Genomic DNA, 461,373 nt, shown 5'->3' with positions numbered 1-461,373 from the left:
ATGTCTATCTCATCGGTTGGGCGAACGAGCCGATGCTCGACAGCTATTCCATCCTGCTTCAGATGATTCAGACGAAGACGGACAAAGCCGGTGTCTTCAACTGGGGAGGCTGGAGCTATCCTGAAATCGACAAGCTGGTCATACAGGCCTCGACGGAGATGGACAGGAGCAAGCGGCTGGCGCTGCAGACCAAGGCCCTGCAGATGGTCAAGGATGAGATCATCATGCTTCCCTTGCACCAGCAGCCCATGGCTTGGGTGATGACGGACAAGATCGACCATATCGTTCAACTGCCCGACAACAAACCCCGTCACTGGTTGACGCATTTTGCCAAGTAGAAGTGGCGGTTTGCCGCGACGGGTTCAAGGCAGACAGAATTAAGGGAGGCGACAGATGCTGGTTTTTATTGTGAGGCGCTTGGCAAACGCAATCCTGGTGATGCTCGCAGTCGCCATGCTCGCCTTCCTGATTTTCCGGCTTGCCGGCGACCCGGTTGAGCTTATGGCGAATGAACAGATGACGCAGGCGGATCGCGACAATCTGCGGGAACGTCTGGGTCTCAACGACGACCTGCCCACCCAGTACATCCGCTTTGTTGTCCATGCGGCTGAGGGCAATTTTGGTATCTCCTATCGCAATGGCCAGGATGTGCTGACGCTCATCGCCGACCGGTTTCCCGCAACCCTGGAACTGGTGCTGGTGGCAACGCTCATTTCACTGGTGTTCGGCATTCCTCTAGGCGTTCTGACGGCAATCAAGCGCGGCAAGTGGTATACGGAGGGCCTCCAGTTCCTCTCCATTGTCGGCGTGTCCTTGCCCAGCTTCGTCGTCGGTATTCTGCTGATCCTGGTGTTCTCGGTCAGCATGGGGTGGCTGCCGGCATTCGGACGAGGCGACGTCGTCAAACTTGGCTGGTGGTCAACGGGGTTGCTGACATCGTCGGGACGGGCTGCTCTCATTCTTCCATCGATCGCGCTATCGCTTTACCAGATCACGCTGATCATGCGGCTGGTGCGGGCAGAGATGCTGGAAGTGCTCCGGTCCGATTACATTAAATTCGCGCGGGCGAGGGGTATTCCCCGCGGGCGCATCTATTTCCGCCATGCCCTGAGAAACTGCCTCATGCCTGTTGTCACTATGACGGCGATGAATGTCGGCTCATTGATCGCCTTCGCGCTTATCACGGAAACCGTCTTTCAGTGGCCGGGCATGGGTATGCTGTTCATCCAGGCGGTGACATTCATCGATATCCCCGTGATGGCGGCATATCTGTGCATCATCTCCTTCATTTTCGTTGTTCTGAACATGCTCGTGGATATCGCCTATGCGGTCATCGATCCGCGTTTGCGCAGCACACGCTAGCCCCGGAGTTAGGGACCTGTCCGATGGCAACAGATGTATCGAAGACACCGAAAGTACCAAGGCCTGCGCGAGCGCCGCTTCTCAGGCGTATACGCAACAGCGACCTCTGGTGGTCGTTCACCCACAGCAAGGTGGCAATAGCAGGCGCCGTCATTCTGGCAATTCTGATCCTCTCGGCAGTGTTTGCGCCGTTGATCGCGGCGCAAAACCCCTATGACGGGGCACAGCTGGACATGTGGAAAGCGGAGCTGCCGCCCATCTGGGAGCAGGGCGGTGAATGGCCCTATTTGCTCGGAACCGACACGCAGGGCCGCGATATGCTCTCGGCTATCCTTTACGGGACACGTATTTCCATTTTCATCGGCATAGCGTCGGTTGCCCTGTCCCTGCTGATCGGCATGAGTGCCGGTCTGGTGGCGGGCTATTTCGGCGGCTTTGTCGACAATCTTCTGATGCGTATCGGCGATGTCACCTTGTCGATCCCCACCATTCTCGTGGCCATCCTGGTTTCGACGGTCGTTCGGCAAATGCTTCCCGCAGAACTCCGGGAAATGGGTGCGTCGGCCGTGCTGGTGTTTGCAATCGCACTGTCCGCATGGGTTCAGTATGCACGCACGGTCCGTGCCCAGACGATCGTGGAGTGCGGCAAGGACTATGTGCACGCAGCCAGGCTCATCAGAGTGCCGGCCCACCGGATCATGGCCAACCACATCCTGCCAAACACGCTCACACCGGTCCTGGTGGCGGCGACACTGAACTTCGGCATGGCTATTCTGACCGAGGCGACGCTGTCTTTCCTCGGCATAGGCATGCCACCCAGCCAGCCGTCGCTCGGAACCTTGATCCGCATCGGCAACCAGTTCCTGTTTTCCGGCTCGTGGTGGATCGTGCTGTTTCCCGTGCTCCAGCTTTGCCTTCTTGTTGTTGCGGTGAACCTGCTCGGCGACTGGCTGCGCGACGCCCTAAACCCGAAATTGAGGTAGACGACACATGACCAATCTATTGCTCCGTAACGTACGGCCCATGGCTGGCGACAGCTGTGATATCCTCATCAAGGATGGGAAGATTGCTGCTTTCGGTCAATTTGCGCCGGAGCCTGGCATGCCGGTCGAGGACGGAGGCAACTCCATTGTCATTCCGGGTCTTATCGACGCTCATACACATCTCGACAAGACGACATGGGGTATGCCGTGGCACGAGAACAACCGGGCGGCAGTGCTGCGTGAGCGCATTGATTTCGAACGTGAGAACCGCAGTGCGATCGGCATTGATCCGCACCGGCAGTCCATGCGCCACGCGATCGGGCTGGCGGCGCATGGTGCAACCCATATCCGCAGCCATGTTGACATTGACCCGACCCACGGCCTATCCATCGTGGAAGGCATCTGGGAAACCCGTGAGAAACTGCGCGGTATCATCGACATCGAAATCGTAGCCTTCCCCCAATCCGGTGTCGTGGTCATGCCGGGTACCGCCGAACTGCTGGACGAGGCTCTCCGGCAAGGTTGTGAGGTGCTGGGAGGCATCGATCCCTGCGGTATAGATCGCGACCCGAAGGGCCAGCTCGACACGATATTTGCGCTTGCCGTCAAACATCAACGGCCCATAGATATCCATCTGCACGAAATTGGTGATCTCGGCGCATTCACCATGGAACTCATTTTTGAGCGTATCCGTGCAAACGGCATGCGAGGTAAGGTCGCCATAAGCCATGCGTTCGCGCTTGGAATGAACGACTATCTGCGGGTTGGAAAGCTGATCGATGAACTCGCAGCGCTTGACGTGGCGATCCTTACCACGGGGGCTCCGTCTGCCACTGTTCCATCGGTCATGAGACTGAAAGAGGCGGGCATACGGGTGGGTGGCGGCTGTGATGGTATTCGCGATACCTGGGGGCCGTGGGGTCAGCCTGATATGCTCGACCGCGCCAAGATTATCGGCTTGAAGAATGGCCTGCGGAAAGACCGCGAACTTGAACATGTTCTTCATATCGTCTCGCAGGGCGGTGCTGACGTGATGCAGATTGAAGGATATGGCCTGCAAACGGGATGCACGGCTGACCTGACACTTCTGACAGGCGAAACTCTGGCCCACGCAGTTGTTGACGTTGCTCCGCGTCCACTGGTTATCAAGGGTGGACGTGTCACCGCCCGGCAAGGCCAAGCCGTTATGGACATGCCATGATCAAGCCCGGATTTGAAACGTTGAAGCTTGGCCGCAAACCCGAGGGGCGGACGCTGCTGACTGCCGATTGGGTGCTGGGTCATCATGACGGGTCTCATCGTCTTGTTCCCAGGGGAGAGGTTGTATTCGACAACGGAGAAATTCTGTTCGTCGGGCAGCACTTTCCGGGAGAGGTTGCACGCCGTGTCGATTTCGGGAAATCATTGATCAGTCCAGGCTTCATTGATCTTGATGCGCTCTCTGATCTCGACACCACAATTCTGGGCATCGACACGCATCCAGGTTGGTCCAAGGGGCGCGTGTGGCCGCGCTCCTATGTCGACGCTGGTCCCTATGAAATGTATATGCCAGAAGAACTCGCTCTCCAGAAGCGGTTTGCCTTTGGTCAACTTTTGCTAAATGGCATAACCACCGCGGCGCCGATCGCTTCACTGTTCTATCGCGAGTGGGGTGAGACTATTGCAGAGTTCGACGCCGCGGCGGATGCGGCGGGAGAACTCGGTTTGCGGGTCTATCTCAGTCCCGCCTACCGGTCGGGCGGCATGGTCCTTGAGAAACCGGGTCAAATCCTTCCGGTCTTTGACGAACAACGCGGCTTGCGTGGCTTGGAAGATGCCGTAGGCTTCATTGAGAGGCAGAGCGGACGCCACGGAGATCTTGTGCGAGGTATGCTTGCTCCGGACCGTGTCGAGACTTGTACAATCGGATTGCTTCAGCGCACCAATGCCGCAGCGCGCGCGCTTGGTTGCAAGATCCGTCTGCACATGGCGCAAGGCATCATGGAGGTTGAAACGGTCCGTGCGCTGCACGGTTCGACAGCGCCCGTCTGGCTCGCGACCAACGGACTCTTGAGTGAGCGGCTGATTGCACCCCATGCAACCAACGCAACTGACGAAGATCTCAGGCTCTACGCAGCAAACGGCGTGTCGATCGTGCATTGCCCGCTTGTGTCTGCCCGTGGCGGTAACACGCTGAATTCGTTTTCCGCATGCAGAACCCGTGGGATCAACATTGCAATGGGCACCGATACGGCGCCGGCTGACATGCTGATGAACCTGCTTGTTGGTCTAATGACCTCACGCATCAATGACGGCGCACCCGATCGGATACGCTGTGCCGATCTTTTTGATGCTGCAACGCTTGGCGGCGCGAGAGCGCTTGGTAGGACTGACCTTGGCCACCTTTCATCGGGGGCACGCGCTGACATTGCGGTGTTCGGCCTTGATGATGTGATAATGGCGCCGTCGATCGATCCGATAACAACCCTTGTTGCAGGCGGTTCGGGCAGGGTAACGCGGGCGACCTTTGTCGACGGGCGTCCCTCCATGTTGTTTGGTGAGGTTGCTGGCGTCAATATGAGGTCCGCGCGGGACCGGGTTCAGCAACAGTTCGATGGACTTGTTGCCAAATATCCCGAGCGAAGCTGGGCGCATCCGCCGGTCGCAGAAATATTCCCTCCAAGTTATCCAATAGAGAGCAGCGCACATGGGTGAAACAATAGATCAACCCATCCTTGAGGTTCGCAATCTCACGGTGGAATTTCCCGGCCGCCACGGGACGGTGGCCGCGCTTTCGGATGTGAGCCTCGGCATCCGAGCGGGCGAGATTCTCGGTGTGGTCGGTGAATCCGGCGCTGGAAAGTCGATGACCGGCCTGGCCATCCAGGGGCTGCTTGAGCGCCCCGGCCATATCAGCGGCGGCGAAATCTGGCTGGAAAAACGACGGATCGACACGCTTGATGACTATGAAATGGAAAAAATCCGCGGCCGTAAAATTGGCGCGATCTTCCAGGATCCGCTGACCTCGCTCAATCCGCTGTTTAGCGTCGGGGCCCAGCTGGGCGAGACGATCCGCCAGCATCTCAACATGAGCAAATCGCAGGCGAAGGCTCGGGCGATCGAATTGCTTGGAGAGGTCGGCATTCCTTCCCCGGACGAACGGGTCAACCACTACCCGCACCAGTTTTCCGGTGGAATGCGGCAGAGAGTGGTCATAGCCCTGGCACTCGCGGCGGCGCCCAAGCTGGTGATCGCCGACGAACCGACCACGGCGCTGGACGTGTCCATTCAGGCGCAGATCATTTCGCTGCTGCGCAGGCTGTGCAAGGAGAAGCGCACGGCCGTCATGCTGGTCACCCATGACATGGGTGTCATTGCAGAAGCAGCCGACAGGGTGGCGGTCATGTATGCCGGCCGGCTCATCGAGGTTGGCCCGGTCAAGCAGGTTCTGCACGCGTCGTCACATCCCTACACCCGTGGTCTCATGGCCTCCATTCCGGCACTTGCTGCCCGTGTGGAGCGGCTTAACCAGATCGACGGATCCATGCCCCGGCTCGACGCGATTCCAGATGGGTGCGCCTTCAATCCGCGCTGCAAATCGGTCGGGCCGCGCTGCATTCGAGAGCAACCTGAACTCAGGCCGGCGGGCGATGGCGCAAGCGCCTGCTGGCTCAACGCGGGAGGAACCGCATGACCGGGACCGGACAAAAAAAGCCAGCTTTTACAGCCGAACGTCTTGTCAAGACATTCGATCTCTCGGCACCATGGCTGAGCCGGGTTATCGAGCGCAAACCGCGGCAGCTTCTGCAGGCCGTCAATGATATCAGCTTTACCGTACCCGCCGGTGGATGCCTGAGCATCGTCGGAGAAAGCGGCTGCGGCAAATCAACGGTTGCGCGTCTTGTAACCGGACTGCACAAGCCCAGCAGCGGTCAACTTCGCTTCGCGCTGGGGCGCAACGGGGCACCGCTTTCGGTGCAGATGATCTTTCAGGACCCCTATGCCTCCCTCAATCCCCGCTGGCGTGTGAAGAACATTGTTGCCGAGCCGTTGCGCGAGATGAAACTGCTCAAAACCTCGGTTGAAATTACCGAACGCGTTGAGGAACTGCTCGAAACCGTCGGGTTGTCGGCTTCGGATGGCGAAAAATATCCCCATGAGTTTTCGGGCGGCCAGCGCCAGCGCATCTCAATCGCACGGGCGCTCGCCAGCGAACCTGAATTCCTCGTGTGCGATGAGCCGACATCTGCGCTCGATGTGTCGGTGCAGGCGCAGGTTCTCAATCTCATGCGCAAACTGCAGGACGAACTCGGCCTTACCTATCTCTTCATCAGCCATGACATGAGTGTTGTCAGGCACATGTCGGATCGCATTGCGGTCATGTATCTCGGGCGCATCGTTGAAGAAGGGGATACGGAAGAGCTGTTTGCCAATCCACGTCATCCCTATACGCGGCTTCTGCTGCAGACGATCCCCAACGTGCAGCAGCCGAACAGGGACCGGGTCGTTGGCGGCGGTGAGGTGCCGAGCCCGCTCAAACCGCCATCCGGTTGTACTTTCCACCCGCGCTGCCCGGTTGCAATCGGGCGTTGCTCGGCCGAGGTGCCCGAGGTCCGCACCCTTTCGGGCGGCACGCGTGTGGCATGCCACCTGGTCGAAGAACAGGCTGCACATGCGGCACGGTGATGGTCAGCGGTTCAGGCGAGCGCCGAGCGCAGATCGTGCGGAAGATCACGGATTTCGCTCAGATCGAGCTCAGACTCCACATGCTCAAGGTGGTGTTCCATGAGCCCTGTTGCTTTGGAAAGATCGCCGTTTGCGATTGCGTCGACGATTTCGGCGTGCTCGTCCGGCCCGCAATTGAAGCGGTTGGTGTTGCGGTAGACCGCCGTGATGAGGGAACTTCTTGCGATCAGATCGCGCATCGTGGCGAAAAGAAAGTCCGAATTCGCGACCTCTGCAAGCAAGAGATGGAAGCCGCCTGACAACTTGATGATATCGGTTGTGCTATCCTGCGCATTGGCAGTTCGTTCCTTGGAAACATGGGTTCGCAGCCGCGTGACATTGACCTTGGAGATTGATTTGCAAAGCCGCTCAACAATGCAGCGTTCGACCGCACGGCGCACAAAAAAGACATCCCGGGCTTCGTCCACCGAAGGCTGGCAGACAAATGCGCCGCGGTTCGGGATGATTGTGACAAGTCCATCCCGTTCAAGTGCAGCCAGTGCCTGGCGGATGCGGGCGCGGCTGACGTCGAAGATCGCTGCCAGTTGCCCTTCCTTGAGTTGCACGCCGGGTCGAAGCTTGCGCTCGGCAATAGAAAGCCATACCCGTTCAACAATCTGCTGTGTTGAAGCCCCTGCTTGTTCAGTCATCTACATGTCTCCCGATCATGACAGACAATCGCGATCAAACGGAAAATGTCAACTCGTTTTGTCTGCATTATTGTAGACAATAATTCTATTAATTGTATACTATATATAGCGAAACGGGAGAGTCGGAATGCAGTTTGATTTTACAGAGCTTGAGCCGGAGAGCCGATATCGTCTGCTGACGAATTTTATCGGCCCGCGGCCGATCGCCTTGGTAACCACCAGATCAAGCGCCGGTCGTAGCAATGCGGCTCCCATGAGCTTCTTCAATGTGTTCTCGCATGATCCGCCGATTCTGATCCTCGGCGTACAGCCACGGCCGTCCGGGGAAGAGAAAGACACGATCGCCAATATCCGCCGCACGGGTGAGTTTGCCGTCAACATGGTCGACATGAGTATGGCGCAGCAGATGCTTATTTGCGGGTTGGGTTTCGACAGTGAGGTGGACGAGCTGGAAATGGCCGGTCTGGAGGCTGCCGCATGCAACCAGATCGATGCCACCTATGCCGCCACGGCTCCCTGCGCCCTGGAATGCCGTGTCGAGCGCCTGATCGAATTTCCGAAGCGGGTGCTTGTCCTTGGCGAAGTCGTCCACATGCATGTGCGCCGTGATTGCCTCGATGCGGAGGGGCGCTACGTCAATCCGGACGTTTATCAACCCATCGCCCGTCTCCACGCCGATAATTACATCACCTCCGATCGACAGTTCGTTCTGGCGCCTCCGCCAATTGCCGATTTTATCAAATCCCGCCGCGACTGAGTGGCGCTGAAGGAACTCGACCGTGCATATTCTTCTCATCAATCCAAATTCCACCGCGTCCATGACTTCCCAGGTTCTGGAAAGCGCAATCCGAGTTGCCTACCCGACAACGCACATTACAGCGGTTAATCCTCTGGATACCCCGGTGAGCATTGAAGGTGGGGCCGATGAGGCTATGGCTGTTCCGTCAATGCTTTCCGAAATACGAAAAGGGCAGGCACAGGGCGTGGATGCCTATGTCATTGCCTGCTTTGATGATCCCGGTTTGCATGCGGCGCGTGAGATTGCGAGCGGGCCTGTTATCGGTATCTGCCAGGCGGCCATACAGATTGCGATGACGATCAGCCGGCGTTTCACGGTAATCACCACATTGCCTCGTTCCATCCCGATCATCGAAGATCTCGTAAGCGCCTACGGAGCGAATCACCATTGCCGCAATGTGCGCGCCATCAATCTGCCGGTGCTGGGACTGGATGAAGACCCGGTCGAGGCAGAGCGTCTGCTTGTGATGGAGATCGACAAGGCGAAGCAGGAAGACCGCGCAGAAGCGATCGTTCTTGGCTGTGCCGGTATGTCTCTGTTGTGTGACCGGCTCAGCGCTGCGACCGGTATTCCCGTCATTGACGGCGTCACGGCAGCCGTCAAGGTTGCCGAAGCGCTGGTCGGGGCGGGATATATGACATCCAAGGTAAATGGTTATGATTTCCCTCGGATTAAACCGCTTCCAGCAGCTTCCAGTGCGAAGCAGGCAAGCAATTCGGCCTAAGATCGGGCAGCTTAAAAGTACGTGTAAAAAATTCACACATCCGTTTGTTGGGAGCGTGGCGCGTAGCGGTCTCTTAGGGGGCCGTATAAAGTTGTGGGGCATCACGCGGCCGCTCTGCGACGGCGGTTCTGATCGGTGTGGTTTGCCATACCCGGATACCAACCCTCGAGGGTCGATCTAAGCGATCCGTCCAGTGTCTTTGTCCGCGTCTGCAATAGCAGATGCGCACCCTGCTTGGTCCATTGCATCTATTGTTTTTTGGCGAAACGCTTGCTGATAACGGTGTTCACCGTCGCTTCGACAAAGGCAGAGGATATCCGCTCCAACAGAGCCTTAGTCGCGCGATCTCCCCACGCTTGCCAATTAATATGGCCGGTGTAATTGTCCGCGGATCAAAGCCACAGGGTAAAAGTATGAAACTTTCATCTCGAATGATTAAAGACTATCCAAATTTATCAAAATGGATATCCGAAAATATTCCGAAGACAAAGTATAACACAAAGATATTCAAGGCGTTCATGCGGCACTCTCAGCTAAGCGAGGTGGCCGCCAACTCTGCTCTGACACTCGGCAGCCTGCCCACGATAGACTGCCGGGCTATGGTTCAAACACCCCAGAAACGAAAACCTGGCCACATGTTGAAAGGCCAGTTTGATCATAGGTACAAGAATACCGTTTTTATCGCATTGAGTGTTTGTGACAGTATCGAGAAGTCGGGCATATATGAAGACCCCGAAACAATGCGTCTTATGATTGAACGCACGGTTCTGCATGAGATGGTTCATTGGGGAGATTTCAAGGATGGCACGTCTCTCCCGGGGGAAGCAGGTGCTGAATTCGAGAAGGAGGCCTATGGAGGACGGTTAGTCCCCATATTTTGACCCTGCGAATGGCACATTGATGCCGTCGGGATATCGCGCGCCGAACATGTCTATTCGCGCCGCGTACCTCGTCTGGTCTTTCAAATGGCCAAGATCGCACGTTCGGGCCTATTGGTGTTGAGTTTCACCAGCTCCTAATGTGCTCAAGCCCAGTCAAATGTGGGCTCGAAAGAAAGCAAAGTGCAAGGGCAGTAGACATTTACGCAATTCGCTGAGTTCCATAAATTCCGTACTGCGATCCGTGGCATCGGATTTGGCGAAGCCTTTTGTTAATTGCATGGCTTTCGGTTCGAATCCTCTCAAGGCGTAGCATTTCAAGGGAGATTTCAGGTGAGGCATGGGTATGCATCGTCTATGCGTCGTTGTGGTAGCTGAACTAATGCCGACAATGACCGCTTTGAGGGATGAGATCCGACGGTCCGCTGCTACAACACTTAAGCAGTAGAATATCGTTGAACCCCGTCAGTCTCACTCTGACACCCGTACTCCAAACGGACTGGCTTGCCGTACAGCGGCCGACGTGATTGGCCGCAGACTTCGGCTACACCAAAGTGCATTAAATGCTTCAATTGATAAGCCATTGCCCGGGCGCAGAGAACAATTAGGTCAATGAAATGACATTTGTTCCCATTGATAGTGATCTTTTATAATTGATTGAACTATAGCGGATTTAACACTCGACGTAGCTTTCCCGACAACCTAAAAACAATCGAAAGAGTGTTGACCTAGACTTGAACTATGTTGAGGTGTGCATGGAATATGAGTTCTCGGACGCTGGTTTGATTCAGGCTGATCGCATTCTTCGCATCTCGACGTCGCTTGGTACAGATGTTCTTCTTGCTGAAAAGATGGATATTCACGAAGAGATCAACGGCTTGTTCGTGATCGGAATTGACGTCAAATCCAAGCAAACCGACATCAGGCCCGAAGAACTCGTTGGCACGTTGGCTGATGTTTCCATTGAGATCGCCTATGGCGAGCGCCGACCATGGAACGGACTTATAACGGGGTTTCGGGAAGGCCCGCCTGTTTCCCGAGGACTTCGCTCCTACAAACTGACCATCCGCCCGCAATTTTGGCTGCTGTCCCAGCGCTCGGACTGCCGCATCTGGATGGATATGACGACACTTCAGGTCGCTGAAACTCTCCTGTCCGAACATGGGATTAAGGCAGCCGTTACCGGCGGTGTTGTGACGCCTCCGGTCCCAATCCATTATTCCGTGCAATGGAATGAAACGGACCTTGCTTACCTAACCCGGCGTTTGGAATATGATGGTCTGTTCTACTGGTTTGAGCACAAGGATGGTGAACATACCCTTCACATGGCCAGTCATCCCTATGGCTATACGAAAGGGCCAGAAACCGATGTCAGGTTTGCGGCAGGCTCAACCGACAGGAATCACATCAGCGAGTTTGCCAGAGATTATCAATTCACGCCGGGAAAGCGCGCCGGAGGTGATTGGAATTTTGAAATGCCCAAGGGCCCGCAAGGGGCAACGACTCCCTCCCTTGTGTCACTGCCGAAGAATGCCGAGTACGAGCTTTTTCACTATCCATCAAAGGCCCTAGACCAATCCACCAATGATCAAGCCTCAAAATTGCGCATGCAGGCGGTCGAAGCAGACCACGAGAAGATCGAAGGACATTCGACCGTCAGAACACTGGCTGCAGGACGGCGTTTCAAGCCCTATGAAGTAGCACACGCCGATCATGTCTTTGAAGAGTATGTGGTCACCGCAATTGTCCATCATATAGTCGATCATTCCTACGAGACGGTGCAGGACGGTGAACTGGATTACAGCAATTCATTCATCGCGCTTCCCAGCCGGCTGCCCGCAACGCCGCATCGTCATACGCCCAACCCACGCGTTGATGGTTCGCAAGTTGCCATCGTTGCAGGCCCCCCGGGAGAGGAAATCCATCCGGACGAATACGGGCGGATCAAGGTCTGGTTCCCGTGGCAGCGCAACCGCACCAAAAAAGACGGTTCCGACACCTGCTGGATCCGCGTCATGCAATCATGGGCTGGAAGCACCTTCGGATCACAAATCATTCCACGCGTCGGCATGGAAGTCATGGTTACCTATCTCGAAGGCGATCCCGACCGCCCCGTCGTGACAGGTATAGTGCCCAATCCGAGCACCAAGGTACCGTATACGCTACCGGAGCATAAGACAAAGTCCGTATTCCGTACCAACACTCACAAGGGACAAGGTTTCAACGAGCTTTCATTTGAGGATGAAAAGGAAAAGGAAGAAATCTACATTCACGGTCAGAAGGACATGAACATAGACATTCTGCATGACCGTTCAAAAAATGTGGGGAACGACCAATCGGAAGATGTCGGGCGCAACAAGTCGATCAGTGTTGGCAGCAATCACACCGAGACGATCGGCATCAACAAAACGCTTTCGGTTGGCTCAGGCTTTTCGCGTACGGTGGGCCAGGTTTCGAGTGAACAGGTGGGCGTTTTTAAATCCACCTTTGTGGGTATGGATCAACTGGTAGTCGTTGGCGCTAATAAGCAGGAGAATATTGGTAGGAACTTGAATTATCTGGCGGGCGAAAACATTTCCATCGAGGCAGGCAAGGTGTTTGAAATCAAGGCAGGCGATACCTTCCGCGTAAAGGTGGGCGATGCGCGCCTTGAAATGGACAAGGGTGGCACTATCATTATCTCTGCTCCGCAAATGACGATTGCCAAGGGTGGTGGAGCACAATTGACCATAGGGCCAGGGCCGGTTCTCTATTCCCCGGCGCTTGTTCCGGGGAAGGCTCCAGTGCCACCCTCGCAGTGCCTGAAGAAGATGTCGGCGCAGGGTCCAGCCTTCGTCAAGGCAGGTTCGGATGAATAGCGATACTGTGGCGAGAGGCACTATTGAGAGTACCGAAGACAGTGAGTCCGCCGGGACAGCGACGTTTGAAGAAAGGCCCTTGCCGGCGCAGCTGAAGCAGCTGTTCAGCGATGTTCTCGACATACCAAAACCAATCTTTGCGGTTGTCGATGGCGGTCGTTATGGAGATTTGCCAAGGCAGTTAGACCATATGGGCTTATCCGGTCGTTCGCTATTCCTGGAACATGCAGATGTGGAAGTCGAGCGGGCAGGTGGCTGGCTTGTACCTGTTGATGGGAAAGAAGACCTTTACTGTCTTTACAGTCTGTCGGGCGAGATGGATTCCATGGTTTTCTGGTCATGTCCCTCCGGCGAAGATGCGCTACACCGGCATTTGCGGACTATCAACATGGTTATGATCCCATCGGATGCGATTCCAGGCTATGAACCGCTGCCCGCAAAAGAGGATGGTGTGTCACTAGCAGCCAGTGAGGAAAGCGTTCTGTTCCGGCATTGGGATCCGAGTGTTCTGGTCGCACTGTTGCCGCTCCTCGATGAAGCTCAGTTTGCCCGTCTGTTCGGTCCTGCCAGTCACATCATGATGTATGCACCCGATTATGGAGGTTCCCGTTCTGCACCACGACCGGCAGCGCTACCGATTGCGCCGCGCGGTCCGTTGCGGATCGATCCCCTGCAAATTGCCGAACTTCAACAGGTTCGCAGTGATGCTTCGCATATGCGGATCGCCCAATTCCTGCGAGACAATGATCCACAGGCTACAGCCGGTATGAATGACCGCGAACTGTTGCAGTTCGTGACAGCCAGCGAGAAGAACGGTGAAAGTTTTGGGCTGAAGGACGAGCGGGCCATTGGTTACTGGGCATGGCTGATGCTTAACAGCGAGAGTGAAATCGCAAGACGACCGTTCACCCGTGAATATCTGCAAGGTCACCCGGAGGACGGAACTCCGGATGATAAGATTTACAAATTAATGGATAATCTGTCCGACATGACCAACAAGACGGCAAAGTGAATAATCAGTCCACCATAGAAGCGAGTCGATGAATGACCGATAAGCCCCCTTCTGTTCCTGGCTATACACAGGCATCCATGCGCCCGGATTTTCTTATGGGTCAACCGGATGTATTCTCTGGAGCGGGCGGGCTTGGAGGAAATGCTGCTTATCCCAGTCCATCGCTGTTCTTCGCCAAGAATGCCAGCGAGGCCGGGAGTTTTACGCCCCAACAAGCGAGGGGCATCGTTGTGGCAGGCCAGCAGAGTCTGAAAACAGGCACGGCCAAGCCTTGTGCAACGTGTGATAAAAACCAGCCGTATAGCGTCGCTTTTGAAGTCAAGGACGCCAACGGCAATCTTTGCAACAAAGGGACCGGCAATAAATCCAAGGGGATGTATTACACGGTCAAATACAAGTTGTCCGGCGATATTTATGCAGGTGCAACCGACGAGAATGGGCTGACCGAGCGGTATTTCACAGCCAATCCCGCTGAGACGATTTATCTTTATTTAGGGCATCGAAACAAGAGCGATGGCTATCCAGAAGACCAGTCTGAAGCCGAAAACGCATATGACGAAGCACCTTTAGGGAATATCCCCTATGCCATTGCGCCGATTGCCGTGGAAAAGATTGAGAAAGTCACCACTAAACGCCTATGGAAGCCATGGGCGATTACAAAGGATGGCGAGGACTTTACCGCATCCAGAGAAGCTTTGCGGCGCAATGAGTATGATAGTGACGGTGCTGCTACAGGAAACGTCACGATAGGTATTGGTAAACTGGTACACGAAAAAGCGTTCGTCATGGATCAAACGAAGGTTGATCAGACAGTCCAGTATTTAAGAGATAACGGTCAACCGGTGACGGTTGATAACATTGTATCTGCTGTTGGCCCCGCGACAGGGCTTAAGGGCAAGGATCTGACTAATGCAATGGAAGAAATGAAATATGTCAACGGTATAACTGATCAAGATGCGATCGATTTATTCAAGAACAAGACGTATCCAGAGCATCGGAAAAATGTAGAAAAAGTTATTCATGTACCGCTTTATAAGAACGAATACGATGCGTTATCAGATGTTGCTTATAATAGAGGTCCAGGAATTATTGATAAAACCGGGAAAAAGAAAAACGGACAAGAATGGAATCCGGGTGGGAATTACGCTGAATGGCTTAATCGCGGGAGATACCATTATACTGGCGACGATCGGATTCGTAATCTTGCTCGCACAGCTGTTCCCAACAGGCGAGATGACGAAGCCGATGTATTTCTAAACGGCAATTACGCACCGCAGAAAATGAGTATCAGGGACTATCAGCCACAAAACCGGACGCCGTGGGAGCATGTTGATCTTGATTAGGAGACATAAATAAATGTCACGGAATCGATGGACACTATGTCTGCCGTTAGCGATGATTGTCATGGCATTTTCCCTTTCGATCTCAGCTGTTTTGGCATTTGAGATTAGCGAAGTTGGAAAATTTGACAGCGGGAACCTAAGCGAGGTGCAACTACGTGCCAAGCAGGGAGATGCGGGTGCCCAACTGGAGTTGGGAACACGATTGTATTCTGGTAACGGCGTTCCGGAAGATTACGTGCAGGCACTTGAATGGTATGAGAAGGCGGCAGAGCAAGGCAATCCAACGGCACAGTACTATGTCGGTGTATTTTTTTCTCAGGGCACAGGCACATCTAAAGATGATGCCATGGCCTTTAAATGGTTTCTTAAGGCTGCCAACCTCGGTAATCTCAAAGCACAAAAGGCAATCGGGGAAATGTATCATGAAGGACAAGGTGTCGATATTAGTTTGGAAGAATCCGCAAAGTGGTATCTGAAAGCTGCTTCTCAAGGAGATGCTGAGTCACAGTATTACTTGGGCGTGATGTATCTTGATGGTGAAGGTGTACCGAAAGACGCAGCGGAGGCTGCGAAATGGATTCTAAAAGCGGCAGAACAGGGCCGTGTCGACGCTCAGACAACAATTGCTGGTATGTATAAAGACGGGAATGGCATTAAAAAAAGTAAGGGAGAAGCAGATAAGTGGCTGCAAAGAGCGAAGGACTCTGCTGACGATAATGAAAAGGCAGAGTGAAGTAGTCGTCGTTTGTTTAGCCGTTTTCATTCTTATTTTGCCAAATCAAATATTTATTCGGAACGAGAGGAAATAACGAGCGGGTCTGTAGTCCGCAGTCTGTCCAAGATATATTATCGAATAGGCAAGACAAAACAGGTCTTTAATCGGGATTGTAGACATTTGGGCTACAATCAAAATGCCCAAGATTTGCCTGTTATCAGCATTTTTAAAGAAAGCTTACTTATAGCCTTTATGGCACTTCTGTTGCGTTAGCTTTTCAAAGGCTTTCTGTAATGCGGAAGAGTTGGAAAAAGTGTCGACCTTCTGTTGTCCTCTTGTGCCAATTATCCCCCAATTGCGCACGAGCGATATCTCACCAAAAAGGGTTGGCTGTATGGTCAGGCTATAATATCGCGCCATGTTGCGATCAGGATCACAACGCGTGACATGGAATGACTGGGGGCTGTCTGACATGCCCTCAAGGCTCCTGTTTTCAGAAGCAATCGTCCAATGACAAATTTGAATCTGTAGGACACCATCGATTCAAATCTTTGATGGGAACGCCGTGCTGCGAGGCAATTATCGGCAACTCAAACGACCATTTTGTCATGACTTGCGGAATTGTACATACCAATTAGTGCTGCAAAGCGAAAAATGATTTAGTGAAACATCTCCCCCACTTGCAATTTCCAAAAGCATACTTCTAATGACTCTAAATTAGTGGAATATTGTATTTCGTAATGGATTTTAGATTGCTGCATCTTCAGCCTATTATCAACTTTTTGGTTCTATCTCAGCAGCGCTACAGGGCAAAAGCGCAATTACGAAACTACGACGATCAGGGGAGGCATTGTAGTTACGATGACAGTCGGGGAAAATCCAGACGATGAATACAATGATCGGAGGCAGGGAGGGAAGCCGACGTTCAATGCAAAAAAGTTAGAAAAAGATATTAGCCCTGATCTCGCTGAACGTATCAAACAACTTGGACTACCCGATTGGCCAGCACTCACTCCGTCGCAGGAGCAGCAACGCGTATATTGGGTAGAGAACACTAAAACTTCTCTTTGTTCTGTTTTTATACCGTTAATATTTATTGTTGCAGCTTGGCTACTTTATCTTGGTCCTCTTCGGGAGTTATCTTTTTTATCGTAGATGAGCCCCTTCTGCTGAACATGTGGCCCGTTAATCCTGCAATACAAGCAAGTTTAGCGAATTCAGGCTTCTCTTTTTATGACAAACAATTCTTTTTAGCGATGACTTCAACTACTAGTTTGATTTGGGCTTTTTGGTTTGTCTGGCGCATCATTCGTGAATTAAAGAGAAAAGACACATTTTATATGCGTCGATGGCTTCCGGGATTTGCGATAATCGCTCCCTTGTGTGTGCTAGGGGCATTGAATTTATCATTTGTGGCGGACGGTAGTTTTTATGCGCCAAGTTTAAAGCAAGCCGATTTCAATCGGAACAGTAAAATTCATCTTCTGCATATCAATCGCATATTACATATCTGCTGGATTGATCGAACAGATGCTCTTATTTGGCCCTACGCCCACAAAATTGGTCAACCTCAGTTAACGTGACAAGCCCACTTCTATGCCCGCAATTTGCGCCATTGTGTTGTTTCATTGAACAACCATCCGGTGACGTGAGGACTGGAAGTTGTTCCTTTTTCCGGTGGAACTGGTTCAAGCAGGGCATTGAGCATTTCAAGTGCATCGTCCCGTTTGACATTGCGGAAAAAAGGTTTCAAGCGCTCAGCTGCACGCTCGATGTCAAAAGACACCACACCGAAGATGCGATCCCAGGTTCGCTCTTTAAAAAATATCGCGTTGGCTTTGCCCCGGATCAGGGAGTATTCGTCTGCCGAAATTGCCGACTTGGCCAGTGCGGCATCAAGGGTCGCATCTATGGTGACCATGGCTTCGGAGAAGGCGGTATAACCAAACTCGGCCGGGGCGTGCACTTGCGCGACAGCGGCGTCGTCTTCCAATCCCCCAAACGCATAACGCGTGAATATTTCTCCAACACCAATCATTCCAAACGGATAGCATTCGGCAGCGCGTAGTGCGCCCATGCTGGCGGCACCAAGGACAGCCACCCCTCGCGATAGCGCATAGAGTATTTCTTTGTGCCAAACGGCTGCGACGTCTTCAAATCGTCCGTCAATGAGGCCCACCATGCGGTATCCTTCATCCACAGCACGGGTGATATCACCACATTGTGCGGGGCCTCGACACGTCAATGAATGGCGAGTCAGTACGCGATCTTCGCCTGTGCGTGTAGGTACGAATTCTGTCCCGGCAAGACTTGGACCTGCAAACAGAATCTTCATTGCAATAACATGGCGTTCAGCGCCCGCCCGCCAAAGCGGTGTTTGCGGATGCCGGCCGGATTTTCGAGTTCATTAACCAACACCCGGCAAACAGATATGCCGCAATCCTCGCCGCCCAGTGGAACAACTACCACACTGGTTATGCCGCGTTGGCGCAGTGGTTCGAGATAACTGTCGAGAATCGCGCGCCTATGGAGCGCAGGTTCGTTGAACTGCCAATGATCACTTGGATGTGCGTTTGGATAAATCTCGAGATCAGAAGCGATCCGCTGCGCATATTCCGAAGGGTCGAAATCATCTCGCGCACCTGAAATATTGGTCAGACGTGTCTGTGCTGCCTCGGTTATTGCCCGTATGGCGGCTATGCGAGGTGACAGATGACAACCGTAGCCGGCCGTCAGATCAAAATGCAGATAAATGCTTCGTCGTATGGCTGAGCTGATTGTTGCCATGAATACGGGAAGCTCAATATCGGAACGTATATTGAATAGACGCAGCTCAAAACCTGCTTGGGCAATCCGCTCAGACAGCCAAGTGATGTCTCTATCGGAAAATACGCCAGGATCTACACATTGAGCACACACGAACGCGTCGCTCTTGAAACGCCACAGCTCCGTAGCGTCACGCTCAACTCGTTCGCATAAACCATGAATAACAGCTTCCAGCAGGCAATTCCCGGAGGCAAGTCCATCGGTAGACTGGCAATAGTGATGGAACTCTCGCTGGGATGTAAAATCCATTGCCACAAGTTCTTTTGGTACAAAAACTGTCTTTTTCTTTAGGAGATCAAAACCCTCCAACCAATCGAGAATTGTACCGTCGGCAGGCTCCTCGGCGCCTCGCATCACGAACATCCTGGCATCAAACACTGCTCGCCCCGCTTGAAGCAGTTCTTGGCGGCTAGCTGCGATTGATGGGAGTGGTATGTTCTCCGCGATAGCGATTTCGGCGGCTTCCATGGCGGCCGACGCACGGGCATGTGCCGAATTTATTCCTTTGCCTTGGCTCACAGCCAGCGTTTTGCTGTTGGGGCGAATTGCCATCCAGACAGGAATTCCGATCCGATCAAGCCCTGTTGTCTCGGCGAGGCGGACAATACCGAGCTGAGGAAAATACGGACGCAACCGTTGTACAGTCTGCTCGGCATCCAGCAGCCTCGTTGAAGACGATTGTTCCAGGCAAGCGGCGGAATGAAGGTTCTCCTCATCCGCCGCCAGCCGGTCTTCAACTGAGATACTGTCCAGTGTTATCATTATTGCCCCAACGAACTCTGTTCAAAGCAAACTTACCTATCGCTTTGAAAAAGGCCGCGCTCATTGGAATTAATGTCCGGGGCTGGCCGATGACAATCTTTCGGACGGCCCATTTCGATATGCCTCAGTCATTATTATGTTTCCTGATCGAGAATTCATCGATTGAATGAACTCATGGCCAGATTTTCCGGAGCACTCGATCAAATCCCGATCAAGGCTTTCAATAGTCTTATTCTCTAAATCTACGAGCCAAATACTATCAGTATCTGGCTCATCAATGATGTAAAACTTTGCCATGCGAATAACCTTTCTATGAAGGAGAGCCACATCGCAAAAGTAATTTGATTCGATTCTATATCAATCAACTATTGCTGCTAATTCACGTTATCCAATGACATTATTTTTATATTTTTTCCGCCCCGGGATCATTAATCGACATTTTTACATCCGCGCCATTTCTTCTGTGTGTGACGATGGCGATGCTGATCCCTTTGGTTACGGTGATACCACTTTTCCGTGCCGTGTTGATGGTCTCGATAACCGGACTTTCGGAAACGTTCTCAAATTTTTCAATGCTCTTTTTTTCAATATCAATAAGCCAAAGCTCATCAGTTCCCGATTCACCAATGATATAATATTTTGTCATTCCCATTTTCCCCTTTTTGTACTGGCAATTGGGTCACTGAAATCCTGCTTCACGTAGGGACGCTTCATACATTCTACGGTGTTCCGGCTTTTTGAGACTCATTGATTTCACCCATTCATCAATCCGAAATAATGGATTGTCTTCCAGCGCATAAGTCCGGTACTCGGCTGCCCGTTCCTTTTCGCCCAATCGTGCCCAACATGCCGCCATCAGGCGAGATGCCGCGCGCGGATTGTTCATTTTCTCTAGAAATCCGACGGCCTCGGCATACCGCCCAAGATAGTGGAAAGTTCCCGCCCCCACCCAATAATAGTAGTCCGGGGCCAAAGGATTTAACGCCATCGCGCGTTGAATTTTTCCAAGAGCCAAATCAAGCTCGCCGGAATGCGTTAGGGCATCTGCATAATCTGCAAGGAGATCGGCGTGTTGCGGGTTAAGGGTCTCGCTCTGATCAAAATAGTCCAAACTTTCATCATATTTACCAAGATACATATTAATTGTGCCAAGTTCTCGCAAAGGCCTCTCATCTTCTGGATCATTTGGCGCCGCTTTTTTTGCAATCTGTTCCCCTTCAATCAGAATGTCCTTCTCATTGCGTGCCAGGACAAGCCATTCCCGCTGCATTGTTCTGGCAACACCGCTAAGGGCGGGGACGAAATCTGGCGCAGCTATCAAGGCATTCTTGAAAGCCTCGCGTGCCATGCGTACTTTCGAAAGATTCAAGCTGTCGATTTCTCTCTTCCCAATGAGATACCAATAATAAGCGTTTGGGTCTTGAAGCAGCTTATGATAACGATCCAACTCAACTTTTTCGATCGTGGAGACGACCGAGAGAACAATGCGGATCGAGAGTTGACGGTATTGTTGTTCGGATAAAACATAGTCGAACTTCTGCTTTTCAGCCCAGACAATCTCCCGAGAGCGGGTATTGATCAGTTTGACCGACAGGAAGCAACTCCCATCGCGTCGCACCACCTTGCTATCAAAAACGAAGTCAACGCCCAATTGGGTATGCAGATCGGAGAAGCTATTGATGTTTGTTTCAGTTACCACCCTGTATGAGGTATAGGGTGCAATAACGGACAGAGTGCGCAGGCGGCATAAACCGATGGTTATATCGTCGACCAATGAACCTGCCAGTTGTTCCATGGGATCGGTGGAACTATTTGGTACAAAAAGGACGATGATCTTTGGCAGCGCGAGCTGTTTTGATACGTCAAATTCTGCTTGGGACTGAATAAAATGCGAAGGTTGAATTTCGAAGCTATTGTCGTTGGATGACCGATGGGACTGCGAAATGAGTAGAGACTGCTGTCTACGAAACGGCCCCTTCGTCATAAGCCGTTGATAAAGCTCTATAGTTTCCGCCTCTGGCTCAACATCAAGATCATCATGTAACTTCTTGGCGCACTCTCTGAAAGACTGCTCGATCTTTGCGATCATTCCAAGTTCAGAAGCCGTTTGCATCAGCTTGCGATAGCCCATCTCCTGATAAGGATCGACATCAATCAGCTTGCGCGCGCATAGTCGTTTCTCATCGATACTGTAATCTGGCTGTTCAAGGCTTGCCATCAAAGCGGCGATGAAGTCATCGCGAAGGTTGACGCGCTTAATGTCAAGCCATGCATCGAAATCGGAATTACATGGTTCATTTTGCGCCAGCAGATCCCCGCGATAAAGTTCTGAAACCTTTAGAACCGAGCCGACGCTGCCATGGGCACAACAATCAATGAAATCGAGCAAATCAATTTTTGCGAAACCAGTTTCGACGGAGGCAAGGTTCAGGCTGACATGGGTCGTATCGCTCTCAACCAGAGAAATATCATACTGCTCCTGAAATTTGCGGATGCGCACCAGGCTTTGGCGCAAGTTCATGCAGGCATGGGCTTGATCAGTGTCCGACCAGAGCATTTGCGCTATCTTGTTACGGGAGACAGACAGGCCGCTGTTTTCCAGAAGAAGGTAGACGATAATCCGCAAGAAATTCGTGGGTATGCGTGGGACAAGCACCCCGCCAAAACTAACTGTCGCCTCTCCGAAAACTGTCAACTTCATGATGACAGAAGCCCCCGCCCGTCGTCGTTATATGGGTTTAAAAATGCATGTTTTTTCGTTTTACTTTCGCATCAGTAATCAAATTTACTATAAGTTGCTTCTGTTCCCTATAGTCCTTATCTGATAAAATTGTAATGAATTTGATTTAGAATTAGACCAATTAGTCAGTGTGCTTATATTTTGGTACGCGTGGTCTGAAAATTGTGCCGCATTTTGCCGGAAATCAATTGCACACTGGAGCGCCGTCTTGCGGTACAGGCCACAGCAGCTTACTTATACGCAAGTGAGACTATCCATTCCAAATTTTAACGGTATTGCCCCACTCATAGGTCTCGAGAGGCAGCCTCCGATTTTTCCCCTTCACAGTCACGTTGCGCCGCTAATTCGGCTTCCTGTAGTGCTACGACCTTTGCATAATGCACGGCAAGTTTTCGACATCGAGCAGCTTCAACTTTCAGATTATCGGTACAAAAAATATAGTCCAAGTCATATTCAAGTCGACTTGAAATAATATCAATTTCATTGGCAGTATTCTCATATTTAAGTGCGACCTGCTTAAGGCGCTCTATAAATTTTTCTCTCAAGTCTACTTTGGTATCCATGTGAGCAGTCTCTTGTATTTTATAATTACTTACTTTGTAGTCTGTGTTATGTTTGGATGTTTCCCGAAACAGAATTTATCATGTTGGCTATTGAGCGCAATAGAGTGTCTAATATCAAACCAATATTATTTCATTTTTTTGTTATGCGCGTCAGATATAGCGCAAGGGTAAAAAATCCCCAAGGCGCGTATCCTTTAACAGTTGACTGTCAACTTTGAGCGGTGGTGCACTGGCTAGCATAGAGCCGATCCGCAATTCTTCCAATGATCCTGATGATTACTTGTGTCACACCAGTGTACTCGATGATTCTGTGTTTGATAGCAGGTGAACAATATCAAATGTCTGATTTAGAAGCGCTTATAGAGAATTTATGTACTCACAGACAAAGAACGGGATTTCAAGATAAAGACTTAATATGTAGAAAAATTATAATGATCCCAATCCATAGAGCAGTGGAATTCATGTTTCCACCATCAAGGTTGGAGTCAATAATTAGAATGAGGATAAGGCTTTTTGGTGATTCAAGTATTACTTTAGGTGGGGTGCCGGTAACATGGGTTCCCACTAACTTCTTTCGTATTTTAGCATATTTACTACTAGAGGAAAGCTCTCAATCTATTTCCTGTTCGAAGTTGGCGCAAATTTTTTGGTCGGATAGTGACCAGTCCCATGCACTCATAAATCTGCGTCAAAGCCTTGCGCGTATTCGCAGGTTTCAAGATCAGTATGCGCTGAATCTGATCCGTGCCGACGCAATGTTTGTTTCACTCAATCTGGAGCAAGTCGAGGCTGGACTAGTCTGGATCGACGCATTGGACTTGCTCAAAGTGTTCCAGGATGGAGATATCAAATCTGTCCTTGAATACTCTGAAGAATGCCGCGGCAGCCTTTTAGCGCAATATTTACCTCAGCAATCCGACTTTGATAATTGGCTTGACGTCAAGCGCGCCAAGTTACACGAGGTTCTTACATCGCCGCGGTAACGCTGCCTTAATAGGAACCTTTCATGACGGGACTTTTGCTCGGCAAAAGATTCCTGACGTAGCGCAAATGCACGGAAAGCCGGAGATACAGCCACCCAGCGTGACTGATGATTTCGGCCGGAAAACGATGGTGTTTGTAAAGTTTATGGATAGGGGGCAGTGCGATGTGTAATCGTAGCACTGCAAATACCCCAACAAAATCCAAATCATGCTAAGGCAAAGTCAGGTGTATCTGCCTGGTTTGCGAACAATACTGGCATTGCACGCGCTTTTCCCTTAAGCGCATGCGCTTGAGTTTAACTCAAATACCACAGTTCTTAAGCGGGTTTTCAGGCGTTAGTGATCGATTCCATCATTTCCCTGGTGCGACTGACTGCGCGCTGCGTGTTCCAACTGACTGCAGATTGCAGTGATGATTGCTCAAGATGGTTACGATAGATAGCTGCAGCTTGAGTCCGGTTATGCACTTTGAGTTTCCGGATAAGGTTATGAACATGCACTTTGACGGTGTGACCGGAGAGATTAAGCCGGTCGGCGATGGTTTTGTTTTGTAGACCCTCTGAAAGAAATTCCAGAATTTGACGCTCGCGCAATGTCAAAGTGTCCACAGGCTTGCTCTCTCCAATTCGTCCCGTGATGCCATTTGTAATAACCGTGTGACGGCTGCGCACGTGACTATCTCTTGCTATCTGTTCCAAGGACTGCATGATCCCATAGGGATAATATTCTCCGCCGTTAAGCAGAAGCCAGATAGCTGCCAGCCAAATATCCAGTTTCAGAGTGAATGGAAGGAGGCCTTGAATTCTCTTGTCGCCAAACAGCCTGCTCAGAACATGAGAACCGGCGCCATCACCGTTGATCATTAATGTAATGGAAGCGTTTGGGAAACAAATCCGGCATCGCTCAATACATTCCGATAGATCATCGACAATATCTGCATGTAGAAGCACCAATCCCACATTCAGATCCTGGTTCTGATTGTCAGGAAGATGATTTGCGAGATTTATCTGTATGTCGGCGAACGTCCTTTCTAATGAATGTACCAGCCCTTGAAAAACAACTCCCGTTTCGGCGTAAATGAAAATGCTGTTGGTACGCTTGTGATCACGATCGATTCTAAAATCATAATGAATATAGTCACTTGCGTTATGAGACGTAGTTCCACTCATGTTTACCCCTATTTTTCTGTTGAACAGAATAATCGCTGTCCATTTTTTTGGAGATTCCGCATTTCAATATTCGTGATGGCCGGAAAACTTGTTTGCCGTAATATTTGAACCATCCTTGATAAGTAGGTTAAATGGTTGAGAGTGACGAGGGCGTGACTTGCGCATTATGGTCGATGCTTTTGAGGAATTTCACTAATACTGGATGCGCTGCATAATCCGGTTTAGGCCCTGGAGCTAACTATCGCCGCGATCGGAGCGTCTACACTTGATAAAAGACGGTTGCATAAACCGTTCTGTGTAAATCCCCGCAGCATTCTGATGGCAAGATAATCCGATGTGAGGCGTGGCTTCTTATCCCGCTGTCACACCTAGTCAAAAGGTGAAGATCGCCTCATCCTTCAAGTTGAACTAGTTCTCAATTCTCCTAAATGGAGCTCCCTTCCACACGCCGATACCTTTTTGAAAAAGCGTTTACGTCGATGATGAAAGGTGGTGACACTTTGGATCGGCGAACGCCTCATAAACGGGGGTAGGCCGTGTCGCTCTGGTTCACCAATTCAATAGTAGCCCTGTCGGTGACTGTGCTGCTCGTCCTGTTTCTCAAGAAGGTTTCCTATTCTTTAGCTCTTGTTGATCACCCGGACGATCGAAAGCGGCATGAATGTGTGGTTCCGCTGTGCGGTGGGATCGCGATTTTTTCCGCATTTTCTTTTGTTATGTTGTCCAAAGGTACGACGGTTCTACCTGTCAGCTTTTGGGCTGGCGGTTTTTTGATCCTCTGTATTGGGGTAATGGATGATCGAAGCGAACTGTCAGCAATTGCCCGGCTTGTCGGGCAACTGCTTGCCGCTGGCATTCTCATCGTACCTCTGGCCGGATCAAGCATCTACGTGGCGAATATGCTGCCCTTGGCTCTTGTGGCTACGGCCGCGCCTATACTCATGATCATCGCGATCTTGTTCGTTGTTGGCCTGATTAATTCGTGGAACATGATTGATGGCGTTGACGGACTTGCAGGCGGCTGTGCCGCGACTGCAATTTTCTGGGTAACCTTGATATCAAGCTGGAAGGGCCTTGAAGATCTGGGCCTGTCCAGCTTTGTCCTTCTCGCTGCCGTGTGTGGCTTTCTTCTGTTCAACATGCGCAGCCGTTGGTTGTCACGCGCCAATATATTCCTTGGTGATGCCGGCAGTACTGTGCTTGGCGCTACTATTGCCTATCTGTTGATCACACTCTCGCGTCAAGGCGAGATTGCCTTTCCTGTTCTGCTGTGGATCGTTATTGTACCAGTCACCGATACAATAAGCCTCATAGTTCGCCGGCTGTACGCTGGGCGCAATCCGTTGACGGCGGATCGTTGGCATTTGCATCATTTGCTGTTGGATCAGTCATACTCACAGTCAACCACCACGAACATCATCGTCGCTTCATCCGCACTGTGTGGTAGTCTGGGGTTTATTGGTTTGGTCGTTGGCGTCTCAAACTATGCAATGACATTCGGGTTGATATTCCCGATTGCTATTCACTCAGCCTTTGTTTTCGCGGCAAGCGCCACTGCCAGCAACAACAAGCCACGTTCGGTTACCGTTTCCCAGTTCAATGTCGTTGCTCCCGTGTTGCTTCGCCCGGAGCCAACCAAGAGCTTTGGTCCAAGCCAGCAACCAACCCAGCCAAGTCCGGCTATTTTGTCCGACGCTGTTTAGCGCGCCTAAGAATGGAGTACTCACTTGTCGGTATCTGTTTTGATTATGACCTTGAATGAGGAAGAAAGCCTTCCAGCTTGCCTGGCTTCTTTATCCTGGTGCGACGACATCGTTATTTTGGACTCCTTCAGCACGGATCGAACAGTTGAGATCGCGAGGGAGGCTGGCGCGCGAATCTATCAGCACAAATATGAAACGGAAACCAAGCAGCGCATGTACGGCCTGAAGGAGATAGAGTTCAAACACTCATGGGTCTACATGCCCGATGCTGACGAAATTACGCCTGATGACCTGCGTGACGAAATGCTGGCCATTGCAAACGATCCCGAACGGCCGGAAGCGCTGTTTCGCGTTCGCTATAAAAATATGTTCATGGGGCGTTGGGTCAAACATAGCAGCCTTTATCCGACGTGGATCACACGTCTTTGCCGACCGGAGCGGGTCGTGTATGAGCGCGAGTGCCATTCACGTTGTGTCGGCGATGGTCCGACCGGGCGCCTTAAATCCCACTTTATCCACTACAGTTTCAGCAAGGGCTTAACCGCCTGGTTTGACAAGCATAATCGTTATTCCGGGTTCGAGGCGAAGGAGTCGCTCCAGATATTGCGCGGCAAAGGTATCCCGTGGAAGGGCTTTTTCAGTCGACTTCCTGAAGCGCGCCGCAGCGCGCTCAAGGAGTTGTCTTACAGGATACCGTTTCGACCAGCAGCTCGTTTTGCTTACATGTATCTATTGCGGTGCGGTTTTCTCGATGGTTGGCAAGGCTATCATTATTGTCGGCTTATTGCTGCCTACGAATACATGATTGTTATCAAGATCGAAGAACAGCGCCGCCGCGAACACGGTCTTTCAATATGACGACGATACCGGCATCGCACGCGAACCATGGTGGTGAACGCGTGATGCGTCGCTGGTGGTTCGCCATATTTCTGGCTTTGGGTGCATTTGCCTTGTCCAGCTATCCTTTGGCAATTGTGCTTGCCGATACTGTCTTGAGCGTACGCACACCAGCGACTAAGGCAGACATCATTGTCGTTTTGGGTGGCGATGGGCCCTCGCGTGCGGCGCAGGCCGCCCTTTTATGGCACGCTGGAATGGCGCCGAAAATACTGATCAGCGGAGATGGAGATTGTAACTGGATACGCAAAAGTCTTGTCGAACTTGGCGTTGACAGCGGATTGATCACCACCGAATGCCAATCGGCGAACACATGGGAGAACGCTCTTTTTTCCAGTCCCATTTTGTACCGCATGCACGTGCGTAGAGCCATTCTCGTAACCAGCTGGTTTCATTCCCGCCGTGCGATGGGCAGTTTTGAAAGGATTTCCTCGGGTATCCACTGGGTTTCACTTCCGGTTGAGCCACACGTTTCCAACTGGCAGATAGCTTTTGGGCCGGACGGCATTCAGATTTTCAAAGAGTATCCAAAGAGCCTCTGGTACATGCTGCGTTCCCGATTATGGAAAGACCGCGGGGCGAGAGACAGCCAGATCTTTGCTACGGGAATGCTCGCATGAACTGGTTGTTCACGTGGCTGATGCTGATCACCGTTCTCTTACTCATCGGCTGGGGTCTTATACGGCGCGAGAGGATATACCAGTTTCCATTTCTGGTGGGAGTCATCACCTTTAGTTTCATCATGCCACAGATTCCAGCACTGGCTGATGATCATTTTCTGCCCGGTGGCGCCTACGTCAAAACAATTGCATTCTCAATTCTTTGCCTAACCATGTGTTGGTTAGGCTGGTCGTCCAATGCCCGCCCTTTCCGTTTCTTGCAGCAGAACTTTGACGAAAAGCGCTTGCTGATTGTTTCATTGTTTCTGTCCGTCACCGGTGCTTATTTCTATTATAGACTAAGTCGATTGCCCGGCGAGGTCTCCGTCGGGGTGCAGATGAGTGGAGCACCAGTTGCGTGGCTGTTTTTTGCCCGTTTTTTAACCTATGGCCTCGCCATCGCCACCCTGTGTTTTGCCCGGCGTTTTTCTTGGACTGCGGCACTTATTATCGGCGTGGATCTTGTATTCTATCTCGATCGAATTGTTGTGACAGGCAAACGAGCCGAAGCCGTTGAATTGATCGCCATATTTGTTCTGGCGTTCTGGTTTCAAAGAGGTTGGATTGTGCCGCGTGCGTTCGCCGTGACGGGCATTGTAGTGGGTATGTTGTTGATGAGTTCGATGAGCGATTATCGAGATATAACAAGGGCAAATTCGGGACCGCTATGGGAAGATATCAGCCGGATCGACATCGCGGCTAATTTCGATAACCTGCTGAAAGACGGCGGACCAGAAATGCACAATGCCGTCTTGCGCATCTACAATACAGACACGTCACTCGAATTCGACTTCGGCATGTTCCACTGGAACCGCCTTGTGTTTAATTATGTTCCTGCGCAACTTGTTGGCGAGAAATTCAAGAGCGCCCTGATGGCGAAGCTGCCAGCATTGGGACGAGAATATAGTCCTCTGACAGGAACGACCGAAACAGGAATGGCTGATGCTTTTCAGTCTTTCTGGTATTTTGGTGCGTTGAAATTTCTTCTTTTGTCTTACCTCGTTCGAAGATTATGGGTGTCTGCAAATGCCGGTGCGACGACGGCTCAGATCGTTTACATGCTATCGATCGTCCCTGCCATGCATGCCATTTCACATCAAACCGACTGGGCGCTGATTGTGTGGGTACACATGCTCATTTTTCTTGTGCCTGCTCTAGGGTGGGCGCGTCGTCCGCCACAGCATACGTGGCACGAACAGTCTTTTGTCGTGACGCCGTCTTTGCGTTCTCATCTCACCGCAACGCCTTGAAAACATACTGCAGAAACGGCGAGATAATACGTTAACAGGGATATACTTTCATGCGATCTCGTTTTGCCGATACGGTATTGGACACAGCAGGGGAGCAATTACCTCGCTTTGGTGGTGCAACTTTTACTCTCAGATTTCGGCTCATGCGATTGACTTGGGTGATCTGCTGGTTCGTTCTCGCTGCTTGGACACCTTCTCCTTGTAATCATTGGCGGGTTTGGCTGCTCAGGTGTTTTGGAGCACGGGTTCACTCAACGGCAGTTATCCGTGGCAGCGCGCGTATTTGGTGGCCCGCAAATCTTGCCATGGGTCAGCATACGTCCATGGGTCCCGGTGTGCTTTGTTATAATGTCGCTGATGTCACGCTTGGAGATTTTTCGATTGTGTCGCAGCGTGCTCATCTATGCACGGGCACACACGACGTCGATGATAAGGATTTTCCGCTTGTCAGTTTACCGATCACTATACAGGCCAATGCCTGGATTGCTGCCGAGGCATTTGTTGGCCCTGGTGTTCTTGTAGGTGAGGGCGCTGTACTTGGCGCCCGTGCCGTGGCAGCGCGCGCTCTGGCGCCCTGGACAATTTATGTAGGCAATCCGGCCAAGCCCATCAGACGCCGTCGTGGTGGAGAATTTGCCTAAGTTATTGGCCCTAAGTCGCCGGCATTGTCATATTGGAGATCCCTACATATCCTTTGATCGTAGATGAGGCGATCCGCGGCCAGGTGTATTGCTCGTAGACGAGCCGTTGTCCATTTCCACCCATTTCAGAAGCCATCGCAGTATCGTCAAGAATGGCGCTGAGACCAGAGGCCACATCCTCCGGTGCGAGTGTAACTACAGCTCCGGCATGCGCGGCCCTGACTTCCGGAAAGTGACACGCGTCGCTGATCACAACGGGTAATCCACACGCTAGCGCCTCAAGAATGGCGATGCTGAAGCCTTCCTGGCGGCTTGGAAGACAAAAACAGGTCGCATCCACCAGTGCACGTAGCTTGTCTTGCCCGTAAAGCGCGCCAATCAGATGCACGCGGTCATTCAGGTTCAACTGTGCTACCGCACTGACAAGAGCGCCACGCGCTCCTCCATCGGGGCCTGCCACTACAAGATCCACATCCGCATAACTACCAGCGATATGGGCATACGCTTTCACCAAGATATCCAATCCCTTCTTGGAGTGAAGCCGTGATAGAAACAGTATGATACGCTTGTTGCCTACTAACGGAAGGCGCTCCTTGAAGAACCCGCTTGAGGGCAGGTTTTCAAACTCTTCGAGAAACACCCCATTGGGAATTATCAGGTGAGGCGATGCCAGATTGAGAGGCTCCAGTAATCGAGCTTCGTCCGCATTCAACGCCAAAATGAACTTGGCATTGTCCAGCATTTTCCTGTAACCGAAACGTAAGGCGAGCCGCTTTTTGAAAGCTTTCTGCTTCAGACTCCACTCATCAAGCATGCCATGCGGCTGCACGCAGTAGGCGATCTGTTTTTCCAAGGCGATAGTTGCTGCGGTCCGGAGCAAAGTCTCCCAGACACCGTGGATATGTACAAACGAGCCCGCCGTCAAAATGGCACGTAATGTTTTGCGGCCTTGCAAGCAAAAAATGGATTCTTTTACATTCGGGTCTGCGAGCAAGTGCCACGTGATGCCCTTAAAATGAGGAACGGCACTTGCCGCTTCAAAAGCACGCTTCCGTATGTTTCCGCTGCCATAGCTCACGATATGTATGTCATGGCCCAAGTTTGATTGAGCTGCTGCCAAACGAATACAACCTCCCTGTGGTCCTCCTTGCGCAGGATCTATGGAAGAAATGACATGAATTATACGCATGTCGAACTCCGCCTGTTTGTTTCTTGAGCCAACGGCGGGGGGTACGCGTATATCATGACTGATTTAGAGTCCCAGCCGGTGCTTGCTTTCGGGATAGGGGCGTCAGGACTTGCATAAGTCGTTCGCCGTAACGTTTGACTGTGAAGTCCGCGGCGCGTTCTCTGGCATTCGTTGACATTGCGATGCGAGTTGCTGCATTTCTTGAAAGTTCGAAGAGCGCTTCAGCAATCGCTTGACTGTCCCTGACGGGAACGACGAAGCCGTCTATTCCATGCCTGACGACACTGCCGGCATTCTCAGTACAGATAATAGGTAGCCCCGCTGCCAGCGCCTCATAGATCGCCGTAGCTGAGCCTTCACAAACCGAGGGAAGGAGAAATACATCCGCCCATTGATATTCCTTTGCCATTTCCGATCGAGGTACGATTCCACGCAACTCGACCAGTGCAGCCACATTTTTCTTGATTTCTGAAGGTAAGATAGTTGGCCCAGCCATGCGGAATTGCGCCGCCGATCCCATGATACGTGCTGCCTCCACCACATAGGGCGAGCCTTTGCGCAATCCCACCTCGCCCACGGTCAGCACACGTAGCGGACCGTTGGTGCGGGTTGGCTTGCGATCATTAGACTGGGAGTCGATACCATACGGGACCACAACGCAGCGGTGGGGAGGTCCACCGCAGGCGATGACATTGCGGCGGACGAATTCCGACGGACAAATAACGACGTCGGCAAGTTCCCATTCGGCTTTTTCCCGTTCGGCAAAGGTTTGCGCATAACGGTTTTCTTCGTATTTTCCAGCCCAGTCCGGAAAACTCCGCTGTTCCGTTTGAACCAGTTCTTCGACGACTTCACGCGGAGCTATCATCTGCTCCAAGGCCGTCCACATGCCCAGTGCTTTTGCCGCGCGCATTTGCTCCAGCGCGTCTCCGCTAAAAGCGTAAAGACCGGCTGCACCGTGAAATCCGCTGGAGGCGACCAACTCAGAGAAATGCGAGCCAGCCCAAACGGCGTGCCTTGTCTGTTCAACCACATTTTTGAGCCTGAGCCGACATATCGCTGATGTCACGCCGAAAGCGGGAAATGTCGATGTAAGGCTGGGTGCCACGCCTTTGGGTACTCGGCCGATCAGCCGCTTTAACGACGATGGAAGAACCGTGCTGGGTAGCGCGTTAATCAAGCGGGGCCAGCTATTTGTGGCGCAGATGTCAGTGTAGAAATGAGCAAGTTGCCCTTCGGATGCAAGGATACGCGGTACGGCATAATGCATTCGCGCTCCGAGCTGGCTGACGACGACCGTTCCGCTCATTACGCAGACCTATAAATAGAGGATTGCAGAGGGTCAGAGGCCCGCTGCTGGAGTCCAGACATGAGGTCCACCCAAGATTGCACTGCATTGTCACGAGAATAAACAGTATCAAGCACGTCTCGGGCATTACGTCCCATACTTGCACACCGTTCAGGTGAATTTTTCAACTGAACAATAATATCCGCCAAATTTTGACTTTCGCCTATTTCTACAGCCTCTCCGCAACGGGTTGAGGCAATAACACTTGCCACTTCACCCTCCGGTGATCCGACAAAAAGGGTGGGTCGACCAGCTGCCAGAATTCCATAAAACTTGCTTGGAACGATACAGTGTTCAAGTCTGGGTACGAGTGAAACGATATGTGCATCCGCAGCACTCAAGCTTTCGGATATATTTTCCGGCGGCTGCAACGGTTTGAACGTAATATTCTTCAGTTGCTGTGTTTGGACAACTTCCTCAACGTGCGCGCGCTGCTGTCCACCGCCGATCAATAGGAAGTGTATGTCGTTATCATCCCTCAAAAGAGCGGCTGCCTCAAGCAGGGTTGCAAAGTCGTGAGCCCTGCCAAAATTACCGGAGTAGCCAATCACAAATTTGTTCTGTAGCCCCCAGTGCCGTCTCAGATCATTGGTTGAGCGCGGAACCGGACGGATTTCATTACCATCCGACCAATGATGCATGACGCGGATGCGGTCTCGGGAAAAGCCGCTCTCCAGCAAATAAGACGCCATGATCGCGGTGGGACAGACAATCACGGTCGACTTTCGTAGCGACCAATTGCGTAATGCCCTGCTGAGTTTCCCCGGAATGCCGGTTTTCGAAAGCATTTCCAGCTCAATAGCAACTTCAGGAAAAAGATCCATAACCCAGTTTATTGTCCTGGCTTTCCGCCATCGCACCGGGAGAGCGGTTGTAACCGATAGCAATGGAGGATCGGTGCAGACGACGAACAGATCGCCAGCTCGAAGATTTCTGAAGCACCACAAGAAAGACGATATATGAAACGTCAGATAATCCATCATCCTACCGATGAGATGATGACGTCCAAATCGTGTTGCCCATAGTCTTTTGATCCTGACACCCGCAATCATCTCTTCTGCAGGAAGAGCGACATTCGAATGGTCGTGCAGCGTTCGACTGGCTATCGCCGTGACATCGAAACCCTGGTGTGCAAGTGCCGAAGTCAGGCTGGAGACCATACGGCTTGTGGCCGATTGATCAGGCAGGAAATAGCGGTTCGCAAAAACGATTCTCATTCCCAATCCTTCGTGTACCTGGCGCAGCCAAGTGATTGCGGGAAAAACTGAAAACAGAGTTTCGCAGGTTGCCGGGCTTGGGCAAGACCGACAAACGCATTATCGGGGATCTCGTGACATCTAAGCCACCTACTCCTTCCGGTGAAGGACGAACGTTTTGACACCTATTTAAGTATCCGGTTGCTGGTCCGGATGTACTGATACCGTTGCGGCTGTTCTGGAATCTTATCCCTATTGCCAAAGTGTCTATTCGCCACCGCTGCCTATACTCGCTCAATATTCATTGTCGATGAGATCGCCTCAACGACCGAAATTGGCCAGGCAGTGCGCGTGTTATTGAACGCCTTGCGCAGAAGATGGAAAATTGCGAATGGCTGCAAAAACCGCATTGATCATCGGCGTGACTGGGCAAGATGGTGCTTATCTGAGCGAATTTCTACTGAACAAAGGTTACATTGTTCATGGTCTTAAACGTCGTTCGTCGTCGTTCAATACTGCCCGTATCGACCATCTTTATCAGGACCCGCACGATGACGACGTTCGATTTCATTTGCACTTCGGTGATTTGACCGACGCTACAAATCTTTGCCGCGTGGTTCAGGAAATCCAGCCTGATGAAATCTATAATCTTGGGGCGCAAAGCCATGTGCAGGTAAGTTTCGAAACACCGGAATATACAGCGAACGCTGATGCGATGGGTACTTTGCGTCTGTTGGAAGCGATGCGTATCATGAAGATCGAAAAGACCTGTCGCTTCTATCAAGCTTCGACATCCGAGCTGTTCGGCAAAAGCGCTGAAGCGCCACAACATGAGGGTACGCCGTTTCACCCGCGCAGCCCCTATGCGGTAGCCAAACTCTATGCCTATTGGATCACAGTCAATTATCGCGAGGCCTATGGCTTTCACGCGTCAAACGGCATCCTGTTCAATCACGAGAGCCCGATACGTGGTGAAACATTTGTGACCAGAAAGATCACCCGGGCTGTGGCTGCTATCGAGCGTGGATTGCAGGATAAGCTTCGCCTGGGAAATCTTGAAGCGAAAAGGGATTGGGGGCATGCACGTGATTACGTGGATGGCATGTGGCGCATCATGCAGCAAGACAGTCCTGATGATTATGTGCTGGCCACCGGCGAAACACATACGGTGCGGGAATTCGTGGAGAAGGCATTTGCGACAGTCGGGACAACGATTGAGTGGAGCGGTTCAGGTGTCGATGAAATCGGCTATGATCGCAAAAGCGGCAAGGAGATCATAGAGATCGATCCCCGCCATTTCAGACCCACAGAAGTTGATCTGCTGCTTGGCAATCCCGAGAAGGCACGGATCAAACTAGGTTGGAGCCATACAACAGCATTTGAAGATCTCGTTGCCGAAATGGTTGAGTCTGACATGAAGACCATCATGCGCGAAGAAAGTCGGAACGATGTCTATGGCTGAGATTGTGCGGCATAGATTTGATCTGCGTAACAAAAGGATATGGGTTGCGGGGCATACCGGCATGGTTGGTTCTGCTCTGGTGCGTCGCCTGCATGGTGAGGGATGTCATCTGCTCAAGGTTGATCATGCAGACCTTGATCTGACACGCCAGCGCGAGACGGAAGAGTGGATGGCGTTGATGCGACCAGACGTCATATTCATCGCAGCCGCACGTGTTGGTGGAATTCTGGCCAATTCCCTTTATCCGGCAGATTTTCTTTATGACAACACAATGATCGCTATGAATATCATGCGCGCTGCACATGGGCTTGATGTGACAAAACTGCTGTGGCTCGGTTCTAGCTGCATCTATCCGAAATATGCCGAGCAACCCATCGAGGAACAGGCGTTGCTGACAGGAAGCCTGGAGCAGACGAATGAAGCCTATGCTGTTGCCAAGATTGCAGGCCTCAAGCTCGCCGAAGCTTATGCCCGTCAGTATCGTCAGTGCTTTATTACGGCGATGCCGACCAATCTTTACGGCCCAAATGATAATTTTGATCTCCAACAAGCGCATGTTCTGCCGGCACTGATACGAAAGATGCATGAGGCTAAGGTGTCAGAGAGTCCAACCGCCCCCGTATGGGGGACAGGTACTCCGCGCCGCGAGTTTCTCCATGTGGATGATCTCGCCGATGCGTGTGTTTTCCTTATGAAAAATTATAGCTCTGTCGCCCATGTAAATATCGGTTCTGGAAGAGAGATTTCCATCCACGATCTTGCCTTACTCGTTGCCAGGAGTGTGGATTATCGTGGGTCCATCATATTTGATGCATCAAAGCCGGACGGCGCGCCCAGAAAGCTACTCGACTCGTCGGCGATGCAAGACATGGGATGGCGTCCGCGTATAGAACTTGAGACAGGTATTCGGGACCTCTACATCCGTTGGCAGACTGAGGACGCTCTTTTGCGCGCGTTAGATAATACCGTATCTGCTTAAGAAACTGCCGTTCCGGCAGGTCGGGCAAGATTTTCAGAAAGAACGATCCTTATTTTGCAAATGGTTCGGCATGCCTGCGCTGCAGGATGGCGCCGGAACAGAGCCCACTCGTCAGTTTACGGTCTTGGTAGCGACTTCTTTGGGCAATTCAAGCTGGGCGCGCAATATATCACCGGCTTTGATCATGTCGTGCTCGGACAGGATCGTTTCCTGATACGTACCATCAATAACCCGAACGACAGTAAAGGCGAGTTTGACGGTTTCTTCGCGTGAACTGACGCGTTGTGCAGCTGCACCTATCTCGCCCATCGTTTGCGCGATAAAGGCCATTTTCTTGCGCAGGCGCAGAATGTCGATCTCGATATCTCTCAGATCTTTTGCAGCATCATTCGAGCGGGAATCGCGCAAGGCGAGCAGACGCTGCTCAATCACGTTTTCATTCTGTTTGGCGCGGGCCAGAAAGGAGCCGAACTCAAGCGCGTCTCTGCGCATGGCCGAGAGTTGGCGCTGTGTATCACGTAATGTCGATTGTGCTGTAAGGCCTTTGTCCACAAGACTCTGCGATGCTTTCACATTCTGTTCGAGTAGAGAAATCTCGTCGTTACGCAGTTGGGTACTTTCTTTCAGAGTGGTTATTTCCTCCTCGTAGTTCTTCTTTTGCGCTTGAAGCGCATTCGCCTCGCTTTCGAGAGCTGAGAGCCGAAGATCAAAAAGCTTGCGTTCGGAATCCACGGCTTGCTGTCGCGCAGGCTTATCTTCGATAACATCTATGCCAGCGGCCAGATTGTACTCAAATGGCTTTTGATTAAGCTCGGCTTGGAGACGGGCGCGTTTCACATCCTGTGCAAAGAGCTGCAATGATGTATCCGCATATTCCTGACGTGCTGTAACCAGCTGAATGCCCGCGGTATCAAGTTTATCTGAGGCCTGTCGTAGTCCTCCGCTCAGCGCGAAAAGCTCTAAGGCAATCATCCCGGGCCGGTACTCATACTTTCCAGGTTTCTGCACATCGCCGATGACAAATACCGGAGCGTACTCTTTCACCGCAACAGACACAGAAAGGCCGGGTATGTGCTGCAAAAGTGATTGTGTAATGGTTTCTCCAATCTCGGCGATCGTATGGTTGTAAACGGATATGTTTCCGAGGATCGGATAGGCAATCGTTCCATCCACGCTCACCGGGAAAGTGCCCGTCAATCCCGCATCGCCGTAAACCGTGATGAGCAAGACGTCGCCGGACGCAATCTTGTACGGTGCCTCGGCTGCGTGAGCTGGTGGCGTTGCGAAGGAAAATAGCAGCATTGATGAAAAAGCGCCTGCCACAAGAAGATTGCGTATACGTGGATGTGACTGTACGCGGCGGCTTCTGTGCATTTTGAACATTTCCGGCCTCATGCCTTGACTACTGAAGAGCGGGACCTTGCATAGCTGGCTATTTCCTTGACGAAGCGTTTAGCTATAGCATTTGCCGGGGGTAACTGATCTGTTTGGGAAATATCCCGCACGCTTTGATCGCTGTTTATGACGATGCCGCTTAATTTGCGTCCCTCGGACGTGAGCATTTTGACGGCGCTGATGATGTCGTCGGTGTTGGCCTTGTCGCATCTGGCCACCAATAGGGTAGTATCGGCTAATGATGCGACCCGGATTGCATCCGCGCTCAAACAAACCGCCGGCGTGTCAATGAGAACGATGTCATATTGTTGTTTGAGCGTATTGATCAATTTGGCAAATTGTTGATGCCCTAGAAGAAACTCAGCTGGGACAGAACAGGCTTGGGTTGCTACGAAGTCGATTGACGAGAATAGGTCATGTTGAATGGCGGCTTCGAGCGTTTTCCTGCCCCGGATTACGTCCTCCAGATATGGGCCGAACTGATCGCCAAACTCTTGTGCAACCATTGGTGCTCTGAAATTGGCATCAATTATAATGGTGCGCACTCCTGTGGCGGCCAGCGATCTGGCCAGACCGGCAACGACCAGCGTCTTGCCTTCCTGGGTGCCGGCTGACGTGACTGCAATGGCACGAGCGATTTTTTGCGGAGAGGACAAGAGAAGATGGGCCTGGAGATCTGCAATGGCGCGAGCGAAACGGTAACGTCCCTCGCCGACAATATGCGCGACATTCTTCTGTTCGCCGCTGGACAGTCGCGGAATACGACCGATGATGGGTGTTCTGGCGGCGCTTTCCAATGCTTTCACGGAACGAATGGACTTATCCTTTAAGTCAAGAATAAGAGATAGGCAGAAACCGGAAAAAACCCCGCCGATTGCGCCGATTGCAAGCCATGTTGAGAAGTGTGGGCTCGCCTTTGATCGAGCTGGAACAGCGCGTGAAATCATGCGCGCTTCCGCCGTGGCAATGCCATCCTGTTCGATTGTTTGTTTGTATCTGGTCAAATAGCTTTCATAGATAGCGCGATTTGCACTTGCTTCACGGTCAAGCTGGTCGGCGTGGACGAGAGCTTGGTTGGCCGCCGACATGCCGTCCTGCATTTCCTTGAGATTAGCCTCCACAGCGCCTTGCTGGCGGTGGGTGACATTGATCTCGTTCCTGAGGCTGTCAATAACCTGTTGCACTTCTCCGGCAATCTGGCTCTTCAGCGATGCGAGCTGCGAGTTCAGCTGTGGCAGTTGCACGCTCTGCGATGCGCCACTCTGGCTGATTTCCTGGAGAGAGCGTTCGACACGGGATTGCTCGGCGCGTAGTTGCTGAATTGCGGGCGAACCAAGAATCTCGGATAATGCTACACCGGATTTGTTGTTCGATGCATCGATCGCCGTTGAGAGCCGCGCCTCTGCTCCAGCGAGCTTAGCGCGCAGGTTTGCCAACTCGGCATTGAGCGCGGCAATTTGTTGTGATTGAAGCGTCATACCATTGGCTTTTACAAGGCCGGATTTTTCGCGAAAGTCCGCAGCTGCACGTTCGGACTGTTCCAACGTCGCTCTCAAGTTGATTAACTTGCCGCCGAGCCATTCACTGACACGTCGTGTGGCTGATGTTTGTAGATCAATCTGATAATCAAGATAGGATTCGCCAAAAGCGTTGGCCACTGCCGCTGAATATTGAGGACTGTCAGCCTTGTAGCTGATGTAGATGGTATAGGATCTGCCATCGTTCATGACACTGACATTAGAGAGCAATTTATCGATTCGGCTGCGGTTGCGATCTTCGTCCATTTGTTCTGATAATGGACTGAGCGACTCAGGAATATTGATGTTTGCAGACAGATGCTGATCCGCTGGATTGATCCGTCCATCAGCATCAAAACCCAATCCATCGAGTCGGGTCAAGACCTTTCCAGCCATCATCCGAGAGCTGATAATATCCAGCTCCGTTCGCAATACCGGGCTTTCTTGCGGTAATGGTGAAACGACAGATTCGGTCGGCAAAGCCTGTAGTTTGCGGACATCGAGAGCAAGGATCGCCTCGGATACGTATTGGGCAGGTGTTGTCGAATAGCCAACGATTGCAAGAAGGAGAAACGCCATCAGTGCGGTGAGCATTGTTTTCCTTCGTTTGATAACGATGGAAAGAAGGCGATGTATTGCTGTTCCTGATGAATTAGGAGTGCTGTCGGAGAAAATCATTGCGAGAATCCCTGCGGAATCGGATGCTGACTGGTCTGTTAGGTAACCATCACAATCTGGATTCGTGGGGTATCATGTCGCTGATCTTGTAGGCCACCTCAGTGCGATTTGTTGCGCCCAGCTTCTTCATGATATTACGTATATGGACCTTAACCGTACTCTCGCAGAGGTTCAGTTCATACGCGATGATCTTGTTGGCCTTGCCACGGCGCAGCCCTTCAGCAACAGCCGTCTGCCGTGCGGTGAACGAGGTTGTTATATGCCGGAATTCGTCGCTTCGGCCGCCGCCGAGTTTCCTCAGTGCAAGCACGCTGCTTGCAGGAACGAACTTTCCACCTGCAATTGCAAGCTCGATAGCCTGCATGCAAACCTCTACCCCAACCGTTGTTGGAATATATCCCTGCACCCCAAGCTCCAGTGCCTTGAGAACGGATGTAAGATCATCATTGTCCGCAACCATTACAACAGCGATACTCTGGAAAGCAGCGACAAGTTGGCATATTTCCGTCGATAGCTCTTCGTCGTCTAAATTACGGTTACCCGTATTGACCAAGACGGCGCGTAGTCCGGGGACATGTTTGTCGGAGGCGTTCCATTCTTGTAACGAACCACAGGTCCTTACCTTCAGGCCGATATGATGGGTTGTTAGGGCCTGTGCCAGACATTCCCTGTCAAGTGCGCGTTTGTCCATAATGACTAAATAGTCGTCTATTGAATATCTGCTGAACTTGTTCTCGTTTGTACTTCTTAGAAGATGTGAACTTTCTTTGTTTGCATCATTTCGACCAGAATTGTCTTCTAATACTGAATTGGTATTAACCGGCACATGAATAACATCCATAATAGTTCCCCAAGCCTTAAGTTTTCCGCGAACCTTTATTATTTTCGTTCGCACTTTATTTATAAATTCAATTTACAATGGTCTTTCGGGAAAGTCTTTAAACCGAGCTATAGTTACTTTGATATCAAATAATTATCCAAATGCGGCGTGATTAGTCCGTTAGTGTAATGTAGCTAGCTCCCATTGAGTCCAATGGATTGATCTGAGGTGTAGTACTTATTGCAACGCACGGAGTCTGGACGTGGTTGAATGGCGAATTCGCGCCGTTACGATGTGGGCTGAGTTCCAACGCTAGCGAATGAATCACTGTTGGTGGAAGCTTGTAACCCGCTCAATGCGATTCCAGGCCGGATCTGCGCACACATCTTGATGAATGCCCGTTTCTACAGCTTCAACCGATTTCGAGTGTCAGTTTTCGAGTCGTGAACGCTTCTGCAAACCTGCTCGGCGAGCGACATTCCATGCCTCTGAGACGGGCCAGACTACTAAACGTTTCCTCATCGAACCAGTCTTTGGACCGTTGTGAACCGAAGTGCTTCATGAGAAGTTCGATTTTGCGTTGCATTACTGCCGTGGCGAGCGGCACGTAGACGTTATGCTGCATCAGGTCACCGTCCCATTTGGGAATTTCGTATTCCAGCACGAGATGATCCCGGAAAACATTCGTGGTGAGTTGATTGACTTCGCGATGGTCCTGATGTGCATCACTGCGGGCATGGGTGAAGATCACGTCGGGCGAAACGCGTTCTCGCAACTCATTGAGCCATACCTTGAGTTCGCGCGATTGACTGGGGAAGTAACTGTCTTCGAACTCCGCAATTTCGATTTGCTTTGACGATGCGCCGGCAAGAAAATCAAGCGCGGATGCATGCGCTTCAGTTGCCCGGTTGCCCGAACCGCTGAGCACACACCAATGAATATCGAGCAAGGCACCTTCTGCAATCATATGGAGGATTGTTCCACCTGCACCAATCTCGATGTCGTCTGAATGGGCACCAAGACACAGGATCGAAAGACGTTGCCCGCGAACAACAACAGGCAATGATCTCATCGCGCCTTGACCATCGGCATGCTAGTATTGCTACGCGTGGTTGAGTGGATCATCCATGGCATTTCTCCGCGTTCCACCATCTCCTGCAGAGCTTGCCAGTCACGAAGGGTATCCATTGAACGCCAGAAACCCTCGTGCTTGTAGGCCATCAACATGTCCTCTTTAATTAGCCTGCTAAATGGCTCAAGCACGAGCTCCTCGGATTCCCGCATGTAGTCAAATATCTCGCCACGCATGAGGAAGTATCCACCATTAATCCAGATATCGGATCTGTCAGAGGAGCGAAATTCGCAAACGCGGCCATCCTCGGCGATATCCGCCAGATGGTAGGTGAGGGGTGGTCGAACTGCAAGGAAGCACGCAATTTTGCCGCTTGCTTCGAACTTTTCGATCATGTCGTTGAGATCAACGTTTGTAAGCCCGTCACTGTAATTGGCAAGAAAGATGCGCTCTCCGCGCACCTGCTCGCGGACGGCCCAGAGACGTTCTCCGATATTGCGCCATATGCCGGTGTCAATCAGGGATATACGCCAATCCTTCTGCGACTCGCCTAGGACCTCTACTGTTCCGTCGCCGTTGACAACACAGTCGGCAAATGTCTGAGGGCGGCTATTGAGAAAGAAGTCCTTGATAACATTTGCCTTGTAGCCCAGGCACAGGATGAAATCCTCGTGACCATAATCGGCATAATACTGCATGACGTGACGCAGTATGGGTTGTGAGCCGAGTGGAATCATTGGTTTGGGAACATTTTCTGAGTATTCGCGAATCCGTGTTCCCATACCACCGCAGAACAGAACCACTTTCATAACTCATCACCTCTCGGATCGATAACCTCTACACCTGGAATGGGTACGATGAATTTGGCGCCCCACTCGCGGACGTGATGCATCTGCTTGATGATCTCGTCCTTGAGATTCCAGGGCAAAATAAGGATGTAGTCAGGTTTGATACGGTCGATTGCCTCTACAGGTTCGATTGAAATGTGCATTCCCGGTGTATAGCGACCGTGCTTATAGGGATTGCGGTCAACGGTAAAATCTAGAAAATCGGGTCCGATGCCACAGTAGTTAAGGAGAGTATTGCCTTTGCCTGGTGCGCCATAGCCGCAAATCGTCTTTCCTGCCGATTTGGCAGCGATAAGAAATGACAGCAAATCACGTTTGACCTTGCGTGCTCGGTGGGTGAAAGCGGTATAGGTAGAAATCTGTTCGAGCCCAGCCTTCACTTCCTGCTCACGGATATGAGTGACGCTTTTTTGTATCGGCCTCGCACTCGTCACATGGGCCAGATGAACTCTGAGCGATCCGCCATGGGTCACCAGTTCTTCCACATCGATAACCTTGAGCTGATGTTTTTTTGCCAGATGTTCGATGGTCAGCAGAGAAAAATAGGAAAAATGCTCATGGTAGATGGTGTCGAACTGGCCCTGTGATATCAGCTTTTCAAGGTGTGGGAACTCCAGTGTTATGACGCCTTCTGGCTTCAGAAGAACGACCATTCCCGCGACAAAATCATTGAGATCCGGAACCTGAGCCAGCACATTATTGCCCACGATCAGATCAGCGAGCAGACCTTCCGTAGCCAGTTGACCAGCATAGGTTTTTCCAAAGAATTTTATACGGGTAGCCACGCCCTTTTCGATCGCTACTCTGGCTACGTTTGCAGCAGGCTCGATTCCCAATGCAGGGATGTTCATCGGAATGAAATGCTGAAGGAGATAACCATCATTGCTGGCAAGTTCGACGACAAGACTTTTCTGATCGAGATGCAATTGCTCTGCCATCTGTTGGCAGTAGTTTTTGGCATGTTCGACCCAGCTCGTTGAATACGAAGAGAAGTACGCATATTCCTCGAATATTGCTTGCGGACTTATATATTCGCCCAATTGCACGAGAAGGCACTCTTCGCAGACAAAGGCATGTAGTGGATAATAGGGCTCCACTCCATCAAGCTGCTCGCGGGAAACGAAGCTTTCGCATGGTGGTGACATCCCAAGGTCGACAAATGTATGTCTGAGGCTGGCACTGCACAGACGGCAAACATGCATTCTGTCACTCGCTTTGTGCGCCAATGAAAGCGTGCTGGCCTGTAGGTTCATGCCTTCGCTCCTGATCAATCGGCCATGTTCCGATATGGAACCTGTCGGGTTTCCTTATACCGACCCTACGGCCTTGCGATCGGACAGACGACATATCAATGCGATCAAGGGGATCATCCGAACGGAGGACCTGCGTGGAACATTTCCATCAAACGGTGTGGTAAGAATTGGTAATGTTGAACCGTGCGAATGGTATCGGCGTATTCAGCTTCAAGCACTGTTCTCGCTACCTCTTATGGAGAAATTCCATTTGCACCAAAGCTCTGACAGGATTGTTGCCTCGATCCATTATGCTGGTCAGGGAAACAAGCGGGGCCCGATGCATTTCACCGAAACAGAATTAAGCGGAGCATGGCTGATCGAAACGCGCCCCCACGCTGACGAAAGGGGATCATTTGCTCGAACCTTTTGCGCCCAGGAATTTATTGAGCGCGGGCTGGAAACGCGCTTCGTACAGCACAGCTCATCCCGTTCGCTCAAGATGCACACGTTGCGGGGCATGCATTTTCAAACGACCGCATATGCCGAGGTCAAAGTTGTTTCCTGTACAAAGGGCGCAATATGGGACGTCATCATCGATCTGCGCAAAGATTCAACGAATTACGGGCACTACGCCGGGTTTGAGTTATCGGAAGGCAATAACCGCCAGATCTATATTCCCAAGGGCTTCGCTCACGGTTTCCAGACCTTGAGTGATAATGCGGTGGTGTCGTACCTCATTTCAGAGTTCTATTATCCACCAGCCGCAAGCGGGGTGCGCTTTGACGATCCTGCCTTTGCAATTGACTGGCCGGCACTGCCTTCGGTCATATCGGACAAGGATTTATCCTGGCCGCTCATCGGTGTTTGATATTCTGGCAATTTCGGTGGCTCTCAATGTTTGGCATTTGCATATGATCCGCTACGCAGAAGCCCTTCTGCCTGCAACAATTGTGCGGCGTGAAAGATATCGGGGTAGGGCAAGCGCGAGCGCAAGGATATGTCGAGAAGGCTGTGGGTTCCATCTGCAAGATTAAGAACCCAAAGGAATGCCATCGAGGTCTGTCCGGTTGATTTGTCGCCGCCGAGTGATGCGTAAAGTCCGCGGCGGCCGAGTTGTGGCTCGCCTTTGGGGAAAAGGTTTACCGGCGTCCAGTTGGTTTCGAGAATATCGATTACTTCGGTGATCATCCGGAAGGACAGTGCAAGGTTCTCGGGCGTGATAAACGTCATATTGTCTGCTGATGTGTGGTATTCCGGAAATGTACCAAAGCCGCTGCGCTGGAAAAGACCGACAGGAAGATTGAAGCCTGGCGAGCAATATTGGCGCTCGTCGTATCCATAGGGACTGAAGTCCTGCATGATCGCCTGCCGGCCTCCAGAGCACAGAACACTTTCCATCGCACGATCAATGATGGCATTGCCCTGACGGCTGCGCTTATAAGTTGGTCCACCACCGTCTCCGACGCATGACACGATTAGGCCGTGTTTGATGCGTTCGACCCTGTCTTCGTTTCTGGCAAGCCAGGTGAGTGCACCGATCGTTCCCGGAGCAAACAGGAAGCGGTAGCTATAGTGCGTTTTACGCGATCGCATGGCCACGGCAAGGAGAGTGAGCAAAGCGAGACCCGAGCAATTATCATTTGCGAGGGAAGGGTGGCAGATATGGGCTGACAGCAACACTTCCTTGTCGGTGGCACCCTCGTGTAGATATTCGCCATAGGTGAGATGGCCGTCTGCTTTTTCGGCGTCGATCAGAACTTCATAATCGCCATCTGCGAGAGCGAGAAACGCATTGTGGCTCATGCACAGTCCCCATTGCTCGCTGTAGTATGAGGTTCTGTACGGTATGAGATCCGGTTGATCGGGCAGTGTATGAATATGCGCTTTGAGTTCACTCAAGGGCATGATGCGATGGATCGGGTTGCTATAGCTGACGATATGCAGGTTGGATTCCGCCAGACTGATGATCTTGCGTCCAGACCCATCCTTTACATAGGCATCACATATGTTCCACTCGGATGGAACAACCCAATCGAACACTTGCGTTCCCGTGGGTATTTCGTGGCGCGTGATATCGATGTGTTGCCCGAGAACGCCTAGCGTTTCGCGAACTCCGCTACCCGTTATGCTACGGCATACCGGAAACAAACGGGCAGCAAGTTTAAAAATACGCGTGCCGATGTCAGTCTCTGAATTGGCAGGTGCTCCGACCCAGTTCGGCGTGCTCAAGATGCCACTCATATCAGATGCCGGGCAGTCACGTGACCGCATCTGCCAACGCAGGGCACCGCTCTGCGGCGGAAAGATGGCGCAGGCTGGTAGTGAGCTTGTTCTCGTCAATCTGCTGGCGAATATGGCTTATGCGCTGATAGCGTGGTCCTTCAAATTCCGCGAATGTCAAATGAGCGCTCACATACGCGGCATGCAGTTGTTCAGCTCCGGCGTTGGCATCCCAAACGGGTTTGAAATCAGGCAGTGTTCGTTTGATCTTGTCAAAACTGACCCGATAAGATCGTGTATCGGGGCCTGCGCCAGGCGCAAATTCCAATCGGCAACCGGGAACTACATCAGCTACGATTTTGGCAATATCGCGGATACGGTAATTGTGCTCCGATTGACCAACATTGAAAGCCTGATTGTGCACGATGTCTCGAGGTGCCTGCAACACGGCCAGAAAAGCACGCGAGATGTCTTCAATATGAACGATTGGTCTCCATGGCGTTCCATCCGACTTCAGCAGGATGACGCCATCCGTAACAGCCCACGCCACAAGATTATTCAGCACAATGTCGAAACGCAGCATCGGTGAAAGCCCATAGGCGGTTGCCGGACGCAGATATGTTGGGCTGAAGCTATCGTCCGCCAGCTCTGCAATATCCCTCTCGGCGAGTACCTTGGAGCATCCGTAGGCTGTCAATGGATTGAGATCCCCGGTTTCATCAATTGTTTCGCTACCTGATTGACCGTAATTGCTGCATGAGGAGGCAAAAAGAAAACGTGGAATGCCGGCTTGCTTCGCAGTCTTCGCCATTTGGACGCTTGCGCTATAATTGATGTCGTAGGTGATATTCGGGTTGAGATTGCCGAGCGGATCATTGGAAAGTGCCGCAAGATGAATGACGGCGTCGTATCCCTGAAGGTCACTCACAGTCACATCGCGTACGTCCTTGCGCAGGTCGGGGACATCGGGCATGGCGCCTCCGGGCGCGTAATGGCATTCTCGATACAGTTCGCTGTCAAAACCATGAACATCATGTCCAGCTTTTTGTAAGAATGGGACCATGACCGACCCGATGTAACCGCGATGCCCCGTCACAAGTACCTTCATTGTTCCAACCCTCTTCAAAGATTTCCCGTTTGTAGTCACCTTACTTCTGCAGGCATTGCGGAACGAGAGAGGAGTTTGGAGGATCAAGAATGCTATTGGCTGAACCTTCGTAGAGGCTCTTACCTCTTTTGCTCTAGTCGCCTTGTGTAAGGACCAGTAACCAGTCCCCGTAGCCAGATGCATTCCGGATATTTGGAACGGTATATTCCAGATTTCCGGCAGTCGTCACCATCGGCTTTTTGGCCGGGATATACTTTCCCGAAGACGGGTCAAACCACTTGGCGTTCGTGGTCGATTGCTTGCTTACATCCGCCCTGAGGGTCAGGCTACGCATTCCGGATAAATAGACCGCGATGAGTTTTCCATCGCGAGAGCGGCCAGCTACTGCAATGCCGGAGGTCGATGTGTTTTCCGATGTGAGTGTTTTGCCCTGATCGGGTTCGAGGTTCCACCAAGGAATTGTGTTGAAGAAGTCCTTCAGATAAGTCATGCTTTGGGCACCACGGCTTGAAAGCGCCATTGGCCATGGTACGGTTTCCCCATGTAAGCCCGGGCCTGAAAAATGCCACACGGGATTGTTGCCGAAAACCTGCCCCGCTGCACCGGTTAGAAGTGCACTGTAGGCACTTGTTCGAACTGTTTCCTCGGTTGCGCCGTTTTCGCCCTCGTAAACACCTTCGATGAGGAAGAAAGGGCGCGTTGGCCGCGCGAGATATTGCTGAAGGGTTGCAGCGGCAACGTTTCCGTAGGTGTACACCGTATCAAGTTGTTTCCAATGCGCCTCTGGCCAGACAAAATCGGTGCGCGCATCACGACCGCCGTGGACACTTTGAATGGTGCCGGGGTTAGCTATGGCAATCGCCGTTGCCAATGATTCCACCAGGTCTCTGTCCGGGGGATCATAGTCGCCACCTTGTATCCAGATAATATTACTGAATTTGGCAAATCGTTTTCCAATGTAGTCTCCATAGGTTTTCAGCGCCCCGGCCCCGGCAATCTGCATCTCGCGGTACCATCCCTCATTGCCTCCGTTCACTCCGAGATAGGCAGGTACCAGCAGTACGAGAAAGCGATCATCACTTGCGCGGCGCAAAAACCATTCGACATTGTCAAAATAGGCCTCGTTGGGAGCAGCAAAGTTCCCGTTCTCTTTGAATGGCGATTGCTGGTAGAAATTGCGTGGCGCATTTCGGCTGAAGTGATGTTCAATCAGGGAAACAAGAATTGTGTTGAAACCACGCTTCTTTCGATCGGCCAGATAGCTGTCGATTTCCTCACGCGAGAGGTCACCTATCAATGACCACGCCGTGTCGGCGACCATGAGAAAGGGTTGCCCTGCTGCATCTTCCAGATAGCGCTGATTGGCTGAAATGTGCAACGGAAAGACTGTTTGCCGTGCACCTGCAGCGGTCAGGGAATAAAGTGCGAGAAAAGAACAAACTGCCCACAATAATATGCCGCGCAGGTGCAAGTCAGGCATGGCCCACCCGCTCCGGTTTGCCAGTGTGCGTCATCGCATTGTTAAAGCGCCGGAAAACCGGTTGCGAGGTACGCCCAACGAGATAGTTGCTCACCCCATGCCGAAGCGCTTGATGGTATATGCCGAGTGCGCCATCTACTGCATCTATGGTACGATCGATGTCTTCAGTCGAATGCACGTAACTAACCACAAGCGAAGGCATGAGAATCCCTCGCCGTATCGTTTCCTGCAAGAATAACGTCCTGAAGGCCTGAGAGGGTAATCGCTCAGCATCCAGCGTGGCATAGGTCAGGCAGCAATCTCGTCCGATGGTACGCACGTGATTGCCGAGGCCATGCCTGTCGATCGCTTGTTGAATACCATCCCTGAGCCGTTGCCCTTGTGCATGAAGATGTTCGATTACTGGTTCATTCTGATAGACGCGCATGGTGGCAATTGCAGCTGCAAGAGCATGTGTCTCCGCCCCATGCGTCGTCGATAACAGGAACACTCTGGGTTTAAATGGCTGGCTCAAGCCACCGAGATTCATGAACTCGCGTTTGCCTGCAAGAGCCGAAACTGAAAAGCCGTTACCGAGCGCTTTACCGAAACATGACAGATCAGGCTCTATGCCATAGGCTTGCTGTGCACCACCACTGTGCCAGCGAAAACCTGTGATCATTTCATCGAGAATAAGTAAGGCACCATTGTCATGGCAGAGCTTCAGCAAACCATGCAAAAAAGGCCGAGGAGAGCCTTCTCCCCTTGAAGGTTCAAGGATCAGCGCAGCAATCTTGCGGGGATATCGCACAAAAAGCTCTCGGGCGCTTTCAAGGTTGTTGTATCTGAACCCGACGGTCAACTCCTGAATGGCGGCCGGCACGCCGGCACTCATTTCCGTGGAACCGATAAACCAGTCATCGGTCGAAAAAAATGGATGATCGGCACAGATACCGATCATGTCCCGTCCCGTAACCGCGCGCGCCAGCCTTACCGCGGCAGAGGTTGCATCAGACCCATTTTTACAGAATTTGACCATTTCCGCTGAAGGAACGGTCTCCAGAAAGGTTGCCGCACATTCTACTTCTATTTCAGCCGGGCGTGTGAAGTTGCAACCAAGCTTGAGCTGGCGCATTGCGGCTTCGAGGACAGGCGGATATGCGTGGCCGAGGCCGACGGCGCGATTTCCCATCCCATATTCGATGTACTCGTTACCGTCGATATCCCACACGTGGCTGCCATGGCCCCTTGCGATAAAGCCGGGTGACAGAACAGGGTATTGATCATCCCCCTTTGCATAGGTATGGGCACCCCCTGGAATGAGATGATGCGCGAGCTCACGCAGGTGGTTGGATTTCTCAAAATCTGTAACTGATTTGACCATATGCCAAGTCTCCTATGTTACCCGGGGAGGTATTCAAATCCGTTCGCGCACCACACGCAGCCAATTCTTCAAAGGTCGTGGTACCAGCGTTCGCAACCCGGAACGCAGGCCTCTCGGCATTGCCCACTTCTCAATTTTGAGCGGAGCTGCAATATCGCCCCTGTCTGTCGTAAGGTTGCGAATGACGTTCAAGTAACGTTCAGCCATGATCTCAATAGTAAATGTGACATCCGCCTTGTACCGGGCTGCGTCGGACAACCATTGAGCCGTTTTCGGATTGGAATGAATATCGGAAATGATCTGTGCTGCTTCCCGGCTGTGTCCAATGCGGAAGAGAAATCCATTCGTGCCATCGTCGATTATTGTATCCGTGACACCTCGGATACGTGAGACGACGGGAATGCAGCCAGCCGACATCGCTTCGGTGATTGTGAGCCCAAATCCCTCGTAGCGGGATGGCATAATGAGCACATCATGTTGGAGAAGAAGATCGAAAACCTGATCGGGGTGAACTGCACCAGCAAACGTGATACGGTTACGGTGGGGTGAGAGTCTGTTTTTCAAATTCTCAAGATCTGGCCCGTCGCCAGCGACCGTCAAATGAATCGCTTTGGAGAGATGACTCATAATTTCAGGAAGCCAGAACACACCTTTTGATGCATCTTCTATGCGGCCAAGAAAAATGAGGCGTAGAGTTTCACTGCCGTTTGCTTCGCGCCGGAATTCCCGGTTGGACGAACCGGCAGCATGTGGGATGACAAAAGTACGATGCGCGGGAAAGCTCAGTTTTCTGACCAGATCGCTACGAATGCGTTCGGAGACCCCGATGGTCGCATGGACGTGATTTTTTATGGCCTTCGCCGCGCTATAGGTTCCCGCAGTAATGTTGTGCACGATCATAATCCGCAAGAATTTTTCCGGGAGATAGCGCGCGATATTGGTTAGAATTCTCTCACTGAGAACATTAATGAAAATACCATCAAACCCACCGTCTTCCAGGGCTTTCACGAGTGTCTCCGCCTGATCTCGCTCGGTCATACCCCCGTGAATTTCCACCAAAGATCCATAGTCAAACTCAGGAAGCCATTGGGCGTCGTGGACTGTACCGGGGGAGTTTATGCTCATCCAACGAACATCCACGCCCTTTGCAGCCAGCCCGGCCCGCAACTGTTTGAATACGGAATAAGTGCCTCCGATATGAGGGCGGACAAAATATGCGAACTTCATGAAGTTCTGACCTTGAGTTTACTAAACAGACAAAAATCAACATGAACCGCGGCGCGATAGAAATGAATGCTTCATGGCGGGTAAGGGCCATAGTCCATTGGGATGAGGTCTCTGCTCATTCGGGTGGTCGGACTGTTCCAATGTCCATGTATTTTTTGCACGCGCGCCCCAGCAAACTCCGTCTACGAGAGGACTGATAAACGATGCCTCGTCGAGGGATTCTGTATGAAAATCTGTTTATTGGGGCAGTTTGGTAGCGGTAATACAGGGAATGACGGTTCTCTTGAGGCGATGCTGAACTTTCTGCGTTCTCTTCCGCAAACCACAGAACTCACGTGCATCTGTTCCAACCCAGAATTTGTCGAGAAAAAATATAAGATCAAATCGATCGGGATCAGCGGAATTGTTTTGCGAACCAGGTGGCTCATCCGCATTAATGCCTTGCTTGCTGATATCCCACGACGAATCGCGAGTCTTTACATGCTTCTTGCGTGTCTTGGGGGAGTGGATCTTCTGATTATTCCGGGCACTGGAATACTGGATGACTTTCAGGAGACTCCATTTGGCTGGCCGTTTGTCCTTTTCCGCTGGTGTCTGGCAGCCAGATTGCGCAGCACCAAGATTGCTTTTGTGAGTATCGGTGCAGGGCCGATCGAACACCAACTGAGCCGTTGGTTTCTCCGGTCCGCTGCAAGAATGGCGCATTATCGATCCTATCGGGATGGCTATTCTCTGACCTATATGAAAAAGGCTGGCCTTCCTGTGGAGCAAGATTACCAGTTTCCGGATATTGCGTTTCGACTTCCGGTGCCATCGTCGTCCCGCCCAGAAGATGATGGAGTGTTGACGATTGGTGTCGGTGTTATGGACTATAGGGGATGGTCAAAGGAAGCCATGTTTGGAGAGGCTATTTATCGTCTGTACATTGGCAAACTTGCATCTTTCGTCAGCTGGCTGCTTGAGGAGGGGCACAATGTTCGCTTGTTGACCGGTGATGAACGAGATTGGTGTGCGGTGCGCGATATTATCGCGAAAGTTTCCGGTACGATCGATGAACATGCAATAAACCGGATGACTGTAGGACAAGGTGCAACCTTGCACGAACTGATGCATGAGATGAGTAGCGCTGATATCGTGATCGCAACGCGCTATCACAATATTGTCTGCGCTTTGAAGCTCGCCCGTCCAACCATCTCTCTTGGATACGCGCAAAAAAATGACGAGTTGCTGGCCCAGTTCGACCAGTACTATTGCCAACACATTGAGACATTCAACGTGGAAATTTTGAAGAAGCAGACCACGGAAATATTGGCAAGCCTTGATGATGTGCGCATGCAATTGGCTACAAGAAACATAAAGGTTCAACAGGAACTTTGCATCCAGGAAAAATTGTTGAACGAGAAGGTGATTGGTCCGCTTCGCACCCTTTAGCCGGCATTTTTAACGTGGTGAGCGAGTAGGCAAGACGGAGGCTCTTAATCTGCTGCCAAGGTTCTTTACACTGCTCCTTATCAGGCTTGCTGCTTCGGCTCTCTTCAGCAGGTAACTGCAGGGGGGCAGAAATGCCGTTGAGGGTCGCAGGTCAATGGCATGGCGCAACAAATCCCATGCGCCTTGCTCTCCTCGGCAAAATTGCGCGATTGCAGACCAGTATGCTCTTTCGCTTATCGCATGGCGCGCCTGCCGAAAGAGTTGTTCGGTATTGGCAAGGTGCTTCCCTTCGTCTTCGAAGAACGTTCTAAACGCTGCTTCGAATTCGATGCTCCACTGTTTCAAGTTGCTGACGGATGCGGACTGGCTGAAGTCATGAACCCGGGCAATTGCCTGAACGGTTGGTGTTTGCGCAACAGATCCATGGAGTGCAAACCGCAGCCACATCTCCAGATCATCAGTATGCGTCAGGCTTGGCTTGTAATGACCGACCTTCTTTTGGATTGCAGTGCGGACGACTGCCGTTGGGCCGCTGATGGAATTTCTTCCGCTTTGGCAGACAGTCGCCAGAAATGACATTCCATCTTGTATTGCCCAGTCTGCCGCTGACGAATTCATAATCTGTTCGCGGTGAATCTCGGACTCGGTTAGAAACAGTGCCTTTCCATGTGTTAGGTGCACGTCAGGATTACTATCCATCACGGCCATCGCTCGCGAGAGGGCTTCCGGCGCTAGATAGTCGTCTGAACAGAGGATCAAGAAATAATCCGATTGGGCCCAATCGATTCCCTCGTTGAACGAAGCATGCCCGCCAAGGTTTTTAGAGCGCAGAAGCAGTTCAATTCTTGGATCCGCATGAGCCAAGTCTTTGGCTATCGATACGCTTTCATCCGTGGAGGCGTTGTCGATTATCAGGATGCGTAGCACTGCATCCGCTTGATTGCGTATGCTGTCGACACAACCGCGGAGGTATCGGCCATAATTGTAGTTTGGTATGACAACGTCGATGGATTCCATTGTCAGCAATCCACTTTGTAGCTTGAGACCGGCCGACCTGTCATTTGATCACCACAGTGCTCTTCTTGGCTACGAGTGTAGACATCGCAATTCTTGCGATGCCATTAAGTTCGTTAAGGAAGGGGTGCTTGATAAGCCATAACCCTGACAGCCAGCCAACGGCAGAGAAGCAGGCAGCGACGCAGGCCTGCATGATGGACAGATCGAATTGAAAACCGTTCGTCGCAAGGATTATCAGCGGGCCGCAGATGGCCCAAGCCGTGACCAAGGCGCTTCCATACAAAACTTGGAACAACTCGAGCCAAGCGAAAGGTACGTGTCGCCGCACGTAGATCAGCGAAAGATACATCTGAAATGGTAAAACAATGAACTGGCTTCCAGCCAAGGCGTATAGGCCGAAAAAGCTGGCAGCACAGATTACAAACATGGATAACCCCCTGCCTATGAAATTGGCTTCGAATGCTTCCCTGTTTGCTCCCATTGAGACCAGTACGGGGAATGTCAGAATGTTCGGAAACCAGAAAAGGGCGGCGAGTGAAAATATCTGCACAAGAGGAGCTGCATTGATCCAGGAGGACCCGAGCGCGACGTGCACAATTGGATAAGCCAGAATTGTCATTGCCAATGCTGCTGGCCAATAGAGGACCGTAATATAGCTTATGATCTGAAGATAGGCTTTCTTGACGTTGCGGTTGGCTCTGACTTCGGCTGCAAAAGCCGGAAAGGCTACCGCGAATATTGCGGAGAGAAGAATTTTGTCCGGTAATCCGCAAACGAGATTTGCGCGGTTGTATAGACCGACGGCTGTCAGTGGCATGATCCTGCCGAGCACAAGTTGGGGTAGGGCTTCATACGAGCGGTCAAGCAAGGTTGACGCTCCTTTATAAGAGCCGAAAGCAAAAGCGAAACGCCAGCTTTTTAGGCAAGGATTCAACATCCAGAAAATGGGTTTTGCGTGAAAGGTGGCAAGGACTCGAACAATTGCCGATGCAAGTGTACCCCAAGCGAAACCTGTATATCCAAAGTCCAGTAAGACAAAAAGGATCGTTACCATAGCGTTTGTGATGCTTCCAATCGCATTGATACGTGTCACAACGCCAAATGTCAGATCGCGCCGCAGTAGCGCAATTATCGGGCAGGCTGCGCAATCAATCACGCCAGCGAGCGCTAGTATTTTTATGAAGGTAACAAGCTCCGGCTGGCCATAGAATTTGGATAGGAACGTGGAAGAGAAATACAGAAAACATCCAATAACGGCGGAGAAGCCAAAAGTGAGTGTGAAGCTGGTTCTTACATCTTCGTTTGTCAGTGTTTCACGCTGAATCAAGTACTCGGACGTCACAAACTCCCGGAATGTCAACGCAATCGTGCCAATTCCCAAGCCGATCACGGCTACACCAATCTCGCTGCTGTTAAGCAGGCGCGACAAGATGGTAATCATTGCAATACTGACAATTACTTGCGAATATTGCTCCAATATTGCCATGAAGAATGCCCGGCGGACAGCGCTCACTCTTTGACCTCTTTGTCGTATCGCGCTGGTTGGTTGAGCGCCTTCTTATAGATTGAGTATCTACCCATCTGGCGAACACGCGGGCAGTATCAACTCTAGTCTTTTGCAAGCACGAGTTTAAGCTGAACATTCAGTGGGGTTGCCGCTAAGCCATTTGAAGTAGGCAAGGTTTATGAAACGGTACGTCGGCGAACCGATTGGGGAATTGTCGATGCTTGAACCTGTATGAAAGGTAACGTGACAGTATCGTTTTTATTGTCTTCAGGATGAGCTTATCTGCTTTAGGATGCATCTTGTATCCGTCCGTCCAATTATCAATCCGGTTCGTAACAATGTTAATGAAGCGGCTCTGACGGATGTACACGTTCCAGGGCTTCCATGATTGAAGATGAACAGATACGAACGGAAATGATGGCGATGCAGTTTTGGCTTCGCGCACTCTTCGTGCACGCAGCTACTGGAACTCCGCCCACATCGCATTCCGTCCAGGAGCTTCTTAACGAGTTAAAGAACTTAGCACCGCAAGACGGCGGCAATGATCTGGCACCTGCTGATTGGGATGAGGAGCATCTTGTGCACTATCCCAGCTTCGAGAGAGTTGGAATGAAGATAATCGAGACTTTGCTCAGTTTGGAGAAGAAGTTAAGTTCTTAATCGCTGGAAACGTAGGGTTGAATCTGTGGAACAAGTGGGATGTGTTGTTGCCGGCGGGGGTGTCATCGGAATTGCAATAGCCCGTGAGCTCGCAAGACGAGGCATCGAAACTCTCATTGTTGAGGAGCTTGGTTCTATAGGAACCGGTATAAGCTCACGCAATTCTGGAGTCATCCACGCAGGCCTTTACTATCCGGAATGCAGTTTGAAAGCGCGGTTTTGTGTCGAAGGCAATGCGGCACTCTACAAATTTGCCAGAGATTACGGGGTTCCATACAAACAGTGTGGCAAACTCATCGTTGCTACTGACAGCGACCAGCTCCAGATTCTTACTGAGATCGTCGGTCGTTCACGCAATTGCGGTGTCAACGATCTGCAACTCCTCTCGGGGAAAGAGGCTCGCCTGGTTGAGCCTGAGCTCATGTGCTCAGCTGCTATCATGTCTCCCTCAACCGGAATTATCGATTGCCACGCACTGATGTTGGCATTGCTGGGAGATGCACAGGCTCACGGCGCCATGATTGCCATTAATACTCAGGTAACATCCGTAACAGCGGAACGTACTGGATTTGTCGTGCAGACAATTGAAGAGCAAAGCGGTCACCAGTACGAATTTCAAACAGCCATATTTGTCAATGCCTGTGGGCTGAATGCACCCGCGTTGGCGATGAACATCGACGCACTACCAATGGATTGTGTGCCGAAGTCTCACTATGCCAAAGGCAACTATTTCTTTGTTCCAGGGCCGGCACAGTTCCAACATCTGATTTACCCGGTTCCGGAAGTCGGTGGGCTCGGTATTCATCTAACTCTCGATCTGGCGGGCAGCATGAGATTTGGTCCCGATCTGGAATGGGTGGAAGCTATCGACTATACGGTGAACCCGGAGCGGGCAGATGTTTTCTATGAAGTGATCCGGAGATACTGGCCGTCGTTACCGGAGGGGTGTCTCGAACCGGCATATTGTGGTATCCGGCCGAAATTGAGCTTTGCCGGTAACCCCGTCACTGATTTCGTGATTGATGGCCCGGCGTCTCACCATATCAAGGGTCTGGTCAACCTCTTTGGCATCGAAAGCCCCGGCCTCACATCCTGTCTGCCGATCGCGCAATATGTATCTACGTTAGTCTGAGCGTAATGAAAGCATTATACCGACCGGAATCCACCATACGGCTAACGTGCGCGGTATCTTAAGCCGTAAGTATATCTTTCATCCAATGTGCGTGTATTCCATTGTTAAGTCGTGATAAATTGCTTTCATATTAAAACTATAGCAATTTCATGCAGCCGGACCGAAAGCAAACTGGCTCTATTCGATAAAGTCGAATGATCTCAACCTATGCAGCGCGCATTAGCTGAGTTTTGTTGTCGAGGCCATTATGTTTTGGAAAACATGCCGCCTGATCATTCTGGAACGGATAATCAGGCATCATCCCGATAGCTATCTGTTTAAATGAAGGAGGCTCATCAGTGCCTTTTGAGTTTCATCAAAATGATCGATCCAAATGTTGTTTCAATTGCTCTGAGCTGCAAAGTTCTTATTACTTCTCGATTGTTTTCGTCAGTTCTCCGTGCGGGTGCGCAACAAGTATTTTGTGAGGAGCACAGCGATGAGCGACTTTAAAGACAAGGATAATGAAGCGCCTGCAACAATGAATACTACATTTGAGCCCGAGCGCCGTCGTTGGCCGCGCCAACTTCTTCCCCAGGAGCAGCTTAATTCATTTGAGGCGCCGGCACTAAGGCCCCTGCGCTTTTCCACGCTAGAGTTTCCGCTTGCAGATCAGTTTGATGCATGGCGGGAATATGTTTCGGGTGTGGTCGATGTTCGACTACCTGATCATCAATCGCCTTCAGTGGGCTTCTTAGCGGAACATACGGCTTGGAATCTCGGAGGAATGTTAATCGCGCAGCAGCGTGTTCCGAGCCATAGCTATGTTCGTTCCGAGGCCCGGCATCGAACAAGTTCTATCGATCACTGGGTGATTGCAATCATGCGTAGTGGCCGCAGTTGGACGGAGATGAACGGTGTTGTTGTTGAAAATGAACCGGGCAAAGCGGTTATGCGGTCCCTCGGTTTTCCTTTTCGCGGGAGAGCCATCGATGCTGAAAGCCTGCAGCTTTATCTCCCAAGGGACCTATTTGCAGAAACCTTCACCAGTCATAATATCAGGAACAATACGCTGCTTTCCGGCAACCTGACCAGTCTTCTAATCGATTACACAATCGCGCTGGAAGAGCGGCTTCACACACTGCGATCCAGTGAACTTCCTGGCGTGGTTCGTATCGTGCAGTCGATGGTGACGACCTGTCTTCTGGCTCTGACAGAGCAAACGCCTGTACCAAACCGCCTGTTGGGAGCGGCATTGATTGAGCGGGCCCGTCACCATATCCAGCTTAATCTTTATTCGTCTGATTTGTCGCCGGAAACATTGGCCCGGGTTCTTGGAATATCACGGACACACTTATATCAATTGTTCGAGCCGAGTGGAGGCGTTCTCCATTACATTCAAAAGCGGCGTCTGTTATCCGCCCATGCAGCGCTTTGTGTTCCAAACAACAATCAGCAGATTTCCAACGTTGGACAAATGGCCGGATTCCGTTCCGCTGCTAGTTTCAGCAGGGCGTTCACCAAGGAATTCGGTTATAGTCCAAGCGCAGCCCGTCGTACGGCGACGTCTGAAATTCCTGTCACAGCCAGCTTATTTAAAGACAAACAGGAAGGTACATTTGGAGACTGGCTCAAGGCGCTCGGTACGTAACGGTATCTGGACGGACTTCGCCTTTGTCATGGCCGGGACAATGACGACGACAATATTTTTGTCGTCGTCTGTTTGGTTATGCACGAAGCTCTCGACTGGCTGTGAAGCCATTTGTCTGCCCATCAACCGAAGGAAGCGCGCACCTTCTCGGGTACCGATCTGAATTTGAGAAATAAGATTTTAGCTCATCCACTTTTTTAAACAGAACTGGAACAGCGATTTTAATCCAGGGTCCTTCTCAAATGCAGCCCCGGTATTCGTCTTCATTTACTTCCATTACCGGGCCTCTGCTGAATACCTTCGCAAGGTGGCACAAAATCGGAGACCATATCGCTGATCTCAAGCGTTGGTCCGTCTGGCGCGCGCTGCAAATCTGTTGCAGGCGTCCCGGATAGGATCTTCCTTGTGAATAAATCGAGGTATGGCGAGGCGAAGAAGGGCGCCCAGATGTTCCCGGCCGCCCTCATACCCTACGATTGGAGCGAAAGGTACCATCGCAGAACGGCATTCAGCAGGATAAAGGCGGGAAAATTCAACAAAGTTTGTGAAATTCTCGTGATTGCTGCTGCGGAGCAAGAATGTTTCGGCGGGCGCACCCTCGGCAAAGATCACTTCATGAGTATCGAGCACAATGTGGAGATAGTCGATGATCTCTCGTTCAGCAGGAAGGGAAGGCACAATTGAGAGCCCATTGACCAGATCTTTTGCGCGGATGAGGAAACCGTCGATGAACAACGCATGATTGGGAGAGAGATATAGATCTGCATGGGGTGTTTTTTGATCCAGAGCTTGACGTGAAATACGGATTGGCATCACGCTATCGGACCAGGAGGGACCGTTCTTCTTGTAAGCTTGGCGTCCGATCCATTTGACCGGCATGGCTTGACCCCGCATGGTTTCAACAAGGTCGCCGATTTGAAGATCCTCAATGCGGACCGAACCTGCTGGTGTCATGATCAGGGTGCCGGCAAGAAAACAGTTTTGTCCGCTATCGCCGGGACTATGACCGGGGTCGTTGTTGTCGTTCCACCATTTGGTTCCCATGGATCGCGCTGGCAAAGAAAATATGGTTGAGACAAGAGCACTCATCGCCGCTACCTTGACACCCGTAGAAAAAACGACGCCAAGAAAGTGACGTCTTGCCCGGTTAAGTGGCCGGTGCTGCTCTGTGTTTGGTGACATAGTCTCCTCCATGTTTTTGCTGTGCGTTTTCCAATCCAAACTTACTTGTGAATAGCCTACACCAAGGTGTGGCCAACAACGCCTTGGTTTTGGGCGTCTACGAATGCTGAAATAGACGTATCAGCTCCAGCAAAGATTAGGCGATGAGAGTAAGGTCTATCCTTTTGGAGAAAGACCTATACGTCTTAAGCCGATACGCAAATAACATGAATGATCGGCTATTGAGTGGTAGGCCAATAAACAAAGCAGAGATTTTCTTGCCACCTATTGCGCCAGCGAAATTATTTGAAGGCACCCAGTTTTTCCGAAATCTGGTTTGCGAGGACGACCAATGTGCGACCCGCTTCAGCTTTGATCGTATCAGAAGCTTGGCGACCGGGTTGTCCGTGAAATCACGGATGGGAGCGCCTATGCAAATCATTCCTTCTCGTATCTGACCGTCGTCGATCGAGTATCCCCGCAGTCTGCTCAATTCAGCTTCGTGCAGAAACTCATCCAAGCGGCTTACGCCTCGCGGTGTGAGGCGCTCAGAGGTGGCTCGGTTTGTCTGAACAGTTTCGAGCGTTTCGCTAAGTGGATTTCCGCCTCGATTATGCCGCCACCATCATTGGTGCCAGCGCGTTGAAGTAGGCCTGATCCGGTGTCTGCCGGTCAAGAGATGAATGTGGGCGTCGGCTATTGTAAAGGTCAGATATCGGCCGATGCCGACGCGGGCCTCGGACACGGTCTTGTAGGCGTGGAGGTAGACTTCCTCGTATTTGATCGAACGCCAGAGCCGTTCGACGAACACGTTGTCCCGCCACGCACCCTTGCCATCCATCGAGATGGCGATTTTCGCCTTCTTCAGCACCGCCGTGAAGTCCATCGAGGTGAACTGCGAGCCCTGGTCAGTATTGAATATGTCGGGTTTGTCATAACGGGCCAGCGCTTCCTCGACTGCTTCGATGCAGAAGGCTGCTTCCATCGTGATCGACAGCCGCCACGACAGAACTCTCCGGCTGCACCAGTCCACGACGGCGCAGAGGTAGACGAAGCCGCGAGCCATCGGAATATATGTCAGGTCCATCGCCCAGACCTGGTTGGGTCTGGTGACCGTCAGCTTTTGCAGGAGGTAAGGATAAATTTTGCGACCTGGTGCTGGTTTGGAGGTGTTCGGGCGACAATAGATCGCCTCGATGCCCATCCTCTTCATTAGCGTGGCGACGTGCAGCTGCCCAGCTTCCAGCCCTTCTCCTCTCAAGAGCCCTTGCAACATCCGACTTCCGGCAAAAGGGTAGTCGAGATGCAGTTCGTCGATCCGGCGCATCAGGGCAAGATCGCTCTCTGGCACCGGACGAGGCAGATAATAGACACTGCCACGGCTGAAGCCGAGAAGCTTCGCCGGGCGCACGACGGTTACGCGACGCTTCAGTTACCAGGTGCGCTACACGTCAACAGCGTGCAGACCTACGAAGCTGCTGCCCTTGCCGGCCTTGGCCTGATTCAGGCGCCGCTGTTGGGGATTGGCCGATACCTAGAGAATGGAACGCTTGTGGAGATCATACCCGATTTTCGGCGCCTGGCGCTCGCCGTGTCCCTCGTCGTAGCGCATCGAAGTAATCTGTCGCGCCGAGTCCGCGCATTCATGAAATGGATCGAAGGTGTGCTGACACCGTATCTCGAATAGGTGGCCGCTTTCGGGGCGACTCACTTTGCCCGGGAACGGCGAGGATGAAGGCGCAAGGCGGCCATTGCGTAACCGCGTGTGCTTAGACAGTTTGTACAAAATGATGAGATACAGCGTGAGTTGCGGCAGATTTTTTGGCGCGCAGTCCCCCATGCAGTACAATACGTTAATGGGTATTGTATACATCTGCGCTACAATGGAAATCGATGAAAATTAGCCTATTATCGGCGTTTTCAAACGAAGCTTACTTATAGCCTTTATGGCATTTCTGTTGTGCTAGCTTTCAAAGGCTTTCTGTAATGCGGAAGAGTTGGAAAACGTGTCGACCTTTTGTTGTCCTCTTGTGCCAATTCTCCCCCAATTGCGCACGAGCGATATCTCACCAAAAACGGTTGGCTGCATTGTCAGGCTATAATATCGCGCCATGTTGCGATCGGGATCACAACGCGTGACATGGAATGACTGGGGCTGCCCGACATGCTCTCAAAGATCCTGCTTTCAGAAGCAATCGTCCAATGACAAATTGGAATCTGTTGAGCTTCATCGATTCACATCTTTGATGGGAATGCCGTGCTGCAAGGCAACTATCAACAAGTCCGATCGACCTTTTTGATGACTTACGGGTTTGTACAAAGCGTGAGAGTTTGTAATCTTGTCGTCGCCCCAACGTACTATCGGCTGAAATGCGCTCGTGGATATCGACATCAGACGGGCAGTCCCAGCTGCTTTCGCAAGCTCTTGTCAAATGCGAATGCGGGGGCGAAGCGGCGCAGAAAACTGACCTGGCGCGCCGTTTTTCCTGCCGCATAGCGCCTCTTCGGAGCGGGATCGGTCGCAGCCGCCAAAACGGCTTTGGCTACCACATCGGGAGAGTCGCCTTTTTCCATCGCTTTTCGCACGACTACGTTCATGCCAGCACGCGCAGAGTCGTAGATATCAAGCAACTGGTCTGGCTTGGCGAGATTATTTTCGAATAGCGTACGGGTGTAGGCGGGCTCGACCAATACAACGCGCATTCCGAATGGGCGCAGTTCATGATCAAGCGATTCGGAATAGCCTTCGATGGCATGTTTGGTCGATGAGTAAAGTGCGAAATAAGGAGCAGGAATGATCCCTTGCACCGAACTCAAATTAACGATTCTGCCCTTTTCTTGGCGTCGCATCGCCGGCAGCACCGCGTTGGTTACGCGCAAAACGCCGAAGACGTTCACGTCGAATAGTGCCTGAGCCTGGGTCATCGAGGACTCCTCCGCGCCACCAAGTAAACCCATGCCGGCATTATTGACCAGCAGATCGATGCGCCCGGCTTCGGCCAGCACGTCGTCAACCAGTTTCGCCACGGACGCATCGTCCGTCACGTCGCAAAGCAGCATGGTAACGCCGTCGCTCCTCTGGGCAACGGCACGACGGCTGGAAGAAATTCGCAAAATAGCCGAAATGGAATTGTGAGAAGTGGAGACTAGTGCATCCGCAGTTCATATACCTTCAGGGAGTGTCAAAACTCTCGGTATCTTAAATAGTGGATTTAATTGGAAACATATCTTCCCCATAGTGATGAAGGCTAGTGTGATGACGCCGACATAGCCAACGAACTTGCAGTGGCTTCTCGTATCGATCGTGATGTGCATCGACAGCTTCAATACCGCAGACTTCACAGGCGCATTTTTCCAACTGCCCACTTTTTAGTGCTCTTTGCACGGCCAAATGGGCATCGTATTTTTTCGGGTTCGCGCGGCGCCAATCTGCCTGCCTAGTGGCACTCTCGATCATTATATTGGATCCAAATCATGTGCTTTGGGTTCGGCAACGAAGGTAAGATATAACATCAAACCGGATCGCAAGATATTCCAGCCAAAATGGCTTTATATTCTGACGCGCGAATAACTGAACATTTTCTCATGACTTACCTGTTTGTACAAAAGGCGGCCATGTAGTGCAAAATGGACCACTTCACCACCGCCGTTTGGCATCTTGCGCGGTATGGTTTTTTCAAGGATACTGCAAAACTGCGGGCAATTTGTTGGTAGTTTTACTTTAAAGGGAGGGCGCATGCCGATTTACTTGCAGCTTGATGATATCAAGGGTGATGCAACCCAGGAACAGCATAAACAGTGGATGGATATCGAAGCCATTCATTGGAATGTAGGCCGTAAAATGAACACTTCCGCCGGTTCGGCAGCGAACCGCGAAGCATCTGAACCGACAATCAGTGAGATCGTCCTGACCAAGGTCAGTGATTCATCTTCGACGAAGTTGTTCAAGGAAGCAGTTTCCGGTAGTTCGGGCAAGCTTACCACCATTCATCTGGTGACCACAGGCAATCCCGGCCAGACCTATATCGAATACAAGCTGACCAACACGCTGATCGCCGACTATTCGGTTGATTCCAATGGTGATCGTCCGGTTGAGACGCTGCGTTTGAACTTCACCAAGATGGAAGTGAAGTACACACCATATGATGAGAACCAGAAGCCGCAGTCGCCAATGATTGCTTCTTACGACCTCGCCACAACGCGCGCCGCGTAAAGACAGGCACGAGAAAGCGGAGCGGACCGCTTCGTTTGTTCCAAATTGACATTCATCCAATTCAGCCAGTCGACCTAGTTCAATCTAAAATATTGGATCAAAATGGAATTTGACTTCACCGATGCAGGCCTGATCCAGGCGGACCGTATTCTTCGCATCTCGACATCGCTCGGGGTGGATGTTCTTCTTGCCGAGAAGGTTGATATCAGGGAAGAGGTCAACGGCCTTTTCGAAGTCCATGTCCACGTTAAATCCAAGCGTGTTGATATCAAGCCGGAAGAGCTTGTCGGCACGATGGCCGATGTTTCCCTTGAGATTGCTTATGGGCAGCGCCGCCCGTGGAACGGGCTGATATCGGGATTTCGGGAAGGCCCGCCTGTTTCACGCGGTTTGCGATCCTATCGTCTGGTTATCCGCCCGCAATTGTGGTTGCTGTCGCAGCGCTCGGACTGCCGTATCTGGATGGACATGACCACGTTGCAGATTGTCGAAACCCTGTTGTCCGAGCATGGGATCAAGGCAGCTGTGACGGGCGGTGTGATCAAACCACCGGAGCCAATCCATTATTCAGTTCAATGGAATGAAACGGACCTTGCCTATCTCACAAGGCGTTTGGAATATGATGGGCTGTTCTACTGGTTTGAACATGAAGATGGTCAGCATACGTTGCATGTAGCCAGCCATCCCTTTGGCTATACGGAAGGACCGGACACGGACGTGCGATTTGCAGCAGGTTCCACCGATAGAAATCATATCAGTGAATTTACAAGGGATTACCAATTCACACCGGGAAAGCGCGCCGGGGGTGATTGGAACTTTGAAAAACCGCAAGGACCGCAAGGCGCGGTGACACCCTCGCTCGTGTCTCTGCCGAAGAATGCCGAATATGAGTTGTTCCACTACCCCGCCAAAGCCCTTGATCAGTCGTCAAATGAACAGGCATCAAAACTGCGCATGCAGGCGGTTGAAGCGGATCATGAGAAGATTGAGGGCAGCTCAACGGTCAGAACTCTTGCGGCTGGCCGAAAGTTTAAACCCTATGAAGTCGCCCATGCCGACCACGTGTTTGAAGAATATGTGGTCACGGCTATTGTTCACCATATTGTCGATCATTCCTACGAGACGGTGGAAGACGGTACGCTTGACTACTCAAACAGTTTTATCGCCCTTCCCTCAAGGCTCCCGGCAACACCGCACCGGACAACACCGCAGCCGCGTATAGATGGCTCGCAGGTTGCCATTGTCGCCGGGCCACCTGGCGAAGAAATCCATCCGGACGAATTTGGGAGGATAAAAGTTTGGTACCCATGGCAACGGACACGCGCCAAGAAGGACGGTTCCGACACCTGTTGGATACGCGTGATGCAATCCTGGGCGGGCGGCGGTTTCGGCGCACAGGTCATCCCGCGCATCGGTATGGAAGTGATGGTTACCTATCTCGAAGGCGATCCTGACCGGCCTGTCGTGACGGGCATCGTGCCCAATCCGAGCACCAAGGTTCCGTATGCGCTGCCCGAGAACAAGACACGTACTGTTTTAAGGTCCAATACACACAAGGGCCAAGGCTTTAACGAAGTCTCCTTCGAAGACGAGAAAGGCAAGGAGAACCAGTTCTTCCATGCCCAAAAGGACCAGACAACACGGGTTCTGAACAACCGCACAAAGCGCGTTGATGCCAATGAAGTTTCGTCCGTAGGCGCCAATCGTGCTGTTGAAGTTGCAGGCAACCAGAAACACGAAATCGGCGGCTCGATGAACATGGTGGTCGGCGGGACAGGTGCTGGCGCGTTGGGTCTTGTTGCACAGGTGGCTGGGCTCGCTGGGCAGACCGCCGGATTGATGCAGCAAGCAGGGCAAATTGCTGGCGGCGCACCCAACCTTGTCAACTTCGCCATGTCACTGGGCCAATCTGCACTTGGCTTTCTCTCGGCGACTGGCCTTGGCGCACGCGACGGCGTTGTCTCTGGACCAAGCCCACGCTCAGACCAGGGCACAGCCCTTGCGGCCTCCGGCGACGGCATGGGTCAAGCCACCGGAGCGCTGTTCCAACTGCCCGGCATCATGAATACCATCGTCGGCAATTTCAAATCCGACACCATCGGCGTTGCCCGAGCCGAGCAGATCGGCGTGAGCAAGGTAACGAATATTGGATCAACCCACTTCACTCAGATTGGCAAAGAGCAAAACACCAAGGTCGGCGAAACAATCAAAGTCGAAGTTGGTCAGCTTTACAATATTGTCTCGGGTGAGAAATATCATGGCGAGGCCAAGACTTGGGAAATCTATGCTGATGACGAGATACGCCTTTCTACTCCCGGCGGATATATCACCCTCAACAAGAAGGGTATCAAGCTCTACGCACTTAAAATCGATATCGAAGGCAACGCGATCAACTTCAAAAAGGGTGGTCCGGGCAAAGGCGCATCGTGCCTGAAAAACATGTCCCAGTCCAAGACAACTTTTGTGCGTACGTGAGGTCGCCGATGGAAAAGCCTCTGCTCGAAACGCCAGATTCAGAAACCAAAGCACATGTTTTTCGTGCTGTGCTCGATGGACTGCCAAGGCCGTTGTTTGCCGTGCTGGATGGCGGGCATTTTGATGATCTCGAAGATGAACTAGCTGACGTGGGGATTACAAGCCGTTCATTGTTTCTGAGAGGTGGTGAAGAAGCCATGCGCCGGGACGGTCCCTTGCTCGTTGCTCTGAATGATCGCAAAACGCGTGAACACATAGAAGAATTGGTACTTGAAAAACCATGCGCTGTGTTCTGGTCCTGTCCGGAGGGTGAGCAGGCATTATGGCGGCACTTGAGGACTATCAACGAGGTTTTAATCCCCGATACCCGTTTTCCGAACAATGATGGTCGGTCCGGCAAATCCGGCAAATACGAACGCGTGCTGTTCCGGCATTGGGACCCCAACGTCTTCGCTCCTATACTACGACTGCTTGATGTCCAACAGTTCGCGCGTCTGTTTGGCCCTGCACAGTCGATCTTCATGAATGCTATTGGTGATAGCGGGCTCACACGAGTGCCAAGGCCCGAAAATCTACCCAAAATGCCAAAAGGCATGCTGACGATTGATGCAGATCAGCTTAAAGCGGTCGAAACACGCCACCAAACAGCATATTGCCGCCGGATGTCTGCAATTCTAAGGGAAATGGCACCGCATGAAACGGCGGGCATGAGCGAACAGGAGCTGAATGACAGGGTTCTGCGATACGAGGCGTCTGGGAACAAACTGGGCTTGACGCAGGAGCGCTCCCTCAGCATCTGGGGTTTTATGATGATTGCCAGCGGGGACCGGATCGAGAATCAACCGGAGATTCAAAAATACCTGCGATCAGGACCAGACACTCCAGACCAGAATGTGGAAACCCTGCTTTATCAGATGACGCGTCTCACAAGTTCAATTGAAGAGGTGATCTGATGCCTTTTCTAGGTTTGGCCGCTCTTCCCGAATTAGCTTTAGCAGGTGGTGGCGGTGCTCTTGCTACAACGGCCACTGTTGCAGGCACAGGTGCTACGGTGAGTACCGGTACTCTGTTAACTGGTGCCGCCGTCGTCGGCACAGGCCTCATTCTTAGCGGTGATACACCTGTCAATTCAGTTGCAGCCGGGGTCGCTTCTCCAGCCTTGACACCGGAGCAGCAAGCCGAGCGACTTAAAAAGGTCCAAGAACTTGCGAAAACACTAGCAAAAGCCGCCGCGGCTTCTTGTGCCACAGGGAATTGCTGTCAACGGTTTGTTGTTATTTCCAAGTCCAAATCACCTTTGTCAGCCCAACACATTGAAGAGGCCCAAGCAGCTGGCTATCCTAACACATTGACAATAGATAGAGCAGGAACGGATGCTAGGCGTGCGGCGTCATTGAGTGGTATCCCAACACGCTTCCCTCCCTACGATCGCGATGAATATCCACCAGCCACCTTTATAGAAAATGCAGGCGCGGCTAGTGTACGCTATGTGCCCTTCAGTGACAATCGAAGCGCAGGGCAGCAGATAAAAATGGGTATTGCCGGGGCTCCCGAAGGATGCAGAGTAACAATAACGACAGGACCTTAAGATGATTGCCGAATTTGCAGTAACCGTTGTCTACACTCAGATCGTCGTTTTTGATCCGAGCATCACACAAACCGAACTTGAATGGTCGGAAGACCATATAGCGCAGGGCTTTACGTGGATGCCGGGGAACGTAGCCTTTGGCGCTCCCGACCATGATGGCAGTTGTCTTTTGCAAGTCGACACGACCGAGCAATTTCAAATAGACCCACAAGCCTTATGGGCTGTTTGCGTTCCATTTGATGTCGCTTCGACGCCGTTATCAATTGGGTCGATTTTTAATCCGCAGACCGTATCAATACCAGCGGGGAAATACAATTTGGTATTTGAAGCATTGCCAGGTAGTGCAAGCTTAGATGTGGAATATGCATTTGTATTCCGTCTTAATTTCATAAAATCTGATAGCCAGAAATTCGCGATTATTAAGCAAGGCAATATGCTTACTACCGATAAAGTTCTGCGCAAAGGTCCCTGACCGATGATGAAGGTCCAAGAGAAATGACCGACCGTTTTCCTCTCACCATAAGCTATGCGCAGATCGCCGTGTTTGATCCCGATCTGGAGATCCCTTTCAATGACTGGAACGATCGGCAATATACGCAAGGGTTTTCCTGCGCGAAGGTAGTGTTTCCTTTGCTGTGCCAGACGGTAATGCTGTTTTTGTTGAAGTGCTTACGAAAAACGAGACCAGTCACCTTTCCGGGGAACCTAAGCGTGTGATTTTGATACCTTTCGATATATCGGGAGACAAAGTGGTTATCGGCTCCATCATGGACGAGCGGACCACGATACTTGGTGCTGGAAAATATCAGCTAACATTTGAGTTGCTCGATGGAGGTATCGAAGATGGCGAGACCTACGAAAAATTTATAAGACTGACTTTTGCCAAAAGTGTTGCACCCCTGTTTGAGATCAAACTAGCGGATGCGGAGATGAACGTGGATCTTCCTCTGGAGACGAATGCAGTTCCAGCGAGGTAGTGCAATGCCTAAAGGCCGGACTCTGCTCATGGATATGAAGTCGGCGGAGAGAAGTATGTCCAAGGAAAATAACCTGTTTCGTTAGGTAGTGGTTAAATGACTCAAGAAACACAGACTTCGATATTTTCCAGCCATGGCGATCCGGAACGGATTGAAACTCCGCGTTTGATTTTGCGCCAGCCAGTCTATTCCGATGCACCGGAGTTACACGCACTTTTATCGGATCCCATTACCTGTCACTTCAGTCCATTTCGACCTTTCACTTATGCCGACACCCATTTCGCGATTGTTGAATGGCGTGAGGCCCGTGATCGGGGGCTTCGGACTTACGTGGGAGCAAACCGATCCGATCCACGTGTCCCTGTCGGGTTTATTCAAGTTGGCCCCGATGAGGAATTAGGTGGGCTCATATCTCCCAAACGAAGTGGTGGGGGTCTTGCCACCGAGGCTATTCAGGCGGTCATTACGGCGCTGGAACTACGCCACGCCTGGACGATCATCGACGCGGAGCATGCAGCACTTATCCATACGCTTGAGAAGGTAAATATCAAGCAGCAGAGGATACTGCCCGCACATCGAGTTCACCCGCAGATTTCGTTTGAAAAGAGGGATTGCGTGTTACTCCGACAGGAACAACGTCCTGACGGCGAAACCTTACTATCAATCGGCTAAATGTTCGAAATCAAATGAAGACGTATTGCTGTTCCTGTTGGATGAGACCTTTTTCCAAGGTATAACCATGTCCTGGCCTGAATTTGAAATAAGAGCGAAATGAAACTGTTCGCAATTGATGAATGAGGAAGTGAAATGCCAGCAATGCCCGTAACACTCAAAGGTCATATGCATACATGCCCGATGGTTGATCCGGGGCCGAGGCAGCATGTTGGTGGCCCCGTAATTTCAACGCCCCAGAACTTCGTCAAGGTCAACGGCCTCCCAATTGCAACCGTTGGCTCAAAGTGTCTGTGTAGTGGCGTACCGACAACAGCAGCCATTACCGAGGGCTCGTCCGTTGCAAAGATCAGTGGCCAAAAAATAGCACGAGTCAATGATGGCTGTGAGCATGGCGGAAAGCTAGTGCAGGGTATCAGTTGGCTAACGTTCGAATAGCCCATTGGGATCCCCAGGGGTTAAAGTTGCAGGCCGTCCAGTATTAGGCCCAGCCTACGTGCCCTTGCTGCATTTTCTTTAAGAACAGGTCGATCCAGCCCCGATACTCGGGGTCGTTGATATCAACATACGGCCTCTGAACATTCAAGGGGCACAGATATACGGTAGCAAGCTAGCTACTTGATGCGCCACCTCGCCCCCGCATCTTTAAGATGTCTGCTTCTACATCTGTCATTTACCGTTTGCCCTTTAAGGGAAAGGAAAATAACAGCATGGAGGCGCGATGCCGCGTCAATTAATACTCACGGACAAAGAGCGAGATGATTTTCTGGCTCTCCCTACAGACGATGATACGCTTATCCGGTATTGGACTCTGGATGAAGCCGATCATCGGTTACTTCTTTCCCGGCGACGCCCCGATACGAGGCTCGGACTAGCCTTGCAATTATGCGGTCTTCGTTATCCCGGCCGCCTCATCCAACGCGGTGAAATGATTCCCTCAAATGCTCTGTCATTTCTTGCAGATCAGCTAAAACTTGACGCTGAAGTCCTTGTGAATTTTGCACGTCGAATAGCGACGCGATATGATCAGATCGCAATGCTTCGGCACGTTTACGGCTTCGTTGATCTAACGGTGCCTATCCGCGACGAACTGCTGGTATGGGCGCGAGGGGTGGCTATCGCCGCGCCCAAGGATAAGCATGTCATTCGGGCGCTAGCCGATCAAATGCGCCGTCGGAGAGTCATAATCCCAGGCCTTACAGTTCTGGAGCGCCTTGCCGCAAAGGCCTGCACTGAAGCGGAAGAAATCATCCACGAGAGCTAGCAGTCAGACTAAAGCCCGATATCATTGTGAGAATGGAGACCCTCATTGGTTCATCACCTCGGGCACGTCAAAGCGGTGTATCGTGGTTAAGGGAGCCACCCGGTAAAGTCGGCACTACTGGTATGAGTAGAGTGATCGAACGTCTTGAAGCAGTCCGACACGTTGGCGTTAACCCGGAAATACTTGAACCCGTGCCAGCACATCGCATCAGGCGTATGGCTCAGGAAGGCCGGCGTCTCACCGCTCAAAATCTTGAGCAAATGCGCTCTGGACGCCGCCACGCTATCCTTGCCGCCTTTCTGCTCGAAATGGAAATGGCTCTGACTGATGCTGCCATCGCTATGTTTGAAGCATTAGTTGGCAGGGCAGTTCGACGTGCGCAATCCGCCCGTGATATTCGCATGCAGGAAGATGCTGGATCTGCCGCCAAAGTATTGGGCATCTGTAGGTGCCGCTCTCGGCAAAGCTAAGGAACAAAATGGTTCACTCGAAGAGGCGGTTACAACATTGACGTCGTGGGATGAGCTGGCGCGTGCGTCCGCATCTGCGCTGGAGCTTTCGGGTGCCAGTAACAGCGATAGCTGGCTGCCATTTCTTCGCGATGATTATGCTCGTATTCGCAAGTTTTCGGCCCAGTTTCTTTCTGCTGTACTTCTTGAAGCCAGCAACCAAGGCACGAGTCTTATTGAGGCTATTTAGGAACTTCGAAGGGCTTGGGAAAACAAACGACGCTCGCCAAATCAATCATGGATGAAAAAAGCACTTCGGCTTGCTGACCGGCGTTGGCGTAAACTGATACTCGGAAGCGGCGCAACAATTGATCGCAAATTCCTGGAAATCTTCTTGATCCTTGAAACTAAAAACCGTTTGGCAGCAGGCGAGATATGGATCCGTGGTTCGCGTGCCTATCGCGCGATAGACGAGCATATGATTTCCAAGGAAACGTTTGCGATCATAAAGGCAGATGCTCAGATTCCGGTCGCGATACCGACTGACGTGGAAGCTTATCTAGCAGAACGCTCCGCACTCCTGGATTGCAAACTACGCGAAGCTGCTAACAGGCTTATGGCGGATCAGAGTGATACCCGTATCGGAGCAAAAGGATTGCGTGTGCCTGCGGTTTCAACAACCGAAACGGCTGCAGCACTGGCTTTTGCAAAGCGGCTTGCGGGAATCATGCCCCATATTCGGCTGACCGATCTTGTCGCAGACGTTGATCGTTATACCGGTTTCAGTTCTCAGTTCGAACATCTACAGACCGGACGCACCCCTTCAGATCTGCGGATATTCTATGCTGCACTTATTGCCGAAGCCACGAACCTTGGGCTTTCCAAAATGGCCCAAGCGTGCCCAGGGATAACCCGGCGTCAGTTGCAGCAGATGGCTATCTGGCATTTCCGGGAAGATAGTTTTTGCGCCCGGTGTGGTTCATCAATTGGTTATTATGACGAAGGCATACCGGATGAGTACTATATTACGATAGGTTTTTTTGATCATCCGGAGCGATTTCAGCCTCATGCTCACGGCTACTGGAAGCTGCGGCTCCCGTGGATTGAGTTTGCAGATAAGCTTCCACGTTTTGATGAATATACCCGTAAACGTGATCCCAAATTAGGCAACCCCAACCGGCGTTAGAGAAGAGCCCCACGGCAATTTTATCCGACCTTGAGGAGGTTTCAACAATGTTGGTTTCCTGGATTGTTCTAAAGGCTGTCGCCGCAGTGAACCCGGCCCAGCTTCGCCTCATTCCACATCGCTTTGATCTCGTATTGAGGAAGCCTTGAATACTTCGCATCGTTGTAATTTTTTGATTTCTTCGGCAGTTGAAAGCATAATCCGGCTGATTTCCTCAGACGGCGTAATACTGATGAACATCGCGCATTGCCTGGTATCATCAAGCAGTTTGCTTGGACTTCGGATTGGTGTTTTCTGTTTGCCGGCCGATTGCTGCATTTGCTGAAGGGCCCGTGCTGCCTGTTGCAATAAGATGCGTTGTTCGATCCGACGAAAGTTTGGCAGCAGGTTTGCTGCTTTAATTAATCTTGGAACAAGATCAACGCGCTTGTCATCGTTTACGCCACATATGACGTCCATAGCACATCCTCCCGAATTCCTCGGTCAAAGCCTGTTGCTCGGCAACGCAGCCGCAGCGTTTGAAGTTCATGCCAAGGTGCGTACGGCCGGTTCGCGAGCCCAGTATCGTTTGGCGGCCGCTTCAACAAAACCGTTGGACACGTCTAAAACGCCCTCGTCAGGCGTGATGCCAGCCTTATCAAGCAGTGGTTTGGAGTCGCGAGTGTACCCAATGGCTTTCAAGTGGCCAAAAGCATCCATCACCCATTGGACAGCTGCTCCTTCTTTCAATAGAGATTCCGTTGCAGCTTTCGCCGTTAAGACCGCGACCGCGTCAAACAGCTGTGAGGGCGAACCCAGCAACTGTCCGTCAGCTTTGACTTTCTTACCATCGGACAGGGTTGCTCCGCCGATCTTTGGAGAGACGAATACACATTTGGCGCCGGCTTTCTCGATTGATTTTTGAAGCCTGGCCAAGTCGCTGGCGTCGGTTCCGTCTGCCACCAGTACGGCAATCGTGCGGCCCGCCAAAATCGTCTTCATATTGGCGTGGATGCTGAGGGCAGGTGAGGGAGGCATGTCGAGCGGTGCTTTCGCGGCTGCATTCTTTTTTGGAAGTTCTATGCCCAGCCCGTTCGCCACGCGTTTCGCCAAATCCTCGTCGACATTGCGCAAATTAGCGACCATACGCGGGGGGACCTGCTCAAGAACCACCTTTGACAACTCAAAGACAAATGACGATGCAATATGCGCTTGTTCTGCGGGTTGCTGGGAATTCCAGAACAGACGTGCCTGACTATAATGATCGGCGAACAGTTCGGCGCGAATTCGCAGTTTGTCGCCCTGTTCGTTGTACTCGGATCGCCCTTCGAACGTACTGAACCCCGTTGCCGGACATTCGCGCGGCCCGCCTTCCTCATTGTGGTCAGCCAGACTGTTCGGCTCGTAATTGGCCCGCCCCTTTGGAACGTTCATTTGCATCTGCCCGTCCCGCTGAAAATTCATGACCGGGCACTTGGGTGCATTGATTGGCAGCTGATGAAAGTTTGCAGTCCCAAGACGCGACTTTTGGGTGTCGAGATAGCTGAAGAGCCTTCCTTGCAGCAGAGGATCGTTAGAGAAATCGATGCCTGGAACAATATTCGCCGGGCAATACGCAGCTTGCTCAGTCTCCGCGAAGAAATTATCGGGGTTGCGGTCAAGAACCATTCTCCCGACCAGCCTGATGGGAATCACTTCTTCCGGGATCAGTTTTGTCGCATCCAGCACGTCATATGGCTGGGCATCGGCAAATTCCTGATCAAACAGCTGGAGACCCAGTTCCCATTCCGGGTAGTTGCCGGAATGGATAGCCTCCCACAAGTCGCGGCGGTGATAGTCATTGTCCGCCGCCTGCAGTTTGAGCGCTTCATCCCAGATTGTCGACTGCAGGCCAAGCTTCGGCTTCCAATGGAATTTGACAAAAGTGGATTTGCCCTTCGCGTTGATGAGCCGGAACGTATGAATACCAAACCCCTCCATCATGCGCAGGGAACGGGGGATGGTGCGATCCGACATGGCCCACATCAGCATGTGGGTCGTTTCGGGCATCAGGGAAGCCCAATCCCAGAATGTATCATGGGCGCTGCCAGCTTGCGGGAAGGCACGATCTGCCTCCATCTTTACCGCATGAACCAGATCTGGAAACTTTATGGCGTCCTGAATGAAGAACACAGGAATATTGTTGCCAACGAGATCCCAATTGCCCTCCTTGGTGTAAAATTTGACTGCGAAGCCCCGGACATCACGGGGCGTGTCCACGGAACCCGCGCCGCCTGCAACTGTGGAAAACCGCGTAAACAGCGGTGTCTTTTCGCCTGCCCGTTGGAACAAATCTGCTTTCGTAATGTCAGCCAAGGATTCGTAAAGTTCGAAATATCCGTGTGCTGCCGACCCTCGTGCGTGGACAATGCGTTCGGGAATGCGTTCATGATCGAAATGAAAGATTTTTTCGCGAAGAACAAAGTCTTCCAGCAAGGTTGGTCCACGCTCGCCGGATTTTAGACTGTTCTGGTTGTCGGTGACGCGAATGCCTTGGTTAGTCGTCAGATGATCTTCCGAACTATGAGAGCCTTTCTCGGGTACGTGTTGATGTGTCTCGCCGCCATTACCTCGGTCCGTGTCGAATGAGCTGGACATGAAAAATCCTCCACATTGTTCCAAGTCATTCTAACGGCGGAAGGGAGGGGATAGTTCCGCAATCGCTGTGTTTTGGGAACCATCTCCCCTTCGCAGGGTTATCTACAAAACTGGAGGCACAAATGCGTATAGGACCAATACTCATTGGAATTGCCATTCTCTTCATCGGTGCGGCAACATTCTTTTGGCTGGTACCTGCTGACGATGCATCCCAAGGAAAGCCAGCTCCGCATGCGCTTGACCAGTCAGCCGGGAAAGGAGCGCAGTGATGGAAGATTTTCTCTGGGTGCTTGCTCTTGTTGGCACTCCAATTTTGCTGGGTGCAGTGATCGCCTTTGTAATGCAGCTGCGCACTAAACTCACACAGCGGCCGATGGGCAACCGCGTCATCCGCCGCAACCAGTAAAAAGGATGTTCTATGTCAAGTGGACATAAAAAAGAATCCTCTGCGACCAAACCCGGTGCGGATGAAATTGGAACGGAAATCGAGGCGAATGATGTAATTGCAGATGATGATCTGGCAATTCAAGGCACACATCAGGTGGAGTCGGAGGATGCTGGCGATCTTTCTGAGGATGATGACGATAACCCGTATCAGGAAAGTGACGAGGCTTTGCCGGATGATGAAGAGGAGCGTGAAATCGCTCGTGATCCCGAGCGTGAAGGCCGACGATTCAACGATTAATACGCAACGAAGTTCGTCGCTGTAATTAATTCGGTTTATGGACTTCTATCCAGACCGGAGCGTGGTCACTTGAATGCTCCCAGCTGCGCACACTTTTGTCGACTTTCGCTTGCTTAAGGCCGGACGCGAGGGAAGGCGTTAAAAGGAAGTGATCAATACGCAGACCAGCATCGCGTGCAAATGCGTTTCTAAAATATTTCCAGAATGTGTAAATGCGCTCGTCTGGATGCAATAGTCGTACTGCATCAATCCATCCTTGAGCGACTAACTCATGAAACGCCGTTCGGACTTCCGGACGAAAAAGCGCGTCATCTCTCCATCGCTCCGGCGCATACACGTCCAAATCCGTCGGCATGACGTTATAGTCGCCTGCAAGCACCACTGGAACATCCAAGGACAGTAACTCGGCTGCATAGGAGGAGAGCCGTTCGAACCACCGTAGTTTGTAATCAAATTTCGCTCCCGGAACCGGGTTGCCATTCGGAAGGTATAAGCAGCCTATCAAGATGCCGTCGATCGCAGCTTCAATATAACGGCTTTGACTGTCTTTTTCGTCACCCGGCAATCCGCGACGGGTTTCTATAGGAACCATATCGCGAGCAAGTATAGCCACGCCGTTCCAACTTTTTTGTCCATTCCAGATAGATCCGTAGCCAGCCTTTTCGAGGGCGTGTTCGGGAAATTTCTCGTTTGGCGCTTTTAATTCCTGCAGGCACACGACGTCCGGTTCACATTGATTAAGCCACCGCAGCAACACGGGAAGCCTGCCATTGATGCCGTTGACGTTAAAAGTTGCGATTTTCACATGTTCTCCCTCCAGTTGTGCTCTTGCTAATGTCCAGCAACCCGAAACGTTCCTGCGGCCACGAAATCTCGGTAAACATCACGAACAAATCACCCTGCGCACATTCTTATAGCCGGGCATCTTTTCGCCCACGGGAACAACTTCAGAGTTCAGGCATTTTGCGGTTATGGATAAGTTGATGTTTGAGCATGTCAGCGTGAAATCGCCTCGTACAGGACGCATTCTGGTGGTGCGTGATGTGCACGCCGCTTTGACGTTGCTTACCGAACAGTGGTCAAAAAACCGAACCGAAAAACACGCCGCGGCATGTGAAGCATGTCGTAGTGCTATTGCAGGAACAATATCTAACCCTAAAGCGCGGATTGCCTTTGTGGAAGCCGCGCAAGAAGTTCATATTTTGGTAGAAGAACGGACAGGTCCGCAAATGATCGCGCAGGCGATTGAGCACAAAATATCTTCCCATGAACCCAATAAGCAACCCTGACACAATTTGAATAATTCACTCGGTCGAAACACAAGCAATAACTGATGGATTTGATTTCGTGCCAAACCGATGTTCCCCAGACATCTCGAGCTTGATGGAACTTCGGAAGCGCTCTTTCGTTCAAGGCGAGCGGAGGCTTGCACATGAAAGAAATTTACTTTGCAATGGCCGTAGGCGAGCTGATTGGGGTGTCAATTGGAGGAGGATTAGGGATTGCCGGACTGGCAACTATTCCTTTGGGAATAGGAGCTGGAATAGTGATCGGTGCCGGAATCGGAGCCGCCTTTGTTGTTGCCAATGAACGTGAATAGCTGATTTTATGCTATCTATCAGTGTGGGCATTTTATATGGGCCTAAACGGATGCCATAAAATCGCTGCACAATTCCTCTGAAGAACGTCAATGAGGCTCGTTAAACCCACGCTCCAACTTAATTTTCCTCAATTTCAGTGATTTGGCCGTGGTCCATTTTGAATACGCCGCTCTGTCCCCCCTGATTGGCAAATTCTGTTTCAATTTCGAACCAACGGCCCATGTATTCACCGCATCGGCTGCAATGAATTGGCGTGTCCGAGTTTACGTCCTTCGGTATGTTGAGATATGTCGTACCGCAGTCGCGGCACCTGAGTATGTGGTCCAGTTCCTTTGTCATAACGCTGCTCGCTATAAAGGCAAAACCGGGCGGAATTTTATCCGCAAATTTTCAGTTGGCAATACGAATTACGAACTAAACTCTGTCACTTGAGGCCACATTGTGCTCCGCAAATTGATAACATCGGTTCTCGACTACCAATTCGGCTCTAATGGGTAAATGTTTGAAAGCTCAGGAGGCCCAAATTTGAAATGAGCGTTACACTTAGTTCTCGTTCTATCGTTCCGATACAAGGTTGGATCATAAGTGTATCATCGCTGATCCACTCCGGCATCCCAATCTAGACACGCGTCGTTCGAATCCAGTTAATTTCTCCTGACTGGGTGGTTTTTACAAACTTGCCGCGATAGCATTTTAGACTGTTAATCCACTTTTTTGTCCATTTATGATTTGCCCATGTTTCATGAATTATTTTACTATCAAATCTGCCTGTACAAACTTCTATCAGGTTTTACGAATAGGACGTAGAAATTCCGGATCACGTGTTATTTCAGCAACACGTACCTCGACAATACAAAGGTATTTCGAAGATTATTTATGTTCAAAATATCTATAATAGAATAAATTCGGGTGTAGTATCCAAATAATTGATTTAATTGAATTATCTTCAGAAGCATACGGCAAGATAACAGACAGGGATTTGGTGTACTCCGAATGATGTCCAGGTGAATAGCTCCAAATTATGAGTGAACACTAATTTTCAGCTTCCGTATGCGGCCGGAAAAGCCCGATTTGTGTGTTGACCCCAACTTATTGGGGTGCATACAAGAAGAGTGCGATCTGATGATTGCGCAGTGTGGGGCTGGGGGTTTTTCGTTTTTGCGTTCTGTTGCGCTTTCCAGCGCCTTGAACGCTGTATCCGGTTAAACTACCCAAGGTTGAGCATAATAAGATGTTCAATTTAAAATTGAATGGGGTGGGCTAATTGAGACACAGTGGCGCAAACATCATCAGGAAATTCCATTCGCCTCTCTCACTTCTCTTTGTCCTCATATTAGCCCTCTTCAGTACTGCATTGCCGGGCATTGCCTTCGCGCAGGTTCAGCGCAGTTTCGTCAATCAGGGTTTTGAGAGCCCAAATCTCGGCAGCACAAACTGTCTTGCATTTCTGTCGGATAGTCAGGTTCCAGGCTGGAGTACGTCGCACCCCACCGCCGCGACGAGCAGTGGTTGTACTCTTCAGCCCAACACGACGAGTGGCCCGCTTATCGAAATGTGGACGACTGGCTTTCAGGGTGTTCCTGCTGCACAGGGATCGCAGTTCGTTGAATTGAACGCGAACGTGCAATCGCGTCTTTACCAGAACATCTGCCTCGTCAAGGGCGAACAGTTCAGTTGGCAGTTTTCGCACCGCCGTCGGGCAACGAGTGGCACAGAAACAGCAATATTCAACATTGCTCCCACGCCTGAACTGAATGCTCCAAACACGAGTGTAATTTTCACCTCCGTGGCGAATGCTTCTTCCTGGTTCAATCGCAGTGGCACCTACACCTATAACGGAAACTCCGGTGTCCAGACGCTTGGCTTTGCGTCTGGTAACGCGGGTAGTGTCGGTAACTTCCTTGATAACATTCAGATCACCTTGTCGCCTTACGTGGAGTTCCAGCCCGGCAGTGCGTCAGGTGCTGAAAGCATTGCGACTGCAAATTTGCCAGCCTTCCGCATCGCAGGGACGCTGACCTCGGCAATAACTGTACAGGTAGCACTGAGCGGCACAGCCACGCTCGGTACAGATTATACAACACCAAACGGTACGAACACGTTTAATGTCACCATTCCCGCCGGTGACTATGACGGAACGCAGAGCATTGCGACCGGTGTTTCGATCGTAAACGATACGGTCATTGAGGCGAACAAGACCATTCAGTTTACCATGACGGCCAATCCGGGGTCGTACACCATCGCCAGCGCGACAACCTGTGGTGCAGCTGCCAATGGTACCTCGACCTATACGATCCTTGATGACGATGTCCGCATTACTGTCAAGAAAGCACTGACCGGCACACGCGTCGCGGCAACTGACCAGTTTGCCTTGACGATCGCTGGCGCCAACGGCCCGATTAGCGCGACAACTACGGGAGCCGGTGCAGCGGCGAACGGCCAGGCGCAGCTTTCCAATATCACCGTCGGCACCTCCTATACCCTGTCGGAAGCTATGGCCAGCGGCAGTTCCAGCCCAATCGCGCTTTACGGTGGCGTGATAGCCTGTGCAAACGCCAAAACTGGTGCAACCACCACATTGCCATCGGGGGGGGGAACAAGCTTCTCGGTAACCCCGACGGCTGGCGACGATATTACCTGTACCTTCACCAATACGCCAAAGCGACCATCGATGACGATGGTAAAAAGCGCCGGAACTCCGTCGGGGACAACCGCCGGATCGACAATCCAGTATAGCTTCACCATTACCAATACCGGTGATGTAGCGCTGTCACCCCTCTCGATCACAGACCCGAAGTTGAATGCTCCTGCTACATGTCCGAGCACAGTGGCTCCCGGCGCGACTGCGGTTTGCACCGGTACACACACAATCACACAAGCGGAGGTGGATGCTGGGGTTGTCATCAACAGTGCGACTGCGACAGGAACGCCGCCTGGTGGTGCTACGCCGATCACGACGCCGCCTAGTGGGACGAGCACCCCTATTGCTGCTGCTGGCGCTCTGACGGTCGTCAAGGCGGCAGGGACGCCGACAGGCAGCACGGCTGGGTCGACGATTGCGTACACATTTACCGTGAGGAACACGGGTAATGTGACGTTGAGTTCCATTGTCGTTACGGATCCAAAAATCCCTGCGCCGGGTCCAACGTGTCCTGTTACGCAGCTTGCGCCGAATGTGAGTACGATCTGCACAGGAACGCATACGATCACGCAGCTTGAAGTTGATGCGGGTAAGGTCGACAACAGTGCGACGGCAACCGGCACGCCGCCTGCGGGTACCCCCATCACCAGTGCGCCAAGCCCGACGTCTACACCGTTGACACGCACGGGCTCTGTTTCGGTCACCAAGACGGCCGGCGCTCCGTCCGGCAATTCGGTCGGGTCGACGATTGGCTATTCCTTCAGCGTCAGGAATACCGGCAACGTTACGTTGACCAATCTTGTCATCAACGATGCAAAGCTTGATGCGGCCGCGACCTGTGCCCAGACGACACTTGCGCCCAACGCTGTGACCACCTGTACGGGTACGCACACGATCACGCAGGCTGAAGTTGATGCGGGAACGTCGAACAATACGGCGCAGGCAACCACCAAAGGACCGGATGGCAATCCTGTTAACAGTGCCAATTCGACGGCCATTACACCTCTTACGCGGTCAGCCTCTCTGAGCGTTACCAAGGTTGCGGGCACGCCAACGGCCGCTACGGCGGGTTCAACGATACCCTACACGTTCACGGTCAGAAACACCGGCAATGTTACGTTGACGGCTGTGGTCATCAACGATGCCAAGCTGAATGCTGCAGCGGTGTGCGATGTAACGAGCATTGCTCCAAACGCAAGTGCAACCTGTACTGGCACGCATACGATTACACAGGCTGAGGTCAATGCCGGGACATCCAACAACAGCGCGACCGCAAGCGGTACGCCGCCAACCGGTGGCGCCATCACGAGTTCGCCCAGCACAACCGCAACACCACTTGCCAGTGCACCGGCACTGACGATCGACAAGTCCGCTGGCACCCCAACCAGCAATGCTGTGGGTGGAACAATTGCCTATACGTTTGTCGTCAAGAACACCGGCAATGTGACACTGACAACCGTGGGCATCAATGATGCGCGGCTGAGCAGCCCGGCCACATGTCCGGTAACAACATTGCAGCCCGGCGACAACACAACCTGCACAGGCTCCCATACGATCACGCAGGATGAAGTCAATGCGGGAACCGCCGACAACATAGCAACAGCCAATGGCGCGCCACCGACCGGTCCCAGAACGATCAGCAGCCCAGATGGAACGTCGACCCCTCTAACCCGCACGTCGTCGATTACAATCGACAAGTCGGCCGGTGCGCCAAGCGGCAATATTCCCGGCTCGACGATCACCTATTCGTTCCGCGTTGAGAACACGGGCAATACGACGCTCGTGAATATCGGCGTGAATGATTCCAAGCTGACCACAGCCCCGGTCTGCGCCACGACAACACTGCTGCCCGGCACAAACACGACCTGCACAGGCACCTACACGATAGCCCAGACGGACGTCGATGCCGGACAGGTTGTCAACAGTGCGACCTCGACCGGTACATCGCCAACGGGTCCTGTAACCAGCACGCCATCAGCCAAGACCACGCCGATCACGCAGTCAAAGTCCATCACGATCAACAAGGTTGCGGGCACTCCTACTGGTAATGCGGCCGGTCAGACCATTCCGTATACGTTCACGGTGAAGAATACCGGTAACATCACATTGACGGCAATTGTCATCACCGATGTGAAGCTGGATGCAGCCGCGGTCTGCACGACCACGACACTGGCTCCCGGAGCAGATACGACCTGTACGGGTACCCACACCATCACGCAGGCCGAGGTGAATGCCGGCAGGGTGACGAACTCCGCGATTGTCAGCGGAACGCCGCCATCGGGTCCGGTTATCACCGGTGGACCATCAACCACCGATACACCGCTGACGCGTTCCCCCGCCCTGACCGTTGACAAGCAGGCGGGTACTCCCACGGGCAACAGCGCGGGAGCAACGATCAGCTATACGTTCAAGGTCGTCAACACAGGCAATGTGACCCTTACCGGCCTCGTGATCAACGATCCAAAGCTGAATGCAGCGGCGGTATGCCCTGTCACGACGCTCGCCCCCGGTGCCGACACCACCTGTACCGGCACCCACACGGTTACGCAGGATGAAGTCAATGGCGGAACGGTAAACAACAGCGCCACGGCAACAGGTACATCGCCAACTGGATCCGGCGTAACCAGCCCGCCGGACACAACCGCAACGCCAATCACGCGTACGCCCAATCTGACTATCCTCAAGACAGCCAGCCCCGTAACGGGCAATCGGGTTGGCGACACTATTACTTATTCCTTCAGGGTGGAGAATACCGGCAACGTTACCCTGACGAATGTCAAAGTGACCGATCTTCTGCCGAACATTATTCTGGCAGGTGGTCCCATCGCGACTTTTGTGCCCGGCGCCGTTGATACGACCACGTTCACGGCTACCTATACGCTTGTTCAGGCGGATATTGAGGCGGGTGTCGTCAACAACAGTGCGACTGCAAAGGGCACGCCGCAAGGTGGTGGAGCGGAGCTGAGCAGTGCGCCATCAACAACGTCCACACCCATCACAGCGGCATCGGCCCTTTCCCTCGTCAAGCGGGCAGGCGCGCCGTCGGGGAACACGGAAAATTCAACAATTGTCTACACGTTCCAGATTACCAATACGGGGAATGTGCTGGTCACCAATATTGCCGTCAATGATCCGAAGCTGACAAATATCACCTGCAATGCAACCTCGCTCGCACCGGAGGCTGTGACGACCTGCACAGGCACTTATTTGATCACGCAGGGGGAAGTGAACGCCGGTAGGGTTGACAATACAGCAACAGCGAGCGGGACACCCTCGCGCGGTACATCGCCGGTTGTCAGCAATCCATCGCAGACGACTACCCCTATCGCGGCGGCACCAGCTATCAACCTTGTCAAGACTGCCGGTACGCCATCGGGCAACAGTGCAGGTTCGACCATCGTCTATACCTTTACCGTTAAAAACACTGGCAATCTTCCATTGACCGCTGTCAATGTTACCGATCCGCTTCTCGCCGTTCCTGGCGGGCCGGTTTCGCTTGCGCCCAACGCGACGCATGTATTCACGGCTACCTACACGATCACCCAGGCGGATGTGAACAGGGGTGAGGTCGTCAATACGGCGCAGGCCACTGGAACATCCGGAAGCGCGACTGTTAAGGACGATGACAGCGCCGTCGTCAGCATCAGACAGGCTCCAGAACTCAGCCTGGTTAAAACCCATGGAACACCAACCGGCAGTGTTGTGGGGTCGACCATCCCTTACACTTTCACCTTGCAGAATACCGGCAATCTTCCGCTGACAAATGTGACGGTAACGGAATCCCTTGCGGGCGTTGTCCTGACCGGTAATCCCATCGCCACGCTTGCTGTCAATGAAACCAAGACGGTTACCGGTGTCTATACGATCACCCAGGCAGACATTGACCGCGGGCACGTCACCAACAGTGCGACGGCGTCGGGAACCGATAGCAATGGAGTTGCTGTTCCAAGCTTGCAGAGTTCCACGGATACGCCGATTGAGCAAAAGCCGTCGCTTGTTATTGTCAAGGATGTCGTTGCCGGAACGCCTGCGCAAAACAGGGCCGGTTCAAAGATCGATTACACTTTTGTTGTAACGAATAACGGCAATCTGCCGCTGACAAATATCTCTGTGAGTGACGGCAAATTGGATGCCGCCGCAACGTGCCCAGTGACGGCGCTTGCTCCCGGTGCGCAGACGACCTGTACCGGCTCGCATACCCTGACCCAGGCCGACGTGAATGCTGGCAAGGTGACAAACACGGCAACGGCGGCCGGTCAAACAGCAGGTGGCAAATCCGTCGTCAGCCCGCCCTCAACAAAAGAAAAGACCATTCCTGAAGAGGGCGCACTGGTCATCGTCAAGTCGGCTACGCCTCCGACAGGAAACACTGCAGGATCGATTGTCCACTACACCTTTGTGGTGACCAACACCGGCAATATACCGCTTACGCTCGTCGACGTTGCCGATAACAGGATCGATGTTGATGTCAGCGGTGGCCCATACACGATGCAGCCGGGGGAAACCAAAACCTTTATCGCGGACTATACCCTGAAACAGGACGATATTGAGAACGGAACCATTCTCAATTCAGCAACTGCGTCGGGTAGAACGCCGACCGACAAAGTTATCACGAGCCCGCCTGATAAGTTCACCACGACTGTTCCTGCTGCTGCCGCGCTGACCATTGTCAAGAATGCAGGAACCCTGTCAGGTCAGTCGCAAGGTTCGACGCTTCCCTACACATTTACCGTCACGAATACGGGTAATGTGAAGGTCACCGGTATTGTCGTCCACGATGCAAAGATTGCGACGATCACATGTGACAAGACCGCGCTTGATCCGAAGGAAGTGGCTCAGTGTACGGGTACCTATACGATCACGCAGGGTGATGTGAATGCCGGCTTTGTCAACAACACTGCCAATGCAACCGGTACGCCATCGCGTGGTTCGCCATCCATCACCAGTAACGACTCACAGACCTCAACGCCCATAAAATCTGCGGCGGCGATCTCGTTGCAGAAGGTTGCTGGTACACCTACGGGGAACAAGAAGGGTTCGACTGTACCTTACACATTCACGGTTGAGAATATCGGGAATGTGACACTGAGCGCAATTGCGATCAGCGATAACAAGTTGCTCACTGCACCCGTCTGCGTCCTGACATTGCTGGACCCTGGTAAAAGCACAACCTGTACAGGGACTTATACGCTGACACAGGATGACGTTAACATTGGTACCGTTGTTAACGAGGCCACTGTCAGCGGCACTCCGCCGACCGGTTCTGTAGTCACCGCGACTGATGATGCAACTGTCAACATCACCGCTTCACCGTCCCTGAAAGTTGAAAAGTTTGCCGGCACGCCATCAGGCAACACTGTAGGTTCGACGATAAGCTACACTTTCCGGGTCGAGAACACCGGCAATGTGACCCTGAAAGATGTTGCGCTCTCGGATCAATTGGCTGACGTCGTTCTCTCCGGCGGTTCGATTGCCACGTTTGAACCAGGTACCGTGAACACAACGACGTTCACTGCTGTCTACACACTTAAGCAGGAAGACGTCGACAAAGGCTCGGTCGTAAACACCGTGACCGGATCCGGCACAGCTCCCAATGGCACAGTGGTCAAGGGCGATGGCACTGTAACATCACCGATCACATCGGCGGCGAGCATTACCGTCGACAAAAAGGCATCGGCGCCCACTGGCAACACGAAAGACTCGACAATCACCTATACATTTACGGTTAAGAATACCGGCAATGTAACGCTGGCTGCCATTGCGATCACCGACACCAAGCTGCTCTCGCCACCGGTTTGCGCCGCGACACAATTAGCACCAAATACATCGACGACCTGTACCGGGACGTACACGCTGACGCAAGACGATGTGAACACAGGTAGGGTAGTTAATAGTGCCGACGTGAAGGGCACGCCTCCAACAGGCCCCGATGTCAAGGGCACAAGTGGTGTATCGACGGTCATTCCCGCTGCGGCCGCTATTACGCTAGAAAAGAAGGCAGGAACGCCTTCCGGAAATGCGGTTGGGTCCACTATTGACTACACATTTACAGTCAAGAATACAGGCAATGTAACGCTGAGAGGCATAACACTGACCGATATACTGCCTGGCATTGTGCTGACCGGTGGTCCGATTGATCTTGACCCGGGCAAAGAAGACGCAACAACCTTCACGGCTGTCTATAAGCTGATACAGCCCGACCTCGATGCTGGCAAGGTTGACAACAAGGCTACCGTATCAGGCAAGCCTGACAACAGCCCGGCGGTGACGGGCGAAAGCGCGACGGTATCGACACCAATAACGTCGGCACCTGCCATGACTGTCGAGAAGACAGCTGGCGCACCGTCGGGCAACACTGTAGGTTCGACGATTGCTTATACCTTCAAGATCACGAATACCGGCAATGTGACATTGAGCAACATTACGCTCGCTGATCAGATGGCCGGTGTTGTATTGACCGGTGGATCGATTGCCACGCTCAATCCGGCTAGTGTCGATACAACAACCTTCACGGCTGTCTATAAGCTGACACAGGCGGACATCGACAACGGCTCTGTCACCAACAAAGTTATCGCAAACGGCCTCACTCGTGATAACAAACCGGTCACTGCCAATGGTCAGGTGATCACAAACATTACCGCAGCGCCTGCAATCACGCTTGTCAAGACGGCAGGTGTGCCTTCGGGCAATACGGTAGATGCAACGGTAGATTATACCTTCACGGTAAAGAACACCGGTAACGTAACCCTCAAGAATATCACGCTCGCCGACCCGCTTACCGGCATTGTATTGACCGGCGGCCCGATCAAGGAGCTAGTGCCAAATGCCGAAGATACGACAACCTTCACGGCGCAATACAAACTCAAGCAAGCGGATATCGACGCGGGTAAAGTCGTAAACACAGCGACCGTCACCGGCAACCCGCCAACAGGTGCGGCTGTGTCCGGGTCAGGCACGGCAACCGCCTTGATCAAGGCAACGCCATCCCTCAGTTTGGTCAAGAAAGCAACCTCTGGTGATCCGTACACCGCAGTGGGTGGCAAGGTCACATATGATTACGTCGTGACCAACAGCGGCAACGTAACGATCACGCAAGCCCTTGCCGTGATGGACGACAAGATTGCGGCAGTGTCCTGCCCGGCGCTGCCAGCGGGTGGGCTTGCACCAAAGGCAACGCTGACCTGCACGGGTACATATACAATCGTGCAAACCGATCTGGATGTCGGCTCTGTGACTAACAACGCAAAGGCTACAGACGGGACGACGACGTCGCCGGTTGCAACGGTAACCGTCAAGGCGACGTTGAGCCCCGGGCTGAGCGTCGAAAAGAAGGCGGGAACACCATCGGGTAATACAGTCGGCTCGACGATTGACTATACGTTCACCGTAAAGAATACCGGCAATGTTACCATAAAGGGCATTGCGCTGGCTGATAGTCTTCCCGGCGTTGTGCTGACGGGCGGACCTATTGATCTTGCGCCCGGTGCGCAGGATACGGCGACGTTCAAGGCACGCTATACATTGACCCAGGCCGATCTGAATACCGGAAAAGTTGTCAACACCGCGACAGTATCCGGCACGCCGGCAACTGGCGGCAATACCGTTACCAGCCCGCCCAGTCAGGTAACGACGCCTGTTACGCCGATTGCCGCGTTGACTGTTGTCAAGACCGCCGGACAGCCATCGGGCAACACCGTTGGCTCGACGATCAACTATACATTCACAATTACCAATACAGGCAATGTGGACCTGACGAATGTCACCGTAGCGGACGCCTTGCCGAATGTGGTTCTTTCCGGTGGACCGATCGCGCTGCTCACGCCAGGTCAGGCGGACAGCACAACGATTACCGCCCGCTATACGCTTGTTCAGGCGGATCTCGATGCTGGACAAGTCGTCAATTCTGCGACCGCATCGGGCACACCGTCAAGCGGGGGAACGCCTGTTGCCAGTGCGCCAAGTGCGACAACGACGCCGATCCAGCAGGATCCGAAGATTGAGGTTACGAAGGCAGGGAAGATCACGGATGTGAACGGCAACGGGTTTGTCGATGCCGATGATACGATCACCTACAGCTTCGTGGTGAAGAATACGGGCAATGTGGTTGTCAATGACATTGCGCCTGTCGATGCGGGTCCGACGTTCAACGGGAAGCCTGCAGCAGGTAAGCTCAGCGCATTCTCGCCGGGACCTACAGCCATTGCACCGGGTCAGACACATACATTCACGGCGACCTACAAGCTGGCGCAGTCGGATGTGGATGACGCAGCTGGTGTCAAGGATGGTGTTCTCAACAAGGCGACGGCGCGCGGTTATTACCGGGGCGGGGCTACCGGCGGGACTGCCGTGGATGCTGCGGAGGCAAAAGCGGTTCTGGATCTGCCTGCGGCGCAACCTTCCGACGTGACGATCACGAAGCAGGCAGGGTTGCGTCAGATCAGGCGCGGTGAGAAGGCACCGTTCACCATCAAGGTGACGAACAAGACGAACAGCAATGTTGGCGGGGTCAATGTGATTGACCGGATGCCGTCAGGGTTCCGCTATGTGGATGGTTCGGCGACGATCAACGGGGTTGCGGCGACGCCTGTGATCAACGGGTTGAGTGTGCTGTTCGAGAATATTGCGCTTGGGCCGAAGGCTGAAGTTGTGATCCGGCTGCAGATGCTCGCGTTGAGCTCCGCAGGTCCGGGCAAACATGTCAACCGGGCGCAGGTGACGGGTCCGGGCGGCAATAGGCTTGCGCCGGATGCAAGTGCCGCGGTGGAGATCGTGGTCGAGCCGGTGTTCGATTGCGGTGATATCGTCGGCAAGGTTTTTGATGATCTGAACAGCAATGGCTATCAGGATCAGGGTGAGCCGGGGCTGCCGGGCGTGCGGGTTGTCACGGTGCGTGGTCTGTTGATCACCACGGACAAGTTCGGGCGCTTCCATGTGGCCTGTGCCGATCTTCCCGACAGCCGTATCGGTTCGAACTTCATCATGAAGCTTGACCCACGCACATTGCCGACGGGATACCGGCTGACGACGGAGAACCCGCGGGTGATCCGGTTGACGGCGGGCAAGATGTCCTCATTGAACTTTGGTGCTTCGCTGGGACGTGTGGTGCGGCTTGATCTGAAGGACGAAGCCTTTGAGGCTGGCGGCAACACACTGAAAGAGCAGTGGGACAAGGGCATCGACCAATTGATCATGGTGTTGAAGGAGAAGCCGTCAACGCTGCGCATCAGCTATGTCGCCGGTTCTGCCACGCCGCTTACCCAAGAACGCATGGATGCCATTCAGGAGGAAATAGCCAAACGATGGAAATCGGCCGGAGGTGAGTACGAACTGAACATTGAGACACGCGTGGAGGCAGGCAAATGAGAACGATCCGCGCCAACTCACCCTATAAGAATACTGGCCATAAGAATGGCGACCATAAGAACAGTGGCCTGTCGTCAAAGCTGCGCTACCGCTTGTTACTTGCCGGTTGTGCATTCATCGGCACAGGTTTTGGCCCAGCCGTTGCGCAGGAACAGACGCCCAAGCCGGAATGTCTGGATACAGCTTGCACCAGTGCGCTGCGGGGGCAGGTTCTTGATAACAGCACAGCCGTCAAAGGCGCGCGTATTGCGCCCAATGTCGAACAGGAAAAGCCCGGTGATGCCGGAAACATTCCCTTTTCGATCAGCGTCGACGGCGAGCCTGTTGTGGAAAGCAAAAAGCCGGCAAAGCCAGCCACCGAGGCGGTAAAATCAACGCCGGCGGTTGCGCAAAAAGCCCCCGATCTTCAACGCAAGGCCGATGTCGGCTTGAGTGCCGTCGACATTCAGGTCAAGTTCGACGGCCTTGATACAAAGCCGCTGCTGAATGTGTCGACAACACCGGTGCGGCGCTCCTACCGTGTGGGAGAACCGGTCCGCTTTCTTGCGACGTCAAATTATCCTGCTTTCATCACGCGTTCGGAAATCCGCATTTTTGAAGCAAAGGATTCGGTGACCGAAACGCCTGTGGCGGTCATTCCGGTTGCGGTCAATGGCGAGGCGGGCTGGGTGATGCCGCCGACAAAGAACGATGAGACACGGTTCAAATATGTCCTGCGCGTCTATGACGACAAGGCGCGCTATGACGAGACGACGCCGCTGTCGCTGGCCCGCACGGACCGGGAACTGCCTCCTGAAAATCAGGGCAAGGTAACGGACGCGGTTGCGCCTGGCATGGGCGATGACAATACGGCCTTACGCAACATTCAGGTCTATGGCGGTGCTGTCACCGTCTATGGGCGCAATGTGCCTGAGGGCTACCGGGTGCGGGCATTGGGCGACACGATCCCGACTGATCCTGATCATGCCTTTGTCATGCAGCGCATTCTGCCGCCCGGCGATCATGATGTGGATGTGGCAGTTCTCGGCTCCTTGAAGGGCAGCGCGCTTGACTTCAAGCGGCAGATCAACATCCCGAAGAATGACTGGTTCTACGTGGCCATTGCGGACCTTACCGTCGGCAAGCGTTTTGGTGACAAGAACATCGAAACGGTGCGCGAGGGCGAATATGACAGTGTCTATACCAAGGGTCGGCTGGCCTTTTATGTGAAAGGCAAGATCAAGGGAAAGTATCTTTTGACGGCCGCTGGCGATACCGGTGAGGACAAGCTGGAGAACATGTTCCGCGGGCTTGATTCAAAGGACCCACGGCAATTGTTGCGCCGGATCGATCCCAATCAGTTCTATCCGATCTATGGCGATGACTCGACCGTGATCGACGATGCACCGACCAATGGCAAGTTCTTTGTCCGGCTTGATCGCGGCGACAGCCATGTGATGTGGGGCAATTACAAGGCGATCATCAAGGGCACGGAGTTCATGCGCTCCGAGCGCGCGCTTTATGGTGCAAGCGGCGTCTACCGCTCGGAGGCGACCACACCGTTTGGCGAGCGCGAGACAGAGGTCACGCTCTATGCCGCCCAGCCTGATACGCTGCCGCAGCGCGACGAGTTTCTGGGAACCGGCGGTTCCGCCTACTTCATGCGCCGTCAGGACATTACGGTCGGTTCGGAAACGGTGACCGTGGAGATCCGCGATTCCACCACCAATCAGGTGATCGAGCGACGCACGCTGCGCTATGGCGAAGACTATTCATTCGACTATCTGCAGGGCGTGGTGATCTTGAAGCGCCCATTGTCCTCGTCGACGGGAACAACAGGTCCGGTGCGCGAGGGCGCACTTGGCGGCAACAAGGTCTACCTGATCTCGCAATATGAGTTCACGCCGGTGGCGGGTGATCTTGATGGCTATGTCTATGGCGGACGCGCGCAAAAATGGTTCGATGACAAGGTGCGCATCGGCGTAACCGGCATGAACGAGAATACCGGGCTCGCCAACCAGCAGGCTTATGGCGCCGATATCCAGATACGGCATTCGGAAAAGACGTTTCTTGAGGCAGAGGTCTCGCACTCCAAAGGTCCGGGATTCGGCTCATCGCGTTCGACCGATGGCGGTCTGACGCTCAGCGATGTCGACACCACAGGCACCCGTGATCGGGCGGCCATGGCCTGGCGGGCCAAGGGTCAGGTCGATCTTGAAGATTTGACCAAGAGCGGGGTCAAGGGAACTGTCGGTGCTTACTACGAGCAGAAGCAGGCCGGGTTCTCCACGCTTTCCGACCAGATATCGGTTGATCAGCGCATCTGGGGCGCGCATGCGGATGTGGAGATTACCAAGAATACCAAGTTCAACCTTGCCTATGATGACTTTACCGAATCCAATGCCCGCAGCGAATTTGATGGCAGGGAGCTTGGCGGGCGCACCAAACGCAAGGGCAGCGCCGCCATTACGCAGCAGCTGGATGAATACTGGAAGGTCGCCTTCGGTGTCACCTATACGGATCTGTCAAACCCGCGGGCCTCGTCGGTACGCAAATCGGGCTATAATGGATCGCGTCTTGATGCGGGCGTGCGTGTGGAATATGCGCCCGATGCCGATCACACCTATTATGCCTTTGGTCAGGGGACGCTGTCGCACTCCGGCGACATCGATCGCGGTGATCGCATCGGCGTCGGGTCAAAGTACAAGCTGACCGACAAGATCGATCTGGAAGGCGAGGTCTCCTACGGCACCAATGGTCTGGGTGGGCTGGCAGGCATTGTCTATAACCCGACAGCCGATGACAGCTACTATATCGGTTACCGGCTTGATCCCGACCGTGCCTATGATCTGGAACGCTCCTATGATCTGTCCGGCGTCGACAAGGGTTCCATCGTCATCGGCGCACGGCGCAAGTTCGATGAATACTGGTCTGCCTATGCGGAGAACAATTACGACCTTTTTGGCCGGCGGGATTCGCTGACCAAGTCCTATGGCGTGGTCTATACACCGGACAAGCAATGGACAATCGATGGCGGCTTTGAAGCTGGAACCATCGAAGATGATACTGTTGATCCTGACACCGGACTTGATCGCTCCGACTTCGACCGCAAGGCTGTCTCCCTGTCCATTGGCTACAAGGACAATGACAAGATCACCGCGCGCATTCGTGGTGAAGCACGCTTTGAGGATTCAGACGACAACACCCGCGACCGCAATACCTATCTGTTTGCTACAGGTGTGAACTGGAAAACCAACGACAATTGGCGCATCCTGTTCAATGTCGATGCGGTGCTATCGGATTCAAACTCCGAGGGCTCGTTCCGCGATGGCAATTATGTCGAGGCTTCACTCGGTTACGCCTACCGGCCTGTCGAGAATGACCGGCTGAACGCCCTGTTCAAATATACCTGGCTTTACGACTCGCCCGGTCAGAACCAGGTCAGTGCCGTAACCGGTGATGAATATGGCCCCTCGCAGCGCAGCCATATCCTGTCGGCGGATTTTAACTATGATCTCTTCCCGTGGCTGTCCGTCGGCGGCAAATACGGCTTCCGCTACGGCGAGGTGCGCCAGCGGCTGCTCGAAGGTGACCGCGAGAAGTACGACGACTGGCAGACCTCATCGGCGCATCTTGGCATCATCCGTACCGATCTGCACATCGTCAAGAACTGGGATGGCCTTCTGGAAGGGCGGGTCATGTACATGCCTGAAGCTCAGACTACCGACTTCGGCGCCCTCGTTGCCCTCTACCGCCATGTCGGCGAGAACTTCAAGGTTGGCGTCGGCTATAACTTCGGCAACTTCTCCGATGACCTCAGAGACCTGACCCTCAACGATCAGGGCGTCTTCCTTAATGTCATCGGAAAGTTCTAGGGAATATGCAATGCGGAAAACCAAGTGCCTTAAATCAAGCCGTAGCCGGATCATCGATAAGGTGAATCATCCTTGCGACGATGTGTATTCGATGGGAGAGATATCATATCTGTTGCAGCGCCGTGACTGGCTAACGGACATCCTGATCGACGCATTGAGCTGGAATACGCAATGTACGAAAGGTTTTTGGCCGTTATTCCTTCAATCACTCTCATCCAACTTTACAATGATGCAATATCGGCCGGGCGAGAAGATACCGGGATAAGGCAGGGGATGCACGGTTTAGTAATATTGGTTCTCGCCTACCAATTCGGCTCCAAATAGGGGAGAGCATCTCATTGATTATATGAGGAACACTATAATAAGCCAACAATCTTCGTTTACATGCCGATATGATTGAGTGGCTTTCGGTTCAACGATCTTAACGACGATCTCGCCGCCGCAATCGCAATGAACGATTTTGCCACGCCATATTAATAACAATGGACAATGAATATGCCGCCGAAGGTTGAGTATCCTCGGAGCTGTCGCCGTGGCCAAATCGTAAACCTGGATTAAAACAATCAGTTCTTACTTTTGGGCGCCCGCATGTTGGAGCCAACGCCAGGGCAAGCATTCCACGGTGGAACGCCTGCTCCATGAATTGCTCAAAAATCTGTAGTAGCTTCGAAATCCTCCGTTGAAGGAGACCAACTTCGATGAACAGCTACGCCCCATCGTCGATGACAACTATAAAGGGTCATGCTCCGTAGAACCAACCCATCCTCCCACCTCGCTTGCGAAATGCCGTGCTGAATGCACTGGCTGACTCGTACCCGATATCGTCTGCAATTCTGTCTGGGATCTTTGCGCCTTGTAAAAGCGAATCCTTCGTCAAAACCATACGCCACCGGGCAAGATGCTCGATTGCTCCACATCCAAGTACCGATCCGAAACGGGCTGCAAATGCTGAGCGCGACATGCCAGCGATTTGCGCGAGACCCGCGACAATCCGGTTCCCGCGAACATCTGAATGCATCGCACCCCGCACTCTGGCAAGCATCGGGTCGCGCATTCCCCGGTGATCAATTTGAACCGCCCCGGGTTTGCCGGAGGCCATTTCGTTTAAGTTACGTGGCCATGGCTGCTTCGTCCAGCACGGCGTAATACCGCTCTTCAGCTTCGGCTGGCGGTATATTCCCGATGGGCTCCAGAAGTCGTCGGTGGTTAAACCAGTCGACCCATTCCAGGGTGGTGAATTCTACCGTCTCGAAGCTCTTCCAAGGTCCTCGCCGATGTATGACCTCGGCCTTGTAGAGACCGTTGATCGTTTCTGCGAGGGCATTGTCGTAGTTGTCGCCGACGCTTCCGACAGATGGCTCGATGCCAGCTTCTGCCAACCGCTCGGAATACCGAATGGACACGTATTGAACGCCCCTGTCCGAGTGATGAACGAGGCCGCCATCATGAAGGGCCGCCGATCATGAAGCGCCTGGTCCAGGGCATCGAGGACGAAGCTTGTGTGTGCCGTCCGGCTTGCCCGCCAGCCAACGATGCAACGAGCGAAGACGTCGATGACATGATAGCTCCACTTTCTCAGAAGTTGGAGCCTCCGGCAAACCCGGGGCGGTTCATTTACGACATCCAAGGGAGTTTATTCGGTCCACTGTGTAAGGGTTTATTGTTTCGAAAAAGGCTGCGCAGTGATGCTGCCTTTGACGAGTCAAATTGACCGTTTCGTCATGACTAACGATGTTGTAAGCACTCTTTATAATCATCGCACAGTGCGTCGGGCATGCAGCAAACGAAGCAACGGTAACCAAACCCACGAACCGAAGGTGACCAGATTTGTTTGGGCATTGATACCGTTTCAATATTCGAAACGTGTATCCTATACTTTTTTCAAATGGTCGTTTCGGCTGGATCAGAATTCGACTGTGTCACCCCGCCTGCGGATGGCATGATAAATGGGCAACCGTCATTTACGAATCTTTCGTAGGTCTTATCTGCATGCCACCGGCAGTTGGCCAAATTTCACAACACATCCCTATTGAATATCTGTGACCTCTTTGTATACGGTGTATACTTATAACCGAGAGAGCGTCGATGAGTCCAAAGCAACGCATCCTTGACAGTGCACTGAATGAACTGGTCCGCGTCGGTGCGCAGGGGTTTAGTTTACGCGCCGTCGCGGTTGCCGTCGGCATCACGCCGATGGCCATCTATCGCTATTTTAGCAACCGGGAAGAACTTCTTTTCGCAGCAGGCGAAGCCGCCTTCGCAACATGGTTGCGACGTGTCGAAGCTCTCAAGGAGCAAGGGGCGCTGGATTGGCTGCGAAGAGTGGGACAGGCCTACATCGAGTTTGCGCTCGACGAGCCAGCCCACTTCGATGCCTGCTTTGTCATACGGACCCGCGTGGAAAGGCTCTACCCCAAGGACTTTGAAGCAGGGCTATCGCCGGTTATCACAATGGTCACGGAGCGCATCGCAATTGCGCAGGCCGAAAGCAGATTGAGGGCAGGTAACCCCCTGGAGTTTGCACTCTTCTATTGGGCAGAATTGCATGGGCTCGCTTTGTTGCACCGTTCGGGGCGTTTTGCCATGGAACGCCCTGCCTTTTTGGCTCTTACAAACCGGTCCGTTGATCGCATCCTCAACGATGCGACGGCGGGCGAGGGAACGCCGGCAAGCTCATCATGATCAGAAAAGACCATCCATATCTTGGCATTGTCGCAGCCACGACAACAGGATTGCTGTTTTGGGCTTCGCGCGATACGGGATCGTTTGGCCCTCTTGTGCTGATAGCGCCCATTCCATGGCTAGCTTACGCTTTGACGGCAGAGCGTGTCGTGTGGATCGCTGCCTTGTCCTTTTTGGCGGGCACACTTGGTCGGCTTGGATTGATCCTAGCTTATATTGCTGTGATTCCACCGGCTGTGCTCATTCTTTGGATAATCTTCCTGCCGCTTTGGTTTATGGGCACTGTGCTGCTGACACGCTGGCTCTACCGCTCCGCTTCGCTGTGGATGGCTCTGTTGGCTTATCCGGTATTCTCTACGGCAAGCGAGTTCCTGTTCAATCTTATCTCGCCTCACGGCAGCTTCGGATCGCTCGGTTATGCCTTGATTGATCTTCCTATCCTCGTACAGGTTGCCAGCATCGGGGGTGTTGCCGCCCTAACCTTCATCGGCTCGCTTGTGCCAATAGCCGGGACCCTATTCATTATCTCTCCGCGTTCCCGCAGACATACGGCATTCTTTGTTGGGTCACCGTTGATTGTCATCTTGATATGTGGCGCGATCCGGATGGAACAGGGCTTTGACCGGCAAGTGGCTGTCTCTTTAATAGCTATTGACGCATTGCAGGATGACGACGTCAAAGACGAACCAACGGCCCAACGGAACGCGAAGGCCTATGCGGACCTGATCGATACCCTCGCCGGTACGCGCCCCGACATTATCGTCCTTCCCGAGAAAAGCCTGATCCGCAAACCTGGCTGGAGTGACACAGGCACTCTGATACGGAACGCGGCAGAACGACATGGTATCTCCATCGTCGCAGGTTTCAATGAGACCCTGGGAGATGAATCTCATGCCAATACCGCTGAGTTCTATCATCCAATGCAGCAAAACCAGCGCTATCTCAAGCGCAGGCTCATACCAGGTCTTGAGAGCGAGTTCATATCTGGAACGGAGAACCTCATCATCGGGAGCACCGGTATCGCAATCTGCAAGGACATGGATTTTGCCCCGGCTATTCGGGATTATGGCCGGCGCGGCGTTCAATTGATGCTGGTTCCGGCATGGGATTTCAGCGCCGATGCACGATTGCACGCCCGCATGGCAGTCGTGCGCGGTGTGGAAAATGGCTTTGCGGTCGTACGCGCGGCAGCCAATGGCATGCTCACTGTCAGTAATGCATATGGCCAGATAATAGCAGAGAAAGCCACAACCAAAGATTCTGCTGTGATCTTGTCTGCTAACGTTGGATTACGGGACGGTCCAACGCTCTATGTGCTGTTCGGTGATGTCTTTGGCTGGCTTACGGTTGTCGGCAGTGTGCTTTTGATCATCCGTGGATTTGGATTAACGCGAAAGAATTTGGATTGAGTAAACCCCTAGGTGTCATTTCGCCCTCCCGCAAGCAACTTTACAACGAGCCCGTGAAACGAGTGGATGCGTAAGGCGCTGGATCTGTAAACGTATTCTCGCCCGTGATCATCTCGGCCAGTAATCGTCCCGTCACCGGACCGAGCGTGAAGCCATGATGATTGTGGCCAAACGCAAACCAAAGTCCCTTATGTCGTGCGCCGCGGCCAATGACAGGACGCATGTCCGGAAGACACGGACGTGAACCCATCCAAGGCGTAGTTTCAATGCGATGTCCGAGTGGAAGAATTTGCCTTGCGAATGGTTCAGTTCGATCAAGCTGGATTGGCGTTGGTAGGCTGTCGCGCCGAGCAAATTCGATGCCCGTCGTCAATCGAATTCCCTGACTCATCGGTGCAAGCAGAAAGCCACCGTCAACGTCAACGAGAGGGTGGTTGAGTGAAATATTGGCCTTGGTATCAAAATGAACATGGTAGCCGCGTTTCATGAGAAGTGGAATCTTATAGCCGAGTGGCCGGAACACCGTATCAGACCACGGTCCCAACGCGACCACGACTTCAGGCGCCTCCACTTTGCCGCTGGCTGTGGGCATACTCCACCCACTGCCTGTTTGTTTGAGATCGCCAGCGTCGCCATTTAGAAACAAACCGCCGCGGTTTATGAACAGGGTGGCAAAAGCTTTCACGATACCACCAGGGTCGGGCACGGTGGCTGCGTCAAGCCAATGTATGGCGCCGGTAAGAACGTTGGAAAAATGAGGTTCGCGTTGCTGAAGTGCCTTCGTGTCAAGTACGTCATAGTTTAGGCCAAACCGATGGAGCGTCTCAGCAACGTTGCGCGCCCGTTCGAATGTTCTTTTATCGCGATAAGCTTCAATCCAGCCGGTTTTACGCAACTGCTGCAACACACCTGCCTGGGACATCAGTATCTCGTGCTCGGTGACTGAGCGTTCGATCAGAGGCCACATATCAACTGCCGCACGTGCTAGCGGATTTGGAGCGGATTCGCGCCAGAAGCGCCAAAGCCAAGGCGCAATGCGCGGCAGGCCGCGCCAATCGAAATGTACATCTGCAGAACGGTTCAACCCATATCGCAGCAGAGTCGAAAGGTCGCGTGGGACACCGTAGGGGATGACGCTCGACCGCTCGATCAAGCCCGCATTGCCATAGCTGGTTTCTTCGCCGGCGCCCCGTCGGTCTACCAACATCACCGTCCGTCCACGCTGCTGCAGGTGTAACGCCACCGAGACGCCGACAATGCCGGCGCCCAGAACGATCACTTCTTCGTTTTTTTCAACCTGAGACATCACGTATCCTGACAGGTCAGATCGTCATGTCGCGGTCGAGCGGAAAGATCGGGCGAGGAACGTTGCGATACGGCATTTTTCCGTAGTCCATTGTGCACAGAGCACCGCTGTCGCAGACAATAATTTTGCCAGCTATGGGTTCGAAGGCTGCCCGGAAATGCTGCATTGATTTTAAGCCCACCACACGATGAGCGCTGGGATCGATACCGAAAGCGCGAAATTGCTGCAGATCACGCATCTGGGAGGGCTCAGTGACGACAAGGACGCTGATACCGTTGATCTGGACGACAGCGGTTAGGCCGAAGGTGAAGGCCAGGCCGCCCAGTTGTGGTCCATCGCCAATCAGTCTGCCATCACTGAGGTGAAGCAATTTGGCTTTCACTTGCAGGGGACCGCCACCAAAGCGCGGGTCCGTCTTGCCTCCGAGTGAAATCTGAACGGTATCGCCAACTGTTGCGTTGTGGAGCAGGCGAACGGTTTCAGGATCAACGATCGGGCCGAAACATGCTTCGCCAACGCCAACCTTCAGAAGGCTGCCAAGCAATGTTGTTGCGTCGCCATAACCGCCCGCGCCGGGATTATCAGCATAGTCGGCGATAATCATTGGACGGTCGCCGCGATAGTGCAGGGCAATTTCAGCGGCCTCATCCACGGTATAAAAGGTATTCAATACGTCGAAACGGTTTTCCCATATCTGGTCAGCAATGCTCTCGGCGAAACGCTGATGTGGAGCAAGTTCGCCATGATATGTAACAAGCACTGTCGGGCCAACTTCAGGGATGTCCGCGTTGGGGAAAGCGCCGTTGATGCTGACCGCAAGCGCGCCGGGTGTCTGTTCATGAGCGCGGGCTGCGTCAATCCAGTCAACCATTGGTCCGACGTCTGTTCGTCCCGCATTGGCTTCCTCAAGCATCGGCCGGCGGACGAGAAATGTCTTAGGCTGGATTTCGCCCATCATGGTGCGATGAAGCAAATCCCCCGCATGCTGGGCAATATCGCGCATGTCGATATGCGGATAGGTCTTGAACGAAATCAGAATGTTGGCATGCTCGCACATCTTTGCCGTGACGTTGGCATGGGGATCCAGGGTAACGGCGATAGGCAAATCCGGTCCGACCACAGCGCGCAACCGGGCCAATAGTTCCCCCTCGCCATCAGGTGCGAAATCAGTCACCATAGCGCCATGCAGGCCGAGTAAAATGCCGTCCAGATTGTCTTTTCTTGCCATGGCAGCTCGCACTATAGCACCGCCGATGCGGTCGAAAGCATCGCGCGTCACCGGTCCCGCGGGTTCGGCTGAAGCACTTACAACGTGCTCCGTCTTCCAGTGGAATTTGCGAGCGATATCCATAAAGCCTGCAATCTCCGTATTGGCTTCGCCCCGCGCAAGAATGGCGGCTTCACCGAAAAGAACACCTTCTACCTCGAAGGCCTCATAATCGGTTTTTCGAACGTTGAAAGTGTTAGTCTCGTGCGCGAATTCGGCAGTCAGGACGCGAAAGGTCATAGGGTCTCCTCCAAGAGTTGTTTGGTGTTGAGTTCAAAATGGTAAGATGGTCAGATGGCTGGCGCGCGAATGTGCGTGCCAATTACGTTCTGCTAAAGCGCATTTCACTTACCCGTCCATCGTCATCGCGGCGAACAAACCAATGCATATGATAGGCGTATTCGGTTGGTAGGCTGTAATGGCGGACGCTTTCGCGAGGGTCGCAACCATGCTCGATCAATTGAAGTGAACTGTTCGTGCAGCTCACGCCCCCGCTTGCAATAAGCTGGTCGAACCATCCATTGCCTGACCAGGAATCCCAAGCTTCCGCCGTGAAGGCTTCTGGCGCGGCGCGGCCGGTCAGTATCGTGCGCAGCAGGATGCGATCGGTAATCGTTGACGCCTGATTGGTATCTTCTATCGGTGCATAGGGAGCCAAGGTTGGATCAACATACCCGGCAATGGTCTGGGCAATATGAGCGACACGAGCTTCCTGAAGGTTTGCCAAAACAGCGACTGAAACACCCTGCGCTGGAAAGCGGGCAATCTCTGCCCGAAACCCGTCCCAAGTGCCGCCGTGTCTGATTTTGTGATGGCCGCGAATTTCAGCATTTTCCCAACCCAGGGCATAATTGTTGAAGGCGGTATGACCATTTTTCAACAGGCTCGCTTCGAACATGATTGATAAGAGTTCAGGAGACAGAACGCGTGGCGACTCCAGTTCGATCAACCAATGGGCAATATCGCGTGGTGAAAAATAGAGCCCACCGTCCGCTGTGCGAAGAAGCGTTGGCGCAGTCCAATGTCTGCTAGTTAGTTCACCGGTTTCGATACTATGACCAGCCGCGCGGTTTGGTACAATATTGAACCAACTGGCTTCGCGAGCAGTGGTCATGCCAATTGGCCGGAACACGCGATCCTTTAACAACTCGTAGTACGGCTGGCCGGTGATGCGCTCAATAATGATCCCCGCCAAGACGTAACCGATATTACTGTACTGATAACTTTCGCCGGGCTGAAAGATGAGAGGCGACAAGGCCGCCAGTGCAATCAACTGATCACTGTTGTAATCCTGCCATATATTGATTGGAACGACACCGTCATCAATAGGGGTTGGTGCGAAGACTTCCCGGAAGTTGCCCAAGCCGCTCATCATCGAAAGCATCTGGCGAATGGTAATATCGGCCCAAGTGGCGGGTCCTTCAGGGATATAGCGGGTGAGCGGATGGTCAAGATCAATACGGCCATCTTGGGACAACAGCAAAATTGCAGTGGCGGTAAACATCTTGGCGGTTGATCCCGACTGGAAAATGGTATCGGGCGTAACAGGGACCTTGTGTTCGATATTCGCCAGGCCGTAGCCCGAAAGGCGCACGATCTGTCCGTGATGGACAACCGCGACCCCAAGGCCCGGAATCTGCTGGCGATCAATCTCCGAAACAAGGTAATCATTCAACGCGGTAACGAAACTCACAGCACTTTCCTCCATAAAATATGCAACAGCTCGGGTGGACCTGACTACGGAACAGCAATCTCGTGTGGGTGCGCCCGTTGCGCGACCCCGGTTGCCATATCTTCCAACAGCGGGTGGTGGCAGGCCGCTTGATGATGAGATGTGATCACTTCAAGCGATGGCAGAGATGAGCGGCAAAGGTCGGAGACGCGGGGGCAACGCGCGGCGAAAGCGCACCCGGCTGGCGGGTTGTAACCACTGGGGATTTCCCCTGAAAGCCGCGTGATCGTACGTCGTTGACGCGGGTCCGGCTCAAAGGTGCTGTCAAGCAATGCGCGCGTATAGGGATGCGCGGGCAACGCGTCACTCGGCATGATTTCAACAATGCGGCCAAGATACATCACCAGGATTTTGTCGCAAAAGTACCGTACCAGACCAAGATCGTGCGAAATGAACAGATAGGTCAGGCCAAGCGACTCGCGTAGACGGTTGAGCAACGCAATAATTTGCGCCTGCACCGAGACGTCAAGTGATGCAGTAGGCTCATCAAGGACGACCAGAGAGGGGTTAAGCGCAAGGGCACGTGCGATGCCGATGCGCTGTTTTTGTCCACCAGATAATTGGTGAGGGTAGCTATTCGTCAATGTCGGGTTTAACCCTACCATCTCAAGCAGTGATGCTACTGTTGCATCCGCGGATTTGAGTTTTATCCCCTGAACTTTGAATGGCTCCAGAAGTGCATCGCGTACCCGGTATCGCGGGTCGATGGCGGAATAGGGATCCTGAAACACAAGCTGCATACGTTGCCGCAAGCGGCGCAAATCTCGCCGCGACAGTGTTGCCATATCCAAACCATCGAATTGAACCGATCCTTCGCTTGATTGGATCAATCTCAAAACCAGACGCGCCAACGTGGACTTGCCGCAGCCGGATTCGCCTACAACGCCAACGATCTGCCCGCGCGCAAGGGTGAAGGAAACGTCACTGACGGCATGAAAAACTTGACGTTTTTGAAACAGTCCCGCATTCGTGAAGCGTCGGCTGAGGTGATCAACAACAAGAAGGTCGCTCATGCTACATCCGCCATGTGACAGGCAACGCCATGATCGCCGGTGTCGATACGAAGTCCGGGAATTTCTGTAAGGCAGTTATCTGCAACGCGCGGACAACGCGGATTGTAGCGGCAGCCGATGGGTTGATCTGCCACGTTGGGGACCATGCCGGGAATGGGTTGCATGCTGCCGCGTGTCATGGTCCGACGGGGGATACAGCGGATCAACGCTTGGGTATAAGGGTGGCGGGCGTCTTCGAAAATTGCATTGACTTGTGCTTGTTCGATGACACGGCCGCAATACATCACCGCAACCCGATCGCAAGTCTGGGCAACGACGCCCATATCGTGGGTAATGAGGATCATGGCTAATCCTCTACGCTTTACCAACTCGACAAGGATTTGAATAATCTGTGCCTGAACCGTTACATCAAGTGCGGTGGTTGGTTCGTCTGCAACCAGAAGTTCGGGATCTCCTGCCAAAGCCATGGCAATCACGATCCGCTGTTTCATGCCGCCGGAGAGCTGGTGTGGGTAGAGGCCGTAGACCAAAGCCGGGTCGGGAATCCGAAGATCAGCCATCAGTTCCAGGCTTCGTGTTCGTGCGGCGCAGCGATCGAGTCCCAGATGCAGTCGTGCTGCTTGATCGATCTGCGGTCCGACCCGCATCATCGCATCAAGTGATGTCATCGGATTTTGAGTGATGAGTGCGATACGCCCGCCGCGATACCGTCGCAACTGTCGCTCTGGCAGTGCTACGAGCTCAGCGCCGTCGAAGCAGATACGGCCCGCTACGATCTGCCCGCCGATGCGTGATAGAAGCCCCATAATGGCTGTCGCTGTCAACGACTTGCCCGAGCCCGATTCTCCGACAATGCCGAGGATTTCCCCCCGGTCAATACTGAAGGTGACATCGTCGACCGGAGAAAACACTCCGAACGCGATCTCAAGCTTTTCCACAGTCAAAAGCATAATCAGGCCTCCCTTAATTTTGTGCGGATATCCAGCGCGGTGATGATCGCGTCGCCGAACAGGTTGAGGAAGATGACTGTCAGAGCCACGGCAAGACCGGGCAGCAATATCACCCAAGGCGCAATGAAGAGTTGAGCTGTGCCCGAACTCATCATTGCCCCCCAACTTGGTGTGGGCGGTTGAGCTCCCAGACCAAAGAAGCCCAAAGTCGCTTCGAGGATAATGGCATCGCCTGTGGCCAGCATTGCGGCAACCAATACCGGCGCCAGCGCATTCGGCAAGAGGTGCGCAAACAGGATATGGGTATGGCCAGCGCCCAGATTGACGGTCGCCTCGATAAAGGTCTCGCCTTTCAACACCATGACCTGCGTACGCGTCAGCCGGGTGAACTGCGCAAGGTAGGCGATGGCGATAGCGAGCACGACCCCCTGTAATCCTGGCCCAATGATCGCAACAAGCATCAGCGCGATCAGGATTTCCGGAAAAGACCATGTCAAGTCGACAGCAATCATGACGGTGCGGTCAAGGACACCGCCGAAGTAGCCGCACGCTGCACCCAGGATAAGGCCGGAGAGCACGGAAACGCCTATAGCCGTCACGCTGACGGACAGCGAAGTGCGGGCACCGGTGATCATGCGCGACAGCACATCGCGTCCAAATTCATCCGTCCCCATGAGATGGGTGAGCGAAGGCGGCTGGTTCATGATGGTCAGATCTTGCTGGTCGTAGGGGTAGGGTGACAACCACGGCGCGAAGAGAGCGCTACCTATGAGAAACAGAAGATAGAATCCGGCAACACTGCCTTTGACCGAGGTCATCGCCTTGAGGATTGGCATTGCGCGCACTGTTCTCATGACCGTGCCTGACGCTGGCGCGGGTCCATTGCGGCTTGAACGATGTCGCCGATGAGAGTGCCGAGAATAACAGCCATGGCGAGCATCAGAAGACATGCTTGCACCAATGGATAATCACGCTGGTTCAGTGCGCGAATGAGCAGGGATCCCAGGCCAGGGCGTGCGAAGACATATTCAATGGTCACTGTTCCTCCAAGGATCCAACCGATCCGTAGAGCAAGGATTGTGACAACAGGCACCAAGGCGTGGCGCAGGACATGGCGCAACTGGATAACCAAAGGCGAAAGCCCCTTGGCGTGCAGCAGCATCACGAAATCCTGTCTTGCTGTCTCGATCATGGCAATGCGCGTCACCCTTGCCACCAATGCAATACCGCCAACACCTGCGGCGATGACCGGCAAGATCAGCGAGGTCCACCCTCGTGCACCCGATATTGGTACCCAGCCAAGCCACACGGCAAAGATCAGGATGAGTAGCAAGCCGAGCCAAAAACTCGGTACCGTAGAGCCAAGCAAGATAAGGCCACTGATACCATCATCAAGCCGCGTACCGTGAAAACTCGCGGCAACGACTCCGGCCGTGATGCCGGTCAGCGCCGAGAAGAGCAGAGCTGCGCCGCCCAATTGCAGACTATATGGCAGATTCTGGGCGATGAGAGCGCCAACCGGACGGCCCTGAATGATCGATGTGCCAAGATCCCCGGTCACAAGTCGGCTCATCCATACGAAATACTGCTCGGCGAGGCTGCGATCGAGGCCGTATTTTGCAGCAATCTGAACCCGCTGTGCCGAGGAGGATCCCGCCCGCATGAGATTGTCGATAGGGTTGCCCGGAACAAGATGGATAATCAGGAATACAACCACAGAGACCACAAAAAAGACGGGCACAAGCAAAATGAGCCGCTTCAGAATGAACAGAAACATATCACGTCCTCGCTTGGCGTCGCTATTGCATGGTTTTCATGTCAAGAATGGTCGGCTGACCTAATTGTGGACCGCGAATTCTCTCTGGGACTTCAAGCAAGTCTTTGTTGTAGGCAGTGTTCTGCGCCGGTTCATGCAGAGGCGTGAACGCGAATTGGCTCAGCAGATATTCCTGATACTTTTTGAAATTGGCCACCCGCTCATCCCAATTTTTCGACTGGAGCATGGCGATGTCGTGCAATTCCTCGGATTTCACGTCGTTCCACATAGCTGAGTTTGGAAAGGGGATGTTCTTGGCGCTGTAAAACCAGTCGAGGATATCAGCATTGTTCCAATCATAATGGCTCACAACCAGTTCGTGCTCACCCTTACGGAGCTGGTCACGCAGCGTGGTGTTGTCAAAGGTCACGATCTCGGTTTCCATGCCCAAGGCTTTGAGTTGGGCTTGAACAATTTCAGCTGTGCGTTTGAACTCCGTTTCGGATCTCGTCCAAAGTTTGATGCTCAGCCGTTTCTTGTCCTTTGTCCGGACGCCGTCGCTGCCACCGGTCCAACCCGCCTGATCGAGCAATTTTTTGGCCTTATCCAGATCATGGCGAATTTCGAACTGGGGATCGACTTTCGACTCTGCCAAAGAACTGATGAGGAACTGATGTGCTTCCTGTCCCGCGCCGGTGTAAACGCTTTTGAGAACAGCGCTTTGGTCGATGGCCAGCGCCGTTGCCTGACGCATGATGACATCGGTGAAGGGGCCGGACTGGCTGTTGAAGTTGAGATAGGTAACGCCAATTCCCGGCAGGTTGCGAAAGCCGACTTGTTTTTCCTTTTGCAACTGCGGCAGGAACTCGTTGGGGACACTCGAGAGCATCCCGACGCCTCCGGTCTTCAGTTCCAGAAAGGCTGTTGACGAATCGGGAATTTCGCGCAGCGTCAATCGCTTGATGTGCGGTGCTCCACGGTTTTCGGAAAGATCGCTGCCCCAGGCATAATCTTCATTGGCGACAAGCACTGTCTCTTGGCCCACAACGAAGCTCTCCAGTTTGTACGGACCAGTTCCGATTGCTTCTGTCACCCCGTAACTGTCACCCGCCGCCTCGTAAGACGTCGGTGATGGAATTCCCATGAACTGTTGCGCTAGGTTGAAGATTAGATTTGGTTCTGGCCGCTTCATCACAAAGCGGACCGTGTAATCGTCAACAATCTCCACGTGATCGATTGCGGCGGTCATGTACTCGTTTGCGCTGCCTTTATATTTGCCTATCCACCAGACAACGGTGGTCGCATTGAAGGGTTCGCCGTCGTGGAATGTAACTCCCTGGCGCAACTTAAACGTCCAGTTCATGCCATCCGTAGTTGTCTCCCAGGATTCTGCGAGATGCGGGTGATAGGACTGGTCATCGTCCTGCTCGACGAGGCGATCGTAAATCAAATTTGATACAAGACTGAGCAAAGTGGCGCGAATAGGATCCTGGTTTGGTGCTCCAGCTTCCGAGCTGCTAAGCACAATGACAGCCTCCGATTCCGCGGCCCGCGCGGGTAAGCCTGACCCCAAGCCGAGGCCGATACCCAAAGTTACGATGGATGAGGTTGCAAGAAATTCGCGACGGTTCATGTTTAATTCCCCTTCTATTTTTTTGTTTCCACCCCTGCCGCATCAGTTACGATCGTGAAGCATGGAGAGGGACTAACTGGTGAATCGGATCTGACATCGGCAGTCGGTAACATGCTGTTGGCTGCTTGTGGTGATACCTGTAATGGGGGCCCGGAAATGCGTCGCGGCACCCATTTTTCACCATGCCTCCCAACATGGTTGAATAAAGCTAGGATGAAAGAAAACAAACGTCAATTGCTATTTTGTTAGAAAACTGTCAATTCATACCATAGGATACCCAAGGGGAAAAAATGACGGAATCAGTTCGGGCGAGGTTGAGCGAGAGCCTTTTAACTGCCACCAACGCAGAAAAGGCAATCGCTAACTACATGCTGGCAAATCTAAACGGCTTGCCATTCGAAACATCAGCAACGCTGGCCGCCAAGGTTGGTGTCAGTGAACCTACAGTTGGGCGGTTTTGTCGGTCTCTGGGTTACGCGCGCTTTAAAGACCTCAAATCAGATCTGAGGGATAATATAGGGGATCGGCCTTGGCTGGTCGGTGATCGCCTCAAGCAATTCCGCGATCGCAATCTTGAAGGGGATATGCTTGCGCGCAGTCTGGATCTGGAAATAGCTGCGTTGGTTCGAATCTACGAAATTGCACATACGAAAGAATGGAAACACACCATCAAGCGCTTGGCCACAATACCAAGGGTATTTGTCGCCGGCTTCCAGACTGAGCGCGGCATAGCTCAGTATTTTGCCAATCAGTTGCAATATCTGCGTCCGAACGTATCTTTGGCTGACGTCGCAGGTGGCAATTTCCATGAAATTCTTATGGAGCCACCAAAATCCGCCTGTCTCGTCCTTTTCGAAGCGCGTCGCTACTCCCAGCTGGCAATATCATTGGCGCGCGAGGCCCGAAGTGCAAAAATCCCCATTACGCTCGTCACAGATGCATTCTGTGATTGGGGTCATGATTTGGTCGACGAAATGTTCGTCGTTCCAACAGAGTTTGATATGTTTTGGGAATCAACGGCGCAGATGGCCAGTCTGGGTAATTTGCTGCTAAACGGTGTCTTCAACGAACTGGGTGTTTCGGTTGAAAAGCGCATGAACAAAGTCTCGGAACTTCACGCCAAATTCACGGGATATGTGGGTGAATGATGCTGCCAGAGTTCAGAAAAACGTCTTGAACACTTCCTGTACGTTATAATCGTCGTCTACCAGATAGATGATTTCCCATTTATCGAACGTGGTACAGGGATGCGAAATCCCGAGGCCAATGCGGTCGCCGAATGCGAGGTTCAAACCGGGATCGAACCGCATGAAACTATGCTGGTCGTTGATGTCGATGATCTTGCACTCTGGCGGAAGATAGTTTGGCCGGCGCGAGGAATTGGCCAGCAGCAATGGCACTGGCAGCCCCGCATCGGTCCCACAATCGCGACGTCCGGCGGTCAGCAGCGCAAGCCCGGGCTCCGGGATTGACTGTACATAGGTCCAGATCTCGAGTGCACGCCTCAAACCATCCTGCTCACCAACCGCAGATTTCAAACGGTCGTGATGGGTGTGATAAATACCTGAATCATGAGTAACGTAGCAGCCGCTGCGTGTTACCACACGCAATCCGGTTTTGGACAGTTGTTCAAGGACGATATCATAATACGAAGATCCTCCAGCCGAGATGATGGGATCAGCGGTCTCGAATAGGCTCTGACGATGAAAGGACTGCGCGAGAGCCGCAATGTCACCGACGAACGCTGCAACCGCATCTTCCTGAGAGCCTGTTTTCGCTTTGATCAATCCCTCGAAGGCTTCAATTCCTATCAGTCGTACCTCGGGAGTGGACCGGATTTGGATGGCCAGTTCTGTTGCAAGCTCATTGGTCCGGCAACCGGTACGTCCGCCTTTGTATCCGCGTTCGATAAGCAATTGAACAGGATGCTGTAAATGATTACGGCGAGCCGCGTCCGCGACGGCTCTCACCCCTTCAACGCTATCAACGATCATCATGAAATCGAGTTCAGGCGACTGCACCATTGCAATAATCGCATCAAGCTCTGCGGCCCCCACCGCCTGATTAGCAAGGATGATCCTGTCTGCGCCGAAGCTGTGGCAAACACGCATCTGGTGAACTGTCGCAACGGTCAATCCCCACGCACCATCGGCAATCTGACGGGCCATTATCTGCGGACACATTGTCGTTTTGACATGAGGAGCAATCAGTGCACCCCGTTCGGCAACGAACCGCTTCATCCAGCGTGAATTATGCATAAGAGCATCCGAGCGGATGATTGCTGCAGGGAGGGGGATATCACCGTTCAGCACGTTCCAGTGTTTTTGGCCAACCTCAGCCAAGGCCATGCGCTGTCCAAATGGAAAGCTCTTGATCGTGTCGTCCAGAACCATCGAAGCAAGGGCATCCGTATTGAATGGCATAGGCTCGTCCTCTTGATAATCTAGATGTCAGTCTTGTCTGATACCGGCGATGTGAGCTGAACGCGAGAAGGCGAAACGGCGCTGGCGTCGAAGCCTTCGTCAAGGATTGCACTTGGTACAACCTCACCGCAGGCCAGCGAAGCAGCTACTTTTGCAAGTGCCGGTGCCGTCTGGATGCCATAGCCGCCCTGGCCGGCAAGCCAGAAGAAGCTTGGGAGATGGGGATCGTAGCCCACGACAGGACTTCTATCCGCTGCAAATGTGCGCAAGCCAGCCCAATGTCTTGATATGGTTCTAACAGGTAAATCAGCCGCCTGTTGTATGCGATCAATCGCGATTGCCAGGTCCATTTCATCTGCCTGTGCATCGCAGGGCACGCTTGGCGTTTCGTCAGCCGGAGAAGCCAGCAGCTTACCTGCTTCCGGTTTGAAATAGAATTCTTCATCAATATCAAGCACGAGAGGCCAGGAAGACACATCTACACCTTCAGGGGCATTCAGTATCATCGCTGTCCGGCGAAGAGGAGTAAGGCCAACAGTGGAAGCTCCGGCGGCGGTTGCCAGACTATCGGCCCAGGCCCCCGCCGCGTTGATCACTACCGCACCTTGAAAGGTTGTCTTTGGTGTTGTGATCTCCCAGCCCGCTGAATTTCTCATCAGGCTGAGAACATCTTCTGATGTTGCAATCTGTGCTCCTCTTGAACGGGCGCCTCGCAGGTAACCCTGATGCAAGGCATGGACGTCAATATCCATGGAGCTTTCGTCGAGTAATGCGCAGGCAACATAATCAGGTCGCATAATGGATACGCGGCTGCATACATCCTCAGTGGTCAGGAGACGAGACTTTTTCCCACCACTTTCGAATATGTCCGACATTGCTGCAACACTGGCCATCTGGTCTTTTCTGGCAATGAACATGACATCGCGCGGGGTAAGGAGTGCATTCTGCGTAAAATTCTCAGGCGGAGTTTCATATGTGTTGCGGCTGGCACGAGTGAGGGCACGGATTGTCGCGTTGCCATAATTCTCCGAAAAAAGCGCTGCAGACCTTCCGGTGGTGTGATAACCGCAGTGCGCTTCCCGCTCGATAAGGAGCACGGATGAACAGGCAGCCAACTCGTAAGCGACGGACGCTCCCGCAATACCACCACCGATAATCACAAAATCAAACATAATCACTCCTGAATTTAGCGTATAAGAAACATAATTTTATTATTGATCAAGTAAATTTTCCTTATCGCGTCGATCCATACGCTGTAGTACCGTTCATTTGAAAAATTGCAGGATGATAAAATTACAATGACTGATCAGAAAACTGGATTGGGTGATTTTCTCCGGGACATTCGTATCCGTAAGCACTGGACTCTGCTTGAAGTCAGCGAGATGACGGGACTGGCAGTGTCTACGCTCTCCAAAGTTGAAAATAACCAGATGTCCCTGACCTATGATCGCCTGGTTCAATTGGCGGCGGGCCTTGGGGTCGACATCGTGGAACTTTTCGGCACCAGATCGACAGACGCAACGCCCAGTTTTTTGGGGCGCAGGGCAATAAGCCGGCAAGGCGAGGGGCGGCTTATTCAAACTGGCAACTATGACTATCTCTATCTATGTACAGAGATTTCCAAGAAATCCATGGTGCCCATTCTTGCCGTTCTGCATGCCCGCTCGATGGAGGAGTTTGGCGAGTTTATCCATCACGATGGTCAGGAGTACACTTATGTTATCGAGGGATCGCTGGAGCTGCATACGGAGCATTATGAGCCGGTAACCCTGAAGGCTGGAGACTCTGTCTATTTCGATGCGTCAATGGGGCATGCTTATCTCTCGATCAGCGATGCGCCCGCCAGAATCCTGTGTGTCTGCTCGACATCCGAAAAGGAACTCATCAACTCATTGGTCGGTGCTGATGGTGAAGTTTCCAGCATGAAAAAGAAATCTAAGAATACGAGTAAAACAAGTACGATAAGAAAATAAGTTGCGCTTAGGAAAATCATTACCTATTCTGATTTTGCGGATTAATTGCCGGAAACAAGGCACCGTTCGTGTCCGCCGAACCTCAGAGGGTATAAAATGGTTTTCTCAAATTGGAAGAAAGTGGGGCTTGCCCTGTTGCTCGCCGCATCGGTTAGCGGCAGTGCGATGGCTGCGACTGATGTTCTGGTTCTTGCGCGGGCTGAAGATCCGCCCACGGCAGATCCGGGCGTAGAAATCAGCAACAGCGGCTATACCCTCATCTACGCCGCTTACGAACATCTGGTTGCCTACAAGGGCGCGACCACCGAAGTTGAACCTGAACTTGCCGAAAGTTGGTCGGTTGATGCCACCAACCTTGTGTGGACAATCAAACTCGCGGCGGGGCATAAATTTGACGATGGTTCGCCAGTCGATGCTGCTGCAGTTAAATTCAGTTTTGATCGCCTGCTCAAGCTGAAGGCTGGACCATCCGATTCATTTCCCGTGCTGCAGGAAGTTCAGGTCATCGATCCAATGACCGTGAAGTTCGTTCTGTCTGCACCTTTCGCTCCATTTTTGTCGACTCTGGCTGTGTCAGGGGCGGCTATTGTCAACCCAAAGGTAATGGAGCATGAGGTTGATGGTGACATGGCCAAGGCATGGCTCGCCGAACACACGGCAGGCAGTGGTCCATACAAAATTGCAAGCTGGGAACGTAACCAAAGTATCGTGCTCGATCGGAACGCCCATTTTTCCGGACCGGCACCTTCGTTACGGCAGGTCATAATACGGGTGATGGGTGAGGTGTCCGCCCGGCGCCTGCAACTCGTCAATGGTGATGCGGATATTATTGAACAGGTGCCGGTTGATCAGGCCGAGGCGCTGAAGAAGGAGCCCGCAATTGTCGTCGAAAGCAATCCCAGTCTCTATGTGAGCTATGTCTATCTCAACAATAAACGACCGCCATTGGACGATGTACGCGTGCGGCAGGCCATTGCCTACGCGGTCGATTACAAAGGTATTGTCGACGGTATCATGCAAGGGCAGGCGGAACAGATGCGTGGCGCGGTGCCTGACGGAATGTGGGGGCATGATCCGTCCGGTTTCCAGTACAGCTACGACATTGAAAAAGCCAAATCGCTTCTGAAAGAAGCGGGACAATCGAACATCCATCTCACCTATACGTTTTCGCAAGCTGATACATCGTGGGAGCCCGTTGGCCTTGCTTTGCAAGCCAGTCTGGCAGAAATAGGTATCAAACTGGATTTGCAGGCCGTTGCCGATACCACAAAGCGCGAAATGGCCGCCAAAGGCAATTATGACCTTGCGCCCGGTGCCTGGACCCCTGACTTTGCCGACCCTTACATGTTCATGAATTACTGGTTTGATCCGGCAAGGATGGGGGGGCCAGGAAACCGTGCATTCTACGAGAATGCGAAGGTGACCGATCTGGTTCGCGAGGCGGCGAGCATCGTCGATCAACCCAAACGCGAAAAGCTCTATCTGGAAGCACAGACGCTTTCCACACAGGATGCACCTTATCTCTATCTCATTCAAAAGAATGATATTTTTGCCAGGCGCGCCGCAGTCGAAGGTTATGTTTATAACCCGATGCTGATCCAGGTCTACAACTTCGCAAAGATGTCGAAGAAGGATTAGTCAGGGCCGCAGCACCCTTACCTCCTGCCGACACGCTGATTGGCAGGAGGTAACGTAAAATTCTGTTCCAAAAGGACGGAAGCGGAATGCGTACATTTAATGATGTGAAGAATACAAAATCTGCACGAAATGAGGACTGATGTTTATGACAATCGCCCGAATTATCGTACCGCGCTTTATATTATTGTTCTTTGTCGTTTTCGGCGTTGCCATCATTACATTCACCATTTCACATCTGATCCCGGGTGATCCTGCCCGCATGATCGCTGGCGACCGCGCAAGTGCAGAGACGCTGGAGAACGTGCGCCGCGACCTTGGTCTTGATCGGCCTGTGACCGATCAGTTCGTCATCTATGTGCGTAATCTGGTGCATGGGGACCTTGGGACGTCGTTGCGGACGCGCCGGCCGGTCGCTTCCGATATTGCCACATTTCTACCGGCAACACTGGAGCTTGGATGTATTTCTCTCGTGTTGGCAGTCCTCATCGGTATACCGCTTGGGGTTTTTTCCGCGATCTACAAGGATGGCCCGATTGATCAGATAGCCCGTACGATCTCCGTTTGCGGGATTTCAATGCCGGTGTTCTGGTTCGGCATGGTCGTCATTTTGCTGTTCTATGCCAAGCTTCAGATACTGCCTGGCAGTGGCCGGCTTGCCATGCAATTTGCCTCGCCTCAGCGGGTAACAGGTTTTTTTCTGATCGATACGCTGCTCGAGGGCAGGTTTGACGCCTTTCTGAGCGCCGTACGTCATCTCATCCTGCCGACCTTTGTCTTGGCGTTTGCCAATCTTGGCGTTATCACCCGGCAAATCCGTGCTTCAATGCTCGACGTTCTGCAGGAGGATTATATTCGAACGGCCCGTGCCAGTGGTCTACGTCGTAGGGCCATCATTTTCAATCACGCGCTGCGCAATGCGCTCATACCCTCGATTACACTGCTGGGGCTGGCAATGGGTGATCTCTTATACGGAGCGGTGCTCACTGAGACCATATTCGCGTGGCCGGGAATGGGCACCTACGTTGTCACCTCGATTCAAACACTCGATTTTCCTGCCATCATGGGTTTTACCGTGGTGGCCTCGATCGGTTACGTTCTCATCAATCTCTTGATTGACCTGGCATATATGCTTGCTGATCCGCAGATCCGGGAGGTTGGATAATGACGACGATAAATCCTGAGAAGCGTACCCATACGGCTCTTGCGATGCCTCGTTCGCGCTTGCACTTCCTGTGGTATCTGACGCGGCGTAGCCCTTTGACGATAATTGGCTTCTTGATCATATTACTCGTCATCATCATGGTGATTGGCGCGCCTTTCATCGCTCCCTACGATCCGAACAAGGTCATGCTCTCGTCACGGCTGTTACCGCCGAGTTCCATTCATTGGTTCGGGACTGATGAAGTTGGCAGGGATCTGTTTTCGCGTGTTGTCTACGGCTCGCGTGCATCCTGTGGTGCTGCCTTCATGATCGTATTCATTTCAATGAGTGCGGGCGTCTTTCTCGGTTGCCTGTCCGGAGTGGTCGGCGGTGTTTTCGATAGCGCGATGATGCGGACCATGGATGTCGTTCTCGCTCTGCCCGCACTCGTACTCGCCATGGCCCTGGCCGCTGCATTGGGCCCGAGCCTGTTCAACTCGATGCTTGCTGTCGCGATTGTCCGCATACCAGCCTATGTAAGACTATCCCGAGGTCAGACCCTCTCATTGCGGGAGCGCATCTTTGTAAAGGCGTCGCGTACGTTCGGCGCATCCAATCTTTATATCCTGCGTTGGCATTTGCTGCCGAACGCGCTTTCGCCGCTCATTGTGCAGGCGACGCTCGATCTCGGGGGCATTGTGCTCATAGCAGCTGCCCTCAGCTTCATCGGCCTTGGTGCCCAACCGCCGACGGCGGAATGGGGAGCTCTTGTCAGCAGTGGCCGAAGCTTCATTCTCGACCAATGGTGGTATGGCACGTTTCCGGGGCTCGCTATCCTCGTGACTGCCATGGGATGCAATCTTTTGGGTGATGGTATTCGTGACATGCTGGATCCACGATTGGGGCCGAACGAATGACAGATACCGCAATGAAGCCGCATGCGTTGAGCATCGAAAATCTTTCGCTCGAATTTCCGACTTATGGCGGTGCAGTCAAAGCGCTTGATGGCGTGACAATACAGGTCGGTAATGCGGAAATAGTCGGTCTTGTGGGCGAGTCAGGTTGTGGAAAGTCTGTAAGCACAATGGCAGCAACGCGCCTTTTGCCAGAAGGCCGCTATAGGATCACGCAAGGCTCAATCAGGCTATTCGGGCGTGATCCGACCGTAATGAGCGATGAGGAGCTGCAACAGGTTCGCGGCAAGCTGGTGTCGACGATTTTTCAGGAACCGATGAATGCACTCAATCCTACCATTCGCATTGGCAAGCAACTTGTTGGAGTGATACGGCGTCATGAGGCAATCAGCAGGAGGGCCGCTGAAACTGTCGCGTCTAATATCCTGTCGGATATGCTGATACCGCAACCTTCACGCATCATGCAGGCCTATCCCTTTGAACTTTCGGGAGGAATGCGTCAGCGCGTGCTTATTGCGATGGCCTTCTCGTGCAACCCCGGCTTGATCATTGCTGACGAGCCGACAACAGCGCTCGACGTCACGGTTCAGGCTGCGATTCTTCGCCTTATTCAGGGCCGTGCGCGCAGGACCGGTACCTCTGTGGTTTTCATTTCCCACAATATTGCCGTGGTGTCCCAGATATGTGATCGACTTTACATCATGTATGCAGGCCGCATCGTCGAGTCGGGTCCAACCCGCGCCGTCCTTGACACTCCCCAGCACCCCTACACCCGCGCGCTTTTGCGATGTTTGCCGGAGCGTGTGCAACCCAAGGCGCAACTTGAATCCATTCCGGGCACTGTCCCAAATCTTATCGATCCGCCCGCGGGGTGTTTCTATCGCCCCCGCTGTCAGGAAGCGGATGAGCGTTGCTATGCAAAACCTCAGTCCACGACACTTGCGGGTGGACAGGCAGTTGCCTGCTGGCAGCGGTTGAAATCTCAAACCCCTGTATCGAGTGAGGCTTGACCATGAACGCAGCTCCTCTTCTTCGCGTGGAAAATCTTACAGTTCGTTTTCCAGGTGCAAGAAATTGGTTTGGCCGCGCCATGTCCGAGGTGCACGCAGTCAACAACGTTGATCTTGTCGTATTGCCTGGCGAGAGTCTGGGTATCGTCGGCGAATCCGGATGCGGGAAAAGCACGCTTGTGCAGGCGGTGATAGGCCTCATCGCTCCCACAAGCGGGAGGATTGTGGTTGAGGGGCATGATTTTGCGGCAATAAGCGGTCGGCAGAAGACGGAAATCCGTCAGAAGATGCAGATCGTCTTTCAAGATCCTCAATCATCGCTTGATCCAAGGCTGCCGGTCTGGCGTCTCATCACAGAACCACTGCACATCAGGGGAGGCATGTCGACGGCGGCTTTACGGGTTCGGGCGCGGGAGCTCGCAGTGTCAGTCGGCTTGAGGGTTGAACATCTCGACCGTTTGGCACATGAATTCTCGGGTGGGCAGCGGCAGCGCATAGCTATCGCACGGGCACTCAGTACCGATCCGGAGCTTCTTATTCTTGATGAGCCGACGTCAGCCCTTGATGTGTCGGTACAAGCCCAAATTATAAATCTGCTGCTGAAGTTACAGCGTGAATTGGGCCTGTCCTATTTATTCATCTCGCATGATGTTTCGCTCATCCGGCATTTCTGCGACCGCGTGGCGGTGATGTATCTCGGTCAGATAGTAGAAACAGGAGCATCGGCAGCAGTATTTGATCATCCTGCACATCCGTACACCAAGACCTTACTCGCCAGTGTTCCTAGCCTTCAGAACTCTCTTCAGGAAGTGGACGCTAGTCTTACTGGCGAACTTCCCAACAATCGGCGTCTGCCGACAGGCTGCTATTACCGCGACCGCTGTCTGATTTCTTCTGCCGAATGTGAAAAGCCGCAAGACCTTGCGACAGTGGCAGCTATCAAGCCGAATTTCGAAATCTCACGTGAGGCCAGAATATCCGATCACAAAGTTCGCTGCATATTGGCGTAACGGCTGCACTCAAACTTGAATACGTGGCTTGAGTGCGCCGCCGATTGCTCTTACGCCGATGCATCCGCGAAGGGGTTTTCCACTTTTGGCCAGTATGATTTTTTCAGTTTCGTGTAAGGCACATCCTCAAAATGAGGCTGTAACGCGCCTGGAGCAGAAATATACAGGATCTTGCTTGCTATGGGTTCAAAACCGGCCCGAAAATGATTGCTTGATTTCACGATTACTATTTTCCGTTTTGTCGGGTCAAGTCCAAGCGCGGTCATGCATTCGGGATGAAACGTCTGTGTACGCAGGCTGTTGAGAACAATGTCCACTCCCTCGAAACTTACCCATGCGGCGTCGCCGATTGAGAGAGGAACGATCCCAAAGCGTTGTGTTATCCCGGAGGCGAGTTTGCGCACGGTAACAGTCAGATCAAGCGGCTGACCAGACGCCGGGCCGATTTTGCCTCCGATTCTCAGTGGCAGGACAGCGCCTTCTCCTGCTTCATGACAAAGTCTGACGGCAATGGGATCCCAATAAAGACATGCTGCGACGTCCTTTATACCTCGTTCGATTACTCGCCTGAGTACAAATGTTGAATCTCCCGGAGCACCACCACCGGCATTGTCTGATACGTCGGCAAGCACAACAGTGCCATGCGGCACTTCCAATGCCTGGTCAAGCGCATCATCGATGCTGCTATGGCTCGGTTTCAGCGTTTCGCGCAGGTTGAATATTTCCTGTCCAAATGACGCGGCGAGCTGCTGAGCCTTGGCGATATCGCGATCAGCAACAACCAGCATTTTCGCGCCGACATCGGTTACATCCCCCCATGGGAAACCGTGGCAAAAGGAAACGGACAATATGCCGTTCAGCCCTTCCATGGCCTTCATTCGATCCACCAGGCCGCGCAGAGGCTGTTCGTGCACCCGGAACGTACCGATCATGCGGCAATCAAATTCTGCCATCACTGGTTGGCACGTGCCCTCCAAAACTTGAACCAGAAGCTCGAAAATATGATCCGCGCGTTCTTCGATATCGGTGTGTGGATACTCTTTGTAGGCAACCAGCATGGTGGCGTTATCGAGCATTGACCTTGTCAAATGGCAGTGCAGATCAAGTTCTGCACCGACCGGAACATCCGGGCCCACGATCTTGCGAACATGGGACAACAGATCGCCTTCCACATCGTCGTAACCCTCAGCAACACAGGCGCCGTGCAGTGCGAGTAACACGCCATTGACTGGCATTGCTGCACGCAGGTCGTTAAGAATTTCATCGCGAAAGGTTTCATATGTTGTCCGGGTTGTTGTCCCGCCCGGTTCAGCTACTGCACATAAACTTTCGACGACGTCCCATCCGCGGGCGTGTGCTGCGTTTAACCAGATATGCAATTGAGACGAGCAGCAGTTGAGCGGCCTTGAGGTTGCGTCGCCATGCGCAATCTGGTTCTCCCGAAATGCCTCGTAACCCGTAGGGATTGGAGAAAATGTGTTTGTCTCCGTATCCAAACCCGCAATGAATAATTTCAAGGTATCCTCCGAAAACTGGGAAACATAATTTTCCTATAGATAAATTATGTTTATTGTACGAAAGTCAATCTCGTATTAATCCTAAGCTCTGCAACGGGGAGAAGAAAGCATGCGTCTTTACATTTCTGCTGACATTGAGGGTATTGTCGGTGTTGTTAGCCGGGATCATCTGACTCCCGAGGGCTTCGAATACGAACGCGCACGGGACTGGATGACCGATACTGTTGTCGCCGCCTGCGAAGCTGCCCATGAAAACGGTGTCGAAGAAATCGTGCTGAGTGACTCCCATGGCAATGGACAAAGCATAAAGATCGAGCAGTTGCCCGATTATGTTCAGATTGTCCGTAGTTGGCCACGCCCGCTTATGATGATGCAGGGCATTGAAGTCGGAACATTTGCCGGGGCGATGCTGATTGGTTATCACTCAGGAGCCAGCCATATGGGTGGCGTTCTCTCGCATACAATAGGCGGGACAGCCTTCCACGAAATTCGGATTAACGGCAAAGTCGTCCCTGAAGCAGGTATCAATGCCGCCGTTGCCGGTGACTTCGGAGTTCCAGTTATTCTGGCATCTGGGGATGATGTTGCAATGGAGGAAATCAGCCAGAACCTTGGTGATATCGTCACAGTGCCAGTGAAATGGGCGTATGGGACACGTTCCGCGCGATCACTTACCCCTGTCGTTGCACATGAAAAGGTGCGGTCTGGGGTAAAGACGGCGCTTACCCGACTTGGCTCGATGCGTCCGCTTGTCGTGAAAAAACCGGTTCTGGAAATTACATTCCGCAATCGTCTTCCTGCGGAATATCTCTCCTATCTGAAGTTTGTCGAACGCACTGACGGCTACACCATTCGCTATCAGGGAGATGACATGATCGATATTTCCAAGTTCATCATGTTCGTTCTGGGCTTCAATTCACAATTAACATTCTAACAGTTGCGAGCCGGTTCCGGTCGTTTTTCGAGGAGCATTTGATCGATGACAACAGAAGTTGAGTGGGCGCGGTTAACTGCCCCGGAATTGAAAGTGCGGGCGGGGCAATCCAATTCGCTTGTCATATTGCCTGTGGGGTCGCTTGAACAGCATGGGCCACATCTACCTGTGATTACAGATACCGCGAGCGCCTTTGCCGTATCGGTTCTGGCGGCAAAAAGCGTCGCTGTGGATACTTCGGTAACTGTGCTGCCCGGTCTCTGGCTTGGTATGAGCGAACATCATCTTCCATTTGGCGGAACCGTGAGTCTCGACTACTCGGCTTATCGGGGTGTTTTGCAAAGCATTGTCCGGTCCCTCAAAGTTCTCGGATTCCAGAGACTGCTTATCGTCAACGGGCACGGCGGCAATATCGATCCCTTGGCTGTTGCGGTCCGGGAGCTGGCGGTTGAGTACGAAATGCCCATCGTTGCAACAACCCCGTGGATGCTTGCTCCTGACAAACTGGCTGCGATTTTCGAGGTTGACGCAGGTCCCACGCATGCGTGTGAAGGCGAGTCGTCTGTCATGTTGGCCATCGCAGGCGATGCGGTAAGGGTGGAAAGATTTGCCGAAGCTGCAGAAAAACATGATGGCGCAGTTGTGGTGCCATCGGGGATTTCGCGGTTCTATGCCTTTCCAGAGCGGGCACCTGTCACTGGAACGATGGGCGATCCGCGATCAGCCACTGCAGAAAAGGGCGAGCAATTTCTCAAAGTACAAGCCGATGAGCTGGTTATGCTTATCTGCTCCGAGCAAATTTGGACAAAGCCGCAAGCCGTTTGGGGAAAATGGTGATCCCTTGGGATGATACCCGGTGAGATTGATGCCGGTCATAAAAACGAAGAGGAGAACATCAAATGTATTTCGGCAACGTCCGACATTCTGCAAAATTTGTCAGCACAGCTTTATCCGTGCTTTTTAGTCTGGCATTTATAACTTCTGTGCAGGCAAAAACGCTTGTCTATTGTTCAGAGGCGTCGCCTGAAGGGTTTGATCCAGCTCTTTATTCAGCCAATAGCACTTGGGATGCTTCATCGAAGCCGGTTTATAATCGTCTTGTGGAGTTTCGAAACGGGACGACGACAGTCATACCTGGGTTGGCTGAAAGCTGGACGATATCGGAAGATCATCTCACATATACATTCAAGCTTCGAAGCAATGTAAAATTCCATACGACCGAATATTTTACACCAACCCGAAATTTGAACGCCGACGATGTGGTGTTCTCGTTCAAGCGTCAGCTTGACAATAATGATCCTTGGCACGCCTACATCCAGGGGGTCACTTGGGACATGTCGAGTGGGATGGGTTTCACAGAACTCATTAAAGATATAAGTAAAGTCGACGATTTGACTGTAAAGATCGTTTTGACTGCACCAAGTGCGCCGGTCCTTGCGAATCTTGCAATGGATTTCGCATCAATCGTTTCAAAAGAGTATGCTGATCAGTTGCGGGCAGAGGCAAAAATGTCCCAATTCAACGAATTGCCTATTGGAACCGGGCCGTTCCAGTTCGTCAACTACCAGCCGGACGCAACAATACGATATATTGCCAATAGCGATTATTGGGGCGGAAAGCCGCCGATTGATAATCTGATCTTTTCCATAACACTGGATCAATCGACACGGTTACAAAAGCTTCGAGCAGGTGAATGTCAGATTGCATCTTATCCTGCTCCCGCTGACGTGGAAATGTTAAAAGCCGACAAAGACCTAACAGTGCTTGAAGAGCCAGGGTTGAATGTCGCCTATCTCGCATACAACACGCTCGTTTCGCCTTTCGATAAGGTCGAAGTACGTCGAGCACTCAACATGGCCATCAATAAAAAAGCCATTGTAGATGCGATCTTTCAGGGGATGGGGCAGGTTGCAAAAAATCCATTGCCACCAGCTGTCTGGGGGTACAACGACGCCATTAAGGACGACGTTTATGATCCGGTTCAGGCCAAACTGATACTGCAGAAAGCAGGCGTGAAAAATCTGGCTATGAAAGTTTGGGCCATGCCCGTCAGCCGGCCCTACATGCCCAATGCCCGCCGTACTGCAGAATTGATCCAGGCAGATTTCGCGCAAGTGGGGGTCTCCGTCGAAATTGTATCCTATGAATGGGGAGAGTATCTCAAAAAAGCACGCGACAGAGATCGCGATGGTGCTGTTATTCTGGGTGGAACGAGCGACAATGGTGATCCGGATAACCTTCTCAGCTACTTCTTCAGTTGTTCCAGTGTCGGTGGCAGTAACTTTTCCAATTGGTGTTATCAGCCTCTGGATACCCTTTTGCAGATGGCGCGGACGCTTTCAGATCAAGATGAACGGGCCAAACTGTATGAGAAGGCTCAAGTTATTATCAAGGAACAAGCCCCAATTGCATCGATTGACCATTCGATGGTGGTAATGCCGATGTCGAAAAAAATCTCCGGGTATGTCTTGGATCCGCTGGGGTCCCATCGTTTTGACGGCGTGGATATCGCCGAATGAGTTCAATTGGCTTTCGCCATTAACTGGACCTGTTTAAGCAGGTCCAGTTCTATTAAAGCTGTTTCAAGACTAATCGTGTGTAGCAGCGAAGTTAGAAACATTCCTTTGTCAAACAACTGGGCCAGATTGACCGGTTTCTTCTACCCCTAAAAGCATCCGATAAAAATTCTCGTAGCGTGCGCCCCCGCGGTGAAAACACATTCGGAGAGTGTCTGGCCTGAAATTCAATATCTGAATCTTCTTCAGAGATCATCATTCTGGATGAGTGCTGTGCAACCAATACCATAGCAGCGAGAAACTTTTCACTACTAGCAGCACAGTTCCATAATATGTTGGTCGGAGATGTATAGTCCATCACTATTACCTCTCCTGAAACATCCAGAACTAGCATGTCTGTATCAACGTTTCCGATGATATATTGACCATTGACTGGCTTTGGATCGTCGTAGAAAGACACCATACCAATCTTTGGGCCTTCTGGTTAATAGATAGAAAACAGATCATTCAACGTAGCATCATCTATATCAGTTATTTTATGCCCGGATCTGATGGGCAACTTAAATGTTGACGTCAAATCTTCGGCTTCCGATTGCGAAAGCCCTAGACGTATCAATGAATCAAAAGGCGGCGCAGCTTCTTCGAGTTGCTTCTTGAATTCGGGGCATTCATATTGGCCTCTGCAGGTTAGAGTGAAGAGCTTTGAACCACCTTTGGTCCGAGGGTAACTCCGGTGGGTATGTTTTGATGGATGAAATGGGTTTGTCATCCATCAGTCGACCAAGGAAAACATCCTCTGACCAAAAGTCAGATTAAGTCCAGCCATTCGCCTGGTGACGCCGTGTGGTCATCCGGGCAGGACCGCAAATGGCAGCATCGGGCCGTTTTCTAGCCACTCCCGAATTTGTATTTTGCGCACGATGAGAGCTTCTTTGTAAGATTTTTAGCACTTGTGGATTCACATAACCCAACACAAAAATTCTTAGGTATTTTTATGATATACCAAGTCCTACCATACGGCAGTTGACAGACGCCGAAACTCCGATGAAGCTGCGCAATCGGAGGGTGTGTCCTATTACACCGATGCCGAATGGCCATAAATCTTTATAGAAATGGTAACGCCCAACTGCCGGCGTTGAGGTCGGTTGATCACGCAACGTGGCGTGCCCGGGGATCCGGGACCGGCACAGCCGCCATCAGCGTTTTGGTGTAATCGTCTTGCGGATTTTCGAACACTGCACGCCGGGTTCCCATCTCGACGATGCGTCCGCCACGCATGACGGCAACATTGTGTGACATGCGCTCAACCACGGCCATATCATGTGAGATGAAGAGGTAGGCGATCCCCATCGTCTCCTGCAATTCCAGCATAAGATCAAGCACGCGTGCCCGCACTGAGACATCAAGTGCTGCAACACTTTCATCAGCAACAATCAGTTTCGGCTGCAGGGTAAGCGCCCGTGCAATACAGATACGCTGCCGCTGACCACCGGAAAACTCGTGCGGATAGCGTGTTGCCGCGTCGGGCTGCAAGCCAACGCGCCGCAACAGTTCGGCTACGCGGTCGTCGCGCTCGCTCCGCCCGCCAAGGCCGTGAATGATCAACGGTTCGGCAATGGCAGCACCCACCGCCATGCGTGGATCGAGCGAGGCATAGGGGTCCTGAAAAATCATCTGTGCCGAACGGCGCACCGGTTGCATCTGGCGTGCGTTCAGTCCGGCAATGTTCTTGTTATCGATGACAACATCACCGGTGAAGGGGATCAGGCCCAGAACCGCCTTACCTGTAGTTGATTTGCCGGAACCACTTTCACCCACAAGCCCCAATGTCTCGCCGGCGCGCAACTCAAACGAGACATTATTGACAGCGGTAAGTTGTGGTTTGCCTTTGAACAGCCACCGGGGGCTGCCATAGGTCACATTCAGATTGCGCACATGCAGGATTGGCGAGGGCGGTGTGGGAATAGCGGTTGTTACCTGCGGGCTGACGCGGGGCGGGCCATCGGTGCCTGTGTGTGCACCAAGACGTGGGACAGCCGCCAGCAATTCCTGTGTATAGGCCTGGGTGGGTTTTTCGAAGACCGACAGCACGTCACCCTGTTCAATGATGCGCCCGTTCTGCATGACCGCAACGCGGTCGGCCATTTCGGCAACAACGCCCATATCGTGGGTGATCAGAATAATCGATGCGCCGAATTCCTGTTTCAACTCACGCATCAGTTTGAGGATTTGCGCCTGCACTGTGACATCAAGCGCCGTGGTTGGCTCATCGGCAATCAGCACTTTCGGACGGCAGGACAACGCCATGGCAATCATGACGCGCTGGCGCATGCCCCCGGAAAGCTCATGCGGGTACTGGGTCAGACGACGTGCCGGGTCGGTAATATGCACGGCGTCCAGCATCTGACGTGCAATAGTCTGCGCCGTGCCGCCTTCGCTGCCCTGATGTTCGGAAATAGCCTCGGTTAGTTGTGCTCCAATCGACATGACAGGGTTTAGCGAGGTCATCGGCTCTTGAAACACCATGGCCACGTCGCCGCCCCGCACACTGCGCATGGCACGATTTGACAGGGCCACCAGATTCTTCTCGCCAAGGTGAATATTGCCCGATGCCACCTGCAGCGACGCTTTCGGCAGCAACCCCATGATGGAAAGAGACGTTACCGATTTGCCTGAACCGGATTCGCCCGCGATGCACAGCGTTTCCCCGAGATTAAGGTCAAAACTGATATCATCAAGAACCCGTCGCCGCCCTTCCGGCGTACGGGCATCGACGCAGAGGTTGCGGACAGTCAGAACAGGCATGGGAACAGGCACAATCACGCGAACACGATCCTCGGGAAATAGAAGGAAACCACCCAGTTGGGCGCATCGACGATTTCGCTGATGCGCAGATCCCCGCAGACGGAGCAGAGCAGATAGGCATCAATCGCGCTCATGCCATGTTCTGCACCCAGCAGATCGATCATACGCATCAGAGCTTCGCGGGCGCCGGTCATCAGGTCCGGACCGATGCCGGTCGTCACCTCATAACCCGCACCATCCAGATGCCGTGTTACCGGTTCGGTCGTGGTGAACCTTGGGCTTTTCAGCCGCGCATCCTTCACCAGCTCGATTGTGGCTTCCACTTCCATCTGACTTTCAATGGCCGTGCCGCAGACTTCTCCGTCACCCTGCGCCGCATGGGTATCACCGATGGAGAAAAGTGCGCCGTCGACTTCCACCGGAAGATAGAGTGTCACCCCTGAGGTCAGATCGCGTATGTCGAGGTTGCCGCCAACCCGGCGGGGCGGAACAACGGAATGCAGCCCCGCTTCAGCCGGTGCAACACCAATCGTTCCGGCGAAAGGTTTGAGCGGTACGCGGCCACCGGGCCCGTAAAGTGCCGGTGCCATGCTGATGGGATCATAATTCCACATGTGCAGTGCGGGCTCCTGAAACTGGTCGGCCAGCAGACCGAAGCCCGGAATATTGGCCGTCCAGCCGACACCGGATGGCACAAAGCGGCGGATTGTCACCTTCAGTGCGTCGCCCGGCTTGGCGCCCTCGACATAGACAGGGCCAGTAACGGGGTTGATCTTGCTGAAATCGAGGCTATCGAGTGCTTCCAGCGTCGATCCTTTGCCAAGCTGGCCGCCGGATGAGTCAAGACACTCGAAATGAATCGTTTCACCGGCCCTGGCAATCACCGCTGGTTCGAAATCGTGGTTCCAGCCGAAATGATGTTTTGCGCGATGAATGGTGTGGGTGCAGACGATGCACATGTCAGATCTCCCGGGAAAATGATGCGAGCCCTCGGGGCGTGTTCCCCGAGGGTGTAGAAGACAAGAACAGTGCTATTGCTTCACGTAGATCGCGTCGTAATTGATAACGCGGGTCGGATCGACATAGATCTTGTCGGAACCACCCATGCGCGGCGACTTTGCAACAACACGGCGTTCGTTGATCACAGGAATCCACGGTGCATCGGCCATGATATCGGTGAATATCTTGCCCCAGACCGCGGCCCGCTCGGTTGCCTTGGCCGGATCGGACATGGAGTCCGCCGCGACCGCACGCTTGTCGAGATCGGCATTGCAATACCAGGACCAGTTCCAGCCACCGGCAACCGCGCCGGAGCAACCAAGGATCGGGCCGTAGAAATTCGATGGATCGGGAAAGTCAGCAATCCACGCCATGCCGCCGGACCAGATCATCGGCGCTTCGCCTTCCGTACCGCCTGCGGCAATCACATTGGACTGGGCCAGCGCGCGCACTTCGGCCTTGACGCCAATTGCCGCCAGATCCTGCTGGATTGCCTGGGCAATACGCGGCTGCGGGTCGGTATTGGTGGAATAGAGGACTGTCTGGAACCCATCGGGGAAACCAGCCTCAGTCAAAAGTGCCTTGGCTTTCGCCACATCATAGGCATAGCCGGTATAGCTCTTGTCATAGCCGGGCATTGCGGGCGGCAGGGGCTGATTGGCCGGTGTGGCGCGGCCATTGAGAATGCGGGTAATGCGTTCCTTGTTGACGGCCATGTTCACCGCCTGACGCACTTTCACATTGTCGAATGGCTTGATCTTGGTGTTCAGCGAGACATAGCCGGTGTGCAGCTGTTCGCCGTCCACGATCATCCCGGCTCCGGCAGGAGAATTCTTGATCTCCAGGAACTTTGCCGGAGGAATGCCATCACCGGCGATATCGACCTCACCCTTTTGCAGGCGCAGCAGAGCAACAAGCGGCTCCTGGCCAACCTCGACCGTAAACGTGTTGATATGCGGCATGTCCTTGACGAAATAATCGGGATTGCGCTCAAACACGAGACGCTGGCCGATGGTCCACTCCTTCAGCACGAATGTGCCGGAGCCAACGGGCTTCTTGCCGAAATCACCACCGGCGGCCTCAACAGCCTCCTGCGGAACGACGGAAGCGAAATTGATAGCCAGAACGTGCAGGAACGTCGCATCCGGTCGTGACAGATGGAAGATCACCGTGGTGGCATCGGGAGCCTCGATACCCTCAAGGGTCGTGGCCTTGCCACCGGACACGTCCTCATAACCCTTGATCGCACTGAAGAAACCGGCGCCGGGGCCTTGGGTCTTCGGATTGACCGCGCGTTCGATCGAATATTTCACATCCGACGCCACGAGTTCGCGGCCATTGGTGAACTTCACACCGGTGCGCAGCTTGAATGTATAGGTCAGGCCATCCGGCGAGACATCGAAAGTCTGGGCAAGAGATGGAACAAGATCAGGCGTTCCCGGCGTGTAGTCCATGAGCCTGGAATAAAGGCTCTTGATCATCGACCAGTTCACCCAGTCATAACCCACGGCTGGGTCGAGTGTTGCAATGTCATCCTTGTAGGTGATGAGGACATCGCCGCCCTGTTTCGGCGTTTCCTGTGCCCAAGCGGGCAGCGGCGCCAATGCGAGCACCGTTGCCATGGTGGTGTTGCGAAGCCAGCGTTTTAACATTCTGTTCCCTTTTCTTGTTTTGGTTGAAATTCAGCGCGCATGGATGCGCGGATCAATCAGCGGCGCAATGATGTCGGCAAGCAGATTGCCCAGAACGATCGCGAGCGCGGAAACGAGGGTGACACCCATGATGATCGGGATATCGACCTGTTGAATGGCCTGCCACGCCAGCTGGCCGATGCCGGGCCAGCCATAAACAGCCTCAACCACCACGACACCGCCCATGAACTGGCCGATGTCGATACCGATCATCGCAATGATGGGAAGAAGAGCGTTGGGCAGCGCATGGCGCAGGACAATGCGAGCCGATGAAAGCCCCTTGGCGCGGGCAGTGCGTACATAATCCTGATTGAGCACATCAATCATGGCGGAGCGGACCATGCGGGCATACCAGCCCGCACCGAGAATGCCGAGGGTCGCAGCAGGCAGCACCACATGGGCAGCAGTGCCAAAACCGCTCATCGGGAACCAGCCGAGCGTGACGGCAAACACATAGAGAAGCAGCAGCGCGACAACGAATTGCGGTGCTGAAACACCAACAAACGAGGCCATCATCACCATGCGGTCAATGGCACCGCCACGGCGCAAAGCGGCTATGATACCAAGGATCAAGCCAAGAACGACCTCAACGAAAATGCCAGCTGCCATCAAAATCAAGGTTGCGGGAAGTCGGGCGAGGATCAGCGCGCCCACATCGGTCTTTTGCGCGTAGGAGCGCCCAAGATTGCCCTGGAGTATGCCTTGCAGATAGGTCCAGAACTGCACGAGCAACGGCTGGTCGAGGCCGAGTTCCCGGCGGATATTGGCAACCGTCTGTGCCGTGGCGCTTCGCCCGGCAATCATGCGGGCGGGATCAGCAGGCAAGGCATAAAGGAGCAGGAAGGTAATGGCAGCGACGCCAAGAAGGATCAGCGCGGTTTGCACGAGACGGCGCACAATGAGCAGGGCCATATCAACCCCTCCCGCGCTGAGTGGGATCAAGAATATCGCGCAGCGCATCCCCGACCAGATTGAATGACAGTGCTGTCAGAAGGATGACCGCGCCGGGGAAGAACACCAGCCATGGCGCCGCCTGAAAATAGCTCTGGCTTTCAAAGATGATGTTTCCCCAGGACGGTTGTGGTGGCTGGACACCGATGCCAAGGAAAGAGAGCGTGGCCTCGAGCAGAACAGTTGTAGCAATGCCAAGTGTCCCCCAGACGATGGCTGTCGGCATCAGATGCGGCAGGATATGCACGAACAGAATGCGCAGGTGCCCGGCACCGAGGGACCGTTCGGCGAGAATAAAATCCCGCTCCACCAATCCGCGCGTTTCAGTATAGACAATGCGGGCCACCTGCACCCAGTTGACCAGTGCAATAACCATTGCGACGATCCAAAGGCTCGGATGCAACAGTGCGGCCAGAACAATGGCCAGCAACAGGGCGGGAAACGCCATCATCAGATCGGTGAACCGCATCAGCAGGCCACCGACGGCACCGCGCAGGTAGCCGGACAGAATACCAACCAGCAGGCCAATCGCAACTGCAATGCCGTTGGCGACAAGGCCGATAACCAGCGATGTACGAGCACCAAACAACAGGCGCGAGAATAGATCACGCCCGAGTGTATCGGTGCCGAGCAGGAACTGGGCGCTGGGCGGAAGAGGTGCGCCTTCTATCGACAGCCCGTCAAACATCTGATTGTCAGGACTATAGGGCGCAATCAATGGAGCGCCCAATGCCATGAGCACAACCAGCGCAACAATAATCAGACCGAACAGCGCCGATGGCTGACGCAGCATGGTTTTCAAAACACGCATCAGCCAGCCTCCGGCAGAGGTTCAGCACCGGCAAGAATGAGGGCCGCAACCTGTTCCATGGGCATGCGCCTTTGCATCGCGCAATTGCGCAGGATGCTGTAGGCATGTTCCTCATCGACATTATGGGCGGTCATGATTTTCTGGACAGCCGCGTGCACCAATGGCCGAAGCCGCACGCGTTCTTCAAGGTGTTGCAATTGCCGGGTTGCCGCCATGCGTTCCGCATGAATTGCAACGGCCATCACAAGGGTGGGGTAAACAGCAGATGTTGCAACGGGCTTGGCAATAATGGCCCCGGCACCCTGTTGCATCGCCCAGGCGATACGCCCGGGCGCCTCCGAGCCGAGTAATGCGACAACAGGCAGTGGAGCTTTGCCTTCTGGCCACGGCAACAAATCATCCCAGCCTTGATCCGCATCGACCAAAACAATATCGGGTAGATCCGTGGGCGCTAATGGCTCCCACTGCACGGTGACGTAAAGTCCAAGCAGCTTGAGCTGGCGTGTCAGGCGTTCCGTGGTTATATCCGATCGATGCAGGATGGTTACGCGCCGACCGGTGAAATTGGGGGTCTCTTTCATGAAACGATCCGCAATCTGACAGGCATTTTCGTCCGGCGCCTGGTGAGATAGGGATCAGCGGTAATTGCTGGCCGTGAATTCACAATGCTAAAGCCGTTATCGTCATTGATGCGGCCAAGATGGAAAGGCAGCGCCATGTGATTGGTATCTGGATCAATCTGTACCTCACCGAAGACAGTCGACAGCGGTACACCGGATAAGTGGCGGCGAACGGTTTGCGGATCATCGGTTCCGGCCGCAATTATCGTCTCGCCGCAGAGTTTGACGGCGGTATAGGCACTTGCAAAAATATTGGAAAGATGCCGCTGCGAACCGAAGCGCTTGGAAGCGTCTATCTTGAAAGCCAGATTTTCCGGCGAAACAAGACTGTCAAAATAGGCCGCCACGGAAAAATGCCCGGTTGCCACGCCACTACCAATCTCGTCCAATTCGCATTCCGAAAGATCGCAACTGACAACAGGGCAATTTTCCGGCAGAAAGGCTGGGTCACGATCACCAAGGACCTTGAAGGCCTGCAGAAAGGCATAGCTTGCCGGACCAATCAGATTGTTCAGGACAAAACTTGGCCGCCGCTGTTCAATATCAAGGATAATACGCTCAACGGCGGTTTCTTCCAGCGGCAGATAGCGTTCTCCCAGTACCTCCCCGCCAGCCTGGTGGATCAGCTCCCGCGCAAGCCGGTTCATCTCCCATCCCCACACATAGTTCGCACCGACCAGATAGGGTCGCCGACCATAGCGTGGCAGCATATAATCGAACAGCGGTAGCAAGTGCTGATTGGGGCAGGCGCCAGTATAGATCACATTCTCATTGGCTTCGAACCCCTCATAGGGGCACATATACCAGAGTAAGCCATCATGCTTTTCGACGAGTGGGATCACTTCCTTGCGGGCAATCGAGGTGATGGTTCCAACAATATGACGGCACCCATATTCACGCAGCATGGAACGCGCACCATCGAGGTAGCCGGGCATATGTCCCTGCGGGTCGATGAACACAGGTTCGATGGCACCGGGGTGCTTCGTCGTTATTTCGTCCATGGCAAATTCAGCACCGTCGCGGCTGTCCCGACCAATAGCTCCGTAGGGACCTATCGTCGAAAATAGAATGCCAACTTTTATTGCTCTTCCCATTTGTAACCGCCAAAACCAAAAGCCCCACGACGCGATTCCCATACAGGATGGGGCGTCATGGGGCGAAACTGCCCATCGACTGTTGAAGTCATGTGAGTGCAACAAAGGTTGCGCAATCAATAGGCATGATTAAAATACGTGCATCCAAAGCTTGTCAAGCAACTTGTTTGGCACTGCATGACGACGCACACTGAACTGTGTTTCAATAATGAAGGGCGGGTATGGCGATGGGTAGACCTTGGACGCCTCAGTTGTTATCTGGGCGGCGACAAGAACTGTTCCAAATCATATGCTAAGGAAGAACGAAAAAAGAACGCGCTACACAACCGGCGTCTAGCGCACTTTGAAGTTTCACCGCCATATCATTTTATAGCTGTTAGGGACGCCCGTTAATATAAATCCAGACAAGATGTGAACAGACGGAAAGGGAACTGTACAAAGACACCCGGGTCCGGACAAGACAAAGCGCTCCTTAGCGAGCAACCGATAAATGCTTTGTTGGAGTGATTAATGGGATGCCGAAGACTTCTCAAACCCGAAGAGCGAGACGCGCTTCTCGGCATCCCGGATGACGAAAACAGCTTAATACTGCATTACACTCTCACGGCAGCCGATCTATTGGATAGTCGAACTTCGGCGCCGTACACATAACAAACTTGGCTTTGCGCTGCAGCTTTGCATAATGCGATATCCCGGTAGAGTTCTCGGCTCGGACGAATGTCTTCCAGCTCCTTTTGTGGCTTACGTTGCTGAGCAATTGGCTGTCGGGGTTGGTAATTTCGAGCGTTATGCACATCGGGAACCAACCCGGGTTGAGCATGTTTCCCGACTACTTGCCCACCTTGGAGAGCACAACGCAACCGCTGCAGATCGACGCGCCGCACTACTTGCGGCTATGGATGCCGCTATCGAAACCGACGACGGTCTGCACATTGCCACCGCGGTGGTCAAAGCCTTCCGAAGTCGCAATGCATTGTTACCGTCAGATTCCCGTATTGAAAAGATTGGATTGGCAGCAAGAGCAATTGCGAGACGGCGTGCCGAAGCAGCGCTGCTTTCGAACTTCTCCCAGAGACGACTTGAAGAGTTGGATGATCTTCTCAAAGTAGATACTATCATCGGTCAGACTCGCTTCAGCTGGTTACGCACAGCGCCTGATGCGCCGGGGGCAGATAATTTAGTCGGTCTCATTGAACGGTTATCATTCGTACGCTCCATTGCGATCGATCCCCATTTGCAAAACCATATCCATTCGAAGCGCTGGACCCAGATGGTCAAAGAAGGGGATGTAACACCCGCTTGGCTAGCCGCCGATTTCAATGCCGGGCGGCGCCGGGCCACCATTGTTGTACAGCTCATTACCCTCGCCCAGAACTCACAGACACGGCAGTCACAATGTTCGGCAAACTGATCGACCGGCTGTTCTCCCAGACGAAGAACAAGAAGAAGCAACGGCTCGGAGAGAGCCGAAAAGAAACCACCAATGCGCTTCGAATGTTCCGCGACACATTACGGGCTCTGGTCATGGCCAACGATACTGACCAGGATGCTCTCGAGCTGATTGACCAAGAAGTCGGCTGGTACAGACTGTTACGAGCAAAGCCGGTGATCGAAGCCATGGTGTCCGAAGCCGATCCAGATCCTTTGCTTCTGGCGGTCGAACGTCATTACAACCTGCGCAAATATTCGGTTCGGTTTTTGCAGACCTTCGTGTTTCGCTCTTCCCGCCGACACGATCCGCTGATTTCGGCCATCGAAACGCTTAAGACATTAAACAATGACCGTCGACGATCACTACCTGACAATGTGCCGGTTGCTCACCCTTCCGAGCAATCTCGCAAACTGATCTTCGGACAAGATAGACCTGATCACCGCCTCTATGAAATAGCGACGCTGGCAGTACTGCGCGAACGGCTCCGGTCTGGAGACATCTGGGTAGAGGGGAGCCGCGCTTTCCGGCCCATGGACGAACATCTGATGCCACGTCCCACTTTTGTTGACCTCAAATCCACGGGTAAACTCGGTCTTGGTGTACAATGTGATGGCATTGAATACCTCAGCGAGATCCGGCAAGCTCTTGACTTCAATCTGAAACGACTTGCCCATCGCGCGCGCAATGGCAAACTTGAAGGCGTCAGGCTCGAAGGCGAGAAGCTCATTGTCTCGCCCCTGGCAAGTGAGGTGCCTGCAGCTGCCGAAGATCTAGACTGGGAACTGAGTGAAATGTATCCGTTGATCGAGGTGCCTGATCTTCTGACAGATGTGCACCGCTGGACCAACTTCGGAGATCAATTTACCCATGTTCGAACTGGTGAGCCACCGCAGCAACGCTGCCATGCTGGCAGGTGTTCTTGCCGATGCCACCAATCTTGGCCCGAAGCGGATGGCTGCGGCGTCGAAAGGAGTCAGTCCGCACCAGATCAGTTGGGTGCGAATGTTCCACGCGCGCGCGGAAACGTATCGACTGGCGCAGGCATGCGTGACTGACCATCACTCTAAAAATCCGCATGCGCGATTATGGAGGTGACGGGACGTCAGCCTCGTCTGACGGTCAGTTCTTTCGCGCCAGCGACAGAGCGGCGGGCCTCGGTGATATCAACTTGCATTATGGCAGCGAACCGGGCTCAAAGTTCTATAGTCACCTTTCCGATCAGTATGGCTATTTCAGCATTCTACCGATCAGCCCAACAGAAAGCGAAGCTCCTTACCTTCTCGACGGTCTCTTCGATCATGAAACTACTCTCGACATCCGGGAGCACTTTACTGACACGGGCGGGTCCAGCGATCACGTCTTTGGATTATTTGCACTTATCGGAAAGCGGTTCGCGCCGAGGTTGCGCAATTTGAAGGATCGGAAATTCCATACATTTGAAAAAGCGGACGCCTATCCGGCGCTTAATGATCACATTGGAGCTCCCATTAATTCTGACCTTATCCTGCAATATTGGGATGATCTGCTTCACCTTGCTGCATCGATCAAAACCAAAACGGTTGCACCCTCCACCATTCTCAAACGACTGGCCGCCTCCCCCAATCCCAGCCAACTCGCCAAAGCATCGCGGGAACTTGGTTGCCTCGAACGCACCTTATTCATGATTGAATGGTACTCGAGCGCTGCCTTGCGACGGCGATGCCAAGCTGGACTTAACAAGGGCGAAGCAGCCCACAAACTAAAACGTGCCGTATTCTTCCATGAACGTGGGGAAATTCGTGACCGCTCTTTCGACAGTCAGGCATTCCGCGCCTCCGGTCTCAATCTGGTGGTCAGTGCCATCGTTCACTGGAACACAGTCTATCTCGACCGCTCCGTCGAGCAACTTCGCAAGCAGGGGCGGCAGATCCCGGATGAAGTGCTGAAACATATTTCTCCACTGTGTTGGGAGCACATAAATCTTACCGGCATTTATTCCTGGGACGAACGGCCGGATCTGATTGGTGGATTCAGACCGCTGCGTATCCAAAAGAGCATGGTCCGCGCAGCGTAAGGAGACGTCCTCTGCATATTCACTGTGTGTTCTACCTTAGCGTATGATTTGGAACAGTTCTTGTCGCCACCCCGCCTGGAGACGCTCGTCTCGCTGGTCGACCGCGATATCTATCCCGCCGAAGAGTATCCCGATGGCCAGTGGGATTATGCCCGCTACTATAATACGCATTTCGACCAGGCGGTCGCCGACCTCGATACTGACAAGGCCGCATATCTGGCATCGGCTTATCGATCCGGCAGTCCTGCTTCCGTCGGCACGGTTTCACCGATGGCTAAAGTCACGCGCAACGGAGGCCGCTTCGGAGCTGCCCACCGTGCCCCGCCGACGCGGCCCGATGCAGCTCTATGGCCAGTGGCAGACTTCGAGGCGCTGGTAAAGTCGTTCGACACGCACGGTTTCCATCCGCCTTGCTCCTGGTATGTGAATGACAAAGCCAACATTGCCTATGCGCGGGAAGCGCCCGATGAAGGTCGATTGTCGATGCCGGTGCTGTTCGTCAACGGCGACTATGACCAGATCTGCAGCATCCTCGGCAATCGCCAGGGGGATCCAATGCGCGCCGCCTGCGGTGACCTGAGTTTTGTGAGCTTGCCCAGCGGCCATTGGCTGCCGTTGGAACGTAAGGCTGGGCACATACAGGCGATCCGCGATTGGCTCGACAGAAAAAACTTGTAGCAGTGGTGTCGATCTCATCTCTGGTACGGAAACCAGATCGGCTCAGCACGATGAGTAACCCGGCAGCCAACTCAAGGCGTAGGAAGCAAAGTGGGTCCAAGAGCAAGCATTGAGGTTCACTTGAACGGCCGAGATGGGGCCGAAAGCGGAATGACGGCTTTCAGGATTGGATATCGATTTCCGTCCCATTCGGGGCCGCAGCCTGTCAGGCACTTGCATGTAAGGAGCGGCACGTAGCGTTAGTGTTGGTATCGGTCATGGTTTCCAGCATAGATAAGCTTCGCGACCTTTTGTTTGATCACACCCTTAATCTCAATCAGATCCGATCAATCACTGGAACACGGCTCATCAGGCGGCAAAGCTTACATATGCCTGCTCTCATTGAGCAGGCTGCTCATCTTCGCTTTCGTGCGACGTTTCGTCGATTGCCGCCGGCTCGCGATCAGGCCTTTGCACGTTCGCATCATTATTGTCGGAAGGCTCGATGACCTGCTCTTTTTTCGTGGAGGGGGATTGTTCATCCTGATCAATGATTATCGCCTCTTCCGAGGTGCTGACGGATGGTTCAGGCTGCGCGCTACTCTTTTTTTCCTCCGGTTCGCTACCCGGGACGATAGGCTCAACTACCGGTTCTTCTGCGGTCGACGGCACTCGTGTATTTGAATCGCCCGTTAGAGTTTCATCGGCAGTATTGTCATTGGGTTCGATCTGGCTGCCTGTCTCAATCGGAGCGGTTATCGTTTCTGGAGAGTCCAATGAGGATCTGGCGGCTTCTTTGTCCAATTCATAAGCGGGTGTGGAAGGTGTGTAGTCCACCTGCTTCATGTCGATGTCAGTTTCTGCAATTGGCAGGTTCTCGAAATAATTTTCGGTTTGATGACTCTCGTCAATCATGACGCTGACGTTCTGTTCAGCGTAGTTGTTGACCACCACTTGTGTCGATGCGTCGATATTGATGTTAATGTTAACAGTGGGCGTAAACGGATCGTCGTAGTAGCCCCAGTCTGTATAGGTGTAATAAGGCTCGTAATAGTCGGACCAGCAGGTCTGCCAATATTCATAGGTAACCCGTTCCACTACGAAGTAGCGGGTATAAGCCGGGTAGTAGGTCGTCGTGACGACCCGATAGCCGTCCATCCAGCCCATAAACGAACCGAGGAGAAAGACGGTTCGCTGATAGTTTGCGTCATCAATACGGTCCTGTTCGACCTGATCCAATTGGGACGACAGTCTTCTGACATTGGCTGCGAGCTGGGTATTTGACCTTGTTTCGATTTGCAGCCTGTTCACCTGTGAGCGAAGCTTAGTTACCTGCGCCTTAAGTTCTTTTACCTGCTCGAAACTTGCCTTCACGGGTTTTGATTTGACTGGTTCGTTAAGCGCATAGCGCGTCCCATAGGCGGCCCAGTTGGCGGAAAGAGCCCTGACGCCTTCGCGCACCGTCGGATTGGCAATCCTGGCAGAATCCGAAATTGCTTCAATGCGGCCAACTGCAACAGAGAGACTGCTTGTAGCAGTCGTCATTTTCTTTGGGTCGCGGGAGTTAAGACCTTTTTCAAGGCCCCCAAGTGCCTGCAGTGCTTCGTTTGTCGCTTTCATAAGCATCGCATCTACCCGCGAGCCTTTTTTGGGTTCGTTTTTGTAAGCAACAAGAATGGTTGAAAGAGACCGGCGCATATTGAGTTGCAATTGGGCTGCATCGATCTTTGTAGATGATGCAGCTATAGCCTGACTGATCTCAAACAAAGGAACGGTGATTGATCCAGTCATGGCCAAAAGAAGGGCGCTGCTCAACATCATCGCTACACGGCGTGTTTTTCTGATCGAGTTCATTCTTGTCCTCTTGTGTATTGGGTAGGCGCGGGCAAGTCGCACGCGCAGCGTTGTCAGGTTCGGGTGCGGGTGCGGCTTTCGAGCCGCTTCGGTTTGTCGTGATCACCGTTGGGGTTGGTCTGCGCGCTTGCTTTTGTGCTGAACGTTCATCCGCACTGCCCCTGTATGCTCCCCCGGCCCTCTACACCGTGCCGTCAATCTCAGGGCACCAATCTGCAATCGGAGTATTTCTCATACTGGCAATGTAGGTTGAATGATCTGCCGACATGCGATGGCCGAACGATCAACGTCGATGAGATGATTGCAAATAGAGCGGCCATATAGATGGCAGCTGGCATAACGCGAAATAGCATTTGCATTTTGTATTCCTTTTGGAGGCTATCAAACGTCGAAAATGTGTGACCTTGGAGACTTTAATCGAGGCGATCCTGAAGGTTGGGACCCTGCGATCTAGCGTATTGGGAATTCGCCCCGGTCGGGCACATCGAAGACTGGCGAAGACGCGTTACCAGTTTATTGTTTTGACATAAGGGCCGCCGGTTTGCCCGATACTGTATGAAAATCTGAAACGTCCCGGAGGCATGTCGGGCCAGGCAACCAGCATCGTAAAGAACATTCCGGATAGCGCAGCCACATAAATGAAGACTGGTACAAAACGAAACAGCACGCTCATGTTGAAGCTCCTGGTTTTTGCTCGGATCTCGAAGAAACGTGCCATCATGTGCGATCGCCTAATGTCTGCTCGGTTGCATGGTTTTGACCTCGTTGCCAATTCACTTGTTATGCTTTGACGGTGGCGGGTATACTTTATTGCGCCTGAAAAACCCGTGAGTGCGTTGTCAGCGAATTGTCAGCTTCATTGAACTAAGCTATCTCCTTGACGGGCGTAGATGGTTTTAGGAGGATGCGAGTGCGTTTTCGGCCCCTGAGAGCCGTGTTGCGGTGGGCGATTGTTGTCTTGGCACTACACCTTCCCAAGGCGGTGCAGGCACATGAATGGGCAAGTGACGTAGAGGGTGTCCATTACATCCAAATCTCCGACGATGGAGATTCGGATGGTTCACCGAGTGACGGTGGCACTGTGGGTGGATCGGACTCGGACGACGGGGTCTCCGATTCTGATGATTCCCAAGGCGATCAGCAATCTTACCCCAACGGTCCTGGCGGCAACCGGCCCGACGAGAAATTTGTCGGACCAAATGGCGCTTTAAGAGCCGTCCAGGCCAATAGAGCGCTCCCACTGGATGACATTGTAACCATTGCCCGCAACCTTACCAACGGCCAGATCATTGACGCGCGGTTACGCTCCGTGGGGGGTGTTCTCCAATATGAGTTAAAGGTGCTTGAGACCAACAGCGAAGTCAGCCGCTATTCTTTCAATGCCCGTACAGGCAAACTCATAAGAGTGAGGTAAACATGCGCATACTTGTTGCCGAAGATGATCGCCGCATAGCAGAGTCGCTTGGCGCAGCACTATCGGCCGCCGGTTTCCTCGCGGAATATGCTAGGGATGGAGAAGACGCCTGGTTTCGTGGTGACACTGAGACATTCGATGCCGTGATCCTTGATCTGGGCCTTCCAACACTGGATGGCTTGACGATCCTGAAGCGCTGGCGCCGCGCAGGACGTAACGTTCCCGTATTGATTCTCACCGCGCGCGGACAATGGGACGAAAGAGTGGAAGGAATCGAGTCCGGCGCTGACGATTATGTTGTTAAACCTTTCCGGATGGAGGAGGTTGTGGCACGCATACGTGCGATCGTGCGCCGGGCAGGTGGCTTTGCATCATCTCAGATTGAAATTGGCGAACTGGTTCTCGATACACGGATGAGACAGGTCTCGCGCGCAGGCGTTCCAATTGTATTGACCCCACAAGAATACCGGCTGCTCGCTTTCATGGCACATCAGGGCGGACGTGTCGTTTCACAGATCGAGATTACCGAACACCTCTACACGCAAGACTTCGAGGGCGGTTCAAATGCCGTTGAAGTCCTGGTCGGTCGCCTGCGCAAGAGATTAGGTGCCGATATCATCGCAACGCGTCGTGGTTTTGGGTATATTCTCGGTGGGGATGCCCCTTGAGAATCCGGTCTTTACGGGTTCGTCTTATACTGGGAGCTGGTATTTGGATTGCCATTGCCCTCGTATTGGCGGGTGTAACTATCGGATATCTATTTACCAATAATGTGGAGCGGGGCGCATCTGCAGATTTATCGGCGACAATGTCACGCCTTGTCGCCTTGATCAATCCGGACGCGCCCGGTGCCTCACCTTTGCTTACTGGCGCTTTGCCTGATCCACGCTATCAAACACCGGTCAGCGGTCTCTATTGGCAGATAACAGATCTTGGTACCCAGCAAAACATCCGATCACGATCGCTATGGGATCATGTTCTCAAGGTTAGCCCGTCAAATGAACGAGGACAGCTTTCTACCGTTCAAGGGCCGGTGGGCCAATCATTGCTTGCATTGTCCCTTACGGCACGCTTTGCAAAAACTAAAGATGAACGGCGCTTTCAGATCATCGTCGCTCAAGACAGGTCTATCCTCGATGAAGCGATCACCCGATTTGGGCGGGAACTGGCCCTAGCACTTCTGGTCCTCGGCCTCGTCCTTGTCGTTGCCGTCATCTTGCAGGTGCAGTTCGGTCTTTTTCCGTTTAAGAAATTGCGTAAGGATATTGAAAGTATCCGCAATGGTGTTACTTCTTCAATCGATGCCATCTATCCGCTGGAAGTTGCAGCTGTGGTCGGCGAAGTAAATGCCCTCCTTGCCATGCAACAGAAATCTATGGATTTTGCGCGATCCCGTGCGTCCGATCTTGCTCACGGGCTTAAAACTCCGCTCACCGTGTTGGGCACGATCGCCTATGAGCTCGAAAAAGGCGGCAACACGCGCAGCGCAGCCTCAATCGTCGATCTGACGAACGAGATGCGTGACCGGATAGATTATCAGTTAAGACTGGTCCGACTGCGTCAACGCGTTCGGATGCATGCACTCAGCGCGTCATTAAGCAGCGTTGTTCCCCGCACGATTGCGGTGTTGAAAAGAACACCCAAAGGCGAACAGCTGGTCTGGGTCGTTAATGTCATGGATGGTCTGAACGTCGACATCGACGTAAACGACCTTGTGGAGCTTGTCGGTGTGATACTGGAGAACGCTGCGCAATGGGCGAACACGCAAATTCACATCAATGCTAAGCTGGATGGCGCGTTTGTCGAATGGCAAATATCCGACGATGGTCCGGGCATTCAGGTTTCAGATCCCAGTAAGATTGGTCTACGTGACAGGCGGTTGGATGAGACAGGGACGGGCACTGGCCTTGGCCTGGCCATTGCTTCTGAGATTGTCTCCCTCAACAACGGAACGATTGCGTTTACATGTTCTAGTCATGGTGGACTTGAAGTCATTATCCGTTTGCCAAGTGTGGCAGCCAATTAGAAATGTCGCGTTGTGTGTAAAGCTAAAATGTCATCCTGACAGATGCCGAGTCTCATCGACGGGCAGGGTTCAGCCCTCAACATTGCAGGCCGGCCAGTCGCCGAGCGGGCAGCCGCTTGATGCGTTTATTCAGTTAGGCGTTGAGGGACGGATCGGAAAAGACCAGTTATACGATTCCGGTTCGTGTCCGCTCGCGGCATTCGATCATCATTTGATATGGTTTTAAGAAGAATCGACGAGCGTTTATGGAATTTTTGTCTCTTATCAAAATTATTCAAAACTTGCGCTTGGCGACATTCATAAAGGAGCTTGCCGGTATCCTTTGCCGTACTCTGTTGGCCTCTTGTGCCAATTCTTCCCGAGTTGGCCACAATCAATATCTCACCAAAGAGGGTTGGTTGTGTGGTTAGGTTAAACCGACCTCAAATACGGGGAACTTCCGGTGCAACTCGGCGAAGGGCAGTGACGGGGCCCGACACGCGATCTGCTTCCATTGCAGTCCATCGCGCCATACACCCGTCATCCGCCGGGATCAGCCAGCTACTGGCGTGTTGAGAAGCTGCTGCTCCCAGAAATAGGCGATGCCGCTGCCCGCCGAGTGCGGACCGATGACCTTGTTCAATTTCTCGGCGGACTCGGCGCGGGCCCAATCGCGTTGCCACTCGGCGGCCACCGCCACCCAGGTCATCACGTTCGCGCCAGCTGCGATCATCCGCTGGATGCCGACCTGATGTGCTTCAAGTGACGTGCCGCCCGACGCATCGGTGACGACGGTCACGTCCCAGCCTTCGCCCAGTGCCTGGATCGCAGGCATCGCGACGCAGATCTCGGTCCAAAGGCCAGCGATGATCAGCTGCTTACGGCCGGTCGCCTTGACCGCGTCCACGACCTTCTTGTCTTCCCAGGTGTTGATGAAGGTACGGTCGATCACCTCCTGGCCCGGGAATACTTCGGTAATCGACGGGAACAGAAGACCGCCGCGCGCTGCGATCACGCTGGTCAGGATGGTCGGGACGCCAAACACCTTGGCTGCCTTGGCGAGGCCGGTTGTATTGTTGACGACCATCTGGGGGTCATGGCTGTTCAGATTGGCAAGTTGATAGGGCTGGTGGTCGATCAGGACGAGGACCGAATCTTCAGGACGAAGAAGTGAATCGAGGCCGTTGCGAAATGTCATAATAATTCCTTTGCTGCCGTTGAGTTGAATGGGTTGCTTGAGACAATTGCGAAGCGGCGTCTCTGACAAAGGATTGCCATTCCTGTTTTCGATGCGGTAGCGTCGATTCATGATGTGCTGTGTCGCAGATTGGGGAACGCTGAATGGATATCGAAGAGTTGCGTACGTTCGTCGAAGTTGCCGACGCGGGTGGGGTGTCGCCTGCCGCGCGACGACTGGGCGTGTCCAAATCGATCGTCAGTCGACGGCTTGCACGACTTGAAGCGGACTTGGGTGTCCAGCTTCTAGCCCGCACAACGCGAGGGGCGGCGCTCACCGAAGCCGGGATCACGTTTCGAGACTATGCAGCGCGTGTATGTGGCGAAATCGATATAGCCAGGGAGACGATCCTGCCGGCGGGCGAGTTGCGAGGCCGCCTGCGCATTGCAGCGCCGCACTCGTTCGGTTCTACACATTTTGCACCGGTGATCGCGGAGTTGGCGCGCCGTCACACGGCGTTGCAGGTTCAAGCCTGCTATACTGACCGGTTCGTCGATTTGCTCGCCGAAGGGTTCGACTGTGCGATACGGGTTGGCACGCTTCCGGATTCCAGCCTTGTCGCCAGGCGGGTTGGGACGATATCCGCAAAGTATGTCGCGAGCCCGGCATACATCGAAAAGCACGGGGCGCCCGCGACGCCGGAGGAATTCATCACCCACCAAGCTGTGATGCAAGGAAATGAAACCTGGCCGGTGATGGATGGAGACACGCTCATCGCAATGAAAGTGCAAGGGCGGTTTAAGGCCGACAATGGCGTTGCTCTGGTCTCGGCAGCACTTGCCGGGATCGGTATCGCTGGACTGCCTGAAGACCTGATCTGCGAACATCTAGTCTCTGGGGCGCTCGTTCCGGTTATGACAAGCTTTCCAGCACCAGAGCTCGGCATCTTTGTCGTTCGCCCACCGGGCCAGCACCCGGCGCGCAAGATGCGAGTGCTTACCGAGATGCTGATCGAGTGCTTCAGGAACCCATCACATGTTGCGGACAACACCTCCGGGTGACCTAGCGCGCGGATATGTTGAAGAGGTGCTCTCATTCCAGCGGACCTGCATTCGGGTCACGCCATGAGTTAAAGGAAGGCACCATAGTTTGCGTCGTTGGATTTTTGTTCAATCTAAAGTGTCAAAAAGGTGCTATTGTCATTTGTATTACTATATTATAATAATACGGTGAGGTCTGGGAGGATCTTGAAAATTTGACCAATTTCGGGAGGAGAAATCATGATTTCCATGAAGAGAATTCTGCTTGCCAGTACGATTGCCATGGCATTCGCTGGAACAGCGAGTGCTGCTGATTTGACGGTGGGTTTTTCGCAAATCGGCTCGGAGTCCGGCTGGCGTGCCGCTGAAACATCCGTGTCCAAGATTGAAGCCAAAAAACGGGGTGTGGAACTTAAGATTGCTGATGCGCAGCAGAAGCAGGAAAACCAGATCAAAGCGATCCGCGGCTTCGTTGCTCAGGGCGTCGACGCTATTTTCATTGCACCTGTCGTGGCGACGGGTTGGGATACGGTTCTGGCAGAGGCCAAGGAAGCCAAGATCCCGGTTATCCTTTTGGATCGTACAATCGAAACGACAAATGATGGCCTTTATCTGACTGCGGTAACGTCTGATACGGTGCATGAAGGAAAGGTGGCCGGCGAATGGCTCGCCAAAACCGTTGCTGGCAAGGACTGCAAGGTTGTTGAACTTCAGGGCACGGTTGGCTCCAGCCCAGCAATCAACCGCAAGAAAGGTTTTGAACAGGGCATCGCATCTGCCTCCAACATCAAGATTGTCCGAAGCCAGACAGGCGACTTTACCCGATCAAAAGGTAAGGAAGTGATGGAAGGTTTCCTCAAGGCGGAGAATGGCGGCAAGAATATCTGCGCCCTTTACGCACATAATGACGATATGGCGGTAGGCGCAATTCAGGCCATCAAAGAGGCTGGTTTGAAGCCGGGCAAGGATATCCTCGTCGTATCGGTTGATGCCGTTCCTGATATCTTCAAGGCAATGTCCGAGGGTGAAGCGAATGCTACCGTTGAGCTTACACCCAACATGGCTGGCCCTGCGTTTGATGCTCTGAAGGCATTCAAGGACAGCGGCAAGGCTCCTGCAAAGTGGATACAAACGGAATCGAAACTGTACACGCAGGCCGACGATCCGAAGAAAGTTTATGAGGAGAAAAAGGGTCTGGGATACTGATTAAGCCCGTCGTGCCAGTCGCTTTATTTTAAGCGGCTGGCCACTGATCGACATTTGGCTCACCGGAGAGCGCAATGACGGACAACCCCAGTCTTCTGGCCGCTGAACATATTGGCAAGTCATTCATCGGAATGAAAGCACTTGATGATGTCAGTTTTGATGTAAGAGCCGGTGAAATTCATGCGCTTCTTGGTGAAAACGGCGCGGGGAAATCTACACTTATCAAGGTTTTGACAGGTGTGTATCGACCAGATGCGGGTGTGATCAAACTTGATGGGCAGGCCGTGAACGTGCGTGACACGCAGCATGCCCAGAAACTCGGGATCGGCACTGTCTATCAGGAAGTAAACCTGCTCCCCAATATGTCCGTTGCCGATAATCTCTTTATCGGCCGCCAGCCAATGCGATTTGGTTTTACCGATCGGCGATTGATGGAAAAACGTTCCCGGGAAATATTAGCTCAATACGACCTTGATCTCGATGTTACGTCGGATTTGTCCCGTTATTCAGTCGCCGTCCAACAACTCGTCGCTATCGCGCGTGCTGTCGATATGTCCGGCCGCATTCTCATTCTGGATGAGCCGACAGCCAGCCTTGATAGCCACGAAACCGAGATCCTGTTTGCCATATTACGCCAGCTGAAGGCTCGTGGTCTCGGTATTGTCTTCATTACGCATTTTCTAGATCAGGTTTATGAAATCTGTGATCGGGTCACGGTGCTGCGCAACGGCAAGCTGGCAGGCAGCGCAACGACGGAAGTATTGCCAAAAATCGAGCTCGTTTCATTGATGTTGGGGCGAACTCTTGCGGTTGCCACGCACAATGTGCGCCGTGCCCGACCTGCGCCAAAGGTCAGGCAATTTTCCTTCAAGGGGCTCGGACGCAGCCGTAGCATAGCGCCGTTCGATCTCGATATCGGCCAAGGAGAAGTAATCGGTATGGCGGGTCTGTTAGGGTCTGGCCGCACCGAAACAGCCAGACTTTTGTTCGGAATCGATGCCGCCGATAAGGGACAGGCATCCATAGAAGGTAAACCAGTTCACATTCGAACGCCGCGGGAGGCTGTCGCACTAGGCTTTGGACTATGTCCGGAAGATCGCAAGTCCGATGGAATTATAGGCGATCTTTCTGTGCGGGAGAATATTTCGTTGGCACTGCAGGCGCAACGAGGCTGGTTCAACCGTTTGTCGCGCCGCGAGCAGATCGCCTTGGCTGACAAGTTCGTGCGGGCACTCGATATCCGAACCACCGACATTGAAAAGCCGGTCAAACTTTTGTCAGGCGGAAACCAGCAAAAGGTCATTCTGGCCCGGTGGCTTGCAACCAGTCCGCGCTTTCTCATTCTCGATGAACCAACCCGCGGCATTGATGTGGGTGCGCACGCCGAGATCATCGCGCTGATCAATCAGCTGTGTGATGACGGCATGGCGCTCCTCGTCATTTCTTCGGAGATTGATGAGATCGTTGCTTACAGCACACGGGTTGTCGTCCTGCGGGACCGCGTGCATCGGGGTGAGCTTTCCGGTGATGACATCACAACTTCAAATATCATGCAGATGATCGCGGCTGATCCGGAAGGGGCGACAGCATGAACCGCCTGAGTAAAGCTGCATTGACGAAAGCAGCACCACAGCTCCTGTCGCTCGCTCTGATCCTTTTTCTCAACTATCTGGCATTTCCCGGTTTTTTTGAAATACGCCTTCAAGACGGACGACTGTTCGGCAGTCTGATTGACGTTCTAAACCGTGGTGCGCCCGTCATTATCCTTGCGATAGGGATGACCACTGTGATCGCCAGTCGTGGCGTCGACCTCTCCGTTGGAGCTGTTATGGCTGTTTCAGGAGCACTCGCCGCCACAATGACTGTGGCCGGTTATCCGGTGCCTGTCGTTATTCTCGCCGCGCTCGGTACAGGTTTGTTGTGCGGCTTATGGAACGGCATTCTTGTTGCTTATTTCGATTTGCAACCGATCGTAGCGACACTGATCCTCATGGTTGCAGGGCGCGGTATCGCACAGTTGATTACAGAAGGCTCCATTGTGACCTTCAATGAGCCTGGACTGATCTTCTTCGGAACCGGGTCATTTGCCGGTATTCCTATGCCCATCCTGATTGCCGCATTTCTTTTATTCGTAGCAATTACAGTCGTGCGGCGGACGGCACTTGGACTATTGATCGAGTCTATCGGTATCAACAGGAGTGCCAGCAGTTATGCCGGGCTGAACAGCAAACTTTTGCTGCTTGTTATCTATAGTTTTTGCGGATTTTGCGCTGCACTCGCCGGGATCATTATTGCCGCTGATATCCGGGGAGCCGATGCCAATAATGCTGGCCTCTGGCTGGAGTTGGACGCAATTCTGGCTGTCGTTATCGGTGGTACATCGCTCTTCGGTGGCCGGTTCTCAATTCTGATGTCGGCGCTTGGCGCCATTATTATTCAGGCGATGAACACCGGTATTCTGTTGTCCGGCTTCCCGCCGGAATACAACCTTATCCTGAAAGCCTTGGTCATCATCGTCATCTTGCTGGCACAATCGTTTTCATCTCTGGGCGGATGGGCGTTTCTCAAGGCAGAGTTCCGCTCGAAGGGGGCAAAGCGATAATGAGCACGCGACTTCTACCCTTCTATGCGACACTACTGATTTGTGCGCTCGCTTACGCTGCGTGTGTGTTTCAATTCCCGGCGATGCTCTCATTCCGCGTTGCAGGTAATCTGCTGACGGACAATGCATTTCTGGGTATCGCCGCTGTCGGTATGACTTTCGTCATTCTTTCTGGCGGGATTGATCTTTCCGTGGGGTCAGTGATCGCTTTTACAGGCGTGTTGCTCGCAGTCCTTATTACGCATTATGGCGTTCATCCGCTGATTGCTTTTGCAATCGCGCTGTCGATAACCACAGTCTTCGGCGCAAGTATGGGTGCCATTATCCATTATCTCGAAGTGCCTGCCTTTATCGTAACATTGGCGGGCATGTTTCTGGCGCGCGGCATGTGCTTTGTGATGACAACGGATTCAATACCGATTGATCACCAATTCTATACAGCTTTGCAGGGTCTTTTTTATCGACTTCCTGGCGGTGGCAGACTGACCTTCATTGGTTGCCTTATGATCATCGTATTCGTCGCTGGCATCCTGATGGCGCATTTCAGCAAGTTCGGTTCTTATATTTACGCAGTCGGTGGCAACCGGACATCGGCTGAGCTGATGGGCGTACCGGTGGCCAGAACCACGATTGGAATTTATGCAATGTCGGGCTTCCTCTCGGGGCTCGCAGGTATTGTTTTTTCCCTTTACACCTCTGCCGGCTATTCACTGGCAGCCGTCGGTGTCGAGCTTGATACGATCGCTGCTGTTGTCATCGGGGGAACGTTGCTGACAGGAGGGGTCGGCTATGTCGCAGGTACATTCATCGGTGTGATTATCCAAGGTATTATTCAAACCTACATCGTCTTCGACGGTACATTGTCCAGTTGGTGGACAAAGATTGTTGTGGGTGTCCTGCTTTTCTCGTTCATTGCCATGCAGCGTATATTGGTGTTCCTATCGTCGAAAAGAACAACGGCTATCGGTGGGGGATGAATTGCCACGCAACGACCTTTCAAACTATGATTTCCGCACAGCTGGTTATTCGCATACCCATCATGGTCATGTCATGCGCGCGCTTGGCTTGCGCATTATCAACGGTGATTATGCTGAAAACAGTATTTTGCCCGGTGATGCAGAATTGTTCGAAAAGTTTGGCGTGTCCAGAACTGTGGTACGCGAGGCCCTTAAGACATTGGCAGCCAAGGGGTTAATTCAGCCTCGAGCCAAGATTGGCACGCGTGTACTCGAGCGTTCCCATTGGAATCTGTTCGACCCTGATATTCTGGTTTGGCATTTCGAGGCAGGCCCCACTCCGCAGTTCCTTTCAAGCCTTCTTGAAATGCGGTTGGCATTGGAGCCAGAAGCCGCAGGCCTCGCTGCCCTGCGTAGAACCAATGTACAATTGGAAAATCTCTATCATTGGGTGGAGAAAATGGGAGAGGCAGGCCAATCGGCGTCCAGCTTTGTTGATAGTGATCTTCAGTTTCATATCGCGATTGCTGATGCGTCCCATAATCCATTCATGCGTTCGATCAGCGCTCTCATTGAAGTGGCTTTAGTGACTACATTCACGATCAGCTCGCCCATACCTAATCCCGAGAGACACAGCTATTCGGTGGCACGGCATAGAGCCATTGCTGACGCAATCAAGGATCGTAATGTCGGAGCTGCCAAGGAAGCCATGCGCGGTGTCATTGACGATGGCGCAGAACGCGTGCTGGCCGCGACGACGAGCGAGACACACTAGTTGGGGGGGAAGTAGGCTTTAGCCCGCTACTTGTCGATGTAGGCAGCCAGTTCGTCGGGCGTTCCATTCGGGAAGGCCTGTTTCAGAAAATCCAGAAATGCAGACACGCGAGCGCTCAACAGACGGCGCGATGGGTAGAGCGCCCACAACGCAATGTCGGACCCATCGATATCGCCCCAATGCAGTAATGTGCCGTCGGCCATATCGTGGCTCACCAAGGAGATCGGCAAACGGGCTGCGCCAACGCCTGCCCGTACCGCATCCCGAACCATGATTATGGATGAAAGGGCGAGGATTGGCTCAATGCTGATCGTCAAATGTCCGTCCGGGGTTGTGACATCCCAAGTCTGCAGATTGCCAACACCGCGCACAATGCCTGGAACTGGGCGGCCTGCAGCGGCTCGGGGAAAATTGGGGCTTGCCACCACGACGAGGCGATCATGCAGAAACGCTCGGCCCACAAGGCTTTCGTCCGGATCCGGGTTGACCCGGATAACCAGATCATAGCCTTCCTCGATCATATCAACCGCTCGGTCCTCAGTCGTGATTTCCAGTCTCACATCCGGATAATTCAGTGCAAAACCGGCCGCGATCTTGCCCATGGCGGTCTGTGACAAAAGGAGCGGCGCGCTGATCCGCAATCGGCCACGTGGCTTCTCCGCCCCTGAGGCAATGGTGGCTGCCGTTTCGTCCAGCTCTGTCAGGAGAGCGGCTGTACGTTCATGAAGGGCGCGCCCTTCCTCGGTGAGCTTCAGGTTGCGCGCACCCCGTTCAAACAGCCGCAGGCCAAGTGCAACCTCCAGTTCCGCAACACGCCGGGAAAGGGTTGCCTTGGGACGCCCGCCCGCACGGGCGGCTTTGCCGAAGCCACCGTGACGAGCCACGAGATTAAAATCGGCAAGTGCGACGAGATCCATGAGTGTTCCATGTGTGAGACGTCGTGACTAAATTAATGGTCTATTGGATCAATGATGAACCAGCCATATTCGAGGTGTCAAGAACTTCCAACCCGGAGATACTCTCATGAATACGATTGCAACAGAAACAGGTTTAGTCGCTGCACCGAAGATCGTGGTTCTCGGTGCTACCGGGCCGACCGGCCGCCACATTGTCAGCCAGGCCGTAGGTCGCGGCTATGACGTCACCGTGCTGGTGCGTTCGCCGGAAAAAGCCCAGGATATCAAGGGAGCAAAACTTGTAGTCGGAGATGCCCGCGATGAAAAAGCCCTGCGACAGGCAGTCAAGGGTCAGGACATCGTGATCAGCGCACTCGGCACACCCGCAAGCCCACTTCGTGAGGTCACTCTTCTTTCGATCGCGACCCAAGCCCTTGCAAGCGCCATGAAGGCAGAGAAGGTCTCGCGTCTTATCGCCATCACCGGTATGGGCGCGGGCGACAGCGCAGGGCACGGCGGTTATCTCTTCGACAAGCTGATCTTCCCCCTGCTACTGCGCAAGGTATACGCCGATAAAGACCGCCAGGAAGCCATCATCACAAGCAGCGACCTCGATTGGACAATCGTTCGTCCCTCGATCCTCAACAACAAGCCCGCGCGCAACAAGATCCGGACGCTCACCGATTTGAGCCATTTCCACGGCGGCAACATCTCGCGGGAAGATGTTGCGACGTTCATTCTAGATCAAGTCGCCTCTGATGAATGGCTGAGAAAAATACCGTTTATCACCTGGTAGTGGAAAAGGGGAAAACCCGCCTATTGAGGAATAACCTCTAGCGGGTTTTCAATCTTAGTCTACAAAGACCGCTGTGCTGATCACTGCAGCGAAACCCAGGCGAAACACGTCTGGGCACAGTATCGCCCAAGATCAAGCCGTTGCCTCAATCGAACAACGAGGGATGGCCTATCCGCTTTCCATAGAACTCCTGACGGCTGTGTGCCAAACAGCCAGCCAAGCCGACAACGTTGTGTCGTAGGCGGCAAAGCCTGTGAAAACGCAGGATGGGCGATAGCCTTTCAAGTGTCTGGCGCTCAGCGCTGACCGTTTCACTTCCATACCATCCGCTTCGACCTGCTCTGCTTCCCCAAGTGTCTGACTCATAGGAAACGTTTCGGCGTCGCGGCTGAAGCGACAACGCTGCGATTGCTTGATAAGCCGCACGCGGACATTCCCCGCTGGCGTGAAAGCCTTGTCGCTTTCCGCGCGTTAAGATCAACTTGCCCGCGCTTGCCTCCAGAGACTAGATATTAGATGCGGCTGATTCAATTGGTCGTGCCCTTTGTTCAGTGGCAACGAGGATGTGCATTTCGACTGCCGCGAAAGCATACTCTTTTGCCATTAAAAACGTCCCGCTTGCCAAGAGAAATTGCTGCTGCTGATCGCAGCCCGGGCATCCATGGCCTCAGCGTATTTAACTGTGATCCATTCTCAGCGTTTGGTGGTTTTCGCGCCGTTGGCCCTTCAATGTTGGCGTGGAGAGAGATCATACCGTCTCACCTGTGAGACGCTGTGTCTAAATCGATGGTCTATTGGATCAATAACGAACCATCCATATTCGGGGTGTCAAGAAATTCTAACCCGGAGAAAATCCAATGACTATTCTCGTTACTGGTGCCACAGGCAATATTGGTTCCCAAGTCATCGAACAGCTCGTCAACCGTGGCGCTGATGTCCGTGCTCTCGTTCGCGATCCTTCGAAAGCCGACTTCCCGGCAGGCGTTACTGTTGTGAAAGGTGACTTTCTCGATGTCGACTCGCTCCGCAGTGCCTTTGATGGTGTGTCCACACTGTTCCTGCTGAATGCCGTCGTGCCGGATGAATTCACCCAGGCTTTGATCGCCCTCAATGTCGCCCGCTCGGTTGGCATCGAACGGATCGTCTATCTGTCGGTGATCCATCCCGACGTCTACGTGAACGTGCCGCATTTCGCCGGCAAGTTCGGCGTCGAGCGGATGATCGAGCAGATGGGCTTGCACGCGACGATCCTTCGCCCGGCTTATTTCATTCAAAACGATCTGACGATCAAGGATGCCATCACCGGCTACGGCGTCTACCCGATGCCCATCGGCGACAAGGGGCTTGCAATGATCGACACTCGCGATATCGCGGAGATCGCTGCCCTTGAACTGCTACGCCGCGAGCAGGCTACCCAACCGCTTCCGATCCATCGTATGAACCTGGTCGGTCCCGATATACTGACCGGTACGGATATCGCCGCCATCTGGTCAGACGTGCTCCACCGCCCGATCGTCTACGGCGGTGGCGATACACAGGCTTTCGAGCAGAACCTCAAGCAGTTCATGCCGGCCTGGATGGCCTACGATATGCGCATGATGAGCGAGCGGTTCCTGACTGACGGCATGCTGCCTGAGGGTGGTGACATCAAGCGCCTGACGACACTTTTGGGTCGGCCGCTGCACTCCTATCGCAACTTTGCATCGGAAAGCGCTGCCTCTGCCTGAGGCGGCCACTCCCCGATCCCAATACCGAGGACTTGACTGGACACGACGCACGGATCGGATCATGCTCGATCCCGATCCGTGCGTCGTGTTCCTGCCGGTGGGAACGTCGTGTTCATCAGTCGAACTTGATCAAGTCCTTAAAGATCAGATGACCCCAGTTATTTCCGTGCGCCTGGATTAGCAGTCCGCCCTCTGAAAGCCCGCCAAGTTTGACCGGCGAGAAGCCGAGATTTTCCGCAAGCGCACCAATCTCTGTTACGGCAGCGTCATCGTCGCTCGCCAGGAACACGGCTCTCCTGCCACCATGTACGGCTGGGTCTTGGTCAAGGGTGGCAGCGACCAAATGGTTGAAGCCCTTAACCAGTCTACTGCCAGTGAAAGCCTGCGCGACGGCCTTGGAAGAAGGTTGTCCCCCCAGTTCCTCAGGGGGCACGCCGTAGGCATTGGTCACATCGACGATTGTCTTCCCCTGCCAGGTGGGCAGCACCTTCGCGACATCCTGGTGCGACTCGAAACGGACAGCCAAAAAGACGATGTCTGCTTTGACCGCTTCCGCCAGCTTTTTGGGAACGATCGTGGGTCCGATTGCGGCTGCGGCGGATACAAAGCTTTCCGGGTCGCGCGTGGTTGCAATGGATACTTCGATGCCGTTGCGGGCGAACGCCTTAGCCAAAGCCTGGCCGATATTGCCAAAGCCGATAATTGCATAGTTCATAATATTCTCCTTTGGTTTACTAAGCCCTGCGGGCTCCGGATATCGAATGGAGCGACCGCCGGGCGTGGCGCGTCAGAGTTGTGCCAGGCCGCCATCGACAGCGACTTCGCTGGCGGTCATGAAGCTGCTATCCGACGACGCGAGAAAGGCAGCTGCCGCCCCGATCTCCGCCGGATCGGCCATGCGCTGGAGCGGAGTCATTGCGCCGTAGGCCTTCTGGCCTTCCTCGCCCAGCGCTTCCTTCGCGAGTTCGGTCGCCGTCGCCCCGGGTGACAGTACGTTTACCCGGATGCCAGTGCCCTTCAGGTCCTCCGCCCAGGTGCGCGCGAGATTGCGCACTGCCGCCTTGCTCGCGCTGTAGGCGGTGAATGCCGGGGCGCCCGTGGTGCCGGCGCTCGATCCGGTCAGGATGATCGAACTGCCTTGGTCCATTAGCGGCAACGCCTTCTGGACCGTGAAGATCGTACCCTTCACATTGGTGTCGAACGTCTCATCAATGTGCTCTGCAGTGATTTTGCCGAGTGCAAGCTGGCTTCCCACCCCGGCATTGGCGAAGACGATGTCCAGCGTTCCGCGCTCGGCCTTCACCGCCGCGTAAAGCCGGTCGAGGTCGCCCTCATCGCAGACCGAGCCCTTCACCGCGCGGGCGTTGTGCCCAAGCTTGGCCAGAGCCGCGTCGAGCGCTTCCTGCCGGCGGCCGAAGATGAAGACGAAGGCGCCTTCCTCAATGAAGCGCTTGGCAGCGGCGAGGCCGATGCCGGTAGCGCCGCCGGTGATCACGGCAGTCTTTCCATTCAGTCTAGTCATGTTCTGCATCCTTTGTTGAAGTTGTATGGAAACCTGTGATCGTTGAAGTAGGTGCAAAGTTCGGCGCGTATCAGGGCGCAAGCGTGCACATCGGTGGTGCAAAAACGATCCAGCCAGATAACTGACGTCAGCCTCGGCGATCGATGTCCACCATTCAGAATTGGGTCGCGCTCGTTGAGGCAGCTATTATGACTGCCCGTACTGCTGTACGATGTGGTCGATACGGAGTTTAGAAGGCGCACCGCGCGGTGCCAAATTACACCATGATCGACTTACACCATGATCGACTGGGATGACGTTCGTTACTTTCTAGCCGTGGCGCGCGGAGGCTCACTGCGAGCCGGCGCCGAGCGCCTGGGGGTGAATCACTCGACCGCGCTGCGACGCATCGCGCAACTCGAGGAACGCCTCGGGGCGGAAATGTTCGAGAAGCTGCCTTCAGGCTACCGTCTGACGCCTGCAGGCGAGGAGGTCCTCGAGCTCGCAAACCAAATGGAAGCATCGTCGCACCAGCTGGAAACGCGCGTCCTCGGTCGTGACCAGAGCGTGCGCGGGCTTCTGCGGGTTACGTTGACACCGATTCTGGCGACACACCTGCTCATGCCGGACTTCGCCGATTTCGCGCGTCTGCATCCGGACATCGAGATGGAAATCTTATCGTCCGGCGAGCTGGCAAATCTGACCAACCGAGAGGCCGACGTAGCGATCCGTGTCGTCTACGACCGCAAGACCCTGCCGCTCAATCTTTACGGCTTGAAGGGACCAGAGCTGCTTGGCGGGGTCTACATGTCCTGTGATCGACTAGCCAAATGGCGTGCGGGTGTGGCTGATCCCCTCCGGTGGATCGTCATAAGTCTGCATGGCATTCCGGAGTGGGCCAGCGAGGGTGAGGTTCGCACCACGGGCGTTCCATTCAGAACCACGGACGCCGCGGCGCAGATTGCGGCCGTACGGCAGGGGCTCGGGATCACGACACTGCCGTGCTTTATCGGAGATGCCGACCCCCTGCTGGCGAGGGTGCCGGGTACCGACCTGCACATGTACGGAACGCTCTGGCTTCTCACACAGGGGGAGACACGCAAGACGAAGCGCGTGCGGCTCTTTACGGAGTTCGTATCGCGCAGGCTCGCCGCATACACTCCACTTCTCGCGGGACTGTCCATATCGCGCGACTGACGCCCGGCAGGTAGCAGGTAGCAGGTGATGCTTGCAGTGGATAAGAAATGACTTGCCCACAGTCGCTTCATAAACCTGTCAGTGAGGACGTTACGTCGGTGTGCGGCCATCAACGTTCAAGGCGATGTCCCCCACGTCGCGCCCTGGGTCCATGAATAGGTCCCTTGCTCCACCGGCTGAAGCCGACGCTTAAATCACAGTGGCATCAGAATGCGTTGCATCTGGTTGAAGTCGGGCTCGAGACGCCAAGAGTTGTCGCCATTGCAGTCGCCGCCGGCCAGATGACCAAATGGCTGCTTTCAGGAGCAAAGAATTTTGGCACGCATGGCCGAATGGGGCGCGCGTTGCGGATCGGCGGTACCGACCCCATTGCGCTTTGCGCTCCCCTTAAATCAGTCACTTCGGCACAATGGAAGGTCTGTGGTCTGCACGCATCGGATGAGCAATGCTCAATTGCTAAGCATGTCGTCAATAATCTGCGCAAGCAGAGAACATTCCGAAAAGAAATATAAAGTAAAATCAATGCCATACCGTTTGGCATGCTTCTTGCTTTCTTCATAGCAGAGTTGGTGGCTAGGGTTCCGGCGCTTAAAAAGCGTGCTGGTCCGAGAGCTGCCACCGGTAGGGGAAACATCCCGCCGGATGCACGGCGGGATAAAAGCCCGGGAGACCTCGTTGGCCAAGGGATTGGCGGCGCGATGGTCTATGCCAATCCCTTTTTTGAAAAGAAGCAAAAGGGGAATTTTAATGCATATTCTTTCAAAAATGCTCTCGATTACCGTTTTGGGCGTCTCGTTGGCGTTGGGGATCTCCGCTGTTGCCGACGCTGCACCAAAGAATGATTTCAAAGTTGCATGGTCGATTTACGTCGGCTGGATGCCGTGGGGTTATGCGGCCGATCATGGGATCGTCAAGAAATGGGCGGATAAATACGGCATCAAAATCGAGGTCACCCAGTTTAACGATTACGTGGAGTCGATGAACCAGTACACGGCGGGAGCCTTCGATGCGGTAACGCTCACCAACATGGACGGTCTTTCCATTCCGGCCGCTGGTGGTGTTGATACAACAGCCGTAATTGTCGGCGACTTCTCCAGCGGCAATGATGCTGTGATCCTTAAGAACAAGACCACGCTCGCAGATATCAAAAATCAAAACGTTAATCTTGTCGAATATTCGGTATCGCATTACCTGCTGGCCCGAGCGCTGGAAAGTATCAAACTGACTGAGCGCGACGTGAAAGTCGTCAACACCTCCGACGCCGACATGGTTGCTGCCTACAAGGCCACCGATGTGAATGCGGTCGTTACATGGAATCCGCTCGTTTCGACCATTCTTGAAGAGCCAACTGCCAGGAGAGTGTTCGACAGTTCACAGATACCCGGCGAAATCATTGATCTGATGGTGGCGAATTCGGGTGTTCTCAAAGAGAATCCCAATTTCGGCAAGGCCCTCGCAGGTATCTGGTTTGAAACCGCGGCGCTGCTGACAGCAAGCAGCGATGACGGCAGGGCGGCCCGAGAGGCGATGGGGTCTGCCTCCGGGACGGATCTGAAGGGCTTCGAAGCCCAACTTGCTGCCACGAAGCTCTTCAGCAAGCCGGCTGACGCGGTTGAATTCATAACCTCCAAAAACCTGCCGAAGACGATGAACCTCGTGCGCACGTTCCTTTTCGAGAAGGGGCTGCTCGGCAGTGGTGCAGCGTCCCCCGATGTTATCGGCATCGAAATGCCAGACGGGCAGATTCTCGGTGACAGCAGCAACGTAAAACTGCGTTTCACCGAGACTTACATGAGGGCAGCGGCCGATGGCTCGCTCTGAGCGATAGTCTGGCGCGGCTCAGTTCGCGCCGCTTCCGTTTCTCATCTGAGGATTTAGTCCATGCGCTGGATCAACATAAAACCGAGCCGGGGTACGCAGGTCATCTTATTGCTGTTGCCATTCGTATTGATCATTGTTGCCTATACAATGGGATCGGTCGCACGGCTGACGGAAAATCCAAATGACAAGCTGTTGCCCAGTCTTGCGGGTTTTGCCGATGCCATCAATCGTGTGGCCTTCCTGCCGGACCCGCGGACCGGCGAATATCTGCTCTGGTCCGACACCGCAGCGAGCTTGATCCGCCTTTTCGCGGGATTGGGCATTTCGACGTTAACGGCATTACTTCTCGGCATGGCCATTGGCATGCTGCCTTATCTCAGGGCGTTGCTCTCGCCCTTCGTTGCCGTCATTTCCATGGTGCCACCCTTGGCACTCTTGCCGATCCTCTTCATCGTGATGGGCCTAGGCGAAGTCTCCAAGATCGCACTGATCGTCATCGGTGTAGCGCCAACTATGATCCGCGATCTTACTCTCAAAGCCCTCGAACTGCCCCGGGAGCAAATTATCAAAGCTGAAACACTCGGTGGTTCGTCGTGGCAGATCGCGCTGCGCGTCGTGCTGCCGCAGGTATTGCCGCGGATTATCACGTGTCTGAGGTTGCAGCTCGGTCCTGCCTGGCTTTTCCTTATCGCTGCCGAGGCCATATCATCGGACTCGGGGCTTGGTTACCGCATCTTCCTTGTCCGCCGCTATCTCTCCATGGACATCATTTTTCCCTATGTTGTCTGGATCACGTTACTTGCGGTTGTCACCAATTACATTCTCGACCGCGTTCGCATTGCTGTCTTCCCGTGGTCAGAGTTGGAGAAGCAGGCATGAGCGAACTCATTATCCGGAATGTCTGGAAGGAATATGGCGACCAGATCGTCCTCGAGAGCGTGTCGTTGACAGTCGAATCCCGCGCTTTTGTCGCCCTTGTCGGGCCATCGGGCTGCGGCAAGACTACCTTTCTGCGCATATTGCTCGGCCAGGAACAACCCACCCGGGGCACGATACTGGTTGACGGTGATCCGATACCGACAGAGCCAGGGCGGGACCGTGGGGTCGTGTTTCAGCGTTATTCTGTGTTTCCGCATCTGACAGTGTTGGGGAACGTTCTACTAGGAAAGGAATTCTCCAACTCACGCCGCATAGCCAAGCTCTTTGGAGTTGCGCGGCGCAATGCTGTCGAAGAAGCTCGCGAGCTCATAGCGGAAGTCGGCCTTTCGGGCGCTGAACAGAAGTACCCCGCTCAGCTGTCGGGCGGCATGCAGCAACGTCTGGCGCTTGCTCAGGCGTTGTTCATGAAACCGAAAGTCCTGCTACTCGATGAACCGTTTGGAGCGCTTGATCCCGGTATCCGCTCAGAGATTCACACGTTGATGAAGCGGTTGTGGCACGAAACACAAATGACCGTAGTCATGGTTACGCACGATATCCGCGAAGCCTTCACTCTTGCCAGCCGCGTCGTCGCCTTCGAACGCCGGCGGGACCGCCCCGAAGAAAAGCAGCGTTACGGCGCGACCATCACCAAGGATATTTCCATCTGGCCACCTCGTCTTGCAGGCGTGCCATCGAAGTTCAGCCCCGATCGGGACGGCCCGATCAATTCTCTAGGGTATCACCGGGACGACCCGGCATTGTCAGGAGAATAACCATTATGCATATCAGACGTTCTGCAGAAGAGATCGCCGCAAACCGTCGGCGCTACGAGGAGCATCAGCGCAAAGGACTGGAGTTCGCACCGAAGGTATTGCCAGCACCAAGCGCACTGTCTGCACCTGTGATTGAGAAGGCTTCTATAATCCACGCCGAAACCATTCCAGGCGGTTGGTATTGGTCGACAGCACTGAAGTGCGGGGAGACTATCCGTATAGAGCAAAAGGGCGCGCCTTCGACCGTCGCCTTGGTGGCCTGGAATGCAAACGACACCAGCGAAAAGTTGAGCCTTGTGGATACAGTCAAGATGCAATGGACAATCGCTCTCGGCAAGGGCCGCGTCATCTTCTCGGATATGGGCCGGGTTATGCTCTCGATCGTGGAAGACAGTTCGGGGGCCCACGATTGCTTGCTGGGTGGATCCACGGCAGCATCGAATTCCGCCAAATATCCAGGTGCAAAGACGCGCAACACGCGGGATAATCTGGTGCTTTTAGCCGGAAAGCTCGGCCTTGAGCGCCCTGATATTCCCGTTGTACTCAATCTGTTTGCTCCTGTCCGTGTTGACGACGAAGGGCGCTTTCAGTGGCAAAGCCAGCTTGCGAACAATGGAGACTATGTTGAGCTGCGCGCCGAGATGGATCAGATTATCGGCCTCTCGAATTGCCCCCATCCTTTAGATCCCGACCCCATCTATGCGCCGGATGCGCTGAACGTGACACGCTTCCGTTCCGCGGCACCTACAGCAGATGATTTATCCCGCACTGCCACCGCCGAAGCTGTTCGCGGCTTTGAAAACAATGCGCTGATGTTGGCCTAAGGAGTAAACGACAATGACAGATTTCACTCCAACAGCTGCATCAAACAACCTTGATGAATTTGTCCAGGAATATTTCATTCCCGCAGAAGCGCCGTGGTCCGGTATCGTGCGCAAGGGGCAGAGAATCCGTATCGAGGATAGTTATGGCCAGCAAGCAATCGACACGCTGTTCTACCGTGCCGATGATTATTCCGAGCGTTATTCCAATCAGGACACAATGCGGGAGCAGGGCGCCGCCTACATAGGTATAGGCACAAGAATTATATCGAACGAAGGCAATGTCATGTTGAAGATGACGGCTGACAGCTGTGGCCGTCACGATACATCCGCTGGTGCATGTTCCTGCGAAAGCAATACGGTGCGTTTCGGCCATAGCGCCAGATACCTACATTCCTGCCGGGACAATTTCGTGCTTGAAGTGATGAAGCATGGCATGAGCAAACGAGACATCGTGCCGAACATCAACTTCTTCATGAACGTACCTATCAAGCCGAATGGTGAGATGACGATTGTTGATGGTATTTCCTCACCGGGTGACTACGTCGAACTGGTCGCAGAGATGGATGTGCTTTGCGTCATTTCCAATTGTCCGCAGATCAACAATCCATGCAACGGCTTTGATCCGACGCCGATACGAGTCCTTATTGGGGACACGGCATCCCTTGCCGGGGCCTGAGATATGTTCAAGAAGATTCTCATCGCCAATCGGGGCGAAATCGCAGTGCGTGTTATACGGACATTGAAAAAGATGGGCATTGCCTCTGTGGCCGTCTATTCCGATGCAGACCGTTTTACCAAGCATGCGCTACTCGCTGACGAGGCAATCCATCTCGGGTCTGCGCCCGCCAGCGACAGCTATCTGAACGTCGATGCGGTCATTGCAGCCTGCAAGTTGACCGGGGCGGAAGCCGTGCATCCCGGGTATGGGTTCCTGTCCGAGAACATCGGTTTTGCTGAGCGGCTAGCGGTTGAAGGTATTGCCTTCATCGGTCCGCGACCGGAACATCTTTCGGCATTCAGCTTGAAACATACGGCCCGCGAGCTCGCGGAGGCAGGCGGTGTGCCTCTGCTCCCGGGCAGCGGCCTTCTGGAAGATATCGACGACGCACTTACCGCTGCAGAAAAGATCGGCTATCCGGTCATGTTGAAGAGCACCGCCGGCGGCGGCGGTATCGGCATGCAGCTTTGTGACGGCATTGCGAACCTGCGTGCCGCGTTCGAAAGCGTACAGCGAATCGCGCGTGCCAGTTTCGGCGATGCCCGGGTCTACATCGAACGCTTCGTGGCCGATGCCCGGCACGTTGAAGTCCAGATTTTTGGGGACGGCAAGGGCAAGGTTGTGGCTCTCGGGGAGCGGGACTGTTCCCTGCAACGCCGAAATCAGAAAGTCTTGGAGGAGACGCCTGCGCCCGGTCTTTCCTCAACGACGCGCGCGCGGCTCCACAAGGCTGCGACAGATCTTGGTTCTTCGGTTTGCTATGAATCGGCTGGTACGGTCGAGTTTATTTACGACCCCATCCGGGAAGAATTCTATTTCCTCGAAGTCAACACAAGGTTACAGGTCGAGCATCCCGTTACTGAAGTCGTATTTGGTATCGATCTTGTCGAATGGATGATCCGCCAGGCTGCAGGCGAAGCCATCCTTTCCAGTGTCGATTTGCTCACACCGAAAGGTGCTGCGATTGAAGTTCGTGTTTATGCGGAAATGCCGCATGCGGATTTTCGGCCGAGCGCGGGTCTTCTGACAGAAGTTGTCTTTCCTGAAGGCGTTCGTGTCGATAGCTGGATCGAAACCGGGACCGAGGTGACCGCCTTCTATGATCCGATGCTCGCCAAACTGATAGTCGCAGCTGAGGATCGCCCTGCCGCGATCAAAAAGTTGAAGGCAGCATTAGCCAATACCGCGATCTCCGGTATCGAGACCAATCTGGATTATCTGCGGGCGATCTCAGATTCGGAGTTCCTTGCAAGTGGCAGGGTCGCTACCACGGCTCTGCGCGATTTCTTGTTCGTTCCGGATATTGTCGAAGTTCTGGCTTCCGGTGCTCAGTCCAGCATTCAGGAACTGCCAGGCCGTCTTGGTCTCTGGAATGTCGGCGTACCACCGAGCGGCCCGATGGACGAGAGGTCTTTCCGCAACGCCAACCGCCTCGTTGGCAACGACGACGCTACGACCGGGCTTGAACTAACGGTATCCGGACCAACACTGCGCTTTTATAGGGATGCCGAGGTGGCCCTGACGGGAGCGCGAATGACCATGACTTGCGATGGTGAAGTGCTGGAGCACGGCAAGGCGATCACAATACGTGCCGGCCAACTGCTTTCGATAGGAGCTATCGAGGGTGCTGGTCAGCGCGCCTATCTTGCTATCAGGGGCGGATTTTCCGCGCCGGTTGTGCTCGGTTCACGTGCCACCTTTGGGCTTGGCCAATTCGGCGGCAACGCTACCGGTACACTCAAGACGGGCCACGTGCTGCATCTAGCGCGCAATAAGCCCGTTGGGGCCTTGAAGCTCGCATTGGAGCCCGCCGAAATCACACAGGAATGGCAGGTGGGCGTGCTCTACGGGCCGCACGGCGCATCGGATTTTTTTCAGCAGGAAGACATTGATGTCTTTTTTTCTAGCGCTTACGAGGTGCATTTCAACAGTGCGCGCACCGGCGTCCGGTTGATTGGTCCGGCACCAAAATGGGCGCGCAGCGACGGAGGCGAAGCGGGTCTTCACCCATCAAACCTGCATGACAATGCCTATGCCGTTGGCGCAATTGATTTCACCGGCGACATGCCGATCATCCTCGGTCCCGACGGGCCGAGCCTTGGCGGCTTTGTTTGCCCTGCCGTGATTGCCCGGGACGAACAGTGGAAAATGGGACAGTTCAAACCCGGAGACAGCATCCGGTTCCATCCGGTTATCCGGCCGGACGATCCCATAGTCGGGCCTGCCATCCGCCGGAAGAGTTCCGATGTCGGATCAGCCATAGTCGGTGAGCGGAATAATGGCCCGGTTTCTGTGGTTTACCGCCGTCAGGGCGATGACAATCTGCTCGTCGAATATGGGCCGATGGCGCTCGATATCGCACTTAGACTGCGTGTGCATTTGCTGATGACAGCCACCTCGAAGGCCGGGCTTCCCGGACTGATTGACCTTACTCCGGGCATCCGTTCGCTGCAGATTCATTATGACGGCACCACGCTGACACGTAAGCGGCTTCTACAGTTTCTGGCGGAAATCGAGGCGGACCTGCCGTCAGCGGAGGAGGTGACCGTGCCCAGCCGGATCGTCCATTTGCCGCTATCATGGAATGATGCGGATGCGGAACTTGCCATGCGCAAGTATCAAGAACTTGTTCGGCCGAACGCCCCATGGTGCCCTTCCAATATTGAGTTCATACGGCGCATTAACGGACTTCCCGATGAACAGGCGGTGAAAGACATCGTCTTTGACGCCAGTTATCTTGTGCTTGGATTGGGGGATGTCTATCTCGGCGCTCCGGTTGCAACCCCCATCGATCCGCGCCATCGCCTTGTCACCACAAAATACAATCCCGCCCGGACCTGGACGCCGGAAAACGCCGTTGGCATCGGCGGTGCCTATATGTGCATCTACGGCATGGAAGGACCGGGCGGTTATCAGCTTTTCGGCCGCACCATTCAGATATGGAACACCTGGCGGCAGACGCCGGCTTTCGCAAACGGCAACCCATGGCTGCTGAATTTCTTCGATCAGATACGCTTTTTCCCAGTCAGCCATCAGGAGCTGCAGAAAGCGCGTGCTGCCTTTCCGCATGGTGGCTATCCAGTCAAAATCGAAGAGACGGAGTTTTCCTATGCCGCTTACGCGGAGGAATTGAAGCGGAATTCGCAATCCATCGTGCAGTTCAAGGACAGGCAGCAAGCCGCTTTCGATGCAGAACGGAACCGCTGGAAGCAAGCGGGGCTAGATAGTTTCGTGAGTGAGGACGCTGCGTGGGAGCCACCGGTCTCTAATATTCCGGCTGGCTGCTTCGGCGTTGCGAGCAGCATTCAGGGGAATATCTGGAAACTGCTTGTCGAGCCAGGCGCATCCGTGGCTGCGGGTGATGCGCTTGCCATTATCGAATCCATGAAAATGGAGTTTCAAGTCAATTCTCATGCGGCTGGCCGTGTCCGCGAACTGCGCGTCGCACCCGGACGAAACGTCAAGGTCGGCGACATTATTGTCATTCTGGAGGACTGTTAACATGCTGCCGACGATTCTCGATCTCTCAAGCCTTCGCGTCGCCTACCAAGCTGGCCTGACACCACTTGATCTGGTTGAAGCAGTGATCACCCGCCGTACCGCGGCGGCAGATCCCGCGATCTTTATTACCCCTACACCCTCCGAGGAGTTACGGGCAGCGGCGCGCGATCTGATGGCACGAGCACCCGAGGCAAACAGCCTGCCGCTTTGGGGTGTTCCATTCGCCGTAAAGGATAATATAGATGTTGCGGGCTTGCCAACTACGGCCGGATGTCCCGCCTATGCCTATGATCCGATTGCAGATGCGACTGTTGTCGCCCGTCTCAGGGCAGCGGGCGCCATTGTTATCGGCAAGACAAATCTTGATCAGTTTGCCACTGGCCTTAACGGCACACGCTCTCCACATGGTGCGCCGCGTTCTGTTTTTGATGCCGGTTATATTTCGGGCGGATCGAGCAGCGGATCTGCAGTCGCCGTTGCATCTGGTCTCGCCTGTTTCGCGCTTGGTACCGATACAGCGGGATCGGGGCGCGTTCCTGCCGCTTTCAACAATCTTGTCGGAATAAAACCGACGCCGGGGCTCTTGCCAAACACCGGCGTGGTTCCCGCCTGCAGAAGTGTCGATTGCGTTACCATTTTCGTGCCGACGGTTGGCGACGGGGTCGCCATTCGAAAAATCGCTGAGGGCTTTGATGCTGCTGACGCATTTTCGCGTCAGGCAAGCCATGCTTCGCTACCGCGCGTGGGGCTTCGTGTCGGAGTACTTCCTAAAGAGGAGCGGGAGTTCTTCGGCGATAAGGCGGTCGAGCGACAATACGAGGTGGCCATTGAGCGGGTGAGGGCACTTGGCGCAACTATAGTATTATTTGACTACGCTCCTTTTCGCGAAGTGGCCGCTTTGTTGTACGAGGGCCCATGGGTGGCTGAACGTCTCGCCGCTGTCGAGGATTTTCTCGCCACGAATGCGGCGGATTTTGAACCCACTGTGAGAACAATAATCGAAGGTGCAAAGGGCAAGACGGCCATCGATGCTTTCAATGGCCGTTACAGGCTTGAGGAGCTGCGCCGGAAAACAGACCTTGAATGGCAAAAAGCAGACGTTCTCCTTCTGCCAACCGCACCCACAACCTATACAGTTGCCGCAATGAAGGCTGATCCGATTGTCCTCAACGGTCGCCTTGGGCGCTACACCAACTTTGTCAACTTACTCGATTGTGCAGCAATCGCGGTGCCGGCAGGATTTGACGGCGAAAGTCATCTACCGGTCGGTGTCACGCTTGTCGCGCCAGCCTTTACCGACGACGCACTGGCACCTTTAGCGGACGCACTGCACCGTGCTGCCGGATCTGGCATGGGGATCGACCTTGAAGCGTCGATACCCTTGGGGAGCGCTATATTGCCAGTGGATGATGGTCTCGTACCAATCGTTGTGGTTGGGGCGCATCTTTCAGGAATGCCGCTTAATCATCAACTCACGACGGCGGGCGGGCGTCTGCTGAAGACCTGCCGGACGGCGGCAGATTACAGGCTGTTTGCGCTTTCCGGGACAGTGCCGCCTAAACCCGGTCTCATCCGCGAACGCGGTTTCAAGGGTTTGGGGTTAGAGGCTGAGGTCTGGCTCATGCCTCCCGATGCATTTGGCCATTTCGTACAACAGATTCCGGAACCGCTCGGTATTGGCAAAATTAAACTCGATGATGGATCCAGCGTCCCCGGCTTTCTCTGCGAGGCCTATGCGGTTAATGGGGCTGAAGATATTAGTCATCTCGGTAGCTGGCGCATGTATGTGAGCTCAAGGCAATGAGATATTTGCAGAGTAAAGGAGAAAGTATGTCGCTTGCCCGGATTATCGTCAGACTGCTCCTCGATGGGATAAAAGCTCGAGCTGAAGCAATAAATCTCCCCTCCCGGGATCGGCACGAAGGCGCTCTCAGGAGAGGTAAAGGTGACCAGTCATAGGTGATCGCGTTCTAGCTGTGATGTCAGATGGAAGGTGGGATCTGGCCCTTCCGCGTTGACACAAACACCAAGCTGCAACCTCATTGGCTCGACCTACTGCCCTCAATGACACCCAGGTGCCGCAGCGAAATGGCAGCGAGAATAGCGAGGATGGTGACGCTTACCGCACTGAATATTGCTGCGCTGTTGAATCCTGCAGTAAACGCGACCTGGGCTTCTTCGATAAGGCCGGGAGGCAATTCTGACGCCATTGAAGATGCCGCCCACAAGCTATCGCCAACGGCCTCACGTGCTGCATGACCGAGACTTTCCGGTATACGGTCAAGCATCGCCTTGCGATACATGGCGGTCGCGAGGCTTCCAAGCACGGCGATGCCGAGCGATACGCCCAGGTCTTGCACCGTTTCTGACATAGCTGATGCCGAACCTGCTTTTTCGGGGGGCGCCGATCCAACCACGAGGTCCGTACCAAGAGCTGCAATCGTACCAAGTCCGAGATAGGCTAACGAGAAGCCGGTGACGACGACCATCACACCGGAAGCGCTGTTGTCCAATTGGGTCAACATAAGATAACCCACCACCGATAACCCCAGAGCACCAGCCACCACGAAGCCGGGGCGAACACGCTGAGCAATCAACGGCGCCGTGACGCCTGCCACGACCATGGCAAGCGCGGGTGGCCCCATCCAGAGACCCGCGACAAGCGGAGAAAAACCGGCCACGAGTTGCAGATATTGTGTGACCAGCAGCATTGTGCCGCCTACAGCGACGAGGCCAAAGAGAAGCAGTATCAACGCCACACTAAAAGCCCTGTTGGCAAATAATGACATATCGAGCAGCGGATAGGCGAGTTGCTGCTGTCGGCGCACAAACAACACCGCGAAGACAAGTCCCACTGCAATTGCGCCAACCGGATGGGGTCCAAAACTGTTCTTGGCGATCTGCTTGATGCCATAGACCATAGGCAGCATGGCGGCGAGCGAAAGGCCAACGCTGGTGAAATCCAACGTGCTGTCTTGTGATGTGCGATGTTCCGGCAGCAAGACAGGTGCCAGAAGAAGCAGAAGCCCCACAACCGGCACGGCTATGAGAAAAGCCGCGCCCCACCAGAAGTGTTCCAGCAGCACGCCGCCCACAACCGGCCCCAGCGCCATACCAAGCGCGAACATGGTTGCCCATATTCCAAAGCCAAGTGCACGCTGCCTTGGATCAGCAAACATGTTCGTGATGAGCGCCAGCGTTGAAGGCATCAGGGTTGCACCGGCAATCCCAAGCAGTGCCCGGGCAGCAATCAGCATGATGGCGCTTGTGGAGAAGGCGGCGAACGCCGATGCGATCGCGAAAGCCGCCGCGCCAATCATCAGTAACTTCCGGCGACCGATACGATCACCGAGCGTACCCATGGTAATCAGGAACCCCGCAATCATGAAGCCGTACGCATCCATGATCCACAACGCTTGCGTGCTGGTCGGTTGCAAATCGGCGGCTAGCGCCGGAAGTGCCAGATGTAGAAGCGTTAGATCAAGGCCGAGCAAAACAGTGGGCAGCGCAAGGAGTGCCAGCCCCAGCCATTCGCGCGCTCCTGCCACCGCAACTGATGAAGGGGGTACATCAGCCGCCTTGCTGGAAAGTAAGTAATCAAATTTATCCTGAGAGTTCATGGTGCCTCCTTGTTGAGAGAAGACTTTCAAGGCAGCTATATCCTGTTACAATATAAGAAATTATCCCATTACTAGAGGTAACAGTCTTGGCCGACCGCACTCTCGCGCGCACGCGAAAGGATCTCTCCGAGTTTCTAACGCGTCATAGGAGAAAACTTGCACCAGTCGATGCGGGTTTGCCTTCGTCCGGCCATCGCCGCACCCCTGGGCTCCGTCGAGAAGAAGTGGCCGCGCTCGCGAGTGTCGGCCTTACCTGGTACACATGGTTCGAGCAGGGTCGAGACATCCAGGTTTCGGAAAGCTTTCTGCTCAAAGTGGCGAAAGCGTTGAAGCTGGACGATGCCGAGTGCAGTCATCTTTTTCTTCTGGCACACAGACGACCACCGCCACCTGAGGCCTATCATTGGCCATCCGTTAGCCCGCTCATTCAGCAACTGCTGGACGATATCGTGGCGCGGCCGGCATATGTTGTGAATTTACGTTGGGACGTTGTTGCATGGAATGTGGCCGCAAACGATTTATTCGGCTTCAAAAATCGGGAGCGACCGGACCGAAATATCATTCGCCTGATTTTCGCCAATCCAGAGTTCCGCCGCCGCATTCCCCAATGGCATGACGAAGCGCCAAAGTTGCTTACGCGATTTCGCTCCGATATGGCAACCGCTCCCAACGATCCGGCAATGCTTGCTCTGGTCGACGAACTGAAGAATCTGTCCCCGGATTTCCGTTTATGGTTCGAGAAACCAGGCGTGGAATGCCCCACTCGCGGCATCGGCAATATCCTTGATCCAGAAGGCAGACAACTCAGCTTCATACACGAAATGCTGACAGTTGATGAATACAAGCACCTCAAGTTGGTTGTGTATTTTCGACAGTAAAGTCGGCGTAACAATCCTATGCCGACCGGGGTCGTTGCCGCACGATCTTTCTGATCCTGTGGCAAGGCGGGCTGCGACCGAGCCTTGATCGAACGGCGGGTTTCGAAACCTTGCGGGGATTTCCCTGCGAGATCGAAACGAACCAGCTTTTTCCGATCCTGCCCAATGTGCTTATCAGTAAGCTTCAAGATAACTTCGATTTCTACATTTGGGAGCCCCATGAGGAGCCCTCGTCCATTATCCGTCTCGTCACATCATGGGCAACACAGGAAATGCAAGTTGATGCATTTGCAGCCACGATCGGGGAATACGCAGTCTGATGTTCATGGTGTACGGCCTAACTCCCATCAACCCGGATTATTTGTGGCCCCCTTACATGCGGACAGACATTCCGCCGTCGACTGTTAAAACATGTCCATTGACGAAAGACGCTGCATCACTGGCAAGGAACAATGCGGCACCTGCGATTTCTTCCGGCCGTCCCCAGCGTTGCAGGGGAACACGCTGGCGGGCGAAGGTAAGCATGTCTGGATTTTCGGCCAGCGCCGCGTTTGTCTCGGTTGCGAACATTCCAGGCGCAATGGCATTGCTCGTCAAACCGGAAGCGCCATATTCGACAGCCATACTGCGCACAAGAGCGGTTAATCCTTGTTTGGCGACGGGGTAGATGGCATCGTTGGGAAGGACGATACTCCCGATGATCGAGGTCACAGCAATCAGCCTCCCATAGCCGTGATATTTCATGATTTGAGCGGCATCACGTGAGAGCGAGATTGCCGAAACCAGATCGGTCTGGATGAGACGAAGAATATCATCGTCACTGAACGCAGCGAGGGGTCTTCGGTCACGTGCGCCGACATTGTTGACAAGGATATCAAGCCGCCCAAAGTCTCTGTTGATTTCGGCGATCGCAGCCCGGCTCGCGCCCGTATCCGCAACGTCAAAGACCGTAGCCTGCGCACTGCCTCCATTCTTGACGATGGCAGCTACTGCTCTTTCCAATGTTTCGCTGGTACGTCCGGTTATGATCACATGAGCGCCCGCGTCAGCAAAGGCGCACGCAATCTCGAAGCCAAGACCGCGGCCGCCTCCCGTGATAAGTGCTACACGATCCCGCAAGGAAAATTTCTCGAGAATATTCATGGTACGCCCCGCGGCTTAGCAGCGTCATCTCATATGCCAGTGGTCCTTCACCAATCTTGCCAAGTGATGTCTTTCAGAGTCCAGACAATTCTCTTGGTTATCTGTCCGGGAGCATTGCGAGCAACACTTCCGGCAAGGCCTGCGCGACGAAATGAACGAGCGAATTCGGGAAGGCCATGGTATGGAGTTTTCCATCGATTGCCAGATGTGCAAATCCATGGACCGTGGACCATGCTCCCAACAACAGCGGTTGTAGGCGGCTTTCGTCGGCGGATAGGCCTGTAGTGAGATAATCCCGAATACTCGTTTCAAGCTCAGCCAGCGCCGCTTGCCCTGCAGCTTCAAGGCGCTCATCATTTTCAAGCAGCAGGTCATGGCGGAACATCAGTTGAAACCGTCCCGGAGCGCCGATAGCAAAGCTGACGTAGCTCTCGCCCTGTGAGCGGAGCTGGCTTCCCGGGCTGGAACTGGCTGTGCGAGCTCGGCGCAGGGCTTCGGTAAGTTCGACGAACCCGTTGATCGCAACTTCCGTTAAAAGTCCGGCGACACTGCCAAAATGATGGGCAGGCGCGCCAGGAGAAACCCCAGCGCGGCGCGCAGCTTCGCGCAATGAGAAACCTTCAGGTCCGTTTTCGCGCAAAATATCAGTGGCTGCCTGCAGCAAAGCGCTGCGTAAAGCACCGTGATGGTAAGTGTCACGGCCTTCGTCTTTTTCAGCCGGCAGATGTGATTTCGATGACATCGTGGTCATATCTATACAGTGATCAAATTATGTGTCATTCTGCAACTATACACTGTTTACATGCCGAGCAAAGCCCACAGTCCGCAACTATGCGGCAGTGCGGAAATGAGAGGTGCGCCATGGCTCTATGGACAGTCAACGACATACCTGATCAATCAGGACGAACTTTTTTGGTGACGGGAGCCAACAGTGGTCTCGGCTATATCACAAGCCTTGAATTGGCTCGCCGGGGCGCGCGTGTCCTAATGACAGCGCGCGATGAAACGAAGGGGCGGGCAGCCGTTGCGCGGATTCGGTCGATCGTTCCCCGCGCGCAACTGGAATTGCATATCTTTGATATGGCGGATCTTGAACAGGTCAAACAGTTTGCACTTGAGCTCATCACCAACGAAACCGCCATCGATGTCCTGATCAACAATGCTGGCATCATGATGCCGCCGCGAACACTGACGCCACAGGGTTTTGAGTTGCAATTTGGCGTCAACCATCTGGCTCATTTCGCGCTGACAGGATTGTTGATTGAACGATTGAGCAAGGGACAAGATCCGCGAGTGGTTACGGTCACCTCTGATCTTCACAAACGTGGAACTATTCATTTTGACGATCTGACAGGTGCGAAGACATATGGCCGGGTTGCATTCTACGCGCAGTCGAAATTCGCAAATGCTGTTTTTGGACTGGAATTGGATCGCCGCCTCCGGGCACATCAATCACCGGTCCGCAGTTTGCTTGCACATCCCGGATATTCTGCCACCAATCTGCAGTTGAGCGGACCGACGGGGTTTCTCAATCTCTTTATGCGGATAGGCAATCGGTTCATGGCACAAACTGCTGAGATGGGTGCCCTTAACCTGTTGTACGCCGCTTGCGCTGCAGACGTTGAGGGCGGCCAGTTCTTCGGGCCAGATGGGCGCAATGAGATGAAGGGTTATCCAACCTTGGTCGAAGCAGTTTCCTCTGCCAAAGATCCGGTGCTTGCCGACCGCCTTTGGCAATTGTCGGTTGAGTTAACCGGCGTACGTTCGTTCTAGGATATGGGCTCTTGACCAGGAGGAGGCAAAGCTACGCAGACCGCTGCGAGGGAATTCAAGGCGTTTCGATTTTCGTACGCTGATGGACATGGTGAAGTATTGTCAGGAGGCAGGATCCCTATGACACATAGAATTACAATGGCCGAGCCGTTGCCGACCACCGCTGTTGTTCGCGTCTCGCGCGCCAGTTTCGACCCCAGCCGGTTCGCCGAAGTTGACGCCGCAAGCAAGAAGACATCGGAGTTTATAATCCCGGCCATCAGACGGCTGCCGGGGCTCCTTCACTTTTATGCAGGCGTCTCGCCGAAGGGCTCGATCGTGCAAATTAGCATCTGGGATACGGACGAGCATGCGGCAGCATTAGATCGACTGAAGGAGATGGTCGTTGACGGTCGCAGGGAAATGGAGGCGGTCGGCGTGACGTTCACCCCGATTTTCAACTATCCGATCGACTGGACCTGGACGGTATAACCGGGGGTCCAAAGTCATAAATTTGGGAGACAGCGGTCGACAGGAGCCTGATTTTTGCGTCCGGCATGTGCGACAAGAAGGGGTCGGAACAAGAGCTGTTTCCCCCGAGTGTATAAGCAGACCTGGTGATTGCTCACACAGCGTGGTTCTGCGATATGCCATTGCCGGCGGCCTTGGCGGCTGCAGCAGTCCGTGAATCGACTTCGAGATAGTGCATGACCGCCGACACATGGATGCTCACAGTGAATGGAGAAATCTTAAGTGCGCGCGCAATCTCTTTGTTCGACATACCTTTTACCAGCAGGTCCAACACGTCTCGCTGACGCGGGGTCAAACCCCAGCGACCGTTTTCCTCTAAAACCAAAGCAGAGGAACCGACCTTTGTTTCAAGCAATATTTGTGTCAGCTCCGCATTCGAGACAAACTTGCTAACGTGACAATCAATTCCGCTTTCAAGTAGCGCATCTATGATCTTACGATCTTGCAGAGCAGCGAGCAAAATAATGAAGGCCGATGGAAACTCACCCCGCAACCATTTCGCCGTCGTAACGGGATCGTAGTCCGGGCAATAGAAATCGATAATGATCAGATCAGGATCAAACTCGCGGCTGCCTGTTAAAGTCTCAAAGCCAACCGCCTCCCTGATTTCTGCATCTGGAAATATCTGCTCAATAAACCGGTGCAAACCTTCTCTATAGAGATGTTGCCCGTCGGCAAGGAGTATTCTTTCTGGTGCTGAGTTCTCATTCTCCATGCGGATCTCCTTGGCCAAGCTTTTATACGTTCATTTTCCTCACGCTGTTTGCCGTACACGGTCTCAACCACGCAATCAAAACAATCCATTCGTGCTAGTGCATCTGCACTATACAGGACTCGGTGGGGTGCACTATCTGTCCTAAATATATCGTTGGGACGAACGGTGGCCTCTAAAAAATGCAAGGTCGACACCTAGATCGGCAAAGGATAAAAGCTTGGCAATCAAGTATTCCTATACCATCAACTACGATGTTACTTATGGCTTTCTCAAGCTGATTGATATCAATAAAGTCCGCGCCGAGGTGCCGGAGGGCGGGTGAATCAGGCACTTGCTCGACACACGCGAGCAGACGAAGCTTATGGGTGTAATATTCCGTCGTGGTGATACTGCTCAGAGCTGACATGGCCAGCCAAGGCGGGCAGCCTGGCGTAGGCTTGCCTGCACCACTAGGCGATGAAACGGCGCGATTAGAAAAATATAAATACGCCCCAGGCGGTTGTGACAGCGAACAACGGAGGTGAAAACCAGACTTTGCTCATCTTGCGTTGCCGCTGGACTGGTGCAAAGAACAGATAGACGAAAGTCTAAATGTTTGTCGTCCTCTCCGAATACGATTTCCAGACTGCTTTTGCCATAGATCTTGAATATTCCAAGACGATTGGTCTGGTCGTGTTCGCCAATGGACTCGAGATGACGGGCTGTCTTGAGACCTAGTCCAGCAACGAGAGCATCTCGCATTTTCATAAGGCCGCCAATCCAGCGCGGTTGCTGGGAGAAGAGGAATCTTGCCAGCAACTCCGGGTCAGTAAGGGTGCCACTTGGAAGTTGAACCGAATAGGCGTCAGCCAAATGTACTAATTCGTAGGTGTGGCCCACCACTGCCTCTGCAGGTATGGGCACAGATGTGACAAGTTCGTATTTTGTTGGCATCATGTTTACCCTAAATTTTCTGCGCCCCTCCGCCAGTTGGTGTTGTCTCAGAAAACGGAAAGAATCGCACGCTAAGCTCTGCCCTGCGGCGCATGTCTCCTACATCTTACCCCACCCAAACGTGGGTGAGCAATTGGTCACAATGACCGTTACTGACGCGGCACCATCCATCCCCTTACGGTATTTTTGGGGTGGCGATCCGCCATATCTGGGTCGGTGTATCGTCATCACCTTTATGGGATTCGAAATAAATCCAGCGACCATCCGGACTCATAGCGGGAGCGCGGTCTTCCGTGTTGGGATTGTTGGTGACGCGTATGATGGTTGGGGTGTCATCGGTCGAAACCAGAAAGATATTTTCTTCGGAAACGGTGCGCTGGACGCCATCATTCAAACCTTCGGCAGGATTGTTATGAACGGGACCGCGGACGATGACACACTGCGTCAGACTGGACAATCGGTCGGTGTCTTGCAGCTAACGCGTTTGAGTAACTGTTCGATGGCTAACGACTTTCGAGTTTTTTGCAAAGATCTTCGGCACGGCATGGGTTGGCGTGACCTGCCAAGCTTAGAACTTTGAGGGTACCACCCTCATTTTACCGTAATGACAACCTTGCCTTTCGCCCGACCTGTCTCGACATACGCCAGCGCTTCATTGGTCTGCTCGAACGGGAATACCCGATCCACTATCGGCCGTATCACTCCTGTCTCGATCAGTGAGGCAATCTGGCGGAGCTGTTCACCACTTGGTGCCATGAAAAGGAACGAATAGCTGACCTGACGGCGTTTTGCTTTCCTTCGGATGCGAAAGCTGAGCAGACGCATGGCCTGCTGAAGCAGCCAGCCAGAACTGTTCTCCTTGGCGAAAGCCGGATCAGGCGGTCCGGAGATCGATATAAGTTTGCCGCCCGGTTTCAGCACACGGAGCGATTTCTCCAGCGTATCTGTGCCGAGACTGTTCAGCACGACATCATAGCCGTGCAGGACCTTTTCGAAATCCTCTTTCTTGTAGTCGATGACGACATCTGCACCGAGATTTCGCACAAGGTCGACATTGGCTGTGCTCGTTGTCGTCGCCACGGTTGCTCCCAGATGCTTGGCAAGCTGGATTGCAATCATCCCGACGCCGCCGGAACCAGCATGGATGAGGACCTTCTGGCCACTCTTCAAGTTCGCACGCTCGACAAGCACCTGCCACGCCGTCAACGCGACGAGTGGAATTGACGCGGCCTCTTCCATTGTCAGGTTCTTTGGCTTCATAGCCACGTCGGCCTCATCCATCGTAATGAACTCGGCGAACGTGCCGATGCGATCCTTGCTCGGGCGCGCATAGACCTCATCGCCCGGCTTGAAGCGGCTGACCTTGGACCCGACCCTGATCACTATACCCGCCGCATCATTGCCGAGGATCAGTGGCAGGCGGTATGGCAGGATGAGCTTGAACTCACCATCCCTGATCTTGGCATCAAGGGGGTTCACGCTGGTGGCGTGGATCTGAACCATCACATCGGTTTCCCGCAGCTCCGGCTCAGGAACTTCGCCAATCCGCAACGCGCCACCTTTTGTTTAGCGGTCAATCAGAAAAGCCTTCATGAGAGTTAACTTTCGTATCTGAGTTGGCGAACTGCCGAAAAACCGGCAGTAGACGCTTAGGCCGGGAGCCTGCTGAATTTGCGAAGGTTTTTGTCGACAAACGACTCCGGCAGGAAGCGGCGCATGAAGCGCACTTGCCCTGCTGCCTTTCCGGCTGTGTAGCGCCTCTTGGGTGAAACTGCATTTGCCGCCTTCACGACTATATCGGCGACCACCTCAGGTGCATCTCCTGCCTCGACAAGCTCACGCGTCAGCGTCTCCGCACCGGCACGAGCGGTATCATACAAAGGAATCGGTTGATCTGCTCTCGTAAGGTTCTCCTCGAAGGCAGTACGGGTGACGCCGGGCTCTACGAGCACAACACGGATGCCTTGCGTGCGCACTTCGTGGTCCAAGGATTCAGAATAGCCCTCGATTGCGTGTTTTGTTGACGCGTAAAGCGCGTTATAGGGTGCAGGGATCAGCCCGAGGATCGAGCTCATGTTGATAATCCTGCCCTTTTGCTGACGCCTCATGACCGGCAGGACGGCATTCGTCACCCGCAGAACCCCGAATACATTCACATCGAAGAGAGCCTTGGCCTGTTTAGCCGAGGATTCCTCCGCACCGCCAAGCAACCCAATCCCCGCATTGTTGACGAGAAGGTCAATCCGTCCAGTAAGACGTATAACCTCGTCAACCGCTTTCTGTACGGATTGTTCATCGGTGACGTCGCAGATCAGCGATGTAATTCCATCCGAGACATCAATTATAGCCTTACGGCTGGTTCCGAACACCCGGTAGCCATCGCGTTGCAATGCCCGTGCGGTTGCCAGCCCTATGCCGGAGAACGCCCCCGTAACCAGGGCAATACCCTTGTATTTCTCGTTCATTTCATTGTCTTTCTTTTGGTATGGATTATTGCCTGAAGATTAGATACTATCATTTCGATATTAAGTCACTATCAAAAAGATATTAACATGGAAAAACTTTCAGACCAGCCATGCCTCATCGCCCGCAGCCTTGCACTTGTAGGCGACGCATGGAGCATGCTCATCATGCGGGATGCCCATGCAGGGCTCACGCGCTTTGACGATTTCCGCAAGAGCCTTGGCATCGCACCGACGATCCTGACGCGCCGTCTGGCTGCCTTGACAGAAGATGGGTTGCTGGAGAAACGCCGCTACTTGGAGCGGCCCCCACGGGACGAGTACGTCCTGACGGCGGCTGGGCAGGACTTTTTGCCTGTACTGTTCGCAATAGGGGCGTGGGGGCGCAAGCACCGCGGCGGCGGAGCTGAGGTGACGAGGTTCTTCGACGCTGAAACCGGAACAGAGATCGATCCTGTCACTATCGATCGCGCGACCGGCGCTGAGATCGGAACACGCCCCATTCGCATTGCTGAGCCGGAATAAATCCTCTCACTAGCAAGTAAGTATGAGGGGAGTGGCGGATTCACGACCGCACCCGCTAGCCGGTACCGACCACCAGGGTCAAAAATTGGATAGGCCTCCAGCATCAGTTCCTGGCATTACGTCGCAAGGCTCTGAAGCCTTCCGGCATGGAAGCAGTCATTGCGCAACAAGCCAAATATCCCAGCTTGGCGGTTACCGGCAGAAAAATTTGCTGCATATTGCTCTCAGTTTGAACCGCAACCTCCTTCTTGAATTCAATGGATTTGATAAGATTTTTCAAGTCATGAAGGGCAGGAATTGCCGTTTGTGACGGTTCAAGACCAGTAACTTACCGGCAAACGACCGCAAGCCTCAAAGGCAATCATCTTGGTTCTGCTTGAATGCGCAGACCAAGCGCTGATGCGTTTTGCCTGAACGCAGGAGATTTTACCATGTCATGGTCAGCAGCAGTGAATACTTCGAATGGCGTGCGGAAAATGGCGGCGCGCTTTTTGCCTGTCACCGGATTTGTGCTGGCAGTTTTGTTGACATCTGGATCGCCTGCGCACGCAGTTACTCCTGTCGATACCCTTGTGGAGGCATGGGCGTTAGATGAGTTGATTACGCTTGATCCGGCTGAGGCATTTGAGCTGACAAGTGGTGAAATCAACGGCAATACCTATGACAAGCTGGTGCGCCTTGATATTAACGACTCCTCCAGGATTACCCCCGATATTGCCGAAAGCTGGACGGTTTCCGATGATGGTCTGACCTATACGTTCAAGCTGAAGCAGGGCCTCAAATTCGCCTCCGGCAATCCGCTGACCGCTGAAGATGTGGCCTATTCCTTCGAGCGTGCCATCAAGATCGACAAGAGCCCGGCCTTCATTCTCACCCAGTTTGGCCTGAAGCCTGACAATGTGACCGAGAAGGCCAAGGCAACCAATCCGAACACGTTCGTGTTCACCGTCGATCAGCCCTATGCGCCAAGCTTCGTCTTGAACTGTTTAACGTCAGGTGTCGTATCAGTTGTCGATAAGCAACTCATCTCCGAACACATCGTTGACAATGATTACGGCAATGTTTGGTTGAAGACCAACTATGCCGGGTCCGGTCCGATGAAAATCCGCGACTGGCGTGCCAACGAAATCCTCGTTCTGGAGCGCAATGACAATTATTACGGCACCAAGGCGCTGCTCAACCGCGTGATCTATCGCCACGTCAAAGAAAGCGCCACGCAGCGCCTGCTACTGGAGAAGGGCGACATTGACGTTGCCCGCAATCTGGAGCCTAACGATCTGGAACAGGTCGTTAAAAACAGTGACATCAAAACGACAAGTGCAGCCAAGGGTACCATCTACTACTTCAGTCTTAACCAGAAGAACCCGAATCTGGCCAAGCCGGAGGTGCGCGAAGCGCTGAAGTATCTCGTTGATTACGATGCCATCGGCGAAAAGCTGATCAAGGGTATCGGCGAGATCCACCAGACCTTCCTGCCCAAGGGCATTCTGGGTGAACTCAACGAGAATCCCTATTCGCTCGATGTTTCCAAAGCCAAGGAGCTTCTGGCCAAGGCGGGGCTTAAAGATGGTTTCACAGTCACCATAGACGTGCGCAACGGCCAGCCAATTACAGGTATCGCCGAATCTTTGCAGCAGACATTTGCGCAGGGTGGTGTGAAGCTGGAGATTATCCCCGGCGACGGCAAACAGACATTGACCAAATACAGGGCACGGGCGCATGACATTTTCATTGGTCCGTGGGGGACCGATTACTGGGATCCGAATTCCAACGCGGAAACCTTCACGAGCAATCCTGATAATGCCGATACGGGCACCAACAAGACGCTTGCATGGCGCAATGCCTGGGATGTGCCTGAGCTGACCAAGGCAACCAAGGCAGCGCTTGTCGAATTTAACACGGAAAAACGCACGCAGGATTACCGGGATTTGCAGAAGAAAGTACTGGCAACCAGCCCCTTCGTCATATTGTTTCAACAAATTGAAGCTGCCGGAGTTCGGGCGAATACCAAAGGATATGCGCTTTCGTCCTTTGGTCCCAACAGGGTTTATACGGTTTACAAATGAGGTTTGTAACTTGATCTGCTTTGTTCATGACACAGACCTGCTTTGGCTATATCGCAAACAGAGATTGCAGATCTTGCTAAGTGCGCGTTAGAGCGCGGGTCGGGCGATACCCAGATGATCGCGTAATGTTGAACCCTCATATTCTGTGCGAAACAGGCCGCGCTGTTGCAGAATCGGGACTACGTGCTCGTTGAATTCTTCAAGCCCTGTCGGGAAAAAGGGCGGCATGATATTGAAGCCATCAGCAGCCCCATTTTCAAACCATTCCTGCATCCGATCGGCGATTTGTTCACCTGTTCCCATGACTATATGATGACCGCGCCCTGCGGCCACCCGCAAGGCAAGTTCCCGGATCGTGAGATTTTCCCGTCGCGCAAGCTGGGTCAGAAGTTCGGCACGGCTGCGTAGCTGGTCGGAAATGGGCAGGCTCGGCAAAGGACCATCCAGATCATATGGAGCAAGGCTGTGCCCAATACGTTCCTCAAGGAGCGGCATTGCGCTGGCAATGTCGGTCCAGTGATCCAATTCCTTGAGCTTTTCGCTGGCTTCTTCGAATGTCTTGCCGATGACCGGCATGAACCCCGGCATAACTGCCACGCTTGCAGGATCGCGCCCAAATGCAGCCACGCGTTCTTTCAGGCTTTTATAAAAAGTCTGGGCTTCAACAATGCTTTGCTGGGCAGTGAAAACAATGTCTGCTGTTCGGGCTGCGAGATCCTGCCCCGGTCCGGATGAACCCGCCTGAATGAGCACTGGATGACCTTGGGGAGGGCGTGGGATGTTCAATGGACCCTTCACCGAGAAATATTTGCCCTTATGTTCAAGCACATGCACTTTCTCGGGATCGGCGTAAACACCACGTTCCTTATCCTTGGTGAATGCGTCGTCGGCCCAACTGTCCCAGAGGCCGCACACGACATTCACAAACTCTTCGGCAACCGCATAGCGTTCGTCATGTTCAGGATGGCTTTTGGAAAAATTATTGGCCGTCCGGGCGTAAGATGTCGTTACAATGTTCCAGGCGGCACGCCCATGGCTCAAATGGTCGATTGAGGCGAAGGCGCGCGCCGTATGATAAGGTTCGCCGTAGGTGGTAGAAGAGGTGGCAGCAAGTCCCACCTTGCTTGTCACCATGGCGAGCGCCGAGAGCAGCGTCAGCGGCTCGAATCGGGCGATCATCGAAGGATGAGCATCGACAGCGCTGGTCAGGCCATCGGCAAGAAACACCATATCGAATTTCGCGTCTTCCGCCATTTGCGTGACGCGACGCAGAAGGCCAAAATTCTCGCTGCCAGCCTCCGCTTGCGGGTGCCGCCAACCGGATACATGGTGTCCAGCTCCCTGCAGGAAGAGGCCAAGGTGGATCTGCTTTTTATCGGTCATGTCGGCAAGCCTTTAGCACGTTAACTCAGTTTGTGTTCTGATTGAGAAGGTGAGCAAGTGTCTGCAGGTCTTCGGAACTTGTCATTGTACGAACGAGCACCGGTATCCCGGCAAATTTCGGATTTCCGCTTGTCGCATCAGCGAATTTTTCCGATGGGTCAGAAATCCCGGGAAGACCTTCGACCCGGTGGGAAATCCTTTGCCCATTGTTGAGTGTCACGTCGATAACCACGAACCTCGTGGTGGGGTCGGGTGATAGTCTGCGCGCTGTCTCATCATGACTGCGTGTTACCTTTATTGCCAGTTCCAGGAGGTCGCTGCGCACCGGGCGCTCGTCGAAATGACCGATGCTCAATTCACCATCAATCAGGGCTGTAGCAAAAACATATTCTGCGCTGAACCGTGCATCAATCCCGGTATTGGGTGATGTGCCCGCAACAAGCGCTGCGTCACCGCCCGGAGGGAAAGTAATATTGACAGCCCGAATTGATCCCGGCTCAAACTTCCTTGTTTCACGCAATTGCAGCGCGCCAACAGCGACTGGGTGGCTTGCAGTACAACATGGGAAAGCCTTGAGTGTCAGCCCCGGTGATACAATCTGCCAGGGTTTCCCCCAGTTCTCCAGCACGTGATGAGGTTGCTCATCACCAAAAGAAAAAGCTGAAAAAAAGCCGATCCGGTTATCAAGGAAATCCGGTGCTCCCTGAAAGCCCGCTTGTGCAAGCCGTGCTGCCATCAGGCCCGCACGCGAAGCAAGCCCCGCATGGAGAGGCTTTGCATCATATCCGAATTGCAAACGAAGTCCTGCCGACTGGGTAGCAGCCAAGCCGAGAGCGACAGCAGTTGTCTGTTCTGAGAACTTGAGCAAATAAGCGATTGCAGCTGCTGCACCGATTGTCCCGAGGGTCGCCGTTGCATGGAAGCCATTTTCATAATGCTTGGTTCCAATTGCAAGCCCGATCCGGGCCATAGTTTCCAGTCCAACCACATAGGCGCCGATGAAGTCAGAAGCGCTTTTTTTATCCTGTACTGCGACTGACAAAAGTGCAGGAATGATCGCAATAGTCGGATGGCCACGTACGCTTGCGTGTACATCATCATAATCGAGAACGTGGCCCGAATGACCATTGATGAGCGTTGCAGTGAAGAGGTCGAACCGCTTGGCGTGACCGATGACAATGGCTTCGCCGGAGCTCCCGCTGGCTAGCACTTCCATCAGGATCTTTGTACTCCGATCGTCGGCGCCACCAAGTGCGCAGGCGAAAAAATCAATAAGGGCAGTACGTGCTGCTTTGATAGCTTCCGCATCATCAAGCGGCAGGGATGACAGTATGGCTTTTGAAAGAGCGACGGTTATTGGGATATGTGTCTCCTGCATGGAACGCCTCTCAAATTCCTTCGCCATCGTGTAGCGGGGTCGCGCGTCCGCCAAGGCCATTGACGAAGCTGTTGATGCGTGGATTGGTGGATTTGCTGAATATCTCATCTGGCGTTCCGTGTTCGACAATCAGCCCGTTCTCGGTGAAAACCACAGTATCGCTGATCTCTTCTGCAAAGCGCATCTCGTGGGTTACGAGAATGCTGGTCATACCCTCGCGGACAAGATCGCGAATAACAGCCAGCACTTCGCCAACGGTCTCTGGGTCAAGCGCCGAAGTCACTTCATCAAAGAGCACAAGTTCCGGACGCATGGCGAGTGCACGGGCGATAGCAACCCGCTGCTGCTGACCGCCGGAAAGTTGCCCCGGATAGGCATTGGCCTTCTGCTCCAGACGAACCTTTTCCAGAAGGTCACGCGCATGTCGATTGGCTTCTGCCTCGGAGATGCCCAGGATTTTTCGCGGAGCAATGGTGATGTTTTCCAATACGGTCAGATGCGGGAAGAGATTGAATTGCTGGAACACAATGCCGATACGCTTTCGCAATGCTATTCGCTCGGTTTCGGTCTTCAGTTCGTCGACCCTTGTTCTACCAACTGTGATCTTTCCCGATTGCGGGATCAGCAGGCCGTTGATGCACCGCAGAATGGTTGATTTTCCAGACCCAGACGGTCCTATAATCGAGACGGCATCGCCCTTGTTTACCTTGAGGTCGATCCCTTTCAAAACCTCATTTGATCCGAAAGAAAGGTGAACATCCTGGAGTTCAACAAGAGTTGTTGACGTTGGTACAGTTAAAGACATGGGAACTTCCGGGTTAACGCGAGGCAAGGCGCCGCTCAAGATATTGCGTGAAACGGGAAACCGGATAGCAAAACAGAAAGAATGCTATCAGGACGGTGAGATAAACCACAACCGTAAAGTCGGTGCGCTGTACGGCTGTGCTGGCGTCATTTGCCGAATGCAATAATTCATGCACACCCACGAGCGATGCAAGCGCTGTCCCCATGGTGATGGAGGCATAAAGGTTCATCCATGGCGGCAGCGAGCGCTTGATACATTGCGGTAGAATAATCCAGCGAAGCGATTGGCTGCGCGAAAAGCCAAGACCTTGTGCCGCGTCCCATTGAGCTGTCGGGATGGATTGAATAGCGCCCCTGGTGATCTCAGCGATGTGCGCGCTGGCGGGTATGGCAAGCCCAACCACAGCTTTTACCCAATCGGGGAAGGGAACATAATTGCCAAAAATCACCAGTTCGAACGGGAAGATATAGGTGGCAGCGAAAATCAGAACGAGATGTGGTGCGTTGCGGAAAATCTGTACATAAACCAGTGCCGGCGCGCGGACTACGGCGAAAGGCGCAAGCTCCATCACGCCAAGCACAATACCGATGAGTGTGCCGATGGCGATTGCCAGAATGCTGATAAGTACATTCATGGTGAAACCCTTGGCAAGATAGGGCAACCACTCGAGGAGAACTTGGCCCAACGACTGGTTCAGAAACAACCATGCTATGACTGTCAGTCCCAGAACGGCTGCAAAGATCCCACCGAAGGGTAATTGTTTGGCGCGCTCTTGCTTTAATACTATGCTCATTGGCCAAACCCCGGCACTGCAAGGCGTTTTTCGAGCCAGAAGCCAATTCGGGCTACCACAAGGTTGATGAGACTGAAGAACAGAAGAATAACCAGCATCAGTTCGACCACATTGTCGCGCTGCGTCCAGATCATGATGGACGCGTAGGTAATTTCACCCACCGCAATTGCCGAACCGACGGTGGTCAGTTTTACAAGGTTCACGAGATTATTGATGATCGAGGGCAGGGCAGAGCGGACGGCCAACGGTAATTCCACATAGCGCAGGATTTGAAGAGAGTTAAAACCAATCGCCCGGGCCGCTTCGATCGTCGTTGATGGCACTGCTTCAATGCCGCCGCGCAAGGCTTCCGCGTGGAATGCCGCTACATGCAGGCCGGTGATGGCCACGACCCAGAAAAAAGGCGTGAGAGGATTATTCTGGGCACCGCCCAGTGCGTTTGAAATCAGCATATTCAGCACAAGGAAGCCGCACATCAGCTGCACGAGTGTCGGCGTATTTCTGGTCAGTTCGACGTAGGCCCGCACTGGTACTGCAAGCCATTTCTTACCAGAAGTCAGGGCCGCTGCAAAAAGTACACCGAAAATAAGGCTGATCGGAATGGTGATGACCACGAGAACCAGCGTGGTCACCATTCCATCCAGCCACATCCGGACTTCGTAACCACTGGTAAGAAACTCGAAATTGAGCCCGACGGTTTTCATCAAATCGATGAAGTGTGTGGTGAAACCGTCCAGCATTCATATATCCATTCGATTCAGAGCTCTCCGGCGCATTTCGGCAAACTGCGGGGTTGTCCTTTGTCTGCAGAAATTTTCCAATTGCCGCGACGACACGATTTTACTGCGAGCCGTCCTTCAGCTTTTTCTGCTGCTCTTCCAGATAGGCAATGCTCGGTAGACGATTTGTTCTTGCGAATTCGATAAGCTTGCCCGAGACATGCAGCGACTTGACGATGTTGTCGAGAGCGGCCTGCGTATCGCCTTCACCCTTGCGCAACCAGATGACCGAGTCAGAAGGAATAAGATCGGATGGAATAATGATGGCGTAGTCTTTCCATTCGTCAGCGCGGTCTTCAAGCATCAGACTAACTGTTCCGCTGACATGCACCGCGACATCACAATTTCCGCCCTTGAGGGCGAGAAGTGATTCCGGCTGGCTTGGAAGCGCCTTTACTTGTGCGCCATATTCTTCAATCAAAGGCTGGGTATAGTTTGAGCCCTGCGATACACAGGCGGTCTTGCCCTTTAAATCGGTCCAATCCTTAATGCCGCTGTCCTTACGCCCCACGGCAGCGCCACCAACGCGGTCATACGGGGTAGGCACGTAACCAAGCGTTTTGGCGCGCTCTTCGGTATATTGCATATTGGCAATGAGAATATCGACCTTGCCCTGCTGCAAGAACTGAATACGGTTGGGCGGCGTCACGGTCTGCGTTTCAAGTTCAACACCCAGACCGGCCGCCAGCGCCTTGGCCACATCGATGTTCAACCCCTTCTGTTCCTGAGTCTTCGGGTCGATGTAGCCGAACGGAGCACCTGACAGGATCACACCGACGGTCAGCTTGCCACGAGCTTTGATCCTGTCGAGCGTGGCATCCGCGTGCGCAGAACTGGCACCGATGAGAAATGCAGCAAGAATGCCAACATCCAGAAGTTTTTTCGCGACTTGTCCAGCATTTGGCAACATAGGCCTACCCTCATTGAATATGCGAGAAATCTACGAAAGGACGCACTCTTTTGCGAGAAATGTGTTTTCGTGAAACGGGCCTCTTGGAAACTTTAATTACACGAATGTGGAAATTACCAAATCATTTGTGCCAATTACCAAAAATATTAGAATGCCCTTCCATCAAGTTTCTGTCCAAACACTATTGTTTTTTGGGCTTTGTGGAGCAAATGAAGCCAGAATTCCCATATAGGGTTTGGCAAGGGGGGTGGCATAGGCACCGCGTTTGCTGGTCCGCAACCCTAGTGCAACAAGGCCCTCCGCAAGTTTGACGGCAGCACTGACCCCATCGACAACCGGCACGCCGTATTCATCCTGTAACTGACGGGCGAGATCAGCCATCCCGGCACAGCCAAGGACAATCGCTTCAGCCTGATCGTCCGTTAAAGCCCTTTCGATTTCGATGCGTAGTTTTGTCAATGCCCCGGATGATGGATCATCAAGGGACAAGACGGGAATATCCGCCGCACGCACCGTCGCGCGATCCGACATTCCATAACGGTGCATCAGACCTTTCACCGGCATAATGGAACGCTCGAGCGTAGTCACAACTGAAAAACGCTGGGCTACGGTTGCAGCAGTCGCAACGGCCGCCTCACAAATACCGAGCACCGGGATTGAGGCCATCGCGCGCGCGGCATCAAGACCGGTGTCATCGAAACAGGCGATGATAGCGGCATCAGCTCCCGCCCGTTCACCCTCGGCGATTTCTATCAGCATGCCGGGAACCGCAAATACCTCATCGTAGTAACCTTCAATGGACACCGGGCCCATGCGAGATGTCCGTGCGCTGATAGTCGTTGCAGGACCAGCCACAGACTGCGCAGCACTCTCTATCAAAGTAGTCATGCTGGCGGTTGTATTGGGATTGACGAGAAGAATGCGCATATGCCGTTTATCCAATGCGTGCCCGACGTCGGCCGACGATGATGATCGCGGTCAAGGCAATAATGATGATCAGGAAGGAAAAGGCTGATGTAACGGTACCGAGTGCGTAGAGCACCGGAGTCGTCACATTCGTGGTCATTCCGTAAATCTCAAGTGGCAGGGTGTTAAAGGTACCTGCCGCCATCAAGGTACGGGCAAATTCATCATAGGAAAGTGTAAAGCCAAAGAGCCCGACGCCTATCAGGCTCGGCGCAATCATCGGCAGGACCACATAACGAAAGGTTTGCCACGCATTGGCACCGAGATCCCGCGCCGCTTCTTCGTAAACAGGTGAAAAACGATTGAAGACGGCAAACATGATGAGCACGCCAAACGGCAGCGTCCAGGTCAGATGTGCACCGAGGCCGGATGACCACCATGCGGGCCTTATGCCAAGAACCTGAAAGAACAGACCGATGCCGAGGCTGATCAGGATGGAAGGCACGACGAGACTGGAAATCGCGAGATAGAAAAGAAATGTTGATCCCTTGAACCTGCGCCGAAACGCCAGACCGGCCAGCAGGGATACAACAACCGTGATTGTAGTTGTCATCAACCCCAGGATCATGGATCGCCGGAACGATCCGCCAAAATCCCCGACGGCCTGTTGTTCGAAAAGGTTGCTGAACCAGTGTAGCGACGCTCCGTTCATCGGAAAGGTCAATCCACCGGATGGCCCCTGAAATGAAAGGATAAAGATCGTCGAGAGCGGCCCGTAGAGGAACAGCACGAACAACGTAAAGAAGAAAGCGAGGATGTAGAATTCGCGAGAGCGCTTTTCCGAATGCATCTCAAAGCTCCTTGCGAATATCAACGACGCGCAGGATTGCGGCTACAATCAGAAGAACGACAATCAGAAGAATGACTGCATTGGCGGCGGCGGCAGGATATTGCAGGAGTGAAATTTGGTTCGCCATCATCAGTCCCACCGAGGCGCTCTGCCCGCCTGACATGAAGCGTACAGTAATGAAATCGCCCATAACCAGCGTCACGACAAAAATCGAACCGATAGCAATGCCGGGTTTAGCCAAGGGTATGATCACATTCGTCAGTATCTGAAATCCGGAGGCTCCCGCATCGCGGGCCGCTTCAATCAGCGAACGGTCAATGCGCATCAGCGTATTGAAGATCGGCGTGACCATGAAGAGCGTGTAGAGATGCACCATGGCGAGAACAACGGCGAACTCTGAAAACAATAGAAATTCTATTGGCTTGGGTACTATGCCCAACTCGATCAGAGACGAATTAATCAGGCCGTTGCGCCCCAGAAACGGCACCCACGAAATCATCCGAATAATGTTGGATGTGAGAAACGGTACGGTGCAGACAAGGAACAGCACCATCTGCATGGTGACTGATCGGATATGAAAGGCAAGGAAATAAGCCACCCAGAAGCCGATGAATAAAGTGAGCAACCAGACGATCAGGGTGAACTTGAATGTATTCAGGTAGATCTTCCACGTCACCCATGAGCCAAGTGTCTCGGTATAATTGAATGTGACAAAATCCGGGTAAATGCGCACGGAGTCGTAGTCCCAGAAGCTAACCATACCGATCGTAAGGATCGGCAAGAGCAGGAACAGGCCAAGAATGAGTGCCAGCGGCATCGCCTGAAGATACGAAACCAGCGGGAGGTTTGACCAACGCCATATCTTGCGAGGCGGCCGCATGGGTTTGCTCACTTTGTTCAAGGCGGCATGGCCTGCTGTGGATGCTGTCATGGGATATTCCTCTGGAAAATATGACCGCCCTTTCCCGGGGAAAGGACGGTCAAAGCGGCGTATCAAGCAGCTATGAATTCATTCCATTTGCGGACCATATAGCGATCCTCGTCCATGACGGAATTCCAGCAGGCAACGGCACCCATGCGAGCCTCGAACGCTCCGCCGTCGCGCACTGCACCGGCCTTTTCCATAACTTTTCCATCGGGCGCAACGATGTCGCCAACGGCCGCCTTGCCTTCCATCCAGTAGCCCCATTCATCTGCTGTCATAAATGTCTTGGCGGTTTCTGGTGCGGCGGAATAATAGCCTTGGCGGTTGAGATACGCGCCCACCCAGCCCGAGAGATACCAGTTGATATATTCATAAGCGGCGTCGAGCTCGATGCCGCTCAGGTGCTTGGCTAGACCAAGACCGCCACCCCACGCACGATAGCCTTCCTTCAGAGGCTGATATTTGCAGGCAATACCTTTGGAGCGGACGGCAGCAACGGCTGGTGACCACATGGACTGAATGACTACCTCGCCGGAAGCCATGAGATTGACGCTTTCATCAAAGGTTTTCCAGAACGAGCGGAACTGGCCGTCTGTTTTTGCCTTGATCAGGAAGCCCACTGTCTGGTCGATTTCGGCTTTCGTCATGTTGCCCTTGTCACCATATTTGATGGTGCCCAAGGACTCGCAGATCATCGCTGCGTCCATGATCCCAATCGATGGAATGTTGATGATCGAAGCTTTGCCCTTGAAGGCCGGGTCCATAATGTCGGCCCAACTGGTGATGTCGCGACCGACCAGATCGGGCCGGATACCGAGTGTATCGGCATTGTAGATGGTCGGGATCAGTGTCATCCATTTGGTCGGCTCAGATGCGAATTTGGTTGCATCGGCGCTCTCCACAAAGCCGACCGTATGCGGTGCTGTACCCTGCGCAATCTTGCTCTCTGGCGTCAGCTTGCCTGTTATGAAGAGCGGAGCGATCTTGTCGAAGTATTTCATCTTGGACACATCCATGGGCTGCATCACACCAGCTGGGAAAACCTTCTTGGCGATCCAGTATTCAATGTCGGCAATATCATAACTGTCGGGCTGGGTAACAGCGCGCTGGGTAACAGCATCGGAATCCAGCGCTGTCATCTGCAGCGTAAAACCCAGATCTTCCTTCACCTTGTTGGCCACATCATTGAGATTGGATACGCCCGTTCCGAACTGGCGCAGCGTTACATTCTTGATGTTCTGCGCCCAGATGGTTGGAAAGCCGGTGATGGCACCTGAACCGGCGGCAAGGCCCGCTGCGGCAGCGCCCGTTTTCAGAAACGTGCGACGATTCAATCCTGTCTTGTTTTTAATTGCTTCTGTCATGTTCAGTTCCCCTTTTTGTTGATTGTTTGGTTCAGGAGTCCAGACGGCCAAGAATGATGGCGTCATCGATGTCCCAGGCGAGCGGAATGGCTTCGCCCACGGAAACAGGATTTTCAAAGAAAGCCTGATCGCTGTTGATTACTGTGAAATCATCAATGCCCGCGCCGGTAACCGAGAGTTTTACCGATGCGCCGCGATATTCGATGTTGGAAACAATGCCAGTAAACCCGAAGCCAGCAGCTGGCATGTCGCTGATGCGGACACGATCGGTGCGAATGCCAATATCAATCGGCGCTCCGATTTCGGCCTTACCTGCAGCACTCAAGGAAATTCCGCCGGAAATATCGAAACTCACCAAACCGTTCGCGCTTTTCACTACACGTCCGGCAATGACATTATGGTCGCCCATGAAGCGCGCGACAAACGCTGTCGCCGGGCGCTCGAAAACAGTTCGCGGATGCGCGGCTTGCTCGATCCTGCCATCGTTCATCACAACGATTAGATCAGCAAGCGCCATCGCTTCTTCCTGACTGTGCGTAACATGGACAAAGGTAATGCCAAGACTGGTCTGCAGCTTCTTCAGTTCCGCGCGCATGCGTATCTTTAAAAAGGGATCCAGCGCCGAAAGCGGTTCATCCAGCAGAAGTGCTTCAGGGTCGGTGATCAAGGCGCGAGCGAGAGCAACGCGTTGTTGTTGCCCACCCGAGAGCTGCGCTGGCCGACGGCTTGCATAACCGTCCATCTGCATCAACTTGAGCATTGCCAGTGCCTTGGCGCGGCGTTCGTCCTTGCCAACGCCCTTCATTTTCAGGCTGAAGCCAACATTGTCGATCAGATCGAGATGTGGAAACAGGGCATAGGACTGGAACATCATCGCCGTGCCGCGTTTGGCTGGCGGGAAATCTGTGACCACAATGTTGCCGAGGCGAATATCACCGCTGGAGATCGTTTCGTGGCCAGCAATCATTCGTAGCGTCGATGTCTTGCCGCAACCGGATGGGCCCAGTAGACAGCAATAGGTCCCCGCCGGGATTTTCAAGCTGATCGTATCGACAGCCGTTGTCGTACCGTAGATTTTGGAAACGGAGACGATATCAATTTCGGCGGCTTTACTCATGCTGAGTTCCCTTTTGTGCCCTATGAGCTCTGCATGTACCGTGCCAATTCGGTGGCTTTCTTCTAAGTCTTTGGAATCTTTACTCCAATGTAGGGCTGTCAAATCTCGTTTCCTGCGCACTGATATTGCGCTGCACAATTTATAGACATGTTTTCAATGGGCGATCAAATTGTATGCAATCTGAATTTCTATCGCATGCAATATTGAAGGCTGGCCTTAATCAGAAATCGCGCTAAAAAGAGTTTGGAAGGCAGGAAACGATGAAGCCAGCAACTGACGCATTCCCGGTACACCATGATGGGCAAGATGACCGTTCGCAACTTATTCGCGAGGCGCTTTACAATGCTATTGTTGAGCGAAGGCTTGCTCCGGGAACGAAGCTTGTCGAGACCGAGGTAGGCAAGTTGTTCGATGTCAGCCGCACGGTGGTGCGCGCTGCACTACAAATGCTCGCTTTTGAGGGGCTGGTAAAGATAGAGCGCAATCGTGGCGCATTTGTTGCATACCCTACACCGGATGAGGCTCGGCAAATCTTTGAGTCCCGCCGTGTTATCGAGCCGGAGATTGCTGAACGTGCAGCCGAACGGATCACAAGCGCTGATATCAAATTGTTTCAAGCGCATCTGAAGGAAGAAGAACGGTTGCTCGTCGAACGCGGACCGAATGCACGCCGGGCCGCGATCAAGGCATCCGGTGATTATCATTTGATGTTGGCATCCGTTGCTGGGAATCTGATCCTTGAACGTTTTATGCGCGAATTGATCGCGCGTTCGTCCCTCGTGATCGCACTCTATGGACAGTCCGGCGCTTCAAGTTGCGCCCGATCTGAACATGCGGATATCCTCGATGCTCTCATGGCTCGTGATAGCAAGAAGGCAGCCGATGCCATCCGTCATCATATCGACCATATCGAGGAAGATCTCGACTACAAGGTTGTAAGTAACTCACCGTTGCGAGATGCTCTGCGTGTCTAAGTTGGTCCTGCAGAACCGGCTAGAATAAATCGTTAAGACTGCAAACCTACGCATTTGATAAGTCAATGCCGATGCCGAGTGTAGGATGCTGCCGTATTTTAGGCACCCATCAAAACGGCACATGAGCTATATTTACAAGAAAAGTAATCAGCCAGTCAGCCCGACCAGGTGCCAATCAACATGTTCAAAAATCGCTCAGCAGCGGGTGACAATGTTCCTGCGCGCCGTCTCACAATACCGATGGTTCGCGAAATCTCCGGGTTACGGATTGGCCGGGTTACGAGGAATGGATGATCCTCCTGTGGCGTTGCCAATTTGGGCAATACGGAAATACCCAAACCTGCTTCGACCAGGCCAAGCGACGTCGATAGATGTGTCACCTCATAAAACCAGCGAAGTTTGAGGTTTGATTTTGCCAACGCTGCATCCAAAAGGGTTCGATTACCACTGGATCGGTGAACGGTAATGAGCGGGTAAGGTGTCAGATCTTCCCAACCTAGTTCGATTTTTGCTGCGAGCGGATGATCCTTACGCACCGCAAGCACAAAGGGATCCTCAATCAGCCTGTCAAATGTGAGATCTGGGTCTGCTGCTCCCATAATGTTGATGCCGAATTCCACTTCGCCGCGCGCAACCGCTAAAAGCCCGTCGGTCGCAGGAAGATCAAGAATACGGAAGCGGATATTGGGATACTCGGCATTGAACTGCTTGATCACTGTGGGCAAAAAATAGAAGGCAGCAGTAGGCAGGCAGGCAATTGTCACGAGACCGCTGCGCTGGGCTCCAATGTCCCGCACGGCAAAAAGCGAGCCGTCAAATTCCTCCAGCATGCGTTGAACGAGCGGAATGAGCTCACTCCCCACCGCCGTTGCCGATACGTGGCGCGTCGTCCTTTCCAGAAGTGGCGCACCGATTGTTGCCTCGAGCTTCTGTATGCGTCGGCTTAAGGCCGGTTGCGACAGATTCAGTGCCTCTGCGGCCCGGTGAAAGCTTTCGAGCTCCACCACCGAGAGAAATGCACGCAGGTCCAAGATCTCACAATTAATGCTCATTACACATCAATCCTCGCAAAATTTGCATTTCACATATCAATCATTTTTCTGCAAAGTGCAAGAAACCAATAGATTGTTCTATTACACGCATGAATTGAAGAGCAATGCGCCATGAATGACCTCATTCGCATACCCTGTGTCCTCATGAGGGGTGGCACGTCCAAAGGGCCGTTTTTTCTTGCATCGGACATTCCTTCCGATCCGCATCAACGCGATCAGATTCTGCTGTCCGTGATGGGTTCGGGCCATCCCCTGCAAATCGATGGCATTGGCGGCGGCAACCCTGTCACGAGCAAGGTTGCCATAGTCGGCCCGGCAACGGTACCCGGTGCAGACGTAGATTATCTTTTCGCCCAAGTCCGCATCGACCAGCAAATGGTCGACACGTCCCCCAATTGCGGCAACATGCTTGCGGCTGTCGGCCCCTTTGCCATCGAAGCCGGTCTCGTCAGGGCGACCGGACCGGTAACACGTGTGCGGATACACAATGTCAATACCGGTAAGCTCATTGAGGCGGAGGTACCGACTCCAGACGGATGTGTGGCCTATCTGGGTGACGCATCCATTGACGGGGTGCCTGGATACGCAGCGCCAATTGCACTGACATTCATGGACGCTGCCGGAGCACGGACAGGCAGATTGTTTCCAACAGGCCATCCTCGCGAGATCATCGATGGTATCGACGTCACCTGTATCGATTGTGCCATGCCCATGATGATACTCGAGGCGGCGGCTATCGGGGCAACCGGGTATGAGACAGCAGCAGAACTCAATGCCAACCGCGCCCTGCTGGAGCGGCTGGAAAATTTGCGGCTCCAAGCGGGCCAGCGCATGGGGATGGGTGATGTGCAAACACAGGTCACGCCCAAACCGGTCCTGATCTCGAAGCCCAAAGCGGGCGGTGATCTGCATGTGCGCTATTTCATGCCGCACCAGTGTCATCCCTCACTGGCAACAACGGGGGCCGTCGGCATTGCTACAGCCTGCATCAGCGACGGCACTGTGGCATCACGTCTGATCGGTGGGCGCAAACTTCCGATCAATCTGGTTCTTGAACATCCAAGCGGCACTCTGGAAGTAAAGCTGGAATCCCGGAATGGGAAAACGGCTGCCGGTATTCTGCGGACCGCGCGCCGCCTGTTCGAGGGCCAGGTCTTTGCCAAACCTGTAGCGCAAATGGTTTGCGCAGCATAATTGAACGCGGTTGCCGGGAGGGCATCGCACATCTGGGAGGAAATACCATGCGTAAACTTATACTCGCTCTGGCGGCGACTGTTGCATTTACAGGGTCAGCGTTTGCCGAGCCTGTCCGCATCAGCGTCGGCTCTTATAATCTCAACAATCTGCCATTTCCGGTAGCATCCGGCTTGGGCCTTTACGAAAAGGAGGGGCTTGAAGTCACCGTCGAGAATTTTGCCTCAGGCGGCTCCAAAACGCTGCAGGCGCTTGTGGCCGGCTCCACAGATATAGCCGTCGGCTTCTACGATCATACGATCCAGATGCAGGCACAAAAGAAAGACGTCGTTGGTATTGTGCTGCTGGCACGCAATTCGGGTCTGGTGCTTGCAGGCGGCAAGAATTCAACATTCGACCCGGCAAAACCTGAAACCATCAAGGGTGCAAAGATCGGCATCACTGCGCCTGGCTCCTCGTCGGATTTCTTCGTTCGGTATTATCTGCAGCGCCACAAGCTTTCGGCCAACGACGTCTCGCTCATTGGCGTCGGTTCCGGCTCGGCTGCCGTTGCCGCCCTTGAACAGGGAAAGGTTGACCTGCTGGTGAATTATGATCCCGCAGCCACCTTCATTGAAGCCAAAGGTGTTGGCAAAATCCTGATCGACGCGCGTAGCGACGACGGTGCCAAGGAGATTTACGGTGGCATCTATCCAACCTCCGTTCTCTATGCCACGCAGTCCTATATCGACAAGCATCCCGAAACGATCCAGAAGGTTGTCAATGCGACCGTCAAGGCACTGGAATGGATGAACAAAAGTGCACCTGAAGAAATCGTTCAAAAGCTGCCTGAAGCGTTCATTTCCGGTGATAAGGAAACCTACATAAAAGCCGTGGCGAACGCCAAGCCGATCTTCTCAATTGATGGGCGCTTCAACGATGCCGAAGTCGAAACTCCGTTGGCGGTTCTCAAGAGCTTCAATGACAAAGTCGCGGCAACGGAGATCGACCTGAAGAAGACTTACACCAACAATTTTGTCGACAAAGCGCCCCGCGATGGCACGAACTAAGGGAGAGAACGATGGCCTTGGCAATGTTAAAGCCGGATGTGCGTGTAACTATTCCGCAACCACGAAAAGCGATGGTATCCATTGATTCCCTGACGATGTCATTTGGTACATTCGTTGCGGTAGAGAACGTCAATCTAACAATAACCGATGGGGAGTTCCTCGCCATCGTTGGGCCTACGGGGTGTGGCAAAAGCACGATATTGAATGCGATTGCCGGACTGCTCAAGCCATCCAACGGCTGTGTTTCGATCGATGACAATCAAGTATCGGGCATTCAAAACGATATCGGATACTTGTTTCAACAGGATGCGCTGTTGCCGTGGAAAACCGCCATCGAGAATGTTGAACTCGGACTTTTGTTCAAAGGGGTTGCGACAGCAGAGCGTCGCGAACGATCTTTGATGTGGCTTGCCAAAGTTGGCTTGAAGGGCTTCGAACATCGATACCCGCATCAACTTTCGGGCGGCCAAAGAAAACGCGTGCAGATGGCGCAGGCTTTGATCAGCGGCCCAAAGGTCATTCTGATGGACGAGCCATTTTCGGCGCTTGATATCCATACCCGGCATTTGATGCAGAACGAGCTCTTGCGCCTGTGGCAGGAGGAGCGCCGCGCTGTGGTGATGATCACGCATGATCTGGAAGAAGCAATAGCACTCGGTGATCGGGTGGCAGTGCTCGCTGCCGGGCCACGCAGCCGTGTCATCAACAGTTTCGACGTCGATCTCGAACGACCTCGCGACGTTGCCGAAATCAAATTGGATCCACGCTTCATGGATCTCTACCGTAACATCTGGGCGTCGCTGCGCGGCGAAGTGGAGAAGAGCTATGAACGTCACGACTGAACGCTTTATTCAACTGGGCTTGCTTGTTGCCATTCTCGGCGGCTGGCAGATCGGAGTATCGACCGGCGTCATCGACGTCTTCTTTTTCCCGGCACCCATAGACATTTTCAACCAAATCATCAGTTGGGTCATTGATCCCAATTTTTATCGTCATGTGACAATCACATTAACCGAAACCGTACTGGGTTATGTTATCGGAACAGGTCTGGGCGTTGCCGCAGGTGTATGGCTTGGCCTAAGCCGTAGTGCCGCACGTATTCTGGATCCCTTCATCAAAGGGCTCAATGCTATCCCTCGCGTTGTGCTTGCGCCGATCTTCGTTCTTTGGCTGGGGCTCGGCCTTTGGTCAAAGGTTGCGCTTGCCGTAACGCTTGTCTTCTTCATCACATTCTTCAATGCGATGCAGGGAGTGCGTGAAGTCAACCCCGTGGTATTGGCCAATGCACGTATTCTCGGTGCGAAACGCTCCGAACTTCTGCGCCACGTTTATTTCCCAGCTGCAGCAAGTTGGATTCTGTCCTCTTTGCGCACCTCTGTCGGTTTTGCAGTCGTCGGTGCCATTATTGGTGAATATCTGGGTGCGTCTGCCGGCCTCGGTTATCTTATTGCCCAAGCCGAAGGCAATTTCGATGCCGTCGGTGTCTTTGCCGGTATCATAATTCTGGCCATCTTCGTCCTCGTAATCGATCGCGTCCTTGACGTGGTGGAAAACCGGCTGATCAAGTGGCGTCCCAATACCACTGAAGAACGGGCAACATGATATGAACGAAGATTATGTAGGCGGATATGCCTGTGTCTGGATCTGGTCGTAGGGCCAATAACGCATGTGCACTATCCGCTACTCATTTGGGCCTTCGGATTACTGAGCTAATGACACCGAATGTCCGAGATCGGGCCCGAAGCGGTCATTGATTGAAGCACATGAATCCATTTGCCTATCGCTCGGCTCGGAATTCGACGGTCGCGCCTAAAGCTTCAAGTTGGTCGCTCAACCGGCGCAATTGCAATCTCACACCGCTTCCGGCTTCGAATTGAGGGGCTTCGGTGAGTGCCAGCGCATCTTTCAACGACAGTCCGCGACATTTGCTGACTATCTGGACAACTTTGAGCTTCTGGGAGCCTACGTCGGTCACGATCAAGTCGCCTCTCTCGAAATCGGCCGGGCTATAGTGACCGACATCAGATGGCACATTCTCGGACCTTGCGGCCTGCTGATGTTCGTCGAGAACCTTTCGCCAATATCTATTCGGAGGGCCGATCTCGGTCACGACGATGCGCTCGAATTGGAGGATATCCTTTTTCACCTCCGCCAATACCTCCAGCAGGCGGCCAAAAGCCGCGAGGCTCGGCGCTATTCGCATCGCGTCCCACCGTCCGGCACCATGGACCGCGGTATAGACTGGATAACCGTCTTCACCCTCAGCCTTGTCAATAAAAACGGGATCATCCAATCCAGTCATTGCGATAACATACCATCCAGGCCTCCACTCACCGTCAATTTCAGAAACAAGGTTTTCGCCAGTATGGCCATGCCTGCGGAAGCCAACCTGAAAATCATCGAGGCGTTCAAATTCGGCATAGTGCGTGGGTAAAGCCAGATTGCCAACGACAATGCCGTTGGCAAGGAAGTCTCGAATGCTTTCGTCGAACGGGTCCTTACGTTGGTAGATTCTCATACAGGGTCTCGTGGGTCATATTAACGGCCGCACCATTGATCTTGCAATGTCCGCTCAATTTGGCGCAAAGCAGTCGTCGAACAAAACGTCGACCTTCTGTTATCCTCTTGTGCCAGTTCTTCCTCAGTCGCGCACGAGCGATATCTCACCGAAGAGAGTCGGCTGCATGGTCAGGCTGTAATATCGCGCCATGTTGCGATTAGGATCACAACGCGTGAGATGAGATGATTTTAAGCCCATTAGACACGATCCGAAGAATTTGGAAGCCGATCGTCCAATGAATTGGCCGGAATATCATCCCCAAGCCATGCAGAAAACCTGAGCGGAGAGGTTTGTATTTGTCAAAATGGGGCAAGGGTGCCATAAAAATACATATGTCGAATTACATTAATAAAATCTTTGTAACGCTAATTCAATAGACGTTTTCTTTTGTATTAATTATTCTATTTTGAATTTTTCATTAGAAATTACTAAGCAAAAAGATATTAGTAATTTTATAGATATATATAGTATGTGTAATATTATTTATTTCTTACAGTCAGAGGAAAGCCATCGATTTTTCAAAAAAATGTGCGATCTTTTATCCATATTGTAGCGCTTTTGTCACAAAATATTATTATCTATCATTATTAATGCGAACATTAATTATTAGATCACATGCATGTTGACTTATTTTTATAGCGCGTCATTCAATATTTTTGCGTTGAGATATCAGTTTTATTTGATATTTCTCCGTTAATAATTAGGCCTGATCTCAGCTTACTTTAAGCCTGATCAAATTCTCTGCTGGGGGGCGAGATGGGGAATGTGGGGGAAATGTCAGCTTTTGGTGGCCGGATCAGTCGTGTTCCGGACAACCTCCTTGCGATCTGTATGGGCTTTTTCCTGTTTATCGGCGCGAGCTTGTTGTTTTCAAATCCGGCCTCGGCGCAAAATTGCGGTCCCTATAACATTTCGGTCGTTCACGGAGGCTCTACACAGCTCACAGTGACCTGTGATCCGTTCGGCCTGAATAGCCCCTCGGTCACGACACAACCGCAACACGGAACGATCACAGTTCTGAATATAAACTCGGGCCTTATTGAGTATTCGCACAATGGCGGAGCTGATGTCGCTACGACTGACAGTTTTGTGCTTGCTGGCGCTTCTGCGCAATCGATTCTCGTCAACGTCACGATCGGCCCGGCCTCGACAATGACCATTTCGCCCGGCGCAATTGGCTCCATGCGGGTTGGGGTGCCCTTCAGCCAGAGTCTGTCTGCCAGTGGCGGGGTTGCGCCCTATACGTTCTCGCTTGTGTCAGGCGGCGTGCCGGGAATAAACCTCAGTGGCAGCACTCTGTCGGGTACACCAACGGAGCGAGGGGCGCATACACTGGTCGTTCAGGCCACCGATAATGTGGGCGCAACGGCTCAGAAATCCTACGGCGCTACGGTCGCCAATCCGATTTTGACAACGTCACCTCTGACACACACGCTGGCTGTCGGTCAGCCTAGTACGGCTTCGCTTACAACCAATGGCGGCATTGCGCCTTATATTTACACCGTCAATAGCGGTACTTTGCCTCCCGGCATAAGCCTTGCTTCCAATGGCAGCCTCACCGGGACACCAAGTGCAACTGGAACCTATACGTTCGATATCGTGGCGACGGAGAGCAGCACCAGTTCAGATTGTAACTGCCCGTTCTGGAAAATAGACACTGTCACGGTCACCGTGACCAATGTGGCGCCGCCGGTTGCCAATGCGGTCTCGGCTGTTGTCGCTTATAATTCGAGCGCCAATCCGATCACCCTTAATCTTACGGGTGGCGCCGCCACTTCGGTTGCCGTTGGCAGTCAGGCGACGCATGGTACAGCCACCGCTTCGGGAACGTCGATAAGCTACACCCCAACAGCCGGATATGCCGGACCTGATAGCTTTACCTATACGGCGACAAATGCGGGCGGCACCTCGGTGCCCGCCACGGTGTCGATCACGATCAGTCCGCCTGCACTGACGATGTCCCCGGCGTCTGGCGCCTTGCCCACTGCGACTGTTGGCATTGCCTATACACAGTCGTTCACACCATCTGGCGGCAAGGTTCCCTATAGCTATGCCGTCACGGCTGGCGCCTTGCCTGCGGGTCTCAATCTGAATCTGTCAAACGGTACGCTCAGCGGCACGCCATCGACAGCTGGTCCGTTTAGTTTCTCAATCACGGCAACCGACAGCTCAACGGGAACTGGGCCATTCACAGTCACTCGAAACTATTCCCTGGCTGTCAATCCGCCAGCGCCGATTGCAAACCCAGTCTCGGCAACGGTCGCTTATAATTCGTCTGCCAATCCGATCACGCTGAACATCACAGGCGGCGTAGCGACCTCGGTTGCGGTTGGCACCCAAGGCACAAATGGTACCGCTACCGCATCGGGGACATCCATAACCTATACGCCGATAGCTGGACGCGCCGGACCTGACAGTTTCACCTATACAGCGACGAATGCTACCGGCACGTCGGCGCCGGCCACGGTTACGATTACCATCAGCCCGCCCACATTGGCTTTGGCTCCGGCGTCAGGCGCGTTGCCTGGTGCAACGGTCGGTGCAGCTTATAGCCAGACATTCACCGCATCTGGGGGCACAGCCGCCTATAGCTATGCCGTCACTGCCGGCGCCTTGCCAGCCGGTCTTATCCTGTCAGGCGGTGTCCTCAGTGGCACGCCGACGACAGCTGGTCCGTTCAGTTTCTCTGTCACGGTCACCGACAGCTCGACCGGAAGTGGTCCGTTCAGCGTTACGCAAAACTATTCACTGACCGTTCATCCAGATGCGCTTATCTTGCCTGCCACCACTCTCGCAAACGGTCAAGTCGGTGTGGGCTATTCCGCCTCTATCAACCCTGCGACAGGCGGCACTGCGCCTTATACATATGCACTGACAGCCGGGGCACTGCCCACTGGTATCTCTGTCTCATCAAGCGGCGGCATCTCGGGAACACCGACGGCAGCCGGTACGTTCAACTTCACGCTCACGGCCACCGACAGCGCTTCTATGACGGCCGGCCGAAGCTATTCGTTGACTATCGCTGCGCCTACGCTCTCAATGACACCGCCAGCGGGAACGCTTGTACTGTCTTATGGCCAGGCTTACTCGCAAGCATTTGTCACATCCGGAGGAACGGCACCCTACAGCTATAGCCTTTCGTCGGGTGCCCTACCGGTGGGGATAAGCTTAAACTCAGCTGGCACGTTGTCGGGTACGCCGACGCAACCCGGATTATATGCTGTCAGCATTCGCGCAACCGATAGTTCGACAGGCACAGGTGCGCCCTTCGCTCGAACCCAGAACTACGTATTGTCGGTATCTGCACCCACGATTACAGTGGCGCCCGCAACGCTGCCCAATGGCACTGCTGGCGTGTCCTATGCTGCCACGCTCTCTGCCTCCGGAGGCGTTGGCCCCTATAGCTTCGCATTGGCCAGCGGCAGTTTACCAGTCGGAGTTTCGTTCAACTCGGCCGGTGAATTCTCTGGCACGCCAACCGTATCGGGAACGTTTTCAACGACAATCATTGTGACCGACGCCAACGGACAGACCGGCACACGGGCCTATACCTGGGACATTGCAGCACCAACAATTGCCATAACACCCGCGACACTGCCCAATGGCACAGCCGGTACGCCCTATGCTGCCACTGTGTCAGCCACGGGTGGTGCAGCGCCCTATAGCTTCTCCTTGACGTCTGGCAGTTTGCCGATCGGAGTTTCGTTTAACTCGGCCGGTCAATTCTCTGGAACACCAACAGCATCCGGATCATTTTCAACCACGATTAGGGCGACCGATGCCAACGGCTTTACTGCCGTGCAGGTCTATAATTGGGTTATCAATGCACCGACGATCATCGTGGCGCCTGCTGCACTACCCAATGGTGCAACTGGTACGCCCTACGCTGCTGCTGCGTCAGCCACTGGTGGAGCGGCGCCTTATAGCTTCTCTTTGACCGCGGGCAGTTTACCGATCGGGATTTCATTTAATTCGGCCGGTCAGTTTTCTGGAACACCAACATCATCGGGGACATTTTCAACCACTATTACCGCGACTGATGCCAACGGTTTTACCGGTAGCCAGGCTTATACCTGGGCCATCAATACAGGGACTGTCGTTGTCAGTCCCGAAACATTGGTTGCGGGAACGGTGGCGGTTCCCTATTCGCAAACAGTCAGCGCGAGTGCAGGCATTGCTCCCTATACGTTCGCAATTACCGCTGGCAGCCTGCCAGCAGGTATTACGCTGAACCCGGGAACAGGTGTTCTCAGCGGAACGCCAACGGCACAGATCAATGCCAACTTCACCGTTACAGCGACCGATAGCAGTACAGGTAGTGGACCCGCGACGGGTAGCCGGTCGTATACGCTCATCATCAACGCACCAACCATCACCTTGCCGCCGACGACGTTTGCGGGCGGTGTTGTTGGTACAGCCTATTCGGCTACGCTCAATGGGGCGAGTGGCGGTACGGCTCCCTTTAGCTATGCCGTCACAACCGGCACCTTGCCGGCTGGTCTTAGCCTGTCGGCGGCGGGAGTCATAAGTGGAACACCGACGGCGATTGGCAACGTTAATTTCACTGTCACAGCAACGGATAGCAGCGGTGCCCCGGGGCCATATACGGCAAGCCAGACGTATTCATTGGCAGTTGTCGTGGCACCTCCAGTTGCAAACGCAGTCTCCGCGACGGTTGCCTATAACTCGAGCGCCAATCCGATCACGCTCAACATTACCGGTGGCGCGGCGGCTTCGGTTACAGTGGCCAGTTCACCGACGTTTGGCACCGCGACAGCTTCGGGGACGGCGATCACCTACACCCCGACAGCCGGACATGCCGGAACTGACAGTTTCACCTATACGGCGACGAATGCGTCAGGCACTTCGGCACCAGCCACGGTTACGATAATGATTGGTGCGCCAACGCTCACTTTGACACCGGCTGCAGGTGCCTTGCCAGGCGCGACTGTCGGTACGGCCTATAGCCAAACGTTTGCGGCATCAGGTGGTACGGCGGCCTATACTTATGCTGTCTCGACCGGTGCCTTGCCAACGGGTCTGTCTCTGTCGACGGGCGGCGCCCTGAGTGGAACACCTACCGCGACGGGCAATACCAACTTTGCCATTACCGCAACCGACAGTTCGACGGGAACTGGGCCATTCACGCTCACGCAAAACTATTCGGTGACCGTTGTTGACGCCATACCCGTGGCAAATCCTGTTGCTGCGACAGTACCTTTCAACAGCGGTGCCAATCCGATCACGCTCAACATCACAGGCAATGCCACATCGGTGGCCATTGCAACGACACCGTCTTCCGGTACAGCCGTGGCCAGCGGCGCTGCAATAACGTATCAACCGGCCACGGGCTTCTCCGGCACGACTTCATTCAGCTATACCGCAACCAATGCGACCGGCACGTCAGCGCCGGCTCTTGTGACCATAACGGTCAATGTGGCACCGCCGGTGGCTCAGCCACAAACCGTCGCTGTCGCTTTCAATCAGGCAAAAGCCTTTACGGTCACGGCGACGGGTGCAGGTCCGTTGACCTATTCTCTCGTAACAGCACCGTCCAATGGTACGGCTGTGGTGGGCGAGAGCGGAAGCGCCACCTATACACCTAACAGCACGTTCAGCGGGACCGATAGTCTGGTCTTTGCGGCAACCGGTCCGGGCGGTGCAAACAATGCAACAGTGACATTCAACGTGGCTGCGCCCGTGGCGATTGCGGATCTTTCGGCTCTATCGCCAAGTTCGGGGACGCTGCAGCCCGGGTTCTCATCCTCGGTCACCAGCTATACGGTCGAAGTGCCCAATACCACCGAGACCATGTCGCTGACACCAACGGCGACCGCACCCAGTGCGACCATCACCGTTCAGGGCCAAACTGTCGGTTCCGGTTCATCCAGTGCCGCGATACAGCTGCCTGTCGGACAGACCCGCATCGCAGTTATCGTCACGGCACAGGACAACACAACGACGAAGACCTATGAGGTCACGGTGCGCCGTCTGCCGCCAGCGCCAGTGGCGGCATCGCGTACGGTGGAAGTGCTGGCGGGACAGACAGTCCATGTTGACCTGACACAGGGATCGACGGGCGGGCCCTTCTCAAATGCGCGCATCGTCGGCATTTCCAGCAGTTCAGCTGGTCCGGTGAGCATTGCCGCAAGCCAGCCGGCCTTTGACATGGTTTATGCATCTGATCCCAACTATGCCGGTAATCTGCTGGTGCAGTACACGCTGTCGAACCCCTATGGTACGTCGAGCCCAGCGACGATCACCTTTATTGTCACAGCTCGCCCGGACCCATCGAAGGACCCAGAGGTCATCGGTTTGCTGACGGCACAGGCGGACAGTGCCAAACGCTTTGCTGCCAACCAGATCCAGAACTTCAATTCGCGCCTTGAGCAATTGCACGATGAAGGTGACCGGCGCAATAACAGCATGGCCATAAGGCTCGGCTATGCGCAGGAGAACGGGCCGGATGAAATGGACGAACCGTTCCGCAAGCTGATGGAATCAAATTCCACTCCGGGACTGTCGAATGGTGCGCCTGATTTCTCCATGCATTCGTTCGCCGAAGAGAACCGTAAGAAGCAGCAGAAACAGAACCAGCCGGCCCCGGACTTGAACCTTGGTCGACTGGCAGTGTGGACGGGCGGCTTCGTGAATTTCGGTGATCGCAATGATCGCGATCTGGATTTCGATTATACGACGATCGGTGTGAGTGCCGGTATGGACTACAGGTTCTCCAAAAAGTTCGTCGCCGGTTTTGGTTTCGGTTATGGCCGCGATGCATCCGATATTGGTGACAACGGTACGGAAAGCCGCGCTCATGCCTATAGTGCTGCAATCTATGGCAGCTACTCCCCGGTTAAATCGGTCTTCATCGACGGTTTGATCGGCGGAAGCTGGCTGGATTTCAGCAGTCAGCGCTATATCACGTCCACCGGCGATTTTGCCTCCGGTGAACGTGACGGCCAGCAGATATTTGGATCGCTTACCGCAAGTTACGAGCACCGCAAGGATGGCTGGCTGGTGTCGCCTTACGGCCGGTTTGATTTCTCCCGGTCATGGCTGAATGGCTTCACCGAAAAAAGCGGTGGTGCATATGCGCTGAAATATGGCGACCAGACTGTCGATACACTGTCGGGTATCCTCGGCCTGCGCATGGAATACACCATTCCGATGGAGTGGGGTGCGTTGAAGCCGGGTGCCCGTGCCGAGTATACGCACGACTTCGAGGGATCAAGCCAGATCAGGCTCGGTTATGCCGATACGGCAGGACTTCCCTACGACCTGAATACCGAGAGCAGCGGCAGTGACTATGTCACGCTCGGTCTTTCGCTCGATGCACAACTTGATACCGACTGGAACGCGAATTTTGACTACCGAACAACCGTCGGCGCAGACAATCAGAACCATGCATTCGGGCTGCGTGTCGGTAAGAAGTTCTAACGGATGATGAGGCGTGGAAGATCTTGGGGAGGAGCTGTTTGCTTCTCCCCAATTTCTCGATAGCGTTCGGTTCAAACGCAGAGAATGAAATGCTGCAATAAAGGTTCGCGCAAGCAATTGGGGTTGGGATGGAGATTGTAACGCTGGATTTTTTCGCCCGCTGTGTCGGCGAAGGGTTTGAGATCGATATGGGGAACGGCTCTCTTGTTTTCACGCTGACCGAGGCGCGGCCTTTGCCTGAACGCGGCTTTACCGGAATGAGACGATCACCGTTTTCTCTGTTGTTCCGCAGCGAGTCAAAGGTTCTGCTGCCGCAAAAGATCTACAGGTTGAAGAACGCTGCGCTTGGAATTCTCGATATCTTTCTGGTACCCGTCGCCCGTGACAAGGACGGCATCATCTATCAGGCCATCTTCAATTGACGGCTGACGATACATCCGTTGGTTCTGACGGATGTTGAGGCGAAAGCCATTCCATCCGTATGTGGGTATCGCTGGTATCGGCGGCCTTGAATCCCAAAGCCTCATAAAGGCCGCGCGCGCGTCTGTTGTTTTGATCGACATGCAGGACAATACCACCGGCGTTCCCGGCGATTGCCGCATCCTGAATGCTGGACAACATGGCAGATCCCATCCCCCGATTGCGCCATTCGGGTAAGAACCCGATATCGATGATATGCCAATTGTGCGCAGCCATCTGGATATAGAGGCGGCCGATCGGGGTGCCGTCCTTCTCGATGATCAGGAAATCCGTTTGCGGAAATGCGGCAATGTAATAGCGGTGCTGCAGATCAAATTGCTGGTTCAGAAATGCGTCCTTGTGTTCCTGTGGCCATGGTATGTGAGCCAGCTCATCCTTGCGGAACGAATGATAAAGCCGACGTAGAAATGGCAGGTCATTAAACGCCGCAGGGCGCAGGACACACGCCGGAATAGCGAGCCTGTCATTCCACAGTCGAACCGGAAATTCCGGCAGCTGGCCTGTCCCTGCTTCTGTCATCAGCTGAAGGATGGAAATATGCCAGCCAGTGCGATGCTAAAGTTAATTGCCAGATAAGGCTGACGGTTTTCATGCGGTTGACTGTTGCCCGCAACGCCGATGACATTTTGTGCGAACTGCGTGTTCGGTTGCGCATTAGGCAGAAACGGACTGCTCGAATTCGGCACGCTCAAACCGTTGCCCGAACTGGGCGATGGCGCGCGCTTGCTGGGTTCGCTTTGATTATAGATCGTCAGAGAATGTGCGTGTGCCGGCATCGCCGCTTGCGTCAGCGCTATATTATTACTGCCGAAGGTTTCGCCAATGGTTCGCCGGGTCAGACCTGCGCCTTGGCCCTGGTTGCAGCCCGCGCGATTGGTAAAATTGGGCAGCTGGAATGTGGTTGTGCCATTGCCGCCATACTGGACGCCGAGCAGAGCGAACAATGCGCTGTTCTGCTGGATACTGAGCGTCGCGCCATTGCAGCTTGCCCAGCCCCGGGGAGCAAAGTTGAAACCGAACAGTTGGATCTCACCGATGAAAGGTTCTGTCATAGCAGTGTCCTTGATGTGTGTGGCACGGGTCAGTTCTGTGAGGGAAAGATGCCTGCATAGGCGATGCAATATTGCACCGTCAGGGTCGGCATCGTATTGTCATGCATGACGGTCGATCCGCTCATCTGGGTTGACGCTGGTGATGTTCGGATTCCGGTGGCCCCGCTCAGATCGGTAGCATACATCGTGTCACCGACGATTGCGCCGAGCTCGCCTGTTGGTCCAATTGAGGCAGTGTTGGCGAGGCCGGTGGTGGCAAGGTAGGGATGCGTGTGCGTCGGCATTTGTGTGGGCAAAAGTGTGACATTCTCGCTGCCGGCGGACTGGCCGATCACATATGTCGACAGGCTCGGGCCGGTACCTTGATGGATCGGCACGCGTCCGCAAAGATTGGGCATGGCAAACGTCGTCTGTCCATCGCCGCCATAGGTCGTGCCAATCAGAACGAACAACGTCTCGTATTCCGAGATGGGCTGCAATGAGTTATTGCAGGGCAGCCACCCGTTGGGCACTCGGGAAAAGCCAAAAAGCCGGATTTCTCCGACATAGGGAGTGCTCATCGTTGGTCCTCCGTACGATGGTTTTATGAGAGATCGTTAATTGCGGGACGGATAAATTCCCGATAGTGCAATGCAATAGTTGATAACGTCATAGGGCTGTATGTTGGCATGTGGCTGGCCATTACCGGCGGGGGTAACAGTCTGGCTCGACAGCACAACCTGGGCTCCGTTGGACGGGCTGTAGATATTGGCACTGTTGGTGCCATAGAGCGCATTGCTGGGATTGCGCAATGTGCCGCTGCTGGTCGTCCCGGTTGCCAAGTGAGTATGTGCGGGCAATTGCTGCTGAAGCAGGGTCACGTTTTCGGCGCCGCCAGTTTCGCCAATCTGATAGGGCGAGGGCTGCCACGAGGAATCAACGGATGATCCAAATCCGACTGGTGTGCGGCTTTGCATATTTGGCAAAGCAAAGGTCGTCGTCCCATTGCCACCATAGTAAGTGCCCAAAAGAGAGAACAACGCCTGATTCTGACTAATGGCCAACAGTTGCCCGTTGCTCAAAGCAAAACCCTTTGGAGCAAACTGAAACCCTGCAAGCATAATCTGGCCTAGAAAGACTTCGGACATACCACACCCCTCAAATATTCTAATATTTATTGATATCATCGCTCTAACAGCACATAAAATGCAAGAACAATTTCTTTGAGAACATGTATAGAAATTCAAAGATATTTTTATATTTACGACAGGGGACTATTCCTATTTGCGAAACAGGATTTTTCAAAGGTATTAGTTCTCTCGAACTATGGTCTCGTTGACGAAAGTCACATTTATCGCTGCGATCGCGCCCACGATCTTGGAAACGCTGCTATCGGAGAAAGGGTTGTCTATATCAGACGGCGGGCAATGTGGATTGTCGGGTTCAGCGAATTTGCTTGCCAAGAGCTGTCCGAAACACCGCCATTAATTGAAGTGCCGGTGGAGACGAAGCCTTGCCATGCATCGCTCATGGGAACGTTCAAAATGCTTCTGTTAAATTCATAAACTTGACAGTTAGGGGTGGCACCCTTCTTTGTTTCTGTGGTTGTTGGGTGCAGCCATCATTGATCAATTTGGTGGATTCGGCATCACGATAAGTAATGTTACTTGGCTTCGTGTAGCAGGCATTGTTCTGGTTTTTTTTGGAGAGGCACTCACTCAAATCAGCTCTTGGCGTTAGCTGTGCCTTCGAATGATATATGTCCGGAATCGTTCTACCGCTCTCTATTTATTCAACTTAATCACGTTGAAATAAGAACGCCTTGTTAATGATGGCCTCTGAACACCCAAGGGGTGCAGAGGCCATTAATGCGATGCTCGGCGTCAAAGCAATGACACTGACATAGATGCTAAATCCAATTTGGGCATCATTAGAGTTGGTTGCGTTACTTCGTTGTGTATCCGCCGTTGACCAGAATGGTTTGACCAGTCATCCACCATCCCTCCGAAACCATGAACCGTATGTAGGGAACGATATCCTGAATATCGGTCAGACCCGTTTTTGTGAACTTTGACAATGCCGCGGCTGACTTATGGTAGGCGACGGCGTCCGCGCCCTCCGCAGGGTAGAAGAATGGTGTGTCCATCGGGCCTGGTCCGATTGCCGTCACTGAAATCCCACGCTCCCCGAACTCCTTGGACGCAGCGCGGGTAAAGTGTTCTACGGGTGCCTTTGTCCCCGCATAAGCGGCATAAAACGGTGTAAACGCACCCAGGAGTGACGTTACGAGTGTACAGATCTTACCATTGTCATTGACGTGTTTTCCTGCCTCTTTGAGAAAAAAGAAGGCCGCTTTTGCATTCACCGCGCTCGATTGATCATATTCTGCTTCCGATATCTCAATGAGTGGCTTTTTCAGGACCTTGCCAACGGTGTTGATGGCAATATCCGGACGGCCAATAGCAGCCACTATATCGCCAAAGAGCTTTTCCACGGCATCTGCAGTGGTCAGATCTGCCTGAAATGCAACGGCTTCAGCACCGGCTGCCTTCACTGCCGCCAATGTTTCTTGGGCATCAGCTTTCGTCGCTGCACTGTTGTAATGAATGGCTATTGCCTTTGCGCCGTGCTTGGCAAGGTCACGTGCGATAAGCCCACCGAGATTCTTTGCTCCTCCGGCGATGATTACGGTTTTACCTTTAATACTGTGATCGGCCATGGATAAAGCTCCTTGTTTTGCAGCGCCTACATTATGCAGTCGCTTCTCGCAGACAACGATATCGCTTAGATTGATGGGATAAAGTCGACAAATCTGACATCACTTGTCAGTGTAAGCATACAATCGGAGGTGTTTATCAATTGGATCGCATTGATTTGTTCCGCATCTTTTGCAGGGTCGTCGAGTGTTCGAGCTTCACCCGCGCTTCTGATACACTCAATATGCCACGCTCTTCTGTTTCGGCTGCCGTGTTGGAACTCGAGGGGCGCGTCGACGCCAGACTTCTCTATCGAACAACTCGCAAGGTTTCGCCCACTCAAGAAGGGCTGGCCTTCTATGCACGTTGCCAACAGTTGATTGCCGACATGGACGCGACGGAGAATCTCTTTCGACACGCCTCCACCCAACCGACCGGTAGACTTAGGATCGATGTTCCAGGGCGGATTGGCCGATTAATTATCGCTCCTGCGCTCCCACGGTTTCTCGATCAATATCCGCAGATTGACATTGATCTTGGCGTCAGTGATCGCACTGTTGATCTTATAGGAGACAACGTCGATTGCGTTCTACGGGTTGGATTTCTGCCTGACTCAAACTTCATTGCTCGCAACTTCGGAGAATTACCACTCATGAATGTTGCGAGCCCCGAATATCTGGCGCGCTATGGTGTCCCAGCTTCACCTGATGAGCTCAGCACTCATTGGGCCGTAAACTACGCTTCCCCTTCGACAGGCCGTACAACAGAGTGGGAATGGGAAGATGAAGGAAAGCTGCACACCTTTTCCATGCGCAGCCGCGTTACCGTCAATAACGCTGAAGCTTACATTGCGTGTTGCCTGGCCGGTTCCGGATTGATCCAAATACCGGCCTTCGATGTAAAGGCTCATATTGATGCAGGCGAGCTTGTTGAGGTCATGCCAATATATCGCGCCCGGTCCATGCCAATGACCCTACTTTATCCACATCGCCATTTTCTGACGCGTCGCCTCGAAGTGTTTGCTGATTGGCTCGAGACACTTCTTGGGACCAATTAAATAAGCGAATAGGTTATGTCGCCGGGCCTCTGCGCTAAGTCGATCACCTAACCAAGCGATGGAGGGATATGATCGGTTTGATCAGCTATTTTCCAGAGAGCTGTTGTTAGGTTTTCGCCACCAAACCCGAAGGCACATGACGCACCGAGGTGGCTTGCCACAACCAACAATGTGATCAGAACGACCACGGCAATGCAAATTGTGATGATAGTGAGAAGAGGAAAGGGGGGACCTCATTCTACCCTAAAGTTTTCTGACTTTGTCGCCCAGTAATTTGCGCGCCTGCTCGTAGCGGTCGCGCGCTGCCTTGATGTCATTGTCCAGCCGGTCGAGAGCATTCTCCTGGGCCAGCATCTTTTGCGAATACAGGCGCGAGAGATCAGATCCCTGCGGTGCCGATGCCAGATTTTCGCGCAGGCGAGTCTGGTCGTTGATAATGGTGTCGCGCCGCTCTTCAAGCTGGGACATTTCAGCCATTGCCTCATCGCTGGCTTTGGCGGCTTCCGCCAGAGTGGTCAGGCGGGCTTTGGTTTCGACATCGAGTTCGGGCGCAATCATAAGGGCCTGGATGCGGGCGCCGGTAACTTCTCCAATATCGACGGCTTCGACTTCAGGGCGTTCCAGTACGACCTTGTACTGTTTAGATTTCCCGGCTTCAACATCAAAGCGAATGCGGTAAGCCTGACCGGCAATGGTCGCATCCTCCGGTTTGGGTTCGACCAGCTTCCAATCAGCCATGCGAGGGTGCTCAATCACCATATGGCGCAAATCAGTCGAACCGTTTTTGAGCCGGTAAGTGGTCGTTTGCCGCATGCGGCTTTCGATCTGAAGAGTACCATCGACAGATTTGATTTTGGTAATCGTCGATTCAGACCCAGCCTCGGTATCGACTAGAACTTTCTGGTCTGTACCGAAGCCAATCAACCGGAAATCACCCATTGGAAGGAGGGGAAACTGAGCTTCACCTGAAAACATGGGCCCGGCCTCAGTTGCATCGTAGATCGTGGCAGATCCCGCAGGCAGGGATACGGCGCCGTTATTCTTCAAAGTCAACGCCCGCCATGGATTGCGTGTTCTACCCTGATACCAGGCAACCGATTGCGACGGTATATTAAGATCAACAAATGGGGTCGTGAGGCTTTCGCCAGCACCAACACTGACCAGCGAGGAAAGCGTAAAGCTCGCGCCAGCGGGATTTTCTTCCGCAGTGCTGCCGGATTCTTGCGGGCCGGTCAGCGTATCGCCGCCGCCATTGTAGTCTTTCCCCGGAATTGGTTCGATCGCAGCCTGTTCAGCTACGGCTTGCGCTGGTGAGGGAGCAGCTCGATACTTCGCGTTACCGTCGGGCGCCTGCTGCTTAGTGTCCGCAAAAATCTGTCCTTGGTCCGCGCGCGGCAGAGCGGAGCGGCTCACCGGCGGAGCAACCAGCTGGCGTGTTACATAGTAGGGATCATATAGCGCCTGTCTGAAAGTCACCGGTGCAGCAGAGGACAATGTCACCTCTACATCCTTCCAGGCATTGCCAGTCATGTTCTCCAGAACAACCCAGCCCTGCAGTCGGGCTTGATCCTCGCCCGGCTTCGGCAATGTCAGCCGATAGGCTGCTTTCCACACTGGTGTTTCGGCTACATAGCCGATGCGCACCGTACGTTTCGCTCCTGCAGCAAGCTTGATAGCGATATCGCGTCCTGTGCGGTCTTGAGCGGTTCTCAGTGCCACAAGCGCCGTACTGACCTGTTCCCCAAGCCGGGCGTCCTTGAATTCCAGCCCTTCGGCTTCTTCAAGAATGAACTGTTCAATCGATGCGCCCGAGAAAACCGAAACACGCGTGCGCGTTGCCACCCCACCATCCTTGCCACTAACCGTCTCACTCTGCACGCTGGCTATGCGCCCCTCGATTTGCCGAGGGCCTGCCAGTTTGATTTCCGCCCCTTTGAGCGCGGAGAACAGGGCCGGCATTGTATCAAGGTCAGACTTGGCGAAAGGCAGTGAGGCAAAGGCATCGTCGATGCGAGCCTTGCCGGGGAGTGTAGCAGAGCCGGGACCGGCGGGGTCCAGGATTAGTATGCTCTTGAGGATATCATCGACCTGATCAAGGCGCGCACGCAACAGGAGAGGTTCATTGCCATCCACCTCGGCAGTATATTCAAAATAGCCAACACCGCCTGTACCAAGCACGGCGCGTTTCAGTACGAGTTCGGCAGCCTGAGCGGCGCTGGTCATCATTGTTGTGACCATCAAAAGGGCAAGAATGGGGGAGCGCATGTGGAACCTTTGTGAGGAAAATAGGGCAAAGTGTTATGCAGCTTTAGCCAATTCATGCCTGTTGTCTACTGGCACACAGCAGGTGGCGCCTCATGTCGTTTGGCAATTAGCGAGTATTCACTAAAGGGGAGTGGAGATGCGCCAGCAGATCATCGCGACTCCAGCTAGATAGGAGATGGCTAGACAATAGCCTTGGGTGCAGGTGATCTGTAACCCAAGGATGAGTGAGGTCGGATGGTATTGTAATGCCGTCTCCAATTCTCGATGACGATCTGGTTCCGCGGGCAATCGATCCACCGGATCGATTGCTTTTCTGCTACAACCTTCAATGTGTAGAAGATTTCTCCGTTGAGCAGTTCGTTCCGGAGCTTAATGTCCTTTATCGGCTCAAAAGCCATACTTCATAAAGGATCACTTACAAGGGGCAGACCAATTTCGCTCCCTCCCGCAAACTACCCCACCATTGGGTAAAGGCGATCTATAGATGGCAGACACTGCGCACCCTTGCGGTTGAGGAAGTCCTGAAATGCCCGCATGGCTGGCGACGACGTCCTGTCCGTGCGCATCACGGAGAACCACTGACGGCGGATGGGCATGCCTATCACATCAAGTATCACCAGCTTACCGACTTCAAGCTCCAGTGCGATCGTGTGTGCCGAGATGAACGCAATGCCGAGTCCGGCCATAACGGCCTGTTTGATCGTCTCATTGGAAGACATTTCCGTGCCGAGATCATCTATACGTCCGGGCAACTCGCTGAGGAAAATCTCCAGAGATATACGGGTGCCGGAACCTGGCTCACGGATAAGAAAATGTTCCAGTGCAATACGTTCTTTCGTTATATCCCGGCAATCGGCGAGCGGGTGATCCGGCGCGGCAATCATGACCAGTGGATGATCGCCAAAAACTGCAGATCGCAGCGGAATCTCCTTGGGTGGTCGGCCCATCAGAGCAAGATCCACAGCATGACTTTTCAAACTGTTGATGATCTCCGCACGGTTTCCGATCATCAGCTTGATTGCAATATCAGGATGTTCCTTACCAAAAGTCGCCATGAGCTGAGGAGCAAAATATTTGGCCGTCGATACAACTCCAAGAGATAATGTGCCGACCCGCAGACCTTTGATTGCGTCAATCTCGTCATGGAGAAGGCGCAGCCTTTCCTCGATCATCTGGGCTGCATCCAAAAATGCAAGTCCGGCAGCGGTTGGACGTAGACCCACATTGGTGCGATCAAACAGGACAATATCGGCTTCCTCCTCAACAAGCTTGAGCTGAATTGTTACCGCAGGAGGTGTCAGCCCTAATGTATTGGCTGCAGCGACAATGGTTCCATGCTGCTTGATCGCCTGTATTGCCCGTAACTGTTTGAGATTCAAATTGCGCATCACCCACACTTAATGAATTTTATCTATAAGGTAAATATAATAAATTTTACTTAGTACACCGTTGATGGTCCCATGGTCCTGAAGTCTGGCGCGAAAGACGACCAGGTACGGGAGGACGACCATGACCACGGCGACGCTAGACGCCTTTCTTGGATCCTATGCGGAACATAGTAACCCTTTGCGCACGTCGGTTGCAGCGGTGCTGCGCCAACTGGCTTTAACTGCAGTCAAGATTCGCAGTGTCATTAATCAGGGGGCACTCGGAAAAGCTTTTTCCGGCGGCACTGGTGGCAAGAATGCTGACGGTGATCCGCAGAAGGCGCTCGACGTCTTCGCAGACGACATGTTTCTTGAAGCAATGCGGCAGGCGCCGGTCGCTTTATACGGCTCTGAAGAGTTGATGCATCCGGCGCTGTTGAATCCTCTTGCTCCATTGGCGTTGGCTATCGATCCACTCGATGGGTCATCCAATATCGACACCAATGTATCAATAGGGACTATTTTCTCCATCCTCCCAGTGGCTGGTGATCCGAGCAGCGAGCCAGTCGCCTCGTTCTTTCAGAAGGGCGATCGCCAGCTCGCAGCAGGGTTCTTCATTTACGGTCCGCAACTGGCTCTTGTTCTAACACTTGGCAACGGGACGCATGCCTTTGTCTTCTCGAGTCGACTTGGCACATTTGTACAAGCCTATGACAGCATTGTCATTGCCAGCCAGGCGCATGAGTTTGCCGTCAACGCGGCTAATTACCGGCATTGGGACGAGGCGGTTCAGCTCTATATGGATGACTGTCTGAAAGGCAGCGAAGGACCACGCGAACGCGATTTCAACATGCGTTGGATCGCATCACTGGTTGCCGAGGCCTATCGCATTCTTATGCGAGGGGGTGTGTTTCTCTATCCGGGCGATAAGCGCAAAGGCTATGGCGATGGTCGTATCCGTCTCATCTATGAGGCGAACCCCATAGCGTTTCTCATCGAACAGGCTGGTGGGGGAGCGACAGATACTTCGGCCCGTATTCTCGATCTCACGCCCAAGGCCATGCATCAGCGGGTTCCCTTCGTCTTCGGCTCGGTGCGGGAAGTAGCCCGGATCAGTCGCTACCATAGCGAACCCAGCAATATTGGTGAGCGTGCACCACTGTTCAGTAATCGTGGCCTGTTCAGGGCTTGAGGGAGGGAGATCGATCATGTCGGCAAAACATCCAATTATCTCCATCACAGGCTCATCTGGCGCTGGAACAACGTCGGTCAAGCGGATCTTCGAACAGATTTTTCGTCGGGAGAATATTGAAGCAGCTTTTATCGAAGGGGATGCATTCCACAAATATGATCGCAACACCATGAAGGCAAAAGTTGCGGAAGAGGAAAAGAAGGGAAATCCCAATTTCACGCATTTTCATGTCGATGCGAATGAACTCTCCAAGCTTGACGAGGTCTTTGAACAATATGGCCGCAAAGGAACCGGCCAAACCCGGACCTATATTCATGATGATGATGAAGCTCAGCAATATGGTGCGCCCGCTGGTACATTTACCGAATGGCGCGACTTTCCGCCGAGCACACTGCTGTTCTATGAAGGACTGCATGGCTGTGCTGTAGCAGACGGCATCAATCTTGCCCGTCACGCGGACCTCAAGATTGGCGTCGTGCCAGTCATCAATCTCGAATGGATTCAGAAGATCCATCGCGACCGCTCAACGCGTGGATATTCCACTGAAGCGGTTATGGATGTCATCCTGCGCCGAATGCCGGACTATGTGCGTTATATCACGCCGCAATTCACGTTGACGGATATCAACTTCCAGCGTGTGCCGATCGTCGACACGTCCAACCCGTTCATTGCCCGTTGGATACCAACACCGGATGAATCGATGCTGGTTATCCGGTTTGCGCGACCGCGCGGGATCGACTTCCCGTACCTGCTTTCAATGATTCACGACTCCTTCATGTCGCGAGCCAATTCGATCGTTGTGCCGGGCAACAAACTCGACCTGGCAATGCAACTCATCCTGACACCGCTGATCATGCAGTTGATTGAGCGCAAAAACCGAGCCTCGTGAGGAGAAGACGATGAACACTCAAGTTTTGCTTCAGGAAGCCCCGGATACCGAAGTTGTCTCAGATCGGGATATGGCGAACGCAATCCGGGCCCTGGTCATGGATAGTGTCCAGAAGGCCAATTCGGGCCATCCTGGCATGCCTATGGGGATGGCCGATGTTGCCACAGTTCTTTTCAAGCGGTTTATCAAGCTTGATCCGTTACATCCGCAATGGCCGGATCGTGACCGATTTGTCCTTTCCGCCGGTCATGGCTCCATGCTGCAATACGCGCTGCATTACCTGATCGGGTACCCTGATATGCCCGTTGAAGAGTTGCAGCGTTTCCGTCAGATCGGGGCAAAGACGGCGGGCCATCCGGAATACGGTCACGCGCAGGGCATTGAAATGACGACAGGGCCGCTTGGACAGGGCATAGCCACGGCTGTCGGCATGGCACTGGCCGAACGCATGCTGGCGGCACGATTTGGGCCGGATATCGTTGATCACTACACCTATGTCATCGCTGGAGACGGCTGTCTGCAAGAAGGCCTCAGCCACGAGGCTATCGACCTTGCAGGGCATTTAAAGCTTTCGAAGCTGATTGTGTTTTGGGACAACAATTCGATCTCTATTGACGGGCCGACATCGCTTTCAACGTCCACAGATCAATTGGCCCGTTTTACGGCGGCCGGTTTCGATGTGCAGGATATTGACGGCCATGATTACGATGAGATTGCAAAGGCAATCGCCCATGCCAGGGAATCGAATTCTCCATCGTTGATTTCATGCCGTACGATTATCGGTAAAGGAGCGCCCAATCTGCAGGGAACTGAAAAGACACACGGCGCTCCACTTGGTGCGTCGGAAATTGCCGCTGCACGGCTCACAATAGATTGGCCATATGAACCCTTCGTCGTTCCGCAAGATATTCTTGAGACGTGGCGCGATGTTGCACGTCGAGGCGCTGACGAGCGGCGTGAATGGTGCGTGCGGATAGCAGCATCATCAAAGGGCGAGGACCTCAAGCAAGCTGTGCAGAAACAGATACCAGCAGCGGTATTTGAGGAACTCGCAGCTTTTCGCCGCGAGCATGTGGAGAAGGCGACAAAGGTTGCGACGCGCAAGGCCTCGGAAATGGTGCTTGGCGTCATCAATACCGCCACCAATCTCACAATTGGCGGGTCCGCTGATCTGACACACTCGAACCTGACCGTCACGCCGGGGATGCTCGACGTTACGCCTGGTGATTTCTCCGGCCGTTACATTCACTACGGCATTCGCGAGCATGGCATGGCTGCCGCGATGAACGGTCTGGCGCTGCATGGCGGCTTTGTCCCTTACGGAGGAACATTCCTGGTATTTGCAGATTATGCGCGGGGCGCCATGCGTCTTTCAGCGCTGATGGGACAGCAGGTGATCTATGTCATGACGCATGACTCGATTGGCCTCGGAGAAGATGGGCCGACCCACCAGCCGATCGAACATCTGGCCATGCTGCGGGCCACACCCGGTATGAATGTGTTCCGTCCGGCGGACATCATCGAGACAGCTGAATGCTGGGAACTTGCACTCAAAAATACGGACAGGCCGAGCGTCATCGTTCTCTCGCGTCAGAATCTGTCAATGCTGCGTCATGCTCATATCGAGGAGAACCGTTCGGCGCGCGGTGCTTATGTGCTGCGGGAAACAGCTGAACCCCGTGCTGTGACATTGCTGGCCACAGGTTCTGAAGTCGAGATTGCCTGTACTGCCGCTGATATTCTGCGAGGTCAGCACAAGATTGCCGCGGCCGTTGTTTCCATGCCGTCGTGGGAACTGTTCGAGGCGCAAACTCCAGCCTATCGCCGGTCTGTGCTGGCGGCTGCACCGCGTATCGGTATTGAGGCGGCGGCCCGTCTGGGTTGGGATCGCTGGGTCGGTGAGAAGGGTGCTTTCATCGGCATGCAGGGGTTTGGTGCCAGCGCGCCTGCGCCGGATCTATACCGCCATTTCGGCATTACACCCGAAAACATTGTTGCCACTGCGCGCAAACTCATCAGCGAAAAGGAGTATTGATCATGGCCAGAATTACACTGCGGCAATTGCTCGATCATGCAGCCGAGTACGGTTACGGCGTTCCGGCCTTCAACATCAATAATATGGAACAGGGTCTTGCTGTGATGGAAGCGGCTGCGGCTTGCGAGGCGCCTGTTATCCTCCAGGCATCACGAGGCGCGCGGTCCTATGCCAAGGATATCATGCTGGCGCGAATGATTGATGCGCTGGTGGAGATGTACCCGACCATTCCCGTGTGCATGCATCAGGACCATGGCAATGACGAGGCCACCTGCATGACGGCCGTTCGGCATGGCTTTACTTCGGTGATGATGGATGGGTCGCTCGAAGCGGATGCGGCGACACCGGCTTCCTACGAGTACAATGTCGGGATTACCAAGCGGGTGACCTCGATAGCACACTGGCTTGGTGTCTCGGTTGAGGGCGAGCTTGGTGTCCTTGGCTCGCTGGAAAGCGGCGAGGCGGAAGCCGAAGACGGGCATGGCGCGACCGGTACGCTAAGCCATGATCAGCTGTTGACTGACCCGGATCAGGCGGTTGATTTTGTGCTGCGCACCAAAGTTGATGCACTCGCTATTGCCTGCGGGACGTCCCACGGCGCTTACAAATTTACCCGGGCACCCGACGGCGACATTCTGGCGATGGGCGTGATCGAGGAAATTCATCGCAAACTGCCGAACACGCATCTGGTTATGCATGGTTCGTCATCGGTACCGCAACCCTTGCAGGATATCATTAACCGGTTTGGCGGGGAGATGCCGCAAACCTATGGGGTGCCCGTGGAAGAGATAGAGCGGGGCATCCGCCATGGGGTGCGCAAAGTGAATATCGACACCGATTGCCGCATGGCGATGAGCGGCCAATTCCGCAAGATCGCCATCGAAAATCCGGCCGAATTCGATCCACGCAAATTCCTGAAACCGGCAATGGATGCCATGCGCGACCTTTGCCGGGATCGCTTCGAGCGTTTCGGTACGGCAGGCCATGGCGTGAAAATCAAGGTCATTGGTCTCGATGACATGGCCAAGCGCTATGCCGCTGGCAAGCTCGATCCACAAATCGCCGCAGCCCAGGCTGCTTAAGCCTAGAACGAAACGGAAAGGACCTATCATGTCGAACAAGTCAGAAACGGTCACAGGGAAGGACCGCTACAGATCCGGTGTCATGGAATACAAGAAGATGGGCTATTGGGAGCCTGACTATGAGCCGAAGGACACCGATATCATCGCGCTCTTCCGTATCACGCCGCAGGACGGTGTTGATCCGATCGAAGCAGCGGCGGCCGTTGCCGGTGAATCATCGACGGCAACCTGGACCGTGGTCTGGACCGACCGGCTGACCGCGACTGAGAAGTACCGTGCAAAGGCCTACCGCGTTGATCCGGTTCCAAATGGTGAAGGGCAGTATTTTGCCTATATTGCCTATGATCTTGATCTGTTTGAGCCGGGCTCCATCTCAAACCTGACCGCGTCGATTATTGGCAACGTCTTCGGCTTCAAGCCGCTAAAGGCATTGCGCCTTGAGGACATGCGTCTGCCGGTTGCATATGTAAAAACCTTTCAAGGTCCACCGACGGGTATTGTCGTTGAACGCGAACGCCTTGACAAGTTCGGGCGACCGCTGCTCGGCGCAACCGTGAAGCCTAAACTCGGGTTATCGGGCCGCAACTATGGACGCGTTGTCTACGAAGCGCTGAAGGGTGGTTTGGACTTCACCAAGGACGACGAAAACATCAATTCGCAGCCCTTCATGCATTGGCGCGAACGATTTCTCTACTGCATGGAGGCCGTCAACAAGGCACAGGCTGCAACAGGCGAGATCAAAGGTAGTTATCTCAACGTGACTGCGGCGACAATGGAGGACATGTACGAACGCGCAGACTTCGCCAAGGAGCTAGGCTCGAACATTGTCATGATCGATCTTGTCATTGGTTATACGGCGATCCAGTCGATGGCCAAGTGGGCGCGTCGCAACGACATGATCCTGCATCTGCATCGTGCTGGCCATTCTACCTATACGCGGCAGAAGTCCCATGGTGTTTCATTTCGCGTTATTGCCAAATGGATGCGGCTTGCAGGTGTGGACCACATTCACGCCGGGACGGTTGTCGGCAAGCTCGAAGGCGATCCGGCAACCACCCGCGGTTACTACGATATCTGCCGTGAGGACTTTAACCCGACGCGACTCGAAAACGGTGTGTTCTTCGATCAGCATTGGGCCTCTCTCAACAAAATGATGCCAGTGGCATCAGGTGGTATCCATGCTGGCCAGATGCACCAGCTTCTCGATCTTCTGGGCGAGGATGTTGTTCTGCAGTTTGGTGGTGGCACGATCGGTCATCCGCTCGGGATCGCTGCCGGTGCCACGGCTAACCGCGTTGCGCTTGAATGCATGGTGCTCGCACGCAATGAAGGTCGCGACATCTTGCGTGAAGGCCCTGAAATTCTGCGAATGGCAGCACGTAACTGTCAGCCGCTGCAGCAGGCACTCGAAATCTGGAAAGACGTTTCCTTCAACTACACCTCAACCGATTCACCCGATTTTGTTCCGACCGCAACAGCAGCCGAATAGGAGAAACGACATGCGTATTACTCAGGGAGCATTCTCGTTCCTGCCCGATCTGACAGACGAACAGATTTCCCGGCAAGTGCAGTATTGCATCGATAAGGGCTGGGCTGTCAGTCTCGAGTTCACCGATGACCCGCACCCGCGCAACACCTATTGGGATATGTGGGGGCATCCGATGTTTGACAATCCGGATGCGGCCGCATTGATGATGGAATTAAAAGAATGCCGCAAGGCTTATGGCGATAGCTATATCCGTTTGATTGCCTTTGACAATTCCCATGGATGGGAGTCGGTGAAGCTGTCCTTCCTCGTCAATCGCCCGCAGGAGGAACCGGGTTTCCATCTTGCGCGTCAGGAAGGGGAAGGCCGTGTGGTCCGTTACACGACGAGGTCCTATGCGACGGACAAACCGGCGGGTCAACGTTATGGCTGACATCGTAAACATGGAGCTTCCGGATACTGACAGGGAAATTCTTGCGGCGGTTGATCTGCGTGCTGAATATGTGGAATCGGGTGTCAAGGATGTGCTGGATGAGCTTGATCGCGATTTGATTGGCCTAAAGCCGGTTAAGCAACGGATCAAGGAAACAGCCGCCTTGCTGCTGGTGGAGCGGGCGCGGCGACGCATGGGTCTCGCCCACGAGACGCCAACCCTGCATATGAGCTTCAGTGGCAATCCCGGCACTGGTAAAACCACTGTGGCGCTGCGTATGGCAGATCTCCTGCATCGCCTCGGCTATATTCGCAAAGGCCATCTCGTCTCGGTTACGCGCGACGATCTCGTGGGCCAATATATTGGTCATACGGCGCCTAAGACCAAGGAGATATTGAAGAGAGCCATGGGCGGCGTGCTGTTCATTGACGAAGCCTATTATCTGCACCGGCAGGAGAATGAGCGGGATTACGGTCAGGAAGCTATTGAGATACTGCTTCAGGTGATGGAGAACCAGCGCGATGATCTTGTGGTCATTCTTGCAGGCTATGCTGATAGGATGGACAAGTTCTTCGAAAGCAATCCGGGTTTTCGTTCGCGCATCGCGCATCATATAGATTTTCCCGACTATAGCTCCGATGAGCTCCTGAGCATTGCTGAAACCATGCTGGCCAAACAGAACTACAATTTCGATGAGGAAGGCCGCACCATCATGGCCGATTATATAAAACGGCGCCGGCAGCAGCCGCATTTTGCCAATGCCCGCTCCATCCGCAATGCCTTGGACCGGGCTCGGCTGCGTCATGCCAACCGGCTATTCGAAGCATCCCGTGGACCAACCGATGCCATGACACTCTCAACGATCACGGCTGCGGATATCAGGAGTAGCCGCGTATTTGCAAAGGCTGCTGCGGAGGATCAAACACCATGAACCGCAAGACACTCATAGCACCATCCGTTCTCTCCGCCGATTTTTCCCGGCTCGGAGAAGAAGTGGAAGACATCGTGGGGGCCGGAGCGGACTGGGTACATCTCGATGTAATGGATGGGCATTTCGTTCCGAACATCACTTTTGGTCCGCAGGTCATAAAGTCGATCCGCAATCGAACCGAAGCCATATTCGATTGTCATCTCATGATCGCACCTGCAGATGATTATCTTGGTGCTTTTGCTGACGCTGGCTGTGACTTCATCACAGTTCATGCGGAAGCTGGCCCACATCTGGATCGCTCTCTGCAGACCATTCGCAATCTTGGCAAAAAGGCAGGTGTCTCTCTCAATCCCTCCACACCCGAAACCGTCATCGAATATGTATTGGATCGGCTTGATCTCGTACTCCTGATGACCGTCAATCCGGGGTTTGGTGGGCAGGCATTCATTCCATCGGTCGTTGAGAAAACACGGCGTTTGAAAGCTCTGATCGGGAATCGCCCCATCCTTATCGAGATTGACGGCGGTGTCACGCCGGAGACAGCGCCTTTGGTTGCCGCAGCCGGAGCTGATGTGCTTGTCGCAGGGTCTGCAATCTTTAGGGGAAACGGCAAGGTGGCCTATGCTCATAACATAGCTGCCATCCGGAGCGCCGCCGACAATGCAAGGCAATACGAGGCAGCATGACAGGAGTGAGCAAAAATGGCCGCGATACCGCCACTTTGTGATTTCGGCTGGAAGGCTTTAGATGCAAACTTGATGGGTGCAGATGGCCAAAGACATTCCATTCTGGCTCAGGCCGGGCAAAGTGGACTTGTCGTCGCCTTCATCTGCAATCACTGCCCTTATGTTAGGGCTGTCATGCAGCGTATGGTGCGTGACGCAAGCGATCTCAAGAAACTTGGCGTTGGTTTCGTAGCCATCAATGCCAATGACGCTGCGGCCTATCCCGCCGATTCCTTTGAGAATATGCAGCTCTTCTCGCGGGAAAATGCGTTTCCCTTTCATTATTTGCATGATGCGGACCAGATGGTTGCGCGGGCCTATGGTGCCGTGTGCACACCTGACTTTTTCGGGTTCAACGCCGATGCAGAGTTGCAATATCGCGGGCGTCTGGATGGATCGCGTAAACAGGAAGCCATAGCTGATCTGCGCCGGGATTTGTTCGAGGCCATGCAGCAAGTTGCTCTGTCTGGACAAGGACCGCGTGAGCAGCTTGCCTCAGTCGGCTGTTCGATCAAATGGCGCGAGAACGTCTGAATGGATTGCCGCCGGATATCAAACCGGCGGCAACTTTGTTACTTTGAATATTGTTTGAGATAAGCTTCGAGGTTGGAAATTTCCGTGTCATCTTTCAGACCGGGGAAAGCCATTTTTGTACCGGGTACTTTGGCCTTCGGGTCATGCAAATAGTCACGCAAGCTTGCAGTATCCCATACCAGACCACCTGTACCGGCGGCCTTCATTGCCGATGAATAGTTAAAGCTGGGATGTGTACCGGCGGTTCTGCCAAATAGACCATTAAGAGAGGGTCCAACCTTGTTTTTGTCAGTGTCTGCCACATGACAGGCCGCACATTTCTTGAAAACTGTTGCTCCAGCCGTGGCATCTCCCGCATCCTGAGCGCGGGCTTGAATAACGGACAGAACTGCAACTGACAGACCAATCAGTAGTACAGGATATCGCATGGCATTTCCTCATTTTCGCCAAGGGTGCCCTAGACGAAGACTGGTGCCAATTTCCATGCATTGGCGCCACCATTTCAGCTTGATCTTTTTATTTACGAATTCGCGATCATAGCATTTCAAAACGTTACCTGTGACATTGCATAAGTCAATCGTTGTGCTGCGGAAATAACGCCGCAGCATCACGATTGCGTTTTCCTTCCGGCGCGTGATTGACGGCAACGAGCAGGAACCGTAATTTGAAAACATATTTCTCATTGGGCACCTTGAGAAATCCGACGAACGGCTTCAGGTCCCGTCAATACACCTCGAATGATCGGGGGCATTGCGGGAATAGGAGTGGGGTGAGAGGTGCCGAATGGATATTATCGAGCTCATCTTAACTGTCTGTCTTGTGTCGAACCCGACTAATTGTCGGGAAGAGCGCCTGCATTTTGAGAACAGAGGGAATCTTCTCAATTGCATGTTTCTGGCACCGGCCGAAATGGCCAAATGGACGCAAGAGCATCCGAAATATCGCGTTTCCCGTTGGAAGTGTGCATATCCCACCAATGAGATGACGCTGTGATCGGAGATGCTGATGGCTAAATGGCACCCTTCTTTCCTCGTGTGCTTGCTGCTCATGTTCATTGTTGGCAGCGTCTTTGCCGTTGAAAGCCATGCTGCGGAAACCGTGCGTGTCGGTGTGCTGAAATTCGGTACAGTGAACTGGGAGCTCGACACGATCAAACACCATAAGCTTGATGAGAAATATGGCGTGAATGTTGATGTTCATTTCTTCGCCAGCGAAGACGCGACCAATGTCGCGATGATGGCGGGAGATGTGGACATCATCGTATCGGATTGGCTTTGGGTTTCGCGTCAGCGCGCGTCGGGCGAGGATTTGGCTTTCGCACCCTATTCCAGTTCGGTAGGCTCTCTCATGGTGCGGGACGGGTCCCCGATCAAAAGTCTGGCTGATCTCAAGGACAAGAAAATCGGCGTTGCCGGTGGACCTCTCGACAAGAGCTGGCTTCTCATTCAGGGACTTGCCAAACGGCAGTCTCTGGATTTGGCGGGTCAGAACACGATTGTCTACGGTGCCCCGCCATTGCTGACAGAAAAGGCGCAACAGAACGAACTCGATGCCATTTTAACTTTCTGGAATTTTTGTGCCAGATTGGAGGCAAACGGCTTTCACAGGCTGATCAGTACCAGTGATGCCGCGAAGTCCCTCGGGGCCACGGGTACCGTGTCGGCTCTCGGTTACATATTTCATGGAAACTGGGCAAATGCCCACCCCAAAGCCATTGCTGGATTTATAAGCGCCAGTCGTGATGCGAAGGCGCTTCTTGGCAATTCGGATGTGGAATGGCAGAGGCTTGCACCAGTGATAAAGGCAGAAGGGCACGAACTCGAGATTTTGCGCGATCGCTATCGCGAAGGCATTCCCGCTCGCCCTGTCAATGACGAGCAAGCCGATGCGGAAAAGCTCTATGCGGTTCTTGCCGAACTCGGCGGCCCTCGGCTTGTTGGTTCAGCCATAGTGCTGGCCGAGGGCACTTTCTGGAGGGCACAATAGATGACAGTGATTTCCACCGGACAGGGTGAGGGATCAAAAACAGTTCATCCGCCACGCTCGTGGCAATGGACATCACCTATCATGGTGTTGTTGTCTTTTGCCGCTCTTATAGTCGTCTGGCATATTGGCGCTACGCTATGGCCAAGCCGCTCTTTTCCCGCGCCATTACTCGTTCTGCAAAGGTTCATGAGTGAGACCTTGAGTGGCGATCTGCCGTATCATTTGGCGATCACGCTGTGGCGTGTCGCGGCCTCGTTCTTCCTTGCCATGATAATCGGATCGGTGATTGGTGTTCTCCTGGGCAGCTACCGGCGTGCCGACCAGTTCTTCAATCCTTGGCTTATCCTTTTTCTGAATATTCCGGCGCTCGTCGTGATCGTCCTGGCCTATATCTGGTTTGGCCTGAACGAGGCGGCTGCAATCGGCGCTGTTGCTTTGAACAAGATCCCCAATGTGGTTGTGACGATGCGCGAGGGAACGCGCGCGCTTGACCCGCGTTATACCGAGATGGCGCAGGTCTACCGCTTCCGGTCACTGGATCGCATACGTCATATCCTGTTACCCCAATTGCAACCCTATATCGCTGCAGCCTCGCGTTCCGGTGTCTCCCTGATCTGGAAGATCGTGCTGGTTGTTGAGCTTTTAGGCCGGTCGAACGGTATCGGCTTCCAGATCAATCTGTTTTTTCAACTCTTCGATGTCGCGGCGATTCTGGCCTATACGCTGGCATTTGTTGCGGTGATGCTTTTCATTGAACTTGTGGTGGTACAACCCCTTGAACACACATCAACACGTTGGCGCCGCCGAACGGCTTAAGGTCGATATTCAGGGAAAGTCATTTCGCACATCAAACGGTGAAGCGATTGATGTGCTGCGCGATCTGCATTTCGAGGTGGAACAGAATGAATTTGCCTGCATTCTTGGACCCTCCGGATGCGGTAAGACGACAACGTTACGCATCTTGCTTGGGCTTGAAGGTGATTATCAGGGGGTGGTTCAACTGCCCGGATCGTCAGAGCCTCGCATTGGTGCGGTATTTCAAGAGCCTACATTACTGCCTTGGCGGTCAGTAGAGCAAAATGTGAGGCTGGCTCTGCCAAAGCACTTGAAGAACACTCGTCTCGATAATCTGTTCAGAGTGTTGGGACTGTCTAAGATGCAGATGTTTTATCCCGGCGAACTTTCTCTGGGTCTTGCGCGGCGGGTGGCCATTGCACGGGCACTGGCAATTGAGCCGGATATATTGCTCCTCGACGAGCCCTTTGTTTCGCTGGACGAGGCAACAGCCCAGCAGCTTCGCAATCTGCTCTTGGCTGTCTGGTCAGAACAACCGACCACGGCACTTATGGTGACACACAATCTACAAGAGGCACTCATGCTGTCGGACCGCATTATTGTGTTTTCCGATAGACCGGCGCACGTCGTTGGAACCTTCGATATAAGAGTGCCACGGCACAGCCGCAATGCGCAGGTCAGAGCAGATCTACTACGCTCGTTCAATGAGAAATTCGCTGGCAGAGGTTTCGGGTCATGAGCTACGCGACCCGGCGCGACGTCCTTAAAACGGGAGTGCTCTTTGCCTGTTGCGGTGTGTCCCATGCCCGATTGGCGATGGCACAACCAGGACATAGTGGTCCATTGCCGGTCAAGCAGATTGCTGACGGTGTATTCGCCTTTGCCGGTACGCCTGCCATGATGACTGATCAGAATGATGGTGAGATTTGCAATGTTGGGTTTATCATTGGTGATGAGGCTGTGGCTGTCATCGATAGCGGCGGCAGTGTGGTCGAGGGCAAGGCATTAATTGCTGCTATTCGAACCCAAACGGACAGGCCTATCCGGTATTTAATCAACACCCATATGCATCCTGATCACCTGTTCGGTAATGCTGCATTTGAAAGTACCGGAGCAATCATCGTCGGTCATCATAATCTGCCGCGGGCTTTGGAAAGTCGCGGCAGCTATTACTTGCAGAGTTATCACGATGCCATGGGCAGTGATCTCATGGCAGATATCAGAATAGTTCCTCCCGCCAAGATCATAACTGGCGAGGAAGAGCTTGATCTTGGCAATCGCAAACTCAGTTTGAAGGCTTGGAAACCAGCGCATACGGATAATGATCTTTCGGTGTTTGACCAGCACACCAAGACGTTCTTTACAGGAGATCTGTGTTTTATTGGCCATCTGCCAACGATGGATGGATCTTTGCTTGGATGGATTGCGCTACTGGCGACCCTGAGCGGGATCAAGGCAGAAGTTGCAGTGCCAGGGCATGGGCCAGTATCGTCGCCATGGCCGCAGGCGCTGGAAGCGGAAAGTCAATATTTTGATGTGCTGGCACGCGATATACGCAAAGCCATTGCTGATGGTGTGCCGATGTCAGATGCGGTCAAATCGGCGGGAGAAAGTGAACGTCCAAACTGGAAACTGTTTGATGAGTACAATCAGCGCAATGCTACTGCTGCTTTCGCTGAACTTGAATGGGAATGATCCGGTAATGTTGGCATTTGCCAGATCGTTCAGGAAGATGGTATAGTCTGTACCAGCCGGGCACCGCCAAAGTTATCCTTGGTGGAGGCAGAACACGATGTTTGCAACAATTGAGCTGCGTAACCCGCTGGTTGCCATTGTCCTTTTTGCGTTTTTTGGTTCGGCATTGCCTTTTCCTGTTTGGGCGCAAAATGCGGGCCCTCCCGAAAGCACCACCTGGAACAGCTTGAAGGGCGACGTCTTCGAACAGAAGTCTATTGAGGCTGCGAATGGTATTGTGACAATCGACGCGCCCAAGCGCGCCGAAGATGCGGCAATAGTACCAGTCGACCTGCATTTTAAAACCGACGCCACTTCCGGTCGTATAAAAGCCGTGACCCTGATCGTCGACGAAAACCCATCGCCAGTTGCCGCTGTATTCAAATTCGGTCCTGATGCTGGCGTGACCCATCTGGCTACACGGCTGCGGGTCAATGCTTATTCCTATGTGCGAGCCATCGCGGAGACGGAGGATGGCAAACTTCACATGACCGAAACCTATGTGAAGGCGTCCGGCGGATGCTCCGCTCCTGCCATGAAAAACACTGATGAGGCGCTTGCCAATCTCGGTAAGATGAAACTGCGTGTGTTTCCTGCAAAGACAACGGGTCTGGCATCGATGACCCGTGCAACCGAAATGCAGCTGATGATCCGTCATCCCAACAATTCAGGACTACAGATGGACCAGGTGACGCGATATTACATACCTGCACACTTCATTCAGGGGCTGACCGTGTCGCAGGGCGACCGGTTGATCATGTCTATGGAAGGAGGGATTTCAATTTCGGAAGATCCGAATTTTCGTTTCGAGTTTGATGCGAAGCCGGGGGAGGATATCAAAGTTGAAGCAGCCGATACTGAGGGCAAGAAATTTCGGGACGAATGGCCGCTCGAATCATCGGGTTTGCAGGAGTCCAAGCCAAGGATTTAGAAACAGCGAATGTCGGCTTCCGCCTGAGCCCTTTTCAGTTCTGTGATGGAGGCTTTGGCCGGAGCGCTTTCGCGAAAGAGCGCACCATTCTCGCCGGGAACCAGTCCCATCGATTTGTAGGTCTCGGCGGCAACATAGTGATCATAGGAAATGACGGAGGCGATAACGTCGATCGAGCAGGAGCATCGTTGGAGCCAATCCCGGTTTTCTCCATTGGCTTTCATGCAGCCGTAAACGTATTCGGCAAGGGTTGACGTGGGATAATCCGTCGCTGATTTTGCCGGCAAAGAATATGCAATTGCTGCGATTGCTAACAGGCATGATTGCAGGGTTTTTGATGCTGACATTGTCATTTTGCCTTCACGCTGGTGAAACGTAAATTTTTCAAATAGATAGCAAATAATAATATTGATTAGTAAGAATTGTCCAGTATTAAAGTATCAAATTATGTTGTTCATGTAGCATTCAGAATAAAATCCAAAAATACGAAATGTGTTGCACCGCAAAATGCATATATTGCAGTGCAGAAAATATAAATTTATAAACATGCTTGCCTAATGCAATTCTTTCTCCTATCGTCATCTTGTTTCCGGCTTCAAGGACGTTACCGTCAAGGGAGTGGTGACAGTCTTCGTAGGCCAAGCGGGGTGGGCAGTAACGGTGCCCTCTGCGCGCCTGGCTTAGGTCGTGACACGCTGCCGGAAATACTTCCCCATTTGCGTGAGCTAATGGCGCGGACCGCTAGAATTAACGGCTCCGTCCGATGGTTCATAAATGTGAACTTAGGGAGGACTCAAAATGCGTGTACACAAGAATTTATTACGATTATTGGCTACTTTTTCTCTATCGCTTTCATTGGCTGGAGGAGCATTAGCCAATGATGACTTGCAAGCTTTGATTTCCAATTCCAAGGACTGGGCAATCCAGACCGGCGATTATGCAAATACCCGATATTCAAAACTCAATAAAATCAACAAGGATAACGTCAAGAACCTTCAGGTCGCCTGGACGTTTTCGACAGGCGTGCTGCGCGGCCACGAAGGTGGTCCGCTCATCATTGGGGATGTCATGTATGTCCATGCCCCCTATCCCAATACCGTCTATGCGCTTGACCTGAACAATGACGGCAAGATCCTATGGAAGTATGAACCCAAACAGGATCCAAATGTTATTCCCATCATGTGCTGCGATACCGTTAATCGCGGCGTAGCCTATGGTGACGGCAAGATCTTCCTTTATCAGGCAGACACAACACTTGTGGCTCTCGATGCAAAAACCGGAAAACCTGAATGGTCCGTGAAAAACGGCGAAGCAGCCGACGGCAGCAAAGGTGAATCCGGTACATCGGCTCCAATGGTGGTGAAAGATAAGGTCATCGTCGGTATTTCCGGTGGTGAATTTGGTGTTCGCGGTGCTTTGACTGCCTATAATATCAAGGATGGCAAGCAAGCCTGGCGTGCGTGGTCAATTGGTTCTGATAAAGACACGTTGATCGATCCGGAAAAGACAACACAGCTCGGTAAACCGGTGGGCGCAGATTCCAGCACAAAAACCTGGGAAGGCGATCAGTGGAAGATCGGTGGTGGAACAACTTGGGGTTGGTACTCTTATGATCCCAAATTGAACCTCATCTATTATGGCACGGGTAACCCATCCACATGGAATCCAAGCCAGCGTCCGGGTGATAACAAATGGTCCATGACCATTATGGCTCGCGATGCCGATACGGGCATGGCGAAATGGCTCTACCAGATGACCCCACATGATGAGTGGGATTATGACGGCGTCAATGAGATGATTCTGGCAGACGGTATCAAGATCGACGGCAAGGATCGTAATGTTCTCGTGCATTTCGACCGCAATGGCTTTGCCTATACGCTGGACCGGGCGACCGGTGAACTTCTGGTTGCCAAGAAGTACGATCCGGCTGTTAATTGGGCTACTGAAGTCGTTATGGACAAGAACAGCAAGGACTATGGCCGTCCTATCGTTGTTGATAAGTACTCAACGGCAAAACAGGGTGAAGACGTCAACACAACAGGTATTTGCCCTGCTGCTCTCGGTACAAAGGATCAGCAGCCCGCTGCTTATTCCCCGAAGACGAAACTCTTCTATGTTCCGACCAACCACGTCTGCATGGATTACGAGCCTTACAAGGTCAGCTATACCGCCGGTCAACCTTATATCGGTGCAACGCTTTCAATGTATCCTGCTCCAAACAGCCATGGCGGCATGGGTAACTTCATTGCCTGGGATGCGGCAAAGGGTGAAATCGTTTGGTCCAAGCCCGAGCAATTTTCGGTCTGGTCAGGCGCTCTTGCAACCGATGGCGATGTGGTCTTCTACGGTACACTTGAAGGCTATCTGAAGGCAGTCGATAAGACCGGCAAGGAACTCTACAAATTCAAGACTCCTTCCGGCATTATCGGCAACGTCACTACCTATGAACATAAGGGCAAACAATATGTTGCCGTTCTGTCCGGTGTTGGTGGCTGGGCTGGTATCGGTCTTGCGGCCGGCCTGACAAAAGGCACGGATGGTCTGGGTGCGGTCGGCGGTTATGCTGGTCTCTCCGACTATACGGCTTTGGGCGGTCAGCTGACCGTCTTTGCGGTCCCCGAATAATAGGGGCGAATTGACACCAAAACAGGGTGCCCGGTTTTAACGAGGCCGGGCCCCTCGTGTCACCTGACCGACAATTAATGATCAATCATAGCCGTTGAGCCGACACTGCGAGGTGTTGCTCTGATGGAGTGAATGCGAGGTTACCGGATGCAGATTCGAACAACACTTCTGACTGTTACAGCTGCTCTTGCTCTCCTGATGGGACAAGGTAGCAGCTACGCCGACGACAAGGCAGCTGCCGCGGTTGCTTCTGAAGACAATGGTAAATATGCCGACAAAGACGGGAATCCCACATTCAAGATACAACCGGATGGAACTGTCGATTGGTATACCTACAGTGGTTATCGCCGCTTCAATTCAGAATGTAATGTCTGCCATGGAGCGGATGGGGCTGGGTCATCTTTTGCGCCGGTTCTCGCCAATTCACTCAAGACGATGTCCTATGCCGATTTTATGGGAATAGTTGCGGGCGGTCGTAAAAACCTGAGCAATGGCAATGACAAAGTGATGCCTGCTTTCGGCGATAACAAGAATGTCTACTGCTACATGGATGATCTTTACGTCTATCTACGCTCGCGTGCTGTGGGCGACCTTCCGCGAGGACGGCCCGCAAAGCATGAAGACAAGCCCGCCGCCGCCAAGCAGGCGGAAGATTCATGTATGGGTGGGTGAGATGACGCAGCATACAAGGCCTCTCCGGCAGTGGTTTGTCGCGTTGCTGATAGTAGCGGGCATCGCCATACCCTCGGGTGCTCTGGCACAGGGGGCGGGGTTAGGAGCCGCTGGTGAACTTGTTGATTCGGACGTACTGCGTGTGTGTGCCGATCCTTCAAATATGCCGTTTTCCGATCAAAGCGGCAAAGGATTTGAAAACAAATTAGCGGAACTGGTCGCTGCCAAAACCGGACGGAAGTCGGTGGCCTATACATGGTACCCCACGGCGACCGGCTTTGTTCGCAATACACTGCGATCCAATCATTGCGATATCATCATGGGCTATGCACAGGGCGATGAACTTGTACAGAATACCAACGCTTACTATCGCTCGACCTATGTCATGCTCTTCAAGAAGGGTGCTGGACTTGATGATGTAATGTCGATTGAAGACACAAAGCTGGCGGGCAAGAAGATCGGTGTTGTTGCCGGAACACCCCCAGCGGCCAATCTCGCCAAGGTTGGTTATATGCGCAATGTGCTTCCCTATCCCCTGATGGTGGATACAAGGCTCGCGCCATCCATGGCGGATGTCATGATCAAGGATCTCATGAAGGGTACGATAGATGTGGCGATCCTTTGGGGGCCGATGGCTGGTTATTATGCGAACGAGATCAATCCTGATCTGGCGGTGGTCTCGCTGGCAAAGGAAAAGTCCGGGCATATGGCGTACCGGATCACGATGGGTGTGCGCCCTTCCGATCAGGAATGGAAGCGCACGTTAAACAAGGTCATCAAGGAGAACCAGCCGGAGATCAATCGGATATTACTTGAATACCATGTTCCGTTGATGGACGAAAATGACAAGCCGATCATGCAATAGCCCGTTGGGCAAAGCGATATGGAACTGTTTTGCCGCGGCGATCATTTTGATCAATGCAGCTGTCGGTCGGGCTGGTGCTGAACAGGGTGCACCAGAGCCAGAAGAGTACCGGACTGAGGACTACCGCGCACCGGTTCCGGTGACGTTAAAGGGAGCGACGGTCGTAACGACGGATGAGGTAATTGCTCTATGGAAAGACAAGTCGACGATTTTTGTCGATGTTCTACCGCGTGATCCTAAACCGGCGAACCTTCCGGCCGGGACCGTGTGGAGAGATAAGGTTCGGGAAGATATTCCGGGGAGCATCTGGCTGGCAAATGTAGGCTACGGAATTTTGAACAAGGAGACCGAAATCTATTTCCGCAAGGGGCTGGAATCGCGTCTCGGTCAGGACAAGAAAAGAAGGGTGCTTTTTTACTGTATGGAGAACTGCTGGATGTCGTGGAATGCCGCCAAAAGGGCAGTCGAATGGGGATACCAGTCCGTGTTTTGGTATCCGCTTGGCACTGATGGCTGGATTGCGGCAGGGCAGGTTACACAAAAAAATGAACCCCATTAATTTCAATCTTGCGCCATGATGGCGTACGATGGCGGCGGAGGATCACCTTGGTGGTCTTCGAATAAAAGGAGACTAGCATGAAGAAAACTTGGACAAAACCGACCATGTGTCAGGTTGCAGCTGGTATGGAACTTACACGTTACATGCCCGCTGAACTGAAGACCAAGAAGTAATCTCCAGTCTTCGCCCTGCGTGATCAATCGCGCAGGGCGAGTTCCCGATTTCATGCAATACTCTGGAAAGTGATTTCCGGCTGTTTGGGGATTTGCCTGCCATGCGATTGAAAATAATCGGCTCCGCGGCCGGAGGCGGGTTTCCCCAATGGAATTGCAATTATCGATTAAGCCGCGGTGCGTGGAATGGTCAAACGAACTTTCGTACCCGAACCCAGTCCAGTCTTGCTGCCAGTGTGAACAACGTAGACTGGGTGCTGTTTAATGCCTCACCCGATATACGTCAGCAGATCGCGGCGACACCCGAACTTCAGCCGCCAGAAAACGGACCTTTTCGCGCAACACCGATACGAGCGGTGGTTCTGACCAATGCTGATGTTGACCACATCGCCGGGCTGCTTAGTTTGCGCGAACGTGAACCATTCGCACTCTATGCAACAGGGCGTGTTCTTGAGGTGCTTGAAGCCAATTCCATCTTCAACGTCCTTGACCGGTCAATCGTTGATCGCCGCGAACTGAAGATTGGTGCGCAAACGGATATTCTCGATGCAACGGGGAAATCCACAGGCATCGCCGTCGATACTTTTACGGTGCCCGGCAAGGTGGCACTGTTCCTTGAAGATCAGACCAAAGCGACGGACGGCTTTGGTACGCAGGACGGCGATACAATAGGGCTCCGCCTTTCCTCAAAAGGCGATGTACGGTCGGCATTCTATATTCCTGGCTGTGCGCGTATTGATATAGCACTCAAGTCAAAGCTGGAGCGGGCAGATTGCCTGCTCTTTGACGGTACCCTTTATACCGACGATGAGATGATCACCACAGGCATTGGCACAAAGACTGGTGCCCGGATGGGGCACATATCCATTTCAGGGGAAGATGGCTCACTGGCGGCTTTGATGGATCTTGGCATCCGCAACAGGATTTATGTTCACATCAACAACACCAATCCCATTCTAGACGCCGCGTCAACGGAACATGCAGCTGTCGTCGCCGCGGGTTGGAAAATAGCATTCGATGGTATGGAGGTCAGATTTTGAGTGAATTTGACGACGCTGCACGCAACGGATTGTCCCCGGCACAGCTTGAAGAGGTTCTGCGTGCTGTGGGTGCCGCACGCTATCACAATCGTCATCCTCTGCATCACCAGATGACCAGCGGAGCCCTGACCAAGGGGCAAATGCAGGCCTGGGCACTTAACCGTTATTCCTACCAGTCGGTCATTCCGCGCAAGGATGCTGCCATCATCATGCGCTCGGAGGACCCGGAGTTTCGCGCCGAATGGCGCAAGCGTATAGAAGATCATGACGGTGACGATGGCTGGAACGGCGGCATCGCACGCTGGCTCAAGCTGGCCACCGGTCTGGGCCTTGATGCCGATATGGTGAAAAGCGAAAAGCTCGTACTGCCAGCCACTCGCTTTGCCGTTGGCGCTTACCTCACCTATTGCACAAACCGTACATTGCTCGAAGCGGTTGCATCATCGCTGACCGAGCTATTCTCACCGGTTATTATCAGCGAACGTGTTCCCGCGATGCTGGCGAAATATGAGTACGTGACCAAGGATATACTTGCCTATTTCGACAAACGACCGGCACTCGCCTCTCGCGATTCCGATTTCGCCCTCGCCTATGTGATGAAACACGCCAATAATGCCGAAAAGCAGCAGGCGGTGATCGACTCACTCGTCTTCAAATGTGACGTGCTCTGGGCCATGCTTGATGCGCTGGCTCATGCTTACGGGGAAAAGGGCAATATTCCGCCCGGTGCCTTCGTGCCGGAGCCCGCATGACTGAAACAATCCGCTCCCGTGCCATCGTGTCGATGCAATCGCAGCCCATGCTAAGGCCACATGTGCGATTGCAATATGATGGAGTGCGCGAGGCCTGGGCATTGTTATCGCCGGAAAAAGTATTCTGGCCAAATGAAGTCAGCCTCGACATTTTACGGCTCTGTGACGGCCGCCTTACGGTTGCGCAGCTGGTCACATTTCTCGCCGATCAATATGCGGCGGATCAGGAAGAAATTGCACCCGACGTTAGCGCCTTCCTGCAAGAATGGTCCGACAAGTTTCTGGTGACGCTATGACAGACCCTGTACTTCCTCCGATTGGCATGCTGGCAGAATTGACGCACCGCTGCCCGCTACAATGTGCCTATTGCTCGAACCCTGTTGAACTCCTGAAGGCCAATCGGGAAATGGATACTGCGGCCTGGATCGCGCTGTTCGAACAGGCTGCGGACCTCGGCGTGCTTCAGGTGCACCTGTCTGGCGGTGAACCAACCTTACGGACGGATTTGAACGAGCTGGTTGCCAGTCTCGCCAGGCGCGGTGTCTATACCAATCTCATTACTGCCGGGATCGGGATTGCCGAAGGACGTATTGAGGCACTCGCCGATGCGGGGCTTGATCATATCCAGTTGAGTTTTCAGGGCGCTGTTGCCGCGACCACAGAGAAAATCGGTCATGCGCGCGGGGCACACGAAAAGAAGCTGGAAACGGCCAGACGAGTTCGCGCAGCGGGTTTGCCGCTGACAATCAATGCACCGATCCACCGGCACAATATGGAGGAGGTTCCTGATTTTATCGAATTGGCGCTCTCTCTCGGTGCAGAGCGCCTTGAGATCGCCAATGTACAATATGCCGGCTGGGCGCTGCTCAATCGTAAGGCTTTGATGCCGGAACGCGAAGCGGTGGAGCGTCAAGTGCAGATTGTCGGGGAGGCGCAGGAGCGTCTGCGGGGCATTATGGCGATCGATTTCGTCACACCCGATTATTTCGCTGTCTATCCCAAGCCTTGCATGGGCGGATGGGCGAGGGATGCCTTCATGGTTGCACCCGATGGAACAGTTTTGCCATGCCATGCCGCTGCGACGATCAAATCGCTGCACTTTGAACGTTTTGGAGATTGGAATCTCAGTCGCATATGGCATGAATCTTCCGCGTTCAATGCGTTTCGCGGCACAGACTGGATGCGGGAACCATGCCGCAGTTGCGACCGGCAGGAGATCGATTGGGGTGGCTGCCGATGTCAGGCGATGGCAATTGCGGGTGACGCAGCCGCGACTGATCCAGCCTGTATCAAATCGCCCTTGCATGAACGGATGGCCGCGCTGATTGGTGAAGCAATAGAGACGGCTACTTCGGATGCATTCGTCTATCGTCGTATTGGTAAGGAGGTAGAGACCTCCGTTTGAACGCTATTTCTTAGGCATTGATTGGCCGATGGTCTTCGATAGACCATAAAGCCTCTGTTCGATGATTGTCGGTACTTCACAAACATAAGTCAGTGACTGTACTCTTTCTTCAAAGACGCGGGTTTCCCAGGTCAGCCGTTCGTTGGCCCGGTCGAGATCATCCGGATCGGTATCCGCTTTGGCGCGCATTGCATCGACCCTGGAAGCTTCCTTGCGCAGATCATCGGCCATTTGACGTTGCTTGCCGGCATAACGTGCAATTCCTGAAATCACCTGTTCGCGTTCGCGGTTCAGCGTATCAAACAAGCCTTGGAACAGCAGCAGCATCTTGTCATTCAACTGGTCCTTCGGCAGGCTACCGGCAAACGCCACGATTTTCTTTTGCGCAACGTCCAATGGATTACGCCGTGCCGCCAATTCATCGACCAGAGCATGGATTACTGTATCGTCATTCCAGCTTTTTGCGGTTTCAGGAATATCCGGACCGCTCCAAACCTGGCCAACCGACAATTCGGGCACTTTGCGCTGCACGCATGGCCAGGTTGGATCATTTTGTGCTGCGCTGAACGACGTTGCGACCGAAGCGGCATAGAGGAGAATACTGGTGGCGATAATCCGGGACCGTCTCAATTGTTTCCTCCCTCTTGCTTCTTGATGACGAGGCCTCTCGACGGATCATAAGCGATAATAGCACCGGTAATGAAAACCAGAGTGAACCCACAGACGACGATGAAGGACATCCACTCGATCTTCCCGTAAAAGGCAAACCGCACCAGTTCGACAGCGTAGGTAAAGGGATTGAGCAGACATATCTTGTAGAGCAGGGGGCTTGCTTCTTGCACGCGCCAGAGTGGGTAAAGCGCGGAGGAGGCAAAATACATCGGGAAGATCACGAAATTCATGATTCCGGCAAAGTTTTCCAATTGTTTGATCATGGAGGAAAGCAACATGCCGAGAGCCCCCAGCATCATACCTGCAAGGAAAAGTGCGGGCAGCGTCAAGAGATAACCGGCTGGCGGCGCTTTTACTCCCCAGAACCACGCGATGAACAAGAATGCGTAGACCTGGACAATCGAGACGGCGACACCGGCAAGCAGCTTGGATATGAGCAGGAACCAGCGTGGAAACGGGCTCACCAGCAGCGTGCGCATATTGCCCATTTCCCGATCGTAAACCATGGAGAGGGAGGATTGCATGCCGCTGAACAACAGGATCATTCCGCATAGTCCCGGCGTGATGTAAACCTCATAGAGCACATAGGTCTGATAAGGCGGAATGATCGAGACGCCAAGAACCTGACGAAAACCCGCTGCGAAGATGAAGAGCCAGAGCAGTGGCCTTACAAGGGATGAGATGAAGCGCTCACGCTGGTGGAGATAACGAAGTCCTTCCCGAATAAGAATACCTTTGAGGCAAACGAGATACTGCATTAGGCCAAAGCGGCTATATCCGGTGGGGATCGAGATGTTGCCCGAAATCTCTGTCATAGATGACCTCCGACGTTCAGGGAAATTATGCCCGTGAGCCGTGAGAACGCTTCATTGATAGTATCCGCACCTGCATCTTTGACGACATCGTGGGTGGTGCCGTTGGCGACGAGTTTGCCTTGATTGATGACAATGACTTGATCGGCATGATTGACTTCGTCAATCAGATGCGTTGCCCACAGGACACTAATCCCTTTCTGCTCCACCAATTTACGGATATCGCCGAGGATCGTCGCCCGCGACTTGATATCAAGGCCGACCGTTGCCTCATCCAACAACAGCAACGAAGGCTGATGCAACAGGGCGCGAACGATTTCAACGCGTCTGATTTGACCGCCCGAGAGGCTTCGGGCTTTTTCGTGCAGGCGGTCGCTCATGTCGATTGATTGCATCAAGTCGTGGATACGCGTATTGGCTTCGCGTGATCCAATTCCGTGAAGCGACGCGTGGTAGGACAAATTTTGATGTACCGACAGATCGAGATCAAGAGTCCGGGCCTGAAAGACAATGCCAAGGCGCCGCAATGCCTCTCCGGATTTCCGGTCTATGTCATTGCCAAATACATGGATATGACCATTGCGGGTCGCGAACAGATGGCTGATCAAGGAAAACAGCGTTGTCTTGCCTGCGCCGTTTAAACCCAAGAGCACCGCAAAACGGCCGGGCGCTATTGAGAACGAAATGTTGTCCAGCGCTTGGCGCCTGCCATAGGAATAGCTTACTGAAGTAAGCTCCAGCGCCGGTACATTCGCGTCGGGCAATGATCTGTCGTGAACAGTCTTCAATCCGGCATTTGGACCCATCAAGCTCCACCCTTGCTATCCTATTCTCTTGTCAGTTTAGCAGACACTGACACCTATTTGATCGTAATCGTTCCCTTCATACCCTTGTCGGCCAGATCCGGTACAGACCAGGTATACTTGCCGGGCCGTACCGTAGTGAACTGGACATTGATTGTGCCGGGAGAATCAAATTCCAGCCATGCCGGGGCACCATTCATATGCACTTCAAGATCGTTGATGACGATCTGGTTCATCCAGACATTGCGGAAGAGGTCAGTGGCAAACTTGTATTCCAGACCCGCTGCTGAGGTAATCTTCCAGCGATATCCCTGTCCTGCAACCAGCTCGAAATCTTTCTGGTTTACGGTGAATTCATCATCTTTGGAGCCAAGGATCAGTTCCGGCACGTTCTTGCTGGCGCGCGTGACTGCGGGTGTCTTGGCTTCGGCTGAAGCTTTTGCTTCAGGGGCTGCTTTATCATCGTCATCATCCGCCTGTGCGAAAGCAAAGGACGGGACGAGCGCCAGACTCAGAAATCCGGCAAGTGCAAATGCTCTAAAAGTCGACATGTGGTTCCTCCCTTTTGTCGATTGTTCTGGTTAGTTTGGCGAGACCGCTACACCCCATGGCAACTGGCCAACGGTCACCGATTTGATTGGTTCATCCGTTTCCGTGTCGATGAATGTGATATCGTTGGAAAGACCGTTGGTGCTGATGATACTTTTGCCATCGGGCATGAAGGCAAGTTGCCAGACCCGTTGTCCCACCAGAACATATTTTTCAACTGTGTAGGTTTCTGTGTTGACGACGGCGACGCGGTTGGCAGGCCCAAGTGCAATATAAGCTTTCTTGCCGTCAGCACTGATGCGTATACCGACAGGCTGGATTTGCTCGGAACGCAGGCCCTGAATTTCGAAGGTGATCTTGTGCGTGACCGTACGGGTCTTGTTGTCGATGACCGAGACGGTGCCGCCTATCTCTGCGGACACCCATACTTCCGAGCCATCCGGTTTGAACTGCGCGTAACGCGGGCGTGAATCAACGAGCACATTATCGGTGATCTCGTGTGTGGACGTATCGATGAAATGCGCCATATTTGTCGTCTCGGAGGTATTGACGATCGTTTTGCCGTCAGGGCTCACTCCCATGCCCTCCGGCTCCACGCCAACAGGGATTTCAGCAATGACCCCTTTTGATTCCACATCGATCACGGTAACCAGATTATCGTCCTCGTTGGCGATGTAGAGGGTCTTTCCATCGGGAGATAATGTGAAAAGCTCGGGATCTGGGCCCGAGGGCAATGAGCCTATGATTTCGCCCGTGCTGGTATCGATCATCTGCACGGTATCGTCGTCACTGGCGCAAACGTAAACTATTTTTCCGTCAGGGGAGATCGTAATGCCGCGGGGTCTTTGCCCGACATCGATGGTCTTGACCACTTCCATGGTCTGCGAGTCTACAACAGTTACCGAATTGCCTTTTTCGTTGGAAACATAGACCATATTCGCCCAGCTGGGTTGCGCAAGAAACGGCAGCGCTACGGTCGCAGCAAGCAGGCACATGTGGTGTCGCATCTTATTCCTCCCATTTATCCATATTTATTTGAGCTTGCACTTGGTCTCCGGTCTGTCGACACCCAAAGTATCGAGTTCCGAGAACTGATGCAGAAAGCCTGTTTGTGGTGATGTCGAAACGACGCTGTGTCCATCACCGATCAGGATCGGCTGCCGCAACTGCCAGTTCCAATTGCGGAAACTGAGCTTTTGACCCTTAAAGGCGGCGATCGAAAACTCATCCGATTTGATATAATCCTCGACCTGTTTCGTCTCGGCACTCTTCGCCCGGGTAACCGCTTCCCCGAGGATACGCACGGCCGTCCATGCCTGCATGTCCTTCGATAGCATCCGCCGGCCGGTGGTTTTGGCAAAACGATTCTGGATTTGTACGCCGCCCCACTGTTCGCTTGCCGGGTGCCAGCTGGAGGCTACCAGACCAGCCGTTCCCGCTACCGGGCGGGGAGTCCATGTCCTGTAGGGAACATAGCTGCCGAACACTTCGCTTTCATCGGCAACAATGACGACATCGTGTTCAGGCAGGTTCTGGGTAAAGACCGGCATCTGCTGCTGGACGAGAACCACACCACTGTCAGTCCTTCGTGCCGTACCGTTGTCTTCATATAGACGCTCTTCTACGATTGTAGCTCCAAAGCGTGTTGCGGCACGTCTGATGGCGTCGGCGTAGAGCTTGTCGTTATCATGGGAACCATAAAGCAACACCCATTTGCGCCATTGTTTCCAAACGAGGTACTGCGCCAGGCCGTCGGCCAGCATGCTGCGTGTGGGCGCCGTGTGAAAGATATTCGACCGGCATTCCTCTTCACGCAAAATATCGTCAGTCGAACCAACGTTAAAAAGCAGCACTCCGGCATCCTTTGCCAGATCCGCTATTGCCAGCAATTGTTTGGCAGAAACATCTGTCAGGATGAACCGGTCGCCGCGTGCAACCATTTCCTTGAAAGCCGACGTCAAATCAGCGTTGAACTTTGTTTCCGTGATGTCCAGCGTGAATTGCTGACCAAGAAATTTTCCTGTCGTGTTGTTGTCGTTTATCGCGACATTTGCACCGGCAACGCCTTCGTCGCGCGGAGGGATATCCAGAACGGAAAGTGCCAATTGGGGTTCGTAGGCACGGAGATAGCCGATTCTGATATCGACAATTGGCTTTGCTGTTTGATTTGTCGTGGATTGCTGCGCCGATAGCTCAGACACGTTGACGAACAGCAAAAAAAAGCCGAATAAAAACGTGAGAGTATTTGGCACCGTACTCTTCATGACCAAACCATTCATACTGCCGCCATTCAAGTAATGGCGGTGGGTTAAGAACAGAGGTGCCCATAGTGTTTTTAAACAAACGCTCCATAATCTCAACCCTCCGGCTCAGCTTTTCTTGCGTGCAAGGCAAGGTTTCTGTTTTTTGTTCGGGGGCAAGCCAATGACAAAAATGTTGGCAAGTGTCCGGAACCGTGAGGAAGCGGAAATCGTTTTCCAAAACGGCGCAGATATCATTGACATGAAAGATCCTGACAACGGAGCGCTAGGAGCCGTTGATCTGTCTAAAGTATTGGAAGTCAAGGACTTTATAGCGGGAAGGCGCCCCATCAGTGCAGCTTGCGGTGATCTTCCGATGCATCCGGAGACCATCCTTAAAAGAGTAGAACAATTTGCTTCGGCTGGTCTGGATTACATCAAGATTGGCTTATTCCCATCAGAGCAGTTGGATGTTTGTATAGAGGCACTCAGGCCGCTTGCTTCACACAATAAATTGATTGCAGTTATCTTTGCCGATAACTGGAATTCTTACGACGAAACTCTGTTTGAACGCTTGTCGGTTTGCGGGTTTTTCGGCCTTATGATCGACACGGCAGATAAATCCAAAGGCCGATTGCTCAATCATATGTCTCCCGATCAAATCGGAAAGTTTATCGGGAGTGGCCAGTCCCATGGGTTAATGGTCGGCGTTGCCGGATCGCTCGAAGCGCCGGATGTTTCGCGACTACTGACCTATGATCCGGATTTTATGGGTTTTCGTGGAGCGCTTTGTGTTGATCTTAACCGAAGAGCATCCATTGATGCGCAAGCAACGGCAAAGATACGCGGTCTCATTCCCGAAATGCTGGAAGAGGGGGGAGCGGCAAGCGTTGATTATAAATTGCTTGCCGCGAGGGGTTATTTTCCGGAACCGGAAGAAGCGGGACTGGGTACAGACAAGATTTTTGTCCGCGATTTTGTTCTCCCCGTCTACATAGGGGCTTATAGTTTTGAACATGGCAAAACCCAGAAGGTGCGTTTCGACGTTGTCGCTGAGGTTTTGCGGGTGACACGCAATCCCGAAGATATGCGGCATGTGGTTTCCTACGATCTGATAATGGATGGCATTCGCGCCATCGTTGCCGAGGGCCATGTCGAGCTTGCAGAAACGTTGGCGGAACAAGTAGCCGCTTTCGTACTGAAAAATCCGCGGGTGATCCGCGTTTTCGTTCGCGCTGAGAAACTGGAGATAGGTCCCGGTGGCGTGGGTGTTGAGATCGAGCGAACACGCGAAGTCAAGAACTCTGCCAAGCTCCGCTTCACGCAGGTGCATGGAGGCCGAAAGTCTTCATGAAACCGCTTGTCGTAAAGCTTGGAGGAAGTACGGCGGGTCACGGAGAAATGCATCGCTGGATCAATGTGCTGGTCAGCGCAACGTTCCCTCTGATCATCGTACCCGGAGGTGGGCCCTTTGCGGACCAGATCCGGATTTCACAGGGTCGGCTTGGCTATTCAGACGAAGCTGCACATGCAATGGCAATCCTTGCCATGGATCAGTTTGGCATTGCCATTGCCGAACATCACGAATGCTTACAGGTCGTGCGGTCGATTGCGGAAATCAGCAATGCGCTTGACGCAGGTTCTCTCCCCGTTTGGTTGCCGTCATTGATGACCATAGGTGCGCCTGATATTCCTATGTCATGGGATATTACTTCGGATAGTTTAAGCGCGTGGCTTGCCAAACACCTGCAGAGTCAGGCTGTATTGCTGATAAAGCAGACCGATGAGTACCAGTTCTATTCGTCGGTCACAGAGCTGGTTGATGCGGGTATTGTCGACAGAATGCTGCCGGACATGCTGGCAACTGACACGAGTCTTCACATGGCGGGTCCAGCTATGTTGAATGTGCTGGATTTACCATTAGCAGCCATTCCGGGACGCGTGATGATGGGCACGAGACATTTCGAAGCAATGGGTGGGCAATGACACGACTGCATACGCCGCGATGGGCTTGGGCATTGACTGGCTCCGGTCATTTTTTTGTGGAAAGTTTTGAGTTGATAAGAACGCTCGAACATTGCGATGTGTTTGTTTCAAAAGCCGCTAACGAAGTACTGCGCATGTATGGATTGAAGCTCGATTTCCTTGAGACGACACGGGTTTTGCACGACAAGACTGCAAGCTCTGTGCCTGTGGGAGGCTTTTATAACGGCGTGTATCACACGGCGGTTATTGCCCCCGCAACATCGAACACGGTTGCAAAATGCGTTGTCGGAATTTCAGATTCACTTCCTACAAATGTTTATGCTCAAGCTGGCAAATGCCTCGTTCCATCCATCGTTTTTGCCTGCGATACGGCGCCTGAGCTTGAAACAATGGCTCCGGGTGGCATGGTGAAGGTCTATCCCCGGCCAATCGATCTCGCCAATACGGCGCGTCTAAAAACCTATGAGCGGACTGAGGTTGTCGAATCATTGGCCGAGTTGAAGACGGCTATCGCGCGCCGTTCGAACGAAGTTGCCCGACATGACTGAACATCTCCTGTTCTTGACCGGGCATCTGGCCCGCTCACGGCTGGAACGGATACTTTCCGATCTCAAGGATACCACCTTCACCTATGAAATCGTTGATATAGGTGTGAAGGTCGCTGCACTGATGAGTGAAGAGATTATCGCACGGCGATTGAAGCCTCCGGTTGTAGCGGATCGCATCATATTACCTGGCCGTTATCGTGGCGATCTTGACCGCTTGAGCACACGCTTCGACATTCCCTTCCTACGCGGCCCAGACGAGGTTGCTGACCTGCCGGTATTTCTCGGGCGCGTTGGCAAGTCGATTGATCTTTCCAAACACAATATGCGCATCTTCGCGGAAATAGTTGATGCTTCAGCCCTGTCCTTGGACGCATTGGTGGAGCGTGCTTCGAAACTTGCTGCTGCGGGCGCGGATGTCATCGATCTTGGCTGCTTGCCGGACACGCCGTTTCCACATCTTGCCGACGCTATCCGTCGTCTTAAGGCCCATGGCCTCTCCGTCAGCGTGGATTCAGCCAACCGCAATGAGCTTGAAACCGGTGCTGCTGCCGGTGCTGATTATCTTCTTAGCCTCACCGAGGAGACTATAGGTCTGGCGGTGAAATATAACGCCGTTCCAATCCTTATTCCTTCAGTTGCAGGTGATCTCGATTCACTTGGCCGTGCGATTGTGGCTGCACAGAATGCAAATATCTCCTTCATTGCCGATCCGGTACTCGATCCGATCCATTTCGGTTTTGCCGCTTCGCTCGGGCGATTTCTGGAAGCCCGCCGCCGATGGCCCGATATCCCGATGATGATGGGCACCGGTAATCTCACGGAACTCACGGATGCGGACACGTCCGGTATTACTGCGCTTCTCTCAGGGATTTGTTCGGAACTATCGATAGACAACGTCCTTGTCGTTAATGTCAGTCCCCACACCATTCGTACTGTCGAGGAGCATGATCGGGCTCGCCGCATCATGTTTGCAGCCAAACGGGATCATGCTCTGCCACGCGGCTATGATGCTGGACTGTTGCAGATCCATGACCGTAAGCCCTATCCGAACAGCGTAGAGGATATCGCCGTGCTTGCCAGTGATGTGCGCGACGCCAATTTCCGCATTATGACCGCGCCTGATGGCGTCCACATCTTCAATGTCAAAGGTCATGCAATTGCACAGGATGCATTTGAACTTTTCCCGAAGCTCAACGTTGAATCGGATGGTGCCCACGCCTTCTATCTGGGCGCCGAGCTGACGAAAGCCGAAATAGCCTGGAAGCTGGGCAAGCGGTACACGCAGGATGAAACACTTGCATGGGGTGCCGCCACTCCGGAAGAAAAAATGGATCGTCAACGATTAAAAGAAGCGGGCCATACGTTACGAGCGAAGAAGGATACGACGACTTGACCTATATCAGGGAAACCATCGTCACGACGGTTGATGTTGCCGGAATTGTCCACGTCGCGCCGCTTGGTATCATCCAGCAGGAGGATGGGTGGGTTATCGCGCCGTTCCGTCCATCGAAGACGCTCGATAATCTTAGCGCTGTCCCCTTTGCAATTGCCAATTATACGGATGATATGCTGGTGTTTGCTGGCTGTCTCACGGGGCGCAAAGAGTGGCCCACAGTCGCAGTTGAGGGCTTTCCCGTGCCGCGCCTGCAAACAGCACTCAGTCATTCAGCGCTTCAGGTGGTGTCCGTCGACGATGACGGGTTGCGCCCACGCCATTTCTGCAAAGTTGTTTCTGAGGCAATGCACGCGCCTTTCACCGGGCTCAATCGAGGCAAAGCCGCAGTGCTCGAATTGGCCATTCTGGTCAGCCGTCTGCATATGCTACCACAAGAAAAGATCGATGCGGAAATTGGCTATCTCACGATTGCGATCGAGAAGACTGCAGGGCCGAATGAACTGCTTGCGTGGTCATGGTTGATGCAGCGCGTGAAGGAGCATCAGGAAGCCGCCGATTCCAAGGGCAAGAGTGCAGCGCGTCATCCCGGTACTGCCTGAATTATCCTGCCAAGGACATTGACGCGAGCAGTGCGACTGCGGCCGCAGGCGCAGCTTTGCTTGCATCGTCCCGCGCATCTGGCGTTGCTGGTATCAACATGCCGAAATCTACATAGGGTCGGTCCATACGCCGGGCCAGTTGTTTGATTTGAGGTCTGCCTATACCTGCACCAACAATGGGCGCGGTCTGCTCGGGCGAGAGGTGGCGTGCCACCCGGAAAGCTCCATCATGGATCATGCGTATTTGGTGCTCGCTGAACCACCGTGCAATATCGATCCATTCCGCCTCGTGCAGGTCACCACTATCCCGCCCCACCATTCTTGCCAGCCTTTGAATGGACCCGGCAAGGGTTTTCGGTTGACGGTCGGCAGATGGATATTTGTCATCGGCCTCATCCAACGTTCCGAGAATACGGCCCAGATCGGCGGTGTTGGCGAAATATTCGTTCATAAGCGGCGTCATGTGGCCACGTATGGGGACAAGAGCCGCGATACCGATCAGCGCTGAGCGGGCAAATCCCGTATAAACCAGTTCGCCTGTCGACAGCCGCTCCGCATCGGAGTAACCGTCATGGACCAATTCACCGTTCCTGAAGGCAAGTATATCCGTAGTGGTCGATCCCATGTCGATAAACAGGCCGGTACCCGCCAGTTTCGCACTTAATGAAGCTGTGGCGTGCCAATTGGCGGATGCGATGTCCCCACCCAGATTGCGTGCCATATCAATATCACAGAGGCCTGCACGGCCGGCATAGATGAGCGTGTTCTTGTCCCCGAATTGCTCTGCGATAAAATCAAGCAGCCCTGCAATTCCTGCGTCGCGTGAGGTGAACGTATCCGAGAGTTCTCCGGTCATCGTGAACACATTGAGATGACCATCTGCCCGCAATGGCGCAATTTCGATCAGGACCTCGCGCACCTGATCGACACCGAGCCAGAGTGGGGTTTTGAAAATTTTTGCCGAGACGATCTCGCCATTCTGGCATTGCGCCATCTTGAGATGGGCTCCCCCAACATCCCAGCCGGTAATCAGGGGCTTTCCTTCAGCAGCAAATCGGCGTTTCATGAGCATAACATTCCTTGGATTCTACAAGTGCATATCATTCCGGTACTCGACATAAAAGATGGACTCGTTGTTCGCGCCTATATGGGCAAGCGCGAGACGTATCGTCCTATCGAAACACCCCTCAGCCCTACGGCTGAAGTACTTGATGTGGCCGAAGGTTTGCGCAAACTCTATCCTTTTCCAGCCTTCTATATTGCTGAACTCGACGCAATACAGCGCGGCCCTTCTGACGATACATTGAAAAGATTGAGGCCATTATTGGCCACAGCCGATGTCTGGCTGGACGCTGGTTTCTCGACCCTTAGCCAGCTGGAACAAGCCTTGAATATGGATGGCATATCACCTGTATTGGGTTCGGAGTCTCAATCTGATGCTTCCGTGCTTGAGAAATTACGCGAAAATCTACGGCTGGTTCTATCCCTGGATTTCAAGGAGGATGAATTTGTCGGGCCGCCGTCTATTCTTGAAAATGCTGATAACTGGCCATCCCGGATCATCGCCATGACGCTTGGCCGTGTCGGCGCCAATTCGGGCCCCGATTTGAAACGGCTGACCGAAATCAAGCGACGGGCCGGCAATCGTGCAGTTATTGCTGCGGGCGGCGTTCGCCATGTCCATGATCTGGAGCAACTGGAAGCAATCGGCATCTCAGCAGTACTTGTCGCTACCTCGCTGCACAATGGATCACTGACATCGGAGACAATCTCGTCTCTGATGAAAAACACCCAACAAGGCAGGTTTGAGCAAGGGGATTGATTGCTTTCCCCTTGCTCAATTCTAGAAGCCCAAACGTTTTGCCAACCGGCGCAACAGACCATCCGATGCAACAGAGGGCGTACTCTGTGCGGGGTTGTCTCGTGTCTAAGCGCTGAACGGATGCTTTACAGTATCACGCTGAGCTGTTGCTTCGGCGGCAGTCGGCTTGCCCGATACTGCACGTTCCAGAGCTTCCTTGGTTGCTCGATAATTGAAGTCCTGAATCTTCGCGTCGTCCTCAGCCTCCCAATGGATGAAAACACCAACGCAAATAAACAGATCATCGGCTTCATCAGCTGGAATAGTGCCATCGGCTACACTGTCCTGGACCGCCTTGGCTACCGCATGCTGTGCGGGACCAAACATCTGGACAGCCTGTTTGGCTCCCTTGATGGTAACCTTGTTGAACAGAATAGTGTTTGGCTTACATGCCAAATTCGGCGCGATTACCGCAAGGAGAGAGGTGAACCCATCCTTGTTATTTGTCAAAGCGTTGCAGAATGCTGTTTCAACTGCACTGCCGCGCGGTCCGATCAACAGATCGATATGCGCAACTTCATTACCATCGCCAACCAGCGATTCGCCAACCATTACCTTGTTGATTTTAGCCACGGCCAAATACCTCCCTAAACCGTTTCCAAGTGTTTGTCCAAAGACGCCGTACCTCTCGAGACACGACTCTCGATGGACAGCTATCCTTGTTCACAGCACCCTCAGTCCGGGGTCGGTTGGCCAGATAGCAGCGGACAAATCCGCTGGGGAAATTCAAGCATTTACCTCGCCATTATGCAAGAGCCAGATGAGTTTTGAAGCAAAAAGGCTTGCAACTGTAAGGTCTGCAGAAGTGCCGGGATTGATACTTTTTGCTTTGAGTTGAGCATCGAAAGCAAGGAGTATTTTTTCACGTTCCTTGCCATCGTGCACTTGAATAACCCGGGCAAGGATTTTCTCCGCCGCCAACCGCGTTTCTTCGGCAATAGTGGCACCATGTTTACGCACGATGTGGCTATCCGGAAAATTTGAAAGGAAATAGAGATAGACGAATATGCTTGGCCACATCGCAGGTTCGCTGCGTCCAACAGCCGAACTATAGGCGGACAGACCGCCGGCAAAAACGTCGGAAAAGCCTGTCACATATTGCCGAGCAATCATATCACGGTCTGACGCCGCGCGCATCGCGTCCAGAAGTGGGACATCCGGTTCATTAGCAACGTCATGTTCCGATGTCGTCCCAAGGCCACCCGGCTGTGCAAATGTGATTGCTGTAAATACATCCCGCGCATCGGCCATATCGAGCATCTCAAGTGTTTTGGCGAGACCAGATTGCAGATCGGAAGTGGTCTCGGCTGCTGCTTGGGCAAGCGGAACACAGAGAAGAAGTATACCGAGATTTGTATTGGTCCCAACTTCAGATCGGGTAGCCGCTACTGCAGCAAGAATGCGTCCACCAACGGAAAGGGCAGGATCAGTCACTGGACCGGATGAAACCTGTGCACTGTCGAAAAACTGCTGTGCATTCATGCGATGCCCATCCGCAAAAATATGCACGTTGCCCGGTTTCAGCGCCTCAATCTCCTGGTAGCAGGCATCGATATAGGCGCGGCGGATCTGTTCACGCGTCAAGGTCAAGCGGCAGGTCTTTCGTCCAGTTCGGTTTCAATTTGCGCGACAAGAGCACCGGCAATGCAGTCAGCAATCCGGACAGGAACAACCGATTGCAGTCCCGACCAGGCGGGCATGCTATTGACCTCGAGAACAAGGAGTTTTCCATCTGCTGCAGGAATGATGTCGATTCCGGCAAAATCGGTGCCGATGGCGGCGGAAGCTGCAAGCGCAAGCTCTTCCAGTTTATTCCGCAATGGCCCAATGATGGGCTCCGCCTTTGCGCCCTTGGCAATATTGGTGATCCATCCTTCGGCGCGCCGTGCCATCATACCTAGGACCTCGCCCGCACAGGTGAAGACCCGATAATCGCAGTAAGGCGGGCCTGGTCTGGCCACAAAGCGCTGCAGATAATAAACGTCATCCATTTCTTCCGGCTCGGGCAAATCCTCGACGCTGCGGATCAACCTGATGCCGCGGCCTTGCGACCCAAACAGGGGTTTCAGCACCAGTGGCCCGTGCACGAGTTCCCGCTCCGCGATCATTCTGGCGTTCACAAGACTTTCAACGGCAAAGGTTTCTGGTGTGGGCAAACCGGCCTGCACGAGAAAGAACGTCGTTGTGGACTTGTCGACACAGCGTTCGATGGCCTTGGCGGAATTCCATACGGGAACGCCGAGGTGGGCAAAGGCATGCAGAACCCCGAGGCGACGGGTGATTGCCTCGAATGTGCCCGAAGAGATTGATCGCACGATAACGGCAGCGGGCAAAGTACCGTTCATGCGGGGAATGGCTATGCCGGAGGGATAGCGTGTATCGAAACCGATATCGGCTAATGGTAATGTCTGAACATTAAGCCCATGGGTTTTTAGTGCGGCACGAAGCTGTTTCACCTGACGGTCGGGTCGGTCGGAAAGGATCAATACGGTTTCTGTCATTTTGTCATTCAGCCCAGAGATTGTTCGAGCATTGCTTCGTGGACTCCGCCGTTGCGAAAGGTATCACCAGTCTCAATGGCTGTAACGATTACTTCCGCAGGGCTGAACAGGTGTGGGTCAATGGCATAGAAATCTCCTTTGAATTTCTTGAATATATCGGCGAAAGGCTGGCCATGATCGCGTGATGTATGGCTGGGAAGCTGTTCAGCCAGCTTGCGTGCCGCTGCCGAACTACCGCGTACGAAAAGTTGAACCGTACCGCCATAAATGATCGCATCATTGGTTCTGCCCATGGCTTTGAGAAAATCCGGGTGCGGGGCAGGGATTGGCGCGCGTCCGGCACCATCCACAATGTCACCCAGTGGAAATTTTAGATCATGCGCCTTGTGCATTGCGACCTCGAGCACACGTCCGACAATCTGTACTGCCCCCGTAAGACTTTGCGTCGGCGCATAAATGAACGTCAGCTTCTCAGGTGCGAAACCCGTCGCCTTGGACACTTTTTCAACAATAGCTTGAGGCGGCGGTGTCGCAGTTTCAAGAATAACGACAGCAGATTCCGCGGCGGGTTCGCGATAGAGGATTTCCTCAAACAATGGTTCCACCCGTGCCAGTGTGCGTGCTGGTCCAGATCCCATGGCGAAGTATTTCTCATGCGAGAGATTCCAGCCAGCATACTGACTGGCAAGACAGGCCAGAACCGGCTGGGAGGAACGCACATTCACAATAAAAGGCCATTTGCCTACGCCGAGTGAAGCGGAGGCCGTGCCGAGCCCGCCCATGCAGATTTCAATAATGCGAAGCCCGGCGTCCACACCACCCCGACAATTAGCGCCCGCGTCGATGACGTGTTCGCCTATGCTGCCACGGCTATAGTTGATACCAAGCCTGCTCGCATCCTCAATCATCTTGTCGGCCAGGTGTTGAGCGCTTCGGTTGAGATAGGCATGACCGTCTCTCATGAAAACTCCTCCCTCCAGTTAACCGCGAGTTTTTCGACGCGGCTCTTCACGGCTTTCATCGCTGCTGAGGCGGAGGGAGCCGTGGCGAATACAGTACAGACAGGATCGCCTGCCTGAAGCGCGGTGCCTGCCCTTTGATGATCTGCGGTCATCGTCGGCCAGATAATTTCGGGAAAGGCGCTGATGGCTTTGGCGGTATAGGCGATTGCCGAAGCAGTTGAGCCCATATAGCTGGGTATGGAGATGTCGCACCCTGTCAGGGCCTGTAAATGTTGACGCAAAAGAGGTGCTTCTTCAGTATCGAAAATATCGAGCGTCGCACCCGGCCGCGGGTTGATTTCGATCAGATAGAGACCAGCGGCACCAACAATAAAGTCAGCACTGCACAATCCGACCAGATTAGTGCGCCGGGTCAATGCTGTCAGCCAGTCCTCTATATCTTTCGCTTTTTTCTTATTGAAGCGGCGTAGACGAACCGCGCCGCCATAGCGATAGGGGCTGATCTTTGACGGAGCAGACCACTGTTGACTGAACCCGATAATATGCGCCTTTTCCCGGTCGGCAAGAAAGAGCGCCGATAAATTTCGGCCAGAGATAAAGCGCTGAAAATAGTGCTTCAGGCCCGCAGTTCCACCGTTTAGAGGCTTTACGTGCGAGCCACCTGCGCCTCCAGCCAATTTACTCAGCCAACCCTTAGAATTGTTTGGGGGATCAAACTGTATTTCAGGATGACTTATGCCAAACTCATTACATAGCTGTGCCAGATATGCAGGATCTTTGATGAGCCGAACTGTCTCGGTGTTGTTTCCAGCGACCGTGAACTTTTGCGAGAGTGCCTCTATCATTTCCGGATTGCGCTCGAAACCGGAGCCGTAAATGACAGCTATGGGTTTGTCGTCACCGGCAAGTTCTTGAAGTGTTTCTACCAGATATCGTTCGTTGATGCCCTCGTGCAGACTCCCCGAAAGTTTCACGGCACGCTCTGCCAGTGCGAGCGTGTCAGCGTCGTTGAAAAGATCCGCAACCAATGGCCGAAAGCCTGCACGGCGCGCAGCCGCAGCTAGCGAGCGTCCTGAAACTGCGGCGATCAAGACCGCGTTATTTAACGAGTTCGCGAGCAAGGGCAAATGCGTCCCGAAAATCAAAGATGACTGGCTTTTTGGCTCTGATCATCTGTTCAAACAAACCGGCTTGAGTCTTGTATTTGACATTACCGATGGAAAGCGGGCCAATGCCGACAGCCTCTGTCGCATCGAGCGGCTCACCATTGGCATTGACTTTCAATCCCTCAATACCGGCTGGTGGAACAGCGTTGACATCAGCGGCGACGAGAAGCTTGCCGGCTTTACCCAGCTGTGCCGTCGATAAGACCTGCACACCCGCTTTTGCCGCCGCCAGCACCACTTCCGTGTTCTGAAGAATGGCGGACTTTTTCTCCTCGGTTGCCCCGTCAGCAGGCTCAACGGAAAGATTGAATCTTTGCCTGATTGAGGTTGCAACAGCCTTCACCCGTTCAATGCCGTCGTGACCGACAATCGTCACATTTGCGCCCTGTTGCGCGGTAATCACTGCTGTGCAATAGCCGACGACGCCAGTAGCGCCAAAGATCACTACACTGGCACCCTCCAGCTTGCGATCGTGACGTTTCCACAATGCCTTTTCTACCTTGGCAACCATGGCAGCGGCGGTTGTAAAGGACCCGGCAGGGTCGGCAAAGACCGAGATTTCAAAGGGCGGAACCATGGCATTCTTTGCAGCGTTGAGCATGTCGAGCGCGATTGGGGCATCCTTTCCGGCAATGAAAATGCCGGTCGCCACACCCGCGTCCGGCGGTCGCGAGAATATGGCGTCTTGAACAAGATTGCCCACATCTGAAAGAGCGACATCGGTGTAGGGCACAACCGCGTCGTAACCGGCATCAAGTGCCATGTTGACATCAAATGGGCTCATTTGCCGAAGCGGGGTTAGCATATGCAGGATTGTTTTGCGGCTCATAATATCCGCTCCTTTTTGATGAAGGCGCCCATGGTACAAGCTCTGGCAAGATTCAAAGCGGCATGCGTGATATCCGCCCCGGCATTGCGGCCCGCAACAATCTGGATGGTGGTGCCGTACGCATTCTGGTCTATCGTATCGACGATCCGCTCGGCATCCATTTGCGATGCTGCAAAAGCAAAACCGGTAGGTCCCCAAGAACTCTGGCCGATACCAACGGCACCAGCCCGGACAAGTTGACTGATAGTCGCCGCAACCCGCTTACTGGTGAAAATACCGCCCTGTGCCGGTGCAAAATAGTTGCCGATCTCGCTCTGGATGGCAGCAATTGCCTGCCCGAACAACGGTAGGTTGTTTTCGATAAGGCCCGGCATAATACCCATCAAAACATGACGATTGATCGCGGCCGATGTTGCCAGCGGGAATGGGGGCAATGCTTTGAAAGCTTCAATCTCGGCATCACCATGAATGCCTTGTGTGGATGTATCGAAGACAAGGATGATGCGCCAGTCCTCGGGAAAGGGTATCCGTGCGACAATCGTCGGCGCTGCACTGTTTGGCCCCTTGCCGGCATCAACAATGACACCGCCCTTTTCAAACGCTGCTATGCCTATGCCGGAGCGTGTCCCGCGTCCGAGCAGGGAGGCGTCATTGACGATATCAAGCGGCAGGGAGTGCAGAGAGCGAAGAGCTGCTGCAATGGCGAGGGCAATCTGGGTGCCGGAGCCGAGGCCGATATGCTGCGGGATGGTTTGATGAACGACAATCCTATGTTGCGCCTTGATACCAAGATGACGGGAGAGCGTCGCAACATGCTGCGCGACGCGTTCCTGCTCATCGCCTTCCACATGGGCCTTCGCAGCACGTGAGATCGTCAGGACGGTTGCAACATCCTGTATAGGCAGGCCAACACTGCCGAACCTGTTATGACCAGGTTCAGGGACGTGGCGTGGTATATCAAGGAAGCCAAGGTGAATACGGGCCGGGACTTCAATAGTGACGGATTCCGACATTTGCTTAATTTACACAATCTCGAAAATCGGGCCCTGCAGTATGATATCGTCTTTCGAGCGAGGTGCAAGCACCATACGCAAAGAAGTGGAGGATTGGTGAATGGCTGAGGAATCAAAGGGGACGAAGCCTACGGAAAAAGTTTATTCCGAAAGCGAAGTGATCGCAAAACTCAAGAAAGATTTGCCCCAGTGGCGATACGAGAACGGCTGGATTCGCCGGAAATACAAGACCCACAGCTGGAAAGCGACGCTCATGGTTATCAATACCGTTGGGCATCTCGCCGAGGCCGCCTGGCATCATCCGGATCTCAAAGCATCCTATGCGTGGGTTGAGGTCTTGCTGATGAACCATGCGGCAAAAGGCATCACCGACAAGGACTTCGAGCTTGCGGCAAAGATAGAAAGTGTTGTCCAGTGGCAGCCCGGCGAAGAGGCGGGATCGCTTGAAGGGACACCGCAAACGGACCAGCGTTTTGCCTATATCAAGTACGACAGTTGATCTTGTAAATTTTGCATCCCGACAGGGTTCACATTCGAGAAAAAATGGCTAAGCTCAAATTGGCACCAGAAAGTTGCGGAATATGTCGGTTGCATGGATTGGCAGCCAGCCTGTATCTTTAACGGATGCAATTCAGAATGCTGTGAAGCTTCTGGCATCAAGCCGTTGTCCGGTTTTCTCCTTGGATACGGATGTGCATGGTACGCGCAGTGCCATTGCTCTGGCGACGATATTGGGCGGTGCTTACGATCACACGATGGGTCGGTTACTTGCCAATGAAATTGCGCTGATCACAGATCATGGCGGCATGTTCACGACACCGGGTGAGGTGCGCCGCCGTTCCAGCCTGATTGTTCTTGTTGGCGAAGTTCCCGTCTTCCATCACGAACTGCTGCAAACATGGGCGAACTCGAAACCCGACCTTGGCGACAAGCACAGCCGTCATTGGTTCCATGTTGCCGGTGCGGAAACAAATTCATTAGACAGCAAATTGCTGCGCCCAATGAAAGCCGTGCCAGTCGGTGGCGAGAATTTATCGCTGAATGCAACATTGGCGGTTCTCCGCGCGCAATTGCAAAACCGCCAGACAGTATCAACATTGAGCAATATCGACCGGTTTAAAAGCGCGCTTACTGCAGCGCAGTTTCCGGTATTTGTTTTTTCCGGCGGTTCGGTTGAAACAGCTGGTCTCGTGATGTTGCAGGATTTGATCGCCGATTTGAACAAAAAAGGGCGCGCCAGTAGTCTATTCCTACCGGCAGATGATGATGCATGGGGTTCCGCTCTCACCTCGCTTTGGATGACCGGATTTCCACCCCGAACAGGATTTATCAATAGCCTCCCAAGCTATGACCCGGTGCGTTGGGATGTTCAACGCATGCTCCGCGAGAAGGAAGCGGACCTGCATGTCTGGGTGTCTACCCGTGAGGGCGAAACGTCCCCCAAAGGGGGAAAGGCCAGATTGATTTCCCTGTCCCGAACCGACGCCCCAACCGCTGGCGCTATGATAACGATTGCTGTCGGTAAAGCCGGGATTGATCACGATGGCGTTGCCTATTCGAGTCGGATTGGCACGTTCGGATTTGTACAAGCGATGGCGCCATCGCATTTGCCAAGCGTTTCGAACATCATACGTCAATTGGCCGATGCATTGCCCGGAAAAAAGGAGTTCGCATGCTGATCCGTTTGTCAGGCGGCGAAGTCATCGATCCCGTTAATGGCAAAACCAGCCAGCGCGACGTGTGGATCAGAGATGGCGTATTGATCGACATACCAGAGGGTGAAACAGCCGATCAGACGCATAATGTTTCGGGTTGCATCGTCATGGCAGGCGCCATTGATATTCATTCTCACATTGGTGGCGGCAATGTGAATACCGCACGTTTGCTTTTGCCGGAATACCATGCGGCGCACCAGCCGCGACCAACCAACACGCCCTTATCCAATGCCGGTTGGTCTACGTTCCGGACCGGTTGTCTTTATGCGCAAATGGGATTCACGACAGTGGTGGAACCTGCAATGGCGCCTTACACCGCCCTGCACACGCATCTGGAACTGGCTGACATACCAATCATCGACAAGGCGACACTGGCCATTCTAGGCAATGATGATTTCACGCTGTCCTTGCTGCGCGACGGCAAATCTTCGGCGATGATCGATGATTACGTGGCGTGGGTCGTGGGTTCGACGCGTGCGCTTGGTGTCAAAGTCATCAATGCTGGCGCCGCTGCGGCATTCAAAGAGAATGTCCGATCCTTTTCGCTGGATGATGTGGTGCCGGAATATGGCGTCAGCTCGCGCAAGATTGTGAAATCGATGCAGGCATCTGTTACCCGGCTGGGTATTCCCCATCCGCTGCATGTCCATGCCAATAATCTTGGCATTGCTGGCAGTGCCAATACGGCCGCTGCCACCATCGCCGCAACCGAAGGGGTACCGCTGCATCTGGCCCATCTTCAATTCTATGGTTACGGCACCGAAGGGAAACGCAAATTCTCGTCTGAAGCGGCGCGACTGGCTGAAGCAGTTAACAGCAATCCCGATGTCACCATAGACATCGGTCAGGTCATGTTTGGCCAGACAGTAACGATTTCTTCTGACGTGATGCGCCAATTCGCAGCCCTCGGCAATGCCAGTCCGAAAAAAACGGTGATTTTTGACGGCGACGGCAATGGTGGTGGTGGAATTGTGCCCTACCGTTACAAGCAGGATTACTACGGTTCGATACAATGGGCTGTTGGGCTTGAGCTTTTCCTGCTCGTTACCGATCCATGGCGCGTGTTCTTCACCACCGATCATCCCAATGGTGCGCCGTTTACGGCCTATCCTGAATTGTTTGAGCTTTTGATGAGCAGTGCTGCCCGGGATGCAAAATGCACGGAACTGAATGCATCCGCACTGGAGCTTACGACACTCGCGTCCATTCGTCGTGAATACAATCTGGAAGAGATTGCGATTATGACGCGCGCCGCGCCCGCAAAACTGCTTGGTCTCAAGGACCGCGGTCATCTTGGGGCAGGGGCAATAGCTGATGTCGCGGTATACCGTAAGGGCAAGGATATCGCGAAGATGTTTCGCGAGGCGGCGCTGGTTTTCAAGAATGGCGATCTGGTGGTCAAAAACGGCAAGGTAATGCACTATCGGTGGGGCAAAACGCTCAGGCTTAATCCGCCACCGGATAAGGCAATGGCCAAGCGTATGAACGCTTATCATGAAGAGCGCTATGGCCTGTCACTCGACTGGTTCACCTTCCCGGACTCGGCGATCCAACGCGACGAGCCGTTTGCGGAGGTATCATGCAACAGCTAAGCCGCAATGGTATCCTCATCGACGACACTTTTGCCGAAGCTTTCGGTATGCGTGCGACAGCAATAGTCATCACCGCGCCCACGCTGAAATGGGCCCGTCAGGCGGCCATTACCATGACGGGCTATGCAACATCGGTTATAGGTTGCGGCTGCGAAGCGGCGATCGATGTTGATCTGCCGGCTTCAAAGACACCGGATGGGCGTCCGGGGTGCCGCGTCATGATTTTTGCCATGGGTACGGATGAACTACAGAAGCAATTGAAGAGCCGGCTCGGCCAATGCGTGCTGACGTCGCCCGGGAGTGCCTGTTTCGCTGGTCTTGAAGGAACGGCACCGCTGGATCTCGGCAATTCACTGCGCTATTTTGGTGATGGCTGGCAAATATCAAAGAAGTTTGGTGGAAAGCACTATTGGCGCGTACCCGTCATGGATGGTGAATTCCTGTGCGAAGCCACAACGGGGTTGACCAAACTGGCCGTTGGCGGCGGTAACCTTCTGTTTCTTGCAGCTGATAACACCAAAGCCTTGAACGCGGCCGAACGAGCCGTTGCTGCCATCGAAAAAATACCGGGCGCGATTATGCCATTTCCAGGTGGCATCGTTCGCTCAGGTTCGAAAGTTGGTGGAAAGTATAAGGGAATGTTGGCCTCTACGAATGATGCTTTTGCGCCCACATTGCGCGGTGTCGTTGGCACGGCCTTGACACCTGACATCAACGCGGTGCTCGAAATCGTTATCGATGGTGAAACCAGTGATGCAGTTGCCGCCGCTATGCGGGCAGGATTGAAGGCTGTTATCGATTTCGGTCCCAAGAAAGGTGCGTTACGGATAAGCGCTGGCAATTATGGCGGCAAGCTAGGCAAATTTCATTATCATCTCAAGGATTTGCTGCCATGAAAGCGTTGACGTTCACACTGATTGACCAACCTGACGAGCGTTTGGATTTATCCGGATTAACGCCCGTCGCTCTGGCCGGATTATCGGAGGTCCAGGTCTCCAGGCTGCGTATTGGAACGAGCCGCAATCCAGCCTCCGTTGGTGATGTGTTCAAGGTCGCTGGCAAAGATGTAAACAACATTGTTTTCGAAGGCGGCAGCGCGCGTTTCGATAAAGTCGGAACAGGATTGAACTCCGGATCAATGCGTATCATCGGTGACGTCGGTGACCAGGCCGGCAGGCGAATATCCGGTGGATCATTGTATATTGAAGGCAGCGCCGGTGACCACACGGGATCGTGTATGGCTGGCGGACGGCTGGAGATCAAAGGGAATGCCGGAAACTATCTGGGTGGACCGCTGGCAGGCGAAATGACCGGCATGGAAGGCGGCATATTGATCGTTCGCGGCAAGGCCGGAGATTATACAGGAGATCGTCTGCGTCGCGGTGTTATTGCTGCATTGAAGGGTTGTGGCGATTATGCGGGGTATCGCATGATTGCCGGAACGATTGTGGTCTGCGGCCGTACCGGTGCTATGCCGGGTTACCTCATGAAACGCGGCTCGTTGCTGTTTGATCGGCGGCCGGAAAATCCGTCGCCGACTTTTATGCCATGTGGCGAACCCGATATTGCCTTTTCTAGTCTGTTTGATCGTTTTCTTATGGATGAGAACATTGTGAACAAGCCGCTGCTCGGCCCGAAGCCGGGAAAATATGGTGGCGACAACGCTGTATCAGGCAAAGGTGAAATATTGTTTCGACAACGCGATCGATTACGCAGTGATTGACGATAGCGTGCGGTGCTTATCCCGCTAAAGGCGCCGCAGATCAGATAGTGCTTACTTTTGCAAATAAGCCCTTATTGGGTGGGGGGCTTGATGATGACGATTACTTCGACAGTGGCATCAGGAAGCAAACTGGCAAAATATTCGGATTGCTCCTGTGTGCTGGAACCGTCCGTCAATTGGATTTTTCCGGTGGCGTTTTCGTCTTTCAGGACCATTGAGCCCATCACCTGGGAATTAACGCGCAGTTCGATTGCCCGACCGACCGCTTGCCTTGTAAAATCTTTGTAAAGCGCGGCACTTTGTGGAGTGAGAACGATATTCACCGCCACACCACCGGAATCGAGCTTTGACGCCGTTGCATTTTCCACCTGAAGTGGAAGCGCCTCTGGTATCGCTTGTACCTCAATATGAGCGTCAGGCGATAATAAGTGACGTGCCATGGCATCCAGCGTGTCTTTGTCGTCACCCGAAATCTGTACTGTCCCGTCCACGATAGGTGACATCACCACCGGCTCCGAAATTGTCTCGCCATCAATCCGCAATTGTGTTTTCTGTCCGATTGCAGCTTTTGTGAAAGCGCCAAATAAAGCGCTACTCTCTGGTTGAAGGATGATTTTCAGCTCATATCCATAAGAGATCGGTGATTTCATTACCGCCGCGCTCGATATTTTGAGTGCCACCGGCTCGGAATACTTCACTTTCTCTGGAAGGGTTGTCAGCAGTATTTTATCGGGTTTTGCGGGGACGGTTGCGCTACCGAGCAGTTGTTCAACGCCGGCCTGCTTTCCTTGGGTGTCTTTATCATTGCTCTTCAGCTCTTTGAGCGTTTGTTCAAGATTGGAAGCGTTTTGCCAATTTGGTGATACCGGCTGAATTGCACCAGATACCGGATTACGCGGGCTTTTAGCTGCCAAGTCAGACGATATGCCATCTTCACGTTTGACATGCGTTACAGTGGTGGTTTTGAGACCACCCAGCTGAGTAGTCAGCGTTTCAGTCACCTCTATTGTAGAACCATCAACCAACGAAACCACGGAACGACCGAGGCGGCGACTGCTGGCGCTCTTGATGACAGCTAGTTGATCAGTGGTCAGTTTTGCTGCACGCTCCTTCGATGCTGCAATCATCGCATCAATTCCCGGCTGAGATGCCTTTGTTAGCGCTTCCTTATCGGATATTTCGTCCCACGTGATAACGGCCGTCTGAGTTGAGTGATCGACACTTTCGAGCAACGATGTTGTGACAATATTGACAGCGGTTCCATTGATGTCGTCATCGCGAGATGCCTGCCATTGATCCCCCACCTTGAGTGACGCGCTCTTATACCACTGGCCACGTGCCAAAAGCCCAGCCTCGGGCACAAGAATATCAGTCAGAACCGAGGGATTATTATCCAGTTTTTTAACAAGGCTTGATAGTACGGACCCTTCAGGCACTGGCCTATTGCCAAAAGAACTTGCGATCTTGTCTTGCATATTCTGTCGAATAGAATCGAATCCGATCAAAGAAAACGGGAATCCATTCAAATCTGTCTCAAATTCCAGTTGCTCAACACCATAAAGGTCCAGTGTGGTCTTGTATTGTGAATTGAGATCATAATTTCCCGTTGCCTTTGCAGGGACATCAGAACTCAACGACCAGCGCATGCGCACCGCTTGCTCATCCTTGGATACAACCATCATTTGCTGGAGAAAGTCACCGCGCATGATGCTGCTTGGCTTTTCCAGCCAGATAGACATATCCGTTTCAATGCTCTTTTCTGTTCGGAATGTGCTGATGGCACCAATAGTCGGCGTGTAGGAAGGAATGGTCACCACTTCTTGAGCCATGGCAGAATGAGCCGCCAGGCCGAGAAATAAACCCAAAATCATCTTCGCTATGCCGCGCGACATCCCGTTATACATCTTCGTGGTTTCCTTTTTATACGACAGCAGGAAAACTGAGCATCTTCAGCTTTGCATTATCCCTAAGCAGTCTGATCAAAATGACGACCGTGAACATGGGAGATGTCATATCTGCCGGAATTTCTATGCGGGATAAATGACTGACTATCGGTTGTGACGGAACGGAGGCATTAGCTTTCACGCCTGCGATAGTGGGTTTTGCGAAACTAGAGCACAAGATATTTGAACTCTTCTTGTCAGATGTGTATCAAAGTGCGCTCGTCATTTGCGCATTGTGACTTCTTTCGGAAGTACATCAAACTGTCTTACCACCTAATTGGCAGGAAACGACAATGGCTGATCTTTCTGGATATGCGAGCCGCTGTTTCCTGAAATTCTCCGCGGTAAGTGTCATGCTTTCAGGCCTAGCTGTCTCAGCCAAAGCAGAACCAAAAATACCGGCGGTTTCGCTTGAGCAATAAGAACGTCAACATTTTAGTGATATTGAGTGGGCCTTTATTCTTGCTGCGACAGCCAGACTGATCCCGTCGGAGGATGAAGGTCCCCGGGGGCCATCGAAACCCGAGTTCCCGTATTTATCGATCTTCAGATCACCGGCGACTATGGCAGGACTGACGACTGGTAAATGCTCGGTCCTCACGACCCGTCCGCCGACCCGGCAAACCCCGCTCAATCCTGCGCAAATCTATCGCCAGGGCATTCCGGCCTTCAATGCTTGGTATGAACAGAAATACAGCGCGCGGCCTTTGCCGCTCTCTCGGCAGAACAGCAAGACGCAGCGCTGACCACTTTGCAAAAAGGAGAGGTCGGTCTGCAGCCGGAGCTGCGAGATTTCTTCACTGTTCTTCTGCAAACCACCAGAGAAGGCTACTTCGCCAATCCGATGCATGGCGGCAACCACAGCATGCAGGCATGGAGCTATATATGCTTTCCGGGTGCTCGTAGCAGCTATAAAGAATGGGTTGAACGATACAATGTTCGCTATCCACTCGGTTCTGTTTCGATCAAGGGGGAGAGGGCATAAAAATGGCACGTCAGGACAGTACGGCGAAATGATAACGAGGTTGCGTTGCCCCCTATCGCAGCTTCGGCTCCTTTCTGCCAGGTATTGGCATTGGCGGCGCGAGCACACACTGGAACGGCCTGAACTGGCGTCCGCAACCGGAAGAAATGGCTCTGCGCTCCATGTGCGCGAACGTCTGGGGGAGCAGATCATCCCATAAGACATGAATCTGCAATCTGGAGGGAGGATTCCAAGACGGATAGATGACCTGAATTGACGCAGATTGACGTCAGAGAACGAGCATTCAGGCACCGGCTCGCAGGGCATCGATGAAAACCCGCAGGGCGGGTGCCATATGGCGCTGCTTGGGATAGCATAAAAACAGTCCGGGAAACGGAGCACACCATGGATCGAGAAGGCTGATGAGCCTTCCGCTAGCGAGGTGGTCTTCAACCGTGTCTTCGATTGGAAATCCGATCCCGATTCCTTTGAGCGTTGCGGTCAGCGCCATTTCCTTATCACTGAAAATCAACGGACCTTCGACAGAGACACTGAACCAGTTTTCATTCTCGAAGAATTCCCAGGCATACGGTGTCGCCCGGCCCGGCCAGCGCCAGCGTATGCAGCGATGGCGAACGAGGTCTCGTGGGTGCTCCGGATATCCATGACGGGCGAGATAATCAGGTGTCGCCACCACCACCTGCCGGAGTTCTGATCCCAGACGAACGGCAATCATGTCGCGCTCGATCACCTCTCCTATACGCAGGCCCACATCGAAGCCTCCTGCAACGATATCAATCACTTCATCATCAAGCGTAATATCGAGCAGCACCTCAGGGTAGCGTTCGGTGAAGCTGGCAAGAATGGGTTCGATATGCTTTCGGGCCGCAGATCGAAACGAATGTACCTTTACCGTTCCAGCAGGATTTTCTCCTGAGCGACGGGCCTGCGCGACAGCGCTTCCAAGTTCGAATGCCGCGGGCTTCACCCGTTGAAGCAAATTTTCACCAGCCTCCGTCAGTGACACATTTCGTGTCGTCCGGTGGAGGAGGCGCATCTCCAACCGTTCCTCTAGACTTCGCACCATCTGGCTTAAAGCTGAAGGGGAAACGCCGAGGCTATCGGCAGCTCGGGTGAAGCTTAGAAATTCAGCTACGGCAATAAAGGCGCGAAGCTGGTTGTAGTCATGAGCGGCGAGCAAGCTATCCATTCTGGGCACTATATATTGCTTAGATCAACTAACAAGTTCTATAATTTTTGAATGTATTATAAATACAAGGCCTTTCTGTCATTTTCTCTTTGGTTCATTGAAGAGGATAGAAAAATGACAACTTGGTTTATCACAGGGATTTCGCGTGGTCTTGGCAAGGCACTCGCCTCGGCAGCACTGGCAGAAGGGGACACTGTGATTGGGACAGTTCGAGCTGGGCAATTCCAACTTGATCATGATCGCGGCACCTTGCATATCTTGAATGTTGATCTGGTCGATGGCAACGCGGCGGCGGCCAGCGTAATGAAGGCGTTCGAGATAGCGGGCCAGATCGATGTCATCGTAAACAATGCCGGATACGGGTTGCTTGGTGCATTGGAGAAAGCGTCAGATGCAGATGTCGAGCGGCTGTTTGCTGTCGATGTCTTTGCGCCATTCCAGATCATTCGAGCGGCATTGCCTTACCTTCGCACACAAGGCCACGGTCACATTATCAATGTCACGTCGATCGCCGGGCGCGCGCCAACCACCGGATCGGCAGTCTATGCTGCCGCCAAATACGCGCTTGAAGGGCTTTCATCAGGATTGGCTTTGGAAGTTGCACCACTTGGAATCAAAGTAACAGCGGTTGCCCCAGGTGCATTCCGGACGGATTTCCTTTCGTCTCACTCGATACGCAAAAGTGACGCTGAAGATGCTGCCTACGCTGAGACCATCGGACGGAGTTCTACCGCCTTCGATACCGCTGCAGGTCGACAGCTGGGCAATCCGGATCTCGCGGCGCAAGCGATCATCGCCCTGGTTCGCTCCGATAAGCCGCCTCTTCATTTGCTGCTTGGCAGCGACGCGCTGCGCCGTGCACGCAGCAAACTGGATCAGATTGCCGATGAGATCGATGCTTGGGAAACCGTTACCCGCAGCACTGATTTCGAAAAAGCTGAATAGGCAAATCCCCCAAGAAGGGGGATCTATTGGGTAAAATGGCGGTGGCGGCCAGCGTGACTATTCAAGCGGATCTGACCAATCCTGATCCGTGGCAAGCAGGCGATTGGCGATATCGCGTTCCAAACAGTCGGACCATCTTCCACTGATATCATTTGGGTGCCGACGCAATGCTGTTCGTTCCCTCTCTGCTCCTCGGTAATCCGTGATCGACGGCTTGCTCATGAGGCTTCCTTCGGCAGAGCGTACAGACCGTGGCGTACGCGCAGCAGCGCCACGGCCAACTCAGCAATCGCGAACGCCAATATGGCACCAAGTAAGCCATTCGTGCCGAAATTGACGATCATCCAGCCACCAAACAGGGGAAATCCGAATATGCCGACGAAATAAGCGATTACAAACCACGTCATTGCAGCGTTACGTTGATCGATGGGACCATCATTCACCGCTTGTGTCTGGATCACTGCGTAAACCAAGCCATAACCAAGGCCAATCAGAACAGCACTGGTGATCTGGACCAAGACGCCATAGTGAAATCCGAAGCTTACCACCACGCCGAGGATCATCAACGACAGGAGAACAATGGCGACATGATCACCATTGGCTCGGTTGACCACCGGTGCCAATACAAAACGGGATGCCACCACGGTTAAGGCGTAGACGCTAAAGAACGTGCTGGCCTGAAGGCCGGTGCCTCGCACGAGCGACGTCTGAAACGTCAAAATACCACTAAAGACACAAGCGCCAAGCCCCACCATCAGGATTGGGTAGATGGCTCGCGTCCGGGCGATATCAGGCAATTTGCGCACCCAGCCTTCACTGAAAGAGGCCCGTGCAACGGCAGCGCCTTTTGGGGCCAGTCTGTCAAAAGCCCACAGAAGCACGGCCGCAAGAACACAGGCCGCCGCAACCAGGCAAAATGCAGCGGGAGTGGAAAATCCAAGGCTTCCCGTCAGCGTGCCTGCAATAACCGGGCTGCCGCCAATTCCCGCCATCAGGAACGCTCCGTAGCGTGCGAACCAGAAGCCACGCTCCGTATCTGTGACGCGCTCGGACAACGCCATTGGTGCAGCGAGATAGAATATTCCCCACCCAAGTCCAATGAGAAAGCCAGCTCCACCGATCAGCGGCGACAGGGTCTTCAAGGAAGCAAGAACGAGGTACCCGGCACAGACAGCCAGCGCCCCCAGTGCTCCCATGCGAGCCGCGCCGAAGCGGCCAGCAAACCAGCCGACCAAAGGCACTCCAATCAAAGTGCCGAACATTGCGCCGCCAAGCGTAATGCCGGTGTCGATCTCGCTACCGCCAAAAGCGCGGAAATGCTCGGTAAGGAGGAATGTGGCTCCATAGCCAGCGGCAGTTAGAAGGCTTCCCATAAACAGGCAGTTGGCGTGTGATGTGCGCATGATCTCTTGACTCAAATGAATAATTGGTTCGATTATCTTGCCATTCCACATACAATAACAGGACCACTTGAAGCCGCTCTCGGGAACCACTTTGGGGTATAAAACGTGACAGTTGAAGGCTCGCGCCGGCGCGAGGGAACAGCGCATCTGGTTACTATCGCCATCGACAGGGTGTCTCCCGTGCCGCTTGTCCGACAGCTTTATCTTGCTTTGCGTGCGGTGATCATCACCGGGGTGATGCAGCCCGGGACACGGCTTCCCTCGTCGCGTGCGGGCGCGCAATTTTGGGGTGTGTCCCGTGGCCTGGTCATAGAGGCCTATGAAACACTCCTGAGCGAAGGTTATGCCGTCGGCCGCATCGGCTCGGGTACTTTCGTTTCATCTGATGTGCCTGAACGCTCCGGACGTCCGGGTGGAGAGGGATGGTCGGGGCCGGAACGTGATCGCCTTCTTTCCCGCGCTGCCCGTACTGTCATCATGACGGCTCATCAACCCGATCCGCCACCGCAGGTCCCGTTTGCCACGGGACGCACGCCACCGGATGAAAAGACGCGCGCGATCCTCAATCGCATTGCTCATCGCCATGTCGGTACCTTGTCGGACCATTACCGCAATCCACAGGGGGAAGCGTGGTTGCGGGAAGCGGTGGCCGCCTATCTTCTCGCCGCGCGTGGTGTGCGCTGCGTACCGGACCGCATCTTCATCACTGCGGGGTCCCAGCAAGCGATCGATCTTGCAATCCGTTCTTTACTTGATCCAGGCGATGTCGTTGCGGTGGAGGACCCTTGTTATCCGCCCGCCCGGCATGCCTTGATCGCGCATGGGGCAACGCTTGCGCCTGTACCGATTGACGACAATGGCATTGACGTTTCCGCCCTCGCAGCACTCGCTGTCAGGCCACGGGCTGTCTATGTCACTCCATCGCATCAATATCCCACAGGCGTGGTGCTTCCCATGGCGCGCCGGCTGGCGCTTCTTGATTGGGCTGCAACCGCCGGGGCCTGGGTCATTGAAGATGATTACGACAGCGAGTTCCGTTATGACGGGCCGCCACTTGCCGCCCTGCAAGGAATTGATGAGCACCACTGTGTCATCTATGTCGGCACTTTCAGCAAGGCTCTGCTGCCGGGATTTCGTCTTGGCTATCTGGTGGTGCCGGACGATTTGGTTCCGGCGTTTCGCAGCATGCGCGCACTTCTTGATCGTTTCCCCGCTCCATTTCAACAATTGGTGGTCGCTGACTTTTTGGCTGAAGGACATTTCTCGAGCCATTTACGCCGATTGCGCGATGCCTACCGGCAGTCGCGGGATGTGTTGGTGTCACTGTTGCATGAGCGCCTCTTCGAACATCTAAAAGTCAGTCCGCCCCAACAGGGAGTCCATCTTCTGGCGCGCGTTCGTGCGGAAAATGATGACACAGCGTTAGCGCGTGGCGCACGCGACCATGGCGTTTCTGTACTGCCGATTTCGCCAATGCACATCGCGCCTACTTCCGATTATGGTTTGTTATTGGGTTTCTCGGCCTTAACAGATGCCGAGGCCGATATCGGAACAAAACGTTTGGCCGCCGTCTTTGCGGATTTCAAACCATGATGATTGCGAATTCCCACCGAGATGTCGGGCCAGTTGAGGTTTGATGACGCGCTACCGTGGCCTGTCGCCAAATAGTTCGTTTTCTATCTGAATGAACCGTGTCCGCCTCACAGACCGTCAGGTACACGGCGTGTCAACCAAGCGCCCCAAAACAGGCTGGAAAAGAAGCGGCATGGAGTATCAAACCCCGCCTCGGAGAGTAAAATGGCAATAGCTTCTTCCGATCTAGGTGGTTCGGCTCCTTGCAATATCTTGCCCATCTTGGCTTCGATTTCCTCGGGACCGGCGCCGTTCATCCGCCAACGGGTGGCCCAAGCCTTCATCAGGAGCGGCTGCGAAGCATAGGTTCTATAATTTCCGGCGAGAACCAATGGCGCGCCCGGTCTAAGACGTGTTGCAATCTGCTTGAGGATTTCGCTTTTTGCTTCGTCATCTTTCAGGTGATGCAGGACACCAATCATGATCGCTGCGTCAAAAGATGGTGTTATGGAGATTTCGGCAAGGTGACCCAGAACCGGCTCCACACGCTGCTCCAATCCGGCTGCGGCCAATTCGGCCTTCGCCAGCTCCAGCATCGGTGGTGACGGGTCAACGGCGACAAATGACCAATCTGGTTCGAGTGTTGCGGCGGCTATGATCTCACCGGCTGTTCCACCGGCTCCAACGACCAATAACCTCGCCTTTGTTCCAGCACCAAGCACTGCCGAAAGCATGCAGGCCGAAAGCTCGTGGCAAGCATCGTAGCCGGCCAGAGCAATCCGGCTTTGCCGCGCGTACTCCGCAGCTCGGGAGCTATCAAATTTGGCAGCGGAATCTTTGGACATAGTATTTTTCCTTCGCGAGCATTCCCAGCCTAGATGGGGGCGGGACAAGAGCTGTTTGAAAATATATAGGAGATGACGTCGGAACCCGAATGCGAGCATCTCGGCCTATATCGCAAGGGATGGTGATTTTATCGAGCGCAAGCATTCATTGATGAACCATGATCTGAAAGCCGATACCACCGTTTTCCGGGCGCTTCGTTGAGGTATTGTCAGGCAGTAAGGCTGTCCGAGTTCAAGTACGCGTTTTACTGGTCTGATTAGCAGGCCCGTTTCAATTAGGTCAGCAGAATAAATGCCTTGCCCCAGAGCGACTCCCAATCCTCCAAGCGCAAGATCAAGAGCAGCCTTTGACGAGTTTGCGGTCAGGCCCCGTTGAATGTCGCGGCCGGGTGTCAGAAGTGCTGTTTCAAACCAGTTACGCCATGAGGGAAACGAAGACGCAGCCGGTCCCCAATCGGTATGAATCAATGGCAAGGTCAGTAGATCCGCGGTGGTATTCACGGGGCCGTGCTGTGCCAGAAAACCCGGTGTGCAGACGGGAAAAACCGCGTCAACGGCAATTTCTTCTGTGCTGTGTTCGCGATAGTGGAAGCGCCCATAGGATAGTCGAATGTCAATCAGATCGCGCTCAAATGAAACAGGGTCGCCTTCACCCCTCAAAGAGATATCTACCGGGCCATGTACGGTGATGAAATCAGGTAAACGGCGCGAGAGCCAACCCATTGCCATCGAAGGCGGTACCGATATGACGAGTGAAGATCGTCGTTGACCACCGGACAGTTCACTCGAAGCACTTCTCAACTCGTCGAAAGCCAATGAAAGCCGGGGCAGAATTTCTCGGCCTGCTTCCGTGAGTATGGCTCGCCGGTTGATCCTTTGGAACAGTTTGCGTGCTACTTGTGCTTCGAGAGCACGAATAAGCTGACTGACTGCCGCAGGCGAAATTGAAAGCTCTTTGGCTGCAGACATAAAACTGCCAGTTCGCGCGGCTGCCTCGAATGCCTGCAATCCACGTAAGGATGGAAACAAGATTATTCACCTAAAATAGATAAGCTTATCTTTCTAATATGGCAGGAATTCTCGTTTTAAAAAAGATTAAATATTGAATACTCTCATTCATCTGAAACCAACTGTTTGAGGGCATCCATGGATCACCGGACTATTATCGCATCACTGACATCTGAGCAGCGTGACCATCTGACTGGCAAATCAAACCGAGCGGGCGTGATTCAGCTCGCCGCTCATTGGGGCGCGATCGTTTTTCTCGGGTCGTTGATCGCAATGCGTATAACTTTGTGGCCGCTCTTGATGTTGCCGCAAGGTATCCTGCTCGTGTTTTTATTCACCCTGCTGCATGAGTCGGTGCATCGTACCCCGTTCAGAACCCAGTGGCTGAATGATTGTGTTGCCCGTACATGCAGTTTCATCCTCGTGCTGCCGACGGACTGGTTTCGGTATTTCCATTTTGCCCATCACCGCTTTACCCAAGACCCTGAAAACGATCCTGAATTGGCATCTCCGAAACCAGAATTTTTACGACAATATATTGTACACGTCTCGGGTTTTCCAGTTTGGGTAAGTCATCTGAAAACGCTGGTCAGGAATGCTTCTGGCCACTGCTACGACACGTTTGTTCCCGAAAAAGGGTGCTCAAAAGTGCGGGCTGAAGCGCGGATGATGATGATTGTTTATGCCATCATGCTTGCACTTTCGCTTTATCTGCACACGGCGCTTCTTCTCTATGTATGGGTACTGCCAGCTCTACTTGGGCAGCCGTTCTTGCGTCTCTATCTTCTTGCCGAGCATGGTCGCTGTCCATTTGTTGCAAATATGCTGGAAAATAGCAGGACCACCACGACGACTTGGCTCGTTCGCAAGCTTGCATGGAATATGCCATATCATGCCGAACACCACTCATATCCTGGTGTGCCTTTTCACCGACTGCCGGAATTCCACGAGCTGATAGAGGCCCAGCTCAAGGAAACGGAGGCTGGCTATATCAATTTTAACATTAAGTACATTGAGACGATGCGGTAAATGCTGCCCTTGAATGCCATGAATTCTACATGATTTAGTTGGTCGACAGCGATGACGATGCTGAAATGCGGTGCCAACTATGTTCGGAAAGTGCCCCACAACAAATACAACGGGGCTGGCTCGACAGGGGATCAGAAGCAAAATATCTATAGAACATGACCGCAGCCAACGAAGACACCATTGCCAACCGCATCAGCCGCATCCTTGCAGACAGGATTGTAACGGGCCAGCTGGAGCCGGGTGCCAAATTGCGGCAGGACCATGTTGCCGAAGAGTTTGGAGCAAGCCACGTTCCTGTGAGAGAGGCATTTCGCAAGCTTGAGGCCCAGGGATTGGCCGTCAGCGAACCGCGACGGGGTGTGCGGGTGGCCTCCTTTGATCTGAAAGAGGTTCGCGAAGTGGCGCTGATGCGTGCCGAGCTTGAGGGACTTGCACTTCGCCATGCGGTACCGCATTTGACGGCGTCAATTCTTGAGCAGGCCGAAGAGGCAACCTTCGCGGGCGATAATTCGCGGGATGTGCGCTCTTGGGAAGAGGCCAATCGGCGGTTTCATAGGCTGATCCTGACCCCATGCGAAATGCCGCGTCTGTTGGCGGCAATCGACGATCTTCATGCGGTGAGTGCCCGTTTCCTGTTTTCAGCTTGGCGCTCGGAATGGGAAGTTCGGACCGATCACGATCATCGTGCAATCCTCGGGTTTCTGCGGCAGCGCAATACTGACAACGCTGTTGCCGTGCTTGAACGCCACGTTCAATGGATCGGGCAAAAACCGGTTAAAGGCCCGACAGGCTCAACGCGCGACGCCTTTGCCATTGTTGGCTAATTGCCGCTGTCGTTCATCTCGCGAGGCATTTTTAGACAGCCATAGCTCGATTTAAATTTCCGACCGTTCGAAGCGGCTTGCGTTTTTCCATGTCGTGAATAAAATTATAGATAATTTGTGATTCTATCTATAATTATGCATGTAAGCCCGAAAGGTTATCAATGTCAGTATCTGCGATACAGGAATGCGAAGGTTTGAGTGCATCTGTAATCCCCGCTGAACGCTGGGATTTCGATGAGGCAAAAAAAATCTATAATTTGCCGTTCAATGATCTGCTATTCCAGGCGCATGGTGTGCATAGGGCACAGTTTGACCCCAATGCCATCCAGCTCAGCAAATTGTTGTCGATCAAAACGGGTGGATGCCCTGAGGATTGTGGCTATTGCAGCCAGTCCGCACATTACCCCACCGGGCTCAAGGCATCGAAGCTGCTGCAAGTCGAGAAGGTCCTTGAAGAGGCAAGCAAGGCTCGCGACAGTGGTGCAACACGATACTGCATGGGGGCAGCGTGGCGCGGTCCCAAAGATCGTGACATGGACATGGTTGTTGCCATGGTCGAGGGCGTTCGGGCGCTGGGCATGGAGACCTGCATGACGCTTGGTATGCTGTCTTCAGGACAGGCGAACCGGCTCGCAGAGGCGGGCCTTGATTACTACAATCACAACATTGATACGTCCGAGCGTTTTTACAGCGAGATCATCAGTACCCGCAGTTTTGCGGATCGTCTGGAAACACTGGGAAATGTGCGGGAGGCAGGGATCAAGGTCTGTGCCGGTGGCATTCTCGGCATGGGCGAGACGACGGATGACCATATCTCAATGCTCGTTACCCTTGCCAACCTTCCGGTACAGCCGGAGAGTGTGCCGATCAATATGCTGATCCCGATCCCCGGGTCAAAGCTGGCCAACGCAATTCCCGTTGATCCCATTGCATTTGTGCGGGCCACAGCGCTTGCCCGCATTCTCATGCCTCAAACGCATGTTCGTCTGTCCGCCGGGCGTACGGAAATGAGCGACGAGATGCAGGCGCTGTGTTTCTTCGCCGGTGCGAATTCGATCTTTGTCGGTGACACGCTGCTCACTGCGGAAAATCCCGGCGATGATCACGATACCGGACTGTTCCGGCGATTGGGGCTGAAGGCAATGCTTCCGCGTATTGCCGAATGACGTCCCATTATCTTGCTCGTTATGACAGGACGTTGAACGGATTAGAACGCAAGGGAAGATTGCGGACGTTGGTGCCATGCAACGGTGTTGATTTTACATCGAATGACTATCTCGGCTTTGCCGGTTCCCCGCGTATTGCAGCAGCGATAGCTGCTGCTTTGGAGCGCGGCGTCCCGGCTGGTTCGGGCGGGTCTCGTTTGCTTCGCGGCAACCACCCCGAGCATGAGGCGCTTGAATATGAAGCATCTGCCTTTTTCGGTGTGGAGAAGATGCTCTATTTCTCAAGCGGTTATGCCGCCAATGCCGCGCTGTTTTCGACGCTGCCGCAACGCGATGATCTCATTGTCTATGATGCGTTTATACACACCAGCGCTCGCGAAGGTGTCACAGCCAGCCGGGCGCAATCGGTCATGATCAGGCATAATGATCTCGGGAATTTCGAGAGCGCATTGAGGCAGTGGCGCATGGCGGGCGGCAAGGGGCATGCGTGGATTGCAGTCGAGAGCCTCTATTCCATGGATGGTGATCGTGCGCCGTTAGCCGATCTGATGGCGCTTGCGGACAGATATGAGAGTTTTCTCGTCGTCGACGAGGCACACGCGACCGGAGTATTTGGTAGCGAGGGGCGTGGGCTTGCGAGGGGCCTTGAGGGGCGGGATAACATTATCCTGTTGCACACTTGCGGCAAGGCACTTGGCGTTTCAGGTGCGCTTGTAGGGGGGAGCAAGGTCCTTTGCGATTATCTTGTCAATCGCGCCCGCGCCTTCATTTATTCCACCGCGCCGTCGCCACTTATGGCGACGGGAGTTCGCGAGGCACTGAAGATGCTTGCAGACGAACCTCAGCGCAGACTGGGTCTGCAGAAACTTTTCACGTTCGCCAACACACAACTTGCGGCGACGTTTGGGATGGAAGGGAGCGGGTCACAAATTCTGCCCATCCTGATTGGCGATAATGCGCGTGCAACGCGTGTTGCGAGGCGACTGCAAGCGGGTGGTTTCGATATCCGTGCAATCCGCCCGCCCACGGTTCCCGAGGGAACAGCGCGCCTGCGAATAGCCATCACACTGAATGTCGACCAGTACGAAATCGAGCGGATGCTCAATCATCTTAAAGTTGCATTGGCCGAGGAAGTCATATGAGTTTGCGTTTTGTCGTTACGGGTACCGATACGAATATTGGCAAGACAATATTTTCAGCGGCGCTAGTCAGTGCACTCGGTGCCTCTTACTGGAAACCTGTCCAGGCTGGCCTTGAGGAAGAAACTGATAGCGAAGCCGTTGCCCGCCTCGGTCAGATTCCGCCCGATAGGATTATTGCCGAGACCTGGCGGCTTCAGACGCCTGCTTCGCCACATCTTGCTGCGCGGTTGGACAATGTTCGAATACGACCGGAGTTGCTCAATCCGCCTTCCATAGACGGTCCGCTCATTATTGAGGGCGCTGGTGGTGTGATGGTTCCGCTGACGGAAACCGAAATATTTGCCGATCTTTTCGCCCGCTGGCAAATCCCCGTGATTCTATGCGCTCGCACGGGTCTTGGAACGATCAATCACACATTGCTCTCCTTGGAAGCTTTGCGCCAACGTTCTGTACCGGTGTTCGGCGTTGTCTTCATCGGCGATGAACATATGGATACGCAGCACATTATCGGGACGTTGGGTCGCGTTCGCTGCCTTGGCCGGTTGCCATTGCTTAAGCCGTTGACATCCGATGCGTTGCACAAAGCCTTTCAGGAAAATTTTGATACAGCGCATTTTCAGATGGTGAACCCGTGACCTATTCTCTTGCATCATCGCCTGTTTGGCATCCGTTCACCCAACACGCGCTGGAGCCCGCGATGAGGCGCATCCTCAGAACGGAAGGCGCATGGCTTCATGACGACGAGGGGTCAGCCATTCTCGATGCGATTTCCTCCTGGTGGGTTATCACACACGGACATCGCCATCCGCTTATCATGAAGGCGATCCGCGAGGCTTGCGACAGCTTTGATCAGATCATCTTTGCTGAGTTTACCCACGAGCCCGCCGAAGAACTTGCAAAGGGGTTGCTCGCCATCGCTCCGGAAGGCCTTGCACACGTCTTTTATTCGGACAGCGGGTCAACCTGCGTGGAAGTCGCACTGAAGATGGCATTGGGCTATTTCCATAATATGGGAGAACCACGGTCGCGCATCGTCGTTATGGAACACAGCTATCACGGCGATACAATCGGGACCATGTCTGCGGGGGAGCGCGGGGTTTTCAACGCGGCCTACCAGTCCTTGCTTTTCAGTGTCGATCAGGTGCCGTTTCCTCTACCTGGACATGAGCAGAATACGCTTGATGCTTTCGAACAGGTATGCCGGGGCGGGCAGGTCGCTGCATTGCTGGTCGAACCGCTTGTGTTGGGGGCAGGGGGAATGCGGATGTATCCCGCATCGCTCTTGACCGAACTGAAGCGCATCGCTGAAAAATATGGCACCTTGCTGATCGCTGACGAGGTGATGACCGGCTGGGGGCGAACCGGAACATTGTTTGCCTGCGATCAGGCGGGCATTACGCCGGATATATTATGCACATCGAAAGGACTGACCGGTGGTGCTTTGCCGCTGGCTGCAACCCTGTGTTCTCCAAAAATATTTGAGGCGCATCTATCCACCGATCGCACCAAGACTTTCTTTCATTCGAGTTCTTACACTGCCAATCCGATTGCTTGTGCAGCGGGGCTCGCCAATCTTGAAGTGTGGAAGAAAGAGCCAGTGCATGCGCGCATTCGATCGCTGGAAGCCATGCATCGTGAAAGGTTGAAACGGTTCGCGGCAGACCCACGATTCAGCAATATACGCCAGACCGGGACGATCGCTGCACTAGACCTCAATACTTCGATATCAGGTTATCTTTCCGACGCTGGACCAAAACTACGCGCTTTCTTCCGATCCAGAAATCTCCTGATCCGCCCTCTTGGCAATGTCATTTATCTGATGACACCCTATTGCGTCGATGAAACTGATCTGGACCGTGCCTATGATGCTATTGATGAGGCGGCGGATATGCTTGCCGTGGGGAGGCGATGAGCCGGATAGCGGCAAGTCGAATTGCCGGATTTGGTCACTACGTGCCGGCGCGCCGCGTGGAAAATGCAGAGATAGAAAGCAAACTCGGGCTGGAGCCCGGCTGGATTGAGCGCAGAACCGGTATTCGCACCCGGCATTGGGTCGAAGACGGCGAATTCCTCACGGATATTGCCGAAAAGGCAGGGGCATCGGCTTTGGACGACGCCGATCTCTTGCCTGATGACATCGCCCTGACGATCCTTGCCACATCAACCCCTGACCATCTTTTACCACCTTCAGCTCCATTGCTGGCGCATCGTCTCAGGCTCATTAATTCCGGTGCTATTGATCTTGCCGGTGCATGTTCGGGGTTCCTTTACGCGTTAACGCTTGCTGATGGTTTCGTCCGTGCGCAAGGGCGTCCGGTTCTTGTCGTGGCCGCCAATATTTTGAGCAGGCGCATCAATCCGGCCGAACGCGCAAGTGCCGTTCTCTTTGCCGATGCGGCGGGTGCTGTCGTTCTGGTGCCATCAAGCGATTCAGATGCTGGCTTGCTTGGTATGAACCTAGCGTCGGACGGCAGCCATTATGATCTGATCTCAATTCCCGCAGGAGGTTCCACAAAGCCGTTTGTTTCAGGCATGGCAAATGAGGAATGCCTGATGACGATGCGTAGCGGCAAGGAAATGTTCACGCAGGCTGTCCAGATGATGACCACATGCGCACAGCGAGCGATGGCAGATGCGAATCTCTGTTCGGCAGACATAGACAGGTTTGTGCCACATCAGGCCAATGCACGCATTTTCGACGTGGTATCGGATAATCTTGGCATTGATGCTTCCCGAACCGTGCGCACCATAGCAGAGTATGGCAATTCCTCTGCCGCAACCATTCCGCTCTCACTATGTCTTACGCATCGCAACCGACCCTTGGTGCCGGGCGAAAAACTGCTGCTAACCGCAGCTGGCGCTGGCTTGACAGGTGGCGCCGTCGTCTGGGGCATTTAATGCCATACCGGTAACATTGGACTGGCCTAGGTATAATAACCAGCTCAATTGAACCATGTTCTGTGATTTTGCCCGTCTGCTCTCAAGCCAAGAAATTGCAAATTCGTATTAGTTTTGTGAAAATTTGCCGCTATCGAGATTGTTTCACCCCTGTCAATTTTCATTCAGGATTGGACAGGTAAGAGGAGAAATGCCTGCCATATCCCCAATAATGGTGACCTTGGGAGGACAACCAATGATCGACAGACTATATCGCACTGCCCTGTTTGGGAGTGCCGCTCTACTCATTTTTGCAAATAGCGCGAATGCACAAATCTGCAACAGTACAGTCCGGGTTCTGGCGCAACCCCGCGACAGTCTTACCCTGCTTGAAAACTACAAGGACGAATTCAAGAAGCTTTCGGGTGCTTCGTTCGAGTTTGACTACCTGAATGAAAATGATCGGCGCGCCAAATCGCGTGCGGAGGCAGCAACAACGGGTAAGTACAATGTCTATTATATTGACGAGGCCAATGTCGCGCTTTTTGCCGAGTCAAATTGGATCGTGCCTTTGCTCGATTACTACCCGGCGGACGCCAGTTATGATGATTTCGATGCGGGGCGAAAGAAAGTTGCCAGCTACAACGGCATCGCCTATTTCGCCCCCATTCAGGGCGGCGGTGATCTGCTTTACTATCGTAAGGATGTCCTGGAAAAGGCCGGGATCACGCCGCCCAAGACCTTGGAGGAATACGAAGCCGCACTTGCCAAACTGAATGATCCGGCCAAGGGTTTCTACGGCACGGCCCTACGCGGCGGTCGCGGGTCTGGCGCAAATGTCTGGCGGTGGATGACCTATTTCAAGGCATTCGGCGGCGAGTGGTTTGTCGATGGCAAACCGGCCTTTAATTCCGATGCGGCCGTTAAAGCGACAGAGACCTATCTGCGTCTTTTCAAATATTCGGCCCCGGGTACGCAGACCGGCAGCTGGACTGAGGTCACCGAAGCCTTCAACTCTGGCAATGTCGCGATGATCATCGAATCAAGTCCGCTTGCTGGCCAGACGGAAGACCCCAAACAATCATCGGTGGCGGGCAAGGTCGGTTACACCGTTCCACCACGTCCGCTCGTCGGAGGCGGCTACGGCCATGGCCTTGCCATCGGCGCAAAGGCAAATGCCGACGATGCCGCAAAGAAATGCGCTGGTGCTTTTATCGCATGGGCCACATCGAAACAAAATGAAGAACGACGGCTTGAACAGGGCATTTTTGGTGACATCAATCGAACCAGTGTCATCAACAGTGATGCTTTTAAAAAGAAATATGGTGCGGAGATTGGCAATGCGCTTAACGAGACGGCGCAGTACACCGATGTCAATTTCTGGGTCAACGCCGATTGGCCTGATCTCGGCGACCGCTGGGGCATCATCCTCGAAGAGCTGATTACCGGCAGCCGGACAGATATCAAAGGCGGCCTTGATGAGCTTGAGGCCTACGCCAACAAGTTGATCGCACGCCGCTGATCCGCAGCGACATTCCTTCGTGTCGCTGTCCGGGGCTTCACAACGCTCCCCATGTGAAGCCCCGTTCCTCACTTATCTTTGATGATTTTGCCGGATTACCGAAATGAACAGGAAAACAAGCCTACCTCTGCTTTTTCTCATACCACCGCTCGTGGTTCTTGCGATCCTTGCGTTTGTCCCGACCATTGCGGCCGTCAATATTGCACTGCAGAACCGGGAGCTGAGTTTCCCTAACAGTAGCTATGTCTGGTTTGCCAATTTTATAGATTTGTTCAATGACCGACGTTTTCTCAATGCGATCCGGATCTCGCTGATCTGGGAGGTGGTGACTGTAACTGCAACGATGCTGGTCGCCATTCTTCTGGCAATCTTTCTCTACGAGACTGCCTCGCTCCGCATGCGAAACCTGGTCACGGTGCTCTTTATCATCCCCGTGATGTTGCCCCGCGTCTCTGCGGCCTTTGTGTGGAAGTTCATGTTCAATCCGCTTTTTGGTCTCATCAACTATCCGATCAAATTGCTGACCGGTGCTCCTGTTGATTTTCTTTCCCTGCCGTCGACGGCATTGGCATCAGTCGCCATCGTCGATGTCTGGCAGTGGGGATTGTTCTTCTCGGTCATCATTCTGAAACTGCTTGAGACATTACCGCCCCAGCCATTTGAAGCTGCGCGCCTCGATAATGCCAGGACATGGGAAGTGCATTTCTATATCGGCATCCCCATGCTTGCCGCGCCTTTGCTAAGTCTCGTCTTTGTCAAGATGGTGGAATCTCTGCGCGCCTTCGACCTGATCTATGTCATGACCCGTGGTGGTCCGGGTATCGCGACCGAAACGCTTGATATGTATGCGTTTTCTCAAGGGTTCGTGGAAGCTGGCAAAATCTCTTATGCGTCCAGTATGGCCGTCCTGATGATGTTTGCCACTATCATCGCTTTCACAGTTCTTTGGAAGTGGGTACGCAAATGGCAGTAAAATCAAAATCCGTCGCCTCAAAAATTGTGCTTACAGCACTCGTCTTGGTAGCGATTTTTCCGATCTTCTGGGTGTTTCTGAATTCGTTCAAGCAGTTGGTCGACATCGTTTCGACAACACCGAAATTCATCTTTACGCCGACGCTTGATAATTACATCTACGTGCTCGGACGCGATAATGTGCAGCACGGATTGTTCAATTCAATCATCATTGCCGGCCTGTCCGTATTGATCGGTGCCGTTCTTGGAATCCCCGCTGCCTATGCCGTCGCGCGTTATCCGAACCGCTTTTCCGACGATATCCAGTTCTTCGTCCTATCGCTGCGTTTCCTCCCACCGGTTGCTGTGGCAATTCCATTGATTGCCATCTGGCTGGATCTTGGCCTGTACGATACCCGCACGGCCCTCGTTATCACCTACACGCTGTTGACCATGTCAACGATCATCTGGTTGGCAATTCCGGCTTTCAGTCGCGTGCCCCGAGAAATCGAGGAGGCAGCAATTGTTGATGGTTATGGTCCCTATGCGGTGTTCTTTAAGGTTGCTCTGCCGGTGGCTGCGAAATCACTGATCGGTGCCGTCATCTTCAGTTTCATTCTTGTCTGGAATGAGTTCCTCATTGCACTGATGCTGACCACATCTGACGCCAAGACGCTGCCCATCATCGCCTCGGAGTTTACCCTTCTCGGACGCAATGTTCCGTGGGGCATCCTCAATGCCTCGGTCATCGTTCTTTCCCTGCCGCCTTTGATCTTTGTTGGTGTCATGAGCGGTTTCATCAATTCAGCACTCAAGAAAAAGGACTAATGGAGCATGCAGGCTCTTGTTCTGGAGAAAACCCGCCACCTGTCGTTGCGTGACATGGATCTTCCACTCGATCTTGGTCCCGATGACGTCAAAATTGCTATTGATACCGTCGGTATCTGTGGCAGCGATGTGCATTATTATACCCATGGCCGCATTGGACCTTATATTGTCGACAAGCCGATGGTCCTGGGGCACGAAGCGTCGGGGACTGTCATCGAGGTTGGTCCCAACGTTCGAAGCTTACGCAAGGGTGACCGGGTCTGCATGGAACCCGGCATTGCAAATGACAAATCCCGGGCGACCCGGCTTGGACTTTATAACCTTGATCCCGATGTGGTATTTTGGGCGACACCGCCGGTGCATGGCTGCCTCACACCATTTGTTATTCATCCCGCTAATCTGACATTTCGATTACCTGAGAATGTTTCATTTGCTGAAGGCGCAATGATCGAGCCATTTGCTGTCGGTATGCAGGCAGTCACAAAGGCGCGCGTGACACCCGGCGATACTGCACTCGTCATCGGTGCGGGTCCAATCGGCATCATGGTTGCTCTTGCGGCGCTTGCGGGTGGCTGCAGCCGCGTCATCATATCGGATATTCAGGACCCAAAGCTGGCCATTGCAGCCCGCTACGATGGAATCATTGCCGTGAACAGCCGCCACGACAACCTTTCTGCTCTTGTCAGAAAAGAGACTGACAATTGGGGTGTGGATATTGTGTTCGAAGCGAGCGGTCATCCAAGTGCATTTAAAGGCATCTTTGATTTTGTGCGGCCGGGCGGCACCACTGTTTTCGTCGGTATGCCGGTTGAACCGGTCAGCCTCGATCTTGTCGCAGCACAATCCAAGGAAGTGCGCATGGAAACTGTGTTCCGTTACGCGAATGTCTACGACCGGGCGCTCGCCCTCATCGCCTCCGGCAAGGTTGATCTGAAGCCGCTTATCGCGGGCACCTACGCTTTCAAGGACAGCATTGCAGCTTTTGAACGTGCCGCGGAAGGCCGACCTGCTGACGTCAAGTTACAGATACATTTGGGAGAGGATACATACTGATGGCCGCTATAGTCTGCAATGAGATAACCAAGCGCTATGGTACACATCAGGTTGTACACAAATTCGATCTTTCCGTTGAAGAGAATGAATTTGTGGTGTTCCTCGGCCCATCCGGTTGCGGCAAGTCTACGATATTGCGCATGCTGGCTGGCCTCGAGGAGATCTCGGATGGCGAGCTCACTATTGCTGGCAAGGTAGTCAATGATCTGCCGCCGCGTGATCGTGACATTGCCATGGTCTTTCAGAACTATGCGCTCTATCCGCATATGAGTGTCTTCGGCAACATCGCCTTTGGGCTCAAACGTCTGAAAGTTTCAAAACCCGAAATCGAGCGGCGTGTGCGGGAAGTAGCTTCACTGCTTGGTCTTGATCCCTATCTGGAGCGCAAGCCCGCCGCTCTATCAGGTGGACAGCAGCAGCGCGTTGCAATTGCCCGGGCCATGATCAAGACGCCGGCGGTCTTTCTCTTTGATGAGCCACTTTCCAATCTCGATGCAAAATTGCGCAATCATATGCGTGTCGAAATTGCGCGCCTGCATCAGTCGTTAAAGACCACTACAGTTTACGTTACCCATGATCAGTTGGAAGCCATGACACTGGCAGACCGAATTGTTCTGTTGAAGGATGGACGTATTGAACAATTGGGTACACCGAGAGAGATTTACGAAAATCCCCTCACCAAATTTGTCGCCAGCTTCATTGGTACGCCTCCGATGAATTTCATCGACATGACCGTATCATCAGGCGGTTCGAAATACATATTGTCCAATGGCGATACAAAGCTGGAGGTCAGCAGGAAGCGATATACCCTTGAAGACGGCAAGACCGTTACTGTTGGGATACGACCTGCTCATCTGGAGGCAGCCGCTTCAACAGACAATACGAATATCCTTTCCGGAACTGTCGATCTGATTGAATATCTTGGCAATGAGGCCCTGATAAACTTCAGTCTGGGGACGGTGGAAATGGGCGCACTGCTTGATTCCGGCGCGTGTCCGCAGCTCGGGCAGCCCTGCCGGTTGACCGTGGATGAAAAGCATATTCATATCTTCGACAAGGAGACGGAGCGGACATTGATCCGCCACGCACTCCAGGCGTGACGCGAGGTGACAATGGCGATCGGCGTTGCAAAAAACGCAGAACTCGAACACATATTTTGTGATCCCGGCCAATCGTTCCGGTGGTTTACGCATGACTATCCGTACCGGCTTGCATGCTGGAACTATCATCCTGAATACGAAATTCACCTGATCACTCAATCAAGTGGAACAGCTTTTGTCGGTGATTATATCGGTGATTTTCAGCCGGGAAACCTGTGCCTTGTTGGCTCCAATTTGCCGCACGAATGGGTAAGCACCAATTTCGGAAATGAGGTGCTCAAGGACCGGGATATGGTTCTGCAATTCGATCCGCAGATTTTCGCACGCACCGCCGAAATCATGCCAGAAATGGCAACGCCCCGTATTCTGCTTGATCAGGCTTTGCGGGGTCTGCAATTTTACGGGACAGCCGAAGAACAGGGTATCGACCTGATGCGCAGGATCGGCAAGGTTCATGGGTTACAGAGACTTGCTTTATTCTTTGAGCTTATATCATTGATGGCCGAAAGCGATGAGAAGATCATTCTTTCAAGTCGTGACTACGCTCCCAATCTGGATGCTGACAGCGCAGCAATTATGCAGCGCGTGACATCCTATATTCTTGGCAACCTTTACAATGATGTGCGGATGTCCGTTGCCGCAGATATGGCGGGGATGACACCTTCCACGTTCTCCCGCTACTTCAAGAAAACCACGGGCAAAAACTTCGTGGACTATATCCATAAGCTCCGGATTAGTCGGGCCTGCAATATGATCAATGAGCAGGCAGAGCCGATTACGTCGATTTGTTTTAATGTCGGCTACAAGAACATTTCAAACTTTAACCGCCATTTCAAAAGAGAGTGCGGGTTAACCCCGTCAGATTACAGAAAGCTCGCTGCAGCGCCTCGCACGAAACAATTCTAACAGCGGGCAACTGCGGTGTCAGGGTCAAACGCGGCCGGAAATTTGGAGGCATGACTAAGACAATGGTCCAATTACCGGCAAATGCCAGCAGAACAGATTTTTGAGTTCCTTTAAGCATTGTCCACGAGCTTGCAAAAGCTTTGTTATAATCTCAGTCCGTTTCTGGTGAAACAGTTTGGCACCTACCGGGGAACCGATGTCACTGTCTACAGCTTCGATCCTTGCTTGCGATAAAGCCGAACGAATGCGCTTGATAATCATCATGGCAATCGGTCTTCCACTGGTCTGGATTTCCCCGACCGGAGCCAAAACCCAGTTCGGGCCGGGCGCTGTGACGTGTGAGACTTTCCTGAAAAACCTCCGCAAGCACCATGCTACGGGTCAAGATTATCGTAATTGGATCGCTGGCTTTTTGAGTGGGTTCAATGAGACCTTGCCTGGGCCGGACGCCTTGAAGGAAGGCCAACAAGATCAATATTTCAGGGCGGTCGAAAACAAATGTAAAGCGATGCCCAGTCAACCCTTGTCGGATGCGATCATAGATTTGGAGATGGAACTCAGGACCAAGCTTGGGGAGTAGAAGCCATCAAATAGGCATTTATACTCGACTGTGCCGACCCGGATCAAAACTGACGAAGGCCATTTCCCGTCCTCGATTTCAAAGGTTTCTCATGTCAACTTTACCCATGCGATTAACAGGTATCGCAATCTGTCTTTTCTTGAGCGGAACCTCAGTCTCAACCCGCGCAGCGCCAGCGGAACCCCATGTGGAGGTTTCGTCCGGATTCCAAAAGACCTTCACCGTCTCAGGAAATACGATTTTATCGCTCGGCGCGCAGCGGCGATCGCGGATCGGCCCCGATACCACAGGTGCCGGTGAGATTACCATCGGCCTTGCGCCAGCTGGCGGTGCCGTTGGCGTCGCAAAACTCCATGTCTTTGAGCGAACGGCCATCGCCGTGGGTTTTACAGCGACAGCCTTTAAGGGGGCCGAAGTCATTAACACCGTGCAGGTTTGCGGTCGTCTCGATATGGATGCGTGGGTCGGTCTGTCGGCCGAGACAACAAGTGTGCGTGTGTTTGCCTTCGTTCCTGTCAAAGGCGATTGCTCATAAGTCTTTGTCAATCGCTCTGCTTCAGGCTTGACCGAACCACCGCGATACAGCTTGGACAAGGTCTTCGGAGTTTGAAGGACCGTCGCTGGCCCAAGCGACAAAACCATCGGGGCGCACGAGCACTGCACGCAGGCCCATTCGGTCTTTGACGTCACTCGCGACATACGTGATCCGGTTGCCCCAGCGGCCCCCGAGCGCCCGAAGTAAGGTATCAGCATCAAAGTCCAGCAGCAGGCCCTTTCCGTCACTGAGAAGCTCGCCGAGCTTCGTTCCGTCGGCCAACTCGAAGTCGGGAGCGCTGCGGCCCTCCAGTGGATGGCTGCCGCCAAGATCGTAGCGGAGAGAAACACCCCACACACGTTCGGCGAAGTAGGTCGCGCCGTCGCGTGTGTCGATGAGATCGCGAATGATGGCTTCGAGAGCGCGCGTACTCCGGCTTGGCCGCATGAGAGCGACCTGGGCGCGTGACCAGTCAAGAACCTGCGCGCCCACCGGATGCCGTTCACTGAAATAAGTGTCAAGCAGATCCGTCGGTGCATCGCCACGAATTGTCGAAACCAGTTTCCAACCGAGGTTCATCGCGTCACCAAGCCCGAGGTTGAGCCCTTGGCCGCCCAAGGGGGAATGGATATGTGCTGCGTCACCGGCGAGGAGCACCCGCCCTTTGCGGTAATCGGTCGCCTGATACGCGCGATCGGTCCAGGTCGTGGCAAGCTTTAGAGCCGTCAAGGTGACGTCGACGCCGGAGACACGGCGCAATACTGCCTGTACGTGCTCAAGCGTTATTGGTCGGGCTCTATGGAAGTCGCCCCCGTCGAACTCAACCATCGCGATGGTTCCGGGGCGTGAGTATGTATACATGCCCGTCGGAGTGTAATGGCGGCCCAGGCTGAGCTTATCTGGATCGACCATCTCGACTTCAACGGAATAGCCGGTGAATTCCGGATCAGTGCCGACGAATTCAAAGTCACCTGCCTTGCGCACGGCGCTGCGGCCGCCGTCACAACCGACGAGCCAGCGTCCGCGAAAAGTCCCAACTCCGGCACGAATAGTTACGTCGTCATCCGACTGTTCGAAGTCTTCGACGCTGAAGCCACGTCTGATCTCCACCCCCATCGCACTTGCGCGGGCGGCCAGAGTGGATTCGAGATGCTCCATTTCGACTGCCATGCTGGTGCCAGCAGGACTTGGCAGGCGGTATTGCCACTTCGAAGTGTCAATGTTGTCGGCGTAGAACTGGATACCTGCAAAATGCCCTCCCGGACGGCGCGGCTGTTGCATCCAATGTGCGGCACCCGAGGAGTTGCTGCTAGAGCCATCTTTCGCACGATGTGGCGACGCGATGCTATCCAGTAATCCGCGGCGGTAGAAAGCTTCGATAGTAGGCAGCGAAAGCCCGCGCATACCGAACGGAAGGCGCTTTAAGGGAGATTGCGGGTCTTCGGCTTGCTCCAGCACCAATACCGAGATGTCTGCAAGGCGCAGCTCACAGGCGAGAAACAGGCCAACGGGGCCAGCGCCAGCGATTACGACATCATAGATCATGGATAAATTCCTTAGTCAGCTTCACCGATACGTCATCGAACGTACCTGAAATCTCAAGTTGAGCCGGGGATTGATGTTCATCGCTGCACAGTAGTTCTTTCGTAATTATCGATCCAATGATATATCTTCATCATGTCCATGCATCAAATCGATTTATCGCGCGCCGATCTCAATCTGCTGGTTGTTTTTGAGGTTCTGATGGAAGAGCGGCATGTCGGCCGGGCCGCCAAACGGCTTTGCTTGTCTCAATCTGCCACCAGTCATGCGCTGGGTCGTCTACGGGGTATGTTCAACGATCCGCTTTTCGTCCGTAACCCTCGAGGCATCGAGCCAACGCCGCGATCCAGGGAATTGTCGCGATCAATAAGCGAGACGCTCACGCAGATCAGGGGTTTCTTAAACCCCGTTGCTGCGTTTGATCCGGCCAAGCTGCAGCGTACATTTCGTATCGCCACTCACGACTATGCCATTGCTGTGCTTGTCGCGCCGCTTATGGCCTCTTTGAGAACGGAAGCACCCGGGGTGGACTTGCGGTGTATCAATATCCATCCAGAAAGGGTTCTGGAAGAGCTCGATCGCGGGACGGTGGATTGTGCTTTGGGCGGCCTTCACGGGCTGAAGGCAGAGCGGGTGACACGCCGTGTCCTCTTTTCAGACCGGTTTGTAGGCGTTGCGCGACGAGATCATCCCCGTCTTCGCAATGGAGCCATGACGCTCGAAGATTTTGTCGACACGCCACAGGTCTTGATATCGCCGGGCGGCGAGGCTCGCGGTGACATCGATGAAACGCTCAAGCTTCTTGGCCGGGAACGGCGGATCGCGATTACCGTGCCGAATTTCCTCACCATGCCATTGATCGTGCAAAACACCGACCTTATCGGAGTCCTACCTGAACGTTTGGCGGTTCAAATCGCCGGGGCCGGCTCATTGATGATTTTTGATCTGCCCTTAAAAATCGAGCCTATCATCTGCAACATGTTGGCTTTGGCTCCTCTTGCTGCTCAGTCTGAGATGCAATGGTTGCATAAACTTTTTGAACGCGCGGCCGGGAGTGCAATCTGCGGATAGCGAGCCGTGCTCCATAGCTTCTACGAGAGGAGGATGGAATTGCGATCTTATAATTAATTGCGAGATTGAAGTAATTAATTATAAAATTATATAAATACAAGTATTTAACATACTAACGGCTCAGATAGTTCTATGTTAAAATTGATTTCTGACATAAATCGAAAATATTTTATGAGTATAACTGTTAATATTTCCAATAAAAATTTTTACAGAAATAAATACAAATTTTCAAATTGCGAACTTGAATATTTATACGTAGAATATTAAAAATTTAGTTATCCATATCAAGACATTAAACGATACTTCTGGTTGATTGACCTCAGTCGATCATGTATCACTGCGATGGGTTGCAGTAAGTTTTCTTTCAGTTGATCACGCTGGTCTTGTATAAGGGGCGAACGAACATGTCAGAAGTCTTTGAACCGTTTATCGCTAGAGAGAGAATTGTTGGGCCACATAAGTTTGACGTCCATATTGAGGACAAGTTAGCTAGTCAGTGGTATAACTATCCTAATCAATGGCAGGTCGAGCGACAATGGTGGATCGACACCATCAAGCCGGGCTCGACAGTCCTTGATTGTGGTGCCCATCAGGGCGTGACCACTGTTCTCTTAGCCCTATGCACGGGGCCAACAGGTGTGGTTCACGCTTGGGAGGCGTCCCCGAGCAACGCGGCCATGATTGAGCGCAATGCAAAGCTGAACAATCTTAAGAACATCATTGTTCATCCTCGCGCGGCTGGGGATCGGAAGGGTATGTTGCCGGTTCTGGACAATTCAGGTGCATTTGTGGTTCTCCCCTCGGATCAGGATCCAAGAATGTCGACGAAAGTCGAAGTCGTCAGGCTCGATGATGATTATGATCGCTCCAGAAAGGTCGATTTTCTGAAAATCGACGTGGATGGTGCCGAACTGGAAGTGATGCTCGGGGCACCAAAGATTTTGTCCGATCGGCCTTATATCAACCTCGAAATACACAATTATCTCTTCGATGATCCGGCTAAAACGATGTCGAAGATCATCAGAATATTTCAGGATCTGGAATACAGCTTCACAGTGGATGGTTATGACGGGAAGGAAGTTGTCGACGCTGGTATGTCCCCGGACATTGCTTGGTTGACGAGTTTCAAATTCGCGCAGCTTTTCTGCACGCCAGTGTAAACCACCGCTGTGCAATTGGCGTACTCGCCGCTCTTTGGCGGCGAGCTGTTCAAAAGGCCAACGCTGGTGACATGCGAGGAGCAGAAATTAGCTGGTCATGCTCCAAGCACCTTTACTCCGTCGCCTATGGCGGCGGAAAGATCAAATGCAGGTTGCATTAATACTGCAGAATCTTATTGAGAAATTCACGCGTGCGGGGCTGGCGATCTTCGATTTTGCCAAAAAACTCATCCTTGGTCGTATCTTCAAGGATACGGCCACCGACATCCATGAAAATGACCCGGTTTGATACCTTCCGGGCAAAGCCCATTTCGTGTGTCACTACCATCATGGTCATGCCTTCGGAGGCAAGACCCACCATGACGTCAAGCACTTCGCCCACCATTTCTGGATCTAGCGCCGACGTGGGTTCGTCAAACAGCATGATGATGGGGTCCATCGACAGGGCGCGTGCGATAGCCACGCGCTGTTGCTGGCCACCCGAGAGCTGACCCGGAAACTTGTTCTGGTGATCGATGAGGCCGACGCGTTCCAGCATTTGCAGGCCGCGCTTCCTGGCTTCGTCCTTGCGGCGGCCAAGCACTTTCATTTGAGCAATGGTGAGATTGTCAGTCACTGACAGATGCGGGAACAACTCGAAATGCTGAAAGACCATCCCGACGCGGCTTCGCAGCTTGGGCAGGTCCGTCGCCTTGTCGTGGACGGCGACGCCGTCGATCCAGATCTCGCCTTTCTGGATGGGTTCCAGGGCATTGATAGTCTTGATCAGGGTGGACTTGCCGGAACCGGACGGCCCACAGACAACAACGACTTCACCCTTGTTGATTTTAACGGAGCAGTCGTTGAGAACCTGGGTCGCGCCGTACCATTTTGAAACGCTTTTCATCTCGATCATTTTGATTGGCGTCCTTCAGTTCAGCGCACAATGCGGATTTTTTGGTTCAGTCTCTTGACGAGCATGGATAGGAAAAAAGAGATAGCAAAATAGACCACGGCGGCAAGAAGATATGTTTCAATTCTCCGGCCAAACGTGTTCCCCATGATCTCGAATCCCTTGAGAATGTCATAGGCGCCGATGGCATAGACCAGCGACGTGTCCTGAAACAGCACGATTGTCTGGGTCAGGAAAACCGGGAGCATGTTCCGGATCGCCTGGGGCAGGATAATGTAACGCATATTCTGTCCATAGGTCATCCCAAGGGCTTGACCTGCGGAACTTTGACCCCGGGGCAGGGATTGAATACCAGCGCGTACGATCTCGCTGAAGAATGCAGCTTCGAACACAATAAAGGTGATCAGGGCGCAAATCTCGGCCCTGTATTTCTGGCCGCTACCGCCGGGAAACAGATCATAAAAGCTTGATGGGACCAGCAGGAAGAACCAGAGGAGCACCATGACAAGCGGAACACTGCGAAACACGTTAACATACCAGGTCGAAAGATATACCAGTGGTTTGATACCGGACAGACGCAGCAGGGCAATGATTGTTCCCAGCGCAATACCACCAATCGTGGCTGCGATGGTGAGGGAAATACTGAAGTACAAGCCACTGATCAAATAGTTGCTGATATTGGCCCAGGTATAAAAAGAAAAATCAAGCGTAGTCATCAGTGTCCCCCCTGTGCCTGCGGCGTGAGGCCGGGTATGGACGTTCGCCGTTCGATGAGGGACATAACCCGATTAACTGCCAGTGCGGTGATGGCATAGAGCAAAGTCGCCGCCAGATAGACTTCCACACCACGCGAGGTCTCTTCCTGCGTCTGCATGGCAAAGCTGATCAATTCCGGTATCGATACCGCGAAGGCCACCGACGAGTTCTTGACGATATTCATCGCTTCGCTGGTCAGCGGAGGAATAATGATGCGAAACGTCTGCGGTAAAATCACATAGCGATAGGTTTGCAACTGGGTGAAGCCAACCGCAAGGCCGGCATTACGCTGGCCGGCGGGCAAAGCCTGAATGCCCGCCCGAATCTGCTCGGCGATCCGAGCCGAAGTGAAAAATCCAAGGGCGCAGCATGCCAGTACGAAGCCGGGCACGCTTCTCATTCCCGGTACAAGCTCCGAGATCACGAAGAACCAGATAAAGAGCTGGACGAGGATCGGGATGTTACGGAACAGCTCAACCCATGTTGCGGCAAAGGTGGAGATGATCCTGTGTCCGGTAATCGTCCGCAAGGTGCCAATGATGATGCCGAACACCAGAGCAATCACGAGAGAGCAAAATGCAACCGCGACTGTATATCCCCACGCAGACATCATCCATTGAAAGTAGGTTACACCGTCACCCCGGTCGTCCCAGAGAAACTGCCAGTGGTCCCACACGTTCTGCCAATATGCCATCATACTTTGCCCACTCGTCCCTAAATCAATCCCCGATCGATCAGCCTGAACAGAAGAACGGTGAGGACAAGACTAACCGGCTGCCACACTTGTTCCAACTGCCATGCGAACGAAGGATATTGCCTCAGATCGCTTTGGACGCGCTACACGATCAGTGAGGGCGCGTCCAGATACTTCCGATCAAACCTGGCAATGACCGTGGGACTATTGACCGGGTTGCTTATATTCTTCAGTCGGCTTGTCGTTCGGATTAGCCCAAGCTTCCTTGGTTGCTTCTGAAGCAGGCATGTTCAGCGAAACATTGTTCGGTGGAATCGGCTGCATAAACCACTTGTCATAAAGCTTGGCTATGGCACCCGATTTGATCTGCTCCACAATGCTTTCGTCGACTGCCTTCTTGAACTCGGGATCATCCTTGCGGATCATGATCGCGATAGGCTCAACAGATAGAACCTCTGGCAAGATCTTAAAATCACTTGGATTTTGCGCCCTTGCAATATTCGCAGCAAGGATCGAAACGTCCATGACAAAGGCATCAGCCCGGCCGCTTTGCAGCAGGAGGAAGCTGTCGGCATGGTCTTTGCCATAAACTTCGCCGAACGTTACGTCTTTGGCGCGCTTGTTTTTCCGCAGAGTCTGTACGGAGGTCGTGCCGGTTGTGGTCGCAACGTTCTTGCCGTTCAGATCCTCCAGCTTGTTGATGCTGGAGTTCGCACGAACAGCGATCTTAATTTCCTCGACATAGACAGTGTCGGCAAATGCAACATCTTTTGCACGGGCAGTATTGTTTGTCGTCGAACCACACTCGAGATCGACAGTGCCGTTTTGAACCAGAGGCACACGATTCTGCGATGTCACAGGTTGGTATCGAATATCGAGCTTTTCAAGCCCGAGCTTCTTCTTAACATCTGCAATAATATTCTGACAGACATCATAATGGTAACCGGTATAGACGCCGTTACCAAGTGTATAGGCCAATCCCGAAGATTCTCTCACACCTTGCGTGATGGAACCAGTAGACTTGATTTTGTCCAAAGTGCCATCGGCATGGGCGACAGAACCAAGAGCGGCAAACATTACTGTTGCCGCGATCAGAATTTTTTTCATTTTTTCCTCCAGTTCGAATGCCGCGACTATGGCCGCATTCGAAGCATTTGAAAAGCGCTTACAACTCGGATTTGCCCGATGTCAGGTCAAGTCTGCAAGTACGAAGCCTAGTTTTATGTCGGAAATTATGCTGCGCCAGTGGCAGATTGCCGGTGCGAAGGGGCTCTGAGTGATTGTCGCCACCAATTCGGGCTTCTATGAATTATTCTCGGTCGAGTGGCCTGATGTAGCCCGTCATGCTCTCGAATGATCGGATGCCTCGGCATTTAAAATATCGGTATTCACCACATTGATGGGACGTCCGATGGCATAGGCAACGATCTGATCGAAAATATCAGAGAACTGAATCTCATACTCGTCTTCTGTGACGTAACCAATATGCGGTGTACAGACAACATTTGACATGTGCAGCAGTGGATGCTGCGGATCACTTAAGGGTTCTTCATCATAGACATCCACTGCTGCCATCCCGGGTCGTCCAGCAACAAGTGCTCGTTCGAGAGCGCCCTGTTCAATTAAGCCTGAGCGACTGGTGTTGACCAGTAGAGCACTGGTTTTCATTCGGCTTAGATCTTCCGCTGTCACAATTTCACGTGTATCGGGGACCAGCCGCATATGCAGCGAGAGTACATCGCATGTCTCGAAGAATGCGCGCTTATTTGGCGCTGTGTTCCAGCCATCTTTGCGTGCCTTCTCGAGCGAAGTCTCTCTGGCCCAAACCAGCACATTCATACCGAAGGCCGCGCCGTATCGCGCCACTTCGGCGCCTATGCGCCCATACCCGTAGATACCCAGCGTGCGCCCGCGCAGGCTGCGGCCCACGCCAATCTGCCAGTGACCGGACTGAAGCGAGCGCATTTGCTGCGGAATTTGACGCATTGCTGCGATCACGAGCCCCCAGGTTAATTCTGCCGCTGCGTAGGATGGGCTACCGGAATGCTGGTTCGAGGACACAATCACCCCGTGTTTAGTACAGGCATTGATATCAATGTGCGGATAAACACTGCGCTGGCTAATCAATCGCAGCTTGGGCAATCGGGCGATGAGCTGTGCGGTGATCTGCGTGCGTTCTCGAATGAGAACCAGCGCTTCGGTATCTCTCAAGCGCTCTGCTAGTGCATCCACATCTTGAACGTGGTCATTCCATATGGTTACGCTGTGTTCTTTAAGCTTTTGGAAGCAGGGCAGGCCGCGCAAGGTATCAAAATAATCATCCAGAATGGTGACGTTCATGATGAGTTTATCCCTTGAAGGAGCCACGATCCTAATTGTCACCTTATAGAGAGGAAAATGAAATCATTTCATCCTCAATTCACTTCCTCGTTATGTTGTAAACCAGTTCAAGGCGGAATGGAGCCGTTATTGGCCAGCCTGCCATAAAGGCAGGATTTTTGGTGTTTCGCGGATACCGCTCGTCAGATCACCATTGGCGTAACTGCCTCCTCAAGATCATTGAGGCTCGTGATGGTTGGGCGAGCATTCGGGGCTGCAGCCTTAACCGCAGTTGCGCGGCGGCGTGGGCAGAATCGTTAAACCGCGGGAGTGCTTCGCCATAAATTGCTGCCGGAAGCCTATGCGGCATCCGGCTGCATTGATCGGTAGCTATTCGTGCGACACGCCAAATGTCTGACGCATACTAGCCAAGAACGCCTCCTCACTCAGTTCGGCATGCTTCTTCGCAATAGCTACTGAATCTGCCCCGCCCGGGAATCGAAGAGTCGAACTGGTGTCGTTCGCAGCTCGAAATACGGCGGCGGCGGCATCTTCGAGAGTCGTTGAGACTTCGGGAAGACTGCTCATCAGGGCGTTTAGCTGCGGTTGGTAAGAAGGTGGAAACGAGTTCTCATCGTTGAGCGCCATCATGTTCGATTCGAACTTCGTGTCTCGTCCGTAACCGGGCTCCATCAATTTCACATGGATGCCAAGTGGTGCCAGTTCGTAATACAACGCCTCCGAGAAACCCTCAACGGCTGTTTTGGTGGCCGTATACGCCGAGACCATTGGTGCAGGATTGAAGATCACGCTGGACGTGACATTGACGATCGTACCCGACCCACGCTCACGCATGTGGGGCACGATTGCACGGACCATAGCCATCACACCAAAAGTATTGGTCTCAAACATTCGCCGGATGGTTTCATCCGATGTTGTTTCGATGGGCGAAAATCCACCTATTCCGGCATTGTTGACGAGAACGTCTACGCCCCCGAAGAGACCAATTGCCTCGTTGACGCCGGCTTTGATGCTCTCTGCCTTTGTTACGTCAAGAGCCACGATCTGTAAGCGATCGGCAGGCCCTTTGATGCTGTTGTCACTTGGACGACGCATCGTGGCGATGACGTTCCAGCCCCTGTCGAGGAAGAGTTGTGCGGTCGCCTTGCCATAGCCAGACGAGGAACCGGTAATAAGAACAGTTTTCATGAATATACATCCTTCAGGTCATTCACGATGAATACTACCCAATCAGGCCAGTACGTACTATAATCAGACGTACGTAATTCTTTATAGATCGTTCAAAATGGACCCTTTATCTTCTCTTGTCGCACTGATGCGCCCTCAAACGGTGGTATCGAAGGTTGTCAGCGGTTCGGGTCGTTGGGGCGTCCGCTATCCCGGTTCCACTAACGCTGGCTTCGGTGTGGTGATGGCGGGCAAATGCCATTTGCTGGTTGAAAATTGTGACCCGATCGAGTTGGCCGAAGGCGATTTCATATTACTGCCCACGGGTCCGGGCTTCACCATGGTCAGTGATTTAGGCGTTGAACCAATCGGGGGCGATATCCGTCCGACGCCCGTCCGTCTTGTGAAAACTCACTTTGGGCAAATCGCGGGCGAACCAGATTTCCAGCTTCTGGGAGGATATTTCTTGTTCGGTGCACCCAATGTGGAGATGCTTGCGCAAGTCGTGCCGACACTGATCCATATCAAATGTACTGACAATGCCACGCGCAGGATTACCAATGCGATCAACTCGCTGAGAGAGGAGGCACTCGATCAGCGCCCCGGACGCGACCTCATCCTACAGCGCCTGATCGATGTCATGCTGATCGAAGCTCTGCGCTACAAGTCCGAGAAGACCGGAGTATCAGTCCGCCCTGGTCTGTTAAATGCTTTGGCTGATGATCGCATCGGACGAGCGCTGACAAGCTTCCACGCCGACGTTGCTCGCGTCTGGACCGTTGGCTCATTGGCACAAGAGGCACATCTTTCACGCACCGCCTTTAGCGAGCGCTTCACTCGTCTTGTCGGTACCCCGCCGATGACCTATTTGATCAAATGGAGGATGGCGGTCGCCAAGGATATGCTCCACTATGAACAGCTGCCCCAAGATGCCGTCGCGGCAGCAGTGGGTTACAAATCTGCCAGTGCGTTCAGTACGGCCTTTCGCCGTGAGGTCGGTCGAGCACCGGGCGAATATGCGCGTATCAGCCAAGCACTCGCGATCTAGGTGACAAGTAAGCGACCGGTATTGTGTCTCGGCAGTCGGTTGTTGTCGCGCCCAGCAAGCGCCGACTTAATAGTTCTTGAGAAGGTCTGAAATACTATCGCTTATGGAGCTGGCGTTCATCGTGCTGTCAGTTCAAGTGCAATGTATGGAAACCTGTACGGAGCGCCCGTTAGCCAACGGCTTTAACAGGGAGATTGCTTTTGTCTTTCGCTGGCTCGGCCAAAGCCTCAGCGGCTTTTTTCTTCTTCCTCGCGTCAGCATATCTCTGCGCAATGACGGCACAGGTCATAAGCTGGATCTGATGGAACAGCATCAGCGGCAGGACAATGCTGCCGATGCTCTGCCCGGCAAAGATCACGGTTGCGATTGGCACGCCGCTGGCAAGGCTTTTCTTCGAACCGCAGAATGTGATGGCAATTTCGTCCTCTTTCGAAAAGCCGAGCACACGGCTTCCATACATGGTCGTTGTCAGAACCAGTGCAAGGATGACGATATCAACACCAATGATTACTGCGAGATCGCGCAATGATGTCGTTTGCCACAGGCCTTCGTTCACCGAGTCACTGAAGGCAAGATAGACCACCATCAGGATGGAGCCGCGATCAACCGGCATCAGAATCTTCTTCTGACGGCGGATAAATTCGCCAATCAGTGGCTGCAGAATTTGGCCAAGAACAAATGGCGCGAGCAATTGCAGAAGGATGGACAATAGGGCGTCAAGCGAGAATCCGACATGGCCGCTGGCCGAGAACAATATGCCCGCCAGAAGCGGCGTCAAAAACATGCCGAAGATATTTGAGGCGGACGCCGCACAAATGGCGGCCGGAACATTTCCCCCGGCAATTGAGGTGAAGGCAATGGAGGATTGCACGGTGGAGGGGAGCACGCAGAGAAACAGGATACCCGTATAGAAGGAAGCCGGCAGAATGGTGGGAACTAGCGATCCGGCCGCAAGTCCGAAAATCGGGAACAGCACAAATGTAGCTGCGAGGATTGTCAGGTGCAGCCGCCAATGCAGGAACCCGGCAATCACCACGCTGCGGGACAAGCGTGCGCCATGCAGGAAAAACAACAGTCCAATCGCCACTTTCGTTGCCAAGCCGAAATAATCAGCGGCAATACCACTCACAGGAAAGAGAGATGCCAACGCGATCATCGCAACGAGCATCAACGTGAAATTGTCAGGCAAAAAGCGGCGCATGATAGATTAGTCCAGCACGATATGTTTGCGGTAGCATCTACTATCATGATACAAGATGCAAGAAATAACACTTATCATGTTTCTGGATTTCAGGATCATCTATGCTTGATCTCACGCAATTACGCAGTTTTGTTGCCCTTGAACAAATGGGGAGCTTTTCGCTTGCAGCCAAAAAGCTTGGGCTGGGGCAATCCACGGTCAGCCAGCATATCCAGAGGCTCGAGGCGCAGCTTGGACGCAATCTTGTCCAGCGTGATACCCATCATCTGGCCCTTACGTCCGATGGCGAAGCGCTGCTCGCCCATGCACGCAATATGCTCAGCATTAATGGCGAAGTGCAGGCGCTGTTCGCGGAAAGCAGTTTGCGTGGGCATTTTCGCCTCGGCGTTTCGGAAGATTTCGTGACCAGCCGGCTCCCCGGCGTCCTCGAAGATTTTGCTCGCGCACATCCCTCAGTAGACCTCGAACTCACGGTAGCGATAAGCGGTGTTCTCTACGAAATGCTGGACCGAGGTGAAATCGACCTTCTGCTCGCCAAGCGCAAGCCGGGCGATGCGCGTGGCGAAGTTGCTTTTCGCGAACCGCGCGTCTGGCTTGCGCGTGATCCCGATCGCATATTGGCGGGACACAAGGCATTGCCATTGATCGCGTTCCCGCCACCCAGCCTTACACGCAGCGCTGTGCTCCAAGCTTTGGAAAGACATCAAATCCCATGGCGGATTGTCTGCACATGCGGCAGTCTAAGTGGCCTTATTGCAGCGGCACGAGCAGGCATGGGTATTCTCGTGCAGTCGAAAAGTATGATGCCATCGGGCTTGCAGGAATTTCCCGCCGGACGTTTGCCGCCGCTCGAAGATGTCGAGTTCGTGCTTGTTCCGCGAGAAGGCACGGACCGGAACCTGATCTCTGCCTTGTCCAAGGAAATTCTCTGGAATGTCAGGAATTTCACGGTGGCCACGTAAACGCTCGGCAATTCTTCTACCACACTTAAGTATCCGGAAATCAACGCATCCTTGAACCATCAGGGAGGTCCGGTTGCGTCCAGTTTTCCGCCCATATCTTGGTGAGATGGGTTTGGGTTTCGCCATTTTGTTGAAAGTGTTTATTTCCATAATATGAAAATTAATTCCATTTAATGTTGATATAGAAATTTTATGGATTATTATCTCACCAAATTGGAGGAATGATCATGACCAAAATGCGTGCTGTTGATGCTGCAGTTCTTATCCTTGAAAAAGAGGGGATTGATTGCGCCTTTGGAGTGCCCGGTGCTGCCATCAATCCATTTTACTCAGCGCTTAGGGCGCGGGGTTCTGTTCGCCACATTCTGGCACGCCACGTGGAAGGTGCGTCGCATATGGCGGAAGGCTATACCCGTGCCAATCACGGTAATATCGGTGTTTGCATTGGTACATCAGGGCCTGCGGGAACGGATATGATCACCGGTCTTTATTCCGCATCGGCCGATTCAATCCCGATCCTTTGCATCACTGGGCAAGCGCCACGTGCGCGCCTTGATAAGGAAGATTTTCAGGCGGTTGACATTGCCTCGATTGCCAAGCCGGTAACCAAATGGGCGGTGACAGTGATGGAGCCCGGCCTTGTTCCTTATGTTTTCCAGAAGGCCTTTCATATCATGCGCTCGGGCCGTCCGGGTCCGGTGCTGATCGATCTGCCCGTTGATGTTCAGTTGGCGGAAATCGAATTTGACGCTGACACCTATGAGCCATTGGAGCCCTATAAGCCGGTAGCGACACGCGCGCAGGCGGAAAAGGCGCTTGCGATGCTCAATGCATCGGAACGTCCCGTGATCATTGCAGGTGGCGGAATCATCAATGCCGATGCGTCCGATCTTCTGGTTGAGTTCGCCGAAATAACAGGCGTTCCGGTTATTCCTACATTGATGGGTTGGGGGACCATCCCGGATGATCACGCACTGATGGCTGGTATGTGCGGCCTGCAGACCTCACATCGCTACGGCAACGCGACATTGCTTGCATCGGATTTTGTCCTTGGTGTCGGCAATCGCTGGGCCAACCGCCACACCGGTAATGTTTCCACCTATACGGAAGGGCGCAAATTCGTCCATGTCGATATCGAACCGACCCAGATCGGACGTGTCTTTGCGCCTGACTTTGGCATCGTCTCCGATGCAGGCGAGGCGCTGAAACTCTTCCTCGACATTGCCACGGAGTGGAAAACTGCGGGAAAGCTGCGCGACTGGTCGCAGTGGGCGCATGAATGTGGCGAACGCAAGCGGACCATGCTGCGCAAGACGCATTTCGACCAGATACCGCTGAAGCCTCAGCGGGTTTACGAGGAGATGAACAAGGCATTTGGCAGGGATACCTGTTACGTGACCACCATCGGTCTGAGCCAGATTGCCGGAGCGCAGTTCCTGCATGTGTACCGTCCACGCAACTGGATCAATTGCGGTCAGGCTGGACCACTTGGCTGGACATTACCCGCAGCCCTTGGGGTGCGTGCCGCCGATCCACAGCGGACTATTGTGGCATTGTCTGGTGACTATGACTTCCAGTTCATGATTGAAGAGCTGGCCGTTGGTGCCCAGCACAAGCTGCCGTACCTGCATGTGGTTGTGAACAATTCCTACCTCGGTCTTATCCGTCAGGCGCAGCGCGGCTTCAACATGGATTTCGAAGTGTCGCTTGCCTTTGACAATATCAATGCGTCGGGTGATGCGGAGAAGGGTTACGGCGTCGATCATGTCGCGGTTGCCGAAGGACTGGGCTGCAAGGCTATTCGGGTGCGCAGCCCCAACCAGTTCACTGAAGCTTTCGAGCAGGCAAAGGCGCTGATGGAAGAACATCAGGTTCCGGTTGTTGTCGAAGTCATCTTGGAACGGGTCACCAACATCGCAATGGGTCTGGATATCAATTCCGTTGTCGAGTTCGAAGAACTGGCCGCACAGCCCGAGGATGCACCAGCCACAGTTGGTGCTTTCAACTGAACCAGTGAATGCCAATTCCACGCATATCCATCCCGGCAGGGTGCAATGAGCTACCCTGCCGAGACCCCAACGATGGAGGAACCCATGCCGAAATTTGCTGCCAATCTGACAATGCTGTTCAACGAGGTTCCGTTTCTGGAACGCTTCGATGCCGCGGCCAAAGCGGGGTTTGAGGGAGTGGAATTCCTCTTCCCCTATGACTTTGGCAAACAGGAGTTGCGCGCCGCCCTTGATCGCAATGATCTGACGCAGGTTTTGCACAATCTGCCTGCGGGTGACTGGGGCAGAGGCGAGCGCGGTATAGCCGTACTACCGGATCGTATTGACGAGTTCCGCCGTGGTGTCATTCAAGCAATCGACTATGCAACAGCGCTTGGCTGTAACAGGATCAATTGTCTTTCCGGTATCGCACCTGCCGGTTTGGCCGATGATGTTCTGCGTACCACATTCATAAGCAATCTGCGGCTTGCAGCCAATGAACTGGCCAAACATGACATTCGCCTGCTGATTGAACCGATCAATCATTATGATATTCCCGGCTTTTATCTGAACACTGTTGAACAGGCGGGGTCGATTATCGAAGAGGTTGGCAGCAACAATCTCTTTATCCAGTACGATCTTTACCATCAGCAACGTACACGTGGCGAACTGATCGCGACCTATGAGCGTTACAAGAACCTCATTGCCCATGTGCAGCTTGCAGACAATCCCGGAAGGCACGAACCGGGCACGGGCGAGATCAATTATCCCTTCGTTTTCGAAGCGCTGGATCAGGCCGGTTACGACGGCTGGATCGGCTGTGAGTACAAACCAAAAGCAGAAACGCACCGCGGGCTTGGCTGGCTGAACGATGTTTCAGCGGCACAGAAGTCCGCCGATATTTTGAGAATGAGGAGCTGAGCGAATGGCTGACATAGGTTTCATCGGGTTGGGGATCATGGGAACACCCATGGCACGTCATCTTCAGGATGCCGGACACAGTCTCTATACGTCGAAGTTCTTCATCGAACCGCGCCCGGAGCTTGTCGAAAACGGACTGAAAATCGTTGAAAGCCCGAAGGCTCTGGCTGAGAAGACAGACATCATTATCCTGATGTTGCCTGATACGCCCGAGGTAAAGGACGTTCTCTTTGGCGAGAACGGCGTGGTCTTCGGATTGAAGCCGGGCAAACTCGTTATTGATATGAGTTCGATCTCGCCGATAGAGACCAAGGAATTCGCCAAAAAAGTTCGGGAAACCGGAAGCGAATATATCGATGCGCCGGTCTCCGGCGGTGAGGTAGGCGCAAAGAACGCTACCCTGAGCATCATGGCGGGTGGCGCACAAAGTGCGTTTGATCGGGCTTTGCCGCTGTTCAAGCTGATGGGCAAGAATATCACGCTGGTCGGTGATTGTGGCGATGGTCAGGTGACCAAAGTGGCCAACCAGATTATTGTTGCCCTGACCATCGAGGCTATATCGGAAGCACTGGTTTTGGCGTCAAAAGCCGGAGCAGACCCTGCGCGGGTACGCGAGGCGTTGATGGGTGGGTTTGCGTCATCACGCATTCTCGAACTGCATGGAGAGCGCATGATCAAGCGGACGTTTGAGCCTGGCTTTCGCATCTCGCTGCACCAGAAAGACCTCAACCTTGCGCTGCAGAGCGCAAAGACGCTTGGCGTATCATTGCCGAACACAGCATCGACACAGGAACTGTTCAACAGCTGCGCGGCGAATGGCGATAGTGGTCTCGATCATTCTGGACTGGTCAAGGCGCTCGAACGCATCGCCAATCACGAAGTTGCCTGAACAGAACATTTGACATCATGGGGGCGGTTTTCAGAATGATGGCCGACCCCAGAACCTTCCTTACGTGGCTCTTTGATGCCGCTGGTTTTGGGGATCGTTCCGACGTATTCTACTTCTTGAATTGTGCCAGATAAGCCAGCAGATTGGTGATGTCTGCGTCGTCCTTCAAGCCGACAAATGCCATTTTTGTGCCCTTAACCTTTGCCTTTGGGTCATGCAGATAGTCACGCAAAGTGGCTTCGTCCCAGACCAACCCGCCTTTTCCTGCATCAGTCATCGCTGTGGAATAACTGAAGTCCGGATGTGTGCCAGCCGTTCTGCCAATCAGCCCATTGAGCGACGGACCAACCTTGTTCTTATCCGTGTCGGCTATATGGCATATCGCGCATTTCTTGAACACCGTTGCGCCAGCTGTTGCATCACCCTCTTGGGCATTGGCACCGGCAATGGAAGAAATTACACAGAGTGAGCCTATCACTAACGTCGTGTATCGCATGGCATTTCCTCATTCTTTCAAAGGGTGCCGCCGGCGAAGTTTGTCGCCAATTCCGTCCATTGGCAGCCACTGTTTTTTGGGATCGCTGCTTGGATTGCTCATGCGGCGACCGGCATTCATACACACTGAATCGTGATCTCCTGCATTCTATAAGTCAATCGCAGTTGCAAATAATCCACCTCGGAGTAACGGCCGCATAATTCCTTCAGGCTTCAAGTAATCTTTGGGGGAGGATGGCCAATCGTGAAAGTTGATCTCTGGCAATGTGTCAATAAACAGGGTATGATTTCTGCAGTGCAGGTTTAGGTCCCATGGTCCGGTTCTTTGCATGGTGCCACTGGTGCCTTCCCGCTCCAAACGAGATTGGGAGATTTCTTCATGACGCAATTCCATGTGATAGCCGGTGCAAACGAAACGAACGTCTATCCTGACGTGCGTCGAATAAGTGTGGCAGACGTCTTTGCTTCACTTCGCGAAGGGCTCGCTGATTTCTGGGACAAACCTTCACACTACGTTTTTCTTTGCTTGATCTACCCGATTGCCGGATTGGTTCTCATACGGTGGACTTCCGGTGCCAATTTACTCCCGCTGCTCTTCCCGCTGATGTCCGGCTTCGCCTTGATCGGACCTTTTGCCGCTCTTGGTCTTTATGAGATCAGCAGAAGGCGCGAACAGCATCTCGACACATCATGGTGGCATGCTTTGGAGGTGAAGCGCTCTCCAGCGATACCATCAATAGTGGCGATGGGTATCCTGCTTCTTGCTCTTTTCGTTGCGTGGATTCTTACGGCACAGGCCCTTTACGTGAATCTTTTTGGTCCGGAGGCGCCGGAGTCGGTCAGCACGTTCATCAATCAGGTTTTCGGTACGCCTGAAGGCAGGCAAATGATCCTTCTTGGCAACGCGATCGGTTTTGTCTTTGCAGTCGTTGTTCTTTGTACGAGCGTCATCGCCTTTCCGCTTTTGCTGGACCGGGATGTTGGTGCACTTTCGGCGATTGTCACATCAGTGAAGGCGGTATTGGTCAATCCGCTCCAGATGGCCCTGTGGGGGATAATCGTCGCTGCACTTCTTCTGGTCGGTTTTTTGACCCTGTTTGTCGGACTTGCAATCTTCATACCGGTACTGGGGCATGCGACCTGGCATCTCTATCGCAAGGTCGTGGTCTCTCCACCCAGCGCAAAAGTTGAAATGCCGGCAAAACGACGGTCTCGCAAATAGGCTGAACACTACAGAAAGAACGCGGCACTGGGTGCCGCGTTTTTGTTTCTAGGGGCCCGTGCCGAAGAACGTCAATCGGCTGAAGAGCACGTAGTGCGCTTCGGAAACCATCATCGCAACGAAGACCAGCACCAATATGGGTGGAAGCAGGACGGCATAAAGAAGAGCTAGGCGTTCCCAAGCCATGTGCATGAAAATTGCAACGATGAGTCCGGCTTTCAGGACCATAAAAAGCAGGATCAACGACCATCTGAGATAGCCGTGAATGCCAATATAGTCGACCATGTAAGAGCAGATGCTCAGGACAAAAAGTAATCCCCAGACCACGAGATAGAGCTTGATCGGGTGCTCCTGATGCGCCTCGTTATGAATTGCTGGTCCTGTTGTGTTGGTTGAAGGTTGTGTCATCGTGCTGACCTCACCACAGATAGAAAAAAGCAAAGATGAATACCCAGACCAGATCGACGAAATGCCAGTAGAGACCGGTGATTTCGACGATCTCGTAATGGCCTTTTCTGCTGGTGAAAAACCCACGTTTTTCGGTGTCGAAATCTCCCCGCCAGACCTTGCGGGCAATGATAACAAGGAAGATGACGCCAATCGTGACGTGGGTTCCATGGAATCCTGTAATCATGAAAAAGGTTGAGCCGAATTGCGCCGCTCCCCATGGATTCTCCCATGGGCGCACGCCTTCCGTGATGAGCTTTGTCCATTCGAACGCCTGCATGCCGACGAACATGACTCCGAACAGAGCCGTCAGCAGCATCAGGATTGCCGTTTTGCGCCGGTCGCGCCGATATCCGTAGTTGACGGCCATCGCCATGGTTCCGCTGCTGCTGATAAGCACAAAAGTCATGATGGCGATCAGGATAAGGGGGACTTCCTGCCCGCCGATGTTCAGGGCAAAGACTTCGCTGGGATTGGGCCAGGCAACGGGCGTGGACATGCGCGCCGTCATATAGGCAAGCAGAAAGCATCCGAAGACAAAAGTATCACTGAGCAGAAATATCCACATCATGGCTTTGCCCCAGGAAACATTCTTGAACGTTCGCTGGTCTGAAGCCCAGTCCGAAGCAAAACCGCGCACACCCTCTGGTAATGGAAGCGGCGCTTTGGTTTCAGTCTGTGTGACTTGAGACATCATTGATCTCCTAGGTCAGCAGTTGTCGGCAGATATCGACAAAATCATTCGCCCAACCCGCGAACAGGGCAAAAAGAACAAGCCAGACCAAAAGCATGAAATGCCAGTACATTGCGCACAGCTCGATACTGAGGTGGACCTGTTGCGCCGTCTTGCCTTGCAATACTTTGCCAGTTGTCCGACCGAGAACCAGAAGTCCGCCGAGAATGTGTAGGCCATGCATGCCGGTAATCATGTAGAAGAAGCTGTTGGCAGGATTGTCGGCGAGCAGGTAACCCGCAAATACAAGTTCCCGCCAGGCGAAAACCTGTCCGACAAGAAAGCCGATACCAGTGATTAAACTCGCCAGAAGCGCGAATTTCATCGTCTCGTCATCGCCTTGTTGCGCCAGTGATTTTGCCAGCTCCAGCGTAATGCTGCTGACCACGAGTGCAGCCGTATTGACCCAGAGCACCCTTGGTATGGGGATAGCCCACCAATCATCGGACCCCATGCGTATGAAATAGGCGCTGATGAAGAGGGTGAATAATGCACCCACGACAGCGAGAAATACACCGAGACCAATCTTTTCAGTCGCTATCGATGACCGGGTGAAGTGGGAAAAGCTACTGACCTTTTCCGCTTCAAGCCAAGGTTTTGATGTCAGGCGCTGCTGTGCCATCCACCAGATGATGATGGACGCAAGCAAAGCAAGAAAGATCAGGACCGCACTCATGTCGAATGCTCTTTGGACCGTCTTTCAGGATCCGGCTGGTTCTGCGGGATGAAATCCTCCGGCGCACCGGGAACACTGTAGTCGTAGGCCCAACGATAGACGACCGGCAGATCCTTGCCCCAGTTTCCGTGTGGTGGCGGGGTTGTTGGCGTCTGCCATTCGAGCGTTGTCGCCCGCCAAGGATTACCGCCCGATTCTTTGCCCCTACGAAGGCTCCAGGCTGCGTTGAACAGGAACAGGATTTGAGCTGCACCAACGGTCCACGCCATCAGCGTGATGAAAATATTCAGATCGTGCGCCGATGTTGGATTAACAACGGTTTCTCCCAATTCGTAATAGCGCCGCGGCGCTCCCAGCAAGCCGAGATAGTGCATGGGGAAGAAAATCAGATAGGCACCAAGGAAGGTCACCCAGAAGTGTATCCTGCCCATGGTCTCATCCAGCATTCGCCCGGTGATCTTGGGATACCAGTGATAAATGGCGCCGAAGATCACCATGATCGGTGCAACGCCCATCACCATGTGAAAATGCGCAACCACGAACATCGTATCAGAGAGCGGAACGTCCACGACAACGTTGCCGAGGAACAAGCCGGTCAGGCCGCCATTCACGAACGTGACGATAAAGCCGAGTGCAAACAGCATCGGGATCGTCAGATGGATATCGCCGCGCCAAAGTGTGAGCACCCAATTATAGACTTTGATTGCGGTAGGCACCGCAATGATGAGGGTTGTCGTGGCAAAGAAGAAGCCGAACTTCGGGTTCATGCCACTCACATACATATGGTGCGCCCATACGACAAAGCTCAAGGCACCGATTACCACGATTGCCCAGACCATCATGCGATAGCCAAAAATGTTCTTCCGGGCGTGGGTACTGATCAGATCTGACACGATACCGAAGGCCGGTAGCGCCACGATATAGACTTCGGGGTGGCCAAAGAACCAGAACAGGTGCTGGAAGAGAATGGGACTGCCTCCGCCATGTTTGAGCTGCTCGCCCATTTCCACGATTGCAGGCATGAAGAAGCTGGTTCCGAGAATGCGGTCAAACAACATCATGACTGAGGCAACGAAGAGGGCAGGGAAGGCCAGCAATGCCATAACGGTTGCAGTAAAAATGCCCCAGATCGTCAGGGGCATGCGCATTAACGTCATCCCGCGCGCGCGGCCCTGCAGTACGGTGACCACATAGTTCAATCCACCCATGGTGAAGCCGATGATGAATAGAATGAGTGAGGTCAGCATCAATATGATGCCCCAATCATTGCCGCCCGGGGTGCCTGAGAGCACGGCCTGAGGCGGATAGAGTGTCCAGCCAGCGCCGGTTGGACCGCCCGGCGCGAAGAACCCCGCAACGAGAACAAGTACGGCGAGCAGATAGAGCCAGTAACTCAACATGTTTGCATAGGGGAACACCATATCCCTTGCACCGAGCATTAACGGGATCAGGTAATTACCGAAGCCTCCCAGAAACAGTGCAGTCAGCAGATAGATCACCATGATCATGCCGTGCATGGTGATGAACTGATAATAGTGTTCCGCATCGATGAAGGCGAAATAGCCGGGGAAGGCGAGTTGCAATCGCATCAGCCATGAGAGCACCAGTGCGACCAGACCGATCGATATGGCGGTCAATGAATATTGGATGGCTATGACCTTGGCGTCCTGGCTGAAGACATAGGTCGTCCACCAGCTATGCGAGTGGTAAAGCTCGACATCTTCGACTTCCGCTGCCGGAATGGTGTCGTCAATGCTGGATGGGATATTGACCATCGAATGCCCTCCCTGTGGTTACTCTCCTCCCGAAGAGTTACGCCGCCTCACTGTGTCGTCTTAACTTCTCCCGACGCCATCATCTGCGTGAATGTGTGTTGTTGCTCCAGCCACGTCTGATAGTCGGCCTCGGTGTCGACCACGACGGTCCCGCGCATCTGGGGATGTCCGACGCCGCACAATTCCGCGCAAAGGACTTCGAAGGTACCGGTCCGTGTGGGGGTAAACCAGAAATAGGTGACCATGCCGGGAACCATGTCCATCTTTGCCCGGAATTCAGGGACGTAAAAGTCGTGCAGGACGTCGACGGAGCGTAGAAGCATCTTCACCGGTTTGCCTATTGGCACATGCAACTCGCCGCCTTCAACAATGATGTCGTCCAGACCCGCCGCATCGTTCTTCTTTACACCCAAAGGGTTGTCACTGCTGACGTCGCGGGTGTCTGATGTGCCAAGCTGACCATTAGCGCCCGGGAGGCGAAAGCTCCATTGCCACTGCTGGCCAACGACCTCAACATTGGTGGCGTCCTGCGGAACGGTGACGAATTGATTCCAGACAAACAGGCCCGGAGCCAGCATGGCCACGACCCCGATAGTGGTAACTGTGGCGAGCCAGAATTCCAGTTTTCTATTTTCGGGCTCGTAGTGAGCACGATTTCCCGGCTTGTGCCGAAAGCGGAAAACGCAATAGGCAACAAACAGCACCACCGCGACAAATACAAAACCGGTAATCCAGAATGTAATGATGATTGTATTGTCGATGTAGTTCCAGTTGGACGCAATTGGCGTCCACCACCAAGGACTCAACAGATGAAAGAGAACTGAAGCAACCGCAATGACAACCAGAACAAGTACGACCGCCATTTCTTGTCCCCTCCCTGCCAGAATTGGCTGTGGACATGAATTCGCAACGCGCAGTGTTTTTAGAATAGCATTTCGTGCAGGAGAAATACAGGCAATCTAATTTTGGTGAACAGCTATCAGCAAGAACGACGGATTCACATGGCCAGTTTATACTGGTTGCTGGAGGATTTGATCCTTTCGGGGCAGATATGGACGCCCCGCTTCCTGAAATCTAACACCGGTTGCTAGGCCTTGGAGGGGCGCGCCGCCAGACGCAGGACGGCGGCAATGGCACCTTCAAGAATGTCATCAGACAGTGCGGGATCATCGACAGCGCGCGCTAGCTGAAGCGATCCCACGACCAGTGCAAACATAGCGCGAGCCGTTTGATGAGCATCGTCGGGGTCATGCCCGGGCAACTGCTGTGCAATCACTTCGATCACCGCATTGAATCGCGCGGTGTAAGCATGCCTGATTTCGGGAGATTGCCTGCTAATCTCTGGTAGAAGAGCGGCGGATGGGCAGCCATGCCCCCGATCATCGCGATGGCTTGGGCTTAGATACTGCCGCAGCACTGCTTCAAGCCCGTGTTCGCTGATATTTCGCGATATGGCTTGGAGCTGTGCATCAAGAGTTTGTTCAACACATTCCCTCACCAAATCATTCTTCGACGAGAAATGCGTGTAGAACGCCCCGTTTGTCAGACCGGCATCGGCCATGATCGCTGCGAGCCCAACTGCGGATACTCCCTGATCTCTGAACTGCTTCGACGCCACCTCGGTGATCTGCTGCCGGGTGCTTTCCTTATGTCCTTTTTCATAGCGCATGCCGATCTCCCAATCCGGTTGTTTTAGCTTATTGCATTATGATCGTAATGTGATATTATAGTCGTAATGCAATCGCAGTTCAAGCAGCTTTACCCATTGCTGCGTTTTGACCCCAAAAGGAGGGTTTTATCATGACACGTCTACTTCTCGTTACAGCCGTTGCGGTTACTCTTGCTGCCTGCTCTACATCAGGCGGACCATCACACTTAGCAAGTTACAAGGCGAACACCGGGTACGCTTTTAAGACAGACATCGACAATGGGAAAGTTTCGTCGACGAGCAAAGCGCCAGCAAATGGCCCCCGCCTCGGTTTTACCGGTTTCTCGGGCACGCAGATAATTGGTGGTATAAACTGAGCGAGTGAGCGATGTCCTGTAAACGAAAGACTCTGTACATTCCCAACTAACGATCGAGAGGTGAACAGATTAGGCATGAAAGCGGCGGACTCCCTGATTGCCTCGAAGTTTGAAGGCTGAGCGCTCATGTATTTTCAATACAAATTTGAAAATGTTTGACGTGAAAATATATGTCGTTCAGTTGACTTAAGCAGGTAGAACCGGGACAGAAATAGGCAACGGTTAGACATTTATTGAACAAGCTGAGGAGTCACGCATGTCCCGAAATACATATTATGCACCCCATGGCGGACATCCCCAGCAAAACCAGCTGCTTACAGGGCGGGCTGTTTTCACCGAGGCATATGCGGTCATTCCTGGTGGCGTGATGCAGGATATCGTCACCAGCGCTTTGCCATTTTGGGACAAAACCCGTTGCTGGATCATCGCCCGGCCTCTGTCCGGCTTTGCCGAGACTTTCTCACAATACATTATGGAAGTTGCGCCCGGGGGAGGCAGCACCCGTCCTGAGCTGGATAAAGGTGCCGAGGGTGTACTCTTCATTGTGGAAGGCGAGTTGCAGTTGACGCTCGCCGGTGAGATTCACGTCATGCGGCCGGGAGGCTATGCATTTATTCCTCCGGCGACGGATTGGTCAGTTCTGAACGTGACCAGTGCCTTCGTGCGCTTTCATTGGATTCGCAAATCCTACGAGGCTGTCGATGGCATCGATATTCCAACACCACTGGTTCTTAATGAACACGATATCGAGCCTTCTGTAATGCCTGATACGGAAGGCCGGTGGGCAACCACCCGCTTTGTGGACCCGGCGGACATGCGCCACGATATGCACGTCACCATTGTCACGCTTCAACCAGGAGCCGTCATTCCGTTTGCTGAGACACATGTGATGGAACATGGTCTCTATGTGCTTGAAGGTAAGGCGGTTTATCGCCTCAATCAGGATTGGGTTGAGGTCGAAGCCGGTGACTTCATGTGGCTGCGTGCCTTCTGCCCACAGGCGTGCTATGCAGGAGGCCCTAACCCATTCCGCTATCTGCTCTATAAGGACGTCAACCGTCACATGAAACTTACGTTTCATCGGAACGCTTGAAGCGGCTCTGCATCAATAAAATATTGAAGCTGTTTCGCCCATGCTTGCGGAAATCAGAGCCTAGCATCGCCGCGGCGGAAGACGCACAATCAATGTGGCAGTGGCAACACTGAGGAGGGACTGGCCGTGGAGGAGTATGCGCCAGTTTTCTCTTGATTACAGACATTTGTAAACTCAAAACAGGCAGCCACGCGACTCGCCAAATCGGGCAGTCATGCAGCAACCGGAGACTCGGCGTGAGCCAGGGGAGGAATTATGCTCGAAAAGCTTTTCAAGCTGAGAGAACACAACACAACGGCGCGCATCGAGATGCTCGCCGGACTGACGACATTCCTGACGATGTCGTACATCATCTTTGTCAATCCAGAAATCCTGTCATCGACGGGTATGGACCGCAATGCGATCTTCGTTGCGACCTGTATCGCAGCGGCTCTCGGGTCGCTGGTCATGGCGCTCGTGGCCAACTGGCCCATCGGCATGGCGCCGGGGATGGGGCTCAACGCCTTCTTCGCCTTCACCGTGGTGGCTGCGATGGGCTTCACCTGGCAGCAGGCGCTGGGTGCTGTTTTCATTTCAGGATGTATTTTCCTCGTGCTCACCGTCACGGGCGTGCGCAGCTGGCTTGTCGCCGGAATTCCCAAATCGCTGCGCAGTTCCATTGCGGCGGGCATCGGGCTTTTCCTTGCATTCATTGCACTGAAAAACTCAGGGATCATTGTCGCAAACCCTGCAACATTTATCGGATTGGGTCATCTGGGCAGCACGCCTGCCTTGTTCGCAATTCTGGGTTTCTTCATCATCGCTGTTCTTGATGCGCTTAAAATACGCGGTGCAATCCTGATCGGAATTCTAGTTGTCACCGTCCTGTCCATGCTGGTTGGCGCAAGCGAGTTCAAGGGCGTATTCTCTGCACCGCCAAGTCTCGCTCCGACATTCCTGCAGCTCGATATTATGGGCGCGCTACACACGGGTCTGTTGCAGGTCATTCTGGTGTTTGTCCTTGTCGAGGTGTTCGATGCGACGGGTACGCTGATCGGTGTGAGCAAACGGGCTGGCCTCATTGAAGAGGGTAAACCCAATCGTCTGGGCCGCGCTCTATTTGCCGACAGTACGGCTATCGTTGCAGGTTCGCTACTCGGTACCAGCAGCACGACGGCCTATGTGGAAAGCGCATCCGGCGTTCAGGCTGGAGGACGAACAGGATTGACAGCACTCACCATCGCCATCCTGTTTCTGGCTGCGCTCTTCATCGCACCGCTGGCTGGTTCTGTTCCGGGTTATGCCACGGCACCAGCCTTGCTGTATGTTGCCGGTCTCATGATGCGCGAACTTATCGACATCGAATGGGCTGACATTACGGAGTCGACTCCGGCAGCGCTGACTGCGCTGATGATCCCGTTCACCTATTCGATCGCCAATGGTCTGGCTTTTGGTTTCATCAGTTATGTGGTGCTGAAAACCTTCACCGGACGGGTCAAGGACGTGCATCTGGCAACCTGGCTTGTCGCGATCCTCTTTGTCGTTCGCTACACGCTGTTTCCTGTGTGAAAATCGGGCCTGGATGCATCGCGCATCCGGGCCCTTCTGTTTCCAAACCGGAGTAAAGGACCCATCAATGACTGAGGAAAGCTCGACAGCCGGAATTATCGACGCATTGCTCGATGCCATGGAACATCAGATTATTCCAATGACCGAAGAGGGTGTGGCGGCAGGCAACAAGATCTTCGGCGCCGCAGTGCTGCGAAAATCAGACCTGTCGGTTGTGCTGGCCGAAACCAACAATGAAACGGAGAACCCACTCTGGCATGGTGAGGTTCATACGTTGAAACGCTTCTATGAGGTGAATGAAGACAAGCGGCCTGATCCCAAGGAGTTGATCTTTCTGTCGACCCACGAGCCTTGTTCCATGTGCCTTTCAGCCATTACTTGGGCTGGGTTCGACAATTTCTATTACTTTTTCAGCCATGAGGATTCGCGCGACGCTTTCGCCATCCCGCATGATCTGAAGATATTGAAGGAAGTCTTTACGCTGGAACCGGGCGGCTATAACAAGGAGAACGCATTCTGGAAGAGCTATGCCATCCACGCGTTGATTGAGGCGGAAGCTGAACCGGAGCGGAGCAGATTGCAGGCTCGCGCTGCCAAGATCAGCAAAAAATATGCTGATCTCTCCGACCAGTATCAGTCCAGCAAGGACCAGAACTCAATCCCCTTGAACTGATGAATCTGGCTGACGCTTGCTTGAAGCGTCAGCCATCAATTTTCAACGGATAATGAATGGTTCGCTGTAGAAATATTCCTGCAGATTGACGCCATCGCCACCGCGATCCACGACGACAAAATCAGAGATGCCGCCAAGCGGTGTCAGGATTCCGTGCCAGATATTGCGATGGATATTCACGCCCTGTCCCGGCTGGGTTACAAAGGCGATGGGGTTTCCGGCGCCTGCCGCCTCATCGGGAGCTACTACAACCAGAAATGGATGGGTCGACAGGGGCATGAAGGCCTGACTGCCAAGGGGATGCCGTTCTACCATGGCGAGCTTCAACGGCAATTCATAAGGCTTGCCGCGCAGGAGGCTGATCATGACGCGGGCATTTTCACCCGATGTTTCGACCTTCGCCAGATCATGATAGCGGTCGCACATGCCGTGGTTGATGGGGAAACTCGATGATCCCGGTGCCTCAATCACGTCCCCGAACGGCGCGAAAACCTCGCGGGACAGGGGTTGAACCAAAATCTCGCGCATGGGCTGTGACATGTTCACTCCTCAATTTGGCAGCAAAGCTTGCAGACGAAGCAGGGCAATCCTCTCCACCTGTTGGCAGGCTGTGTTGAATTCGGTCTGTTGGTCGTTCTTGATCCGCGTCCGGAAGGCATCAAGGATTGCATCCTTGCTGTGATCCTTGACGGCGATGATGAAGGGGAAGCCAAAGGTCTCGACATAGAGCCCATTCAATGCTTCGAACTGCGCGCGTTCCGTATCGGTCAGCGCATCGAGACCAGCGGATGCCTGTTCCTGCGTCGAGCTTTCGGTAAGTCTTTTTGCTTGCGCCAGTTTTCCGGCCAGATCAGGGTGGGCCTTGAGCACCGCAAGTCGTTCATTCGGCGATGCGCTGCGGAATATACTGGTCAACATGCCGTGAAGCCCCGGAGCATTGTCGTGGCCATGGGAAAGTTCGCAGGCAAAGGCACGCTGTGCAATCCATTGCGAATGTTCGAATATGCCGCCGAAGCGATCGACAAATGCAGCTTCCATCAGAGCCGACGGGCGGAGCTCGGATGCCCGATAGGGATGGGTTTTTGCCCAGTGCCGGGCAATATCGATACGGCGGGCCAGCCAGACATGGCTATGGCTCTGCACATAATCGATAAAGCGGGCAATAGCGGCTGTTCGTCCCGGTCTGCCGGCAAGACGGCAATGCAGGCCGATGCTCATCAATTTTGGAAATCCCGCTTCGCCTTCGGCATAAAGCGTATCGAAACTGTCTTTGAGGTAGGCGAAGAATTGCTCGCCGGAATTGAAGCCCTGCGGCGTGGCAAAGCGCATATCATTGGCGTCAAGCGTATAGGGGATGATCAACTGGTGTCGGTCACCCATTTCGTGCCAATAGGGCAGATCGTCGGCATAGGAATCGGAAACATAATCAAATCCGCCTTCCTCGGTGGCAAGGTTTACAGTGTTGACGGAGCAGCGGCCAGTATACCAGCCTCTTGGGCGTTCGCCTGTGATGGCCGTATGTATACGGATGGCCTCGCGCATATGCTCACGCTCGGCGTCTTTTGTGTAGTCCTTGTATTCGATCCATTTGAGCCCGTGCGATGCGATCTCCCAGTTGGCATCCAGCATGGCTCGAACCTGCGCTGGCGAGCGCTGCAAAGCGGTGGCCACACCATAGACTGTCAGGGGGACATTCTTCCCGGTAAACAGGCGATGCAAGCGCCAGAAACCGGCACGGGCGCCATATTCGTAAATCGACTCCATGTTCCAGTGCCGCTGACCTTCCCAGGCCTGCGCCCCGACGATCTCCGAGAGGAAGGCTTCGGAAGCGGCATCGCCGTGCAGCATGCAATTCTCGCCGCCCTCCTCATAGTTGAGAACGAACTGGATGGCGATTTTCGCATTGTCAGGCCAATCGGCCTGTGGCGGGATTTCTCCGTATCCATGCAAGTCCCGGGGATATCTCATGGCAGCCACCTGTCCTCCACTATGCTGGTTCGATCCCCTGAATAATCAAATAAGCGGCAATTCATTCCCCCAGAAAATTTTGAAAGTCCTGTAATCAAGCGCCGCCTACTCCGCAGCGTCCGGGGCGGGCAAACTAAGCGATGCAAAAGTGGAAAGTCCGCCTTGGGAGGGAGGAACGCTCATGAGTCTTCAGAACGAAACATCAGGCCGTCTGACGACGCATGTGCTTGATACGGCAAGCGGAAAGCCTGCCGCTAATCTGCAAATCGATCTTCTTCGCCTTGAAAGTGACCGGTTTTCGACGCTGCTTAGCACACGTACCAATCAGGATGGACGCTGTGATGCGCCGCTTCTGGCCGGAGCAGAGATGCGTTCCGGCACTTATGAGTTGCGTTTCCATGTCGGCGCCTATCTCGGGGAACAGCAATCTGGGGATCGGGAGCCGTTTCTCGATGTGGTGCCGATCCGCTTTGGCATCAGCGACGAGGAGGCCCACTACCACGTGCCCCTGCTCGTTGCGCCTTATGGCTACTCAACCTATCGCGGGAGCTGATCAGTTATGGAAGTCCAGACCCGTAATAGCGTCCGTTTTCTGCTCAATGACAAGTTCGTTGAACTCAGCGACTTGCCTGCGACCCAAACGCTGCTTGATTTCCTGCGGATTGAGCGCCGACTGCGTGGGACAAAGGAAGGATGTGCCGAGGGCGATTGCGGCGCCTGCACGGTTCTCGTCGGGCGCTTGACCAATGGCCAGCTCACCTATGAATCGGTCAATGCCTGTATCCGTTTTGTCGGATCGCTCGATGCCTGCCACGTCGTAACCGTCGAGGCGCTTGCCGGAGCCGATGGCACCTTGCACCCGGTGCAGAAGGCGATGGTCGATACCCATGCCTCGCAATGTGGTTTTTGCACGCCGGGTTTTGTCATGTCTCTTTATGGACTGTGGATGCATAATCCCAATCCGGCTGTGCGAGACATTGAAAAGGCACTGCAGGGCAATCTCTGCCGCTGCACCGGCTATGCTGCAATCATCCGGGCGGCTGAAAGTGTATCGGCGCGGGGGAATGCGAACAATGATCCTCTGGTTGCCGAGCGCGCACGGATCATTGAACAGCTTCAAATGTTGAAGGACGGCAAGCGCGTTGAGGTGGGTGTCGGCAAAGAGCGGCTCGTTCTTCCCGCTAATGTCGATGATTTTGCCAGCTTTATGGAAGCCAATCCCGGCGCAACCATTGTTGCCGGTTCCACCGATGTCGGGCTCTGGGTGACCAAGTTCATGCGGGAGATTGGACCCGTTGTCTTCACCTCTCATCTGGACGAATTGCGCCTCATCACGATGGATGATGAAGGTCTGAAGTTAGGGGCAGGCGTTAGCTATACCGATGCCTATTCCGTGATTACAACAATCTTTCCCGATCTGACCGAATTGTGGAATCGCATCGGCGGCGAACAGGTGCGCAATATGGGAACTATTGGCGGCAATGTTGCCAACGGGTCACCCATCGGCGATACGCCGCCCGCGCTGATCGGGCTTGGCGCAAACGTCCTTCTGCGCAAGGGGCAGAACCGCCGTTCCGTGCCGATCGAAAAGTTCTTTATCGAATACGGCAAACAGGACCGCACGCCGGGAGAGTTCGTCGAGGCGATCCATATTCCGTATCTCAAGCAGGGTGAACTATTTGCCGTTTACAAAATATCGAAGCGGTTGGATGAGGATATTTCATCGGTTTGCGGTGCTTTCAAAGTTACCTTGGATTCACACGGCATAGTCGAGGCAGCAGTGATTGCCTTTGGCGGCATGGCGGGCACGCCAAAACGTGCCGCTACGGTCGAGCAGACGCTGATTGGTTCCCCATGGAACGACGAGACAATTGAACAGGCCATGGCGGCGTTTGCCACGGATTTCACCCCGTTGACTGATTGGCGCGCTTCGGCGGATTACCGGCTGCTGTCAGCAAGAAACCTATTGCGCCGCTTCTATCTGGAAACCACTGGCGAAGAGAATGTCAGGCTGAACCGCTACACAGCGGCTGTCGGCTAGGAGGGTATCATGAACTCAATCCAGCCGATTGCACGGATTAAAGGCGGTGTCCATGAGCATCAGCCGCATGAATCCGGGCACAAACACGTCTCAGGTTCTGCCGAGTATATCGACGATATGCCAGAACCTGCCGATACGTTGCATGCCGATCTCGGCCTGTCGCAACGCGCCCACGCGGAAATCGTATCGATTGATTTCGAAGCGGTCAGGGCATGTGAGGGGGTTATCGATGTTCTGACGGTCGATGATATTCCCGGCCATAATGATGTGAGCCCGGCGGGCAAGCATGACGATCCGGTCTTTGCAGTGGGCAAAGTGGAATTTCACGGCCAGCCAATGTTCGCTGTGATTGCCGAGACGCGGCAGGCGGCGCGTTATGCCGCTTCAAAGGTCAAGGTGGAATATCGCGATCTCGAGCACGCCATTGACGTGCTTGAGGCGGAAAAAGCGGGATATCCGCTGGTTGTTGACCCGCTCAAACTTGAACGCGGTGATATTACCATCGGACTCGCGCAGGCAAAGAACCGCCTGAGTGGTGAAATGCGCATTGGCGGTCAGGATCACTTCTATCTCGAAGGTCACATTGCCTTTGCCATACCGGGAGAAGATGATGAGATAACGGTCTTCTCCTCCACCCAACATCCAAGCGAAACCCAACATATGGTTGGCCATGTGCTGGGCGTTCCCTCCAATGCAGTCACGGTGAATGTGCGGCGCATGGGCGGCGGCTTTGGTGGCAAGGAAACGCAAGCCAATCTCTTTGCAGCCGTTGCGGCGGTTGCTGCCAAAAAATACCGGCGGGCAGTAAAAATCAGACCGGACCGCGACGATGATATGATTGCTACGGGCAAACGGCATGATTTCCATGTGGCTTATGATCTCGGCTTTGATGATGAAGGCAGGATTGAAGCGGTAGACGCAACTTTTTCAGCGCGCTGCGGGTTTTCCGCCGACCTCTCCGGTCCTGTAACAGACCGGGCGCTGTTCCATGCCGACAATTGCTATTTCTATCCCAATGTCCGGCTGCGCTCGCGCCCGCTGAAAACCAATACCGTATCCAACACGGCATTCCGTGGTTTTGGTGGGCCGCAGGGAATGGTTGGTGGTGAACGGATGATTGAGGACATTGCCTATGCGCTGGGCAAGGATCCGCTGGATATCCGCAAAGCCAATTTCTATGGCGATGAAGGCCGGAACCTCACGCCCTACCATCAGACCGTTGAAGACAATATCATTCCTCAAATCGTGGCAGAGCTTGAGGCCTCGTCTGATTATGCGGCGCGGCGGGAAGCTGTTCTGGCGTTCAATCGGAAAAGCCGGATTATCAAGCGGGGCATCGCACTGACGCCGGTGAAATTCGGCATCTCCTTCACCAAGACCGAATATAATCAGGCCGGTGCGCTGGTCCATGTCTATACGGATGGATCGATCCACTTGAACCACGGTGGCACTGAAATGGGGCAGGGGCTCTACACCAAGGTGGCGCAGGTGGTCGCCGATGAATTTCAAGTCGATCTCGACCGCATCAAGGTCACTGCCACAACGACCGCGAAAGTACCCAACACTTCGGCGACTGCGGCGTCGTCGGGTTCCGATCTCAACGGAATGGCGGCAGCCAATGCGGCACAGCAGATCAAAGCGCGGCTGGTGGATTTCGCCGTTGAACACTATGGCGTTGCCAAGGATGAAGTGCTCTTCGAACCAAACACGGTTCGGGTTGGCAACCTGCTGGTGCCATTCCCCGACTTCATCAAGGCCGCCTATGGTGCACGCGTGCAGCTTTCGGCCGCAGGATTTTACAAGACGCCTAAAATTCACTGGAACCGTTCCGAGGGCCGGGGGCGACCATTTTACTATTTTGCCTATGGTGCCTCGGTGTCTGAGGTCAGCATCGACACGCTGACCGGCGAATATCAGGTTGATCGAACCGATATCCTGCATGATGTCGGCAAGTCGCTTAACCCATCGCTTGACCTCGGTCAGGTCGAAGGCGCGTTCGTCCAAGGCATGGGGTGGCTCACCACCGAGGAACTCTGGTGGGATGCCAAGGGGCGCCTGCGCACCCATGCACCATCCACCTACAAAATCCCGTTGGCTTCCGATCGCCCGCGTCAATTCAATGTGAATCTGGCAAGCTGGTCGGTTAATCGGGAGGAGACAATCCGCCGCTCCAAGGCGGTTGGCGAGCCGCCATTCATGCTGGCCATTTCGGTGCTTGAGGCGATCTCCATGGCCGTTGCCAGTGTTGCGGATTACAAGATTGCGCCGAGGCTGGATGCACCGGCAACGCCAGAGCGTGTGCTGATGGCTGTCGAGCGGCTGCGTGTCGCCCGAAACGGGAAGTGATTGTCCCATGCCGTCGAACCGCGATGATATCAGGGACTTTCTCAACCGGCGCAAACATGTGGTGTTGGTCGAGGTAAAAGCAGCAAGCGGTTCCACGCCGCGCGAGGCGGGTGCGTGGATGCTGGTTGCGGTCGACTGCATTTTCGGCACGATCGGCGGCGGTCAACTCGAATTTATGGCCATTGACCATGCCCGCAAATTGCTCAATGAGGGCGAGGCAGATGGTGACGATATTTCCATCCCGCTTGGGCCTGAGATCGGGCAGTGCTGTGGTGGGCGAGTTGCCCTTGGCTTCAAGCGGCTGGACCGGCAATTGCGGGCGACGCTTGTTGAGAAGGTCGATCTTGAGATCGCACAACGTCCGCATGTCTATGTCTTCGGCGCCGGTCATGTCGGTGACGCCTTGGCCATGGCCTTATCGCTGGCACCGCTGCGCATTGTTCTTGTGGACACGCGCGAGATCGAGCTTTCCGCCACGCGGGTTCCGGGTATCGAGACCTGTCTGACGGCCATGCCCGAGATGGTTGTGCGCGATGCCCCGGCAGGCAGTTCCTTTGTTGTCCTCACTCACGACCATGCACTTGATTTTCTGATCACCGCCGAAGCATTGGCGCGGGGTGATGCCGCCTATGTCGGCATGATCGGCTCGAAGACCAAAAAGGCTACATTCCGCAATTGGCTTGAGCGCGAGGTTGGCCGCCCGGAAATCTTTGACAGGCTGGTTTGTCCCGTGGGAGGAACTGCGGTCAAGGACAAACGCCCGGCGGTTATCGCTACGCTTGCTGCTGCTGAGATCATGACCTCAGCGCTCAACCATCAGTTTGGCCAGGACAACCTTTCAAAGCAAAAACTACGACTTCACGCCTGATCTACCATTTACTCAAGCATGGCGCTGATCAGGCGCTGGCATCGCTCGGTCATGAAATCGATCATCAGGCGAACCTTGGGGTCCTGAAACCGCTTGTGCGGATAGATCGCCGCAAGCTGAATACTGACGGGCGGTGTGTTTTGTAAAATCGGCACCAACGTCCCGTCATTCACATGGCTTTTAACCTCGAACAGCGGCTTGTTGATGATACCCCTGCCATCAAGCGCCCAGCGGGTCAGTACATCGCCGTCATCGGAATCATATGGGCCGCTGACCTCAAGCTTGCGCGGACCGTCAGGCGTTTGCAGCGTCCAGTAATATTCTTTGGAGCCGGGATAGCGTAGAAGCAGACAATCATGATGGGCCGATATCAGCTCATCCGGTGTTTCCGGGACACCGCGCTTTGCCAGATAATCAGGCGATGCACAGATCACCCGCTCGCAATTCATGATACCGCGCATGCGCAGATTGGAGTCTTCGAGGATACCGAGCTTGAAGGCCACATCGACGCCCTCGCTCATAATATCGATATTGTGATCCGACAGCCGCAATCGCACTTCGATATCAGGATATTTGTCATGAAATTCCGGGACACCCGATGCAATCAGCCGTCGTCCTATCCCGAGTGGTGCTGTGATGCGGATTGCACCTTTCGGCTTTTGCGAAAGGTCGGCAATAGCCGCTTCAGCTTCGTTGATTGCCTCGATGATCTTGACCGCCCCCTCGTAGAAGACGCGGCCATGTTCCGTGGGGGTCAGTTTGCGGGTTGTGCGATTGAAAAGGCGGACGCCGAGATAACGCTCGAGTTCCTTGATGCGATTGCTGGCGACAGCCGGGGACGCCCGCTGGTCCCGGCCGGCGGCAGAAAGGTTTCCCAGTTCGACCACGCGAACGAAAACACGAAGATTATCGAAATATGACATGGTTCCCACCACTGTCTTACACTGTTCACTCGTCTAGCATTTTATAGTTTTTTTTGAAAGAGATGGGCGATTTATGGCGTTTTCCTGCGGCTGAAGCTTTGGCACATACTCTTTTACATAAAAGGGAGAGCCGCATGTATGAATATGCCATAGCCTGGGAGTGGCTGAATTTCGCCGTCCGCTGGTTGCACGTTATCACTGGCATCGCGTGGATTGGCTCGTCATTCTATTTTGTGGCCCTTGATCTGGGGCTGCGGCAACGTCCTGATCTTCCCGTCGGCGCCCATGGCGAGGAATGGCAGGTCCATGGCGGTGGTTTCTATCATATCCAGAAATATCTGGTTGCCCCGGAACAGATGCCAGAACATCTCACATGGTTCAAATGGGAATCCTATGCGACATGGCTGTCCGGCTTTGCCATGCTTTGGATTGTCTATTATGCCGGCGCAGATCTCTATCTGATCGATCCGCATGTGCTTGACGTTTCGCGGCCCGTGGCAATTGCTATTTCGCTTGCCTCGATTTTCGGCGGATGGGTGGTCTATGACACAATCTGCAAGTCGCCGTTGGGGCGCAATGATACGCGACTGATGGTGCTGCTCTATTGCATCCTTGTCGGCATGGCTTGGGGTTACACTCAGCTTTTTACAGGACGTGCTGCCTTCCTGCATCTGGGTGCGTTCACGGCAACGATCATGTCGGCCAACGTGTTCATGATCATCATTCCCAACCAGAAGAAAGTGGTTGCAGATTTGATTGCGGGCAAGACGCCTGATCCGAAACTGGGCAAACAGGCCAAGCAACGCTCCACCCACAATAATTATCTGACATTGCCCGTGCTGTTCCTGATGTTGTCAAACCACTATCCGCTTGCGTTTGGTACTCAGTACAACTGGATCATCGCATCGCTGGTGTTCCTGATGGGCGTTACGATCCGTCATTGGTTCAACACCCGCCATGCCCGCAAAGGTGATCCGACATGGACATGGCTGGTCACGGCAATCCTGTTCATTGTCATCATGTGGCTGTCGACGGTGCCGAAAATCCTGTCTGGCAATCCGGTGGAAAAAGTATCGGCTGTGCAGCAGCCCTTCATCGCTTCGGCGGAGTTTCCGAAAGTCCGCGATACAGTGCTGGGGCGTTGCTCCATGTGTCACGCGAAGGAGCCGGGCTGGGAAGGCCTCATCGCACCGCCCAAGGGCGTGATGCTGGAGACAGATAGCCAGATCGCGGCCCATGCCCGCGAAATCTATCTTCAGGCAGGACGCTCCCATGCCATGCCGCCCGCCAATGTTACTGCGATTTCTGACGAAGAACGGCAATTGCTTGCCAAATGGTACGAAACCACAGTCAAGGGAGGAACAATCCAATGAGCCAATTGCTGTTACGCGGCCGCGTGCTGACCTTTACCGATGAACCAAAGAGCATCGATGATCATGCGGCCTATTCCTATTTCGAGGATGGCGCCATTCTCGTCAAGGATGGTAAAATTGTCGATGTGGGCGACTATGTGGAGCTTGCGCGTGGTGCCGGTGCCGGACCGCAGGTGGAAATCGTTGATCATCGTCCGCATTTGATCCTCCCAGGCTTTATCGATACGCATCTGCACTTTCCGCAGACGCAGGCAATTGCCTCCTATGGCGCGCAGCTGCTGGAATGGCTCAACACCTATATCTTTGTTGAAGAGCAGAAATTCTCATCCACAGCCCATGCGGATTTCATTGCCGGACGGTTTATGGATGAGCTTTTGCGCAATGGTACGACATCGGCCATGGCCTATTGCTCAGTGCATCGCGAAAGCGTGGATGCCTATTTCTCGGCGGCCGAAAAACGCAATATGCTGATGATCGGCGGCAAGGTCATGATGGACCGCAATGCGCCTGAGGGGCTGCGCGACACACCGCAATCGGGTTATGACGACACCAAAGATTTGATCGCCAAATGGCATGGCCGTGGCCGCGCGCACTATGCAATCAGCCCGCGCTTCGCCATCACGTCAACACCGGAGCAGATGGAGATCAGCCGGACTTTGGTACGTGAACATCCTGATTGTTATGTGCAGACGCATCTGTCGGAAAATCGCGATGAAGTCACCTATGCGACCTCACTCTATCCGTCAGCCAAGGACTATACGGACATCTATGCGAACTATGATCTGCTGGGTTCCAAGATGCTGCTCGGGCATTGCATTTTTCTTTCGGATCGGGAAATTTCGGCACTCGCAGAGACCAGATCCGTGGCGGTTTTCTGCCCGACTTCCAATCTCTTCCTCGGCAGCGGTCTGTTTGACCGTGACCGCTTCAAGAAGCTCGGAGCCCGTTTTTCCGTAGCGACGGATGTGGGCGGTGGGACGAGTTTTTCCATGCTGGAAACAATGGCCGAAGCCTACAAGGTTCTGCATGTACAGGGACAGCGCCTCTCACCATTTGCATCCTATTACATGATGACCCTCGGCAATGCGCGGGCGCTTGGCCTTGAAGACCGGATTGGTTCGCTGCATGTGGGAGCCGATGCCGATATCACCATTCTTGATAGCCGGGCGAAACCCGCCATGGAATTGCGCATGCAAACGGCAACAACCCTTGCAGAAGAATTATTCATTCTTCAAACGATGGGGGACGATCGCTCGGTGAGTGAAGTTTATGTGGCGGGCAAACCTATGAAGAGCGGCCTTAACACGGCTGTAGCGCCCAATGCTGCAACGAGGTCCGTTGCCGACTTACAGCCCGCCTGACGATAGGTATTCAAGAGAGCCAGTCGTCGCCGATTGTGAGGATGACCTTGCCGATATTGGCATTCGCTTCCATCAATGCATGGGCGCGGCTGGCCTCAACCAATGGAAACCGGGCGTGGATAAGCGGGCGACATTGGCCACTGGCGAGAAGCGGCCAAACATTGGCTTCAAGTGCCGCAGCAATTCGAGCCTTTGCTTCGAGTGACTGAGCGCGCAGGGTTGACCCCGTATGGGTCAGGCGCTTCATCATCAGGCGCATGAAGTCAACCTCGACCTTGGAGCCTTGCAGGAATGCAATGTTGACAATGCGTCCGCCGATGGCCGCGGCTTGATAGTTCTGTTCGATGTAAGCGCCGCCGACCATATCAAGAATGACGTTAGCGCCTTTGCTATCGGTCACCTTCTTGATCTCTGTCACCCAATCGGTGCTGCGATAATTAATGGCCTTATCTGCTCCAAGGTCGCGGCAGGCCGCGCATTTTTCATCCGTTCCAGCAGTCACGATCACATTGGCCCCAAATGCCTTGGCAAGCATGATTGCAGTGGTTCCGATACCTGAAGCGCCGCCATGGACCAGCAAGGTTTCACCCTGCTTTAGCCCTCCAAGTTCGAAAACATTGTGCCAGACGGTGAAGAATGTTTCCGGCAAAGCAGCCGCGTCAACGGGTGAAAACCCTTCGGGGGCAGGGAGTGTGCTGTTTCCGTCAACAGTCACATATTCAGCATAGCCACCACCCGGGGCCAGCGCACAGACCCTGTCTCCGATTTTCCACCTGTTGACGCCGCTTCCCAGCGCTGCGACCGTGCCGGAAACCTCAAGACCGGGCAGATCAGTGGCACCCTTCGGAGGCGGATAGGCACCGAGGCGTTGAAATATATCGGGCCGGTTGACCCCGGCCGCAGCGACGCGAATGAGGATTTCATTTCCCGCAGGGGCGGGAACGGGACGCTGTTCGGGCTTGAGGACTTCAGGGCCGCCCGGTTGGCTGATAGCGATGACCGTCATGTTTTGAGGTAGGTTCGTCATCGCATCTCCGGATTAGAACAGGAAATAGGCCCGAGGCACTTTGTTAGTCGAAGATGCCTTCGCTGTGCTTCTCCACATAGGCCGCAAGGCCAAGCGTATGATCACGGCAGAGCTTTTCAGCCAACTCCGTATCACGCTTTTCCAGCGCGGTGATAATCGCCAGATGGTCCTTGATCGACTGGGATGCCCGGTCATCGCGACCGATAGTGATTTTCCGGATTCCGCGCACATGCAGGAGAATGTTCTCGGTTGTTTCCCGTAGAATCTTTGAATCAGTCATCTGGATCAAAGTCTGGTGAAACTGCAGGTTGGCTTCGGAATATTCGCCAGGATAGTCTGCAGGTTTGTGGTCTTCGTGAAAATCCTCAAAGAGCTTGCGCAACCGGGCAATTTCCTTGCCGCTGGCATTGAGTGAAACGAGCCGGGCAGCCATGCCCTCAAGGGCAGCCCACATCTGGATCATTTCGATCACTTCACGCTTGGTCTTACGCAGGACCATAATGCCGCGACGGGGGATGGATTTAACAAAACCCTGTTGCTCAAGCATGGCGATTGCTTCACGGATCGGCGTGCGGCTGACACCAAGCCGGTCAGCAAGCTGGCGCTCGTCAAGCCATTTGTCTTCCGTCGTGCCGTAGATATCCATATTCGCGATGGCCTGCTTCAGCGCACCATATATCCGCGTTTTGAAGTTCGGCTCTGCAGCGAACGGTTCAAGGACGAGATTGGGGGTGGCTTCATCGGCCATTGGCCAACGCATCTGGGTTCTAGGGCTCACGTCGGGTGATCTCCATGTTCATTTGGAATGTATAATACCATATCTAGTTCTTTGAAGTCATTTTACGAATTTTTGCAACCATTACTCGTCGGAAACACTGTTTGGAGCCGGGTTTGGTACTGGAATAATAATCTGCCGCCATACATGCGCGGATTGGTCGTGCCGCGCATGTTCACTTTAGATCGAACCGTTTATCTGGCGTTCGAGGCGCGTTGATAACGCTGATCGCCATTCAGAAGTTCAACCAATGTGGTTCCGAGACGCGCCGGAGTGGAAGCGATCCAGAGGCCAGCCGCTTCCATAGCGGCGAGTTTGTCTTCAGCACCGCCCTTGCCCCCGGAGATGATAGCGCCCGCATGGCCCATGCGTCGGCCGGGAGGAGCCGTCCGGCCCGCGATAAATCCCACTGTTGGTTTCGATCGCCCTCGTTTTGCCTCATCGGCAAGAAACTGCGCAGCGTCCTCCTCGGCGGTGCCGCCAATTTCACCGATCATCACAATGGATTCCGTTGCAGGATCGGCGAGGAACATCTCCAGCACGTCGATAAATTCGGTACCCTTGATGGGATCACCGCCAATGCCCACAGCGGTTGTCTGGCCAAGGCCCTGTTGCGAGGTCTGGAATACGGCTTCGTAAGTCAGCGTGCCCGAACGTGACACGATACCAACAGATCCTTTGCGGAAGATGGACCCCGGCATGATGCCGATCTTGCATTCGTCAACGGTCATGATGCCGGGGCAGTTCGGACCAATCAAGCGTGATTTTGAACCAGATAAGGCGCGTTTGACGCGTTGCATGTCGAGAACCGGAATCCCCTCGGTGATGCAAACGATCAGCGGGATTTCCGCCTGAATGGCCTCGCAGATTGCATCCGCCGCACCAAAGGGCGGCACGTAGATCACCGATGCATCGGCGCCTGTCGCCTCGCGTGCTTCTGCCACCGTGTCGAATACAGGCAGGCCGAGATGCGATGTACCACCCTTGCCGGGGGAAGTGCCCCCAACCATTTTGGTGCCGTACTTGATTGCCTGCTCGCTGTGGAAGGTACCGGTTTTTCCGGTAAAGCCCTGGCAGAGGAGGCGGGTGTCCTTGTTGATCAAAATAGACATTAGTTTGAACCTCCAACAGCATTGACGATCTTCTGCGCAGCATCGTCGAGATCGTCGGCAGAGATCACATTCAGCCCTGACGTCGCGATGATTTTCTTGCCTTCATTGACGTTGGTGCCTTCGAGGCGGACAACGAGCGGAACCTTCAGACCCACTTCCTTGACAGCGGTGATCACCCCTTCCGCGATGACATCGCAGCGCATGATGCCGCCGAAGATGTTGATGAGGATGCCTTTCACATTGGGATCGGCGGTTATGATCTTGAACGCAGCCGCCACCTTTTCAGTCGTCGCGCCACCCCCGACATCAAGAAAATTGGCAGGTTCCGCACCGTAGAACTTGATGATGTCCATGGTTGCCATGGCAAGTCCGGCGCCATTGACCATACAACCGATGCTGCCATCCAGCGTGATATAAGAGAGGTCATATTTCGATGCTTCGATCTCCTTGGCGTCCTCTTCGCTTTCGTCGCGCATCGCGGCAATGTCGAGATGACGGGCGAGGGCATTGGAATCGAAGCTGACCTTTGCGTCGAGACATTTCAGCTGTCCGTCTTTCGAGACGATCAGCGGATTGATCTCGAGCATCTCCATATCCTTGGCGATGAATGCTCCGTAAAGCTTGGCAATGAGCGACTGCGCCTGCTTGGCAAGATCGCCGTCCAGTTCCAGCGCCTTGGCGACAGCACGGCCATGATGGGGCATGATGCCTGTCGCCGGGTCTACTGAAAAGGTCAGGATCTTTTCGGGTGTATCGTGAGCGATGGTTTCGATGTCCATCCCGCCTTCGGTGGAGACCACAAAGGAGACGCGGCTGGTCGCGCGGTCAACAAGAAGCGAGAGGTAAAACTCCTTCTCGATCTGCGACCCGTCTTCGACATAGAGACGGTTGACCTGCTTGCCTGCAGGACCTGTCTGGACTGTCACCAATGTATTGCCAAGCATTTCGGCAGCGTATTCGCGCACCTCCGCGATGGAACGCGCTAGACGAACGCCGCCCTTGGCACCATCACCGAGTTCCTTGAATGAACCTTTGCCACGGCCGCCAGCGTGAATTTGCGATTTGACGACGAAAACAGGTCCGGGAAGTTTTGCGGCCATCTCACCGGCCTCGTCGATATCGGTGACCAGATAGCCCTCAGGTACGGGTACGCCGAAGGATTTGAGCACGTCCTTGGCCTGATACTCATGAATATGCATTGAGGAAACCTCCCCTTGAAAACGCCTGAATTTTGAGTGGATGCCAGACCCCGGTTTATGCCGGTGCCTGGCGCGGGGAGGACTTAGAGAAGACCTGCGCCTCTCGCCCATTTGTACTTAGCCCCCAGCACTTCGACTGGAAGTTCAGTTGAATAGGCATAGGCAGGAATGCCATGCAGATAGAGATACTCGGCGGCTTCTTCGACTTCGACGTCGCCGGCAAGTGATGCAACCATCGGCTTTTCTATGCCTTTGGCAGCCATTTCTTCCTTCACCTCAACCATCAGTTTGGCAAAGACCATCGGCGGGGTGACGATGGTGTGCCAATAACCGAGGATCAGTGAATGGATGCGGTCATCCTCTAGGCCGAGCTTGACCGTGTTCTTGTAGGTGAGGGGCGGTTCGCCGCCCGTGATGTCGACAGGATTTCCCGCCGCACCGAAGGGCGGAATGAATTTGCGGAATGCTGCGTCAAGATCATCGGGCATTGCCATCAGGTTCAGACCGTTATCAACGCAGGCATCGGAAAGCAGCACGCCCGAACCACCGGCGCCGGTGATGATGACAACATTTTCTCCCTTTGGTGTGGGCATGACAGGAATGCCGCGGGCGAATTCGAGAAGTTGGCGTAGTGAGCGTGCGCGGATGACGCCGACCTGTTTGAAAACGTCTTCATAAATCTTGTCGTTACCGGCAAGAGCGCCCGTATGGGATGATGCTGCCTTGGCACCAGCGGATGTGCGTCCTGCCTTGAGCACGACGATCGGCTTTTTCTTCGAGACGCGTTTCGCTGCTTCGGCAAAGGCCCGGCCGTCTTTCAGATCCTCGAGGTGCTGGGCGATGATCCGTGTATTGTCGTCCTGTTCGAAGAATGTGAGCAGATCGTCTTCGTCGATATCAGACTTGTTGCCGAGGCCGACAATTGCCGATACGCCCATTTTGGCCGAGCGTGAGAAACCGATGATCGCCATGCCGATACCACCTGACTGTGACGACAATGCCGCCGAGCCCTTGACGTCATAGGCCGTGCAGAAGGTGGCGCATAGATTTTCGGGCGTGTAGTAGAAGCCGTAAATGTTCGGGCCCATGAGGCGGATATTGTATTTGCGGCCGATCTTGACGATTTCGTCCTGCAGTTCAGGTTCGCCCGCTTCGGCAAAGCCCGAGGGGATGAGGACAGCACCGGGGATTTTCTTTTCGCCGCATTCTGTTAGCGCTCCTGCGACAAACTTGGCTGGAATGGCAAAGACTGCCGTATCGATATCGCCGGGTACATCCTTGACGCTTTTATACGTCTTGTAGCCAAGTATTTCTTCGGCTTTCGGATGGATGGGATAGATGTGCCCCTTATAGCCACCGTTGATGAGGTTCTTCATCACGGAGTTGCCGATCTTGCCATCCTCTGCCGATGCACCGATCACAGCGACGGCTTTCGGGCGCATGATGCGGTTCATGGATTTCAGGATTTCTTCCTGGCTTGGCCGGTGGCGTGGCTTTGTCTGGTTGTAGTCGATGACGATACGCACGTCTGCGGCGATAGCCCCTTCCTTCGTGGCAAAAACCGGATTGAGATCGAGCTCGGAAATCTCGGGATAGTCGTCGACAAGCTTGGAAACGCGCACGATCAAGTCAGCGAGCGCTTCGCGGTTGACGGGTTCACCGCCGCGCACGCCCTTCAGCATTTCTGCTGCCTGAATGCTGTCGAGCATCGACAGAGCTTCGTCATTTGTCACTGGTGCCAGACGGAAGGTAATGTCCTTTAGAACTTCCACCAGAACGCCGCCGAGACCAAAGGCAACAAGCTTGCCGAAACTGTCGTCCGAGACTGCGCCGATAATGACCTCAAGACCGCCAGTCAGCATTTGCTGAACCTGTACACCGATGATTTCAGCATCGGCCTTATAGGCTTTGGCATTGGCAATGATCTTGTCGAAGGCAGCCTTTGCTTCTTCGGCGGATTTGACGCCGACGACAACGCCGCCAGCTTCCGTTTTGTGCAGGATATCAGGGGAAACGATTTTCATCACCACTGGATAGCCCATGCCCGTTGCAAGCGAGACAGCTTCCTCGGCGCTTCCGGCAACGCCTTCCTGCGGAACAGCAATGCCGTAGGCATCGCAAATAAGTTTGCCTTCTGGTGCGGTAAGCGCCTGACGGCCCTCGGCCCGCGCCGTTTCGAGTACGTTTCGGACAACGGTTTTGTCGAGCATGATTTCCTCCCTGGTGCTGCCTGCACTCCCCGTGCTGGCGGCGTTGATGTGGCTTGGATGACCAGCGGCGCGGCCGGTTGATTATCGTGCCCGCCATACTGGTATAATGTATTCCAGTAAAAATGCTGTCAAGTCCTGCTCGTGCTGCACATGGCTGTTCGCATTCGATAGGACTGATTATTCTGGTGTCAGTTGTTCGACCCTTTGGCCGGTAATCGACCTGCCCGCAGCGCGTTGAGATTCTCAATCGCGATACCGGGGCAGATAGGTGTTGCCGGGCTTTTGAATCCGATGCCGACAATGTCTTGTAGTTTGAGATGAGTGTCCGGGCTGGGTGATTTCCAGCCCGGAGCTTCGTTGTGTACTACTGTGCTGGCTGCAGAGCGCTCTCTTGCGTCTTGCGAATAATACCTGCACGCCACGGCTTGAGTATGAACAGCGCCGCGAGCGCCGCTCCGGCATTCAGGACGACGCCGATGATGAACACCGAGTTCCAGTTGCCGTTGACGGCCAGAGCCGTACCGAAGGGCACAAGGAGTGCCGCTGTACCTTTCGCCGTGTAAAGTAGGCCGGCATTGGTTGCAGCGAATTTCGAACCGAACGTATCGGTGCACGTTGACGGAAAGAGAGAGTAGATCTCGCCCCAGGCAAAGAACACCAGGCCGCTCAGAATAACAAACATCACCGGATTACCGGCGTAGAGGTAGAGCAGATATATGCCGATTGCTTCCACACCGAAGGCGATGAACATGGTGTTCTCGCGTCCGATTTTATCTGAAACCCAACCACAGAAGGGCCGAGTCACGCCGTTGAGCAGGCGGTCCAGTGTCGCTGCCAGCGTGAGAGCCGGTATACCCAACCACATGGGAATGTCGGCAACGCCGTAATCCTTGGCCATCGGCGCAAGGTTTGCCGTTACAACGAGACCACCGGCGCCCACAGCGACGAACATGACATACATGAGCCAGAAAATCGGGTGCTTCAGCACTTCAGAAGGTGAATACTGACGCCGACTCTGGATGATCGGCCCTTTGTTGGTTACCTCAGCCACCTGACCGGGCTTTGGCGCCAACAGGAAGAAGGAAAGCAAAACAATAATAATGCCCTGTCCTAAACCGAAGGTCAGGAAGGCATTTTGGAAGCCGTAATTCGCGATTGTGGCCTGGATTGGCCAAACTGTCAGTGCTGAACCCGCACCAAAACCGGCTGCCGTGATGCCGGAGGCAAGTCCGCGCCGGTCCGGAAACCATTTCAATGCGTTGCCGACACACGTTCCGTACACCGCACCTGCACCAATACCGGCAACGGCCTGCCCGATGCAGAACAGAAGCATCGTGTCAGCATAGGAATTGATAACCCAGCCGATACCGCACAATACGCCGCCGAAAAGGATGACGATTTTCGGTCCGTATTTGTCAACGAACCAGCCCTCGATCGGAACGAGCCAAGTTTCGAAGAGAACGAAGATCGTAAATGCCCATTGAATTTCGCTCCGTCCCCAACCGAACTGCTTCGTGATTTCAGGAACGAAGAATGTCCAACCATATTGGAGGTTGGCAATCATGACCATACAGACCACACCAACAGCCAATTGTCCCCATCTGAATCCATCGCTTACAGGTTGCGATTGGAAACCCTCTTTCACCGCTTGAGTCATTTCCTTCCCTTTCTGACGCTTTTTGTTAGCTAAAATGCCATGCGCTGATAGGGGACATACTGGTATCAGTTATACCAAAAGACAAGACCCAAGCTTATCTGATATGCAAGTTTAGAAAAAACCTCGTGACTTCAAAACGTTAAGCGGCCGCCGGAGGGGAATCCGGCGGCCGCTTGAACGGAACGAATCGAAAGTCTCGGGTGTTAAAGGCCGAAAGGTTCGTAGTTTTTATTGCGTGCGTTGGTCTCTGCAACCCGGTCAAGGAAGGCCAGAATCGTCTCGATGAGGCCGCGGGGGGCGGTACGGGTGGTTACTGAAGCAATTTCTGCGCGTGCCGGCATGGTTGACACTCCTGTTTTCGATTAATGTTGGCGCTTATCTGGCATACCATATCCCAGTTCACAATCTCCGCTGACGCATATCAGCATCCCATTTTTGCATGGGTTGTGCAGTGCACACAAGAAGAATTGTGCATTGCACCCTTATAGAACGCGGTAAACGCCGAATTGTTTCGATATTTTCGTGTTTTTAATGTGCGCCATAAATTGCGGGTTTTCACAGATTTTGGTTGTTTGACTTTTGGTATTTATTATGCCAGAACTTTTTTACGGGCACTTTGAGCGCCATACGCAGGCGAACAAGCGTCTTAAAACTTGTGAATTCCGGTTCGGCTTCGGCCTCCCGGCTGCGCCCGCTGGCTTCGCCCTCGGGGGTGGAAGGCGAGGCTCTCGACACCAACGAGCGTTATCGCATGCAAAATCTCGATGTAGCTGAGCCTGTTGGCTCCCGCCCTGACCCGCACCTTGCAGGTAGTGCGGTTTTGCATCCGGCCTTTGTGTTCGGCATCAGTCAGGCGAGCAGCCGCCAACGATAAAAGACGACAAGGTTCAATAGGAGGAAAGACGTCAATGACTATCGTCACGAAAGTTGAGAAAGCCACATCAACGGCTGAAGATACATTAAAGCGGAAGGTGCGCGACGGGAGCGTGGTGTCTGGCGGACATCTGGTGGCGAAGGCGCTGAAGAACGAGGGCGTCGATACCATCTTCACACTGTGCGGCGGTCACATCATCGATATCTATGACGGCTGCATTGATGAAGGCATTCGTATCATCGACGTGCGCCATGAGCAGGTCGCCGCACATGCCGCGGATGGCTATGCCCGGCAGACAGGCAAACTTGGCTGCGTCGTTACCACTGCCGGTCCCGGCTGCACCAATGCAGTCACAGGTATCGCAACGGCGTTCCGCTCGGAAAGCCCCGTGTTGCATATTGGCGGACAGGGAGCCCTTACTCAGCACAAGATGGGTTCGCTGCAGGATTTGCCCCATGTCGACATGATGACCCCTATCACCAAGTTTGCTGCCGGCGTCTCATCGACAGAACGCATTGCCGATATGATTTCCATGGCGGCGCGCGAATGCTTTTCAGGCGCATCCGGGCCTTCCTATCTCGAAATTCCCCGCGATGTTCTGGATCGTGAAATACCCCTGGAGAAAGCTGTCATTCCGCAGCCGGGCAGATACAGAGCCTCAACCTATTCAATCGGCGATCCGGCTGATATCGAGAGACTGGCCGACGTTCTGGTGAATGCCGAACGTCCGGCGATCCTGTTCGGTCAGCAGGTTTTCACATCGGGCAGCACCGACGCTGCCGTGGAACTGTTGCGCGGTCTGGATATTCCCGGATATTTCAATGGAGCCAGCCGTGGCACATTGCCGATCGGCGATCCGCACCACTTCGACCGCACGCGTGGCTTCGCTTTCAGCAACGCCGATGTGATTGTTGTCATTGGCACGCCATTCGATTTCCGCATGGGCTACGGCAAGCGGATTTCCAAGGACTTGACACTTGTGCAGATCGATCAGGATTATCGCACTGTCGGCAAGAACCGCGATATCAATCTCGGCCTCGTCGGCCATCCCGGTGCTATTCTTTCTGCTGTTTTGCAGGCTGCTTCGAGCCGGATCGACAAGGGCAAGCGTCAGGCGCGTCAACAGTGGATGAAGACGCTGGAGGAGCAGGAAGCGATTGCCTATGAGAAGGTCCTGCCGCTTTTGAAATCGGATCAGAGCCCGATTCATCCTTACCGCGTCGCCTACGAACTCAATGAGTTTCTTGGCGAAGACACGATCTACATCGGCGACGGTGGTGACGTGGTGACGATCTCGGCTCAGGCGGTGCGTCCGCGCAATCCGGGCCAGTGGATGGATCCGGGTGCGCTTGGCTCGCTGGGTGTAGGGACAGGCTTCGCACTTGGCGCAAAGCTCGCTCATCCAAACAAGGAAGTGCTTTGCTACTACGGCGATGGCGCCTTCTCGATGACGGCATTCGACATGGAAACCTGCGACCGCTTCCACGCTCCATATCTTGCGGTTATCGGCAACAACTCTTCGATGAACCAGATCCGTTATGGTCAGGTGGCAAAATATGGCGAAGAACGTGGCAATGTCGGCAACAAGCTTGGCGACGTCGAGTTCTCCAAATTCGCGCATATGCTCGGCAATCATGGCGAGGAGGTTCGTGAAGCTTCGCAGATTCAGCCTGCTCTCCAGCGGGCTCGTGAAGCGATTGCCAGGACCGGTCGGTCAGCTGTCGTCAATATCTGGGTCGATCCGAACGAATACGCGCCGGGGACCAAGAACCAGACAATGTACAAATAACGATAACAACCGGCGGCTGCCTAAGGCCGCCGGTTCAAATCGACATAAGCAGAACAATCTGTACTGAAGAAGGGAAGGAACTATGACAAAAGCTTTGGAGGGTGTTCGCATCCTAGACTTCACCCACGTCCAGTCTGGACCAACATGCACACAGCTTCTTGCCTGGTTTGGTGCCGATGTCATTAAGGTCGAGCGCCCCGGTGTCGGCGACATTACGCGCGGCCAGCTTCGCGATGTTCCCGATGCTGACAGCCTGTATTTCACCATGCTCAATCATAACAAGCGTTCGATCACGCTCGATACAAAGAACGAGAGCGGAAAGACGGTTCTGGAAGAGCTGATCAGGAATTGCGACGTTCTGGTGGAGAATTTTGCTCCCGGTGCGCTTGATCGCATGGGGTTTACGTGGGAGCGTGTTCAGGAACTCAATCCCGCAATGATCGTCGCTTCGATCAAGGGCTTTGGTCCGGGGCCTTATCAGGATTGCAAGGTGTATGAGAATGTTGCGCAATGCACCGGCGGTGCTGCCTCAACAACAGGCTTTCGCGATGGATTGCCCCTCGTGACCGGCGCCCAGATCGGCGATTCCGGTACAGGGTTGCATCTTTGCCTCGGTATCGTGACTGCGCTTTTCCAGCGTACGAAAACCGGACGCGGCCAGAAAGTCTCTGCAGCCATGCAGGATGGCGTACTCAATCTATGCCGGGTCAAATTGCGCGACCAGCAGCGCCTTGCCCATGGTCCACTGAATGAATACAGTCAGTATGGCGAGGGTATTGAATTCGGTGAAAGCGTACCGCGTGCTGGTAATGATTCCGGCGGTGGTCAACCGGGCCGTATCCTGAAATGCAAGGGCTGGGAAGTTGATCCCAATGCCTACATCTATTTCATTACTCAGGCGCCTGTCTGGGAGGCGATCTGCGATGTAATTGGCGAGCCGGAATGGAAAACCCATCCTGACTATGCCAAGCCCGGCGCCCGGCTGCCCCGCCTCAATGCAATTTTCGCCCGCATCGAGGAGTGGACCATGACCAAGGACAAATTCGAGGCAATGGCCCTCCTCAACGATCGGGACATCCCTTGCGGCCCGATCCTTTCCATGAAGGAAATTGCCGAAGATCAATCGTTGCGTGCGACGGGTACAATTGTCGAGGTCGAACACCCGGTGCGTGGCAATTACCTTTCGGTCGGCAATCCGATCAAGCTCTCCGACAGTCCAACGGATGTGACCCGTTCACCGCTTCTGGGCGAGCACACCGAAGAAATCCTGCGTGATGTGCTCAAATTCGACAACCGGTTTATCGATGATCTGCAAAAGAGCGGTGCGCTTGGCGATCCTCAAAAGATCGCGGCGGAATGATCGCCCGTTTGTAAGAAATAAAGCGGCGGCATCGATCAGGTGCCGCCCTGCGCGAATGCTCAATCAGTCTTGGGGAGGCCATGGCTATGAAGCTTCATGAGTTCCAGTCAAAAGCACTGCTATCAGCCGGAGGCATCGGTGTGCCCGAAGGTCGAGTGGCACTGACTGCCGCTGAGGCGCGTGATGCTGCTGCGGCATTGGGTGCGACCAAAATTGCCGTAAAATCTCAAATTCTTGCGGGTGGGCGCGGCTTGGCAGGCGGCGTCCAGCTTGTCTCCACGCCGGAGCAGGCAGGCGTCGCGGCAGCAGCAATGCTGGGGCGAACGCTTGTCACCGAACAGACGGGCCCGGCAGGCAGCCGCGTCAATCGGGTGTTGATTGAAACCGCTGTTCGTCCCGTCCGCAACCTTTATCTGTCGCTGTCCATCGATGTGGCGAGCGCCGAGATCATGGTTCTCGCTGGCGCTGAAGGCAGCGAGGATATTGAAAGGCGGCTTCAATCTGGCGAAACTCGCCTCGAACGAATTTCGATGGGAACCGGGAATGCTTTGGCGGAAGATGTTGCGATCAATCTGGCCAAACGTATAGGTCTAGTCTCTTCCGATCTGCCATCTGCCTTCGCCCAGCTTCTTGACCAGTTGCGCCGGATTTTCGTGGAACTGGATGCAACGCTGCTCGAAATCAATCCGCTTGCTGTAACGGAGGAGGGTGGGTTTGTTGCGGTCGATGCCAAGATGATTATTGATGACAACGCTCTATTTCGGCACCCTGAACTGGTGGCATTGCGTGACGAGCATGATGATGATGCGGTGGAGCTTGTCGCCCAGAACCGTCAGCTCAATTATCTGCGCATGGACGGCAATATTGGTCTGGCCGTTAATGGTGCCGGGCTCGGGCTGGCAACGCTTGACATGGTTTACGCCGCCAACGGCAAGCCTGCAAATTTCATGGATATACGCACAACCGCTACAAGCCTTGATGTCGCCCATGGCTTCACCCTTCTTCTCAATAATCCGGCGGTGCGCTCGATCCTCGTCAATGTACACGGTGGCGGCATGCAGCCGTGCGATACCATCGCCGACGGTCTCGGCATTGCCATGCGGCGAACCGGCCGCACTTGTCCCGTCATTGTACGCCTGGCTGGTAACAATGCCGAATATGCCCGGTTTCGCTTCGCCAATTTCGGCTGCAAGGTAATCGACTGTCCTGATATGTGGACGGCCGTGACCCGCGCGACATCGGCTGCACAGTCGAACGGAGAAAGACTATGACCATTCTCGTTGACCAGAATACGCGTGTAATCTGCCAGGGCATGACCGGCTGGGCAGGGACGCACTACTCTGCGGCAATGCTCGAATACGGAACCCGGATTGTTGGTGGTGTCACGCCCGGCAAAGGCGGGACCTATCATCTGAATCTTCCTGTTTTCAACGAGGTTGCCGATGCGATGCGAGAAACAGGTGCAAATGCCAGCATGGTTTTCGTCCCTCCGGAAAACGCCGCCGCAGCGATGATCGAAGCTATCGAGGCCGGTATGCCGCTTGTCGTTGCCCTGACCGAGCGGGTGCCGGTGCAGGATATGTTGCGTGTGCGTGCGGCGCTCAAGCAAAGTTCGACGGTTCTTGTCGGACCAAATTCTCAAGGGGTTCTTTCACCGGGTGTCTGCAAGATTGGCGTCATGGCAACCGGCAGCGAGCGAAAGGGCCAGATTGGTATTCTGTCGCGTTCGGCCTCGCTGACAAGCGAAGTCATTGCGCAGGTCAGCGCCGTCGGATTGGGCCAGTCCACTACCGTTGGCATTGGCGGCGATGCTATCCATGGGCTGAGCATGCGTGACTGCATGCAATTGTTTCTTGCTGACCGCGATACGCATGGTGTCATTGTTATCGGTGAGATTGGTGGATCAGAGGAACAGGAACTCGCGGAATTGCTGACGGAAATCAAGCCCGATATTCCGATTGTCGGACTGGTGGTCGGTCGCCATGCACCAACGGAGCGCCGCATGGGTCACGCCGGTGCTTTTGCGCAAAGTGCGGCGAATGATGCACAGAGCAAGATCAATGCTCTTGAAGAGGCTGGTGTCATCATTGCCAAAAGCCCGCATCTTGTTGGTCAGGCCATTCGCGAGGCTATGGCTGTTTCTGTTTAATGGGAACCCTGATCTACAGTTCTTCCGGCCGCCGCCCGCCCATGGCACGCGTCAGCTCGTTTGCTGTGTCACGCACGACTGGACCCAAGACATCAACCTTGTCCCGGGGCAAACGCACGGTCGGGCCGGAAATCGATATGCCGCCGACAGCCTCGCCATGTTCGTTGAAGATCGGCGCAGCAATACAGCGCATGCCAAGTGTGTGTTCCTCGTCATCGATTGACCAGCCGCGCGAGCGGATTTCTTGGATGTTTTTCAAAAGTGCAGGAAGCGTGTCCAGCGTATGGTCGGTAAAGTGGGCGAGCTGCTTTCTGCTTACTGTCCGGCCGATTTCAGAATCCGACCAGGTGGACAGAATTGCCTTGCCAATGCCTGAGGCATGGATCGGCCCGCGCCGTCCTGGCCGAAAGAAAGCGCGCATCGGAGCGTGGCTTTCGACCTGGGAAATGAACACAACATCGCCATCGTCCTCGATGCCGATATTGGCGGTCTCGCCGCACTCCTCCATCAACCGTTTCAGGAAGCGGCGGCTGATTGGGCCAAGTTTGCGCGATCGCAGGAAACCATTGCCGATGGCAAAGGCGCCGACGCCGATAGACCAGTCGCCGGTTTCCGGGTCATGCGAAACCATGTCGTGTTTTTGCAATGAGGTCAGCAGGCGATGAACAGTGGAGGGCGCAAGGCCAGTCTTGTCGGCAAGCTCTGTCAAGGCTGAACCGTCGTGATCAGCAATGATCGTTAAAAGATTCAGGCTCCTGTCGAGGACCTGTACCGATGATGGCGATGCATCCGCAGCGGCCTTTCGGCCTCGCTTGCCCTTTGCCGGTTGGATAACAGCCACCATGGCTCCTTGCTCTGCTGTTGCGTTATCCCAGCCATAGACCGATCACCCGGGCTTTTCCAGTTTTATTGGATGGATTAATTTCCATATTGTGGGAATAACTACCATTTAATGTTGATATAGAAAATTTTTAGAGTATGATTTCAAATAGATAATATCGTTTCCGCCATATCCACAATCGTCAAAAAGCTCAGGTTTCGGTCGAGTTTGGACGGGCGCTGAAATGTCCAGTCTCGGTCCGTTGGAAGAATGCCCGGAATGCATGGTTCCGGGCATTCTTTTGTGATTTTCTATTGAACGAACGTGTTCGACAGCGTGCCAATTCCGTCAATTGTAACCGAGACAATGTTCGACGGGTCTTTGATTGAGCCGACGCCAAGCGATGTACCGCAGCAGATCAGATCTCCCGGCTCAAGCGTCATATCTTTCGAAAGCGCACTGACGAGCCGGGCTGGTGGAAAGATCATATCGCTCAGGGGATAATTCTGGCGCTCGACGCCATTGAGAACAGTTTTGACATGGAGTTTAGCCGGATCGAGATCGGTGGTGATTACGGGCCCGAAGGGACCGAAACCATCGAAGCTTTTAGCGCGAGCCCATTGGGCAAAAGTTTTGTCGCGGGCAATGATGTTGCTCGCTGTCAGGTCGTTGACACATGTATAGCCGAAGATTGCCGCAGCGGCTTCCTCCTCTGAAGCATCGGCACAGCGTTTGCCGATCACAATACCGAGTTCGCCCTCATAAGCCACAGCTTCCGTATAGGAGGAGGGGCGGGTAACAATGGCGTCCGGATGAGTGACGCACGAGGTTGCCTTGAACAGATAAAGCGGCTCATCGGGTACTGCTACATCAAGTTTGGCCGCCAGCTGGTGGAAATTGTTCCACAGCGCGATGATCTTGGAAGGTGAGCAGGGTGCCAGCAAGCGAACCGAAGCAACGGCACGACGCATCCCCGTAGCCGTCGGTTTTTCGAACATGTTGCCCTGATATACGGCGATCTCATTGCCTAGTAGCAGGCCGAACCGCTCCACGCCGCCATCGTCAAATCGCGTCCACTGAACCATTTTCCATGTCCTCCCGTTTCAAAGTGCGGATCTTTTCATTTGCCCGTCACTGGCTGGCAAAGCCGGTCAAGATGCCATGGCTGGCTTGACCGGCACCGCTTCGGGGAATGTTGGGTAAAGGCCCTTCACACGTCCCATTTGCTGCGCAAGCGCCAACACGCTGTCTATGAAAGGTGTTTCCACTTTGGAAAGTCGGCCCATTTCCTGCACGGATGTCAGAAGCGCATCGAGCTCGATGGCCCGGCCCTTATCGACGTCCTGCAACATGGACGTGCGGTGCGCGCCGACACCAGCCGCGCCATCGATGCGCCGCTCAACGTCGACGCGGAAGGTCGCGCCGAACTTCTTGCCGATGGCTTGTGCTTCAACCATCATATTGCGCGCAAGATTGCGTGTGCCCGGATCTGTCGCCACAATGTCGAGCGTTGCGCCCGTCAATGCTGAAATCGGATTGAAACAAAGATTGCCCCAAAGCTTGATCCAGATATCGTCGCGGATGTCCTCATAAAAGCGGGTCTTTAAGCCACCCGTATCCATCGCCGCCGCCAGTTGGTGGACGCGTTCACTGTTGCTGCGATCAGGCTCACCGAGACCAAACTGATTGCCGTAGATGTGCTTGATCACGCCGGGTTCAATGATCTCGGTAGCGGGATAGACCGTGGCTCCGATAACCCGCTGGGGTCCGATCGTATTCCACTGGCGGTTATCAGGGTCGACACTCTGCAGCCGGAGGTTGGCAACGCTCGGCCCAAGGCCATGGAAATACCACCAGGGAAGCCCGTTTTGGGCTGTTACTACAGCAGTCTTTTCGCCTAGAAGCGGTACCATGTCCTCAACCGATTGCCATGCCTGATGCGCTTTCAGCGTGACGATCACATAATCCTGGGGCCCTAGTTCATGTGCATTGCTGGTAGCCGGCATGCGTTCGACGATTTCGTCCCCATCTACCAGCAGTTTCATGCCATTTTTCTTGATTGCGCCGAGATGAGCGCCTCTGGCGACAAGGGAGACGTCAGCGCCCCCGCGCTTGAGCATGACTGCCATATAACCGCCGATCGCGCCGGCACCATAAATACAGATTTTCATTTGTTTCCCCTCCTGTCTATTTTTGTGGACATTCCAAATGCTTGATTTGCATGGCTAAGCCGGCATCACACAATCGGCATTGTCAGGGAAATGCGTATAACAACGATGCCTCTTCGCGGTACGTCGCCCACACAGCACCTCACTGAGGGGGACTCTCCCTGATACCACTTCGCCCTGTTTGTATCTGTGGTATACATAATCCCAGAAAATGATGTGATGTCAACCCTCATTGCCAATGTGGGACGAAGCAATGGCGCATGAAATGATATGTCGCGAACAGAACGGCCAATGCTTGAATTCAGCCTATGGTTGAGTTGCTTTCGTCACCATCACGGCGAACAGCGCCATGCCAATAGGCGTGAGTACTGACGAGGAATTCGGTCTTCCGTCCGGAAGGCCGTTGTTTGCACCAGAATCCATGGGAGGAGTTCGCAATGAGCAAAAACAGAGGCGTCGTCTATGTGGGGCCGGGTAAGGTCGAAGTACAGGACATCTTTGATCCAAAACTTGAAGCGCCAGATGGTCGCCGAATTGAACATGCGGTTGTTCTCAAGGTCATCTCTACGAACATTTGCGGGTCAGATCAGCATATGGTGCGCGGTCGTACCACTGCAGAGCCTGGACTCGTCCTTGGTCATGAAATCACTGGCGAGATCATTGAAAAGGGCCGCGACGTCGAAATGCTCTGCGTGGGAGATATTGTCTCTGTCCCATTCAACGTTGCATGCGGGCGGTGCCGCACATGCAAGTCTCAAGACACAGGTGTTTGCCTGACGGTCAATCCTGCACGGGCAGGGGGTGCTTATGGTTATGTGGACATGGGTGGCTGGATCGGTGGTCAGGCGCGTTATGTGACAGTCCCCTATGCGGACTTCAACCTTCTGAAAATTCCTGATCGTGATCGCGCGATGGCTAAGATGCGGGATCTCACGATGCTTTCCGATATTTTGCCTACGGGATTTCATGGAGCGGTGAAAGCGGGTGTCGGTGTTGGCTCGGTTGTCTATGTTGCCGGAGCGGGACCAGTTGGGCTGGCTGCCGCTGCTTCAGCCCGCATTCTTGGTGCTGCCGTGGTGATGATTGGTGACTTCAACAAAGAGCGCCTTGCACATGCCGCGAAAGTTGGGTTTGAACCGATCGATCTGTCCGCCAGCGACCGTCTTGGTGATATGATCGCACAGGTGACGGGTAGCAACGAAGTTGACAGTGCCATTGACGCTGTGGGTTTCGAGGCACGCGGTCACAGCGGCGGCGAACAGCCAGCTGTTGTGTTGAACCAGATGATGGAGATCACGCGCGCCGCCGGGTCCATTGGTATTCCCGGTCTTTATGTCACTGAAGATCCGGGTGCGGTCGACAACGCAGCCAAGCAAGGCAACCTGTCTTTGCGTTTTGGCCTCGGTTGGGCAAAGGCACAATCTTTCCATACGGGTCAGACGCCAGTGTTGAAGTACAATCGTCAACTCATGCAGGCGATCCTTTATGACCGCTTGCCAATTGCCGATATCGTCAATGCCAGAATCATATCGCTGGAGGATGCGGCCCAAGGCTATGAGAGCTTCGACAAGGGGGCAGCGCAGAAATTTGTGCTCGATCCGCATGGCGAACTTGCCAAGGCTGCATAAAGACTTCATCGGTTGCAACGCATAATGACAACGCTCGGTTGGGGAACCAGTCCGAGCGTTGTCTATAAGATTACTGCCAGAACTGGTGGTGAGCGCGTTGGAGAGAAGCCCACTCGGCCCTACAGCGCCGTTCAGCAGGATCGGCAGTGGTCATCCCTGATGACTGCCGCAGCAATGTTGCCATCGGCCTTGGCCTTCCGGTTGAAATTCTCTTCCAGCTTTTTGTGGAATGTCCTGCAGTATGATGCGTGTGCGGTCTTGCCAACACTGATCAGGAGGGGTTACCTGCCTTGGCTGATTGTCATCAAAGTCATCTTGTCTGAAGGATACTCCATGTATGCGATGCCGCACCATCGGGCAGAAACGTGACTGATCACTCTGCCGCTCTTGCTCGTCTGGGATGGTCTGAATTTTTCAGCGATCAGCTTGAATCCGCAGATGTCGATCTGGTCCCAATGCGCATCTCTACGGTTCATCGCGCCCGCTTGGGCGCAATTTCCCCAACCGGACATGTCAAATTGATACTTTCGGCGCAGGTCAATACCGGCGATTTTGCAGTGGGCGACTGGGTGCTGGTCGATCCACAAACGCACGAGTTGCGCCGCCTTCTCGCTCGAAAAACCTTGCTGATGCGTCGCAGAGCAGGGCATGGAGCGACCCAGCTTGCTGCGGCCAATGTCGATACGCTGTTCATCGTCACGTCCTGCAATGCCGATTTTAACTCTGCACGGTTGGAGCGCTATCTGGCTCTGGCAAACGAAACCGGAACCAATCCGGTCATTGTCTTGACCAAGGCTGATACCGCCCCGGATGCCAAGGAGTATGAACGTCAGGCCGCTGCGTTGCAGCGTGGATTAATTGTGGTTGTACTCAATGCCCGTTCCGCCGATGCCGCAGCGGCATTATCGCCTTGGTGTGGGGTGGGGCAAACAGTGGCGCTGGTCGGTTCATCCGGTGTCGGCAAATCGACGCTGGTCAATACGCTTGCAGGTTCCGAACAGGAAATGCCTCAACTGACAGGTGGTATCCGCGAACATGATGCCAAAGGTCGTCATACCACCACCTCGCGTTCACTGCATGCCATTTTGGGCGGCGGCTGGATAATCGATACGCCGGGGATCCGTACCTTGCATGTCAGTGATGTCGGACATGGTATTGAGACGCTATTTGCTGAAATCACGGAGCTTGCGCCCCTTTGCAGGTTTCGCGACTGCACCCACGCCCACGAACCGGGCTGCGCCGTGTTGGCGGCAGTGGCTGCAGGTTCGCTGGATCCTGATCGGCTGACCCGCTGGCGAAAATTGCAGGCGGAAAACCACGAGAATACGCCAGCGCAAAGTCGACCGCGAAGTGGCAATTCGATGCCCAATCGTAGAAAAAAATAAACCGAAAGTTGAGCTGGCCGCTCGCTACCTTGGAGCTGTTTACCTCAAGTTGCGAGCTGAAATTGGTGAGTGCAGGAGCTGAGATTACATTTTCGTAAAGTCATCTAAATGCCACGAATCTGGATCGAGATCAGGTTTTCCTAAAACAAGGTGAACAAAAATGAATGCCGATGAACAGAAACTTCTCAGTGGCCTCTTCGATCGTACAAAGCAAGCAGCAGGCACTCCAAGGGACCCCGACGCTGAACGCTTTATTTTGGAGCAGGTCAAAAGCCAGCCTTCGGCTCCCTATCTTTTGGCTCAGGCCGTGATTGTGCAGGAACAGGCGCTGAATGCGTGCCATGAGCGCATTCAGCTATTGGAAGCGCAGGTCAGTGACTTGCAGAATGCGCAGCCTGCGCAACAACAATCCGGTGGTTTGTTCGGATCGATCTTTGGCAGCGCATCGGCAGGACAAGCTCCTCAACCGGCCTCAAGCCGTTCAAACGGACCGTGGGGTGGGGCGCCCACACCTCAGGACGGATATGTGCCACAAGGCCAAACTCAGCAAGCCGGACGGTGGTCTGTGCCACAGCAACCACAATCCCAAGGGGGTGGTTTTCTACAAGGTGCGCTGAGCACTGCGGCAGGCGTAGCTGGTGGCGCGCTCCTCTTCGAAGGCGTCAAGAACATGATAGGTGGTCATTCAATGTTCGGTGGCTCGAATATTGGTGCCGGAACCACACCGCCAGCTGTTTCTGGCGAGACTGTCATCAACAACTATTACAACGATGACAATAACAATGGCACGCAACTCAGCGATGCCGAACAAGACCGTTTGGACGATGCTGCCGATGACTCATTTGACACCGATACGGACGATGACAATTTAGCATAGGGCAGAAGCGACGGGGCACCGCGCTGATGATTTCACTGTAAGCGACAAGAATGGCCCGGTACTTGGTGCCGGGCCATTCTGCTCGATTGACTGACCGTATAATGGATCAGTTTTATCGCAGTGAGCGGAACGCTGCACGAAGCTCGGCGCTGAAAAGTTCGGGCTCTTCCCACGCCGCGAAGTGACCACCCTTGTCTACTTCGTTAAAGTAAATGAGCTTGTGATAGCTTTTCTCCGCCCAACTGCGAGGTGCACGATAGATTTCGCCAGGGAAGACAGTCACGGCAGCCGGTATCGAAATATCCACCGCGTTGAAATTGTTCGCGTTGTTCTCCCAATAAAGCTGGGCTGATGAGATCGCGCTGTTCGTGAGCCAATAGAGCGTGATGTCATCAAGCATCTCGTCCTTGGTCAATGATTTCTCCGGATCACCGCCGCTATAGGTCCACTGGGCAAATTTATCGTACATCCAGGCAGCAAGGCCAACCGGTGAATCCGATAGTCCATAGCCAACCGTCTGCGGGCGCGTGGTCATCATGACACCATAAGCACCGTTCTTGGAGAAGAATGTGCTCAGCGATTCATAAGCTGCCTTCTCGACGTCTGTAAGTCCAGTTGGTGCCGGGTCGCCATCACTCATGGCTTTGGCGACATCTGCCGGAACCGTTGCTGGCATATTGACGTGAATACCGAGCAGTCCTTCCGGCGCCTGACGCGCCATCTTGTCTGAGACAACAGAGCCCCAGTCTCCGCCCTGAGAGACATAGCGTTTGTATCCGAGACGCTTCATCAGTACGTCCCATGCAAGCCCGATGCGGTCAGCATTCCAGCCTGTTTCGGTGGGTTGGTCCGAGAAGCCGTAGCCGGGCATTGAAGGTATCACAACGTCAAAGGCGTCATCAGCACTTCCGCTATGAGCCGTCGGATTGGTAAGAGGATCAATCACCTTCAACAGTTCCAGAATTGAACCGGGCCAGCCGTGGGTAATGATGACAGGCAGCGCATTGGGATGTTTCGAGCGGACATGGATGAACTGGATGTTAAGCCCGTCGATTTCTGTCACGAACATCGGCAAAGCATTGAGTTTCTTCTCCACTTTGCGCCAGTCGTAATCTGTTCCCCAGTAGCGGATGAGTTCCTTGAGCTTGGCCAGTTGAACGCCTTGCGACTGATCATTGACAGTTTCCTTGGCGGGCCAACGCGTGGCGAGAACACGTTTGCGAAGGTCAACCAGATCCGCTTCCGGAACGTTTACCTGGAAAGGGCGGATTGCCGTGGTTTCAGCGGCAGAAGCGAGTTGTCCGGGCAGCAGGCCGAAGGCACCGGAGGCCGTCGCACCGACAATCAGCGCTGTTGCTGACGTGGCAAGAAAGCTGCGCCTTGTTGTGGGTGGTAATAAGGGAGGCATATTTATTCTCCGTGATTGGCGGGCGAAAGCGTCTGATGCCGGGTCGTTACGGCAATGAAGACGGCTCTGCCGTAGAGGAAAACCAGCGTTGGAACGCAATGGCAGAACATCTGCCATCCATCGCATAGGGCGGCAGGCGCGTATCCGGGATGTGTTCTGAATGAGCGGAATTTGTAACGGATCGTATGGGAGCGGTTGGCTCTTACATTGAGATACAAAGAACGGCCCAACCACCTGCGACCACCCTTGAAGCGGACGCGCCGATGATCCTGTTATTCCTTTGTGTGGATGGGTTGGGGCAGGTATATCTCTGCCGCCAAACCGCCACCGGGTCGGTTTTTCAGGTTAAGGATTCCATCAATTGCGAGCGTCAATTGCTGGGCGATTGACAATCCGAGTCCGGTGCCGCCTGTGCCGCGATTGCGGGATTGTTCGAGGCGATAGAATGGCTGGAAGACTGCTTCAAGCTCATCTTCAGGAATGCCGGGGCCGCGATCCAGCACCTTTATGATAACGGCTCCATGGATGTCTCTTTCCAGATTAACTTCAGCGCTTCCGCCGAATTTCAGAGCGTTGTCGACAAGGTTTGTAAGGATGCGGCGCAGGGCGTGAGGCCGTGTCACGATTGCCGCTTCAATGCTTCCACTGAGCGTCGCAGCTTTGCCTGTGTCCTGATAATCATAGACCAGACTTTCCATGAACGATCCGACGTCAATGCGCGATGGCTTTTCGGTATTGCCATGCGCGCTGCGCGCATAGGCTATCCCCTCGTGTACGAGACGTTCGATCTCGGCCAAATCCTGCACGAGTTTTTCCTTTTCAACGGACTCTTCAGCAAATTCGGCGCGCAGTTTCATGCGCGTGATCGGTGTTTGCAGATCATGTGAGATTGCTGCAAGGATTTGGACCCGCTCTTGCAGATAATGTGCGATGCGATCACGCATCGCGTTAAAGGCTGCCGCGGCATAGGCGACTTCGCTTGGTCCTGTTTCACTCAAGCGCGGAGCATTCTTGTTTGGATCAAGGGCATCGGCGGCATTGGCAAGATTTACGAGAGGTCGGATCGCCTGTCGGACCGCAAGCCAACTGCAAAGAATAAGCAGAACAAGCTGGGTGACAAGGACGTAAGGCAGCCATTCGGCCAGCGGCATGACCGCCGGGTTTACATCGATCGTGAGAGGCATACCATCACTAAGGGTTACATGACCTTGAAGGCGCTTGCGATCTCCGGGAATGGATTCGATGGTGAGAGGAAAACGTTTCCCAACGGCCTCGTTGATTTTCCCTGCAATCTCCCGTCCCGCATCCGTGGAAATGGGCACACCTGCCAAGCCAGTGCCCAGCATGTATCGCGATGTCCCGCGGTCGAGTTGATCCAGCCATCCGGCTCTCTCATCTGCTGGCAAACGATCCAGTATGGCGACGGATGTTGCAATGTCCTGTTCGAAGTTGTTGAACATGACCATCTTGGCCGTCATGTACCGTTCCATAAACAGGACAGCGAACGCCAGACCATAGGCAATCGTCAAACCGGCCAGGAAAAGCAGGAAGAGCCGCGATCCCAATGTGCGGGGCCAGGGCCGGAAAGATTGAACAGCGGTCAAGCCTTTCATTGGCGGATCTCGGAAATTTCAACCGGCATGGAAAAGACATAGCCCTCGCTACGAACCGTCTTGATATAGGAAGAGTCGCGAGGATCATCGCAGAGGCGCTGGCGAAGTCGGCTCACCAGCAAGTCAATAGACCGGTCGAAAAGTTCGGCCTCTCGCCCTTGTGTGAGATTGAGCAATTGATCGCGGTTGAGGACGCGCTGCGGGTGATCCATGAACACGCGAAGCAGGCGATATTCAGCCCCACTGAGTGCTACCGCCGTACCATTGCGGTCAAGCAGATGGCGGCCCGTAGTGTCCAGTTGCCATTCGCCGAAACTCAATAGCTGCCCGACTTCCGTCACCTGAAGATTGGGAGGAAGCATGCGTGTGCGGCGCAGAACAGCCTTGATCCGTGCCAATAACTCGCGGGCGGAAAATGGTTTCGCCAGATAGTCATCGGCTCCCATCTCAAGGCCGACAATTCGATCTGTTTCATCGGTTCGTGCGGTCAGCATGAGGACCGGAATCACCTTATGCTTGCCAGCCCGCAATTCGCGGCAGAGAACGAGACCGTCATCACCAGGCATCATGACATCGAGCACAATGAGATCAACAGAATCTGTTTCAAGAAACGACCGCATGTGCCGCCCGTCTGCCGCTACAGTAACGCGCAAGCCATTCTTCTTCAGATAACCTGAAACCAGTTCCCGGATTTCGCGGTCATCATCCACGATCAGAATGTGGTCTATATGGTCCATCGTAAATCACCTCAACCCATATTGCCAAATAGCATTAGCCTAATTCCGAAGGGTAGGAGGGCGGCGCTTTGCGATAATTGTAAGCGACTGTATCGATCTGCCGACTGGATACAGTGTCAAACAAAATTGTGCGGCGCACTCCCCTGCTGCTTCTGGACAAGTTCCAAAAGGCATTCTAATATTTAGTTATCACAATAATTAATATGATACAACTAATTACTGGAAAAGGGTATCTACCATGATCAGACATTCCATCTCTCTTGCCGTCGCGGGCCTAATCTTGTCTGCTGGTTCACTGTCGGTCGCTTCGGCAGCCGATGTTAAAAACATTGTCATCGTTCATGGTGCTTTCGTTGACGGCGCAGGCTGGCGACCGGTTTCTGACATTCTGACAAAGCAGGGATATAAGGTGACGATCGCTCAGCAGTCACTGATATCCCCTGCTGATGACGTTGCCGCCACCAAACGTATCCTCGACCTTCAGGACGGCCCGAGTATTCTGGTTGGACATAGCGCAGGTGGCATGATCATCAGCGAAGCTGGAAAAGCCGACAATGTTGCGGGTCTGGTCTACATCGCTGCGTTTCAGCCGGAGAAAGGCGAAAGCATTGTGAAGCTCGCGACCAGCGACCTTTCTAGCTCCATGAAGGAGAGCAAGGTCAAGACCTTGAAGGATGGATACTCCTATATCGAGCCGGATGCCTTCGCCGAGGCCTTTGCGGCGGATCTGCCGAAGGAGACAACTGATTTTCTCGCACATTCGCAGGTCTTTGCTTCCAAAGCTATATTCAGCACAGAAGCTGGCGAACCGGCATGGAAGTCCAAAAAGAGCTGGGCATTGGTCGCCACCGACGACAAGTCGATTGATCCCGAAATTGAGCGCAGTATGGCCAAGCGGGCAGGCAGCACAGTGGTTGAAGTAAAGGCAAGCCATGCCGTTTACGCTTCGCAACCACAGGAGGTTGCAAAACTGATCGCGGAAGCGGCCCAAGCGGTCTCAAAGTAATATTGTCTGCAGAAATGTGGAGGACATCCGGTCAGCCATGGCATTGTACCGCAGCGTATAGCGCCTTGGCTCTTCCACACTTCGTTACAGTTTCAACCTCATCAGGACACATGCGGGATACGTCTGCGCTGTTTGATGCGGATACCGATACCGCCGGGAATGGAACCGTCACACAGACGCAGCTTTATCAGATGCGGGCAAGCGGGTGAGGACACCATCATGCAAGACACAATAGGATTGAAAAAACTAAGGCCAATCTCAAGTCTGCGCCCCCTTCTGGCGATGGCGGGATTACTGGGTCTGCTGGGTACGCTACTGCTTGGCTATGCGCCATCCGCAGCGGAAGAGCCAAGGCTCGTGCCGACTGCACTTCATGATGTCGCCGATACCGGCGGAATGCAAACAGCGGTCTTTGCGGGTGGCTGCTTCTGGGGTGTCCAGGGTGTATTTCAGCACGTCGATGGTGTTGTCAGTGCGATCTCGGGCTATGCTGGTGGCGCCCCTGAAACTGCAACTTACGAATTGGTTGAAACCAGCAGGACAGGTCATGCCGAAGCGGTGCAAATCGTTTTCGATCCGAAAAAAATCAGCTACGCCAAACTTCTCCAAATCTACTTTTCTGCCGCCCATGATCCGACACAGCTCAATCGTCAGGGACCGGACAGAGGGACACAATATCGCTCTGCAATCTTTCCGGCGAATAATGAGCAAGCCAGTGTTGCTTCAGACTATATTGAGCAACTCGGGACAGCGGGTGTGTTCAAAAAACAGATCGCAACCACTGTCGAACCCGGCAAAACCTTCTACAAAGCGGAAGCCTATCATCAGGACTTCATGACCAGAAACCCTGAGAATCCATATATCGTCTTTCACGAGCAACCTAAGGTGGAAAACCTGAAAGGTTTCTTCCCGGACTATTACCGTGCAGAACCTGTTCTGGTTTCGGGCAATCAAGGCTGATCGAAACTTAGAGCTCGCCTTTGCTAGCCTTCACAAGATTGTCCCTGAGCTTGGCGATGGCCTTTTGCAAGACAGGAAATTCCTCGGGTGTAAGGCCCGAGGCCTTGACTGTAATCTCGCCAAAACCAAAGCCTTTTTCACGCAGGCTGCGCCCCGCATCCGTCAGTGAAATACGTACGTTGCGTTCGTCTTCGCTGTCTCGGGTGCGCGTGAGATATCCCATGGCTTCCAACCGTTTCAGCATGGGAGTCATGGTGCTCGATTCGAGAAACAGCTTTTCGCTCAATCCCTTGACCGTTTGCTGGTCCTCTTCCCATAAGCTGATGATCGTTATGTATTGCGGGTAGGTGAGGCCAAGCTCGTCAAGGACAGGCTTGTAAACCCGGGAATAGGCGAGATTGGCCGAATAGATCGAAAAGCACATGAAGTCGGCCAGTTTTGCCGTCTTGCTGCGGACGGGTGTCTTTTGAGTCATTGAGGCTCCGGAAATAAGAATCGCGATGTGAATGATTATCATCATTCGTAAGGCCGATATGACCCAACACAGCTATTATAATATTAGTTATTATAATAATCAATTGAAGGTGTCTCATTCAGGGCGACATCTGAACAAAGCTCATTTGTACAGCAATGTATCAAGCCGGTTTCCCGCCACACTGCGTTACATCTTCGATCAATCCCGATACACGAGAGATACGTCATGACCGCTTCATGCGGTCAACGGCTGGTCTTTGGCCGTTACGCCTCAATTCTTGTTCACTGCAAAGGAAACCACATCATGACTCAATCTCAAAACGTACTCTACACCGGTAAAACACGCACTTCGGGCGGCCGTGATGGCACATCCCATAGCGCCGATGATCGTTTGGACATCAAGCTCTCGTCTCCCGGCTCAACGGGTACTGGCACCAATCCCGAGCAGCTGTTCGCGGCCGGTTGGTCGGCCTGTTTCATTGGCGCGATGGGACTTGCGGCCCGCAAAATGCACGTGACCATTCCTGCTGATGCAGCAATCGATGCTGAGGTGGATTTGTGTTTGGTTGATGGTGCGTACTTTCTTCAGGCCCGTCTCAACGTCAGTCTGCCCGGTCTCGAACGTGACGTCGCTCAGGCGCTTACGGATGCCGCTCATCAGACCTGTCCCTATTCCAAGGCCACACGCGGCAATATCGACGTCACGATCAATCTGATCTGAGCAACGCGGTTTCCTGCGCTGGCTTGCCGGAGATCCAGGCAACCAGCCGCTGGCAGACTCTGCGCCCAACGCTAATTATTCGGAAGAAAATATCATGAGAATACAGTTTCTGGGCATCCTGTTCGCATTTGGATGCATCACAACCTCAGCTTTTGCTGCAACTGACCTCACAATCAGCGTACCAAAAACAATTGAGCGGATTTTGAGTGTTGAAGCGAAACCGGGTGACCAAGCGCGATCCCGAAGCAACCCGTATATATCGTATCGCGTTCTCGAGAACGGCACGATCGAAATGACCAACTCGCAGACTGGGGTTCGAAAATTCTTTAAGCCGCAATGGCCCCAAACAGTCAATCCGCGGGGAAGCCGATGGTAGGCATTTGGCGTTACGGCAAATTCAGCGGTAGGCTTCTTGCAAAGCAACAAGTCTGCCGTACTCCATGAACAAGGGTGTAGTGATCACGAGCGGGCAGTACCGCTTCGGCGATGGGCGATCAACCTGATCCAGGGCGCCGAATGGAAGACACTCATCAGCAGATACATGATGGTCATTCCGTTGATCGGTAAAGTTTCGTGTGCAGTAGAGCAGATCATGGTTGCATCGTCGGCGAAGGCCGTGAGCAATGCCATGATCAGGAATATCGGCGCGGCTACCAGACACAGCCAATCGGTGACGCTTCGGGCGGCATCGTGATCGTCTTGGCGTGTTCCGGTCACATGTGCTGTCATCGTTCTTCTCCTTCGGATATCTGTCGTCTACCATTGCTGGTGCGACGTGTTGCGTACTGGTCCTGAACAGATTAGGGCCGGATGCCGAAATCATGGGAGTTACAAGTGTGACGGGATTGCCATGGACTCGCTGATTACGGCTGCGGCTCATGCACTTGCGGCAGGTGATCTGCTGGGCGCGCTGAAGCGGGTCGCCCTGCGGGAAGATCCGCCAGCGCTCGCTCTTAGAGGTATCATCATGGCGCAGCTTGGCGATTTCGGTCGAGCAAAAGCCCTGTTGAAAGGTGCTGCACGAGCGTTTGGCCCGCGAGAGGCAGTGGCACGGGCGCGGTGTGTCGTCGCCGAAGCTGAGATCGCACTTGTCTCCCGCGACCTATCTTGGCCTGCCAAATCGCTCAATACCGCACGAAACACGCTGGAAGCACACGGTGACCACGTCAATGCCGCGCATGCACGGCATCTCGAAGTTCGGCGTCTACTGCTGATCGGACGTCTTGACGACGCTGAGCGTTCGCTCGCTGTGCTTGACACAACTCTGCTCCCATCGGCTTCAAGGGCTGCCCACGCACTCGTGGTTGCGGGCATCGCTATCCGGCGCCTTGATATGAAAGCAGCCCGCACTGCGTTTGCACAGGCGGCGGCGGCGGCTCACCAGGCTGATATCCCTGCTCTGACAACGGAGGTCGAAAATGCGCATCTCATTCTCGATGCACCCACAGCACGGTTGATCGCGCGTGGCGACGAGCGGCCTCTCTTACTGGAAGATGTGGAAGAGCTGCTGGCGTCACGGGCGTTCGTTGTCGACGCATGCCGTTATATTGCGCGGGAACCGGGCAAAACAATTCCATTGGCGACGCGTCCGGTCTTGTTCGCACTGGTTCGCGCACTGGCTGAAGCATGGCCGGAAGATGTGACGAGAAGCACGCTGATTGCGCGCGCCTTTGGCGGCAAACATGCTGACGAATCGCATCGCGCGCGGTTGCGGGTAGAGGTCGGGCGGCTGCGCGCCGAGCTTGGAGCGCTTGCAGATGTTAGGGCGACACCGCGCGGCTTTTTGCTGGAGCCGTGCCGTGCAAGCGACGTCGTCGTGCTCGCCCCGCTTATTGAAGGGCAGCATGGCGATGTGCTCGCCCTTCTTGCCGATGGCGAGGCATGGTCAAGCTCTGCTCTGGCGATTGCGCTTGGCGCCAGCCCCCGTACCGTACAACGGGCGCTCGAGCAACTTGCAACAACAGGCAGGGTGCAGTCGTTTGGTCGCGGAAGAGCGCTCCGGTGGATGACGCCGCCAGTTCTGGGTTTCCCGACTATCTTGTTACTCCCTGGGCCGCTGCCGAGCGACTAGTATGGGTGTATTGGAAATGATGAGGAGACGATCATGAAACGCTCTGCTGCTGAAATAGTTCGTGAGTACGGACCTTTCCCGGGAACTGACCAGGTACATGGGGTCACGTTTGACGGTCAGAACGTCTGGTTTGCCTCAGGCGACAAGCTTAGCGCCTTTGATCCGGCGAGCGGCAGCACGGTTCAGTCGATTGATGTCGCCGCCCATGCCGGGACGGCCTTCGACGGTCAGTATCTCTATCAGATCGCTGAAGACCGCATCCAGAAAATTGATCCCAAGACGGGCCTCGTCCTCAATACAATTCCGGCCCCGGGCAATGGTGGTGATTCAGGGCTTGCCTGGGCCGAGGGTACACTCTGGGTAGGAGAGTATCGGGGCCGGAAGATTCACCAGATCGATCCGCAGACCGGGACTATTCTTCGCTCTATCGAGTCCAAGCGTGTCGTCACGGGCGTAAGCTGGGTTGACGGCCAACTCTGGCATGGGACGTGGGAAGGTGATGATAGCGACGTGAGGCGCATCGACCCTGAAACGGGAGAGGTACTGGAGAGGCTGGATATGCCCGCGGGAACCGGTGTATCGGGGCTTGAGTCCGATGGCGCGGATAGGTTCTTTTGCGGAGGCGGAAACAGTGGCAAGGTACGCGCTATCCGCCGACCCAAATAGATCTGGTTAGCACTGGCATCGGACGGGCGTGGTACAGGGATCTAATTTGCCTGTGCTGGTGAACAAGGCGCGGTGGGTGTAGTGACCGGCTCGCCATTATCGAGGACCGGTTCGGCGTCCGTCCTGCTGCGTTGTGGCTCAGTGGTTTGACTGCTCGTGCTCAAAGCGTCGGCGACAGGCTGGTCGGCAGAGATCAACTGAAACAGTTTCCTGGCTGGTCTTTCTCGCCACTCGACCCGGCCGGGATAGGCCGTGGAATAGCGCCAGGGCGTGATAACAAAGTGGATCGTATCGGTTGACAAGGCGGTGAGCGCGAGATCCCGCATGACACCTGCGGTGAGGCCGGGGTCGGTGATAACGGATTTGGTTACGGCGTCGAGGAAGCTGAAGAGCAGGATCGGATTGGCCAGAATCTTCCTGCTCATCGACTTTTTCGCAATGGCAGCAACGAAATCCTGCTGGCGTTGAATGCGCCCGATATCAGACCCGTCGCCAATGCTGTGGCGCGCCCTGACATATCCGAGTGCCTGTTCCCCCAGTAGTGTTTGCCAGCCAGCAGGCAAGGTGAGCGGGACGTATTCGTCGTGAATCGGTTCCGGGATGCAGAGATCTACCCCACCGATCGCGTCCACCATGTTTTTGAAACCGGCGAAATCAACCATGATGAAGTGGTCGATCCGAATGCCGGTAAGTGTTTCGATGGTCTTCCAGGTGCAGCCGATGCCTCCGAAGCTAAATGACGAATTGATAATTCCGAGATGCCTTTTCTGTCCCGGAAATTCCTCCCGCACGCGGCAAGCGGGAAGCTGAACCATTGAGTCACGTGGAAAGCTGATCACCACCGCATCATTCCGTTCGGGAGACAGATGAGCGAGCATGATTGTGTCGGTACGGTCGCCGATATGTTGGGAATTTTCGCTGGCGCTCTGGTCCAATCCGACCACAAGAATGTTCAGCCCGGCACTCGTTACTTTGGCGGGGCGGACATCACCCAGATCCTCGCGGCTCACCTCTATGTATCGGAGATTACCAGTCAGCTTTGCATAAACAACGTACCCTGTGACCAGCACAATGACGGCAGCGCTGATGAGCAACCAAAGCAGCCAACGACGGTACCGCTTGGGCGGGACTTTGTCCGCAGATGCCGACGGCTCGTCGATCAACTCACTGTTCACGTGACTCTCCGGGAGAGGGCGGACAACCGCAGTCGGCGGCGTTCACCCAAACCAACGTATCCTGCAGGATAGGATTCTAGTCATACGTATTTAAAACGCAAGCGACCACACACGCCGTGCTGCGTAATGGCTAATCCCGGTGCCGGCCAAGTGACGCAAGACAATTAGAACAATGCCATGGCCGGAAACGCGCTCGCGATCAACTGGGCTTAATTTTTCCACGTTTGCTCAAGGACGCGTATCCAGTTCGCATGGCAAATTTTCCTCAATGCCTCATCATCATATCCGGATTGACGCAAAGCACTAACGAGTAACTGCAAATCACCCGCATCGCGCATGGCAGCAGGGATGGTTGTTCCATCAAAATCAGAACCAAGGGCGATATGATCTATACCGATGCGGTCAACGATATAGTCGATGTGTTTTACCAATACGCTCAGATCAGTGTCGGGGTTTCTCGTACCGTCCTGTCGTAGAAACAAAACGCCGAAATTCAGACCGGCCAGTCCGCCTGTATCGCGGATTGCATCGAGTTGGCGGTCGGTCAAATTACGGCTATGCGGGCTCAATGCGTGAGCGTTCGAGTGAGATGCGACAAGTGGAGCATCGGATATTGCGGCAATATCCCAGAAACCTTGTTCGTTCATATGGGACAGGTCAACCATGATACGCAGTTCATTGCAGGTCTGGACCAATTTCTTTCCATGATCGCTGAGACCCGGTCCAATATCCGGTGAACTGGGAAAGCGGAACGGTACGCCGTAAGCAAATATGTTCGGGCGACTCCATACGGGACCGAGAGTGCGTAAACCTGCCTGATGGAGCACATACAGCGCATCAAGATCCGGACCTATCGCTTCGGCTCCTTCTATGTGGAGCACGGAGGCAAACGCACCGTGCTGCATAGCTTCGCGAATGTCATCGGCTGTGCGACAGATACGCAGTCTGCCTTCCGCCTGTCGCTCGATGCGAGCGAGAAGGGCGGCCATGGCCAAAGTGGTCGTCAGCGCACTTGCCATCTCAGGCGTCGTGTAATCGCCATTTGCATCTTTCTGCTGTGATGGGGTCGGAACATACATCGCACATAGCCCGCCCGCCAATCCGCCCTTGCGTGCTTTCGGCAGATCGATATGCCCGGCTTTTTCGCCCTCGATAAACCGCGTTTCCGGCGAAGGCTCGCTCGACAGCAAGAGACGAAGAAGGACATCATTGTGCCCGTCGAAAACAGGAACGATTGGATCGGTGGTCATAGGTCAGGAAGCCTTGGTGCATTTCAGAATGGTGGGAATGAGTCCCGATGATGCCACCAGCTTTGAACCGAATGATCGCAAATGGCAAATGCGTTTTCTCTGTTCGCTGCGTACCCAAACGCAAAGATCACATGCCGCGACCCCTTGCCTGAATATGGACTTCCGGATAACGAAGCGGGATGCCTATTATTCCAAATTGGGTGGCCGCTTCCCAGTGCGCCGAGAGTTTTGCAAGCCAATGGCCTGATACTGAGCCGGGTGGAGCAATCATTGGCTTTGACACGCAAGGCATTCGTTTTGCTCATTGTGGCGGGCTGGAAAGCCTCTCGACTTGCAAGAAATTTTCAGCCGACAGTGTGGTCCGTTTTGCATCCGTGACCAAGCATGTATTTGCCGCAATGGTACTTCGTAACACTGATCTCATCTCGCTGAATGACCGGCTTGGTGTTCATCTTCCTGAACTGCAGAGCCCCCTTGCCGATGTTACCGTGGGCCGCGCCTTGGACATGAGCGGCGGACTGCCCGATGTGCGCGAGTGTCTGACGCTTTTGGGATTATCAGTCTATACGGAGACAAAGAAGGGACCACTTCTGGACTTTCTTTTCTCGTTAACCCGGTTGAATTTCGATGCGGGTACGGACGTTTCTTATTCCAATACCGGCTATCGCCTTGTTGAAGCAGTGCTCGAGCGCAAGGGATTAACCTTCGATGCTTTCGTACAGAGTGAGATCGCACAGCCGCTTGGGATTTTCCTGAAAGCGCCCGAGGTCTGGATTGACCCGGTTAAAGGCCTTGTGCCGGGTTATTTCAAGGATGACGAAAACTGGCAACTCAGTGCTGCAGGCTTGCATATCTCCGCGGCGGGCAGTCTCGCAGGTTCTGGCAACGACCTGGCCGTGTGGCTGCAGCATTTGCTTGCCAACAATGATCGTGACACGGGCTTGCTCGCAGCACTATCTGCCACCCGTTATATGGCCGATGGTCGGCCATCCGGCTACGGACTGGGATTGCGTTGGTCAGATTTGGCCGGTCGCAATTTCGTCGGGCATGGTGGCTCACACCCCGGCTACAAGTCCTATTTTCTTCTTGATCCGGAAGCTGGAACCGGAGTTGTCGTCGTCTCCAATCGTGATGACACCAACAGTTACAAGCTTGCTTTCAATACCATGAGCGCCTTGACAGGGCTGCCATTGCCAGAAACCAACTGCACGCTTCCCGATGGCCTTTACGCAACGGAAACGGGCCCCTACTGGATTGAACTCAAGAACGGAATTGCCACTTATCTGGATGCCGAGGACACGCTTTATGATGACGGCGATGGCTGGTTTTCGTCGCGCTCTGCCTCGTCTCCCTTGCGATTGCATTGGACAGGCTCGGCACTTGAAGGTGAGGCAGGTTATGTGCAGCGTTGTTTCCTGCCAGTGAACCCGGAGACTGTTCCAGATGACCTGAACGGTCATTGGGTAGCCGGTCAGTATGGTGCTCAGTTTGAAATCAAAGATGGAATGGTGATTATGGGTATCGGGCCCACACGCCGTTCGATGCCATTGATGGCACTTGGCAATGACCGTTTTCTTTTTACCCTCAATGACGGGCCTTGGCGCAAGCGCATCTGTCTCCATCGTCTTGCGAGGGGGAAAATGGAGCTTGTTCTGAGCCGCAGCCGGATCATGGAATATATGTTGGCGAGCTGATTTGGCTCGAAAATGTAACAGCTTCACGCTCGCTGGTGAGCGGGATAAAGAGCAGTGTCAGTCACTTAGGGCGTCTTTTCGTGTGATTTGAGTGGCCCCGGATAAAACGCTGTATCAAACCGGCATGGTTCATCATAAGCAGGAGCTTTTTGCTGGCAGATTGCATCGATCGAGACCGGCGTTGGTTTAGCGCGCTTGTCGATCCAGTCAACCATGGATTGAAAGATAGCCGCATATTGCGGGGTTGAGAGCTTGCTGTGCTCGTGCTCGTCAGTGAATGTCTGAACCAGAAGATCACTGTTTCCAGCCTTGGCAACCATATCCCGATAAACCGTTTCGAACTCGACAGGGGCGGTCGGGTCATCCTTGGCATGCATGGTCAAGGTGGGAAGGACAATCTGACCGGTAAGATCACTGTCATAGGCAAGCAGGCGTACGCCCTCAGGATCGGCGGTAAAACGTTCTACGCCCTTGTTCAATGCGTCATCATCGCTGGAGCCGGTATAGCGCGTTGTCTGATTGTCGAATGGGTTATGGCCCTCGAGGCGCCGCCATATCATATCTTTGAATGTCAATGTCGCCCAGGCGAGATGAGCAGCAAGCGTCCTTTCGGGAACAGGAATAACAGCCAGTATATTGGCAAGGTTTTGTTTCTGTTCGGTCGATCGCTGATCGGCAGGCAAGTCGACTCCAGTGCAGTCGTTTACACGGGCATCCAGTTCTTTCCGTGAGAGTTTTGCGTCCTGTGGCAGTCCCTGCCAAAGCGGATATTGCTCTTCATCGGATTTGGGGTTGTTGTGGCAATAGTATTGATAGACGACACGCAGATCGGCGCGGACATCATAGGCACGCGTGCCTCCGGCCAGAACGCCGCTTGTCAAAACCACGCCGTTGTAGACCCGGTCGCCAGCACCGTCGATGGAATAAAGCTCTGCTGCTTTTGCGGCAACGTTCCCACCCCATGACTGGCCGTGGAGAATAGTGAGGCGAGGGCGCCCCAGCTTGTCCCAAGTAATCCGGCGCAAGTTTTCTGTATCTTCGGCGGCCATACGCACGCCATAGCCTTCCCGTCGATAACTCGATCCAGCCCATGCGTAACCTTCGCTAACGGTGACAGCAAAGCGTTCCAGATCCTCAACCGGATCGTCAATCTTCGGACGCGACAGGCGTGGTCCGCCGTGAGCATGGAGGACAAGGATGCCGTTCCAGTTTTTCGGGCGAGCGATCCAGTAGAACGCCCCGTTGCGGTCCTGTCCCGAGTAGCAGTCCGTATCCGCGGGTAATTTGGCCGGACATTGGGTTGCTTCCTGTGCCCATGAAGGGGTGTCGAACAAGCTGAAAGTACAGGCAGCGGCGGCCAGCAGAACCAAGCGACGGAACATTATACCTCCCCGTTATTGATTGCATGCAAACTTGCACGCCTGTTTCATCATTGCTGACGGACGCATAAATTTCAACACCAAGAGGCACTTTCGCATCGGCCTTGTCAGTTCGGAAGCCTGTGCAGAGGAAAGATGGTTCCTTGGCCACGAGCTACTCAATACAAGCATGCAGAATGATTATGATAAAAATTATTATCATCGCTTGTAAATAGGTTCTGGGTGCGGTAAAGATATCGAAATAATGATTATTATCATAATTAACTTGAAGGACATCGGCAATGCAGCTCGCAATCAAATGCCTCATCGGAGTTGCAATATTTGCGGCGCCCTGTGCCTACGATGCCGCTTCCCGCGAGCCGTCGGCAATCGCTGGGCTGGTCGCTGCAGTGTCAACGATTGAAGCCCGATCGGAAAGAGCTGTTTTTTCGTTCGAAGCAATGCGCCCGCCGCGCTGAAATGAGAATCCCGCCTGTCGATCAAGCTGTTTAACAGTCATCAAACAGGATTTGTAACTTTCCCCACATTCCAGAGGAAGAAGACAATGACAGAAGCAATCAATCACGGTCGCCGCCGCTTGTTCGGAACTGCTGCGGCAGCACTTGCAGTCGCTCAGATCGGAATGATCGGCTCGGCAACTGCACAGTCTGACAAGACCAAGCCTGGGCGTTTGCCTGCAATTACACCGGGCACGAATAACTCGTTTGATCAGCTTAAACAGATCAATGCGGGTGTTCTTAATATTGGTTATGCCGAGGCCGGTCCTGCCGATGGCCCCATTGTTATCTGCCTGCATGGCTGGCCTTATGACATTTACAGTTTTGTCGATGTCGCGCCTTTGCTTGCATCGGCGGGCTACAGGGTCATTATTCCCTATCTTCGCGGTTATGGCACAACGCGCTTTCTTTCGGACAGCACGCCTCGCAATGGCCAACAGGCAGTTGTTGCCGTCGATATCATAGCATTGATGGATGCGCTGAAAATAGACAAGGCGATCATGGCCGGTTTTGATTGGGGCGCGCGGACGGTCAATATTCTGGCAGCCCTGTGGCCGGAGCGTTGCAAGGCAATGGTTTCCGTAAGCGGCTATCTGATTGGTAGCCGCGAAGCCAACAAAACACCTCTGCCACCTAAAGCAGAGCTTGCATGGTGGTATCAGTTCTATTTTGCGACAGAACGGGGTCAGGCGGGGTACGAGATGTACCGGCACGATTTCAACAAGTTGATCTGGCAACTCGCATCACCCAAGTGGAATTTCGATGATGCCACGTTCGACCGCAGTGCCAAAGCTTTCGGCAATCCGGACCACGTCAGCGTCGTCATTCATAATTATCGCTGGCGGATCGGACTGGCTGAAGGTGAAAAGCAGTATGATGATCTGGAGAAACGCCTCGCCGAAGGTCCGCTCATCAGTGTCCCCACGATTACCATGGAAGGCGACGCCAACGGTGCTGCGCATCCGGACAGCAGCGCTTATGCCAAGAAGTTTACGGGTAAATATGCGCATCGGCTTATAGAGGGTGGTATCGGGCATAATTTACCTCAGGAAGCGCCCGCAGCATTTGCTCAGGCTGTCATAGACGTGGACGGCTTTTAATCCGGAGATTATCGCCAATCGGCCCGATACTTGAAGATATCGGGCCGAAAACTGCTCTACCGCCAATCCCTTGGACTTAAGCAGCTTGCACCTTCCGGGGACCACGAGCCCATGCCGGGAGCCAATCACCGTGCGCGGTAAGAAGGTCGTCCACGAGCGACCAAATCTGATCGAGATCGAGCTCCGCGGCCGTATGCGGGTCCATCATGGCCGCGTGGTAGATATGATCGCGGTTTTCGGTCATCAGCGCCTGAACGGTCAATTCCTGTACATTGATATTGGTGCGGATGAGCGCCGTGAGTTGCGGTGGCAGAGCGCCTATGTAGGTCGGCTGAATGCCTGAGGCATCAACGAGGCAGGGAACTTCCGCAGCACAATTGGCTGGCAGCGAGGTGATACAGCCATTGTTGCGCACATTGCCGTAAATGACCGATGGTTCGCCGGTCCATACGGAGTTCATGATGGATGACGCATATTCGCGGCTTTCAGTCACCTCAATCTTGTCGGCTTTTGCAAAGGTCTCTGCCTGACCTTTCCAACGTTCGATCTGCTCGATACAGCGCTTTGGGTACTCATCCAGCGGAATGCCGAACTTCTCAATGAGATCGTCGCGTCCTTCCTTGATGAAATAGGGTGTATATTCCGCAAAATGTTCGGAGCTTTCCGTGACGAAATAGCCAAGCCGGGTCAGCATCTCGTAACGCACCTTATTGGGGCAGCGCGGGTTCCAATGGCTGGGTTTTGGAAAACGTCCTTCACGGTAACCGCGAACGAGATCCGGATAGAGGTTGCGATAGCTGCCATCGGGCTGCTGATGCTCGAACTGGAGGTAAAAGGCCATGTGATTGATACCAGCGGCGCGATAGCGAATTTCCTCGATTGGAATATCAAGATCGCGCGCAAGTTCGCCTGCGGTACCTTGCACGGAATGGCAAAGGCCAACCTGGCGGATTGTCGGATATTTCTCGGAAATTGCCCAGGTGTTGATCGCCATGGGATTCACGTATTGAAGCAGAATGGCTTGCGGGCAGACGGCAAGCATATCCTCGCAGATGTTCCAAAGATGCGGAACGGTCCGCAGGCCGCGCATGATGCCACCAACACCAAGCGTGTCGGCAATGGTCTGGCGAAGGCCGTATTGTTTGGGAACTTCGAAATCCGTGACGGTGCAGGGTTCATACCCGCCGATCTGAAAGGCAACCACGACAAAGTCGGCTTTCTCAAGCGCGCGCCGACGGTCCGTATGGGTTTCAATGACGGCCTTGGCGTTGAGTGTTTTTGCCAGTTTGCCGGCAACGATTTCGCTCTCGGCCAGACGTTGCGGATTAATATCCATAAGCGCGATCTTCGCATCCGATAGTGCCGGGCGCTGCAGAATATCGCCGATGATGTTTTTCATGAAGACGGTGGAACCGGCTCCGATAAAGGTGACTTTGGGTTGTTTTGACATGGCAAACTCCGGGAGGATTATGCGGCTACCTCGAAGGCGGCTTTGACAAGCCGTTCAGTGTAGGCGGTCTTGGGATGGAATAAAACGTCGTTGACAGGGCCTTCTTCGACGATCTTGCCGTGCTGCATCACCATGACGCGGTGGCAAAGGGCACGGACCACTTTCAGATCGTGAGAAATGAAGAGATAACTCAGCCCGCAATCATCCTGCAGCTTGCGCAGGAGATCGATGATCTGTGCCTGCACCGACAGATCGAGCGCCGATGTCGGTTCGTCCAAAAGAATGAATTCCGGTTCGAGCGCTATGGCACGCGCAATGGCTATGCGCTGGCGCTGGCCGCCGGAAAATTCGTGCGGGAAGCGGGAAAGGATATTGTGCGGCATCCCTGAGCATTTCAGGGCTTCCTGCACACGGTCGAGGCGATCAGCGCGGTTCTCGCCGATCCCGTTGATGATCAGCCCTTCTTCGATAATCTGTCCGATCGACATGCGTGGATTGAGTGAGGAAAACGGATCCTGGAAGACAATTTGCATGCGCGATCGCAAAGGGCGCATTTCTGCCCGGGACTTGTTGTGAATTGGCTGCCGGTCGAAATAAATCTCGCCGCTATCCGTGTGCACGAGCCGGACAAGTGCCTGTCCAAAAGTCGTCTTTCCTGAGCCGGATTCGCCGACAATCCCCAGCGTCTCATGCTTGTGAAGTTTCAGATTGAGACTGTCGACAGCAACAAGCTCGTGCAACTGCGGCTTGAAGAAGCCGCCGCGTTTCAGCATATAGGTAACGCGTACCGATTTGCCTTCGAGAATGGCTTCGCAATTCGCGGGCATCGGATTAGCTTCCCCCTTGGGTTCAGATCCGAGCAAATGGCACGTATAGGGATGACGAGGGTTCGCAAAGAGCGCTGCGGTCGTGTTGTGCTCTTTCACCTCGCCATGCTGCATGACGTAGACATAATCCGAAAATTGCCTGACAACGGTCAGGTCGTGGGTGATGAGAATGACAGCCATTCCAAGCCGCTTCTGCAGATCGCGGATAAGGTTGAGAATCTGGGCCTGAACCGTCACATCGAGCGCGGTAGTCGGCTCATCGGCGATCAAGACATCAGGGTTGTTGGCGAGCGCCATAGCAATCATGACGCGCTGGCGCTGGCCACCGGAGAGCTGGTGCGGATACTGATTGAGCCGGGATTCCGGATCGGGGATCTGAACCTGTATCAACAGGTCAAGCGCACGCTTTTGTGCTTCGCGTCTGCTGATGCGCTGGTGCACGCGAATGGCCTCGATGATCTGACTGCCAATCGTATAGATCGGATTGAGCGAACTCATGGGTTCCTGAAAGATCATGGACATGCGGTTGCCGCGCAACGCACGCCGCGCACGGTTTGAGAATTTCAGGATGTCCTTGCCGTCATAGATAATCTTCGCCCCTTCGGAGATGACGGCGCGCTTGGTTAAAAGCCCCATGATCGTACGCGCAGTGACGGATTTTCCAGAACCGGATTCGCCGACGATCGCAATGGTTTCCCCGCGATAGAGCTGAAAGGAAACATCCTTGACGGCATCGACTATGCCGTCTTCTACCTTGAAACGAACCGCAACGTTGCGTGCGTCAATAACAGGGCTTTCCGGATGCGCTGCGCTATCCAGCCGCTGTTCAGGTGCCATGGTGCTTGTTTCATTTATCGGCATTGCATCCAGCCTCAATAGGGGTCAACTGCATCGCGCAAACCATCGCCAAGCGCATTGAACGCAAAGACGGTGACAAGCACGAAAGCAACGGGTGTGAGTATCCATGGGTAGGACCCAATGACGGAATAGGTTGCCGTGTCCTGCAACATCAAACCCCAGGAGATGAGTGGGGGTTTCACGGCAAACCCGAGAAAACCCAGAAAGGATTCCAGAAGGACGATGTGAGGAATTGCTATGGTGACGGCAACGATCACATGGCTCATGACGTTTGGAAAAATGTGTTGAAAAATGATGCGGCGGTCCGATGCACCCACGGCAAGAGCTGCCCGCACATATTCGATACGCGCCAGCGCCAGCGTCTTGCCGCGCACTTCGCGTGACATTTGGGCCCAGCCAAGCGCTGACATGACAATGATGACAAAGCCGAGGAAGATATTGGTCGGTGCCGTAACCGGTATGAGCGAGCTGAGTGCGAGATAGAGTGGTAACTGGGGAAATGCCAGCACCAGTTCGACAAAGCGTTGCGTCCACGCGTCAAACCTTCCGCCGAAATAGCCGGAGACCAGCCCTACCGTCGTGCCAACAACCGTAACGATGGAGACGACAATCAAAGCAATCATCAACGAGATACGAGAACCGTAAATGGCCCGGGAAAGAACATCGCGCCCGAACTTGTCCGTTCCGAGGAAATGCACTGGCTGCCCATCTGAAGTGCCAAAGAAATGCCGGTTCGTCGGGATGATACCAAGAAGCTTGTAGTCGAAGCCTTTAACGAAGAAACCCAAGAGGCGAGGGTTGTCATAGTCTGGCCCGACCACGGGTTGAAATGTCACCGGGTCAAGTTCTTCTGTCTCGGCAATAGGATAGGTGCGCGGCCGAAGAGAAAAATTGCCGTCCTTGTCAAAGAACCGGATAGCTTCAGGCGGTGCGAAGCCAATGTCTGTCTGCATGGGATCAACCGGCGCGAAGAAACCGGCAAAGATGGCCATCACAAGCAACAGGCAGACCAGAACGAGGCCGATCATGCCGGTCCAGGAGCGTTTCAAACGTCGCCAGACAAGAGCGATATAGCGTTCATTGCCGCGTTTGCCATTAACCGTTTCGATGACCAGAGGTGGTTGTTGAATTTGCATATGCATCACTTCATCTCCCCATATTGCCGCACCCGTGGGTCGATGAGGGCGAGCAGAAGGTCTGCGATGATGTTGCCGACGATCAATGTGGCTGAAAGCACCAGCATGAAGGTGGCAGTGACGTAGACATCGCCAACCCACATGGATCCGACGATGGCGGGACCGACGGTCGGCAGTGCAAAGATGATCGCAGTCTCGATCTCTCCGGTCAGCATATAGGGCAACACGACACCCTGATACATAATCAATGGGTGGAGTGCATTCGGTACCGCATGGCGCATGATGACAGCGCCCTCACTCAGACCTTTGGCGCGTGCTGTTTCCACATATTGGGCGTTGAGCGTATCGAGCAGGTTGCCGCGCATCACGCGCATATTGTAGGCGAGGCCACCAAATGTTGCGATGGCGACGACGGGCCAGACATGCCGGACGAGATCGACAAATTTGTCCCAGGACCAGGGCGCACCGCCATAACGCGGTGAATTGAAACTGCCGATCTCCGATACGTTGAAATGAAATACCATGATGTAGACAATGATGAGCGCCATCAGGAAGCGCGGCACGGTCATGCCAAGGAATGATATGCCGGAGAGCAGGCTGTCGACCCATGAATACTGCCGGGTGGCGGCCAATATGCCAAAACTGATGCCAATAATTGATGCGAGGATATGGCAGGTGAGTGCCAGCAACAGAGTTCGTGGTAATCGTTCACCGACCACGTCGGCAACCGGCTTGTTGTAGAACAGGCTGTGACCAAAATCGCCGCGCGTCACCATGCCGACCACCCAGTTGACGTATTGAACGGGTAGAGGCTTGTCGAGACCGTTGGCGACCCGGTAGGCCTGCGCTTGCGCGTCCGCAGCTTCGAAGGAAGCTCCGCCCTGATTCATCAATTGCGATCGGATGTAATCGGAATAATCGCCGGGAGGCGCCTGAATAATGGCGAAGGTAACCACGCTCAGCACAAACAACACCGGAATGGCAGAGGCGATACGCACAAGCAGGAATCGTAACATGGGCCGGTTCACTTCTCTTGTGTTGGTTTCAAAACGGGTATGAATGTACTCACACCATCGACTTGTTCGGTTGATGAGCCGGCCGCACATCAGTGCGACCGGCCAGCCAGAGTCCTTGGGAGGCTCAGTTCATCGGGCCGGGACCGCCCGGCTTTCCGGGTAATTGCTGTGGGTAAAGTTCAAAATCACCCTGCTTGTCCGCCTTGACGAACACGCGCTCGCGGATGATGGCGTCCTCGGCCCAGTTGAACATGAATATCGGCGCGCCGGACGGAATGTTGGAGAAGCGCTTGTTGATAACGAGAGCACCTGCGAATTCCGTTAATCCGACCGTATTCACGTTTGTCGTGTAGACCTTCTGGTACTGTTTCATCAGCTCGGTTCGTTCGGTGTTATCCTGGCTTGAGATGAACTTGTTGACGATCTTCACCATCTCTTCTTCGAAAGGCATCAGATCCAGCTGACCATTTTCCGGAGCGCGATGGTTCCAGCTGGTGCGGGGTCCCACCGGAGCCAATTGTTCGGTGTTCTGTACGACAGAGGCGAGTTCCGAATTGTTGCGCCAGATCATCCAGTCGAACCGTCCACCAAAATTGGCGGCATCGCGCTGGTTGGCATCCACGGCATTGAGAATGACGCGCAGGCCAAGCTTTTGCAGCTGACCGATCACGCCTTCCGCAAGGTTCTTGTCGGTGCTGTAGGCATTGTTCACCAGAAGGGTGATTTCCACATCCTTGCCGCCTGCTTTGTCAGGCGGAAAGTTGACAATGCCATTGCCGTCGGTGTCCTTCAGACCGGCCTTTGCCAGCTCTGCCTTTGCGCCTTCCAAATCAAATGGATAATAGACGGTGGATTGCCTGTCATAGAAGCTCGTTGCCGATGACAGCCCGCCGGGATAGATCGCGGTGAACGGACCTTTGACAAGCGCTTCGCCTAATTTCTTCCGGTCGATCGCCATGGTCACCGCCTTGCGGAAGTGCTCGTCACGATTGAGTTCACGAACGGCTTGACCGCGCGCATCGGGTGCGCCCCAGCCATTGGCCGAAAAGTTCATATCGAGATTGTAACCAATGAGGCGCGGGCCGAAAGCAAGCCGGGCAGGCGCGTTGTCCTGCGCGGCACGTTTCAGCGACTCCACAAAGTTTTCCGGCTGTTCGAGATTGGAGAAATCAGCTGAACCTGCAACCGTCTGGACATCGCGATCGGCCCAGGTTGAGAGCTTATAATGCATCTCGTTGACATAGGGTAGCTGATTGCCAGCCTCGTCCACCTTCCAGTAATAAGGGTTGCGGCGAAGCACGATGATATCGTCAGGCCTGTACTCGACTGGAACCCAAGCCCCCATAACCGGCATGTTCATATACTCAGGCGGGAAACCGTTTTTGTATTGATCATAGGTTGTTGCAGCGTATTTTGGGTGCTTCGTCTTGAGGATATGCGCTGGACCCGGGCAAAATGTTCCATAGGCCATGGCGTAAAGATACTGGCGCGGGAAAGCATTCTTGAATGTCCATTCAACGGTATAGGCATCAATTTTCTTCAGCGTCGTGCCAACACCAAACGTCTCCTGGGTTGCGCCATTGAGTGGTGAAACATTGGGATCAATGACATTGTCATCCCAATAGAACATCACATCATCCGCATCGAATGGCGCGCCATCGGACCATTTCGCACCCTCAATGAGATGCATGGTCAGGGTGTGGCCATCCGCTGACCATTCCCATCCCTTAGCCAGATTTGGCAAGGGCTCGACATCCGTTGCTTCAACCTGAAACAGCGGTGCGGTTCGCGTCAGACATTCAGACAGGCCAATGTCGATACCCCCATAGCCTTGCGATTGGCCGCCGATATAGTTCCAGCCTTCCGGCCGTCCGCCAATGACATGGCGCAATGTATCACCATAGACACCGATACCATCGGGCATATTTCCTGTTTTATAGACAAGCGGTTCTTTGGGTAGCCGGTCTTTGACCGCTGGAAGCTTACCCGCTTTTACAAATTTTTCGGTGACCCAATCAGGTTCGTGATAGGCGGGAAGGGCTTTGAATTCGAGAATTGCATCTCTGGAGACATATGAGATTTTTGCCTGCGCTTTGAAGGATGGCGGTTCCGGCGGAACTGTCGGCTCGGACGCCAATACCGGCAAAGCCAGCATTGAAACACCTATGGCGAGTGAACTCAAATAGCGAAAATGGCTCATCGTCTCTCCCTCTTCAATCTGGCCCGGCTCATGTCGCTACCCCGTCTCCTCCAAGAGGGGAAAGCAGCCGGAAAAATTAATTCACGCCTGTTTCATCAATGCTTTTTCTGCTCTCAGCTCTTCAATAGAGCGTACTGAACGGCTGGCGACGCCCTTCCATTCGCGCGTCGCTACCGTCTTGTGGCGCAGGCGCTCTTTCGCATCGTCAATGGCATGGGCATATTGCGGCAACCATTGCGCTTGGGCGACAATCATTTCATCGACCATCTGCCAGACTTCCTCAGGTGTGCACACAGCGCCGACCAACGGATCGTGCAGAACGGCAAGTTTCAAAAGATCAATATCGCCGCTGATTGCGGCATGGACGGCCATGCGCTGCACATTGATCGATGAAATGCATGTGGCCGCACACGCCTCCGGTAATGTAATGCCGGAGACCATATTGATACCAAACCGGTCGACAAATCCCGGCGATTCAATAATCGCGTCGGCGGGGAGATTCGTGATGATCCCGGTATTGCGCGTGTTGAAATGGCCTCGATAGACACGCCCGGTTTCCAGCGCTTCAAGAATATGGCTGGCGTGCTCGTTGGAGCGGCGGGCCGGATCAATGGGCTTTGCTGCGGCCTCCAGAAACTGCGGAAACTCGGTTTCGAACCAGTTCCGCGTTTCCGTCGAATAACGCAGATAGCCGCCAGTCTCACCATGAATCCAGTCGGACATGTCGATCCATTTGGCGATCTCTTCAGGACGTTTGCGATACCAGGGCAGGTATTCCGAGAGGTGGCCGTTGCTTTCAGTGGAATAGACGCCGAAACGCTTGAGAACATCAATGCGCAGCTTTTCCTGTTGTGAGAAAACGGGATGGGCTTCGAACGCGGCAATAAGTTCATCCTTGCCAATCTTGCGGCCGCGCAGGCGAATATCGACAAACCATGTCTGGTGGTTGATGCCCGAGCAGATGTAGTCAAGCTCATCCTTGGATTTGGCACCCAGAATTTCTGCGATCTGTTCCGCACCATGCTGAACGCCATGGCAAAGCCCTATCGTATCGACTTTGCCATATTCGATAGCAGCCCAGGTATTCATGGCCATGGGATTGGCATAGTTCAGGAATTTCGCACCGGGTTCCGCAAGCTCGCGGATGTCCTCGCAGAAATCGAGAATGACGGGAATATTGCGCTGTCCATAGAGGATGCCGCCTGCGCAGATTGTATCGCCCACACACTGATCTATGCCATATTTCAGGGGAATGCGGATATCGTCCGCATAGGCCTCAAGTCCACCGACCCGTACACAGCTTATAACATAGCGAGCGCCTTCGATGGCCTTGCGTCGGTCTGTCGTGGCTGTCACGCGCGTCGGAAGATTATTGGCCTCAACAACACGATCCAGAATTGCCTTGATCATCTTGAGGTTATGTTCACTGACGTCGGTCAGAGCGAATTCAATATCCTTGAATTCCGGCACGCAGAGAATGTCGGTGAAGAGCTTTTTTGTGAACCCCACGCTGCCAGCGCCAATGATAGCGATTTTGAAACTGCTCATGTCGACCTCGATCATTCGGAACGGATAAGAACAATACGGCGGAGCCCGGCTTTCAAGCGCGCTCCAAAGATCAGGTTTTTCCTGTCTTTCCCTCTTTCAACATTGGTCGCAAACAGTTCATCTGCTGTTCTTACCCAGCATTATGCGTATATTCATGGGAGCGACTAGAGAGGGATTATGCTTTTGAGGGTAATTTTGTGCTGCAAAAACTGATCGATACCGGGCATAGCATGAAGACGGTTTCCCTGCCGCGGGGGCGCCATACGCTTCATACCATGCCAACCAGCACCGGTTATGAAGTGCGCCGTGATGAAATCTATGATTGGGATGGCCGCAAGCGGGGGCAGACCCCCTTTACTGTCCTGCAGCATACGATCAGCGGAACGGGCACGCTGCGCTATGAAAACCGGAACTATAAAGTGCGGGAGGGTGAAACTCTGCTCGTGCTTGTGCCGCATAACCACCGCTATTGGCTGGAGAAGGGCGATCACTGGGAGTATTTCTGGATCTCGATGAATGGTGAGGAAGCGTTGCGCATTCATCGTTCGATTCTCGCGGCGCAAGGGCCAGTTTTGAGGCTACCAAATGAGACGATCCAGCATCTTGCCGATTGTAGCATGCGCCTGATCATGGATGCGGAAACCGCTGGCCGCGCGTCGGCCATTGCCTATGAGGCTGCCATGGCACTCTACGATGGCGTGTTCGGCTCGCACCCTGTTGACCAGCATGAGAAGACGGTCATGCAGCCGGTCATCGATCACATTAGTGCCAATCTCGACAAACCACTTCCCGTTGAAGAACTGGCAAATGTTTCCGGTCTGAGCCGTGCGCATTTCTCGCGCGTCTTCGCCGAGTGTGAAGGTCTGCCACCTGCGGAGTTTGTCCTGCAGAAGCGGATGCAGCGCGCAACGAAGCTTCTGACAAACGCAGCCTTCCTGCCGGTTAAGGAGGTTGCGATCATGACCGGTTTTGACGACGCTAATTATTTTTCAAAGGTGTTCAGGCGAATATATGGGGCAAGCCCGACTGAATTCCGCACGACTGGAATGTATGCCAGCATTCTGACCCGCATTTCTGACGTGGACGCAGAATAGTACTCAACCCACGAAGCGTGCCTCGTGACATGGCAGGTGGCGTTTATCGCCGGGCGGCGCTGGTTTTAAACGCCTTTAAACAGGCTACCGGCTGCAAGCACGATAAAAGCAACAAGCAGCAACCAATAGCTGTAGGCGCCAAGAACTCCCACTGCAATTCCAACCACCGGAAGCAGCGATAGCACGGCCAGTATCACCGCGATAATAAACACAATTTTCGTAGGTGCGCTCAGTTGCATAAAGTTTCTCCTTTTTGAAACCGTTACCTCGCAGATTATACCATAGGTTGTGGAAACGTGGGAGAAAACACAAAGAGCGTCAAAACATGAATGATTGCGACCATCCATTTCGATGCGATTTAACGACTTTTGCGATTGTGTAGGGAGCCATAAAGCAAAAGGCCCAACGCGGGAGGAGGTGCGCTGGGCCTTGATTGTAAATGCAGCAGGGAGGAGGTTGCTGCATTCGGCGTTAGGATTTCTGGGAGGAAAGAACCTAACATCTCCAAAATAGCATCGCTCAAATTTGGAGCAACATACAAAGTTGCATATTAGCTATGCAAATTGTCGCGTTGCGATTTGACGGGAATCAAAATGCGGCGTGTCCTTATGGAGTGTCGTGCTCATAATTTGATCATTCGCGTATTTGTGCCGATATAAAGAGCAGCGCGCTTTTCAGTTATGAGCGCGACTCCCTGATCAATTGATCGGATGTAAGCTACCTGTACAGTCCCAGTCAAATTCTATGGTTCTTGGCACGACAATTGCTTTGGCATTCCTGATATTGACCAATTGGGAAGCTTGCAAATGAACAGCAGATCACTATTCAAAATTCTTGGTGCGGCAATCCTGATGATTGGATCGCTTTGCCCAATAGGTACGGCGTCTGCCGATGCTTTGGCGGATATTGCATCCCGCGGAGTGCTTCGTGTGGCCGTCCCGCAGGATTTCCCGCCATTTGGCAGCGTTGGCACTGATATGACGCCGATGGGCTATGACATTGATGTAGCCAATCTGATTGCCGAAAAACTGGGGGTGAAGACGGAACTCGTCCCGGTGACAAGCGCCAACCGAATTCCCTATTTGCAGACAAACAAGGTTGATCTGGTAATTTCCAGTCTTGGCAAGAATGCCGAACGCGAAGCGGTGATCGATTTTTCGGCGCCTTACGTCCCATTCTTCAATGGTGTGTTTGGACCTGCAACGGTAGCAATCTCCAAAGCTGAAGATTTGGCTGGAAAAACGATCGGCGTCACGCGCGGTGCGATCGAAGATCTGGAGCTTACCAAGATCGCACCCGGCGACAGCGTCATCAAGCGCTACGAAGACAATAATGGCACAATCTCGGCATTCCTGTCTGGCCAGGTCGAGGTTATCGCCACGGGCAATGTTGTTGCTGCAGCGATTCTTGCCAAGAACCCGCCAAAACGGCCGGAGCTAAAGTTCCTGATCAAGAATTCACCCTGTTCTATCGGCCTGAACAAGAACGAGCCAAAGCTTCTGGAGAAAATCAACAGCATCATCTCTTCAGCCAAAACCGATGGCACGTTGACAGCAATCTCCCAGAAATGGCTGGGCGCACCTATCCCTGCCGACCTCTAAACCACGGTGTGCGCCATCATGCTTTTGCAGGATGGCGTTTCATTCATTCCACCGAGCGGGGTTCCGTTTTGAAATATGTATTTGATTATAGCTGGCTGGCGCAATATTGGCCGGTTTTTCTCAAGGGGCTCACTATCACTGTTGAGCTGATTGCCGTTGGTGCAGTCATTGGCATAGCGCTTGGCATCCTTTGCGCCTGGATCAGGAGCTTGGGTCCTCAATGGTTGCGGCCGCCCGTAACCTTATATGTCGAACTGATCCGCAACACGCCTTTCCTGATCCAGTTGTTTTTCATTTTCTTTGGCCTGCCGTCGCTCGGTGTGCAGATGAGTGAATTGCAGGCGGCCAATCTGGCGATGATCATCAATCTTGGCGCTTACAGCTGTGAAATCATCCGGGCTGGCATTCAGGCGACTCCGCGCGGACAGTTCGAAGCCGGGTCCAGTCTCGCCATGTCGCCCTTCGAGACCTTTCGTCATGTGGTTCTCGTGCCTTCGCTGCAGCGGATATGGCCGGCGCTCACGTCGCAAATCATCATCGTCATGCTTGGCTCGTCAGTCGTTTCGCAAATTGCTGCCGAGGACCTGACTTTCGCAGCCAATTTTATCCAGTCACGAACGTTCAGGGCCTTCGAGGCTTACTTCGTTTCGACTGCCATCTATCTGCTGCTGGCCATTCTCCTGCGACAGTTACTCGTTGTCACGGGCCGGTTGATTTTCCCAAGGAGGTCCGTCCGATGACCGAATTCACGCTTTGGGATATTGTGCGCAATCTTCTGCTTGCCATGCGCTGGACGGTTCTGCTTTCGCTCGTTTCGTTCATTGGTGGCGGGCTTGTTGCGACATTGCTTTTGTTCATGCGCATTGGCCGCGGGCGTTTCCTGCGGTTTGTAGCCAAATACTATGTCGAACTGTTCCAGGGGACACCGCTGCTGATGCAGCTGTTCCTCGCTTTCTTTGGCCTTGGTCTCTTTGGCATCAATGTTCCTGCGTGGCTGGCCGCCGGTTTCGCATTGATCCTCTGGTCTGCGGCATTCCTCACCGAGATTTGGCGGGGCTGTGTGGAATCGGTTTTCAAAGGGCAGTGGGAAGCGTCAGCCAGTTTGGGCATGGGTTACGTCCAACAGATGCGTTACGTGATCATTCCGCAGGCGCTGAAGATCGCGATACCGCCGACGGTCGGCTTCTCCGTGCAAGTTATAAAAGGTACGGCGCTCACCTCAATCATTGGCTTCGTTGAGCTGTCCAAGGCTGGCACCATTGTTACCAATGCCACTTTCCAGCCTTTCACCGTCTATGGGCTTGTCGCCCTGTTTTATTTTGCCCTCTGCTGGCCACTGTCGAAGAGCAGCCAGATTCTGGAAAGGAAACTCAATGTCGCTCATCGAAGTCACTGAAGTCCGCAAGAGCTTCGGATCGAACGAGGTGCTCAAAGGCATCAATATCGATGTTGATCCCGGTGAAGTCATTGCGATTATTGGCAAAAGTGGTTCAGGTAAATCCACGCTGCTTCGTTGCATCAACGGTTTGGAACTGATCGACGATGGCTCCATAGCGGTTGCGGGTGCGCAATTGCTTCCAGATGAGCTGCATCTCAAGGCGTTGCGGCTCAAGGTCGGGATGATTTTTCAGCAATTCAATCTGTTCCCGCATTTGACTGCGGGCGGCAATGTCATGCTGTCTCAGATGGTGGTCAAGAAGACGCCGAAGGCGGACGCGGAGGCTATGGCTCGCAAGATGCTTGACCGGGTTGGTCTGGCACACAAATACGACGCGTTTCCCGATGAATTATCAGGCGGTCAACAACAGCGCGTGGCCATCGCCCGCGCATTGGCTATGCAGCCCATCGCTCTGTTGTGTGATGAAATCACGTCGGCGCTTGACCCGGAACTGGTGGCCGAAGTGCTGGCCGTCGTGCGCGAACTGGCGGCTGAGGGTATGACACTTTTGATGGTAACGCATGAAATGAAGTTTGCCCGCGACGTCTGTAGCCGGGTCGTCTTTATGCATCAGGGCCGGGTACATGAAATCGGCAAGCCGGAAGAGGTCTTTGCCAATCCACAGACACCTGAGCTAAAGCAATTCCTCGGTTTTTCAGCAGAACATTGAGCGAGCTGGAATCTGGTATCAATGGCGCAGAATCTTGCTGAGGAAGGCACGGCTGCGGTCAGTCTTTGGATTGGAGAAAAATTCTTCCGGTGTGCCGCTTTCAACAATAGCGCCGGCATCCATGAAAACCACCCGCTGGGCAACTTTGCGGGCAAAACCCATTTCATGGGTGACGACCATCATGGTCATGCCTTCTTCGGCAACACTGACCATAACGTCAAGCACTTCGCTGATCATCTCAGGGTCGAGTGCAGATGTCGGTTCATCAAACAACATGATCTTGGGCCGCATGCAAAGACAGCGCGCAATCGCGACGCGCTGCTGCTGACCACCTGAGAGTTCCGATGGGTAGGCGTTGAATTTGTCGGCGAGTCCAACTCTTGCAAGCATTTCGCGTCCGGCTGCTTCCGCGGCGGAACGAGCGATTTTGCGCACATGGATCGGTGCGAGAGTGACGTTCTCCAAGGCCGTCTTGTGCGGGTAGAGATTGAAGGATTGAAAGACAAAACCAACCTCGGCCCGAAGTTCGGTCATGTCGGTCGCGGGGTCACCGACACGATGTCCGTCAACGACAAGATCGCCGTCCTTGGTGCTCTCGAGGCCGTTGACGCAGCGGATCAGAGTGCTTTTGCCGGAACCGCTTGGTCCACAAACCACCACCACTTCACGCGGTTCCACGTTGAGTGTGATGTCCTTGAGCACATGCAGCGCTCCGAACCATTTATTGACGCCGCGAAACTCAATCATGCCTGATACCTTCCTTGATGAAGTGTCGGCCAATTCTCACAATTGTACCTCGCCATGCGCAGCGCCCATGCGGCTTTCGAGCCTGCGGGCGAGCAGTATGAGTGGATAGCAGACGACAAAATAGCCAATGCCAACAATGGCGAACACAAGAAGGCCATTCGGCACCCGTTGCACGACAAGCCAGCCAACCCGGGTCAGGTCGGTCAAGCCGATTGCCGAGACAACCGACGAATCCTTGATAAGAAGCACATATTGCCCCACTAGCGGCGGTAGCGACATCCGCATGGCCTGAGGCAGCACAACTTGTCGCATTCTTTGCCAGCGTGCCAGGCCCGATGCAAGCGCCGCCTCGACCTGCCCGGTCGGAACAGCACGAATACCGGCGGCAACGATTTCGCAGATGAAGCAGGCAGCCAGATTGGATAGAGCGATGATACCGGCTGTGAACGCGTCAAGCTCAATGCCCAATTCAGGCAGAATGAAGAAGATCAGGAAAATCTGCACAAGGAACGGTGTGCCGCGTATCAGATCGACCCAGACACCAATGGCCCGGCTGATCAATTGATTACCGCCTGTCCTCAATATGCCGAGGGCAAAGCCGACAAGCGTGCCAACGACAAGGCTGATGAGTGATAGTGCCACGGTCATGCCTAGACCCCGCAGAGCCAGCGGATAGCTGCCGATAAGACTTTGGAATTGCTGCCAGATCATGTGCGGCTCCTGACTGACTGTTGGCCAAGCCACCGGCCTGACAGGGCTGCGAGGCCCTTCAATCCATAATAGAGGATGAGATAACAGGCAGCGGTTGTAATAAAACCTTCAGCCGGCATGAAGCGGTCTGAAGCCAGGAGCTGCCCGGCGCGGGTCAGTTCCGAGACCGATATCAGGGAGAGCAGCGCAGAGTCCTTCACCAGCACAATCGCTTGGCCAAGGAGCGGAGGAATTGTTACGCGGAACGCTTGCGGCAATACCACGAGGCGCATGCGTTGCATGTAGGTCATCCCCGATGCAATACCTGCCTCCACTTGTCCGCGTGAGATGGACAGGATACCCGCCCGAATAATCTCGGCGATATAGGCGCCGCTGTTCAACGATAGAGCGAGGATACCGACAACGAGTTCCGGCAATACAATGCCAAGTCGTGGCAGGCCAAAGTAGAGGAAATAAAGCTGTGCCAGCAGAGGCGTTGCGCGAATGGCATCGATATAAATCTTTGCGGGGACATTGGCTAAGCGCGAGCGCTGCAAATTCATGGCGCAAAGAATTATTCCGACAGCAAGAGCACCGGCGAAGGAAACAATCGACAGCCAAAGCGTCGCGAGGAAGCCGTGGCCGAACAGCGGCAGGTATTCGACGATGGTGCGAAAGCTGAAATTTTCAAGCATGTCCGGGATGATCCCTCAGGCGACCGTGCGAATAGTGATCCGGCAGGTGGGTGACCGTAGGCGGCTTTAACGAACCGGCTACGACCACCCAAACCTATCCATGCCTAGTGATCTTTTTTCCAGGCATCGGATTCGACCCAATAATCCAGGTTTTTCTGGAGACGGCCATCGATTGCTACCTGATCGAGAAACAGGTTCATCCAGATAAGAAGGTCCTGTTCATCGTAGCGGGTGGCAAATGCCAGCGGCTCTTTCGACAGCAGTTCCGGCATCACGGTGAACGTTCCGGCCGGATAGGCGGCGGATTGGCCCTTTACAGCTGAGACGTCGTTGACGCCGCAATCGGCCTGACCATTGTTAACCGCATCGAGCAGGAGCGGACCGCCACCCTTGTAGCTTTTGATGTCAGCATCCGGGAAGGTCGCCTTGGCTACCTTTTCGCCGGTAGCGCCGAGCAGAACGGCGATTTTGGTGCCTGCTGCCTTGCAGGAGTCGATCGTCGTGAACTTGCTCCCCGCCTTTGCGAAGACGGTGCTGCCCGTGAACATGAAGGGTTTGGTAAAAGCGACTTTCATGGCGCGCGGCAGGGTCGGGGTCATGTCTGCGACAAGCAGATCGGCCTTCCCTGACAGAAGCGCCGGAATAAGACCATCCCAATCAAAGTCGAGAAAGCTGATCTTTACGCCCATTTCCTTTGCCATCAGCTCGGCAAGCTCCACGGAACTGCCGGTGCGCTTGCCTGCCTGATCAACCATGGAAAAGGGAGGGCCCTGCGTCTGTACCGCAACACGCAATTCCCCGCGCTTGACGATATCATCCAGCGTTCCGGCATTTGCAGTGCTGGCCGCAGTGAGCATCGCAAGACCTGCGATAACCAGTTTGGCAACCTTCATTCTCTGTTCCTCCTCGTTATATGCCCCGCCTATTTTTAGGCGTTATTGGTATAGTCCGACCTCCTCGGACGGGATCTTCCAACTCAATCATTCAACAGGCGTTGGGTCGGGACCTTCCGACCAGCAGCCTTCCGGCAAGGTCACCCATTTATTGCATGACGCCATGACCACGAAGGTTTCGGTGCGAACGATCTCTCCCAGATCGCCGACCGCGGGAATCAATTCACTTGTGACGCGGTAAAGATCAGCGACATCCCCGGCAACGACAACCTCGACAATGATATCGAACCGTCCTGTCACCACGGATGCGGAACTCACAAAGGGTAATTCCGCAATGCGCCGCGCAATCTCGCGGGCTCGGCCACGCCCTTGTGCATTGACGCCGACAATCGCCGAGATCAATTCCGGCCGCTCGGTCAGATTGAGCGACCCTGTAATCTTGAGAAGATCCCGGTCAAGCAGGTTGCGCAGACGGGTCCGCACCGTGGGTACGGATATCTCCATCATCTCGGCAAGCCGCGTAATGGCGAGCTGCCCATCCTGTGAAAGCAGTTTGACGAGCCGACGATCGGTCTGGTCGAGATGATCCCGCAAATGGGCTGACTTTCATGAGTGGAAAAAAATGAAGAAAATTCTTTCTGATATAAAACATCCTATGCGTGATGAATTCACAATACAAGTGTTCTGATAGATTTACATTCGTTCGTGCGAGTAGCTTTGTGCTGACGGATAAACGCACCCAGGTCCACCGTGAGAACGCCTCCGCCAACATGATTTACATTGGCGTCCTAGGAATGGCGCAGATGGCCTCCCGGAACACCTGACGGTGAAAGGACTGTTTGCCAAAGCTGTATCTGGCGAGCCCGGAAACATCCTGCCATGCACAGGAGATAGTATCGCCACATCCGATAGAACCGCTCGCCGTACTTCAACGCGAATTGCGGCCATGCCGCTTCAAATCGAGCATGCCACGCCATCAGCGTCTTGTCGTAGTCGGCGCCAAAATTGTGAACGTCTTCGATGACAAACCGGCCATCCACACTGGTGGATATTTCATTCAAGGATGGCAGTTCACCATTCGGGAAAATATAGCGATCGAACCACGGGTCTATGACGTTCCGGGTGCGTTTTCTTCCAATCGTGTGCAGCAGAAACAATCCGTCTGCGACCAGACTGCGTTTGCTGGTATCGAAAAAAGCACCATAATTTTTGTGGCCAACATGCTCGAACATGCCGATTGATGCGATACGGTCGAATTTCTCCTGCCCGTCTACATTGAACGAGCGATAATCGGCCAGACGAAACTCCACGGGCAGTCCGCTTAGCTTTTGACGCGCGAACTCTGCCTGCTCCTTGGATATCGTCAAGCCAATACAGGAAACGCCGTAGTTTTCTGCAGCAAATTGCATAAGGCTGCCCCAGCCGCAACCAATGTCCAGAAGCCGCATTCCGGGCTGAAGGCCGAGTTTACGGCAAACGAGATCGAGCTTTGCTGCCTGCGCATCTTCGAGATTGTCGGCCTCTCTCCAATATCCGCAGGAATAGGTCAGGCGGCTATCGAGCATTGCAGAAAAAAGGTCATTGCCAACATCGTAATGCGCCTTGCCGACCTGCCATGACCGCCTGCTATTCTGCAGGTTGAGCAAACGTGCCTTCAATGTCTGCACAATGTCTTTTGCCGTGACATGCTCTGTCAGATTGGCCTGAAATATCCGTTCAAAGAAGATATCCAGAGATGCGCAATCCCACCAGCCATCCATGTAGCTTTCGCCAAGTCCCAAGCTACCCTGAGCCAGTATGCGGGTGGGGGCTCTTTCATCCTTGATCTGAATATCCCATGGAGCGTCGCCATTAATCCGGATACCGGCGCGACCGAGAAGATTACCCAGCGTTCCGATAGCGGAGGCCTTCGTGCCGCTGGGTGTCGTTGGTTGCGGTGCTGTTTTCCTTGTCGATCCATTATCAAAATCAAGGTCCATGCTAGCTCCCGCGTTGGCATTTTTGACTGTACCGTCAAAACATCAGTGGGCGCTATATGAGCAGTATGGATAGTGAAATGTCAAAACCTTCATGGAACTGCATATTTACCAGATATGCAGTCGAAGAGATTAATTGTTGGGTGGGAAACCAGCATGACGTTTCACCGAAAATCCTGACGAATCTCTGTAACGATCCTTGTCGTCCAAGCTATTTCGCCCGGTGTGCGATCGGGGCACATACGTAGTATTACCTATTGCGAGTGATTTGTTGCTTTGTCATTCTTCATTCAAATGAACACACGTTTGCAGAGCCCGTTGCCTTTTTCGTCAGAAAAAGCCTGCTACAATGATTTATTCATTGCGTGGGTCTTGGGCGTAAAGGACCGCGTAATTGGCCACTCGCACCTGTCGATTGTTGACGCAATGGATTGCTTGAGGAAGGCTGATCGCCCGTCAGCTTGGCCGTAGTTGCATTCCAGCGCCGTTACTCCGACGTTGCGCAAGTTTCTGCACTTTGCTCGACCTCATTTGCGCTTTCACTGGGATTGCTTTGTTTGAGTTTGGGAGCGGCTAAGGAGACACGGGAGGCTCGTGCCTGGGTGACGTGTGCCATCTTTGCGCGGCGGATTTGCCTTCTCGTAGATTTTTGTTCCTGGTCCGCACGCTGCGCGTGGATGAGCAGGGTGATAATCGCGTTCACCGCATCATCGGCAACGATTGATTTGAGGACTGCAGGATTCATCTTGTTTCGATAAAGCGCTATCATCAGAACATCTTGAGCTGCACGCTTAAAGCGGTATAACTCTCGCGGTTTGATCGAGTGTGCCGTCTGGAAATCATTCATGCCTTGTCCATTATACGGTAGATGACATTTGCCATTATTTCCAACGTGTGTCCGAAGAGCCTCTCAGTTGAGGCAACTCAGGGCAGTGTAGTACGCGGCCAGATCAGAATAAATATGTATGGCTACCTAGGGTTGGGTATTCCTTGCGGCATCCCGAGCCGGTTCGATGGCGTGTTCGATGAATTTAAGGCTTGGCGCTCGATCTGGGTAACTGGACATGCAAAATGTTGCTGTCCGGGTTGAACGCCAAAGGTTTCAGGGAACGAATTTGACATCATGCACAACATACAATGTCAGAATCGTACCGCTAGGTACAAATACGAATGTATTATCCGCATGCGCTATGATCCTATTGCACTAGTGCAACATTGTTTTTGAATGAGTTCGTATTTTATGGAGATTTATACAGGGGTTTCATAATGCCGAATTGCCAAGCCATCTACGGTTAAATCGTTGAAGCCTATTCTTGTGGCAGTATTTCATCGACGTATTTTTTAGTTTCGTATCCGTGCGTAATTGGTGCCGGCGCGATCTGGGGGATGAAGAACTATGCCCTAAGCATTGTTCTCCTCCCTCATGGGCATGAAAATTGGGAGAATTGGCTTCATTTGTCCGCTTGAGTGTTCCAGTAACACTATCCCCAATGATGGGGTTAATACCTGTAAGTGGTGGCGCTTGCCACCAATCGGCGGGTCGTCACTTGGAAGACTGCAAGTTCGAGTTCGTTCTCGATGTTGAAAGTTCGGTATGATCGGCAACAAAGTTAATGTCTTGAATGACCGAGGTGCCCAATTTACACTGGGTCTGTCACAACTGGACAAGGTGATGCTTTGATGCGCTATCCGGTCTACCTCGTTGATGATGATTCTGCGGTCAGGGAAGGGCTTTGCCTGCTCTTCGAAGCGTACAAGATAGATGTTGTGACCTTCAGCGATCCTGTAGACTTTCTCCAAAACGTCGATCCGCTACCGCCCGGTTATTTGCTTCTGGATTTGCAGATGCCCGAACTGTCGGGACTGGAATTGCAGAGGGAACTGATATCGAGAGATATTATATGGCCGATCATAATCATTACCGGACATGGCGATTTGAACAGTTGCCGGGATGCATTCAAATCCGGTGTTGTGGACTTTCTTTCAAAGCCCGTTGATCAGGAGCAATTGTTCGAGGCCTTGACCAAGGCAGATCGAGCGCTCGTGGTTGCGTTGGAAAAACGGGAAACAGAGGCGTTGCTTGCGACATTAACTCGCCGTGAAAATGAAATCCTTAGCCTCGTCTGCAGGGGATGGGGCTCGAAGGAAATTGCCGGCGCCCTAAACATTTCGCTGCGAACGGTCGATGCACATAGAGCCAATATTTCTGAAAAGCTGGGCACCTCGTCGGTGGCGGAATTTGTTCAGATGAAAATAGCCGTTCAATAAAACGTTCTTCCGCGTCACGTCGTCAGCATCCGGTTCGGTATCGGATGGAAATCGGCAACTGAGCAAGTTAGCCCTTGCTCAGTTGCGTGTCTTTCCTATTCTTCTATATCAACATCTTCGAAGAGGTTGCCGCCAAATGGATCAACCCGGAAGTCTTTGACCTTGGCACTGATGGGCTGTTGCACGACCTGATGGGCAATCGTCATCCATGGTGCCTGTTCTTTGAACACAACTTGCGCTTGTTCGTATAGCTTGGTTCTCTCGGCCTGATCCGTCGTGAGTTTCGCAGCTTGAATAAGCTTCTCAAAATCCTCATTGCACCAGTTGGCGCGATTACCACTGCCTATAGCCTGACAGCCGAGAAGAGCTGCAAGGAAATTGTCCGGATCGGCAATTCCGCCGGTCCAACCAACGATGACAGCGCCATCCCGATCCTTTTCCAACGATCTTTTCAGATATTCGGTCCAATCATAGGAAATGATTTCGACCTTGATCCCTACCTTCGCCAAATCGGCTTGCATCATCTCGGCCGCGCGGCGCGCATTCGGCATATAAGGACGTTGAACCGGCATTGCCCAGATCTTCATGGAAAGATCGTTCACGCCTGCTTCGGCCAGCAATTTTTTCGATTGCTCCGGATCGTATGGATCGTCCTTAATCGTCTTGTTGTAAGACCAGACGCCGGGCGGGATTGCATTGACGGCGACAATGCCGGTCGAACCATAAATTGCGTCGATAATCGCCTGCTTATTGACAGCCATATTGATGGCTTTGCGCACGCGAACGTCGTTAAATGGAACAGCCAATGTGTTATACGCCAGAAAACCAACATTAAGGCCCTCTTTTTGCAGCACATTGATCGAAGGATTGGCTTTCATCTCTGGAATATCCGCCGGATTAGGATAGGCCATAACATGGCATTCACCCGCTTTCAGTTTCTGATACCGGACAGAGGCATCAGGCGTGACGGCGAAGATCAGATCATCGATCTTTTGTTTGCCTCCCCAATAATCAGGATTAGCCTGCAGGCGAATGACCGTATCCGGCTGATAATCGACAAACTGGTAGGGTCCTGTCCCGACAGGGAACAGACCAAATTGATCCTGCTTACCCTCAGCCAGAAGCTTGTCCGCATATTCCTTTGACTGGATCACCGCAAATGTGAGGGACAAGGAGGCAATCATCGTTGCCTCTGGCCGGGTGAGGATGAACTTGACGGTATTGTCGTCAAGTTTTTCGATTTTTTCGATCAAGCTTGGAAATGAATAGGAATTGTACTGTGGCCAAACGCCTTTGCCATTGTAGGGATTGGCTTTGTTGCCCTGCCGATCAAAGGTAAATATGACATCGTCGGCATTGAAATCCCGTGTTGGGGTAAAATAACTGGTGGTCTGAAACTTTACGCCCTTACGAAGGTGGAATGTATATTCTTTGCCATCTGCGGAAATAGCCCAGCTCTCGGCAAGTCCGGGCTCAAGTTCGGTTGAACCGCGTTTTATCTTGATAAGACCATTGGAAACGTTGCGCGCGGAGGCGTCATAGGTTGCACCTGATGTGGTGGCAGCAGCATCGAAGCCATCCGGGGAGGCTTCCGAGCAATAGATCAATGTTTTTGCCGAGGCAGCGGTTAATGCCGGTCCACTCAATGCGATTGCTAGAATGGTCGCTGAAAAAATCTTTTCGGGGAGTTTCATATCGTCCTGTCTCTTCTAGGAATCAACTTGCCGCAGTTGTTGGGATTAGAATTTATCACCGAGGGTTTGAAACAATGCAATACAAATGTATCAATCAATAAACACTTGTCGCAAGAGGGGGAATCATTGAAATCAGCCCCTCGGTCAGATGTAAGGAACCCCGATGGACGTTGTTGAACGATTTCTGAATTACACCCGCATCAACAGCACCACAGTGCCGGGGGCGGGGCATCTGCCCTCCAGTTCGGGGCAGACGGTTCTGGCGCGTTTGCTGGCCGGCGAATTGCGTGCGTTGGGTCTGAGCGTTGAGGAAAGAGACCATTCAATCGTAGTGGGTACGCTTCCATCCAACGTGATGGATAAAGGCCGCAAAATTCCGACCGTTGCATGGGTAGCCCATCTGGATACCAGCCACGAGTATAACACGGATACGCATGCTCAAATCATAGATTACAACGGTGGTGACATCGTGCTGAGCGAAGCGCTCGGTGTCGTCATGCGGGCAGGCGAGTTCCCTGAACTTGAGCGTTATGTCGGTGACCGCATCATCGTCACAGATGGAACGAGCCTGCTCGGCGCAGACAACAAATCGGCCATCGCCGAGATCATGCATGCAATGCAGACCCTTCAGTTAAATCCGCAGATCGAGCATGGCGACGTGAAGGTTGTCTTTGTTCCGGATGAAGAAATCGGTCTTCTGGGCGCCAAGGCGCTGGATGTAGCATCTCTTAACGCAGACTTCGCCTACACACTGGATTGTTGTGCGATCGGCGAGATTGTCTATGAGAACTGGAACGCGGGCGAGTTCCATATAACGGTGCGGGGCCAGACGGCTCACCCGATGTCCGCCAAAGGAAAGCTGCGCAATGCGGTTCTATTTGCCCAGCAGTTCATATCGATGCTTCCGGCAGGGGAGCGTCCTGAATATACGGAAAACCGGGAAGGCTATTATTGGGTAAAATCCCTCCATGGCACCGTTGCCGAGGCTCGAATTGTCCTCGATATCCGCGATTTTACACAGGCCGGTTTTGAGCATCGGCGTCACTTCGTGCAGACCCTTGTTGAAAGTTTCAACCAGCTCCATGGTGCCCAGACTGTAGTTTCCACTTATACGCCCATGTATCGCAACGTTGCCGAAAGCCTGCAGGGCGCTAATCGCTATCCGGTCGATCTGGCACTGGAAGCAATGCGGGCAATTGGCGTGGAGCCCAAGTCCATTCCGATGCGCGGTGGTTATGATGGAGCCGTACTCTCGGAAAAAGGTTTGCCATGCCCCAATCTCTTTTGTGGGGCTCACAACTTCCACTCGCTCTATGAGTTTCTTCCGGTTGGGTCGCTCATCAAAGCTTCCGAAATGGTTGTTGAGATTCTGCGTCGTGCGGCTAATCCGGATAGGGGATAGGTTTTCACAATCAGCCATCCAATCAGCGTATCGCTGGTGCATATTTTGAAGTTTGAGTAAGCAAAATATCAAAAAAGTATCAGTGTGGCGCTGAAAACGAGGTAGCTGAATTGCTATCGCGCGTTTAGTGTTTTGTTCAAGAGCCAGAGAATGGCCGGTGAACTTGGAGGAGGATCAACACCACAAGCAAACCGGCTCGTTATCCGAATTAACAACGCAGACGGCTCAGTGCGTTTCATTGCCGGAGGAGGGCCAATGAGACCAGATCTTGAAGTTGTACAGATTTGTCGCGGTGAGGCCTTCAAAGCTTGGTCGCACGGTTATCCTTATCATACAGTTCGTTGGCATTTTCACCCTGAATATGAAATCCATTTGATTGTAGAAACATCCGGTCGTTATTTCGTCGGTGATTTCATCGGTGAATTTGAACCAGGTAACCTTATTCTGACCGGACCAAATCTGCCCCACAATTGGGTTAGCAATGTGCCCGAAGGTCAGGTCATCGAGAGGCGTGGCCTGATCGTCCAGTTCACTGAACGGTTTATTGAAAATACGATGGACGTATTTCCGGAACTTGCTGTTTTCAAGACGATCCTGCAGGAGAGCCCGCGCGGATTGCTCTTTGATCCGGAGACAGCGAAAGCCGTAAAACCCAATTTGAGTGAGCTTGTCGATGCGCATGGTGCACGCCGTATCGCTCTTTTCATGCAGATCATTCATCAATTGGTCAATGCACCGGAGCGCAAGCCGCTGGCAAGCCACAACTACATGCCAGACCCGTCGGGTTATATGTCCGTGTCGATGAACAAGGTTTTGTCCTACATCGCCGAAAACCTTACATCGCCGAAGAAGGAAAGCAGCCTGGCGGCGATTGCGGGTCAGAGCGCAAGTGCATTTTCCCGCTCCTTTCACAAGCACACGGGTATGACGCCCGTGCAATATATCAACCGGTTGCGCATCAATCTCGCCTGTCAGCTGCTGATGAGCGAGGAGGGTATGTCCGTTACGGATATTTGCTACGAGGTGGGCTTCAATAATCTTTCGAATTTCAATCGCCAGTTTTTGGCACTGAAAGCAATGGCACCCTCGAGATTCCGCGTGCTGCACGCAGAACAGTTCGCGAGGAAGGCAGCTGCCTGACCGGCAGCAAACACGACCACCATTGACTGAGTACTGACGTAGAAACGCGAAAACCGTTCCTGCGAAAGGGAGAGATTTATCTGTAGCGCAAACAACAAGTGGAGGAGACACAATGTTGCGTTCATTCATCAAGGCGGCATCAGTCGCGGCAATTCTGATTGGCGGCAGCCAGGCTGTGGCTTTCGCCCAAAGCAAGCCGCTTAAAATCGGCATGACTTTTCAGGAGCTCAACAACCCTTATTTCGTCAGCATGCAGGATGCGTTGAACGCGGCAGCAAAATCGCTCGGAGCCGAAGTTGTCGTTACGGATGCTCGACACGACGTGGCCAAGCAGATCGCCGATGTTGAAGACATGATCCAGCAAGGCATCAATATCCTTCTCGTCAATCCAACTGATTCCAGTGGTATCGAAGCTGCGGTGCAAGCGGCCCATGACGCCGGTATTATCGTTGTTGCGGTGGATGCCAATGCTTCTGGTCCGGTGGACAGTTTCGTAGGCTCAAAAAACCGCGATGCCGGTTATATGTCCTGCAAGTATCTCGCGCAGGCACTTGGTGGTTCCGGAGAGGTCGCCATACTGGACGGCATTCCTGTTGTTCCCATTCTGCAGCGTGTTGAAGGATGCAAGGCAGCATTGGGCGAAGTGCCTGGTATCAAGATCGTAGAAGTGCAGAACGGCAAGCAGGAACGCGACACAGCCCTGAGTGTCACCGAAAACATGATCCAGGCGCATCCCAATCTGAAGGGTATTTTCTCGGTCAATGATGGTGGTTCGATGGGGGTGCTCTCGGCAATCGAAGCCAGTGGCAAGGATATCAAACTCACCTCCGTGGATGGTGCGCCTGAGGCTGTTGAAGCCATCGGCAAAGGCGGAGCCTTCATCGAAACGACAGCCCAGTTTCCCCGTGATCAGGTGCGCATTGGTCTCGCCTTGGCTTTGGCAAAGCACTGGGGTGCAAAGGTCGTTCCGCAAGCGTTACCGATCGATGTGGTCGTGGTCGATGCAAAGAACGCATCTGGTTTCAGCTGGTAACCAGCATGAGGTTTCCCGCCAGACGCGGGAAACCTCATTGCGGAGGAACGCAACGATGAGCCCACTTTTGCAAGTCGAGAATATTTCAAAGAGCTTTGTCGGCATCAAGGCGTTGACCGATGTCAGCATGATCGTCAAGGCCGGTGAAATCCACGCGCTGCTGGGTGAAAATGGTGCTGGAAAATCGACGCTGATGAAAATTCTATGCGGTGTCCACAGGACGGATGCGGGCAGAATTCTGATTGAAGGACAGGATTGTGTCTTTGCCCGCTATGAGGATGCAGTCAAGGCAGGCGTTGGTATCGTTTTTCAGGAATTCAGCCTGATCCCCTATCTCAACGCGGTTGAAAACATATTTCTCGGGCGAGAGCTGCGCTCTGCTTTCGGCATGCTGCAGCGCGGACGCATGCGCCAGCGGTCGAGAGAACTGCTCGACAGGCTCGGCATTACTATTCCGCTGGATGAGCCGGTGCAGAATTTGAGCATCGCGCAGCAGCAGTTCATTGAGATTGCCAAGGCACTGGCGCTTGATGCACGCATTCTCATTCTCGATGAGCCCACCGCAACATTAACACCAAGCGAAGCCGAGCATCTCTTTGCCATCATGCGGGAACTGCGGCGTCAGGGTGTTGCAATGATTTTCATTTCACATCACCTCGATGAGATTTTTGAAATCTGTGACCGGATCACTGTTTTGCGGGATGGCAGTTTTGTTGGTGAACGGGCTGTAGGCTCGACAAATATCGATGAACTGGTCGAACTGATGGTTGGCCGGAAGATCGAAAAGAGCTTTCCGTCAAAGCCGTTTAATCCGCCGAGAAACGAGATCGCACTCGATGTCATTGAGTTGCAGTTGGCGGGTGGTGACCCGGTCAATAGTTTCAGTCTCTACAAGGGCGAAATTCTGGGATTTGCCGGACTTGTGGGCTCAGGTCGAACGGAAACCGCACTTGGGATCATCGGAGCAATCTCGACGATCCGTAAAAAGGTCAGGGTGCATGGAAAAGATGCCAAGCTTTCCAGCCCAAGCGATGCGCTGCTGCAAGGGATCGGACTGTTGCCGGAAGATCGGAAAGGCGAGGGCCTGATTGCGTCCTCCAGCGTGCGCAACAATATGACGCTCAACAATCTGGGCAAATACAAACAATGGCATTTTTTCATCGACGGAAAGGCCGAGCACGACAGTGCCCTCGACATGATGAAAAAGGTGAAGCTGAAGGCCAGCGGCCCGGAAAGTCGTGTCGATAGTCTGTCTGGAGGCAATCAGCAAAAGGTTGTCATCGCCCGATGGCTCAATCACCATGCCGATATCCTGTTCTTTGACGAACCCACGCGCGGCATCGATGTGGGCGCCAAGGCGGAAATCTACCAGCTCATGCGCGAACTGACTGAACGTGGTTTTTCCATTGTCATGATCTCTTCGGAACTGCCTGAGATCGTCGGTATGTCTGACCGGGTGGCTGTGTTCAAACAGGGCAGGATTGCCACCATTCTTGAACCGCCGCAGATCACGCCTGAGGACATCATGCGTTACGCAACGGCAGGTGAAACCAACCACAATGCAGGTATCCATCATGACTTCGTCTGATCAAACACAGATGGCGACTGGTATGGCATTGAAGCAGCAGAATCTGCTGCGGGTGCTCAGGCAGTCCCCGATTTTTTATCCATTGCTAGGGCTTCTGGCCGTATCCATCATCATGGTTTTTGCCAGCGACAGCTTTCTGTCCGTGGCAAACATCACCAATATCATGCGGCAGGTATCGATCATTGCCATCATCGCCGCTGGCATGACGTTCGTCATTCTGACTGGCGGGATTGATCTATCGGTCGGTGCTGTCATGGCGCTTGCCGGGACCATTGCCGCGGGGCTCATGGTTGCTGGTCTCAACGCATCGCTGGCTCTTCTGGCAGGTATTGGTATCGGCATCGGTATTGGTGTCTTTAATGGCGGGCTGGTCGCGTTTGCGGGAATGCCGTCAATCATCGTCACCCTTGCCACGATGGGCATAGCGCGCGGATTTGGCCTCATGTATTCAGGCGGCTATCCCATCAGCGGCCTGCCATCATGGATCAAGTTCTTTGGCGGCGGTACGGTTCTGGGCGTTCAGATGCCGATTCTCATCATGCTTGTTGTTTATGTGCTGGCATGGGTGCTGCTGGAACGAACGCCGTTCGGGCGGCATGTTTATGCAATCGGTGGCAATGAAACTGCGACGCGCCTTTCCGGCGTACGCGTTAGCCGTACCAAACTGTTTGTGTACGTTCTCAGCGGCTTCACCGCATCGATTGCAGCCATCGTTCTGACCTCCCGTCTCATGAGCGGACAGCCCAATGCCGGCACCGGTTTTGAACTTGATGCCATCGCGGCAGTTGTTCTCGGAGGGACTTCGATAGCGGGCGGGCGTGGCTCTGTTATTGGCACGCTCATCGGAGCCTTGCTGTTGGGTGTGCTGAATAACGGTCTGAACATGATGGGTGTCGACCCTTACGTCCAGAATGTGATCAAGGGCGGGATCATTCTTCTTGCCATTTACATCGGCCGCGAACGGCGCAGCTGAATCTTTCCAATCAACCAACTTGCAGAGTATGAAAAATGACTGACACAATGACTGCCATCGTTTGCCACGGGCCCAAAGACTACCGGGTCGAGATGATCGCCAAACCCGTTGCTGGGCCAAATGAACTGGTCATCCGGATCGGAGCCTGCGGTATCTGCGCATCGGACAGAAAGTGCTGGTCCGGCGCTGATATGTTCTGGAAGGACCCATGGGTCAAAGCGCCGGTTGTCGCGGGCCATGAATTCTTCGGCTACGTGGCCGAAATGGGACCGGGCGCTGATCTGCATTTCGGCGTCGCCCTTGGGGATACTGTCATTGCTGAACAGATCGTTCCTTGCGGCAAATGCCGCTATTGCCAATCCGGTTCTTACTGGATGTGCGAGAAGCACGACATTTTCGGTTTCCAGCAGGATGTGGCCGATGGCGGGTTGGCTGAATACATGCGCATCCCATCCAACGCCCGTGTACACAAAATTCCATCCAATATGCCTTTGGAAGACGCTGCGATTGTCGAACCTCTTGCCTGTGCCATCCATACGGTCAACCGGGGTGATGTCCAACTCGACGATGTCGTGGTCATTGCTGGCGCCGGCCCATTGGGATTGATGATGACGCAAATTGCCCATCTGAAGACACCAAAGAAACTTATCGTCATTGATCCTGTCGATGAGCGGTTGCAACTGGCCAAGAAGTTCGGAGCCGATATCGTGATCAATCCAAAAAATGAGGATGCGGTTGGCCGCATCAAGGCGCTGACCGAGGACTATGGCTGCGATGTTTATATCGAGGCAACAGGTGCGCCGATCGGCGTGACGCAAGGGCTGCAAATGATCCGCAAGCTGGGGCGGTTCGTGGAGTTTTCGGTCTTTGGTCATGAGACCACAGCCGATTGGTCCATTATCGGCGACCGCAAGGAACTCGATCTGCGTGGTGCGCATCTAGGCCCCTATTGTTATCCCGTTGCTATCGATCTTCTTGATCGCAAGCTTGTCACCTCGAAAGGGATCGTCACCCACCACTATGACATGAATGACTGGGATGAGGCCTTGGAAGTTTCCGCGCGGCCGGATGCTGTCAAAGTCTTGATGGTTCCGCGCTTGCGCCAGGCTGCCGAGTAAAAAGCGTGAGCAGCAGCGTGTTTCTTGGGATTGATGTCGGTACCGGCAGCGCGCGTGCAGGGTTGTTTGACAAACAGGGAGTGCTGCTTGCTTCCGCCAAACACCCTGTTCGCACGTGGTATGAGGCTGGCGAAATTGTCGAACAATCAACGGATGATATATGGGCTGCCGTCGCAAAATCCGTAAAAGCCGCCATTGGGTCGGCCGGTATTGTTGCGTCTGATATTGCCGGTGTTGGCGTCGATGCCACCTGCTCACTTGCAGTGGTAGACCAAAACGGTTTGCCAGTGCCGGTGGGCCCATCCAATGATGCGCAACGTAACGTCATCGTCTGGATGGACCACCGGGCAACCGAGCAGGCGGAACGTATCAATGCAACGGGTCATCCGGTTTTGCATTATGTCGGTGGCAAGCTCTCGCCGGAAATGCAAACGCCGAAATTGCTTTGGCTTAAGGAAAACAAGCCGGATAGTTTTGCATCTGCCGCCCATTTCTTTGATCTTTCCGATTATCTGACATGGCGGATGACAGGCAGTCTTGCTCGATCTGTTTGCACGGTCACATGCAAGTGGACCTACCTTGCTCATGAAAGGCGGTGGGATGAGAGCTATTTTCATAGCATTGGCTTGGGCGAACTTACAGAAAACGCCTTTGAGCAAATTGGCTCGAAGGTCGTTGCGGCGGGAACACCATTGGCTGGTGGACTGACTTCGCAAGCCGCTCTCGATTTCGGAATGAATGCGGGCACGCCCGTCGGTGCTGGACTCATTGATGCCCATGCTGGCGGAATTGGCACTGTCGGAGCGAGCGGACTGGGCCCGTTGGAAAATTCAATTGCCTACATCTTTGGTACCTCCGCCTGTGCCATGGCAACGACACGCGAGCCAACTTACGTGAAAGGTATTTGGGGTCCGTATTATTCGGCCATGGTCCCGGATTTGTGGCTCAATGAAGCTGGTCAATCGGCGGCGGGTGCGGCCATTGATCAGTTGATACACATGCATCCGGCCTCTCCAGAGGCAGACATACTCGCTGCGGAAGGCGGCATGTCACTTGTAGCATGGCTTGAACAACAGGCCGTGATAGGTGGCTCAAACCTGAGTGAACCTGCACTCCGCGCGCGAAGTGTGCATGTCCTGCCGGATTTCCTGGGCAATCGCTCTCCCAATGCTGATCCCGATGCCAGGGCTATTATTGCCGGAGCTGATGCAAACCGGGACGTATCGGGATTGGTTGATCTGTATGTTGCAGGGCTGTGCGGTCTTGGTTATGGCTGCCGCCAGATCATCGATGCCCTGAAAGAACAAGGCATCGACATTGCGATAGTTGTTGCCAGCGGCGGAGCGGCACAGTCAGAACTGGTCCGTCAAATTCTCGCCGATACGACGGGCGTTCCCGTTGCAGTTCCGACGAGCAGTGAGCCCGTATTGCTGGGCGCTGCCATTCTGGGAGCGATGGCCGCCGGGGCATTTTCGTCAACCAGTGAAGCGATGGGCGTAATGTCCCATATCGATAAAGTTTATCACCCCGGTGGTAATGACATAGCTCAATACCATCACAGCAAAATGCAGGTCTATCGGCTCCTGCAGATCGCTGATTGGGAAATACGGCAGCTGATGAAACCGCTCTAGCCTCCCAAGGCTCGGATCATAGGCTCAAGGGCCTGTGATCCATCACTTGTGTCGATGCTCAATACCTATAGATTTGGCGGTCATGACAGGCACTATCATCATCAGCGTGATTGTGATTGCCGGTCGATGCAATTTTGACCAACGCTAAACTGGTGTATCCCCCCAATGGCCAATACCGAGCTTTACGAAATTCACGATCAACGTTTTCGGTCTCTCATTGTCGGAAGTGCAGCGCTTGAGGAACTGTATTCTTCCTGCCGTTGGGCCGAGGGACCGGTGTGGTTCAATGACAGCAATTGCCTTTTGTGGAGCGATATTCCCAACCAGCGCATGTTGCGCTGGGTGCCGGATGGGGGTGTTTCCGTCTTCCGGTCACCTTCCAATTTTGCCAATGGTCATACACGGGATCGGCAAGGCCGCCTCGTATCATGCGAGCACGGTGCGCGCCGGGTCACCCGAACCGAAGTGGATGGAACCATAACTGTTCTGGCGGATCAATATCTTGGCAGGAAGCTTAATTCTCCCAACGATGTCGTCGTCCATTCGAATGGCTCGGTTTGGTTTACTGATCCAACCTATGGAATTCTCTCTGATTATGAGGGGTATAAATCGGATCCTGAACAGCCGTCACGCAATGTCTATCGGCTTGATCCCGAGAACGGCGACATTTCAGCTGTTGTAACCGATTTCCTTCAGCCCAATGGCCTTGTTTTTTCACCGGATGAAAGCCTGCTTTACATTGCAGATTCCGGTGCAAGCCATACGGAAGGCGCGCCAAGGCATATCCGCGTATTTGATGTTGTCAATGGAAGGACATTGAACAATAGTCGTGTATTCGCCCATATTGATAACGGGATTCCAGACGGTATGCGGGTCGATACGGATGGCAATCTGTGGTCAAGTGCGGCCGATGGCATTCACTGTTTTGGTCCCGACGGCGTATTGCTTGGTAAGATCAAAGTCCCCCAGGGCGTTTCCAACCTGACTTTTGGAGGCCCCCGTCGCAACCGGTTGTTCATCACGGCGACGAAATCGCTTTACGCGATCTATGTGACAACAACCGGCGCGCAGCAACCTTGAGGGTTAGATCTAGATCAGTCGTGAGACCTGTTGCTTGTGCCATACGAAGTGAAAGAACAGCGACTGGAAGAGCAAGATCGAGACAAACGTCGTGGCATAGGCGAACCAAATCCCGGGCAGGCCAAGCCGGGCATTCAGCCCGTACGCCAAAGGTATCTCGATTGCGAGAATAGCCAGAATTGATAGAGCTGTCGGGCCAAAAACTGTTCCGTTGGCACGCATGACGCCAGTCAGGACGCTTGTTGCCCCAACGAGAAGCAGGCTCCACAGAACAATGTGCAGAAGGTGGGTTGCCGAAGCCACGACGTCGCGGTCGGTGATGAACAGACCGATAATGGGTTTGGCAAGGGTGTAGCCAAGCAGGACAAAACTGCCGGTGGTGACGATATTGAGCATGAGTCCCGTCCGTAAGATCTTACTGATCCGCTCCGGTCGTCCCGCCCCGATGGCATGGGATGTAAGGATCGAAGTCGTGATGCCGAGCGACATGACCGGAAACTGCACCCAGTTCAATATTTGGTTGATTGCTCCATAGGCGGCTGTTGCTTGTGCACCGTGCTGGTTTACCAGACCAAGCAGCACAATCTCGGCAATCGCCATAGTGAGTATCTGTACAGCCATCGGCACACCGATACGCAGGATGACTTTGGCCATGATAGGATTGATGCGTATTTTCAGCAACTGCCGAAAGTCAGGGGCAAGGGGATGGTTCTTGCGCCGCCAATGCTGGCCGAGCCAAAGCAAGGCGGCGATGGACGCAATAATCGTTGAAACCGGCGCACTGGCGACGCCGAGTTGAGGCAGACCAAACCAGCCGAGGATCAGGGCGGGTGTGAAAATCAGGGAGATAATCGTGGCAACCAACAATGCCCATAACGGTGTCACCGCATCAGATACGCCACGGCTCATTGATGTTACCAGCCAGAGTATGAAGATAAACGGCATCCCGATCAGCAATGTTCTTGCATAGGTCGTGGCTTCAGTCTGAATGCCCACGGGCGTTCCCAGCAGCGATATAATCTTTGGAGCCAGCAAGCCGCCGACGATGCTCACGGCAAGACCTGCAACGATCATCATGGCAAGCGCTGTGACGGCCACGGTTCGAGCCTTGCTATGGTCACCCGCACCCCATGCCTGACCGATGAGAACAGTCGCGCCACTGCTAACGCCAATGACAATCGCAAAGAGCAAGAGGATGACGGGAAAGAATGCGGATACAGCAGCAACGGCATTGATCCCGAGAAGCTGACCCAGAAATATCCCGTCAACCGTACTGGATGCCGACTGCAGAATATTCGTCAGCATCATAGGGAGCAGGATAGCAAGGTAGATCTGCCAGAGAGGTCTTGAGGCAACCGGTGTGGTCGTTTGTTGGTTCATCTTGATTGTCAGGCACAAGCCTGCCTTTCCGGAGCGGTAGGCCACTCCAGTTCTGAGGATTTGATTGTGGGTAGTTGGAAGAGGCTAGCTGTCAGATTATGGGGAGAGGGCAGCGTCTCCGTAGGCTAGCTTTGTTGCATATCTGCTTATGTCTTCAGGCCAATCAGCAATGTGTTCAATGAATGCTTCCCGATCACCCGCAAACAAGGCGCGGATCGCCTCTTCGAAGTGTGGTAAGTTACCTGCCATGGCGGACATGAAATGATAAGCGGCTTCCCGCGCCGCACGTATTTTTTGTTCGCTGCCACCGGCCTTTCTGGCTTCGTCTATCAGCCTTCTCAGAACAACCGATGCGCCTCCATTTTGTGCTGCGAGCCATTCCCAATGGCGCGGCAACAGCGTGACCTCGCGTGCAATCACTCCCAGTTTTGGCCTGCCTCGTCCACGCGGAGCGGTTTCGATGGTGTCAGTCGCGGACTCCGCAACTGATTGAGGCACTTTCGGTTGATTGCTCGCAGCCACCGAAGATTGCACCAGTCTGGCGATGATATCCGCCTTGGTTCCGCGTAAATCAAAATCCATCGCGCGACCCGTGGCGTCGTCAAAGACAAGAAGCGGCTCAGTTGCGCGCTTTTCTTCAGATGCATTCTTTACGGCCAGCGCCACCTCAATCAAAGGGCCTGATGACAGGATGCGATTGCCTTCGAAGGCGGTGCAAGGTTTGGAAAGATGGTCGGTCATGGAATTGGCTCGCTGTTAATGCGATGTTTTATATCCGGGCTTTAATACTATAGTCAATATCATCCGGGTAATAAATTGACCGAAGTCGAATTGCTTGTTATTTGGTCTGCAGCTCGAAATGTCTGAAATGATTGGAATGATGGATGAAAACTGAAAACAGGAAAGCTGCGACGACCGCCTACAAGGAAAGAAAGTTGATTATGGGGATTTATGCCATTCGCTGCCTCATGTCCGGCACTGCGTGGATTGGCCAAAGCACAACTCTCGACACGATCCAGAACCGTCTATGGTTCACACTTCGTCTCGGCAATCATCCGTGCCGGGAATTGCAGCAGGCATGGAATGATAACGGAGCCGAGAATTTCACATTCGAAGAACTTGAACGGTTGGACAATGAAGATCTGGTCTATGTGCGCGATGCGCGGCTCAAGGAGCGGGCTCTATACTGGCGCTCATTGCTTGGTGGATTGGCAATTTGATCGGCGACGATTTCCGCGAAACCTTCAAATGAAGGGCCCGACGTGGAATGGGCACGTCAGCGCCCTTCCAAAACAAATAATCTGTTTGAGCTGTAAAAAATAATAGGATGCAGCGGGAATAAAACCGCGCGGGCTCCGTATACTCATTATGAAAACGCCGAAACCACGCTTTGATGTTGTTGGACAGCTTGGGTCTCTTCGTCGTTATGCCCGTTCCCTGACCCGGAACGATGCTGACGCCGAGGACCTTGTTCAGGATACGCTTCTGCGCGCCTATGAGCGGCGAGGCGGGTTTCGTCACGGCAAAACGTTGCGTGGCTGGCTGCTGTCGATCCTCCATAACCGGTTCATCGACGTCAAGCGTTCAAGCGCGACAGAAGCCCGAACTCTGGAAACCGCCTATTTCTTGAATGAGACGAGCATCGATGCGCCGCAGGAGCATTCCGTGCGGCTTGGCCAGATAAGAGAAGCGTTTTTTGCGCTGCCCGAGGAGCAGAGGTCTGCCCTCCATCTCGTGGCTATTGAGGGGCTTTCTTATGAGGAAGCGGCAGGGACGTTGAACATTCCTGTCGGGACCTTGATGTCGCGGATCAGCCGCGCTCGCGCAACGCTTCGTTCGCAGGAAACAGAAAAGCAGCCAGACAAATCTGGTCACTTGAAAATTGTAGGAGGTCGCGATGACCGAAACGATTGATCCCGTGGTCGAAGCTGATCTTGATGCTTACATTGACGATCAACTTGATGCGCTGCGGCGGATTGAGGTTGCACGCTACTTGTCACAGCACCCGGAACAGGCGGCTCGCGTTATGTCCGATTTGCAGTCGCGAGATGAACTGCGACTCGCTTTAGTGCAGGGCCACACGACGGGTTCTCCGGAAACTTCGGAGCTTGCTCATCGTCTGGAACGAGGCCTCGGACGCGATCGGCTGTTTGGCGGATTGCAGCGTGTGGCAGCGGTTGGTGTTTTGCTCGCTTTGGGATGGATGGCGCATGCGGGATTTGGCCCTTTGACAGTCTCAAAGGTGGTGGCTGCGACGCCTCCACCGGCCTATGTCTCCGATGCCATCATGGCCCACAAGACCTCTTCGGTCCGTGCCGGTATGGCATCGCAACCGCAAACGCGCAGTTATGACCCTGCCGAGATACGCGCATCGACCGGGATCGTCATACCTACCATGCCAGACAAGTGGAGCGTTCGCGATGTTCAGCTGTTCCCATCCAATTTCGGGCCGAGCGTCGAAATGGAAGTCCGGTCTGATAATCTTGGTCCGGTTTCACTCTTTGCCGTCCGCCCCGGCACGTTTGACGTCGTCAAACCCAAGGCTGTGCGCGTGAATGACACTTCGGCGGCCTATTTCCAGATTGGCGATGTCGCCTATGCGCTCGTTTCGGATGCTGCAACAGCAGATCTCGAAAACGCTGCGATAAGCCTTGCCAAAACCCTTTACTGATCCAATGAACCGAAAGGAACCATGTTTATGAATACCCCTCTTCGCTATGGGATGGACACGGCTCGCGGCCAGTCTTCCGCGGCCTTCGATGAAGGTCTGCGCCGGCATATGCTGCGCATCTACAATTATATGGGTCTTGGTCTTGTCCTGACCGGTGTTGTTGCGTTTGTTGTTGCGTCAACACCAGCTCTTTATGTACCCATCTTTTCGACACCCCTGAAATGGGTCGTAATGCTGGCTCCGCTGGCATTTGTCATGTTCTTCTCTTTCAAGATGCAGTCCATGTCCGCGTCTTCGGCGCAGGCCATGTTCTGGGCGTTCTGTGCGGTGATGGGATTGTCGTTGGCATCGGTGTTCCTCGTTTTCACCGGAACCAGCATCGCCCGTACGTTCTTCATCGCAGCGACCATGTTTGGTGCAACCAGCCTCTATGGTTACACAACCAAACGTGACCTTTCCCAGTTCAGTGCATTCCTGATGATGGGCCTGATCGGTGTTGTTGTTGCCAGTGTCGTCAACCTTTTCCTCGGTTCATCAATGCTGCAGTTCGTGGTGTCGGTTGCCGGTGTGCTGGTATTCATCGGTTTGACGGCCTGGGACACGCAGTCGATCAAGGAACAGTATGCGGAAAGCTTCGATTCTGAATCGCAACAGAAGCTTGCTGTTTTTGGCGCATTCTCGCTCTATCTGAACTTTGTCAATATCTTCCAGTTGCTGCTCCAGCTGACAGGTCAGCGCGAAGAGTAATCCGGTCAGATCACTGATTGCGCAAATCAAACCCGTGCTGTGAGCCCAGCACGGGTTTTTGCTGCCCTAACTTTCCTTGGTAATAATGAGATGGGTAGCATTGGGAGTGGCTACACTGCGGCCAAAAACGTATCCGAGGCTGCGAAGATCAATATCGGAAAACAGGTTTTCACCTTGGCCCAGAAACACCGGTGATACGGCGAGATGCAACTCGTCGATAAGACGCGCCCGCAGGTATTGTTTGACCGTATCAACGCCGCCGCCAACCCGCACATCCTTTCCGCCAGCCGCAGCCTTGGCCTGTGTCAGCGCGCTTTGGATACCATCTGTCACAAAATGAAATGTTGTTCCACCTTCCATCACGATAGACGGACGCTCATGATGCGTCAGAACGAAAACGGGAGCGTGGTAGGACGGATTATCACCCCACCATCCTTTCCAGCTATCATCGGGCCAGGGCCCTCTCACCGGACCGAACATGTTGCGTCCAAGGATCCACGCTCCGATGTTGTCGAAGCCGAGTTTAGCGAAGTCATCATCGATCCCAGTTACGCCGCCATCCTGACCAAACATCTTTTGAAACGTGCGTGTGGTAAAGGCCCACTGGTGCAGGGACATTCCGTTCACGCCAAGTGGATTATCTAAGCTTTGATCAGGGCCTGCGCCATAACCATCCAAGGATAAAGAGAAGCTGCGAACGTAAAGTTTCGACATGGATCATTCCTCTTGTTTCAACTGGCGGTCGAAACTAAGCGGCTCCCAAATAGAAGTGCAAGAAAAATGAGCAATAGGTGGATGTCAGAATAGCTGTTTTAAGACGAGTTCCAGCCCCAGCAGCAGGAGGCAGATCAGGAACCAGCGGCGGAATGATGTGGGGCTGATCGCATTGCGTACCTTCTGGCCGCACCACATACCCAATAGTGCCGGTGCCAGAGCAAGCGTGGATGTGCTCAAACTGTCGAGCTGCAAGGCTCCGCCTGATGTCAATCCGACGCCAAGGGCTATGGTTGAAACAGTAAAGGATAGGCCAAGAGCCTGTATCAAATCATCCTTGGTCAAACCGAGCGATTGCAGGTAGGGGACGGCAGGAATGACAAACACACCTGTTGCGCCGGTTACAACGCCCGTGATGACGCCGATGAGCGGTGACAGGAGAGGCTCCAGATTTCGCGGGACCGATAGTTGCCGCGCCATAAGACTGTAGCCGGCATAGATCATCAGCGCAGCGCCTAAACCCATTGTGGTCCAGCCTGCGGTATCATTGGCCATGAGCCAGGACCCGGCGATAGTTCCCAATAAAATGGCAAGCATCATTGCCCATAGGCGCAATGCGAGAGCGGCAAAGCTTGGTCCGGACAATAATTGCAGCACGTTGGTCACGAAGGATGGCACGAGCAGAAGGGCGGCGGCACCGGCCGGTGGCATAATCGTGCCGAGAATGCCCATGGCAACAGTCGGTAAGCCCATGCCGGTGACGCCCTTGACGATCCCGGCAAGAAAGAATGTGAGCGCAATGATAAGAAGGGAGGCGAGGGGCAAATCAAACATGCTCTTAGATTGCCTGCCGTCGCGCCTTTCACAATGCGGAAGAAACATACTCTGCCTAAGGCTATGACGAAGGCAGATTGAATGTTACTAGCAATGTATGCGCTTTGACCTCACAGATTTACGCCTCTTTCTTCTGGTTGTGGAAGCTGGAAGTATCACCCATGGTGCCGCGCAAGCCAACATGACACTTCCGTCCGCGAGCGCACGTCTGCGCGGCATGGAAGAGGTGATCGGTCTTCCCTTGCTTGAACGGGGCAGACGCGGTGTTGAACCGACGCCAGCGGGTGATGCGGTTGCCCATCATGCCCGCATTGTCCTGCAACAGATCGAGCAGATGCGCGGCGAACTGGGCGAATTTTCAAAGGGATTGAAAAGCCATATTCGCCTGCTGGCGAATACGGCTGCAATGAAGGAATTCCTGCCGGAGAAACTCGCAATCTTTCTCGCTGGCCGACCGAATGTCGATATTGATCTGAAGGAACGTCTCAGCACGGAAATCGTCAAGGCAGTGGCTGGTGGTTCAGCCGATGTCGGTATCATCACCAATGCGGTTGACCCCGGAAAACTCGAACTGCGATCCTTTGCCATTGATCGACTTGTCCTGGTTGTCGCCCGGTCAAGCAAATGGGCCGGCCATCGCCATATCGCGTTTCAGGATGTGGCCGGACAGGAATTTGTCGGGCTCAGCGCGGGGAGTCCGCTGCAGGATTATCTGGGGGATCATGCGGCGCGCGCTGGACATCCCCTCTCTTTTCGCATCCGCATGCGGACTTTTGAAAGCATTTGCCGCATGGTTGCGCATGGTGTCGGTGTGGGAATCGTTCCGGAAACAGCCGCCAAAAGATATCGCCGCTCAATGACAATTCATTCGATCCGTTTGACTGACATATGGGCCACCCGGCATCTCGCAATTTGTGCGCGCAGATTTGATGATTTGCATCCTCACGCACGGGAACTGGTCGAGCACCTATCTCGCGTCAATTAGCTTGTTGATTCTGTCCAACCTTCTCGGTGGCCACCGCGTTTAATATGTCCTGCAAATCTACTGCGGCGGGAGAAAGGTTGCTTGCAGTCAGCATCCGCAACTCAATCCGGGGAAGTTCAGGCAGATCAAACTCTTTGCCTATGTCGCGTATACCCGCCGGGACCCCATGTGCCGTTCTGGGCGAAAGGCCATGTCCCGACCGGACTGCAGCCCATATGCCCGGCAGACTTGGCGTTGTCAGCGATAAACGCCAACGCAACCCTTTGCTTTCCAGTGTCTGCAAAGCCGTTTGCCTGAAGAGGCACGGATGGTCATTCAGGACAAGCGCAAGCGAATCCCCATTCAGCGGCTTGGTTAAATGCTCGTTGGCGAACCACAATATTTGTTGCGAGGCTATCAATGTTCCATGCGTATCCGAGCCCGCAGGAAAGAATGCAAGGGCTACATCAAGCCGACCCGTGCGAACCTCTTCCTCAAGTGCATAATTGCGACCAGCTGCTACCTCCACATGAACATTTGGCCTGAGAAGGGCAAAACGGGTGATGATTTCGGGCATCACGTCATCAAAGAAATCCTGGGGCAATCCGATGCGCACCGCCGCTGACGCGGCCATTGTGCCAAGAGATGCGGTGGCTTCATCGTTCAGCGCAATGATCCGCCGGGCGTAAGCCAGCAGCGATTCACCGGCCTCAGTCAGAACAAGCCCGCGACCACTGCGACGAAACAAGGTTTGCCCCGTCTGCTGCTCAAGCTTCTTTAATTGCATGCTGATGGCCGATTGCGAACGGCCGAGCTGAGATGCCGCGCGGGCGAAGCTCTTCATATCCGTGCCGACAACCATTGTTCGCAGGGCATCCATATCGAGAGTTGTGTTCATACTTATGGTTTCCTGAAGTATCACTTCATATCTATTTGATAGTCGAATGTGTCATCGATTGCTAGCGTACGAAGAAAATTCGGAACTCGTGCTGGAGGTTTAAATGGATGTTGGTTTTATCGGTCTTGGTCTGATGGGCCAGCCTATGGCGCTCAATCTGGTCAAAGCTGGGATATCGCTTGTCGCGTGGAACCGGTCTTCCGATAAAATTGAACCTTTACGCGCCGCAGGAGCGCGCGTGGCCGATAGTCCGGCAGGGGTGTTTTCTCGGGCGCGCATTGTCATTTTGATGATGGTCGATAGCGATGCCAACGATTTGGTGCTGGGGCGGGGTACACCGGATTTCGCCATCAATGTTGCGCAGCACATCGTCGTCAGTATGGGTACGAATTCGGCTGAATATTCACGCGGGCTTGAAGCTGATATCCGGGCGGCAGGAGGTAGTTATGTCGAAGCGCCGGTTTCAGGGTCCCGCAAACCGGCCGAGGCCGGCTTACTCGTGGCAATGCTGGCCGGCGATCCCGTGAGCGTCGATGAAGTACGACCATTGATGCAACCGATGTGTCATCAGGTGGTGGAGTGCGGTAAGGTTCCTTCCGCCCTTCTGATGAAGCTGTCGATCAATCTCTTTCTGATCACAATGGTCACTGGCCTCGCCGAATCGTTTCATTTTGCCGAGCGTCATCAGCTTGATCTGCAACAATTTCTCGCTGTGCTCGACGCAGGGCCGATGGCAAGCAGCGTATCGCGCCTCCGCGCCCATAAGCTGGTTGATGGGGATTTTGCGGCGTTAACTTCGATCAGCGATGTTTTAAAGAACAACCGGCTGATCGCAGCGGCAGCAAGACAGTCAAACATTGCTTCACCCTTGCTCGATATTTGTTATTCGCTTTACGGGGAGACCGTGGCCCTTGGACATGGTCAGGACGACATGGCAGCCGTTGTTCGCGCCATTGAGGCCCGAACGGATATGGGCAACAGTTGAGGGCTGGGCACTTGAATTCGTCTGGATCAAACTTATGATTGGGTATGCCTTCAGATAATATGCTTTTTCCCCCAACTGAGCGAAAAACAGACAACGCGTCAGAGCGGAACGACGTCCGCACTTTGCTGAAGGCGGATATAATCGTCATTGGTGCCGGACAGGCAGGGCTTTCCTCGGCATACCATCTGCAGCAACTTGGTCTCAAATCGTGGAAGAATTATCTGGTTCTGGACAAATCACCGGGCGCTGGCGGGGCGTGGCAATATCGCTGGCCATCCCTGACTTTGACGACTGTCAACCGCGTTCATGATCTGCCCGGTTTGCGGTTTTCCGATGCAGTGGATGTCGGTGACGAGGTAAAGGCGTCGGTGGCCGTACCGCAATATTATGCGGCCTATGAACGAAAGTTTGAACTGCCGGTGATCAGGCCGCAGACAGTGACCGTGGTCTGCGAACGATCTGGCCGTTTTCGCGTCGAAACGGAGCAGGGAGGTTTTTCCGCCCGGGGCATCATCAACGCGACCGGGACGTGGGAAACACCCTATATCCCGACCTATCCGGGTGCCGAAAGTTTCAAGGGCCGCCAGCTTCATACCCATGACTATAAGACAGCCGATGAGTTCGCCGGAAAGCACGTCATTGTTGTTGGTGGGGGTATTTCCGCTTTGCAATTACTGGACGAGATTTCGCGCGTCACGTCGACAACCTGGGTGACAAGGCAGGAGCCGCAGTTTCGCGATCAGCCATTCACGTCTGAGGATGGGCGCGCGGCCGTTGCCATTGTGGAAGATCGTGTAAGGCGCGGACTGGTGCCGGGTTCTGTTGTTTCAGTAACGGGCATTCCATGGACGCCAGCCTTGCGGGCCGCCCAAGCACGCGGTGTGCTCAATCGGTTGCCCATGTTCACGAATATCACTGAAAACGGTGTTCGTTGGGCAGATGGTACAGAACAGAGAGCGGACGTCATTCTCTGGTGTACCGGATTCCGCAGCTCTCTGGACCACCTCGCGCCACTGCAAATCCGTGAAGAGAATGGCGGCATCATCATATCAGGCAGGCTGGCGACGCAGGTAGCCAAAGATCCGCGTATTCATCTGGTTGGATATGGACCTTCCGCCTCTACAATAGGCGCAAACCGCGCGGGCGGGGCTGCGGCGCGCGAGCTTGCGACCCATTTAGGATTGCTGGAGGGATAGGCTATTTGGCAGGGTTCGTACTGCATCCTTCCAGAAACAGTGTCGCAGCCATGGCAACGCGTGCCTCAATTTCCCGGTCTTCCGGAACACCTGCAAGACCCAGTGTTGCCATGCGAAACGGTTCTGCAGTCACCATGCTCAACAACATGGAAGCTGCAACCTTTGTGTCTTCAAGCTTGATCAGCCCACGTTTTTGCTGCTGTTCCAGAAAACGGGCAACCATTGCAGAACTTCTGGACGGCCCCTCCCGGTAAAAGGCAGTTGCCACCTCTGGAAAATTCAAGGCTTCCGCAGTTACGAGACGATAGAAAGCCACGGTTTGATCCGACAGGATGATATGGGCAAACTCGCTCAATATGTGTTCGAGTGCGCTTTTCAGCCCCAGCTTATCGAGGGATTCCGGATGAATTGTCTGAAGGAATTTATCCACCTTCGCGACGATTTCTTCCCCTCGTTCGGCAGTAATTGCAGCCAGTAGATCGGATTTCGTTGTCCAGAAGCGATAGATCGTTCGTTTGGCGACGCCAGCTTCGCGCGCGACCGTTTCCATCCGGGTTGCCGTATAGCCGTTCTTTAATAGGACCTGCGTTGCGACCTGCAGGATCAGATGTTTGGTTTCCGCATCGGATCGATTCTGAGGCCGCCCTCGTGGACGTTTGATCTCTTCCGTGTTTTCGCCGGGATCATCAGGGTCGATTTCAAGAGTAACTGTCAGGTTTGTCACCAGTGTTCTGCTTTCGGTCTTCAAAAATAGTTGCTCGTGCATTTTCTGTCTTGCAATCGGAATTGTCCAGACATAATTAGGGAACTGATTAGTTCCTTATTTATCTCCCCGACCCGAGTTCCCCCAACCCGTGCCGATCTAGTTTCTCAACCTAGGGCATTCACCATGACCAAAAACACGCAACCACTCGAGCTGAAGATTGAAAAGACACTGAGTGCTGACGAGGCAATGCCGGCACCACAGGGAACTGTTACGGAGCCGCCGAAGCCGCGTCCACGGAATGTTCGCCGCCTGCTTATGATTGGCGCTGCCGTGGTTGTTGTCGGGTTGGCTGCTGAGTTCGGCTGGCATTACTGGACAGTCGGCCGGTTTCAGGAATCAACCGATGATGCCTATGTAAAGGCCGATTCCACGATCGTTGCGCCGAAAGTCTCGGGTTATCTGCGTGAGGTGCTCGTCGCAGACAACCAGCCGGTTCATGCCAATGAGCCTTTGGCCAAAATTGATGATCGTGATTATGTCGTTGCGCTCGATCAGGCCAAGGCTGATGTAGCTGCCGCACAGGCCGATATAGAAAATACCATGGCAAGTATTGATCAGCAGCAGGCAGCGATTGCGCAGGCGCAGTCCACCGTGTCTGTTGATCAGGCCAGCCTGAAGTTCGCCCAGCAGGACAATGACCGTTACGGCGCCCTTGCAACGCAAGGCGCTGGCAGTGTGCAGAACGCGCAGCAGGCGGTGTCCAAACTTGATATTGCCAAGGCAACCCTGCAGCGCGACGAGGGAGCTGTTATCTCGGCGCAAAAGCAGATCGGCGTGTTGCAAGCGCAGTTGGCGAAAGCCAATGCCGCACTCGCTCATGACAAGGCAGTACAGGATCAAGCTGAACTTAATCTGAGCTACACCACGATTGTCTCACCTGTTGATGGGGTTGTCGGCAACCGTACGCTACGCGTCGGACAATATGTGCAGTCCGGCACCCAGCTTATGGCAGTGGTTCCAGTCGACAATGTCTATGTCATCGCGAACTTCAAGGAAACGCAGCTGACCGATGTGAAAAAGGGACAGCCTGTCGATATCGCTGTCGATACATATCCGGGTGTCGCGCTGAAGGGCGTTGTTGACAGTATTGCGCCCGCGAGCGGTCAGGAATTTGCCTTGCTGCCGCCCGACAATGCCACTGGCAACTTCACCAAGATCGTTCAGCGTATCCCGGTCAAGGTTGTGCTTGATAATGACAGCAAGCTGACTGGCCTGTTGCGTCCCGGCATGTCGGTCACTCCCACTATCAATCTCAAGAATGCGGATAGCGCGGCCAATTGTGGTGCGACTGCCTGCTACAAGGCCAGCAACTAAAGATCCAAATAGGACGAAGAAAATGTCCGCTGCCGCCACACCCGCTGCCGATCTGGAACAGCCCGCAAGCATGAAGACATGGATTACTGTCTTTGCGGGCCTGATCGGCGCCTTCATGGCCGTGTTGAATATCCAGATTACCAATGCGTCACTGCTTAATATCGAGGGCGGTATTGGTACAGGTGTCGATAATGGCGCCTGGATATCAACAGCCTATCTCATTGGCGAAATCATTGTCATCCCTCTGACGGATTATCTCAGCCGGGTGTTCTCTTTCCGGCGGTTTCTGCTGGTTAACGCACTTCTGTTTCTGGCGTTCTCGGTAGCCTGTGCATTTGCGCGCAATCTTGAAGAGATGATTATCCTGCGGGCAATTCAAGGCTTTACGGGCGGCGTGCTGATTCCCATGGCGTTCACGCTGATCCTGACGAAGCTGCCACGCTCCCAGCATTCAATCGGTATGGCTCTCTTTGCCATAACGGCCACGTTTGCTCCGGCCATCGGTCCGACGATTGGTGGATATCTGACCGAGAATTATGGTTGGCAGTACATTTTCTTTATCAATCTCGTACCCGGCGCCTTCATGGTCACTGCGCTCTACCTTAATCTTGAGCGCCAACCCATGAACCTTGGTTTGCTGAAGGAAGGGGATTGGTTCGGCATATTGGCTATGGCCATCGGTCTGGGTGCGCTTCAGACTGTCCTTGAAGAAGGCAATAAAAACGACTGGCTGGGTTCACCGTTCATCGTTCGCCTCACCATCATCGCCGTTGTCTTTCTGGCTCTGTTTGTCTGGATCGAGCTGACGGTGAAGAACCCGGCTGTAAACTTGCGTCTGTTAAAGCGGCGCAATTTCGGTCTTGGCACTGCCGCCAACATGCTTGTCGGCTTCGGCCTCTATGGCTCAGTATATCTGTTGCCGCAATATCTGGGACAGGTTCAGGGGTACAATTCCGAACAGATCGGCTCTGTCATGGCATGGACCGGTTTGCCGCAGCTTTTGATCATTCCGTTTGTTCCCATGCTGATGGGCAGGTTCGATACGCGGATTATTGTATTTCTCGGATTGTGTGTGTTCGGCGGCAGTTGCTTCATGAACGTTCACATGTCGGCCAACTATTCCGGTGATCAGCTCTGGGTTCCCAATATTGTGCGTGCCATCGGGCAAGCGGTCGTCATGGCTCCGTTGACGGCCATTGCAATGGTGGGTGTAGCGCGCAATGAGTCCGCTGCCGCATCTGGTGTCTTCAATATGCTGAGGAATCTCGGCGGTGCATTTGGCACGGCAATGCTTGCAACGATCGTCACCAAACGGGAGCAGTTTCACTCCAACACCATCGGCACCTCGGTCAATCTGTTCAGCGAGACAGTGCGTGGCAGGCTTGATCAGATGACGGCTTATTTTATGGCGCATGGTGTCAGTGATCCCGTCGCAGCGCGCGAGCAGGCTATTATTGCGCTCGGGCAGACGGTCAAGAAGCAATCGCTGATCATGGGTTACAGCGATACATTCGTTGTTCTCGGGGCCATGCTGATTATTGCTGCATTCTTTGTGCTTCTGACCAAGAAGGGGCAGTCGAGCGGCGCACCTGCTCATTAGAGGTTTGTCATGGATCGTCAGTAGCTTTCATATTGTGCAAGAAACGGGTTGAATCAAAAGCCTGTCGGCATGATGTTCATAACAAGTGAAAGATGGAGGCCATGTTATGGGTCAGACAGTGCACAATTATCTTGTTTTTGAAACCGAGGGCGGCTTTTGCGGAATTGCCTGGAACAGCCAAGGTGTCACGCGTTTTCAACTCCCGACAAAGAGCGCTGAATCAACCGAGCGGCTTTTGTTAAGGCGTTTGCCGGTCGCGGAACCTGCCGCTCCCACGCCGGAAATTTCTGAAGCCGTAGCCGCCGTAAAACGCTATTTCAAAGGCGAGGAGACGGACTTTTCTGACATAAAGCTGGATCTTGATGGACAGGATGAGTTCTTCAAACGCATCTATGATGCCGTCCGGCGTGTTGGCTGGGGCCATACAGTCACTTATGGTGGTTTGGCGAAGGAACTTGGTGCCGGACCGGAAGCCGCGCGGGACGTTGGGCAGGCTATGGCGAAGAATCCGGTCGCGTTGATTATTCCATGTCACCGGGTACTGGCTGCAGGCGGCAAGGTCGGCGGTTTCTCCGCACCGGGTGGCTCGTCATCCAAAATTCGGATGCTTGAACTGGAAGGTGTCCACGTCGGGCCAACGGAGCCGGGACAGCAATCTCTGGGACTTTAGCGAACCTTTCAGAGGGTTGCCAAAGACACGATGAAGTGATGCGGTTCATTGGATAACACCGGCAAAAAGCACCTGAAAAAGCTGAGTTGGCTTCTCAATTATTGCTGCGAGCCCTAGAAACTCCACATAGATTGTATAATCTAAAGTCTACACGCGTGCCGGGCTCTTTGAAGATATTGAGTCCGGCACGCGCGGGTAAAGCCAATGAATGATTGGGATAGAAATCGTGACTGACGGAACTTTGAAAGAATCTGATTCAGGAAAACTGCAGACGGGAAATGCGAAGCAGTCTTTTGAAACGGTCGGAATTGCACCGATGGAGCGCGCCAGCCGGGTCACGCGCTTTTTCATGAGCATCGTATCCTGGGCTGAGGGCCTCAATCTGAAATATGCCAAATTCGGCAATCCTCCGGTTTATGACAATGCCACCTTTCCGTGGTCGAGCGAGATAGAAAAAGCCTGGCCGGAAATCCGCTCGGAACTTGACAAGGTTCTTGTTCGGCAGAGCGAATTGCCCGCATTTCAGGACATTTCCACCGATGTTAAAACCATTTCGACGGACAAGAGCTGGAAGACGTTCTTCCTGATCGGGTTTGGCGTGAAATCTGAACAGAATATTCTTGCCTGCCCGAAGACTTGGGCGGCCGTGCAAAAGATTCCAAATCTGAAAACGGCAATGTTTTCGATCTTCGAACCCGGAAAGCATCTGCCACCGCATCGCGGGCCATATAATGGTGTGCTCCGTCTCCATTTGGGCATGATTGTTCCTGAACAGTCAGACAGGCTGGCAATTCGCGTCAAAGACCAGATTTGTCACTGGCAGGAGGGCAAGGCGCTCATTTTCGATGATGCCTATGAGCACGAAGCCTGGAATCATACGGATAAAACCCGCGTTGTTCTTTTCGTCGATTTCGTAAAGCCCACGAGGTTCCCAGCCAATTTCGTCAATTGGCTGCTCATGAATCTGGCCGTATTCACCCCATTCATTCGGGAAGGGCTCGATAACCACAAGGAATGGGAAAAGCGCTTTTATGCGGAAGCGGAAAAGCTGCGCAATCAACCTGGTCGGTAAGCGAAGAAATGCGCCGGGCTAATTCACCCGGCGTTTTTCAAGTTTGCGGGCGAGGGTGCGGCGGTGCATGCCAAGCCGTCTCGCCGTCTCTGATATGTTGAAGTCCGTCTCTACCAACATCTGATGGATACGTTCCCATTCCAGCGTCTTGATAGACGTCGGGCGTGCGGTCAGATCAATCTGTGTATTACCTGCTGCCTTGCTGAATGCTGCTTCGATATCGTCGGAATTGGATGGCTTGGCCAGATAGTGACACGCACCAAGCTTGATTGCTTCCACGGCCGTTGCAATGCTGGCGAAACCCGTCAGCACGACAATGAGCATTTCCGGGTCATGGGCATGCAGTGCCTCGACGCAGGTGAGGCCCGAAGCGCCGGCAAGTTTCAGATCGACGATTGCATAGTGTGGCGATTGGGTCTTCAGAATCTCCTGAACTTCCTCAAGTCCGCTCGCCAACACGACACTGTATTCGCGCCGCTCAAAGGAGCGTTTCAGAGTCCGGGCAAACGCGGTGTCGTCTTCAACAATAACCAGCAGCCGTTCACTTGTCATGGTCACGCACTCCAATGGCGAGCGATGCAAGCGGCAACTCCAATGTCACAGAAGCGCCACCCTGCGGCAGATTGCGTGCATTCACGGCGCCCCCAAGTTTGCGCACCGCATTGACGACCAGAAAAAGCCCGAGACCACCACCGAGGCGACCCTTGCTTGACTGATAAGGCTTGCCAAACTTTGCCAATATATCGGGCTGAAAGCCGGGACCTGCATCATTGACACGGAGCACCAGCATATCGCCCTCGCGCTCCGCCAGAAAACCGACCCAACCGGGCGATGCATCGAATGCATTGTCGAGCACGTTGAATATGACCTGTTTCAGGGCTGAATCCGAGACGATTGTAAGATTGAGTCCAAAAGCATTCCCATAGGAAAGGGTTGTCGCAGACCGCGCGGCGCGCCATTCAGCGACAAGTTCGTCAAGGAAAGCATTGACGGTGGTGATAGCAGGAGCTTCTCCGCGCGCTTCACCGGCCGCGAGCAAAATGCCGGTCACAATCGCTTTGCAGCGCTGCACCTCTGCCTGCATTTCGTCGATTTCCTGCACAAGATCGGGGTTTTTGGCAAGGGCGGGAACGCGCCGCCAGTCCCCAAGAATGACCGAGAGTGAAGAAAGCGGTGTACCAAGCTCATGTGCAGCACCGGATGCAAGCAGTCCCATACGGACAATATGATCCTCTTCTGCCGCATGCTGTTTCAAGGCAGCAAGGTTCGCATCGCGCTCGCGCAGATTGCGATTGATCCGCGCCACAAACACGACAAGGAGAGCAGCGTCCAGAACGAAGCAGATGAGCATGCCGATAATGTGGAGGCGAAAAAGCTCATCGAAGCCTTGGCCGGGCAGGATAATGGGTTCGTAGAATACCGTAAGGCCAGCAAAGCTTGTGCAGGCTATGGCGACGATCGCTGAAGTCAGTCGCGCGTCCAGCAGCACCGCACTGAGCGTCACCTGCAAGAGATACAGGAAAATAAAGGGATTGGTTGCGCCGCCACTCAAATAGAGCTGCGCGGTGAGAGCAGCCACGTCGAACACAAGAACGATAAACAGAGAGGCCTGTGTGGTAATCTTGTCATTGCGCAGCCAGACAATGCTGGCGAGATTGAGCCCAATAATCCCAGCGAGAACCAGAAACATCGGAAGCAGTGGCAATTCAATATTGAACCATTCGTGCACAACGGCAATCGTCACGATTTGTCCGACGACCGCGATCCAGCGAAGCTGGATCAGAAGGCTCATATTTTTCCAATTGGCGGTGTAATCGGCTGGCGGTGCCACGGGTCCAAGCCCGGTCATCAGACTATTTTCAGCTGCGCTGATCTGTTTCGACTCCACGCGTTCCGCCTCTGGGTTCAGCACTTGGCTCAATATGTCAGGACCGATTCAATCGTATGATTTTGCGAATTTGCCATTCATTCCGTCCAACGTAAATCGTAGCTGCGGCAAGCATAAGGGCCAGTACAAACCATGTTATGGCATAAACCAGATGATTGTTGGCAAAACGAATGACCGTCAATCCTCCGATGGGAGGTTGTTGCGATTTGGCATTGGCATCTGCATCAATAAAATAGGGGGCGATGACACCAAGGGATTTTGCTGTCGCGATTGCGTCAACATCGCGCGAATACCATCGATCGACAGAGGCATCGTTCCGCCTGAGGAAACCTCCTTTGGGTTCAGTCATGCGCATAAGGCCCGTGATCTGCGTGTCCGCGGTTTCCTGCCATGAGCCCTCTGCTGTTCCTTCCGGTACAAAACCCCGGTTAATCAGCACAGTAAAACCATTGTCTGTCTGGAAAGGGCTCATAAGCCAGTATCCGCTGCCGCGCTCTGTAACGGCTTTGACAAGCGTATCACGGTTTTGCAGAAAACGTCCGCTCACACGGATATGACGATAGGTATCCTGATCACCAATCGCGGGCCAAGTATCTGGTCCCGGCGCAGGCGTTGTAGGTGCGCCAACACGTTGCTCGACACGCTCGATCAGATCCAGTTTCCAGACGCGTCGCTCCATCTGCCAGATACCAAGGCCGCACAGCAGAACGACCCCCAACAACGCGACAAGCCCAAACATGCCAAGCCGCCACAGAGATGTCGGTCGTGGGTTTGCAGGGTCGCCGCTGTCGTCAACATTGCCATCCATTGGCTATGCCATCAGGGGATCTGGCTCATATCGTGGCCGGGCATCATGTTGGTGTTCAGATGATACATGACCCATAGGGACCCGGTGAGCGTTATGACCACGAGGACGAGCGTGAAGATCAGTGCCATCATCGTCCAGCCATTTTCCGAACGAACGTTCATGTGCAGGAAAAACACCATATGCACAACGATCTGGATCACGGCCAATGCCATGATTGCGAGTGCCGTCCCCTGTTTGGAGTCCAGGGCTCCGGTCATAATGAGCCAGAAGGGGATTGCTGTCAGGACAACCGAGAGGCCAAAACCGATCAGATAGGATCGAAGCGAGCCGTGTGCGTGCCCGTCATCGTCCGGGTGGCTGTGATCATCAGTGCGCGCTGTTGTCATCGCAACATTCCCATCAGGTAAACGAAAGTGAAAACGCCAATCCAGATGACGTCAAGGAAGTGCCAGAACATGCTGAGGCACATCAAGCGGCGCTTGTTTGCCGCGATAAGCCCATAACGTTTGACCTGTATCATCAGGGTTGTCAGCCAGACCAGACCAACGGTGACGTGCAGCCCGTGCGTTCCAACCAGTGTAAAGAAGGACGACAGGAAGGCGCTTCTCTGCGGCGTGGCGCCTTCATGGATCATATGCGAGAACTCGTAAAGTTCGATGCCAATGAACGCCAGGCCGAAGAGGCCGGTCAAGCCAAGCCAAGCCTGCGTTGCGCCAATCCGTCCCTTGTCCATCGTCAGCATGGCAAAGCCATAGGTGATGGACGAAAAGAGCAGCATCGACGTATTGATCGCCACAAGCGGCAGATCGAAAAGATCTTTTGGCGATGGTCCGGCTGCATAATTGCCGCCAAGCACGCCATAGGTTGCGAACAGCACCGCAAAGATGAGGCAATCGCTCATCAGATAAATCCAGAAGCCGAACATGGTGCTGCCGCCTTCGGGATGATCGTGCTCATCAACCACGTAGAAAGTTGGTGTTGCGCTGTTCTCGTGAACCACGGAAGAACTCATTGTGCGGCTCCTGCGAGGAGAGCTGTCCGCTCACCTTCCGTGCGAATAACTTCATCTGCCGGTATGTGGAAGTCGCGTTTGTAGTTGAAGGTATGGCCGATCGTTACGGCGAGCATAGCCACGAAACCGAAGGCAGCCAACCACCAGATGTACCAGATCATGGCAAAGCCAAAGATGATGCTCAGAACCGCAAGGATAATACCCGTGCCGGTGTTTTTGGGCATGTGGATCGCCTTGAAGCCTTCGAGCGGACGTGTGTAGCCGCGTCTTTTCATGTCGTGCCAAGCGTCGAGATCATGAACCACCGGCGTGAAGGCAAAGTTGTAAGCGGGTGGTGGTGATGATGTTGACCATTCGAGCGTCCGACCATCCCAGGGATCGCCTGTAAAGTCCGCCAGCTTCTCACGGTTGCGGATGCTGACATAAATCTGGATGAGGAAGGACAGGATGCCGATAGCGATCAGGACAGCACCGAAAGCAGCGATGACAAACCAGATCTGCAGCGACGGATCATTGAACACCCGCAGACGTCTTGTTACGCCCATCAGGCCCAATACGTAGAGCGGCATGAAGGCGAAGTAGAAGCCGATGACCCAGAACCAGAACGACATTTTGCCCCAGAACGGATCAAGCTTGAAGCCAAATGCCTTCGGGAACCAGTAGCTGATGCCGGCAAAGAGGCCGAACAGCACGCCGCCAATGATGACATTATGGAAATGCGCCACGAGGAACAGGCTGTTATGCAACACAAAGTCTGCCGGTGGTACGGCGAGTAGTACACCTGTCATGCCGCCGATAACGAAGGTCAACATGAAGGCAATCGTCCACATCATCGGCAATTCAAACCGGATGCGGCCACGATACATGGTGAAGAGCCAGTTGAATATTTTGGCGCCTGTGGGGATCGAAATGATCATCGTCGTGATGCCGAAGAAAGAATTCACGCTTGCACCGGAACCCATGGTGAAGAAGTGGTGCAGCCAGACGAGATAGGCGAGAATGGTGATAACGACGGTCGCATAGACCATCGATGTATAACCGAAGAGGCGCTTGCCGGAGAATGTGGAGGTGACTTCGGAGAAGATGCCGAAAGCGGGCAAAATGAGAATGTAGACTTCCGGATGGCCCCAGATCCAGATGAGGTTCACATACATCATGGGGTTGCCACCAAAATCATTGGTGAAGAAGTTCGTGCCGACGTAGCGGTCAAGGCTGAGCAGAGCGAGAACCGCTGTCAGAACGGGGAAGGCGGCCACGATCAGGACGTTGGTGCAAAGGGCTGTCCAGGTAAAGACCGGCAGCTTCATCATTGTCATGCCGGGCGCCCGCATCTTGACGATGGTCGCAACCAGATTGACGCCCGATAGCAATGTGCCGATACCCGCTATTTGTAGCGCCCAAATATAGTAGTCCACCCCGACATCCGGACTGTAGCCGATATTGGAAAGCGGTGGATAGGCGAGCCAGCCGGTCTTGGCAAACTCCCCGACGAACAGGGACATCATGACCAGTATGGCGCCAGCGGTTGTCATCCAGAAGCTGAAATTGTTCAGGAACGGAAAGGACACGTCACGCGCGCCGATTTGCAGCGGAACGACAAAGTTCATGAGGCCCGTGACGAGCGGCATGGCGACGAAGAAGATCATGATCACGCCGTGGGCGGTGAACACCTGATCGTAGTGATGCGCCGGGAGGTAACCTTCCGATCCGCCGAAAGCGATGGCCTGTTGCAGGCGCATCATGATGGCATCGGAAAAGCCGCGCAGCAGCATGACGATACCCAGGACCATATACATGATGCCAATGCGCTTGTGGTCGATGCTGGTGAACCATTCGCGCCAGAGATAACCCCATAGGCGGTAATAGGTCAGTATTCCCACCAGTGCCAAGCCGCCAAGGGCCACCATTGCGAAAGTGCCGACAAGAATCGGCTCATGATACGGAAACGATTCCAGCGTCAGGCGGCCGAAGACTGCTTTGAGAAGAGCGGGATTATCAAACATATCGGACTCAATCCGTTCAGGAATTCGACGGGCGGCGCGGTGCGCCGAACAATGGGGCTGATACCGGGCGCGGCAGACCCGCGCCAAGGACAGGAGAAATGTCACGCGGTGACAGAAGCGGCTGGCTCACACGCATTCTCGCCTCTTCTTCAGTGGTGCATATCCGCGCGACATAGGTCGCTGGTGGAGCAAATATCGCACCGCGCCGTGTGTATTTATCATATTCAAGTGGATGCAGATTGTTGATGCCCGCAAGGCCAAGACCGCCCTTGGCATCGATGGAACTCATTTCATCCATGCACATCTTACCGAGTTCGACGCAGCGGTTGAGCACGGCGGTAAAGAGCTGTGCATCGACGCTCCCGTAGCGGCGCACGGGGTCATTTTCGCTGGGACGTTCAAGTTCGAGATAAGCATTGCGATCCAGCGAACCGCTTTGCGCCTTCACACCGGCCATCCACTTGTCAAAATCGGCATCGGACAGGCCGAGGAACGCAAACTTCATACCGGAGAATCCAGCGCCGCTATAATTTGCCGAAAAGCCTTCAAATGTACCGGGATGGTTGATCACGGCACTAAGCTTCGTCGCCATGCCAGGCATGGTGTAGATCTGACCGGCAAGGGCGGGAATATAGAATGAATTCATGACCGCCGATGAGGTCAGCCGGAAATTGATGGGTCTGTCTACCGGAGCGGCCAGCTCGTTGACGGTTGCCACGCCATATTCCGGATAGATGAACAACCATTTCCAATCGAGCGCGACAACTTCCACTTGCAGGGGCTTGGTCTGTTTATCGACCAGTTTGCCGGGAGCGATACGATCCAGCGGGCGATAGGGATCGAGCAGGTGTGTACCCATCCACGTCAATGCGCCAAGGCAAATGATAATGAGCAAGGGGGCCGCCCAGATGATCAGCTCAAGCTGCGTCGAGTGGTCCCAATCGGGCTCATACCGGGCTTCCGTATTAGACTGGCGATAGCGCCATGCAAAAAATACCGTCAGCAGCATGACGGGCACAATGATGATCAGCATCAGAATGGTCGAGATAACAATGAGGTCGCGCTGCTGTGCGGCCACGTCACCAGACGGACTCATGACGACAGCATTGCATGCGGTCAGCATGGTAAGAAACGGAAGTATGGTGACGGCAAGAAAACGTTTCAAGGTCGTTCCTGACATGATAGCAGCGGTAATTTACGCCATCCGTAGCGGCACCCCATTCAAAGTGACATTGGACAATTTGCCCAATCCTTCCGTAATGTGTCACAATGATAAAGGAGATGCTAGCATAAGCCGTGAGAGCGGCTTGAAGAAAGCAGCTGCCAATTCAGGATTGAGGAGCGCAACCAGATATGAGCGCGGAAATAGGGGTGCCCTCATCGACGCACGGACGTGACGTGAAAGGCCTGCATGGCAGTCACGACGACGTCAACGTGGGCGAAATCGCCATTGGCGTTATTATTGGCCGTACGTCGGAGTTCTTCGACTTTTTCGTTTATGCCATTGCTTCCGTGCTGGTTTTCCCCAAACTCGTTTTCCCCTATGTCGATCCGCTGACGGGCACGCTCTATTCTTTCGCAATTTTTGCACTGGCCTTTATTGCACGACCGCTCGGTACTGTAATCTTCATGGCCATTGACCGCACCTATGGCCGTGGAGTTAAGCTCACCATCACTCTGTTCCTGCTGGGCAGCTCGACAGTGGCAATTGCTTTTCTTCCCGGCTATGAGCAAGTGGGCTGGGTATCGGCGCTGCTTCTTGCGCTTTTCCGGCTCGGTCAAGGTTTGGCGCTCGGCGGTGAATGGGATGGGCTTGCCTCACTCCTTGCCCTGAATGCACCGGAACGTCGCCGTGGCTGGTATGCCATGATCCCGCAGCTTGGTGCCCCGCTCGGATTGATGGTTGCAGCCAGCCTCTTTGCGTTCTTCGTTGCACATCTGTCCGCACAGGACTTTCTGGAATGGGGTTGGCGTTATCCTTTCTTTGTTGCTTTTGCGATCAATGTGGTGGCGCTCTTTGCCCGTCTGCGCATGGTTGTCACCGAGCAATACGCCGAACTTTTCGAGCGCCGGGAACTACAGCCAACCACTGTCAGCGATACATTGCAGGCAGAAGGACGGCATGTTGTTATCGGTGCATTTGCTCCTTTGGCCAGCTTCGCCCTGTTTCATATGGTCACCGTGTTTCCTCTCTCCTGGGTATTCCTTTTCACGGATCAGGGGCCAGCACGCTTTCTCATGATTGAGACGATTGGTGCGGCAGTGGGTGTTCTGGCAATTCTAGCTTCCGGAAATATCGCCGATCGTGTGGGACGGAGCCGATTGCTTATAGCCACGGCCATTGCCATTGCTGTCTTCAGCGGCTTTGCGCCTCAACTTCTTGATGGTGGTGATGTCGGCGAGATCATCTTCATGGTTTTCGGCTTCCTGCTTCTCGGCTTGTCCTTCGGCCAGTCATCCGGCTCGGTTGCGTCGAATTTTTCAAGAAGATACCGCTATACCGGGTCTGCATTGACAACAGATCTTGCGTGGTTGTTCGGTGCCGGTTTTGCTCCGCTTGTTGCTTTGGCGTTGTCAAGCCGCTTCGGTCTTATTGCGAGTGGTGCTTATCTCCTGTCTGGCGCTGCATGCACGTTGATTGCTCTGGCAATTAATCGGCAGATTGATGGCCGCGACAAATAAAGAGGTCTTCGCGGCGTCTCAGACGACGGATTAGAAAAGCTTCATTGGATAGGTCGTGTAGAATATGAACGCGGAGCGGGCAAACTGCCTGATGTGCCAGAGGCCTTTGCTGGCGGCGTGACCACCTTCGTGGACGATTTTGACTGCCGGGACATAGGCAATACGCGTTATTTTGCCGGTGCGCAGTGAAATATCGAAATCTTCGAAATAGAGCAGATAGCGCGGATCAAAACCACCCAACTGTTTGTATACGTCGCCGCGGAAGAACATGAAACATCCGCTGACAATGGGGGGGTCCCAGAACGGCGTATCTGCAATCTGATCCCGCATTTCGTACCGCTGTAACCGCTTGCGAAACAGCTTTTTGATGCCGTTTGGGGCGAAGCCGCGAAGAAGCAGGTCGAAGATTGCGGGATATCGTTTGCAAAGATACTGCGTGCTTCCGTCTGGATTAAACGCCTTTGGTGTGATCAGGCCACCGGCTGGGTTTTCTGTCATGAATGCCAGCGCCTGTTTCAAGGCATCTGGTTGCATTTCCACGTCTGGGTTCAAAACAAGGTGGAATTTACCCGCTCTGTCCAGAACCATATTATTGGCTGCACCAAAACCAATGTTGCCGTGCCCCGCGATGATCTCAAGTGGCAGGCCAGGCGACAATACTCTCAGCCAATTGTGGTCCGAAACATCAGGGGTGTTGTCGATGACGTAGAGCTTGGCGCGAAGCGGAGTTGTCTCTTCAAGTGCCCTTTGCAGGCTTTTGAGTGTATTGCCGAGCACTACGCGATCTGGTTTGAAAATCACGACGCTGATCGTGATCTCATAATCTGGATTTGCGACGGGGACATTGTGTTCAACCATTGCCGGGCCTCTTTCCCATACGCCCGATAAGGCCGTGAAATACGCCGGTTGTCATCATCCAGGCATGTTCGAGCCGAGGTGCGGTAAAGAGGCTGTAGAAAACGAATTTTCGTGCGAGACGTGCCGCATCGACAACTTTCCAGTTGGTCCGTAGCCATGATTGCCGGTAAAGCCAGACAGCGTTGCGGAAATGATAATAGTGCCTCAAGGGACTATGGACAGGAATATATCGTCCACGGAATTTGACGGGATTGTCACCGAGGTCGTGCTGCATTTGCGCGGCACAAACGCCAAAAGAACGGTAGCCCTTCTGTTGCGCGCGCAAACCCCACTCGATATCCACATAGTCGATGAACAGTTCCTCTTTCATATCACCAACATCGTCAATGGTTGTCATGGGAATGAGACAGCCCGAAGCAATGAGATAATCCACGTCCACAACTGAATTCGCCGAAGCACAGGTTTGACGCTGAAGGCGGAGCCCCTCTATTTTTACAAAAGGAGGAGGATTGTTCTGGCGCGAATCCTCATACCGCGGACCAACGCACCCAAGCTTGATACCTTCGGCGATCTGGGCTTTCGCTGCCGATAATAATATGGCCACCATGTTCGGGGCTGGCACACTGTCCTGATCAAGCAGAAGAATGAAGTTTGAACCCCTTGTTCGGGCCTGATCAATGCCGACATTTTGTGCTTTTGCAATGCCACGATTGGTGCCGAGAGGTATGAGTTTTGCCTTGATGGGCTGATTTGCAAGCCACTGATTCAAATCGGTTTTCGAACCATTGTCCACCACAATGACATCAGCAACTTGGGGACCTATCGCGTTCAGAAGTTTCGCAAGAGCTGCAACATCCGGATTATAGGTCACGATAATCGCGCTGACTTCAGATTGGTACTCAGTTCGCATTCAAAAATCCGTTTTACTTGGCATTGCGTATATAGTTATCGATGATAATTATGTCGTAAAATCATCAACTTGTTGGAGAATAGACATTTAGTCTTGCCATTTTTCCATTTCGTCTCGGTTGACTCGTGGTTCTGTTCTCGCCAAATGTCTGCCACAATGATAGGCGAACCGCATTTCGCCATTTTTAAATGAAATTACCGGCGGCTATTGCAGGCGCATGTCACGACTCGACTTTAGCATTGACATAAGGAAGTGATCGAATGAAGGGAATTATACTAGCTGGCGGAAGCGGTACACGTCTTTACCCATTGACGATCGCAGTGTCGAAGCAAATTCTCCCCATCTATGACAAACCCATGATCTATTACCCATTGAGTGTTCTCATGCTCGCGGGAATCCGTGATATTCTGATCATCTCAACACCACACGATTTGCCGCTTTTTCAGAAACTGCTTGGAGATGGTTCGGATTTCGGCGTCAACTTTTCCTATGCTGAACAACCGCAGCCAAACGGCTTGGCTGAAGCGTTTATCATAGGGCGCGAATTTATCGGCCAAGATAGTGTCGCCATGATTCTGGGCGATAACATCTATTTCGGCGATGGCCTTTCCAAATTGTGTCAGCTTGCTTCATCGATTACGACGGGTGGGACAGTCTTTGCTTATCATGTTGACGATCCGCAACGTTATGGCGTCGTTGAATTCGATAAAGTCACAGGTCAGGCAATATCCATCGAGGAAAAGCCGGCGAAACCCAAATCCAACTGGGCTGTGACGGGGCTCTATTTTTACAGCAATGATGTTGTGGACATTGCAGCGTCCATTGAACCATCGTCCCGTGGCGAGTTGGAAATCACCACCGTCAACAATGTCTATCTTGAGCGCGGGGATTTGCAGGTCCAGCAGCTCGGACGTGGCTATGCTTGGCTTGATACTGGTACGCACGACAGTTTGCATGAGGCTTCATCGTTTGTTCGGACAATCGAACATCGGCAAGGCATCAAGATCGCATGCCCGGAAGAGATCGGTCTGGAATGGGGTTGGTTGAACTCCGATCAGGTGCTCGAACGGGCAGCAAAGATGGGGAAGACGGAATATGCAGCCTATTTGCGGCGGCGTGCTGAGGAGATTGGGAACGAATGATTGAAGTTAGACCTCTCGCCCTTGAAGGCGTACTTGAGATATTGCCGCCCAAGTTTGGTGATGACAGAGGCTTTTTCTCCGAAACCTACAATGCCGATAGTTTTGCCGCGGCGGGGATTAAGCTGCAGTTTGTGCAGGATAATCATTCGTTTTCGGCTGCCAAAGGTGTTTTGCGCGGATTGCATTATCAGTTGCCGCCGCGTGCTCAGGATAAATTGGTGCGCGTCGTCAAGGGCTCTATTCTTGATGTGGTCGTCGATATTCGCCGGGGCTCTCCGACGTTCAGAAGGTGGGTTTCGCTAGAAGTATCAGCGGCAAAGTGGAACCAGATTCTTGTTCCAAAAGGTTTTGCCCATGGCTTTGTAACTTTGGAGGAAAATACCGAGGTTATTTACAAGGTTACGGATTATTATTCGCCCCAACATGACCGTGGTATTCGCTTCGATGACCCCTCTATCGGGATTGAGTGGCCACTGGATGCTTCAACGCTCCAGCTTTCTGACAAGGACCGGAAAGCACCTTTGCTTGACGGCACCGAAGTTTTCCCCTGAGAGAGAGTTCTTTTCATGAAAATCCTAGTTACGGGTGGTGCGGGTTTTATCGGGTCGGCGGTTTGCCGTCAGCTTGCGGCAAATCCCCAAAACCAAGTCTTCAACCTCGACAAGCTTACTTACGCGGGTAATCTCGCATCGCTTCGACAGATCGAGAATTATCCGAATTACAGCTTCGTTGAGGCTGACATTTGTGATGACACCACGATTCTGGATATTCTTCGCAATGAGAAGATCGATGCGATTATGCATTTGGCCGCCGAGAGTCACGTGGATCGCTCGATTGACGGTCCGGCAGCCTTCATTGAAACAAACATTGTCGGAACATTCCGCATGCTTAATGCTGCGCTGACATATTGGCGAGACCTGCCGGAACCGGCAAAATCCAATTTCCGCTTCCATCATATTTCTACGGATGAAGTGTTTGGCGATCTGCCTTTCGACAGCGGCATCTTCACGGAAGAGACGCCCTATGCTCCCTCATCCCCTTACTCAGCGTCAAAAGCGGCCTCGGATCATTTGGTTCGTGCATGGCATGAGACTTATGGTCTGCCGGTAGTCCTATCGAATTGCTCGAACAATTATGGTCCATTCCATTTTCCCGAAAAGCTGATCCCGCTGGTTATTCTCAACGCTTTGGATGAGAAGCCGTTGCCGGTCTATGGGGCCGGTGCAAATGTTCGCGACTGGCTTTTTGTTGAGGATCACGCTCGGGCATTGGAATTGGTTGTAACCAAAGGCAAGCCGGGCGAAAGCTATAATATTGGCGGTCGTGCCGAGCGCACCAATCTCAGCGTTGTCGAAACCATATGCGATATTCTTGACAGCAAACGCCCGCGCAAAGGCGGAGCACGCTACCGGGATCTCATCACCTTCGTTACCGATCGACCCGGCCATGATCGCCGTTATGCCATCGACGCCTCCAAGATCGAACGGGAACTTGGCTGGAAGCCAGCAGAGACGTTTGACACTGGTCTGGAGCGGACGGTGCAATGGTATCTCGACAACAAGTGGTGGTGGGAGCCGATCCGTAGTGGAAGTTATGCAGGGGAGCGGCTCGGTTCGGTATCCCTGAAAAAAGGAACAGCATGAGAGTTGTTGTAACAGGACGGGAAGGGCAGGTTGTCCGCAGTTTGATCGAACGCGCCGTGCTTCATCCGTCGGTGGAACTGTTGACGCTCGGACGCCCAGACTTTGATTTGGCAAAGCCGGATACAATTTTCGATGCGATAAAGACTGCAAAGCCTGATCTCGTTGTTTCAGCTGCTGCCTATACGGCTGTCGATCAGGCGGAGGATGAACCTGAGTTATCATATGCTATTAATGCAGTTGGCGCAGGTGCGGTAGCCGAGGCTGCCGCGCGGGCTGGCGTTCCTGTTATTCATCTTTCAACGGATTATGTCTTCGCTGGAGAAGGTGAAAAGCCCTATACCGAAGCTGACCCCACCGGACCGCACGGCGTCTATGGGCGAACCAAACTGGCGGGTGAAGCATTGGTCGCTGCAGCCAACAGCAAGCACCTGATCCTGCGCACTGCATGGGTCTATAGTCCGTTCGGCAAGAACTTCGTCAAAACCATGCTGCATCTGGCTGGGAGCCGTGACAGTCTGTCAGTAGTATCGGATCAATGGGGTAACCCGACATCGGCGATTGATATTGCGGATGGTATTCTTTGCGTGGCTGAGCGTCTACATGTCGATCCGCAATTTGACGCTTTCGGCATATATCATCTTGCCGGGACAGGCAGCACGAGCTGGAGCAATTTTGCGCGGGCGATTTTTCAGGCCAGTCAAGACGCGCAAGGACCATTTGCTGACGTCAAGGATATTCTGACGTCAGAATATCCTACAAAAGCCCGGCGGCCCTTGAATTCACGTCTTAACACCGAAAAATTCCATGAGGTGTTTGGCTGGAAAGCGCCCGCTTGGGAACAGTCGACCAAGTCAACGGTCAAAAGACTTCTGCAATTGAGCTAATGCCTTAAGCAGAGATCAAGAAGGCGAGCTCAAGACATCTTGAGCTCGCTTCAATCCCCATTGAAGCAGTTCTTCAGCGCGGCTGTCGTTGGATGCCTCTGCGTAACAGCGCAGTTCCGGTGCATTGCCCGACGCGCGATAATGGACCACTTCGCCGCTCGAGAGCACAACACGCACGCCATCAATCGCGTCGCTTGCTCTAATCGTGCCAACCTGCGCGAAGAAAGCATCGCGGCGCGCACTATCAAGCAAACCTTGCAGAAACGGATCGCTAGCCGTTGATGGGATATGTTCCAGACGACCACTGCGGGTAAAGCGGGACGGCAGGCCTTGTAGCAGCGCGGATATCGCAACGTCTTCACTGGCCGCCATCCCGAGAACGCTCAAGATGGGAAGCATTGCGTCGCGCGTTGGCAATGCACTCAATGTTCCCCCTTCGGTGGTCACGGGAGAGCCCAACAGAACTCCGCCATTGGCTTCAAAGCCAACAATTCGCTTCAATCCGTCCGCCCGGGCCTGTTCCATGGCCTCTATCACGTAGGGTGATCCGACGCGCGTCCGATAGACTTTTGCAAAGAGACCGCTGAGTTCAATGGCGGTATTCGAGGTTACCGGTGTAACGACGGCATCTGCGTTGAGAAAATGTGCGGTCAACAGGCCAACACTGTCACCGCGGATGAAAACGCCATTCTCATCAGCGATAAGCGGCCGATCGGCATCGCCATCAGTCGAAACCAGCGCATCAAGCTTGTACTTTTTGCACGCATCTTCGGCGAAGGCGACATCCTCTGGACGAAGAGCTTCGGTATCGACAGGCACGAATATGTCGGAGTGACCGAGTGCGATAGCATCAGCTCCCAAGCTCTGCAGAATAGTGACGATCAAATCGCCAGCAACGGAGCTATGCTGATAAACGCCAATCCTCTTTCCGGCCAGCGCCCTTGGCTTGAGCACGGCAATGCTTCGATTGATATAATTTTGCAAGGCATCCGGCATGATCATTGTCGGTTCATCCGGCGCAATCGAATGTTCCATGGCGAGATCAAGAACCGCCAGAATACCGGCTTCATCAATCTTGTCGATTTCGCCATCCGGTCGATAGAATTTCAAGCCATTTCGATCTGCAGGAATATGGCTGCCTGTGACCATAATTGCTGGCACCTTCAAGGTAAGGGCCCTCAATGCCAGCGCCGGTGTTGGCAAAGGGCCGCAATTTTCCACCTTCATGCCGAAAGCTTGCGCAGCGGAAATACAAGCTGCGGCTATGCGCGGACTGCTTGAACGCAGATCGTAACCGATGAGCAAAGTGCTGTCCGATGTAACACCGGTGACCTTCTGCATGTGTGTGAGGAATGCGAGAGTATAAGCTTTGCAAACCGCGTCGGGTAGTTCCGTTACCAGACCACGCAGGCCACTTGTTCCGAATTTCAAACTGCTCATTGCAATGTTACAACCACTGAAGCTGGTGCCACGAAATACTCTCGTAAGGTGTCAGCCGCGCAAGGTCGAAAGTCAATAACGATCAAACTAAGGACGTTAAATGAGATGGTTTGCTGATGTGAAAAAGTGGCTGGGGAACCTGGATTCGAACCAGGACTAACGGAGTCAGAGTCCGTGGGTCTACCGTTAACCTATTCCCCAACAACCGCTTTGAAATGCGGTGGCTGATTAAGCCGGTGGGGGGTCATATAGTCCAATTCATTCAGGAAGAAAACCCCTGTTCGGACGGTTTTTGCACTGCACCCCATTTTATCTTCCAGCGATCATTTGAATGCGCGCAAATGACCGATCATTGCCGGAATTTGTTACCAGGCTATCGAAAATGCGTTTCAAAGCTATTTGACCGCTGGCAATCCGATCTGCCAAGCCTATAAATGTTCAGAGCAGTGATTTGCACTTCACGCCAAAGAGAAAGTAGACGCGGTGGCGGATCGATCATCACCACTGGCCCCGTTCAGGCACGACATATTCCGCACCATCTGGATCGCGAGTCTTGTATCCAACTTCGGATCGCTGATTCAGGCGGTTGGTGCTGCCTGGATGATGACGTCAATTACCGATTCGGTAAATATGGTGGCTCTCGTTCAGGCTTCCACTGCTCTGCCCATCATGATTTTTTCGCTTGTATCCGGTGCACTTGCCGACAATTTTGATCGACGCAAAGTCATGCTCGTGGCGCAATGGTTCATGCTGATTGTTTCAGCGCTGCTGACGGTATTTGCCTATCTCGGCCTTATTACGCCATGGCTTCTGCTGGCCTTTACATTTCTTCTGGGCTGCGGAACGGCATTGAACAACCCATCCTGGCAAGCCTCCGTCGGTGATATGGTCCCCCGCGAGGACCTTCCCAATGCCGTAGCGCTGAACAGTATGGGGTTCAACATTACGCGCAGCGTCGGTCCGGCCATCGGCGGTCTTATCGTTGCCATAGCCGGTGCAGCTGCAACCTTTGCGGTGAATGCGATCAGCTATTTTGCAGTTATCTACGCATTGATGCGGTGGCAGCCGAAGATTGACCCTAGCCCCTTGCCGCGCGAATCGCTGGGACGAGCCATCTCGGCGGGTCTGCGTTATGTGGCGATGTCCCCCAATATCGGCAAGGTGGTGATTCGTGGTTTTGTGTTCGGTCTTTCAGCAAGCGCCATTCTGGCACTGTTGCCGCTTGTCGCGCGTGATCTCGTTCACGGCGGACCTTTGACGTATGGCGTCATGCTCGGCTCATTCGGTATTGGCGCTATTGGCGGTGCTTTGCTTAGTGCACGCTTGCGCGAATTTCTCTCAAGTGAAGCCATTGTGCGTGTTGCATTTGCAGGATTTGCCGTGAGTGCTGTCATTACAGCGATAAGCACGTCTGTCTGGCCAACCAATATCGCTCTGTTGCTGGCGGGGGCGTGCTGGGTGCTCGCCCTTTCCCTGTTCAATGTAACGGTGCAACTGTCGACGCCGCGCTGGGTAGTGGGACGCGCCCTGTCGCTCTATCAGACGACGACATTTGCAGGTATCGCCGTAGGAAGCTGGGTCTGGGGTGCGGCAGCGGAGCAATATGGAGCGGACAGAGCACTGATCGCGTCCGGTGCCTTGATGCTTGTGGGGGCTGTGATTGGATTTCGCTATGCCTTGCCTGAATTCAAATCGCTCAATCTTGATCCGCTCAACCGGTTCAGCGAGCCGCTTCTGGCACTTGATCTGAAGCCACGCAGCGGTCCGATTGTCATCATGATTGATTATGTGATTGCCGAAGAAGACATTCCCGAATTCCTCTCATTGATGTCAGACCGTCGCCGTGTGCGAATTCGCGATGGAGCAGGGCAGTGGGCGCTGATGCGCGATCTGGAAAAACCGGAAATCTGGACGGAAAGTTATCACACGCCCACTTGGATTGAATATGTTCGCCATAATCAACGGCGAACACAGGCCGATGCCGCGATTGGTGACCGCATTCGTGAGCTACATCGCGGTGGCGAAATCCAAGTTCATCGCATGATCGAGCGGCAAACAATTTTGCCGCACGATATTGCTGCCCACAAGACGCCGCTGGATATGCATTAAAGCCGTTACTTCTTGCGCAAGGCATCCGCGAGTGCGGCACCAAAAGCGCCCTGCGGTGATGAAGTCTGCGGCTTGTTCGGTACGGCTGGCTTTGGTCTGTAGCTGTTATTGTCAGCCTTTTGCTCTTTTGGCACAGGTGCGGCGCCATCCTTGCGCATGGTCAGGCTGATGCGGTTGCGTTTTACGTCGATATCAACGACGCGAACCTTCACCACATCCCCCGCCTTGACGACTTCGTGCGCGTCCTTGACGAAACGATCTGCCAGCTGTGAGAGATGGACCAGACCGTCCTGATGGACGCCGATATCGACAAAGGCGCCGAAGGCCGCCACGTTGGTGACAGTTCCTTCAAGCATCATTCCCGGTTTCAGATCCTTGATATTGTCGATGCCGTCGGCAAAGGCTGCCGTCTTGAACTGCGGGCGAGGATCGCGACCGGGTTTTTCAAGCTCTGCAATGATGTCGCGAACCGTTGGTAGACCGAAACGCTCGTCAACGAAAAGGCGTGGATCGAGCGCCTTCAAAGCAGAACCGTCATTCATCAGCGAGCGGACATCGCGACCACAAGCACTGACGATCTTCTTGGCGACGCCATAAGCTTCCGGATGGACGGCTGATGCGTCCAGCGGCTCTGTGCCGTCAGGAATACGCAGGAATCCTGCGCATTGTTCGAAGGCACGCGGCCCTAGCCGGGCGACTTTCAGAAGATCACGCCGGGTTTTGAACGGACCAACCTCGTTGCGGTAAGCGATTACCGCTTCGGCCAGTGAGGTGCCCAGGCCTGAAATGCGAGCGAGTAGCGGTGCCGAGGCGGTGTTGAGATCAACGCCCACCGCATTCACAGCATCTTCGACAACACCGTCGAGTGAGCGGGCCAAGCGATACTGGTCAACATCATGCTGGTACTGGCCAACGCCAATGGATTTAGGCTCGATCTTGACCAGTTCTGCCAGCGGGTCCTGCAAGCGCCGGGCTATGGAAACAGCGCCTCTAAGCGAAACGTCAAGATCGGGGAATTCCGCAGCTGCTGTTGCAGATGCCGAGTAAACCGACGCACCGGCTTCGCTAACGATCACCTTTAACGGCTTTGGCGATGGCATATCGCCAAGCATATCAGCGACAAGGCGCTCGGTCTCGCGACTGCCGGTCCCGTTGCCGATCGCGATCAGCTCAATCTTGTGTTTGACAATCAGGCGGGCCAGTTCGGCTTGCGTCCCGCGGACATCATTGCGCGGCGGGAAGGGATAGACCGTTGTGGTGTCGAGTACCTTGCCTGTGCCATCGATAATAGCGACTTTGACGCCGGTACGAATGCCCGGATCAAGTCCCATCGTTGCGCGCGATCCCGCCGGTGCTGCCAAAAGCAAATCCTTAAGGTTGCGGGCGAAAACGTGAATGGCCTCTTCTTCGGCTTTTTCGCGCATCTGCGTCATCAGATCGATGGACAGGTTGAGAGACAGTCGCGCACGCCAGGCCCAGCGGACAACCTCCATCAACCAGCTATCGGCGGCTGTTCCGTTCGGGGAGATTGAATAAGCGCTGGCGACCATGCGCTCAACAGGTTTGACGGGCGACGTATCGTCGGCATCGACCTCAATGTCGAGCGACAGCACATCTTCATTGCGCCCGCGCAACATTGCGAGTGCACGGTGGCCGGGGATCGTTGCCCAACGCTCGAAATGGTTGAAATAGTCGGAGAATTTTGCGCCCGCTTCCTGTTTGCCATCGGCAACCTTGGCCCGCAGAACGGCCTTATCCTTCATATGGTTGCGCAGACGGCCGACAAGATCGGCATTTTCCGAGAACGTCTCGACCAGAATATCGCGTGCGCCATCGAGAGCCGTTTTTACGTCAGGTACATCTGCGGTCAGAAAGGTCTGAGCAAGTTCGGATGGAACTGTGCGGCGGTCAGACAGAACTGTTTCGGCGAGTGGGCCCAATCCACGCTCGCGGGCAATTTCAGCCCGTGTTCGCCGCTTGGGTTTGTAGGGCAGATAGATGTCTTCAAGTTCAGCTTTGGTGACTGATGACAGGATTTTGTTTTCCAACTCATCGGTCAGTTTACCCTGACTGCGGATCGACTCGATGATCGTATCGCGTCGCGCATCGAGTTCACGCAGGTACACCAGCCGCTCATCCAAAAGCCGCAACTGTGTATCATCAAGCCCACCGGTCACCTCCTTGCGGTAGCGGGCAATGAACGGAACGGTTGCGCCGCCATCCAGTAGGTCAATGGCAGCATTGGCCTGTTCAGGTCTGGCGTTAATCTCGGTGGCAATGATACGCGCAATACGGGCAGTTGTGGCAGTCATACTGGTCTCATCAATCATAATCGGAGGGTGACCATAGGGCTGCCAGTGGCAATCGGCAATCATTTGATCCTGCCGCGCACAAAGCGTTCCACGGAAAATTGGAGGACCTGCCCTTGGCTTGACGGATCAGATGAAACGTTTCCTTATCGCTGCACATCTCTGCTGATTCAGCCAAAATGGGTAATATGACTATGCAGGCAAATACGAAGCCAAGGATTTTGTGCGTTGGTGCGCTGACGATGGACACGATCTTCCGGTTGGATAGGTTGCCGCCCGGTCCCGGTAAATTCATCCCGCAGGAGGCTGTTGAGATTGCGGCGGGCATGGCCTCAAGTCAGGCGGCCAGCATTGCGAGACTCGGTGGTGACGCATTTCTCTGGGCCTCAGCCGGGCTGGACCATATTGGTGATCGGGTGGTTGCCGAATTGACAGACGAAGGTGTCAACTGCTCGTTCGTCCGCCGCATTGATGGCGCTCGCTCGGCCTTCTCGTCGATCTTCGTCGACAGATCGGGCGAGCGTATGATCGTGCCGTTTTATGACAAAACCCTTTTGAGCGCGCCGGAGGAAATTCCGTCGGTTAAAGACGGCGCATTCGATGTGGTGATGACGGATGTCCGCTGGCCGTTGGCGGCAGCAACTGCGCTCAAGGCGGCGCGGGAGGCAGGCGTTCCCGGCGTTCTCGATGCGGATGTTGCGCCGCTTGAGACACTTGAACGACTGTTGCCTTTAGCCTCGCACATTGTCGCCTCCGAACCCGCGGCGGAAATCGTCACCGGTGAAACGGATATCGAGCATGCGGTGATTGCCCTGGCGGCACGCTATCGCGGTTTTGTCGCTGTAACCGGTGGGAATAAGGGCTGTTTCTGGTCGGAAGGCGAAGCGGGTATAGTGAACCATATGCCGGCTTTTCCAGTGGATGTCGTGGACACGCTTGCGGCTGGAGATGTCTTTCACGGAGCCTTTGCGCTTGGGTTGGCTGAGGGGCAGGCCATGGAAGAGATCATGCGGTTTGCCAGCGCTGCCGCCGCTATCAAGTGCGCACGGTTTGGTGGACGCGCCGGTGCGCCAACACGAAACGAAGTTGAACAGTTCCTCCTAGTCTAGCAACATCTGTATTCATAATGATAAAAAAGTGCGTGACAACTTATTGACTCATAACTAACATGTTAGTAGTCTTTATTCATTGAGAGAGTGGGAGGAAAATCATTGTCTCGGGTTGAACGGTTTGGACTTTCTGCGGCGTTGACGATGCCGTTTGATGCGGCGTTGGCAATTGATCTGCGTGCCGCGATCGATCATGCAAAGTCCTGTTTGCAGCGTGGTTGCAGCAGTGTGACGTTGTTTGGAACAACGGGTGAGGGCTCGTCTATCGGTGCTTTGGAGCGTCAGACTGTTATCAAGGAATTCATTGCGGCGGGAATTGAACCATCGCAAATCGTTGTCGGCATCATGGCAAATTCCCACGTCGATGCTGCTGAGCAGGCGCGGTTTGCGCTTGATACGGGATGCAAGGGCATTCTCCTTGCACCGCCATCTTACTTCAAGAATGTCAGTGATGACGGATTGTTTGACTGGCATTCGGCAACATTCAGGGCAATCGGACCAGATGTTCGTGGAGTTATTCTTTATAATCTCCCGTCTGTTACGGCGGTTGAGATTTCCATTGATCTTGTCACGCGCTTGCGGGAGGCCTTTCCCAACGCCATTGCAGGGGTAAAGGACTCCTCCGGCAACTGGAACTATACGGAAAAAATGCTGGCGCGGCACAATGATCTTGCCATTCTGATTGGTGACGAGCGAAGCCTTGCAGGCGGCGTGCGGCTTGGCGGGCAGGGCGCGATTTCAGGGCTGGCCAATCTTTACCCCGAACGTCTTCTGCGCATGATTGATGAAGGGCGTGATGACGAAGAGGTGGTTGCGGCTGTCAACGAACTGGTGAAGTATCCAGTGATTCCTGCGGTCAAGGCAATGGTTGCGCATCATCGTGGTGAAGACGGTTGGCGGCGCACGCGCGGCCCGCTGGACACTTTGCCAGAGGGTGATTTCAAGCATCTGACGACGATCTTTGATCGTTTGTTCGTAGCGGCGGCAGCCTGACGGGGAATCGTAAAAGCGCCCCGAGGAGGAACAGGCATGGATGATAGTGGCGAGCCGGTAAGACTGCGTGAAAAAGCCTATGCCAGTTTCACAGAGCATCTTCTGGCCCGTGATTTTCATCCGGGACAGTTCGTATCGCAGCGCCAGCTTGTGGCCATGACGGGGATGCCGCTTGGCGCGATCCGCGAAGTTGTCCCGAGGCTTGAAGCCGAGGGGCTGGTGAAGACGGTTCCGCAGCGCGGGATACAGATTGCACATATCGATATCAACCTTATCCGGGAGGCGTTTCAGTTTCGTGTGTTCATGGAGAAGGAGGCCATCGCGCTATTCTGCGTTTCCGCATCCGACGATCTGTTGGCAAAGCTGCGCCGCGAACATGAAGAGACATTGGAAATGGCATTGAGGGATGGTGAAACGCCGGAGCTTGAGCTGCACGCACAGGCGATTGACTGGTCCCTGCACGATACGATCATTGATTCCCTTGGTAACGGGATCATTTCGAAAGCCTATCGTATCAATGCCATCAAGATGCGGTTGATCAACCAGGAGCGGTTTCGCATCACGGGTCGGGTCATTCCGGTGATGCGCGAGCATCTGGCGGTAATATCAGCCATCGAGTCACGCGAACCCCAGGCGGCGATGGATGCCATCGCTGAACACATAAACAATGCAAGGAACCTTGCTCTGAAAGTCTGAATGCACCGGTGCCGGAAATGGGAGTTACGGCACTGAAATAATCATGGGAGGATGATAAGCATGAAACGGATTCAACCGACACGCCGGCAATTTCTGGCCGGATCAGCAGCACTAGGCGCTGCCAGCTTTGCCGGACTAAAACCGGCATTCGCCAATGTCGACTGGAAGAAATATGCGGGCACGACGCTTGAGGTGAACCTGATCAAGAGTCCGCGTGGCGATATTCTGCAAAAGTATCAGAAAGAATTCGAAGAACTGACCGGGATCAAAGTGAATTCTGAGCAGACACCGGAACAGCAGCAGCGCCAGAAAGCCGTGATTGAACTGACATCCGGCAAGCCGAGCTTTGACGTCATCCATATCAGCTATCACGTGCAGAAACGGCAGTTCGAAAAGGGCGGCTGGCTTGCCGACCTGACACCATTCCTGAAGGACCCCAGCCTTACCGAACCTTCACTCGTCGAAAGCGATTTCGCTGAAGCCGGGTTGGCTTTTGCCAAGGACAAAAACGGTCGTTTCGGCGGTCTTCCGTTCTCAGTGGATTACTGGATTCTCTATTGGAACAAGGAACTCTTTGCCGCCAAAGGGGTCGAATATCCAAAATCCTTTGATGAGCTGGTGAGTGCAGCAGAGAAGCTTACCGATACGAGCAAGGGCACTTACGGCTTCGTCGCGCGGGGCATGAAGAACGCCAATACGCCTGTCTGGGCCAGTCTCATGCTTGGTTATGGCAAGAGCACGATTGATGATGGCAATCTCCAGACCGACACGCCTGAAGCTATCGAAGCGGCAACGCTCTACCAGCGGCTGATGACGAAATCCGCACCTCCCGGTGTGACTGGCTTCAATTGGGCCGAATGCCAATCAAACTTCTTGCAGGGCAAGGTTGCCATGTGGCTTGACGGTATCGGTTTTGCGCCGCCACTGGAAAACCCGGAGAAATCGCGGGTCGTTGGCAAGGTCGGCTATGGCGTTATGCCGAAGGGACCAGTCACGCAGGCCGCGCCAACATTTGGTGACGGTATCGGGGTGACGGAAGGGTCATCGAAGAAGGAAGCAGCCTATCTTTATTGCCAGTGGGCAATCTCGAAGGAGATGGGCGCACGCCTGCTGCAAACCGGTTCCGGTGTACCGTTCCGCAATTCGATTCTCAATGATCCCGAGGTTCGCAAGGGTGTAACCATGCCGTCCGAATGGGTTGATGTGTTGACGGCATCGGCCAAGGTCAGCCAGCTTTGCCTGCCCGTTATCGTCCCGGTCACAGAGTTCCGCGATGTGATGGGTGTCGGGCTGACCAACCTTCTCGGTGGTGCTGACCCTGCAACGGAAATGAAACGGGCAACCGAAGAGTTCCGGCCGATCCTTGCGCGCAGTGAGGGCAAATGACAATCGCCGCTCCGACCATGACCAGTGAGGCACAAAACACCAAGGCCAGAACAGGCAAACGCCGGCTCAAGCCGAGCTATTGGCCGTTTGTTATTCCGGCGCTGGTTATTGTCGGGGCGGTCATTCTATTCCCGTGGGCGTTCACGCTGTGGATGAGTGTCAATGAATGGCATCTTGGCGGCGAACAAAGCTTTGTCGGCTTTGCCAATTTTACCCGGTTGGCCAGTGATGTCCGCTTCTGGCAATCCATGGGGCACACGGTGCTCTATACGCTTCTCTCCGTCATTGCCCCTTTATTTTTCGGAACCATTGCGGCCCTGATCTTTGACAGCAAACTGCCGATGCGTGGTCTCTTACGCGGTATATTCGTCATGCCGATGATGGCAACGCCCGTGGCGATCGCACTGGTCTGGACCATGATGTACCACCCGCAGCTTGGGGTTCTCAATTACTTGTTGTCACTGGTTGGGATTGGTCCGCAGGAATGGATATTCAATCAGAAGACAGTGATTCCGTCACTTGTGCTTGTTGAGACATGGCAATGGACGCCGCTGGTCATGCTGATTGTGCTCGGGGGGCTCGCTTCCATGCCGCGCGATCCCTTTGAAAGCGCGGAGATTGACGGCGCCAATGGTTGGCAGAAATTCCGCTACATCACACTGCCGATGATCCTGCCGTTCATGATGGTCGCAGTGATCATCCGTTCAATCGATGCCCTGAAAAGCTTCGACATCATTTTTGCCATGACGCAAGGCGGCCCGGGAACGGCATCCGAAACGATCAATATCTATCTCTATAACGTTGCGTTCTCCTATTACGACATAGGCTATGGCTCGGCGATTGCCGTGGTCTTCTTCATCGTCATCATCACCATGTCTCTGGCGCTGCTTTACCTGCGCCAGCGGACCAAATGGAATAGCTGAGGGAGACGCCGATGGCCCGCCGTAGTCCGCTGAAATCACTGGGCACAGCCTTTGTCGTGTTCGTGATTGTTTCGCCCGCCATTTTCTTCTTTCTCTGGATGTTGTCGCTGTCGTTGAAATATGAGATCGACAACGGCGCCTATCCGCCCATCTTCATTCCGGAACGCATCGCGTGGTCAAATTACACGCAGATCTTTGCGACCAACGATTTCCTCCACTACTTCTGGAACAGTCTCGTCGTAACTGGCATATCGACATTGCTTGCGCTGCTTGTCGGGGTTCCAGCGGGTTATGGTATTGCACGTTTGCGCGCCGACAAGGCGGCCATCGTCGTCATGATCGCGCGTATGACGCCGGGCCTTTCCTATCTCATCCCCTTGTTTCTGCTTTTCCAGACAATGGGGTTGCTGGGGACACTGTGGCCGCAGATCATCATCCATCTGGTTGTGACAGTGCCCATCGTGATCTGGATCATGATCGGCTATTTCGAAACAACGCCGATGGAACTGGAAGAGGCTGCCATGATTGACGGCGCAACCTCGTGGCAGGTTTTTGTCAAGGTAGCGCTGCCGATTGCCAAACCCGGTATTGTGGTTTCGTTGATATTGGCGGTGATCTTTTCCTGGAACAATTTCGTCTTTGGCATTGTGCTTGCCAGTCGCGAGACCCGGACGCTGCCTGTCGCAGTCTACAATATGCTGTCCTTTGAACAGGTCAGTTGGGGCCCATTGGCCGCTGCGGCGCTGGTCGTTACGCTGCCTGTGCTGTTGCTGACAATTTTTGCGCAACGCCAGATCATTGCGGGTCTTACCGCCGGTGCCGTCAAGGGCGGCTAGTATAATATTAGGGAACAGGGAGAACGCGATGGCTTCGGTCTCGATCAAGGATGTCACCAAGAAATACGGTACTGTCAATGTAATGCACGGTGTCTCCGTCGATATTGAAGATGGCGAATTCGTTATTCTCGTTGGGCCATCAGGCTGCGGAAAATCGACGTTGCTGCGTATGATCGCAGGGCTTGAAGAGATCACCACGGGCGAGATTGCGATTGGCAGTCGTGTGGTCAATGATCTGCCTGCCAAGGAACGCGACATTGCCATGGTGTTCCAGAACTATGCGCTCTATCCCCATATGACTGTTGCCGACAATATGGGCTTTGCGCTCATGCTGAAGAATGCGCCGAAGCAGGAAAAGGAAAGTCGTGTTGGCCGGGCTGCCGAAATCCTTGGTCTGGAAAAACTGCTCGACCGGTTTCCCCGGCAATTGTCAGGCGGTCAACGGCAGCGTGTTGCCATGGGCCGCGCCATTGTCCGCGATCCGCAGGTGTTCCTGTTTGATGAGCCACTTTCTAATCTCGATGCCAAATTGCGGGTGCAGATGCGCAGCGAAATCAAGGGGCTACACCAGCGGCTCGGGACAACTATTGTCTATGTAACTCACGATCAGATCGAGGCCATGACCATGGCGGACAAGATCGTTGTGATGAAGGATGGTCTGGTTGAGCAGATCGGTACGCCGCTCGACCTCTATGACTATCCGGCCAATCTATTTGTCGCCGGGTTTATCGGATCACCGTCGATGAATTTCATCCGGGGCAGTCTGGCGGGAGTTGGTTCGTTTCAAACGGCGGAGGGGATCAAACTGCCTGTACCGCAGACGATTGCATCGGCAGGATCAGGTGAGGTAATTTATGGCGTGCGCCCGGAACATATAAGGATTGCGGAGGGCGGCATTCCGGTCGACGTCAGTGTTGTCGAACCAACGGGATCGGAAATCATGGTGGTTGGCAAATTGGGTGATCAGGAGATCATGTGCCTCTTCCGTGAGCGGCTCTCCATTAAATCAGGCGATAGAATTCACATAGGGATTGATCCTGCTCACAGCCATCTGTTTGATGGTGCTAGTGGAATGCGTCTTGGCAGTAAAACTGCCACGCATTGATCGCCATAATATCAAGACTTCCAGGAGCATTGCCCGTGACCATATCGACAGAGACTTTCAAGACCGGAACATTTGCTGGCCGTGTCTGGCGCCCTGATGTGCAAGGTCCCGCAATCGTTGTGATCCGCGACGGAGTTTTGTTCGACATCACATCCAAGGAGATCGCAACCATGCGCGATCTTCTGGAACTGGAAGACCCGGCTGCTTATGCGAAAGCACAGGGCGGCGCGAAGCTGGGCTCGCTGGACGAGATTTTCGGGGCATCTGTCGAAAGCGAGGGGGACGCGTCGCAGCTTCGGCTGCTCGCGCCGTGCGATCTTCAGGCAGTGAAAGCCTGCGGTGTTACCTTTGCCCGCTCCATGATCGAACGCGTTATTGAGGAAAAGGCGGCAGGCAATCCCACGCTTGCGCTCAAGATCCGCGAACGGGTGATGCCTATTATTGGTGATAGCCTGCGCGACCTCAAAGCCGGTTCGCCGGAGGCGGCAAAGGTCAAGGCTGCGCTGATAGAAGAAGGCGTCTGGTCGCAATATCTGGAAGTCGGTATCGGCCCGGATGCGGAAGTGTTCTCCAAGGCGCAAGTGCTCTCATCGGTCGGCTGGGGCGCAGCGGTAGGCCTGCATCCCATATCGAGCTGGAACAATCCGGAGCCGGAAATCGTCCTCGCCGTCAACAGCAAAGGCGTGGTGAAAGGCGCAACGCTCGGCAATGACGTGAATCTACGCGATGTCGAAGGCCGTTCTGCACTTCTTCTTGGGAAGGCCAAGGACAACAACGCCTCATCGTCAATCGGCCCGTTCATTCGGCTCTTTGACGCGACCTATTCCATTGATGATGTGCGCAATGCCGACCTTGACCTCATGGTTGAGGGCAAGGATGGCTACGTTCTCAGGGGCAGCAGCACTATGCGGGAGATCAGTCGCGATCCGCTGGATCTGGTTGCCCAGACTACCGGCAGGCATCACCAGTATCCCGATGGGTTCATGCTGTTCATGGGAACGCTCTTTGCGCCAGTGGAAGACCGCGATACGCCCGGGCAGGGGTTCACCCATAAGATCGGCGATGTCGTGACTATATCAAATCCGCAATTGGGTGCGCTTGCGAATACGGTGCGGTTGTCGACGGAATGCCCCGAATGGACCTTTGGCACGTCGGCACTTATGCGCAATCTTGCCGCGCGGGGCTTGCTGTAGTCACCGATCTTCTCGCCGCCATTCAGTCTGGCTCACACGGCCAGATTGAACAATTGTCATAATAGTTTCGTCTAAGTTCGATCAAACTTTCACACAGCCCGTCCAGAGTTGAATGCGAGCGAGGCAGCTGGAATTGTCCAGAACTGCCTCGAGATCATTTTCTCAATTGCCGTATTCAGGGGGCTTTAATGCAGGGTTTTGGTGTGAAAATAGGTTTGGCCGCGGGGCTGTTGGTCGCTGGCTTTGGCGCGACGCCAGCCATGGCCGAAAAGGTCAAGTTTGAATTCTGGTATGGCCTCAGCGGTGATCTTGGCGAACGCGTGCAGGACGCCTGCAAGAAGTTCAACGACTCGCAGGCCAATTTTGAAATCGTCTGCACCAGCCAGAACGGCTATCCTGAAACTGTCCAGAACGCTATTGCCGCCTACCGCGCCAAAAAGCACCCAGCTGTCGTACAGGTATTTGATGGCGGCACGCTCGACCTGATGCTCTCAGGCGCTTTCGTTCCAGCCAAAAAGTTGATGGAAGACAATGGCTACAAGATCGACTGGAGCAACTATTTCCCGGGCATCGCCAATTATTACGCCACTGCAAAGGGCGAACTGAACTCATTCCCGTTCAATTCCTCCACCGCAATGTTCTATTACAATGTTGACGCCTTCACCAAAGCAGGCATCCAGAATGCGCCTGAAACGTGGGAAGATGTTGAAGCCGCTGCACGCAAGTTGAAAGCTGCCGGTTATGCCTGCCCATTCGGCTTCAGCTTTGACAGCTGGGCAACCGTCGAACAGTTCTCCGCCATTCACAATCAGCCTATTGCCACCAAGAACAATGGCTATGACGGGCTTGATACTGAGCTTACGCTCAATAAGACCAAGCTGGTCGACCAGCTGACATTCTTCAAGAAGATGACGGATGAAGGCCTGTTCGTGGTCAAGACCAAGCAGCTCGGCATGGATGTTGTTCCAGCATTCACCTCCGAAACCTGCCAGATGATCCAGTCCTCGATTGCTGATCACGGCACAATCGGCAAGACCATCAAGCAGGGTGCAAAGTGGGATGTGACCATGCTTCCGGTCTGGAAGGGCACGGCCCGCCAGAACTCAATGGTTGGCGGTGCATCCCTTTGGGTTCTGAACAACCGTCCGGAAGCTGAATATAAGGGCGCGGCTGCGTTCCTGAACTTTATCGCCCAGCCCGATATGGTTGAGTGGTGGTCGACAGTAACGGGCTATATCCCTGTTACCAAGACAGGCTTTGAAGCCATGAAAGCCAAGGGCTTTTACGATCAGCCGGCCTTCAAGGGCCGTGAAAAGGCAATCGCCAGCCTGACATTCACGCCAACATCAGCCAATACCCGCGGCATCCGTCTTGGTGGTTTCCCGCAGATCCGCAAGGAAATCTCTGATGCAATGGAAGGCATCTTCTTTGGCAAGCTGACCGTTCAGGCTGGTCTTGATCAGGCTGTTGAGCGCGGTAATGTTATCCTGCGCCGTTTTGAAAAGACCTATGCCGGTAAAGCACTGAACTAATTACAGGCTTTCAAATGGCCCGGAGCATCGCTGCACCGGGCCATTTCATTTTCGCCCATAGGCAGAATTGATTAATCTCATGAACAAGCGCGCTGTTTTCAAAAGCTGGTGGTTGCCCGTCCTTTTTGCCTTGCCGCAACTCCTGCTCATTTTGTTCTTTTTTTACTGGCCGGCCATATCGGTTTTCAACTGGGCTTTTACGCTGGAACCTGCCTTTGGTGGTGCTGGCGAACGTCTCTTTGTCGGCCTCGACAACTTTCGCGATGTTTTTGCCGATAGGGAATATTGGCGTTCCGTTTCACTCAGCCTGTTCTTTGCATTCACCGCAACCGGATTGTCGATGCTGATTGCCTTTGTTCTGGCGATCTGCGTTGACCGCCAGTTGAAGGGATCAGGTCTTTTTCGCTTTTTCTACATCTGGCCCTATGCAATTGCCGCGCCCGCCGTGGGTTTGGCTTTCCGCTTCATCTTTGCGCCGGAGAGCGGACTGATTGCCGTGGTGAATACATGGTCGCCTGATCTTTGGAATCCCGCCAAATATGGCAGCCACGCGATGATTCTCATCATCATCTGTTTCGCGTGGAAATGGATCGGCTACAATTTCATTTTCATGACTGCCGGTCTGCAATCCATACCGCGCAGCCTGCTCGAAGCCTCGTCCATGGATGGCTCAGGACCGGTTCGCCGCGCGCTTGATATCCAGATTCCGCTTCTGGCCCCGACCCTGTTCTTCCTTCTGGTCCTTAATCTGACGGAAAGTTTCGTTGGCCCCGATACGTTCGGTATTGTCGATCTGACCACGGAAGGCGGGCCGAACAAGGCGACCGACGTCATGGTCTACCGCATCGTCAGTGAAGCTTTCCGAGGCCTGAACTATTCGGGTGCAGCAGCGCAAAGTCTCGTCCTGATCGCGCTCATCATGGTGTTTACGTTCATCCAGTTCCGCTTCGTCGAGCGGCGCGTGCATTACAAGTAGGATTACGGCGATGATCGAACGCACTCCAATACTCAACGCCATCACCTACCTCATCATGATCCTGGGATTAATCCTTATTCTCGGGCCATTCTGGATGATCTTCACGGCCGCGACCCAGTCTCTGCAAGAGGTCACTGCTGTACCCTTCAACATGACGCCCGGCGGAGACTTTTTCAAAAATGTTCACGCGGCCTGGGATCGTGCCAATCTCGGTCCGGCATTGCTCAACAGCCTTATCACCTCGCTGCTCGTTATGACCGGCAAGATCGTATTGGCAGCGCTAAGCGCCTTTGCCATCGTTTACTTCAAGAGCCCGCTGCGTCATGTCTTCTTCTGGATGGTTTTCATGACGTTGATGCTGCCTCTCGAAGTACGCGTGATCCCAACCTACAACATCGCTGCTGATGTGTTTGAACCGGTTCGTTGGATCATCCAGACGCTTACCGGAATTGAACTGTCGTTGCAGTGGAATCTCCTGAACTCCTATTCCGGTCTGGTCCTGCCGCTGATTGCAACTGCGACAGGCACATTCCTCTATCGGCAGTTCTACATGACGCTTCCCGATGAGCTGGCGGAAGCCGCCAAGATGGATGGAGCGCGACCGCTGCGCTTCTTCATCGATATTCTGCTGCCGCTCTCGCGCACCAATATGCTGGCGCTGGCAACGATCATGTTTGTCTATGCGTGGAACCAGTATCTCTGGCCCAAGCTGATGACCACCGATGCCAGTTACCAGACGGCCATGGTTGCCATGCGTGCGCTTGTACCATCCGTCAACGCCTTGCCCGAATGGAATGTCTCCATGGCAGGCGCTCTCATCATCATGCTGCCACCCCTTATCGTCGTTGCAGTCCTGCAGCGCTGGTTTGTCCGTGGCCTGGTCTCGACCGAGAAATAAAGGAAAAAGCAATGGCTGAAATTGGCATCAAAGATGTGCGCAAGACCTATGGAAGCACGCCGATTTTGCACGGCGTCGACCTGAACTTCAAATCCGGTGAGTTCGTTGTCATTCTCGGACCATCGGGTTGCGGTAAGTCAACGCTGCTCCGTATGATCGCTGGTCTCGAAGAGATTACCTCAGGCGAGATTTCCATCGATGGCAAAGTGGTCAACAATCTTGAGCCGAGAGACCGTGGCTGTTCGATGGTTTTCCAGAATTATGCGCTCTACCCGCACATGAACGTTGCTGCCAATATCGGCTATGCGTTGAAAGTTGCGGGCGTTCCGCGTGCCGAACGCGACCGGCGCATTGCCGAGACAGCCAAGATTGTCGGCCTTGAAGAACTGCTTGATCGCAAACCGGCGCAACTGTCAGGCGGCCAGCGCCAGCGCGTTGCCATGGGTCGCGCTATCATTCGCGAGCCGAAAGTATTTTTGTTCGATGAACCGTTGTCCAATCTTGATGCAAAGCTGCGCGTTCAGATGCGGGTGGAAATCCGCCGGCTGCACAAGCGGCTTTCGGCGACATCAGTCTTTGTTACGCACGATCAGGTGGAGGCCATGACACTTGCCGACAAACTGATCGTCATGAACAAGGGCCATGTGGAACAGGTGGGCACACCGCTTGAAATCTATCATCGGCCACGCACGCGCTTTGTCGGAACGTTTATCGGTTCGCCTGCCATGAATTTCTTCAACACAACAATCGCGCCGAGTGGCGATCACGTGCTGCTTGATGGCATCAAGCAGGCAATTGATCCGGTTCTGGGCGGCAAGAATGTTGGTGCCACCGTTTCTGTCGGTATCCGTCCTGAGCATTGCCGCCTTGTCCCAGCGGGGACAGTCAACAGCGTTCCCGCCAATGTCGATTTTGTCGAGGAGCTTGGCTCCGGCCGTATCGTGCATGTCGAGATTGACGGAATGAGCTTTGCGGTCTCTGTTGAGGAAGACCAATTCTTCGAGCAAGGCGCAGTTGCTGGCCTGCAATTGCCCGCTGAACATATTCATCTGTTTTCGCTGCAAAGCGGTTTGCGCCTTGACGATGCTCCTGTCGCAACGCGCCAACCTGCAACGAAGACAGTGGCCGCATAACCCGTTTTGAAAGGATCAAACATGAGCACGGATTCAACCATTTCTGCCGTCGGTTTTTGTACTTACACCGGCAAAGGTAATTTTGACACGCTGGAAAATGCCTTGCGCACGATCGCTGATCTGGGCGCCAATGCTGCCGAACTGTCGCTTTATGGCGAAGAGATCATTTCCGGTGGCCGGATCATTCCGGGCCGTGTCGAACGTCTGACTGAAATCACAAGCAAGTTCGACTTGCGCTACAGCGTGCATGGCCAGATCGTGTCCAACTTCATGGACCGCGAGCATCTGGAGTACCAGAAGGCCGTTGTTCGCGCGATGCTGGAACTTTGCAACCGTGTTGAAGCCGGAATCCTCGTACAGCACAGCGGCAATGCCAAAATGCCGGCCCAGTCGCGGATCGCCGATCTCGACAAGATGGAGCGCGATGCGCTTGTTGAGATGGCGGAAATTGCCAAGGGTTATGGTGTGCGGATCGCACTCGAAAACATCTTTGCTGTCACCGATGCGGAATATCGCCAGACGCCCGCACAGGTCGGTGAAACGGTGCGAGCAATTGACAGTGCCAATGTCTGCGGCCTGATCGATTTTAGCCATGCCTATATTGAAAGCACACGGCTTGGACTCAACTGGCGCGAACAGATCAAAGCCATGGCGCCGGTTACGGGCCATCTGCATGTGCATGACAGCTTTGGTCGTCCCTACAGCATGACAAAGTTCTATCATCCGGCTGAAGCAACGGCGCTGGGTATCGGCGATCTGCATCTGCCGATTGGTTGGGGTGACATTCCGTGGGAAGAAATCTTTGAAGAGCTGACTTTCCTGCCGGATACGATGCTGATCATGGAAATCACTGGAGAACGGTTTGCAAGTGAACAGGCCGAGTGCCTCGAACGCGCATTGAAACTCGCCGAGATCGCCAATAACCGCCGCCTGGCGGCATGATAAGAGAGGCGCGGTCGACCCGCTTGACCGCGCCGCTTCCCTCCGTTCACAATGTCGACTAAACCGAGATACGACTTTGGTCGACATGTTGATATTGGGAACTATGTAAATGGCTGACGATATTCTGTTTGTTTCAAAAGATGCTTCTGAATGGACGAAGACTGAGCCCGGTGTCAGTCGCCGGATCATGGCCTATCTGCCTGAGATGATGCTGGTTGAAGTGCAGTTCGAAAAGGACGCTGTAGGGTCGCTGCATTCCCATCCGCATATTCAGGCGAGCTATGTTGCCGAAGGGCGCTTTGAAGTCACCATTGACGGTGTCAGTCAGGTACTGGAGCAGGGTGGCAGCTTTATTGTACCCTCCAACCTTGTTCATGGTGTCAAGGCGCTGGAAAAAGGCCGTTTGATTGATAGTTTCTCGCCACACCGCGCCGAGTTTCTCTCCTAATAATCAATCCTTTTATTGATGTCATATCCGCTTGACAGACTTCCTCTGTTGGGCAAAACTGAAACCGGTTTCACTTTGCGCTGGACTGATGTTTGACCTTTGATCTGACCATACTGGCTCCGCATATTCCTTTTCTGCTGAAAGGTGCGGTTCTGACAGCCGAGGCCTGCGTTCTGGCGCTTGTCGGTAGCCTGTGCATTGGCATGATCGTTGCCGCGCTGGTTACATCAGCTTCGCCGATCCTTTCCCGCATCGCCTACATCTACGTGGATCTGTTCCGGAACATTCCGTTCATCGTCCAGTTGTTCTTTTTCTTCTACGGCCTGCCGGAAATTGGCATTTATCTTGATGCGTTTGCTACTGGCGTCATTGCCCTCTCCATAGCGGGCGGTGCCTTCACATCGGATGTGATCCGTTCGGGTATTCTTTCGATTGATACGGGCATTCTGGAAGCCGCCGAGGTGAGCGGGCTTTCAAAACCGACCATCTTCCGCAAGATCGTGATGCCGATTGCGTTGAGAACATCAGTACGTCCGCTTGGATCGGTCTTTATCAACCTCATCCTGACATCATCGATCCTCTCAACCATCACGCTCAACGAATTGACGGGTTCAGCAAAGATCGTCGCATCGGACACATTCAGGCCCTTTGAAATATACGCGGTGCTGCTCGTCGCCTATGCCAGCCTGACTTATCTGGTTTCGCTCGCCATCGGTGCCTTGCATCGCTACCTCAATCGTGATCAGAGCGGGGTCGCCTGATGCGTTATACGTCGTTCACCTCTTACGACATTGTTCTGCTTGCGCAGGGTCTTGGTGTTTCCCTCGCGCTCTTTCTGGCAACGACGATCATCGGTCTTTTACTCGGTTCTCTCTGGGCAGTTATCCGGTTCTACCGTGTGCCTGTACTCACACAGATCGTTACCGTATTCGCTGAGCTTTTGAAAAACTCACCGGTTCTGGTCCAGCTGTTTCTCGTGTTCTTTGGCCTGCCTGCCTTTGCCAAGCTCAACGTCACACCGGTCGAGGCTGCCGTCATTACGCTCTCCGGCAATACCGCCGCATTCGTCTATGTGATTGCCGTGTCCGCGATAGAATCCATCGGCCGCGACCAGATCGAGGCTGCCCGGGTCTTTGGCCTGTCCCGCTGGCAAGTGCTTCGCCATATCATTGCACCGCAGGCCATGGCTTTTGCCATCGGGCCGCTCACAGGCCTTCTGGTCAATCAGTTGCAGGTGACATCGCTGATATCGGTGATTGGCGTGGTTGACCTCACAAAGATTGGCAACATCCTCAATCTGCGCACACTCAAGCCTTTCGTCGTCTGGGCGATGGTGGGCGCGCTTTACTATGTCATGGCCAAGCTCATCGCCTACGGTGGAGCAACACTGGAAAAGCGGCTGAGGGCCCATACCGCATGGAAAGGTTTGTGACATGATCAGCGTGAGAGGTGTACGCAAAGCTTTCGGCGCTGCTACCGTACTCGATGGAATAGACCTTGATGTCCATAGTGGTGAAGTCGTGTCGATCCTCGGTTCCAGCGGTTCGGGCAAATCGACCCTGATCCGTTGCATGAACGGGCTGGAAAAGCTCGATGCCGGGTGCATTACCATCGATGATTTTGATGTTTCCCGTCCGAAGGAACTGACCGAAGCGCGCAAGCGGTCAGCAACTGTCTTCCAGCTTTTCAACCTTTACCCGCACATGACCGCCGTGCAGAACATTGCGCTGGCACCGGTTGAGGTGTTGAAAATCCCGCCTAAGCAGGCGGAAGCCGATGCACGCGCGCTTTTGGAATCCGTGGGTCTGAGCGCGCGGGCTGACGCGTTTCCGTCGCAATTGTCCGGCGGCCAGCGCCAGCGCGTCGGTATCTGCCGGGCGCTTGCCATGAAGCCGCGCTATCTGTTGCTCGATGAAATCACCAGCGCGCTTGATCCGGAGATGACATCGGATGTGCTGGCCATTCTCGCCAAACTTGCCAGTGACGGAACGACCATGGTTTTCGTGACCCACGAAATCGAATTTGCCCGAACGATTTCATCGCGGGTTGTGTTTCTCGACAAGGGACAACTTGTCGTCGATCTGCCAACAGCTGAGTTCTTTGCCGCCGATGGCGGCATGGCCAAGCCGCGTATCGCCCAGTTCCTCTCCAAAATGCGTAAAGACTGACAATGATCCTGATTGCAAATACGGAAGCCTGGCCGGGTTTTGCCAGGAGCGTCGAACTCCTCAAGCAGCAAGCGCATGGCATTGACGCCATGGTGGCCGGCATCAGCGAGGTTGAGCGCGAAGTGAAGGTCCGTAGCGTCGGCTATGGCGGCTGGCCGAATATGCTTGGGCGTATGGAATTTGACGCTGGTGTGATGGATGGCACGACGCGGGATGTTGGAGCCGTCGGCGCTGTTCCCGATACACTCCCCGTGGCGGCTTTGGCCCATGAGGTGATGAAACGATTACCGCACGTGATGCTGACGGGCGAGGGTGCCCGCCGCTTTGCCACGGAAATCGGGTTTCCCATTGATGAAACGTTATATGAAGACAGCAAGCGGGTTTGGTGGGAGCGTCTTCAAAAGGAATTGACGCCGGAAGAACTGACGGCTTTTCCCGATATTCCATTGGCCCCTCTCAGCCGCACCATTACCGACCCGGAACGGGTGCGCGATACGACGGTGTTCCTGTCGAAGGATTCTGCAAATGGTATTCATGCGGTAACTTCCACTTCCGGTTGGGCGTGGAAATATCCGGGGCGTTTGGGCGACTCGCCTATCGCAGGGGCAGGGTTTTATGCGGACAGCCGTTATGGCGCGGCCGCTTGCACGCATACGGGTGAAATGACGATCCGCTGTGGTACCGCACGCAGTATCGTGCTTGCCATGCGCTTCGGTCATTCATTGCGCGAAGCCGTCGATATTGCGATGGAGGACCTTGCACAATTGACCACCGGGTTTCTGGCAGGTGTGGTCATTCATGCGATTGACGCCCAGGGCAATCATGAAGTGGCCAGTTTCCGTTGCCATGGAGAAATCAAATACTGGTTCTGGCAAGCTGGAATGAGTGCGCCCGAGCACCGGGTAGCAAGACAATTTGAGACGCAATAAACAACATAAAGGGGAAATTCATGAGAGTACAAATCGGAAAATTAGCGGCACTGGCGCTGACTGCCGCACTTGCCTTTACCGGCGCAGCCCATGCCGGGAAGATTGACGACATTCGCGCTGCTGGAACAGTCCGCATTGGTGTTTCACTTGGCGGCGAACCCATCGGTTTCCGCGACGACAAGAATAATCCCGTTGGCTATGACGTCGATGTGGCAACGATGCTGGCGGCCAAGCTCGGTGTTCCCGTTGAATTTACTGATGTCTCCGGTGACGCTCGTGTGTCTATGCTTGTTTCCGGACAGCTTGACATTGTGGTCGCCAATACGTCGGCGACGCTTGAACGTGCCAAGACCGTCAATTTCTCGATCCCTTACAACCGTGCTGGCCTGCGGGTCATCGTGCAAAAGGATGCCGGCATTGCCAAGCTCGAAGATCTCGCAGGCAAAAAAGTGGTCGTCGGACGTGGCACGACAGGCGAGAGCTTTTTGAAGAAGAGCGTGCCAACGGCCGAGCTTGTTTATACCGACAATTTCTCGCCGGATGGCGTGTTGCTTTTGCAGCAGAAGCGCGTTGATGCGGCTATCGAAGATTCTTCGCTGCTCGATTATCTCGCAACCAAGAACGATAGCCTTGTCACTTTACCGGGCCTTTACTCAAACGATCCGATTGGCATCGCAGTTGCCAAGGGCGATCCAGAGTTCGTCCGTTGGCTGGATATGTTCGTCTCAGACTATATTCAGTCAGGCGCTTACGATGCGAACTACAAGAAATGGTGGGGTGAAAAGTCCAATCCACCGGCACTAACGCCGCTTTGGTAATTTGACTTGATAAGGCCGGGTATCTCCCGGCCTTTTCTCTTTCGGTCAGGAACTGGACCGCGAAACGAAATAGGTTGGCACCTGTATCAGTTTCTCTCCTGAACTGAACAAAGCAGGTTCCCGCAAAAACTTCAGGATTTCATTGATGTAAGTGGCCTTGTCGTAGCCTATCGAGGAGATGGGATAGGCCTCATATTCGGCTAGGGTTACGTCATCGAAGCCATACAGCCGAAATGATTCAGACTTGTTGGCCGGGAAGTCTCGTCGATGGATATCGAGGATACCCATAGCCATGGCGTCGGATGTGCAGAAAACGGCTTCGGCTGCTTGCCAGTTGGTTGAGGATGCGACCTGACGTCCACTTTGATAGGAATAGTCGCCCGGCAGTTCTGCGACCAGCTTAATTTCTTGGCGCATCAGCTCCGATTTATAGATTGCAATGCGGGCTTGTTCGACAGGAGAAGCTGCGCGACCGGTAACAAGGATCGCACTGCGCACGCCTTTGCGGGCGGCATCCGCTACCGCCGCAGCAATGCCGATCCGTTCATCGGGTATGATGGCAGGAGAATTTGCGTCGCGCATGCCATTGAGCATTAAAACGCTGTCGTTACGGAACATTTTCCGTACTGTCTCTGCATCGGCGAAGTCTGAAAATACAAGGGCTGCGTCGACGTGATAGGCGATACCATTGCGCAGGAATTCATCTATGCGTTCGGCGGAGCCAACACGAACAAAAATCACCTGCTTGCCGATGGATTGTATCTGACTGATCAGGAGATCAAACAGGTCTAGATCGGAAAGATCGTGGATGTGGTTGACGATGACAGCGACGAGATTGACAGTTTTGGTGGTCAGGCTTCGCGCGAGAAGATTGGGTTTGAAGCCAAGTTTTGCCGCTGCTGCCAGCACCCGTTCGCGCTTGTCAGCCGACACTGGCCGCGGTTCAGTTGAGAGGGCCCGCGATGCGATAGCGCGGGAAACGCCGGCGAGTTCAGCGACATCCGCAATGGTCGGCAGGGTCTGGCGTTTGCGGGGCTCGGTCATGGATATCGGCATCCTTCATGTCTGATCCGCTATCCCGCCTTGTTGCACATGAATGATTGCGACGTAGTGACGTGAAGTGCGGATCACGTCCTGCTTACCTGCTTAACCATTGATACTTCAATAGCAAAACGCCGTTCCAGAGCCTTTCCGGCAGAACGATTCTATTTAAGCCGGAAAGGTTTTAGCGTGAGCCGAGCGCCCGGAATGTCGTCTCAAGACTGGATTTGGTGCCAGCCGTTGGCCTGTATTCCAATCCGACAAAGCCATCATAGCCATTATCGAACAACCAGTTCAAAGACTTTGACAGTTCCAGTGTCCTACTGCCCGGCTCATTGCGGCCCGGATGATCGGCAACATGGACGTGCGCAACCCGATCAACCCGGCCGTCGAGCACTTTTGCGGTCTCTTCTCCCATCACGAGGGAATGATAGATATCGTAGACAATCCGGATTTCTGGCCTGTTCACTTCATCGATAATATCAAGGCCTTCAACCGTTGAATGAAGGAAATAGCCCTTGTGGTCGATCAGTGTGTTGAGTGGTTCGAGACCCAGAACGACGCCTGTTCCCGCAAGCACATCGGCAGCCTGCGTCATGCAATCGACCAAAGCCTGATGCTGCTCGGCGCGGGTACGGCCGGGAAGATCATCCCCGGCCTGCGCGATGAGCACCTTGGCACCCAGCCGGTTTGCCATATGAGCGCTGGCCCGCAGGCCTATCAGAAAGGCGTCATGGTTGGCAGGATCAGTCAGCGGAATCATGGGTTCCGCAACGAGGCTGGACAGAGCGAGCTTTGTTTCAGCCAACGCCTTCTCGACCGCAGGAATATCCTTCTCGGTCCATTTCCAGAACTCAACTGCATCCAGACCCGCATCTCCGGCCAAGCGGATACGGTTGGCGAAATCCGGCGATTCTTCAGCAAACAACCACTCGATACATGCCGAATACTTCATCGCTTCATCCTCGCCAAACCGGTATCCCTGCTTGCCACATCCAAGCCTAGCCTTCCAGCCATTTCACCTGATCTGGCGTGAGATTGATGTCGAGTGCCGAAAGGCTATCCTCAAGCTCGCCAAGTGTGCGTGGTCCAATCAGCGGAATGACGGGAGAGGGTTGGGCCAGCACATAGGCCAGAGCTACATGAATAGGATTGCGACCAAGTTTCCCTGCAAGCTCTATGGCCCGGTCACGACGTCCGAAATTCTTCTCCGAATACCAGACCCGTACCAATTCTTCATCGTCCCGCTTGTCGCGGCCCGCGCGATCCGTAAAGAAGCCGCGGCCTTGACTGGACCATGCGAAGTTGGGCATTTGCTTTTTATTGAGCCATGTTTTCCACGCATCGTCAGACGCAGCAACGCAACCCGCCCAGATTGGGTCCAGCATCTCAGCCAATGAGAAATTGTTCGACAGGGCGCCGGGTGCCGTCTTGCCATTCTTCTCCGCATAGGCAATAGCCTCGTCCATCCGCTCCCGTGTCCAGTTTGATCCGCCAAATGGACCACGAATGCGACCAGCTTTGACCTCAGCATCCATCGCGTCGACGAATTCACCCACGGGAATGTCGGGATTGTCACGATGCATGAAATAGATATCGACATAATCGGTTTTCAAGCGCTCCAGCGACCGTGAGAGCTGCTTGGCGATGACATCAGGGTAGCAAAGCGGGGAGTGGGCACCTTTGCCAATCAGGACCACATCGTCACGCGGAACATTGCGGCTCGTATGCCAGTCACCGAATATCTCTTCGGTTTTCCCGTTTGCATAGATATAGGCCGTGTCGAACAGATTGCCGCCCGCCTCATAATAGGCATCGAGTGTCAGGGAAGCAGCAGCGAAGTTTGGAAAGAATTCAAAGCCGAGTGCAACGGATGAAGTCTGCTTTGCAAGACCGGGGATCGCCCGTCTTGGTACGTTCTTGCCCGGCACTGGCTTGGCGCCGGAAATCGTCGTCCGCTTTGCGGCGGCCTCGATGCTGTATTCAAGCCCTATTGCGGCACGCCACTGATCAAGTACCCGCAAATTGCCGATAGAGTCAGCCCAGCTCATGCCTGGCGCGGCAAACTCCTGCCGTTTATTATGGATGGCTTCGCCTGCTGCATCCACTTCGAAGGAATAGAGCCAACGGCTTTCCTCAAATTCGATTGTTTCTTGCGGTTTGTTGTGCCGGTGAATCTCGATCTTGCCGATGCCGCCCTGTTGACCCGAAGCGTACCAGAAATCCTTGACCTCGATACGGCCTGTTGAGCCGATGATGCGCAGGGTATTATCCTGATCTACCATGATCGAGCAGGATACTTCAGCGATAATTCCGTTTGGGAATTTCAACAGGGCAGAAGCCCATTGATCAACGCCGGTTTCGCCGAGATGACCGGCGCCCGACACGAATTCAGGATCAAGGAACGGCTTGCCCTCGACACTGCCTGCGATCAATCGTGTCATCGATACGGGATAGCAGCCGACATCGAGGATACCGCCGCCTGCTGTTTCATTGGCAAACAGGCGGTGCTCGGGTTTGACGCTGCCCATGTTGAAGCCGAAGCTTGATCTGATAATACGTACATCGCCTATGGTTCCGCTTTTGACCAATTCGATGAGTTTGATGGTTTGCGGGTGAACGCGATACATGAATGCTTCACCTGCGAAGACACCGGCCTTGCGGGCCTCGTGGAAGATTGCATCGGCATCGTAAGCACTGAGGGCTATCGGTTTTTCCACCAGCACATGTTTTCCCGCGCGAATGGCCTTGATTGCCCACTCGGCATGTCCGGTATGGGGCGTTGAGACATAAATGGCGTCAACCTCAGGGTCATCAAGCAAGGCGTCATAGCCGTTGACAATGCGCGCGCCGGGAAAATGGCTTGCCAGTTCCGGCCTATCCGGATTGCGCGAAGCAATGGCGACGAGCTTGCCTGTCGTGGAATGGGCAACGCCGCCAGCAAAGGTGCGGGCAATTGTGCCGGGGCCGATAATGCCCCAACGGATTGATGCTGTGTCAGTCATGCTATGTCCTCTTTGGATTAGTTTTGCCACCGGGAGTATGGCGGGGAGATCGAAATTCGGTTTATCGAAGTCTGTTTCCTGCACTGTCGAACAACAGGGCATGGCTGGATTTGATGGCAACGGTCAGTGTGTCGGTCTTGAGTTCTGTGCGGGATTCTTCACGTTCGATGATCAGCTGTTCGCCGCCCGCAACATTGGCGTAGATGTAACTGGTGTTGCCGAGGTGTTCGGCAACATCCACTGTGATTGTAAGGTCAGCATCACCGTGGCCTGCCTTGACGAAATGTTCTGGACGCACGCCCAGCGTGACCCTTTCGCCAATAGCAGGCGGCGGGTTTTTTATGGGCAGGGTGAGATGGACCTTGCCCTGATTCAAGAGCGCAATGGTGACGCTTGCGCTATCTGCAGCAACAATCTCTGTGCTCATGAAGTTCATCTTGGGAGAGCCGACAAAACCGGCAACAAACTGGTTGGCTGGATTGTCATAGAGATCAAGCGGCGCGCCGATCTGTTCGATATTGCCGCCTCGAAGTACCACGATCTTGTCTGCAAGTGTCATGGCTTCTGTCTGGTCATGGGTGACATAAATCATGGTGGTACCCAGCTCCTTGTGCAGCCGGGAAATTTCGACGCGCATCTGTACCCGCAGTTCTGCGTCCAGATTGGAAAGAGGTTCGTCAAACAGGAAAACCTGCGGCTCGCGCACAATGGCGCGGCCAATGGCAACACGCTGCCGCTGCCCGCCCGAAAGCTGTTTCGGACGACGTTGCATCAGCTCCTTGATCTGAAGGATATCCGCGACGCGCTGAACCCGGCGATCCGTATCGGCTTTCGGATTGCCGGTCATGCGCAGGCCGAATGCCAGATTCTCTTCGACGGTCATGTGGGGATAAAGAGCATAGGACTGGAACACCATGGCGATACCGCGATCTGCCGGTTCGATGTCATTGACGAGTTTATTGCCGATGTGGATTTCGCCGTCGGTTATGTGTTCAAGTCCGGCAATCATCCGGAGCAGGGTGGATTTGCCACAACCGGATGGGCCGACAAAAACCACGAATTCACCATCGGCCACATCAAGGCTGGCATTGCGGATGATCTCGTAGGAGCCGAAGCGTTTGATGACATTCTTGAGTGAAAGTTCAGCCATGCGGCGGTTTCCTATTTGATTGCACCAGCGGCGATGCCGGCGATGAAGTGGCGCTGCAACAGAATGAAAATGATGAGGATTGGAGCTGTGAGCATCACAGCGCCTGCCATGATCCCACCCCACGATACTTTGGTGAGGCCGATCAATGTTCCCAGCGCAACAGGAGCAGTCAGCATGCCGGGCCGTGAATTGATCAGCAGCGGCCAGAGATAGTTGTTCCAGGAGGCGAGAAAGAGAATGATCGCCAGTGCCGCCATGGTTGGTCGTGCAAGCGGCAGGGCAATGCGCAGGAATATCTGCCATTCCTTGACACCTTCGACCCGTGCTGCATCGAAGAGTTCAGCGGGCATCATCGAAAAGGCCTGACGCATGAACAGGACGCCAAGCGAATTAAAGAGAGGCGGCACAATGAGCGCGATCCACGTGTTGGCCATCTTGAATTCACGCGCCACCATGATGAATTGCGGGATCACCACAACAAAATAGGGGAGGGTAATCGTGCCGAGGATAATCGCCACGACAAGCGACTTGCCAATGAAATGGTAACGCGCCAGCGCCCAGCCAGCCATTGAGGTGAGCAGAACCGATAGGATCGTGTAAACAATCGCAACGCTGATCGAAATCATCAAAGCCCGGATGAAATCCGTATCCGCCTGCAGATTGCTCAGGTTTTCGAAGAAATGGGTTGATGGCAGGAGTTCGATCTGCGGGCTGAAAATGCCGTAATCCGGCATGGTCGCGAAGACGAACATCATCCACAGCGGAAACAGCCAGACAATCGCCAGCGGTATCAGAACAGCGTGCAGGGACAGCGAACGGATCAGTGTTGAGCGCGATTGGGAACTCATTTCTCGTCCCTCCCGACCCAGAGATTGAGCAGTGAAATCAGGATTGCCAGCGCAGCCATGGTGTAGGCGATGGCTGAGGCGTAACCGAAGTTGAGCGAGGTAAAGCCTTGCCGGTACAGAAACAGACCAAGAGTTTCCGTTCCGCCGCCGGGCCCGCCACGATTGGTGATCAGGAATGGTTCGGTGAAGAGCTGCATGGACCCGATGATCGACAGGATCACACAGAAAAGGATAATCGGTTTGAGAAGCGGCAGCGTGATGTAGATGAATTGCCTGATTTTGCTGACGCGATCCAGCGTTGCCGCCTCGTAAACGTCACCGGGAATGGACTGAAGCCCGGCCAGAATGATGATCGCATTGTACCCGGCCCACCGCCAGGTCACGGCAATGATCAGCAGCGCCATAGCTGCCGGAGCTTCGGCAAACCAGGATATGGACGCGATGCCAATGCCGTTCAGCAGTTTGTTGATAATGCCGAAATCAAGATTGAACATGAGGCGAAACACGGCGGCATAGGCGACCTCGCCAACCACGACGGGTGCAAAGAAGGCAAAGCGGAAGAGGCCGCGCGCTTTCAAAAGCGGGGAATTGAGCAGCACAGCCATAATTGTTGCCAGCGTGATCATCACCGGGACCTGAATGATCAGGATGATCATGGTGTTCTTCAGTGCATTGTAGAATGCAGGGTCGTTAAAGAGCCGGCCCCAATTGGCCCCGAAGCTGAAGACCCACGGGTTCACGCGGGTATTCTGGAACGACATTAGAAACGAACTGATGATCGGCCATATCCAGAACGCCGCGAAGATCAGAAGGTAAGGGGCGAGAAACCCATAGGCGGCCCGGTTGCGCAGTTGCATCAATTATCCTCCACGACGATCAAGCCAGTCAGGTCTTCCACCTGAATGCCGGATATGCGCTCCCACGCCTATCCGGCATTGAGCTTATTGAGCGATTGGCAGTCCTGTCGCCGATGCGATCTGGTTTGCCGCGTCGTCGAGTGCCGCTTTGGCGTCTGGATATCCTCCGGCGAAATACTTGGTTTGGGTCGCCTTGTAGATACCGTCAGCGTCGCTCTGAAATGCAGTGCCACGGCTTGCCACAACCTTTGGCAATGTGCCGAGAATGTCAGCCCAAACCGCCTGACCATCCCAATAGGGCTGTGGTTCAGAAACGAAGGGTTGTTTCTCCGCACTGAGTAGCGATGGTACCAGACCGAAACTCTTGAGCATCGCGATCTGCCCTTCATCCGTACCGAGTGTGTAATTCAGATAGGTCCAGGCCGCTTCCTTGTGCTGGGAGCCATTGCTGATTGCCAGTGATGAGCCACCAAGATTGGCCGCGTGCGGACCATCGGCGGTGAGACTTGGCATAAGATAGACGCCCCATTTGCCCGTAAGCTTGGGAGAATTGGTGCGGACAGTACCTTCATACCAGCCACCATAAACCTGACTAGCAACCGTGCCCGCTGTGTTGGACTGTACCTTTTCGTCCCAGTTGGCCGCCGTCAGGGTTCCGGCATCTTTCATCTGCTTGATCTTATCCAGCGTGGCGACGCACGCGGGGTGGTTGATTGTGATGGTCTGGCCATCGGTCGAAAAGTATCCGCATCCCTGTTCATTGGAGATCATGCGGAACCATTCGCTGTCACCGTTGAAATCTGCCTGCGCCATGACAACGCCCGGATTGGCGGCTGCGATTTTCTTGCCGGCAGCTATGAAATCATCCCATGATTTTACGCTTTTAGGATCAACGCCCGCCTTCTCGTAAAAGTCACGCCGGTAGAAAACGGCAACGGGGCCTGAGTCCCACGGCATGGCATAGGCAACATCGCCAACCTCAAGTTCAGTGCGTTTGAACTCCGGGAATTTGGCTTGTATCTCACTGGTGTAGCCAAGGTCTTTCAGATTGGCGAAACAATCGGGAAAACGGTTCCAGAAAATCTCAGCTTCGAAGTTCTCGATTGTCACGATATCGGGCAAACCGTCACCGCCAGCTGCACAGGCTGCAAGCGTCTTGTCAAAGACCTGCTGATTGCCAAGATCTTGAACCGTTACCTTTATGTCAGGAAATTGCTTGTTGAAGCCTTCCAATGTCGACTTCAGCGAAGACGCCGCAACATTCCAGCTCCAGATGGTGATTTCGGTAGGCTGGGCCAGTGCCGGTGCAGAACCCAAAGCCAATGCTGCGACAAGTGCTGTCGCGCCAAGAAATTTACAGCCCATTGAAAATCCTCCCTTTTCAATTGCCCGTTCTTTGCGAACATGGCTACACTAGCGACAAGGGAGCGTGTGTCTCCCATAAAGGGAATATGAATTGGGCGGAAAGTAAGATGGGAGACAGGCCGATCTATCAGCCGGGCGCAAGCAGTGTCGAAGGTCTGCCGACTGCTCTGCAAATGTTTCACAATCACCCGCCTGTTATGGCGATGCCCCATTGGCATGCACAGGTCGAAGTCAACTATATCATACGCGGTTCAGTACATTATCGGATGAACGATCACGCAATCCAACTTAATGCGGGAGATATGTGCCTGTTCTGGGGCGGTCAGCCGCACCAGATGGATGATTCATCTGACGATTCAATTTATGCAGGCGCGCATCTGCCCCTCGTGCATTTCTTTCGTATGCGTTTGCCGGAAAGCGTTCCGAGCCAATTGATGCAGGGGGCAACATTGGTGACATCTGCGACCGACGCTGCAGACAAGGAGAACTTTGCGCGTTGGTATAGCTATGCCCGGTCAGGCGATCCGGTGAAGGCGGAACACGCGGTCAACGAATTATTGTTGCGGATCGAACGGGTGGGATTCGAACCATATAAGATGATGCCGGATTGCCGGGCGCATTCTTCTGGCGAACAATCGAGCCAGCAGTCGTCCCGGGTGGTTGCACGGATGTGTGATTTCATTGCCGGTAACTTCCTGCACGATATTGACTCAGTCAATATCGCCACTTCGGCGGGCGTTCATCCCAAATATGCGATGAATGTTTTCAAAAAATCCACAGGGATGACACTGAACAATTATGTCAGCTTGCTACGGCTGTCTTATGCGCAGGCGATGCTGCTACGGGACGGGGCGAATGTCCTGCAGGTCGCGATGGATAGCGGATTTGGCTCGCTCAGCGCCTTCAACAAATCCTTCCGTAATATTGCAGGTATGTCTCCATCAGACTTCCGTCGTGATATGCGCAGTGGAGGACAGTTGAGCAGTGCCTCATCCGGAATGCAGAATTTGCCATAAGGCCAGCCGGAACCGCGACTAGTTAATAATGAGAATTGTTATTGATCATATAATATTATAAATGATGTGAAGGGAGGGACTGGCGAAGTAGATTGCGTCCGCATATTGAGTGGATTGATCAATATTTGCTTCTGCAATGAGAAGCAACCACCAGTCGCAGGGATACACTTGGTAGAAAACAAACTCAGTAATTATGATTTTCGCACTGCGGGCCATTCGCGCACGCATCACGGTCATGTCATGCGTGATCTTGGCTTGCGGATCGTCAATGGTTCTTATCCCGAGAACAGCATTCTGCCGGGGGATGCGGAACTGCTTGAACGCTTCGGCGTATCCAGAACGGTCCTGCGCGAGGCGTTAAAAACATTGGCGGCGAAAGGGCTCATTCAACCCAAGGCCAAGATTGGCACACGGGTATTGGAGCGGTCAAACTGGAACCTCTTTGACCCAGATATTCTTGTCTGGCATTTTGAAGCTGGAGCCAGTGCCAATTTCCTGTCGAGTATTGTCGAAATGCGGCTGGCGCTGGAGCCCGAGGCCGCCGGTCTTGCCTGTTTACGGCGAACCGATACGCAGCTCCAAAAACTCTACGAATGGGTTGATGAAATGGGCAGCGCACGGGAAACGCCTGCTCATTTCGTCCATAGCGATCTGCAGTTTCATATTGCCATTGCGGAAGCCTCCGGCAATCCGTTCATGCGGTCTATCAGTGCTTTGATCGAAGTGGCTCTGGTGACAACGTTCACGATCAGCTCACCCATACCCAATTCCGAGCGCCACATGCATTCCGTTGCCCGGCACAAAGCCATAGCAGACGCCATCAGGGACCGGAATGTTGTGGCTGCCAAAGAAGCTATGCGCGGCGTTATTCAGGATGGTGCCGAGCGTGTACTAGCTGCTTCAAGCCCGGATTGATCTGAGATCAGACCCAGCCACCATCGACGATAAAATTCTGCGCCGAGCACATTTTTGAATCATCCGAGGCAAGGAAGAGAGCCATGCGGGCTATGTCTTCAGGCAGGACGCGTCCAGCAAGACACTGGCTGCGGTCGATCAATTCATTCGCTGCATCATCAACCCATAGATCAAGCTGACGCTTGGTCATCACCCAGCCCGGCACCAACGTATTGACCCGGATACCGTGTTTGCCCAAGTCACGGGCGAAGGAGCGGGTCAAGCCGTGGACGGCCGACTTGGCTGAGGCATAACCGGGATATCCGCCGGAGGCCATCATCCAGCCCACGGAACCGAAATTGATGATCGAACCGCCACCAGCCTCAATCATTGCCGGTGCAACTGCCTGAATGGCAAAGAACATATGGCGCAGGTTTACAGCGATACGTTGATCGAAATAATCCGGTGTTACCTCCCGCCAGTCATGGCGCGTATCGTTGGCCGCATTGTTGATAAGCACGGTCGCTGCGCCCTGTATCTTCTCGATTTCCCGGATGATCTTTTGGTAGGTGCTGATATCCGTAATGTCAGCCGCACGAAACGTCACCTTGCCTCCGGCTGTGTTCAGCTCCTCCGCCAGCGTCTTGCCCGCCGCCTCGGCAAGATCGACAAATCCCACCTTGGCACCTTCCGCCGCAAAGGCGCGCACAATCATCTCGCCAATTCCTGTCGCGCCGCCTGATATAAAGACGGGCTTGTCGACAAGGCCGGGATAGCGCGCGAAAACGGGTGATGTGTTTGTCATGGCGACACCATTGTTGCGGTGGTAAAAAAGGGGAATTGGCTGGCAGCTTGATCGCCTAAAGTGTTGTCACCTTTACCTTGACTGGCTTTTCCACCTTCAGCGGATTGCGCAAAGGCAAACCAAACGCGGGCGCTTCGATTTCAAAAACATCGCCATTCTCGGTCTTGATACCGTCGGCGAAAGACAGTGTAGCAGTCCCGAACATGTGGACATGGACATCACCGGGCTGCCGGAATAGCGAATATTTGAAATGATGATGCTCGAGATTGGCTATCGTATGGGACATGTTGTCTTCACCCGATAGAAATGGCTTTTCCCAGATCGCTTTGCCCTTGCGTAGAATACGTGAACTGCCACGGATATCCGCAGGCAAATCACCCACAATCAATTCCGGTCCAAGCGCGCAGGGACGTAGTTTGGAATGGGCGAGAAAGAGATAATTGACGCGTTCGGTGACATGGTCGGAGAATTCATTGGCCAGCGCAAAGCCAATGCGGAAAGGCGAGCCGTCAGGACCGATAACATAGACGCCGGCAATCTCAGGTTCTTCACCGGCATCCTCGGCAAAGGCTGGAGATAAAAGCGGCTGGCCGGGACCCGTGAGCATTGTGCCATTGCCCTTGTAGAACCATTCAGGCTGCACACCGGTCTGACCTTTTTTGGGTTTGCCGCCTTCAAGGCCCATACGGAACATCTTCATCGAGTCCGTCAGGGCCTCTTCCTTGGCATCGTCGATCGTGCGATGCATGGCATCGCGCGTTGCAGCCGACCCAAGATGAGTGAGACCTGTTCCCGTTAAATGGATGTGTGCTGGGTCGTGCGTATCAATGGGTGAAAGCAGGCGTCCTTCGGCATAGGCAGCCTCAACGTCGATTACCTTGCCCAGTCCGCGTTCTTCGACGATGTTGGCGAGACTGGATTTCGCTTCGATTGCGGCGTGAGCCAATTCCAGAATGGATTTCGTCCGCTTTACGTGCCGGAATGGGCCATCTACGCGCGCGGCAACCTGCCTCTTTCCATTGGCATTGAGCAACTGAACCAGATTCACGTCTATCCTCCCGGGAAACATCGAGTGAAGCACAGGCAGCTTCACTTCATTCTTGACCTTTAGCCAATAATTTCTAAAAATAGTATAATAATATTATATTGATGTAAACGGTGGAAAATGACGTTTTAGCTGTGCCACCAATCACTGGAAAAAAGACTTTTCAGCTCGTCTTGAAAGAGCTATTCCAAAAGTCATACTTTTCAGTTAAGTGTTGTAAGGATCGTGCTCTGGGAGGAGCTGGCGGCATAAGCAAAAAAGATTCCGCCCGGAAAACATGCTCGAATAACGTTGCGTCCATTAGGGAAATTGGGAGGATACCAGTGAAAATGCTTAAAGTAGTTGCTGCAGGCCTGATCGCGCTTTGCGCGATGGGTACGCAAGGGTTTGCCCAGGACAAGGGCTCTGTTGGTATTTCGATGCCAACAAAATCCTCCGCACGCTGGATTGCTGACGGAGACAATATGGTGAAGGCGCTGAAAGAACGCGGCTACACCACTGATCTGCAATATGCGGAAGATGACATTCCAAACCAGCTTGCTCAGATCGAGAACATGGTCACCAAGGGTGTAAAGGTTCTGGTCATTGCAGCGATTGACGGCACCACGCTATCCAATGTGCTGCAGCAGGCGCATGATGCCAATATCAAGGTCATTTCCTATGATCGTCTCATCCGCGATTCCGGCAATGTCGACTATTATACGACATTCGACAACTTCCAGGTTGGCGTTCTGCAGGCCGGATCACTCGTAAAGGCTCTTGGCCTTCCCGAGGCAAAGGGACCATTCAATATCGAGCTTTTCGGTGGTTCGCCTGACGATAACAATGCGTTCTTCTTCTATAATGGCGCAATGTCCGTGCTTCAGCCTTTGATTGACAGTGGCAAGCTCGTTGTCCAATCCGGCCAGACCGGCATGGACAAGGTTGGTACATTGCGTTGGGACGGTGCTGTGGCTCAGTCTCGTATGGATAACCTTCTTTCCGCTTATTATACGGACAAGAAGGTCAATGCGGTTCTCTCACCCTATGACGGTCTGTCGATCGGCATCCTGTCATCACTGCGTGGCGTCGGATACGGTACAAAGGATCAGCCATTCCCGTTCGTTTCCGGACAGGATGCGGAGGTTCCTTCGGTGAAGTCGATCATTGCAGGCGAGCAGTACTCGACGATCTACAAGGATACGCGCGAACTGGCGAAGGTTACATCCAATCTCATCGATAAGGTGCTGAAGGGTGAACAGCCTGAAATCAATGACACCAAAACCTACAATAACGGTGTCAAGATTGTTCCGTCCTATCTTCTGAAGCCGGTTGAAGTGGACAAGACCAACTGGAAAGAAATCCTGATCGGTGGCGGTTATTATACCGAAGCGCAGATCAAGTAGGCCCCTTTTAAGCCTGGCAAACCCTGCGCCTGATCGCGCGGGGTTTGTTTTGTATCGACAGAGGCGCCTGCGGATGAACATTCCGGTAGTACCAGACCGCGGCGCCATTTATAAATTGCAAAGAGAAACGCCATGAGGCGTCGATGAGGGTCCCGATGGAAACCATCCTCGAAATGCGCGGTATCACCAAGACCTTTCCCGGGGTGAAAGCGCTTGATAATGTCAATCTCAACGTGCGCAAGGGTGAAATTCACGCGCTTGTTGGCGAGAATGGCGCCGGAAAATCAACCCTGATGAAAGTGCTGAGCGGCGTCTATCCGCATGGCAGCTATGACGGCGAGATTCACTATAACGGGGAAGAGCAGCATTTTCGCGATATCAGTGACAGCGAAGAAAAGGGCATCATTATCATTCATCAGGAGCTGGCACTGGTTCCGCTCCTGTCAATTGCCGAGAACATCTTTCTGGGCAATGAGCCAGCACGGTTCGGGATCATCGATTGGCATGTTGCGGAAACCCGCACACGCGAACTTCTGGCCAAAGTTGGCCTGAAGGAAGATCCGCAAACCTTGATCACTAACCTCGGTGTCGGCAAACAGCAGTTGGTGGAGATTGCCAAGGCATTGTCGAAAGAGGTCGAGCTTCTCATCCTCGATGAGCCGACAGCAAGCCTCAACGAAAAAGACAGTGACGCATTGCTTGAGCTCCTACTCGAGTTCAAAGCCCAGGGCATTTCATCTATTTTGATTTCCCACAAGCTCAACGAGGTTGGCAAAGTTGCCGATCGCATCACGGTCCTGCGTGACGGGGCGACCATTGAAACGCTCGACAAGGAAGCAATTTCCGAAGATCGGATTGTGACGTCCATGGTCGGTCGTCAACTCGCCGATCGCTTTCCGCAGCGCGAGCCGAACATTGGCGAAGTTGTCTTTGAAGTGAAGGACTGGGTCGTCCACCATCACGTTCATAGTGACAGAACAGTCATCAATGGCATTAATCTGAATGTCCGCAAGGGCGAGGTCGTTGGTATTGCCGGTCTGATGGGCGCGGGGCGAACGGAATTTGCCATGAGTGTCTTTGGCAAGGCCTATGGCCGCAAGATCAGCGGCGAGGTTTTCATCAATGGCAAGAAGGTCGATGTCTCGACCATTGGCAAAGCTGTCGATAACGGCATTGCCTATGTCACGGAAGATCGCAAGACCTATGGGCTCAATCTGATCGACCACATCAAGCACAATACGACAATCGTCAATCTCGAAGGCGTATCCCATGGCGGTGTGCTGGATGATATGGCCGAATTGAAAGTGGCCAATGAATACCGTCGCAAGACCAATATTCGTTCGTCCAGCATCTACCAGAAAACCGGCAATCTTTCCGGCGGCAACCAGCAGAAGGTCGTCCTGTCAAAGTGGTTGTTTGCCAACCCTGATCTCTTGATACTCGATGAGCCAACGCGCGGTATCGATGTCGGCGCAAAATATGAAATCTATTCGATCATCAACCAGTTGGTGAGTGAAGGCAAAAGTGTGCTGATGATCTCATCGGAAATGCCAGAACTGCTCGGCGTCTGTGATCGGATTTATGTGATGAACCAGGGCAGGATCGTCGGTGAAATGCCCGCTAAAGAAGCGAGCCAGGACAAAATCATGCGCGCCATTATTCGTGCTGAAGGGAAAGCATCATGACTATAGAAAACACGGCGACCCCGGCCAAGACCGAAGCTAAGACGGACGGATCGCCGATGAAGGGTAATCTGCGCGAATACGGGCTGGTGTTGGCGTTGATCCTGATCATGTTGTTCTTTCAGTTCACCACCAATGGGACATTGTTCAAACCGGTTAACCTGACCAACCTCGTGCTGCAGAACAGTTATATTATCGTCATGGCGCTTGGCATGTTGTTGGTCATCGTTGCTGGCCATATCGATCTTTCCGTTGGGTCAGTGTCGGGTTTCATCGGCGGATTGGCCGCAGTGATGATGGTTCAATGGCATATCCATTATATTCCAGCGACGATTCTCTGTCTGATCATGGGCGGGATCATTGGTGCGGCGCAGGGGTATTGGGTCGCCTATCACAAAATCCCGTCCTTCATCGTTACTCTTGCAGGCATGCTCGTATTCCGTGGATTGACGTTGTGGCTTCTGGGCGGTCAGTCGATTGGTCCGTTCCCACCGCAATTCCAGCTTTTGAGTTCGGGTTTTATCCCGGATGTGCTCGGCACGGGTGGCTTCAATGTCACGTCCATGCTTGTTGGTATCGCTATTGTTGCACTGATGATCTATTTCAGCATCCGTGGACGGGCGAAGCGCGAGAGCCACGGGTATCAGGGGGAACCTTTTGTACTCTTCGTGGCAAAGAACCTCATCATTGGCGGCATCATCCTCTTCCTTACCTATCTTCTTTCTTCCTATAAGGGCTTGCCGAACGTTCTGGTCGTTATGTCCCTGCTGATTGCGCTCTTTGTTTTCGCAACCAAACGCATGACCATTGGACGGCGCATTTACGCCATGGGGGGTAATGAGAAAGCGGCAAAGCTATCGGGCATCAAGACCGAACGGCTGACATTCTTCACCTTTGTCAATATGGGTGTGTTGGCCGCTCTTGCTGGTCTGATTTTCGCCGCTCGTCTCAATACAGCGCAGCCAAAGGCGGGGCAGGGCTTCGAACTTGATGTGATTGCGGCTGTCTTTATCGGTGGAGCATCGGCGATGGGCGGCGTGGGTCAGGTGATGGGAGCTGTCATCGGCGCTTTCATCATGGGCGTCATGAACAATGGCATGTCGATCATGGGGATCAATATTGACTGGCAGCAGGTGATCAAGGGTCTCGTCCTGCTCGCAGCTGTGGTGTTCGACGTTTACAACAAAAACAAGGGCTAAATCAGCCGCCTCTTTTAAAACCTTATCAGCCCGGCTTTTAAGCCGGGCTGATTGCTTCCGGGGGTATGAGTCGCTCATTTGGTTAGCCGAGGCAGCATTAATCGCCGAAAAATGCGATGCTTCCGGTCAGTGATAACCGGGATATTGCTTATGGTTAACGATTTATAACTGTCATGATTTTCAGATTTGTCGGCAAAACCCCCGTATTTATTGGGTTCTGGTTGTTTGTTGGTTTTGGTTATCCCCAGGGTTGGTTGTGCTGGCTTGAGAAAGTTTAGATTTGTGCGTTTTTTTGGGAAAGGCGTGTTGACAGTTTTGATGGTGGGGGTCTATATACCGACACAACGAGGGCGGGGCGCCGCTGGCGGTTGCTGAATGCGCCCTAAAGGAAGCTCTCTGGAAGTTTTCGGATTGTTG

General features: G+C 53.6%; 415 protein-coding genes, 1 tRNA gene, 9 pseudogenes and 1 riboswitch (1 of these 426 only partly in view). Of the genes and pseudogenes, 234 read left to right on the top strand and 191 right to left on the bottom strand.

Annotated elements, in window-relative coordinates; translation table 11 throughout:
* The 7 genes in view from BLU05_RS16825 to BLU05_RS16795 are tightly spaced (at most 55 nt apart) and all read left to right on the top strand, a layout consistent with a single transcriptional unit that may run on beyond the window.
* On the top strand, positions 1-338 hold the 3' portion of the coding sequence (locus tag BLU05_RS16825; RefSeq protein ID WP_091882206.1) for an ABC transporter substrate-binding protein. The gene continues 1,222 nt to the left of window position 1, outside the view; the window shows 338 of its 1,560 coding nt (coding positions 1,223-1,560); its start codon lies off the left edge, out of view; it ends in the stop codon at positions 336-338.
* A gap of 55 nt (positions 339-393) precedes the next feature.
* Positions 394-1,362 (top strand): ABC transporter permease, encoded by a 969-nt coding sequence (locus BLU05_RS16820; RefSeq protein WP_091882203.1) that lies wholly within the window; start codon positions 394-396, stop codon positions 1,360-1,362.
* Positions 1,363-1,385: 23 nt separating this feature from the next.
* Positions 1,386-2,345: an ABC transporter permease gene (locus BLU05_RS16815; RefSeq protein ID WP_091882200.1), complete on the top strand. Its 960-nt coding sequence runs from the start codon at positions 1,386-1,388 to the stop codon at positions 2,343-2,345.
* Positions 2,346-2,352: 7 nt separating this feature from the next.
* Positions 2,353-3,546, top strand: coding sequence for an amidohydrolase family protein (locus tag BLU05_RS16810; RefSeq protein ID WP_091882196.1), 1,194 nt, complete (start codon positions 2,353-2,355; stop codon positions 3,544-3,546).
* Positions 3,546-5,039, top strand: coding sequence for an amidohydrolase family protein (locus BLU05_RS16805; RefSeq protein WP_091882366.1), 1,494 nt, complete (start codon positions 3,546-3,548; stop codon positions 5,037-5,039). The genes BLU05_RS16810 and BLU05_RS16805 overlap by 1 nt, the downstream gene beginning before the upstream one ends.
* Complete coding sequence (locus BLU05_RS16800) at positions 5,032-6,018, top strand: ABC transporter ATP-binding protein (protein WP_091882193.1); 987 nt, start codon at positions 5,032-5,034, stop codon at positions 6,016-6,018. The genes BLU05_RS16805 and BLU05_RS16800 overlap by 8 nt, the downstream gene beginning before the upstream one ends.
* A complete protein-coding gene (locus BLU05_RS16795; protein ID WP_091882191.1) occupies positions 6,015-7,010 on the top strand; it encodes an ABC transporter ATP-binding protein in 996 nt (331 codons plus the stop codon). Before BLU05_RS16800 ends, BLU05_RS16795 begins: the two co-directional genes overlap by 4 nt.
* Before the next feature lie 11 nt (positions 7,011-7,021).
* Here BLU05_RS16795 and BLU05_RS16790 read toward each other — a convergent pair whose 3' ends face one another.
* Positions 7,022-7,699 (bottom strand): GntR family transcriptional regulator, encoded by a 678-nt coding sequence (locus BLU05_RS16790; protein WP_091882187.1) that lies wholly within the window; start codon positions 7,697-7,699, stop codon positions 7,022-7,024.
* A 127-nt stretch (positions 7,700-7,826) separates the two neighbouring features.
* On the opposite strand from BLU05_RS16790, the gene BLU05_RS16785 reads away from it, so the two are divergent.
* Positions 7,827-8,456, top strand: coding sequence for a flavin reductase family protein (locus BLU05_RS16785; protein WP_091882185.1), 630 nt, complete (start codon positions 7,827-7,829; stop codon positions 8,454-8,456).
* 22 nt (positions 8,457-8,478) lie between these two features.
* Complete coding sequence (locus BLU05_RS16780) at positions 8,479-9,222, top strand: aspartate/glutamate racemase family protein (protein ID WP_091882184.1); 744 nt, start codon at positions 8,479-8,481, stop codon at positions 9,220-9,222.
* A 101-nt stretch (positions 9,223-9,323) separates the two neighbouring features.
* Here BLU05_RS16780 and BLU05_RS16775 read toward each other — a convergent pair.
* Positions 9,324-9,545: pseudogene (locus BLU05_RS16775) on the bottom strand (ISKra4 family transposase); the annotation flags it as partial.
* A 45-nt stretch (positions 9,546-9,590) separates the two neighbouring features.
* On the opposite strand from BLU05_RS16775, the gene BLU05_RS16770 reads away from it, so the two are divergent.
* The 5 genes from BLU05_RS16770 to BLU05_RS16750 all read left to right on the top strand — a co-directional run bounded on the left by BLU05_RS16770 (position 9,591) and on the right by BLU05_RS16750 (position 16,046).
* Positions 9,591-10,103: a hypothetical protein gene (locus BLU05_RS16770; RefSeq protein ID WP_091882182.1), complete on the top strand. Its 513-nt coding sequence runs from the start codon at positions 9,591-9,593 to the stop codon at positions 10,101-10,103.
* A gap of 752 nt (positions 10,104-10,855) precedes the next feature.
* Positions 10,856-12,958: a type VI secretion system Vgr family protein gene (tssI, locus tag BLU05_RS16765; RefSeq protein ID WP_091882179.1), complete on the top strand. Its 2,103-nt coding sequence runs from the start codon at positions 10,856-10,858 to the stop codon at positions 12,956-12,958.
* Positions 12,951-13,970, top strand: a complete 1,020-nt coding sequence (locus BLU05_RS16760; protein ID WP_091882176.1) for a DUF4123 domain-containing protein — start codon at positions 12,951-12,953, stop codon at positions 13,968-13,970. Before tssI (BLU05_RS16765) ends, BLU05_RS16760 begins: the two co-directional genes overlap by 8 nt.
* Before the next feature lie 32 nt (positions 13,971-14,002).
* Entirely contained in the window at positions 14,003-15,313 is a 1,311-nt protein-coding gene (locus BLU05_RS16755; protein ID WP_091882173.1) for a glycoside hydrolase family protein, read from the top strand.
* A 13-nt stretch (positions 15,314-15,326) separates the two neighbouring features.
* The gene (locus tag BLU05_RS16750) at positions 15,327-16,046 is read left to right on the top strand and encodes a tetratricopeptide repeat protein (RefSeq protein WP_091882171.1); all 720 of its coding nucleotides are present in this window, start codon (positions 15,327-15,329) and stop codon (positions 16,044-16,046) included.
* Between the two features lie 219 nt (positions 16,047-16,265).
* Here BLU05_RS16750 and BLU05_RS16745 read toward each other — a convergent pair whose 3' ends face one another.
* Positions 16,266-16,502, bottom strand: a complete 237-nt coding sequence (locus BLU05_RS16745; protein ID WP_091882168.1) for a WGR domain-containing protein — start codon at positions 16,500-16,502, stop codon at positions 16,266-16,268.
* Between the two features lie 632 nt (positions 16,503-17,134).
* Here BLU05_RS16745 and BLU05_RS26015 point away from each other — a divergent pair.
* Positions 17,135-17,611 carry a hypothetical protein gene (locus BLU05_RS26015; protein WP_139210482.1) on the top strand — a complete coding sequence of 159 codons (477 nt, stop codon included), beginning with the start codon at positions 17,135-17,137 and terminating at the stop codon, positions 17,609-17,611.
* Positions 17,612-17,622: 11 nt separating this feature from the next.
* Here BLU05_RS26015 and BLU05_RS16740 read toward each other — a convergent pair whose 3' ends face one another.
* The 5 genes from BLU05_RS16740 to BLU05_RS16720 all read right to left on the bottom strand — a co-directional run bounded on the left by BLU05_RS16740 (position 17,623) and on the right by BLU05_RS16720 (position 22,919).
* Positions 17,623-18,210 carry a TfuA-like protein gene (locus BLU05_RS16740; RefSeq protein WP_175540636.1) on the bottom strand — a complete coding sequence of 196 codons (588 nt, stop codon included), beginning with the start codon at positions 18,208-18,210 and terminating at the stop codon, positions 17,623-17,625.
* A 149-nt stretch (positions 18,211-18,359) separates the two neighbouring features.
* Positions 18,360-19,616 (bottom strand): YcaO-like family protein, encoded by a 1,257-nt coding sequence (locus tag BLU05_RS16735; RefSeq protein ID WP_091882162.1) that lies wholly within the window; start codon positions 19,614-19,616, stop codon positions 18,360-18,362.
* A 403-nt stretch (positions 19,617-20,019) separates the two neighbouring features.
* A complete protein-coding gene (locus BLU05_RS16730; protein ID WP_091882159.1) occupies positions 20,020-20,262 on the bottom strand; it encodes a hypothetical protein in 243 nt (80 codons plus the stop codon).
* Positions 20,263-20,295: 33 nt separating this feature from the next.
* Complete coding sequence (locus BLU05_RS16725; protein ID WP_091882157.1) at positions 20,296-22,317, bottom strand: BTAD domain-containing putative transcriptional regulator; 2,022 nt, start codon at positions 22,315-22,317, stop codon at positions 20,296-20,298.
* A gap of 323 nt (positions 22,318-22,640) precedes the next feature.
* Positions 22,641-22,919: a hypothetical protein gene (locus BLU05_RS16720; RefSeq protein WP_091882154.1), complete on the bottom strand. Its 279-nt coding sequence runs from the start codon at positions 22,917-22,919 to the stop codon at positions 22,641-22,643.
* Between the two features lie 338 nt (positions 22,920-23,257).
* On the opposite strand from BLU05_RS16720, the gene BLU05_RS16715 reads away from it, so the two are divergent.
* Positions 23,258-23,902 carry an AfsR/SARP family transcriptional regulator gene (locus BLU05_RS16715; RefSeq protein ID WP_139210481.1) on the top strand — a complete coding sequence of 215 codons (645 nt, stop codon included), beginning with the start codon at positions 23,258-23,260 and terminating at the stop codon, positions 23,900-23,902.
* A gap of 43 nt (positions 23,903-23,945) precedes the next feature.
* Here the strand turns inward: BLU05_RS16715 and BLU05_RS26475 are convergent.
* Both BLU05_RS26475 and BLU05_RS16710 read right to left on the bottom strand, forming a co-directional pair.
* A pseudogene (locus tag BLU05_RS26475) lies at positions 23,946-24,062 on the bottom strand (IS6 family transposase); the annotation flags it as partial.
* Between the two features lie 169 nt (positions 24,063-24,231).
* Positions 24,232-25,071, bottom strand: a complete 840-nt coding sequence (locus tag BLU05_RS16710) for a helix-turn-helix transcriptional regulator (protein WP_091882149.1) — start codon at positions 25,069-25,071, stop codon at positions 24,232-24,234.
* Between the two features lie 716 nt (positions 25,072-25,787).
* On the opposite strand from BLU05_RS16710, the gene BLU05_RS16705 reads away from it, so the two are divergent.
* From BLU05_RS16705 to BLU05_RS16685, 5 genes are read left to right on the top strand one after another with little or no spacing between them, the layout of a single operon-like run.
* On the top strand, positions 25,788-26,774 hold the full coding sequence (locus BLU05_RS16705; RefSeq protein WP_280139039.1) for an MraY family glycosyltransferase: 987 nt from the start codon (positions 25,788-25,790) through the stop codon (positions 26,772-26,774).
* 24 nt (positions 26,775-26,798) lie between these two features.
* On the top strand, positions 26,799-27,632 hold the full coding sequence (locus tag BLU05_RS16700; protein ID WP_091882145.1) for a glycosyltransferase family 2 protein: 834 nt from the start codon (positions 26,799-26,801) through the stop codon (positions 27,630-27,632).
* Positions 27,629-28,291 carry a YdcF family protein gene (locus BLU05_RS16695; RefSeq protein ID WP_244518394.1) on the top strand — a complete coding sequence of 221 codons (663 nt, stop codon included), beginning with the start codon at positions 27,629-27,631 and terminating at the stop codon, positions 28,289-28,291. Before BLU05_RS16700 ends, BLU05_RS16695 begins: the two co-directional genes overlap by 4 nt.
* Positions 28,288-29,580, top strand: coding sequence for a hypothetical protein (locus tag BLU05_RS26260; RefSeq protein ID WP_244518393.1), 1,293 nt, complete (start codon positions 28,288-28,290; stop codon positions 29,578-29,580). The genes BLU05_RS16695 and BLU05_RS26260 overlap by 4 nt, the downstream gene beginning before the upstream one ends.
* 50 nt (positions 29,581-29,630) lie before the next feature.
* A complete protein-coding gene (locus BLU05_RS16685; RefSeq protein ID WP_091882139.1) occupies positions 29,631-30,221 on the top strand; it encodes an LbetaH domain-containing protein in 591 nt (196 codons plus the stop codon).
* A 10-nt stretch (positions 30,222-30,231) separates the two neighbouring features.
* Here the strand turns inward: BLU05_RS16685 and BLU05_RS16680 are convergent, their stop codons facing one another.
* From BLU05_RS16680 to BLU05_RS16670, 3 genes are read right to left on the bottom strand one after another with little or no spacing between them, the layout of a single operon-like run.
* Positions 30,232-31,410 carry a glycosyltransferase gene (locus tag BLU05_RS16680; RefSeq protein ID WP_091882135.1) on the bottom strand — a complete coding sequence of 393 codons (1,179 nt, stop codon included), beginning with the start codon at positions 31,408-31,410 and terminating at the stop codon, positions 30,232-30,234.
* A 52-nt stretch (positions 31,411-31,462) separates the two neighbouring features.
* Positions 31,463-32,719 carry a glycosyltransferase family 4 protein gene (locus tag BLU05_RS16675; protein WP_091882131.1) on the bottom strand — a complete coding sequence of 419 codons (1,257 nt, stop codon included), beginning with the start codon at positions 32,717-32,719 and terminating at the stop codon, positions 31,463-31,465.
* A complete protein-coding gene (locus BLU05_RS16670) occupies positions 32,719-33,975 on the bottom strand; it encodes a glycosyltransferase family 4 protein (RefSeq protein WP_244518392.1) in 1,257 nt (418 codons plus the stop codon). The genes BLU05_RS16675 and BLU05_RS16670 overlap by 1 nt, the downstream gene beginning before the upstream one ends.
* A gap of 370 nt (positions 33,976-34,345) precedes the next feature.
* Here BLU05_RS16670 and gmd point away from each other — a divergent pair, with 370 nt between their 5' ends.
* Together gmd and BLU05_RS16660 are read left to right on the top strand one after the other, a co-directional pair.
* Positions 34,346-35,416: a GDP-mannose 4,6-dehydratase gene (gene gmd / locus BLU05_RS16665; protein ID WP_091882128.1), complete on the top strand. Its 1,071-nt coding sequence runs from the start codon at positions 34,346-34,348 to the stop codon at positions 35,414-35,416.
* Positions 35,409-36,395 (top strand): GDP-L-fucose synthase family protein, encoded by a 987-nt coding sequence (locus BLU05_RS16660; RefSeq protein ID WP_091882126.1) that lies wholly within the window; start codon positions 35,409-35,411, stop codon positions 36,393-36,395. Before gmd ends, BLU05_RS16660 begins: the two co-directional genes overlap by 8 nt.
* 111 nt (positions 36,396-36,506) lie before the next feature.
* Here the strand turns inward: BLU05_RS16660 and BLU05_RS16655 are convergent, their stop codons facing one another.
* From BLU05_RS16655 to BLU05_RS16630, 6 genes are all read right to left on the bottom strand, one after another.
* Positions 36,507-37,778 (bottom strand): polysaccharide biosynthesis/export family protein, encoded by a 1,272-nt coding sequence (locus BLU05_RS16655; protein ID WP_244518391.1) that lies wholly within the window; start codon positions 37,776-37,778, stop codon positions 36,507-36,509.
* A gap of 8 nt (positions 37,779-37,786) precedes the next feature.
* Complete coding sequence (locus BLU05_RS16650; RefSeq protein ID WP_091882124.1) at positions 37,787-39,985, bottom strand: GumC family protein; 2,199 nt, start codon at positions 39,983-39,985, stop codon at positions 37,787-37,789.
* A 49-nt stretch (positions 39,986-40,034) separates the two neighbouring features.
* Entirely contained in the window at positions 40,035-40,826 is a 792-nt protein-coding gene (locus BLU05_RS16645) for a response regulator transcription factor (protein ID WP_244518390.1), read from the bottom strand.
* 391 nt (positions 40,827-41,217) lie between these two features.
* Positions 41,218-41,877: a PIG-L deacetylase family protein gene (locus BLU05_RS16640; protein ID WP_091882122.1), complete on the bottom strand. Its 660-nt coding sequence runs from the start codon at positions 41,875-41,877 to the stop codon at positions 41,218-41,220.
* Positions 41,874-42,686, bottom strand: coding sequence for a sugar phosphate nucleotidyltransferase (locus BLU05_RS16635; protein ID WP_091882119.1), 813 nt, complete (start codon positions 42,684-42,686; stop codon positions 41,874-41,876). The genes BLU05_RS16640 and BLU05_RS16635 overlap by 4 nt, the downstream gene beginning before the upstream one ends.
* Complete coding sequence (locus BLU05_RS16630; RefSeq protein ID WP_091882116.1) at positions 42,683-43,978, bottom strand: class I SAM-dependent methyltransferase; 1,296 nt, start codon at positions 43,976-43,978, stop codon at positions 42,683-42,685. Before BLU05_RS16630 ends, BLU05_RS16635 begins: the two co-directional genes overlap by 4 nt.
* 319 nt (positions 43,979-44,297) lie before the next feature.
* Here BLU05_RS16630 and rfbC (BLU05_RS16625) point away from each other — a divergent pair, with 319 nt between their 5' ends.
* Positions 44,298-44,828: a dTDP-4-dehydrorhamnose 3,5-epimerase gene (rfbC, locus tag BLU05_RS16625; RefSeq protein WP_091882355.1), complete on the top strand. Its 531-nt coding sequence runs from the start codon at positions 44,298-44,300 to the stop codon at positions 44,826-44,828.
* Between the two features lie 23 nt (positions 44,829-44,851).
* Here the strand turns inward: rfbC (BLU05_RS16625) and BLU05_RS16620 are convergent, their stop codons facing one another.
* From BLU05_RS16620 to BLU05_RS16600, 5 genes are all read right to left on the bottom strand, one after another.
* A complete protein-coding gene (locus tag BLU05_RS16620; RefSeq protein ID WP_244518389.1) occupies positions 44,852-46,189 on the bottom strand; it encodes a DUF4910 domain-containing protein in 1,338 nt (445 codons plus the stop codon).
* Positions 46,190-46,217: 28 nt separating this feature from the next.
* A complete protein-coding gene (locus BLU05_RS16615) occupies positions 46,218-47,288 on the bottom strand; it encodes an NAD-dependent epimerase/dehydratase family protein (protein ID WP_091882110.1) in 1,071 nt (356 codons plus the stop codon).
* Between the two features lie 133 nt (positions 47,289-47,421).
* Positions 47,422-48,768, bottom strand: a complete 1,347-nt coding sequence (locus BLU05_RS16610) for a glycoside hydrolase family 140 protein (RefSeq protein WP_091882108.1) — start codon at positions 48,766-48,768, stop codon at positions 47,422-47,424.
* Complete coding sequence (locus tag BLU05_RS16605; protein ID WP_091882105.1) at positions 48,761-50,131, bottom strand: glutamate-1-semialdehyde 2,1-aminomutase; 1,371 nt, start codon at positions 50,129-50,131, stop codon at positions 48,761-48,763. Before BLU05_RS16605 ends, BLU05_RS16610 begins: the two co-directional genes overlap by 8 nt.
* Before the next feature lie 33 nt (positions 50,132-50,164).
* Positions 50,165-51,358 carry a glycosyltransferase family 4 protein gene (locus BLU05_RS16600; protein WP_091882102.1) on the bottom strand — a complete coding sequence of 398 codons (1,194 nt, stop codon included), beginning with the start codon at positions 51,356-51,358 and terminating at the stop codon, positions 50,165-50,167.
* A gap of 225 nt (positions 51,359-51,583) precedes the next feature.
* On the opposite strand from BLU05_RS16600, the gene BLU05_RS16595 reads away from it, so the two are divergent.
* A complete protein-coding gene (locus BLU05_RS16595) occupies positions 51,584-52,789 on the top strand; it encodes a polysaccharide pyruvyl transferase family protein (protein ID WP_091882099.1) in 1,206 nt (401 codons plus the stop codon).
* Between the two features lie 9 nt (positions 52,790-52,798).
* Here BLU05_RS16595 and BLU05_RS16590 read toward each other — a convergent pair whose 3' ends face one another.
* Both BLU05_RS16590 and BLU05_RS16585 read right to left on the bottom strand, forming a co-directional pair.
* Entirely contained in the window at positions 52,799-53,806 is a 1,008-nt protein-coding gene (locus BLU05_RS16590) for a glycosyltransferase family 2 protein (RefSeq protein ID WP_091882096.1), read from the bottom strand.
* A 40-nt stretch (positions 53,807-53,846) separates the two neighbouring features.
* Complete coding sequence (locus tag BLU05_RS16585; protein WP_139210480.1) at positions 53,847-55,319, bottom strand: oligosaccharide flippase family protein; 1,473 nt, start codon at positions 55,317-55,319, stop codon at positions 53,847-53,849.
* A gap of 378 nt (positions 55,320-55,697) precedes the next feature.
* On the opposite strand from BLU05_RS16585, the gene BLU05_RS16580 reads away from it, so the two are divergent.
* The 3 genes from BLU05_RS16580 (at position 55,698) to BLU05_RS16570 (ending at position 58,735) form a co-directional block, all read left to right on the top strand.
* Positions 55,698-55,973, top strand: coding sequence for a hypothetical protein (locus BLU05_RS16580; RefSeq protein WP_091882090.1), 276 nt, complete (start codon positions 55,698-55,700; stop codon positions 55,971-55,973).
* Between the two features lie 25 nt (positions 55,974-55,998).
* On the top strand, positions 55,999-57,105 hold the full coding sequence (locus tag BLU05_RS16575) for an NAD(P)/FAD-dependent oxidoreductase (protein WP_091882087.1): 1,107 nt from the start codon (positions 55,999-56,001) through the stop codon (positions 57,103-57,105).
* A 478-nt stretch (positions 57,106-57,583) separates the two neighbouring features.
* Positions 57,584-58,735: a helix-turn-helix domain-containing protein gene (locus BLU05_RS16570; protein ID WP_244518388.1), complete on the top strand. Its 1,152-nt coding sequence runs from the start codon at positions 57,584-57,586 to the stop codon at positions 58,733-58,735.
* A gap of 339 nt (positions 58,736-59,074) precedes the next feature.
* Here the strand turns inward: BLU05_RS16570 and BLU05_RS16565 are convergent, their stop codons facing one another.
* The 3 genes and pseudogenes from BLU05_RS16565 to BLU05_RS16555 all read right to left on the bottom strand — a co-directional run.
* The gene (locus BLU05_RS16565; RefSeq protein WP_091882084.1) at positions 59,075-59,917 is read right to left on the bottom strand and encodes a Hint domain-containing protein; all 843 of its coding nucleotides are present in this window, start codon (positions 59,915-59,917) and stop codon (positions 59,075-59,077) included.
* A gap of 136 nt (positions 59,918-60,053) precedes the next feature.
* A complete protein-coding gene (locus tag BLU05_RS26570; RefSeq protein WP_091882081.1) occupies positions 60,054-60,416 on the bottom strand; it encodes an IclR family transcriptional regulator domain-containing protein in 363 nt (120 codons plus the stop codon).
* 91 nt (positions 60,417-60,507) lie between these two features.
* Positions 60,508-61,316 (bottom strand): annotated as a pseudogene (locus tag BLU05_RS16555) (IS3 family transposase); the annotation flags it as partial.
* Here BLU05_RS16555 and BLU05_RS16550 point away from each other — a divergent pair.
* Positions 61,200-61,583, top strand: coding sequence for a LysR substrate-binding domain-containing protein (locus BLU05_RS16550; protein WP_244518387.1), 384 nt, complete (start codon positions 61,200-61,202; stop codon positions 61,581-61,583). The pseudogene BLU05_RS16555 and the gene BLU05_RS16550 sit on opposite strands and share 117 nt — an antisense overlap.
* A gap of 276 nt (positions 61,584-61,859) precedes the next feature.
* On the opposite strand, the pseudogene BLU05_RS16545 reads toward BLU05_RS16550, so the two are convergent.
* From BLU05_RS16545 to BLU05_RS26465, 3 genes and pseudogenes are all read right to left on the bottom strand, one after another.
* Positions 61,860-62,030, bottom strand: a pseudogene (locus BLU05_RS16545) (WGR domain-containing protein); the annotation flags it as partial.
* A gap of 257 nt (positions 62,031-62,287) precedes the next feature.
* Positions 62,288-62,998: pseudogene (locus BLU05_RS16540) on the bottom strand (oxidoreductase); the annotation flags it as partial.
* 97 nt (positions 62,999-63,095) lie between these two features.
* On the bottom strand, positions 63,096-63,353 hold the full coding sequence (locus BLU05_RS26465) for a hypothetical protein (protein ID WP_091882073.1): 258 nt from the start codon (positions 63,351-63,353) through the stop codon (positions 63,096-63,098).
* 279 nt (positions 63,354-63,632) lie between these two features.
* Here BLU05_RS26465 and BLU05_RS16530 point away from each other — a divergent pair, with 279 nt between their 5' ends.
* The 11 genes from BLU05_RS16530 to BLU05_RS16475 all read left to right on the top strand — a co-directional run bounded on the left by BLU05_RS16530 (position 63,633) and on the right by BLU05_RS16475 (position 72,720).
* The gene (locus BLU05_RS16530) at positions 63,633-64,109 is read left to right on the top strand and encodes an Hcp family type VI secretion system effector (protein ID WP_091882070.1); all 477 of its coding nucleotides are present in this window, start codon (positions 63,633-63,635) and stop codon (positions 64,107-64,109) included.
* Between the two features lie 102 nt (positions 64,110-64,211).
* Positions 64,212-66,584: a type VI secretion system Vgr family protein gene (gene tssI / locus BLU05_RS16525; RefSeq protein WP_091882067.1), complete on the top strand. Its 2,373-nt coding sequence runs from the start codon at positions 64,212-64,214 to the stop codon at positions 66,582-66,584.
* A gap of 8 nt (positions 66,585-66,592) precedes the next feature.
* On the top strand, positions 66,593-67,537 hold the full coding sequence (locus BLU05_RS16520) for a DUF4123 domain-containing protein (RefSeq protein WP_091882065.1): 945 nt from the start codon (positions 66,593-66,595) through the stop codon (positions 67,535-67,537).
* Positions 67,537-68,172 carry a NucA/NucB deoxyribonuclease domain-containing protein gene (locus tag BLU05_RS16515; protein ID WP_091882063.1) on the top strand — a complete coding sequence of 212 codons (636 nt, stop codon included), beginning with the start codon at positions 67,537-67,539 and terminating at the stop codon, positions 68,170-68,172. The genes BLU05_RS16520 and BLU05_RS16515 overlap by 1 nt, the downstream gene beginning before the upstream one ends.
* 1 nt (position 68,173) lies before the next feature.
* On the top strand, positions 68,174-68,644 hold the full coding sequence (comJ, locus tag BLU05_RS16510; protein ID WP_091882060.1) for a competence protein ComJ: 471 nt from the start codon (positions 68,174-68,176) through the stop codon (positions 68,642-68,644).
* Between the two features lie 103 nt (positions 68,645-68,747).
* Positions 68,748-69,149, top strand: coding sequence for a competence protein ComJ (comJ, locus tag BLU05_RS16500; protein ID WP_139210479.1), 402 nt, complete (start codon positions 68,748-68,750; stop codon positions 69,147-69,149).
* Between the two features lie 96 nt (positions 69,150-69,245).
* Positions 69,246-69,821 (top strand): GNAT family N-acetyltransferase, encoded by a 576-nt coding sequence (locus BLU05_RS16495; RefSeq protein ID WP_091882051.1) that lies wholly within the window; start codon positions 69,246-69,248, stop codon positions 69,819-69,821.
* Positions 69,822-69,956: 135 nt separating this feature from the next.
* Positions 69,957-70,259: a PAAR domain-containing protein gene (locus BLU05_RS16490; RefSeq protein ID WP_091882049.1), complete on the top strand. Its 303-nt coding sequence runs from the start codon at positions 69,957-69,959 to the stop codon at positions 70,257-70,259.
* 283 nt (positions 70,260-70,542) lie between these two features.
* Entirely contained in the window at positions 70,543-71,085 is a 543-nt protein-coding gene (locus BLU05_RS16485) for a DUF4158 domain-containing protein (protein ID WP_091882046.1), read from the top strand.
* 357 nt (positions 71,086-71,442) lie between these two features.
* The gene (locus BLU05_RS16480) at positions 71,443-71,784 is read left to right on the top strand and encodes a hypothetical protein (protein ID WP_139210478.1); all 342 of its coding nucleotides are present in this window, start codon (positions 71,443-71,445) and stop codon (positions 71,782-71,784) included.
* 51 nt (positions 71,785-71,835) lie between these two features.
* Positions 71,836-72,720: a Tn3 family transposase gene (locus BLU05_RS16475; protein WP_091882040.1), complete on the top strand. Its 885-nt coding sequence runs from the start codon at positions 71,836-71,838 to the stop codon at positions 72,718-72,720.
* Positions 72,721-72,828: 108 nt separating this feature from the next.
* Here the strand turns inward: BLU05_RS16475 and BLU05_RS16470 are convergent, their stop codons facing one another.
* Together BLU05_RS16470 and BLU05_RS16465 are read right to left on the bottom strand one after the other, a co-directional pair.
* Positions 72,829-73,179: a hypothetical protein gene (locus BLU05_RS16470; RefSeq protein ID WP_091882037.1), complete on the bottom strand. Its 351-nt coding sequence runs from the start codon at positions 73,177-73,179 to the stop codon at positions 72,829-72,831.
* A gap of 66 nt (positions 73,180-73,245) precedes the next feature.
* On the bottom strand, positions 73,246-75,336 hold the full coding sequence (locus BLU05_RS16465) for a catalase (RefSeq protein WP_091882034.1): 2,091 nt from the start codon (positions 75,334-75,336) through the stop codon (positions 73,246-73,248).
* A 122-nt stretch (positions 75,337-75,458) separates the two neighbouring features.
* Here BLU05_RS16465 and BLU05_RS26250 point away from each other — a divergent pair, with 122 nt between their 5' ends.
* The 3 genes from BLU05_RS26250 to BLU05_RS16460 are packed head-to-tail and all read left to right on the top strand — an operon-like array spanning position 75,459 to position 76,021.
* Positions 75,459-75,605 carry a hypothetical protein gene (locus BLU05_RS26250; RefSeq protein ID WP_175540633.1) on the top strand — a complete coding sequence of 49 codons (147 nt, stop codon included), beginning with the start codon at positions 75,459-75,461 and terminating at the stop codon, positions 75,603-75,605.
* Positions 75,605-75,742 carry a hypothetical protein gene (locus BLU05_RS26245; RefSeq protein WP_175540632.1) on the top strand — a complete coding sequence of 46 codons (138 nt, stop codon included), beginning with the start codon at positions 75,605-75,607 and terminating at the stop codon, positions 75,740-75,742. The genes BLU05_RS26250 and BLU05_RS26245 overlap by 1 nt, the downstream gene beginning before the upstream one ends.
* A gap of 12 nt (positions 75,743-75,754) precedes the next feature.
* Positions 75,755-76,021 (top strand): hypothetical protein, encoded by a 267-nt coding sequence (locus tag BLU05_RS16460; protein ID WP_091882031.1) that lies wholly within the window; start codon positions 75,755-75,757, stop codon positions 76,019-76,021.
* Positions 76,022-76,046: 25 nt separating this feature from the next.
* On the opposite strand, the gene xth is transcribed toward BLU05_RS16460, so the two are convergent.
* The gene (gene xth, locus BLU05_RS16455; RefSeq protein WP_091882028.1) at positions 76,047-76,826 is read right to left on the bottom strand and encodes an exodeoxyribonuclease III; all 780 of its coding nucleotides are present in this window, start codon (positions 76,824-76,826) and stop codon (positions 76,047-76,049) included.
* Between the two features lie 178 nt (positions 76,827-77,004).
* Between xth and BLU05_RS16450 the strand changes: the two genes are divergently transcribed.
* From BLU05_RS16450 to BLU05_RS16440, 4 genes are all read left to right on the top strand, one after another.
* Positions 77,005-77,310 (top strand): DUF982 domain-containing protein, encoded by a 306-nt coding sequence (locus tag BLU05_RS16450; protein ID WP_175540631.1) that lies wholly within the window; start codon positions 77,005-77,007, stop codon positions 77,308-77,310.
* 143 nt (positions 77,311-77,453) lie between these two features.
* Entirely contained in the window at positions 77,454-77,621 is a 168-nt protein-coding gene (locus BLU05_RS26240) for a hypothetical protein (RefSeq protein WP_175540630.1), read from the top strand.
* Between the two features lie 1,265 nt (positions 77,622-78,886).
* Positions 78,887-89,626 carry a beta strand repeat-containing protein gene (locus tag BLU05_RS16445; protein WP_139210477.1) on the top strand — a complete coding sequence of 3,580 codons (10,740 nt, stop codon included), beginning with the start codon at positions 78,887-78,889 and terminating at the stop codon, positions 89,624-89,626.
* On the top strand, positions 89,623-93,480 hold the full coding sequence (locus tag BLU05_RS16440; protein ID WP_244518386.1) for an outer membrane protein transport protein: 3,858 nt from the start codon (positions 89,623-89,625) through the stop codon (positions 93,478-93,480). The genes BLU05_RS16445 and BLU05_RS16440 overlap by 4 nt, the downstream gene beginning before the upstream one ends.
* Positions 93,481-94,219: 739 nt before the next feature.
* On the opposite strand, the gene BLU05_RS16435 is transcribed toward BLU05_RS16440, so the two are convergent.
* Positions 94,220-94,498: a helix-turn-helix domain-containing protein gene (locus tag BLU05_RS16435; RefSeq protein ID WP_348271764.1), complete on the bottom strand. Its 279-nt coding sequence runs from the start codon at positions 94,496-94,498 to the stop codon at positions 94,220-94,222.
* Between the two features lie 91 nt (positions 94,499-94,589).
* A pseudogene (locus BLU05_RS16430) lies at positions 94,590-95,038 on the bottom strand (DDE-type integrase/transposase/recombinase); the annotation flags it as partial.
* A gap of 527 nt (positions 95,039-95,565) precedes the next feature.
* Between BLU05_RS16430 and BLU05_RS16425 the strand changes: the two are divergent.
* A complete protein-coding gene (locus BLU05_RS16425; RefSeq protein WP_091882016.1) occupies positions 95,566-96,162 on the top strand; it encodes a TetR/AcrR family transcriptional regulator in 597 nt (198 codons plus the stop codon).
* Complete coding sequence (locus BLU05_RS16420) at positions 96,159-97,571, top strand: nitrilase-related carbon-nitrogen hydrolase (RefSeq protein WP_091882013.1); 1,413 nt, start codon at positions 96,159-96,161, stop codon at positions 97,569-97,571. Before BLU05_RS16425 ends, BLU05_RS16420 begins: the two co-directional genes overlap by 4 nt.
* A gap of 40 nt (positions 97,572-97,611) precedes the next feature.
* Here BLU05_RS16420 and BLU05_RS16415 read toward each other — a convergent pair whose 3' ends face one another.
* The 8 genes from BLU05_RS16415 to BLU05_RS16380 form a co-directional block, all read right to left on the bottom strand.
* On the bottom strand, positions 97,612-98,877 hold the full coding sequence (locus tag BLU05_RS16415) for an NAD(P)/FAD-dependent oxidoreductase (RefSeq protein WP_091882010.1): 1,266 nt from the start codon (positions 98,875-98,877) through the stop codon (positions 97,612-97,614).
* 16 nt (positions 98,878-98,893) lie between these two features.
* Positions 98,894-100,384, bottom strand: a complete 1,491-nt coding sequence (locus BLU05_RS16410) for a M81 family metallopeptidase (protein ID WP_091882007.1) — start codon at positions 100,382-100,384, stop codon at positions 98,894-98,896.
* An 82-nt stretch (positions 100,385-100,466) separates the two neighbouring features.
* Complete coding sequence (locus BLU05_RS16405; RefSeq protein WP_244518385.1) at positions 100,467-101,837, bottom strand: serine hydrolase domain-containing protein; 1,371 nt, start codon at positions 101,835-101,837, stop codon at positions 100,467-100,469.
* Between the two features lie 44 nt (positions 101,838-101,881).
* Positions 101,882-102,889, bottom strand: a complete 1,008-nt coding sequence (locus BLU05_RS16400; RefSeq protein ID WP_091882002.1) for an ABC transporter ATP-binding protein — start codon at positions 102,887-102,889, stop codon at positions 101,882-101,884.
* On the bottom strand, positions 102,886-103,839 hold the full coding sequence (locus BLU05_RS16395) for an ABC transporter ATP-binding protein (RefSeq protein ID WP_091881999.1): 954 nt from the start codon (positions 103,837-103,839) through the stop codon (positions 102,886-102,888). Before BLU05_RS16395 ends, BLU05_RS16400 begins: the two co-directional genes overlap by 4 nt.
* A gap of 2 nt (positions 103,840-103,841) precedes the next feature.
* The gene (locus tag BLU05_RS16390; RefSeq protein ID WP_091881996.1) at positions 103,842-104,693 is read right to left on the bottom strand and encodes an ABC transporter permease; all 852 of its coding nucleotides are present in this window, start codon (positions 104,691-104,693) and stop codon (positions 103,842-103,844) included.
* Positions 104,690-105,616 carry an ABC transporter permease gene (locus BLU05_RS16385; protein WP_091881993.1) on the bottom strand — a complete coding sequence of 309 codons (927 nt, stop codon included), beginning with the start codon at positions 105,614-105,616 and terminating at the stop codon, positions 104,690-104,692. Before BLU05_RS16385 ends, BLU05_RS16390 begins: the two co-directional genes overlap by 4 nt.
* A 22-nt stretch (positions 105,617-105,638) precedes the next feature.
* A complete protein-coding gene (locus BLU05_RS16380; RefSeq protein ID WP_091881991.1) occupies positions 105,639-107,228 on the bottom strand; it encodes an ABC transporter substrate-binding protein in 1,590 nt (529 codons plus the stop codon).
* 290 nt (positions 107,229-107,518) lie between these two features.
* Between BLU05_RS16380 and BLU05_RS16375 the strand changes: the two genes are divergently transcribed.
* Positions 107,519-108,376 (top strand): MurR/RpiR family transcriptional regulator, encoded by an 858-nt coding sequence (locus tag BLU05_RS16375; RefSeq protein ID WP_091881989.1) that lies wholly within the window; start codon positions 107,519-107,521, stop codon positions 108,374-108,376.
* Positions 108,377-108,388: 12 nt separating this feature from the next.
* On the opposite strand, the gene BLU05_RS16370 is transcribed toward BLU05_RS16375, so the two are convergent.
* A complete protein-coding gene (locus BLU05_RS16370; protein ID WP_091881987.1) occupies positions 108,389-109,651 on the bottom strand; it encodes an amino acid deaminase in 1,263 nt (420 codons plus the stop codon).
* A gap of 20 nt (positions 109,652-109,671) precedes the next feature.
* Complete coding sequence (locus BLU05_RS16365; RefSeq protein ID WP_091881986.1) at positions 109,672-110,823, bottom strand: NAD(P)/FAD-dependent oxidoreductase; 1,152 nt, start codon at positions 110,821-110,823, stop codon at positions 109,672-109,674.
* A 126-nt stretch (positions 110,824-110,949) separates the two neighbouring features.
* On the opposite strand from BLU05_RS16365, the gene BLU05_RS16360 reads away from it, so the two are divergent.
* The 6 genes from BLU05_RS16360 to BLU05_RS16335 all read left to right on the top strand — a co-directional run bounded on the left by BLU05_RS16360 (position 110,950) and on the right by BLU05_RS16335 (position 117,337).
* Entirely contained in the window at positions 110,950-111,624 is a 675-nt protein-coding gene (locus BLU05_RS16360) for a helix-turn-helix domain-containing protein (RefSeq protein WP_091881983.1), read from the top strand.
* 96 nt (positions 111,625-111,720) lie between these two features.
* Positions 111,721-113,262 carry an ABC transporter substrate-binding protein gene (locus tag BLU05_RS16355; protein ID WP_091881981.1) on the top strand — a complete coding sequence of 514 codons (1,542 nt, stop codon included), beginning with the start codon at positions 111,721-111,723 and terminating at the stop codon, positions 113,260-113,262.
* A 145-nt stretch (positions 113,263-113,407) separates the two neighbouring features.
* Positions 113,408-114,424, top strand: a complete 1,017-nt coding sequence (locus tag BLU05_RS16350; RefSeq protein ID WP_091882347.1) for an ABC transporter permease — start codon at positions 113,408-113,410, stop codon at positions 114,422-114,424.
* On the top strand, positions 114,424-115,320 hold the full coding sequence (ddpC, locus tag BLU05_RS16345) for a D,D-dipeptide ABC transporter permease (protein WP_091881978.1): 897 nt from the start codon (positions 114,424-114,426) through the stop codon (positions 115,318-115,320). The genes BLU05_RS16350 and ddpC overlap by 1 nt, the downstream gene beginning before the upstream one ends.
* Entirely contained in the window at positions 115,317-116,327 is a 1,011-nt protein-coding gene (locus BLU05_RS16340; RefSeq protein WP_091881976.1) for an ABC transporter ATP-binding protein, read from the top strand. Before ddpC ends, BLU05_RS16340 begins: the two co-directional genes overlap by 4 nt.
* Positions 116,328-116,329: 2 nt before the next feature.
* A complete protein-coding gene (locus BLU05_RS16335) occupies positions 116,330-117,337 on the top strand; it encodes an ABC transporter ATP-binding protein (protein ID WP_091881973.1) in 1,008 nt (335 codons plus the stop codon).
* A 50-nt stretch (positions 117,338-117,387) separates the two neighbouring features.
* Here BLU05_RS16335 and BLU05_RS16330 read toward each other — a convergent pair whose 3' ends face one another.
* Positions 117,388-118,854: a M81 family metallopeptidase gene (locus tag BLU05_RS16330; RefSeq protein WP_091881970.1), complete on the bottom strand. Its 1,467-nt coding sequence runs from the start codon at positions 118,852-118,854 to the stop codon at positions 117,388-117,390.
* Between the two features lie 109 nt (positions 118,855-118,963).
* Between BLU05_RS16330 and BLU05_RS16325 the strand changes: the two genes are divergently transcribed.
* The 3 genes from BLU05_RS16325 to BLU05_RS16315 all read left to right on the top strand — a co-directional run bounded on the left by BLU05_RS16325 (position 118,964) and on the right by BLU05_RS16315 (position 122,307).
* Positions 118,964-119,788: a M55 family metallopeptidase gene (locus BLU05_RS16325; RefSeq protein WP_091881968.1), complete on the top strand. Its 825-nt coding sequence runs from the start codon at positions 118,964-118,966 to the stop codon at positions 119,786-119,788.
* Positions 119,789-119,833: 45 nt separating this feature from the next.
* Positions 119,834-120,625, top strand: coding sequence for a creatininase family protein (locus BLU05_RS16320; RefSeq protein ID WP_091881966.1), 792 nt, complete (start codon positions 119,834-119,836; stop codon positions 120,623-120,625).
* Between the two features lie 62 nt (positions 120,626-120,687).
* The gene (locus BLU05_RS16315; protein WP_091881964.1) at positions 120,688-122,307 is read left to right on the top strand and encodes an ABC transporter substrate-binding protein; all 1,620 of its coding nucleotides are present in this window, start codon (positions 120,688-120,690) and stop codon (positions 122,305-122,307) included.
* A gap of 1,146 nt (positions 122,308-123,453) precedes the next feature.
* On the opposite strand, the gene BLU05_RS16310 is transcribed toward BLU05_RS16315, so the two are convergent.
* The 7 genes from BLU05_RS16310 to BLU05_RS16280 all read right to left on the bottom strand — a co-directional run bounded on the left by BLU05_RS16310 (position 123,454) and on the right by BLU05_RS16280 (position 131,275).
* On the bottom strand, positions 123,454-125,109 hold the full coding sequence (locus tag BLU05_RS16310; RefSeq protein ID WP_091882345.1) for an ABC transporter ATP-binding protein: 1,656 nt from the start codon (positions 125,107-125,109) through the stop codon (positions 123,454-123,456).
* Positions 125,110-125,123: 14 nt separating this feature from the next.
* On the bottom strand, positions 125,124-126,068 hold the full coding sequence (locus BLU05_RS16305) for an acetamidase/formamidase family protein (RefSeq protein WP_091881961.1): 945 nt from the start codon (positions 126,066-126,068) through the stop codon (positions 125,124-125,126).
* A 72-nt stretch (positions 126,069-126,140) separates the two neighbouring features.
* Positions 126,141-127,760 (bottom strand): ABC transporter substrate-binding protein, encoded by a 1,620-nt coding sequence (locus BLU05_RS16300; RefSeq protein ID WP_091881958.1) that lies wholly within the window; start codon positions 127,758-127,760, stop codon positions 126,141-126,143.
* Between the two features lie 30 nt (positions 127,761-127,790).
* Positions 127,791-128,711 (bottom strand): ABC transporter permease, encoded by a 921-nt coding sequence (locus tag BLU05_RS16295; RefSeq protein ID WP_091881955.1) that lies wholly within the window; start codon positions 128,709-128,711, stop codon positions 127,791-127,793.
* Position 128,712: 1 nt separating this feature from the next.
* On the bottom strand, positions 128,713-129,561 hold the full coding sequence (locus BLU05_RS16290; RefSeq protein ID WP_091881952.1) for an ABC transporter permease: 849 nt from the start codon (positions 129,559-129,561) through the stop codon (positions 128,713-128,715).
* Positions 129,561-130,142, bottom strand: coding sequence for an ANTAR domain-containing response regulator (locus tag BLU05_RS16285; RefSeq protein WP_091881949.1), 582 nt, complete (start codon positions 130,140-130,142; stop codon positions 129,561-129,563). Before BLU05_RS16285 ends, BLU05_RS16290 begins: the two co-directional genes overlap by 1 nt.
* On the bottom strand, positions 130,139-131,275 hold the full coding sequence (locus BLU05_RS16280) for a transporter substrate-binding domain-containing protein (protein ID WP_091881947.1): 1,137 nt from the start codon (positions 131,273-131,275) through the stop codon (positions 130,139-130,141). Before BLU05_RS16280 ends, BLU05_RS16285 begins: the two co-directional genes overlap by 4 nt.
* A gap of 510 nt (positions 131,276-131,785) precedes the next feature.
* Here BLU05_RS16280 and BLU05_RS16275 point away from each other — a divergent pair.
* Positions 131,786-134,760 (top strand): annotated as a pseudogene (locus BLU05_RS16275) (Tn3 family transposase).
* Between the two features lie 60 nt (positions 134,761-134,820).
* Positions 134,821-135,438, top strand: a complete 618-nt coding sequence (locus BLU05_RS16270) for an alpha/beta fold hydrolase (RefSeq protein WP_244518384.1) — start codon at positions 134,821-134,823, stop codon at positions 135,436-135,438.
* 378 nt (positions 135,439-135,816) lie between these two features.
* On the opposite strand, the gene BLU05_RS16265 is transcribed toward BLU05_RS16270, so the two are convergent.
* Both BLU05_RS16265 and BLU05_RS26005 read right to left on the bottom strand, forming a co-directional pair.
* The gene (locus tag BLU05_RS16265; protein WP_139210476.1) at positions 135,817-137,271 is read right to left on the bottom strand and encodes a hypothetical protein; all 1,455 of its coding nucleotides are present in this window, start codon (positions 137,269-137,271) and stop codon (positions 135,817-135,819) included.
* A 505-nt stretch (positions 137,272-137,776) separates the two neighbouring features.
* The gene (locus BLU05_RS26005; protein WP_139210475.1) at positions 137,777-137,992 is read right to left on the bottom strand and encodes a hypothetical protein; all 216 of its coding nucleotides are present in this window, start codon (positions 137,990-137,992) and stop codon (positions 137,777-137,779) included.
* Positions 137,993-138,181: 189 nt separating this feature from the next.
* Between BLU05_RS26005 and BLU05_RS16260 the strand changes: the two genes are divergently transcribed.
* The 3 genes from BLU05_RS16260 to BLU05_RS16250 all read left to right on the top strand — a co-directional run bounded on the left by BLU05_RS16260 (position 138,182) and on the right by BLU05_RS16250 (position 140,711).
* The gene (locus BLU05_RS16260) at positions 138,182-138,685 is read left to right on the top strand and encodes a PepSY domain-containing protein (RefSeq protein ID WP_244518383.1); all 504 of its coding nucleotides are present in this window, start codon (positions 138,182-138,184) and stop codon (positions 138,683-138,685) included.
* A gap of 2 nt (positions 138,686-138,687) precedes the next feature.
* A complete protein-coding gene (locus tag BLU05_RS16255) occupies positions 138,688-139,353 on the top strand; it encodes a response regulator transcription factor (protein ID WP_091881939.1) in 666 nt (221 codons plus the stop codon).
* A gap of 140 nt (positions 139,354-139,493) precedes the next feature.
* The gene (locus BLU05_RS16250) at positions 139,494-140,711 is read left to right on the top strand and encodes a sensor histidine kinase (RefSeq protein ID WP_244518382.1); all 1,218 of its coding nucleotides are present in this window, start codon (positions 139,494-139,496) and stop codon (positions 140,709-140,711) included.
* Between the two features lie 532 nt (positions 140,712-141,243).
* Here the strand turns inward: BLU05_RS16250 and BLU05_RS16245 are convergent.
* A complete protein-coding gene (locus BLU05_RS16245) occupies positions 141,244-141,888 on the bottom strand; it encodes a hydrolase (protein WP_091882342.1) in 645 nt (214 codons plus the stop codon).
* A 143-nt stretch (positions 141,889-142,031) separates the two neighbouring features.
* Here BLU05_RS16245 and BLU05_RS16240 point away from each other — a divergent pair, with 143 nt between their 5' ends.
* From BLU05_RS16240 to BLU05_RS16215, 6 genes are all read left to right on the top strand, one after another.
* Complete coding sequence (locus BLU05_RS16240; RefSeq protein WP_091881933.1) at positions 142,032-142,928, top strand: LysR family transcriptional regulator; 897 nt, start codon at positions 142,032-142,034, stop codon at positions 142,926-142,928.
* A 228-nt stretch (positions 142,929-143,156) separates the two neighbouring features.
* The gene (gene ytfQ / locus BLU05_RS16235; protein WP_210184619.1) at positions 143,157-144,113 is read left to right on the top strand and encodes a galactofuranose ABC transporter, galactofuranose-binding protein YtfQ; all 957 of its coding nucleotides are present in this window, start codon (positions 143,157-143,159) and stop codon (positions 144,111-144,113) included.
* A gap of 74 nt (positions 144,114-144,187) precedes the next feature.
* On the top strand, positions 144,188-145,705 hold the full coding sequence (locus BLU05_RS16230; protein ID WP_091881928.1) for a sugar ABC transporter ATP-binding protein: 1,518 nt from the start codon (positions 144,188-144,190) through the stop codon (positions 145,703-145,705).
* Positions 145,702-146,715 carry an ABC transporter permease gene (locus BLU05_RS16225; protein ID WP_091881925.1) on the top strand — a complete coding sequence of 338 codons (1,014 nt, stop codon included), beginning with the start codon at positions 145,702-145,704 and terminating at the stop codon, positions 146,713-146,715. Before BLU05_RS16230 ends, BLU05_RS16225 begins: the two co-directional genes overlap by 4 nt.
* The gene (gene yjfF, locus BLU05_RS16220; protein ID WP_091881923.1) at positions 146,715-147,692 is read left to right on the top strand and encodes a galactofuranose ABC transporter, permease protein YjfF; all 978 of its coding nucleotides are present in this window, start codon (positions 146,715-146,717) and stop codon (positions 147,690-147,692) included. Before BLU05_RS16225 ends, yjfF begins: the two co-directional genes overlap by 1 nt.
* A 1-nt stretch (position 147,693) precedes the next feature.
* Positions 147,694-148,446 (top strand): FadR/GntR family transcriptional regulator, encoded by a 753-nt coding sequence (locus BLU05_RS16215; protein WP_244518381.1) that lies wholly within the window; start codon positions 147,694-147,696, stop codon positions 148,444-148,446.
* Positions 148,447-148,472: 26 nt separating this feature from the next.
* Here the strand turns inward: BLU05_RS16215 and BLU05_RS16210 are convergent, their stop codons facing one another.
* Positions 148,473-149,363 (bottom strand): LysR family transcriptional regulator, encoded by an 891-nt coding sequence (locus tag BLU05_RS16210; RefSeq protein WP_091881920.1) that lies wholly within the window; start codon positions 149,361-149,363, stop codon positions 148,473-148,475.
* 106 nt (positions 149,364-149,469) lie between these two features.
* On the opposite strand from BLU05_RS16210, the gene BLU05_RS16205 reads away from it, so the two are divergent.
* Positions 149,470-150,138 (top strand): NAD(P)-dependent oxidoreductase, encoded by a 669-nt coding sequence (locus BLU05_RS16205; protein ID WP_091881918.1) that lies wholly within the window; start codon positions 149,470-149,472, stop codon positions 150,136-150,138.
* Positions 150,139-150,995: 857 nt separating this feature from the next.
* Positions 150,996-151,865: an SDR family oxidoreductase gene (locus BLU05_RS16195; protein WP_091881912.1), complete on the top strand. Its 870-nt coding sequence runs from the start codon at positions 150,996-150,998 to the stop codon at positions 151,863-151,865.
* A gap of 115 nt (positions 151,866-151,980) precedes the next feature.
* On the opposite strand, the gene BLU05_RS16190 is transcribed toward BLU05_RS16195, so the two are convergent.
* Together BLU05_RS16190 and BLU05_RS16185 are read right to left on the bottom strand one after the other, a co-directional pair.
* Positions 151,981-152,580, bottom strand: coding sequence for an NADPH-dependent F420 reductase (locus BLU05_RS16190; protein WP_091881909.1), 600 nt, complete (start codon positions 152,578-152,580; stop codon positions 151,981-151,983).
* Between the two features lie 72 nt (positions 152,581-152,652).
* Positions 152,653-153,387 carry an SDR family NAD(P)-dependent oxidoreductase gene (locus BLU05_RS16185; RefSeq protein WP_091882336.1) on the bottom strand — a complete coding sequence of 245 codons (735 nt, stop codon included), beginning with the start codon at positions 153,385-153,387 and terminating at the stop codon, positions 152,653-152,655.
* 279 nt (positions 153,388-153,666) lie between these two features.
* Between BLU05_RS16185 and BLU05_RS16180 the strand changes: the two genes are divergently transcribed.
* The 9 genes from BLU05_RS16180 (at position 153,667) to atzF (ending at position 164,925) form a co-directional block, all read left to right on the top strand.
* Entirely contained in the window at positions 153,667-154,563 is an 897-nt protein-coding gene (locus BLU05_RS16180; protein WP_091881906.1) for a LysR family transcriptional regulator, read from the top strand.
* A 215-nt stretch (positions 154,564-154,778) separates the two neighbouring features.
* Positions 154,779-155,075, top strand: a complete 297-nt coding sequence (locus BLU05_RS16175) for a hypothetical protein (RefSeq protein ID WP_139210474.1) — start codon at positions 154,779-154,781, stop codon at positions 155,073-155,075.
* Between the two features lie 50 nt (positions 155,076-155,125).
* Positions 155,126-155,234: riboswitch (guanidine-I (ykkC/yxkD leader) on the top strand.
* Positions 155,235-155,310: 76 nt separating this feature from the next.
* Complete coding sequence (locus BLU05_RS16170; RefSeq protein ID WP_091881900.1) at positions 155,311-156,384, top strand: putative urea ABC transporter substrate-binding protein; 1,074 nt, start codon at positions 155,311-155,313, stop codon at positions 156,382-156,384.
* A gap of 60 nt (positions 156,385-156,444) precedes the next feature.
* Entirely contained in the window at positions 156,445-157,263 is an 819-nt protein-coding gene (locus BLU05_RS16165) for an ABC transporter permease (RefSeq protein WP_091881897.1), read from the top strand.
* Positions 157,260-158,078, top strand: a complete 819-nt coding sequence (locus BLU05_RS16160; protein ID WP_091881894.1) for an ABC transporter ATP-binding protein — start codon at positions 157,260-157,262, stop codon at positions 158,076-158,078. Before BLU05_RS16165 ends, BLU05_RS16160 begins: the two co-directional genes overlap by 4 nt.
* Before the next feature lie 2 nt (positions 158,079-158,080).
* Positions 158,081-158,902 (top strand): urea amidolyase associated protein UAAP1, encoded by an 822-nt coding sequence (locus BLU05_RS16155; protein ID WP_091882333.1) that lies wholly within the window; start codon positions 158,081-158,083, stop codon positions 158,900-158,902.
* Positions 158,903-158,915: 13 nt separating this feature from the next.
* Complete coding sequence (locus BLU05_RS16150; protein WP_091881891.1) at positions 158,916-159,578, top strand: urea amidolyase associated protein UAAP2; 663 nt, start codon at positions 158,916-158,918, stop codon at positions 159,576-159,578.
* 3 nt (positions 159,579-159,581) lie between these two features.
* Positions 159,582-163,121 (top strand): urea carboxylase, encoded by a 3,540-nt coding sequence (uca, locus tag BLU05_RS16145; protein WP_091881887.1) that lies wholly within the window; start codon positions 159,582-159,584, stop codon positions 163,119-163,121.
* 1 nt (position 163,122) lies between these two features.
* Positions 163,123-164,925 (top strand): allophanate hydrolase, encoded by a 1,803-nt coding sequence (gene atzF / locus BLU05_RS16140; protein WP_091881884.1) that lies wholly within the window; start codon positions 163,123-163,125, stop codon positions 164,923-164,925.
* 235 nt (positions 164,926-165,160) lie between these two features.
* Here the strand turns inward: atzF and BLU05_RS16135 are convergent, their stop codons facing one another.
* Positions 165,161-166,741, bottom strand: a complete 1,581-nt coding sequence (locus BLU05_RS16135) for an MFS transporter (protein ID WP_091881881.1) — start codon at positions 166,739-166,741, stop codon at positions 165,161-165,163.
* An 86-nt stretch (positions 166,742-166,827) separates the two neighbouring features.
* Between BLU05_RS16135 and BLU05_RS16130 the strand changes: the two genes are divergently transcribed.
* Positions 166,828-167,619: a helix-turn-helix transcriptional regulator gene (locus BLU05_RS16130; protein ID WP_091881879.1), complete on the top strand. Its 792-nt coding sequence runs from the start codon at positions 166,828-166,830 to the stop codon at positions 167,617-167,619.
* A gap of 372 nt (positions 167,620-167,991) precedes the next feature.
* Here BLU05_RS16130 and BLU05_RS16120 read toward each other — a convergent pair whose 3' ends face one another.
* Both BLU05_RS16120 and BLU05_RS16115 read right to left on the bottom strand, forming a co-directional pair.
* A complete protein-coding gene (locus tag BLU05_RS16120) occupies positions 167,992-168,762 on the bottom strand; it encodes an SDR family oxidoreductase (protein ID WP_091881876.1) in 771 nt (256 codons plus the stop codon).
* 97 nt (positions 168,763-168,859) lie between these two features.
* The gene (locus tag BLU05_RS16115) at positions 168,860-169,504 is read right to left on the bottom strand and encodes a TetR/AcrR family transcriptional regulator (RefSeq protein WP_175540629.1); all 645 of its coding nucleotides are present in this window, start codon (positions 169,502-169,504) and stop codon (positions 168,860-168,862) included.
* On the opposite strand from BLU05_RS16115, the gene BLU05_RS16110 reads away from it, so the two are divergent.
* Both BLU05_RS16110 and BLU05_RS16105 read left to right on the top strand, forming a co-directional pair.
* The gene (locus tag BLU05_RS16110; protein WP_210184616.1) at positions 169,498-170,535 is read left to right on the top strand and encodes an oxidoreductase; all 1,038 of its coding nucleotides are present in this window, start codon (positions 169,498-169,500) and stop codon (positions 170,533-170,535) included. The two genes, BLU05_RS16115 and BLU05_RS16110, sit on opposite strands and share 7 nt — an antisense overlap.
* Before the next feature lie 138 nt (positions 170,536-170,673).
* Positions 170,674-171,006, top strand: a complete 333-nt coding sequence (locus BLU05_RS16105) for a hypothetical protein (RefSeq protein WP_244518380.1) — start codon at positions 170,674-170,676, stop codon at positions 171,004-171,006.
* Positions 171,007-171,139: 133 nt separating this feature from the next.
* Here BLU05_RS16105 and BLU05_RS16100 read toward each other — a convergent pair whose 3' ends face one another.
* The 5 genes from BLU05_RS16100 to BLU05_RS16080 form a co-directional block, all read right to left on the bottom strand.
* Complete coding sequence (locus BLU05_RS16100) at positions 171,140-171,760, bottom strand: LuxR C-terminal-related transcriptional regulator (RefSeq protein WP_091881865.1); 621 nt, start codon at positions 171,758-171,760, stop codon at positions 171,140-171,142.
* A 393-nt stretch (positions 171,761-172,153) separates the two neighbouring features.
* A complete protein-coding gene (locus BLU05_RS16095; protein ID WP_210184615.1) occupies positions 172,154-172,696 on the bottom strand; it encodes a DUF2867 domain-containing protein in 543 nt (180 codons plus the stop codon).
* Positions 172,697-172,868: 172 nt separating this feature from the next.
* Positions 172,869-173,150: a TolB family protein gene (locus tag BLU05_RS16090; RefSeq protein ID WP_091881862.1), complete on the bottom strand. Its 282-nt coding sequence runs from the start codon at positions 173,148-173,150 to the stop codon at positions 172,869-172,871.
* 134 nt (positions 173,151-173,284) lie between these two features.
* The gene (locus tag BLU05_RS16085; RefSeq protein ID WP_244518379.1) at positions 173,285-174,244 is read right to left on the bottom strand and encodes an NADP-dependent oxidoreductase; all 960 of its coding nucleotides are present in this window, start codon (positions 174,242-174,244) and stop codon (positions 173,285-173,287) included.
* A 98-nt stretch (positions 174,245-174,342) separates the two neighbouring features.
* Positions 174,343-175,158: an oxidoreductase gene (locus BLU05_RS16080; RefSeq protein WP_091881859.1), complete on the bottom strand. Its 816-nt coding sequence runs from the start codon at positions 175,156-175,158 to the stop codon at positions 174,343-174,345.
* An 87-nt stretch (positions 175,159-175,245) separates the two neighbouring features.
* On the opposite strand from BLU05_RS16080, the gene BLU05_RS16075 reads away from it, so the two are divergent.
* On the top strand, positions 175,246-175,680 hold the full coding sequence (locus BLU05_RS16075) for a winged helix-turn-helix transcriptional regulator (protein WP_091881857.1): 435 nt from the start codon (positions 175,246-175,248) through the stop codon (positions 175,678-175,680).
* Positions 175,681-176,156: 476 nt separating this feature from the next.
* Entirely contained in the window at positions 176,157-177,746 is a 1,590-nt protein-coding gene (locus tag BLU05_RS16070) for an ABC transporter substrate-binding protein (RefSeq protein WP_091882328.1), read from the top strand.
* Positions 177,747-177,833: 87 nt separating this feature from the next.
* On the opposite strand, the gene BLU05_RS16065 is transcribed toward BLU05_RS16070, so the two are convergent.
* From BLU05_RS16065 to BLU05_RS16015, 11 genes are all read right to left on the bottom strand, one after another.
* Positions 177,834-179,129, bottom strand: coding sequence for an LLM class flavin-dependent oxidoreductase (locus tag BLU05_RS16065; RefSeq protein ID WP_091881853.1), 1,296 nt, complete (start codon positions 179,127-179,129; stop codon positions 177,834-177,836).
* Positions 179,130-179,154: 25 nt separating this feature from the next.
* Positions 179,155-180,507: an MmgE/PrpD family protein gene (locus BLU05_RS16060; protein ID WP_091881850.1), complete on the bottom strand. Its 1,353-nt coding sequence runs from the start codon at positions 180,505-180,507 to the stop codon at positions 179,155-179,157.
* Between the two features lie 10 nt (positions 180,508-180,517).
* On the bottom strand, positions 180,518-181,312 hold the full coding sequence (locus tag BLU05_RS16055; RefSeq protein WP_091881847.1) for an amino acid ABC transporter ATP-binding protein: 795 nt from the start codon (positions 181,310-181,312) through the stop codon (positions 180,518-180,520).
* A gap of 13 nt (positions 181,313-181,325) precedes the next feature.
* Positions 181,326-182,105, bottom strand: coding sequence for an amino acid ABC transporter permease (locus BLU05_RS16050; protein ID WP_091881844.1), 780 nt, complete (start codon positions 182,103-182,105; stop codon positions 181,326-181,328).
* Positions 182,102-182,845, bottom strand: a complete 744-nt coding sequence (locus BLU05_RS16045; RefSeq protein WP_091881842.1) for an amino acid ABC transporter permease — start codon at positions 182,843-182,845, stop codon at positions 182,102-182,104. Before BLU05_RS16045 ends, BLU05_RS16050 begins: the two co-directional genes overlap by 4 nt.
* A gap of 100 nt (positions 182,846-182,945) precedes the next feature.
* Positions 182,946-183,794, bottom strand: coding sequence for a transporter substrate-binding domain-containing protein (locus BLU05_RS16040; RefSeq protein WP_091881839.1), 849 nt, complete (start codon positions 183,792-183,794; stop codon positions 182,946-182,948).
* 162 nt (positions 183,795-183,956) lie between these two features.
* On the bottom strand, positions 183,957-184,721 hold the full coding sequence (locus BLU05_RS16035; protein WP_091881836.1) for an aspartate/glutamate racemase family protein: 765 nt from the start codon (positions 184,719-184,721) through the stop codon (positions 183,957-183,959).
* Between the two features lie 7 nt (positions 184,722-184,728).
* Positions 184,729-185,550, bottom strand: coding sequence for an ABC transporter permease (locus BLU05_RS16030; protein ID WP_091881834.1), 822 nt, complete (start codon positions 185,548-185,550; stop codon positions 184,729-184,731).
* A 1-nt stretch (position 185,551) separates the two neighbouring features.
* On the bottom strand, positions 185,552-186,430 hold the full coding sequence (locus BLU05_RS16025) for an ABC transporter permease (RefSeq protein WP_091882325.1): 879 nt from the start codon (positions 186,428-186,430) through the stop codon (positions 185,552-185,554).
* Between the two features lie 113 nt (positions 186,431-186,543).
* Complete coding sequence (locus tag BLU05_RS16020) at positions 186,544-187,839, bottom strand: ABC transporter substrate-binding protein (RefSeq protein ID WP_091881831.1); 1,296 nt, start codon at positions 187,837-187,839, stop codon at positions 186,544-186,546.
* Between the two features lie 31 nt (positions 187,840-187,870).
* Positions 187,871-188,956 carry an ABC transporter ATP-binding protein gene (locus BLU05_RS16015; RefSeq protein ID WP_091881828.1) on the bottom strand — a complete coding sequence of 362 codons (1,086 nt, stop codon included), beginning with the start codon at positions 188,954-188,956 and terminating at the stop codon, positions 187,871-187,873.
* Between the two features lie 260 nt (positions 188,957-189,216).
* Here BLU05_RS16015 and BLU05_RS16010 point away from each other — a divergent pair, with 260 nt between their 5' ends.
* Positions 189,217-189,930, top strand: a complete 714-nt coding sequence (locus tag BLU05_RS16010; RefSeq protein ID WP_091881825.1) for a GntR family transcriptional regulator — start codon at positions 189,217-189,219, stop codon at positions 189,928-189,930.
* 155 nt (positions 189,931-190,085) lie between these two features.
* Here BLU05_RS16010 and BLU05_RS16005 read toward each other — a convergent pair whose 3' ends face one another.
* Positions 190,086-190,982 carry a LysR family transcriptional regulator gene (locus tag BLU05_RS16005; protein WP_091881822.1) on the bottom strand — a complete coding sequence of 299 codons (897 nt, stop codon included), beginning with the start codon at positions 190,980-190,982 and terminating at the stop codon, positions 190,086-190,088.
* 111 nt (positions 190,983-191,093) lie between these two features.
* Here BLU05_RS16005 and BLU05_RS16000 point away from each other — a divergent pair, with 111 nt between their 5' ends.
* The 4 genes from BLU05_RS16000 to BLU05_RS15985 are packed head-to-tail and all read left to right on the top strand — an operon-like array spanning position 191,094 to position 194,827.
* The gene (locus BLU05_RS16000; protein ID WP_091881819.1) at positions 191,094-192,176 is read left to right on the top strand and encodes a 4-oxalomesaconate tautomerase; all 1,083 of its coding nucleotides are present in this window, start codon (positions 191,094-191,096) and stop codon (positions 192,174-192,176) included.
* A gap of 47 nt (positions 192,177-192,223) precedes the next feature.
* Positions 192,224-193,225: an ABC transporter substrate-binding protein gene (locus BLU05_RS15995; RefSeq protein WP_091881816.1), complete on the top strand. Its 1,002-nt coding sequence runs from the start codon at positions 192,224-192,226 to the stop codon at positions 193,223-193,225.
* An 11-nt stretch (positions 193,226-193,236) separates the two neighbouring features.
* Positions 193,237-194,067, top strand: coding sequence for an ABC transporter ATP-binding protein (locus BLU05_RS15990; RefSeq protein ID WP_091881813.1), 831 nt, complete (start codon positions 193,237-193,239; stop codon positions 194,065-194,067).
* Positions 194,051-194,827, top strand: a complete 777-nt coding sequence (locus BLU05_RS15985; RefSeq protein WP_091881810.1) for an ABC transporter permease — start codon at positions 194,051-194,053, stop codon at positions 194,825-194,827. The genes BLU05_RS15990 and BLU05_RS15985 overlap by 17 nt, the downstream gene beginning before the upstream one ends.
* 175 nt (positions 194,828-195,002) lie before the next feature.
* On the opposite strand, the gene BLU05_RS15980 is transcribed toward BLU05_RS15985, so the two are convergent.
* Positions 195,003-195,743 carry a ribosomal protein L7/L12 gene (locus BLU05_RS15980; protein WP_091881807.1) on the bottom strand — a complete coding sequence of 247 codons (741 nt, stop codon included), beginning with the start codon at positions 195,741-195,743 and terminating at the stop codon, positions 195,003-195,005.
* 123 nt (positions 195,744-195,866) lie between these two features.
* On the bottom strand, positions 195,867-195,983 hold the full coding sequence (locus BLU05_RS26460) for a WGR domain-containing protein (RefSeq protein WP_348271763.1): 117 nt from the start codon (positions 195,981-195,983) through the stop codon (positions 195,867-195,869).
* Positions 195,984-196,559: 576 nt separating this feature from the next.
* On the opposite strand from BLU05_RS26460, the gene BLU05_RS15975 reads away from it, so the two are divergent.
* Positions 196,560-203,225 (top strand): putative Ig domain-containing protein, encoded by a 6,666-nt coding sequence (locus BLU05_RS15975; RefSeq protein ID WP_175540628.1) that lies wholly within the window; start codon positions 196,560-196,562, stop codon positions 203,223-203,225.
* Positions 203,226-203,353: 128 nt separating this feature from the next.
* Positions 203,354-203,647, top strand: coding sequence for a DUF6916 family protein (locus BLU05_RS15970; RefSeq protein WP_091881801.1), 294 nt, complete (start codon positions 203,354-203,356; stop codon positions 203,645-203,647).
* Here BLU05_RS15970 and BLU05_RS15965 read toward each other — a convergent pair.
* The 5 genes from BLU05_RS15965 to BLU05_RS15945 all read right to left on the bottom strand — a co-directional run bounded on the left by BLU05_RS15965 (position 203,640) and on the right by BLU05_RS15945 (position 207,455).
* Complete coding sequence (locus BLU05_RS15965) at positions 203,640-204,224, bottom strand: GNAT family N-acetyltransferase (RefSeq protein WP_091881798.1); 585 nt, start codon at positions 204,222-204,224, stop codon at positions 203,640-203,642. The two genes, BLU05_RS15970 and BLU05_RS15965, sit on opposite strands and share 8 nt — an antisense overlap.
* Complete coding sequence (locus BLU05_RS15960) at positions 204,224-204,757, bottom strand: phage tail protein (RefSeq protein WP_091881795.1); 534 nt, start codon at positions 204,755-204,757, stop codon at positions 204,224-204,226. The genes BLU05_RS15965 and BLU05_RS15960 overlap by 1 nt, the downstream gene beginning before the upstream one ends.
* A 29-nt stretch (positions 204,758-204,786) precedes the next feature.
* Positions 204,787-205,317, bottom strand: a complete 531-nt coding sequence (locus BLU05_RS15955; RefSeq protein ID WP_091881792.1) for a phage tail protein — start codon at positions 205,315-205,317, stop codon at positions 204,787-204,789.
* 36 nt (positions 205,318-205,353) lie between these two features.
* The gene (locus tag BLU05_RS15950) at positions 205,354-205,884 is read right to left on the bottom strand and encodes a phage tail protein (protein ID WP_091881789.1); all 531 of its coding nucleotides are present in this window, start codon (positions 205,882-205,884) and stop codon (positions 205,354-205,356) included.
* Positions 205,885-206,681: 797 nt separating this feature from the next.
* Entirely contained in the window at positions 206,682-207,455 is a 774-nt protein-coding gene (locus BLU05_RS15945; RefSeq protein ID WP_091881786.1) for an SDR family oxidoreductase, read from the bottom strand.
* Positions 207,456-207,595: 140 nt separating this feature from the next.
* Here BLU05_RS15945 and BLU05_RS15940 point away from each other — a divergent pair, with 140 nt between their 5' ends.
* The gene (locus tag BLU05_RS15940) at positions 207,596-208,489 is read left to right on the top strand and encodes a LysR family transcriptional regulator (protein WP_091881782.1); all 894 of its coding nucleotides are present in this window, start codon (positions 207,596-207,598) and stop codon (positions 208,487-208,489) included.
* 243 nt (positions 208,490-208,732) lie between these two features.
* Here BLU05_RS15940 and BLU05_RS15935 read toward each other — a convergent pair whose 3' ends face one another.
* From BLU05_RS15935 to BLU05_RS15925, 3 genes and pseudogenes are all read right to left on the bottom strand, one after another.
* Positions 208,733-210,754 carry a DUF4139 domain-containing protein gene (locus BLU05_RS15935; protein ID WP_091881779.1) on the bottom strand — a complete coding sequence of 674 codons (2,022 nt, stop codon included), beginning with the start codon at positions 210,752-210,754 and terminating at the stop codon, positions 208,733-208,735.
* Positions 210,755-210,933: 179 nt separating this feature from the next.
* A pseudogene (locus BLU05_RS15930) lies at positions 210,934-211,125 on the bottom strand (integrase core domain-containing protein); the annotation flags it as partial.
* An 81-nt stretch (positions 211,126-211,206) separates the two neighbouring features.
* Positions 211,207-212,142, bottom strand: a complete 936-nt coding sequence (locus BLU05_RS15925; RefSeq protein WP_091881777.1) for a LysR family transcriptional regulator — start codon at positions 212,140-212,142, stop codon at positions 211,207-211,209.
* Positions 212,143-212,263: 121 nt separating this feature from the next.
* Between BLU05_RS15925 and BLU05_RS15920 the strand changes: the two genes are divergently transcribed.
* From BLU05_RS15920 to BLU05_RS15880, 9 genes are read left to right on the top strand one after another with little or no spacing between them, the layout of a single operon-like run.
* Positions 212,264-213,313, top strand: a complete 1,050-nt coding sequence (locus tag BLU05_RS15920) for a class 1 fructose-bisphosphatase (protein WP_091881774.1) — start codon at positions 212,264-212,266, stop codon at positions 213,311-213,313.
* Between the two features lie 16 nt (positions 213,314-213,329).
* Complete coding sequence (locus BLU05_RS15915) at positions 213,330-214,202, top strand: phosphoribulokinase (RefSeq protein ID WP_091881771.1); 873 nt, start codon at positions 213,330-213,332, stop codon at positions 214,200-214,202.
* 10 nt (positions 214,203-214,212) lie between these two features.
* On the top strand, positions 214,213-216,237 hold the full coding sequence (gene tkt, locus BLU05_RS15910; protein ID WP_091881769.1) for a transketolase: 2,025 nt from the start codon (positions 214,213-214,215) through the stop codon (positions 216,235-216,237).
* Between the two features lie 2 nt (positions 216,238-216,239).
* A complete protein-coding gene (fba, locus tag BLU05_RS15905; RefSeq protein WP_091881766.1) occupies positions 216,240-217,319 on the top strand; it encodes a class II fructose-bisphosphate aldolase in 1,080 nt (359 codons plus the stop codon).
* Positions 217,320-217,347: 28 nt separating this feature from the next.
* On the top strand, positions 217,348-218,808 hold the full coding sequence (locus BLU05_RS15900; protein ID WP_091881764.1) for a form I ribulose bisphosphate carboxylase large subunit: 1,461 nt from the start codon (positions 217,348-217,350) through the stop codon (positions 218,806-218,808).
* Positions 218,809-218,818: 10 nt separating this feature from the next.
* The gene (locus BLU05_RS15895) at positions 218,819-219,238 is read left to right on the top strand and encodes a ribulose bisphosphate carboxylase small subunit (RefSeq protein WP_091881761.1); all 420 of its coding nucleotides are present in this window, start codon (positions 218,819-218,821) and stop codon (positions 219,236-219,238) included.
* Positions 219,231-220,169 (top strand): CbbX protein, encoded by a 939-nt coding sequence (gene cbbX, locus BLU05_RS15890; RefSeq protein WP_244518378.1) that lies wholly within the window; start codon positions 219,231-219,233, stop codon positions 220,167-220,169. Before BLU05_RS15895 ends, cbbX begins: the two co-directional genes overlap by 8 nt.
* Positions 220,166-220,855 (top strand): ribulose-phosphate 3-epimerase, encoded by a 690-nt coding sequence (rpe, locus tag BLU05_RS15885; protein ID WP_091881758.1) that lies wholly within the window; start codon positions 220,166-220,168, stop codon positions 220,853-220,855. The genes cbbX and rpe overlap by 4 nt, the downstream gene beginning before the upstream one ends.
* Before the next feature lie 15 nt (positions 220,856-220,870).
* Positions 220,871-221,428: a thioredoxin family protein gene (locus BLU05_RS15880; protein ID WP_091881755.1), complete on the top strand. Its 558-nt coding sequence runs from the start codon at positions 220,871-220,873 to the stop codon at positions 221,426-221,428.
* Between the two features lie 38 nt (positions 221,429-221,466).
* On the opposite strand, the gene BLU05_RS15875 is transcribed toward BLU05_RS15880, so the two are convergent.
* Positions 221,467-221,856 carry a c-type cytochrome gene (locus tag BLU05_RS15875; protein ID WP_091881752.1) on the bottom strand — a complete coding sequence of 130 codons (390 nt, stop codon included), beginning with the start codon at positions 221,854-221,856 and terminating at the stop codon, positions 221,467-221,469.
* Between the two features lie 577 nt (positions 221,857-222,433).
* On the opposite strand from BLU05_RS15875, the gene BLU05_RS15860 reads away from it, so the two are divergent.
* The 5 genes from BLU05_RS15860 to BLU05_RS15840 all read left to right on the top strand — a co-directional run bounded on the left by BLU05_RS15860 (position 222,434) and on the right by BLU05_RS15840 (position 226,874).
* A complete protein-coding gene (locus BLU05_RS15860; protein WP_175540627.1) occupies positions 222,434-223,414 on the top strand; it encodes an ABC transporter substrate-binding protein in 981 nt (326 codons plus the stop codon).
* An 81-nt stretch (positions 223,415-223,495) separates the two neighbouring features.
* Positions 223,496-224,230, top strand: coding sequence for an ABC transporter permease (locus tag BLU05_RS15855; protein ID WP_210184618.1), 735 nt, complete (start codon positions 223,496-223,498; stop codon positions 224,228-224,230).
* Between the two features lie 52 nt (positions 224,231-224,282).
* Entirely contained in the window at positions 224,283-224,948 is a 666-nt protein-coding gene (locus BLU05_RS15850) for an ABC transporter ATP-binding protein (RefSeq protein ID WP_244518377.1), read from the top strand.
* The gene (locus tag BLU05_RS15845; protein ID WP_091881738.1) at positions 224,945-225,904 is read left to right on the top strand and encodes a quinoprotein relay system zinc metallohydrolase 2; all 960 of its coding nucleotides are present in this window, start codon (positions 224,945-224,947) and stop codon (positions 225,902-225,904) included. The genes BLU05_RS15850 and BLU05_RS15845 overlap by 4 nt, the downstream gene beginning before the upstream one ends.
* A 97-nt stretch (positions 225,905-226,001) precedes the next feature.
* The gene (locus tag BLU05_RS15840) at positions 226,002-226,874 is read left to right on the top strand and encodes a quinoprotein dehydrogenase-associated SoxYZ-like carrier (RefSeq protein WP_091881735.1); all 873 of its coding nucleotides are present in this window, start codon (positions 226,002-226,004) and stop codon (positions 226,872-226,874) included.
* Here the strand turns inward: BLU05_RS15840 and BLU05_RS15835 are convergent.
* On the bottom strand, positions 226,871-227,227 hold the full coding sequence (locus tag BLU05_RS15835; protein ID WP_091881732.1) for a hypothetical protein: 357 nt from the start codon (positions 227,225-227,227) through the stop codon (positions 226,871-226,873). The genes BLU05_RS15840 and BLU05_RS15835 overlap by 4 nt on opposite strands.
* A gap of 445 nt (positions 227,228-227,672) precedes the next feature.
* Here BLU05_RS15835 and xoxF5 point away from each other — a divergent pair, with 445 nt between their 5' ends.
* From xoxF5 to pqqE, 9 genes are all read left to right on the top strand, one after another.
* Entirely contained in the window at positions 227,673-229,499 is a 1,827-nt protein-coding gene (gene xoxF5, locus BLU05_RS15830; RefSeq protein ID WP_091881729.1) for a lanthanide-dependent methanol dehydrogenase XoxF5, read from the top strand.
* A gap of 198 nt (positions 229,500-229,697) precedes the next feature.
* Positions 229,698-230,171 (top strand): c-type cytochrome, methanol metabolism-related, encoded by a 474-nt coding sequence (locus tag BLU05_RS15825; protein WP_227988904.1) that lies wholly within the window; start codon positions 229,698-229,700, stop codon positions 230,169-230,171.
* Between the two features lies 1 nt (position 230,172).
* Positions 230,173-231,036 carry a quinoprotein dehydrogenase-associated putative ABC transporter substrate-binding protein gene (locus tag BLU05_RS15820; protein ID WP_091881724.1) on the top strand — a complete coding sequence of 288 codons (864 nt, stop codon included), beginning with the start codon at positions 230,173-230,175 and terminating at the stop codon, positions 231,034-231,036.
* A 4-nt stretch (positions 231,037-231,040) separates the two neighbouring features.
* Positions 231,041-231,595: a PQQ-dependent catabolism-associated CXXCW motif protein gene (locus BLU05_RS15815; protein WP_244518376.1), complete on the top strand. Its 555-nt coding sequence runs from the start codon at positions 231,041-231,043 to the stop codon at positions 231,593-231,595.
* Positions 231,596-231,672: 77 nt separating this feature from the next.
* Positions 231,673-231,768, top strand: coding sequence for a pyrroloquinoline quinone precursor peptide PqqA (locus BLU05_RS25995; protein WP_105734839.1), 96 nt, complete (start codon positions 231,673-231,675; stop codon positions 231,766-231,768).
* Positions 231,769-231,869: 101 nt separating this feature from the next.
* Positions 231,870-232,808 carry a pyrroloquinoline quinone biosynthesis protein PqqB gene (gene pqqB, locus BLU05_RS15810; RefSeq protein ID WP_091881718.1) on the top strand — a complete coding sequence of 313 codons (939 nt, stop codon included), beginning with the start codon at positions 231,870-231,872 and terminating at the stop codon, positions 232,806-232,808.
* On the top strand, positions 232,805-233,560 hold the full coding sequence (gene pqqC / locus BLU05_RS15805) for a pyrroloquinoline-quinone synthase PqqC (RefSeq protein ID WP_091881715.1): 756 nt from the start codon (positions 232,805-232,807) through the stop codon (positions 233,558-233,560). The genes pqqB and pqqC overlap by 4 nt, the downstream gene beginning before the upstream one ends.
* Positions 233,557-233,856 carry a pyrroloquinoline quinone biosynthesis peptide chaperone PqqD gene (gene pqqD / locus BLU05_RS15800; RefSeq protein WP_091881712.1) on the top strand — a complete coding sequence of 100 codons (300 nt, stop codon included), beginning with the start codon at positions 233,557-233,559 and terminating at the stop codon, positions 233,854-233,856. Before pqqC ends, pqqD begins: the two co-directional genes overlap by 4 nt.
* Positions 233,853-234,965, top strand: coding sequence for a pyrroloquinoline quinone biosynthesis protein PqqE (gene pqqE, locus BLU05_RS15795; protein ID WP_091881710.1), 1,113 nt, complete (start codon positions 233,853-233,855; stop codon positions 234,963-234,965). Before pqqD ends, pqqE begins: the two co-directional genes overlap by 4 nt.
* Positions 234,966-234,968: 3 nt before the next feature.
* Here pqqE and BLU05_RS15790 read toward each other — a convergent pair whose 3' ends face one another.
* The 6 genes from BLU05_RS15790 to BLU05_RS15765 all read right to left on the bottom strand — a co-directional run bounded on the left by BLU05_RS15790 (position 234,969) and on the right by BLU05_RS15765 (position 240,161).
* Positions 234,969-235,484 (bottom strand): hypothetical protein, encoded by a 516-nt coding sequence (locus BLU05_RS15790; RefSeq protein WP_244518375.1) that lies wholly within the window; start codon positions 235,482-235,484, stop codon positions 234,969-234,971.
* Between the two features lie 107 nt (positions 235,485-235,591).
* Positions 235,592-236,452, bottom strand: a complete 861-nt coding sequence (locus BLU05_RS15785) for an ABC transporter permease (protein ID WP_091881704.1) — start codon at positions 236,450-236,452, stop codon at positions 235,592-235,594.
* Positions 236,449-237,255, bottom strand: a complete 807-nt coding sequence (locus BLU05_RS15780) for an ATP-binding cassette domain-containing protein (RefSeq protein ID WP_091881701.1) — start codon at positions 237,253-237,255, stop codon at positions 236,449-236,451. Before BLU05_RS15780 ends, BLU05_RS15785 begins: the two co-directional genes overlap by 4 nt.
* A gap of 53 nt (positions 237,256-237,308) precedes the next feature.
* On the bottom strand, positions 237,309-237,803 hold the full coding sequence (locus tag BLU05_RS15775; RefSeq protein ID WP_091881698.1) for a cupredoxin domain-containing protein: 495 nt from the start codon (positions 237,801-237,803) through the stop codon (positions 237,309-237,311).
* Between the two features lie 30 nt (positions 237,804-237,833).
* Positions 237,834-238,808, bottom strand: a complete 975-nt coding sequence (locus BLU05_RS15770) for a YVTN family beta-propeller repeat protein (protein ID WP_210184614.1) — start codon at positions 238,806-238,808, stop codon at positions 237,834-237,836.
* Between the two features lie 24 nt (positions 238,809-238,832).
* Positions 238,833-240,161 (bottom strand): ABC transporter substrate-binding protein, encoded by a 1,329-nt coding sequence (locus BLU05_RS15765; RefSeq protein WP_244518374.1) that lies wholly within the window; start codon positions 240,159-240,161, stop codon positions 238,833-238,835.
* Between the two features lie 19 nt (positions 240,162-240,180).
* Between BLU05_RS15765 and BLU05_RS15760 the strand changes: the two genes are divergently transcribed.
* Genes BLU05_RS15760 through BLU05_RS15740 form a run of 5 tightly spaced genes read left to right on the top strand, consistent with a single transcriptional unit; the run spans position 240,181 to position 244,570 of the window.
* Complete coding sequence (locus BLU05_RS15760) at positions 240,181-241,395, top strand: (5-formylfuran-3-yl)methyl phosphate synthase (protein ID WP_244518373.1); 1,215 nt, start codon at positions 240,181-240,183, stop codon at positions 241,393-241,395.
* Positions 241,392-242,027: an amino acid kinase family protein gene (locus tag BLU05_RS15755; protein WP_139210471.1), complete on the top strand. Its 636-nt coding sequence runs from the start codon at positions 241,392-241,394 to the stop codon at positions 242,025-242,027. Before BLU05_RS15760 ends, BLU05_RS15755 begins: the two co-directional genes overlap by 4 nt.
* Entirely contained in the window at positions 242,024-242,575 is a 552-nt protein-coding gene (locus tag BLU05_RS15750; protein ID WP_091881688.1) for a flavoprotein, read from the top strand. Before BLU05_RS15755 ends, BLU05_RS15750 begins: the two co-directional genes overlap by 4 nt.
* A complete protein-coding gene (locus tag BLU05_RS15745) occupies positions 242,568-243,968 on the top strand; it encodes a DUF6513 domain-containing protein (protein ID WP_091881685.1) in 1,401 nt (466 codons plus the stop codon). Before BLU05_RS15750 ends, BLU05_RS15745 begins: the two co-directional genes overlap by 8 nt.
* Positions 243,965-244,570: a DUF447 domain-containing protein gene (locus BLU05_RS15740; protein ID WP_091881682.1), complete on the top strand. Its 606-nt coding sequence runs from the start codon at positions 243,965-243,967 to the stop codon at positions 244,568-244,570. Before BLU05_RS15745 ends, BLU05_RS15740 begins: the two co-directional genes overlap by 4 nt.
* Before the next feature lies 1 nt (position 244,571).
* Here BLU05_RS15740 and BLU05_RS15735 read toward each other — a convergent pair whose 3' ends face one another.
* On the bottom strand, positions 244,572-245,636 hold the full coding sequence (locus BLU05_RS15735) for a hydantoinase/oxoprolinase family protein (RefSeq protein ID WP_091881679.1): 1,065 nt from the start codon (positions 245,634-245,636) through the stop codon (positions 244,572-244,574).
* Between the two features lie 27 nt (positions 245,637-245,663).
* On the opposite strand from BLU05_RS15735, the gene BLU05_RS15730 reads away from it, so the two are divergent.
* Positions 245,664-246,392, top strand: a complete 729-nt coding sequence (locus BLU05_RS15730; RefSeq protein ID WP_244518372.1) for a HisA/HisF-related TIM barrel protein — start codon at positions 245,664-245,666, stop codon at positions 246,390-246,392.
* 105 nt (positions 246,393-246,497) lie between these two features.
* On the opposite strand, the gene fae is transcribed toward BLU05_RS15730, so the two are convergent.
* The 7 genes from fae to BLU05_RS15695 all read right to left on the bottom strand — a co-directional run bounded on the left by fae (position 246,498) and on the right by BLU05_RS15695 (position 252,902).
* Positions 246,498-247,004 carry a formaldehyde-activating enzyme gene (fae, locus tag BLU05_RS15725; protein WP_091882314.1) on the bottom strand — a complete coding sequence of 169 codons (507 nt, stop codon included), beginning with the start codon at positions 247,002-247,004 and terminating at the stop codon, positions 246,498-246,500.
* Positions 247,005-247,157: 153 nt separating this feature from the next.
* Positions 247,158-248,021: a triphosphoribosyl-dephospho-CoA synthase gene (locus BLU05_RS15720; RefSeq protein WP_091881675.1), complete on the bottom strand. Its 864-nt coding sequence runs from the start codon at positions 248,019-248,021 to the stop codon at positions 247,158-247,160.
* Entirely contained in the window at positions 248,018-248,932 is a 915-nt protein-coding gene (locus tag BLU05_RS15715) for an ATP-grasp domain-containing protein (RefSeq protein WP_091881672.1), read from the bottom strand. Before BLU05_RS15715 ends, BLU05_RS15720 begins: the two co-directional genes overlap by 4 nt.
* Before the next feature lie 8 nt (positions 248,933-248,940).
* A complete protein-coding gene (gene mch / locus BLU05_RS15710) occupies positions 248,941-249,894 on the bottom strand; it encodes a methenyltetrahydromethanopterin cyclohydrolase (RefSeq protein WP_091881670.1) in 954 nt (317 codons plus the stop codon).
* Positions 249,891-251,015, bottom strand: coding sequence for an ATP-grasp domain-containing protein (locus BLU05_RS15705; protein ID WP_175540626.1), 1,125 nt, complete (start codon positions 251,013-251,015; stop codon positions 249,891-249,893). The genes mch and BLU05_RS15705 overlap by 4 nt, the downstream gene beginning before the upstream one ends.
* On the bottom strand, positions 250,993-251,889 hold the full coding sequence (locus BLU05_RS15700; protein ID WP_091881664.1) for an NAD(P)-dependent methylenetetrahydromethanopterin dehydrogenase: 897 nt from the start codon (positions 251,887-251,889) through the stop codon (positions 250,993-250,995). The genes BLU05_RS15705 and BLU05_RS15700 overlap by 23 nt, the downstream gene beginning before the upstream one ends.
* On the bottom strand, positions 251,886-252,902 hold the full coding sequence (locus BLU05_RS15695; RefSeq protein ID WP_091881662.1) for a beta-ribofuranosylaminobenzene 5'-phosphate synthase family protein: 1,017 nt from the start codon (positions 252,900-252,902) through the stop codon (positions 251,886-251,888). Before BLU05_RS15695 ends, BLU05_RS15700 begins: the two co-directional genes overlap by 4 nt.
* 100 nt (positions 252,903-253,002) lie before the next feature.
* Here BLU05_RS15695 and BLU05_RS15690 point away from each other — a divergent pair, with 100 nt between their 5' ends.
* The 5 genes from BLU05_RS15690 to BLU05_RS15670 all read left to right on the top strand — a co-directional run bounded on the left by BLU05_RS15690 (position 253,003) and on the right by BLU05_RS15670 (position 257,932).
* The gene (locus tag BLU05_RS15690) at positions 253,003-253,401 is read left to right on the top strand and encodes a 4a-hydroxytetrahydrobiopterin dehydratase (protein WP_091881659.1); all 399 of its coding nucleotides are present in this window, start codon (positions 253,003-253,005) and stop codon (positions 253,399-253,401) included.
* Between the two features lie 82 nt (positions 253,402-253,483).
* The gene (locus tag BLU05_RS15685) at positions 253,484-254,581 is read left to right on the top strand and encodes a molybdopterin-binding domain-containing protein (RefSeq protein ID WP_091881656.1); all 1,098 of its coding nucleotides are present in this window, start codon (positions 253,484-253,486) and stop codon (positions 254,579-254,581) included.
* A complete protein-coding gene (locus BLU05_RS15680) occupies positions 254,575-256,209 on the top strand; it encodes a formylmethanofuran dehydrogenase subunit A (RefSeq protein ID WP_091881654.1) in 1,635 nt (544 codons plus the stop codon). The genes BLU05_RS15685 and BLU05_RS15680 overlap by 7 nt, the downstream gene beginning before the upstream one ends.
* The gene (fhcD, locus tag BLU05_RS15675; RefSeq protein WP_091881651.1) at positions 256,197-257,105 is read left to right on the top strand and encodes a formylmethanofuran--tetrahydromethanopterin N-formyltransferase; all 909 of its coding nucleotides are present in this window, start codon (positions 256,197-256,199) and stop codon (positions 257,103-257,105) included. The genes BLU05_RS15680 and fhcD overlap by 13 nt, the downstream gene beginning before the upstream one ends.
* Positions 257,102-257,932: a formylmethanofuran dehydrogenase subunit C gene (locus BLU05_RS15670; RefSeq protein ID WP_091881650.1), complete on the top strand. Its 831-nt coding sequence runs from the start codon at positions 257,102-257,104 to the stop codon at positions 257,930-257,932. Before fhcD ends, BLU05_RS15670 begins: the two co-directional genes overlap by 4 nt.
* A gap of 71 nt (positions 257,933-258,003) precedes the next feature.
* Here BLU05_RS15670 and BLU05_RS15665 read toward each other — a convergent pair whose 3' ends face one another.
* Together BLU05_RS15665 and BLU05_RS26455 are read right to left on the bottom strand one after the other, a co-directional pair.
* Positions 258,004-259,836: a hypothetical protein gene (locus tag BLU05_RS15665; RefSeq protein WP_139210470.1), complete on the bottom strand. Its 1,833-nt coding sequence runs from the start codon at positions 259,834-259,836 to the stop codon at positions 258,004-258,006.
* 685 nt (positions 259,837-260,521) lie between these two features.
* Complete coding sequence (locus tag BLU05_RS26455; protein WP_244518401.1) at positions 260,522-260,725, bottom strand: hypothetical protein; 204 nt, start codon at positions 260,723-260,725, stop codon at positions 260,522-260,524.
* Between BLU05_RS26455 and BLU05_RS26450 the strand changes: the two genes are divergently transcribed.
* Positions 260,627-260,860, top strand: coding sequence for a gluconate 2-dehydrogenase subunit 3 family protein (locus BLU05_RS26450; RefSeq protein WP_244518371.1), 234 nt, complete (start codon positions 260,627-260,629; stop codon positions 260,858-260,860). The genes BLU05_RS26455 and BLU05_RS26450 overlap by 99 nt on opposite strands.
* A gap of 283 nt (positions 260,861-261,143) precedes the next feature.
* Here BLU05_RS26450 and BLU05_RS15650 read toward each other — a convergent pair whose 3' ends face one another.
* Positions 261,144-262,049 carry a LysR family transcriptional regulator gene (locus BLU05_RS15650; protein WP_091881645.1) on the bottom strand — a complete coding sequence of 302 codons (906 nt, stop codon included), beginning with the start codon at positions 262,047-262,049 and terminating at the stop codon, positions 261,144-261,146.
* A gap of 114 nt (positions 262,050-262,163) precedes the next feature.
* Between BLU05_RS15650 and BLU05_RS15645 the strand changes: the two genes are divergently transcribed.
* Entirely contained in the window at positions 262,164-262,994 is an 831-nt protein-coding gene (locus tag BLU05_RS15645) for an oxidoreductase (protein ID WP_091881642.1), read from the top strand.
* 218 nt (positions 262,995-263,212) lie between these two features.
* Here the strand turns inward: BLU05_RS15645 and BLU05_RS15640 are convergent, their stop codons facing one another.
* Positions 263,213-264,397 carry an MFS transporter gene (locus tag BLU05_RS15640; RefSeq protein ID WP_091882311.1) on the bottom strand — a complete coding sequence of 395 codons (1,185 nt, stop codon included), beginning with the start codon at positions 264,395-264,397 and terminating at the stop codon, positions 263,213-263,215.
* A 105-nt stretch (positions 264,398-264,502) separates the two neighbouring features.
* Here BLU05_RS15640 and BLU05_RS15635 point away from each other — a divergent pair, with 105 nt between their 5' ends.
* Positions 264,503-265,990, top strand: coding sequence for a MocR-like pyridoxine biosynthesis transcription factor PdxR (locus tag BLU05_RS15635; RefSeq protein ID WP_091881640.1), 1,488 nt, complete (start codon positions 264,503-264,505; stop codon positions 265,988-265,990).
* Between the two features lie 107 nt (positions 265,991-266,097).
* Here the strand turns inward: BLU05_RS15635 and BLU05_RS15630 are convergent, their stop codons facing one another.
* Both BLU05_RS15630 and BLU05_RS15625 read right to left on the bottom strand, forming a co-directional pair.
* Complete coding sequence (locus BLU05_RS15630; protein ID WP_091881638.1) at positions 266,098-266,814, bottom strand: class I SAM-dependent methyltransferase; 717 nt, start codon at positions 266,812-266,814, stop codon at positions 266,098-266,100.
* Positions 266,815-266,919: 105 nt separating this feature from the next.
* On the bottom strand, positions 266,920-267,849 hold the full coding sequence (locus BLU05_RS15625) for a LysR substrate-binding domain-containing protein (RefSeq protein ID WP_091881636.1): 930 nt from the start codon (positions 267,847-267,849) through the stop codon (positions 266,920-266,922).
* 111 nt (positions 267,850-267,960) lie between these two features.
* Between BLU05_RS15625 and BLU05_RS15620 the strand changes: the two genes are divergently transcribed.
* The 15 genes from BLU05_RS15620 to BLU05_RS25990 all read left to right on the top strand — a co-directional run bounded on the left by BLU05_RS15620 (position 267,961) and on the right by BLU05_RS25990 (position 282,335).
* A complete protein-coding gene (locus tag BLU05_RS15620) occupies positions 267,961-268,851 on the top strand; it encodes a fatty acid desaturase family protein (protein WP_091881633.1) in 891 nt (296 codons plus the stop codon).
* A gap of 155 nt (positions 268,852-269,006) precedes the next feature.
* The gene (locus BLU05_RS15615; RefSeq protein WP_091881631.1) at positions 269,007-269,675 is read left to right on the top strand and encodes a GntR family transcriptional regulator; all 669 of its coding nucleotides are present in this window, start codon (positions 269,007-269,009) and stop codon (positions 269,673-269,675) included.
* Between the two features lie 161 nt (positions 269,676-269,836).
* The gene (gene bioB, locus BLU05_RS15610) at positions 269,837-270,841 is read left to right on the top strand and encodes a biotin synthase BioB (RefSeq protein ID WP_091881628.1); all 1,005 of its coding nucleotides are present in this window, start codon (positions 269,837-269,839) and stop codon (positions 270,839-270,841) included.
* Entirely contained in the window at positions 270,838-271,983 is a 1,146-nt protein-coding gene (locus BLU05_RS15605; RefSeq protein ID WP_091881626.1) for an 8-amino-7-oxononanoate synthase, read from the top strand. The genes bioB and BLU05_RS15605 overlap by 4 nt, the downstream gene beginning before the upstream one ends.
* The gene (gene bioD / locus BLU05_RS15600; protein ID WP_091881624.1) at positions 271,980-272,618 is read left to right on the top strand and encodes a dethiobiotin synthase; all 639 of its coding nucleotides are present in this window, start codon (positions 271,980-271,982) and stop codon (positions 272,616-272,618) included. The genes BLU05_RS15605 and bioD overlap by 4 nt, the downstream gene beginning before the upstream one ends.
* Positions 272,615-273,895: an adenosylmethionine--8-amino-7-oxononanoate transaminase gene (locus BLU05_RS15595; RefSeq protein ID WP_091881622.1), complete on the top strand. Its 1,281-nt coding sequence runs from the start codon at positions 272,615-272,617 to the stop codon at positions 273,893-273,895. The genes bioD and BLU05_RS15595 overlap by 4 nt, the downstream gene beginning before the upstream one ends.
* Complete coding sequence (locus tag BLU05_RS15590) at positions 273,892-274,881, top strand: beta-ketoacyl-ACP synthase III (protein WP_091881620.1); 990 nt, start codon at positions 273,892-273,894, stop codon at positions 274,879-274,881. The genes BLU05_RS15595 and BLU05_RS15590 overlap by 4 nt, the downstream gene beginning before the upstream one ends.
* A gap of 235 nt (positions 274,882-275,116) precedes the next feature.
* Entirely contained in the window at positions 275,117-276,382 is a 1,266-nt protein-coding gene (locus BLU05_RS15585; RefSeq protein WP_091881618.1) for an ABC transporter substrate-binding protein, read from the top strand.
* Between the two features lie 103 nt (positions 276,383-276,485).
* Positions 276,486-277,355, top strand: a complete 870-nt coding sequence (locus tag BLU05_RS15580; protein ID WP_091881615.1) for a carbohydrate ABC transporter permease — start codon at positions 276,486-276,488, stop codon at positions 277,353-277,355.
* Positions 277,346-278,161, top strand: a complete 816-nt coding sequence (locus BLU05_RS15575; protein ID WP_091881613.1) for a carbohydrate ABC transporter permease — start codon at positions 277,346-277,348, stop codon at positions 278,159-278,161. Before BLU05_RS15580 ends, BLU05_RS15575 begins: the two co-directional genes overlap by 10 nt.
* A gap of 6 nt (positions 278,162-278,167) precedes the next feature.
* Positions 278,168-279,214 carry an NAD(P)-dependent alcohol dehydrogenase gene (locus tag BLU05_RS15570; protein ID WP_091881610.1) on the top strand — a complete coding sequence of 349 codons (1,047 nt, stop codon included), beginning with the start codon at positions 278,168-278,170 and terminating at the stop codon, positions 279,212-279,214.
* Positions 279,214-280,314 carry an ABC transporter ATP-binding protein gene (ugpC, locus tag BLU05_RS15565; RefSeq protein WP_091881609.1) on the top strand — a complete coding sequence of 367 codons (1,101 nt, stop codon included), beginning with the start codon at positions 279,214-279,216 and terminating at the stop codon, positions 280,312-280,314. Before BLU05_RS15570 ends, ugpC (BLU05_RS15565) begins: the two co-directional genes overlap by 1 nt.
* A 291-nt stretch (positions 280,315-280,605) precedes the next feature.
* On the top strand, positions 280,606-281,220 hold the full coding sequence (locus tag BLU05_RS15560) for a helix-turn-helix domain-containing protein (RefSeq protein ID WP_244518369.1): 615 nt from the start codon (positions 280,606-280,608) through the stop codon (positions 281,218-281,220).
* Between the two features lie 196 nt (positions 281,221-281,416).
* Positions 281,417-281,800: a hypothetical protein gene (locus tag BLU05_RS15550; protein ID WP_139210469.1), complete on the top strand. Its 384-nt coding sequence runs from the start codon at positions 281,417-281,419 to the stop codon at positions 281,798-281,800.
* Positions 281,801-281,939: 139 nt separating this feature from the next.
* Complete coding sequence (locus tag BLU05_RS25990; RefSeq protein ID WP_175540625.1) at positions 281,940-282,335, top strand: hypothetical protein; 396 nt, start codon at positions 281,940-281,942, stop codon at positions 282,333-282,335.
* Between the two features lie 21 nt (positions 282,336-282,356).
* On the opposite strand, the gene BLU05_RS15545 is transcribed toward BLU05_RS25990, so the two are convergent.
* Positions 282,357-283,880: an FAD-dependent monooxygenase gene (locus BLU05_RS15545; protein WP_139210467.1), complete on the bottom strand. Its 1,524-nt coding sequence runs from the start codon at positions 283,878-283,880 to the stop codon at positions 282,357-282,359.
* A 132-nt stretch (positions 283,881-284,012) separates the two neighbouring features.
* Between BLU05_RS15545 and BLU05_RS15540 the strand changes: the two genes are divergently transcribed.
* Complete coding sequence (locus tag BLU05_RS15540) at positions 284,013-284,948, top strand: LysR family transcriptional regulator (protein ID WP_091881600.1); 936 nt, start codon at positions 284,013-284,015, stop codon at positions 284,946-284,948.
* Between the two features lie 404 nt (positions 284,949-285,352).
* Positions 285,353-286,108 (top strand): FkbM family methyltransferase, encoded by a 756-nt coding sequence (locus BLU05_RS15535; protein WP_091881598.1) that lies wholly within the window; start codon positions 285,353-285,355, stop codon positions 286,106-286,108.
* Between the two features lie 157 nt (positions 286,109-286,265).
* Here BLU05_RS15535 and BLU05_RS15530 read toward each other — a convergent pair whose 3' ends face one another.
* From BLU05_RS15530 to BLU05_RS15505, 6 genes are all read right to left on the bottom strand, one after another.
* Entirely contained in the window at positions 286,266-287,003 is a 738-nt protein-coding gene (locus BLU05_RS15530) for an amino acid ABC transporter ATP-binding protein (RefSeq protein WP_091881595.1), read from the bottom strand.
* A 20-nt stretch (positions 287,004-287,023) separates the two neighbouring features.
* Positions 287,024-287,716, bottom strand: coding sequence for an amino acid ABC transporter permease (locus BLU05_RS15525; RefSeq protein WP_091881593.1), 693 nt, complete (start codon positions 287,714-287,716; stop codon positions 287,024-287,026).
* Positions 287,716-288,453, bottom strand: coding sequence for an amino acid ABC transporter permease (locus BLU05_RS15520; RefSeq protein ID WP_091881590.1), 738 nt, complete (start codon positions 288,451-288,453; stop codon positions 287,716-287,718). Before BLU05_RS15520 ends, BLU05_RS15525 begins: the two co-directional genes overlap by 1 nt.
* A 201-nt stretch (positions 288,454-288,654) precedes the next feature.
* On the bottom strand, positions 288,655-289,557 hold the full coding sequence (locus BLU05_RS15515) for an amino acid ABC transporter substrate-binding protein (RefSeq protein ID WP_091881587.1): 903 nt from the start codon (positions 289,555-289,557) through the stop codon (positions 288,655-288,657).
* 234 nt (positions 289,558-289,791) lie between these two features.
* Positions 289,792-290,790, bottom strand: coding sequence for a D-2-hydroxyacid dehydrogenase family protein (locus BLU05_RS15510; protein ID WP_091881585.1), 999 nt, complete (start codon positions 290,788-290,790; stop codon positions 289,792-289,794).
* A gap of 369 nt (positions 290,791-291,159) precedes the next feature.
* On the bottom strand, positions 291,160-291,978 hold the full coding sequence (locus tag BLU05_RS15505) for an SDR family oxidoreductase (RefSeq protein WP_091881582.1): 819 nt from the start codon (positions 291,976-291,978) through the stop codon (positions 291,160-291,162).
* Between the two features lie 97 nt (positions 291,979-292,075).
* On the opposite strand from BLU05_RS15505, the gene BLU05_RS15500 reads away from it, so the two are divergent.
* On the top strand, positions 292,076-293,005 hold the full coding sequence (locus BLU05_RS15500; RefSeq protein ID WP_091881580.1) for an AraC family transcriptional regulator: 930 nt from the start codon (positions 292,076-292,078) through the stop codon (positions 293,003-293,005).
* A 169-nt stretch (positions 293,006-293,174) separates the two neighbouring features.
* Here the strand turns inward: BLU05_RS15500 and BLU05_RS15495 are convergent, their stop codons facing one another.
* Positions 293,175-294,206, bottom strand: coding sequence for a bile acid:sodium symporter family protein (locus tag BLU05_RS15495; RefSeq protein ID WP_091881578.1), 1,032 nt, complete (start codon positions 294,204-294,206; stop codon positions 293,175-293,177).
* 101 nt (positions 294,207-294,307) lie between these two features.
* Between BLU05_RS15495 and BLU05_RS15490 the strand changes: the two genes are divergently transcribed.
* From BLU05_RS15490 to BLU05_RS15475, 4 genes are all read left to right on the top strand, one after another.
* The gene (locus BLU05_RS15490) at positions 294,308-295,168 is read left to right on the top strand and encodes a LysR substrate-binding domain-containing protein (protein ID WP_091881576.1); all 861 of its coding nucleotides are present in this window, start codon (positions 294,308-294,310) and stop codon (positions 295,166-295,168) included.
* Positions 295,169-295,395: 227 nt separating this feature from the next.
* Entirely contained in the window at positions 295,396-297,177 is a 1,782-nt protein-coding gene (gene gcl, locus BLU05_RS15485; RefSeq protein ID WP_091881573.1) for a glyoxylate carboligase, read from the top strand.
* Between the two features lie 84 nt (positions 297,178-297,261).
* Entirely contained in the window at positions 297,262-298,077 is an 816-nt protein-coding gene (gene otnI / locus BLU05_RS15480; RefSeq protein ID WP_091881571.1) for a 2-oxo-tetronate isomerase, read from the top strand.
* Positions 298,078-298,081: 4 nt separating this feature from the next.
* Positions 298,082-298,966, top strand: coding sequence for a 2-hydroxy-3-oxopropionate reductase (locus tag BLU05_RS15475; RefSeq protein ID WP_091881568.1), 885 nt, complete (start codon positions 298,082-298,084; stop codon positions 298,964-298,966).
* Between the two features lie 109 nt (positions 298,967-299,075).
* Here BLU05_RS15475 and BLU05_RS15470 read toward each other — a convergent pair whose 3' ends face one another.
* Positions 299,076-299,462 (bottom strand): c-type cytochrome, encoded by a 387-nt coding sequence (locus BLU05_RS15470; RefSeq protein ID WP_091881565.1) that lies wholly within the window; start codon positions 299,460-299,462, stop codon positions 299,076-299,078.
* Between the two features lie 378 nt (positions 299,463-299,840).
* Here BLU05_RS15470 and BLU05_RS15465 point away from each other — a divergent pair, with 378 nt between their 5' ends.
* Positions 299,841-300,683, top strand: a complete 843-nt coding sequence (locus tag BLU05_RS15465) for a DUF2189 domain-containing protein (RefSeq protein ID WP_091881563.1) — start codon at positions 299,841-299,843, stop codon at positions 300,681-300,683.
* A 48-nt stretch (positions 300,684-300,731) separates the two neighbouring features.
* Here the strand turns inward: BLU05_RS15465 and BLU05_RS15460 are convergent, their stop codons facing one another.
* From BLU05_RS15460 to BLU05_RS15435, 6 genes are all read right to left on the bottom strand, one after another.
* Positions 300,732-301,091, bottom strand: coding sequence for a cytochrome C oxidase subunit IV family protein (locus BLU05_RS15460; protein ID WP_091881560.1), 360 nt, complete (start codon positions 301,089-301,091; stop codon positions 300,732-300,734).
* A gap of 10 nt (positions 301,092-301,101) precedes the next feature.
* Positions 301,102-301,824 carry a heme-copper oxidase subunit III family protein gene (locus BLU05_RS15455; protein ID WP_091881558.1) on the bottom strand — a complete coding sequence of 241 codons (723 nt, stop codon included), beginning with the start codon at positions 301,822-301,824 and terminating at the stop codon, positions 301,102-301,104.
* A 10-nt stretch (positions 301,825-301,834) separates the two neighbouring features.
* A complete protein-coding gene (locus BLU05_RS15450) occupies positions 301,835-302,539 on the bottom strand; it encodes a cytochrome c oxidase subunit 3 (protein WP_091881556.1) in 705 nt (234 codons plus the stop codon).
* Positions 302,536-304,314: a cytochrome c oxidase subunit I gene (ctaD, locus tag BLU05_RS15445; protein ID WP_091881554.1), complete on the bottom strand. Its 1,779-nt coding sequence runs from the start codon at positions 304,312-304,314 to the stop codon at positions 302,536-302,538. The genes BLU05_RS15450 and ctaD overlap by 4 nt, the downstream gene beginning before the upstream one ends.
* Before the next feature lie 47 nt (positions 304,315-304,361).
* The gene (locus BLU05_RS15440) at positions 304,362-305,177 is read right to left on the bottom strand and encodes a cytochrome c oxidase subunit II (protein WP_091881551.1); all 816 of its coding nucleotides are present in this window, start codon (positions 305,175-305,177) and stop codon (positions 304,362-304,364) included.
* Positions 305,178-305,401: 224 nt separating this feature from the next.
* The gene (locus BLU05_RS15435; protein ID WP_091881549.1) at positions 305,402-305,983 is read right to left on the bottom strand and encodes a TetR/AcrR family transcriptional regulator; all 582 of its coding nucleotides are present in this window, start codon (positions 305,981-305,983) and stop codon (positions 305,402-305,404) included.
* 612 nt (positions 305,984-306,595) lie between these two features.
* On the opposite strand from BLU05_RS15435, the gene BLU05_RS15425 reads away from it, so the two are divergent.
* The 3 genes from BLU05_RS15425 (at position 306,596) to BLU05_RS15415 (ending at position 309,653) form a co-directional block, all read left to right on the top strand.
* The gene (locus BLU05_RS15425) at positions 306,596-307,432 is read left to right on the top strand and encodes a bifunctional allantoicase/(S)-ureidoglycine aminohydrolase (RefSeq protein ID WP_091881543.1); all 837 of its coding nucleotides are present in this window, start codon (positions 306,596-306,598) and stop codon (positions 307,430-307,432) included.
* Positions 307,433-307,687: 255 nt separating this feature from the next.
* Positions 307,688-308,980 carry an NCS2 family permease gene (locus BLU05_RS15420; protein WP_091881541.1) on the top strand — a complete coding sequence of 431 codons (1,293 nt, stop codon included), beginning with the start codon at positions 307,688-307,690 and terminating at the stop codon, positions 308,978-308,980.
* A gap of 67 nt (positions 308,981-309,047) precedes the next feature.
* Positions 309,048-309,653 (top strand): deaminase, encoded by a 606-nt coding sequence (locus tag BLU05_RS15415; RefSeq protein ID WP_175540624.1) that lies wholly within the window; start codon positions 309,048-309,050, stop codon positions 309,651-309,653.
* 42 nt (positions 309,654-309,695) lie between these two features.
* On the opposite strand, the gene BLU05_RS15410 is transcribed toward BLU05_RS15415, so the two are convergent.
* Positions 309,696-310,181: an ureidoglycolate lyase gene (locus tag BLU05_RS15410; RefSeq protein WP_091882305.1), complete on the bottom strand. Its 486-nt coding sequence runs from the start codon at positions 310,179-310,181 to the stop codon at positions 309,696-309,698.
* 21 nt (positions 310,182-310,202) lie between these two features.
* Positions 310,203-311,621 carry an allantoinase PuuE gene (gene puuE / locus BLU05_RS15405; protein ID WP_091881539.1) on the bottom strand — a complete coding sequence of 473 codons (1,419 nt, stop codon included), beginning with the start codon at positions 311,619-311,621 and terminating at the stop codon, positions 310,203-310,205.
* 181 nt (positions 311,622-311,802) lie between these two features.
* Here puuE and uraH point away from each other — a divergent pair, with 181 nt between their 5' ends.
* The 4 genes from uraH to xdhC are packed head-to-tail and all read left to right on the top strand — an operon-like array spanning position 311,803 to position 316,876.
* Positions 311,803-312,174, top strand: coding sequence for a hydroxyisourate hydrolase (gene uraH, locus BLU05_RS15400; RefSeq protein ID WP_091881536.1), 372 nt, complete (start codon positions 311,803-311,805; stop codon positions 312,172-312,174).
* A 6-nt stretch (positions 312,175-312,180) separates the two neighbouring features.
* Complete coding sequence (gene xdhA, locus BLU05_RS15395) at positions 312,181-313,662, top strand: xanthine dehydrogenase small subunit (protein WP_091881533.1); 1,482 nt, start codon at positions 312,181-312,183, stop codon at positions 313,660-313,662.
* 9 nt (positions 313,663-313,671) lie between these two features.
* Positions 313,672-316,008, top strand: a complete 2,337-nt coding sequence (xdhB, locus tag BLU05_RS15390) for a xanthine dehydrogenase molybdopterin binding subunit (protein ID WP_091881531.1) — start codon at positions 313,672-313,674, stop codon at positions 316,006-316,008.
* Positions 316,009-316,015: 7 nt separating this feature from the next.
* On the top strand, positions 316,016-316,876 hold the full coding sequence (gene xdhC, locus BLU05_RS15385; protein WP_091881528.1) for a xanthine dehydrogenase accessory protein XdhC: 861 nt from the start codon (positions 316,016-316,018) through the stop codon (positions 316,874-316,876).
* An 8-nt stretch (positions 316,877-316,884) separates the two neighbouring features.
* Here xdhC and BLU05_RS15380 read toward each other — a convergent pair whose 3' ends face one another.
* Positions 316,885-317,799 carry a LysR family transcriptional regulator gene (locus tag BLU05_RS15380; protein WP_091881526.1) on the bottom strand — a complete coding sequence of 305 codons (915 nt, stop codon included), beginning with the start codon at positions 317,797-317,799 and terminating at the stop codon, positions 316,885-316,887.
* Positions 317,800-317,933: 134 nt separating this feature from the next.
* Between BLU05_RS15380 and BLU05_RS15375 the strand changes: the two genes are divergently transcribed.
* Positions 317,934-319,172 (top strand): urate hydroxylase PuuD, encoded by a 1,239-nt coding sequence (locus tag BLU05_RS15375; protein ID WP_091881523.1) that lies wholly within the window; start codon positions 317,934-317,936, stop codon positions 319,170-319,172.
* Positions 319,169-320,533, top strand: a complete 1,365-nt coding sequence (guaD, locus tag BLU05_RS15370) for a guanine deaminase (protein ID WP_091881522.1) — start codon at positions 319,169-319,171, stop codon at positions 320,531-320,533. Before BLU05_RS15375 ends, guaD begins: the two co-directional genes overlap by 4 nt.
* 10 nt (positions 320,534-320,543) lie before the next feature.
* On the opposite strand, the gene BLU05_RS15365 is transcribed toward guaD, so the two are convergent.
* From BLU05_RS15365 to BLU05_RS26235, 7 genes are all read right to left on the bottom strand, one after another.
* A complete protein-coding gene (locus tag BLU05_RS15365) occupies positions 320,544-321,560 on the bottom strand; it encodes an NAD(P)H-quinone oxidoreductase (RefSeq protein ID WP_091881518.1) in 1,017 nt (338 codons plus the stop codon).
* 43 nt (positions 321,561-321,603) lie between these two features.
* The gene (locus tag BLU05_RS15360; protein ID WP_091881516.1) at positions 321,604-322,320 is read right to left on the bottom strand and encodes a GntR family transcriptional regulator; all 717 of its coding nucleotides are present in this window, start codon (positions 322,318-322,320) and stop codon (positions 321,604-321,606) included.
* Positions 322,321-322,529: 209 nt separating this feature from the next.
* Complete coding sequence (sucD, locus tag BLU05_RS15355; RefSeq protein WP_091881513.1) at positions 322,530-323,447, bottom strand: succinate--CoA ligase subunit alpha; 918 nt, start codon at positions 323,445-323,447, stop codon at positions 322,530-322,532.
* Positions 323,447-324,646: an ADP-forming succinate--CoA ligase subunit beta gene (gene sucC / locus BLU05_RS15350; protein WP_091881511.1), complete on the bottom strand. Its 1,200-nt coding sequence runs from the start codon at positions 324,644-324,646 to the stop codon at positions 323,447-323,449. The genes sucD (BLU05_RS15355) and sucC (BLU05_RS15350) overlap by 1 nt, the downstream gene beginning before the upstream one ends.
* Positions 324,647-324,729: 83 nt before the next feature.
* On the bottom strand, positions 324,730-326,856 hold the full coding sequence (locus BLU05_RS15345; RefSeq protein WP_091881509.1) for an acetate--CoA ligase family protein: 2,127 nt from the start codon (positions 326,854-326,856) through the stop codon (positions 324,730-324,732).
* A gap of 364 nt (positions 326,857-327,220) precedes the next feature.
* Positions 327,221-328,513 (bottom strand): oxalate/formate MFS antiporter, encoded by a 1,293-nt coding sequence (gene oxlT, locus BLU05_RS15340; protein ID WP_091881507.1) that lies wholly within the window; start codon positions 328,511-328,513, stop codon positions 327,221-327,223.
* A 203-nt stretch (positions 328,514-328,716) separates the two neighbouring features.
* Positions 328,717-328,854, bottom strand: a complete 138-nt coding sequence (locus BLU05_RS26235) for a hypothetical protein (protein ID WP_175540623.1) — start codon at positions 328,852-328,854, stop codon at positions 328,717-328,719.
* A 314-nt stretch (positions 328,855-329,168) separates the two neighbouring features.
* Here BLU05_RS26235 and BLU05_RS15335 point away from each other — a divergent pair, with 314 nt between their 5' ends.
* The 5 genes from BLU05_RS15335 (at position 329,169) to sucD (BLU05_RS15315) (ending at position 334,685) form a co-directional block, all read left to right on the top strand.
* Positions 329,169-329,387, top strand: a complete 219-nt coding sequence (locus BLU05_RS15335; protein WP_091881504.1) for a hypothetical protein — start codon at positions 329,169-329,171, stop codon at positions 329,385-329,387.
* Positions 329,388-329,421: 34 nt separating this feature from the next.
* Positions 329,422-331,176, top strand: a complete 1,755-nt coding sequence (locus tag BLU05_RS15330; protein ID WP_091881503.1) for a thiamine pyrophosphate-binding protein — start codon at positions 329,422-329,424, stop codon at positions 331,174-331,176.
* Between the two features lie 82 nt (positions 331,177-331,258).
* Positions 331,259-332,536 (top strand): formyl-CoA transferase, encoded by a 1,278-nt coding sequence (frc, locus tag BLU05_RS15325; RefSeq protein WP_091881500.1) that lies wholly within the window; start codon positions 331,259-331,261, stop codon positions 332,534-332,536.
* A gap of 80 nt (positions 332,537-332,616) precedes the next feature.
* On the top strand, positions 332,617-333,807 hold the full coding sequence (gene sucC / locus BLU05_RS15320) for an ADP-forming succinate--CoA ligase subunit beta (RefSeq protein WP_244518368.1): 1,191 nt from the start codon (positions 332,617-332,619) through the stop codon (positions 333,805-333,807).
* A complete protein-coding gene (gene sucD, locus BLU05_RS15315; RefSeq protein WP_091881495.1) occupies positions 333,804-334,685 on the top strand; it encodes a succinate--CoA ligase subunit alpha in 882 nt (293 codons plus the stop codon). Before sucC (BLU05_RS15320) ends, sucD (BLU05_RS15315) begins: the two co-directional genes overlap by 4 nt.
* Positions 334,686-334,698: 13 nt before the next feature.
* Here sucD (BLU05_RS15315) and bhcR read toward each other — a convergent pair whose 3' ends face one another.
* The 3 genes from bhcR to BLU05_RS15300 all read right to left on the bottom strand — a co-directional run bounded on the left by bhcR (position 334,699) and on the right by BLU05_RS15300 (position 337,676).
* Complete coding sequence (gene bhcR, locus BLU05_RS15310) at positions 334,699-335,529, bottom strand: HTH-type transcriptional regulator BhcR (protein WP_091881492.1); 831 nt, start codon at positions 335,527-335,529, stop codon at positions 334,699-334,701.
* A gap of 287 nt (positions 335,530-335,816) precedes the next feature.
* Positions 335,817-336,590 (bottom strand): fumarylacetoacetate hydrolase family protein, encoded by a 774-nt coding sequence (locus BLU05_RS15305; protein ID WP_091881490.1) that lies wholly within the window; start codon positions 336,588-336,590, stop codon positions 335,817-335,819.
* A gap of 66 nt (positions 336,591-336,656) precedes the next feature.
* Positions 336,657-337,676, bottom strand: coding sequence for a 2-dehydropantoate 2-reductase (locus BLU05_RS15300; protein ID WP_091881487.1), 1,020 nt, complete (start codon positions 337,674-337,676; stop codon positions 336,657-336,659).
* A gap of 434 nt (positions 337,677-338,110) precedes the next feature.
* On the opposite strand from BLU05_RS15300, the gene fdhA reads away from it, so the two are divergent.
* From fdhA to BLU05_RS15280, 4 genes are all read left to right on the top strand, one after another.
* On the top strand, positions 338,111-339,301 hold the full coding sequence (gene fdhA / locus BLU05_RS15295; protein WP_091881485.1) for a formaldehyde dehydrogenase, glutathione-independent: 1,191 nt from the start codon (positions 338,111-338,113) through the stop codon (positions 339,299-339,301).
* A 24-nt stretch (positions 339,302-339,325) separates the two neighbouring features.
* A complete protein-coding gene (locus BLU05_RS15290; protein WP_091881477.1) occupies positions 339,326-339,670 on the top strand; it encodes a hypothetical protein in 345 nt (114 codons plus the stop codon).
* Complete coding sequence (rsgA, locus tag BLU05_RS15285) at positions 339,667-340,686, top strand: ribosome small subunit-dependent GTPase A (protein ID WP_244518367.1); 1,020 nt, start codon at positions 339,667-339,669, stop codon at positions 340,684-340,686. The genes BLU05_RS15290 and rsgA overlap by 4 nt, the downstream gene beginning before the upstream one ends.
* Positions 340,687-340,846: 160 nt before the next feature.
* Positions 340,847-341,563, top strand: coding sequence for a DUF2076 domain-containing protein (locus BLU05_RS15280; protein WP_091881475.1), 717 nt, complete (start codon positions 340,847-340,849; stop codon positions 341,561-341,563).
* A 112-nt stretch (positions 341,564-341,675) separates the two neighbouring features.
* Here BLU05_RS15280 and BLU05_RS15275 read toward each other — a convergent pair whose 3' ends face one another.
* From BLU05_RS15275 to BLU05_RS15265, 3 genes are all read right to left on the bottom strand, one after another.
* Positions 341,676-342,971 (bottom strand): epoxide hydrolase family protein, encoded by a 1,296-nt coding sequence (locus tag BLU05_RS15275; RefSeq protein WP_091881472.1) that lies wholly within the window; start codon positions 342,969-342,971, stop codon positions 341,676-341,678.
* A gap of 272 nt (positions 342,972-343,243) precedes the next feature.
* On the bottom strand, positions 343,244-344,584 hold the full coding sequence (locus BLU05_RS15270; RefSeq protein WP_091881469.1) for a sensor histidine kinase: 1,341 nt from the start codon (positions 344,582-344,584) through the stop codon (positions 343,244-343,246).
* Positions 344,581-345,321, bottom strand: a complete 741-nt coding sequence (locus BLU05_RS15265) for a response regulator (RefSeq protein ID WP_091881467.1) — start codon at positions 345,319-345,321, stop codon at positions 344,581-344,583. Before BLU05_RS15265 ends, BLU05_RS15270 begins: the two co-directional genes overlap by 4 nt.
* 238 nt (positions 345,322-345,559) lie before the next feature.
* Here BLU05_RS15265 and BLU05_RS15260 point away from each other — a divergent pair, with 238 nt between their 5' ends.
* Together BLU05_RS15260 and msrA are read left to right on the top strand one after the other, a co-directional pair.
* A complete protein-coding gene (locus tag BLU05_RS15260) occupies positions 345,560-346,327 on the top strand; it encodes an alpha/beta fold hydrolase (protein ID WP_091881464.1) in 768 nt (255 codons plus the stop codon).
* A 282-nt stretch (positions 346,328-346,609) separates the two neighbouring features.
* Positions 346,610-347,287, top strand: coding sequence for a peptide-methionine (S)-S-oxide reductase MsrA (gene msrA / locus BLU05_RS15255; protein ID WP_091881462.1), 678 nt, complete (start codon positions 346,610-346,612; stop codon positions 347,285-347,287).
* 7 nt (positions 347,288-347,294) lie between these two features.
* On the opposite strand, the gene BLU05_RS15250 is transcribed toward msrA, so the two are convergent.
* On the bottom strand, positions 347,295-347,762 hold the full coding sequence (locus tag BLU05_RS15250; protein ID WP_091882299.1) for a MarR family winged helix-turn-helix transcriptional regulator: 468 nt from the start codon (positions 347,760-347,762) through the stop codon (positions 347,295-347,297).
* A 303-nt stretch (positions 347,763-348,065) separates the two neighbouring features.
* Between BLU05_RS15250 and BLU05_RS15245 the strand changes: the two genes are divergently transcribed.
* Positions 348,066-348,482 (top strand): organic hydroperoxide resistance protein, encoded by a 417-nt coding sequence (locus BLU05_RS15245; protein WP_091881459.1) that lies wholly within the window; start codon positions 348,066-348,068, stop codon positions 348,480-348,482.
* A 459-nt stretch (positions 348,483-348,941) separates the two neighbouring features.
* Here BLU05_RS15245 and BLU05_RS15235 read toward each other — a convergent pair whose 3' ends face one another.
* Positions 348,942-349,211, bottom strand: a complete 270-nt coding sequence (locus BLU05_RS15235; protein ID WP_091881455.1) for a hypothetical protein — start codon at positions 349,209-349,211, stop codon at positions 348,942-348,944.
* A 121-nt stretch (positions 349,212-349,332) separates the two neighbouring features.
* Here BLU05_RS15235 and BLU05_RS15230 point away from each other — a divergent pair, with 121 nt between their 5' ends.
* A complete protein-coding gene (locus BLU05_RS15230; RefSeq protein ID WP_091881453.1) occupies positions 349,333-350,553 on the top strand; it encodes a helix-turn-helix domain-containing protein in 1,221 nt (406 codons plus the stop codon).
* Positions 350,554-350,586: 33 nt separating this feature from the next.
* Positions 350,587-351,219, top strand: coding sequence for a Vgb family protein (locus BLU05_RS15225; RefSeq protein WP_091881450.1), 633 nt, complete (start codon positions 350,587-350,589; stop codon positions 351,217-351,219).
* 41 nt (positions 351,220-351,260) lie between these two features.
* Here BLU05_RS15225 and BLU05_RS15220 read toward each other — a convergent pair whose 3' ends face one another.
* Together BLU05_RS15220 and BLU05_RS15215 are read right to left on the bottom strand one after the other, a co-directional pair.
* Positions 351,261-352,394 carry an LCP family protein gene (locus BLU05_RS15220; protein WP_091881449.1) on the bottom strand — a complete coding sequence of 378 codons (1,134 nt, stop codon included), beginning with the start codon at positions 352,392-352,394 and terminating at the stop codon, positions 351,261-351,263.
* Positions 352,395-352,603: 209 nt separating this feature from the next.
* Positions 352,604-353,644, bottom strand: coding sequence for a dipeptidase (locus tag BLU05_RS15215; protein WP_091881446.1), 1,041 nt, complete (start codon positions 353,642-353,644; stop codon positions 352,604-352,606).
* A gap of 179 nt (positions 353,645-353,823) precedes the next feature.
* Between BLU05_RS15215 and BLU05_RS15210 the strand changes: the two genes are divergently transcribed.
* A complete protein-coding gene (locus BLU05_RS15210; RefSeq protein WP_091881444.1) occupies positions 353,824-355,338 on the top strand; it encodes a serine hydrolase domain-containing protein in 1,515 nt (504 codons plus the stop codon).
* A gap of 65 nt (positions 355,339-355,403) precedes the next feature.
* On the opposite strand, the gene BLU05_RS15205 is transcribed toward BLU05_RS15210, so the two are convergent.
* Positions 355,404-356,720 carry an alpha/beta hydrolase family protein gene (locus BLU05_RS15205; RefSeq protein WP_091881441.1) on the bottom strand — a complete coding sequence of 439 codons (1,317 nt, stop codon included), beginning with the start codon at positions 356,718-356,720 and terminating at the stop codon, positions 355,404-355,406.
* Positions 356,721-357,261: 541 nt separating this feature from the next.
* Here BLU05_RS15205 and BLU05_RS15195 point away from each other — a divergent pair.
* Entirely contained in the window at positions 357,262-358,314 is a 1,053-nt protein-coding gene (locus tag BLU05_RS15195) for an alpha/beta fold hydrolase (RefSeq protein WP_091881436.1), read from the top strand.
* A 76-nt stretch (positions 358,315-358,390) separates the two neighbouring features.
* Here the strand turns inward: BLU05_RS15195 and BLU05_RS15190 are convergent, their stop codons facing one another.
* The 6 genes from BLU05_RS15190 to BLU05_RS15165 form a co-directional block, all read right to left on the bottom strand.
* On the bottom strand, positions 358,391-359,764 hold the full coding sequence (locus BLU05_RS15190; RefSeq protein ID WP_091881433.1) for an alpha-glucosidase/alpha-galactosidase: 1,374 nt from the start codon (positions 359,762-359,764) through the stop codon (positions 358,391-358,393).
* Positions 359,765-359,781: 17 nt separating this feature from the next.
* Complete coding sequence (locus tag BLU05_RS15185; RefSeq protein ID WP_244518366.1) at positions 359,782-361,428, bottom strand: ABC transporter ATP-binding protein; 1,647 nt, start codon at positions 361,426-361,428, stop codon at positions 359,782-359,784.
* Positions 361,429-361,463: 35 nt separating this feature from the next.
* Complete coding sequence (locus tag BLU05_RS15180; protein ID WP_091881428.1) at positions 361,464-362,591, bottom strand: ABC transporter permease; 1,128 nt, start codon at positions 362,589-362,591, stop codon at positions 361,464-361,466.
* Positions 362,591-363,601: an ABC transporter permease gene (locus tag BLU05_RS15175; RefSeq protein ID WP_091881425.1), complete on the bottom strand. Its 1,011-nt coding sequence runs from the start codon at positions 363,599-363,601 to the stop codon at positions 362,591-362,593. The genes BLU05_RS15180 and BLU05_RS15175 overlap by 1 nt, the downstream gene beginning before the upstream one ends.
* A 124-nt stretch (positions 363,602-363,725) precedes the next feature.
* Positions 363,726-365,801 carry an ABC transporter substrate-binding protein gene (locus BLU05_RS15170; protein WP_091881423.1) on the bottom strand — a complete coding sequence of 692 codons (2,076 nt, stop codon included), beginning with the start codon at positions 365,799-365,801 and terminating at the stop codon, positions 363,726-363,728.
* 81 nt (positions 365,802-365,882) lie between these two features.
* A complete protein-coding gene (locus BLU05_RS15165) occupies positions 365,883-367,349 on the bottom strand; it encodes an alpha-glucosidase/alpha-galactosidase (RefSeq protein WP_244518365.1) in 1,467 nt (488 codons plus the stop codon).
* 230 nt (positions 367,350-367,579) lie between these two features.
* Between BLU05_RS15165 and BLU05_RS15160 the strand changes: the two genes are divergently transcribed.
* Positions 367,580-368,443: an AraC family transcriptional regulator gene (locus BLU05_RS15160; RefSeq protein ID WP_091882296.1), complete on the top strand. Its 864-nt coding sequence runs from the start codon at positions 367,580-367,582 to the stop codon at positions 368,441-368,443.
* Between the two features lie 65 nt (positions 368,444-368,508).
* On the opposite strand, the gene BLU05_RS26230 is transcribed toward BLU05_RS15160, so the two are convergent.
* The gene (locus tag BLU05_RS26230) at positions 368,509-368,682 is read right to left on the bottom strand and encodes a hypothetical protein (RefSeq protein ID WP_091881418.1); all 174 of its coding nucleotides are present in this window, start codon (positions 368,680-368,682) and stop codon (positions 368,509-368,511) included.
* Between the two features lie 612 nt (positions 368,683-369,294).
* On the opposite strand from BLU05_RS26230, the gene BLU05_RS15150 reads away from it, so the two are divergent.
* The 4 genes from BLU05_RS15150 (at position 369,295) to BLU05_RS15135 (ending at position 372,152) form a co-directional block, all read left to right on the top strand.
* Positions 369,295-370,044 carry a transporter substrate-binding domain-containing protein gene (locus tag BLU05_RS15150; protein ID WP_091882293.1) on the top strand — a complete coding sequence of 250 codons (750 nt, stop codon included), beginning with the start codon at positions 369,295-369,297 and terminating at the stop codon, positions 370,042-370,044.
* A 68-nt stretch (positions 370,045-370,112) separates the two neighbouring features.
* Complete coding sequence (locus BLU05_RS15145) at positions 370,113-370,784, top strand: amino acid ABC transporter permease (protein WP_091882290.1); 672 nt, start codon at positions 370,113-370,115, stop codon at positions 370,782-370,784.
* Positions 370,781-371,440, top strand: a complete 660-nt coding sequence (locus tag BLU05_RS15140; RefSeq protein ID WP_091881415.1) for an amino acid ABC transporter permease — start codon at positions 370,781-370,783, stop codon at positions 371,438-371,440. The genes BLU05_RS15145 and BLU05_RS15140 overlap by 4 nt, the downstream gene beginning before the upstream one ends.
* Entirely contained in the window at positions 371,418-372,152 is a 735-nt protein-coding gene (locus tag BLU05_RS15135) for an amino acid ABC transporter ATP-binding protein (RefSeq protein ID WP_091881413.1), read from the top strand. Before BLU05_RS15140 ends, BLU05_RS15135 begins: the two co-directional genes overlap by 23 nt.
* A gap of 18 nt (positions 372,153-372,170) precedes the next feature.
* Here BLU05_RS15135 and BLU05_RS15130 read toward each other — a convergent pair whose 3' ends face one another.
* The 7 genes from BLU05_RS15130 to BLU05_RS15100 form a co-directional block, all read right to left on the bottom strand.
* The gene (locus BLU05_RS15130; RefSeq protein ID WP_091881410.1) at positions 372,171-372,899 is read right to left on the bottom strand and encodes an amino acid ABC transporter ATP-binding protein; all 729 of its coding nucleotides are present in this window, start codon (positions 372,897-372,899) and stop codon (positions 372,171-372,173) included.
* Between the two features lie 36 nt (positions 372,900-372,935).
* A complete protein-coding gene (locus BLU05_RS15125; protein ID WP_091881408.1) occupies positions 372,936-373,610 on the bottom strand; it encodes an amino acid ABC transporter permease in 675 nt (224 codons plus the stop codon).
* A complete protein-coding gene (locus BLU05_RS15120) occupies positions 373,607-374,284 on the bottom strand; it encodes an amino acid ABC transporter permease (protein WP_091881406.1) in 678 nt (225 codons plus the stop codon). The genes BLU05_RS15125 and BLU05_RS15120 overlap by 4 nt, the downstream gene beginning before the upstream one ends.
* Positions 374,285-374,388: 104 nt before the next feature.
* A complete protein-coding gene (locus BLU05_RS15115; protein ID WP_091881404.1) occupies positions 374,389-375,177 on the bottom strand; it encodes an ABC transporter substrate-binding protein in 789 nt (262 codons plus the stop codon).
* 87 nt (positions 375,178-375,264) lie between these two features.
* Positions 375,265-375,771 (bottom strand): Lrp/AsnC family transcriptional regulator, encoded by a 507-nt coding sequence (locus BLU05_RS15110; protein WP_091881401.1) that lies wholly within the window; start codon positions 375,769-375,771, stop codon positions 375,265-375,267.
* A gap of 194 nt (positions 375,772-375,965) precedes the next feature.
* A complete protein-coding gene (gene cfa / locus BLU05_RS15105) occupies positions 375,966-377,156 on the bottom strand; it encodes a cyclopropane fatty acyl phospholipid synthase (protein ID WP_091881398.1) in 1,191 nt (396 codons plus the stop codon).
* Between the two features lie 484 nt (positions 377,157-377,640).
* A complete protein-coding gene (locus BLU05_RS15100) occupies positions 377,641-378,000 on the bottom strand; it encodes a hypothetical protein (RefSeq protein ID WP_091881396.1) in 360 nt (119 codons plus the stop codon).
* A gap of 833 nt (positions 378,001-378,833) precedes the next feature.
* On the opposite strand from BLU05_RS15100, the gene BLU05_RS15095 reads away from it, so the two are divergent.
* A complete protein-coding gene (locus tag BLU05_RS15095) occupies positions 378,834-379,421 on the top strand; it encodes a response regulator transcription factor (RefSeq protein WP_091881393.1) in 588 nt (195 codons plus the stop codon).
* A 95-nt stretch (positions 379,422-379,516) separates the two neighbouring features.
* Here BLU05_RS15095 and BLU05_RS15090 read toward each other — a convergent pair whose 3' ends face one another.
* Positions 379,517-381,115 (bottom strand): ABC transporter substrate-binding protein, encoded by a 1,599-nt coding sequence (locus tag BLU05_RS15090; RefSeq protein ID WP_091881391.1) that lies wholly within the window; start codon positions 381,113-381,115, stop codon positions 379,517-379,519.
* Positions 381,116-381,278: 163 nt separating this feature from the next.
* Here BLU05_RS15090 and pepT point away from each other — a divergent pair, with 163 nt between their 5' ends.
* The 8 genes from pepT (at position 381,279) to BLU05_RS15050 (ending at position 391,080) form a co-directional block, all read left to right on the top strand.
* Entirely contained in the window at positions 381,279-382,517 is a 1,239-nt protein-coding gene (gene pepT / locus BLU05_RS15085; protein WP_091881389.1) for a peptidase T, read from the top strand.
* Positions 382,518-382,772: 255 nt separating this feature from the next.
* Positions 382,773-383,657, top strand: a complete 885-nt coding sequence (locus BLU05_RS15080; protein ID WP_091881387.1) for a helix-turn-helix domain-containing protein — start codon at positions 382,773-382,775, stop codon at positions 383,655-383,657.
* Positions 383,658-383,769: 112 nt separating this feature from the next.
* A complete protein-coding gene (locus BLU05_RS15075) occupies positions 383,770-384,690 on the top strand; it encodes an ABC transporter substrate-binding protein (protein ID WP_091881384.1) in 921 nt (306 codons plus the stop codon).
* A gap of 55 nt (positions 384,691-384,745) precedes the next feature.
* Positions 384,746-386,278 carry a sugar ABC transporter ATP-binding protein gene (locus BLU05_RS15070; RefSeq protein WP_091881381.1) on the top strand — a complete coding sequence of 511 codons (1,533 nt, stop codon included), beginning with the start codon at positions 384,746-384,748 and terminating at the stop codon, positions 386,276-386,278.
* 10 nt (positions 386,279-386,288) lie between these two features.
* The gene (locus tag BLU05_RS15065) at positions 386,289-387,251 is read left to right on the top strand and encodes an ABC transporter permease (RefSeq protein WP_210184617.1); all 963 of its coding nucleotides are present in this window, start codon (positions 386,289-386,291) and stop codon (positions 387,249-387,251) included.
* A gap of 35 nt (positions 387,252-387,286) precedes the next feature.
* Positions 387,287-388,369: a zinc-binding dehydrogenase gene (locus BLU05_RS15060; RefSeq protein WP_091881377.1), complete on the top strand. Its 1,083-nt coding sequence runs from the start codon at positions 387,287-387,289 to the stop codon at positions 388,367-388,369.
* A gap of 5 nt (positions 388,370-388,374) precedes the next feature.
* The gene (locus BLU05_RS15055) at positions 388,375-390,000 is read left to right on the top strand and encodes an FGGY-family carbohydrate kinase (RefSeq protein ID WP_091881375.1); all 1,626 of its coding nucleotides are present in this window, start codon (positions 388,375-388,377) and stop codon (positions 389,998-390,000) included.
* A 165-nt stretch (positions 390,001-390,165) separates the two neighbouring features.
* Positions 390,166-391,080, top strand: a complete 915-nt coding sequence (locus BLU05_RS15050; protein WP_091881372.1) for an SMP-30/gluconolactonase/LRE family protein — start codon at positions 390,166-390,168, stop codon at positions 391,078-391,080.
* Between the two features lie 9 nt (positions 391,081-391,089).
* On the opposite strand, the gene BLU05_RS15045 is transcribed toward BLU05_RS15050, so the two are convergent.
* The gene (locus tag BLU05_RS15045) at positions 391,090-392,460 is read right to left on the bottom strand and encodes an MATE family efflux transporter (RefSeq protein WP_210184613.1); all 1,371 of its coding nucleotides are present in this window, start codon (positions 392,458-392,460) and stop codon (positions 391,090-391,092) included.
* 96 nt (positions 392,461-392,556) lie between these two features.
* Complete coding sequence (locus BLU05_RS15040; RefSeq protein ID WP_091881370.1) at positions 392,557-393,201, bottom strand: DUF2239 family protein; 645 nt, start codon at positions 393,199-393,201, stop codon at positions 392,557-392,559.
* 143 nt (positions 393,202-393,344) lie between these two features.
* Here BLU05_RS15040 and BLU05_RS15035 point away from each other — a divergent pair, with 143 nt between their 5' ends.
* The 4 genes from BLU05_RS15035 to BLU05_RS15020 all read left to right on the top strand — a co-directional run bounded on the left by BLU05_RS15035 (position 393,345) and on the right by BLU05_RS15020 (position 395,878).
* On the top strand, positions 393,345-393,680 hold the full coding sequence (locus tag BLU05_RS15035) for a GIY-YIG nuclease family protein (protein WP_091881367.1): 336 nt from the start codon (positions 393,345-393,347) through the stop codon (positions 393,678-393,680).
* 148 nt (positions 393,681-393,828) lie between these two features.
* Positions 393,829-394,374 (top strand): sigma-70 family RNA polymerase sigma factor, encoded by a 546-nt coding sequence (locus BLU05_RS15030; RefSeq protein WP_091881366.1) that lies wholly within the window; start codon positions 393,829-393,831, stop codon positions 394,372-394,374.
* The gene (locus BLU05_RS15025; protein WP_091881363.1) at positions 394,358-395,131 is read left to right on the top strand and encodes an anti-sigma factor family protein; all 774 of its coding nucleotides are present in this window, start codon (positions 394,358-394,360) and stop codon (positions 395,129-395,131) included. The genes BLU05_RS15030 and BLU05_RS15025 overlap by 17 nt, the downstream gene beginning before the upstream one ends.
* Before the next feature lie 27 nt (positions 395,132-395,158).
* The gene (locus BLU05_RS15020) at positions 395,159-395,878 is read left to right on the top strand and encodes a Bax inhibitor-1/YccA family protein (protein WP_091882284.1); all 720 of its coding nucleotides are present in this window, start codon (positions 395,159-395,161) and stop codon (positions 395,876-395,878) included.
* A gap of 66 nt (positions 395,879-395,944) precedes the next feature.
* Here BLU05_RS15020 and BLU05_RS15015 read toward each other — a convergent pair whose 3' ends face one another.
* Both BLU05_RS15015 and BLU05_RS15010 read right to left on the bottom strand, forming a co-directional pair.
* Positions 395,945-396,592: a dihydrofolate reductase family protein gene (locus BLU05_RS15015; protein ID WP_091881361.1), complete on the bottom strand. Its 648-nt coding sequence runs from the start codon at positions 396,590-396,592 to the stop codon at positions 395,945-395,947.
* An 84-nt stretch (positions 396,593-396,676) separates the two neighbouring features.
* Positions 396,677-397,426, bottom strand: coding sequence for a sulfite exporter TauE/SafE family protein (locus tag BLU05_RS15010; RefSeq protein ID WP_091881358.1), 750 nt, complete (start codon positions 397,424-397,426; stop codon positions 396,677-396,679).
* 97 nt (positions 397,427-397,523) lie between these two features.
* On the opposite strand from BLU05_RS15010, the gene BLU05_RS15005 reads away from it, so the two are divergent.
* On the top strand, positions 397,524-398,411 hold the full coding sequence (locus BLU05_RS15005; protein WP_091881356.1) for a LysR family transcriptional regulator: 888 nt from the start codon (positions 397,524-397,526) through the stop codon (positions 398,409-398,411).
* On the opposite strand, the gene BLU05_RS15000 is transcribed toward BLU05_RS15005, so the two are convergent.
* On the bottom strand, positions 398,404-399,288 hold the full coding sequence (locus tag BLU05_RS15000) for a LysR family transcriptional regulator (protein ID WP_091881353.1): 885 nt from the start codon (positions 399,286-399,288) through the stop codon (positions 398,404-398,406). The genes BLU05_RS15005 and BLU05_RS15000 overlap by 8 nt on opposite strands.
* A gap of 103 nt (positions 399,289-399,391) precedes the next feature.
* Here BLU05_RS15000 and BLU05_RS14995 point away from each other — a divergent pair, with 103 nt between their 5' ends.
* Both BLU05_RS14995 and BLU05_RS14990 read left to right on the top strand, forming a co-directional pair.
* Positions 399,392-400,273 (top strand): NAD(P)-dependent oxidoreductase, encoded by an 882-nt coding sequence (locus BLU05_RS14995; protein ID WP_091881351.1) that lies wholly within the window; start codon positions 399,392-399,394, stop codon positions 400,271-400,273.
* A gap of 59 nt (positions 400,274-400,332) precedes the next feature.
* Positions 400,333-401,469 carry an NAD(P)-binding domain-containing protein gene (locus tag BLU05_RS14990; protein ID WP_091881348.1) on the top strand — a complete coding sequence of 379 codons (1,137 nt, stop codon included), beginning with the start codon at positions 400,333-400,335 and terminating at the stop codon, positions 401,467-401,469.
* A 1-nt stretch (position 401,470) separates the two neighbouring features.
* Here the strand turns inward: BLU05_RS14990 and BLU05_RS14985 are convergent, their stop codons facing one another.
* Positions 401,471-402,193, bottom strand: coding sequence for a TetR/AcrR family transcriptional regulator (locus tag BLU05_RS14985; protein ID WP_175540621.1), 723 nt, complete (start codon positions 402,191-402,193; stop codon positions 401,471-401,473).
* 165 nt (positions 402,194-402,358) lie between these two features.
* Here BLU05_RS14985 and BLU05_RS14980 point away from each other — a divergent pair, with 165 nt between their 5' ends.
* The 4 genes from BLU05_RS14980 to BLU05_RS14965 all read left to right on the top strand — a co-directional run bounded on the left by BLU05_RS14980 (position 402,359) and on the right by BLU05_RS14965 (position 406,891).
* Complete coding sequence (locus BLU05_RS14980; protein ID WP_091881342.1) at positions 402,359-403,549, top strand: HlyD family secretion protein; 1,191 nt, start codon at positions 402,359-402,361, stop codon at positions 403,547-403,549.
* Between the two features lie 70 nt (positions 403,550-403,619).
* The gene (locus tag BLU05_RS14975) at positions 403,620-405,149 is read left to right on the top strand and encodes a DHA2 family efflux MFS transporter permease subunit (protein ID WP_244518397.1); all 1,530 of its coding nucleotides are present in this window, start codon (positions 403,620-403,622) and stop codon (positions 405,147-405,149) included.
* 106 nt (positions 405,150-405,255) lie between these two features.
* Positions 405,256-405,819: a methylated-DNA--[protein]-cysteine S-methyltransferase gene (locus BLU05_RS14970; RefSeq protein WP_091881336.1), complete on the top strand. Its 564-nt coding sequence runs from the start codon at positions 405,256-405,258 to the stop codon at positions 405,817-405,819.
* A gap of 226 nt (positions 405,820-406,045) precedes the next feature.
* Positions 406,046-406,891 carry an ornithine lipid ester-linked acyl 2-hydroxylase OlsC gene (locus tag BLU05_RS14965; protein WP_244518364.1) on the top strand — a complete coding sequence of 282 codons (846 nt, stop codon included), beginning with the start codon at positions 406,046-406,048 and terminating at the stop codon, positions 406,889-406,891.
* An 18-nt stretch (positions 406,892-406,909) separates the two neighbouring features.
* On the opposite strand, the gene BLU05_RS14960 is transcribed toward BLU05_RS14965, so the two are convergent.
* From BLU05_RS14960 to cyoA, 7 genes are all read right to left on the bottom strand, one after another.
* Positions 406,910-407,443 (bottom strand): response regulator transcription factor, encoded by a 534-nt coding sequence (locus BLU05_RS14960; protein ID WP_091881330.1) that lies wholly within the window; start codon positions 407,441-407,443, stop codon positions 406,910-406,912.
* Positions 407,433-408,740, bottom strand: coding sequence for an ATP-binding protein (locus BLU05_RS14955; RefSeq protein WP_244518396.1), 1,308 nt, complete (start codon positions 408,738-408,740; stop codon positions 407,433-407,435). The genes BLU05_RS14960 and BLU05_RS14955 overlap by 11 nt, the downstream gene beginning before the upstream one ends.
* Before the next feature lie 76 nt (positions 408,741-408,816).
* Complete coding sequence (locus BLU05_RS14950; RefSeq protein ID WP_091881328.1) at positions 408,817-409,587, bottom strand: SURF1 family protein; 771 nt, start codon at positions 409,585-409,587, stop codon at positions 408,817-408,819.
* An 11-nt stretch (positions 409,588-409,598) separates the two neighbouring features.
* Positions 409,599-409,973: a cytochrome o ubiquinol oxidase subunit IV gene (gene cyoD / locus BLU05_RS14945; protein WP_091881325.1), complete on the bottom strand. Its 375-nt coding sequence runs from the start codon at positions 409,971-409,973 to the stop codon at positions 409,599-409,601.
* Positions 409,970-410,599, bottom strand: coding sequence for a cytochrome o ubiquinol oxidase subunit III (gene cyoC / locus BLU05_RS14940; RefSeq protein ID WP_091881322.1), 630 nt, complete (start codon positions 410,597-410,599; stop codon positions 409,970-409,972). Before cyoC ends, cyoD begins: the two co-directional genes overlap by 4 nt.
* Positions 410,596-412,602 (bottom strand): cytochrome o ubiquinol oxidase subunit I, encoded by a 2,007-nt coding sequence (gene cyoB, locus BLU05_RS14935; protein ID WP_091881319.1) that lies wholly within the window; start codon positions 412,600-412,602, stop codon positions 410,596-410,598. Before cyoB ends, cyoC begins: the two co-directional genes overlap by 4 nt.
* A 16-nt stretch (positions 412,603-412,618) precedes the next feature.
* Positions 412,619-413,782, bottom strand: coding sequence for a ubiquinol oxidase subunit II (gene cyoA / locus BLU05_RS14930; protein ID WP_280139037.1), 1,164 nt, complete (start codon positions 413,780-413,782; stop codon positions 412,619-412,621).
* A gap of 173 nt (positions 413,783-413,955) precedes the next feature.
* Between cyoA and BLU05_RS14925 the strand changes: the two genes are divergently transcribed.
* A complete protein-coding gene (locus BLU05_RS14925) occupies positions 413,956-415,284 on the top strand; it encodes an MFS transporter (protein ID WP_091881317.1) in 1,329 nt (442 codons plus the stop codon).
* Positions 415,285-415,314: 30 nt separating this feature from the next.
* Here the strand turns inward: BLU05_RS14925 and BLU05_RS14920 are convergent, their stop codons facing one another.
* Positions 415,315-416,142 (bottom strand): glycosyltransferase, encoded by an 828-nt coding sequence (locus BLU05_RS14920; RefSeq protein ID WP_091881314.1) that lies wholly within the window; start codon positions 416,140-416,142, stop codon positions 415,315-415,317.
* A complete protein-coding gene (locus tag BLU05_RS14915; protein WP_091881311.1) occupies positions 416,135-417,052 on the bottom strand; it encodes a glycosyltransferase family 2 protein in 918 nt (305 codons plus the stop codon). The genes BLU05_RS14920 and BLU05_RS14915 overlap by 8 nt, the downstream gene beginning before the upstream one ends.
* A 260-nt stretch (positions 417,053-417,312) precedes the next feature.
* Between BLU05_RS14915 and rfbA the strand changes: the two genes are divergently transcribed.
* From rfbA to rfbD, 4 genes are read left to right on the top strand one after another with little or no spacing between them, the layout of a single operon-like run.
* Positions 417,313-418,194 (top strand): glucose-1-phosphate thymidylyltransferase RfbA, encoded by an 882-nt coding sequence (rfbA, locus tag BLU05_RS14910; protein ID WP_091881308.1) that lies wholly within the window; start codon positions 417,313-417,315, stop codon positions 418,192-418,194.
* Positions 418,191-418,745 carry a dTDP-4-dehydrorhamnose 3,5-epimerase gene (rfbC, locus tag BLU05_RS14905; protein WP_175540620.1) on the top strand — a complete coding sequence of 185 codons (555 nt, stop codon included), beginning with the start codon at positions 418,191-418,193 and terminating at the stop codon, positions 418,743-418,745. The genes rfbA and rfbC (BLU05_RS14905) overlap by 4 nt, the downstream gene beginning before the upstream one ends.
* Positions 418,746-418,760: 15 nt before the next feature.
* A complete protein-coding gene (gene rfbB, locus BLU05_RS14900; RefSeq protein WP_091881305.1) occupies positions 418,761-419,837 on the top strand; it encodes a dTDP-glucose 4,6-dehydratase in 1,077 nt (358 codons plus the stop codon).
* Complete coding sequence (gene rfbD, locus BLU05_RS14895) at positions 419,834-420,721, top strand: dTDP-4-dehydrorhamnose reductase (RefSeq protein WP_091881302.1); 888 nt, start codon at positions 419,834-419,836, stop codon at positions 420,719-420,721. Before rfbB ends, rfbD begins: the two co-directional genes overlap by 4 nt.
* Before the next feature lie 15 nt (positions 420,722-420,736).
* Here rfbD and BLU05_RS14890 read toward each other — a convergent pair whose 3' ends face one another.
* A complete protein-coding gene (locus BLU05_RS14890) occupies positions 420,737-422,167 on the bottom strand; it encodes a phosphomannomutase (protein ID WP_175540641.1) in 1,431 nt (476 codons plus the stop codon).
* Between the two features lie 121 nt (positions 422,168-422,288).
* A tRNA-Gln gene (locus BLU05_RS14885) sits at positions 422,289-422,362 on the bottom strand.
* A gap of 282 nt (positions 422,363-422,644) precedes the next feature.
* Between BLU05_RS14885 and BLU05_RS14880 the strand changes: the two genes are divergently transcribed.
* Positions 422,645-424,270: an MFS transporter gene (locus BLU05_RS14880; RefSeq protein WP_091881295.1), complete on the top strand. Its 1,626-nt coding sequence runs from the start codon at positions 422,645-422,647 to the stop codon at positions 424,268-424,270.
* Between the two features lie 5 nt (positions 424,271-424,275).
* On the opposite strand, the gene BLU05_RS14875 is transcribed toward BLU05_RS14880, so the two are convergent.
* Positions 424,276-426,582 carry a Tex family protein gene (locus BLU05_RS14875; RefSeq protein ID WP_091882273.1) on the bottom strand — a complete coding sequence of 769 codons (2,307 nt, stop codon included), beginning with the start codon at positions 426,580-426,582 and terminating at the stop codon, positions 424,276-424,278.
* A 191-nt stretch (positions 426,583-426,773) separates the two neighbouring features.
* On the opposite strand from BLU05_RS14875, the gene BLU05_RS14870 reads away from it, so the two are divergent.
* From BLU05_RS14870 to BLU05_RS14780, 19 genes are all read left to right on the top strand, one after another.
* Positions 426,774-427,688, top strand: a complete 915-nt coding sequence (locus tag BLU05_RS14870; RefSeq protein ID WP_091882270.1) for a sugar kinase — start codon at positions 426,774-426,776, stop codon at positions 427,686-427,688.
* Between the two features lie 102 nt (positions 427,689-427,790).
* Entirely contained in the window at positions 427,791-428,681 is an 891-nt protein-coding gene (locus BLU05_RS14865; RefSeq protein ID WP_091881292.1) for a dihydrodipicolinate synthase family protein, read from the top strand.
* A 36-nt stretch (positions 428,682-428,717) separates the two neighbouring features.
* Complete coding sequence (locus BLU05_RS14860; protein ID WP_091881289.1) at positions 428,718-429,377, top strand: GntR family transcriptional regulator; 660 nt, start codon at positions 428,718-428,720, stop codon at positions 429,375-429,377.
* Between the two features lie 60 nt (positions 429,378-429,437).
* Positions 429,438-430,763 (top strand): ABC transporter substrate-binding protein, encoded by a 1,326-nt coding sequence (locus BLU05_RS14855; RefSeq protein ID WP_091881286.1) that lies wholly within the window; start codon positions 429,438-429,440, stop codon positions 430,761-430,763.
* Between the two features lie 17 nt (positions 430,764-430,780).
* Positions 430,781-431,686, top strand: a complete 906-nt coding sequence (locus tag BLU05_RS14850) for a carbohydrate ABC transporter permease (RefSeq protein ID WP_175540639.1) — start codon at positions 430,781-430,783, stop codon at positions 431,684-431,686.
* A gap of 11 nt (positions 431,687-431,697) precedes the next feature.
* Positions 431,698-432,522, top strand: a complete 825-nt coding sequence (locus BLU05_RS14845; protein ID WP_091881279.1) for a carbohydrate ABC transporter permease — start codon at positions 431,698-431,700, stop codon at positions 432,520-432,522.
* A 28-nt stretch (positions 432,523-432,550) separates the two neighbouring features.
* Positions 432,551-433,627: an ABC transporter ATP-binding protein gene (ugpC, locus tag BLU05_RS14840; protein ID WP_091881276.1), complete on the top strand. Its 1,077-nt coding sequence runs from the start codon at positions 432,551-432,553 to the stop codon at positions 433,625-433,627.
* A 35-nt stretch (positions 433,628-433,662) separates the two neighbouring features.
* Positions 433,663-434,820, top strand: coding sequence for a fumarylacetoacetate hydrolase family protein (locus BLU05_RS14835; RefSeq protein WP_175540619.1), 1,158 nt, complete (start codon positions 433,663-433,665; stop codon positions 434,818-434,820).
* A 188-nt stretch (positions 434,821-435,008) separates the two neighbouring features.
* A complete protein-coding gene (locus BLU05_RS14830) occupies positions 435,009-436,352 on the top strand; it encodes an extracellular solute-binding protein (RefSeq protein WP_091881273.1) in 1,344 nt (447 codons plus the stop codon).
* Between the two features lie 79 nt (positions 436,353-436,431).
* Positions 436,432-437,328 carry a carbohydrate ABC transporter permease gene (locus tag BLU05_RS14825; RefSeq protein WP_091881270.1) on the top strand — a complete coding sequence of 299 codons (897 nt, stop codon included), beginning with the start codon at positions 436,432-436,434 and terminating at the stop codon, positions 437,326-437,328.
* A gap of 10 nt (positions 437,329-437,338) precedes the next feature.
* Positions 437,339-438,226 (top strand): ABC transporter permease subunit, encoded by an 888-nt coding sequence (locus tag BLU05_RS14820; RefSeq protein ID WP_091881267.1) that lies wholly within the window; start codon positions 437,339-437,341, stop codon positions 438,224-438,226.
* Between the two features lie 11 nt (positions 438,227-438,237).
* Complete coding sequence (locus tag BLU05_RS14815; protein ID WP_091881265.1) at positions 438,238-439,359, top strand: sn-glycerol-3-phosphate import ATP-binding protein UgpC; 1,122 nt, start codon at positions 438,238-438,240, stop codon at positions 439,357-439,359.
* Between the two features lie 21 nt (positions 439,360-439,380).
* On the top strand, positions 439,381-440,301 hold the full coding sequence (locus BLU05_RS14810) for a sugar phosphate isomerase/epimerase family protein (RefSeq protein WP_091881262.1): 921 nt from the start codon (positions 439,381-439,383) through the stop codon (positions 440,299-440,301).
* Positions 440,302-440,410: 109 nt separating this feature from the next.
* Positions 440,411-440,749, top strand: coding sequence for a cupin domain-containing protein (locus tag BLU05_RS14805; protein WP_091881259.1), 339 nt, complete (start codon positions 440,411-440,413; stop codon positions 440,747-440,749).
* Between the two features lie 92 nt (positions 440,750-440,841).
* Entirely contained in the window at positions 440,842-441,510 is a 669-nt protein-coding gene (locus BLU05_RS14800; protein WP_091881257.1) for an amino acid ABC transporter permease, read from the top strand.
* Positions 441,510-442,181: an amino acid ABC transporter permease gene (locus BLU05_RS14795; protein WP_091881254.1), complete on the top strand. Its 672-nt coding sequence runs from the start codon at positions 441,510-441,512 to the stop codon at positions 442,179-442,181. Before BLU05_RS14800 ends, BLU05_RS14795 begins: the two co-directional genes overlap by 1 nt.
* A 1-nt stretch (position 442,182) precedes the next feature.
* Positions 442,183-442,917 carry an amino acid ABC transporter ATP-binding protein gene (locus tag BLU05_RS14790; RefSeq protein WP_091881251.1) on the top strand — a complete coding sequence of 245 codons (735 nt, stop codon included), beginning with the start codon at positions 442,183-442,185 and terminating at the stop codon, positions 442,915-442,917.
* A gap of 2 nt (positions 442,918-442,919) precedes the next feature.
* Complete coding sequence (locus BLU05_RS14785; protein ID WP_091881249.1) at positions 442,920-443,846, top strand: isoaspartyl peptidase/L-asparaginase; 927 nt, start codon at positions 442,920-442,922, stop codon at positions 443,844-443,846.
* 20 nt (positions 443,847-443,866) lie between these two features.
* Positions 443,867-444,664 (top strand): transporter substrate-binding domain-containing protein, encoded by a 798-nt coding sequence (locus tag BLU05_RS14780; RefSeq protein ID WP_091881247.1) that lies wholly within the window; start codon positions 443,867-443,869, stop codon positions 444,662-444,664.
* 45 nt (positions 444,665-444,709) lie between these two features.
* On the opposite strand, the gene BLU05_RS14775 is transcribed toward BLU05_RS14780, so the two are convergent.
* The 7 genes from BLU05_RS14775 to BLU05_RS14745 all read right to left on the bottom strand — a co-directional run bounded on the left by BLU05_RS14775 (position 444,710) and on the right by BLU05_RS14745 (position 452,930).
* Entirely contained in the window at positions 444,710-445,708 is a 999-nt protein-coding gene (locus BLU05_RS14775) for a LacI family DNA-binding transcriptional regulator (RefSeq protein WP_091881245.1), read from the bottom strand.
* Between the two features lie 181 nt (positions 445,709-445,889).
* Positions 445,890-446,660, bottom strand: a complete 771-nt coding sequence (locus tag BLU05_RS14770; protein WP_091881243.1) for a TIM barrel protein — start codon at positions 446,658-446,660, stop codon at positions 445,890-445,892.
* 46 nt (positions 446,661-446,706) lie between these two features.
* Positions 446,707-448,710, bottom strand: a complete 2,004-nt coding sequence (locus BLU05_RS14765; RefSeq protein ID WP_091881241.1) for an aldo/keto reductase — start codon at positions 448,708-448,710, stop codon at positions 446,707-446,709.
* A 61-nt stretch (positions 448,711-448,771) separates the two neighbouring features.
* Complete coding sequence (ugpC, locus tag BLU05_RS14760) at positions 448,772-449,860, bottom strand: ABC transporter ATP-binding protein (RefSeq protein WP_091881239.1); 1,089 nt, start codon at positions 449,858-449,860, stop codon at positions 448,772-448,774.
* A gap of 11 nt (positions 449,861-449,871) precedes the next feature.
* Positions 449,872-450,708 carry a carbohydrate ABC transporter permease gene (locus BLU05_RS14755; protein WP_091881237.1) on the bottom strand — a complete coding sequence of 279 codons (837 nt, stop codon included), beginning with the start codon at positions 450,706-450,708 and terminating at the stop codon, positions 449,872-449,874.
* The gene (locus BLU05_RS14750) at positions 450,705-451,565 is read right to left on the bottom strand and encodes a carbohydrate ABC transporter permease (protein ID WP_091881235.1); all 861 of its coding nucleotides are present in this window, start codon (positions 451,563-451,565) and stop codon (positions 450,705-450,707) included. The genes BLU05_RS14755 and BLU05_RS14750 overlap by 4 nt, the downstream gene beginning before the upstream one ends.
* 84 nt (positions 451,566-451,649) lie before the next feature.
* Complete coding sequence (locus tag BLU05_RS14745) at positions 451,650-452,930, bottom strand: extracellular solute-binding protein (protein WP_091881233.1); 1,281 nt, start codon at positions 452,928-452,930, stop codon at positions 451,650-451,652.
* An 86-nt stretch (positions 452,931-453,016) separates the two neighbouring features.
* Between BLU05_RS14745 and BLU05_RS14740 the strand changes: the two genes are divergently transcribed.
* Positions 453,017-453,946, top strand: coding sequence for a helix-turn-helix domain-containing protein (locus BLU05_RS14740; protein ID WP_091881231.1), 930 nt, complete (start codon positions 453,017-453,019; stop codon positions 453,944-453,946).
* A 240-nt stretch (positions 453,947-454,186) separates the two neighbouring features.
* A complete protein-coding gene (locus BLU05_RS14735) occupies positions 454,187-454,861 on the top strand; it encodes a FadR/GntR family transcriptional regulator (protein WP_091882265.1) in 675 nt (224 codons plus the stop codon).
* Positions 454,862-454,868: 7 nt separating this feature from the next.
* On the opposite strand, the gene BLU05_RS14730 is transcribed toward BLU05_RS14735, so the two are convergent.
* Both BLU05_RS14730 and araD1 read right to left on the bottom strand, forming a co-directional pair.
* Complete coding sequence (locus BLU05_RS14730) at positions 454,869-455,645, bottom strand: SDR family NAD(P)-dependent oxidoreductase (RefSeq protein ID WP_091881229.1); 777 nt, start codon at positions 455,643-455,645, stop codon at positions 454,869-454,871.
* Positions 455,646-455,700: 55 nt separating this feature from the next.
* Positions 455,701-456,693 carry an AraD1 family protein gene (araD1, locus tag BLU05_RS14725; RefSeq protein WP_091881227.1) on the bottom strand — a complete coding sequence of 331 codons (993 nt, stop codon included), beginning with the start codon at positions 456,691-456,693 and terminating at the stop codon, positions 455,701-455,703.
* 386 nt (positions 456,694-457,079) lie between these two features.
* On the opposite strand from araD1, the pseudogene chvE reads away from it, so the two are divergent.
* From chvE to mmsB, 3 genes and pseudogenes are all read left to right on the top strand, one after another.
* Positions 457,080-458,075, top strand: a pseudogene (chvE, locus tag BLU05_RS14720) (multiple monosaccharide ABC transporter substrate-binding protein); the annotation flags it as partial.
* A gap of 155 nt (positions 458,076-458,230) precedes the next feature.
* A complete protein-coding gene (gene mmsA / locus BLU05_RS14715; protein ID WP_091881224.1) occupies positions 458,231-459,760 on the top strand; it encodes a multiple monosaccharide ABC transporter ATP-binding protein in 1,530 nt (509 codons plus the stop codon).
* Positions 459,757-460,956: a multiple monosaccharide ABC transporter permease gene (gene mmsB, locus BLU05_RS14710; RefSeq protein WP_091881221.1), complete on the top strand. Its 1,200-nt coding sequence runs from the start codon at positions 459,757-459,759 to the stop codon at positions 460,954-460,956. The genes mmsA and mmsB overlap by 4 nt, the downstream gene beginning before the upstream one ends.
* Positions 460,957-461,373 lie beyond the last annotated feature (417 nt).

Source organism: Phyllobacterium sp. OV277 (assembly GCF_900104355.1).
GTDB lineage: Bacteria > Pseudomonadota > Alphaproteobacteria > Rhizobiales > Rhizobiaceae > Phyllobacterium.
The sequence above is the reverse complement of the archived record's forward strand: the minus strand, read 5'-3'. Positions and strand labels throughout refer to the sequence as shown.

Bases quoted from the DNA above. Each gene is read 5' to 3' on its own strand.
- BLU05_RS16820 (WP_091882203.1), top strand. From the start codon at position 394: ATGCTGGTTTTTATTGTGAGGCGCTTGGCAAACGCAATCCTGGTGATG.
- BLU05_RS16815 (WP_091882200.1), top strand. From the start codon at position 1,386: ATGGCAACAGATGTATCGAAGACACCGAAAGTACCAAGGCCTGCGCGA.
- BLU05_RS16810 (WP_091882196.1), top strand. From the start codon at position 2,353: ATGACCAATCTATTGCTCCGTAACGTACGGCCCATGGCTGGCGACAGC.
- BLU05_RS16800 (WP_091882193.1), top strand. From the start codon at position 5,032: ATGGGTGAAACAATAGATCAACCCATCCTTGAGGTTCGCAATCTCACG.
- BLU05_RS16795 (WP_091882191.1), top strand. From the start codon at position 6,015: ATGACCGGGACCGGACAAAAAAAGCCAGCTTTTACAGCCGAACGTCTT.
- BLU05_RS16790 (WP_091882187.1), bottom strand. From the start codon at position 7,699: ATGACTGAACAAGCAGGGGCTTCAACACAGCAGATTGTTGAACGGGTA.
- BLU05_RS16785 (WP_091882185.1), top strand. From the start codon at position 7,827: ATGCAGTTTGATTTTACAGAGCTTGAGCCGGAGAGCCGATATCGTCTG.
- BLU05_RS16770 (WP_091882182.1), top strand. From the start codon at position 9,591: ATGGCCGGTGTAATTGTCCGCGGATCAAAGCCACAGGGTAAAAGTATG.
- tssI (WP_091882179.1), top strand. From the start codon at position 10,856: ATGGAATATGAGTTCTCGGACGCTGGTTTGATTCAGGCTGATCGCATT.
- BLU05_RS16760 (WP_091882176.1), top strand. From the start codon at position 12,951: ATGAATAGCGATACTGTGGCGAGAGGCACTATTGAGAGTACCGAAGAC.
- BLU05_RS16755 (WP_091882173.1), top strand. From the start codon at position 14,003: ATGACCGATAAGCCCCCTTCTGTTCCTGGCTATACACAGGCATCCATG.
- BLU05_RS16750 (WP_091882171.1), top strand. From the start codon at position 15,327: ATGTCACGGAATCGATGGACACTATGTCTGCCGTTAGCGATGATTGTC.
- BLU05_RS16745 (WP_091882168.1), bottom strand. From the start codon at position 16,502: ATGTCAGACAGCCCCCAGTCATTCCATGTCACGCGTTGTGATCCTGAT.
- BLU05_RS16740 (WP_175540636.1), bottom strand. From the start codon at position 18,210: ATGGTGGGCCTCATTGACGGACGATTTGAAGACGTCGCAGCCGTTTGG.
- BLU05_RS16735 (WP_091882162.1), bottom strand. From the start codon at position 19,616: ATGATAACACTGGACAGTATCTCAGTTGAAGACCGGCTGGCGGCGGAT.
- BLU05_RS16730 (WP_091882159.1), bottom strand. From the start codon at position 20,262: ATGACAAAATATTATATCATTGGTGAATCGGGAACTGATGAGCTTTGG.
- BLU05_RS16725 (WP_091882157.1), bottom strand. From the start codon at position 22,317: ATGAAGTTGACAGTTTTCGGAGAGGCGACAGTTAGTTTTGGCGGGGTG.
- BLU05_RS16720 (WP_091882154.1), bottom strand. From the start codon at position 22,919: ATGGATACCAAAGTAGACTTGAGAGAAAAATTTATAGAGCGCCTTAAG.
- BLU05_RS16715 (WP_139210481.1), top strand. From the start codon at position 23,258: ATGTCTGATTTAGAAGCGCTTATAGAGAATTTATGTACTCACAGACAA.
- BLU05_RS16710 (WP_091882149.1), bottom strand. From the start codon at position 25,071: ATGAGTGGAACTACGTCTCATAACGCAAGTGACTATATTCATTATGAT.
- BLU05_RS16705 (WP_280139039.1), top strand. From the start codon at position 25,788: ATGTTGTCCAAAGGTACGACGGTTCTACCTGTCAGCTTTTGGGCTGGC.
- BLU05_RS16695 (WP_244518394.1), top strand. From the start codon at position 27,629: ATGACGACGATACCGGCATCGCACGCGAACCATGGTGGTGAACGCGTG.
- BLU05_RS26260 (WP_244518393.1), top strand. From the start codon at position 28,288: ATGAACTGGTTGTTCACGTGGCTGATGCTGATCACCGTTCTCTTACTC.
- BLU05_RS16685 (WP_091882139.1), top strand. From the start codon at position 29,631: ATGCGATCTCGTTTTGCCGATACGGTATTGGACACAGCAGGGGAGCAA.
- BLU05_RS16680 (WP_091882135.1), bottom strand. From the start codon at position 31,410: ATGCGTATAATTCATGTCATTTCTTCCATAGATCCTGCGCAAGGAGGA.
- BLU05_RS16675 (WP_091882131.1), bottom strand. From the start codon at position 32,719: ATGAGCGGAACGGTCGTCGTCAGCCAGCTCGGAGCGCGAATGCATTAT.
- BLU05_RS16670 (WP_244518392.1), bottom strand. From the start codon at position 33,975: ATGAGAATCGTTTTTGCGAACCGCTATTTCCTGCCTGATCAATCGGCC.
- gmd (WP_091882128.1), top strand. From the start codon at position 34,346: ATGGCTGCAAAAACCGCATTGATCATCGGCGTGACTGGGCAAGATGGT.
- BLU05_RS16660 (WP_091882126.1), top strand. From the start codon at position 35,409: ATGGCTGAGATTGTGCGGCATAGATTTGATCTGCGTAACAAAAGGATA.
- BLU05_RS16655 (WP_244518391.1), bottom strand. From the start codon at position 37,778: ATGTTCAAAATGCACAGAAGCCGCCGCGTACAGTCACATCCACGTATA.
- BLU05_RS16650 (WP_091882124.1), bottom strand. From the start codon at position 39,985: ATGATTTTCTCCGACAGCACTCCTAATTCATCAGGAACAGCAATACAT.
- BLU05_RS16645 (WP_244518390.1), bottom strand. From the start codon at position 40,826: ATGGATGTTATTCATGTGCCGGTTAATACCAATTCAGTATTAGAAGAC.
- BLU05_RS16640 (WP_091882122.1), bottom strand. From the start codon at position 41,877: ATGAGATCATTGCCTGTTGTTGTTCGCGGGCAACGTCTTTCGATCCTG.
- BLU05_RS16635 (WP_091882119.1), bottom strand. From the start codon at position 42,686: ATGAAAGTGGTTCTGTTCTGCGGTGGTATGGGAACACGGATTCGCGAA.
- BLU05_RS16630 (WP_091882116.1), bottom strand. From the start codon at position 43,978: ATGAACCTACAGGCCAGCACGCTTTCATTGGCGCACAAAGCGAGTGAC.
- rfbC (WP_091882355.1), top strand. From the start codon at position 44,298: ATGCATTTCACCGAAACAGAATTAAGCGGAGCATGGCTGATCGAAACG.
- BLU05_RS16615 (WP_091882110.1), bottom strand. From the start codon at position 47,288: ATGAAGGTACTTGTGACGGGGCATCGCGGTTACATCGGGTCGGTCATG.
- BLU05_RS16610 (WP_091882108.1), bottom strand. From the start codon at position 48,768: ATGCCTGACTTGCACCTGCGCGGCATATTATTGTGGGCAGTTTGTTCT.
- BLU05_RS16605 (WP_091882105.1), bottom strand. From the start codon at position 50,131: ATGGTCAAATCAGTTACAGATTTTGAGAAATCCAACCACCTGCGTGAG.
- BLU05_RS16600 (WP_091882102.1), bottom strand. From the start codon at position 51,358: ATGAAGTTCGCATATTTTGTCCGCCCTCATATCGGAGGCACTTATTCC.
- BLU05_RS16595 (WP_091882099.1), top strand. From the start codon at position 51,584: ATGAAAATCTGTTTATTGGGGCAGTTTGGTAGCGGTAATACAGGGAAT.
- BLU05_RS16590 (WP_091882096.1), bottom strand. From the start codon at position 53,806: ATGGAATCCATCGACGTTGTCATACCAAACTACAATTATGGCCGATAC.
- BLU05_RS16580 (WP_091882090.1), top strand. From the start codon at position 55,698: ATGATTGAAGATGAACAGATACGAACGGAAATGATGGCGATGCAGTTT.
- BLU05_RS16570 (WP_244518388.1), top strand. From the start codon at position 57,584: ATGAGCGACTTTAAAGACAAGGATAATGAAGCGCCTGCAACAATGAAT.
- BLU05_RS16565 (WP_091882084.1), bottom strand. From the start codon at position 59,917: ATGTCACCAAACACAGAGCAGCACCGGCCACTTAACCGGGCAAGACGT.
- BLU05_RS16550 (WP_244518387.1), top strand. From the start codon at position 61,200: ATGCAGTTCGTCGATCCGGCGCATCAGGGCAAGATCGCTCTCTGGCAC.
- BLU05_RS26465 (WP_091882073.1), bottom strand. From the start codon at position 63,353: ATGATCGAGAGTGCCACTAGGCAGGCAGATTGGCGCCGCGCGAACCCG.
- BLU05_RS16530 (WP_091882070.1), top strand. From the start codon at position 63,633: ATGCCGATTTACTTGCAGCTTGATGATATCAAGGGTGATGCAACCCAG.
- tssI (WP_091882067.1), top strand. From the start codon at position 64,212: ATGGAATTTGACTTCACCGATGCAGGCCTGATCCAGGCGGACCGTATT.
- BLU05_RS16520 (WP_091882065.1), top strand. From the start codon at position 66,593: ATGGAAAAGCCTCTGCTCGAAACGCCAGATTCAGAAACCAAAGCACAT.
- BLU05_RS16515 (WP_091882063.1), top strand. From the start codon at position 67,537: ATGCCTTTTCTAGGTTTGGCCGCTCTTCCCGAATTAGCTTTAGCAGGT.
- comJ (WP_091882060.1), top strand. From the start codon at position 68,174: ATGATTGCCGAATTTGCAGTAACCGTTGTCTACACTCAGATCGTCGTT.
- BLU05_RS16495 (WP_091882051.1), top strand. From the start codon at position 69,246: ATGACTCAAGAAACACAGACTTCGATATTTTCCAGCCATGGCGATCCG.
- BLU05_RS16490 (WP_091882049.1), top strand. From the start codon at position 69,957: ATGCCAGCAATGCCCGTAACACTCAAAGGTCATATGCATACATGCCCG.
- BLU05_RS16485 (WP_091882046.1), top strand. From the start codon at position 70,543: ATGCCGCGTCAATTAATACTCACGGACAAAGAGCGAGATGATTTTCTG.
- BLU05_RS16475 (WP_091882040.1), top strand. From the start codon at position 71,836: ATGAAAAAAGCACTTCGGCTTGCTGACCGGCGTTGGCGTAAACTGATA.
- BLU05_RS16470 (WP_091882037.1), bottom strand. From the start codon at position 73,179: ATGGACGTCATATGTGGCGTAAACGATGACAAGCGCGTTGATCTTGTT.
- BLU05_RS16465 (WP_091882034.1), bottom strand. From the start codon at position 75,336: ATGTCCAGCTCATTCGACACGGACCGAGGTAATGGCGGCGAGACACAT.
- BLU05_RS26250 (WP_175540633.1), top strand. From the start codon at position 75,459: ATGCGTATAGGACCAATACTCATTGGAATTGCCATTCTCTTCATCGGT.
- BLU05_RS26245 (WP_175540632.1), top strand. From the start codon at position 75,605: ATGGAAGATTTTCTCTGGGTGCTTGCTCTTGTTGGCACTCCAATTTTG.
- BLU05_RS16460 (WP_091882031.1), top strand. From the start codon at position 75,755: ATGTCAAGTGGACATAAAAAAGAATCCTCTGCGACCAAACCCGGTGCG.
- BLU05_RS16450 (WP_175540631.1), top strand. From the start codon at position 77,005: ATGTTTGAGCATGTCAGCGTGAAATCGCCTCGTACAGGACGCATTCTG.
- BLU05_RS26240 (WP_175540630.1), top strand. From the start codon at position 77,454: ATGAAAGAAATTTACTTTGCAATGGCCGTAGGCGAGCTGATTGGGGTG.
- BLU05_RS16440 (WP_244518386.1), top strand. From the start codon at position 89,623: ATGAGAACGATCCGCGCCAACTCACCCTATAAGAATACTGGCCATAAG.
- BLU05_RS16435 (WP_348271764.1), bottom strand. From the start codon at position 94,498: ATGCATTCAGATGTTCGCGGGAACCGGATTGTCGCGGGTCTCGCGCAA.
- BLU05_RS16425 (WP_091882016.1), top strand. From the start codon at position 95,566: ATGAGTCCAAAGCAACGCATCCTTGACAGTGCACTGAATGAACTGGTC.
- BLU05_RS16420 (WP_091882013.1), top strand. From the start codon at position 96,159: ATGATCAGAAAAGACCATCCATATCTTGGCATTGTCGCAGCCACGACA.
- BLU05_RS16415 (WP_091882010.1), bottom strand. From the start codon at position 98,877: ATGTCTCAGGTTGAAAAAAACGAAGAAGTGATCGTTCTGGGCGCCGGC.
- BLU05_RS16410 (WP_091882007.1), bottom strand. From the start codon at position 100,384: ATGACCTTTCGCGTCCTGACTGCCGAATTCGCGCACGAGACTAACACT.
- BLU05_RS16400 (WP_091882002.1), bottom strand. From the start codon at position 102,889: ATGAGCGACCTTCTTGTTGTTGATCACCTCAGCCGACGCTTCACGAAT.
- BLU05_RS16395 (WP_091881999.1), bottom strand. From the start codon at position 103,839: ATGCTTTTGACTGTGGAAAAGCTTGAGATCGCGTTCGGAGTGTTTTCT.
- BLU05_RS16390 (WP_091881996.1), bottom strand. From the start codon at position 104,693: ATGAGAACAGTGCGCGCAATGCCAATCCTCAAGGCGATGACCTCGGTC.
- BLU05_RS16385 (WP_091881993.1), bottom strand. From the start codon at position 105,616: ATGTTTCTGTTCATTCTGAAGCGGCTCATTTTGCTTGTGCCCGTCTTT.
- BLU05_RS16380 (WP_091881991.1), bottom strand. From the start codon at position 107,228: ATGAACCGTCGCGAATTTCTTGCAACCTCATCCATCGTAACTTTGGGT.
- BLU05_RS16375 (WP_091881989.1), top strand. From the start codon at position 107,519: ATGACGGAATCAGTTCGGGCGAGGTTGAGCGAGAGCCTTTTAACTGCC.
- BLU05_RS16370 (WP_091881987.1), bottom strand. From the start codon at position 109,651: ATGCCATTCAATACGGATGCCCTTGCTTCGATGGTTCTGGACGACACG.
- BLU05_RS16365 (WP_091881986.1), bottom strand. From the start codon at position 110,823: ATGTTTGATTTTGTGATTATCGGTGGTGGTATTGCGGGAGCGTCCGTC.
- BLU05_RS16360 (WP_091881983.1), top strand. From the start codon at position 110,950: ATGACTGATCAGAAAACTGGATTGGGTGATTTTCTCCGGGACATTCGT.
- BLU05_RS16355 (WP_091881981.1), top strand. From the start codon at position 111,721: ATGGTTTTCTCAAATTGGAAGAAAGTGGGGCTTGCCCTGTTGCTCGCC.
- BLU05_RS16350 (WP_091882347.1), top strand. From the start codon at position 113,408: ATGACAATCGCCCGAATTATCGTACCGCGCTTTATATTATTGTTCTTT.
- ddpC (WP_091881978.1), top strand. From the start codon at position 114,424: ATGACGACGATAAATCCTGAGAAGCGTACCCATACGGCTCTTGCGATG.
- BLU05_RS16340 (WP_091881976.1), top strand. From the start codon at position 115,317: ATGACAGATACCGCAATGAAGCCGCATGCGTTGAGCATCGAAAATCTT.
- BLU05_RS16335 (WP_091881973.1), top strand. From the start codon at position 116,330: ATGAACGCAGCTCCTCTTCTTCGCGTGGAAAATCTTACAGTTCGTTTT.
- BLU05_RS16325 (WP_091881968.1), top strand. From the start codon at position 118,964: ATGCGTCTTTACATTTCTGCTGACATTGAGGGTATTGTCGGTGTTGTT.
- BLU05_RS16320 (WP_091881966.1), top strand. From the start codon at position 119,834: ATGACAACAGAAGTTGAGTGGGCGCGGTTAACTGCCCCGGAATTGAAA.
- BLU05_RS16315 (WP_091881964.1), top strand. From the start codon at position 120,688: ATGTATTTCGGCAACGTCCGACATTCTGCAAAATTTGTCAGCACAGCT.
- BLU05_RS16310 (WP_091882345.1), bottom strand. From the start codon at position 125,109: ATGCCTGTTCTGACTGTCCGCAACCTCTGCGTCGATGCCCGTACGCCG.
- BLU05_RS16305 (WP_091881961.1), bottom strand. From the start codon at position 126,068: ATGTGCATCGTCTGCACCCACACCATTCATCGCGCAAAACATCATTTC.
- BLU05_RS16300 (WP_091881958.1), bottom strand. From the start codon at position 127,760: ATGTTAAAACGCTGGCTTCGCAACACCACCATGGCAACGGTGCTCGCA.
- BLU05_RS16295 (WP_091881955.1), bottom strand. From the start codon at position 128,711: ATGGCCCTGCTCATTGTGCGCCGTCTCGTGCAAACCGCGCTGATCCTT.
- BLU05_RS16290 (WP_091881952.1), bottom strand. From the start codon at position 129,561: ATGCGTGTTTTGAAAACCATGCTGCGTCAGCCATCGGCGCTGTTCGGT.
- BLU05_RS16285 (WP_091881949.1), bottom strand. From the start codon at position 130,142: ATGAAAGAGACCCCCAATTTCACCGGTCGGCGCGTAACCATCCTGCAT.
- BLU05_RS16280 (WP_091881947.1), bottom strand. From the start codon at position 131,275: ATGGGAAGAGCAATAAAAGTTGGCATTCTATTTTCGACGATAGGTCCC.
- BLU05_RS16265 (WP_139210476.1), bottom strand. From the start codon at position 137,271: ATGAACTCGATCAGAAAAACACGCCGTGTAGCGATGATGTTGAGCAGC.
- BLU05_RS26005 (WP_139210475.1), bottom strand. From the start codon at position 137,992: ATGATGGCACGTTTCTTCGAGATCCGAGCAAAAACCAGGAGCTTCAAC.
- BLU05_RS16255 (WP_091881939.1), top strand. From the start codon at position 138,688: ATGCGCATACTTGTTGCCGAAGATGATCGCCGCATAGCAGAGTCGCTT.
- BLU05_RS16250 (WP_244518382.1), top strand. From the start codon at position 139,494: ATGTCACGCCTTGTCGCCTTGATCAATCCGGACGCGCCCGGTGCCTCA.
- BLU05_RS16245 (WP_091882342.1), bottom strand. From the start codon at position 141,888: ATGACATTTCGCAACGGCCTCGATTCACTTCTTCGTCCTGAAGATTCG.
- BLU05_RS16240 (WP_091881933.1), top strand. From the start codon at position 142,032: ATGGATATCGAAGAGTTGCGTACGTTCGTCGAAGTTGCCGACGCGGGT.
- ytfQ (WP_210184619.1), top strand. From the start codon at position 143,157: ATGAAGAGAATTCTGCTTGCCAGTACGATTGCCATGGCATTCGCTGGA.
- BLU05_RS16230 (WP_091881928.1), top strand. From the start codon at position 144,188: ATGACGGACAACCCCAGTCTTCTGGCCGCTGAACATATTGGCAAGTCA.
- BLU05_RS16225 (WP_091881925.1), top strand. From the start codon at position 145,702: ATGAACCGCCTGAGTAAAGCTGCATTGACGAAAGCAGCACCACAGCTC.
- yjfF (WP_091881923.1), top strand. From the start codon at position 146,715: ATGAGCACGCGACTTCTACCCTTCTATGCGACACTACTGATTTGTGCG.
- BLU05_RS16210 (WP_091881920.1), bottom strand. From the start codon at position 149,363: ATGGATCTCGTCGCACTTGCCGATTTTAATCTCGTGGCTCGTCACGGT.
- BLU05_RS16205 (WP_091881918.1), top strand. From the start codon at position 149,470: ATGAATACGATTGCAACAGAAACAGGTTTAGTCGCTGCACCGAAGATC.
- BLU05_RS16195 (WP_091881912.1), top strand. From the start codon at position 150,996: ATGACTATTCTCGTTACTGGTGCCACAGGCAATATTGGTTCCCAAGTC.
- BLU05_RS16190 (WP_091881909.1), bottom strand. From the start codon at position 152,580: ATGAACTATGCAATTATCGGCTTTGGCAATATCGGCCAGGCTTTGGCT.
- BLU05_RS16185 (WP_091882336.1), bottom strand. From the start codon at position 153,387: ATGACTAGACTGAATGGAAAGACTGCCGTGATCACCGGCGGCGCTACC.
- BLU05_RS16180 (WP_091881906.1), top strand. From the start codon at position 153,667: ATGATCGACTGGGATGACGTTCGTTACTTTCTAGCCGTGGCGCGCGGA.
- BLU05_RS16170 (WP_091881900.1), top strand. From the start codon at position 155,311: ATGCATATTCTTTCAAAAATGCTCTCGATTACCGTTTTGGGCGTCTCG.
- BLU05_RS16165 (WP_091881897.1), top strand. From the start codon at position 156,445: ATGCGCTGGATCAACATAAAACCGAGCCGGGGTACGCAGGTCATCTTA.
- BLU05_RS16160 (WP_091881894.1), top strand. From the start codon at position 157,260: ATGAGCGAACTCATTATCCGGAATGTCTGGAAGGAATATGGCGACCAG.
- BLU05_RS16150 (WP_091881891.1), top strand. From the start codon at position 158,916: ATGACAGATTTCACTCCAACAGCTGCATCAAACAACCTTGATGAATTT.
- uca (WP_091881887.1), top strand. From the start codon at position 159,582: ATGTTCAAGAAGATTCTCATCGCCAATCGGGGCGAAATCGCAGTGCGT.
- atzF (WP_091881884.1), top strand. From the start codon at position 163,123: ATGCTGCCGACGATTCTCGATCTCTCAAGCCTTCGCGTCGCCTACCAA.
- BLU05_RS16135 (WP_091881881.1), bottom strand. From the start codon at position 166,741: ATGAACTCTCAGGATAAATTTGATTACTTACTTTCCAGCAAGGCGGCT.
- BLU05_RS16120 (WP_091881876.1), bottom strand. From the start codon at position 168,762: ATGAATATTCTCGAGAAATTTTCCTTGCGGGATCGTGTAGCACTTATC.
- BLU05_RS16110 (WP_210184616.1), top strand. From the start codon at position 169,498: ATGACATCGTGGTCATATCTATACAGTGATCAAATTATGTGTCATTCT.
- BLU05_RS16115 (WP_175540629.1), bottom strand. From the start codon at position 169,504: ATGTCATCGAAATCACATCTGCCGGCTGAAAAAGACGAAGGCCGTGAC.
- BLU05_RS16105 (WP_244518380.1), top strand. From the start codon at position 170,674: ATGGCCGAGCCGTTGCCGACCACCGCTGTTGTTCGCGTCTCGCGCGCC.
- BLU05_RS16100 (WP_091881865.1), bottom strand. From the start codon at position 171,760: ATGGAGAATGAGAACTCAGCACCAGAAAGAATACTCCTTGCCGACGGG.
- BLU05_RS16095 (WP_210184615.1), bottom strand. From the start codon at position 172,696: ATGATGCCAACAAAATACGAACTTGTCACATCTGTGCCCATACCTGCA.
- BLU05_RS16080 (WP_091881859.1), bottom strand. From the start codon at position 175,158: ATGAACGAGAAATACAAGGGTATTGCCCTGGTTACGGGGGCGTTCTCC.
- BLU05_RS16075 (WP_091881857.1), top strand. From the start codon at position 175,246: ATGGAAAAACTTTCAGACCAGCCATGCCTCATCGCCCGCAGCCTTGCA.
- BLU05_RS16070 (WP_091882328.1), top strand. From the start codon at position 176,157: ATGGCGGCGCGCTTTTTGCCTGTCACCGGATTTGTGCTGGCAGTTTTG.
- BLU05_RS16065 (WP_091881853.1), bottom strand. From the start codon at position 179,129: ATGACCGATAAAAAGCAGATCCACCTTGGCCTCTTCCTGCAGGGAGCT.
- BLU05_RS16060 (WP_091881850.1), bottom strand. From the start codon at position 180,507: ATGCAGGAGACACATATCCCAATAACCGTCGCTCTTTCAAAAGCCATA.
- BLU05_RS16055 (WP_091881847.1), bottom strand. From the start codon at position 181,312: ATGTCTTTAACTGTACCAACGTCAACAACTCTTGTTGAACTCCAGGAT.
- BLU05_RS16050 (WP_091881844.1), bottom strand. From the start codon at position 182,105: ATGAGCATAGTATTAAAGCAAGAGCGCGCCAAACAATTACCCTTCGGT.
- BLU05_RS16045 (WP_091881842.1), bottom strand. From the start codon at position 182,845: ATGCTGGACGGTTTCACCACACACTTCATCGATTTGATGAAAACCGTC.
- BLU05_RS16040 (WP_091881839.1), bottom strand. From the start codon at position 183,794: ATGTTGCCAAATGCTGGACAAGTCGCGAAAAAACTTCTGGATGTTGGC.
- BLU05_RS16035 (WP_091881836.1), bottom strand. From the start codon at position 184,721: ATGCGCATTCTTCTCGTCAATCCCAATACAACCGCCAGCATGACTACT.
- BLU05_RS16030 (WP_091881834.1), bottom strand. From the start codon at position 185,550: ATGCATTCGGAAAAGCGCTCTCGCGAATTCTACATCCTCGCTTTCTTC.
- BLU05_RS16025 (WP_091882325.1), bottom strand. From the start codon at position 186,430: ATGCGGCCGCCTCGCAAGATATGGCGTTGGTCAAACCTCCCGCTGGTT.
- BLU05_RS16020 (WP_091881831.1), bottom strand. From the start codon at position 187,839: ATGACAGAAGCAATTAAAAACAAGACAGGATTGAATCGTCGCACGTTT.
- BLU05_RS16015 (WP_091881828.1), bottom strand. From the start codon at position 188,956: ATGAGTAAAGCCGCCGAAATTGATATCGTCTCCGTTTCCAAAATCTAC.
- BLU05_RS16010 (WP_091881825.1), top strand. From the start codon at position 189,217: ATGAAGCCAGCAACTGACGCATTCCCGGTACACCATGATGGGCAAGAT.
- BLU05_RS16005 (WP_091881822.1), bottom strand. From the start codon at position 190,982: ATGAGCATTAATTGTGAGATCTTGGACCTGCGTGCATTTCTCTCGGTG.
- BLU05_RS16000 (WP_091881819.1), top strand. From the start codon at position 191,094: ATGAATGACCTCATTCGCATACCCTGTGTCCTCATGAGGGGTGGCACG.
- BLU05_RS15995 (WP_091881816.1), top strand. From the start codon at position 192,224: ATGCGTAAACTTATACTCGCTCTGGCGGCGACTGTTGCATTTACAGGG.
- BLU05_RS15990 (WP_091881813.1), top strand. From the start codon at position 193,237: ATGGCCTTGGCAATGTTAAAGCCGGATGTGCGTGTAACTATTCCGCAA.
- BLU05_RS15985 (WP_091881810.1), top strand. From the start codon at position 194,051: ATGAACGTCACGACTGAACGCTTTATTCAACTGGGCTTGCTTGTTGCC.
- BLU05_RS15980 (WP_091881807.1), bottom strand. From the start codon at position 195,743: ATGAGAATCTACCAACGTAAGGACCCGTTCGACGAAAGCATTCGAGAC.
- BLU05_RS26460 (WP_348271763.1), bottom strand. From the start codon at position 195,983: ATGGGCTTAAAATCATCTCATCTCACGCGTTGTGATCCTAATCGCAAC.
- BLU05_RS15975 (WP_175540628.1), top strand. From the start codon at position 196,560: ATGTCAGCTTTTGGTGGCCGGATCAGTCGTGTTCCGGACAACCTCCTT.
- BLU05_RS15970 (WP_091881801.1), top strand. From the start codon at position 203,354: ATGGAGATTGTAACGCTGGATTTTTTCGCCCGCTGTGTCGGCGAAGGG.
- BLU05_RS15965 (WP_091881798.1), bottom strand. From the start codon at position 204,224: ATGACAGAAGCAGGGACAGGCCAGCTGCCGGAATTTCCGGTTCGACTG.
- BLU05_RS15960 (WP_091881795.1), bottom strand. From the start codon at position 204,757: ATGACAGAACCTTTCATCGGTGAGATCCAACTGTTCGGTTTCAACTTT.
- BLU05_RS15955 (WP_091881792.1), bottom strand. From the start codon at position 205,317: ATGAGCACTCCCTATGTCGGAGAAATCCGGCTTTTTGGCTTTTCCCGA.
- BLU05_RS15950 (WP_091881789.1), bottom strand. From the start codon at position 205,884: ATGTCCGAAGTCTTTCTAGGCCAGATTATGCTTGCAGGGTTTCAGTTT.
- BLU05_RS15945 (WP_091881786.1), bottom strand. From the start codon at position 207,455: ATGGCCGATCACAGTATTAAAGGTAAAACCGTAATCATCGCCGGAGGA.
- BLU05_RS15935 (WP_091881779.1), bottom strand. From the start codon at position 210,754: ATGCGCTCCCCCATTCTTGCCCTTTTGATGGTCACAACAATGATGACC.
- BLU05_RS15925 (WP_091881777.1), bottom strand. From the start codon at position 212,142: ATGCGCAATTTGAATCTCAAACAGTTACGGGCAATACAGGCGATCAAG.
- BLU05_RS15920 (WP_091881774.1), top strand. From the start codon at position 212,264: ATGACCACGGCGACGCTAGACGCCTTTCTTGGATCCTATGCGGAACAT.
- BLU05_RS15915 (WP_091881771.1), top strand. From the start codon at position 213,330: ATGTCGGCAAAACATCCAATTATCTCCATCACAGGCTCATCTGGCGCT.
- tkt (WP_091881769.1), top strand. From the start codon at position 214,213: ATGAACACTCAAGTTTTGCTTCAGGAAGCCCCGGATACCGAAGTTGTC.
- fba (WP_091881766.1), top strand. From the start codon at position 216,240: ATGGCCAGAATTACACTGCGGCAATTGCTCGATCATGCAGCCGAGTAC.
- BLU05_RS15900 (WP_091881764.1), top strand. From the start codon at position 217,348: ATGTCGAACAAGTCAGAAACGGTCACAGGGAAGGACCGCTACAGATCC.
- BLU05_RS15895 (WP_091881761.1), top strand. From the start codon at position 218,819: ATGCGTATTACTCAGGGAGCATTCTCGTTCCTGCCCGATCTGACAGAC.
- cbbX (WP_244518378.1), top strand. From the start codon at position 219,231: ATGGCTGACATCGTAAACATGGAGCTTCCGGATACTGACAGGGAAATT.
- rpe (WP_091881758.1), top strand. From the start codon at position 220,166: ATGAACCGCAAGACACTCATAGCACCATCCGTTCTCTCCGCCGATTTT.
- BLU05_RS15880 (WP_091881755.1), top strand. From the start codon at position 220,871: ATGGCCGCGATACCGCCACTTTGTGATTTCGGCTGGAAGGCTTTAGAT.
- BLU05_RS15875 (WP_091881752.1), bottom strand. From the start codon at position 221,856: ATGCGATATCCTGTACTACTGATTGGTCTGTCAGTTGCAGTTCTGTCC.
- BLU05_RS15860 (WP_175540627.1), top strand. From the start codon at position 222,434: ATGGCTAAATGGCACCCTTCTTTCCTCGTGTGCTTGCTGCTCATGTTC.
- BLU05_RS15855 (WP_210184618.1), top strand. From the start codon at position 223,496: ATGGTGTTGTTGTCTTTTGCCGCTCTTATAGTCGTCTGGCATATTGGC.
- BLU05_RS15845 (WP_091881738.1), top strand. From the start codon at position 224,945: ATGAGCTACGCGACCCGGCGCGACGTCCTTAAAACGGGAGTGCTCTTT.
- BLU05_RS15840 (WP_091881735.1), top strand. From the start codon at position 226,002: ATGTTTGCAACAATTGAGCTGCGTAACCCGCTGGTTGCCATTGTCCTT.
- BLU05_RS15835 (WP_091881732.1), bottom strand. From the start codon at position 227,227: ATGACAATGTCAGCATCAAAAACCCTGCAATCATGCCTGTTAGCAATC.
- xoxF5 (WP_091881729.1), top strand. From the start codon at position 227,673: ATGCGTGTACACAAGAATTTATTACGATTATTGGCTACTTTTTCTCTA.
- BLU05_RS15825 (WP_227988904.1), top strand. From the start codon at position 229,698: ATGGGACAAGGTAGCAGCTACGCCGACGACAAGGCAGCTGCCGCGGTT.
- BLU05_RS15820 (WP_091881724.1), top strand. From the start codon at position 230,173: ATGACGCAGCATACAAGGCCTCTCCGGCAGTGGTTTGTCGCGTTGCTG.
- BLU05_RS25995 (WP_105734839.1), top strand. From the start codon at position 231,673: ATGAAGAAAACTTGGACAAAACCGACCATGTGTCAGGTTGCAGCTGGT.
- pqqB (WP_091881718.1), top strand. From the start codon at position 231,870: ATGCGATTGAAAATAATCGGCTCCGCGGCCGGAGGCGGGTTTCCCCAA.
- pqqD (WP_091881712.1), top strand. From the start codon at position 233,557: ATGACTGAAACAATCCGCTCCCGTGCCATCGTGTCGATGCAATCGCAG.
- pqqE (WP_091881710.1), top strand. From the start codon at position 233,853: ATGACAGACCCTGTACTTCCTCCGATTGGCATGCTGGCAGAATTGACG.
- BLU05_RS15785 (WP_091881704.1), bottom strand. From the start codon at position 236,452: ATGACAGAGATTTCGGGCAACATCTCGATCCCCACCGGATATAGCCGC.
- BLU05_RS15780 (WP_091881701.1), bottom strand. From the start codon at position 237,255: ATGGGTCCAAATGCCGGATTGAAGACTGTTCACGACAGATCATTGCCC.
- BLU05_RS15775 (WP_091881698.1), bottom strand. From the start codon at position 237,803: ATGTCGACTTTTAGAGCATTTGCACTTGCCGGATTTCTGAGTCTGGCG.
- BLU05_RS15770 (WP_210184614.1), bottom strand. From the start codon at position 238,808: ATGCGACACCACATGTGCCTGCTTGCTGCGACCGTAGCGCTGCCGTTT.
- BLU05_RS15755 (WP_139210471.1), top strand. From the start codon at position 241,392: ATGAAACCGCTTGTCGTAAAGCTTGGAGGAAGTACGGCGGGTCACGGA.
- BLU05_RS15750 (WP_091881688.1), top strand. From the start codon at position 242,024: ATGACACGACTGCATACGCCGCGATGGGCTTGGGCATTGACTGGCTCC.
- BLU05_RS15745 (WP_091881685.1), top strand. From the start codon at position 242,568: ATGACTGAACATCTCCTGTTCTTGACCGGGCATCTGGCCCGCTCACGG.
- BLU05_RS15735 (WP_091881679.1), bottom strand. From the start codon at position 245,636: ATGAAACGCCGATTTGCTGCTGAAGGAAAGCCCCTGATTACCGGCTGG.
- BLU05_RS15715 (WP_091881672.1), bottom strand. From the start codon at position 248,932: ATGACAGAAACCGTATTGATCCTTTCCGACCGACCCGACCGTCAGGTG.
- mch (WP_091881670.1), bottom strand. From the start codon at position 249,894: ATGAGAGACGGTCATGCCTATCTCAACCGAAGCGCTCAACACCTGGCC.
- BLU05_RS15700 (WP_091881664.1), bottom strand. From the start codon at position 251,889: ATGAGCCGCAAAACAATCCTGCATATGCTAACCCCGCTTCGGCAAATG.
- BLU05_RS15695 (WP_091881662.1), bottom strand. From the start codon at position 252,902: ATGTCGGAATCCGTCACTATTGAAGTCCCGGCCCGTATTCACCTTGGC.
- BLU05_RS15690 (WP_091881659.1), top strand. From the start codon at position 253,003: ATGGCTGAGGAATCAAAGGGGACGAAGCCTACGGAAAAAGTTTATTCC.
- BLU05_RS15685 (WP_091881656.1), top strand. From the start codon at position 253,484: ATGTCGGTTGCATGGATTGGCAGCCAGCCTGTATCTTTAACGGATGCA.
- BLU05_RS15680 (WP_091881654.1), top strand. From the start codon at position 254,575: ATGCTGATCCGTTTGTCAGGCGGCGAAGTCATCGATCCCGTTAATGGC.
- fhcD (WP_091881651.1), top strand. From the start codon at position 256,197: ATGCAACAGCTAAGCCGCAATGGTATCCTCATCGACGACACTTTTGCC.
- BLU05_RS15670 (WP_091881650.1), top strand. From the start codon at position 257,102: ATGAAAGCGTTGACGTTCACACTGATTGACCAACCTGACGAGCGTTTG.
- BLU05_RS15665 (WP_139210470.1), bottom strand. From the start codon at position 259,836: ATGTATAACGGGATGTCGCGCGGCATAGCGAAGATGATTTTGGGTTTA.
- BLU05_RS26455 (WP_244518401.1), bottom strand. From the start codon at position 260,725: ATGCATCGGATTGGCGAAGTAGCCTTCTCTGGTGGTTTGCAGAAGAAC.
- BLU05_RS15650 (WP_091881645.1), bottom strand. From the start codon at position 262,049: ATGGATAGCTTGCTCGCCGCTCATGACTACAACCAGCTTCGCGCCTTT.
- BLU05_RS15645 (WP_091881642.1), top strand. From the start codon at position 262,164: ATGACAACTTGGTTTATCACAGGGATTTCGCGTGGTCTTGGCAAGGCA.
- BLU05_RS15640 (WP_091882311.1), bottom strand. From the start codon at position 264,397: ATGCGCACATCACACGCCAACTGCCTGTTTATGGGAAGCCTTCTAACT.
- BLU05_RS15630 (WP_091881638.1), bottom strand. From the start codon at position 266,814: ATGTCCAAAGATTCCGCTGCCAAATTTGATAGCTCCCGAGCTGCGGAG.
- BLU05_RS15620 (WP_091881633.1), top strand. From the start codon at position 267,961: ATGGATCACCGGACTATTATCGCATCACTGACATCTGAGCAGCGTGAC.
- BLU05_RS15615 (WP_091881631.1), top strand. From the start codon at position 269,007: ATGACCGCAGCCAACGAAGACACCATTGCCAACCGCATCAGCCGCATC.
- bioB (WP_091881628.1), top strand. From the start codon at position 269,837: ATGTCAGTATCTGCGATACAGGAATGCGAAGGTTTGAGTGCATCTGTA.
- BLU05_RS15605 (WP_091881626.1), top strand. From the start codon at position 270,838: ATGACGTCCCATTATCTTGCTCGTTATGACAGGACGTTGAACGGATTA.
- bioD (WP_091881624.1), top strand. From the start codon at position 271,980: ATGAGTTTGCGTTTTGTCGTTACGGGTACCGATACGAATATTGGCAAG.
- BLU05_RS15590 (WP_091881620.1), top strand. From the start codon at position 273,892: ATGAGCCGGATAGCGGCAAGTCGAATTGCCGGATTTGGTCACTACGTG.
- BLU05_RS15585 (WP_091881618.1), top strand. From the start codon at position 275,117: ATGATCGACAGACTATATCGCACTGCCCTGTTTGGGAGTGCCGCTCTA.
- BLU05_RS15580 (WP_091881615.1), top strand. From the start codon at position 276,486: ATGAACAGGAAAACAAGCCTACCTCTGCTTTTTCTCATACCACCGCTC.
- BLU05_RS15575 (WP_091881613.1), top strand. From the start codon at position 277,346: ATGGCAGTAAAATCAAAATCCGTCGCCTCAAAAATTGTGCTTACAGCA.
- BLU05_RS15570 (WP_091881610.1), top strand. From the start codon at position 278,168: ATGCAGGCTCTTGTTCTGGAGAAAACCCGCCACCTGTCGTTGCGTGAC.
- ugpC (WP_091881609.1), top strand. From the start codon at position 279,214: ATGGCCGCTATAGTCTGCAATGAGATAACCAAGCGCTATGGTACACAT.
- BLU05_RS15560 (WP_244518369.1), top strand. From the start codon at position 280,606: ATGGTTCTGCAATTCGATCCGCAGATTTTCGCACGCACCGCCGAAATC.
- BLU05_RS15550 (WP_139210469.1), top strand. From the start codon at position 281,417: ATGTCACTGTCTACAGCTTCGATCCTTGCTTGCGATAAAGCCGAACGA.
- BLU05_RS15545 (WP_139210467.1), bottom strand. From the start codon at position 283,880: ATGATCTATGATGTCGTAATCGCTGGCGCTGGCCCCGTTGGCCTGTTT.
- BLU05_RS15540 (WP_091881600.1), top strand. From the start codon at position 284,013: ATGTCCATGCATCAAATCGATTTATCGCGCGCCGATCTCAATCTGCTG.
- BLU05_RS15535 (WP_091881598.1), top strand. From the start codon at position 285,353: ATGTCAGAAGTCTTTGAACCGTTTATCGCTAGAGAGAGAATTGTTGGG.
- BLU05_RS15530 (WP_091881595.1), bottom strand. From the start codon at position 287,003: ATGATCGAGATGAAAAGCGTTTCAAAATGGTACGGCGCGACCCAGGTT.
- BLU05_RS15525 (WP_091881593.1), bottom strand. From the start codon at position 287,716: ATGACTACGCTTGATTTTTCTTTTTATACCTGGGCCAATATCAGCAAC.
- BLU05_RS15520 (WP_091881590.1), bottom strand. From the start codon at position 288,453: ATGATGGCATATTGGCAGAACGTGTGGGACCACTGGCAGTTTCTCTGG.
- BLU05_RS15515 (WP_091881587.1), bottom strand. From the start codon at position 289,557: ATGAAAAAAATTCTGATCGCGGCAACAGTAATGTTTGCCGCTCTTGGT.
- BLU05_RS15510 (WP_091881585.1), bottom strand. From the start codon at position 290,790: ATGAACGTCACCATTCTGGATGATTATTTTGATACCTTGCGCGGCCTG.
- BLU05_RS15505 (WP_091881582.1), bottom strand. From the start codon at position 291,978: ATGAAAACTGTTCTTATTACCGGTTCCTCGTCTGGCTATGGCAAGGCG.
- BLU05_RS15500 (WP_091881580.1), top strand. From the start codon at position 292,076: ATGGACCCTTTATCTTCTCTTGTCGCACTGATGCGCCCTCAAACGGTG.
- BLU05_RS15495 (WP_091881578.1), bottom strand. From the start codon at position 294,206: ATGCGCCGCTTTTTGCCTGACAATTTCACGTTGATGCTCGTTGCGATG.
- BLU05_RS15490 (WP_091881576.1), top strand. From the start codon at position 294,308: ATGCTTGATCTCACGCAATTACGCAGTTTTGTTGCCCTTGAACAAATG.
- gcl (WP_091881573.1), top strand. From the start codon at position 295,396: ATGACCAAAATGCGTGCTGTTGATGCTGCAGTTCTTATCCTTGAAAAA.
- otnI (WP_091881571.1), top strand. From the start codon at position 297,262: ATGCCGAAATTTGCTGCCAATCTGACAATGCTGTTCAACGAGGTTCCG.
- BLU05_RS15475 (WP_091881568.1), top strand. From the start codon at position 298,082: ATGGCTGACATAGGTTTCATCGGGTTGGGGATCATGGGAACACCCATG.
- BLU05_RS15470 (WP_091881565.1), bottom strand. From the start codon at position 299,462: ATGCGATACACGACGTTAGTGATAGGCTCACTCTGTGTAATTTCTTCC.
- BLU05_RS15465 (WP_091881563.1), top strand. From the start codon at position 299,841: ATGACGCAATTCCATGTGATAGCCGGTGCAAACGAAACGAACGTCTAT.
- BLU05_RS15460 (WP_091881560.1), bottom strand. From the start codon at position 301,091: ATGACACAACCTTCAACCAACACAACAGGACCAGCAATTCATAACGAG.
- BLU05_RS15455 (WP_091881558.1), bottom strand. From the start codon at position 301,824: ATGTCTCAAGTCACACAGACTGAAACCAAAGCGCCGCTTCCATTACCA.
- BLU05_RS15450 (WP_091881556.1), bottom strand. From the start codon at position 302,539: ATGAGTGCGGTCCTGATCTTTCTTGCTTTGCTTGCGTCCATCATCATC.
- ctaD (WP_091881554.1), bottom strand. From the start codon at position 304,314: ATGGTCAATATCCCATCCAGCATTGACGACACCATTCCGGCAGCGGAA.
- BLU05_RS15440 (WP_091881551.1), bottom strand. From the start codon at position 305,177: ATGGCGGTCGTACTTGTTCTGGTTGTCATTGCGGTTGCTTCAGTTCTC.
- BLU05_RS15435 (WP_091881549.1), bottom strand. From the start codon at position 305,983: ATGCGCTATGAAAAAGGACATAAGGAAAGCACCCGGCAGCAGATCACC.
- BLU05_RS15425 (WP_091881543.1), top strand. From the start codon at position 306,596: ATGTCCCGAAATACATATTATGCACCCCATGGCGGACATCCCCAGCAA.
- BLU05_RS15420 (WP_091881541.1), top strand. From the start codon at position 307,688: ATGCTCGAAAAGCTTTTCAAGCTGAGAGAACACAACACAACGGCGCGC.
- BLU05_RS15415 (WP_175540624.1), top strand. From the start codon at position 309,048: ATGACTGAGGAAAGCTCGACAGCCGGAATTATCGACGCATTGCTCGAT.
- BLU05_RS15410 (WP_091882305.1), bottom strand. From the start codon at position 310,181: ATGCGCGAGATTTTGGTTCAACCCCTGTCCCGCGAGGTTTTCGCGCCG.
- puuE (WP_091881539.1), bottom strand. From the start codon at position 311,621: ATGAGATATCCCCGGGACTTGCATGGATACGGAGAAATCCCGCCACAG.
- uraH (WP_091881536.1), top strand. From the start codon at position 311,803: ATGAGTCTTCAGAACGAAACATCAGGCCGTCTGACGACGCATGTGCTT.
- xdhA (WP_091881533.1), top strand. From the start codon at position 312,181: ATGGAAGTCCAGACCCGTAATAGCGTCCGTTTTCTGCTCAATGACAAG.
- xdhB (WP_091881531.1), top strand. From the start codon at position 313,672: ATGAACTCAATCCAGCCGATTGCACGGATTAAAGGCGGTGTCCATGAG.
- xdhC (WP_091881528.1), top strand. From the start codon at position 316,016: ATGCCGTCGAACCGCGATGATATCAGGGACTTTCTCAACCGGCGCAAA.
- BLU05_RS15380 (WP_091881526.1), bottom strand. From the start codon at position 317,799: ATGTCATATTTCGATAATCTTCGTGTTTTCGTTCGCGTGGTCGAACTG.
- BLU05_RS15375 (WP_091881523.1), top strand. From the start codon at position 317,934: ATGTATGAATATGCCATAGCCTGGGAGTGGCTGAATTTCGCCGTCCGC.
- guaD (WP_091881522.1), top strand. From the start codon at position 319,169: ATGAGCCAATTGCTGTTACGCGGCCGCGTGCTGACCTTTACCGATGAA.
- BLU05_RS15365 (WP_091881518.1), bottom strand. From the start codon at position 321,560: ATGACGAACCTACCTCAAAACATGACGGTCATCGCTATCAGCCAACCG.
- BLU05_RS15360 (WP_091881516.1), bottom strand. From the start codon at position 322,320: ATGCGTTGGCCAATGGCCGATGAAGCCACCCCCAATCTCGTCCTTGAA.
- sucD (WP_091881513.1), bottom strand. From the start codon at position 323,447: ATGTCTATTTTGATCAACAAGGACACCCGCCTCCTCTGCCAGGGCTTT.
- sucC (WP_091881511.1), bottom strand. From the start codon at position 324,646: ATGCATATTCATGAGTATCAGGCCAAGGACGTGCTCAAATCCTTCGGC.
- BLU05_RS15345 (WP_091881509.1), bottom strand. From the start codon at position 326,856: ATGCTCGACAAAACCGTTGTCCGAAACGTACTCGAAACGGCGCGGGCC.
- oxlT (WP_091881507.1), bottom strand. From the start codon at position 328,513: ATGACTCAAGCGGTGAAAGAGGGTTTCCAATCGCAACCTGTAAGCGAT.
- BLU05_RS26235 (WP_175540623.1), bottom strand. From the start codon at position 328,854: ATGCCGGCACGCGCAGAAATTGCTTCAGTAACCACCCGTACCGCCCCC.
- BLU05_RS15330 (WP_091881503.1), top strand. From the start codon at position 329,422: ATGACTATCGTCACGAAAGTTGAGAAAGCCACATCAACGGCTGAAGAT.
- frc (WP_091881500.1), top strand. From the start codon at position 331,259: ATGACAAAAGCTTTGGAGGGTGTTCGCATCCTAGACTTCACCCACGTC.
- sucC (WP_244518368.1), top strand. From the start codon at position 332,617: ATGGCTATGAAGCTTCATGAGTTCCAGTCAAAAGCACTGCTATCAGCC.
- sucD (WP_091881495.1), top strand. From the start codon at position 333,804: ATGACCATTCTCGTTGACCAGAATACGCGTGTAATCTGCCAGGGCATG.
- bhcR (WP_091881492.1), bottom strand. From the start codon at position 335,529: ATGGTGGCTGTTATCCAACCGGCAAAGGGCAAGCGAGGCCGAAAGGCC.
- BLU05_RS15305 (WP_091881490.1), bottom strand. From the start codon at position 336,590: ATGGTTCAGTGGACGCGATTTGACGATGGCGGCGTGGAGCGGTTCGGC.
- BLU05_RS15300 (WP_091881487.1), bottom strand. From the start codon at position 337,676: ATGAAAATCTGTATTTATGGTGCCGGCGCGATCGGCGGTTATATGGCA.
- fdhA (WP_091881485.1), top strand. From the start codon at position 338,111: ATGAGCAAAAACAGAGGCGTCGTCTATGTGGGGCCGGGTAAGGTCGAA.
- BLU05_RS15290 (WP_091881477.1), top strand. From the start codon at position 339,326: ATGACAACGCTCGGTTGGGGAACCAGTCCGAGCGTTGTCTATAAGATT.
- BLU05_RS15280 (WP_091881475.1), top strand. From the start codon at position 340,847: ATGAATGCCGATGAACAGAAACTTCTCAGTGGCCTCTTCGATCGTACA.
- BLU05_RS15275 (WP_091881472.1), bottom strand. From the start codon at position 342,971: ATGCCTCCCTTATTACCACCCACAACAAGGCGCAGCTTTCTTGCCACG.
- BLU05_RS15270 (WP_091881469.1), bottom strand. From the start codon at position 344,584: ATGAAAGGCTTGACCGCTGTTCAATCTTTCCGGCCCTGGCCCCGCACA.
- BLU05_RS15265 (WP_091881467.1), bottom strand. From the start codon at position 345,321: ATGGACCATATAGACCACATTCTGATCGTGGATGATGACCGCGAAATC.
- BLU05_RS15260 (WP_091881464.1), top strand. From the start codon at position 345,560: ATGATCAGACATTCCATCTCTCTTGCCGTCGCGGGCCTAATCTTGTCT.
- msrA (WP_091881462.1), top strand. From the start codon at position 346,610: ATGGCGGGATTACTGGGTCTGCTGGGTACGCTACTGCTTGGCTATGCG.
- BLU05_RS15250 (WP_091882299.1), bottom strand. From the start codon at position 347,762: ATGACTCAAAAGACACCCGTCCGCAGCAAGACGGCAAAACTGGCCGAC.
- BLU05_RS15245 (WP_091881459.1), top strand. From the start codon at position 348,066: ATGACTCAATCTCAAAACGTACTCTACACCGGTAAAACACGCACTTCG.
- BLU05_RS15235 (WP_091881455.1), bottom strand. From the start codon at position 349,211: ATGACAGCACATGTGACCGGAACACGCCAAGACGATCACGATGCCGCC.
- BLU05_RS15230 (WP_091881453.1), top strand. From the start codon at position 349,333: ATGGACTCGCTGATTACGGCTGCGGCTCATGCACTTGCGGCAGGTGAT.
- BLU05_RS15225 (WP_091881450.1), top strand. From the start codon at position 350,587: ATGAAACGCTCTGCTGCTGAAATAGTTCGTGAGTACGGACCTTTCCCG.
- BLU05_RS15215 (WP_091881446.1), bottom strand. From the start codon at position 353,644: ATGACCACCGATCCAATCGTTCCTGTTTTCGACGGGCACAATGATGTC.
- BLU05_RS15210 (WP_091881444.1), top strand. From the start codon at position 353,824: ATGCCTATTATTCCAAATTGGGTGGCCGCTTCCCAGTGCGCCGAGAGT.
- BLU05_RS15205 (WP_091881441.1), bottom strand. From the start codon at position 356,720: ATGTTCCGTCGCTTGGTTCTGCTGGCCGCCGCTGCCTGTACTTTCAGC.
- BLU05_RS15195 (WP_091881436.1), top strand. From the start codon at position 357,262: ATGACAGAAGCAATCAATCACGGTCGCCGCCGCTTGTTCGGAACTGCT.
- BLU05_RS15190 (WP_091881433.1), bottom strand. From the start codon at position 359,764: ATGTCAAAACAACCCAAAGTCACCTTTATCGGAGCCGGTTCCACCGTC.
- BLU05_RS15185 (WP_244518366.1), bottom strand. From the start codon at position 361,428: ATGGCACCTGAACAGCGGCTGGATAGCGCAGCGCATCCGGAAAGCCCT.
- BLU05_RS15180 (WP_091881428.1), bottom strand. From the start codon at position 362,591: ATGCATATGCAAATTCAACAACCACCTCTGGTCATCGAAACGGTTAAT.
- BLU05_RS15175 (WP_091881425.1), bottom strand. From the start codon at position 363,601: ATGTTACGATTCCTGCTTGTGCGTATCGCCTCTGCCATTCCGGTGTTG.
- BLU05_RS15170 (WP_091881423.1), bottom strand. From the start codon at position 365,801: ATGAGCCATTTTCGCTATTTGAGTTCACTCGCCATAGGTGTTTCAATG.
- BLU05_RS15165 (WP_244518365.1), bottom strand. From the start codon at position 367,349: ATGAGCAGTTTCAAAATCGCTATCATTGGCGCTGGCAGCGTGGGGTTC.
- BLU05_RS15160 (WP_091882296.1), top strand. From the start codon at position 367,580: ATGAAGACGGTTTCCCTGCCGCGGGGGCGCCATACGCTTCATACCATG.
- BLU05_RS26230 (WP_091881418.1), bottom strand. From the start codon at position 368,682: ATGCAACTGAGCGCACCTACGAAAATTGTGTTTATTATCGCGGTGATA.
- BLU05_RS15150 (WP_091882293.1), top strand. From the start codon at position 369,295: ATGATTGGATCGCTTTGCCCAATAGGTACGGCGTCTGCCGATGCTTTG.
- BLU05_RS15140 (WP_091881415.1), top strand. From the start codon at position 370,781: ATGACCGAATTCACGCTTTGGGATATTGTGCGCAATCTTCTGCTTGCC.
- BLU05_RS15135 (WP_091881413.1), top strand. From the start codon at position 371,418: ATGTCGCTCATCGAAGTCACTGAAGTCCGCAAGAGCTTCGGATCGAAC.
- BLU05_RS15130 (WP_091881410.1), bottom strand. From the start codon at position 372,899: ATGATTGAGTTTCGCGGCGTCAATAAATGGTTCGGAGCGCTGCATGTG.
- BLU05_RS15125 (WP_091881408.1), bottom strand. From the start codon at position 373,610: ATGATCTGGCAGCAATTCCAAAGTCTTATCGGCAGCTATCCGCTGGCT.
- BLU05_RS15120 (WP_091881406.1), bottom strand. From the start codon at position 374,284: ATGCTTGAAAATTTCAGCTTTCGCACCATCGTCGAATACCTGCCGCTG.
- BLU05_RS15115 (WP_091881404.1), bottom strand. From the start codon at position 375,177: ATGAAGGTTGCCAAACTGGTTATCGCAGGTCTTGCGATGCTCACTGCG.
- cfa (WP_091881398.1), bottom strand. From the start codon at position 377,156: ATGGACCTTGATTTTGATAATGGATCGACAAGGAAAACAGCACCGCAA.
- BLU05_RS15100 (WP_091881396.1), bottom strand. From the start codon at position 378,000: ATGAATGATTTCCAGACGGCACACTCGATCAAACCGCGAGAGTTATAC.
- BLU05_RS15095 (WP_091881393.1), top strand. From the start codon at position 378,834: ATGCGCTATCCGGTCTACCTCGTTGATGATGATTCTGCGGTCAGGGAA.
- BLU05_RS15090 (WP_091881391.1), bottom strand. From the start codon at position 381,115: ATGAAACTCCCCGAAAAGATTTTTTCAGCGACCATTCTAGCAATCGCA.
- pepT (WP_091881389.1), top strand. From the start codon at position 381,279: ATGGACGTTGTTGAACGATTTCTGAATTACACCCGCATCAACAGCACC.
- BLU05_RS15080 (WP_091881387.1), top strand. From the start codon at position 382,773: ATGAGACCAGATCTTGAAGTTGTACAGATTTGTCGCGGTGAGGCCTTC.
- BLU05_RS15075 (WP_091881384.1), top strand. From the start codon at position 383,770: ATGTTGCGTTCATTCATCAAGGCGGCATCAGTCGCGGCAATTCTGATT.
- BLU05_RS15070 (WP_091881381.1), top strand. From the start codon at position 384,746: ATGAGCCCACTTTTGCAAGTCGAGAATATTTCAAAGAGCTTTGTCGGC.
- BLU05_RS15065 (WP_210184617.1), top strand. From the start codon at position 386,289: ATGGCGACTGGTATGGCATTGAAGCAGCAGAATCTGCTGCGGGTGCTC.
- BLU05_RS15060 (WP_091881377.1), top strand. From the start codon at position 387,287: ATGACTGACACAATGACTGCCATCGTTTGCCACGGGCCCAAAGACTAC.
- BLU05_RS15050 (WP_091881372.1), top strand. From the start codon at position 390,166: ATGGCCAATACCGAGCTTTACGAAATTCACGATCAACGTTTTCGGTCT.
- BLU05_RS15045 (WP_210184613.1), bottom strand. From the start codon at position 392,460: ATGAACCAACAAACGACCACACCGGTTGCCTCAAGACCTCTCTGGCAG.
- BLU05_RS15040 (WP_091881370.1), bottom strand. From the start codon at position 393,201: ATGACCGACCATCTTTCCAAACCTTGCACCGCCTTCGAAGGCAATCGC.
- BLU05_RS15035 (WP_091881367.1), top strand. From the start codon at position 393,345: ATGAAAACTGAAAACAGGAAAGCTGCGACGACCGCCTACAAGGAAAGA.
- BLU05_RS15030 (WP_091881366.1), top strand. From the start codon at position 393,829: ATGAAAACGCCGAAACCACGCTTTGATGTTGTTGGACAGCTTGGGTCT.
- BLU05_RS15025 (WP_091881363.1), top strand. From the start codon at position 394,358: ATGACCGAAACGATTGATCCCGTGGTCGAAGCTGATCTTGATGCTTAC.
- BLU05_RS15020 (WP_091882284.1), top strand. From the start codon at position 395,159: ATGAATACCCCTCTTCGCTATGGGATGGACACGGCTCGCGGCCAGTCT.
- BLU05_RS15015 (WP_091881361.1), bottom strand. From the start codon at position 396,592: ATGTCGAAACTTTACGTTCGCAGCTTCTCTTTATCCTTGGATGGTTAT.
- BLU05_RS15010 (WP_091881358.1), bottom strand. From the start codon at position 397,426: ATGTTTGATTTGCCCCTCGCCTCCCTTCTTATCATTGCGCTCACATTC.
- BLU05_RS15005 (WP_091881356.1), top strand. From the start codon at position 397,524: ATGCGCTTTGACCTCACAGATTTACGCCTCTTTCTTCTGGTTGTGGAA.
- BLU05_RS15000 (WP_091881353.1), bottom strand. From the start codon at position 399,288: ATGAACACAACTCTCGATATGGATGCCCTGCGAACAATGGTTGTCGGC.
- BLU05_RS14995 (WP_091881351.1), top strand. From the start codon at position 399,392: ATGGATGTTGGTTTTATCGGTCTTGGTCTGATGGGCCAGCCTATGGCG.
- BLU05_RS14990 (WP_091881348.1), top strand. From the start codon at position 400,333: ATGCTTTTTCCCCCAACTGAGCGAAAAACAGACAACGCGTCAGAGCGG.
- BLU05_RS14980 (WP_091881342.1), top strand. From the start codon at position 402,359: ATGACCAAAAACACGCAACCACTCGAGCTGAAGATTGAAAAGACACTG.
- BLU05_RS14975 (WP_244518397.1), top strand. From the start codon at position 403,620: ATGAAGACATGGATTACTGTCTTTGCGGGCCTGATCGGCGCCTTCATG.
- BLU05_RS14970 (WP_091881336.1), top strand. From the start codon at position 405,256: ATGGGTCAGACAGTGCACAATTATCTTGTTTTTGAAACCGAGGGCGGC.
- BLU05_RS14960 (WP_091881330.1), bottom strand. From the start codon at position 407,443: ATGACAAGTGAACGGCTGCTGGTTATTGTTGAAGACGACACCGCGTTT.
- BLU05_RS14955 (WP_244518396.1), bottom strand. From the start codon at position 408,740: ATGACCGGGCTTGGACCCGTGGCACCGCCAGCCGATTACACCGCCAAT.
- BLU05_RS14950 (WP_091881328.1), bottom strand. From the start codon at position 409,587: ATGGATGGCAATGTTGACGACAGCGGCGACCCTGCAAACCCACGACCG.
- cyoD (WP_091881325.1), bottom strand. From the start codon at position 409,973: ATGACAACAGCGCGCACTGATGATCACAGCCACCCGGACGATGACGGG.
- cyoC (WP_091881322.1), bottom strand. From the start codon at position 410,599: ATGAGTTCTTCCGTGGTTCACGAGAACAGCGCAACACCAACTTTCTAC.
- cyoB (WP_091881319.1), bottom strand. From the start codon at position 412,602: ATGTTTGATAATCCCGCTCTTCTCAAAGCAGTCTTCGGCCGCCTGACG.
- cyoA (WP_280139037.1), bottom strand. From the start codon at position 413,782: ATGTCAGGAACGACCTTGAAACGTTTTCTTGCCGTCACCATACTTCCG.
- BLU05_RS14925 (WP_091881317.1), top strand. From the start codon at position 413,956: ATGAGCGCGGAAATAGGGGTGCCCTCATCGACGCACGGACGTGACGTG.
- BLU05_RS14920 (WP_091881314.1), bottom strand. From the start codon at position 416,142: ATGGTTGAACACAATGTCCCCGTCGCAAATCCAGATTATGAGATCACG.
- BLU05_RS14915 (WP_091881311.1), bottom strand. From the start codon at position 417,052: ATGCGAACTGAGTACCAATCTGAAGTCAGCGCGATTATCGTGACCTAT.
- rfbA (WP_091881308.1), top strand. From the start codon at position 417,313: ATGAAGGGAATTATACTAGCTGGCGGAAGCGGTACACGTCTTTACCCA.
- rfbC (WP_175540620.1), top strand. From the start codon at position 418,191: ATGATTGAAGTTAGACCTCTCGCCCTTGAAGGCGTACTTGAGATATTG.
- rfbB (WP_091881305.1), top strand. From the start codon at position 418,761: ATGAAAATCCTAGTTACGGGTGGTGCGGGTTTTATCGGGTCGGCGGTT.
- rfbD (WP_091881302.1), top strand. From the start codon at position 419,834: ATGAGAGTTGTTGTAACAGGACGGGAAGGGCAGGTTGTCCGCAGTTTG.
- BLU05_RS14875 (WP_091882273.1), bottom strand. From the start codon at position 426,582: ATGACTGCCACAACTGCCCGTATTGCGCGTATCATTGCCACCGAGATT.
- BLU05_RS14870 (WP_091882270.1), top strand. From the start codon at position 426,774: ATGCAGGCAAATACGAAGCCAAGGATTTTGTGCGTTGGTGCGCTGACG.
- BLU05_RS14860 (WP_091881289.1), top strand. From the start codon at position 428,718: ATGGATGATAGTGGCGAGCCGGTAAGACTGCGTGAAAAAGCCTATGCC.
- BLU05_RS14855 (WP_091881286.1), top strand. From the start codon at position 429,438: ATGAAACGGATTCAACCGACACGCCGGCAATTTCTGGCCGGATCAGCA.
- BLU05_RS14850 (WP_175540639.1), top strand. From the start codon at position 430,781: ATGACCAGTGAGGCACAAAACACCAAGGCCAGAACAGGCAAACGCCGG.
- BLU05_RS14845 (WP_091881279.1), top strand. From the start codon at position 431,698: ATGGCCCGCCGTAGTCCGCTGAAATCACTGGGCACAGCCTTTGTCGTG.
- ugpC (WP_091881276.1), top strand. From the start codon at position 432,551: ATGGCTTCGGTCTCGATCAAGGATGTCACCAAGAAATACGGTACTGTC.
- BLU05_RS14830 (WP_091881273.1), top strand. From the start codon at position 435,009: ATGCAGGGTTTTGGTGTGAAAATAGGTTTGGCCGCGGGGCTGTTGGTC.
- BLU05_RS14825 (WP_091881270.1), top strand. From the start codon at position 436,432: ATGAACAAGCGCGCTGTTTTCAAAAGCTGGTGGTTGCCCGTCCTTTTT.
- BLU05_RS14820 (WP_091881267.1), top strand. From the start codon at position 437,339: ATGATCGAACGCACTCCAATACTCAACGCCATCACCTACCTCATCATG.
- BLU05_RS14815 (WP_091881265.1), top strand. From the start codon at position 438,238: ATGGCTGAAATTGGCATCAAAGATGTGCGCAAGACCTATGGAAGCACG.
- BLU05_RS14810 (WP_091881262.1), top strand. From the start codon at position 439,381: ATGAGCACGGATTCAACCATTTCTGCCGTCGGTTTTTGTACTTACACC.
- BLU05_RS14805 (WP_091881259.1), top strand. From the start codon at position 440,411: ATGGCTGACGATATTCTGTTTGTTTCAAAAGATGCTTCTGAATGGACG.
- BLU05_RS14795 (WP_091881254.1), top strand. From the start codon at position 441,510: ATGCGTTATACGTCGTTCACCTCTTACGACATTGTTCTGCTTGCGCAG.
- BLU05_RS14790 (WP_091881251.1), top strand. From the start codon at position 442,183: ATGATCAGCGTGAGAGGTGTACGCAAAGCTTTCGGCGCTGCTACCGTA.
- BLU05_RS14785 (WP_091881249.1), top strand. From the start codon at position 442,920: ATGATCCTGATTGCAAATACGGAAGCCTGGCCGGGTTTTGCCAGGAGC.
- BLU05_RS14780 (WP_091881247.1), top strand. From the start codon at position 443,867: ATGAGAGTACAAATCGGAAAATTAGCGGCACTGGCGCTGACTGCCGCA.
- BLU05_RS14775 (WP_091881245.1), bottom strand. From the start codon at position 445,708: ATGACCGAGCCCCGCAAACGCCAGACCCTGCCGACCATTGCGGATGTC.
- BLU05_RS14770 (WP_091881243.1), bottom strand. From the start codon at position 446,660: ATGAAGTATTCGGCATGTATCGAGTGGTTGTTTGCTGAAGAATCGCCG.
- BLU05_RS14765 (WP_091881241.1), bottom strand. From the start codon at position 448,710: ATGACTGACACAGCATCAATCCGTTGGGGCATTATCGGCCCCGGCACA.
- ugpC (WP_091881239.1), bottom strand. From the start codon at position 449,860: ATGGCTGAACTTTCACTCAAGAATGTCATCAAACGCTTCGGCTCCTAC.
- BLU05_RS14755 (WP_091881237.1), bottom strand. From the start codon at position 450,708: ATGAGTTCCCAATCGCGCTCAACACTGATCCGTTCGCTGTCCCTGCAC.
- BLU05_RS14750 (WP_091881235.1), bottom strand. From the start codon at position 451,565: ATGCAACTGCGCAACCGGGCCGCCTATGGGTTTCTCGCCCCTTACCTT.
- BLU05_RS14745 (WP_091881233.1), bottom strand. From the start codon at position 452,930: ATGGGCTGTAAATTTCTTGGCGCGACAGCACTTGTCGCAGCATTGGCT.
- BLU05_RS14740 (WP_091881231.1), top strand. From the start codon at position 453,017: ATGAATTGGGCGGAAAGTAAGATGGGAGACAGGCCGATCTATCAGCCG.
- BLU05_RS14735 (WP_091882265.1), top strand. From the start codon at position 454,187: ATGCGTGATCTTGGCTTGCGGATCGTCAATGGTTCTTATCCCGAGAAC.
- BLU05_RS14730 (WP_091881229.1), bottom strand. From the start codon at position 455,645: ATGACAAACACATCACCCGTTTTCGCGCGCTATCCCGGCCTTGTCGAC.
- mmsA (WP_091881224.1), top strand. From the start codon at position 458,231: ATGGAAACCATCCTCGAAATGCGCGGTATCACCAAGACCTTTCCCGGG.
- mmsB (WP_091881221.1), top strand. From the start codon at position 459,757: ATGACTATAGAAAACACGGCGACCCCGGCCAAGACCGAAGCTAAGACG.